This window comes from Shewanella donghaensis, from assembly GCF_007567505.1.
GTDB lineage: Bacteria > Pseudomonadota > Gammaproteobacteria > Enterobacterales > Shewanellaceae > Shewanella > Shewanella donghaensis.
This window is the reverse complement of sequence record NZ_CP041783.1, coordinates 2,422,200-2,883,572: the sequence shown is the minus strand read 5'-3', so window position 1 is coordinate 2,883,572 and position 461,373 is coordinate 2,422,200. Positions and strand designations below refer to the sequence as shown.

362 protein-coding genes, 8 tRNA genes and 3 pseudogenes (2 of these 373 running past the window's edge) are annotated in these 461,373 nt (G+C 41.3%); 202 read left to right on the top strand and 171 right to left on the bottom strand.

Annotated elements, in window-relative coordinates; translation table 11 throughout:
- On the top strand, window positions 1-1,504 hold the 3' portion of the coding sequence (locus FPK91_RS12210) for a bifunctional 2',3'-cyclic-nucleotide 2'-phosphodiesterase/3'-nucleotidase (RefSeq protein WP_144211503.1). It extends 635 nt beyond the left edge of the window; the window shows 1,504 of its 2,139 coding nt (coding positions 636-2,139); its start codon lies off the left edge, out of view; its stop codon occupies window positions 1,502-1,504.
- Between the two features lie 234 nt (window positions 1,505-1,738).
- Window positions 1,739-2,038: a DUF3144 domain-containing protein gene (locus FPK91_RS12205; RefSeq protein ID WP_144211502.1), complete on the top strand. Its 300-nt coding sequence runs from the start codon at window positions 1,739-1,741 to the stop codon at window positions 2,036-2,038.
- Between the two features lie 127 nt (window positions 2,039-2,165).
- On the opposite strand, the gene FPK91_RS12200 is transcribed toward FPK91_RS12205, so the two are convergent.
- From FPK91_RS12200 to FPK91_RS12190, 3 genes are all read right to left on the bottom strand, one after another.
- Window positions 2,166-2,816 carry a hypothetical protein gene (locus FPK91_RS12200; RefSeq protein ID WP_144211501.1) on the bottom strand — a complete coding sequence of 217 codons (651 nt, stop codon included), beginning with the start codon at window positions 2,814-2,816 and terminating at the stop codon, window positions 2,166-2,168.
- Window positions 2,817-2,862: 46 nt separating this feature from the next.
- On the bottom strand, window positions 2,863-3,558 hold the full coding sequence (locus FPK91_RS12195; RefSeq protein WP_144211500.1) for a HupE/UreJ family protein: 696 nt from the start codon (window positions 3,556-3,558) through the stop codon (window positions 2,863-2,865).
- A 161-nt stretch (window positions 3,559-3,719) separates the two neighbouring features.
- Window positions 3,720-4,190, bottom strand: coding sequence for a hypothetical protein (locus tag FPK91_RS12190; RefSeq protein WP_144211499.1), 471 nt, complete (start codon window positions 4,188-4,190; stop codon window positions 3,720-3,722).
- Between the two features lie 169 nt (window positions 4,191-4,359).
- Between FPK91_RS12190 and FPK91_RS12185 the strand changes: the two genes are divergently transcribed.
- Together FPK91_RS12185 and FPK91_RS12180 are read left to right on the top strand one after the other, a co-directional pair.
- A complete protein-coding gene (locus FPK91_RS12185; protein WP_144211498.1) occupies window positions 4,360-4,956 on the top strand; it encodes a TetR/AcrR family transcriptional regulator in 597 nt (198 codons plus the stop codon).
- Window positions 4,957-5,011: 55 nt separating this feature from the next.
- Window positions 5,012-5,692 (top strand): haloacid dehalogenase type II, encoded by a 681-nt coding sequence (locus tag FPK91_RS12180; RefSeq protein ID WP_144211497.1) that lies wholly within the window; start codon window positions 5,012-5,014, stop codon window positions 5,690-5,692.
- Between the two features lie 66 nt (window positions 5,693-5,758).
- Here the strand turns inward: FPK91_RS12180 and FPK91_RS12175 are convergent, their stop codons facing one another.
- The 3 genes from FPK91_RS12175 to FPK91_RS12165 all read right to left on the bottom strand — a co-directional run bounded on the left by FPK91_RS12175 (window position 5,759) and on the right by FPK91_RS12165 (window position 8,285).
- The gene (locus FPK91_RS12175) at window positions 5,759-6,733 is read right to left on the bottom strand and encodes a sensor domain-containing diguanylate cyclase (RefSeq protein WP_144211496.1); all 975 of its coding nucleotides are present in this window, start codon (window positions 6,731-6,733) and stop codon (window positions 5,759-5,761) included.
- 208 nt (window positions 6,734-6,941) lie between these two features.
- A complete protein-coding gene (locus tag FPK91_RS12170) occupies window positions 6,942-7,598 on the bottom strand; it encodes a DsbA family oxidoreductase (protein ID WP_144211495.1) in 657 nt (218 codons plus the stop codon).
- A gap of 138 nt (window positions 7,599-7,736) precedes the next feature.
- On the bottom strand, window positions 7,737-8,285 hold the full coding sequence (locus FPK91_RS12165) for a carboxymuconolactone decarboxylase family protein (RefSeq protein ID WP_144211494.1): 549 nt from the start codon (window positions 8,283-8,285) through the stop codon (window positions 7,737-7,739).
- Window positions 8,286-8,852: 567 nt separating this feature from the next.
- On the opposite strand from FPK91_RS12165, the gene FPK91_RS12160 reads away from it, so the two are divergent.
- On the top strand, window positions 8,853-9,803 hold the full coding sequence (locus FPK91_RS12160) for a LysR family transcriptional regulator (protein WP_144211493.1): 951 nt from the start codon (window positions 8,853-8,855) through the stop codon (window positions 9,801-9,803).
- Between the two features lie 110 nt (window positions 9,804-9,913).
- On the opposite strand, the gene FPK91_RS12155 is transcribed toward FPK91_RS12160, so the two are convergent.
- Window positions 9,914-12,019 (bottom strand): winged helix-turn-helix domain-containing protein, encoded by a 2,106-nt coding sequence (locus FPK91_RS12155; RefSeq protein WP_144211492.1) that lies wholly within the window; start codon window positions 12,017-12,019, stop codon window positions 9,914-9,916.
- A 357-nt stretch (window positions 12,020-12,376) separates the two neighbouring features.
- Window positions 12,377-16,024, bottom strand: coding sequence for a S8 family serine peptidase (locus FPK91_RS12150; RefSeq protein WP_144211491.1), 3,648 nt, complete (start codon window positions 16,022-16,024; stop codon window positions 12,377-12,379).
- A 522-nt stretch (window positions 16,025-16,546) separates the two neighbouring features.
- On the opposite strand from FPK91_RS12150, the gene FPK91_RS12145 reads away from it, so the two are divergent.
- The gene (locus tag FPK91_RS12145) at window positions 16,547-20,386 is read left to right on the top strand and encodes a S8 family serine peptidase (RefSeq protein WP_144211490.1); all 3,840 of its coding nucleotides are present in this window, start codon (window positions 16,547-16,549) and stop codon (window positions 20,384-20,386) included.
- A gap of 361 nt (window positions 20,387-20,747) precedes the next feature.
- The gene (locus tag FPK91_RS12140) at window positions 20,748-21,173 is read left to right on the top strand and encodes a DUF6491 family protein (RefSeq protein WP_168926923.1); all 426 of its coding nucleotides are present in this window, start codon (window positions 20,748-20,750) and stop codon (window positions 21,171-21,173) included.
- Window positions 21,174-21,190: 17 nt separating this feature from the next.
- On the opposite strand, the gene FPK91_RS12135 is transcribed toward FPK91_RS12140, so the two are convergent.
- From FPK91_RS12135 to FPK91_RS12125, 3 genes are all read right to left on the bottom strand, one after another.
- The gene (locus tag FPK91_RS12135) at window positions 21,191-22,741 is read right to left on the bottom strand and encodes a ShlB/FhaC/HecB family hemolysin secretion/activation protein (protein WP_144211489.1); all 1,551 of its coding nucleotides are present in this window, start codon (window positions 22,739-22,741) and stop codon (window positions 21,191-21,193) included.
- 442 nt (window positions 22,742-23,183) lie between these two features.
- On the bottom strand, window positions 23,184-23,936 hold the full coding sequence (locus tag FPK91_RS12130; RefSeq protein ID WP_144211488.1) for a putative porin: 753 nt from the start codon (window positions 23,934-23,936) through the stop codon (window positions 23,184-23,186).
- Window positions 23,937-24,339: 403 nt separating this feature from the next.
- Window positions 24,340-25,560 carry a threonine/serine exporter family protein gene (locus FPK91_RS12125; RefSeq protein WP_144211487.1) on the bottom strand — a complete coding sequence of 407 codons (1,221 nt, stop codon included), beginning with the start codon at window positions 25,558-25,560 and terminating at the stop codon, window positions 24,340-24,342.
- 198 nt (window positions 25,561-25,758) lie between these two features.
- Between FPK91_RS12125 and FPK91_RS12120 the strand changes: the two genes are divergently transcribed.
- From FPK91_RS12120 to FPK91_RS12110, 3 genes are all read left to right on the top strand, one after another.
- Window positions 25,759-26,154 carry an MAPEG family protein gene (locus tag FPK91_RS12120; protein WP_144211486.1) on the top strand — a complete coding sequence of 132 codons (396 nt, stop codon included), beginning with the start codon at window positions 25,759-25,761 and terminating at the stop codon, window positions 26,152-26,154.
- 223 nt (window positions 26,155-26,377) lie between these two features.
- Window positions 26,378-28,738: a YgiQ family radical SAM protein gene (locus FPK91_RS12115; RefSeq protein WP_144211485.1), complete on the top strand. Its 2,361-nt coding sequence runs from the start codon at window positions 26,378-26,380 to the stop codon at window positions 28,736-28,738.
- 225 nt (window positions 28,739-28,963) lie between these two features.
- Window positions 28,964-29,521, top strand: a complete 558-nt coding sequence (locus FPK91_RS12110) for a hypothetical protein (protein WP_227006770.1) — start codon at window positions 28,964-28,966, stop codon at window positions 29,519-29,521.
- Window positions 29,522-29,577: 56 nt separating this feature from the next.
- Here FPK91_RS12110 and FPK91_RS12105 read toward each other — a convergent pair whose 3' ends face one another.
- The 4 genes from FPK91_RS12105 to FPK91_RS12090 all read right to left on the bottom strand — a co-directional run bounded on the left by FPK91_RS12105 (window position 29,578) and on the right by FPK91_RS12090 (window position 33,815).
- Window positions 29,578-30,150 (bottom strand): YSC84-related protein, encoded by a 573-nt coding sequence (locus FPK91_RS12105; protein WP_144211483.1) that lies wholly within the window; start codon window positions 30,148-30,150, stop codon window positions 29,578-29,580.
- 168 nt (window positions 30,151-30,318) lie between these two features.
- Window positions 30,319-32,373, bottom strand: a complete 2,055-nt coding sequence (locus FPK91_RS12100; protein ID WP_144211482.1) for a S9 family peptidase — start codon at window positions 32,371-32,373, stop codon at window positions 30,319-30,321.
- A gap of 25 nt (window positions 32,374-32,398) precedes the next feature.
- Entirely contained in the window at window positions 32,399-33,169 is a 771-nt protein-coding gene (locus tag FPK91_RS12095) for a hypothetical protein (protein WP_144211481.1), read from the bottom strand.
- A gap of 199 nt (window positions 33,170-33,368) precedes the next feature.
- On the bottom strand, window positions 33,369-33,815 hold the full coding sequence (locus tag FPK91_RS12090) for a nitrous oxide-stimulated promoter family protein (RefSeq protein WP_144211480.1): 447 nt from the start codon (window positions 33,813-33,815) through the stop codon (window positions 33,369-33,371).
- Between the two features lie 316 nt (window positions 33,816-34,131).
- Here FPK91_RS12090 and FPK91_RS21010 point away from each other — a divergent pair, with 316 nt between their 5' ends.
- The 8 genes from FPK91_RS21010 (at window position 34,132) to FPK91_RS12050 (ending at window position 40,070) form a co-directional block, all read left to right on the top strand.
- On the top strand, window positions 34,132-34,554 hold the full coding sequence (locus tag FPK91_RS21010) for a hypothetical protein (RefSeq protein WP_193559167.1): 423 nt from the start codon (window positions 34,132-34,134) through the stop codon (window positions 34,552-34,554).
- Window positions 34,551-34,967 carry a hypothetical protein gene (locus FPK91_RS21005; protein WP_144211479.1) on the top strand — a complete coding sequence of 139 codons (417 nt, stop codon included), beginning with the start codon at window positions 34,551-34,553 and terminating at the stop codon, window positions 34,965-34,967. The genes FPK91_RS21010 and FPK91_RS21005 overlap by 4 nt, the downstream gene beginning before the upstream one ends.
- 235 nt (window positions 34,968-35,202) lie before the next feature.
- A complete protein-coding gene (locus tag FPK91_RS12075; RefSeq protein WP_168926922.1) occupies window positions 35,203-35,547 on the top strand; it encodes a hypothetical protein in 345 nt (114 codons plus the stop codon).
- Between the two features lie 84 nt (window positions 35,548-35,631).
- Window positions 35,632-37,143 carry a protein adenylyltransferase SelO gene (locus FPK91_RS12070; protein WP_144211477.1) on the top strand — a complete coding sequence of 504 codons (1,512 nt, stop codon included), beginning with the start codon at window positions 35,632-35,634 and terminating at the stop codon, window positions 37,141-37,143.
- A gap of 45 nt (window positions 37,144-37,188) precedes the next feature.
- On the top strand, window positions 37,189-37,512 hold the full coding sequence (locus FPK91_RS12065) for a DUF3630 family protein (RefSeq protein ID WP_144211476.1): 324 nt from the start codon (window positions 37,189-37,191) through the stop codon (window positions 37,510-37,512).
- Window positions 37,513-37,624: 112 nt separating this feature from the next.
- Window positions 37,625-38,647, top strand: a complete 1,023-nt coding sequence (locus FPK91_RS12060; RefSeq protein WP_405127364.1) for a serine/threonine protein kinase — start codon at window positions 37,625-37,627, stop codon at window positions 38,645-38,647.
- Window positions 38,648-38,800: 153 nt separating this feature from the next.
- Window positions 38,801-39,415: a thiol:disulfide interchange protein DsbA/DsbL gene (locus tag FPK91_RS12055; protein WP_144211474.1), complete on the top strand. Its 615-nt coding sequence runs from the start codon at window positions 38,801-38,803 to the stop codon at window positions 39,413-39,415.
- A 442-nt stretch (window positions 39,416-39,857) separates the two neighbouring features.
- Window positions 39,858-40,070 carry a DUF1107 domain-containing protein gene (locus FPK91_RS12050; RefSeq protein WP_144211473.1) on the top strand — a complete coding sequence of 71 codons (213 nt, stop codon included), beginning with the start codon at window positions 39,858-39,860 and terminating at the stop codon, window positions 40,068-40,070.
- Here FPK91_RS12050 and zapB read toward each other — a convergent pair.
- A complete protein-coding gene (gene zapB / locus FPK91_RS12045) occupies window positions 40,067-40,267 on the bottom strand; it encodes a cell division protein ZapB (RefSeq protein ID WP_144211472.1) in 201 nt (66 codons plus the stop codon). The two genes, FPK91_RS12050 and zapB, sit on opposite strands and share 4 nt — an antisense overlap.
- A 360-nt stretch (window positions 40,268-40,627) precedes the next feature.
- On the opposite strand from zapB, the gene FPK91_RS12040 reads away from it, so the two are divergent.
- Complete coding sequence (locus tag FPK91_RS12040) at window positions 40,628-41,719, top strand: branched-chain amino acid aminotransferase (protein WP_144211471.1); 1,092 nt, start codon at window positions 40,628-40,630, stop codon at window positions 41,717-41,719.
- Between the two features lie 81 nt (window positions 41,720-41,800).
- On the opposite strand, the gene FPK91_RS12035 is transcribed toward FPK91_RS12040, so the two are convergent.
- The 7 genes from FPK91_RS12035 to ilvY form a co-directional block, all read right to left on the bottom strand.
- Window positions 41,801-46,255 (bottom strand): EAL domain-containing protein, encoded by a 4,455-nt coding sequence (locus FPK91_RS12035; protein WP_193559166.1) that lies wholly within the window; start codon window positions 46,253-46,255, stop codon window positions 41,801-41,803.
- Between the two features lie 383 nt (window positions 46,256-46,638).
- On the bottom strand, window positions 46,639-47,571 hold the full coding sequence (locus FPK91_RS12030; RefSeq protein ID WP_144211469.1) for an acyltransferase: 933 nt from the start codon (window positions 47,569-47,571) through the stop codon (window positions 46,639-46,641).
- 13 nt (window positions 47,572-47,584) lie between these two features.
- Complete coding sequence (locus FPK91_RS12025; RefSeq protein ID WP_144211468.1) at window positions 47,585-48,475, bottom strand: acyltransferase; 891 nt, start codon at window positions 48,473-48,475, stop codon at window positions 47,585-47,587.
- Between the two features lie 131 nt (window positions 48,476-48,606).
- Entirely contained in the window at window positions 48,607-50,130 is a 1,524-nt protein-coding gene (locus FPK91_RS12020) for a YifB family Mg chelatase-like AAA ATPase (protein ID WP_144211467.1), read from the bottom strand.
- 136 nt (window positions 50,131-50,266) lie between these two features.
- Entirely contained in the window at window positions 50,267-51,283 is a 1,017-nt protein-coding gene (locus FPK91_RS12015) for a M48 family metallopeptidase (protein WP_144211466.1), read from the bottom strand.
- Window positions 51,284-51,310: 27 nt separating this feature from the next.
- Window positions 51,311-52,546: a YjgN family protein gene (locus FPK91_RS12010; protein WP_144211465.1), complete on the bottom strand. Its 1,236-nt coding sequence runs from the start codon at window positions 52,544-52,546 to the stop codon at window positions 51,311-51,313.
- A 170-nt stretch (window positions 52,547-52,716) separates the two neighbouring features.
- Window positions 52,717-53,589, bottom strand: coding sequence for an HTH-type transcriptional activator IlvY (gene ilvY / locus FPK91_RS12005; RefSeq protein ID WP_144211464.1), 873 nt, complete (start codon window positions 53,587-53,589; stop codon window positions 52,717-52,719).
- 213 nt (window positions 53,590-53,802) lie between these two features.
- Here ilvY and ilvC point away from each other — a divergent pair, with 213 nt between their 5' ends.
- The 7 genes from ilvC to FPK91_RS11965 all read left to right on the top strand — a co-directional run bounded on the left by ilvC (window position 53,803) and on the right by FPK91_RS11965 (window position 63,943).
- Entirely contained in the window at window positions 53,803-55,284 is a 1,482-nt protein-coding gene (ilvC, locus tag FPK91_RS12000) for a ketol-acid reductoisomerase (RefSeq protein WP_144211463.1), read from the top strand.
- Between the two features lie 552 nt (window positions 55,285-55,836).
- Window positions 55,837-57,510 carry an acetolactate synthase 2 catalytic subunit gene (ilvG, locus tag FPK91_RS11990; protein ID WP_144211461.1) on the top strand — a complete coding sequence of 558 codons (1,674 nt, stop codon included), beginning with the start codon at window positions 55,837-55,839 and terminating at the stop codon, window positions 57,508-57,510.
- A complete protein-coding gene (gene ilvM, locus FPK91_RS11985; RefSeq protein ID WP_144211460.1) occupies window positions 57,507-57,818 on the top strand; it encodes an acetolactate synthase 2 small subunit in 312 nt (103 codons plus the stop codon). The genes ilvG and ilvM overlap by 4 nt, the downstream gene beginning before the upstream one ends.
- Window positions 57,819-57,855: 37 nt before the next feature.
- Window positions 57,856-58,785 carry a branched-chain amino acid transaminase gene (locus FPK91_RS11980; RefSeq protein ID WP_144211459.1) on the top strand — a complete coding sequence of 310 codons (930 nt, stop codon included), beginning with the start codon at window positions 57,856-57,858 and terminating at the stop codon, window positions 58,783-58,785.
- Between the two features lie 212 nt (window positions 58,786-58,997).
- Complete coding sequence (gene ilvD, locus FPK91_RS11975; protein ID WP_144211458.1) at window positions 58,998-60,857, top strand: dihydroxy-acid dehydratase; 1,860 nt, start codon at window positions 58,998-59,000, stop codon at window positions 60,855-60,857.
- Between the two features lie 133 nt (window positions 60,858-60,990).
- The gene (gene ilvA, locus FPK91_RS11970; protein ID WP_144214376.1) at window positions 60,991-62,532 is read left to right on the top strand and encodes a threonine ammonia-lyase, biosynthetic; all 1,542 of its coding nucleotides are present in this window, start codon (window positions 60,991-60,993) and stop codon (window positions 62,530-62,532) included.
- 256 nt (window positions 62,533-62,788) lie between these two features.
- Window positions 62,789-63,943, top strand: a complete 1,155-nt coding sequence (locus FPK91_RS11965; RefSeq protein ID WP_144211457.1) for a pyridoxal-phosphate-dependent aminotransferase family protein — start codon at window positions 62,789-62,791, stop codon at window positions 63,941-63,943.
- 125 nt (window positions 63,944-64,068) lie between these two features.
- Here FPK91_RS11965 and ubiK read toward each other — a convergent pair whose 3' ends face one another.
- Entirely contained in the window at window positions 64,069-64,320 is a 252-nt protein-coding gene (ubiK, locus tag FPK91_RS11960) for a ubiquinone biosynthesis accessory factor UbiK (RefSeq protein WP_144211456.1), read from the bottom strand.
- 211 nt (window positions 64,321-64,531) lie between these two features.
- On the opposite strand from ubiK, the gene rep reads away from it, so the two are divergent.
- Window positions 64,532-66,544, top strand: a complete 2,013-nt coding sequence (rep, locus tag FPK91_RS11955; protein WP_144211455.1) for a DNA helicase Rep — start codon at window positions 64,532-64,534, stop codon at window positions 66,542-66,544.
- Here the strand turns inward: rep and FPK91_RS11950 are convergent.
- Window positions 66,534-69,209 carry a sensor domain-containing diguanylate cyclase gene (locus FPK91_RS11950; RefSeq protein ID WP_144211454.1) on the bottom strand — a complete coding sequence of 892 codons (2,676 nt, stop codon included), beginning with the start codon at window positions 69,207-69,209 and terminating at the stop codon, window positions 66,534-66,536. The two genes, rep and FPK91_RS11950, sit on opposite strands and share 11 nt — an antisense overlap.
- A gap of 205 nt (window positions 69,210-69,414) precedes the next feature.
- Between FPK91_RS11950 and FPK91_RS11945 the strand changes: the two genes are divergently transcribed.
- From FPK91_RS11945 to FPK91_RS11930, 4 genes are all read left to right on the top strand, one after another.
- A tRNA-Arg gene (locus FPK91_RS11945) sits at window positions 69,415-69,491 on the top strand.
- A 41-nt stretch (window positions 69,492-69,532) separates the two neighbouring features.
- A tRNA-His gene (locus tag FPK91_RS11940) sits at window positions 69,533-69,608 on the top strand.
- A 37-nt stretch (window positions 69,609-69,645) separates the two neighbouring features.
- A tRNA-Pro gene (locus FPK91_RS11935) sits at window positions 69,646-69,722 on the top strand.
- 122 nt (window positions 69,723-69,844) lie between these two features.
- Window positions 69,845-69,921: transfer RNA gene (locus FPK91_RS11930), tRNA-Pro, on the top strand.
- A 186-nt stretch (window positions 69,922-70,107) separates the two neighbouring features.
- Here the strand turns inward: FPK91_RS11930 and FPK91_RS11925 are convergent.
- The 16 genes and pseudogenes from FPK91_RS11925 to hemC form a co-directional block, all read right to left on the bottom strand.
- Window positions 70,108-72,030, bottom strand: coding sequence for a bifunctional diguanylate cyclase/phosphodiesterase (locus FPK91_RS11925; RefSeq protein ID WP_144211453.1), 1,923 nt, complete (start codon window positions 72,028-72,030; stop codon window positions 70,108-70,110).
- An 8-nt stretch (window positions 72,031-72,038) separates the two neighbouring features.
- Complete coding sequence (locus FPK91_RS11920; RefSeq protein ID WP_405127310.1) at window positions 72,039-72,671, bottom strand: transglutaminase-like cysteine peptidase; 633 nt, start codon at window positions 72,669-72,671, stop codon at window positions 72,039-72,041.
- A 109-nt stretch (window positions 72,672-72,780) separates the two neighbouring features.
- Window positions 72,781-73,374 carry an OmpA family protein gene (locus FPK91_RS11915; RefSeq protein ID WP_144211452.1) on the bottom strand — a complete coding sequence of 198 codons (594 nt, stop codon included), beginning with the start codon at window positions 73,372-73,374 and terminating at the stop codon, window positions 72,781-72,783.
- Window positions 73,374-74,795, bottom strand: coding sequence for a TolC family outer membrane protein (locus tag FPK91_RS11910; protein ID WP_144211451.1), 1,422 nt, complete (start codon window positions 74,793-74,795; stop codon window positions 73,374-73,376). Before FPK91_RS11910 ends, FPK91_RS11915 begins: the two co-directional genes overlap by 1 nt.
- A 22-nt stretch (window positions 74,796-74,817) precedes the next feature.
- Entirely contained in the window at window positions 74,818-76,200 is a 1,383-nt protein-coding gene (locus tag FPK91_RS11905; protein ID WP_144211450.1) for an HlyD family type I secretion periplasmic adaptor subunit, read from the bottom strand.
- Complete coding sequence (locus FPK91_RS11900; RefSeq protein WP_144211449.1) at window positions 76,200-78,374, bottom strand: type I secretion system permease/ATPase; 2,175 nt, start codon at window positions 78,372-78,374, stop codon at window positions 76,200-76,202. The genes FPK91_RS11905 and FPK91_RS11900 overlap by 1 nt, the downstream gene beginning before the upstream one ends.
- A gap of 89 nt (window positions 78,375-78,463) precedes the next feature.
- A pseudogene (locus FPK91_RS21000) lies at window positions 78,464-82,273 on the bottom strand (beta strand repeat-containing protein); the annotation flags it as partial.
- Window positions 82,207-82,638 carry an Ig-like domain-containing protein gene (locus tag FPK91_RS20995; RefSeq protein WP_264371792.1) on the bottom strand — a complete coding sequence of 144 codons (432 nt, stop codon included), beginning with the start codon at window positions 82,636-82,638 and terminating at the stop codon, window positions 82,207-82,209. The gene FPK91_RS20995 and the pseudogene FPK91_RS21000, both read right to left, overlap by 67 nt.
- 59 nt (window positions 82,639-82,697) lie before the next feature.
- On the bottom strand, window positions 82,698-85,874 hold the full coding sequence (locus tag FPK91_RS11880; protein ID WP_193559163.1) for a beta strand repeat-containing protein: 3,177 nt from the start codon (window positions 85,872-85,874) through the stop codon (window positions 82,698-82,700).
- Window positions 85,832-88,663 carry a beta strand repeat-containing protein gene (locus FPK91_RS20990; RefSeq protein WP_193559162.1) on the bottom strand — a complete coding sequence of 944 codons (2,832 nt, stop codon included), beginning with the start codon at window positions 88,661-88,663 and terminating at the stop codon, window positions 85,832-85,834. Before FPK91_RS20990 ends, FPK91_RS11880 begins: the two co-directional genes overlap by 43 nt.
- On the bottom strand, window positions 88,621-90,819 hold the full coding sequence (locus FPK91_RS20985) for an Ig-like domain-containing protein (protein WP_193559161.1): 2,199 nt from the start codon (window positions 90,817-90,819) through the stop codon (window positions 88,621-88,623). Before FPK91_RS20985 ends, FPK91_RS20990 begins: the two co-directional genes overlap by 43 nt.
- Window positions 90,786-103,136, bottom strand: a complete 12,351-nt coding sequence (locus FPK91_RS20980) for an Ig-like domain-containing protein (RefSeq protein WP_193559160.1) — start codon at window positions 103,134-103,136, stop codon at window positions 90,786-90,788. Before FPK91_RS20980 ends, FPK91_RS20985 begins: the two co-directional genes overlap by 34 nt.
- A gap of 429 nt (window positions 103,137-103,565) precedes the next feature.
- The gene (locus tag FPK91_RS11850) at window positions 103,566-104,738 is read right to left on the bottom strand and encodes a heme biosynthesis HemY N-terminal domain-containing protein (RefSeq protein ID WP_144211448.1); all 1,173 of its coding nucleotides are present in this window, start codon (window positions 104,736-104,738) and stop codon (window positions 103,566-103,568) included.
- Entirely contained in the window at window positions 104,735-105,919 is a 1,185-nt protein-coding gene (locus tag FPK91_RS11845; RefSeq protein ID WP_227006555.1) for a uroporphyrinogen-III C-methyltransferase, read from the bottom strand. The genes FPK91_RS11850 and FPK91_RS11845 overlap by 4 nt, the downstream gene beginning before the upstream one ends.
- A 135-nt stretch (window positions 105,920-106,054) precedes the next feature.
- On the bottom strand, window positions 106,055-106,771 hold the full coding sequence (locus tag FPK91_RS11840) for a uroporphyrinogen-III synthase (protein ID WP_144211447.1): 717 nt from the start codon (window positions 106,769-106,771) through the stop codon (window positions 106,055-106,057).
- 6 nt (window positions 106,772-106,777) lie between these two features.
- Window positions 106,778-107,707 carry a hydroxymethylbilane synthase gene (hemC, locus tag FPK91_RS11835; RefSeq protein WP_144211446.1) on the bottom strand — a complete coding sequence of 310 codons (930 nt, stop codon included), beginning with the start codon at window positions 107,705-107,707 and terminating at the stop codon, window positions 106,778-106,780.
- A gap of 247 nt (window positions 107,708-107,954) precedes the next feature.
- Here hemC and FPK91_RS11830 point away from each other — a divergent pair, with 247 nt between their 5' ends.
- Window positions 107,955-110,390, top strand: coding sequence for a class I adenylate cyclase (locus FPK91_RS11830; RefSeq protein WP_144211445.1), 2,436 nt, complete (start codon window positions 107,955-107,957; stop codon window positions 110,388-110,390).
- A gap of 42 nt (window positions 110,391-110,432) precedes the next feature.
- Here FPK91_RS11830 and cyaY read toward each other — a convergent pair whose 3' ends face one another.
- Window positions 110,433-110,762, bottom strand: a complete 330-nt coding sequence (cyaY, locus tag FPK91_RS11825; protein ID WP_144211444.1) for an iron donor protein CyaY — start codon at window positions 110,760-110,762, stop codon at window positions 110,433-110,435.
- An 80-nt stretch (window positions 110,763-110,842) separates the two neighbouring features.
- Here cyaY and lptM point away from each other — a divergent pair, with 80 nt between their 5' ends.
- From lptM to FPK91_RS11775, 10 genes are all read left to right on the top strand, one after another.
- Entirely contained in the window at window positions 110,843-111,031 is a 189-nt protein-coding gene (lptM, locus tag FPK91_RS11820) for an LPS translocon maturation chaperone LptM (protein ID WP_168926902.1), read from the top strand.
- Between the two features lie 52 nt (window positions 111,032-111,083).
- Window positions 111,084-112,328: a diaminopimelate decarboxylase gene (lysA, locus tag FPK91_RS11815; RefSeq protein ID WP_144211442.1), complete on the top strand. Its 1,245-nt coding sequence runs from the start codon at window positions 111,084-111,086 to the stop codon at window positions 112,326-112,328.
- 45 nt (window positions 112,329-112,373) lie between these two features.
- The gene (dapF, locus tag FPK91_RS11810; protein WP_144211441.1) at window positions 112,374-113,201 is read left to right on the top strand and encodes a diaminopimelate epimerase; all 828 of its coding nucleotides are present in this window, start codon (window positions 112,374-112,376) and stop codon (window positions 113,199-113,201) included.
- 74 nt (window positions 113,202-113,275) lie between these two features.
- Window positions 113,276-113,908, top strand: a complete 633-nt coding sequence (locus tag FPK91_RS11805) for a DUF484 family protein (RefSeq protein ID WP_144214369.1) — start codon at window positions 113,276-113,278, stop codon at window positions 113,906-113,908.
- 53 nt (window positions 113,909-113,961) lie between these two features.
- The gene (gene xerC, locus FPK91_RS11800) at window positions 113,962-114,882 is read left to right on the top strand and encodes a tyrosine recombinase XerC (RefSeq protein WP_144211440.1); all 921 of its coding nucleotides are present in this window, start codon (window positions 113,962-113,964) and stop codon (window positions 114,880-114,882) included.
- Window positions 114,882-115,601, top strand: a complete 720-nt coding sequence (locus FPK91_RS11795) for an HAD-IA family hydrolase (RefSeq protein WP_144211439.1) — start codon at window positions 114,882-114,884, stop codon at window positions 115,599-115,601. The genes xerC and FPK91_RS11795 overlap by 1 nt, the downstream gene beginning before the upstream one ends.
- A 295-nt stretch (window positions 115,602-115,896) precedes the next feature.
- Window positions 115,897-116,280 carry a hypothetical protein gene (locus tag FPK91_RS11790; protein ID WP_227006766.1) on the top strand — a complete coding sequence of 128 codons (384 nt, stop codon included), beginning with the start codon at window positions 115,897-115,899 and terminating at the stop codon, window positions 116,278-116,280.
- 144 nt (window positions 116,281-116,424) lie between these two features.
- On the top strand, window positions 116,425-117,753 hold the full coding sequence (locus tag FPK91_RS11785) for a TolC family protein (RefSeq protein ID WP_144211437.1): 1,329 nt from the start codon (window positions 116,425-116,427) through the stop codon (window positions 117,751-117,753).
- Window positions 117,754-117,755: 2 nt separating this feature from the next.
- Window positions 117,756-118,907, top strand: coding sequence for an efflux RND transporter periplasmic adaptor subunit (locus FPK91_RS11780; RefSeq protein WP_144211436.1), 1,152 nt, complete (start codon window positions 117,756-117,758; stop codon window positions 118,905-118,907).
- Between the two features lie 11 nt (window positions 118,908-118,918).
- Window positions 118,919-122,041: an efflux RND transporter permease subunit gene (locus FPK91_RS11775; RefSeq protein WP_144211435.1), complete on the top strand. Its 3,123-nt coding sequence runs from the start codon at window positions 118,919-118,921 to the stop codon at window positions 122,039-122,041.
- Window positions 122,042-122,196: 155 nt separating this feature from the next.
- Here FPK91_RS11775 and FPK91_RS11770 read toward each other — a convergent pair.
- Both FPK91_RS11770 and FPK91_RS11765 read right to left on the bottom strand, forming a co-directional pair.
- Window positions 122,197-122,685 (bottom strand): annotated as a pseudogene (locus tag FPK91_RS11770) (hemerythrin domain-containing protein); the annotation flags it as partial.
- A 138-nt stretch (window positions 122,686-122,823) separates the two neighbouring features.
- Complete coding sequence (locus FPK91_RS11765; protein ID WP_144211433.1) at window positions 122,824-123,984, bottom strand: Kelch repeat-containing protein; 1,161 nt, start codon at window positions 123,982-123,984, stop codon at window positions 122,824-122,826.
- Window positions 123,985-124,285: 301 nt separating this feature from the next.
- Between FPK91_RS11765 and FPK91_RS11760 the strand changes: the two genes are divergently transcribed.
- Window positions 124,286-124,972, top strand: a complete 687-nt coding sequence (locus FPK91_RS11760; protein ID WP_227006554.1) for a peptidase — start codon at window positions 124,286-124,288, stop codon at window positions 124,970-124,972.
- Window positions 124,969-125,751, top strand: a complete 783-nt coding sequence (locus FPK91_RS11755; protein ID WP_144211432.1) for a PepSY domain-containing protein — start codon at window positions 124,969-124,971, stop codon at window positions 125,749-125,751. The genes FPK91_RS11760 and FPK91_RS11755 overlap by 4 nt, the downstream gene beginning before the upstream one ends.
- 132 nt (window positions 125,752-125,883) lie before the next feature.
- Here the strand turns inward: FPK91_RS11755 and FPK91_RS21220 are convergent, their stop codons facing one another.
- A complete protein-coding gene (locus FPK91_RS21220) occupies window positions 125,884-130,914 on the bottom strand; it encodes a S8 family serine peptidase (protein ID WP_144211431.1) in 5,031 nt (1,676 codons plus the stop codon).
- A gap of 455 nt (window positions 130,915-131,369) precedes the next feature.
- Between FPK91_RS21220 and FPK91_RS11745 the strand changes: the two genes are divergently transcribed.
- Together FPK91_RS11745 and FPK91_RS11740 are read left to right on the top strand one after the other, a co-directional pair.
- Window positions 131,370-132,311: a LysR family transcriptional regulator gene (locus FPK91_RS11745; protein ID WP_144211430.1), complete on the top strand. Its 942-nt coding sequence runs from the start codon at window positions 131,370-131,372 to the stop codon at window positions 132,309-132,311.
- A 159-nt stretch (window positions 132,312-132,470) separates the two neighbouring features.
- Complete coding sequence (locus tag FPK91_RS11740) at window positions 132,471-135,533, top strand: UvrD-helicase domain-containing protein (RefSeq protein ID WP_144211429.1); 3,063 nt, start codon at window positions 132,471-132,473, stop codon at window positions 135,531-135,533.
- A gap of 124 nt (window positions 135,534-135,657) precedes the next feature.
- Here FPK91_RS11740 and ftsZ read toward each other — a convergent pair whose 3' ends face one another.
- From ftsZ to FPK91_RS11725, 3 genes are all read right to left on the bottom strand, one after another.
- Window positions 135,658-136,812 carry a cell division protein FtsZ gene (gene ftsZ / locus FPK91_RS11735; RefSeq protein WP_144211428.1) on the bottom strand — a complete coding sequence of 385 codons (1,155 nt, stop codon included), beginning with the start codon at window positions 136,810-136,812 and terminating at the stop codon, window positions 135,658-135,660.
- Window positions 136,813-136,865: 53 nt separating this feature from the next.
- The gene (locus tag FPK91_RS11730) at window positions 136,866-137,873 is read right to left on the bottom strand and encodes a helix-turn-helix transcriptional regulator (RefSeq protein WP_144211427.1); all 1,008 of its coding nucleotides are present in this window, start codon (window positions 137,871-137,873) and stop codon (window positions 136,866-136,868) included.
- A 383-nt stretch (window positions 137,874-138,256) separates the two neighbouring features.
- Window positions 138,257-139,579, bottom strand: a complete 1,323-nt coding sequence (locus FPK91_RS11725; protein ID WP_144211426.1) for an ATP-binding protein — start codon at window positions 139,577-139,579, stop codon at window positions 138,257-138,259.
- A gap of 681 nt (window positions 139,580-140,260) precedes the next feature.
- Between FPK91_RS11725 and FPK91_RS11720 the strand changes: the two genes are divergently transcribed.
- Window positions 140,261-141,496: a tyrosine-type recombinase/integrase gene (locus FPK91_RS11720; RefSeq protein WP_144211425.1), complete on the top strand. Its 1,236-nt coding sequence runs from the start codon at window positions 140,261-140,263 to the stop codon at window positions 141,494-141,496.
- 13 nt (window positions 141,497-141,509) lie between these two features.
- Window positions 141,510-141,659 carry a hypothetical protein gene (locus tag FPK91_RS20925; protein ID WP_158638087.1) on the top strand — a complete coding sequence of 50 codons (150 nt, stop codon included), beginning with the start codon at window positions 141,510-141,512 and terminating at the stop codon, window positions 141,657-141,659.
- A gap of 78 nt (window positions 141,660-141,737) precedes the next feature.
- Here FPK91_RS20925 and FPK91_RS11715 read toward each other — a convergent pair whose 3' ends face one another.
- The 13 genes from FPK91_RS11715 to FPK91_RS11655 all read right to left on the bottom strand — a co-directional run bounded on the left by FPK91_RS11715 (window position 141,738) and on the right by FPK91_RS11655 (window position 158,637).
- A complete protein-coding gene (locus tag FPK91_RS11715) occupies window positions 141,738-143,282 on the bottom strand; it encodes a phospholipase effector Tle1 domain-containing protein (protein WP_144211424.1) in 1,545 nt (514 codons plus the stop codon).
- An 87-nt stretch (window positions 143,283-143,369) separates the two neighbouring features.
- On the bottom strand, window positions 143,370-144,119 hold the full coding sequence (locus FPK91_RS11710) for an HNH endonuclease (RefSeq protein ID WP_227006553.1): 750 nt from the start codon (window positions 144,117-144,119) through the stop codon (window positions 143,370-143,372).
- Window positions 144,120-144,162: 43 nt separating this feature from the next.
- On the bottom strand, window positions 144,163-145,026 hold the full coding sequence (locus FPK91_RS11705; RefSeq protein WP_144211423.1) for a hypothetical protein: 864 nt from the start codon (window positions 145,024-145,026) through the stop codon (window positions 144,163-144,165).
- A complete protein-coding gene (locus FPK91_RS11700) occupies window positions 145,013-146,596 on the bottom strand; it encodes an ATP-binding protein (RefSeq protein WP_144211422.1) in 1,584 nt (527 codons plus the stop codon). Before FPK91_RS11700 ends, FPK91_RS11705 begins: the two co-directional genes overlap by 14 nt.
- Window positions 146,596-148,356, bottom strand: a complete 1,761-nt coding sequence (locus FPK91_RS11695) for a restriction endonuclease subunit S (protein WP_144211421.1) — start codon at window positions 148,354-148,356, stop codon at window positions 146,596-146,598. Before FPK91_RS11695 ends, FPK91_RS11700 begins: the two co-directional genes overlap by 1 nt.
- On the bottom strand, window positions 148,353-150,023 hold the full coding sequence (locus tag FPK91_RS11690; protein WP_144211420.1) for a class I SAM-dependent DNA methyltransferase: 1,671 nt from the start codon (window positions 150,021-150,023) through the stop codon (window positions 148,353-148,355). Before FPK91_RS11690 ends, FPK91_RS11695 begins: the two co-directional genes overlap by 4 nt.
- A gap of 107 nt (window positions 150,024-150,130) precedes the next feature.
- Entirely contained in the window at window positions 150,131-151,243 is a 1,113-nt protein-coding gene (fic, locus tag FPK91_RS11685) for a protein adenylyltransferase Fic (RefSeq protein ID WP_144211419.1), read from the bottom strand.
- Window positions 151,244-151,502: 259 nt separating this feature from the next.
- Complete coding sequence (hsdR, locus tag FPK91_RS11680) at window positions 151,503-155,063, bottom strand: type I restriction-modification system endonuclease (protein WP_144211418.1); 3,561 nt, start codon at window positions 155,061-155,063, stop codon at window positions 151,503-151,505.
- Window positions 155,064-155,303: 240 nt separating this feature from the next.
- The gene (locus tag FPK91_RS11675; RefSeq protein WP_144211417.1) at window positions 155,304-155,954 is read right to left on the bottom strand and encodes an HGGxSTG domain-containing protein; all 651 of its coding nucleotides are present in this window, start codon (window positions 155,952-155,954) and stop codon (window positions 155,304-155,306) included.
- A gap of 214 nt (window positions 155,955-156,168) precedes the next feature.
- Window positions 156,169-156,981 (bottom strand): YagK/YfjJ domain-containing protein, encoded by an 813-nt coding sequence (locus FPK91_RS11670; RefSeq protein ID WP_227006552.1) that lies wholly within the window; start codon window positions 156,979-156,981, stop codon window positions 156,169-156,171.
- Window positions 156,982-157,342: 361 nt separating this feature from the next.
- Window positions 157,343-157,552, bottom strand: a complete 210-nt coding sequence (locus FPK91_RS11665) for a helix-turn-helix transcriptional regulator (RefSeq protein ID WP_144211415.1) — start codon at window positions 157,550-157,552, stop codon at window positions 157,343-157,345.
- A gap of 14 nt (window positions 157,553-157,566) precedes the next feature.
- Window positions 157,567-157,776 carry a helix-turn-helix transcriptional regulator gene (locus FPK91_RS11660; protein ID WP_144211414.1) on the bottom strand — a complete coding sequence of 70 codons (210 nt, stop codon included), beginning with the start codon at window positions 157,774-157,776 and terminating at the stop codon, window positions 157,567-157,569.
- An 84-nt stretch (window positions 157,777-157,860) separates the two neighbouring features.
- Window positions 157,861-158,637 (bottom strand): hypothetical protein, encoded by a 777-nt coding sequence (locus tag FPK91_RS11655; protein WP_144211413.1) that lies wholly within the window; start codon window positions 158,635-158,637, stop codon window positions 157,861-157,863.
- A gap of 405 nt (window positions 158,638-159,042) precedes the next feature.
- Here FPK91_RS11655 and FPK91_RS11650 point away from each other — a divergent pair, with 405 nt between their 5' ends.
- The 6 genes from FPK91_RS11650 (at window position 159,043) to FPK91_RS11625 (ending at window position 170,496) form a co-directional block, all read left to right on the top strand.
- Window positions 159,043-160,266, top strand: coding sequence for a tyrosine-type recombinase/integrase (locus FPK91_RS11650; RefSeq protein WP_144211412.1), 1,224 nt, complete (start codon window positions 159,043-159,045; stop codon window positions 160,264-160,266).
- A 363-nt stretch (window positions 160,267-160,629) separates the two neighbouring features.
- On the top strand, window positions 160,630-161,808 hold the full coding sequence (locus FPK91_RS11645; protein ID WP_158638086.1) for a tyrosine-type recombinase/integrase: 1,179 nt from the start codon (window positions 160,630-160,632) through the stop codon (window positions 161,806-161,808).
- Between the two features lie 1,322 nt (window positions 161,809-163,130).
- On the top strand, window positions 163,131-164,723 hold the full coding sequence (locus FPK91_RS11640; protein ID WP_144211410.1) for a type I restriction-modification system subunit M: 1,593 nt from the start codon (window positions 163,131-163,133) through the stop codon (window positions 164,721-164,723).
- Window positions 164,724-164,735: 12 nt separating this feature from the next.
- Entirely contained in the window at window positions 164,736-165,965 is a 1,230-nt protein-coding gene (locus FPK91_RS11635) for a restriction endonuclease subunit S (RefSeq protein WP_144211409.1), read from the top strand.
- A 57-nt stretch (window positions 165,966-166,022) separates the two neighbouring features.
- Entirely contained in the window at window positions 166,023-168,926 is a 2,904-nt protein-coding gene (locus FPK91_RS11630; protein WP_144211408.1) for a type I restriction endonuclease subunit R, read from the top strand.
- 103 nt (window positions 168,927-169,029) lie between these two features.
- Window positions 169,030-170,496, top strand: a complete 1,467-nt coding sequence (locus FPK91_RS11625; RefSeq protein WP_144211407.1) for a hypothetical protein — start codon at window positions 169,030-169,032, stop codon at window positions 170,494-170,496.
- 454 nt (window positions 170,497-170,950) lie between these two features.
- Here FPK91_RS11625 and FPK91_RS11620 read toward each other — a convergent pair whose 3' ends face one another.
- The 8 genes from FPK91_RS11620 to prmA form a co-directional block, all read right to left on the bottom strand.
- Window positions 170,951-171,565, bottom strand: coding sequence for a YagK/YfjJ domain-containing protein (locus tag FPK91_RS11620; RefSeq protein WP_158638085.1), 615 nt, complete (start codon window positions 171,563-171,565; stop codon window positions 170,951-170,953).
- A gap of 220 nt (window positions 171,566-171,785) precedes the next feature.
- Window positions 171,786-172,019, bottom strand: a complete 234-nt coding sequence (locus FPK91_RS11615) for a helix-turn-helix transcriptional regulator (RefSeq protein WP_144211405.1) — start codon at window positions 172,017-172,019, stop codon at window positions 171,786-171,788.
- Entirely contained in the window at window positions 172,006-172,257 is a 252-nt protein-coding gene (locus tag FPK91_RS11610; protein ID WP_144211404.1) for a helix-turn-helix transcriptional regulator, read from the bottom strand. Before FPK91_RS11610 ends, FPK91_RS11615 begins: the two co-directional genes overlap by 14 nt.
- Window positions 172,258-172,443: 186 nt before the next feature.
- Window positions 172,444-172,635 (bottom strand): helix-turn-helix transcriptional regulator, encoded by a 192-nt coding sequence (locus FPK91_RS11605; RefSeq protein ID WP_102529533.1) that lies wholly within the window; start codon window positions 172,633-172,635, stop codon window positions 172,444-172,446.
- Window positions 172,636-172,637: 2 nt separating this feature from the next.
- Window positions 172,638-172,895 carry an AlpA family phage regulatory protein gene (locus tag FPK91_RS11600; RefSeq protein ID WP_144211403.1) on the bottom strand — a complete coding sequence of 86 codons (258 nt, stop codon included), beginning with the start codon at window positions 172,893-172,895 and terminating at the stop codon, window positions 172,638-172,640.
- Between the two features lie 287 nt (window positions 172,896-173,182).
- Window positions 173,183-173,488 carry a DNA-binding transcriptional regulator Fis gene (fis, locus tag FPK91_RS11595; protein WP_011494902.1) on the bottom strand — a complete coding sequence of 102 codons (306 nt, stop codon included), beginning with the start codon at window positions 173,486-173,488 and terminating at the stop codon, window positions 173,183-173,185.
- A gap of 18 nt (window positions 173,489-173,506) precedes the next feature.
- Complete coding sequence (gene dusB / locus FPK91_RS11590) at window positions 173,507-174,475, bottom strand: tRNA dihydrouridine synthase DusB (RefSeq protein WP_144211402.1); 969 nt, start codon at window positions 174,473-174,475, stop codon at window positions 173,507-173,509.
- Between the two features lie 173 nt (window positions 174,476-174,648).
- Complete coding sequence (prmA, locus tag FPK91_RS11585) at window positions 174,649-175,530, bottom strand: 50S ribosomal protein L11 methyltransferase (protein ID WP_144211401.1); 882 nt, start codon at window positions 175,528-175,530, stop codon at window positions 174,649-174,651.
- Window positions 175,531-175,917: 387 nt separating this feature from the next.
- On the opposite strand from prmA, the gene FPK91_RS11580 reads away from it, so the two are divergent.
- The 3 genes from FPK91_RS11580 (at window position 175,918) to FPK91_RS11570 (ending at window position 179,484) form a co-directional block, all read left to right on the top strand.
- The gene (locus FPK91_RS11580; protein WP_144211400.1) at window positions 175,918-176,658 is read left to right on the top strand and encodes a fumarate reductase cytochrome b subunit; all 741 of its coding nucleotides are present in this window, start codon (window positions 175,918-175,920) and stop codon (window positions 176,656-176,658) included.
- 97 nt (window positions 176,659-176,755) lie between these two features.
- Entirely contained in the window at window positions 176,756-178,747 is a 1,992-nt protein-coding gene (locus FPK91_RS11575) for a fumarate reductase flavoprotein subunit (RefSeq protein ID WP_144211399.1), read from the top strand.
- Window positions 178,747-179,484 (top strand): fumarate reductase iron-sulfur subunit, encoded by a 738-nt coding sequence (locus FPK91_RS11570; protein ID WP_144211398.1) that lies wholly within the window; start codon window positions 178,747-178,749, stop codon window positions 179,482-179,484. The genes FPK91_RS11575 and FPK91_RS11570 overlap by 1 nt, the downstream gene beginning before the upstream one ends.
- An 809-nt stretch (window positions 179,485-180,293) precedes the next feature.
- On the opposite strand, the gene FPK91_RS11565 is transcribed toward FPK91_RS11570, so the two are convergent.
- On the bottom strand, window positions 180,294-180,881 hold the full coding sequence (locus FPK91_RS11565; RefSeq protein ID WP_405127363.1) for a response regulator transcription factor: 588 nt from the start codon (window positions 180,879-180,881) through the stop codon (window positions 180,294-180,296).
- Between the two features lie 163 nt (window positions 180,882-181,044).
- On the opposite strand from FPK91_RS11565, the gene FPK91_RS11560 reads away from it, so the two are divergent.
- The 4 genes from FPK91_RS11560 to nrfD (FPK91_RS11545) all read left to right on the top strand — a co-directional run bounded on the left by FPK91_RS11560 (window position 181,045) and on the right by nrfD (FPK91_RS11545) (window position 186,953).
- Window positions 181,045-182,889, top strand: a complete 1,845-nt coding sequence (locus tag FPK91_RS11560) for a sensor histidine kinase (protein ID WP_227006551.1) — start codon at window positions 181,045-181,047, stop codon at window positions 182,887-182,889.
- A gap of 258 nt (window positions 182,890-183,147) precedes the next feature.
- The gene (phsA, locus tag FPK91_RS11555; RefSeq protein WP_144211396.1) at window positions 183,148-185,424 is read left to right on the top strand and encodes a thiosulfate reductase PhsA; all 2,277 of its coding nucleotides are present in this window, start codon (window positions 183,148-183,150) and stop codon (window positions 185,422-185,424) included.
- A gap of 12 nt (window positions 185,425-185,436) precedes the next feature.
- On the top strand, window positions 185,437-186,009 hold the full coding sequence (locus FPK91_RS11550; protein ID WP_144211395.1) for a 4Fe-4S dicluster domain-containing protein: 573 nt from the start codon (window positions 185,437-185,439) through the stop codon (window positions 186,007-186,009).
- Window positions 186,006-186,953 (top strand): NrfD/PsrC family molybdoenzyme membrane anchor subunit, encoded by a 948-nt coding sequence (gene nrfD / locus FPK91_RS11545; RefSeq protein WP_102436993.1) that lies wholly within the window; start codon window positions 186,006-186,008, stop codon window positions 186,951-186,953. Before FPK91_RS11550 ends, nrfD (FPK91_RS11545) begins: the two co-directional genes overlap by 4 nt.
- Before the next feature lie 123 nt (window positions 186,954-187,076).
- Here the strand turns inward: nrfD (FPK91_RS11545) and rho are convergent, their stop codons facing one another.
- Both rho and trxA read right to left on the bottom strand, forming a co-directional pair.
- On the bottom strand, window positions 187,077-188,342 hold the full coding sequence (gene rho / locus FPK91_RS11540; RefSeq protein WP_144211394.1) for a transcription termination factor Rho: 1,266 nt from the start codon (window positions 188,340-188,342) through the stop codon (window positions 187,077-187,079).
- Between the two features lie 338 nt (window positions 188,343-188,680).
- Entirely contained in the window at window positions 188,681-189,007 is a 327-nt protein-coding gene (trxA, locus tag FPK91_RS11535; RefSeq protein ID WP_144211393.1) for a thioredoxin TrxA, read from the bottom strand.
- 153 nt (window positions 189,008-189,160) lie between these two features.
- Between trxA and rhlB the strand changes: the two genes are divergently transcribed.
- Together rhlB and FPK91_RS11525 are read left to right on the top strand one after the other, a co-directional pair.
- A complete protein-coding gene (rhlB, locus tag FPK91_RS11530) occupies window positions 189,161-190,459 on the top strand; it encodes an ATP-dependent RNA helicase RhlB (protein WP_144211392.1) in 1,299 nt (432 codons plus the stop codon).
- Window positions 190,460-191,386 (top strand): Ppx/GppA phosphatase family protein, encoded by a 927-nt coding sequence (locus FPK91_RS11525; RefSeq protein ID WP_144211391.1) that lies wholly within the window; start codon window positions 190,460-190,462, stop codon window positions 191,384-191,386.
- Between the two features lie 85 nt (window positions 191,387-191,471).
- On the opposite strand, the gene FPK91_RS11520 is transcribed toward FPK91_RS11525, so the two are convergent.
- The 18 genes from FPK91_RS11520 to rraA all read right to left on the bottom strand — a co-directional run bounded on the left by FPK91_RS11520 (window position 191,472) and on the right by rraA (window position 223,219).
- Complete coding sequence (locus FPK91_RS11520) at window positions 191,472-192,023, bottom strand: thioredoxin family protein (RefSeq protein WP_144211390.1); 552 nt, start codon at window positions 192,021-192,023, stop codon at window positions 191,472-191,474.
- Between the two features lie 170 nt (window positions 192,024-192,193).
- Entirely contained in the window at window positions 192,194-192,793 is a 600-nt protein-coding gene (locus FPK91_RS11515) for an OmpA family protein (RefSeq protein ID WP_144211389.1), read from the bottom strand.
- Window position 192,794: 1 nt separating this feature from the next.
- On the bottom strand, window positions 192,795-194,090 hold the full coding sequence (locus tag FPK91_RS11510; RefSeq protein WP_144211388.1) for a TolC family outer membrane protein: 1,296 nt from the start codon (window positions 194,088-194,090) through the stop codon (window positions 192,795-192,797).
- Between the two features lie 38 nt (window positions 194,091-194,128).
- A complete protein-coding gene (locus FPK91_RS11505) occupies window positions 194,129-195,442 on the bottom strand; it encodes an HlyD family type I secretion periplasmic adaptor subunit (protein WP_144211387.1) in 1,314 nt (437 codons plus the stop codon).
- On the bottom strand, window positions 195,439-197,616 hold the full coding sequence (locus FPK91_RS11500) for a type I secretion system permease/ATPase (RefSeq protein WP_144211386.1): 2,178 nt from the start codon (window positions 197,614-197,616) through the stop codon (window positions 195,439-195,441). Before FPK91_RS11500 ends, FPK91_RS11505 begins: the two co-directional genes overlap by 4 nt.
- Before the next feature lie 79 nt (window positions 197,617-197,695).
- The gene (locus FPK91_RS11495) at window positions 197,696-212,212 is read right to left on the bottom strand and encodes an Ig-like domain-containing protein (protein WP_144211385.1); all 14,517 of its coding nucleotides are present in this window, start codon (window positions 212,210-212,212) and stop codon (window positions 197,696-197,698) included.
- Between the two features lie 185 nt (window positions 212,213-212,397).
- The gene (gene hemB / locus FPK91_RS11490) at window positions 212,398-213,408 is read right to left on the bottom strand and encodes a porphobilinogen synthase (RefSeq protein WP_144211384.1); all 1,011 of its coding nucleotides are present in this window, start codon (window positions 213,406-213,408) and stop codon (window positions 212,398-212,400) included.
- 26 nt (window positions 213,409-213,434) lie between these two features.
- A complete protein-coding gene (locus FPK91_RS11485) occupies window positions 213,435-215,339 on the bottom strand; it encodes a sensor domain-containing diguanylate cyclase (protein ID WP_144211383.1) in 1,905 nt (634 codons plus the stop codon).
- On the bottom strand, window positions 215,339-216,136 hold the full coding sequence (locus FPK91_RS11480) for a TatD family hydrolase (protein WP_144211382.1): 798 nt from the start codon (window positions 216,134-216,136) through the stop codon (window positions 215,339-215,341). The genes FPK91_RS11485 and FPK91_RS11480 overlap by 1 nt, the downstream gene beginning before the upstream one ends.
- A gap of 2 nt (window positions 216,137-216,138) precedes the next feature.
- On the bottom strand, window positions 216,139-216,660 hold the full coding sequence (locus FPK91_RS11475; RefSeq protein WP_144211381.1) for a hypothetical protein: 522 nt from the start codon (window positions 216,658-216,660) through the stop codon (window positions 216,139-216,141).
- A gap of 53 nt (window positions 216,661-216,713) precedes the next feature.
- A complete protein-coding gene (gene tatC / locus FPK91_RS11470) occupies window positions 216,714-217,472 on the bottom strand; it encodes a twin-arginine translocase subunit TatC (protein WP_144211380.1) in 759 nt (252 codons plus the stop codon).
- Window positions 217,473-217,482: 10 nt separating this feature from the next.
- Window positions 217,483-217,881 carry a Sec-independent protein translocase protein TatB gene (gene tatB, locus FPK91_RS11465; RefSeq protein ID WP_144211379.1) on the bottom strand — a complete coding sequence of 133 codons (399 nt, stop codon included), beginning with the start codon at window positions 217,879-217,881 and terminating at the stop codon, window positions 217,483-217,485.
- A 6-nt stretch (window positions 217,882-217,887) separates the two neighbouring features.
- Window positions 217,888-218,127, bottom strand: coding sequence for a Sec-independent protein translocase subunit TatA (gene tatA / locus FPK91_RS11460; RefSeq protein ID WP_144211378.1), 240 nt, complete (start codon window positions 218,125-218,127; stop codon window positions 217,888-217,890).
- A gap of 100 nt (window positions 218,128-218,227) precedes the next feature.
- Complete coding sequence (ubiB, locus tag FPK91_RS11455; RefSeq protein ID WP_144211377.1) at window positions 218,228-219,877, bottom strand: ubiquinone biosynthesis regulatory protein kinase UbiB; 1,650 nt, start codon at window positions 219,875-219,877, stop codon at window positions 218,228-218,230.
- Window positions 219,874-220,494: a ubiquinone biosynthesis accessory factor UbiJ gene (locus tag FPK91_RS11450; protein ID WP_144211376.1), complete on the bottom strand. Its 621-nt coding sequence runs from the start codon at window positions 220,492-220,494 to the stop codon at window positions 219,874-219,876. The genes ubiB and FPK91_RS11450 overlap by 4 nt, the downstream gene beginning before the upstream one ends.
- Entirely contained in the window at window positions 220,494-221,249 is a 756-nt protein-coding gene (gene ubiE, locus FPK91_RS11445) for a bifunctional demethylmenaquinone methyltransferase/2-methoxy-6-polyprenyl-1,4-benzoquinol methylase UbiE (protein WP_144211375.1), read from the bottom strand. Before ubiE ends, FPK91_RS11450 begins: the two co-directional genes overlap by 1 nt.
- Window positions 221,250-221,547: 298 nt before the next feature.
- Complete coding sequence (locus FPK91_RS11440; RefSeq protein WP_144211374.1) at window positions 221,548-222,579, bottom strand: formimidoylglutamase; 1,032 nt, start codon at window positions 222,577-222,579, stop codon at window positions 221,548-221,550.
- A 154-nt stretch (window positions 222,580-222,733) separates the two neighbouring features.
- Complete coding sequence (rraA, locus tag FPK91_RS11435) at window positions 222,734-223,219, bottom strand: ribonuclease E activity regulator RraA (protein WP_144211373.1); 486 nt, start codon at window positions 223,217-223,219, stop codon at window positions 222,734-222,736.
- A 558-nt stretch (window positions 223,220-223,777) separates the two neighbouring features.
- Here rraA and FPK91_RS11430 point away from each other — a divergent pair.
- The 3 genes from FPK91_RS11430 to FPK91_RS11420 all read left to right on the top strand — a co-directional run bounded on the left by FPK91_RS11430 (window position 223,778) and on the right by FPK91_RS11420 (window position 225,990).
- Entirely contained in the window at window positions 223,778-224,035 is a 258-nt protein-coding gene (locus FPK91_RS11430) for a YgjV family protein (RefSeq protein ID WP_144211372.1), read from the top strand.
- Window positions 224,036-224,411: 376 nt separating this feature from the next.
- Window positions 224,412-224,930, top strand: coding sequence for a phosphatase PAP2 family protein (locus tag FPK91_RS11425; protein WP_144211371.1), 519 nt, complete (start codon window positions 224,412-224,414; stop codon window positions 224,928-224,930).
- 19 nt (window positions 224,931-224,949) lie between these two features.
- Window positions 224,950-225,990, top strand: a complete 1,041-nt coding sequence (locus FPK91_RS11420) for an MJ1255/VC2487 family glycosyltransferase (RefSeq protein ID WP_144211370.1) — start codon at window positions 224,950-224,952, stop codon at window positions 225,988-225,990.
- Between the two features lie 61 nt (window positions 225,991-226,051).
- On the opposite strand, the gene rsd is transcribed toward FPK91_RS11420, so the two are convergent.
- Window positions 226,052-226,528: a sigma D regulator gene (rsd, locus tag FPK91_RS11415; protein ID WP_144211369.1), complete on the bottom strand. Its 477-nt coding sequence runs from the start codon at window positions 226,526-226,528 to the stop codon at window positions 226,052-226,054.
- Between the two features lie 468 nt (window positions 226,529-226,996).
- Here rsd and hemE point away from each other — a divergent pair, with 468 nt between their 5' ends.
- The 5 genes from hemE to FPK91_RS11385 all read left to right on the top strand — a co-directional run bounded on the left by hemE (window position 226,997) and on the right by FPK91_RS11385 (window position 233,751).
- Window positions 226,997-228,061, top strand: coding sequence for a uroporphyrinogen decarboxylase (gene hemE / locus FPK91_RS11405; protein WP_144211368.1), 1,065 nt, complete (start codon window positions 226,997-226,999; stop codon window positions 228,059-228,061).
- A 336-nt stretch (window positions 228,062-228,397) separates the two neighbouring features.
- Window positions 228,398-228,607: a hypothetical protein gene (locus tag FPK91_RS11400; RefSeq protein ID WP_144211367.1), complete on the top strand. Its 210-nt coding sequence runs from the start codon at window positions 228,398-228,400 to the stop codon at window positions 228,605-228,607.
- Between the two features lie 465 nt (window positions 228,608-229,072).
- Window positions 229,073-231,130: a TonB-dependent receptor plug domain-containing protein gene (locus FPK91_RS11395; protein WP_144211366.1), complete on the top strand. Its 2,058-nt coding sequence runs from the start codon at window positions 229,073-229,075 to the stop codon at window positions 231,128-231,130.
- Window positions 231,131-231,135: 5 nt separating this feature from the next.
- Window positions 231,136-231,645, top strand: a complete 510-nt coding sequence (locus FPK91_RS11390; RefSeq protein WP_193559159.1) for a YfiR family protein — start codon at window positions 231,136-231,138, stop codon at window positions 231,643-231,645.
- A complete protein-coding gene (locus FPK91_RS11385) occupies window positions 231,646-233,751 on the top strand; it encodes a bifunctional diguanylate cyclase/phosphodiesterase (RefSeq protein ID WP_144211365.1) in 2,106 nt (701 codons plus the stop codon). It begins immediately after the preceding gene.
- Window positions 233,752-233,804: 53 nt separating this feature from the next.
- Here FPK91_RS11385 and FPK91_RS11380 read toward each other — a convergent pair whose 3' ends face one another.
- From FPK91_RS11380 to FPK91_RS11365, 4 genes are all read right to left on the bottom strand, one after another.
- The gene (locus FPK91_RS11380; protein WP_144211364.1) at window positions 233,805-235,265 is read right to left on the bottom strand and encodes a sensor histidine kinase; all 1,461 of its coding nucleotides are present in this window, start codon (window positions 235,263-235,265) and stop codon (window positions 233,805-233,807) included.
- A gap of 50 nt (window positions 235,266-235,315) precedes the next feature.
- Window positions 235,316-236,062: a response regulator transcription factor gene (locus FPK91_RS11375; protein WP_144211363.1), complete on the bottom strand. Its 747-nt coding sequence runs from the start codon at window positions 236,060-236,062 to the stop codon at window positions 235,316-235,318.
- A 134-nt stretch (window positions 236,063-236,196) separates the two neighbouring features.
- A complete protein-coding gene (locus FPK91_RS11370) occupies window positions 236,197-236,937 on the bottom strand; it encodes a spondin domain-containing protein (RefSeq protein WP_193559158.1) in 741 nt (246 codons plus the stop codon).
- 11 nt (window positions 236,938-236,948) lie between these two features.
- The gene (locus FPK91_RS11365; RefSeq protein WP_144211362.1) at window positions 236,949-237,680 is read right to left on the bottom strand and encodes a spondin domain-containing protein; all 732 of its coding nucleotides are present in this window, start codon (window positions 237,678-237,680) and stop codon (window positions 236,949-236,951) included.
- Between the two features lie 154 nt (window positions 237,681-237,834).
- On the opposite strand from FPK91_RS11365, the gene FPK91_RS11360 reads away from it, so the two are divergent.
- Window positions 237,835-238,425 (top strand): GNAT family N-acetyltransferase, encoded by a 591-nt coding sequence (locus tag FPK91_RS11360; RefSeq protein WP_144211361.1) that lies wholly within the window; start codon window positions 237,835-237,837, stop codon window positions 238,423-238,425.
- Between the two features lie 91 nt (window positions 238,426-238,516).
- Window positions 238,517-239,908, top strand: a complete 1,392-nt coding sequence (locus FPK91_RS11355) for an NAD(P)/FAD-dependent oxidoreductase (protein ID WP_144211360.1) — start codon at window positions 238,517-238,519, stop codon at window positions 239,906-239,908.
- A gap of 76 nt (window positions 239,909-239,984) precedes the next feature.
- Here the strand turns inward: FPK91_RS11355 and nhaC are convergent, their stop codons facing one another.
- Together nhaC and FPK91_RS11345 are read right to left on the bottom strand one after the other, a co-directional pair.
- Complete coding sequence (gene nhaC, locus FPK91_RS11350) at window positions 239,985-241,454, bottom strand: Na+/H+ antiporter NhaC (RefSeq protein WP_144211359.1); 1,470 nt, start codon at window positions 241,452-241,454, stop codon at window positions 239,985-239,987.
- 324 nt (window positions 241,455-241,778) lie between these two features.
- Window positions 241,779-241,961, bottom strand: a complete 183-nt coding sequence (locus FPK91_RS11345) for a hypothetical protein (RefSeq protein ID WP_144211358.1) — start codon at window positions 241,959-241,961, stop codon at window positions 241,779-241,781.
- A 406-nt stretch (window positions 241,962-242,367) separates the two neighbouring features.
- Between FPK91_RS11345 and FPK91_RS11340 the strand changes: the two genes are divergently transcribed.
- Window positions 242,368-243,018 carry an AbiV family abortive infection protein gene (locus FPK91_RS11340; RefSeq protein ID WP_144211357.1) on the top strand — a complete coding sequence of 217 codons (651 nt, stop codon included), beginning with the start codon at window positions 242,368-242,370 and terminating at the stop codon, window positions 243,016-243,018.
- Window positions 243,019-243,146: 128 nt separating this feature from the next.
- On the opposite strand, the gene purD is transcribed toward FPK91_RS11340, so the two are convergent.
- Together purD and purH are read right to left on the bottom strand one after the other, a co-directional pair.
- Window positions 243,147-244,448, bottom strand: a complete 1,302-nt coding sequence (gene purD / locus FPK91_RS11335) for a phosphoribosylamine--glycine ligase (RefSeq protein ID WP_144211356.1) — start codon at window positions 244,446-244,448, stop codon at window positions 243,147-243,149.
- Between the two features lie 83 nt (window positions 244,449-244,531).
- Window positions 244,532-246,121 carry a bifunctional phosphoribosylaminoimidazolecarboxamide formyltransferase/IMP cyclohydrolase gene (gene purH, locus FPK91_RS11330; protein WP_144211355.1) on the bottom strand — a complete coding sequence of 530 codons (1,590 nt, stop codon included), beginning with the start codon at window positions 246,119-246,121 and terminating at the stop codon, window positions 244,532-244,534.
- Between the two features lie 332 nt (window positions 246,122-246,453).
- Between purH and zntR the strand changes: the two genes are divergently transcribed.
- From zntR to FPK91_RS11310, 4 genes are all read left to right on the top strand, one after another.
- Complete coding sequence (zntR, locus tag FPK91_RS11325) at window positions 246,454-246,933, top strand: Zn(2+)-responsive transcriptional regulator (RefSeq protein ID WP_144214357.1); 480 nt, start codon at window positions 246,454-246,456, stop codon at window positions 246,931-246,933.
- Window positions 246,920-248,284, top strand: coding sequence for an SO_0444 family Cu/Zn efflux transporter (locus FPK91_RS11320; RefSeq protein WP_144211354.1), 1,365 nt, complete (start codon window positions 246,920-246,922; stop codon window positions 248,282-248,284). The genes zntR and FPK91_RS11320 overlap by 14 nt, the downstream gene beginning before the upstream one ends.
- Window positions 248,285-248,623: 339 nt before the next feature.
- The gene (locus FPK91_RS11315) at window positions 248,624-250,510 is read left to right on the top strand and encodes a multiheme c-type cytochrome (RefSeq protein WP_319593219.1); all 1,887 of its coding nucleotides are present in this window, start codon (window positions 248,624-248,626) and stop codon (window positions 250,508-250,510) included.
- A 623-nt stretch (window positions 250,511-251,133) separates the two neighbouring features.
- Complete coding sequence (locus FPK91_RS11310) at window positions 251,134-253,119, top strand: multiheme c-type cytochrome (protein ID WP_319593218.1); 1,986 nt, start codon at window positions 251,134-251,136, stop codon at window positions 253,117-253,119.
- Window positions 253,120-253,356: 237 nt separating this feature from the next.
- Here the strand turns inward: FPK91_RS11310 and FPK91_RS11305 are convergent, their stop codons facing one another.
- Entirely contained in the window at window positions 253,357-254,151 is a 795-nt protein-coding gene (locus FPK91_RS11305; RefSeq protein ID WP_144211353.1) for a S1/P1 nuclease, read from the bottom strand.
- Window positions 254,152-254,480: 329 nt separating this feature from the next.
- On the opposite strand from FPK91_RS11305, the gene FPK91_RS11300 reads away from it, so the two are divergent.
- The 3 genes from FPK91_RS11300 to FPK91_RS11290 all read left to right on the top strand — a co-directional run bounded on the left by FPK91_RS11300 (window position 254,481) and on the right by FPK91_RS11290 (window position 258,651).
- The gene (locus tag FPK91_RS11300) at window positions 254,481-257,651 is read left to right on the top strand and encodes a TonB-dependent receptor (protein WP_144211352.1); all 3,171 of its coding nucleotides are present in this window, start codon (window positions 254,481-254,483) and stop codon (window positions 257,649-257,651) included.
- A gap of 127 nt (window positions 257,652-257,778) precedes the next feature.
- Window positions 257,779-258,258, top strand: coding sequence for a GNAT family N-acetyltransferase (locus FPK91_RS11295; RefSeq protein ID WP_168926921.1), 480 nt, complete (start codon window positions 257,779-257,781; stop codon window positions 258,256-258,258).
- Between the two features lie 75 nt (window positions 258,259-258,333).
- On the top strand, window positions 258,334-258,651 hold the full coding sequence (locus tag FPK91_RS11290; RefSeq protein ID WP_144211351.1) for a putative quinol monooxygenase: 318 nt from the start codon (window positions 258,334-258,336) through the stop codon (window positions 258,649-258,651).
- Window positions 258,652-258,741: 90 nt separating this feature from the next.
- Here FPK91_RS11290 and FPK91_RS11285 read toward each other — a convergent pair whose 3' ends face one another.
- Window positions 258,742-259,002, bottom strand: a complete 261-nt coding sequence (locus FPK91_RS11285; RefSeq protein ID WP_144211350.1) for a hypothetical protein — start codon at window positions 259,000-259,002, stop codon at window positions 258,742-258,744.
- Between the two features lie 158 nt (window positions 259,003-259,160).
- Between FPK91_RS11285 and FPK91_RS11280 the strand changes: the two genes are divergently transcribed.
- On the top strand, window positions 259,161-260,039 hold the full coding sequence (locus tag FPK91_RS11280; RefSeq protein ID WP_144211349.1) for a radical SAM protein: 879 nt from the start codon (window positions 259,161-259,163) through the stop codon (window positions 260,037-260,039).
- Between the two features lie 153 nt (window positions 260,040-260,192).
- Here the strand turns inward: FPK91_RS11280 and FPK91_RS11275 are convergent, their stop codons facing one another.
- On the bottom strand, window positions 260,193-260,909 hold the full coding sequence (locus tag FPK91_RS11275; RefSeq protein ID WP_144211348.1) for a DUF3313 family protein: 717 nt from the start codon (window positions 260,907-260,909) through the stop codon (window positions 260,193-260,195).
- A gap of 147 nt (window positions 260,910-261,056) precedes the next feature.
- Here FPK91_RS11275 and FPK91_RS11270 point away from each other — a divergent pair, with 147 nt between their 5' ends.
- The gene (locus FPK91_RS11270; RefSeq protein WP_144211347.1) at window positions 261,057-261,515 is read left to right on the top strand and encodes a GNAT family N-acetyltransferase; all 459 of its coding nucleotides are present in this window, start codon (window positions 261,057-261,059) and stop codon (window positions 261,513-261,515) included.
- Between the two features lie 79 nt (window positions 261,516-261,594).
- Here FPK91_RS11270 and FPK91_RS11265 read toward each other — a convergent pair whose 3' ends face one another.
- The 3 genes from FPK91_RS11265 to FPK91_RS11255 all read right to left on the bottom strand — a co-directional run bounded on the left by FPK91_RS11265 (window position 261,595) and on the right by FPK91_RS11255 (window position 263,272).
- On the bottom strand, window positions 261,595-261,789 hold the full coding sequence (locus FPK91_RS11265; RefSeq protein WP_144211346.1) for a helix-turn-helix transcriptional regulator: 195 nt from the start codon (window positions 261,787-261,789) through the stop codon (window positions 261,595-261,597).
- Window positions 261,786-262,202: a hypothetical protein gene (locus FPK91_RS11260; protein ID WP_227006550.1), complete on the bottom strand. Its 417-nt coding sequence runs from the start codon at window positions 262,200-262,202 to the stop codon at window positions 261,786-261,788. Before FPK91_RS11260 ends, FPK91_RS11265 begins: the two co-directional genes overlap by 4 nt.
- Before the next feature lie 236 nt (window positions 262,203-262,438).
- Entirely contained in the window at window positions 262,439-263,272 is an 834-nt protein-coding gene (locus FPK91_RS11255) for a mechanosensitive ion channel family protein (RefSeq protein WP_144211345.1), read from the bottom strand.
- Between the two features lie 319 nt (window positions 263,273-263,591).
- Here FPK91_RS11255 and FPK91_RS11250 point away from each other — a divergent pair, with 319 nt between their 5' ends.
- On the top strand, window positions 263,592-264,053 hold the full coding sequence (locus tag FPK91_RS11250; protein WP_144211344.1) for a hypothetical protein: 462 nt from the start codon (window positions 263,592-263,594) through the stop codon (window positions 264,051-264,053).
- 119 nt (window positions 264,054-264,172) lie between these two features.
- Here the strand turns inward: FPK91_RS11250 and FPK91_RS11245 are convergent, their stop codons facing one another.
- Window positions 264,173-264,382, bottom strand: coding sequence for a YdcH family protein (locus tag FPK91_RS11245; protein ID WP_144211343.1), 210 nt, complete (start codon window positions 264,380-264,382; stop codon window positions 264,173-264,175).
- 305 nt (window positions 264,383-264,687) lie between these two features.
- Between FPK91_RS11245 and udp the strand changes: the two genes are divergently transcribed.
- From udp to FPK91_RS11215, 6 genes are all read left to right on the top strand, one after another.
- A complete protein-coding gene (gene udp / locus FPK91_RS11240; protein WP_144211342.1) occupies window positions 264,688-265,446 on the top strand; it encodes a uridine phosphorylase in 759 nt (252 codons plus the stop codon).
- A 335-nt stretch (window positions 265,447-265,781) separates the two neighbouring features.
- Complete coding sequence (locus FPK91_RS11235; RefSeq protein WP_144211341.1) at window positions 265,782-266,252, top strand: NfeD family protein; 471 nt, start codon at window positions 265,782-265,784, stop codon at window positions 266,250-266,252.
- 137 nt (window positions 266,253-266,389) lie between these two features.
- Window positions 266,390-267,319, top strand: coding sequence for an SPFH domain-containing protein (locus tag FPK91_RS11230; RefSeq protein WP_144211340.1), 930 nt, complete (start codon window positions 266,390-266,392; stop codon window positions 267,317-267,319).
- Entirely contained in the window at window positions 267,319-268,254 is a 936-nt protein-coding gene (locus tag FPK91_RS11225) for an SPFH domain-containing protein (protein WP_144211339.1), read from the top strand. The genes FPK91_RS11230 and FPK91_RS11225 overlap by 1 nt, the downstream gene beginning before the upstream one ends.
- A gap of 203 nt (window positions 268,255-268,457) precedes the next feature.
- Window positions 268,458-269,582 carry a glycosyltransferase family 4 protein gene (locus FPK91_RS11220; protein WP_158638084.1) on the top strand — a complete coding sequence of 375 codons (1,125 nt, stop codon included), beginning with the start codon at window positions 268,458-268,460 and terminating at the stop codon, window positions 269,580-269,582.
- 195 nt (window positions 269,583-269,777) lie between these two features.
- Window positions 269,778-270,761, top strand: coding sequence for a hypothetical protein (locus tag FPK91_RS11215; RefSeq protein WP_144211337.1), 984 nt, complete (start codon window positions 269,778-269,780; stop codon window positions 270,759-270,761).
- 328 nt (window positions 270,762-271,089) lie between these two features.
- On the opposite strand, the gene FPK91_RS11210 is transcribed toward FPK91_RS11215, so the two are convergent.
- On the bottom strand, window positions 271,090-271,308 hold the full coding sequence (locus tag FPK91_RS11210; protein ID WP_158638083.1) for a hypothetical protein: 219 nt from the start codon (window positions 271,306-271,308) through the stop codon (window positions 271,090-271,092).
- Window positions 271,309-271,997: 689 nt separating this feature from the next.
- On the opposite strand from FPK91_RS11210, the gene FPK91_RS11205 reads away from it, so the two are divergent.
- The gene (locus tag FPK91_RS11205) at window positions 271,998-274,202 is read left to right on the top strand and encodes an LruC domain-containing protein (RefSeq protein WP_227006549.1); all 2,205 of its coding nucleotides are present in this window, start codon (window positions 271,998-272,000) and stop codon (window positions 274,200-274,202) included.
- 159 nt (window positions 274,203-274,361) lie between these two features.
- Window positions 274,362-274,970 (top strand): hypothetical protein, encoded by a 609-nt coding sequence (locus tag FPK91_RS11200; protein ID WP_144211335.1) that lies wholly within the window; start codon window positions 274,362-274,364, stop codon window positions 274,968-274,970.
- Window positions 274,971-275,095: 125 nt separating this feature from the next.
- Here FPK91_RS11200 and FPK91_RS11195 read toward each other — a convergent pair whose 3' ends face one another.
- The 4 genes from FPK91_RS11195 to FPK91_RS11180 all read right to left on the bottom strand — a co-directional run bounded on the left by FPK91_RS11195 (window position 275,096) and on the right by FPK91_RS11180 (window position 283,074).
- Complete coding sequence (locus FPK91_RS11195) at window positions 275,096-277,357, bottom strand: patatin-like phospholipase family protein (protein ID WP_144211334.1); 2,262 nt, start codon at window positions 277,355-277,357, stop codon at window positions 275,096-275,098.
- Window positions 277,358-277,452: 95 nt separating this feature from the next.
- Window positions 277,453-278,931, bottom strand: a complete 1,479-nt coding sequence (locus tag FPK91_RS11190) for an efflux transporter outer membrane subunit (RefSeq protein WP_227006548.1) — start codon at window positions 278,929-278,931, stop codon at window positions 277,453-277,455.
- A complete protein-coding gene (locus FPK91_RS11185; RefSeq protein ID WP_144211333.1) occupies window positions 278,918-281,971 on the bottom strand; it encodes an efflux RND transporter permease subunit in 3,054 nt (1,017 codons plus the stop codon). The genes FPK91_RS11190 and FPK91_RS11185 overlap by 14 nt, the downstream gene beginning before the upstream one ends.
- On the bottom strand, window positions 281,968-283,074 hold the full coding sequence (locus FPK91_RS11180) for an efflux RND transporter periplasmic adaptor subunit (RefSeq protein WP_158638082.1): 1,107 nt from the start codon (window positions 283,072-283,074) through the stop codon (window positions 281,968-281,970). Before FPK91_RS11180 ends, FPK91_RS11185 begins: the two co-directional genes overlap by 4 nt.
- 380 nt (window positions 283,075-283,454) lie before the next feature.
- On the opposite strand from FPK91_RS11180, the gene FPK91_RS11175 reads away from it, so the two are divergent.
- A complete protein-coding gene (locus FPK91_RS11175; protein WP_144211331.1) occupies window positions 283,455-283,994 on the top strand; it encodes an outer membrane beta-barrel protein in 540 nt (179 codons plus the stop codon).
- Window positions 283,995-284,108: 114 nt separating this feature from the next.
- Here the strand turns inward: FPK91_RS11175 and FPK91_RS11170 are convergent, their stop codons facing one another.
- Entirely contained in the window at window positions 284,109-285,032 is a 924-nt protein-coding gene (locus FPK91_RS11170) for a LysR family transcriptional regulator (protein WP_158638081.1), read from the bottom strand.
- 224 nt (window positions 285,033-285,256) lie between these two features.
- Here FPK91_RS11170 and FPK91_RS11165 point away from each other — a divergent pair, with 224 nt between their 5' ends.
- The 5 genes from FPK91_RS11165 (at window position 285,257) to FPK91_RS11145 (ending at window position 291,034) form a co-directional block, all read left to right on the top strand.
- Window positions 285,257-285,610 carry a RidA family protein gene (locus FPK91_RS11165; RefSeq protein ID WP_144211329.1) on the top strand — a complete coding sequence of 118 codons (354 nt, stop codon included), beginning with the start codon at window positions 285,257-285,259 and terminating at the stop codon, window positions 285,608-285,610.
- A 190-nt stretch (window positions 285,611-285,800) separates the two neighbouring features.
- Window positions 285,801-287,969, top strand: coding sequence for a DNA helicase II (gene uvrD, locus FPK91_RS11160; RefSeq protein WP_144211328.1), 2,169 nt, complete (start codon window positions 285,801-285,803; stop codon window positions 287,967-287,969).
- A 148-nt stretch (window positions 287,970-288,117) separates the two neighbouring features.
- On the top strand, window positions 288,118-289,008 hold the full coding sequence (gene ubiA, locus FPK91_RS11155; protein ID WP_144211327.1) for a 4-hydroxybenzoate octaprenyltransferase: 891 nt from the start codon (window positions 288,118-288,120) through the stop codon (window positions 289,006-289,008).
- 35 nt (window positions 289,009-289,043) lie between these two features.
- Complete coding sequence (locus FPK91_RS11150; protein WP_144211326.1) at window positions 289,044-289,925, top strand: alpha/beta hydrolase; 882 nt, start codon at window positions 289,044-289,046, stop codon at window positions 289,923-289,925.
- Between the two features lie 92 nt (window positions 289,926-290,017).
- Window positions 290,018-291,034, top strand: a complete 1,017-nt coding sequence (locus FPK91_RS11145) for a hypothetical protein (RefSeq protein ID WP_144211325.1) — start codon at window positions 290,018-290,020, stop codon at window positions 291,032-291,034.
- 87 nt (window positions 291,035-291,121) lie between these two features.
- Here FPK91_RS11145 and FPK91_RS11140 read toward each other — a convergent pair whose 3' ends face one another.
- The 4 genes from FPK91_RS11140 to FPK91_RS11125 form a co-directional block, all read right to left on the bottom strand.
- Window positions 291,122-291,700 carry a nucleoside triphosphate pyrophosphohydrolase family protein gene (locus tag FPK91_RS11140; RefSeq protein WP_144211324.1) on the bottom strand — a complete coding sequence of 193 codons (579 nt, stop codon included), beginning with the start codon at window positions 291,698-291,700 and terminating at the stop codon, window positions 291,122-291,124.
- Window positions 291,701-291,870: 170 nt separating this feature from the next.
- Entirely contained in the window at window positions 291,871-292,455 is a 585-nt protein-coding gene (locus FPK91_RS11135) for a TlpA family protein disulfide reductase (RefSeq protein WP_144211323.1), read from the bottom strand.
- Window positions 292,448-292,885, bottom strand: coding sequence for a cytochrome c-type biogenesis protein (locus tag FPK91_RS11130; RefSeq protein WP_144211322.1), 438 nt, complete (start codon window positions 292,883-292,885; stop codon window positions 292,448-292,450). Before FPK91_RS11130 ends, FPK91_RS11135 begins: the two co-directional genes overlap by 8 nt.
- Window positions 292,882-294,876: a heme lyase CcmF/NrfE family subunit gene (locus FPK91_RS11125; RefSeq protein WP_227006547.1), complete on the bottom strand. Its 1,995-nt coding sequence runs from the start codon at window positions 294,874-294,876 to the stop codon at window positions 292,882-292,884. The genes FPK91_RS11130 and FPK91_RS11125 overlap by 4 nt, the downstream gene beginning before the upstream one ends.
- Window positions 294,877-295,405: 529 nt before the next feature.
- Here FPK91_RS11125 and FPK91_RS11120 point away from each other — a divergent pair.
- From FPK91_RS11120 to FPK91_RS11070, 11 genes are all read left to right on the top strand, one after another.
- A complete protein-coding gene (locus FPK91_RS11120) occupies window positions 295,406-297,430 on the top strand; it encodes a multiheme c-type cytochrome (protein ID WP_144211321.1) in 2,025 nt (674 codons plus the stop codon).
- A gap of 86 nt (window positions 297,431-297,516) precedes the next feature.
- The gene (locus tag FPK91_RS11115) at window positions 297,517-297,948 is read left to right on the top strand and encodes a rhodanese-like domain-containing protein (RefSeq protein ID WP_144211320.1); all 432 of its coding nucleotides are present in this window, start codon (window positions 297,517-297,519) and stop codon (window positions 297,946-297,948) included.
- A gap of 70 nt (window positions 297,949-298,018) precedes the next feature.
- Complete coding sequence (locus FPK91_RS11110; protein WP_144211319.1) at window positions 298,019-298,804, top strand: FKBP-type peptidyl-prolyl cis-trans isomerase; 786 nt, start codon at window positions 298,019-298,021, stop codon at window positions 298,802-298,804.
- A gap of 44 nt (window positions 298,805-298,848) precedes the next feature.
- Window positions 298,849-299,589 carry a tetratricopeptide repeat protein gene (locus FPK91_RS11105; protein WP_144211318.1) on the top strand — a complete coding sequence of 247 codons (741 nt, stop codon included), beginning with the start codon at window positions 298,849-298,851 and terminating at the stop codon, window positions 299,587-299,589.
- Window positions 299,590-299,658: 69 nt separating this feature from the next.
- Complete coding sequence (locus FPK91_RS11100; RefSeq protein ID WP_144211317.1) at window positions 299,659-300,366, top strand: 4Fe-4S dicluster domain-containing protein; 708 nt, start codon at window positions 299,659-299,661, stop codon at window positions 300,364-300,366.
- A 1-nt stretch (window position 300,367) separates the two neighbouring features.
- Window positions 300,368-301,315 carry an NrfD/PsrC family molybdoenzyme membrane anchor subunit gene (gene nrfD / locus FPK91_RS11095; RefSeq protein WP_144211316.1) on the top strand — a complete coding sequence of 316 codons (948 nt, stop codon included), beginning with the start codon at window positions 300,368-300,370 and terminating at the stop codon, window positions 301,313-301,315.
- 92 nt (window positions 301,316-301,407) lie between these two features.
- Window positions 301,408-301,941: a nitrous oxide reductase accessory protein NosL gene (locus FPK91_RS11090; protein WP_144211315.1), complete on the top strand. Its 534-nt coding sequence runs from the start codon at window positions 301,408-301,410 to the stop codon at window positions 301,939-301,941.
- A gap of 30 nt (window positions 301,942-301,971) precedes the next feature.
- Window positions 301,972-303,294 carry a nitrous oxide reductase family maturation protein NosD gene (gene nosD, locus FPK91_RS11085; protein ID WP_227006546.1) on the top strand — a complete coding sequence of 441 codons (1,323 nt, stop codon included), beginning with the start codon at window positions 301,972-301,974 and terminating at the stop codon, window positions 303,292-303,294.
- Window positions 303,295-303,308: 14 nt separating this feature from the next.
- Entirely contained in the window at window positions 303,309-304,211 is a 903-nt protein-coding gene (locus FPK91_RS11080; protein WP_144211314.1) for an ABC transporter ATP-binding protein, read from the top strand.
- Between the two features lie 6 nt (window positions 304,212-304,217).
- A complete protein-coding gene (locus tag FPK91_RS11075; protein WP_144211313.1) occupies window positions 304,218-305,039 on the top strand; it encodes an ABC transporter permease in 822 nt (273 codons plus the stop codon).
- Between the two features lie 171 nt (window positions 305,040-305,210).
- Entirely contained in the window at window positions 305,211-306,494 is a 1,284-nt protein-coding gene (locus tag FPK91_RS11070) for a winged helix-turn-helix domain-containing protein (protein ID WP_144211312.1), read from the top strand.
- Window positions 306,495-306,579: 85 nt separating this feature from the next.
- On the opposite strand, the gene fre is transcribed toward FPK91_RS11070, so the two are convergent.
- Both fre and ubiD read right to left on the bottom strand, forming a co-directional pair.
- Window positions 306,580-307,278 carry an NAD(P)H-flavin reductase gene (gene fre, locus FPK91_RS11065; RefSeq protein ID WP_144211311.1) on the bottom strand — a complete coding sequence of 233 codons (699 nt, stop codon included), beginning with the start codon at window positions 307,276-307,278 and terminating at the stop codon, window positions 306,580-306,582.
- An 86-nt stretch (window positions 307,279-307,364) separates the two neighbouring features.
- Complete coding sequence (gene ubiD, locus FPK91_RS11060; RefSeq protein ID WP_144211310.1) at window positions 307,365-308,846, bottom strand: 4-hydroxy-3-polyprenylbenzoate decarboxylase; 1,482 nt, start codon at window positions 308,844-308,846, stop codon at window positions 307,365-307,367.
- A 417-nt stretch (window positions 308,847-309,263) separates the two neighbouring features.
- Between ubiD and FPK91_RS11055 the strand changes: the two genes are divergently transcribed.
- Window positions 309,264-309,776, top strand: a complete 513-nt coding sequence (locus FPK91_RS11055) for a hypothetical protein (protein ID WP_227006545.1) — start codon at window positions 309,264-309,266, stop codon at window positions 309,774-309,776.
- Between the two features lie 807 nt (window positions 309,777-310,583).
- Here FPK91_RS11055 and FPK91_RS11050 read toward each other — a convergent pair.
- The 13 genes and pseudogenes from FPK91_RS11050 to FPK91_RS10990 form a co-directional block, all read right to left on the bottom strand.
- Complete coding sequence (locus FPK91_RS11050) at window positions 310,584-310,877, bottom strand: transposase (protein WP_144211309.1); 294 nt, start codon at window positions 310,875-310,877, stop codon at window positions 310,584-310,586.
- A gap of 468 nt (window positions 310,878-311,345) precedes the next feature.
- The gene (gene mgtE / locus FPK91_RS11045) at window positions 311,346-312,707 is read right to left on the bottom strand and encodes a magnesium transporter (RefSeq protein WP_144211308.1); all 1,362 of its coding nucleotides are present in this window, start codon (window positions 312,705-312,707) and stop codon (window positions 311,346-311,348) included.
- Window positions 312,708-312,917: 210 nt separating this feature from the next.
- Window positions 312,918-313,190 carry an HPr family phosphocarrier protein gene (locus tag FPK91_RS11040; protein WP_227006764.1) on the bottom strand — a complete coding sequence of 91 codons (273 nt, stop codon included), beginning with the start codon at window positions 313,188-313,190 and terminating at the stop codon, window positions 312,918-312,920.
- Window positions 313,191-313,257: 67 nt separating this feature from the next.
- Window positions 313,258-314,106 (bottom strand): RNase adapter RapZ, encoded by an 849-nt coding sequence (gene rapZ / locus FPK91_RS11035; RefSeq protein ID WP_144211306.1) that lies wholly within the window; start codon window positions 314,104-314,106, stop codon window positions 313,258-313,260.
- On the bottom strand, window positions 314,103-314,546 hold the full coding sequence (gene ptsN, locus FPK91_RS11030) for a PTS IIA-like nitrogen regulatory protein PtsN (protein ID WP_144211305.1): 444 nt from the start codon (window positions 314,544-314,546) through the stop codon (window positions 314,103-314,105). Before ptsN ends, rapZ begins: the two co-directional genes overlap by 4 nt.
- A 2-nt stretch (window positions 314,547-314,548) precedes the next feature.
- Window positions 314,549-314,836, bottom strand: coding sequence for a ribosome hibernation promoting factor (gene hpf, locus FPK91_RS11025; protein WP_076539186.1), 288 nt, complete (start codon window positions 314,834-314,836; stop codon window positions 314,549-314,551).
- A gap of 23 nt (window positions 314,837-314,859) precedes the next feature.
- Entirely contained in the window at window positions 314,860-316,350 is a 1,491-nt protein-coding gene (locus FPK91_RS11020) for an RNA polymerase factor sigma-54 (RefSeq protein ID WP_144211304.1), read from the bottom strand.
- 132 nt (window positions 316,351-316,482) lie between these two features.
- Window positions 316,483-317,214: an LPS export ABC transporter ATP-binding protein gene (gene lptB / locus FPK91_RS11015; protein WP_144211303.1), complete on the bottom strand. Its 732-nt coding sequence runs from the start codon at window positions 317,212-317,214 to the stop codon at window positions 316,483-316,485.
- A gap of 233 nt (window positions 317,215-317,447) precedes the next feature.
- Window positions 317,448-317,987 (bottom strand): annotated as a pseudogene (gene lptA / locus FPK91_RS21090) (lipopolysaccharide transport periplasmic protein LptA); the annotation flags it as partial.
- Window positions 317,974-318,534 carry an LPS export ABC transporter periplasmic protein LptC gene (lptC, locus tag FPK91_RS11005; RefSeq protein ID WP_144211301.1) on the bottom strand — a complete coding sequence of 187 codons (561 nt, stop codon included), beginning with the start codon at window positions 318,532-318,534 and terminating at the stop codon, window positions 317,974-317,976. The pseudogene lptA and the gene lptC, both read right to left, overlap by 14 nt.
- Window positions 318,531-319,097 (bottom strand): 3-deoxy-manno-octulosonate-8-phosphatase KdsC, encoded by a 567-nt coding sequence (gene kdsC / locus FPK91_RS11000; RefSeq protein ID WP_144211300.1) that lies wholly within the window; start codon window positions 319,095-319,097, stop codon window positions 318,531-318,533. Before kdsC ends, lptC begins: the two co-directional genes overlap by 4 nt.
- Window positions 319,098-320,075, bottom strand: coding sequence for a KpsF/GutQ family sugar-phosphate isomerase (locus FPK91_RS10995; RefSeq protein WP_144211299.1), 978 nt, complete (start codon window positions 320,073-320,075; stop codon window positions 319,098-319,100).
- Between the two features lie 69 nt (window positions 320,076-320,144).
- Window positions 320,145-321,107, bottom strand: a complete 963-nt coding sequence (locus tag FPK91_RS10990) for a calcium/sodium antiporter (RefSeq protein ID WP_144211298.1) — start codon at window positions 321,105-321,107, stop codon at window positions 320,145-320,147.
- Between the two features lie 237 nt (window positions 321,108-321,344).
- On the opposite strand from FPK91_RS10990, the gene FPK91_RS10985 reads away from it, so the two are divergent.
- The 10 genes from FPK91_RS10985 to FPK91_RS10940 all read left to right on the top strand — a co-directional run bounded on the left by FPK91_RS10985 (window position 321,345) and on the right by FPK91_RS10940 (window position 330,115).
- A complete protein-coding gene (locus tag FPK91_RS10985; RefSeq protein ID WP_144214337.1) occupies window positions 321,345-322,118 on the top strand; it encodes an ATP-binding cassette domain-containing protein in 774 nt (257 codons plus the stop codon).
- Window positions 322,119-322,122: 4 nt separating this feature from the next.
- Window positions 322,123-322,902 carry a lipid asymmetry maintenance ABC transporter permease subunit MlaE gene (gene mlaE / locus FPK91_RS10980; protein ID WP_405127362.1) on the top strand — a complete coding sequence of 260 codons (780 nt, stop codon included), beginning with the start codon at window positions 322,123-322,125 and terminating at the stop codon, window positions 322,900-322,902.
- 140 nt (window positions 322,903-323,042) lie between these two features.
- Window positions 323,043-323,516, top strand: a complete 474-nt coding sequence (gene mlaD, locus FPK91_RS10975) for an outer membrane lipid asymmetry maintenance protein MlaD (RefSeq protein WP_144211296.1) — start codon at window positions 323,043-323,045, stop codon at window positions 323,514-323,516.
- Window positions 323,517-323,573: 57 nt separating this feature from the next.
- Window positions 323,574-324,191, top strand: a complete 618-nt coding sequence (locus FPK91_RS10970) for an MlaC/ttg2D family ABC transporter substrate-binding protein (RefSeq protein ID WP_405127361.1) — start codon at window positions 323,574-323,576, stop codon at window positions 324,189-324,191.
- Entirely contained in the window at window positions 324,188-324,484 is a 297-nt protein-coding gene (locus tag FPK91_RS10965; RefSeq protein WP_144211294.1) for an STAS domain-containing protein, read from the top strand. The genes FPK91_RS10970 and FPK91_RS10965 overlap by 4 nt, the downstream gene beginning before the upstream one ends.
- 25 nt (window positions 324,485-324,509) lie before the next feature.
- Complete coding sequence (locus FPK91_RS10960; protein WP_144211293.1) at window positions 324,510-324,761, top strand: BolA family protein; 252 nt, start codon at window positions 324,510-324,512, stop codon at window positions 324,759-324,761.
- A 36-nt stretch (window positions 324,762-324,797) separates the two neighbouring features.
- Window positions 324,798-326,057 (top strand): UDP-N-acetylglucosamine 1-carboxyvinyltransferase, encoded by a 1,260-nt coding sequence (murA, locus tag FPK91_RS10955; RefSeq protein WP_144211292.1) that lies wholly within the window; start codon window positions 324,798-324,800, stop codon window positions 326,055-326,057.
- A gap of 151 nt (window positions 326,058-326,208) precedes the next feature.
- Complete coding sequence (locus tag FPK91_RS10950) at window positions 326,209-327,612, top strand: sensor histidine kinase (protein ID WP_144211291.1); 1,404 nt, start codon at window positions 326,209-326,211, stop codon at window positions 327,610-327,612.
- The gene (locus FPK91_RS10945) at window positions 327,605-328,237 is read left to right on the top strand and encodes a response regulator (RefSeq protein ID WP_144211290.1); all 633 of its coding nucleotides are present in this window, start codon (window positions 327,605-327,607) and stop codon (window positions 328,235-328,237) included. Before FPK91_RS10950 ends, FPK91_RS10945 begins: the two co-directional genes overlap by 8 nt.
- Window positions 328,238-328,411: 174 nt before the next feature.
- Window positions 328,412-330,115 (top strand): Ig-like domain-containing protein, encoded by a 1,704-nt coding sequence (locus FPK91_RS10940; RefSeq protein ID WP_227006544.1) that lies wholly within the window; start codon window positions 328,412-328,414, stop codon window positions 330,113-330,115.
- 484 nt (window positions 330,116-330,599) lie between these two features.
- Here the strand turns inward: FPK91_RS10940 and degS are convergent, their stop codons facing one another.
- Both degS and FPK91_RS10930 read right to left on the bottom strand, forming a co-directional pair.
- Complete coding sequence (gene degS, locus FPK91_RS10935) at window positions 330,600-331,676, bottom strand: outer membrane-stress sensor serine endopeptidase DegS (protein WP_144211289.1); 1,077 nt, start codon at window positions 331,674-331,676, stop codon at window positions 330,600-330,602.
- A gap of 115 nt (window positions 331,677-331,791) precedes the next feature.
- A complete protein-coding gene (locus FPK91_RS10930; RefSeq protein ID WP_144211288.1) occupies window positions 331,792-333,144 on the bottom strand; it encodes a DegQ family serine endoprotease in 1,353 nt (450 codons plus the stop codon).
- A gap of 237 nt (window positions 333,145-333,381) precedes the next feature.
- Between FPK91_RS10930 and zapE the strand changes: the two genes are divergently transcribed.
- From zapE to rlmB, 8 genes are all read left to right on the top strand, one after another.
- Window positions 333,382-334,494, top strand: coding sequence for a cell division protein ZapE (gene zapE / locus FPK91_RS10925; RefSeq protein WP_144211287.1), 1,113 nt, complete (start codon window positions 333,382-333,384; stop codon window positions 334,492-334,494).
- 241 nt (window positions 334,495-334,735) lie between these two features.
- Window positions 334,736-335,167, top strand: coding sequence for a 50S ribosomal protein L13 (rplM, locus tag FPK91_RS10920; RefSeq protein ID WP_144211286.1), 432 nt, complete (start codon window positions 334,736-334,738; stop codon window positions 335,165-335,167).
- 15 nt (window positions 335,168-335,182) lie between these two features.
- Complete coding sequence (rpsI, locus tag FPK91_RS10915) at window positions 335,183-335,575, top strand: 30S ribosomal protein S9 (RefSeq protein WP_144211285.1); 393 nt, start codon at window positions 335,183-335,185, stop codon at window positions 335,573-335,575.
- A 169-nt stretch (window positions 335,576-335,744) separates the two neighbouring features.
- Window positions 335,745-335,933 (top strand): DUF2065 domain-containing protein, encoded by a 189-nt coding sequence (locus FPK91_RS10910; protein WP_144211284.1) that lies wholly within the window; start codon window positions 335,745-335,747, stop codon window positions 335,931-335,933.
- A gap of 67 nt (window positions 335,934-336,000) precedes the next feature.
- On the top strand, window positions 336,001-337,296 hold the full coding sequence (locus FPK91_RS10905; protein ID WP_144211283.1) for an adenylosuccinate synthase: 1,296 nt from the start codon (window positions 336,001-336,003) through the stop codon (window positions 337,294-337,296).
- Between the two features lie 193 nt (window positions 337,297-337,489).
- Window positions 337,490-338,137 (top strand): tetratricopeptide repeat protein, encoded by a 648-nt coding sequence (locus FPK91_RS10900; RefSeq protein WP_193559199.1) that lies wholly within the window; start codon window positions 337,490-337,492, stop codon window positions 338,135-338,137.
- A 41-nt stretch (window positions 338,138-338,178) separates the two neighbouring features.
- Window positions 338,179-340,686, top strand: a complete 2,508-nt coding sequence (gene rnr / locus FPK91_RS10895) for a ribonuclease R (RefSeq protein WP_144211282.1) — start codon at window positions 338,179-338,181, stop codon at window positions 340,684-340,686.
- A gap of 4 nt (window positions 340,687-340,690) precedes the next feature.
- Window positions 340,691-341,434, top strand: a complete 744-nt coding sequence (rlmB, locus tag FPK91_RS10890) for a 23S rRNA (guanosine(2251)-2'-O)-methyltransferase RlmB (protein ID WP_144211281.1) — start codon at window positions 340,691-340,693, stop codon at window positions 341,432-341,434.
- A gap of 138 nt (window positions 341,435-341,572) precedes the next feature.
- Here the strand turns inward: rlmB and FPK91_RS10885 are convergent, their stop codons facing one another.
- On the bottom strand, window positions 341,573-342,316 hold the full coding sequence (locus FPK91_RS10885; protein ID WP_144211280.1) for a DUF481 domain-containing protein: 744 nt from the start codon (window positions 342,314-342,316) through the stop codon (window positions 341,573-341,575).
- A gap of 359 nt (window positions 342,317-342,675) precedes the next feature.
- On the opposite strand from FPK91_RS10885, the gene rpsF reads away from it, so the two are divergent.
- Genes rpsF through rplI form a run of 4 tightly spaced genes read left to right on the top strand, consistent with a single transcriptional unit; the run spans window position 342,676 to window position 344,113 of the window.
- Window positions 342,676-343,080, top strand: a complete 405-nt coding sequence (gene rpsF / locus FPK91_RS10880) for a 30S ribosomal protein S6 (RefSeq protein ID WP_144211279.1) — start codon at window positions 342,676-342,678, stop codon at window positions 343,078-343,080.
- A 7-nt stretch (window positions 343,081-343,087) separates the two neighbouring features.
- Entirely contained in the window at window positions 343,088-343,390 is a 303-nt protein-coding gene (gene priB / locus FPK91_RS10875; protein WP_144211278.1) for a primosomal replication protein N, read from the top strand.
- A 12-nt stretch (window positions 343,391-343,402) separates the two neighbouring features.
- A complete protein-coding gene (gene rpsR / locus FPK91_RS10870) occupies window positions 343,403-343,630 on the top strand; it encodes a 30S ribosomal protein S18 (protein WP_055023454.1) in 228 nt (75 codons plus the stop codon).
- Between the two features lie 30 nt (window positions 343,631-343,660).
- On the top strand, window positions 343,661-344,113 hold the full coding sequence (gene rplI, locus FPK91_RS10865; protein ID WP_144211277.1) for a 50S ribosomal protein L9: 453 nt from the start codon (window positions 343,661-343,663) through the stop codon (window positions 344,111-344,113).
- Between the two features lie 266 nt (window positions 344,114-344,379).
- Here the strand turns inward: rplI and FPK91_RS10860 are convergent, their stop codons facing one another.
- Window positions 344,380-346,578 (bottom strand): S46 family peptidase, encoded by a 2,199-nt coding sequence (locus FPK91_RS10860; RefSeq protein ID WP_144211276.1) that lies wholly within the window; start codon window positions 346,576-346,578, stop codon window positions 344,380-344,382.
- Window positions 346,579-346,730: 152 nt separating this feature from the next.
- Between FPK91_RS10860 and dnaB the strand changes: the two genes are divergently transcribed.
- The 6 genes from dnaB (at window position 346,731) to FPK91_RS10830 (ending at window position 352,974) form a co-directional block, all read left to right on the top strand.
- Window positions 346,731-348,140 carry a replicative DNA helicase gene (gene dnaB, locus FPK91_RS10855; protein ID WP_144211275.1) on the top strand — a complete coding sequence of 470 codons (1,410 nt, stop codon included), beginning with the start codon at window positions 346,731-346,733 and terminating at the stop codon, window positions 348,138-348,140.
- Window positions 348,141-348,274: 134 nt separating this feature from the next.
- A complete protein-coding gene (alr, locus tag FPK91_RS10850; protein ID WP_144211274.1) occupies window positions 348,275-349,366 on the top strand; it encodes an alanine racemase in 1,092 nt (363 codons plus the stop codon).
- 67 nt (window positions 349,367-349,433) lie between these two features.
- Window positions 349,434-350,843: a BamA/TamA family outer membrane protein gene (locus tag FPK91_RS10845; protein WP_144211273.1), complete on the top strand. Its 1,410-nt coding sequence runs from the start codon at window positions 349,434-349,436 to the stop codon at window positions 350,841-350,843.
- A gap of 126 nt (window positions 350,844-350,969) precedes the next feature.
- Window positions 350,970-351,995, top strand: coding sequence for a tRNA dihydrouridine(20/20a) synthase DusA (dusA, locus tag FPK91_RS10840; protein ID WP_144211272.1), 1,026 nt, complete (start codon window positions 350,970-350,972; stop codon window positions 351,993-351,995).
- Between the two features lie 260 nt (window positions 351,996-352,255).
- On the top strand, window positions 352,256-352,588 hold the full coding sequence (locus FPK91_RS10835; protein ID WP_144211271.1) for a hypothetical protein: 333 nt from the start codon (window positions 352,256-352,258) through the stop codon (window positions 352,586-352,588).
- Between the two features lie 179 nt (window positions 352,589-352,767).
- Window positions 352,768-352,974, top strand: a complete 207-nt coding sequence (locus FPK91_RS10830; protein WP_144211270.1) for a PspC domain-containing protein — start codon at window positions 352,768-352,770, stop codon at window positions 352,972-352,974.
- Between the two features lie 59 nt (window positions 352,975-353,033).
- Here the strand turns inward: FPK91_RS10830 and FPK91_RS10825 are convergent, their stop codons facing one another.
- On the bottom strand, window positions 353,034-353,771 hold the full coding sequence (locus FPK91_RS10825; protein ID WP_144211269.1) for an enoyl-CoA hydratase: 738 nt from the start codon (window positions 353,769-353,771) through the stop codon (window positions 353,034-353,036).
- Window positions 353,772-353,806: 35 nt separating this feature from the next.
- Between FPK91_RS10825 and FPK91_RS10820 the strand changes: the two genes are divergently transcribed.
- From FPK91_RS10820 to FPK91_RS10810, 3 genes are read left to right on the top strand one after another with little or no spacing between them, the layout of a single operon-like run.
- Complete coding sequence (locus tag FPK91_RS10820) at window positions 353,807-354,292, top strand: copper chaperone PCu(A)C (RefSeq protein WP_144211268.1); 486 nt, start codon at window positions 353,807-353,809, stop codon at window positions 354,290-354,292.
- Between the two features lie 11 nt (window positions 354,293-354,303).
- A complete protein-coding gene (locus FPK91_RS10815; RefSeq protein ID WP_144211267.1) occupies window positions 354,304-355,275 on the top strand; it encodes a DUF2333 family protein in 972 nt (323 codons plus the stop codon).
- Between the two features lie 2 nt (window positions 355,276-355,277).
- Window positions 355,278-356,015 carry a TIGR04219 family outer membrane beta-barrel protein gene (locus FPK91_RS10810; RefSeq protein WP_144214331.1) on the top strand — a complete coding sequence of 246 codons (738 nt, stop codon included), beginning with the start codon at window positions 355,278-355,280 and terminating at the stop codon, window positions 356,013-356,015.
- Window positions 356,016-356,101: 86 nt separating this feature from the next.
- On the opposite strand, the gene tolC is transcribed toward FPK91_RS10810, so the two are convergent.
- A complete protein-coding gene (gene tolC, locus FPK91_RS10805; protein ID WP_144211266.1) occupies window positions 356,102-357,409 on the bottom strand; it encodes an outer membrane channel protein TolC in 1,308 nt (435 codons plus the stop codon).
- 455 nt (window positions 357,410-357,864) lie between these two features.
- On the opposite strand from tolC, the gene nudF reads away from it, so the two are divergent.
- The 7 genes from nudF (at window position 357,865) to parC (ending at window position 366,051) form a co-directional block, all read left to right on the top strand.
- The gene (gene nudF / locus FPK91_RS10800; RefSeq protein WP_144211264.1) at window positions 357,865-358,488 is read left to right on the top strand and encodes an ADP-ribose diphosphatase; all 624 of its coding nucleotides are present in this window, start codon (window positions 357,865-357,867) and stop codon (window positions 358,486-358,488) included.
- Window positions 358,489-358,576: 88 nt separating this feature from the next.
- Entirely contained in the window at window positions 358,577-359,011 is a 435-nt protein-coding gene (locus FPK91_RS10795; protein WP_144211262.1) for a DUF1249 domain-containing protein, read from the top strand.
- Window positions 359,012-359,050: 39 nt separating this feature from the next.
- Window positions 359,051-359,890: a 3',5'-cyclic-AMP phosphodiesterase gene (cpdA, locus tag FPK91_RS10790; RefSeq protein WP_144211260.1), complete on the top strand. Its 840-nt coding sequence runs from the start codon at window positions 359,051-359,053 to the stop codon at window positions 359,888-359,890.
- Between the two features lie 75 nt (window positions 359,891-359,965).
- Complete coding sequence (locus FPK91_RS10785) at window positions 359,966-360,541, top strand: YqiA/YcfP family alpha/beta fold hydrolase (protein WP_144211258.1); 576 nt, start codon at window positions 359,966-359,968, stop codon at window positions 360,539-360,541.
- Between the two features lie 55 nt (window positions 360,542-360,596).
- The gene (gene parE, locus FPK91_RS10780) at window positions 360,597-362,483 is read left to right on the top strand and encodes a DNA topoisomerase IV subunit B (protein WP_144211256.1); all 1,887 of its coding nucleotides are present in this window, start codon (window positions 360,597-360,599) and stop codon (window positions 362,481-362,483) included.
- A gap of 119 nt (window positions 362,484-362,602) precedes the next feature.
- Window positions 362,603-363,757, top strand: coding sequence for a PQQ-dependent sugar dehydrogenase (locus FPK91_RS10775; RefSeq protein WP_405127309.1), 1,155 nt, complete (start codon window positions 362,603-362,605; stop codon window positions 363,755-363,757).
- Window positions 363,757-366,051 (top strand): DNA topoisomerase IV subunit A, encoded by a 2,295-nt coding sequence (gene parC / locus FPK91_RS10770; RefSeq protein WP_144211254.1) that lies wholly within the window; start codon window positions 363,757-363,759, stop codon window positions 366,049-366,051. The genes FPK91_RS10775 and parC overlap by 1 nt, the downstream gene beginning before the upstream one ends.
- Before the next feature lie 176 nt (window positions 366,052-366,227).
- Here parC and FPK91_RS10765 read toward each other — a convergent pair whose 3' ends face one another.
- Window positions 366,228-366,422 carry a bacterioferritin-associated ferredoxin gene (locus tag FPK91_RS10765; RefSeq protein WP_144211252.1) on the bottom strand — a complete coding sequence of 65 codons (195 nt, stop codon included), beginning with the start codon at window positions 366,420-366,422 and terminating at the stop codon, window positions 366,228-366,230.
- Window positions 366,423-366,759: 337 nt separating this feature from the next.
- On the bottom strand, window positions 366,760-367,686 hold the full coding sequence (locus tag FPK91_RS10760) for a D-2-hydroxyacid dehydrogenase (protein ID WP_144211250.1): 927 nt from the start codon (window positions 367,684-367,686) through the stop codon (window positions 366,760-366,762).
- 47 nt (window positions 367,687-367,733) lie between these two features.
- Here FPK91_RS10760 and FPK91_RS10755 point away from each other — a divergent pair, with 47 nt between their 5' ends.
- On the top strand, window positions 367,734-368,066 hold the full coding sequence (locus FPK91_RS10755) for a DUF3392 domain-containing protein (RefSeq protein WP_144211248.1): 333 nt from the start codon (window positions 367,734-367,736) through the stop codon (window positions 368,064-368,066).
- A 48-nt stretch (window positions 368,067-368,114) separates the two neighbouring features.
- Here the strand turns inward: FPK91_RS10755 and FPK91_RS10750 are convergent, their stop codons facing one another.
- From FPK91_RS10750 to rsgA, 5 genes are all read right to left on the bottom strand, one after another.
- A complete protein-coding gene (locus tag FPK91_RS10750; RefSeq protein WP_144211246.1) occupies window positions 368,115-368,855 on the bottom strand; it encodes a glycerophosphodiester phosphodiesterase in 741 nt (246 codons plus the stop codon).
- A 4-nt stretch (window positions 368,856-368,859) separates the two neighbouring features.
- On the bottom strand, window positions 368,860-372,063 hold the full coding sequence (locus tag FPK91_RS10745) for a mechanosensitive ion channel domain-containing protein (protein ID WP_144211244.1): 3,204 nt from the start codon (window positions 372,061-372,063) through the stop codon (window positions 368,860-368,862).
- A 52-nt stretch (window positions 372,064-372,115) separates the two neighbouring features.
- The gene (locus FPK91_RS10740; RefSeq protein ID WP_227006543.1) at window positions 372,116-373,024 is read right to left on the bottom strand and encodes a DMT family transporter; all 909 of its coding nucleotides are present in this window, start codon (window positions 373,022-373,024) and stop codon (window positions 372,116-372,118) included.
- A 34-nt stretch (window positions 373,025-373,058) separates the two neighbouring features.
- Window positions 373,059-373,919: an archaetidylserine decarboxylase gene (asd, locus tag FPK91_RS10735; RefSeq protein ID WP_144211242.1), complete on the bottom strand. Its 861-nt coding sequence runs from the start codon at window positions 373,917-373,919 to the stop codon at window positions 373,059-373,061.
- A 92-nt stretch (window positions 373,920-374,011) separates the two neighbouring features.
- A complete protein-coding gene (gene rsgA, locus FPK91_RS10730; RefSeq protein WP_144211240.1) occupies window positions 374,012-375,067 on the bottom strand; it encodes a small ribosomal subunit biogenesis GTPase RsgA in 1,056 nt (351 codons plus the stop codon).
- Between the two features lie 113 nt (window positions 375,068-375,180).
- On the opposite strand from rsgA, the gene orn reads away from it, so the two are divergent.
- The 19 genes from orn to FPK91_RS10635 all read left to right on the top strand — a co-directional run bounded on the left by orn (window position 375,181) and on the right by FPK91_RS10635 (window position 390,348).
- Window positions 375,181-375,726: an oligoribonuclease gene (gene orn, locus FPK91_RS10725; protein ID WP_144211238.1), complete on the top strand. Its 546-nt coding sequence runs from the start codon at window positions 375,181-375,183 to the stop codon at window positions 375,724-375,726.
- A 196-nt stretch (window positions 375,727-375,922) separates the two neighbouring features.
- A tRNA-Gly gene (locus FPK91_RS10720) sits at window positions 375,923-375,998 on the top strand.
- 90 nt (window positions 375,999-376,088) lie between these two features.
- Window positions 376,089-376,164, top strand: a tRNA-Gly gene (locus tag FPK91_RS10715).
- Window positions 376,165-376,256: 92 nt separating this feature from the next.
- Window positions 376,257-376,332 (top strand) — tRNA-Gly (locus FPK91_RS10710).
- 97 nt (window positions 376,333-376,429) lie between these two features.
- Window positions 376,430-376,505, top strand: a tRNA-Gly gene (locus tag FPK91_RS10705).
- A gap of 666 nt (window positions 376,506-377,171) precedes the next feature.
- On the top strand, window positions 377,172-377,627 hold the full coding sequence (locus FPK91_RS10700; RefSeq protein ID WP_144211236.1) for a ferritin family protein: 456 nt from the start codon (window positions 377,172-377,174) through the stop codon (window positions 377,625-377,627).
- Window positions 377,628-377,799: 172 nt separating this feature from the next.
- Window positions 377,800-378,261 carry a tRNA (adenosine(37)-N6)-threonylcarbamoyltransferase complex ATPase subunit type 1 TsaE gene (tsaE, locus tag FPK91_RS10695; RefSeq protein WP_144211234.1) on the top strand — a complete coding sequence of 154 codons (462 nt, stop codon included), beginning with the start codon at window positions 377,800-377,802 and terminating at the stop codon, window positions 378,259-378,261.
- 117 nt (window positions 378,262-378,378) lie between these two features.
- Window positions 378,379-379,644, top strand: coding sequence for an N-acetylmuramoyl-L-alanine amidase (locus tag FPK91_RS10690; RefSeq protein WP_227006542.1), 1,266 nt, complete (start codon window positions 378,379-378,381; stop codon window positions 379,642-379,644).
- A 2-nt stretch (window positions 379,645-379,646) separates the two neighbouring features.
- Entirely contained in the window at window positions 379,647-381,521 is a 1,875-nt protein-coding gene (gene mutL / locus FPK91_RS10685) for a DNA mismatch repair endonuclease MutL (RefSeq protein ID WP_144211230.1), read from the top strand.
- Between the two features lies 1 nt (window position 381,522).
- The gene (gene miaA, locus FPK91_RS10680) at window positions 381,523-382,449 is read left to right on the top strand and encodes a tRNA (adenosine(37)-N6)-dimethylallyltransferase MiaA (protein WP_144211228.1); all 927 of its coding nucleotides are present in this window, start codon (window positions 381,523-381,525) and stop codon (window positions 382,447-382,449) included.
- 89 nt (window positions 382,450-382,538) lie between these two features.
- Window positions 382,539-382,799: an RNA chaperone Hfq gene (hfq, locus tag FPK91_RS10675; protein ID WP_144211226.1), complete on the top strand. Its 261-nt coding sequence runs from the start codon at window positions 382,539-382,541 to the stop codon at window positions 382,797-382,799.
- 19 nt (window positions 382,800-382,818) lie between these two features.
- Entirely contained in the window at window positions 382,819-384,138 is a 1,320-nt protein-coding gene (gene hflX, locus FPK91_RS10670) for a ribosome rescue GTPase HflX (protein WP_144211224.1), read from the top strand.
- Window positions 384,139-384,171: 33 nt separating this feature from the next.
- Entirely contained in the window at window positions 384,172-385,323 is a 1,152-nt protein-coding gene (gene hflK / locus FPK91_RS10665) for an FtsH protease activity modulator HflK (protein WP_144211222.1), read from the top strand.
- A gap of 2 nt (window positions 385,324-385,325) precedes the next feature.
- A complete protein-coding gene (gene hflC / locus FPK91_RS10660) occupies window positions 385,326-386,216 on the top strand; it encodes a protease modulator HflC (RefSeq protein WP_144211220.1) in 891 nt (296 codons plus the stop codon).
- Window positions 386,217-386,632: 416 nt separating this feature from the next.
- On the top strand, window positions 386,633-387,223 hold the full coding sequence (gene petA / locus FPK91_RS10655) for a ubiquinol-cytochrome c reductase iron-sulfur subunit (protein WP_144211218.1): 591 nt from the start codon (window positions 386,633-386,635) through the stop codon (window positions 387,221-387,223).
- A complete protein-coding gene (locus FPK91_RS10650; RefSeq protein WP_144211216.1) occupies window positions 387,223-388,437 on the top strand; it encodes a cytochrome b in 1,215 nt (404 codons plus the stop codon). Before petA ends, FPK91_RS10650 begins: the two co-directional genes overlap by 1 nt.
- On the top strand, window positions 388,437-389,135 hold the full coding sequence (locus FPK91_RS10645) for a cytochrome c1 (protein ID WP_144211214.1): 699 nt from the start codon (window positions 388,437-388,439) through the stop codon (window positions 389,133-389,135). The genes FPK91_RS10650 and FPK91_RS10645 overlap by 1 nt, the downstream gene beginning before the upstream one ends.
- Window positions 389,136-389,230: 95 nt before the next feature.
- The gene (gene sspA, locus FPK91_RS10640) at window positions 389,231-389,860 is read left to right on the top strand and encodes a stringent starvation protein SspA (protein ID WP_144211211.1); all 630 of its coding nucleotides are present in this window, start codon (window positions 389,231-389,233) and stop codon (window positions 389,858-389,860) included.
- Window positions 389,860-390,348 (top strand): ClpXP protease specificity-enhancing factor, encoded by a 489-nt coding sequence (locus FPK91_RS10635; protein WP_144211209.1) that lies wholly within the window; start codon window positions 389,860-389,862, stop codon window positions 390,346-390,348. The genes sspA and FPK91_RS10635 overlap by 1 nt, the downstream gene beginning before the upstream one ends.
- A gap of 159 nt (window positions 390,349-390,507) precedes the next feature.
- Here the strand turns inward: FPK91_RS10635 and FPK91_RS10630 are convergent, their stop codons facing one another.
- Window positions 390,508-391,767, bottom strand: coding sequence for a metallophosphoesterase family protein (locus tag FPK91_RS10630; protein WP_144211207.1), 1,260 nt, complete (start codon window positions 391,765-391,767; stop codon window positions 390,508-390,510).
- Between the two features lie 230 nt (window positions 391,768-391,997).
- Between FPK91_RS10630 and FPK91_RS10625 the strand changes: the two genes are divergently transcribed.
- From FPK91_RS10625 to FPK91_RS10595, 7 genes are all read left to right on the top strand, one after another.
- A complete protein-coding gene (locus FPK91_RS10625; RefSeq protein ID WP_144211205.1) occupies window positions 391,998-392,567 on the top strand; it encodes an anthranilate synthase component II in 570 nt (189 codons plus the stop codon).
- Window positions 392,568-392,793: 226 nt separating this feature from the next.
- On the top strand, window positions 392,794-395,280 hold the full coding sequence (locus tag FPK91_RS10620) for a S9 family peptidase (RefSeq protein WP_144211203.1): 2,487 nt from the start codon (window positions 392,794-392,796) through the stop codon (window positions 395,278-395,280).
- Between the two features lie 132 nt (window positions 395,281-395,412).
- The gene (locus FPK91_RS10615; RefSeq protein WP_144214325.1) at window positions 395,413-396,555 is read left to right on the top strand and encodes an HDOD domain-containing protein; all 1,143 of its coding nucleotides are present in this window, start codon (window positions 395,413-395,415) and stop codon (window positions 396,553-396,555) included.
- A 339-nt stretch (window positions 396,556-396,894) separates the two neighbouring features.
- Entirely contained in the window at window positions 396,895-398,112 is a 1,218-nt protein-coding gene (locus FPK91_RS10610; RefSeq protein WP_144211201.1) for an aspartate aminotransferase family protein, read from the top strand.
- A gap of 103 nt (window positions 398,113-398,215) precedes the next feature.
- The gene (gene astA, locus FPK91_RS10605) at window positions 398,216-399,235 is read left to right on the top strand and encodes an arginine N-succinyltransferase (protein ID WP_144211199.1); all 1,020 of its coding nucleotides are present in this window, start codon (window positions 398,216-398,218) and stop codon (window positions 399,233-399,235) included.
- Window positions 399,236-399,245: 10 nt separating this feature from the next.
- The gene (astD, locus tag FPK91_RS10600) at window positions 399,246-400,706 is read left to right on the top strand and encodes a succinylglutamate-semialdehyde dehydrogenase (RefSeq protein ID WP_144211198.1); all 1,461 of its coding nucleotides are present in this window, start codon (window positions 399,246-399,248) and stop codon (window positions 400,704-400,706) included.
- Window positions 400,707-400,773: 67 nt separating this feature from the next.
- Complete coding sequence (locus FPK91_RS10595) at window positions 400,774-401,574, top strand: DUF1338 domain-containing protein (protein ID WP_144211196.1); 801 nt, start codon at window positions 400,774-400,776, stop codon at window positions 401,572-401,574.
- Window positions 401,575-401,722: 148 nt separating this feature from the next.
- On the opposite strand, the gene FPK91_RS10590 is transcribed toward FPK91_RS10595, so the two are convergent.
- From FPK91_RS10590 to crp, 4 genes are all read right to left on the bottom strand, one after another.
- Window positions 401,723-403,090 (bottom strand): ATP-binding protein, encoded by a 1,368-nt coding sequence (locus FPK91_RS10590; RefSeq protein ID WP_144211193.1) that lies wholly within the window; start codon window positions 403,088-403,090, stop codon window positions 401,723-401,725.
- Window positions 403,087-403,761, bottom strand: a complete 675-nt coding sequence (locus FPK91_RS10585; protein WP_144211190.1) for a response regulator — start codon at window positions 403,759-403,761, stop codon at window positions 403,087-403,089. Before FPK91_RS10585 ends, FPK91_RS10590 begins: the two co-directional genes overlap by 4 nt.
- Window positions 403,742-404,086, bottom strand: a complete 345-nt coding sequence (locus FPK91_RS10580; protein WP_144211188.1) for a PepSY domain-containing protein — start codon at window positions 404,084-404,086, stop codon at window positions 403,742-403,744. Before FPK91_RS10580 ends, FPK91_RS10585 begins: the two co-directional genes overlap by 20 nt.
- An 86-nt stretch (window positions 404,087-404,172) precedes the next feature.
- On the bottom strand, window positions 404,173-404,808 hold the full coding sequence (gene crp / locus FPK91_RS10575) for a cAMP-activated global transcriptional regulator CRP (protein WP_144211186.1): 636 nt from the start codon (window positions 404,806-404,808) through the stop codon (window positions 404,173-404,175).
- A 374-nt stretch (window positions 404,809-405,182) separates the two neighbouring features.
- On the opposite strand from crp, the gene FPK91_RS10570 reads away from it, so the two are divergent.
- Both FPK91_RS10570 and FPK91_RS10565 read left to right on the top strand, forming a co-directional pair.
- Window positions 405,183-405,974 (top strand): SEL1-like repeat protein, encoded by a 792-nt coding sequence (locus FPK91_RS10570; RefSeq protein ID WP_144211184.1) that lies wholly within the window; start codon window positions 405,183-405,185, stop codon window positions 405,972-405,974.
- 129 nt (window positions 405,975-406,103) lie between these two features.
- Window positions 406,104-406,523: a hypothetical protein gene (locus FPK91_RS10565; protein ID WP_144211182.1), complete on the top strand. Its 420-nt coding sequence runs from the start codon at window positions 406,104-406,106 to the stop codon at window positions 406,521-406,523.
- A gap of 242 nt (window positions 406,524-406,765) precedes the next feature.
- Here the strand turns inward: FPK91_RS10565 and FPK91_RS10560 are convergent, their stop codons facing one another.
- From FPK91_RS10560 to FPK91_RS10550, 3 genes are all read right to left on the bottom strand, one after another.
- Window positions 406,766-407,674 (bottom strand): phosphoribulokinase, encoded by a 909-nt coding sequence (locus FPK91_RS10560; protein ID WP_144211180.1) that lies wholly within the window; start codon window positions 407,672-407,674, stop codon window positions 406,766-406,768.
- A gap of 163 nt (window positions 407,675-407,837) precedes the next feature.
- Window positions 407,838-408,089, bottom strand: a complete 252-nt coding sequence (locus FPK91_RS10555) for a YheU family protein (protein ID WP_144211178.1) — start codon at window positions 408,087-408,089, stop codon at window positions 407,838-407,840.
- Between the two features lie 3 nt (window positions 408,090-408,092).
- Window positions 408,093-409,055 (bottom strand): hydrolase, encoded by a 963-nt coding sequence (locus tag FPK91_RS10550; RefSeq protein WP_144211176.1) that lies wholly within the window; start codon window positions 409,053-409,055, stop codon window positions 408,093-408,095.
- Window positions 409,056-409,153: 98 nt separating this feature from the next.
- On the opposite strand from FPK91_RS10550, the gene FPK91_RS10545 reads away from it, so the two are divergent.
- Together FPK91_RS10545 and FPK91_RS10540 are read left to right on the top strand one after the other, a co-directional pair.
- Window positions 409,154-409,663, top strand: coding sequence for a TAT leader-containing periplasmic protein (locus tag FPK91_RS10545; RefSeq protein ID WP_144211174.1), 510 nt, complete (start codon window positions 409,154-409,156; stop codon window positions 409,661-409,663).
- A 25-nt stretch (window positions 409,664-409,688) separates the two neighbouring features.
- Entirely contained in the window at window positions 409,689-411,284 is a 1,596-nt protein-coding gene (locus tag FPK91_RS10540; protein ID WP_144211172.1) for a GMC family oxidoreductase, read from the top strand.
- A gap of 101 nt (window positions 411,285-411,385) precedes the next feature.
- Here FPK91_RS10540 and FPK91_RS10535 read toward each other — a convergent pair whose 3' ends face one another.
- Entirely contained in the window at window positions 411,386-411,844 is a 459-nt protein-coding gene (locus tag FPK91_RS10535) for a TIGR02444 family protein (protein WP_144211170.1), read from the bottom strand.
- Between the two features lie 102 nt (window positions 411,845-411,946).
- Window positions 411,947-413,857: an ABC transporter ATP-binding protein gene (locus FPK91_RS10530; RefSeq protein WP_144211169.1), complete on the bottom strand. Its 1,911-nt coding sequence runs from the start codon at window positions 413,855-413,857 to the stop codon at window positions 411,947-411,949.
- Between the two features lie 163 nt (window positions 413,858-414,020).
- On the opposite strand from FPK91_RS10530, the gene FPK91_RS10525 reads away from it, so the two are divergent.
- Complete coding sequence (locus FPK91_RS10525; protein WP_144211168.1) at window positions 414,021-414,218, top strand: YheV family putative zinc ribbon protein; 198 nt, start codon at window positions 414,021-414,023, stop codon at window positions 414,216-414,218.
- A 99-nt stretch (window positions 414,219-414,317) separates the two neighbouring features.
- On the opposite strand, the gene FPK91_RS10520 is transcribed toward FPK91_RS10525, so the two are convergent.
- From FPK91_RS10520 to sfsA, 8 genes are all read right to left on the bottom strand, one after another.
- A complete protein-coding gene (locus FPK91_RS10520; RefSeq protein WP_144214323.1) occupies window positions 414,318-414,791 on the bottom strand; it encodes a DUF4124 domain-containing protein in 474 nt (157 codons plus the stop codon).
- 327 nt (window positions 414,792-415,118) lie between these two features.
- Window positions 415,119-415,964 (bottom strand): pantoate--beta-alanine ligase, encoded by an 846-nt coding sequence (panC, locus tag FPK91_RS10515; protein WP_144211166.1) that lies wholly within the window; start codon window positions 415,962-415,964, stop codon window positions 415,119-415,121.
- 39 nt (window positions 415,965-416,003) lie between these two features.
- Complete coding sequence (gene panB / locus FPK91_RS10510) at window positions 416,004-416,798, bottom strand: 3-methyl-2-oxobutanoate hydroxymethyltransferase (RefSeq protein ID WP_144211164.1); 795 nt, start codon at window positions 416,796-416,798, stop codon at window positions 416,004-416,006.
- Between the two features lie 66 nt (window positions 416,799-416,864).
- Window positions 416,865-417,395 carry a 2-amino-4-hydroxy-6-hydroxymethyldihydropteridine diphosphokinase gene (gene folK / locus FPK91_RS10505; RefSeq protein ID WP_144211162.1) on the bottom strand — a complete coding sequence of 177 codons (531 nt, stop codon included), beginning with the start codon at window positions 417,393-417,395 and terminating at the stop codon, window positions 416,865-416,867.
- Between the two features lie 2 nt (window positions 417,396-417,397).
- Window positions 417,398-418,744: a polynucleotide adenylyltransferase PcnB gene (locus tag FPK91_RS10500; protein ID WP_227006761.1), complete on the bottom strand. Its 1,347-nt coding sequence runs from the start codon at window positions 418,742-418,744 to the stop codon at window positions 417,398-417,400.
- A 167-nt stretch (window positions 418,745-418,911) separates the two neighbouring features.
- Window positions 418,912-419,814: a tRNA glutamyl-Q(34) synthetase GluQRS gene (gene gluQRS, locus FPK91_RS10495; protein WP_405127360.1), complete on the bottom strand. Its 903-nt coding sequence runs from the start codon at window positions 419,812-419,814 to the stop codon at window positions 418,912-418,914.
- A gap of 138 nt (window positions 419,815-419,952) precedes the next feature.
- Window positions 419,953-420,396, bottom strand: a complete 444-nt coding sequence (dksA, locus tag FPK91_RS10490) for an RNA polymerase-binding protein DksA (protein ID WP_144211156.1) — start codon at window positions 420,394-420,396, stop codon at window positions 419,953-419,955.
- Window positions 420,397-420,513: 117 nt separating this feature from the next.
- Window positions 420,514-421,218, bottom strand: a complete 705-nt coding sequence (gene sfsA / locus FPK91_RS10485) for a DNA/RNA nuclease SfsA (protein ID WP_144211154.1) — start codon at window positions 421,216-421,218, stop codon at window positions 420,514-420,516.
- A gap of 179 nt (window positions 421,219-421,397) precedes the next feature.
- On the opposite strand from sfsA, the gene pepB reads away from it, so the two are divergent.
- Window positions 421,398-422,672 (top strand): aminopeptidase PepB, encoded by a 1,275-nt coding sequence (pepB, locus tag FPK91_RS10480; protein ID WP_144211152.1) that lies wholly within the window; start codon window positions 421,398-421,400, stop codon window positions 422,670-422,672.
- Window positions 422,673-422,717: 45 nt separating this feature from the next.
- Here the strand turns inward: pepB and thpR are convergent, their stop codons facing one another.
- Window positions 422,718-423,269, bottom strand: a complete 552-nt coding sequence (thpR, locus tag FPK91_RS10475) for an RNA 2',3'-cyclic phosphodiesterase (RefSeq protein ID WP_144211150.1) — start codon at window positions 423,267-423,269, stop codon at window positions 422,718-422,720.
- A gap of 216 nt (window positions 423,270-423,485) precedes the next feature.
- On the opposite strand from thpR, the gene FPK91_RS10470 reads away from it, so the two are divergent.
- The 3 genes from FPK91_RS10470 (at window position 423,486) to mrcB (ending at window position 430,955) form a co-directional block, all read left to right on the top strand.
- Window positions 423,486-425,729 (top strand): putative bifunctional diguanylate cyclase/phosphodiesterase, encoded by a 2,244-nt coding sequence (locus tag FPK91_RS10470; RefSeq protein WP_227006541.1) that lies wholly within the window; start codon window positions 423,486-423,488, stop codon window positions 425,727-425,729.
- An 86-nt stretch (window positions 425,730-425,815) separates the two neighbouring features.
- Window positions 425,816-428,458, top strand: a complete 2,643-nt coding sequence (gene hrpB / locus FPK91_RS10465; RefSeq protein ID WP_193559188.1) for an ATP-dependent helicase HrpB — start codon at window positions 425,816-425,818, stop codon at window positions 428,456-428,458.
- A gap of 25 nt (window positions 428,459-428,483) precedes the next feature.
- Window positions 428,484-430,955 (top strand): penicillin-binding protein 1B, encoded by a 2,472-nt coding sequence (gene mrcB / locus FPK91_RS10460; RefSeq protein WP_227006733.1) that lies wholly within the window; start codon window positions 428,484-428,486, stop codon window positions 430,953-430,955.
- Window positions 430,956-431,094: 139 nt separating this feature from the next.
- Here the strand turns inward: mrcB and FPK91_RS10455 are convergent, their stop codons facing one another.
- The gene (locus tag FPK91_RS10455) at window positions 431,095-433,287 is read right to left on the bottom strand and encodes a TonB-dependent receptor family protein (RefSeq protein ID WP_144211148.1); all 2,193 of its coding nucleotides are present in this window, start codon (window positions 433,285-433,287) and stop codon (window positions 431,095-431,097) included.
- A gap of 319 nt (window positions 433,288-433,606) precedes the next feature.
- Between FPK91_RS10455 and FPK91_RS10450 the strand changes: the two genes are divergently transcribed.
- Window positions 433,607-434,305, top strand: coding sequence for a DUF3581 domain-containing protein (locus FPK91_RS10450; RefSeq protein ID WP_144211146.1), 699 nt, complete (start codon window positions 433,607-433,609; stop codon window positions 434,303-434,305).
- 140 nt (window positions 434,306-434,445) lie between these two features.
- Window positions 434,446-434,832 (top strand): glycine zipper family protein, encoded by a 387-nt coding sequence (locus tag FPK91_RS10445; RefSeq protein ID WP_144211144.1) that lies wholly within the window; start codon window positions 434,446-434,448, stop codon window positions 434,830-434,832.
- 250 nt (window positions 434,833-435,082) lie between these two features.
- Here the strand turns inward: FPK91_RS10445 and FPK91_RS10440 are convergent, their stop codons facing one another.
- The gene (locus tag FPK91_RS10440) at window positions 435,083-435,718 is read right to left on the bottom strand and encodes an MliC family protein (protein ID WP_144211142.1); all 636 of its coding nucleotides are present in this window, start codon (window positions 435,716-435,718) and stop codon (window positions 435,083-435,085) included.
- Between the two features lie 368 nt (window positions 435,719-436,086).
- Entirely contained in the window at window positions 436,087-436,278 is a 192-nt protein-coding gene (locus FPK91_RS10435) for a cytoplasmic protein (protein ID WP_144211140.1), read from the bottom strand.
- A gap of 282 nt (window positions 436,279-436,560) precedes the next feature.
- On the opposite strand from FPK91_RS10435, the gene FPK91_RS10430 reads away from it, so the two are divergent.
- The 5 genes from FPK91_RS10430 (at window position 436,561) to lysS (ending at window position 443,524) form a co-directional block, all read left to right on the top strand.
- Entirely contained in the window at window positions 436,561-436,995 is a 435-nt protein-coding gene (locus FPK91_RS10430; protein ID WP_144211138.1) for a MarR family winged helix-turn-helix transcriptional regulator, read from the top strand.
- 173 nt (window positions 436,996-437,168) lie between these two features.
- The gene (gene chrA, locus FPK91_RS10425) at window positions 437,169-438,320 is read left to right on the top strand and encodes a chromate efflux transporter (RefSeq protein WP_144211136.1); all 1,152 of its coding nucleotides are present in this window, start codon (window positions 437,169-437,171) and stop codon (window positions 438,318-438,320) included.
- A gap of 348 nt (window positions 438,321-438,668) precedes the next feature.
- On the top strand, window positions 438,669-440,333 hold the full coding sequence (locus FPK91_RS10420; protein ID WP_144211134.1) for a methyl-accepting chemotaxis protein: 1,665 nt from the start codon (window positions 438,669-438,671) through the stop codon (window positions 440,331-440,333).
- Window positions 440,334-440,903: 570 nt separating this feature from the next.
- Window positions 440,904-442,002, top strand: a protein-coding gene (prfB, locus tag FPK91_RS10415; RefSeq protein WP_168926920.1) for a peptide chain release factor 2 whose coding sequence is annotated in 2 segments (ribosomal slippage) — window positions 440,904-440,978 and window positions 440,980-442,002 — 1,098 coding nt in all. Because the reading frame shifts where the segments join, the coding sequence is not laid out codon by codon here.
- Window positions 442,003-442,021: 19 nt separating this feature from the next.
- The gene (gene lysS / locus FPK91_RS10410) at window positions 442,022-443,524 is read left to right on the top strand and encodes a lysine--tRNA ligase (RefSeq protein WP_144211130.1); all 1,503 of its coding nucleotides are present in this window, start codon (window positions 442,022-442,024) and stop codon (window positions 443,522-443,524) included.
- Window positions 443,525-443,637: 113 nt separating this feature from the next.
- Here lysS and FPK91_RS10405 read toward each other — a convergent pair whose 3' ends face one another.
- The 4 genes from FPK91_RS10405 to FPK91_RS10390 all read right to left on the bottom strand — a co-directional run bounded on the left by FPK91_RS10405 (window position 443,638) and on the right by FPK91_RS10390 (window position 449,790).
- On the bottom strand, window positions 443,638-444,357 hold the full coding sequence (locus FPK91_RS10405) for an endonuclease NucS domain-containing protein (RefSeq protein ID WP_144211128.1): 720 nt from the start codon (window positions 444,355-444,357) through the stop codon (window positions 443,638-443,640).
- A 98-nt stretch (window positions 444,358-444,455) separates the two neighbouring features.
- Complete coding sequence (locus FPK91_RS10400; RefSeq protein WP_144211126.1) at window positions 444,456-444,944, bottom strand: hypothetical protein; 489 nt, start codon at window positions 444,942-444,944, stop codon at window positions 444,456-444,458.
- A 1,000-nt stretch (window positions 444,945-445,944) separates the two neighbouring features.
- A complete protein-coding gene (locus FPK91_RS10395) occupies window positions 445,945-448,467 on the bottom strand; it encodes a PKD domain-containing protein (RefSeq protein ID WP_144211124.1) in 2,523 nt (840 codons plus the stop codon).
- 261 nt (window positions 448,468-448,728) lie between these two features.
- Entirely contained in the window at window positions 448,729-449,790 is a 1,062-nt protein-coding gene (locus tag FPK91_RS10390; RefSeq protein ID WP_227006760.1) for a PQQ-dependent sugar dehydrogenase, read from the bottom strand.
- Between the two features lie 359 nt (window positions 449,791-450,149).
- On the opposite strand from FPK91_RS10390, the gene pyrC reads away from it, so the two are divergent.
- The 3 genes from pyrC (at window position 450,150) to FPK91_RS10375 (ending at window position 453,605) form a co-directional block, all read left to right on the top strand.
- Window positions 450,150-451,187, top strand: coding sequence for a dihydroorotase (pyrC, locus tag FPK91_RS10385; protein WP_144211120.1), 1,038 nt, complete (start codon window positions 450,150-450,152; stop codon window positions 451,185-451,187).
- A 274-nt stretch (window positions 451,188-451,461) separates the two neighbouring features.
- On the top strand, window positions 451,462-451,911 hold the full coding sequence (locus FPK91_RS10380; RefSeq protein ID WP_144211118.1) for a hypothetical protein: 450 nt from the start codon (window positions 451,462-451,464) through the stop codon (window positions 451,909-451,911).
- Window positions 451,912-452,099: 188 nt separating this feature from the next.
- Window positions 452,100-453,605, top strand: coding sequence for an OmpA family protein (locus FPK91_RS10375; protein WP_144211116.1), 1,506 nt, complete (start codon window positions 452,100-452,102; stop codon window positions 453,603-453,605).
- A 180-nt stretch (window positions 453,606-453,785) separates the two neighbouring features.
- On the opposite strand, the gene FPK91_RS10370 is transcribed toward FPK91_RS10375, so the two are convergent.
- Window positions 453,786-455,618 carry a hypothetical protein gene (locus FPK91_RS10370; protein WP_144211114.1) on the bottom strand — a complete coding sequence of 611 codons (1,833 nt, stop codon included), beginning with the start codon at window positions 455,616-455,618 and terminating at the stop codon, window positions 453,786-453,788.
- Between the two features lie 221 nt (window positions 455,619-455,839).
- On the opposite strand from FPK91_RS10370, the gene FPK91_RS10365 reads away from it, so the two are divergent.
- The 8 genes from FPK91_RS10365 to FPK91_RS10330 all read left to right on the top strand — a co-directional run.
- Complete coding sequence (locus FPK91_RS10365) at window positions 455,840-456,112, top strand: Flp family type IVb pilin (RefSeq protein WP_144211112.1); 273 nt, start codon at window positions 455,840-455,842, stop codon at window positions 456,110-456,112.
- A 76-nt stretch (window positions 456,113-456,188) separates the two neighbouring features.
- A complete protein-coding gene (locus FPK91_RS10360; protein WP_144211110.1) occupies window positions 456,189-456,497 on the top strand; it encodes a pilus assembly protein in 309 nt (102 codons plus the stop codon).
- Window positions 456,498-456,530: 33 nt separating this feature from the next.
- Window positions 456,531-457,934: a hypothetical protein gene (locus FPK91_RS10355; protein ID WP_227006732.1), complete on the top strand. Its 1,404-nt coding sequence runs from the start codon at window positions 456,531-456,533 to the stop codon at window positions 457,932-457,934.
- Window positions 457,934-458,800, top strand: a complete 867-nt coding sequence (locus FPK91_RS10350) for a hypothetical protein (RefSeq protein ID WP_144211108.1) — start codon at window positions 457,934-457,936, stop codon at window positions 458,798-458,800. Before FPK91_RS10355 ends, FPK91_RS10350 begins: the two co-directional genes overlap by 1 nt.
- Before the next feature lie 4 nt (window positions 458,801-458,804).
- The gene (locus FPK91_RS10345; RefSeq protein WP_144211106.1) at window positions 458,805-459,476 is read left to right on the top strand and encodes a hypothetical protein; all 672 of its coding nucleotides are present in this window, start codon (window positions 458,805-458,807) and stop codon (window positions 459,474-459,476) included.
- 2 nt (window positions 459,477-459,478) lie between these two features.
- Window positions 459,479-459,682: a hypothetical protein gene (locus FPK91_RS10340; RefSeq protein WP_144211104.1), complete on the top strand. Its 204-nt coding sequence runs from the start codon at window positions 459,479-459,481 to the stop codon at window positions 459,680-459,682.
- Window positions 459,683-459,695: 13 nt separating this feature from the next.
- Window positions 459,696-460,592: a Flp pilus assembly protein CpaB gene (cpaB, locus tag FPK91_RS10335; RefSeq protein ID WP_144211102.1), complete on the top strand. Its 897-nt coding sequence runs from the start codon at window positions 459,696-459,698 to the stop codon at window positions 460,590-460,592.
- Window positions 460,593-460,633: 41 nt separating this feature from the next.
- Window positions 460,634-461,373: the 5' portion of a type II and III secretion system protein family protein gene (locus FPK91_RS10330; RefSeq protein ID WP_227006731.1), read on the top strand. It continues 526 nt past the right edge of the window; the window shows 740 of its 1,266 coding nt (coding positions 1-740); its start codon is at window positions 460,634-460,636; its stop codon lies beyond the right edge, outside the window.

The window sequence follows — 461,373 nt, the reverse complement described above, 5'->3', positions numbered from 1 at the left end:
TAAAGTGGGTGTAATTGGCTTTACTCCACCAGATATTATGGGCTGGGATGCTTCACACCTAGTATGTAATGTCATGGTTTCTGATATCAGGAAAACAGCTGAGCATTATGTTCCTATCATGAAAGCTGAAGGTGCTGACGTTATTGTTGCCATTCCGCATTCAGGTTTGAATGACAATAATGATGAGTTTGCTGAAAACGCAACACTACATCTTGCTTATGTTGATGGTGTAGATGCCATCATGTTTGGTCACGACCATCGTGAATTCCCTAATCAAACTGATGAATACGGCGATATCGAAGGTGTTAATCCTGAGCTGGGCTTAATCAATGGTATTCCTGCAACCATGCCAGGTGTATGGGGTTCTAAGTTAGGTGTTATTGACTTAAAGCTTCAATCTAGCGATGAAGGTGAGACATGGACTGTTGACCATACGCATTCAGAATCAAACCTTCGCTCACTAATTCCTAATGAGTCTGATGTTCTTATTGAAGACCTAGTAGTTGAAGAGCATAAAGGCACAGTTGAATTCATGTCAGAAATGATTGCTGAAATCGATGTGAACATGAACAGCTTCTTCCCACAAGTGGTACCTGATTTATCCATTCAAGTGGTTAACCAAGCGCAGCTTCATCAACTAAACAAGTGGATTGAAGAAGGCGAGTTTGCTGATGCATCAGAAGATGCCATCTTCATGTCTGTGTCTGCACCATTTAAGTCTGGTCGTAATGGCGCTCAAGACTACACCAACATTCAAACTGGTGAGCTAACTAATGCTTCAGTAGCTGATATCTATGTATTTGATAACAATACCCCAGCAGTCTTGAAAATGACTGGTGCAGATATGAAAAACTGGATTGAGTGGGTTAACTCAAACGCTTATAACAGCTTACCACTTGCTGAAGGCGAAACGTTCTTAGTTGAAGGCTTCCCTGGTTACAACTTCGATGCGTTCTACGCTGGCTTTAATGAGTCTGGCGAAGGTTTACTTAAGTACACTGTCAACGTTGAGCAAGAATCAAAATACATCAACATCAATGGTTGGGAATTCGATACCACTGAAAATGAGCAACTTGTAGAGCTAACGTATAACGGTGTTGAAATCGCTGATGATGCTGAAATCTATGTGATTACCAACAACTACCGTGCTTCTAACTCGCGTATGCCAGGTGTTGATAAAGCTGTGCTTGTTAAAGAAGAAGCGGCATTTAACAACCGTGAATTAGTGCAATTTTACTTGGCTGACCGTTTAGCCGAGCAAGAAGGTGATAGTAAATTAGCATTCCCAAATGCTGAAGTATTCGAGCTTGTTGCGCCAAATACGAACAGTGTTTCGTTTAGCTCTGCCACGCTTGATGAAGGTTTACGTTGTGCAACAAATGAAATCACTGGTCTATCTACAGACGGTGAAGAAGGGACTAAAGAAGGTAGCGAAGGCTTCACTATTTACAACTTTAACTTTGATTACAGCGGTGAATTTAACTGTAAAGCTAAAGGTCAGTAATCCTAGCTTTGTGTTACCGTTAAGATAATATAAAAACCCTACTTAAGCATAAGTAGGGTTTTTTATGTCTTACATTAGGTGAGTTATCGACAAATAGAGGCGGCTCACAGTAAACCATAATCAATACTGCAGAGTGTGAACAATATTAAGGTTTGTAAGCACAAAAGCACGTAGGTTATGACCATTGCTATTTTACTTTGCCGCTAAAGGCAACTTTCAGTACAAGGATCTATTATGTTTGATTCAAATCCGGATAAGGCTTTTTTCGATCGCGCTAGCCAGTTTATTAATGTTGCTAATGAGTTTAATCAAGATCCCCAAGTAAAAACGGGTGAGGTAAGCGCTTCATTCATGTATTCTTTAACCCGCTACAATGCTTGGTTTGCTTCTACAGGGTTTGAAAGTGCTGAACAAATGCAGCAGAAAAAAGCTGAAATGGTTGCATATTATGCTGAAGAGTACCGCAAGTTGTTAGAAGGTAATATGGACGATTACATTAAAAACTTTGATCAATATCGTAAGACTCAAAAGTAACTATTTAAACCAGTCTACTTAATCAGATTTAATAAAAAAGCCACTAGCGCCTCTTATAAAAGGTAAGCATTAGTGGCTTTTTTGTATGGGCTTTACTCTTTGTTATCAGTACTATTTTTTGTCATCATTAGCCTTTGATTTTATATGCACCAGTCGTGGTTAATCTCACCGTGATTGCTTGGCCTGAGGTATTTTTCCAATACCAACCATGGGCACCTGAAAATGGCGTGGTTAATGAGCCTTTAACTTTGTCTGAGGTGCTAATGTTGTAGCTTTCATAGTAGCCTGTGGTATCGCCTTGGGGTTCTCCGTGAAAGTCAAAAAACAACGGAGCCTCATTGAGAGTGTGCCATTCATATTCAAGATGAATAAACTCATTTAAGAGTAATTTGTACTCTAAACCTTTGCTTGCTGGAATAACCACATCAACGGTATCAGATCTCACCGCGGCAGTCTTTCTGGCTTGTTTAATGTCGGCAACGGATGGCGCGGCTAGAATGACTAATTCTGTATTCTCTATACGATCTAACTCATCTACATCTTTTTCAATTTCAACGGTACCTATGCCAACGGTACTTAATTCAGCTGCCTGAGCTATTTTAGTTAACCCTAAGGCTTTGCCTATTCCCGTCGGGTCGAGATTATATTCAGCGGGTAATATTGTTGTAACCAGTACAATAGCGGCAATAACACATGCCGCAATACTGGCTTTAATAAGCGTTGAAATCGAGTGAGCAGGAATGGCATTTTGCTGTAATTGTTGTTCATTATTATTCATGTTTGTTCCTAAAAATGGTGTCAATAAAGTTGTCTATACAGGCTGATTAACTCATGAAATAGCCGGTTAATTGAAAACCTACTAGCATCAAGCCACTGCTCATCAGTAAAGTGTTAGCCGCAGTTGAAAATTGTAGGTAACTTTGGTGACGTCGCCATAAACTCATCACTATCAGTATTAATCCCAATGCTAAAAATTGACCGATCTCAACGCCGACATTAAAGGCGATGATGTTGGCAACAAGTCCATCGCTGGGGAGCTGAAACTCTTGGATCTTGGTGGCTAAGCCAAAGCCGTGAAACAGTCCAAAGATCATCACGGCTATTTTGGTATTGGGTTGAAATCCGAATACGCGTTTAAAGCCGCCGAGATTATCAAAGCCTTTGTACACAATTGAAAATCCAATAATGGCATCAATTAGATAAGCATTAATCTGCACATCATTTAGTACCCCAAATAACAGGGTTACACTGTGGCCGAGAGTGAATAAACTGACGTAAATTAGCACATCTTTAGTGCGAAATAGAAAGAAGATTACCCCAACTAAAAACAGTAAATGGTCATATCCAGTGACCATATGCTTGGCGCCAATGTAAATGAAAGGGAAGATGGATACGCCCTGATTTAAGGTAAGAAATTGCCTAGTGTCTTCATCAACACCATGGGCAAATAAAGAAAATGAAGCGAAAAGCCCCATGAATATCACTACCATTTTTATGGCAGTAGCCAGCGGTTGGCTCATTGTTGTTACTCCAATAAGTCACGCGCAAACGCGCGTTATAAATATCGCTTTACGACAGAGCTTAATCATTGAAGCTGGGCTGACATAATTCAGTTAGGCTTTGATGATTGCGCAGTCAGTTAAATCACTCTTATTACGAATATGATTATAAAGTCGCTGGCTTATTGATGTGGTGGAGGAATAGGCGGTGCATATTGGTGTGTTTGATAATGTATTTCATCATCAGAAAGTGTATTAGTATGGGTAAATTCGGCGACAAATAGGGATTCAAATGGTGGGTGAGCCGCTGAGAGTGACTGATTAGCATGTTCATGGTCAGCAGATTGAGCAGGGTTATTCGCCGCCAATATTTCTGCCTGTGATTCTGTGGCGCTGAAAGCGATTTCAACGAGAGTTTCATTCTGTTGATAAGGATGAGTATGCTGTGATAAATCTGCGTGATGGTGAGCAAGCACAATACCTGATGGGTGCTCTCCGTGTGGGTATTGCACCGAGAATGCCGCATTAATACTAAATAACTGACACAGCAATACCACTAACACTATCGACAATGTCATTGGAGATAATGGCCTAGATTGAAATTGAAGTTTGGCTTTATGGTTATTGAAGTTCAGTTGTTTAAGCCTTGGCATCAGGTTGCGTTATTTAAGTGATTAAATCAGATAAACCCTAAAACTGCTAGTGCAGCTGTTACAGGTCAAAGTAAGTCATGGTTAACGCTCACTAGACTTGAACAATCGTTCATTGTAAAATTGAGCAATCGTTCAATTTAGTGTTCAGAGTCCGTGATAAAGGTATTTTATGAGTAAATCAGCTAAGTTTAATCGTGAAGAAACGATTCAAAAAGCGGCCAACCTATATTGGGAAAAAGGTTTTCACGCCACTTCAATGCGCAACCTGCAAGAAGTGATCGATCTACGTCCTGGTAGTATTTATGCCAGCTTTGGCAGCAAAGAAGGACTGTTTAAAGAGGCTTTACAGTACTATGCTCAAATGGGGGTTGAGATGTTAGCGCAGTGCCGTGTTGATGCGGGATCACCGCTGAAAGCATTAAAACTGTTCATTGAACGCTCTGTCATTTGCAATAAGTCGGCCGCCCCGAGCGGTATGTGTATGTTGGTGAAAACAGTTGCTGAATTAACTGAAGACAATGCCGATTTATTAGCTGAAACCAAAAATGCATTAGCGATGGTTGAGTCAGAATTTGCCGCATTATTATCTGAAGCGCAAACATTAGGTGAACTCGATGACAAGCAAGATCCCCAAGCATTAGCGCGTTTTATTCAGGTGCAGATTATTGGAATACGGACCTATGCGCATGCCAATCAAGACGATAAAACGATTCAAGAGCTTATCGACGCTGTTTTTGTTAGCTCACAGCTAAATGCATGTAGCTAACAAGTCGATCTTAAATTAAAAGCGAAGTCTATTTTTGTTCATTTGGGGAACTAGCATGGCTACAACACTCGCATTTGATGTTTACGGGACTCTAATTAACACCCATGGTGTATTAGCGCAACTGCAAACCATGATAGGTGACAAAGCCTACGCATTTTCAACCACATGGCGTGAGAAACAATTAGAGTATTCGTTTCGTCGCGGGCTGATGAAAAACTATGTTCCTTTTAGTGAGTGTACCCGCCAAGCGCTAGATTATAGCTGCCTGTATTATCAAATCGACTTAACTCAAGGTCAAAAACATACCTTACTCGAAAGCTATAAAACCTTGCCAGCATTTGAAGATGTACAGCAAGGGCTAGTGAATCTAAAAGCTAAAGGTTATCGATTGTTTGCGTTTTCAAATGGAACAGGGCCAGCGGTGCAGCAATTACTGCAAACAGCGGGAATCATTGATTTGTTTGAGGGGATTGTCAGTGCGGATGAGATTAAGACCTTTAAACCTAATCCAGATATTTATCAGCATTTTTTGCTGGTTTCAGGTTCATTAGCCAGTGATACTTGGCTTATATCAAGTAATCCCTTTGATGTGACAGGTGCTATATCAGCAGGGCTTAACTCAGCGTGGATTAAACGTTCTGACGAGGCTATATTTGATCCTTGGGAGATTCAACCTGATACCATTTCAGCTGATTTACTGCTGCTTGATAAAGCGCTCCAATTGAGTGACTTTTGATATAAAGGCTTCCATGTAAGTAGGCACTTACTGCTTTACTCTTGTTAAATAATAAAGCGATTCGTATTAAGCGAGTCGCTTTTTGTTTTTAAGCATTTCTTTATCTGCTTCATCTAATAGCGTTGTCAAACTTGCATCGAGTTCCACTTCTATTGCGCCAATTGATACTGAATAATCTGGTAGGCTAGTCGCATTCATGGCCGAGGCAAACCCCAACTGTAAACGTTGTTTTATAATCGCTAAATCATCCTGACTTTCTAGTAAAACTAATGCGACAAACTCATCACCACCTAGACGTCCGATTACATCGCTTTGACGCACTGTTGCCATTAAAATTAAGCCAATGTGTTTGATGAGGTCGTCGCCCATTTTATGACCATAATTGTCATTTATGTGCTTAAAATTATCGACATCTAAATAGCACAAACCTAACTTAGCTTTATTGCGCTGGGCAAGGGTGATTCTTTGTTTACCCAGAGCCTCAAATCCTCTGCGATTGTTGATGCCAGAGAGAGGATCTGTGATTGCCATCTGCTGCATCTGCCCATAAAGGTCTATTAACGCGAGATCTGATTCTAAAATATCTTTCAGCTGTTCAATTAACTCAAGGTAGCTACTGTCATATTCTGTTTGCTTGTAATCCATCACACAAAAAGTCCCGAAAGGGGTGCCATCCGGCCAAAATACCGGTACGCCTAAATAGGATGTAAAGCCATCGTTGTGCACTTCGGGGTTCGTATCCCAGCAAGGGTCAATCGGCGCATTAGGGACATAAAGAGCCGTGCCTGTTTCAACAATTTTTCGGCAGAATATATTGGCTTCAGGTTCGATGACTATACCTGCTGGATAGGGATTAGAGGATTGTTGGCTTGATATGGTGACTTGAAAGCCGTCAGGAGTGAACTGGACTAAAAACCCTGCTGGAGCGTGAAAGACTTTAGCCAACAAGTTTACCGTTTTTTGCCATTTATCTAATGAAATAAGGTCATTAGGTTTATCAAGTAAGAAAGTTTTTGGATCAAATATTGTTTTTTTATTCATTGATCATTCCGTCATACATACATCAGTCAATTAATTATAGTTCAAAATAATAAATCCAATTTTAAAGGGGGGGATTTTCATGGGGGAGCTATCATTGGGGGTATTTGAAATTGGTTGGTTTTACGATTGCTATTGGGGACGTATCAGAACAAACCGCTGAGCTAGTGCTCCTGGTAATGAGCCTTATCCAGCGGTATTTTAGGGCTATTTAAGCGCTTTTTTGCTCGGCCAAAATCTCAGTGAGTACTTGTTTATATGACTCAACTGGGTGAGCGCCATTTAAGGCACTGGTACGATTAAAGACGACAGTGGGTACTGAAGAAATACCGGCAGCTGTCCATTGGCTTTTTTCTGCATTGATGTGAGATCTCGCCTCTGGATTGTCCAATAATGTCATCGCTTCATCAACATTTAGTCCTACAGCTTTGAGTTCATTGGCTAATACGTTTCTGTCAGAGACATCTTTATGTTCACTAAAGTAGGCTGAAAATAATCGTAATTTAAGTTCAGTTTGCTTGTTAAACTGTTTAGCGTAGTCCAGTAATATATGAGCATCGAAAGTATTGACGATATGCATGTTGTCGCCAAAGTTAAATTCAAAATCGAATTCGGCGCCGCGCTGAGCAATATTTTCTCTGGCTTTATCGCTATCTTCTTTGCTCGAACCATATTTACGCGCCACATGTGCACGTAATTCTTCACCTTCTGCTGGCATGTCTGGATTTAACTCAAACGGTTGCCATTCAAGTTCAACTTTGTCTTCTATGCCCAGTTCGTTAATGGCTTGCTGCAAACTTTTGTAACCGACCACACACCATGGACAAACTACATCTGAAACGATATCGAGCTTAATTTTATCTGACATATTACACCTTGGCTTGTTATGTGATTTTGTACTTTTACTTGCACTTAGTTACAGGTTTTAAAATCATTAAAGCTGATAATCATCAGCTTTAATGTTAACCGTAAACGTCTTATTTACTAGCGGACGCTTGTTTAGAGACTACTTTTTCCAAGCAAATTGTTCGAATGGTTTATCTACAGGCGTTTTAGCAACGTGATTAACGTAGTTGCTGATCACTTTTTGTGACAGCCCTAAAATGATTTCAAGTAACTGTTGCTGACCATAACCTGCAGCAAAGAAGGCTTCCATTTCTGCATCGGATAACATGCCGCGATTACGCACCATCAATAAGGTGGTGTCATGCAGGGCTTGTAATTTAGCAGTAGGCATTGCGGTGCGATTTCTCAGTGCTTCAGTTAATTCGCCATCTACTTTCATCATATGGGCGATACCAGTATGGGCTGGAACACAGTAAGTACAACCATGTTCGACATTAATTGTTTGCCACACCACAGTTAACTCTTCTGCATTAAAAGATGAGTTTTCGAATAGGCTATGTAGAGTTTGATATGCCTCAAAGGTATTCGGTGATTCAGCAAGTACGCCATGTAGATTTGGCACCATGCCAAAGCTTTTTAAAGATTGCCCTAACATTGCTTGGCTTGCTTCTGGTGCTGACTCAATAGTGTGAATAGTAAATTTGCTCATGATGGCTCTCCGAATTTGAATGCTCTATATAAATAATTTATTTCAAGTCAGTTAGCGCTAGTAAATCATAGTGGGTAACTTCATTGTGTGAGATAAATATAGCTCCAATTGAACGATCGTTCAAGCTGTATTTTGAACGGATGTTCAATTAAAGGCTTAAGTTTTGTTAATTAGTTGAAAATATTATATAAACTAAAATAATATTTTTATGGCCACCGTGGTAAAAGCCATGATTAATCGGTGTAGGCACTAAATATTGATAACGGTAAGCGAAAAATCGACTCATATGTACGAATCTATCGCCAAGTAGGATGAAATTAAGGTGATTGAATTTAAGGCTAAGGGAAAGCGTTGAGGTGACTTTGTTTGGATTCACTTTTGTATGCAGGCTATGATTGATAAGTCTAAAATCTTTAAGTGACTTTGCGAAAAGCCCTGTTTCTTAAGCACTGTTTCGTAAGAACTGCTGAGTAATACCGTCGCGTAATACTTTAGCGTAAAACTGTAGCAGTGAGCACTGTCGCGTAAGCACTTTAAAAATCCGTTCGTGTTTCAAGGAAATCATCAATGCAGTCTATTACTAAACAGTTAAGTCTTTTTCTTGATGTGGTGCAGCAGGGGTCTTTTACAAAAGCGGCTGCTTTGCATGATATGGATAACTCGCTACTGTCCAAGCAAATCAAAAAACTGGAAGCCGAATTAGGGGTTCAATTACTTAACCGTTCGACTCGGTCTTTTTCATTAACCTCAGCGGGTGAAGAGATCCTTGAGCAAACTCAAGTTTTATTAGACACCTTAACTCAAATCCAAAATATAGCAGATTCATATCAATCTGAGCCTAAGGGCATAATTAGAATTACCTCGTCTATTTTCTTTGGTCAAGAATATCTGCAACCTGTCATCACGCAATTTATGAATCGATACCCCAATGTTAAAGTGACGATGTCGCTGGACGATAAGCGTGCTGATATTATTTCTGATCAGTTTGATGTGGCATTTAGGATTGGAAAATTAACGGAATCTAACTTGATCGCTAAGAAAATTGCTAATACGCATTTTGCCATTCTAGCCTCAGAAGATTTCGTTAAAGAGCATGGTTACCCGCAGTCTCCTGAAGAATTAATTCAGCTTCCGGCGGTGATTTATAGCAATGGTAATGTTGTATTGGATCAAATGCGTTTATCGCAGCAACCACATGGCGAACAATTTAAAAATTATAAAATGCGCGGTAATTATAGAGTCAGTGATATGAGAACGATTATTGAAGCGGTGAAGGACGGTTTAGGTTATACCAAGATTGATCTGTTTAATCTGAATAAGTCGATTACTGAACTTAAGCTAGTGCCCTTATTAACCAACTACGCTTTGTCTACCATGGACACCGGTATATATGCTGTATATCCACATCGTAAACAAACATTGTTAGTGAGTGAGTTCATTAAAGCAGTACAGCAGTATATTGGCACCCCGCCATTTTGGGTTGAACATGTGCCGAATTATAAAAGCTTATACAAATAAAAATGCAGTAAGGATTTGTGGTTAAAAAGAGATGCTATCACCAATAATTATGGCTTTAAAATGCCATAAACTTGCTTGCTACATGTCATTGGGCTTAGCTATTTCTAGCTTTATGGCAGAGGTATACGGTATATATCAGCATCATTAATACCTTGCATACTAGCAATGAGGCTGTCATTTTTACCTGCAGCTAAGCTACGCTCATGTCGCACGCTCATGGATGGTAATGCAAAAGCGGTTTGTAGGTTTCCTTGTTTATCTCGGCTTTTTATTAAGTCATTTTCATCAGAACGTTCAAGAAAATAAAGTTGCTCATTTTGATAGAAAAAGCTGCCCCAATCTTTTGCTCGTAAGCTGTTATTTATTTGGACTGGCTGGGTTGTGCCTGAAGCGAGATAATAAATACCCGCCGTGTTATCGAGGGTGTAATAAATGCCTTGTTGTTCATCTGTGATGGCATACTTCACATTATCGCTTAACAATAATTCAATGTTTTCTGTTTCAAAATTATAGCTATACAGCCCCCACAGCCCATCAATAAGCGAAGAGTAAATGACTTTACTACCATCAAGGCTGAATGATGCGTAGCGGATATTTCCCTTCACTTTATCTATTTTAGATAAGCTTAAATCAGCAGTATTACCAACATAGAGTTCATTGTAATCTTTGCCTGTAGTGCGAATTGGCGCGACATAATGTGAACTGACTGGCGATACCGCTGGAATACTTACCATACCGATGTTATCGGTTAGCATAATATTGTCATTTTGCTGTTTGAACCATAACTCCCAACTACCGGATCTATTTGACAGAAAAATTAAGCTGTCAGTGGTTGGCGAGTACTGGCCGTATAAATCTCGAGAGGATGAAGTCAGCTGTTTTAGCACTCTGCCATCAGTCAGTGAACGATGGGTGATGTGTTCTTGAGAGATATGTCTTGAGTAATACAGACTATTTGTTGCTTCGTTAATGGTGATACTGCTAATGGTCTCGTCTTGATGAAAGTCAGTTAAGGTTTTTTGGCTAAAGTCATATTGCTGAATAATAAAGTTAGCTTCTCTTAATGCCGTAAAATACAACTGATTTGTGTTGTGGTCCCAATCTAATCCAATGACTAATGTTTCTCCGCTAATCAGTGTTTGTTGGGTTTGATCCTCAACGGATACCAGGATGATTTCAGCAATCATATTTTCCTGACTTCGCATCACAGCAAGCTGTTGTGAATTGGCTGACCAAGTCATCATTAAGTCATGTTCGCCAGTTTTAGGCCGAGTAATGGCTTCAATACTTTGGGCTTTTAATCCATAAAGATGAACAGCTGAGCTATCATCAACTTTTTTCACATAGGCTAATGAGTCACCATCAGGAGACCACTCAAGGCTGTGCAAGTAACCAGTACTGATACAGCCACTATCGAGCTGTTTGTCTTGATTACTAATAAGATCGCGCACATGAACAAAGCATTCGCCAGCAGCGGTAATTCTTAAATAAGCCAGCGATTGACCGTCAGGTGACCAGGATGGAACGCCTTCAGTATCTTTACTCATTGAAACTTGCCTAAGCGGCGCCGAACTGTCGTGTAAATCTTTGATGTATAGATGGCCTTTTTCACTGTCTTTACGCCATTGAAAAGCCATTAAGCGGCCATCTGCGGAAATCGCAGCACGCTCTTCTACCCCTTCGAAATTAGTAATACGTTCAGGTGCTAGAGTGAGTTTTTTAGCAAGCTGCCCGTCATTATTAACGCTAGAGTTAACCTGGTGTAAGTAAGCAGCAACCACTGTGATAATACTGAGTGATATGGCGAGAAAAAGTGGTTTTTTAAAAATTGGAGTTGCTTGCTCATTATGACTTATTGGTGTCACAGAGCTTGCGGGTTGATTAATGGGGATGGGTTCAATGAGTAGTTGATAACCCACTTTAGTGATGGTTTTGAAATACTGTTCAGGCAGTAATCCTAACTCTGTAAAAGACTTTCGCAATTGCCAAATGGCGTTACCTGTTCCACGCTTGCCTACTTCTACGTTTCCCTTCCATACTTCTTCAATGGCTTGTTCTTTGGTGACCGTTTTAGCGGGATGAAGAATGAGTAATTTTAAAAACTCGAATACTTTTGCCGGAAGGGTGACACTCTTGTCTTCGACAGTGATCGTCATGTCGTAACAGTTAATCGTGCATTGACCGATTAAGTAATGTTGATAAGGAAGTGAAATCATTGAAGTAGTATAAACTCCTGAGCTTTATTATTATTTTTTGTTTTTTCAGATGAATATAACGTACAGGTAAAGATTACCTTACTAACAACCATTAATGCCTTTTGTGCATTCTTTGATAGTTTAAGTGTCTAACATAACTGATTAACAGGTCGTGTGAATAGGATGTAATTTTTAGTAGCTCATTTGTTAAAATTCAATAATTATTTTTATTATATATTTTAGTTACTTAGATGTTTTTCAGTGTTTCCTAATGTATTGTTTCAATTTGTATCATTACAGAAAGAGCACCCATAAGGGTGCTCTTTTTAGTAACGATTTAAAGTTTAAACATTTATCTTGATGACTAAAACGATAAAATTAACGTTTTATTTTACGGCGCATACCGATTAGTGCCAGTAAACTCAAGCTTAAGAAACCTAAGCTACCACCGTCATCATTGTCAGACTCTGGTTCAGCCACAACGACGGGTGCATTAATGGTCATCGTAAAGCTGGCTTCAGTTTTATTGACCATATCGTCAGCTGTTACTACAACATCATAAACACCCGCGGCAGCGGTACCAGCTATCATGCCTGTTTTGCTATCAATACTAATACCTTCTGGTAAGCCTGTGGCACTAAATGTTAATGCATCACCTTCAGCGTCGCTAAAGTACATTGATGCATCAATTTCAGCAGCTTGTTGATCGGCCATAGTGACCGCAGGCATAGCTTCATTGAGTACAGGCGCAATATCATTAACATTACTTATGTTAATCATCACTTTAGATACTGCCGTGAAAACTTGACCTTGCTTTCCTATCACTTCCAACTCGTAGCTAGTATTGCCGGCATCATAGTCCAGTGCTTCAGGGTTATTGACCACAATCTCACCGCTATTGGTCACTGTGAATGGGTCACCAGGAATCGCTTTAGCTAACGAAAGCGCATACGGAGACCATTCAGCTTCAAAGTTACCGTTGGCAAAGAAAGTTTCAGCATCTAACTCAATCGTTGCAACAACACTGCCCATAGCAGCATCTTCATTGATGCTATGCATTTGACCATCTTTTGGGTGAGGTATAAATGCATATGCGCCTTGGCCGACAGGTACTGCCATTGCCCAGTTATCCTCAAGGCTCATCATTAGCATGCCATGGTTATCACAACCTATGCTGCCAAAACCGAAGGTAAAGCTACAAGTGCTAGCCACCCCTAACTCAACACTTTCACCAGGAGCTAGTGTTTCCATATGGCTGTACTGTTTAGTTTCACCTTCTTCAACTAGGCGAGAAATGAGTGGTAGAGCACCCGAATTTGATTCTATTTCTACCATCTCACCCGTCATCCAATCAAAGATGGTGGTGGTGTCTATTTTACCGTATTTTACGGGGTTAAATAGAATGATAGGCTCGCCTAAGTTGGCCGCGGCATCGCGGTCAGTGCCGAATATCCAACCTTGATTTTGGTCAAAGCCATCAATGTTTGCCATGTTTTCGCCATGGTAAAGTTCATCCATACAATATTGGGCGACGAAGTTCTGACCATGTCCAGTAACATAAGTCGGTAAGGTTGATTTAGTGTAACGGCCATAATGATCGGTATAATCATATTCTTTATTGAAATCAATGTACCAAGATTGTGGCTGACCATTTTCATCCACTTCAATGAAACCGCTCATGCCGACTTGAGTGGCTTCATCCCATGCATATGGGTCGCCAGTGACTTCTTGATCTAATCCTTGATCAATAACAAATTGTTCTTGATAAGAGCTCCAGTAAACGAGTGCTACGCCTGCTTTATCAAAGTGGTTTGCCATGCCGACATCGTTAGGTTTAAAAAACTGACCAGCAACAACCATCTTTTTACCTGATGAACACATGGCTTCGTCATAAACACCACCCGCCACGGTTTTTAATATGTTGCCTTGAGTGTTTTCTTTACCGACCGGAAGTTGTGCGCGACTGTGCATGGCAGGGAATACTGCATAGGTGGTGTCAGTGGTACTGTCATTAGTAAACTGCTGAACATGTGCGCCAGCGTCAGGGGCGAATTTTAATGTGAGTTCATTACCATATTGTTCTTCAAAGGTATTAAAATCACGTGTTATTTTACTGCTATTACGTGGTTTCGCTAGCCAGCTAATCGCAATAGTAGGCACTTCATCTGCGGTTAATTGTAACTGGCCAGATAGTTCAATCGCCTGCCAATTTTCAATGGTTAAGTCTGAACCCGTTTTCATTGGCCAGTTTTCAAGTTGGTCAAAATTAACTACCATCGTCACAGGAAAGACTACCGTTTGACCTTTTGGTACGCTGATGGTTGAAGGATATTCCCATGTTAGAGCAGGAGTACCACTTTTATCTATGCTATTTAAAGCAACATCATAGGTGACGGTTTCTTCCGACAAGTTTTTAAGTTGCACTTCTTTCATGAAACGCTGAGTGCCAGTACCTTCTTGGAAGCCAAAATTTAAATTAGGCTGATAACTGCCTTTCTCCCAAGCCACAGCATTAGACATTAATGCTGCGTCAATGTTCTCGACACCGCTACCAATCAGGGTAATTTCACCTTGCTTGTTATTACGATCCATTACCGCGTTGTTGGCAGTGTTCATCAATAGTGCTTTGATTTCGATCATTGATAATTCAGGGCGTTTAGATTTCAGTACCGCAGCGGCAGCAGCAACTCGTGCAGCAGCCATTACAGTGTCTGACTCGGTGTCCATCTCATCACCGCCACCGACCACAGCAACGTCGATGTTTTCAGCATAACTGACCATATCAGGTTTAGTGTAATTGGTTGCTCCACGTACAGGGCCATAAGGTGTTTTCTCGGTCACCATCATGTTGTCTTCAGCGTCAGCGGTGATACCGCCAACACTTAGGGCGCTAGGTGCAGCGCCACGCCATGTCATATTGAAGTTATTGTCGTACCACTCTCCGCCGTTACCAGCATTAACTACGACTAAACTGCCTAATGCTGAAGCCATTTGGATAGCGTAGGCTTCAATCACAGCGCTAGAAACACCATCATCATGCTCGGCATAGAATGCATTACCACCAAGGGCGTCAACCACAATAATGTCGGCTCTGTCATCAAAACTACCATCTTGATTTGGATCCAGTGCGTACTCAAGTGCCATTATGAAGCTACTCGAAGTTTCTCCAGTTAAGCTATATCCATAACCCCATGGGTCAGAAACGTTTGATGTTTTGTAGGCAGCAATTTTAGCGCTAGGTGCTAAGGCATGTACTACACTGGCTAAGCGAGTACCGTGTCCTGTATTGTGGGTTGCACCGTCATAATCACGAGTAAAGTAAACGTTTTGATCGATTGGGTTAGGATCAAACCCCCAGCCTGCATCACTAGCCAAATCCATACCTTCAACTACAACTTCAGTCGGGAAACCATCAAACGCATTGACTGAGTTCGCCATAGCTGTGGCATAAGTTTCAACCGTACCGTCACCGCCTAATGATGTATGAGTATAATCCACACCACTACCAATAATGGCGACTTTAACACCTTCTCCAGCAGTCAAATCATCTGATAATACAGGGGCTTTAGTTGTGGTTGTCGCGGCTTTCGTCAACTTGCTAGTATTTAATACATTGTTGGGTACGCTGATCGGAGAGGCTGCAACGACAACGGCTTTAACACCAGGCATTTGTTTGATTTTATCGATGTAACTGGTGTCTGCTTTAACACGAATAAAGTTACTGACAAGTTTTGAGCCTGGTAGAGTTTTGATGTTGCCATCAAGCGCTTTTATATTGTTGATTATTGCTTGTTGATTGGTTTCGATCTGCTTTAAAGACTGAACAAATTTTTGCTTGTTATTAATAGTTGCCTTAGTCAATGAACCCTGTTCTGACAGATAGACATATAGAGTGGCGTTTTGGGTTTGTGCTACAGAACTTGAGAATGCAGATAAGGTATCTGATTGTGTCGTGGCATAAACAGCTGTTGGTGCCAGCGCCGCGAGTGCGATACAGGTTGCAAGTTTTGACTTCTTAAATGACATAGGGTTTCCCTTCAAAGTTATTGTTCAATCTATTTCTTATTTTTGGTTAACTTGAGCCGCCGTACTCCAAGGCTAATTAAGTCAGAAATTATTCTGCTCAACACTCGTACATAATGTTTTCAGCGATACGGTGGCAAACCACAAGTAAACCACTGTTGATTTTGTTTCTTTTCTCTTTCAAATAATTTTCATTTACTTATTAAACAATAAGATAGATGTATTATTTTTTAAGAATATTGAAGGAGGATAGTCGAATCGTCATATTTATCTGTTAAAGCAGTTTTTGAGTTTGTTTTTGATACATTCAGATACATGTTTGTTTTTTAAGTGCTTGAATAAAAAGAAATTGAAATAAAAATGAAGCTTAAATGAAGTCGAATAGTCGCTGTTTATTTGCCTCTTAATAAATCAATCGAGTATCAAGGTTATAGCAAACAACAACATTCCAATTTGCAGGCTAACATTCAAGATTATCCGCGGTGGGTTTGTGAGAGAAATAATAATTAGAACGAGGAAGACATTGTGACGTCGATATATAAAAAGAGCTTAATAGCCGCAGCATTAACCTTAGCTTTTGCGCCTAGTATCAATGCAAATGTTGTTGATACTCGTGGGTTGGATACCGATGGTAACCACCGCAGTAATCCAACCACCGCTACCACGCGTAATATTGAAAACCTTTATATGGTGTTATTAGACGATCAGCCTCTTGCAACTTATCATGGTGGTGTAGAAAATTTAGCAGCAACCAGCTTATTAAGTAACCCTACGAATACCCGCAAAGGCAATAGCGTATTAAACGTTAAAAGTGCCACCAGTCAACATTATATCCAATACCTTAAAAGCCAAAGACAGCAAACATTAGCGCAGGCTAAGTCCCGACTTAACCGTCAGCTGTATATTAAAAATGAATATCAAATCGCATTAAATGGTTTTAGCACTGAACTCTCAGAAAAAGAAGCGCAAACATTGGCTTCAATACCAGGCATTAAGCGTGTTGATAAAGTCGAGTTACGTCATTTAAATACTGATAGCGGCCCTAAACATATTCAAGCACCCAGTGCCTGGGATGGCACAGCAACAGGTGTAAGCAGTATGGGTGAAGGCGTGACTGTCGCGATTATGGATACTGGTATTAATGCTTTTCACCCATCATTTGCAGATGTTGGCGCAGATGGCTATGACCACATCAATCCATTGGGTGAAGGTGTTTATGCTGGAGATTGTGCAAGTTCAGAACTGGCCCATTACTGTAATGACAAATTAATCGGTATATGGGGTCACCCAGATTTGCTAGCTGACTATACGCCAGAAGGTGATGACTTGATTGCTATTGATCATAACGGTCATGGTTCTCATGTGGCTTCAACCACAGCAGGTAATGTGGTTAAAGATGTCCCAGTATTTAATGCCGTAGGCGAAGAAGCTGAATTTACCTTAGGTGAAATCAGCGGTGTTGCTCCACACGCTAATATTATTTCATATCAGGTGTGTGTCGCTGATGGTAGCTGCTGGACGGATATTACAGCTTTGGCTGTTGAGCATGCTATTGAGCATGGCGTGCAAGCGATTAACTATTCAATTGGCGGCGGCGCGAGTGACCCATGGGGTGACAGTGACGCTTTAGCATTTTTAGCGGCGCGAGAGGCGGGTATTCATGTTGCTGTTGCTGCGGGTAATGATGGCCCTGGAGCTGAAACCGTTGGCTCGCCAGGCAATGCACCGTGGTTAACTACTGTTGCTGCCTACACGCACGATCGTAACTTCACAGACAAGGATGTCACCTTTACGGGTGGAGATTATGATTTAGCTGCTTTAACAGGTAAAGGGGCTACTAGTGGTATTTCTGGCGAAATCGTTTTTGCTGGAGACTTTGATAATTCAGGCTGTCTTGAACCTTTTGCTGCTGATACATTCTCTGGCCAAATTGTCGTATGTGAGCGTGGTGACATTGCTCGTGTGAGTAAAGGTACGAATGTGTTAGCGGGTGGCGCCAGCGGTCTAGTACTGATTAATGTTACCAGCGCAGATGAAACTGTAGACGCAGACTTACATGTGCTACCAACGATTCATTTAGATATTGAACAAGGCAAGTTACTCACTGATTGGTTGGCATCTGGCACAGGTCATTCAGCAACTATTGGTGCATCTGTAATGGAAAGCGATCCTGCAAAAGCGGATATTGCGGCTTCGTTTACCTCTCGAGGCCCTGAGTCAATTATGAACCGTTGGTTAACACCGCATATTGCAGCACCCGGTGTAGCTATTTATGCGGCGAATACTGAATACCAACCTTGGCATGAAGACGCTAATAAAAACGAATCACCATTCACCTTCATGGATGGTACATCGATGGCGACGCCGCATATCACTGGGGCTTATGCTCTGATTGCTGCATTAAAGCCTGAGTGGTCACCCGCGCAGGCACAATCTGCATTAATGCTCAGTGCTGAAACCGACACCTTATTAGAGGATGGCGTTACACCATCAGACTTTTTTGTTGCTGGCGCTGGCAGCGCACGGATAAAGGCGGCGTTGAATGCGGGCCTTGTGATGGATATGTCCTATGACGACTACATTAATGCTGATCCAAGGTTGGAAGGTGAACCAGAGGAAATGAATCTGGCATCGGCATTAAAAAATGAATGCATGATGGAATGTAATTGGACTCGCACGTTTACTGCAACAGCGGCATCGACTTGGACTGTGACTGGTTCTTCTGACACGACAGGTATGTCGATCAGTGGCACGCCAAGTAGCTTTACATTGGCAGCGGGTGAAAGCATCACACTTGACGTGACAGCATCTATTGGTAATGGCTACGCATCAGAATATGGCATGGGACATTTAGTACTAACCCCAAATAATAATTCCCTAACACCATCAAAATTACCGATTATAGGCAGCTTTGTTGCTGGTAGCTTCCCTGAAAACGTGATGTTGCTAACCGCTAAAGATAATAGCAGTGCTGAAATTTCAGGTATTACCACTGTAGGGTCAAGTGACTTACAAGTGGGGGTGTTTGAATTAGCTGAAATTGAAGTCATCGAGACCACGATTCCTCGTGATGACAGTGATACTTCAAATTGGCCAACCAATGTTTATAACGACAGTACTAAGTATTATTCGCAGTTAATCAATGTCACACCTAATACCAAACGTATTGTGGCGAGAGTGAAACATACTAGTTCACCAGATTTAGATTTGTATATCGGTCGCGACAGTAATTATAACGGCCAACCTGATAATGCGCTTGAGTTCGATGAGCTAATTTGTATGAGTGCCACTGAAACGGCATATGAATCTTGTGAAGTGAATGATCCTGCACCAGGTTCATATTACGTTACAGTGCATAACTTTGGCGATACTTCAGCGCCATCAGATGTTGAAGATGAAATGGTGTTAGAGCTGGCTATTATTGGTAAAGATGATGGCAGCGTGACGGTAGATTATAAGAGTGAAGTGGGCAGTAACGAAGACATTGGCCTAGTACTTAATTGGAACAAACCATTAAAGCCAGACACCTTTTATACGACAGTGCTAGAAATTGGTACGGGTGTTGATGTGAAAGATAATATTGGTTTAATGCCCGTTGAGCTTTATCGCTACGCGACTTTTGCTCAAAGCAGTTTGGATGTAGAAACGGCTGATACTGGTGACATTGTGACCTTATCTATCGCTTTAGCGGATAACAATTCAGACAGCGAAAGAACGATAGATGTTTCTGCTACTGTACCTACTGGATTGACGGTCAACAGTGACAGCCATCAAGGCACTACGGAGGCAGATACAATTTCATGGCAAGTGGTGCAAGCACCTAATGAAGTGGGTCAAGTCATCATGGTGGCGTTTGATACTCAAACATTGGTGATGTCGCAAGAATTGCAATTTGATGTAACTCATATTGTTGACAGTATCGGTTTCGATGAGTCACTAGCTCCTGTGATGCTTGAAGGTATTCCTGTTGCCATGATTAACGGCGCAGTTTCAGTAGCATTAACTGCTGATGAATCAACTAGCGTAACATTGGCTGCAACAGGCAGTACTGCACCAAATAGTGATGATGTGCTCACTTATGCATGGACACATGTTTCAGGTCCTGCAGTGACATTTGCAGATGCGACAGCGATGGAAACACAAGTCAACTTGCCTGCCGTAGATACAGATGGCACAGCTGTTATTGAACTTGTCGTCAGTAATGGTCAGAAAACGGCAGTTGCCGCAGTGGCGAACATCGCCATTAAAGCAGAAGTGATTGCACCTACGCCAGATCCTGACACGGGTTCTGATTCAAGTGGTGGGTCAATGGGTGGCTTTATGTTACTAGCAGGTCTTTTAGGATTAAGACGTCGTTTTAAATAAATAGATAAGCTTTTTTATCAGCCGCAACCCTATCTTGGTTGCGGCTTTTTCATGTCTATCATTTTATTTAAAGGCTTACTTCATGGTTTTTTAAGCTGTTATATGGGGCAATATTAACGGCCCTATGATCCGATACAATACTGCGACATTAATATCTGTCGACGATAACTTTTGTAAATGAGCTCAAGGTAGGAGTTCTTTCTTTATATCAAATAGCCGGTATTGATAAACTGTTTTTAAGTACGTGAAAAAAGAACGTAACAAAGCGCATATTGATGTGGTCGTCACTAGCTGCTTTAATGGGCTAAGTACTATTAATGCAATGAATTTCGATAATGTTCTGAACCACTCAATAGGATGAATGATGACGTTGTTTAAGGTTATTTTTACAATTGGTTTGATGGTGTTACTGTCAGCATGTGCTGCAACTGAAGCGAATAAATCAAAAGCTGCAATGTATCAATTTGATGAATTGGAGCAGGTGAATTCAATTGATAACTTTCGTTTAGATGGCTGGCGCAGTATTGATAGTCGTAGCGTACTTATCGACGTTCGCCCAAGACAAACCTACTTGCTAGTACTCAATGGTATCAATAATAACTTAAAGTTTGCCCAAGCACTGTTAGTGTCCTCTAAAATGAATAAAGTTGCAGCTGGCTTTGATGCCGTCTCTACTGCCGATGAACCACAGTTCAAAACCCAAATAAAAAGCATCTACCGAATTAAAGATAAGCAACAAGAACAACAGATAAAAGAGAAAATTGAATCATTCTCTAAAATTGACTAGTGAATCAATTCAACCGTTTAAAAACGGTTTTTAACTTGAAAACGCCATTCCCAATTATCGACATTTTCACCGTTTGTAAAAGGTACGGCTAAATCAATATGGCCGACACTGCCGTAACTTGATTTAGATGAATAGATTCTGGCACCAATTCCAACGCTGCCAATCGGCGAGTTCACTTCATTGTTGTCATCAGGGCCGCCAAAGGCTTGCCCAATATCCACAAAGGTTGCCCAGCCTAGTTCGGCTAATTGGTACAAATTAATATTTGGGTAATAACGGACTTCGCCAGTGAATAGCCATTGATTATCACCATATTGATAATCGTTGGGATAGCCTCTAACCCCAGTATCATCACCTAAAGCAAAAGGTTTATCGAGATAGTTATTTTTAGAGGTGGCTAGGCGTGTTTTGGCATAGGCAGTCCATTTAGGGTGCACTTTGTAGAAGTATTCAGCTTGGGCACTGACGTTATAAAAATCTTGCTGACTAGTGTTAAAACTGGCTTCACCTTTAAGATTAAATAACAGTAAATTTTTATCCTGTTGGTAGCCTCTAGTGCTCGATAAATTGACATGGTAGCCCACCGATGAATCAGGGTCTACATCGCGAGTTTCTATGCCTAAACGGAAAAAGTGTCGCCAGCCTAAATTGAAATCTTCGTTATTGTTAATCAGATGAATGTTGGTAAAAACACGATAATCATCCTGTAAATATTCATAACTTAACCACGGATATAAAAAATCCCTATCCTCAGGTAATGCTTGATCAGGAAAAGTCTCACTGGGTTCAAATTGATGTTTATCTTGGGTAAAGCCTAAGGTTAGCCGAGATAAATCATCATCTGTTTTATCTATTAACCAACCATAAGCGATAGCAGCATAATTGATGTTATGTTCGAACTCATTAACGTCTTCGCCGTTCTGTCTCAAGGTATCCATACGTTGGTCGGTTAAATATTCGGCTGAATATTTATTATATGTATTAAGCGAGTAGAAAGGTTTATTAAAATAAAGGCGGGTTGCTTGGCCATCACTATTGTCATACCAATTGGCTGAAATAGTGGCATGCGGGATGACTTTTAGTGGTGCGGTGATGCCGAATTTATAACCTGTTCGGTCTGCATTGGATTGGTATTTAAAGCGGGTTTTAATACCCAACCCCATCAGGTTATCTTCTTTTATGCCAACTGAATATTTAGTTTCGCCGCCACTAGAACTTAAACTGAACGTTGGCAGTAATGACCAGTTATCCCATGTTTCAACTACCACGGTATTTTCATCTGTATCAGCGCTAGGATCTTTCTTTACGTGATAAACCTTGGCATCTCTCAAATAGGGTTCAGCCCGCAATAAGCGTTGGGATTCGGCAAAGGTTTTAGCGTTGACTTCATCACCTTCAGTAAAAGTGAGTTTATCTATTATTGTGGGTTCGGTGGTATTGATATGCAGCCAGTTTGCCCAATGATGAATAAAGAAAGCATCGGGATCCGATTCATCAAAAATAGCATTACTCTGCACGATAATATTATCGACAGTAATGGTTTCATTTTTAGGTTTACTATTTGTCATCACGTTTTCTGACGATGGATGCTTCAGTGTGCTTACTGGTTCAGCATTGGCCATAATTAATGTCAAAAATACTATGATGGCAAAGGTCATAGCCCGAGCGCAAAAATGGGCATTAACCAGTGTGTTTTTTGTTTTGATTGTTATTTTTATTTTAGGTACCTACTCAATTATTTACTAAAGGAATAGCTAATTAAGCTATTGAGTAAATAGCATTTAAATTTCAATGGTTGAAATTTAAATGCTTAATTTAAGTATGGCGGGTATTTAAAATTTCGCTTATTTATTTATGATATTGAGCTGGTTTATTGCGAAAGGAATAACTAAAAAGGTATTGCATTTCCGAATGATGTTAGATCATAAAAAAAGGAGCCTCATCAGGGCTCCTTTTAAACAGGGATTAGCAATGAACAGTGCTAATAGTTTACTTAAGCTGTTTCAATTTTTAGAAACGACCTACAATACCTACGCCAACGTCGAAACCATCTACGTCAGAATCAAGTACTTTTGATAGTTCAAACGTTGCAGAGAAAGAATCAGACATACGTAACCAGTAAGCTGTTTTTAGTGCAAAGTTATCATCAAAGCCATCATCTTCATATCCAGCACCAACAGACCATGCTTTAGTAACGTACCAATCAGCATTTAAGTTGAAAATATCGTCGTCATCTGTGTGAGTCCACATCGCGCCTAAATCGATACCCGAAGTGCTTTCAAGCGCAAGGAAACTGCGAACTTCAAGACCATAGACAGATTCGAAATTATCGCTGCCATCAACGTAAAATGCGGCTACTTTTGAGCTGTCATTGAAGTAATAACCAGCATCAATCTTATAAAGATTGCCACTAAAATCACCGACTTCAAAACGTTGGTATTCACCACCAACAAACCATTTGTTGTCAAAAACATAGGTTCCGTCAACACCGAATGTGTCAGTGTCTGCAGCATCAAACATCGAGTAATTAGCACCAACATTTGTAGTTTGAGCTAAAAATCCGTTCAGAGCATAAGGACCATTATCTTGAGATACAGGTGCCACGTAGTAGCGGTAGTTTGCATTCCAAATACCGTCGCCGAACTCTTCAGAGTTTGCTGAGTATTCTAGTCCTGCTTCATGTTGAAATGGTGCATCTTGAGCTGCCATAGCAGGTAATGCGAATAAACTAGTTAGAAGTGCTAAAGCTGTAACGTTTTTCATCAATCATTCCTTTATTTGATTTATTGTCGCTAGGTAATTCAAGCAAGAAAGGAGATGGTGAAATCAAGTTGGGGTGTTTCATCCATTTAACCGAAATACAGCCTAACATCATAGTCGGGTCTGCATGCTTCCCTAGCGGCGCACAAGGTATTACAAAATTAGACAGAAGGAAATAAAAAAGTTAAATAACTAATAAATAATGACTTTTACATATCATAAAGTATGTTTTTGTTGCTTAACCCATACATTGGGGTAGGCATTAGAGGGGTTGGGAAAGTTAGTTGAGTGATTATTGAAGTAAGGTAATGAACCCACTCCCTAATTTATCTTTTTAGGGAGCAAGATCATCAATAAAAAAACATTATGTTAGTCACTAGATGCCATTAACGAACTGGCTGTAATGCTACAAGCTACGTTTTGGTGGCACGATGACGTTAGCGAAAATAATACCCGCAATCAGTGACATGAAAATCAAGAATATTTGAGTTCCTAAGTGCGCCTGGTTGAGCATAGTTTCACCCGAAATCATGGTATTTAACCCAATATAGGTTTTACTGCCGGGCACCAAAATTACAATACCTTGCAATAAGGCGATTGAAACAGGGGCTTTCATCCAGCGGGCAAATAAGTTTGAGTAAATGCCAACGGCCAGTGCGCCGACAAAAATACCAATGGATTCGCCTAAATACAGTCCACCAATCATCGCGGAAAAGTAAGCTATTATGCCGGCCATAATGCCCCAAGGTGAATCCTTGAGTCGCGCCTTAAAGATAATCACGAGGTTCATTGATAATAGTGGTACAGCAGCCCAAGAGGCATATTGCGGTAGTGCTTCTGGTTCAATATAGACAGACTCACCAAACATCACCTTACCAAGCGTCATGCCCAAAACTACGCCAAAATACAACTTAAACAGTTGCATGATGGCATCCATGATCCTTGCGGTGCCAGAGATTAAATCGCGAGCTGCGAGTTCGGCGAGCCCTAAGGTTAATGCTAAGCCAGGAATAAAGATAATAATGCCGGATAGGATGACGACTGGCAGGTTAATACTGGGATCTAATTTCGCTATTCCGCATGCGAGAATGGCGCAAACGACCGCAGCAAGGGGTTCAAGCATTTCAGCAACACGTTTAGATTTTTCTGCCCAGAACACCAAACCATAAACTAATAACCCCAACATGGCAGACCAAAAAACATCATTCCAACTGGTGTCCATTAGCATGGCAAATGCGCCAGCACTCATACCGAAAGAGAGTAAGGTTAATTTATGGCCATACGGGTTAGGTTTATTAGCAATTTCTTCTAAGCGCTCGAGGGCTTCAGTGAGGGTACGCTGCCCTGTACTGAGCTCTTCTACCAAATCAAAAGTACGCGCCAGTGAACCTAGATCTAATTCACCGGGTTTAACGCGGGCAACATGATTGTATTCTTGCTCAGTATCATGTTGCAAAACGAACGTCATAGAGGTGGGCGATATTAAAAAATACCCTTCAACCCCTAACGATGATGACACCGTTTGTAGATGTGACTCGAGGCGATATGCAGGGGTGCCAAATTTGTGTAAGGCTTTGCCTAATCTTATGATAAACCTGCGTTTTTCAATGAAGTTGTCATCGTTCATTTTAGCGTGTGTCACTCTGTTAAATAGTGTTAGAACTTAATTGGGCGCATAGTAACCGAAATGCGGTTTTGTGAATACCTACAAATGGTCAATTTGTTGTTAAAAAGTTGATAATGCCAATTTGTATCAATCTGTATAGAATGATGAATGAACTGCGGTATTAAATAGTCTAGATTTCAAAATAATAAGGAATATAAAATGTCATTAATGATTTCAGGATTTTACGCCAGCATTACAGCACTTTTAGTGCTTGGGCTAAGCATTCGAGTCATCAAACAGCGTCGAATCAATAAAATCGGTATTGGTGATGGCGGTAATAGTGAGTTGGCGTTGGCGCAGCGAGTACATGAAAATCTGCTTGAAAATGCTCCAATGGTGCTTATCTTATTCATCTTAGCTGAAAATAACGGTCTATCAGCAGCCTTGTTACATTGTTTCGGTACTATTTGGATTGTGGCGCGCTTATTACATGCTATTGGTTTATCCAAAGGTAAGGGTGGACTGCACTTCGGTCGTAAGTGGGGTGTTTTACTGACTTGGCTTGTTTTACTCGGCTTAACGATTGTAAATATTGGCTTTTTTCTAGGTCTGTAATTTTTTAAAGTCGAACGTCACTAAAGCCATGTTTTTTATCAGGTTATTTTAGTTAACAAATAAATTAACTTTTAGTTTAAAATTTCGATAATTGCTGTTTTTTTAGTCACACATGATGTGGCGTAACTGCTATACTCCGCCTCCTGAAAAAAGTTAGCTGAGTTGAACTAAACTTATTAGCTCCAACTCAGCAGATTTTACGTTTTTAATGTAGGCAAATTCCATGCAAGTTGAATCCACTTTATTTAATTATCCAAGATATTGGGCTGAATGCTACGGCACAGCGCCATTTCTTCCTATGTCTCGCAAAGAGATGGATCAACTTGGTTGGGATAGCTGCGATATTATTATTGTCAGCGGCGATGCTTATGTTGATCACCCCAGTTTTGGCATGGCGGTTATCGGCCGTATGCTTGAAGCACAGGGCTTTCGTGTTGGTATTATTTGTCAGCCAGATTGGTCTAACAAAAATGACTTTATGAAATTGGGTCGTCCTAATCTGTTTTTTGGTATTACAGCCGGAAACATGGACTCAATGATCAACCGTTACACTGCAGATCGTCGCATTCGAAGTGATGATGCTTACACGCCAAATGATGAAGGCGGCAAGCGCCCAGATCGTGCAGTAACCGTTTATACTCAGCGTTGTAAAGAAGCCTTTAAAGAAGTGCCCGTGGTGATTGGTGGTATTGAGGCGAGTTTACGCCGCATCGCCCATTACGATTATTGGTCAGACAAAGTGCGCCGTAGTGTTATTTTTGATGCTAAAGCCGATATCTTAATTTATGGTAATGCTGAACGTCCATTAGTCGAAGTTGCGCATCGTTTTGCTGCTGGTGAGAAAATGGCCGACATGCACGATATCCGTGGTACTGCAGTTATTAGACGTGAGCCGTTGCCTGAATGGAAAGGCATGGATTCGCGCAAGCTAGATCAATTACACAAAATTGATCCTATTCCTAACCCATATGGCGCTGATGATGTGGGTTGTGAAAAACTATCGGGTCCAACCGATAAGAAAATTTTTGATAATGATGCCCCTAAAGCCATCAGTGTGCAGCCTGCAAGGCCTAAACCATGGGAAAAAACCTATGTGTTACTGCCTTCTTACGAAAAAGTCGCCGCAGATAAATTTTTATATGCCCATGCCTCACGTATTTTGCATCAAGAGCAAAATCCGGGTTGTGCTCGCGCATTATTTCAATCTCATGGTGACCGTTCAATTTGGGTTAATCCACCTGCGTGGCCATTAAATACTGATGAAATGGATGGGGTGTTTGATTTGCCGTATCAGCGAGTACCGCACCCAAGTTATGGTAAAGCGGTAATCCCAGCTTACGACATGATTAAGACCTCGATTAACATCATGCGGGGTTGTTTTGGTGGTTGTTCATTCTGTTCGATTACCGAACATGAAGGACGAATTATTCAGAGTCGTTCGCAAGAATCTATCATCAAAGAAATTAAAGATATTCAAGATAAAGTACCGGGGTTTACTGGGGTAATTTCTGACTTAGGTGGCCCAACAGCGAATATGTATCGTCTGGGTTGTACCAGTGTCAAAGCAGAAACCACCTGTCGCCGTTTATCTTGTGTCTACCCATCAATCTGTGGCCATTTAGGTACAGATCATAAACATACTATTGATTTATATCGTGCTGCACGAGATGTACCGGGTATTAAAAAGGTACTGATTGCATCAGGTGTGCGTTATGACTTAGCCACAGAAGATCCTCGTTATGTTAAAGAGCTCGCCACGCATCATGTGGGCGGCTATTTAAAAATTGCCCCAGAACATACAGAAGATGGTCCACTGAGTAAAATGATGAAGCCGGGTATGGGCAGCTATCATAAGTTTAAAGAATTATTTGATCATTACTCTAAAGAAGCGGGTAAGAAACAATATCTTATTCCTTACTTTATCTCTGCTCACCCAGGGACGACGGATGAAGATATGCTGAATTTAGGCTTATGGCTTAAATCAGAAAAGTTTAAGCTTGATCAAGTGCAAAACTTTTATCCTTCACCTATGGCCAACGCCACCACCATTTACCACACTGAGCTGAACTCATTAAAAAATGTGAAGCACACCAGTGAACAAGTGACTGTACCGAAAAAAGGTCGTCAGCGCCGCTTACATAAAGCGCTGCTGCGTTATCATGATCCTGCAGGCTGGCCACTTATTCGTGAAGCCTTAGTTGCCATGGGTAAAGAGCATTTAATTGGTAATGGAGTGCAGCATATTGTGCCGCCAGAATCACGTAATGAGCGTGGGGCTAAAAACCGTGGTGGTAAGAGCGATGGTAGTAAGCCTGCCTTTACGCGTTTTTCTGGTAATCAGTTTGCTGATAGAGAAAGTGGCAAAAAGCCAACGGCTGCCAACAAAGCAAAAGCGGCGGCAGAAAAACAAGAAGGTGGTAAGTCATCTTCAGGGAAAAAGCCTGCTAACGCGAATAGCGCTAATAGTAACAATAGTAATGCAAACAAAGGCAAAGCTAAAATAGGTTGGTCTCAAAAGAAACAAACCTTTGGTAACAAGCCTAATTCGCAGAATAAATCGTCAAATAGTAAAGGTACTAGATAAGCCGCTGAGCTAGTTTGACATTGTTAAATAGAAAACCGCCATTAGGCGGTTTTTTTGTTTCAGGTTAAATTAAACCTGCGCTGTTAGTCTGAAACTCGATTAATTGATATAAAATCAAAGTTAGCTAGGGTAATACCTGCAAATACGATAAAGCCAAAAGGAATAATAATAATGAAAAAGATATTGGTCACAGCAGCGATGACTTGTTTAATACCTGCGACTGTAATGGCACATGGTAATCATGATCATGAAGAGCAAATTAATACGCAAATAAATGTACAAGACAGTTATTTTGATGCGCTTGCCGTGCACTGTGGAAAAGCTTATGCGGGTGAAGTTACCACGGGTAATGATGCAGACTCAGCTTTTAGCAATAAAGCGTTAATCATGCATGTCCGTGAATGCAGTGATACAGAGATTAAAATTCCTTTTCATGTGGGTGATGATCACTCCCGTACTTGGGTTATTACCAAAACGACTTCAGGCTTGCGGTTAAAGCATGATCATCGTCATGAAGATGGTAGTGAAGATAAAGTCACTATGTATGGTGGTGATACTGCCGGTATGGGTACTGCAACTGAGCAATCATTTCCTGTCGATGCTGAATCTATTGCTAACTTTAATGAAAATGGCTTAACGGCGTCAGTGACGAACGTGTGGCACATGTATATTGAGCCAAGTGTGTTCACTTATCGTTTAACGCGTGAAAATCGTGATTTTCGAGTAGATTTTGATTTAACTAAACCCGTTGCTTTGCCGCCTGCGCCGTGGGGACATGAATAATCTCATAGTTATAAAAAAGGCTGCTTAGGCAGCCTTTTTTATGTGTTCAATCAAGATTATTTGGGATCAAAACTGAATGCTTGACCTGCAATAGCAGCTTCATACATTAAGCCACCCTTTGCAGCAGTGAAAATCGCCATACCATTCATATAAGACGCACTTGCCGCAGTGCGATTGCCCGCGTTGCCTGCTCCGGCTGAATTACCGGTAGAGCCCACTTGTGCATTAGCGCCGACAGTAATGGCAACGGCAGATGCTTGAGCACTAAATTCAAAGGTGCCACTGGTAAAGTCGTTATAAGCTGCAGCATTTTTAAAGAAAATAATTTCGCTATAAGCTTGGCCACCTAATTGAAAACCAATTGAAAGCTGTGACAGGCTAGAATCTCCGGTATGGACGCCACCTTTATAAACTCGTCCTGGGCCATATGCTGCACCAATACCAATACCGCCTTTACCTACTGTCGGGTAAATGGCATAGCCGTAGGCGCTACTAAAAAAGTTTTGTACTTCAGGCGCTTTTTTAAAGTCGCTAATGGCATCGGTATATTTATCTGCATGTGCAGTCGTTGAAAATGTTAGCCCAAGCAGCACTAGCGTCATGGAAACCAGTGATAATAAATGTTTCATAAAAACTCCTATGTATGGCATTAATTATACGATTTAAGGATATGCGAACGTTAGCATACCAAATACAAACTCAACAAAGCGGTAATAAAACGCTTAATGCTGATATTAAGCGTTAGAAATGACAAATAGTTCAATTGGCTGGCGTATTACCTTTGTCTCTGGCCAGTATTACTCAATACCCAACACATAGTAATCAAACCACTTTTTATCCCACTCCATTTTGGCTTTTCGATGCTGATAATGACTCAGGCCGTGGCCTTCGCCTGGATAAATTACTAACTCTACCGGTACATCAAGGTAGTGTTTAAGTGCACGGTATAGACCTTGGGCATGGCCAACGGGAACGCGTTGATCATTCTCACCAATATGGATCAGTGTCGGAGTTTTGATCTTATCAGCCGTAGAGAGTGATGAACCGTGGGTATACGCTTCTGGTTTATCCCACGGCAAACCTTCCATGAAGTTAACCACATGACCTGGCGTGTCTTCTAGCATCCACTGTAAGCGTTGATCAAATACTCCAGCTCCAGAGCTGGCCGCTTTAAAACGAGTGGTGGTGCTAATGAGCGCATTGGTTAAGTAACCGCCATTACTCCAACCCATCACCGCCATTTTGTCTTCGTCTACTATGCCTTCAGCAATTAAGTGATCAACACCAGCAAGAATATCTTTGACTTCAATATCATGCTCTCGGCCGACTAAATCAGTGAGGAATTTGTCGCCATAGCCAGTCGACCCACGGTAATTAGGCGACAGAATAGCCCAGCCGTCAGCTGAGAATGTCCCGCGTCCATAAGATCTATGTTGCAGAGCGTAGGGTGTTGCTGCTGTAGGTCCACCGTGGATTTGCACCACTAATGGCAAGCGTCCTTGGTTTTTATCATAGCCATGGGGCAGTTCTAAAATACCTTCAACATCACTGCCGTCAGGTGCTTTCCATTTTACGATAGATATTTGTGGCAGTTGCCATTGCTTAACTTGTGCATTGATATCGGTAATGCGTTTGATTTTTGCACGGCGATTATCGGCATCAGCAATAAACATGTCACTGAAATGAGTAAGGCCATTATGACTAAGTACTAACTGCTTACCTGATGGGGTGAAGTCATAGCTTCCCATTACTAAGTCGGCATTGATCACGCTGCGAGTATCCGCTTGTTCGCCTTTCTCAAACTCAGTGCAGTACAGTTTTACTCTTGCGAAATCGGCGGCGCGATAACAAATTTCATCACTCTTAGGGCGCCATTTAATATCAGCACCATTAAGTGTGACACTATCAGGTCTCGTTATCTCGGTGATCTTGTTGCTACTGGTATTAGCGACGAATAATTTTCCTGGATGACCATCAAAATCAATTCTAAAGGCTAATTGTTTATTATCATCGTGCCAATCTAAGCCGAGCAACCAACCATAAGGAGAAGGGGCTTGAGCACGCCATTGTTTATCTTGTAATAGGTCATGGGATTTCTTTTTGACATCAAAAATATCAATGTCAGACCAACCTTCTAGTTTAACCAATTCATTATCATCGGTAATGATGCGGGCAATTTTCGATTGATCTTCATTAACACTGAATTGCCAAACAACCTTGCCATCATCAATCAATGTTTGTTGTTTGTAATGCTGTAAATCTATAACAAAGAGTGGGTTTGATTCATGGGAACCATGACCATATTGAGGCGCACCATGAGTTGCTCGCATCGAGCTCCAATGGTCGGTTTCATCAACCGTTTTATTACCGGTAAAGTATAAATGTTGGCCATCTTTACTGAGCTGAAATGCATTAACACCGGTGGACTCTTTCGTCATAGGTTGCATATCAGCGCCGTCTTTCGACATTCTAAAGACCTGGTTTTTACCATTGAAAGGCGCTTTTTTTACGTCATGAGTACGTTTGGTAATAAAGTAAATATATTGTCCATCAGGACTCCACACTGCACTTGATTCATTTTCATTACTGAATGTAAGGCGCTGGGTTTTACGCGTTGTGGTTTCTACTTTCCATAAATCAGCTTGTGATTTATCCAGCTCTTTATCCCAACGACTTTCTACCCAAATTGCTTCTTTCCCATTTGGGCTCAAAGTGACTTGCTTCATTACGCCAATATCAAAGAAATCGTCAATAGTGATTTTATGTGGCTCATTGCTGGCTAGAGCCTGAGTGGTTAAGCCAATTAAGCTAATCAATCCGATTTTGCTTAAACCTAAAGTGAATGCTTTCATGGAGCTCCTTTCCTTATTATTCTGATTAATGGAGGCGTTTTTCGGTTGTGTCTTCTTCGCGCATAATGCTCTGTAAATAATTCAATTCTTCAGAGTTAAGCAGCTGTTCACTGGCTTTTGCTGGCGTACCTTGTTTAGCAGATTTTGATTGTGAAATATTGTTGTTACTCCGCAGATATGCTGCTCGCGTAATTTGATGTAAGCCATAAATAGCAAACCCATAAACCGTGAGTAGTACAGCTAGGCGAGCAATATCATGGGTGAAGCTTGAAACTGTATCACCCAAATAAAACGGTAAAAGTACGATGATTAACCGTAGTGACCAATTTATTAAAATACCGCCGGTTAAAATTAATAACCAACGAAAACGGATATCTTTTAAGGTTTGGTTACTGGTTAGTTTAAAACGCCTTTTATGTTGGCGAAGTGAGCGGGCGATTAAGACGAAATAAAGGCCACTTTGACACATAATCACCGCAGGCATCACTAATGCGATCATATTGATATGGCTGAGCTCACTGATGCTATCTGCTTTTATATGTATTGCATCGGGGCTGAGCCCTATGTTGAATGAGACTGCGACCGCAATAACCACCATTGAGATTAAACTAGGCAGCAGATGCTTGATAATGTTGTTATCGCTGACTTTTATTTGCAGGCAGGTCTTACAATAAGCAAACAGTAAGGGCATCAATAATAAATAGAATGGCACCATGAGTGTCATGATGAAATGTATCTGAATAGGTGCATTTTCTCGGGTGATAGAACCCAAAAAGAAGAAAATTGAAATTAACATGAATATCGCACCTAATAAGCGGTTACTTCTTATGGTGCTATTGTCATTATTAGCATAAATGTAGCGGACGTAAAAACCCACCCCCAGACAATGTATGCCCGCAAGTAATGATAGCCAAATGTAAGCTTGAGAAAAAAACTGACTAAATTCGATGAGTTACCCCTTATTTGTCAGTGGATATTACCTTAAAGCAGCAACTTCAAACAGTTCTGTTATTGATTTTTTGTTTTCTCATATGGCGATTCGATGCCGCTTCAGGCGGTTTACCTGGAGTAGGCTTTCGTTCAGCTAATAAATGTTTAATTGCCATAATAGGATGGGGAATGAGCATTCTAGGGCCTGAGTAGATCATTATTTCACGTACTCTTTGTTTCATGTGCGGTTTATAGCAATGAACAGGGCATTTATTACAAGTGGGTTTGTGCTGACCATAGGGGCATCTATCTAAACGTTTTTCAGCATACTCGAGCAACTCAATGCAATCGGGGCAAAGTGATTGCTGAGTTGGCTGCTTAGCAGATGATTGATTATCTGCTATTTGCGTCAGCTGAATTTGGTGATGATTACGACAATAGATTTTTGCCATAGCACGCATGGTATTGAACTCGTATAAGAGTTTACCTGAAAGAATAGAGCTTATTGTCATAGCATTAATACCATAGTAAATCACTCGGGTATGGTTAGTTTACCCAACCTAATAAGGTCAGTTCAATTTAACCCTTAATAAGCTTGAACTAGAGCACATAATATTTAAAATTAGACATAATTGTAAGTTATGGTGTTTTCAGCCACAAAAGCAGGATAAATACTTGATTTGTTACCTAACAATAGCTTATTAATATTAGTTCAAGTTGTTTAAATTTTCAGCGAGTCTGAATTGAACTAACTTCCATGGATATGCATTGATGCAATTTTCAATGCTATTTACATACACAGGAAATGACACAGGTATGGTGTTGTAAATGATTATGAAAATTATTGTCGTCGTTCTACTCGTTTGGTTAGGTATTTACCTTTATCGTCGAACCCAAACCGTTGCCAAGCAAGAGTTAGAGCAACAAGATGAAACTCAGTCTGGGAATGAAGCTGCAGATATTAATAGCACCAAGTTTAATTCAGACATTCAGTCTGATGTTGATGAGACTATTATTGACGCAGAGGTTGTTACTTCAGAGACAGTGGAGTCTTCTGATGTGCCAGAGCCAGAGCCAGAGCCAGAGCCAGAGCCAGAGCCAGAGCCAGAGCCAGAGCCAGAGCCAGAGCCAGAGCCAGAGCCAGAGCCAGAGCCAGAGCCAGAGCCAGAGCCAGAGCCAGAGCAGAGCCAGAGCCAGAGCCAGAGCCAGAGCCAGAGCCAGAGCCAGAGCCAAAACCGGCTGCAGAATTGAACACTACGGGATTATTGGCTCCGGGAGTATGGGCGAGTGATGCATTTACTGCTTTAGTGGATCAGTATGATGCTAGCGCAGACTCGGCAACTCAACATCAAAGTTTGCTGAACATTATTACTCATAGTTATAAATTGCGTAAGCAAGCTGATTATTGTCAATATGGCGCTGAGTTAACTGTACGGTATTTATCAGTTTATGATTTATATCGCCAACAGAATGCGAGCTCTGTAGATGATAAAGGTGCTGGCTTTATGCAGCTTTCAACGGTGTTAAATGACACCAAGCAATTTGATAAAGCCATTGAGGTTTGTCAGAAAGCACTCGATTATAAATTATCTGATGGAACTGTAACCGGTTTTGAAGGTCGAATTAAACGTATTGAGAAAGCGAAATCAAAAGCGAGCGATTAAGCTAAATGGTTATTACTGGTTTATTAGAGTAATCATGATTTAGTTTATTAGGTTTAACCATGATCTAGTATAATGGCTATATCGTAATGAAAGCGGACTTAGGTTCGCTTTTTTATTGCCTGTTCTTAAACAACTAAGCAGCTGTATTCAGATAGATTTCACTTATTAGGTTACTCATTTCAAAGTTCTGAATGAGGTTAAACAAAGGAAGTTAAGCATGTTCAAAGAGGTATGTATGAATCATAAAGTACGTAATACGGTATTTTTATTTCTGGCGATCATCGGTCTCAGTGGTTGTATTCGCACCCCAGAATGGACGCTTTTTTATTATGCCGAAGAGGCCAAAACACCGCAAAATCCTCTTCAAGCCGAATACATAGCTGGGTATTACGACACCATTGATCAATGCCAAGCCAAGGCGAAGGGAATGCTGAGATTAAGTGGCAAAAATATCCCTAATATGGAAATGGATGCAGATTCATTAGAAAATGCCACCGCTATACCTGTAGCCATTGATAAAGGCTATCAATGCAAGCAGCTATGTCAGGTCAATGATGACAATGCCATTATTTGCCAGTAAGGCTTATTTCGTAATTTAGTATAAAAAAACGCTATAAATCACAGTGAAATTTATCGTCAGAGTCGCGCTAAGGGAATAGGTTAAATGCAGTTTAAGCAGGATTATTTTGAACAACTTGAAGGTTTTTACTCTCAGGTCTATCCGTTACCCATTAGTCAGCCCCATTGGTTAGCTTGGAGTGATGATGCAGCTGAACTGATTGGCGTTGAACGGAAGCTGAATAACGGCGATACACCTGATGAATTGCTAATGCAATTATCGGCTAATCATGCAATGCCAGGTGCCAGTTATTACGCTCAAGTATACAGTGGTCATCAATTTGGCGGTTACAGCCCTCGATTAGGTGATGGACGTTCAATCATTCTGGGTGAAGCAATCGCAGACCCTCGTTATTCAAGCGAGCCTTTAAATAAAACATCTACTTGGGATGTGGCTTTAAAAGGCGCAGGGCCAACGCCTTATTCTCGTAGTGGTGATGGCCGAGCAGTTATGCGCTCTGCAGTGCGAGAATTTTTAGCGTCAGAGGCGTTAGCGGCATTATCCATTCCGACAACCAGAGCACTAGCGGTGATTGGTTCAGATTTACCAGTGTGGCGAGAATCTCAAGAAACCGCTGCTATTACGGTGCGGTTAGCTAAGAGTCATATTCGTTTTGGTCACTTTGAATATTTTTGCCACAGTGAACAGGGCGGTAAAGACAAGCTTATTCAGTTGCTTAATTTTACGATTAAACAGCATTACCCACATTTGACTCAAGATTATCAAGGCTATAAAGCCTGGTTTACCCAAGTGGTAAAAGATACCGCAATTTTAATCGGCCACTGGCAAGCCGTTGGTTTTGCTCATGGGGTACTTAATACAGACAATATGTCTATTTTGGGTGATAGCTTTGATTTTGGTCCATTTGCCTTTTTAGATACTTTTAAAGAAGACTTTATTTGTAATCATTCAGATCCTCAAGGTCGCTATGCCTTTGGTCAGCAACCCGGTGTGGGTTTATGGAATTTACAGCGCTTAGCCCAGGCATTAGCGCCGGTGATTGAATCTGATGATTTAGTGGCAGCATTAAATACCTATCAAGCTGAGCTAGTGAAGCAATACTTACTGCTGATGCGCGCGAAAATGGGTATCAGCATGCGTGCGCTAACAGCAATTGAGTCACAAGAACAAGATAAAACAGATTTAGATTTTATCGGCCGCTTTTGCCATGTGTTACAACATAATAAGTTGGACTACACCAATACATTTAGAGCATTGGGGCAACTTGATATTAGCAGTACCAAAGCTAATATCGCTGATGAGATAATCGATAGACCGAAATTTGATGAATGGTACAAAACGTATCAGAAACGGGTGGGTAACGTTGCTGATATTGCCCAATGGCAAGCGGATCGCAACAGTGTGAATCCAAAATATGTGTTACGAAATTATCTGGCTCAAGAAGCCATTGTTGCCGCTGAAGAAGGTGATAATAGTAAGGTCGTAGAGTTACATCAATTACTCACACAGCCTTATGCCGAGCAAACTGAATTTGAACATTATGCCAATAGACCGCCTCAATGGGGACAAGGCTTGATTATGTCTTGTAGTAGCTAACTTTTTACTGAGTAAAAACTAAGTTTAGAATTTTAAAGGAACACCATGATATTGCGTTCGGTGCAATTAGATAAAACGTCGCTGAGTATTTTGATTTCAGCTGAAATAGATTTCGAACAATTTGAAAACTTTGCTGAGCCATTAGCGTTAGCAATAGATTGTGATATTCGTGAGCGTCAATGGGGCGCAGACCGCCATCAATGGCTGCTGAATTTTGAAGGTAGTCAACTGTGGCTAAATTACGAGTTCTACGGCGATATCTGTTGGATATCAACGGAAGTCGAAGCTGATCTAGAAGTGCTAGAATATTTAATTACTTTGCTACAACCGCTAATTGGTCAACATGAGCCGAAGGATACCCATGAATAATGACGATGTTGATAACGACTATCTTGGCCACGACCATGCTGACAAAGACAATGCTGACAGCGATGAAGACATCGACAGCCAAGAAAAGTCAGGCAATATCATTGAAGCAGAAATAAGCATTGACGATAACGTGTCAGAAACGGCCGCTGACGAGACTTCTTTTCATTACCAAGCCTTGACGCCAGATTTAATCCTAGATGCGATTGAGAGCCTTAGCATCTATCCTGAAACAGGGCTGCTAGCATTAAATAGCTATGAAAACCGCGTGTATCAGTTTCGCTGTGATCGCGGTAATCGCTATGTGGTTAAGTTTTACCGACCACATCGCTGGAGCAATGATCAAATTCAAGAAGAACATGATTATGCGCTCGCGTTAGCTGCTGAAGATATTCCCATAGCAGTGCCGGTGATTGTTGAGGGTAAAACGCTTCATGAATTTAAAGGTTATCGATTTACTTTATTTCCTTCTATCGGCGGGCGTTCGTTTGAAGTGGATAATCTTGACCAACTTGAATCAGCAGGTCGGTTTATTGGCCGTATACACCAGTACGCCAGTAAAGATACTTTCAAATACAGAGAGCCATTAAGCAGTCAAATATTAGGTGATGACGCGCTTAATTACTTGAAGGAATCAGGCCGAGTCTCTGAGGGTATTAGCGAACAATTTTTTACGGTTGCAGAGCAGGTGTTAGCTAAAGCGAAAGAGGCCTTAGCTGACAACCAGTTTGAGACCTTGCGATTACACGGGGATTTACACCCAAGTAATATTCTGTGGACTCCAGATGGACCCGGTTTTGTGGATTTAGATGATGCTCGACAAGGGCCTGCAATACAAGATATCTGGATGATGCTGACGGGTGATAGAGCGCAGCGGTTATTACAGCTGGATGTGTTACTTGAGGCGTATCAAGAGTTTTGCGATTTTGACCAAAGGCAGTTAAAACTCATTGAGCCATTACGCGCCTTAAGAATGATTCATTATAATGCATGGTTGACAAAGCGTTGGCAAGATCCTGCTTTCCCAAGGAACTTTCCGTGGTTTGGTGACATCAAATACTGGGAACAACAAACATTAGCGTTTAAAGAACAACTTGCCGCGCTTAATGAGGAGCCGCTGAGTTTAATGAGTTTTTAATTTAACTCAGTGCAAAGCATTACGTAGATTGTTACAAATGATCCTGATAAGGTCTTGAGCAAACGAGATAATCTACATTAATATAGATTCAGATAAATTTTAGCGTTAACTATGCCTTGGCATAATTGAGAATGCATACTTAAAGGAAGCATCATGAAAAAAGCACTATTAATGGCTGCAGCATTATTATTAGCACCAATGGCAGCGACAGCTACAAATTATCAAGAAGGTGTGCATTACACCGTGATTAACGAAGGCCCTGCCACATCTAAGCCTGAAATTACTGAGTTTTTCTCATTTTTCTGTGGTCACTGTTATAACTTCTCAAAAACAGTGGTGCCAAAAATTGAATCGACACTTCCAGAAGGTGTCGCGTTTAACCAAGCGCACGTTGAGTTTATTGGTGCAGAAATGGGTACAGAAATGTCTCGCGCTTTTGCTATTGCGCATCAACTAAACGTTGAGAAGAAAATTGAAGCGGCTATTTTCAACGCAATACATGAAACCAAGCAAAGATTCACAAGCTTGAACGACATTCGTATGTTGTTTATTGCAAATGGTGTTGATGGTAAAGATTTTGATGCCGCAGCTAAATCATTCATGGTGAACGCGCAAATGTCCAAAATGAAGCGTGATACTGAAAATGCGAAATTATCAGGTGTTCCAGCACTGGTGGTAAACGGTAAATATCGTGTAGAGACGGGTTCAATCAAGTCTTACGATGAGCTGTTGGACATTGCTTATTACTTAACAACGAAAGATAAGTAAATTGAAGCTTTAATTTACGCATATCAAAAAGGAGCCTTAGGCTCCTTTTTTGTGTCTTTTTGTTGTTAATCACTGAAAAAAATCAAAAAAAAACCGTATGCTTTAAAATTTATCATTCTAAAACTATACGGTGTTGAGCCAATTAGCTCGTTATTTACCCTGAGTAACAGCGTTATCGTATCAAGGTGTCAAAATAATGGCAAGCGTCATTTTTATGTCTTTGTGATAAATAGACTATTTAAACCGCTTTTTGTATAAAAAATGTTTAATTTGACGAAACTAATTGGGGCATTTTAATGTCGAACCGAATATGAGCTAATAAAACGTCGGTCATTCAACGTTAGCCATTCGGCATCAATCATTCAACTTGATAAAAAGCGTCTGCAATTCGATATAAGTAAATCAACAATTGAGCACATCAACAATAGGGTAAGGAGTCACCATGAGAAGGTTTCCGGTATATGCACCTAAGTTAATTGTTAAACATGCACGAATTTTTCTAACAGGAGTAATTTGGGTTAAAGATTTGGGGTGTTTAGAGTTTAGGAGGGGGCGTTTTTTAATGCCGAAAAAAAGCCTGCCAAAAGTAAAGCAGGCTGTCTCAGAGCTTAACGAACTTCTTGCCGCTCAGCATCTTGAAGCTAACGCAGTTTAGCTTTCGCTATTTAGCAGACCAACAAGGCCGTTAACTTTGTCGTTCCAAGAGTTTAGGTCTTGTTGCAATTGCTGATTAGACTCAGTCAATTGAGCATTCTTTTGCTTCTCTTCTTCAAGCTCCATTTTTAGTAGCTCAGCATTTTCAAGAGTTGCCTGGATTTTGGCTTCCAGTTGGGACAGTAATTCAAGGCTCATATTGGGAGTCCTAATAGTTTCTGGATGGAGTGGTGATTCTAGCAGCGACTGGGGTTTAAGGAATAGACAATTTTGTTAAGTGATTAAAAAAAGAACGACTTTTACTACTATTTCATAAGCTTTATTGATCTATTGATTTGAATCGGTGTTTTTCAATAGTAAATATTCGCATAATTTATCTTGGCATCATTGTTTTAACACTTTCATCCCATCAAGTTATCACCAAGAATTGACTGTTTTTTACCGTTTTCATTATCGTGAACTTCTATTGACGCTTAAATTAACTCCACTTTATCCATTTGCTTGACTTTACAACTGATGATTCATAGTCTGCTATCTCTGTTTTCAAGGTGGTATCAAATGGACATCAAATATAATTTAAAATCGGCATCGTCGCGTCGTACTGAGCAGTTTCAACCAGAAGGTAATGTTGGCTTTGGTAACCTCAGAACCGATCATATGTTTTTAATGGATTATCGTGATGGCCAATGGTGCGATCCACGCATCGAACCTTATGCGCCTTTTCAAGTGGCTCCAGGGGCAATTGCTCTGCATTATGGTCAATCTATCTTTGAAGGCGCCAAAGCCTTTAAACATGATGATGGCGAAATCTATACTTTTAGATTAGATAAAAATGCCCAACGTTTAAATAATTCGGCCGATATTCTTTGTATCCCTAACCTTGATGAAGATAAACAACTTCAAGCGATTAACGCGTTAATCGATGTCGATAGACTTTGGTTCCCAATGCAAGATGGTGCGTGTTTGTATATCCGTCCATTCATTTTCGCCACTGAAGACCGTTTATCTGTTAGCCCAAGCTTAAACTTTACCTTCTGCGTGATATTAAGCCCGAGCGGTGCGTATTATGCTGACGGAGTGAGCAAAGCGATTCGTTTGTTGATCAGTAAAAAATTCCATCGTGCTGTTTCTGGCGGCACAGGCGCGTCAAAAGCGGCTGGTAACTACGCGGCATCTTTAAGAGCGGGCCAAGCGGCAGCTGAATATGGCGCTGCGCAAGTGTTATATCTTGATGCCAACAATAAACAGATTGAAGAAGTGGGCGCAATGAACCACTTTCATATCCTGAAAGATGGCACTGTCATCATTCCAACGTTTACTGATACCATTTTAAAATCAATCACCTCTCAATCAATGCTTGAAATAGGGCATTTACTGGGTTGTGAAGTTCGCCAAGAAACGATTATGTTAGATCAATTTATCGCTGACATTGAAGCGGGTGAAATTGTTGAGGCTGGTGGATTTGGTACTGCAGCGGTTGTATCGCCAGTTGGGTCATATATCTTTGAAGATGGCCGTATCGTTACTGTTGGCGATGGTGAAGTTGGACCTTGTATCAAGCGTATCTATCAAATATTCACTCAATTACAAAATGGTGAGTTAGCAGGCCCTGAAGGCTGGGTTAAGCGCGTAGAAAGAGTCGCGCTGTAGAATATTGGCATTATTGATACAATCAAAAAAAGGCTCAATATGAGCCTTTTTTATTGTGTTGAATATGCTGATTAACGGACTTTAAACTTGATCCGCTTGTTGCTTATCGAGCTTAATTCTTTCCAGACAATCCTCAGCACTAAGGGGTTTACTGAGTAAGAAGCCCTGTACTTGATCACAACCTTCATGCTTTAAGAAATCAAGCTGCTCTTGTGTTTCTACGCCTTCTGCTACTACATTAAGTTCTAGGCTGTGTGCCAAGGTAATAATCGCGCAGGTGATGGCGGCATCATCAGGATCTTCAATAATATCGCGGACAAATTCTCTATCCACTTTTAAAGTATCGATAGGGAAGCGTTTTAGGTAACTGAGGCTTGAGTATCCCGTACCAAAGTCATCAATGGCAATCGTGAGTCCAAGGGCTTTTAGCTGTGACAGGACCGTGACTGAATCCTGTGGGTTACCCATGATCATTGATTCTGTTAGTTCTAATTCTAATGCGCTTGCTGGTAGTCCAGAAACCGCAAGAGCCACCTCAATGGTGGAAATAATGTCAGCTTTTAGCTGCCTTGCGGATAGGTTGACCGCCACTGAAATATGCTCAAACCCCTGTCTATGCCAGCTTGCTAACTGATTACAGGCTTGATCAATCGCCCAATGCCCAATGGCATTAATCATCCCGGTTTCTTCCGCTAATGGAATAAATTCAACGGGTGATATAAAGCCAAGGGTTTTACTTTCCCATCGCAATAGGGCTTCTACGCCAATAATACGCTTGGTTTGAATATCAAATTTAGGCTGGTATACCAGGAACATCTCATTTTTTTGAATAGCTTCTTTTAGGCCCGCTTCTAGTTCCACATGACGGGTGGCATACTTATTTAAATCCTTGGTATAAAACTGGAAGTTATTGCGACCTAAGGACTTAGCATGATACATCGCCGTATCTGCATATTTAATGAGAGAGGTCGTATCATCGGCATCATTGGGATAAAGGCTGATACCAATTGATGGTGATACAGTAATATTTTTGTCTTCGAGTAAGAAAGGCTTTTTAAAGGCGTTTAGGACTTTATCGGCAATAATAGTTACTGATTTTAATTTGGCAATGCCTTCCAAAATAATCGTAAACTCATCGCCGCCAAGGCGCGCGACGGTATCGCCATCACGTACTGAGTTTTGTAATCGAATCGCCACAGCTTTTAACAATAAGTCGCCAATATGGTGTCCCATAGAGTCGTTAATGTGCTTAAAGCGATCTAAATCCAAAAAGAATAACGCCACTATCGATTTTGAACGATGGGCTTTGGTTACGGCTTGATTAAGTCTGTCTTGGAATAATGTGCGGTTGGGCAAGCCTGTTAGCGGATCAAAATTGGCTAAAATCCGTAAATCTTCTTCGGCTTTTTTACGTGAGGTGATATCGGTAAATACCGCCACAAAATGACTGGTTTCACCTTTAGTATCGATGACTTGGTTAATCTCAAGCCAGGCCAAAATACCTTTTTTATCTTTGGTGCGAATATGGATCTCGCCAGCCCAGTGCTTCTTCCTTAAGAGTTGTAGTTCAACATTGTGATAAAACTCGTGAGAACGGTGTCCGTGGGCTAAATATAAGAAGTGTTTACCTGCTATGACTTCAGGAGAAAATCCCGTAATACGGCTAAATGCTGGATTTACAGTACGCACTCGGTAGTCTAGCTCTCCGACAACCACAGCTTCATTCATACTGTGTAAAACTTGAGTTGAAAGCTTGAGTTCGTTTTCAGTTTCTTTTCTGACAGTAATATCTTTATGAGTTCCCGCCATTCTGACCGGTCTATCTTGCTGATCCCATTCAACCACTTTGCCGCGATCAATCAACCAAATCCATTTCCCTGGCTGTTTTTCTACACGATATTCAGCTTCAAAGAATTCAACTTTGCCTTCCAAGTGATGGTTAAGTAACTTGGTCACTCGGTCTTTATCTTCAGGGTGAATATTATTAATCAGCGCCTGATCATCACCATCTTTGGGTTGGGAGGAGGCCATGTTGGTGCGGTAGACTTTATTCTCGCGAATATTCCAATCCCACATGCCATCGCCAGATGCCCATAACGCCAACTTTAATCGTTCTTCTGAGGCTCTGATGCTCATTTCAAATTCACGTTGTTTTTCACGTTTCAGTTGTTTCAAATAGATGAAAAATGTCAGTAATAACATGATGGCAAGGCCGTAAATAACATAGGCTGCTTTGCTTAGATAAAACGGTGGAACAACGGTAAATTTAATACTTAATGGTGGTTGTGTGTAAGGGTTATCCGTTAGCGTATAGCGTACTAACAATTCATAATCTTTAGGTGCCAAGTTTGAAAAAGTAATGTCATTCGATTGACTTAATTCAATCCAGTGATCATCTCGACCGAGGAGTTGGTAACTTAATTGTTCAAAACCTGGGTAGTTAAAGTCCAGTGCACTGACTTGAAAGCTAATATCATTGTCTTCATAAGGCATTTGTAATAATGGAGTCGTTTGTAAATTGAATTGTGGGAAATGGGACTCACCAAAGTCATAACTGGTCAAAGCAAGCTTGATATTTGGCCTTTCTACTGGAACAGATAGCGGATTAAAATGATTCAGGCCATTAATGCCGCCAAACCATAAGTCACCGTTTTTTTCCTTGAATTTCACGCCGCCATTAAATTCGCTTGCTTGCACCCCATCGTATTGATTAAAAAATATATACTCTAAATCAGGGTTGATACGGGCTAAACCTGAATTAGTACTCAGCCAAAGATTTTGTGCTTTATCTTCTAGGATGGCATAGATAGTGTGTTGCTTTAAGTTCTCACTTAATGCTTCAAACTGAAGTTGGCCATCAGCGGTTTCTATTATTTTATCGACACCACTGTGGGTTGCCATTAAAAATTCACCGGTTTGAGTGATGATAAAGTCTCTTATACGATTATCACTCAGGGTTGACTTATCAGCTAACTGACGACTTTTTAAGGTTAACTCTTTAGCATCAGGCTTGAGTCTAACTAATCCTGCCATCGTGCCTAACCACAGGCTATCGTTGTGATATTCCATGGAAAGAATGAATAGATTAGAAGGAGAGAAATCACTCTGGAAGTCGAAGTTATATTTGTGGAGAATATCTTCTCCTGGCAACACAAAATACAGTCCATTGCTGCTGGCAACCCAAAGTCTTAGTTGAGTATCGAGAACCATATCGCGTATAGATAAACTATTCGGATCGTTATTATCTAAAACAGATAAAAATGTGAGTTGTTGATCTGGGCTTAGCCTAGCAAGGCCGTGATCTGTAGCAAACCATAAGTAGCCATCATCTGTTTGGCTAATTTTGTGAACTGTTAAATACAGTTCTTCTTCTTGAAGGTTGAGTGCCTTAGCAAACAGGTCATTGTAATAGTAAAATTCACCTTGTTGCTCATCAAATAGTTTTAAGCCAGCGCTTTCCGTACCAATCCAAAGTCTTTGTCTGTCATCACGAAAAATAGAGCGGATCATATTAGCCATTTTAGGCATTGAAGGATGCATTTCGTAGATGTGGTTAAAGTAAACTTGGTTGAGGTTTAATTTATTTATCCCTGAAAAACGGGTCCCAAGCCATAAGGTTCCGTCATTGGCTAGCATAATGCTTTGTAGGTTATTTTCGCTAATAGATTGGCGACTATTTGGATCATATTTATGTATTCTACTGCGCCATTCATCATTGATTAAGTCGAGCTGTATTAAACCTGAGTTAGCACCAATCGCCCATACTTGTTCATTACCATTAATGACGAAATCTCTAATTTCATTAAAAATAGTCGGTTGTTCATTTTCCCAAATGATACTTTTGGCGTGGGTGTTAAGGTCATAACGGATCAATTTATTGCTAATCGCTAGCCATACAGAACCGTCATTAGGATTGGTTTTTATACTATTAACTCGAAGCTCTGCTGCGATATCAAGGCGAATAATGGTATTACTATCGATTGCAAAGGTGCCACTGCGCTCAGTACCAACAAAAATGTACTTATTATCAACGTTAGCGACACTGGTGATGTGTGGGTCAATAGTGTTGCTTAGGCCAATTTTAGATATTTTATTGGTTTTCAGTGACAGGGTAAATAAGCCTGAATGCGTGCCAATCCATAAGCTATCACCTATTAGGGTTATTTCTGTGAGGTTTAAATCAGTTAACCCTTGTTCAATGCCGTAATTAGTAAACTCGCCTGTATTAAGGTTGAAGCGGCTTAAACCTTGGGAGTAAGTCGCTACCCACAGGTCATCATCGGATGACTGTAAAATATCAATAATGAAGTTGCCAACAAGGCTATTGGGATTGGTTGTGTCATGTTGAAAAATATCGAATTTGATACCGTTATAGCTGTGTAAGCCATCCTGGGTACCGACCCAAAGCATACCGGCTTTGTCCATAAACAGTTTGGTGACGGAGTTTTGATTTAAATCATTGGCAGCTTCAAATTGTTCAAATGACAGTAGATGGTTGTCATTTTTTGGTGTTATGGCATAAACCGATGCTGACATTGACGTAAGCATGATCAAAATACACAAAAAAAATGTCAAAGCTGAAGGAAAACGTAAATTCAATCTGCACCTATAATTTTTTAGGATGGCAAAGAATGATGCTAAATAGCATATTGTTAGTCATATTTTATAATTTAACAATCATATCAACACGGAAGCGCTAAAAAGTGTATCTTGCATATTTAAAAAACAACTTCGTATAGTTTCAATCATGTATATAGAGCATCTTACGCTAGCTATGTACTTTATTTCAAATTACATTTCAGTTTGTTGGGAACCGCCATGTTGTAGGCTTGTTGTCAGTTTAACCTAGTTCTTAAAATTGCACGTAATTTAAACAAAAAAACACGCTAAATAGCGTGTTTTTTTCATTAAGTCATCGGTTACTTTTTGGATGAAATCTCGTTATTGTGTTTCAGGAAGACATCATCCAATATTTGATCTTTCTCTATCCACACTTGGTTTAACCAGCGCTGAAATTCAACACGGGTTTCCGGCGATGAAAAATACACTTCAGCATCGACTTTAGGCACTGGCATTTGCTCAATTCTAACCATGATTTTTTTAACCCGGCCTGACATGACTTGGTACAACACACCCTCTTTTGCGTTTAGGTCAGCATCTGGATAGGCTAATGTCATGTTGAGCAGTCCAGTAAACTGCTCACCCATTGCAGAAAGGGTAAAAGCAATCCCACCGGCCTTAGGTCTTAATAAATGCTTATAAGGCGACTGCTGACGTTTATGTTTATCGGGCGTGAATCGGCTACCTTCAACATAATTAATAATCGATGTTGGAAAATGTTTAAACTTTTCGCAAGCCTTACGGGTTGTTTGAAGATCTTTACCCTTAAGCTTCGGATTCTTTTTGAGTTTTTTCGGGCTGGTTCTGTCCATGAATGGCATGTCTAATGCCCAGCAACCTAAACCTAAAAATGGCACAAAGATGAGTTCTTTTTTAAGGAAGAACTTCAGCATTGGAATATGATTTCTCAATAAATAGGTTTGAGCGGCAATATCAAAACCACTGACATGATTGCTGATCAGCAAATACCAACCTTGTTCATCCAGATCTTCTAGGCCTTCAACATCCCATTCAACATTGGCGATAAGATGTAAAATCCCGCCATTACAGGTTGCCCAAGCCCACATAAAGCGGTTCATGAGATGGGTTAGAGCATTTCTTCCTGCTTTAAATGGAATAAAGAGTTTAATGATGCCGCCAATACTAATGAGACCAGCCCATAATGAAGTATTGATGATCAATAAACAGCTGCTGATAAAAAAGATGATTGGACCTGGTAAAAAACCTAGCATTGAGCTGAATACCTTATAATTGTTTCGTGTCAGCCATTATGCTGATTTGTTTGTCTTTTTCTAACCACATTTGATTTAACTGTGCTTGAAATTTAATTTTAAACTCTCTGTCTTTACTGTAATCACCCTTAAGTGATTCTGGTATATCTGACACTCGGATATCGACATGTATTTCATTTATACCACCACAAATATATTCCCAATAGCTTGGTACTTTATTGGGGTAATGAATGGTGACATTGACGAGTTTATTAATATGGTCACCCATAGCATCTAAAGCGAAGGCCATTCCACCTGCTTTAGGCTTCAACAAATGTTGAAAAGGTGACGCTTGTTTTTGGTGCTTTTTGGGATGAAAGCGAGTTCCTTCAACAAAATTCATCACACTAACTGGTTTGTGTTTAAATTTTGCACAAGATTGACGAGTGATTTCAATGTCTTTTCCCTTAAGCTTAGGATTCTTTTTTAATTGCGCAGTCGAATATCGACGCATAAAAGGAAAGTCTAAAGCCCACCAGGCTAAACCTAACACTGGAACATAGATGAGTTCTTGTTTGAGGAAAAACTTTAAAAATGGAATTTTTCGATTAAAAACACGCTGTAAAACTAAAATATCAACCCAGGATTGATGGTTAGCTATTACCATGTACCATTCTTTCTCTGAAAACTGATCATCACCACTCAACTTTATCTTTACAGGATGAAAAATAGCTTCAATCACGCCATTGACACTGATCCAGGCTCCCGCACAATTATCTAAAATATAACTGCAAATTCTACGGATGAGATCTATAGGTAAGATTTTGAAAATACTGAATATTAATATTGGAGTAACCCAAATAATCGTATTTATCAGATAGCATACAAATGCTATTGAACCTTTAATTTTTGAAAACAGCGGCATCGAGCTCTCCTGTAAATGGAGGCTTATGTTACTCCGTGATAGCCTTCGGCTCAATCTGTTGGAGCATATTATCCCATGTTTTGTTGTTTTATTACACTTGATGCAATCTGTAACGACGCTGGTTAGTTATTTTAGTATTGCTGGCTTAAGCGATTCATCAATCTGTCCATTGCTCTATAACCCAAAGCCTGAGCAATGTGTCTTCTTTCAGTGGTATTTGATTGTTGTAAGTCTGCAATGGTTCTAGAGACTCGCTGGATCCGATGAAAGCTCCTAACTGATAGCCCCAACTTTTGAATACTTTGCTCAAGAAACTCCAAATCGGCTTGGTTCATGGCTAAGTGTTGCTTTAGCTGCGACGGCGATAGTTCACAGTTAATGACGCCTGCGCGGCTGAGTTGTTTTTCTCGAGCTGCATTGACCCGCTTTGCGATAGATTCGCTGTTTTCACCTATTTCTTGAGTTTTGGTTAGCGTACCGGCGGGTAACTTAGGGACTTCAATGGTGAGATCAAACCTATCCAGAAATGGACCTGATAAGCGCGATAAATAGCGTTGAATTTGGTCTGGCGTCGCACGGGAGTTTTCAACATCGCCACAAGGGCTTGGATTCATCGCAGCAATTAATTGGAAGCGACTGGAAAAGGTGACTTTTGCGGCAGCCCGTGAAATAACCACTTCTCCCGATTCCATAGGTTCACGTAAACAATCTAAAACCTTACGTGGAAACTCGGCAATTTCATCAAGAAACAAAATTCCTCTATGAGCCAGTGATATTTCGCCCGGCTTAGGAATACTGCCACCGCCAACAAGGGATATAGACGAACACGTATGATGCGGTGCGCGAAACGGCCGCTCTAAGAAGGCTTGAGGTTTGATATTTAGACCCGCTACCGAGTGAATTGCGGCAACATCGATAGCTTCTTCATAGGTAAGCTTGGGCAGTAACGGAATTATCCGATTGGCCAACATGCTCTTTCCTGTGCCTGGAGGGCCAATAAACAGAGTGTTATGCCCACCTGCTGCGGCGATTTCAAGACCTTGTTTCGCTTGATATTGACCAATGACTTCACTGAGGCATAAATATTCTTTGGTTGATGGTTCTTCAAACCACTCTAGTTGTTGGTCCACAAGCGGCAGCTTAGCTTGTCCATGCATAAACGCGGCAAGATTTTGTAAGTGAGCGACTAGGTGCGTTTTTTGGTAACCGACTAATTCTGCTTCATGGCGGTTATCTAAAGGGATGAATAATTCATGTTGTTGATTTTTAGCTGCGATAATTGCCGGAAGAATACCGATGCAGGGTCTGACTTGCCCTGATAGGGCGAGCTCACCGATAAATTCACATTGGGCTAACTGCGCGTGAGGGATTTGCCCTGAGGCGGCTAAAATCCCAATAGCGATAGGTAAATCATAACGACCGCCTTGCTTGGGTAAATCAGCTGGAGCTAGATTTACCGTGATTCGCTGCATCGGGAATTCAAAACCCGCATTGATCAATGCGCTGCGGACACGCTCTCTGGCTTCTTTTACTGAGGTCTCTGGTAATCCCACAAGATTAAATGCGGGCAATCCATTGCTGAGATGAACTTCAACGGTGACTTTAGGTGCTTCTACGCCGCAACAGGCACGGGTGTTTACGCAGGCAATAGCCATTAACAAATCCTTTTGTTTTCGTATTCAGGTATTTATTTACACTTACGAGTTTGATTGAGCTCGTTAAGTGTAGCAGGTAAAAAATTAGCTGCGATGAAACTGAATTTCGTAACAGGATTTGTATCCTTGGACAACATTATTGCTTCAGAGTGTTAATGCGTTCTTCTATATTTGGATGGGTGCTAGCCCAATCAGGAATATCAAAATCATGCTCAGCTTGCAGCAATTGATATAAGGCTACAATTGAGTCGGTGCTTTGATACCAAGCCTTAAGATGTATTGCGGCAAATTGGTCTGCTTCGCGTTCATGATCTCGTGAGTAGGTTAAGCTAGTGCCTAATACCGTTACACTCACCAACATGTCTGATATTCCGCTAGCATCACCGACAACCAATGCCGCAGCAACGGATAATATAGAAGATTGGATTAAGTTAGTGAGAATATGACGATGTTGCACATGTCCAAGCTCATGCAGAATGACCGCTTCAAGTTGAAGGTCATCAGTGGCTAACTTGATCATCGCATCGGTTAAAATGACATGCCCATCAGCGAGTGCAAAAGCATTAGCACCATCTTTACTTTGATAAATCAGTAATCTAGGTTCTTGAGTAAATACAATGTCTTGTTGTTGCAGCTTAGCTAAAGTGAGCTTAAACAGTTGCTGTAATTCTGTTTGTCGTTGTTTGGTTAGTTCGCTTTCAGTAAATCCCATCGGTTCTATTAAAGCGAAAGTTTGTTCGCCAACTTCTTGAACGATAGCATCTGGCAATATATTGGCTATGGCCTTAGATGCTGCGGGAACGCCATAAACGATGCTGGTATACAGCACCGCTAATGACACTATGGTGGCAATAAAAATTAAACCGAGATTTTTTTCTAGTTGGGCGATTAAGCTTTTTTTCGTATGAATCGCTAACCACTGATTTAACGGTATAGGATCCGTTGAGACAAAAACATGCCCGCTAGCAAAGGTGATATTACGTGCTAAATTGCCAATAGCATCAGTGACCGAGGTTTGATCAAGTTGAAATTGACCACTGTGGATTTCTGAAGCTAATGTCAGCATGCCATTTTGACCCAGCACTAATGACGCTGGATATTTGGTGGCTTGTTTAGGGGCAAGAATATGCCCACTTACTTGTTCTATCACCATTAAATTCCGGTTTATATTAAGCTGTGATTAAACAATACCAATATTAATATCAAAGGCGTCAGCGACTTCATCTGCAATCGCAGTGCTGCTTTGTTGATTATGATCTTGTGCGCTGAATTGAGCTAAATCACCTTCAATAGCGGTAACGTCTGCTAAATATTTAGCCAAACGAACATCAGCCCAAGCGACACCCATACCAAAAGTAAATACCACAATTAATAAATTGGTGACCACTAAAAATAAGAAGCTTGATGTTTTCATTGTTGATGCCAATTGTAGATCATCGTTAAGTTTGGTTTGGTTGAAAACGTAGTTTCGAACACGCACCTGTACATAAGCTGCAATTAACATTGATAAAATAAACATACCGAAATAGCCAGCGAATAGCATTCCCATCAGTGCTACATTGTCTTTTAAGGCAGCTTCAGAAGCACCACTTTGAATGAGCTCCACAATTGAACCCATCAACCCAAGTCCGAATGCGATTAATGAAAAAATGAATGAAGCTGCAAAAAATAATCCTAAAGCTGTCACTGCAATTTTTACGTATTCGCGAATTTCTAGTGATGCCGTAAATGCCTTATCGCCATAACGGTAACCATTCACTAAGTATTGAGCTACGCTGGCACTAACCCAGCCGTAACAATAAATCGCAGCGACAAAAAATAATACGACACCAGCAGTAATGGCAATACCCAATACGATAGGGTCATCAGTTATGAATCTTGCTACAAAGCCAAAACCAAAGGCACATGCAAATACCACAATATAGGCAAGCAACGGCTTTAATAATAAGTTGATATAAGCACCGCTGTAAGAACCGGTAAAGTCAAAACGCACATTACGAAAGCGAGTCATGCGGGCATCAAAACGGGCATTTCTCACTGCAAGAAATGGTATGGCCAACATCAGAATGACTGCTAACCCTATAGAAACTAGAGGCATAATACTGCTGAGTATTGACCAAGTAATAAGTAGGACCACCGCGATAATACGGCCTATTAAGATTTGCATGGGTTTGGCTAGATATTCGAATCTATCGCCGCCAAGTTCAGTGTTACCGTAAAAATAGTTATTAGTACGAACTTTAGCCCAGGCAGAATAAATACCCAATGTGACCATAGTGAGTAACACGTTGACGATCCAAATTCCGAAGAATTCTCCGCCTATGCCGTGAAACTTAAAAGAGGTTGAGGTTTCAGTTGAAGATGTAGTTGAAGATATAGAGGTACTGCCTTGTACAGATGAGTCTAATTGGCTCATGTTAATTTCCTTCCGTTGGAATAAGAGCCATATTAGAAAGGGAACTTGTTAGTAAATCAATAGTTTTGTGTAACTAAAGTGTTATTCGTGTTTTCTTTTACCTCTTATTTGGGCTATTAATGCTCAAGGATTCGTTTTATCAACTCAATGGTTTTTTTTGACATTACAACTTAAATCACTTCTAGAAAAGCCTTTAAAATAGGCTCTTGAGTGCGTTTTTCTTTGCAGCAACAACCTAATTGGAATGGGGCGATTTTTTGTGGTGATTCAAGCCGCTGCAGCCGCTCTCTAACTGGGCTATTTTCGACCACGACTTCTGGGCTAATACTGACACCACACCCCAAGGCTACCATCGAGGTGATAGCTTCTTGTCCCGAAACTTGTGCATAAATATTAGGCTTGAATCCCATCGCTTTAAACCAATTATCTGCACGGCGTCTGCCTGGCCCGTGGTCGGGAACAATAAAAGGCAGCTGCGCCCAGTCTATGGGTTGTTGCTTAATCATGCTTTGGGCTTGGCATTTTATAGTGGGCGCATATAAATGCAGCGGCACTTGGCCTATTTCTTCAAAATGTAAGCTTGAAGGTAACGAATCTGGTAAAGCGATGATCGCCATATCGGCGCGGTTATGTTGAATTTCTTCTACTGCATTGGCTGCATCACCGGTATTCAAGGTAATTTCTACATGAGGGTGCTCGCGTCTAAAGCGATCAAGCAAGGCAGGCAGGTGACTATAAGCTGCGGTGACTGAGCAATATAGATTGATGCGGCCGTGCAGTAAGGGTTGATCAGGATCAATACGGCTTTTTAAACTTAACCATTCAGCTAATGTGTGCTCGGCGAATTGTTTAAACTCATTGCCAGCGTGGGTAATACTGACACTGCGATTGTCTCTTTCAAACAATTTACAACCCACTTCTTCTTCAAGACGCTGCAATGCGCGGCTTAATGTTGATGGGCTCACATGGGTTTGTTGCGCTGTTTTGCCAAAATGCAAACTATCACATAAGTGTAAGTAGAGTTTTAATGCGCGTATATCCATGATCTTGCCTTAATAAAATCAATATCTTAATCAGAGTAAATAGCAGTGTAACTTGTTCTTGTATCACGTTGCATAAAATGAAACGTAGTGTGCCGAATATATCATTTTGAGCAATCATCAGCTTACGCTATAGTGATCTCAATCACAACTTCTGCGCAGTTTGGCTGCCAGAATGGAGTGTCTCAAATTTCTGAATTAAAGGTGGTATCTCAGATGGCTAACTATTTTAACTCTCTGAATTTACGTCAACAATTAGCGCAATTAGCACAATGCCGCTTTATGGATCGTACCGAGTTTAGCGACGGTTGTAATTTTATTAAAGAGTGGAATATCGTGATCTTAGGTTGTGGGGCGCAAGGCCTAAACCAAGGTCTAAATATGCGTGACTCAGGCTTAAATATTTCTTTTGCACTACGCCCTCAAGCCATTGCAGAGAAGCGCGCATCATGGAAACAAGCAACTGATAACGGTTTTACAGTTGGCACATTCGAAGAACTTGTTCCTTCAGCGGATTTAGTCCTTAACCTAACGCCAGATAAGCAGCATTCAAATGTTGTTAATGCTGTCATGCCATTGATGAAGCAAGGTGCAACATTATCTTACTCTCATGGTTTTAATATCGTTGAAGAAGGTATGCAAGTACGTTCAGATATTACTGTTGTTATGGTTGCACCTAAGTGCCCAGGTACTGAAGTTCGTGAAGAATACAAACGTGGCTTTGGTGTACCAACACTGATTGCTGTTCACCCTGAAAATGACCCGAAAGGTGATGGTCTTGCCATTGCTAAAGCATATGCAAGTGCGACAGGTGGCGACAGAGCGGGTGTTTTATTGTCATCGTTCATTGCAGAAGTTAAGTCTGACTTAATGGGCGAGCAAACAATCCTTTGTGGCATGTTGCAAACCGGTGCAATTCTTGGCTATGAAAAAATGGTCGCTGATGGTGTTGAACCAGGCTATGCAAGTAAGTTAATTCAGCAAGGATGGGAAACTGTCACTGAAGCACTTAAGCATGGCGGCATCACTAACATGATGGATCGTTTATCAAACCCTGCCAAAGTGAAGGCGTTTGAAGTTGCTGAAGAGTTGAAAGAAATTCTTAAGCCATTATTTGAAAAGCACATGGATGACATTATCAGTGGTGAGTTCTCTCGCACTATGATGGCTGATTGGGCGAATGACGATGCTAACTTACTTCGTTGGAGAGCTGAAACCAACGAAACTGCATTCGAAAATTCACCTGTATCAGATGAACACATCGATGAGCAAACTTACTTTGACCAAGGTATCTTTTTAGTTGCCATGATCAAAGCCGGTGTAGAACTAGCGTTCGATACCATGGTTGCAGCAGGTATCATTGAAGAATCAGCTTATTATGAGTCTCTTCACGAAACCCCACTTATTGCGAATACCATTGCACGTAAACGTTTATATGAAATGAACGTAGTTATTTCAGATACAGCTGAATACGGTTGTTACTTGTTTAACCATGCAGCAGTGCCGCTATTACGTGACTACGTAAAAGCAATGTCACCTGAGTTATTAGGTGCGGGTTTAGCTGCGGGTTCAAATAGTGTTGATAACAAGCGTCTGATTGAAGTAAATGAAGCGATTCGTCATACCGATGTTGAGTTTATCGGTGCAGAATTACGCGGTTACATGACTGATATGAAAGGTATTGTTGAAGCTAACTAATATTTTGTTGATTGTGTTGTGAAGTTCCTGTTCAGCTACGTATTCGAGCAGGCATCATATTCAGGTAAAAATATTTTATCTGATGACAATCTATAGAAGGTTAGGGTGGTTAACACAGGTTTGTGTTTAACCATCATAGCTTTAGATTTTGTTGTTGTTTGCATTGTCTCGGCAGGGAAGCTGAATTTTTTTTACAACACAGGTTTTGGTTGTGTTTATAAATCACTTTATGGTACTCCTATAGATGATGAAATATAAACAGTCCGGCATGGAGTCAGACTTAACGAAAACGTTAACAAATATTTTTTAGAACTTATTTTTAGGATTCAGTCATTTATGTTTAACCAAGCTGCCCAGCTCATTATTGTGATTATTACCGTCGTGATTATTAAGTCACCGCGGGGGTGGCGTTTGGCAAAAAGACTGAGTTAGAAAGTCAGAATTTGCAAAAACCCCCGCTCCGAAAGGAACGGGGGTTTTTTAGTTTTAGGGCTGCAAATATTTGAGCTAAAAATCAATACAGATTAACAATACAGAGTGTGAGAGAAGCATATGGAATCAGGGCAGACAATGAGAGGCGCGGACGCAGTAATCAAAGTACTGGCCGCACATGGTGCAACCACGGTATTTGGTTATCCTGGTGGCGCAATTATGCCAATTTACGATGCACTCTATGGTAGCCCTGTAGAGCATTTACTGAGCCGTCATGAGCAAGGCGCTGCTTTTGCTGCTGTAGGTTATGCAAGAGCCAGTGGTAAAACAGGGGTCTGCTTTGCCACTTCAGGCCCAGGCGCGACTAATTTAATCACTTCTCTTGCTGATGCATTACTGGATTCCGTGCCAATAGTTGCTATTACTGGTCAAGTCTCAACGGCTGTGATTGGTACTGATGCCTTTCAAGAAATAGATGTTCTGGGTATGTCTTTATCGTGTACCAAGCACAGCTTTATGGTCACGGATATCAATGAACTTATCCCGACTCTTTATAAAGCCTTTGAAATAGCAGCTTCTGGCAGACCTGGTCCAGTATTGGTTGATATTCCGAAGGATATTCAAATTGCTGAATTAGAGTATAAAACCCCAATACTGACCTTTACTGAAGAACCTACTCCAGAACTCAGTGCCATTGATGCTGCGAAAGCATTAATACAACAAGCTAAAAAGCCAATTTTGTATGTTGGTGGCGGCGTAGGGATGGCGGGTGCGGTTGATCACTTACGTCAATTTATTCATGAAACGGGTATACCTTCAGTCGCGACATTAAAAGGTCTTGGTAGCATAGAACATGGCTGCAAAGGCTATTTAGGCATGCTTGGTATGCATGGGGGTAAAGCGGCAAACTTAGCGGTACAAGCCTGTGATTTATTGATTGTGGTAGGGGCAAGATTTGATGATCGTGTGACTGGGCGATTAGCCACCTTTGCTGAAAATGCCAAAGTATTACATCTCGATATCGATATCGCCGAAATTAATAAATTACGTCAAGCAGACGTGTCTATCTCAGCAGATTTAAGGCGAGTATTACCCGCATTATCAATGCCGTTATCATTAGCAGCTTGGCAACTTGAAATTGAAGATTTATATCAGCAACATCAATGGGATTATCAACATCCTGGTGAGTTGATATATGCCCCTGCAATGTTACGCCGTCTAGCAAACAAATTACCTGAAGATAATGTGGTGTGCTGCGATGTTGGCCAACATCAAATGTGGGTTGCCCAGCATATGTGGTTCCGTCGTCCAGAAGACCATTTAACTAGTGCTGGTCTTGGCACTATGGGCTTTGGTTTGCCTGCTGCAATTGGTGCACAAGTTGCTCGACCAGATGCCACTGTTGTTACAGTGTCAGGAGATGGTTCATTTATGATGAACGTTCAAGAGCTAACCACCATTAAACGTCGAAAATTGCCGGTAAAAATCTTACTTATCGACAATCAAAAATTGGGCATGGTTAAGCAGTGGCAACAGTTGTTTTTTGAACAACGTTATAGCGAAACCGATTTATCAGATAACCCGGATTTCGTATTAATGGCGTCAGCTTTTAATATTCCAGGAAAAAGAATTCGTCGCGCTGAAGAAGTCGAAGCAGGCTTAGATGAAATGTTAAATGCTCCAGGACCATTCATGTTGCATGTGTCCATTGATGATGCATTTAACGTGTGGCCATTAGTGCCACCTGGCGCAAGTAATAGCGACATGATGGATCAAATGGAGAAACAAACATGATGCATTCAGTTGAATTGACACTACAGCAGCAACCAGAAGTATTGGAGCGAGTATTAAGAGTGGCTCGTCATCGTGGCTTCAGCATTGTAAAAATGAATATGAACATCAATGAAGATGGCACGGTAAAGTTAGTATTTGATGTGAAGAGTGAGCGTGTTATAGAGCTGCTTACCCATCAATTAAATAAACTCATTGATGTCATCGATTGCCAAGTCGCGGTGCTACCCGCAGCCGTTGCTACGAATACACCGATATTGGCAACTGCTGCTCAAACTGCGACGCCAACAAAGAACACAGTGCAAGCGTAAATAATTTCATCGATTTAGATTAAGTAAGGGACAGACTATGGCAGCGACACAATCAGAACTAATATGGTTTAACGGTGAAATTATGCCTTGGCAAGACGCTAAGGTGCACGTGATGACACATGCAATGCACTATGGCTCATCAGTATTTGAAGGTATTCGCATCTATGATACTCACCTAGGTCCTGCAGGTTTTAGGTTAACCGACCATGTGCAGCGTTTGTTTGATTCTGCCAAAATTTATCGAATGAATGTCCCTTTTAGCTTTGAGCAAGTCATGCAAGCTTGTAATGATTCTGTGGTAAAAAATAACTTACCTAGCGCTTATATTCGTCCATTAATATTTATGGGTGATGTAGGGATGGGGATCACCCCGCCACTTGATGCACAATGTGATATGGTCGTAGCGGCTTTTTCATGGGGCGCATACCTCGGTGAAGAGAGTATGGATGCCGGTGTTGATGTTGCCGTGACATCATGGCAACGCTTGGCACCTAATACGATTCCTACTGGAGCTAAGGCGGGTGGTAATTACTTATCATCACAGCTCATTTCTACAGAAGCCAAACGTAACGGTTTTGACGAAGGTATCGCATTAGATACTAACGGTTTGGTTAGTGAGGGTGCGGGGGCTAATTTATTTATTGTCAAAAATGGCAAGATATATACTCCTCCAGCAACAGCTGCAATCCTAAAAGGTATTACCCGTGACACTATTATGGTGTTAGCCAAAGAGCTCGGTTACGAAGTGATTGAAGAAGCGATGGCGCGGGAATTTTTATATGTTGCTGACGAAATTTTTATGACCGGCACCGCCGCAGAAATAGTGCCAGTAAGAAGCGTTGACCGTATTGAGGTTGGCGCAGGCAAACGTGGTCCTGTAACACAACAAATACAACAAAGCTTCTTTGGTTTATTTACCGGAGAAACAGAAGATAAGTGGGGCTGGCTAGAGCCGCTAAGCAAATAAAGAGCCTTTAGCGAAGCAGAGAGCCTTTAGCGAAGTAAAAGCTTTTAGCCAAGTAGAGAGCTTTAGCTAAATAAAACCTCACTAGAATTGACAAGAATTATAAATTAAACCGGCTATGACAATTTGAATCAGTTTACTTTCAATGGTTACCGCATCATGTGAATGATTCAAATACAATGGTTAATAAAGAATAACAAGGAAAGGATAAGACAATGCCTAAATTACGCTCAGCAACAAGTACCGAAGGTCGCAACATGGCTGGCGCACGTGCCCTTTGGCGCGCCACAGGTGTAAAAGAAACTGACTTTGGTAAGCCAATTATTGCCATCTCTAACTCGTTCACTCAGTTCGTACCAGGGCATGTTCATTTAAAAGACATGGGCCAATTGGTTGCTGGCGCAATTGAAGAAGCGGGTGGTATTGCAAAAGAATTTAACACCATCGCAGTCGATGATGGTATCGCAATGGGTCATGGCGGCATGCTTTACAGCTTACCGTCACGTGAACTGATTGCTGACAGTGTTGAATACATGGTGAATGCGCATTGTGCTGATGCATTAGTGTGTATTTCTAACTGCGATAAAATTACTCCTGGCATGTTGATGGCAGCGCTAAGGCTCAATATCCCAGTGATATTTGTTTCTGGCGGCCCAATGGAAGCGGGTAAAACCAAGCTTTCAGATAAAATTATCAAACTTGATTTAGTCGATGCAATGGTTGCCGGCGCTGATACCAATGTGAGTGATGAAGACAGTAAGCAGATTGAACGCAGTGCTTGCCCTACATGTGGCTCTTGCTCTGGTATGTTCACTGCCAACTCAATGAACTGTTTAACAGAAGCATTAGGTTTATCACTACCTGGCAATGGTTCTTTATTAGCGACTCATGCCGCGCGTCGTAACTTATTTTTAGAAGCAGGCACACGCATCATGGATATCGCCACACGTTATTATCGTGATGATGATGACAGTGTTCTGCCGCGTAATATCGCCTCTTTTAAAGCGTTTGAAAATGCCATGGCACTTGATATTGCCATGGGCGGTTCATCAAATACCGTATTGCATCTTATTGCTGCAGCGCAAGAAGGTGAAGTCGACTTCACTATGGCTGATATCGATAGAATGTCACGTCTGGTGCCGCACCTTTGTAAAGTCGCGCCTTCAACGCCAAAGTATCATATGGAAGATGTGCATCGTGCTGGTGGCGTGATGGGTATTCTAGGTGAACTTGACCGCGCGGGTTTACTGCATACCGACGTACCGCATGTGGCGGCGGATAATGGCGGCAATTTAAAATCAGTATTGGCTAAATACGATATTGTTCAAACGAAAGATGAAGCAGTGCGACGTTTTTACAGCGCTGGGCCAGCAGGTATTCCAACGCAAACTGCCTTTAGCCAAGATTGCTATTGGGACAGTGTTGATGATGACCGTAAAGAAGGTTGTATTCGTACCCGCGAAAATGCCTTTAGCCAAGAAGGCGGCTTAGCGGTACTTTCAGGCAATGTGGCTGAAAATGGCTGTATTGTAAAAACGGCCGGTGTCGATGAAGAAAACCTGACCTTTGTGGGTACAGCTCGTATATACGAAAGCCAAGATGATGCGGTTAGCGGTATTTTGGGTGGTGAAGTGGTTGCTGGTGAAGTGGTGGTTATTCGCTATGAAGGCCCTAAAGGCGGCCCGGGTATGCAAGAAATGCTTTACCCAACTACTTACCTTAAATCTCGTGGGTTAGGTAAGGCATGTGCATTGATTACTGATGGTCGTTTCTCTGGTGGTACGTCAGGATTATCAATTGGTCATGTTTCACCTGAAGCCGCAGCGGGTGGCACCATTGGCTTAGTTGAAACCGGCGATACTATTGAAATTGATATTCCTTCCCGCACCATCAAACTCGCAGTATCAGATAGCGAGCTTGAACGTCGCCGTAAGGCGATGGATGCCAAAGGTCCATTAGCGTGGAAACCCGTTTCTCGCGAGCGATATGTATCACTTGCGCTTAAGGCTTATGCTTTATTAGCAACCAGCGCTGACAAAGGCGCGATACGTGATAGAAGTATGCTGGAGGGATAATATGCCCGCTCAAGCAGCTGTGCTTCATGCTACACCAAAACGAGCGACACCAAAGGGAATTACAGACCCGCTAGTGTCATCGACGCAAGCAAAACGTACACGAGTTTCAGCAACAAAATTGGATGTGGCACCTATGTCTTTAGCACAGAAGTATTTACAGAAAACCTTATTGTCATCGGTTTATGATGTGGCAAAGGTGACGCCCTTAAGCGAAATGAAAAAATTGTCAGCTCGCTTAGATTGCCAGGTGTATTTGAAGCGTGAAGATATGCAGCCGGTACATTCATTTAAACTGCGTGGTGCCTATAACTGCATCAACAGTTTATCTGATACGCAAAGCCAAAAAGGTGTGGTGTGTGCATCAGCGGGTAATCATGCTCAAGGCGTGGCGATGTCAGCAGCGGTTAAAGGCATTAGTGCTGTTATCGTGATGCCTGAAACGACCCCCGAAATTAAAGTCGATGCCGTTAGGCGTTTAGGCGGCAATGTGGTGTTATTCGGCCAAGCGTTTGATCAAGCAAACGATCATGCTAAACATTTAGCAGCAACAGAAGGGCGCATGTATATTGCGCCATTTGATGATGAGCATGTTATTGCAGGCCAAGGCACCATCGCTCAAGAAATGTTGCAACAGCAGCGAGATCTTGATGTGGTATTTGTCCCTGTTGGCGGCGGCGGATTAATTGCGGGTATTGCAGCTTATTACAAAGCGGTGATGCCACGGGTAAAGATTATTGGTGTTGAGCCTGAAGATGCAGCCTGTTTAAAAGCTGCATTAGATGCAGGTGAGCCAGTAACCTTGGCTCAAGTGGGTTTATTTGCTGATGGCGTAGCCGTTAAACGTATCGGTGAAGAACCTTTTAAAGTCGCTAAAGAATATGTTGATGATGTTGTCACTGTTACGTCTGATGAAATTTGCGCAGCAGTTAAAGATATTTTTGAAGATACTCGCGCTATTGCCGAACCTGCTGGGGCATTATCCACAGCGGGACTAAAGAAGTATCTGCAACAGTTAGACGGTGACGAGTCGCTAAGTCGACCATTAAAAGTCGCATCTATTTTGTCTGGTGCCAATGTGAATTTTCACAGTCTTCGGTATGTATCTGAGCGCTGTGAACTTGGTGAGCAAAAAGAAGCGGTTTTAGCGGTTAAAGTGCCTGAACGACCAGGGAGTTTTTTACGCTTTTGTGAGTTACTCGAAAAGCGGGCAATGACCGAGTTTAATTATCGTTTCAGTAGCCGTAAAAGTGCCGTGGTATTTGCTGGCATTCGGTTAAGTGGCGGCCAAGAAGAACTCGCTGGCATTATCGCGAATCTTGAATCGGAAGGATTTGAAGTACAAGATCTTTCCCATGATGAAACGGCTAAATTGCATGTTCGCTATATGGTGGGTGGCCACCCTCCTGAACCATTAGATGAAAGGTTATTCAGTTTCGAGTTCCCTGAGCACCCCGGTGCACTATTGAAGTTCTTAACTACGTTACAAAGCCAATGGAATATCAGCTTGTTTCATTATCGAAATCACGGCGCCGCTTTCGGCCGGGTGTTGGCCGCTTTTGAAGTGCCAAAGACTGATGATGCAGCGTTTGCTCAATTCTTAACGGATTTAGGTTTTGTGTATCAAGAAGAAACTCAAAGCCCTGCCTATAAATTATTTTTACAATCAGGTCAGTAAGCTAAATCTCAGTTTAGAGAAAGCGTAATTCAACTATTGAGTTACTCACCGACTTAGCTTTTTATCTATCTAGCTTAGGTATTAATTCGAATAAATTTCATGCAGATAGCGATTTTGTCGTTATCTGTGTGTTATTGTCACTTCAGCCTTTTAACGGCAGCCACAAACGAAATGATATTCGGTGGCATAAAAACAATTAAAAAATGTAGGTTTCATTGAGCTATTACTAACTAGACCTCGAGCCAAGGAGACTTTGATGTTATCTGTACCATCTAACGTTGTATCAAAAATTAATGCTTTTAATCCACCTCGTCGCATACTGATGGGACCTGGGCCTTCCGACGTCTATCCAGAAGTACTTGCTGCACAAGCTAAACCGACTATCGGTCATTTAGACCCGTTATTTGTTGGGATGATGGATGAACTAAAAGCACTGATTCAATACGCATTTCAAACAGAAAATGAAATGACGCTTGCTGTATCCGCACCCGGTAGTGCCGGTATGGAAACCTGTTTTGTAAACCTTGTCGAGCCCGGTGAAAAAGTCATCGTGTGCCGTAACGGGGTGTTTGGCGAACGTATGCGCCAAAATGTTGAGCGCGTCGGCGCTACTGCGATTGTGGTTGATAACGAATGGGGTGAACCTGTTTCAGTATCAGCGGTAGAAGCAGCGCTGCAAGCCAACCCTGATGCCAAATTCTTAGCCTTTGTCCATGCAGAAACCTCTACAGGCGCCGTATCTGATGCCAAGAGTTTGTGTGCATTGGCACAACAACATGATTGCTTAAGCATTGTCGATGCGGTGACATCACTGGGTGGCGTTGAGCTACGAGTGGATGATTGGGGCATTGATGCCATTTATTCTGGTAGCCAAAAGTGTTTATCTTGCGTACCTGGGATTTCGCCAGTTTCTTTTTCAGCCAAAGCGGTTGAAAAATTGAAGCAGCGTAAAACACCAGTACAAAGTTGGTTTCTCGATCAAACATTAGTTATGGGTTATTGGGGCAGTAAAGACAGTGGCGGTAAGCGTAGCTATCATCATACTGCGCCAGTGAATGCTTTATATGCATTACATGAGTCATTACGAATTTTGGCGAACGAAGGTTTAGAAAACGCATGGCAACGTCACGCTGACATGCACCAGTTATTACGCGCAGGGCTTGAAAAACTAGGGTTAACCTTTGTTGTTGATGAAGCGTGCCGTTTACCGCAGCTTAATGCGGTGTTTATCCCTGAAGGCGTTGATGATGCTTCAGTGCGTAAACAGTTGCTCGAAAATTATAACCTAGAAATCGGTGCTGGCCTTGGCGCATTAGCCGGTAAAGCATGGCGTATTGGCTTAATGGGTTATGCTGCAAGACGTGAGAATGTGGCACTGTGCCTACGTGCATTAGAAGAAGTGTTAAATTAAGCATTTTCAAATCAATGCGCGAATAAAGTTGCGTACTTAATATAAAATTTAATACAAAAATGGCATCCAATTGGATGCCATTTTTTTGTCTAATTACTCATGTTTATTGAGTACAAGCAAACCGATTATTCAGCTGAGAATTTTTTTTCTAACTCTTCTACTTGAGCTTGCAGCGCTTCAAGTTTTTCGCGGGTTTTTAATAGCACGTGTTGCTGAACGTCAAATTCTTCGCGAGAAACAACATCTAATTTCATTAATTGGTTTTGTAAAATCTGCTTTGAACGTTCTTCAAATTCACCAGCGAATTGCTTCACGCCGCTAGGAAGATTTTCACTCAGTTGCTTGGCAACTTCTTCAAGTTTTTTAGGATTAATCATTATCAATTCCATATTAAAATTAGCTGTTAATTAAACTGATTGTACCTGAGCCTGCGTACTTTTCCAAAGCAAACACCGCAGTTAGCCAATCAAAACAGCACTTTTATGATTACGATCGCAAATGCATTTTCGATCGAATTATTTTCTGGAAGAGGATTGGTTTCTGGTATGATCACGATCCTTTATTTTCGTTATTGGTAATCTAGTCAGCATGAAGTTAAATCCTGGGCAAAATGATGCCGTTCACTATGTCTCTGGACCCTGCTTAGTATTAGCTGGGGCAGGCAGTGGTAAGACTCGGGTTATTATTAACAAGATTGCCTACTTAGTTGAAAAGTGTGGCTATAAAGCTCGCAATATTGCTGCAGTGACTTTTACCAATAAAGCGGCTCGTGAGATGAAAGAACGTGTCTCGCAATCTATGGGTCGAAAAGATGCCCGTGGCTTATGGATTTCAACCTTCCATACATTGGGCTTAGAAATTATAAAGCGTGAGTATAAAGTGGTGGGATTAAAGGCGGGATTTTCGCTTTTTGACGATCAAGATACGTTCGCATTATTGAAAGAATTGACAGAAGATGAGCTTGAAGAAGATAAAGATCTGATTAAAGCCCTCGCCAGTGCCATTTCAAACTGGAAAGGCGATTTAGTGGTGCCTGATCAAGCGCTCAAACGTGGCGGTGACGAACAAACGCAATTGTTTGCCAAGCTGTATCAACGCTATGCCCAACAAATGAAAGCGTATAATGCGCTTGATTTTGATGATCTGATTTTATTACCGACGTTATTACTACGCCATAATGAAGAAGTACGTACTCGCTGGCAGACGCGTATTCAGTATTTGCTGGTGGATGAATACCAAGATACCAATACTAGCCAATATGAGCTGGTGAAGCTGCTGGTTGGCGAGCGAGCGCGATTTACCGTGGTAGGTGATGACGATCAATCAATTTATTCATGGCGTGGTGCGAAACCGCAAAATTTGGTGTTGTTGGGCAAAGATTTCCCTCAATTGCGTTTGATCAAGCTGGAACAAAACTATCGCTCTAGCCAGCGGATTTTACGTGCAGCTAATATCTTGATTGCCAATAACCCCCATGTGTACGAAAAAACCTTATTCAGTGAGCTTGCTTACGGTGAACCGTTACGGGTGTTATTTGCAGCCAATGAAGAACAAGAAGCTGAACGAGTTGTGGCAGAGATTATTCGTCATAAATTTGTTGGCCGTACCCAATTTGGTGCTTACGCTATTCTGTATCGTGGTAACCATCAATCGCGGTTACTCGAACGCGCGTTAATGACTAACCGTATTCCCTATAAAATTTCTGGTGGTACTTCATTTTTCGCCCGTGCAGAAATCAAAGACATCATGGCTTACTTGCGATTAGTGGTTAACCCTGACGATGATAATGCCTTTTTACGTGTGGTAAATTTACCTAAACGCGGCATCGGGCCTTCTTCGCTTGAGCGTCTGGGCAATTATGCCAATGAAAAACATATCTCGTTATTTGAAGCTATTTTCCAAGCCGAGCTAAATCATCATTTAGCGCCTGCGGCAATGGCGTCGTTATATCAGTTTGGTAAATTCATTGTTGATACCGGTGAAGTTGCTAACCGCGGTGAACCTGTTGATGCGATTAAGCAGCTAATTCGTAAGATTAATTACGAAGACTATTTGTATGAAAATAGCACCAGCGCTAAGGCTGCTGAAATGCGAATGAAAAATATTTCTGAGTTATATAAGTGGGTCACTCAAATGCTTGAAGGTGATGATCTTGATGAGCCGATGACATTACCAGAAGTCGTCACACGTTTAACGCTCAGAGATATGATGGAGCGTAACCAAGAAGATGAAAGTGGCGATCAAGTTCAGCTGATGACATTACATGCATCAAAAGGCTTGGAATATCCGTTTGTCTTTATGGTGGGAACGGAAGAGCGCATCTTGCCACACCAATCAAGTATTGATGAGGACAATGTCGATGAAGAGCGCCGACTGGCTTATGTAGGGATTACTCGTGCTCAGAAAGAACTGTGGTTTACTATGTGCCGTGAGCGTCGTCAGTTTGGTGAAACCATGCGCTGTGAGCCGAGCCGATTTTTAATGGAACTACCTCAAGATGACTTGATTTGGGAAAACCGTAAACCAAAGCAAACTGAGCAAGAAAGGCAACAAACAGGTAAGAGCAATATCGCCAATTTACGGGATATGTTTAAGAAGTAGAATTTTCTAAGTGGCGTTCATCATTCGGTTGAACGTCATTTTTATTATCGATATTTTTGCTATCAAGTTTAATATTATCCAAATTAAAAGCTTGTCCCTGCCCTTGAAAATAACCCTGCTTGATTAAACTCTCTTTCTGCTCGAAGGTATCAACCCCCTCTGCAAATATTTCAAACGCTAATGTTGATGCCGTGAGGCGATACGCTGTAGCAAGGCGCTGTTGTTTTTCATGGAGTAAATGCTGACTAATATCTGCATCTAACTTAAGGGCTTTTAGCGGTAAAAAGCTAAGATGAGTTAACGAACTATAGCCTGTACCATATCCATCAATCCCGATATTTATCCCCAGTTCAGCTAAAGAATCAAAGGCCGTAATGTGATTATTATTGTCTTTAACAAATGCTTTTTCGTGAAAAAATACCCATAAGTGACTAGAGCATATTCGAGCATTTTTAATGGTGTTACGTAAACTACGTAAACCATATTTTAACTTAATATGTTTACTTGATAGTGACATATGAATGTTGGGTGCAAAGCCTAACTTTTCTGATAATGCCGCATAGTTGCGATCAATATATTTAAATAGGTAATCATCAAAGAGCATGATGGTTTGGGTTTTACTGGCGATATCTTGTAGTTGTTGGTGATTGATATCGCCATGAGTTGTGTGCTGCCAAGATGAATTGGGTTCATAAGCAATAACACTATTGTCATCAAAATTGACGATCGGGACTAATGTAATAGCAATATCGTTTTGTTCTAACGCCTGTTGAAAATCCTGCTCTAAAGTCACTTTTTGATTGAAATGGTGATCTGTTTGCGGTTCAAATACTACGTAGCAACCTTTGCCTTTTGCTTTGGCTTGATACATAGCGGTGTCAGCATTACGTAAAATAGATTCACTATTATCACAGACTGTCTTACTGCTATAAGCCACACCAATGCTCGCGCCTGAAATGACTTGTTGTTCGGCAACTAAAAAAGGCTGAGCTATAGCTTTTAAGATCCGTTCACAGACATCTTTGGCGTCTTGCTTTCGGGAAATAGAGTCCAATAATATGACAAACTCATCACCGCCTAAACGTGCAAGGGTATCGTTATTACGAATACATATTTTGAGCCTATTGGAGGTTTCTACTAAAAACCTGTCACCTTTAAGATGACCCCAAGTATCATTGATCTTCTTAAAGCCATCTAAATCAATAAACAATAATGCACATTGTTCATTCTTATGACGTCGAATATGTTTCACAGCTTGAGATAATCGTTCCATAAAGAAGCCGCGATTAGGTAAGCCGGTTAAATTGTCATGCTGGGCATCGTAAACTAATTGTTCTTCAATTTTCTTACGCTGCATAATTTGACGTTGCAAATTATTATTCATTTCTGCAATAGCTTGTGTGCGCTTTGCTACTTTATCTTCCAGTAACTCATGGCTACGTTTAAGTTGCTCTACAGCAAATTTTCGCTCGATTGCATTGGCAATATGTTGGGAAATAAAAGTCAGGATTTCAAGATCTTTTAGGGCAAATGAATCTTTATCAGTCAGGCTGTAAATTGTTAAACCGCCAGCAACTTCTCCATGAATAAATAATGGAATACCAATCCACTGTTTCATATTTTGAGTATGGTTTAATGCTGGGTTGGTGCCATATATTTCTCCCTTTGCAATCATAGACAGAATATCTTGCTGACTGAGTAGTAGCGGCTTCTTATGCTTAAGAATATATTCCGTTAATCCATCCTGTAGAGATCGAGGCTTGGGATGTTCAGTATTTATCTGTGAAACATAAAAGGGAAAGGATATTGTTTCCGTTGCTTTATTGATTAAGGCGATAAAACAATTTTCGGCAGGGATAAGTTGACTGATCACCTGATGAATCTGCGGGTAAAACTCAGATTGACTGACGTCAGACGCAGATAATTCAGCTATTTGAAAGAGTGTCGCCTGTAGTTTTTCGGCTTTGACGCGAACCAGTACTTCTTGTTTTACTTTTTCGTAAGCAGTACTGAGCTCTTTGGTTCGTTCAATAATGGCACTTTCAAGTTCTTCATGGTGACGAAGACGCTCCATAACACCAGAAATATGATGGCAAATAAAGCCCATTAATTCGAGCTCTAACTCGCCATATATTATGTCATTACTGTAACTTTGCACCACAAGTACACCAGTGACGGTATTATTTTGCTTAATCGGTACACCTAGCCATTGCAGACAAGCCGACCCTAAGTCATCGATTTTTCCCTGCTGCACTAGTTGCTCGAAAGCTTGCTCATCACATAATAAGGGATCGCCTGTTTTGAGCACATAACCAGTAATACCTCGCTCTAGTAATGATGACAGTTCTTCATCGGGGTATAACTCACTAGGGTGGGGATCTTTTTCATCAGCAAAAAAAGGTAAGCTAATACTGCCAGTTTGGTTATCCAATGATGCAATGAAGAAGTTATCAGCATGAAGAAGGCTTTGAAGATGAGAGTGCACACCATGGTAAAAAGCGTCAAGGGATTTTACGTCTGTAGCGATGTTGGATATTTCAAGCAGAGTATTTTGTATTATTTCAGAGCGCTTATACTTTGTCGCCAAACGTCTTAGTCTAGACACTCTTCTTTGAAGGTGTTTGATGTTGTTTGTGCTTAAAGCTGGGAAGGTTCCCTTTTCCATAGCAGTCCGTAATCCATTTCATAAAAATATCCACATCTGAGTATATGAAAATTCACTATTAAAGTGAACTAATCTCAGTTTAAATTGAAAAATGCTTAAAAACATCTCAAATGTATCAAAACTTAGGCAAACAGATAAAAAAAAGCAAACAAAGGTGGACTCTATGCAGATTTATCCCTATTATGTGCGTCGCTAACCAAGGCGAGCGCCCATAGCTCAGCTGGATAGAGCGTACCCCTCCGGAGGGTAAGGCCGAAGGTTCGAATCCTTCTGGGCGCACCATTCGGTAGTATTGCTTGTTAGTGTAGATTGAAAGTTCAGTGGTGATTGTAGCTCAGTTGGTAGAGCCCCGGATTGTGATTCCGGTTGTCGTGGGTTCGAGCCCCATCAGTCACCCCATTCAATTCATTGAATGGGGACATGCTTTAGAATATTTCGGTGATTAGCGCAGCCCGGTAGCGCATCTCGTTTGGGACGAGAGGGTCAGAGGTTCGAATCCTCTATCACCGACCAAATTTAAGTAGTTTGATTTATGATCCATTTTAATCGAGCTACCGTATAGATTAATGTAACGCGGTTTAGTCGCGATAAACAACTTGTTACAGAGTTAAGTTTTAAAAACTAGAATAGTTTCTCGGTGATTAGCGCAGCCCGGTAGCGCATCTCGTTTGGGACGAGAGGGTCAGAGGTTCGAATCCTCTATCACCGACCACTTCCAACAAAAAAGCCACTCAAAGAGTGGCTTTTTTGTGTCTGAAATTTGTAATCTAACTTTTGCAATCTAACTACAGTGCTTTATCTCAAGTTTGTTCAAAATATAATTTAAAACAACACTTCGATTCCTTGGTAAAAATTGACTATAAAAAAACCACATTCTCATGTGGTTTTAGTTCATCGATTAAATATCGATGGATATGGGTGGGGAGATAAAGCCTTGATAGGCGTCTAAGCGCATAGAAGAGAATCGCTCTAATTGTGATTGCTGCTGAATGCCTGTCACAATCACTTGAATATCCAGACCTTTGGCAACATTGGATAATGCGCGACATAATTCAATGTTGTGTTGATCATCTTCCATATAGGCAAAAGATTGATCTAACTTCACATAGCTTGGACGCAGTGTTTGTAGGTAAGACATTGACCCAAATTGGCGTCCAAAGTGGTCTATACCGAACTTAGCGCCATTATCTCTGATGGTATTACATAAGAGCTCACAATTTTCTAAATCGCTGTAAACACTTGCTTCGGGTATCTCGAAACAGATCCTTTCAGGTGAATTACAATTCCTTAAGAAGTTTTGCAGCCAGCTATGAAAATGCACATCACTGATACTTTGGAATGTGAGGTTGATGGCTAGCGGTTCGTAATTTCGATCTAACAATCTATTTTCTGCAACGGTTTCAATTAAACATTGATCTAGTAATGTGCCTAAAGATAATAATTCAACATAGGGCATGAATTGTCCTGCATGTTGCAGTTTGTCATCGACCATTAGTTGGCAGTATATTTCTCGTTGGCATACTTCTTTATTGGTGCTGAGTAAAATGGGCTGCCACCTAAACTGAAACTTTTTATTCTTTATCGCATCAGTAAGATTTACGCGCCATTGTTCACGGCTAAATAGTTGATGCTCAGTGGTTTCAAACCAATGGAACACTTTATTATCTTTCAGTGATTTTTGAAGTGCATTATCTGCTTGAGCCAAAATATCACTGACTGTCATTTGGCCGACTCTTTCTGCCACACCGATAGCAAATCCTTCATTTGGTTTGCAGCCGGCTTTAGAGATCTCTTTATTCAGGGTTCTCAGTAGTGTTTGTAGATATTTTGTCAGTTGATCATGTTCAACATCTGTAATGAAAAAAGCAAATTCATATGCAGCAATACGGCCAATAACCGACGGCGACACTTCATCTAAATGATGCTGTAGCTTTTGCGATAACAGCTTGATGGTCTCATCTCTGACTTGATAACCATATTTACTGTGAACGGTTTCCAGCCAATCAAATTTTGCCAAAAAGAGTGCACCACTGCTTGGTTCTGATAACCAACCATTGATCCTACTTACCATATATTGTCTATTTGGTAATCCTGATACTTGATCTACAAGGTTTTTCTTACGTAGGGCTGAGACTTCTTCATCAAGAGAGCCAAATACCTGTTTAAGCTGTGCTGACATGCTATTAAATGCTGAAACTAATTCTTTAAGCTCTTTCGTTTTCGGCATTGGCATGTCAGGGCCAAATTGCTGATTAGCTATCTTTTTAGCATGTATTGATAGGTTATTGAGTGGTTTGAGAATAAAGCCTAAACCAAAGCGTGCACACACGATGGCGAATAAAAAAAGGATTGAAAAAATAATGATGGTATTTGAAATGATACGCCACAATTCGTGGTAGCCAAATCCTGGGTGTGCGGTAATTTCAATTTTAGCTAATTGCAGCCAGCCTGAGGTAATAATGCTTTCTTTGGTGATGGTGCTAAACAGTTCTAAATCGATAAACCATTGAGGAACACCTTGAATTCTCACTGCGTTATTCCAAACTTGCTGTTTGCCATCCACCAGCCAAGTTAACTTAATTTGTTGGTAATAGCCGCCTTCAAAGATAACGTTAACTAACGTTTCTGCTGCGACATCATCACCACTTTCTAGAGCGGGTACTAGCATAATACCTAATGAATGACTGGCATTATTTAAGTCTGATTCCATTTGTTTAATCAGAAAACTTTGGGTTTCCGTGAACTGGACGTAACCAAGGCTGGTTACGACAAGTAAAAACAAACCAAACAGTAACGCATAGATTTGACGAAAGAGGGTCATCTTGGCCACTACTCCATTTTTTGTTGGGGTTGACGTAAGCGGTCGATCCCCAATCTAAGTTTTAAGTCATTCCATTTTTCAAGACGTGATGATGATCCTGCTAGGACACCTCGGCCTTTCTCTTTGTTGAGCCATAATTGTTTACCGTTGAAACTATAAACGGGCAGTAAATCATTTCTTTTTGTCGCTGGTTTTATTATTGGATCAAGGTTATCTAATACCAATGGGATTGAGCCCGGTGTTTCATAGTATGCGAGCACCATATGATACTGATTAACGGAGGTCGCCTTTACCATGGTGATTCTTAATTTATCTTCCGGTATGCCGACTTGAAGTAAGGTAAAATATTTAGCGATTGAAAAGTCTTCACAATCTCCACCGTTAGCGCCTATAAACTCCATTGGTGAAGCCCAATAGTTGGACTCTCCCCATAAATATTGGTCATCAACAAACTTAAATAGATTAAAGAAACTGTTCACCTTGGTTAACTTGTCAATATCTTCGAGTTGTTGAGCATCCTCGACGATTTTGAACCAAGCTGAAGCACGTTTCCCTGCTCTTTCGCCATAATTATCAACTAAAGCGCCAATGGTTTTTTGCTTATCAACTTGGACATGTTGTGCAGCAAAAAGACCTGACATCAAAAAAGCTGATGCCATAAGGGGATAGTGGCAAAACTGTTTAAAGCGTCCTAGTTTCGAACGGCCATTATCCAACAAAAATGAGCACCTCAATCTGATAAGTTATTTATTAATCAACGCTATAAATATGCCACTTCATGTATATTTGTGAATCATCAGCGGTCACTTCAGCAATCACGCGACGATTTGCCTCATTGGCTTCTGGAGAATCCGATAAATCAATTCGCTTGTCATAACTATAGCCAATAGCGTTTAATCTAGTATTTTCAATACCAAATGTCTCTTCTAATACCTTAGTGACATTGTCTGCTCTGGCTTGAGATAATTTTAGGTTATGATTGTAAGTACCAGTCTTACTGCAATGGCCTTCTATGGTGACATTGGAATTAGGATACAGTTTCATCAATTGAGCAATCTGTTCAATCTGTTGATAAAAACGTGGATTAATGTGATCAGAGTCATTTTCGAAAAGAATATGTAATTCTTGTCGTTCATTTATGGTGCTGACCGTTGCGCAGCCATAATTATCGATCCCTGTCCCTATAACGGTGTCTAAACAACGTTCACGGGCCATGATAACGCCATCATTATCGTTATCGTTGAGATCAAACTCCTGCTGTGTAGTTGAGTCCATGGTGACAATATCACGCATTGAACAACCTGATATTAAGGAGAAACTAATCAATAAGATTAAATATTTCATTATCTAACGCCTCCTTCATAATCTCGTTCACCCTGCCAAATATCTGGACGAGTTACTCGTAATGAATTAAGCAGTTGTCCTGTAGCATTAAGCAGTCGGTACTTTGCTATCGTTTCATCAAACTCTGTTTGTAAGTAATCCTTTCGAGCCTGAAATAATTCGTTTTCAGTATCCAATAAATCAAGCAAACTACGTTGGCCTAAATTGAACTGTTGAGAATAAGCAACTTGAGTGTCTTTTGATGCAATGACGTGGTCGCGAATAAACTGTTTTTGTGGTGCTAACATTTCATAGGCATTCCAAGATAAATGGACCCCTTCAACGACTTGTCTATGTGCTCGTTGGCGAATTTCTTTTGCTTCGTTTATCTTATATGCAGCTTCTTTCTCGCGAGACAGATCTTTACCGCCTGCAAACAGGTTGTATTTGACCCGAACCATACCGACTAAATCATTACTATAGCCATTCACGTGAGGATCAAGCGTTGAACCTGTGCCATATCCGTCTTCACCGTTCACGTCATTATTCCAATTACCATTTAGTTCTAAAGTAAATTTAGGGTAATAGTTTGATTGTGCAGAGTTTCTTTCCTTATCTGCAGCAAGAATATCACTACTAGCAGATTTTAAGATTGGATGGTTTTCTTGAGCGGTCAATACACTTTCAGCCACATTGTCAGGCATCATATCCATATCAGGAACTGGAACCGTGAGGTTGTCAGGGGTATTTTCCACTATACGAATGAACTGAGCTTTAGCATCATACAGGTTATTTTTTGCCGCTATCACGTTGGCATTTGCTCGTGCTAAACGGCCTGCAATTTGTGATAAGTCAGCAATTGAACCTAAACCTGATTCTGTTCTTTGTTTAATCTGATCGTATATTTCTTGATGACTTCTGAGATTTTTTTCAGAAAGTATCAATAATTGTTCCGCTTGAATATAATTTAAATAAACTTTACTCACTTCTAAGGCAATATCTTCTGCTGCGGCAAATAATGCCCATTGATCAGCACTGGCTTCAAACGAGTAACGATCGACTTCGCTACTGGTATAGAAACCATCAAATAACATTTGTTTAATACTGAACCCTGCTTCGCCGCGTTCCAGTTCCATAACGCCTTCATCTAAGTTGTCGTTACCTGCCTGTCTTTTTCGTCGAGTTGAGGGACTATCAGTTTGTTCCCAGCCGTAGCCACCAGTTAAATCTACTGTTGGCATGTAACCAGCAATAGCCTGATTAACTTGTTCTTCACGCGCTTTGAATCGATTAAAGGCGATACGTAGCTCAGGATTGGTATCCAAAGTATGGGCTACGGCTTGCTCTAATGACTGCGCGTGTGCAGCTGGAACTGCAAAAAAAGCAGTGATTGCCAGTGTGATGATACTTAATTTACGACACTGGGTTACGTTCAATTTCATATAAAAAACCCTCCCGGTTTTTTTAGTTCTCTCTTAATGCTGTCTCTTTAGCCCTTAAAATAGGGTTTAAAATATACTCGAGGATAGTTCTTTTTCCGGTAATGACGTCAACTGAGGTGAGCATGCCCGGAATAATTGGCATCTTTGTGCCATCTTTTTTGATTAAATTTGATTCTGCCGTTCTTACTCTAATGGTGTAAAAACTATTACCTTCTTCGTCTTGACTGGTATCGGCACTGATATGCTCTACTGTGCCTTTTAAGCCACCGTACCGCGTAAAGTCATAAGCGGTTACTTTAACTATAGCGGGTAAACCTGGATGTAGAAATGCGATATCTTGCGGTGTAATTTTAGTTTCAATCAGTAATTTATCTTCTGAAGGAACAATTTCAATAATTTCTTCACCAGGCTGGACCACACCACCTAATGTATTCATATGCAGAGTTTTAATCGTACCGTTTACTGGTGAGGTTATTATCGATTTACTAATTTTATCGAATGCACCGATTTGAGCTTGGTTCATGCGTGATAATTTAGTTTGCATCTCGTTCAGCTGAGCACGTAAATCTGCTGCATAGACAAATACGGCTTCACGACGTTTGAGGATCGCTTCATCCATGGTCGCTTTTAATTTAGGACGTAGTAATCGTAAGGTTTTCAGCTCGCCTTGAATGTCGTTTACCGTACGTTCTAATTTTAATAGTTCGACTTCAGGCACAATGCCTTTTTGTGCTAATGGCTTAGTCAATTCGAGTTCACGTGAAATCAGTTGGTAGCTTCTGGTTAATGTGGTTATTTTTGAAGAAAGCTCTTCTGTTTCTTGTTGTCGCTGTTGTATTTGGCGTACTAATATTTCTAATTGGTTACTGAGGTTGTCTAAACGACCGGAGTATTCCGCTTGCTGACTCTTGACTAAATCAGGCTCACCTTCGATGATTTCATCAGGAAACACCAAAGGTTGTTTGGTTACTTTTACTTGTTCACGCCAGTTTGAAGACATATCTGAAATGACGATACTGTTTAACTCAGAACGCAAGCGGATGACATTAGTTTGCAGGCTATAGACTTCTTGCTCTTGTTGAGCAAAATCAGAGCGAAAACGAATATCATCAATTTTAACTAAAGGCTGGCCTTTAGTGACAATCATGCCTTCTTGCACATAAATTTCTTGCAGTACACCACCATCTAAACTATCAATTAGTTGTACTTGAGAAGAGGGGATGACTTTACCCATGCCAGAGGTGACCTGATCAAGTTCAGAGAAATATGCCCAGATGAAAAAACAGATCGTCATCGTAGCCAGAGACCATATAATTAACCTATGGCCACTAGGCGCATCGGTCATCATGGCGCCATAAACATCATCTACCATTTCCAAATCATGACTTGAGAGCTTATTCGACATTAAGTGCGCCCTCCAGCCAGCAAGCCATTGTTTAGCTTTTCTAAAATACTGTCTTTAAGACCATCAGCAATAACATGACCTTTATCTAATACGATTATGCGGTCAACTAAGCGTAATAGGTGCATTTTATGAGTTATCAATATCAATGTGCGATCTTTACTTACATGCTCCATAGAGCGAATAAATTGCTTTTCAGCTCGTGCATCTAAACTTGCAGTGGGCTCATCCATTAGCAATATTGGAGGGTCATTCAGCGTTGCTCTGGCTAGTGCGACCGTTTGGCGCTGCCCACGACTTAATGCCAAACCACCTTCGCCGACTTGTTGATCCAAGCCTTCAGCTTCAAGGTTGGTAAACAAACTGACACCGGAAAGTTGTACCGCTCTGATCAGCTGATGCTCTGTTACCTGACGAGTGCCAAAAAGAATATTATCTTTGATGGAACCATGAAATAGAGTCACATCCTGTGGCAAATAGCCAAAGTTTTTACGTAAATCACTCGGGTGTATTTGTCCCGTGTCTAAACCATCATAGCGAAGACTACCTTGTGTGGGTTTGTATAAACTCACTAACAGTTTGGCTAAAGTACTTTTACCTGAACCATTTCTGCCAATAATGGCGACTCGTTCACCTGGTTTAATATGTATCGATAATGGGTGCAGAACTGGTTTTTCAGCTTCAGGGAAACTAAAGGCAACGTTATCTGCATCTATTTTACCGTGTAGACGTTGTTTACTGACTAAGTGACCTTTGTTCTCAAATTCTTCTTCTTGATTCATGACTTCATCAAGTTGGCGAAGTGAGCTGGCAGTTTGGTTTCCGCGAGTAATAAGGCCTGCAAGTTGTGCCATCGGTGATATCGCACGGCTTGACAGCATTACGGCTGCAATAATCCCACCCATTGAAATTTCATTTTCTGCCACGCGATAAACGCCTAAAATCACCACGCATACCACAGTGAGTTGCACGACAAAGTTAGCTACATTACTGACGGCATTTGAGAGTTTTTTCGACTTGAGTTGCCAGTTCGCTGTATGGCCAATCATTTGTTGCCAGCTCTTTTGTACTAGCCCTTCAGCGCCATTGGCTTTAATTGACTCTAGTGCGGTAAGGCTTTCAATGAGATGGCCATGTTTAAGGCTAGAAAAACGATTGCTTTCTTCTATGGCGGCTTTTAAGCGTGGTTGGATATAAAGCGTAAATCCGATAATGATGATGCCAGCAATAATAGGAATAATCGCTAAGTCACCCGCGACAATATAGATAATTGTGACGAATAAGAGCGCAAAAGGGAGGTCGACTAGTGTTGTGATCGTCGCGGAGGTCAGTATTTCACGAATGCTATCAAATTCACTTAATTGCCGCGCCATGCCGCCAACACTTGGAGACCTTTTTGATAATGGAATTCCAATGGCTTTAGCAAAGAGTTTAGAGGAGACTATGATATCAACTTTTTTACCGGCGACATCGATTAGATAGCTTCTTAATTGACGCAGAACTAAATCAAACAAATATGCGATACCTGCACCAATAGCGAGTACCCAAAGTGATTCGAACGCTAAGTTAGGTACCACTTTATCGTATACATTCATGATAAATAGCGGTGAAACCAGTGCAAATAAATTGACTAATACAGAGGCGATTAATGCATCGCGATAAATAGGTGCTGAATCTTTAATACTTTGCAGTAACCAATGGGTTGTATTGTCATGGATATGCACATCAAAACTATTATCACCGCGAAACTCTTGCTTCACTAAAAACAGGTAGCCAACATAGAGTGTTTCTAATTCTTCTATTGTTAACGATTCTTGCCCACCTGTTTCAGGTAACTGGATAACCGCTTTATCGGCATCAATATCAATACTGCGTAAAATACAGGCTTTTTTATCTTTTAATAACAAAATGCATGGCATCAAGATATTAGAAATTTGATTGAGGTCTTTACGGGTTAATTTTGCCGACAAACCGCCTCGAGCGGCAGCTTGTGGCAGCAACTCCGGTGTGATGACGGAACTGCTCAAAGGTAAGCCTGCCGCAAGTGAATCACTTGAGCACGGCGAACCAAAATGTTCTGTCATTAAGACTAAGCAATCAAGTAAGGGATCAACAGTGGTCCGTTGAGACGCTGAAATCGTCCACTGTTCTTGATTGTTTGATGCAGTTGCTGGCACCTAATATAGATCCTTCATATTTATAATTATTAACAATCTCTTTGGTTGACGCTTACATATTACTACGTAGCGTCAACAAAGTGTTGTATTTAAGGAATAATATTACCATCTGGATTATTATCTAAAGGATCAATAATAGTATTTGGAGCCGGGGCTTCATTTGTGGTATCGACAATTAAAGCGCCATCATTAATTAATCCGTTAATAATGACCCCATCTTCATTGCTGCTATATATTGATGATAGTTCGATTCCATCGAGAATAATTTGTTGTTCAAAGACATCATCACCATTTGCATCAATACTAATAGTGGTAGATCCATTAGCTTCAGTAATGTTTAGCAAATCTTCTAAAGATGAGTACTCTTCGTTCACGAGTATGTCACTTAAATCAAGCTTATCTTCGCTTACGTTGAAGTCGGTAATATGGTCAGCACCAAATTCACCTTGTTGCCAGACGAAGGTGTCATTGCCACTATCGCCACGCATGATGTCATCACCTAGACCTCCTATTAGGGTGTCATTGCCTTCACCGCCTCTAAGTCCATCATTATGGCTGCCACCATCGATATTATCGTCTCCTGTATGACCATAAAGAATATCGGAGCCTGATTGACCGAATATAGAATCATTGCCACTACCTCCATTGACCGCATCTACTTGTGCTGAAGTAACGTCCTCTGTAAGTAATAATCCATTAGTATCTATTATGCTATCGGCGCCCGAAAGTGTGCCTGTCATGATGTGATGAGTATCAATTTCTTCGGAAGTTAACTCAAGTTCATCATCTGATTGATAATTAGTTGATCCTGTTGCACCCGCATAAATAGTGTCATTTCCTTTACCTGTTTCGATATGGTCATGACCCTCACTACTGCTTATAATTTGCTTATTATTCTGATTAAAGCTAGTAAGGTTGCTGCCATTATCTGTAATCAAATTACCATCAGAGTTAGTTATTTGTCCGAATAAGCCTCCACCGAAACTAACATTGAGCTGTTTCTGAGTGCCATTTTCTCCATCTAATACAATAATTTCATCGGCTAAGTTTGAGCCTTCTACGTTGAGATTATCAGACGTGGAAGTAGGAACTCCTTGTACATTAACCAAGCTAACGTCTATGGAAAGTGTTGCACTTGATTCATCGCCGTCGGAATCTCTAATTGTATAAGTGAAAGTTTCTACGGCATTGTCAGGGATAAGGTTATTATCCATGGTGACATCGTAACGATAGCTACCATCGGTATTGATAACCAAGTTACCGTATGTGCCTGTGATCACAGCACCTATATTTCCAACGATGCTCGTATCACTTTGATCCCCAGTCTCCACACCAACCACAACCGTATCAACATCTGCTCCTGTAATATCATTATCAATGACATTACCTTCGATATACGGTAACTCGTATCCATTACCTGCAACCATTCTTATAACTAAATCGTAGCTTGTTGCGGCATTTTCTTCAGTATAAATGGAAGTTACCACATCACCATTTTCATCTATAAAACCAATAACTTGAATGGTGTAAAGCTCGCCTTCATAGTTAAACGTTACATTGGTTTGTTCGATAGTTACAATATCATCAGGATTTGGTCCGTTATTTGGCGTTTCATTGTGAGCTAAATTCAGGGTTAATGTTACAGGTGTGACAACACCAAAGGCGTCTATGACATTAAATACCACATCCATCGAGGCCCCTGTTATGGAGCTTCCTGAGTATATGGGATAGTTATAATGAGTAAAGGTTCCTAAAACAATATCCTGATTAAGAGCAAGTTCACCGTTTAAAGCTGTGTCATTATCAATGAAGCCATATCCAGATTTCAGACCTGCAGTTACAGGATTACCCCAACGTATTTGATCGAATTCACTATCGTTATCTTCTCCGCCATTACCGATATCACCGTCATAACGGACAATATTAGCGCCACCAATTGTCGAGAGCCAAGTTGCTTGCACACCACCTATAATAGCGAATGAATCTTCAAGTACCTCAATGGTGACGTTATCATTTGTTGCTTTTGAAAAGTCATCATTAATTCCGGCAGATAATGTTGCTGAGGCACTATCACCATCTATATCGTAAGCAGTTATTTGGAAATTATCAGATAGTGACTCACTATTTGATCCAGTATGATTTTGTGCGCTATTTATGGAGTAATTATAATCAAGTAAACCATCGTTATAACCAGTAATCGTTAACGTTCCATACTCCCCTGCAATCACAATTGGGTTAGCTGCAGAAGCTACGAGCAATGAAGCGAGTGTTAATGTGGTCGTATTAAGCCCATTTCGAATTTCAAGACGGTCTAAGCCATCATTAACTTCTATATTTGTTGAACCACTTGCTAATGTTTGCCCGTTATTTACAAAGCCAGTACCATCAGCTAAGGCAGATTCATCGACTAGAAGCACATCGGGGGTATTGATGATGACGTCTTCATCAAGTCCAATAACATTGATAGTGACAGTAGCGGTATCTATTGCTCCATATTCATCGGTAATCGTATAAGTGAAACTGTCAGTTGTGACTTCACCTGCAGATAAATTACGGAATGCATTATTGGCATTATAGCTATAGGTACCATCGCTATTAATTGTCAATAACGCGCCACTTGGGAGAGTTATTACTTCTCCATCAACTAAATTGTCGCCATTGACATGGCTTATTGTGAACGTATGACCTTGAGCATCAATATCATTTGCTAATAAGCCTTCAGAGATTTCTGTGATGCTTAATGTTGCGTTTTCATTGACAACATAAGCATCTACCAGTGCAGGTCCTGTGACAGTGACAGAGTCTAAGTAGTAGTCTGAGGAGTCAGTGAGCTGTGGCCCTCCATTTGCTTCACTAATAGTTGGTGCAGCTTCAAATACCAGCTGGTCAAATACAAGGCTGCCAGTATTAATTGTAAATGTGCCGGTTGTGCCACTAGTTGTTGAAAAGGTTTCGGTTGCGACCAATTGACCATTGTAATAAGCGTACCAAGTACCTTGCTCACCACTATTTTCATCAGCAAACATTCTAGAAACACTAAAGGTTGCTTCATTGACTAGACCATTGAAATCAATAACAATTGCTTCTGAAGTACCAGTTGCAGAATCATATTCAATTTGATTCTCTACTTGATCTGTAGACCTTGGTGAGCCCCCGACACCTAATTGATTGGTTCCATCGTTATAAGTAAGTGTTCCAGTGCTGCCGTCAGCATTTCTGGCGCTAATCACAAAATCAGCTTCGCCATTTGAGTTTACCGAGCTAACCCAACCGTTGGATGAGTCTGCAGTGGTAGAAAAAGTGGTCCCTACAGCATCATCGACAGCATCAACAGTGTTTATGGTAGCAGTATCAGAAACAAGTGTTGATTCATTACCTGCTGCATCAGTTTGAGAAATACTAACGGTGATAGTTTGCCCTTCAGCAGGTACATCTTCACTCCACGTTATTACGCCATTATTATATGAAAAATCGATTCCAGGAGGTGTGCCGTCAAGGTTAACTAATTGACCATTTTCAAGCTGAAGCTCGAACGTAATTGTAGAACCGTTAATCAAGGTTGTGATGCTGACATACCCGCCAGCAACTAAATCAGCATCATCAACATTTGCTTGAACTTGAATGCCTGATCCATTTGCGTTTATTTCATTTTGATTAAGCCATGTATCACCAGGTAATCCGTCATCTGTAATTAAAATAGTAGGAGTATTAGGCGCATTGGTATCCACGGCGGTGTTATCACTGTTACCGCTACCGAGGTTATCGGCTACATCGGTGTAACTGTCATCGGCGACCGACACAGTAACATCACCTTCAACGCCATCATTAATGGCTAAATCGGCGGTCCATAACGTTGGATCTGTCGGGTCTTGCACCAGGTTACTGATACTGCCGTTAGTGACCGCGACATCAGTGGCGTCAAAGCCTTTGGGGGTTTCAGAGAACTGGAAGCTGACGGTGCATCATCATTGATGGTGACGGTCATGGTCGGTGCATTGGTATCCACGGCGGTGTTATCACTGTTACCGCTACCGAGGTTATCAGCTACATCGGTGTAACTGTCATCGGCGACCGACACAGTAACATCACCTTCAACGCCATCATTAATGGCTAAATCGGCGGTCCATAACGTTGGATCTGTCGGGTCTTGCACCAGGTTACTGATACTGCCGTTGGTGACCGCGACATCAGTGGCGTCAAAGCCTTTGGGGGTTTCAGAGAACTGGAAGCTGACGGTGCCATCATCATTGATGGTGACGGTCATGGTCGGTGCATTGGTATCCACGGCGGTGTTATCACTGTTACCGCTACCGAGGTTATCGGCTACATCGGTGTAACTGTCATCGGCGACCGACACAGTAACATCCCTTCAACGCCATCATTAATGGCTAAATCGGCGGTCCATAACGTTGGATCTGTCGGGTCTTGCACCAGGTTACTGATACTGCCGTTGGTGACCGCGACATCAGTGGCGTCAAAGCCTTTGGGGGTTTCAGAGAACTGGAAGCTGACGGTGCCATCATCATTGATGGTGACGGTCATGGTCGGTGCATTGGTATCTACGGCGGTGTTATCACTGTTACCGCTACCGAGGTTATCGGCTACATCGGTGTAACTGTCATCGGCGACCGACACAGTAACATCACCTTCAACGCCATCATTAATGGCTAAATCGGCGGTCCATAACGTTGGATCTGTCGGGTCTTGCACCAGGTTACTGATACTGCCGTTGGTGACCGCGACATCAGTGGCGTCAAAGCCTTTGGGGGTTTCAGAGAACTGGAAGCTGACGGTGCCATCATCATTGATGGTGACGGTCATGGTCGGTGCATTGGTATCCACGGCGGTGTTATCACTGTTACCGCTACCGAGGTTATCGGCTACATCGGTGTAACTGTCATCGGCGACCGACACAGTAACATCACCTTCAACGCCATCATTAATGGCTAAATCGGCGGTCCATAACGTTGGATCTGTCGGGTCTTGCACCAGGTTACTGATACTGCCGTTGGTGACCGCGACATCAGTGGCGTCAAAGCCTTTGGGGGTTTCAGAGAACTGGAAGCTGACGGTGCCATCATCATTGATGGTGACGGTCATGGTCGGTGCATTGGTATCCACGGCGGTGTTATCACTGTTACCGCTACCGAGGTTATCGGCTACATCGGTGTAACTGTCATCGGCGACCGACACAGTAACATCCCCTTCAACGCCATCATTAATGGCTAAATCGGCGGTCCATAACGTTGGATCTGTCGGGTCTTGCACCAGGTTACTGATACTGCCGTTAGTGACCGCGACATCAGTGGCGTCAAAGCCTTTGGGGGTTTCAGAGAACTGGAAGCTGACGGTTCCATCATCATTGATGGTGACGGTCATGGTCGGTGCATTGGTATCTACGGCGGTGTTATCACTGTTACCGCTACCGAGGTTATCGGCTACATCGGTGTAACTGTCATCGGCGACCGACACAGTAACATCCCCTTCAACGCCATCATTAATGGCTAAATCGGCGGTCCATAACGTTGGATCTGTCGGGTCTTGCACCAGGTTACTGATACTGCCGTTGGTGACCGCGACATCAGTGGCGTCAAAGCCTTTGGGGGTTTCAGAGAACTGGAAGCTGACGGTGCCATCATCATTGATGGTGACGGTCATGGTCGGTGCATTGGTATCCACGGCGGTGTTATCACTGTTACCGCTACCGAGGTTATCGGCTACATCGGTGTAACTGTCATCGGCGACCGACACAGTAACATCCCCTTCAACGCCATCATTAATGGCTAAATCGGCGGTCCATAACGTTGGATCTGTCGGGTCTTGCACCAGGTTACTGATACTGCCGTTAGTGACCGCGACATCAGTGGCGTCAAAGCCTTTGGGGGTTTCAGAGAACTGGAAGCTGACGGTGCCATCATCATTGATGGTGACGGTCATGGTCGGTGCATTGGTATCCACGGCGGTGTTATCACTGTTACCGCTACCGAGGTTATCGGCTACATCGGTGTAACTGTCATCGGCGACCGACACAGTAACATCCCCTTCAACGCCATCATTAATGGCTAAATCGGCGGTCCATAACGTTGGATCTGTCGGGTCTTGCACCAGGTTACTGATACTGCCGTTGGTGACCGCGACATCAGTGGCGTCAAAGCCTTTGGGGGTTTCAGAGAACTGGAAGCTGACGGTGCCATCATCATTGATGGTGACGGTCATGGTCGGTGCATTGGTATCCACGGCGGTGTTATCACTGTTACCGCTACCGAGGTTATCGGCTACATCGGTGTAACTGTCATCGGCGACCGACACAGTAACATCACCTTCAACGCCATCATTAATGGCTAAATCGGCGGTCCATAACGTTGGATCTGTCGGGTCTTGCACCAGGTTACTGATACTGCCGTTGGTGACCGCGACATCAGTGGCGTCAAAGCCTTTGGGGGTTTCAGAGAACTGGAAGCTGACGGTGCCATCATCATTGATGGTGACGGTCATGGTCGGTGCATTGGTATCCACGGCGGTGTTATCACTGTTACCGCTACCGAGGTTATCGGCTACATCGGTGTAACTGTCATCGGCGACCGACACAGTAACATCACCTTCAACGCCATCATTAATGGCTAAATCGGCGGTCCATAACGTTGGATCTGTCGGGTCTTGCACCAGGTTACTGATACTGCCGTTGGTGACCGCGACATCAGTGGCGTCAAAGCCTTTGGGGGTTTCAGAGAACTGGAAGCTGACGGTGCCATCATCATTGATGGTGACGGTCATGGTCGGTGCATTGGTATCCACGGCGGTGTTATCACTGTTACCGCTACCGAGGTTATCGGCTACATCGGTGTAACTGTCATCGGCGACCGACACAGTAACATCCCCTTCAACGCCATCATTAATGGCTAAATCGGCGGTCCATAACGTTGGATCTGTCGGGTCTTGCACCAGGTTACTGATACTGCCGTTGGTGACCGCGACATCAGTGGCGTCAAAGCCTTTGGGGGTTTCAGAGAACTGGAAGCTGACGGTGCCATCATCATTGATGGTGACGGTCATGGTCGGTGCATTGGTATCCACGGCGGTGTTATCACTGTTACCGCTACCGAGGTTATCGGCTACATCGGTGTAACTGTCATCGGCGACCGACACAGTAACATCCCCTTCAACGCCATCATTAATGGCTAAATCGGCGGTCCATAACGTTGGATCTGTCGGGTCTTGCACCAGGTTACTGATACTGCCGTTGGTGACCGCGACATCAGTGGCGTCAAAGCCTTTGGGGGTTTCAGAGAACTGGAAGCTGACGGTGCCATCATCATTGATGGTGACGGTCATGGTCGGTGCATTGGTATCCACGGCGGTGTTATCACTGTTACCGCTACCGAGGTTATCGGCTACATCGGTGTAACTGTCATCGGCGACCGACACAGTAACATCCCCTTCAACGCCATCATTAATGGCTAAATCGGCGGTCCATAACGTTGGATCTGTCGGGTCTTGCACCAGGTTACTGATACTGCCGTTGTGACCGCGACATCAGTGGCGTCAAAGCCTTTGGGGGTTTCAGAGAACTGGAAGCTGACGGTGCCATCATCATTGATGGTGACGGTCATGGTCGGTGCATTGGTATCCACGGCGGTGTTATCACTGTTACCGCTACCGAGGTTATCGGCTACATCGGTGTAACTGTCATCGGCGACCGACACAGTAACATCCCCTTCAACGCCATCATTAATGGCTAAATCGGCGGTCCATAACGTTGGATCTGTCGGGTCTTGCACCAGGTTACTGATACTGCCGTTAGTGACCGCGACATCAGTGGCGTCAAAGCCTTTGGGGGTTTCAGAGAACTGGAAGCTGACGGTGCCATCATCATTGATGGTGACGGTCATGGTCGGTGCATTGGTATCCACGGCGGTGTTATCACTGTTACCGCTACCGAGGTTATCGGCTACATCGGTGTAACTGTCATCGGCGACCGACACAGTAACATCCCCTTCAACGCCATCATTAATGGCTAAATCGGCGGTCCATAACGTTGGATCTGTCGGGTCTTGCACCAGGTTACTGATACTGCCGTTGGTGACCGCGACATCAGTGGCGTCAAAGCCTTTGGGGGTTTCAGAGAACTGGAAGCTGACGGTGCCATCATCATTGATGGTGACGGTCATGGTCGGTGCATTGGTATCCACGGCGGTGTTATCACTGTTACCGCTACCGAGGTTATCGGCTACATCGGTGTAACTGTCATCGGCGACCGACACAGTAACATCCCCTTCAACGCCATCATTAATGGCTAAATCGGCGGTCCATAACGTTGGATCTGTCGGGTCTTGCACCAGGTTACTGATACTGCCGTTAGTGACCGCGACATCAGTGGCGTCAAAGCCTTTGGGGGTTTCAGAGAACTGGAAGCTGACGGTGCCATCATCATTGATGGTGACGGTCATGGTCGGTGCATTGGTATCCACGGCGGTGTTATCACTGTTACCGCTACCGAGGTTATCGGCTACATCGGTGTAACTGTCATCGGCGACCGACACAGTAACATCACCTTCAACGCCATCATTAATGGCTAAATCGGCGGTCCATAACGTTGGATCTGTCGGGTCTTGCACCAGGTTACTGATACTGCCGTTGGTGACCGCGACATCAGTGGCGTCAAAGCCTTTGGGGGTTTCAGAGAACTGGAAGCTGACGGTGCCATCATCATTGATGGTGACGGTCATGGTCGGTGCATTGGTATCCACGGCGGTGTTATCACTGTTACCGCTACCGAGGTTATCGGCTACATCGGTGTAACTGTCATCGGCGACCGACACAGTAACATCCCCTTCAACGCCATCATTAATGGCTAAATCGGCGGTCCATAACGTTGGATCTGTCGGGTCTTGCACCAGGTTACTGATACTGCCGTTGGTGACCGCGACATCAGTGGCGTCAAAGCCTTTGGGGGTTTCAGAGAACTGGAAGCTGACGGTGCCATCATCATTGATGGTGACGGTCATGGTCGGTGCATTGGTATCCACGGCGGTGTTATCACTGTTACCGCTACCGAGGTTATCGGCTACATCGGTGTAACTGTCATCGGCGACCGACACAGTAACATCACCTTCAACGCCATCATTAATGGCTAAATCGGCGGTCCATAACGTTGGATCTGTCGGGTCTTGCACCAGGTTACTGATACTGCCGTTGGTGACCGCGACATCAGTGGCGTCAAAGCCTTTGGGGGTTTCAGAGAACTGGAAGCTGACGGTGCCATCATCATTGATGGTGACGGTCATGGTCGGTGCATTGGTATCCACGGCGGTGTTATCACTGTTACCGCTACCGAGGTTATCGGCTACATCGGTGTAACTGTCATCGGCGACCGACACAGTAACATCCCCTTCAACGCCATCATTAATGGCTAAATCGGCGGTCCATAACGTTGGATCTGTCGGGTCTTGCACCAGGTTACTGATACTGCCGTTGGTGACCGCGACATCAGTGGCGTCAAAGCCTTTGGGGGTTTCAGAGAACTGGAAGCTGACGGTGCCATCATCATTGATGGTGACGGTCATGGTCGGTGCATTGGTATCCACGGCGGTGTTATCACTGTTACCGCTACCGAGGTTATCGGCTACATCGGTGTAACTGTCATCGGCGACCGACACAGTAACATCACCTTCAACGCCATCATTAATGGCTAAATCGGCGGTCCATAACGTTGGATCTGTCGGGTCTTGCACCAGGTTACTGATACTGCCGTTGGTGACCGCGACATCAGTGGCGTCAAAGCCTTTGGGGGTTTCAGAGAACTGGAAGCTGACGGTGCCATCATCATTGATGGTGACGGTCATGGTCGGTGCATTGGTATCCACGGCGGTGTTATCACTGTTACCGCTACCGAGGTTATCGGCTACATCGGTGTAACTGTCATCGGCGACCGACACAGTAACATCCCCTTCAACGCCATCATTAATGGCTAAATCGGCGGTCCATAACGTTGGATCTGTCGGGTCTTGCACCAGGTTACTGATACTGCCGTTGGTGACCGCGACATCAGTGGCGTCAAAGCCTTTGGGGGTTTCAGAGAACTGGAAGCTGACGGTGCCATCATCATTGATGGTGACGGTCATGGTCGGTGCATTGGTATCCACGGCGGTGTTATCACTGTTACCGCTACCGAGGTTATCGGCTACATCGGTGTAACTGTCATCGGCGACCGACACAGTAACATCACCTTCAACGCCATCATTAATGGCTAAATCGGCGGTCCATAACGTTGGATCTGTCGGGTCTTGCACCAGGTTACTGATACTGCCGTTGTGACCGCGACATCAGTGGCGTCAAAGCCTTTGGGGGTTTCAGAGAACTGGAAGCTGACGGTGCCATCATCATTGATGGTGACGGTCATGGTCGGTGCATTGGTATCCACGGCGGTGTTATCACTGTTACCGCTACCGAGGTTATCGGCTACATCGGTGTAACTGTCATCGGCGACCGACACAGTAACATCACCTTCAACGCCATCATTAATGGCTAAATCGGCGGTCCATAACGTTGGATCTGTCGGGTCTTGCACCAGGTTACTGATACTGCCGTTGGTGACCGCGACATCAGTGGCGTCAAAGCCTTTGGGGGTTTCAGAGAACTGGAAGCTGACGGTGCCATCATCATTGATGGTGACGGTCATGGTCGGTGCATTGGTATCCACGGCGGTGTTATCACTGTTACCGCTACCGAGGTTATCGGCTACATCGGTGTAACTGTCATCGGCGACCGACACAGTAACATCACCTTCAACGCCATCATTAATGGCTAAATCGGCGGTCCATAACGTTGGATCTGTCGGGTCTTGCACCAGGTTACTGATACTGCCGTTGGTGACCGCGACATCAGTGGCGTCAAAGCCTTTGGGGGTTTCAGAGAACTGGAAGCTGACGGTGCCATCATCATTGATGGTGACGGTCATGGTCGGTGCATTGGTATCCACGGCGGTGTTATCACTGTTACCGCTACCGAGGTTATCGGCTACATCGGTGTAACTGTCATCGGCGACCGACACAGTAACATCACCTTCAACGCCATCATTAATGGCTAAATCGGCGGTCCATAACGTTGGATCTGTCGGGTCTTGCACCAGGTTACTGATACTGCCGTTGGTGACCGCGACATCAGTGGCGTCAAAGCCTTTGGGGGTTTCAGAGAACTGGAAGCTGACGGTGCCATCATCATTGATGGTGACGGTCATGGTCGGTGCATTGGTATCCACGGCGGTGTTATCACTGTTACCGCTACCGAGGTTATCGGCTACATCGGTGTAACTGTCATCGGCGACCGACACAGTAACATCCCCTTCAACGCCATCATTAATGGCTAAATCGGCGGTCCATAACGTTGGATCTGTCGGGTCTTGCACCAGGTTACTGATACTGCCGTTAGTGACCGCGACATCAGTGGCGTCAAAGCCTTTGGGGGTTTCAGAGAACTGGAAGCTGACGGTGCCATCATCATTGATGGTGACGGTCATGGTCGGTGCATTGGTATCCACGGCGGTGTTATCACTGTTACCGCTACCGAGGTTATCGGCTACATCGGTGTAACTGTCATCGGCGACCGACACAGTAACATCACCTTCAACGCCATCATTAATGGCTAAATCGGCGGTCCATAACGTTGGATCTGTCGGGTCTTGCACCAGGTTACTGATACTGCCGTTGGTGACCGCGACATCAGTGGCGTCAAAGCCTTTGGGGGTTTCAGAGAACTGGAAGCTGACGGTGCCATCATCATTGATGGTGACGGTCATGGTCGGTGCATTGGTATCCACGGCGGTGTTATCACTGTTACCGCTACCGAGGTTATCGGCTACATCGGTGTAACTGTCATCGGCGACCGACACAGTAACATCCCCTTCAACGCCATCATTAATGGCTAAATCGGCGGTCCATAACGTTGGATCTGTCGGGTCTTGCACCAGGTTACTGATACTGCCGTTGGTGACCGCGACATCAGTGGCGTCAAAGCCTTTGGGGGTTTCAGAGAACTGGAAGCTGACGGTGCCATCATCATTGATGGTGACGGTCATGGTCGGTGCATTGGTATCCACGGCGGTGTTATCACTGTTACCGCTACCGAGGTTATCGGCTACATCGGTGTAACTGTCATCGGCGACCGACACAGTAACATCACCTTCAACGCCATCATTAATGGCTAAATCGGCGGTCCATAACGTTGGATCTGTCGGGTCTTGCACCAGGTTACTGATACTGCCGTTGGTGACCGCGACATCAGTGGCGTCAAAGCCTTTGGGGGTTTCAGAGAACTGGAAGCTGACGGTGCCATCATCATTGATGGTGACGGTCATGGTCGGTGCATTGGTATCCACGGCGGTGTTATCACTGTTACCGCTACCGAGGTTATCGGCTACATCGGTGTAACTGTCATCGGCGACCGACACAGTAACATCCCTTCAACGCCATCATTAATGGCTAAATCGGCGGTCCATAACGTTGGATCTGTCGGGTCTTGCACCAGGTTACTGATACTGCCGTTAGTGACCGCGACATCAGTGGCGTCAAAGCCTTTGGGGGTTTCAGAGAACTGGAAGCTGACGGTGCCATCATCATTGATGGTGACGGTCATGGTCGGTGCATTGGTATCCACGGCGGTGTTATCACTGTTACCGCTACCGAGGTTATCGGCTACATCGGTGTAACTGTCATCGGCGACCGACACAGTAACATCACCTTCAACGCCATCATTAATGGCTAAATCGGCGGTCCATAACGTTGGATCTGTCGGGTCTTGCACCAGGTTACTGATACTGCCGTTAGTGACCGCGACATCAGTGGCGTCAAAGCCTTTGGGGGTTTCAGAGAACTGGAAGCTGACGGTGCCATCATCATTGATGGTGACGGTCATGGTCGGTGCATTGGTATCCACGGCGGTGTTATCACTGTTACCGCTACCGAGGTTATCGGCTACATCGGTGTAACTGTCATCGGCGACCGACACAGTAACATCCCCTTCAACGCCATCATTAATGGCTAAATCGGCGGTCCATAACGTTGGATCTGTCGGGTCTTGCACCAGGTTACTGATACTGCCGTTGGTGACCGCGACATCAGTGGCGTCAAAGCCTTTGGGGGTTTCAGAGAACTGGAAGCTGACGGTGCCATCATCATTGATGGTGACGGTCATGGTCGGTGCATTGGTATCCACGGCGGTGTTATCACTGTTACCGCTACCGAGGTTATCGGCTACATCGGTGTAACTGTCATCGGCGACCGACACAGTAACATCACCTTCAACGCCATCATTAATGGCTAAATCGGCGGTCCATAACGTTGGATCTGTCGGGTCTTGCACCAGGTTACTGATACTGCCGTTGGTGACCGCGACATCAGTGGCGTCAAAGCCTTTGGGGGTTTCAGAGAACTGGAAGCTGACGGTGCCATCATCATTGATGGTGACGGTCATGGTCGGTGCATTGGTATCCACGGCGGTGTTATCACTGTTACCGCTACCGAGGTTATCGGCTACATCGGTGTAACTGTCATCGGCGACCGACACAGTAACATCCCCTTCAACGCCATCATTAATGGCTAAATCGGCGGTCCATAACGTTGGATCTGTCGGGTCTTGCACCAGGTTACTGATACTGCCGTTGGTGACCGCGACATCAGTGGCGTCAAAGCCTTTGGGGGTTTCAGAGAACTGGAAGCTGACGGTGCCATCATCATTGATGGTGACGGTCATGGTCGGTGCATTGGTATCCACGGCGGTGTTATCACTGTTACCGCTACCGAGGTTATCGGCTACATCGGTGTAACTGTCATCGGCGACCGACACAGTAACATCCCCTTCAACGCCATCATTAATGGCTAAATCGGCGGTCCATAACGTTGGATCTGTCGGGTCTTGCACCAGGTTACTGATACTGCCGTTAGTGACCGCGACATCAGTGGCGTCAAAGCCTTTGGGGGTTTCAGAGAACTGGAAGCTGACGGTGCCATCATCATTGATGGTGACGGTCATGGTCGGTGCATTGGTATCCACGGCGGTGTTATCACTGTTACCGCTACCGAGGTTATCGGCTACATCGGTGTAACTGTCATCGGCGACCGACACAGTAACATCCCCTTCAACGCCATCATTAATGGCTAAATCGGCGGTCCATAACGTTGGATCTGTCGGGTCTTGCACCAGGTTACTGATACTGCCGTTGGTGACCGCGACATCAGTGGCGTCAAAGCCTTTGGGGGTTTCAGAGAACTGGAAGCTGACGGTGCCATCATCATTGATGGTGACGGTCATGGTCGGTGCATTGGTATCCACGGCGGTGTTATCACTGTTACCGCTACCGAGGTTATCGGCTACATCGGTGTAACTGTCATCGGCGACCGACACAGTAACATCACCTTCAACGCCATCATTAATGGCTAAATCGGCGGTCCATAACGTTGGATCTGTCGGGTCTTGCACCAGGTTACTGATACTGCCGTTGGTGACCGCGACATCAGTGGCGTCAAAGCCTTTGGGGGTTTCAGAGAACTGGAAGCTGACGGTGCCATCATCATTGATGGTGACGGTCATGGTCGGTGCATTGGTATCCACGGCGGTGTTATCACTGTTACCGCTACCGAGGTTATCGGCTACATCGGTGTAACTGTCATCGGCGACCGACACAGTAACATCACCTTCAACGCCATCATTAATGGCTAAATCGGCGGTCCATAACGTTGGATCTGTCGGGTCTTGCACCAGGTTACTGATACTGCCGTTGGTGACCGCGACATCAGTGGCGTCAAAGCCTTTGGGGGTTTCAGAGAACTGGAAGCTGACGGTGCCATCATCATTGATGGTGACGGTCATGGTCGGTGCATTGGTATCCACGGCGGTGTTATCACTGTTACCGCTACCGAGGTTATCGGCTACATCGGTGTAACTGTCATCGGCGACCGACACAGTAACATCCCCTTCAACGCCATCATTAATGGCTAAATCGGCGGTCCATAACGTTGGATCTGTCGGGTCTTGCACCAGGTTACTGATACTGCCGTTGGTGACCGCGACATCAGTGGCGTCAAAGCCTTTGGGGGTTTCAGAGAACTGGAAGCTGACGGTGCCATCATCATTGATGGTGACGGTCATGGTCGGTGCATTGGTATCCACGGCGGTGTTATCACTGTTACCGCTACCGAGGTTATCGGCTACATCGGTGTAACTGTCATCGGCGACCGACACAGTAACATCCCCTTCAACGCCATCATTAATGGCTAAATCGGCGGTCCATAACGTTGGATCTGTCGGGTCTTGCACCAGGTTACTGATACTGCCGTTGGTGACCGCGACATCAGTGGCGTCAAAGCCTTTGGGGGTTTCAGAGAACTGGAAGCTGACGGTGCCATCATCATTGATGGTGACGGTCATGGTCGGTGCATTGGTATCCACGGCGGTGTTATCACTGTTACCGCTACCGAGGTTATCGGCTACATCGGTGTAACTGTCATCGGCGACCGACACAGTAACATCCCCTTCAACGCCATCATTAATGGCTAAATCGGCGGTCCATAACGTTGGATCTGTCGGGTCTTGCACCAGGTTACTGATACTGCCGTTAGTGACCGCGACATCAGTGGCGTCAAAGCCTTTGGGGGTTTCAGAGAACTGGAAGCTGACGGTGCCATCATCATTGATGGTGACGGTCATGGTCGGTGCATTGGTATCCACGGCGGTGTTATCACTGTTACCGCTACCGAGGTTATCGGCTACATCGGTGTAACTGTCATCGGCGACCGACACAGTAACATCCCCTTCAACGCCATCATTAATGGCTAAATCGGCGGTCCATAACGTTGGATCTGTCGGGTCTTGCACCAGGTTACTGATACTGCCGTTGGTGACCGCGACATCAGTGGCGTCAAAGCCTTTGGGGGTTTCAGAGAACTGGAAGCTGACGGTGCCATCATCATTGATGGTGACGGTCATGGTCGGTGCATTGGTATCCACGGCGGTGTTATCACTGTTACCGCTACCGAGGTTATCGGCTACATCGGTGTAACTGTCATCGGCGACCGACACAGTAACATCCCCTTCAACGCCATCATTAATGGCTAAATCGGCGGTCCATAACGTTGGATCTGTCGGGTCTTGCACCAGGTTACTGATACTGCCGTTAGTGACCGCGACATCAGTGGCGTCAAAGCCTTTGGGGGTTTCAGAGAACTGGAAGCTGACGGTGCCATCATCATTGATGGTGACGGTCATGGTCGGTGCATTGGTATCCACGGCGGTGTTATCACTGTTACCGCTACCGAGGTTATCGGCTACATCGGTGTAACTGTCATCGGCGACCGACACAGTAACATCCCCTTCAACGCCATCATTAATGGCTAAATCGGCGGTCCATAACGTTGGATCTGTCGGGTCTTGCACCAGGTTACTGATACTGCCGTTGGTGACCGCGACATCAGTGGCGTCAAAGCCTTTGGGGGTTTCAGAGAACTGGAAGCTGACGGTGCCATCATCATTGATGGTGACGGTCATGGTCGGTGCATTGGTATCCACGGCGGTGTTATCACTGTTACCGCTACCGAGGTTATCGGCTACATCGGTGTAACTGTCATCGGCGACCGACACAGTAACATCACCTTCAACGCCATCATTAATGGCTAAATCGGCGGTCCATAACGTTGGATCTGTCGGGTCTTGCACCAGGTTACTGATACTGCCGTTGGTGACCGCGACATCAGTGGCGTCAAAGCCTTTGGGGGTTTCAGAGAACTGGAAGCTGACGGTGCCATCATCATTGATGGTGACGGTCATGGTCGGTGCATTGGTATCCACGGCGGTGTTATCACTGTTACCGCTACCGAGGTTATCGGCTACATCGGTGTAACTGTCATCGGCGACCGACACAGTAACATCCCCTTCAACGCCATCATTAATGGCTAAATCGGCGGTCCATAACGTTGGATCTGTCGGGTCTTGCACCAGGTTACTGATACTGCCGTTAGTGACCGCAACATCAGTGGCGTCAAAGCCTTTGGGGGTTTCAGAGAACTGGAAGCTGACGGTGCCATCATCATTGATGGTGACGGTCATGGTCGGTGCATTGGTATCCACGGCGGTGTTATCACTGTTACCGCTACCGAGGTTATCGGCTACATCGGTGTAACTGTCATCGGCGACCGACACAGTAACATCCCCTTCAACGCCATCATTAATGGCTAAATCGGCGGTCCATAACGTTGGATCTGTCGGGTCTTGCACCAGGTTACTGATACTGCCGTTGGTAACCGCGACATCAGTGGCGTCAAAGCCTTTGGGGGTTTCAGAGAACTGGAAGCTGACGGTGCCATCATCATTGATGGTGACGGTCATGGTCGGTGCATTGGTATCCACGGCGGTGTTATCACTGTTACCGCTACCGAGGTTATCGGCTACATCGGTGTAACTGTCATCGGCGACCGACACAGTAACATCACCTTCAACGCCATCATTAATGGCTAAATCGGCGGTCCATAACGTTGGATCTGTCGGGTCTTGCACCAGGTTACTGATACTGCCGTTAGTGACCGCGACATCAGTGGCGTCAAAGCCTTTGGGGGTTTCAGAGAACTGGAAGCTGACGGTGCCATCATCATTGATGGTGACGGTCATGGTCGGTGCATTGGTATCCACGGCGGTGTTATCACTGTTACCGCTACCGAGGTTATCGGCTACATCGGTGTAACTGTCATCGGCGACCGACACAGTAACATCACCTTCAACGCCATCATTAATGGCTAAATCGGCGGTCCATAACGTTGGATCTGTCGGGTCTTGCACCAGGTTACTGATACTGCCGTTGGTGACCGCGACATCAGTGGCGTCAAAGCCTTTGGGGGTTTCAGAGAACTGGAAGCTGACGGTGCCATCATCATTGATGGTGACGGTCATGGTCGGTGCATTGGTATCCACGGCGGTGTTATCACTGTTACCGCTACCGAGGTTATCGGCTACATCGGTGTAACTGTCATCGGCGACCGACACAGTAACATCACCTTCAACGCCATCATTAATGGCTAAATCGGCGGTCCATAACGTTGGATCTGTCGGGTCTTGCACCAGGTTACTGATACTGCCGTTAGTGACCGCAACATCAGTGGCGTCAAAGCCTTTGGGGGTTTCAGAGAACTGGAAGCTGACGGTGCCATCATCATTGATGGTGACGGTCATGGTCGGTGCATTGGTATCCACGGCGGTGTTATCACTGTTACCGCTACCGAGGTTATCGGCTACATCGGTGTAACTGTCATCGGCGACCGACACAGTAACATCACCTTCAACGCCATCATTAATGGCTAAATCGGCGGTCCATAACGTTGGATCTGTCGGGTCTTGCACCAGGTTACTGATACTGCCGTTAGTGACCGCGACATCAGTGGCGTCAAAGCCTTTGGGGGTTTCAGAGAACTGGAAGCTGACGGTGCCATCATCATTGATGGTGACGGTCATGGTCGGTGCATTGGTATCCACGGCGGTGTTATCACTGTTACCGCTACCGAGGTTATCGGCTACATCGGTGTAACTGTCATCGGCGACCGACACAGTAACATCACCTTCAACGCCATCATTAATGGCTAAATCGGCGGTCCATAACGTTGGATCTGTCGGGTCTTGCACCAGGTTACTGATACTGCCGTTAGTGACCGCGACATCAGTGGCGTCAAAGCCTTTGGGGGTTTCAGAGAACTGGAAGCTGACGGTGCCATCATCATTGATGGTGACGGTCATGGTCGGTGCATTGGTATCTACGGCGGTGTTATCACTGTTACCGCTACCGAGGTTATCGGCTACATCGGTGTAACTGTCATCGGCGACCGACACAGTAACATCACCTTCAACGCCATCATTAATGGCTAAATCGGCGGTCCATAACGTTGGATCTGTCGGGTCTTGCACCAGGTTACTGATACTGCCGTTGGTGACCGCGACATCAGTGGCGTCAAAGCCTTTGGGGGTTTCAGAGAACTGGAAGCTGACGGTGCCATCATCATTGATGGTGACGGTCATGGTCGGTGCATTGGTATCCACGGCGGTGTTATCACTGTTACCGCTACCGAGGTTATCGGCTACATCGGTGTAACTGTCATCGGCGACCGACACAGTAACATCCCCTTCAACGCCATCATTAATGGCTAAATCGGCGGTCCATAACGTTGGATCTGTCGGGTCTTGCACCAGGTTACTGATACTGCCGTTGGTGACCGCGACATCAGTGGCGTCAAAGCCTTTGGGGGTTTCAGAGAACTGGAAGCTGACGGTGCCATCATCATTGATGGTGACGGTCATGGTCGGTGCATTGGTATCCACGGCGGTGTTATCACTGTTACCGCTACCGAGGTTATCGGCTACATCGGTGTAACTGTCATCGGCGACCGACACAGTAACATCCCCTTCAACGCCATCATTAATGGCTAAATCGGCGGTCCATAAGGTTGGATCTGTCGGGTCTTGCACTAGGTTACTGATACTGCCGTTAGTGACCGCGACATCAGTGGCGTCAAAGCCTTTCGGGGTTTCAGAGAACTGGAAGCTGACGGTGCCATCATCATTGATGGTGACGGTCATGGTCGGTGCGTTGGTATCCACGGCGGTGTTATCCACGCCTTGACTATCGGTGGCAATGCCCGAAGCATTACCGGCGGCATCAATGATCTGAGCGGTGACATCCACCTGGGTTTGGCCATCAACGACCGCCACTTCAATGGCTTGACCATTATCAAGCATCGCTTGGGTCACTAGACCGTTAAAGAGTTCGTTGCCGTTGCCATCAGTAATAATTAGCGTGTCACCGATTTCGCTGCCAGCGGCTAAGGTCACTGTGGCGGTGACGGTGCCATCAGCGCCAATTTCATCGCTGCTGTAAATGCCATCGCTGCCCATACCTTCAAATTCAACAGCAAGGGTCGGCGCAATAGTATCAATATCACCAGAGTCTTCTGCAATGGCGGTGTTGCCTGCTGGATCTGTAACAGTCGCTTCGACGGTATAATCGCCTTCAGCAATCGGTGCAGGGACTTCTATTTCATAGGTGCCATCTTCATTGACGATAGTTTCTAAAACTTGTTCAACACCTTCGCTATCAACCACGGTAACCGCCACAGTGCTACCAGGTTCTGCATCAGTGGTTCCGGTGATAAGTGGCGTATTATCTGAAGTATCATCTGGTGCTACAACAGTAATTACCGGGGCAGTAGAATCAACATCACCAGTGTCTTCAGCTACGGCGGTGTTGCCTGCTGGGTCGGTAACAGTCGCTTCGACGGTATAATCGCCTTCAGCAATCGGTGCAGGGACTTCTATTTCATAGGTGCCATCTTCATTGACGATGGTTTCTAAAAGTTGTTCAACACCTTCGCTATCAACTACGGTAACCGTTACTGTGCTACCTGGTTCAGCATCAGTGGTACCAGTGATAAGTGGCGTGGTATCTGAAGTGTCATCTGGTGCTTCGACAGTAATAACGGGTGCTGTTGTGTCAACATCACCGGTGTCTTCTGCAATGGCTGTGTTACCTGCTGGATCGGTTACAGTCGCCTCGACGGTATAATCGCCTTCAGCAATCGGTGTTGGTACTTCTATTTCATAGGTGCCATCTTCGTTGACGATGGTTTCTAAAACTTGTTCAACACCTTCGCTATCAACTACGGTAACCGTTACTGTGCTACCTGGTTCAGCATCAGTGGTACCAGTGATAAGTGGCGTGGTATCTGAAGTGTCATCTGGTGCTTCGACAGTAATAACGGGTGCTGTTGTGTCAACATTACCGGTGTCTTCTGCAATGGCTGAGTTACCTGCTGGATCGGTTACAGTCGCCTCGACGGTATAATCGCCTTCAGCAATCGGTGTTGGTACTTCTATTTCATAGGAGCCATCTTCATTGACGATGGTTTCTAAAACTTGTTCCACACCTTCGTTATCAACTACGGTAACGGTGACTGTGCTACCTGGCTCAGCATCAGTGGTACCAGTGATAAGTGGCGTGGTATCTGAAGTGTCATCTGGTGCTTCGACAGTAATAACAGGTGCTGTTGTGTCAACATCACCGGTGTCTTCTGCAATGGCGGTGTTGCCTGCTGGATCGGTTACAGTCGCCTCGACGGTATAATCGCCTTCAGCAATCGGCGTTGGTACTTCTATTTCATAAGTGCCATCTTCATTGACGATGGTTTCTAAAACTTGTTCCACACCTTCGTTATCAACTACGGTAACGATGACTGTGCTACCTGGCTCAGCATCAGTGGTGCCAGTGATAAGTGGTGTAGTATCTGAAGTATCATCTGGTGCTTCGACAGTAATAACGGGTGCTGTAGTGTCAACATCACCGGTGTCTTCTGCAATGGCGGTGTTGCCAGCAGGATCGGTTACAGTCGCCTCGACGGTATAATCGCCTTCAGCAATCGGCGTTGGTACTTCTATTTCATAGGTACCATCTTCATTGACGATGGTTTCTAAAACTTGTTCAACACCTTCGCTATCCACGATGGTAACGGTGACTGTGCTACCTGGCTCAGCATCCGTGGTACCAACAATTGTTGGTGTATTATCGTTTGTATTGTCTGGTGCAGTGACTGTAATTACTGGCGCTGTTGTATCAAGAATGGCCGAATCGCTCCCTTCAGGGCTAACATTACCTGCGCTATCTATTATGGTTGCGACAACTTCAATCGCTTCACCTTCATTAGGTGCAGGTAGTGTTAAATCAACTGAGCCATTATCGATATTTTCTTGTGTCAGTATTATTTCTTGGCCGTTGACGACTAATGTATCGCCAACTTGTGCACCTGTTTCAGTTAAATCAATGGTAACTGAAACTTCTGTATTTCCAGCCAATTCATCTTCGTTGATAATACCGTCGTTATTTGCATCTGTATTAATGACAACACCAGGAGCGCCATCAGCAACAGGGGTAACCTCAATGGTGAGTGTTGCTGTAACATTGGTGTTCGTTGTATATGTGATTACTGGAACTTGACCATTCCAGTCAGCTGCAGGTGTAAATGAATAGCTACCGTCGCTATTTAAAACTAACACACCTTCTTCTAAAGTGACTGAATTACCAGCATTATAGGTTTCACCATTAACGTCAAAACTGACAACACTTAGTACATCATCAATATCGGTATCGTTATCTAGAACATTGCCTTCAGCAACGGTATCTTCAGCCACTATGATACTGTCATTTATAGCTTCTGTAGGAATGTCATAATCTTCAGTGGATGTGGCAGTACCTTTAACACCGTCATCACCATAACCATAAACAATGCCATCAATGACAGTGTCTGGATCATTTAGCAAATCACTTGCTGCCACTTCTACAGAGAAAGTTCCGTCTGCCTGCATAATTGCTTGGTACTCTTGACCATTGATGGTCAGCATAATAATACCAGTAGTAATTGCTCCTTCAGATGTCACTGTACCCGTTATGGTAATTAAACCTGTAGCTTCATCAGGCGTAAGTAGATTATCGCCAGTGACAGGGTCAATATCTAAGGTTATAGCGGTATTATCAGGTAGGTCATTATCATAAATACGCAATGTCGCTTGGGTGTCACCAAGTACAGCATTCGTCACATTTGATAGGTTAATTAGGGCGAATTCAGGACTATCTTCAACGATTAAATCATCTGTGATCGGCACAGTAATATAGGCAGTTGTTTCTCCGGGCAAGAAGGTTATAGTGCCACTTACATTAGTGAAATCTTCACCAAACAATGCCGTTAATTGCTCAGAGCTATAATCTAGAGTAATAATTTCGGAGCTTGGCTGACTTAATGTTAAGGTGAAAACAGCGAACTCCATTCCCTCTACGACAACTGCATAATCGATATCCACAACAGGCAAATTTGTCCCGTTGCCATCGTTATCAAAAATGGCAAATTCTAATTCTTCGTCATATACATTTTCGCCAGTCACTATGGCATTAAAATATTCAGTGGGTTCCACCAAAGCATCATCAAATATAGGTACTCGAATGATAATACTGTTATTGCCGCCTTCTAGAGTAAACCCGAAAATAGGACGTGCTAAATCACCACTTGAATCTATGGCACTAACGACCATAGTTTGCCAAGTAATGCCGCCGTCATTTGAATACTCTAAAGGTACTAAGTAATCATCAGCATATTCGGCAATAGGGTAACCAAGTTGCTCACTGAGTAATTCACTAGTAAAGGTGATGAATAACTCTTGGTCAGTCTCAAAGGTTAATTCACTATTTATGGTGAATTGATTGAAACCAACGTCTTCAAATACATCTGGTATATCAGCAGATAAATGTGACTTAAATTGGTCTTGTGTCGCTGAGGTAACATCTCTGAATACAGTCCAATCTTCAACACGGTAATCAAGACTTAAACCTTCAAGATCATACTGAGTGATGCCTTCATTAAGAATAATAACAAAATTACCATCGCCCAAATCTTGTAAAGTACCAATATCTTCAAATGCTGCACTCAAGCGAACATTACTAATAAGTAGGTTTTGGTCAACGACTTGTTGACCAACAGCGCCTTCTAATAAATCGTTTGCAGAGAATGTAATTTGACCATCAAGCTCATTGTAATTATAGGTAATTAACCCGCCAGGTACATCGAGAGTATCAACCGTACGATCGTCATGTTCATCTGGAGTTCTATCTCCAGCAATTTCATCAATCGTGTCAGCAACATGCTCCATTGCTATGGTTTCAAAGAGGTTTTGACCATCTTCTTGTCTTTCAGTATCCCGGGTAAAAATAATTCCTAATTCAGCAAGTACTTGAGAGATCATCTCTTTACCTGCAGTAGCAATATTTAATGGCTGGCCAGTTGTAGGATCAATATAGTTTGCTAATGCTTCATGTACAGATAATAAGATGTTGATATTAGTGCTATAGCTGTCATCTATGTTGACTAAGCTATTAGTATTTAGTATTCCATCATCAACACCATCGGTTAAGTCATTGTCCAAGGCTTGAAGAAAAATAGCCATGTTCTCAACATAATCCATGTTGGTATCTGACAGTAAAGTACCGGCAATATCTTGCAGGAATAAAATATCCCCTTGGATCACATCTGCACTGAACGTTGCAATAGTAACGCCACCGACCATAAAGGTTATCGTGTCACCAGGTAGGTATGCGAAAGAACCTGGAGCACCAAATTCCCCGGTAGTACCTGATAGTCCAGATGAAGTAGTGAAAGAAACACCATTGACGAAGTTATCGGTAAATTGGGCTAGATTAAAATTGTTATTGGCTAATGCATTAACACCTTCATCACCCAATGAAAGGTTAGCTGTCAGAATATTTGGCGCGTCAAAAGATGTATCAAATCCAGATTTTGCAATAGTTTCAGAACCTTCACGAGCTAATGAAGCGTAATCACTGCCACCCTCATTTCCTGCTGTCTGACCTGCTGCGGTTTCAGGTAGTTCAGCGGTAGGATCTTCACCAGATTCGATCATAGCCTGTAGGGCCTCAATCTCTGCCAGTGCATCATCATTTGCATCATTAGTTTGAACGAGTGATATATCATCAGAACTTTCTGAAATATTGTCACCATTTAAAATGGTTCCGTCTTCAAATGTTACGACGAACGCTAAGCCATCAGGAAACTGGAGTTCAGCACCAGCAGGAATTGTTTCCCCTGATTGTAAGTTTTTGGTTTCGTTATTTAGCGTAAGTGTGATCTCACCGTTTGCTGAATTTAAAACACCATTCTTTGTCGTTACTACTGAACCCATGACATTAGCTCCAAAAAAACTACATTTAACAAAATAATTACAATGCCCGCATAAATATTCACACTGATGTATTTTGTTGTTGTAAAACTGACGGAAAACATTAACCGCAATATAACAATTTTAGCACTGGCACTACCAGTGGTCAATCTTTTGGCGGTCAAGGAGGTGGCAGTAAACTCATGAAATTAAGCGAAAATAATAAAAGCTAAGTAAATCAATACGACTTAGTTATTACACTAAATGATGAACTTTTTAATAAATTAGTATTAGGAGGTATTTAAGGGGGATTTACAGAATTATTATCTCAAAAATGTAAATTTATGAGATGTTGAAAAATAAAAAACCTGCACAGGGGCAGGTTTTAAGCATTTAAATCTTTATGCAACGTCACATAATCATAATCGAATCATAGATTCGAATTGAAATGAGTTATTCAGTACAATTTGCCGCTTTTCGATAACTTTGTAATGCTGCAGTATTTTCACCTAGTTGTTCTTGTGATTGAGCTAATGCCAGCCAATGTTCTCGGGTTGGTACCAGGTCACATACTTTTGTCCAGTGCTCTTTTACAACTTTAGTATCACGTTTTTGATTGGCAAGTTTAGCTAAACATATTTGATAAGCCGCATCACTAGCGTGAGTTTGTTCAAAGCGCTGCAGTAATTTTCTTATATCCCCATCATCGGCATCAATAATTAACGGTAAAGCGATTAAAATGTCATTACTGATATCAGCCTTTAAGCTTTTTGATAGTAGTTTTAATGCATCTTTTTTCCGTTCATACTGACACAAACCTTGGGCATAAATAGCGATAAGGCAAGGTTGATTACGTTCAGCTTTACTTAGCCAATGCCAGCATTTTTCTAGCTCTTGCTCATTGGTTTCAGTTGCAGCTGTTAGTAGGGCTGTATTGGTCTGCTCCGCAATTGTGATAAACATGTCATCAGTGACTATTTGACGTTTCTTTATTGCTGGGAGTAGAACTTTTAATGCCTGCCAATCCTGTTGCAACTGATATAAATCTAAAGCTAGCTTTAAAACTGGCGCTTTGCTTTTGCTTGTAGGGTTAAGTAAGTCGAGCTCAGTTCTAGCTTTGGCTAGCTGACCTTGTTGAATTAAATAGCGCGTTTTTGTGGTTCTCACTGCCGTTTGAGCTAATGGGTCTTCTGCAGCTTTTGATAAATATTGGTCTCTTGCGTCGCTCTTTTTTTGATGGTGAGCAGCGCGAGCCGCTGCAAATAAATTGAGCGCAGGAAGCTCACCTTGTGCCGCACCTTTAGCCATAGACTTTTCTGCACTAGGCCAATCTTCTTCTGCCAGTGCCAGTGCACCTTGTAAGGTATGTTTTTTAGCGGCTTGACGACGCCAGCGTTCTGGCAGGTATCGACTATTAATCGCGATGTTAAGTAAGAAAACAATTACCCATTCAATCAATTGCAGCGCAGCATAAAATAACACTAACCCGAGTAAACCAAATACTAAGCTGGTTTCTATTTGATATTCACCAGCTGCAATATAAACGTAGCCTGTGCTACCTATAATGAAAGGGCTAATACAAAAGCCGATTAAAATGATAATCACATATGCGAGGATTTTAATCATAACTGTGGTTCCTCTGCAGGAACCAACTCGCCATAAGTAATGAGTTGTTGCAATAAGCGTGTTGAATCAAATTTTTGATAGGTCACTTGCTCAATCGATAACGTCATTAATGCATCTAATGCGGCTATGGCTTCTTGGGTTTTCTCGTTATCTAGATCGAAATATTGCTGCACCCATGTGCGAGCAAAACCAATAGATTGGCGATAGTTAACTTCATCATGTTGGTATAATGCTAACTGTGCCTGTAGCAATTTATTACGGATATTTTCGACCAAATACCATTGCTGATCTGGGGCAAGTAGTGGTTCAAGATCTGTGGTTCGTTTACGAATGGTAATGAAACCATCAGTGACAGAGTGCCAGGTTTTAGCGAGATTACTTTGCCAATCATCTAAAGAATCAGAAATAACATTTTGCTCTGATAAGTCTGCTGCAGACTGTGCTTTTGCACGATTAAGAGATAAATTATCTAATTGATGTAATAGGCCGTCAATAGCGTAAATGGTCCCTGCAACATCGGTCGTCTTGATTGAATTTGTTCGGGCTAAATCATTCGCTAGGGCACGTCGAATGGGTAACAATGAAGGATCTTTCATTGCTTCAATACGGTCATCTGCAGATGCCAGTAAACTGGCAGCGGTTTTGGGGTCATTTTCAAGCCACAATTTTCTGCCAGCCATGCGTACCAGGTATTCGGCTTCAGAAGCCATCCAATTATTAGGGCTACGCTGGGCTAATGTCGCCACACGCTCTTGTAATTGTTTATGGGATTTAGCCAGTTGATTTTGTTTTTGATATGCCAATGAGTCATTTTTTTGCTGAACTTCCAATTCGGCTATTCGTCTCGTTGGAGCAACTAATCTTTTGGTGACTTCATCACTAATGGCATTGGTTTGCTGATTTTGGGTTTGTAGCGCTACTTTTTGGCTTTCTAATTCCATATACAGTAGGTAACTAATGCCAATACCAGCAATTGCGATGATAAGGCAAAGTAAAATACCCAGTCGAACCCACCAAGAACTTTTATTTTTTGGGTGAGTGTCTGAGGCCTTTGAATCTGACTGTTTCTTATCAGACTGAGAAGAGGGTGCTTCTGATTTAGGTTTACTCATTGTTTTCGATTCAATGACGTCATTGTCAGAGTGAACTTCTTGATTAGGATCTTGTTTGTTGTGTTCCATTATCTGTCCTTGAGTGCCTAGTGTGACAATAAACTAGTGCGCCTAAAAATTAATGCGAGCTAAAACACGATATGGCAAAGGTACAAGTCTGGCAGGATTAAACATTATCGCAAATACAAAATTATACGGTAATGATTAAAAAGGTAACGCTTGTAAAATAGCTTGAGTATTCGCCCCATTTGCATTGGTGACGTTATTAAATCCGGCTATTTTGGCTCTTTGCTCCACTCGATTGCTAGGTACTATGATATGACATGATAGCAACCATGCAAATAACTCTTTTGGAACAAGTTTAATTAGATTCTCTAAGACTTCGCCACTGGTAACGATAATTGTATCGATTCCGAATTGCTGCCATTGACCGCAAACTGTCTTGGGGTCTAGCTTTGGGCTGGTGCGTTGGTAGACTTCCCAATAAGAAACATTGGCTAATCTAAGGGTCAATTGTTGTGCTATTTTTTCACGGCCACCAATACCCCTTATAATTACAATATGCTGTTTTTCAATGTCCTTTAAGGATGTAAGCGACAGTAAACCTTCACTATCTTGACTCTCTTCTGGGGCGACTTCAGCAGTAATACCATATTGTGCTAAGGCATCTGCAGTGGCTTGACCAACAGCGTAATATCGACAATTTGGAAATTGATTATTGAGTGCTGTAGCTGCAAATTTTATCGCATTAGTGCTAATGAAAATAATGCTATCGGCTTGGGAGAGAATGTGAGGATTAATATTATTGTGAGTAGCAATCACAGAAAGTAAAGGAGTGACCATATAGTCTACTCCTTTCATTTGAAGCTTATCTGCCATAGCTTGATTGCGTCCCTCAGGACGCGACAGTAAGACTTTCATCGATATTTACTTGTTGTAAACAGCGTCTAAGATCACTTTAGCACCGCGGCTAAGTAAGTCATTAGCCAACTCTTCACCTAAAGCAACTGCATTGGTTTTTAAACCGGTGACTTCACCTTCAATGATTTGGCTGCCATCTGGGTTACCCACTAAACCGCGAAGGTTCAATGTATCGCCATCAATTTCAGCATATGCACCAATTGGCACCTGACAACCGCCTTCTAAACGAGTGTTCATTGCTCTTTCTGCAAGTACACGGTAACGGGTTTCTAAATGCTCTAGTGGGGCCAGTAAAGCTTTAACACGTTCATCGTTAGTACGACATTCAATGCCGACAGCTCCTTGGCCATTTGCTGGTAGTGAATCTTCAGCTGAAATGAAACTAGCAATGCGCTCATCAAGTTTTAAACGGATAAGACCCGCTGCTGCAAGGATAATGGCATCGTAATCGCCGCTATCTAACTTAGCTAAACGTGTACCCACGTTACCACGTAAGTCTTTGATCAATAGATCTGGACGGGCTGCACGGATTTGACACTGACGACGTAAACTTGAAGTACCAACAACAGCACCTTGTGGTAATTCTTCAATGGTTTTATACGTATTTGAAACGAAAGCATCACGAGGATCTTCACGTTCACAAATAACCTGTAAACCCAGACCTTCAGGGAAATCTACTGGTACGTCTTTCATTGAATGAACGGCGATGTCAGCACGATCTTCCATCATGGCTACTTCAAGTTCTTTAACAAAAAGACCTTTACCACCCACTTTAGCTAGAGGCGTATCTAAAATCACGTCTCCTTTAGTGCTCATTGGTAACAGCTCAACCGTTAAATCAGAATGAATACGTTCAAGCTCAGCTTTTACGAATTCAGCTTGCCACATTGCAAGTGGACTTTTACGTGTAGCGATACGAATAACATTTTGAGACATGCCAAAGAGTTCCATCAATAGACTTAATTGCAATAATGCTAACATTGCCAGAAAGCAGATGTAACAAATCGATAGTGATTGTTTGAACTAAGTACATAATATTTTTGTGACACAAGTCTCATTTTGTTGTGTATATTAATAAAAGTGATAACATGATCACGTTTTTGCTAATTAATTGAACTCTAATTTATCGTTGCTTTTATATGAGCCTGAAAGTGAAATTAGGGGGGGAGGTAATAATACAAGGATGGATGCCTTTATTAATAAAGTTTGCCGCTCAGCCGAAATAGCTAATCAACTAAACCTTGTTCGGTATGAACGAGTCAAATCTCTATTGTCGCCAGTTCAACAACAACTTTTCGATATTATTCCCTATTTGATTCAGCATCATCATGTTCAACTTCCTGGAGGTCAATCTCCGCTAACCCCTTTTGGTATTGCAGATTTTCAGAAAACATCAGCAATTGAGCTGGCGCGCAAGCAGCTAAAACTACCGAGTTTCGACAGTTCTTCTTCGCAACCTTCAGCTTTTGAAGGCGTTTATTCCATGGGCAGTACTGCTAGTTTCGGGCAAAACCCTAAAAGTGATGTTGATGTTTGGCTCGTTTATAAAGCCAATTTAAGTAATGCGGATTTAAAGCTGATTAGTGGCAAAACGGATGCCTTAACGCAGTGGTTTAGCTTATTTGATTTTGAAGTGAATTTTTATTTGGTCCATCCGCTGCAATTTAGAGAGTGCAGCGCTTTTGATAATTGTTATAGCTCTTTAGGCGAAGAACACAGTGGCAGTACGCAGCATTGGTTATTACTAGAAGAATTCTATCGTTCCCATATTCGTCTTTCAGGAAAGCCCATTGGATGGTGGCCAGATTCTAATACTGACAAAAATGTGTTGTTTCTCGGCGATGTGCAATCCATGCCAGCTACCGAATATTTTGGTGCTTCTTTATGGCAATTATACAAAGGCTTAAATAAGCCACATAAAGCATTATTGAAAGTGCTTCTGCTTGAAACATATGCGGCAGAATACCCACAATCACATTTTATCACTCAGCAAATATGGCAACAGTGTTTACAAGGTGATTTTAGTGAATCTAATGATGCTTACTTGATTTTGTATCAACGTATCGAAGGTTATTTACTGAAAAAACAAGATACTCGCAGGCTCGAAATTGTGAGACGGTGCTTCTATCTCAAATGCGGTGTTAACTTAACCAATCGATGCGTTGGTAAAGATTGGCGTAGAGATAAAATGCAGCAGCTGGTTAATCAATGGGGTTGGCCTGACAGTTTATTAGAAACATTAGATAACAGCCAACACTGGCACTCAGGGCAGCTAAAATGGTTTAACAAACAACTAAATGAATTGCTGTTAATTAGTTATCGCACTTTACTCGATTTTGCTTCAAAGCAAGCGTTAAGTGACCGTTTTAGGGTGGAGGAATTGGGAATTCTTGCCCGTAAACTACATACCTATTTTAGTGAAGATGAGCATCAATTATTACCATTGAATAAGCTTTGGAGCCGCTCCATTGCTGAAAAAAATATGACCATCATTCGCAGTATCAAAGACTCGCGATATTATTTATATCGGCAACCGCTGAAATCTGGTCAGCTCATAGGTGAGTCAGCGATAATTAAAGCGGATACCCCCACTGCTTTAGTTGCCTGGGCAACCATGAATGATATTTCGGCCCCAGATACCCAATGGCAAGAATATGGTTGTAAAAAGCACCGAAGAGCTCTGCTGACTAACTTAGCACTTAAGTTGTGTCCGCTAATGACAGCGACCAGCAAAGTGTCTCAAGCTGAATTATGCCAACCTTTTTACTACAAAAAAGTGATTGCGGTGGTCAATGTTGATCATGATCCAACGTTAAATTGGCATGGTCAAGAAATCATGATTGATTACATGAATGGCGATGTATTCTCATTGGGCAAAAAGCAGCAAAATATGCTGTCTACTATCGATATTGTTTGCCTCAATAGCTGGGGTGAGTGGCAGTGCCATCGGTTCAACGGTGACAAAGGGCTGCTAGAAGCCTTGTCATTTGTTGCTATTGGTTTAAAAGGTAAACCTGAGCAGGTAGAAATAGATGTTATTGCCTGTGCGGAGCGTTTAAATAAACAGCTCAATGATGCTGTTCAGGGCATTTTTACTCAATGTGTCAAATTTTGTTTTGATGCCAAAACATCATCAGGATTGATGCACCCGATTAGAGTGGGTAAGCAGCGTTATGGTTTGTACTTTAGCCCTATGGGTTTAGTGTATAAAGTCTTAGGTGATAACGACGTTAAAGTGAATCCCATTAAAATTGAGCGTTTTAAAAAGCCACAACTTAATGCGCCTGCAGCAATTATTAAGGCTGATCCTTACCGCAGTATTCCCAGTGTGATTAAATTGTATATTTCTAAAGGTGCGACACAATACTTTCTGCGTCAACGCTCTGATGCATTAGATGTGTTTATTATTGATGAAGCCAACGAGCTAAAACATCAACAATATGAAGATTTAACCATGCAAGAATTAGTCGAAAAAGAAAGTCACAGCTTTGCATTCGAGCGAGGTTCATCACCGCAATATTTTAATATGCCGCAGTTTTTTAAATTAGAGAGAATTGACGGAGAGTTGAATGTGGTGCCATTTGGAATGGTAATAAATGAATTGAGTTCAGATTTCTAAACTCAATTCCATTTTAATACAAAATCCATTCACGTACCGCGATTAAATAGCGAGTGAAATACCACTTTGTTTTTTAATAGCCTCAATCACAAAAGGCATGAAAATATTGTCATTACGTTCGTCAAACCACTCACCGTCAACTATCGCAAAGTGATAACCGCCAAAGCGAGTCGCAATCCATAACTCATGTAAAGGCTCTTGTTTGTTGATCACAATTTGCGAACCATCTTCAAACTCAAGCTGTAAAACATTACCACTTGCGTTGATGTCAACGTCAGCATCTTGCTCATCAATAGCCACTTCAATGGCATTTTCTATCTTACCAAGCATCTCATCTGCTAATTGATGAAATTCTGTATCTGTCATAGCCATGCATTTCAATCCTTGTGCTTTCTAGGTTATGAATGCGATTATAAGGCTATAACTCCCCAGATGCATAGATGTTGAGAAAAATGAGACTGTTTTTATTGGTAATGCTTGCTAGCCTATTCATTATTGGCTGTGGACAAAAAGGCGCTTTATATAAAACACCTGACACAGAAACCAATCAGGAAGAGCGAAAACCGCAAGAGTCAGCTGTTGAGGAAAACCAAGAAAATCCTCAGCCAAGTTCTCAACAATTGCCTCAAGAGCTAGGTTAATAGCCGCCTTTATTGAATAAGTATTACCGAAGAATTAACAAGGAATTAGATTTTGGACCATTTTATTTATCAACAAGATTCGTTATTTGCTGAAGGTTGCTCTGTAGAACAACTTGCTCGTGAACATGGTACGCCGCTTTATATTTACTCACGCGCGACGCTCGAGCGTCATTGGAATGCATTTGATAATGCCGTAGCAACGCACCCGCATTTAATTTGTTATGCCGTTAAAGCAAACTCAAATCTTGCCGTGCTTAACGTATTAGCACGTTTAGGCAGTGGTTTTGATATCGTTTCAGGTGGCGAACTCGCACGTGTTATTACTGCAGGCGGTGACCCTAAAAAAGTGGTTTTTTCTGGTGTAGGTAAAACAACAGCTGAAATGGAACAAGCACTGAACATTGGCATTTACTGTTTTAATGTTGAATCAAGTGCTGAGCTGGAGCAACTTAATGAAGTCGCTGGCCGACTCGGTAAAGTGGCGCCTGTGTCATTACGTGTTAATCCTGATGTCGATGCTGGCACGCATCCTTATATTTCTACCGGCCTTAAAGAAAATAAATTTGGTATCGCGATGGATGAAGCTGAAGATGTTTTTGCTCGCGCACATGCCTTACCGCATTTAGAAGTAAAAGGTGTCGATTGCCATATTGGTTCACAGTTAACTGAAATGCGTCCTTTTTTAGATGCCATGGACAGAATGCTAGCGTTAATTGACCGCCTAGCGACTCAAGGTATCGAGATTAAGCATTTTGATGTTGGAGGAGGGTTAGGCGTCACATATGATGACGAAACACCGCCACATCCAGATGTCTATGCTGCAGCGCTATTAGAGCGTTTGGGCGATAGAGCATTAAAACTTATTTTTGAACCTGGACGCGCGATTGCTGCAAATGCAGGTATTTTTGTCACTGAAGTTTTATCACTAAAAGAAAACAGCGATAAGCGTTTTGCAATTGTTGATGGCGCAATGAATGACCTTATTCGTCCCGCTTTGTATTCAGCTTGGCAAAATATTATCCAAGTTAACAAAAATACTGCACCAACCTTTGAGTACGACGTAGTTGGCCCAGTGTGTGAAACCGGTGACTTTTTAGGTAAAAATCGTCAGCTTAATGCTAAAGCTGGTGACTTATTGGCGGTGCGTTCAAGCGGTGCCTATGGTTTTGTTATGGCATCAAACTACAACTCTCGTCCACGAGTGGCAGAGGTTATGGTCGACAAAGATCAAAATCAAGTGATTCGCGAGCGTGAAAAGCTTGAGCAATTGTGGCAAGGTGAACATATACTGCCTTAATTGCTTTTGGTTACGTTTGTTTTTGTTCGATAAGGGAAAAGTCTTTTGATCCAATTCACCAAGATGCACGGTCTGGGTAATGATTTTATGGTGGTTGATGGTGTGACACAGAATGTGTTCTTTTCGCCTGATCAAATTCGCCGTTTAGCCGACCGTAACTTCGGTATCGGTTTTGACCAACTGTTATTAGTTGAGCCTCCGTATGACCCAGATTTAGATTTTCATTACCGCATATTTAATGCTGATGGTAGTGAAGTAGAGCAATGCGGCAATGGCGCGCGCTGTTTTGCGCGTTTTGTGCGTAATAAAGGCTTGGTCAATAAATACAAAATCCGTGTCAGTACTAGTTCAGGAAAAATGACTCTGCGCTTGGAACGTGACGGCACTGTGACGGTTAATATGGGCGTACCGGTTACTGAACCGAGTAAAATTCCTTTTCGTGCTAAACGCTGCGAGAAAACCTATTTACTGCAAACACCTAAACAAACGTTCCTTTGTGGCGCAATTTCAATGGGCAATCCACATTGTGTATTGGATGTTGATGATGTTGATACCGCAGAGGTCGAAGAAATTGGCACCATGCTAACGCGTCATGAACGTTTTCCTAAAGGCGTTAATGTCGGCTTCATGCAAGTGATTAATCGTGGTCATATTAAACTTCGGGTTTACGAACGCGGGGCTGGCGAAACGTTAGCCTGTGGCACTGGTGCTTGTGCAGCGGTTGCTATCGGTATTTTGCAAAACAAATTAGATAACCAAGTTAAAGTTGATTTACCGGGTGGTAGCTTAACTATTAATTGGGAAGGGGAAGGAAAACCGTTATCGATGACAGGACCTGCCGAACATGTATTTGATGGACAAATCCAGTTATGAATGACGCAATCAATACAAAAAAAATATTAGCGGATAACGCAAAAGCTGCTGCAGAGTTGGGCTCTGAACTATCTATGTCAGAGCTATCGATGGATAATTTTCCCTTAGATGAGCAGCTTATCCGTGAGTATTTACTCGATAACCCCGACTTTTTTAATCGTTTCCCTGAGTTATTATTGGCAATGCGGGTATCTCATACTGAACGCGGTGCAATATCACTGGTTGAGCGCAGACAAGAAATACTGCGCACACGGGTAACGCAACTTGAAGAAGAAATTACCTCTTTAATGAAAATTGCCACCGAGAACGAGAAAATCTTTCGTTTTAATCGTGAATTAGCATTAAAAATACTTAAATGTGAAGATTTAGGTCAATTAAGGCAGGCCGTGTCAGAAAGCCTTAAACAAGAGTTTGGCTTTACCCATGTACGTTTAATTACCGTGCATGATATTGATAGTGAGCTGGCTAATATTTGGCGTCAACGTATTCAGCAAGGCTATTATTTTGGTCGCCTGACGCAAGCAGAATCTAAGCGTTTATTTGGTAGTGAAGTCGGCTCTGTCGCACTCACTAAATTGTCAGAAGAAAATGGCCAAGTGATATTTGGTGTAGCTTCAGCCGATGCCGCACATTTTCATCCGGATATGGATCATTTGTTTTTTGAACAGATTCGAGATTTAATCGATCATATGTTGCCAAAATTCTAGTGTAAAAGTTCCCGCGTTCATATTTTTACCATGATTTACTGGAGGATGTGTTTATGAGCCAGCTAAGTTGGTTAGCCTCATTTGAACGCTACCTTACCTCTGAAAAACAATTATCCAAATATAGTGTCCGAAATTACCTGTACGAAATTAATCGTGCAGGTAAAATCATCTTTGATAGTCAGGATATTACTGCGCATGATCAGCAGTGGTTAGCGGTCAATCGTGATCAATTACAAGCGGTTCTCGCCAAACTTCACCGCCAAGGTTTAAGCCCGCGCTCGTTATCTTTATGTTTATCTTCTTTAAAACAATTCTTTGAGTTTTTAGTCCGTGAGCAAGTGATTAAAGCCAACCCTGCCAAAAATCTGAATGCACCCAAGCAAGCCAAGCCGCTGCCTAAAAATATGGATTTAGATGCGGTCACTCACCTGTTAGATATTGATACCAGTGATTCATTAGGTAAGCGAGATAAAGCCATTATGGAATTGTTTTATTCCAGTGGATTGCGTTTGGCTGAGCTGGCGAGTTTAGATATTCATGATATCGATTTTCAACAACATGAAGTGAAAGTGACGGGCAAAGGCAGTAAACAACGGATTGTGCCCGTGGGTAAAATGGCCCTCAATGCGTTAAATGTTTGGCTTGAAGCTAGATCTGCTATGGCAGTAGGCGAAGCGGGTGATGCATTATTTGTTAGCCAACAAGGCAAGCGACTTTCTCATCGAAGTATTCAACTGCGAATGAATAAATGGGGCCAGGAACAAGCATTATCTGCAAAAGTTCATCCTCATAAATTGCGACATTCCTTTGCAACGCATATGCTTGAATCAAGTGCAGATTTAAGAGCGGTACAAGAACTACTGGGCCATGCCAATTTATCCACCACCCAAATCTATACCAGCCTTGATTTTCAGCACTTAGCGAAAGTGTATGATGGTGCTCACCCTAGAGCAAAAAAAGCCAAGGGGAAATAATGAAACAATATTTAAGACTTAAACCATTTAAAGCCATCAGTTTTGATCTTGATGACACCCTCTATGACAATATGCCGCACATTATGAAAGCGGAGTCAGAGTTGTCGCTGTTTATGCAAGATAATTTTACAGCGCCTGCAAACTGGGGGATAAGCCAATGGCGCTTATTAAAGTCAGATGTAATAGTTGAGCACGCTGAGCTTGCGCACGATACCAGCGCCGCTCGTTATGAAGTGTTACGCCAAGGCTTACTTAAATGGGGCTATTGTGAAGTTGAAGCCACCCGCGGCGCCCAACTTGGTATGGAATGTTTTAACTTTAACCGCAGTAACTTTAAGGTTACTGACGAGGTGCTTGAGTTGCTTAAAAAGCTTGCTCAACATTTCCCTCTTGTCGGTATTACCAACGGCAATGTTAATTCTTCACGTATCGGATTAGAAAATGCCTTAGATTTTGTGGTTCACCCAGGTCATGGGGTGAGAATGAAACCTTACAGTGATTTATTTGACTTGAGTTGCCAGCATTTAGACATTGCGCCATCAGAGTTATTGCACGTTGGCGATCATGCCATTAGTGATGTGTTAGGGGCGCGAAAAGCAGGCTGCCAGAGTATTTGGCTAAATCTTCATACAGAAGAAAATAAGCAGGCTAAATCAATATTACCTCATATTGAAATTAAACAACTGCAAGATATTCTACGGTTAATCGAGTACCGTTAATTACAGAAAATCTTGCCACTTTACAGTTATGTAAAGGCAGAAAAATAAATACAAATTGTGCGGTAATCGTGGTTTTTATCTATTTAAAATCCTGAGAATCTGTTCTGCTAAGAAACCCCATAGTGTTTTTGGGGGGTTTAGCTTAAACTGGCGCGATGAAGTCGTAATTCGTACGGCTAAGTTTTATCTACATTTACATCATACAGGGCAAGACTAAGCACTAATGTCAGCTTTATATCGCAATTTTAGGGTCAAAAATATATCGTTTCCAGCAATGCTGGCGCGATTGTTGATCATGATTTTTGCGATGCAGTCTGTTGTTGCGATGGCGGATAATTGTAGTTTTGAGCATCAAGATTGTGATGAAAATAGTGAGTATTTAGCGGTTCAAGTAAATGAAACACCTGCTATTGATGTAAACGAAATTAACCTGAATTTCAGACATGAAGAAAGGCAGAGCAGTGCAGCACTATGTGATGATGTTTTTGTTGTCTCGATTCATGTTGATGATGATTGCGGCGAATGTACTGATAACTGTTGTTCATGTTGTATGACCTTGATGCACCCGGCCACTATGGTGCAGCATAACCTTGTCGATTCAGATTATGTGGCCTTTACGTTTACATCTACCGCGGTAGAGTCCCCTTACTTTAGTTTTTTACGTCCTCCCCAAGCCTAACCTTTTAATCAAAATCATTATGTAATGGACAAATTACTTTATGGAATTTGTCTAAGCCTGCTGTGCTTTCCTATGACTGGACTTCCTAGACTTAGGTTATCAGTTGGCAGTTATCTTTTTGTATTAAATCGAGGCTAATCTCAGATGTTTTACAATACATGTTTCTCGAAACAGCGTACTGCGCTATTTCAAAAATGCTGCACCCGCTTTCTAGGGCTGTCAGCACTGTTATCAGTTAACGCTTATGCTGCAGAGACTGTAACGGCACCATTAACATTACAGACGGTAATAGAACGGGTTCAACAGCAACATCCTTCTTTAAAAGTATTTCAGTTTAGACAGTTAGCGCTTGATGGTGAAGCGCAAACTCAGGCGCTATCACCGGGGTTTGAAGCCGGTTTTGAGCTTGAAAATGTGGCAGGTACTGGCGAGTATCAGGGCGTTGATAGTGCTGAAATAACGGTGTCATTATCGTCAGTGATAGAGTTCGGTGACAAGTTAGATGCCCGCTCTGGGATTGTGAATAAAAAGCGTGGACTACTTGATGCTGAGCAAAAAATTGCCGGTTTAGGCATTCTTGCTGAAACCACTCGTCGCTATATCGATGTATTGGGTGCTCAGTCCAAATTACAACTGGCGGGTGACGCTGTCACGCTGGCTGAAGAAACCTTAACCGTTGTTGAGCAACGCGCTAAAGCGGGCGTGACTCCAGATGCTGAAGTTAAAAGAGCGCAAGCAGCGGTATTTAATACCAGACTCACTGCCGAAACTCAGTTGCATCAGCTTGATTACGCTAAGTTAGTACTCAGTATGATGTGGGGTGAATCTCAGGTTAACTATGAAACCCTCGAAGGCAGTTTATTTGAGTTTACCGATGATGTGGCATTAGCCCCGTTATTTGAAAAAGTGAAATACAGTCCGGCTATTGAAGCATATTTAACGCAGAGCCAATTGAAAGAAGCCGAATTACGTTTTGCTCAGTCGCAATCAAGTGCGAATGTGAGTTGGTCTGTTGGCGTCAAACAAATGCAGCAAACCAATGACACCTCGCTATCGGCAGGCTTTAGTGTGCCTTTATTTAGCGGTGAGCGAAATTCAGGTGCAGTCATTGCAGCGCAGGCGGCAAAAGATGAAGTGCTGATTAATAGAGAGATAGCATTACGAGAATTGTATGCGCAATTATACCGTGCTTATGCCAGCAGAAAACAAGCCATTGTGACGGTCAATCGTTTACAAAACAGCATTATTCCCACGTTAACCTTAGCCCTAGAAGATACGCAAAAGGCTTATGAACAGGGACTTTATAACTATCTTGATTATCTAACCGCAAGAGAGGAATTATTGTTCTCACGTCGGGCACTGATTGATGCAGCGGCTTCCGCTTTGCGGTTTGGTGTTGATATCGAGCAACTGATAGCTGAACCATTACCTGCATCTCAGCACTCCTTCTTTCGTGATTTCCAAGGATTTTAACCATGAACCATAGTATTTCTAGTCACTTCTTTGTGCGTCATCTTGCCATGTTGATGACATTATTGTTTTCAATATCGGTTCAAGCGTCAGCTGAGCATCAGCATGAAGAAAAACACTCAGAGCCCAATCATAGTCGTCACGAGACGCTGCATGCTACCCATGGTAATAAGGAAGATGAACACGGACACGAAGATGAACACGGACACGAAGATGAACATGGTCATGAAGATGAACATGGCCATGAAGATGAACATGGTCATGAAGATGCACATGGTCATGAAGATGCACATGGTCATGAAGATGAACATGGTCATGAAGATGAACATGGCCATGAAGATGAACACGAAGAAGGGCAAGTGCATATCAGTACAGAGCAAATGGCCGTTTCTGGCATTGTTGCTCATTCAGCTCAAGCAGGTGAAATCAAAAAGGTATTAACCTTATATGGCCGCACCATTGTCCCTGAGCGCAATACCAGTCATGTGAAAGCCCGATTCGCGGGTTTGATTACCCAATTAAATGTGGGAGTGGGCGAAAAAGTCCAAGCTGGACAAGTGATTGCAGAAATTGAATCTAATGCGAGCCTCAAACGTTACTCGATTAAAGCGCCAATTAGCGGCGTGGTGGTGAGTCGTAATGCAAACGTTGGCGAACTGGCTACTGATAATGTGTTACTGAGCATTGTTGATAACAGTCAACTTTGGGCTGAATATCAAGTCTTTCCTAGTCAGAAAAGCCGTGTTTCTATCGGCCAAAAGCTCAGTGTTGAATCTGAACAATTAAGCGTGACATCTGCTATTGAATACTTGCTGAATCCAATGAATAACGAGGCGTACCTGCGTGCTCGAGCGCCAATTGATAATAGCGAAGGGTCATGGACAGTAGGCGCTTTTTTATCAGGTGAAGTGACCCTAAGTAAGCGCAGTGTTGACTTAGTCATTGATAATCGCGCCTTGCAGGTGATGGAAGATCAGCAAGTCATTTTTGTTAAAAATGATGAAGGCTTTGAAAAGCGCGTGGTCACTCTGGGTAAAAAAGACCGTCAGATGAGCGAGCTTTTATCGGGTTTAGCTGTGGGCGAAGAGTACGCGGTCGATAATAGCTTTTTATTAAAAGCCGATCTTGAAAAATCTAGTGCTGCGCACGTTCACTAAAGGAGACGCACATGATTGAATCAGTTTTGCGTCTTGCCATTACTCGACGCTGGATGATGATGTTCTTAACGCTACTGCTGGTTGCAGTAGGGCTGTGGAGTTATCAAAAGTTACCTATTGATGCGGTACCGGATATTACCAATGTGCAGGTGCAAATTAGCACACGAGCAGAGGGCTATTCACCGCAAGAAACCGAGCAAAGAATCACATACCCTATTGAAAATGCCTTAATGGGTATACCGAGCTTGTCTTATACTCGCTCCCTTTCACGCTATGGGTTATCGCAAGTCACCGTGGTATTTGATGAGGGTACGGATTTGTATTTTGCCCGTAATCTCATTAATGAACGCTTAAATGCCATAAAAGGAAAGCTGCCCAGCGATATTGAGCCAGAAATGGGGCCAATTTCAACCGGCCTTGGCGAAATTTTTATGTACACCATTGAGGCGCTGCCTGATGCTAAGCAAGCTAATGGTAGCGAATTTGATGCCACCGCATTGCGGGAAATTCAAGACTGGATTATTAAGCCTCAATTAGCACAAGTACATGGCGTTACCGAGATTAATACCATTGGCGGCTTTGATAAGGAGTACCATATTACGCCGTTACCCATGAAGATGTTGGCCTATGGCATCTCATTTGGTGATATCAAATCAGCCCTTGAAAACAACAACAGTAACCGCGGTGCAGGTTTTATTGAGCGAGAAGGCCAGCAACTTACTGTTCGTTCAGCTGCGCAATTAACTTCAATTAATGATATTGAACATGTTGTCGTTAAGCGTGTTGATAATGCGCCGGTATTCATTACTGATATTGCCGAAGTAGCCATTGGTAAAGCACTGCGTACTGGTGCAGCTACCCGCGATGGTAAAGAAACAGTACTCGGTAGCGCAATGATGCTGGTGGGCGAAAATTCTCGTCAGGTATCATTGGCTGTAGCGAGTAAGCTTGAAGATATTAAGGCGTCATTGCCAGCAGGTATTAAGGTTGAAGCGGTTTATGATCGCACCACACTGGTTGATAAAGCGGTGTATACGGTACAAAAAAACCTAGTAGAAGGGGCTTTGTTGGTCATTGTCGTGCTATTTATTTTACTGGGTAATGCTAGAGCTGCATTGATTACAGCGGCAGTTATTCCGATTGCGATGCTAGCAACAATGACGGGTATGTTGCAGGCCGGCGTGTCGGCAAACTTAATGAGCTTAGGCGCGTTGGATTTCGGTCTTATTGTCGATGGCGCAGTGATTATTGTCGAAAATGCCATTCGCCGATTAGGCCAAGCTCAGGCGCAAAATGGTGGACAGATTTTACCGCGCAAACAAAGGTTACAGCTGGTGTTTGAGGCGACCAACGAAGTCATCCGTCCGAGCTTATTTGGTGTGCTAATTATTACCGTTGTTTATATTCCATTGTTTAGTTTAACTGGCGTAGAAGGGAAAATGTTCCACCCTATGGCTGCAACCGTTGTAATGGCATTGCTGGCAGCATTAGTCCTATCTTTAACTCTTGTGCCAGCTGCAGTTGCACTGTTTATGACGGGTAAGATTAGCGACAAAGAAAGCCGCGTTATTACCCTAAGTAAGTCGCTTTATAAGCCGCTACTCATCCTTGCAATGAAGTTACGTTGGTTAGTATTAAGTGTCGCGGTTGCGCTGGTGGCTTTTTCTATTTGGCTTGCGACCACATTAGGTTCAGAGTTTATTCCGCAACTGAATGAAGAAGACATTTTACTGCAAGCGATTCGTATTCCTGGCACTGGATTAGAGCAATCTGTTGAAATGCAATTACTCTTGGAAGATCGTATTAAGCACTTTCCTGAAGTGTTAAATGTGTTCTCTAAAATTGGTACCCCTGAAGTGGCTAACGATCCTATGCCGCCGAACATTGCCGATACCTTCATTATGCTTAAGCCGCGCAATGAATGGCCAGAACCGACAATGAGTTATGACAAGTTAGCTGCTGATATTGTCGCGGCAGTATCAGGCCAGCCAGGTAATAACTTTGAGCTAACACAACCGATTGAAATGCGCTTTAACGAGCTGATATCAGGTGTCCGCGCTGATTTAGGCATTAAAGTTGTAGGGGATGATTTACAACAACTATTGACCTCCGCAAATGAGATCCACGAGGTGCTGGAGAAAATTGATGGTGTAACGGATTTACAAGTTGAGCAGGTTACTGGCTTGCCCATGTTGTCTATTCAGCCAAATCGGATGGCTTTGGCGAATTATGGTCTGTCAGTACGGGAGTTACAGGACTTTGTTGCAACGGCTATCGGCGGGGATGAAGCGGGACTGATTTTTGAGGGCGATCGCCGTTTTAAAATGGTTATTCGACTACCTGAAAATATCCGCCAAGATGTAGAGCATTTACAAGACTTACCCATAGTCATGCCATCTGGTGAGTATGTGCCGTTATCTGAAGTTGCCAGCTTAGATATAGCGCCATCTCCCAATCAAATTAGCCGTGAAAATGGTAAACGCCGCATTGTCGTAACGGCCAATGTTCGCGGGCGAGATTTGGGCTCGTTTGTGACGGAAGCTAAGCAACAAATCACCGAACAAGTGGATATTCCTGCGGGTTACTGGCTCGAATACGGCGGCACATTTGAGCAACTTGAGTCTGCAAGTCAGCGATTATCGATAGTGGTGCCACTGACCTTAGCCATCATTTTAGGCTTACTGGTAATGGCCTTTAGTTCAGTTAAAGATGCGCTGATTATTTTCACCGGCATACCGCTTGCGCTAACGGGTGGGGTAATTTCGCTGTGGATTAGGGATATGCCATTATCGATTTCTGCGGGGGTTGGCTTTATTGCATTATCGGGGGTAGCAGTACTTAATGGTTTGGTATTACTGAGTTTTATTCGGCAGTTATATCAAGAAAAAGGCGAGCTACTTAATGCCATTATTGATGGTGCCTTAATCAGATTAAGACCAGTATTAATGACCGCACTCGTGGCCGGTTTAGGGTTTGTGCCCATGGCACTTAATATTGGCACTGGCGCAGAAGTACAACGTCCCATTGCTACCGTGGTGATTGGTGGGATTATCTCATCGACTTTATTAACCTTGTTTGTGCTGCCTATTTTGTATCGGATGGCGCATCAACGCAGTGAGAGAAAAGCGGTATAAGATTATTGTGATGAATAAATGCTTCGGTTAATGCGAGGCATTTTTTTTGAACTATTTTATGACGAGACATTTAAAGCAAAAAAAATGGTTCTGCTGGGGGAGCAAGAACCATTAAAAATGATGAACTTTTAAAGTGACGCAATAGGTATAAATTTTTACAGGGAAAGTGCTTTTGGAAATAATAAATTATTTTCAATATGAATATGTGTTTGTAAGTCGGCATCAAACTCAGCTAGTGTCTTATAACACTTCTGCCAGGTACTACAAACACCTTCAGGTATTTGGTAGTTTTGGGTTAAATCACGTAATTGCTGCAAGATAGTACCGGCATGGTCATGCTCGTGTTCCATGGCATTTATCGGGTTCCCGATATGGCCAAAACAACCGTTTACTTCCAAGCCATCACCTAAACGTCTCATTGCAGGAAAAAGAATCTGCTCTTCTTTCATAAGGTGTGGCATCAAGTCTGCGACTAATGCACCAACAAGGTTCGCTAATGGCTGAATTTCTGCATGGTCAGCAGCATGTGCTTGCACCATTCTTTGGGTGTATTCGACTAGTAAAGGCGCCGTTTCACGTACATATTGATGATGAGTCACTTCAATATAATCAATGAGTTTTCCGAGGGGGAGTACCTGTAATTGCTCAAAGCTTGAAGATGTAGTCATGAAAGTTCCAAAGATGCATATAAATTACATGTATTCTATATGCATCTTTAAAATGCTCAATAAACTATCAGTAAAAATGCCAGCTAGATCACATTTATAACGATAATTCGTTACTTATTGATTGCAGCGCTGTTGCTCCGTTAGTGGAGAACTTAATACATGCTCGGTCACTTTTTGGTTTTCTAACATACCGCCAATCCGTAACAGATTATTCTCATGGCAAATCAGTCCACGATGATCCATTGATGGAGTAGAAAGCGGGGTAGGGGTTAGCCATATTTTATTTGCAAAGTCGAAACTGTATTGAAATTGTTGCGGACGACTCGGTTCGCCGTTATAACCTATGCCGCTGTAATTATATGGGTTATCACTGCCACCGATAAAGATGGCGTAGCCTGCTTTATCAAGGTTTGCATCGTTATCTTTCTTATTACTTATATTCGAGTTTACGCCTGTTGCCGCCATTCGATAATGCGCAATAGCAGGCTTATTCAGGTCGCTTTCTCCAGTCTTAGCAACAGAATAATGTGGCAGTAATTGCCAGCTAATTCTTAAATGATTCTCTGGGTTCACTTCACCATATAAACACACGGGTGATGATGCATAGCTGCGACGTTTACCTATATTAGCCTGAACTTTCACACCATCGCATAAGACAATTTTATTGTTAACCATGGCCACAGCTTGACCGAAAACGGCAGGTGCAGGTATCGGACTTGCCTGAGACCAAGTATCGGTTTGAGTGTCATACACTTGGACTAAATTAACATTGCCATCGTTATGCCAACCGCCAAATAAATACACATAACGTTGCTGATAAACGCTGGCTGCCGTGTCATCAACAGCGACGGGCATGTCGGCAATACGCTGGTACTCATTAGCGCTGATGTCGAAACGGTAATTATCGACAGTGCTAATTTCTTCATGATTTTTAGCCACAGTGTAGCCACCAAATACATAAGCCTGATCATCCACACCGACAGCTATAGAAGCTAATCTTCCAGCCAAAGGGGCTACAAAAGGAACATCTTTAATGGGCTGCCATTGGTTATTGGGATCCGATAGATCAAGCGCCCACGCTTTGTTATGCACCGCGAGATAATCTTTTGATTCAGCAAGCCCAGTAAAACTTAGTAAGTACTGGGTTTTATCTGTAGTGACTTTGGCTATGGCATTATTTGAAACTGACTCAGGCAAGGGCGCATAGGTTGCAAAAGCAATCGGTGCCGAAATGGTTAATAAGATAGCTGAGCTGAGTTTTAAAGGCAGTTTCATGTAAATCCTTTTTTGGGTTAGCACTCTTGTTATTACTGTTGTTATTAGTGTCGTTAGCAGTGCAATGATTAGTATGGTAAGCCGTATTCTTTTCAGTATATGCAAGCATACTTTACACAAAATAAGCTATCGAGCGAAGCCTTTATAAGAAAGTATAACAATGAAATTTCTATGAAAATTAGGGTGTTTCAGGTAATTTAGACGCTCATTATTTAGTTAGAATTAACCGTATTCGCACCTTAAATTCAAATAATAACAAGGGTAACGATAAATTTTGCTCTCTAAAACATTATTGAAAAAAATGACATCTGCACACTTTCTCCATCGATGGCTAATGCTGCTGCTGGCGATTCCCATCATCATATGGAGCGTGACCGGTAGCTACTTTGTGTTGATGGATATCGGCTTTATTCGAAGCGATCATGTGATTAGCGAAGTAGAAGTTATTGACCCTTCTCAAGTACAATATCCGTTAAGTAAGGTCTACCGAGAGTATCCTCAAGCACTGCAGATATCTCTTAAAAGCGTGCTTAATAAAACAGCTTATCAAGTCAATTTAGCAGATGATAAGCTACTCATCGATGCACAAACGGGTCAGGTACTTGAACCCTTTAGTGAGCAACAGGCACGACAGATAGCTGCCTCATATTTGCCATCAATTTCAGCGTCGCAATTAAGCTCAATGAGCCTTATCGAACACAATGCTCCAGCTGAGTTATCTGCAAGGCATTTACCTGTGTGGCGAGCTGAGTTTGACGATATTGGCATGACAACCCTCTATATATCCGCTAAAAGCGGCGATGTGGTCACCCGTAGACATGAATTTTGGCGCTTGTTTGACTTGTTTTGGAAGTGGCACATCATGGATTATAACGACGGTGAAGCCATTGATAATCAATTACTCTTTTATACTTCAATAAGCGCATTTATCGCTGTGTTTTCTGGCCTGGTGTTAGTGTGGCAACGCCGAAAGAGGTATGTGAAATGAGTGCTAAATCGAGCGTTAGAACAGGCAAAACACCAAGTAAGAAAACCAAGCGGTTACAGCATTGGATCCGAGTCTGGCATTACTGGGTAGGCGCGTTAGTTAGCCTACAATTTTTGATTTGGTTAGGGACTGGTATTTACTTTAATATCACCCCACACGAAGCGCTAAAAGGCATGGCATATAGTCATCATGCTGGCCATGAAGACTTTAATTTCAATGCTGCAGATCTAATAACGGCAAAGCAAGTACTGACAAGCCATCCGAATCAACAGCAATTAGCACTCATTTCATTGAATAACAATCCAGTGTATTTACTGACTGAAACCGTAATGCGTTATAAACATGAGTGTCAGCAGCAAACGCTCATCAATGCCTATAGCGGCGAAGTGATGGATATTGACTCATCATTAGCAACCACGTTGGCCATCAAGAGTTACATGGGGCCGGGCAGCGTTATCAGTGCTAATAAACTTAAGCCGCCGATTAGCGAGTGGCCTAAAGAATGTAATCCTCTGTGGCAAATCAACATGGATGATGATTTTGAGACGCGAATATACATTAATGCCATTAATGGACAGTTAGTTGGCCACAAGAATTCCGATACAGAACTGGCAGATTTAATGTTCAAACTGCACTTTATGGATTACTTACATCAAGGCAGTTTCAATAACCCTTTTAGCTGGTTCTTTGGCTTAATGACCTTACTGTTATCGTTATCTGGTTTGTATTGGGTGGGAGAGAATCTAGTGAATAAGCGCTATAAAATACCTTTGAAGTAGTGAAGTGAAATCCTATTGTTAAATGATTTTCTTTTCAAATACTAAAAATAACACAAAAGAAGGCCCTCATCTGAGGGTCTTTTTAATAGGCATTGTTAACTTAACATGCCTATATAGTCATAAAGCTTAATATTAATGAAGCTTGCGACGACGGCCTGCAAATAAACCTAATACACCTAACGCTAAGAAGCCTAAGCTACCACCGCTTGATTTTGATTTAGCTTCTTCCACAACTGGGAGGGTACATGAACCATCATCGGTATTAGCATTGGCATCATAGTTAGTTGCAGATGAATCAGTACAACCATTTTCTATTCCATCAGAGCTAACCGTTAGCATAAAGCTGGTGGTCGCTTGATCTGATGGGTAAGCCATATCATGCACTGTTACAGATATCATGGTTTCACCAAACCAATCAGCATCTGGAGTAATAGTAATGCTATCACCTTCAACTACAGCAGTGATGTTATCACCCGCAACCATAATGCCATTGTTGGTAGCTTTAAGATCGGAGTAAACAACATCTAGAGTCACAGAGCTATTTTCTTCAATCATTTGATCTGCAAAACCTGCAACTTGGATATTACTTGGCGCAGAAACCGTATGAGATACAGTCACTAACTCTGAATCAGCGTATTGGCTGTTAACTGTTACCGCATTATCCATTCCCGTTGCCGAAGCCGCTACACGAGCAGAGAAGCTAACCGTTAATGCTGAACTTTCAGGGCCTTGGTAGTCAGCACAAACCAGCATACCTTCAGCTACTTTGTCATCGACATCATTGAAAGCAAAACCATCATTTAACCAGCCTTCAACAGGGCCATAAGTACCACGCTCGCCATAATAGCCATGCAAACCAATTGAGCCAAAGTGTGCATTAGCCGTTTGAATCGCTTGATAACCAAACATGATTTCATGGGCGCCTGGTGCAAAATCTAACTTGGTTGAAATAATGGTTTCAACATCAAAGTAAGCTGATGCATCAGGATTACGGTTGCCAGTAAAGCGGTTATAAATCTCTTCTCCACCTTTCCACTGGAACACATAATAGTCTTCAATCACTGCCGCATAAACTAAGTTAGTTACGGCGCCGACATCATCACGGAATGCTGCTTCTGGCATCATCACGTCACCACGCCATAATGGCGCAACTATAGTGTCGGGGAAGTTTTGGAAGGCATCATTAAACTCAAAGTGATAGTTGTAGAAATCAGGCATTTCGTCAAATTTCACATAACCAAATGGTGAGACTTCTAATAGGTCATGCAACATGTCTTGCTCTGCACCATATAAAGGTACGTGCGGTAAGCCATTTGCCGACATGGGTAAACTAAGATACTGATTAGAGTAACCTGCTAGATCTAAGTCATCAAAACCATACTGTGATGGGATGTCGACAAAGGTGTCACTGGTATCTTGCATCTGCGCAGGAATACGACAAGTAGCATCATCTACACTGGTGGTAAACACATAGTGACGTGGAGTATCTAATGATGAAGGTTGCAAAGTATTAAATGCAATGGTGTTGCCATCAATTGTCATGTCTTCAGTGTATTGTGGTAAGCCAGAAACCTGAACGCTATCTTCAATTAACTGGAAGCCAGCAGCAAGTTCAGTACTTAGGGTTAATTGACGCTCTCCACCGAGTAAATTAGGTGCAACACTGACTTCAAAGTCAACAATATCACCCACTTTAGCGCTAGTATGGCTTGCTTCAATTTCAGTATCGCTACCGTCATGAATAAGCTGTACTGGTATATAACCTAAGTTATCATCGTTATAGCTGTCACTACCAATGCCGACATAACCATAATAAACATCGCCCTCTTGTGCGTCAGTTAGATCATAGTCGAGCTGCACACGGTAAGGGTCCATACCATTTGATGAGTCAGGGCCAACCGCAGTCAGATTTGCATCGTCTTGATCGCCGATGACGGCTAAAGCAAACGTCATGTTATCAGCAAGGTTATCCTCATCTTCATGCTCATACTTATAGTTTGAACCATAAGCCCAATAAGTACCTGGGGTTGGATTATTGATGGCGCAGTAATCGTTGTTATCAATACGTGAGTAACAAATGGCTTCTTCATTCCACTGAATTTCACCATCGTTATTAACGTCCATGCCGATATCAATAGAAGCATATGCATTGTAGTCTGCTTTTATCACTTCCCAAACGATACGCTTGGTGCCTTCTGGTACGTCAAAGAAGTTAACCACTTGGCCTTCATCCATACGTGCTTGTGCGGCACTGCCTAAGTCGCGTACATCACTGCGCTGCATTTGCACATCAAAGACTTCTGCTTTAACTAAGCCGTTGACGCGGCTATTAAAGGTTTGAATTTCTTCAGTGTTGATTTCTGGAGTTAAGATATGGCCTTGTTGTCTATGGATTTTACCCATGACATTTTCAGGCAAACTGGTACCACTGTATCGAATGCTAACGGGTAAATGTTGCATTGGCATATCAGTGCTTTCTGGAGTAATAGTGACATCACCCAATAAGCGTAATGACGATGAGTCAGCGCCGGGCGCTTGAACCTCTAACACTTTAGCTGTCAGCATGATGGCCTGAGTTTCGCCTTTGCTAAGGCTAAATGATTGAGGCGACACTTCTAATGACAACATGTCAGCCCCTTCCATTGCTAACGATTCAGCGTCAACTGTCCAGCTACCATCAGCGGTCGCTGTGAATGTACGCATCATGGTACAAGTACCATTACAGCTTTCATTGTAAAAATATGGCACGTTTAAGGTATTAACTGTGCCACCGCTTTTAGGATTAGCAGCGCGGTAGTTATCACCAGTTTCGTCCATTATCAGACCCGCTTTATAAGCGCGTGCAACGTTAATCACACCACTACCCGCATCGCTAAAGCCTGCAGCTTCTAAATCAAGGTATGGGTAAGTTTCAACGGTACGAGTTACATCTGCTAAACTCGCCGTCATCATTAATGCTGACTGAATTTGTGCAGGGGTCCAGCTTGGCTGTGCTTGCTTTAGTAATGCCATTGCACCAGCAACATGAGGGGCTGCCATAGAGGTACCACTAATGGTATTGAAATCTCCAGGGATCCCAGACATTGAGAACGCCATATCATCGGCCCAAGCGGCATAAATATCGACACCAGGGGCAGCTAGATTTGGTGACATTACTTCTGGATTATCAAAGTTATGACCGCGAGATGAGAAATCGGCTAATGCGTTAGGGACACGCTCAGTGGTGACCACATTTGAGGCAGTAATGGTTAGCTGATGATCGCTACCACCTGATAGCCAGCTTGATAGCCCAAAATAGTTGGTTGAAGCATCACCATAATAAGCACTATAAGGAATTTGTATGCCTGGAATGACATACGGGTCATTACTTACGGTTTCGCTTGAGCTCGCATTACGTAAAATAAAGCCACCTGCGCCGCCTTCTGCCACATTAATGGCTTTTTGAACTCGGGCAATATCACCGCGTTTACATACGACGATAGGCGCGGTGTCGTATGGGATACCTTCAGGTGAATTATCAAAAAATCCTTCAGGGAAGGTTTCATTACACTTTTCATATTCCCAGCCATAAGCCTTAGCTTCGACCACAGGACCTGTATAGGTGTCAGTTATACCGCCACCAGTAATGTCAGCCAACGCTTGTTCGCCGCCCATTGAATCGGTGAGTGCTTTACCTTCAACACTAAACTCACGACTATGGGTTGTTGCTGCAACTGAGGTTAACCAAGGTGATAAATGATCAATCGCGCCGCGACGCACAGATGCCTCAGAAGGGTCAAAAGAATTACCAGCCGAGGCAGCAACCGAAATACCGGCTTCACGGGCGGCTAGAAAGGCCATTTCGGTCGGGGATTCCCACGGAAATGCGCCATAAGCGGTACCAATAGAGTAGTTAATCACATCGACGCCATCAGCCACAGCATCCTCAATACCAGCGAGCAGTGCAGAACCTGGACAACCGGTATAACTGTTAAAGCTGGCGTCACCTGGATGGCAAACTTGATACATGATTACATTGGCATGAGGCGCTACACCAGAAATACGTGGCAGCATCAAGTTGGTTGCTTTACCGTCACTGGTTACGCCCACATCAGGTACCATATAGGCACTATCTAAAATCACGTTACCCGCTGCAGTAGAGGCAGTATGAGAACCATGGCCGTTATAATCTTCGCCATTAGCGGGTCTGAGTGGGCCTTCGATTTCCCACCAACCTTTATCAGGCTGAAAAGTTTCATCGCTATAAGTATCTGTTATGACGGGGTATGAGCGCACACCAATGAGCTTGTCATTACACATACTTGCAAATTCTTCTAGCTCACAGTCACCAAGGTAACCTTCGTAGCGTGAAGGTAACTGATGCACATAACCGTCATCACCTTGTGCAGCAAATGAAGCGTGGTCTGAGTTAATACCTGTATCGAGCACACCAACAACAATGCCTTTACCGGTAAATTCTTCGCCAGTAACTTCACCTGTCCAAAATTTGTCTGCGCCGATATGTTGTGGGCCAACATCAGTGTGTAATTGGTAGATCATTTCGCGAGTAACGTTGACCACGCCGGCTAAGTTAGCCACATTGGCAGCTTGCTCTTGGCTCATGCGCATCGACATACCGTTAAAGGCCAGTTGATAAGTATCGATGATTTTAGCATTACCCACTAAGCTGGTAATTTGCGATGTGATACTGGCTTGTTTCTCGGTTAAGTAATTACGATAGGATTGTACATCGGTGCTATGCACATCGACCTTATCATGTAACTGTGGGCTTAAAGCCGCAGGAATTTTATTGGCTCTAGGGCTGGTGGCATTTAATCCTGTAACGCTACCTTGATATAATGACACTGGCTTATCTGATAATTGGATAATATAAGTTTGCTCACCCTCAATATTATCTTCATAAACAAAAGATACTTTTTGATCTGAATTAGTAATAGCACGATGAACATTACGACCATTACTATTACGAGATGGAGTTATAATCTCACCTGACAAACGGTCTTTATTTTTATTATCGTTATATTTTTTAATCGCATCAGTGATTATAATAGGTTTAATATTCTCAGAATATACACCACCAAAATTAGCGCTGTCAGCACTTGCACCTACAGCCCCCGCATAAATGGCCGCAAGGGTCATTATGTAACTTTTTTTAAATTTCATTGTCTTTTCTTCCATCAATATTTATGAGTGCAAATCCTTTTAACAAATTTGTCACATTAATATTTAACGTGTATTTACTTAAGCTGCTAATTCATTTTATGAATTGAACTATAGCTTTATCGAAAAAGCATGAGAGGCTATGTTTAAGAGGTATTATGGAATGGGCTTACTTAACAGTGGTTTATATCTATTCCTGCATAATATATAGATGCTGGTGGAGTTCAGTTAGAAGATACTAAGCTTATTTTTACCCGTAATGATACAAAGTGAAACAAAATGATTGTTGTGAATATAAGACTAATTACTCTATCGTAATGAGTTGAAGCACAAGAGTTTAACAAGGTGGGTTTTGTAACGGACTTTAATAATTTTATGGTAGATTCGAAATATAGAAATGGGTAGATTTAGGCAGATTTAATAATGATGAAAATGTTCAATATATAATAAGGCTTGAGATGGAGTTACGTCATATAAAATACTTTGTTGTATTGGCTGAATTAAGAAATTTTAATAAGGCGGCATCTGAATTAAATATTACTCAGCCTTCTTTATCTAAAAGTTTACAAAAGCTTGAGTCATTAGTTGGTGGTAAGTTATTTCAACGAAACTCTAAAAACATGACAATCACTTTATTAGGTGAGATGGTATTAAATCATTGTCAGAATATCGTAAAACAACACGATAAATTAAAACATGATATCGCCATATTTCATGGTAATAATGAAGATGAAATTAGAATTGGTGCGAGTCCTATTCCATCCAATTGTTTGGTAGGCCCTATATTAGCGCCGTTTATGCAAACTTGTGCCAATATGACTATTGATTTAAGAGTAGGTAATTGGCAATCATTAACTGAGCAGTTACTGCAAGGGAAACTAGATTTATTTGTGGCAGAAGCTCGGAATTCCGGACTTGAAGATAACTCATTATTACGCCTGCAGGCATTACCGCCTTTCTCTGTTATTTTTTGCTGTCGTCCTGAACACCCACTGGTTAAACTGCCGAGGCTTTATCTTCCGACATTCCGTGATTATCCAATGGCAATTCCACAGTTACTGCCGATAACAGTAGCCAATCAATTTGAAGAGTTGTTCCAACTACAGCGCGAAGACTTTGCCGGTTTAATTCGTTTTGACCAACTTCATTCAATAAAAGACTCTATCTTTAATTCTAACTTAGTGGTGTTGACCCCTGAAATTGCAGTGCGTAATGAATTACTAGCGGGGACATTAGTACAGCTTAATCCACAATTGATGCCGCAACTTAATGCTAGGTTCAGCATCATCAGCTTAGCAGAAAAGACTCAAAGCGAAGCGATGAAAATCTTTACTGACCTCCTTGTGCAGCGTGCTAACTATGTAAAAGAATCAGTGGGCGTAAATAAACACATTCAATAAATTGGGTGCAACTTTGGTGTGGAACAAATTATTACTGAAAAATCTGAGGCTAATATCATTAAGCTGAAAAGAAAATATTGAGTCGTGAATTATTGAGATATAGTAACGCCTGAATATCAACAGTTTAATGCGTGAAACCATTTAGTCGTAGGTTTAAAATTGTTACCACAAAACATTGAAAAAAGTATTCCTTATAGTTGGTTTGGGCGTTTGTATTTAGGTAAACCCAATGGCATTACCTTAACTGCTGCAGGCATTGTATTTACTCGTCACCAAAGTCATTCGATTCCGTATTTCTTGAAATCTAAGCTCTTGCTTGAAGAGGTGGCTATATCCTGGGATCAGCTAGCATCACCAGCTGAATTTACGCCGAGTTTTTTAGGTTGCCTATTACGATTTGAAGCCGAAGGTAAGCTTTACCAAGTTTCATTTCTAGGTTACTTCTCAAAATCATCATTCAAAAAAGATATCGAAATACTGTGGGCGCATGCCCATGAAAAAAAGCTATGCCAATTAATCGCTCGCATTGAACATACCCTGGCGAATAAATACCTACGTCAATCGTTACTTGAGCAAATGCAGTTAAGAATTCAGCGTGAATATGCCCGTTGGTTCCCTTGGTGCAAGTCAGTTGATTTATCTGAAGACCTCAAAGCTGCCTTAATCAAACTGTCTCGTTTTAATAGCTGGAATAAAACCAAAGTAACGCAAATTAGGCAGCAATATGTACAGTCGCAACTCACAAAATATGCTGATTTTTTTGAGCATATTGAATCAATGCCACTTACAGCTAAGCAACGTCAAGCTTGTGTGATTGATGATGATAATAACTTGCTCTTAGCAGGCGCTGGCACAGGAAAAACTAGCGTAATGGTTGGCCGTGCTGGTTATTTAGTGGCAAGCGGTCAAGCCCAAACTACGGATATTTTATTGTTGGCTTACGGTCGAAAAGCCGCTGACGAAATGGATGTCCGCATTAAAGAAAAACTCGGCACTGATGATATCAAAGCCAGTACCTTTCACAGTTTGGGTTTAAAGATTATTGCCGAAGTAGAAGGTAAACAACCCAGTTTGTCACCTTGGGCAGATGATGAAAAAGCCAAAGATAAATGGGTACAAGATACACTTGAAAATTTGATAGAGGATAAAGACTACCGCAAACCGCTATTTGAGTATTTCAGTCAGTATTATTACGTTGAAAAAAGCCCATTTGATTTTGATTCAGAAGGTGAGTATTTCGAATACTTAACTGCTAATGATATTCGCACACTCAAAGGCGAGCGAGTAAAGAGTTTCGGTGAGCTTTATATTGCCAATTGGCTGTTTAGTCATGGCATTGAATATCGCTATGAAGCGAAATATGAACACGATGTCAGCAGTGTTGATTTTCGGCAGTACCAGCCGGACTTTTACCTGCCTGAATATGACGTTTATATTGAATATTACGGTATAGATGAAGCCAGTAATACCGCCCCATATATTGATAATGAAGCTTATCTAACATCAATGGCGTGGAAACGTGAATTACATCAACAGCATGGTACTGCTTGTGTTGAGCTATTTTACTACCAACATAAAAAGGCGGTGTTAATCGATGAGCTTGAACAGGCTGTAACGGCATTTAAAGTGCAATATGCGCCATTACCCGATGAGGCGATACTTGAAACATTGCATGAGCTTGGGCGTGTTACTGAACTCGCTAAGTTATTTAGTCTGTTAATCGGCCTCTATAAATCAGCCTGTCTCGACGCTAAAGGTTTAGAGCATGTTTTCAATAATGCCGCTGACCCAACTCAAGCCCGCAAAGCATTTGAATTGCTAGAGCCAATTTTGCACCGCTATCAGCAACATCTATCAGCCAATGGTGATATCGACTTTGAAGATATGATTGGAAAAGCACTGGCTTATATCGAAACAGCACAATTCGTCAGTCCGTGGCGCTATATTATGGTGGATGAGTTCCAAGATATTTCAGAACCTAGAGCGCGTTTAGTAAGAGCATTAACTCAGGCTTACCCTCCACAGAGTAAAACCACAGCCTCACTATTTTGCGTCGGAGATGATTGGCAGGCCATTTATCGATTTACGGGTGCAGATGTTAGCTTAACGACAAAATTTACCGCGTATTTTGGTGCAACTGAAAAAACCTATCTTGACCAAACATTCAGGTTTAATAGCAGCATTGGCGAGGTGGCTACCCAGTTTGTGACTCAAAATCCTGGGCAACTAAAAAAGGACATTCGCTCTAAGGTGATAGTCACCAAACCTGCGGTTTCAGTTATTAAGCGCGGCGAAAATGAAGTCGCAACAGCAGCAAACCCCACTCCAAATGCAATAGAGCAAGCATTGACTGCAATCAGCACTAGAGTATTAAAGGGTGATGATGGTGTAAAATATAAGCCCACAGTGTACTTACTCAGCCGTTTTTGGTTTCAGTTACCAGATAGAAATGCCTTAAGGCAACTTAATCATCAATATCCAAACATCACCATAGAGTGCCAGTCTTTTCATGCCTCAAAAGGTAAAGAAGCAGACTATGTCGTTATCACAGGAATGAAAACAGGCAAGCATGGTTTTCCGTCCAAGAAAATAACCCCACCTTTATTAGATGCATTTTTACCGCAAAGTGAAGACTTTGAGTTTGCAGAAGAGCGGCGACTTTTTTATGTGGCATTAACCCGCGCTAAGCATCGGGCCTATGTACTCGCTGATATGACCGATGTGAGCCCGTTTGTCATCGAGCTAATTCAGCAAGACTATGCCATTGAGCAAGAAGAGTTCACCACATCATTAGTGCAAAGCCTATTTGAGGATATTAACTGTGTTCGGTGTACCACAGGAATTTTAAAACCAAGAACTGGGCGCTTTACATCATTTTATTCCTGTTCTCATTTCCCTTTGTGTGACCACAAAGAAGAAGGATGCGCGCTTTGTGCAAGCCCGATGACGCGTAAACGTTTTGATGGTTTTAAAGTCTGCCTCAATGATCAGTGTGCTCATACCACACCGCTGTGCAGTGTTTGTGGTGCTGATATGGTACTTAGGAAGAGTGCTAGAGGTGAATTCTGGGGTTGTAAAAATTATCGTGGTAACAATTCACAGAGTAGAAATTTACCAGGTCAGAATCCCCAAGGTAAGAACGGTCACGACAAGAACCATCACGATAACAAGCCAAGTTGCAGACATGCAGTGGATAAAGCAAAGCTCATATTGCCCAACTAACATGTCTACCTTGGTGCTGAATCGTTATATTGATATTTGAAGATAGTTTATTGTCGGCTGAGCTTTTGCTTCTAAATTCTGGCTTCTAACTTCTAAAGTCTGACCTTATATCAGGAGACCTTTATTACCCCGCTGAACTTTGATTTAAGTTGCGGGTATATGTTGGGGTGTCGAGTTCAGCTAAGTCATGTTTATCATCGTTACTACTGTCGGACTTTTCTTTTAGAAATTCATGTATATTCAGCAGTTCAACTGAAGTAAATCGCTCTTTTTGAGGTGTTATTGTCGAGGCATCCACGATTACTGCTGAATGCTCAGTCGGTGTTTGAATCCCTGTGGCAATCACCATTAATTCTAGCTCGCAATCAAGCTCTGGAACGATAGTTAATCCAATAATTACCAGTGCGCTTTCATCTAATTGCTGATGTAGGGTTTCTCCAATAAAGTTATATTGGCTCAGTTCAATATTTTCAGAGGCCATCACACTCACAATCGCGCCCTTTGCATGAGTAAGGTCAACATCTTCCAGTAATGGGTTTTTAAGCGCATTATTGATAGTCAGCTGCAAATCTTCCCCAGGCATTTGCTTCGCCACTCCCATAGCGGCTTGTCCCTGGTGATCCACAACAGCAATGAAATCATTGAGATCGATATTAATCAAACCTGATTGACTAATGGTGGTGGTTAACCCCAGTAATACATCTTGCAAAATACGGTTACTTTCAAAAAAAGCGTTAACAAGGCTGACTTTCTTGTCCAGAGTTTTAGCGAGTTTGTCGTTAGGCAAAACTATTACGGCATTGGCGTGCTGCATTAATTCATCGACACCTTTATTGGCCAGAAGATTTCTTTGGTGTCCTTCGAAACTGAAAGGGGTAGTAACGACGACTACCAATGGTTTATTAAGCTCAGTGGCGATAGAGGCCATAAACGGGATCGCCCCCGTGCCTGTTCCACCGCCCATACCGCCGGTGAAAAAGATGATATCTGCTAATTCGATAAGTTCTCTAAGCTGGGCTTCAGATTCTTGTGCCGCTTCATGACCTTTTTGAGGCTTAGCGCCTGCTCCAAGACCTTTGGTGGTTTCAAGGCCAATCTGCAACCGAGTCTCACATTGTGAGGTTTCCAGTGATTGTGCATCCGTATTGACGGCAATAAGTTGTACATTATCATTGAGAGGGGACTGACTAAGTTGATTAATAGTGTTACATCCACAACCCCCGATTCCGAAAACGGCAATACGCGGTGTTTGCTTGGTTTGTGCGAGTAGGTCAAACATCGATTCATCTCCTTGAGGTTACTTTCAATACCGTAACCTAAGGGTGCGACAGGCTAAGTCGCATCATTTTGATAGCGAGCATTGACCTTATTAATTAATCGAGTGAAATGGGCTCTTAATTGGAGAGGAGCGACCACTTCTACCTTATCAGCCATATTCCACAATAACGTTCTTAACCCTGAAGTGTCCTCCACCGTGGCATAAACGAGATATCTTCCATCAGCTAATTGCTCAACACGTTGGTTTTCACTTAGCTTCAAGTTTCGCATGATAAAGTTTGCCGAAGGAGAAAAAAGCAATTCAATCTCAATAAGCTCCGATTGGTTTTCAGCTTTCCTACGGGCAATTTCTACATCACTTCGAGTAATTACAGGCGTATCGAGTAATCGCACATTGCGTAATAAGTCGATGGACTTTGCAAAAAGTTTTGGTTCAACTGTGCCAATAGTAAAGGTCAGCAGCGCGACGCCATCTGTTATCTGAATGCCTTCGGGATTGATGGGCGTGTAATCAATCCAATAGCTTTTCCCTTCGATAACCCGTTTTATTTGGCAGGCAATTTGACGCTTATTGAGCAGTGCCGATTGCACGGCTTCAAATATCTGTGGATCTTGCTGCTCAATAATAAAAGGAAAAGGCTTAGGTAACTGCGCCACACGGCATGCCCAGTAAAGCCAAGGGTTATCAGGGTCGTTACCTAATACTTGATCCGCACGTTCAAAGTAGGGGGTCAGCTGCTTAAGGCTTTGGGGAGGCAGCAGTTGGCTAGCGCTGTGCTTTAGGGTGTGAAACGCTAATGCCATATGATTGTCCATCAAGGTCAGATTAAGACCACGCCAACAGGCGGCAATCGACCAGCCAAAAGGTTTGCTTCTATCATCGAGCACTATGCCAAAAAGCCCCATATCATGCATGGCTTTTAACTCCCGTTGCACTGTTCTCAACCCCACATCAAAGTCGCGACTTTGCAGTTTATCGGCGATGTCATGGGCGGTAATTCGCCTTGGGTGAGTAGGTATTTGCTCCAGCATGGCAATTTGGCGTTGGATATTGATTTGCATCGATGTTCTCCCGATTCTCTATGCCATGAGCATAATACTACCCTGCGACAGAATCTGACGCACTAAGCGTTTTTTGTATAATTATCTGACATTTAACCATTAGCAAAAGCTAAAGTTTTAGCTTGGGAATTGCGTTGAAGGAAAGCGGAATCGAATACAGGAAGGGGCAACAAAACAACGGGGGTACATATGGGGGTACTTGAACAAATCAGCTAAAGCACTCGACATGTGGTGTGATTGGTTAGAGCACTTAGTTAACCCAATTGATAATGTTGTAGAGATTGGTATGGCTAAGGCAGTCTAAAAAGGAAATGATTAGCCACCTTATAGTGGTTAATCATTAATTTAGTCGTTACCGAAGTTACTGTTCTAGATTCACTTTGTTAACTCTTTAAGTGTTGCTTCATGGCAAACTCAGTGAAATAGAGTGGGATCACGAGGTTTGTTTGTTCAGTTGCAGGTGAGCCTTGAGTACCTGTCAGTTTGATTGTTTTATGGGGCTGGCACTTGGTTATATATGACTCCAAAGACTTGGCTCTGGTGCGCTTACCGCTTTTCACTTCAATAGGCACAATGCGGCCTTCATCATCTGCAATAATAAACTCTATTTCGGCGCGTGCATCACCCCATGAATAAGTCGGATCAATACCTTGTACGGCTAACTCCTGTTGAACGAAGTTTTCCGCAACATAGCCTTTGTACTCGTAACCCTGTTGCTTAACCTCTTTGTAGCTGACCCCTAGCATATGGTTAAGAAGGCCAACGTCAAACAAGAATAGTTTGACCATATTATCTTTCTTATAGGCAGCTAGTGGACTTTTAGGCATACCATCAACGGGATAGTTTTTTAAAACTAAGCGGCACCTTTCTAACCAAGTAATCGCACTTTCTAGATCACTGTAACGAGACTTTCTTTCATGGACACCTTTAAACTTAAAGCGTTTTACGGACTCATCTATGACCGCTGAAAGCTGAGATGGAACATTGTTAAACACCGCTTCTATCAAGCCTGTATCGACTTTGCCTGAATACTTACCAAAGTCACGCTGATAGCCAGATATTAGGTCTGCTTGAACACGAGACACAGCCTCTATTCGTTCAAGTATGCCGTCATTGGCTAGCGCAAACCAGCTGCTTACTGCTTCAGGCATACCGCCAGTAAAGTAGTAGTCAGTTAGTTTATCGAATAATTTACTATGTGCAGCGGCATTGTTGACCTGTCCCTCAAAAGCTTTAATCAGTGGCGCTTCATTTGATGCGAGTAGAAACTCATGAAAGGAGAGGGGGCGAAGATTATGCTGTTCGACTTTGCCAACAGGGAAGCTGTCGAGTAAGCCAATATTAGAGCCACTAGCCGCAATATACATGTGGGGCGCTTTCTCAGCGAAGTACTTAAGTGCGGTGACCGCTCGTGGGCATTCACCTATCTCATCCAATATAAGCAGATCAGTGGTAGGTTCGAACATCTCACCTGTCAGTAGCTCAATATTAGAGATGATATCAGCAGGGGTGAGTGAACCAGTAAAAGCCTCAGCCATCTCGGGAGATTCAAGAAAGTCGATTCGTAAAGTGCGTTCGAATTTGCTCCCCAGTAAGCTTTGCAGTAGGTAGGTTTTGCCAGTCTGTCGAGCACCGTCAACGAGTAAGGGTTTACGCTCAACCTTGTCTTTCCACTCTAATAGCTTACCCAGTAATAACCTTTGCATAACGCACTCCGAACTTTCATATATAGACTTATTACACTTTAATGCGCATAAAAAAGCAAGTTTACACACTTTTATGCGCGTTAAAGTGTGTTTTTAGGTGTGGAGTTTAATATGAATATGCAATTTCTGACTTATAAGACCATTACAGTTAGTCGCCTACAAAGCAATTAAAATGCTAAGCGATGATTGAAGTGGCAGTGCTAGGTAACTGCTAGAAAAATAAGGGATTTGTGCGATGAGATTGATTAGTTCTGGTTAAACTCTAAGACTGTAGCCAATATTTCTTGACCACTACACTCTTTAAACCATAGATAGATGTGGTTATTTAAAGGAAATGTCATCATTTCCCTCTTTTTATAATAACTATGTTTAGTTTTATTACCGCGAGAAGATTTTAAAATCTTAATATTTATCAGTGTGTAGCAACCTAACAAAAACGGGCTTTCCATTTATGGAAAGCCCGTTTCAATACAACAGTTTAAGAATTTTTTTCTTAGTTCATGCCGTATCATCTGATTGGGTGTTTTTTTTGTTTGTGAGTGTTCGGTGTTGTTCGGATTTAGTATTTTAAGTTGCTAATTATCATGTGGTTACGGATAATGTTGTTCGGGGCTGTTTGTAGGTGTTTTTCTTCGTCAACCAAACGGTGTGTAGCACGGTGTGTAGCAAGTTAGGGTTAGTATGGCGGCTATTAATAAGTTATCAGACACGTTATTACGTAAGATTGTAGGCAAACCCTATGTGGGGAAAACTGTCATTGCAGATGGTGATGGGCTATCTGTTCGTATATCAAAAACAGGCGTAATTGGTTGGGTTTTTAGATACCGACTTGGTGGGCGGGAAACTAATCCTAAGTGGGCTAGTTTGGGAAAATACCCAGAAACGTCAATCAAACAAGCTAGAGCTAAACGAGATCAGTGTCGAGAATGGTTAGATAACGGCGAAGATCCTGTTATTCAGTTATCACTGGTGAAAGTTAAACGTAAAGAAGCGGTAACAGTTAAAGATGCGCTTGAATATTGGCTGGTGGAATATGCCACAGAGCATCGAAAAAACGTTGATAAGACAAAAGCCCAATTTGAACGTCATTTATACCCCTATATTGGAAAGTATCCTTTAGAGAAAACCACTAAACCGCAATGGTTGGAATGTTTTGATCGAATTAAGAAGGGTATCCCTAATGAACGAAAGGGAGCTCCAGTCGCAGCAGGTCAAGTCTTGCAAGGGGCAAAGCAAGCATTGTTATTTTGTAGAAAGAGAGAGTATGCCACCAGCTACGTTATTGATGACTTAACGACTACAGATGTTGGTAAAAAGCAAAATAAGCGTGATAGGGTGCTAACAGAAGTTGAACTGCAAAATGTCATTGAGCTAGTGAAATCGGGCTCTATCAAGGAATACTATTCAAACTTAATCTGGTTATTAATCATTTTTGGTGCACGAACTCAAGAAATTCGATTATCTACCTGGAACGAATGGGATTTTGAAAAAGGTCTCTGGACTGTTCCTAAAGCCAACAGTAAAACGTCAGAGTTAATTATTCGACCAATCCCTATCAGTATGTATTCTTGGCTTAAAAGATTGAAAGCCAAAAATCAAAAGTCTGGGTATGTATTGGGTGAGTTTAAAAACCCAGAAGCTGTTAGCGCATATGGTGGTGCGATTTGGAAAAAATTAGGTCATGAATCGAAGTGGACATTTCATGACTTTAGGCGAACATTGGCTACCCGCCTTAGTGATATAGGCGTCGCACCGCATATTGTTGAGCACCTATTAGGTCACTCAATTAGTGGGGTCGCGGGGATCTATAACCGTAGTCAGTATATAGATGAGAAAACAATAGCACTTGATAAATGGCTTACTGCTTTAGGTGAGTTTAATCCCGAAAATGTCATACATGAAAAGCAATCTCAATAGCAAAGGAGTGGTTATGTCTGAAGTTAAAGTATCAATGTTAGCTGTTGGTAACGTTGATTTGTTTGAAGTGACTTTAGAATCAATTGGCGAACGCTTACCTTTTCAGAAGCGATTATGCTCACCTTGTTCTATATCCGTAAGCCCTGATCATTCTTATAGGTAGCATAGCAACAATAAAAATAGGTCTGAATGTTTATTGGTTTTTTAATTTTTTAATCAGTGTCTGCTTGCTATGCATTTGTTACGGTTTGGTTGTGTTGTGGTACAGTGAATTTGGAATATAGTTTTGCTTATTAGGAGCAGGGTATGTGTGAATTAATCCATCAGTTGACCTCAGCTGCTTCAAATACTCAGGAGTTAACGCTATAAAAGGCTGACCTAAAACTTCAATAACACCTTCACTTTTGTTTATCGAAACACTTTCGGGACAATTAGTATTCACTTTAAGTGAGTAGTCTTTTGGATAAAGGTTAATCACTAACCCTTGAAATGTTTGTTTTTCCCCTGAGTCTATTTTTTGTCTTTGCCTTAAGAGGGTTTGTGTAGCACTTGTAGCTAGAAGAGCTGCTCTTTCCAACATTTCATTCAGATCTGTTTCTATATTAGGATCGGTAAGAGTAAATTGTTCAGTAACTTTATTTGGAGATTCTTTACGCTTGTTATTGCTGTCGATTTTTCCTAAAGGTAACCATCTAGAGTCGTTTCTCCCCATATTCAAAAGACCTTGGATATCATAGTCTATAGATGGAAGGTAAATCCCTTGCTTTTCTAACCACAGATTAGCTAGAGAATGAGAGAGCTTTTCGAGAGTATCACCATACCCGCCCCCAATATCACTGTGAACTCCTGGTAAATCCACTTCTACAATTGTCTCTTCAATTATTAAATCATTTGTAGGGACATTAATTCTTGTTATTGGGAAATGTGTTCTTTCCTCTGATGTAGCAACAAAATGTATAACAGACATAGTACTTAGTGGAATTTCAAGCCTTAAATTGTCTAATTGTCCTGTTGCTACAGTATCAAAAAGCATTGAATAAAGACGGGGTTTTGAAAACAACAAATTCTCACTTGAATGAAATGATTTTTCTTGGAAGTAGTAATCGTCTACAAGGTTTAAAAAGTGCCTAGCGCTGGCTGCTCCCCGACTAAAACCAATCGAATAAACATGAGGAGCTATTCCAGTTTTCTCTGTTTGAGCTTTGAGTTCGTCAAGCGCTTGAATTGCTCTCTCTTCTGCTCCGTTACCTGTAACCCCTTCCGAAAGCTCTTTAATCAATGTTGTTCTTGTTCCAACTCCATGATAGTAGTGTGTTTTAACTCTATGGTCTTGTGATTGAATTAGCTGGTGATGTAGTTTCGCTGGAACAGTATTTGGCTCTCCATTATCTTTATCGTTCCAAGTCCCGTCAAAAATGAAAAAAGACACCTGCCTTTCATCATCAAAATTAAATACAGCTGGCGGGAAAGAGTTTTCAATGCGGTTGAAAACGTGAAGCCATTGATTCATTTCCTCTATGGACAATGAGGTATTATTAACAGTATTTCCTAAATTTGAGTTTGGTATCAAGAAACCATTTTTTACATGTATTAGAGTTTGTAGAGCTTCTCTATCTATAGGACAGGTTGAAAAACCTGTAATCTCATAGTTACTTGGTAAAATTGATTTATCAATTTCAGATTGATTATTAACATTCTGCTGTTCTTCAATTTTATCAATGTTTGTTGGGGCTATCTGCTGGCAGCCGGACAGTAAAAACAAATAAAAAAACAACGTTGGTTTCATGTGGTAATCCTTTGTTGGAATATCAGGTGAAATCTGGTTCTGTTTGAGAAATGTGTCAAAACCAATATTAGCTACTGCACCTAGCCGTTAGTTGACTTTGTCGTTATCGATTATCTGCTTCAACTTCTCAATACTCATTGCTGGTTTTTCGGTATGAAGCATGGCGTGGCAGTTGGGGCATACAGGTATTAGGTCGTTAATAGGATCGACTTGGTAGCTTTCGCCAATAGTGGCTATATCTACTTTATGGTGAACATGAATAAAGCCTTTTCCAATATCACCGTATTTAGCCTCAGAGTTAAAGTCACAGACTTGGCAAGTGGCTCCGTATTCCTCAATGCATGCAGCTCTGGCTTTAGGGTTTCGCTCATAGGCATTGATGGTAACTTGCCTGATCGCACCCTCAATTAACTCTGTAGGCTGCTCATGGACTTCATCGGGATAAATAGGGCTAACTACTTGTGAAGCTAGTTTGACTTTATATGAGTCCACCAGCGTCCTTATTTCTAAGTGTTTTGCCTTAGATTTAGACCATCGATATTCTAGGTGCAGTTCAACGGACTCCATTACTCGTTCAAATTCAGATACAGAAAGGTCTTTATAGAAACGAGACAAAAAGATTTCATAGGACAAGGCGCCCATAGCACGTTTGTATACCTTACCTGCACGGAATGCTTCAAAATTGTGCATGTAATTAGTCGCAGATGTTTGGTTCATATCCAATGAGCCAACCAGCTTTTCTAGTGCTTCTTCTAGCGAGAGCTTTTGTAATGCAAACAAGCAACCCAGATCATAGACCTGCTGTAGTTGAGCTGATGTGATCTCTTTGTTCATCATTAAAGCCCCTTTAATTTCGAGCAAGTTGCGGGTGGCAGAATATCTATGGCGTAAGGTCTAACTCACCGACTAAATCTGCTAAAAATGGTGCATCTTTATTTGGTAAAATGTGTTGAGTTGCTGCTGCACTAAAAGAGCTTTTACGGTTACAAAGGTTTTTTAACCTTTCTTTGGCCTCAGCTATTCCATGGCGGTATTCATCATTTAAATCTGCATCATTAAGACCGGATGTTAATTTAAGAAGCATAATACTGGATTGAACATCTTTAATTGCTTTCAATCTGTGAGGTGTGATTGTTTCATGATCAAGGTTCAATAAGGTCTTAGAGAGTCTAACCTTTTCAAAACCAATAGGGTTTTCATCATAGGTTACAGCCGATGAAGTTTGACCCGTTTCAACCTCAAAAGATAAAAGCTTCACATCATCTAAACAGCACGGATCGAGAATTAAGTGATGATTATAATCACAAGGTGCATCTATACCCCAGCATCGCATTGATTCATCGACGATGGGGAAGTAATCAACTTTACCTCCCTCATCCCTTGCTCGGTTTGCAAAAATACATGAATAGCGATAATTACTTATGTCGTAAGCTTTCCACCAATATCCTGGGTGCTGCTGATCACCTTGTTTTACAATAACGCCACCAGCATCTTTAACCCTACCTTTTGGCCAATAGTGATCCACATCAAAGTCAGTTCCTATCTGAGGTGACTCGGTATACCAGCACTTTGCTCCGAATTCACTTACAAAAGTTCGCTTCAATGAGCTCCATTTATTTCCAATAGCTTTTATTTCTGCACTTGGGTTCGCTGCATCTTTGACTCTGTCGGACCACTGTTTAGATTTTTTATCCCAAGTCTTAGTCTTACATTTTGCGAATTTAGATTTATCAATGTGCCTCATTCGAAGAGATCCTCATGTCTTTGAGAATGTTCTCAATCATTTGTTTTCTGGCTTCAACCGAGGCAACTTCTTTACCGTATTCAAGGTATTTACTTCGAGCAATTAAAAACTGGCGATAATCTTCGTCAGGATGAATATAACCATACCCAAGTTGCTCAAGTTGAGTGTTGAGCTCCTCTAATCGTTCAGGGTTGCTATCTTCTGCAACTAAGCTCCTTCTTTCTCGAATGAGGTCTTGAGTACCGTTATCCAATGTTGTTAAAAGGCCGAACATATCGCTGGTTAAAATACCATTTACACTCATGCCTTTAGGGCTTTTTTTAGGGGTGTCGACTGAAACTTTTTGGCTGGCATCATTTCTTGATACAACCTGAATCTGTTCTCTATTTAATTCAGTAATAGAGAGAGGGTGGTGAGTGGTCATAATAATATGACTACCAAACCCTTCAGGAACGAATAACTCTAAAAATCTATGGTATTTTGCTGCCCAGTATGGGTTCAAGTGAGTATCTGGTTCATCGAGTAAAAATAGCGCATCTCGTTTTGCCGTAAACTGAAGTAGCCCAAAGATAGTGAGTAGTTGTTGCTCGCCTTCACTTAGCTCGCTAAAAACTACATTTTGGTTAGATCTGGTTTGCTTTACTTGTATTTCAACTCTGTCCAGAATTCCAGAGAGATAGGTCGCTTCGAGGATTTTAAATAGATCCTCGGGACGCATATTTTTGGATAATTCGTCTAGCTTGGTTTTATTCGGTAAGAAAAAACTCACTACTTGTTTTTTCTTGACCCTTTTAGACAGTAAATCTGGTTGAGGTTCTTGTGTTTCAATAGGGCCGATAGAGTATTTTTTTAATAGCTCTAGAAAGTCACGTATTGCTCCTGTTGCGCCCCAGAAATCACTAGCTTCATTGCTCCCCCAACTAGCAGGCCTTGTTAAGTAGAATGTGGCTGATTCAAAGCTGGCAATCGATAGCTCTTGTTTCAAAAACTTGGTGGCATGTGGTACGCCACGCGCTACAAAAAATGATAATAACGAAAACTGACTGTGGAAGGGTTTGGCGTAAAAGAAAGGCCTAATATTGTCTCGAATATTAGCATCCTCTTTGATGACTTGAAGATAAAAGTCTCTTCTAGAGTCAAAAAATAGTGACTCTAACCGATCACTTGGCCCCGAATAATAGGCAAAGATATTTCGAGGTAGAAAATGCGATAGACCATCTTTATCGCGCTTTACCTTGGCAATATCGACACCTTGCCACTCAGAGATACTTCCAGGTGAATGTTCTTGAAACTTTATCTCGTAAATAGTCTCTCTTGATAAATTCGCATTGATATTAAGCCAAGTTTCTAAACTAGCTTCACCAATTTTATACTTCATCTCATAGGAGAAGGGGGGTGGGTTACCTGTATCTAAATACTTAAATATTTGTACAATCGCCTCAATGATATTTGACTTCCCAGTACCATTTTGACCTATGATGACTGTACGATTCTCATTATCTGAAAATCGTATCTCCACACCGTTCAGGTTTTTAAACTCTGAATTAATTTTTAAGTATTGTAGTTTCATTATTTAATGAAAAATCCTGTTATTCCATCAACTGTTTTTTCTTCAATCTTATTATCACTAAGCAATTTACTTATTTCATTAAAAACTTGAGTCATCGAGAGGTCAGGTGTTAGCTTATCAAAAATATCCTGAGGCTTATGTGCTACGCCATCAGCAATGACTGATTCAACAAGGCTCAGACTTCTATTAATAGTGGTATCTTGAGTCTTTTTAGCAGTAACCTTCTTAAGACTGGCCTTCTTTGCAGGCTTTTTCTTTGTAGATTTAGCTGCTAATACAAGTGCTTCACGTTCGGTTTTAATGCGTTCAAGCAGAGCACTAGCGCTGTTTTCGCCGCAAATTAATTCAGGGTTAGCGGCGCGCCAATTGGCGGTCAGCTCGCCTCTAAAGGCTTTAGCGAGTATCGACTGGGTGAGGTTATTGACACGTGCCTGTGCTTCATTAACCTGAGCTTCGACTTTATCGGCAAAGGCGAATAGCTCTTCGACACGGCGGACGATTTCGGTTTGCTCTTCGATTGGTGGTAGTGGAAACGCTAATGACTGGACTACTGTCTTGTTCATTGCTTGCTGGTTGTTGCCCGAGCCTACTCTGCGTGTTTCTTCGTAGCGTTCGTATAAGAAATAATAAAGGTATTCAGATAAACAGTGGCTATCCAAAACACGGATCGCCGCGGTGTTCTGGTTATGACATGCTTCAATATCTAAAATTGCAGGTTGACCACGGGTTTTTCCCTGACCAATCATAGCAAGCATGACAGTCCCTATAGGATGGATATTAGTTGATGTACATTTTAGGCCCACATCAGTTATGGATTCCTTTGTCTCGTTTATTCGACAGAAAGCCACTTCAGAGCTACTCACCCAATTAATCTTTCCATTCCAATAAGCTTCATTTTTCCGACTAGGAGTAGCACCTACGTATACATCACACACTAAGCCTATTTGAGTCCAAAGCCAGCTACTAGGTAAGTTCATAAGTTCATCTTGGATAGGTGTTACTTTTGGACTTTTAAACTTCTTACCTAAAGCTTTATAGCGAGAGATCCAAAGCTCTTCTATTTCAGAAATTGAAGCGGCTTTTAAGAAATCATTCTCACCACGCCACTCTTCTGTCAATTTGCCACTGACGGCGGCGGCGAGGACGGATTGGCGGAAAGATTTTAAGATAGTGGGGATGGCATCGAGGCGGGCCTTGGTGCTTTCCACCTGCGCCAGCAGCTCATCCAGCTTGTCGGCAATGACTTTTTGTTCGGCTAGTGGGGGGAATGGTAGTTCTAACCCTCTGACTACTGATAAGTTAATACGTGGCCGGGTTGTTCCTTTAACGTGTCCAGCGATTTGCTTTATTACGACTTCAGAGTTAAGAAGGTATGTAAGAAATTTAGCCGAAGTAATTTGTGAGTCATGTCTTAAGCGAACTAAGTCGGCAACTATTACTCCACGAGTAAAAGATTCTGGCACAATACAAGCTAATCCTAAAGGATCGCCAAGCTTTGAAATTAAAATATCACCAGATTTAAAACTGTGTCTTTGCAAAAAATCAGCTTTTTCATTAGTAACAAACCTAATGTTTTTATCGATAAAATTGAAACGCTTAACATTTTGCAGTCTAGCTATTGGTATACCTGAGTCAACGTACTCTGATGATTTAAGATTTGAACCAAAAGGACCATCTACAATGTCATTTTTTTCATTGGTAACATAATCCCCCCCACGGACACCAATCCAAGCCTCCGGTAATGAATCTAATACGCTCATCCCTTCACCTCAGCTTTTTTAGGCGCTAGCGACTTCACCAACTTCTCCAAATCTTTCAGCGCCCCTTTAAGCTCTGTCATTGCTTCGCCTGCCAGCTCTTCTGGCGTACCTAAATCCGCAGCATCGACACTGTTAGCATCTTTCAGCCATGAGATATCTAGTGAGTCACCTTTAGTGTCACGAATGAAGTCGCGCCTAAAGACACGCCAACGGCTCTTTGCTATGGGACGCTCAGGGCTGTCGCTTGCTTGTTGCGTTTGCTCGGCTCCTTGCTGCGCTTTCTTGCTATCCTCAATCGCTTTTGTATCGACTTCAGCTTCTTCGGCATTAAACGACCATTCGCCTTCAACCCGTTCGACCAAGGGTGTGTTATACACGGCCTCAAATGGGGTTAAGTGTTGCTCACCAAACGGGGTGCGTTTACCAAAGTTTGGCATGTTGGTACGCAGATCATAGACCCAAGTGTTAGTGGTGCAGTTTTCTTCTTGGCGAATATCCTTTTCGCTGCCTTTGGTAAAAAACAGCACATTGGTTTTAACACCTGCTGCGTAGAAGATGCCTGTTGGCAGGCGCAAAATAGTGTGCAGGTTACACTTGTTCATTAAATCGCGGCGAACATCGGTGCCGACACCGGATTCAAACAAAACGTTATCTGGCAGGACTACGGCGGCACGGCCACCCGCCTTTAAGTTGCGGTAGATGTGCTGCAAGAACGCCAGCTGTTTGTTGCTGGTGGGGTAGGTTAAATCCTTACGAGTAATCGATGCATCACCGCCTTTACTTGTTCCAAACGGAGGGTTGGCAAGGATCACATTTGCTTGTTTAAGTGTAACACCAGCTTCCCCAAGGGCATTACCTAGCTGAATAGCACCATCTTTGCCACCTTCTATGCCATTGAGCAAACAGTTCATAAGTGCTAAACGGCGGGTGTTGGGGACTAACTCAATACCGATGTAATTCTTCTTGATTTGGTCTTCACGGGTAGGCAGGCCATTCTGTCCAGTTAGGTCATACAGTTCATCTGTATTAGCTTTGATGAATTTATGTGCTGAAATAAGGAAACCAGCAGTTCCTGCCGCAGGGTCTTGAATCAACTCACCTGCTTTGGGTTTTACACAGCGAACTATCGAATCAATGAGAGCACGAGGAGTGAAGTACTGCCCTGCACCTGATTTAGTTTCGTTAGCATTTTTTTCTAATAAGCCTTCATATAGGTCACCGAGGCCATCTTTTTGAGCATCGAACCAATTGATACTATCTAGTGATTTGATCAATTGCTTTAAGTGGCGAGGCTCACGCAGGCGTGTTTGTGCATCGGCATAAATAGCAAGAATCAGTGGGTCTGTTACAACTGTTTTTTCAATGGTATTTTTTGGATCTTCAGGGTCTACTTCACGGCGTTTTCCTGTGGATAGGGTCATCAAGATATTTTTATAGTCATTGAGTAAGTTGATGCCATCTTTATCACTTAAGTCACCCCAACGACAGCCTATTGGCATGGTGTGCTCGCTCAGTAAGCCTGCCTCGCTGTTCTCGTGCACCATTTTAATAAACAGCAGCAGCACGAGCTCGGTGACGTAATCGGAGTAGTTAATACCGTCGTCACGCAGTACGTCACAGAGATTCCAAAGCTTTTGGACAATATCGTTGCTATTTAAAGTGCTCATTTTATGTTCTCAATTAATTAATTTCGACTAATGATTAATTCACTAGGCTTATATGTTTGGGTTCTTTATAGGTCGAGCTTAATCGCTCTCAAGTTCAGCCTCTTAAGTTAATAGGGGTTGAACTGGTTACTGTCTTGGGTCATTAGGGTGACAAATTTAGGGTGAACAAATAGCTTCTCTTTCCCCGATTGCACCTCTTCAAGCACACCAATATCACATAGCTGCTTTAAGTAAACTGAGGCGGTTTGACGCTTAGCTAAGCCACTTTCGACTAAGTTTTGAATACGGCAGTAGGGTTGCTCGAATATCACTTGCACTAGCTCGTAGCTGTAGATTTTAGGTAACTGCTGACGCACATATTCAGTAGTGTGTTCAATTAATTCACGGGCTGCTGCAATTTTGTGGGTGGTCCATTTAGCCGTTTGCTCGACCGCGTTAAGGATAAAGATAATCCACGCTTGCCAATCTTGCTTGGTGGTTACGTTAAGCAGTAAGCGGTAATAATCTTGCTTGTTAGCGACGATATAACGGCTTAGGTACAAGATAGGTGCACTAAGCAGTTGTTGGTCGATAAGGTAAAGAATATTGAGCACGCGGCCAGTACGGCCATTACCATCAATAAAAGGATGTATGGCTTCAAACTGGTAATGGGCCATGGCCATTTTAATCAGTGGATCTACATCATCTTGATTGTGTAAGAAGGCTTCCCAGTTGCTTAGTAAGTCACGAATAACGTTCTCGCCTGCTGGTGGAGTATAGATAACTTCACCAGTGGCCTGATTGGTTAAACTGGTACCTGGTACTTTACGCACATCCATTTGCACAGATTTGATGGTGCTGCAAATTTCTAATGCGGTGGTAATACACAATGGCCTGCTGGTTAGCTCGGTAAAGCCTTGATATAAGGCGGTGCGATAACGCAGCGCCTCTTTGGTCATAGGGTCGGCTTGGCTGTCTTCTTGAGCGTACTGAAATAGCTTGTCGGTAGTGGTGACAATGTTTTCAATCTCGCTGCTGCCTTGCGCTTCAAGCAGTGGCAGTAAATTGATGAGTAGCCCCTGATTAGGCAGTAGTTCACCAGCTTGCTTTAACTCAGCAAGGGCAGCACGGGCAGGAATACAGGCTTTAAGTATGGGTAAGGTTTCAGCCAATTGCCCTAGTTCGCTGTCTAGCGGTAAGGGCGGCAAATGGTTGTATGCTTGCTCAGCTTGCCATTTCATGTTTAAAAAACCTTCATTTATCGACATCAATAGATAGTGCAGTGAGCTTATGTCGATTCAATCGACATGTAAAGCAAACATGTTTATAAAACATAATTAAATCGACATGTGTTGCGTGTTTTGAGTGGTTATGTCGATTGCATCAACATCACTGGCAACATGTATAGAAAACAGCGATATCTATACAGGTTAAATTTATATGTATAGAAAACACGAATATCTATACATGTCCCTGCGACCACATGCCTGTGACAGAGTATTAACCCGCTTGCCAAAGGTATAAATTAAGCTCATCGAGTATGGTGTCGAGTTGGTCGCCTAGCATGGTATTTAAGGTCTTTGCGCCGCCATGTTCAGCAAAGCGTTTATTGATGAATGCGGTATCTATGACAGCTTCGTGGACTAATTGCTTGGCAAGCCTGCCGAGCCATTTTCGCTGATTTGGGTTCCAAGTGTGTTCGCTGTAAATACGCTGTATTGCCTTGTGTACTCGTTGTTCAAAAGGGACCAAAGCTTCATCCAATGCAGCTTGCCTGATATAGCCGATAATACTGGCAGCGATATCTTGGTTAGTGTTTTTGCGCCACGCACTTTGTAAATTTGCTTCGCTGTACCCTGCGTTATCAAGCAGTAACTTTACTTCTATCAGTTGCTCTCGGGTGAGATCTTTGGGTCTATTAACTACCACCGATAAGGCGGCTGACAGGTTAATATTTTTCTTGATGAAATCATTAAAGCTTTCAAGGTAATCGGCAGGTTTTTCGTGTACGCCGTAGTTCTGCTGGCGGCTAACGAATTCGTCATGTCCTTCATAAATGACAGGCATGCTATCACTGCCCGCTAAAAACCTGACTTCGGCCAACTGATTGATCAGGCCTTGGTGTTGCTTAAAGAATTGCGCTGCTTGCTTAGGACCTATTTGGTGCAGATGCTGGTGGAGCTTGTCGGGTGCGACGCCCCATATACCTTCGAGTAGATCTAACTTGGTTTTAAGCTCAGGCTTATTTTCAGCTTTTTTAACTGCTTTACGCATAATACGCATAACTTTTTGGCTGAGCTGATCAAGTACATCATCTGCATGGCTACTGTTGGTGTCATTCGTGCCAGCTTGCTCGCCCGGGGTGTTAAGTGCTTGCTCTAAGTGAGCATCATCACTGAGTTCACCCACCAGCTGTTCTAGGGTGATTTTAGGGTCTTTAACGATGGGCTTCATGGTATTCACTTCTTCAAGTGCACTATAAAGATCAACTGGGTCATATACTTTGAAAACGGTTTTACCGATATCATCACAGCGTCTGGTAGCACGGCCCATCATCTGTTCATAAAGAATGCGCGATTTTACTCGGCGTAAAAATACTAAATGGCCAATCTTAGGCACATCGATACCTGTTGTGAGTAAATCTACAGTGATGGCGATATTAGGGTAGGTCTCATTTTTATACTTACGAATAAGTTGTGCGACTTTATAACTTTGACCTGTAATTTTGGCTACCGCAGCTTGGTTATACTGCTCACCATAAAGGGTTTTAAACTCTTCATCTAACGCTGATTTAACCATGTCAGCATGTAAGTCAGTGGCACAGAAGATTAAGGTTTTCTCTTCACCGAATGGGTCTAAGTCCTCTGTCGCGAGTTGTTTGCAAATGACTTGATTAAAGCTTTTGGTTATTACTCTGCGGTTAAATGATTCCACATCAAATTTGAGTTCATCTTCTAAGTCAGCTGTTTCTATTTCACCAGTTTGGGTGTTCAATGCCGAGACTTTCTCTCCCTTCTCAAACTTGATGCCATTTTGAGTCAGTAAGGTTTCATAGCGAATGGGTGGCTCGTGATCAATCAGCCAATCTGCTGCAACGGCTTCTCGGTAGCTATAGGTATAAACAGGTTTACCGAATATATCGCTAGTATGTTTTGCAGGTGTTGCGGTTAAACCTATACGCACAGCATCGAAGTAATCTAAGACTCTGCGATAACTGGATAGATATTGGCGTGCATCGCGGTTAGCGAGCTCACCTTCTGTCATCTGTTGGTCAAGGGCATAACCACGGTGAGCTTCATCAACAATGATACAGTCAAATTCATCCAGTGCTGGTGGCGTATCAGACATAAAGATGCGCTGCACCATAGCTTGAACGGTTGCCACTTGAATACGAGTTTCAGCTTCGGCTTTCATGTCGCCAAGTTCAGCGATGATATAGATAGAGGATAAGGTTTTATTTTGTTCTAACTTAGCTTCATTAAATGAGTCACAGGCTTGTTCGCCCAATGCAGTTCTATCAACTAAGAATAAAATTCGATTGAAGCGCTCGGCCTTTAAAAAACGATACATCAAACCGATAATGGTTCTAGTTTTTCCTGTTCCTGTTGCCATGGCTAAAAGGCATTCAGTTTTATCTTGCTCTAGTGCGATTTCAACTGCCTCAATGGCTTTTTGTTGATAATCACGCAGGCCTAAATATTCAAAGCCTTCTTGTTGCAGTAACTTTTCAGCTTGTTCTTTATCGCGCTTGAGCCTGTCTAGTAATCCATTTGGGGAATGGAATGCTTGTAATGCACGGGCTTCGTTACTGTTTTTTCGTGTATCACGGAACCAAATTCCTGATAGCTCGGCCAGTTGCTTATTAAACTCGCGGCCGTTACACGAATAGACAAAAGGTATATGGTAGTGACCCTCTGCTTCGTCAGCCCAAGCCACGGTTCTACCTTCCAAGACCCATGCACCTTGCTGAGGGTTAACTATTTTATAGCCTTTTGAATAACGCTCAGCTTGACCAATTTTACCAGCCACATTGGTATTCTCTTTCTTAGCTTCAACCACTCCTATAGGGACTAGCCCACAAAAAAGAACATAATCAGCTCGACCTTTATCGCCTTGATGCAAGGTAGGCCATTCAGCGATAGCAAGGTTTTGACCTTTTTCTGGTCTTGTGCCTTTTCGATAATCTAGCTCTTCGCTATCGGCCGTCCAGCCAGCATCAATGAGCTGTTCATCAATAAGCACACGAGTTAGTTCTTCATTTAAGGTGAAGTTTTTAGTCGCTTTATTCGTTAGGTTGGAAACTTCTTTCCGTTGAGCTTTAGCAAGCTTTAGCGCGTCTTCAGTTTGTTGTTCAAACTGCTTTTGCATTACAGCGAGCTTTTTATCAAATTCAATTTGCTGATTAGCTAATGCTTGCTCATGTGTTTTGGCTTGCTCGGCGAGTAACCTTGCTTCGGCATCCATTTGTTCTGCAAGAACTGCAAACTCTTCTTTTTCTCGTGCGAGTAAAGCAGTGAGTTGCTGGTTAGTTTCAAGCTGTTCATTATTTTCTACCAATTGGCTAGCAAGCAGCTTGATCTGCGTTTGTAAGGCATCAAGTTCAGTACTTGGGTCAGTTGGTTTTACAAATGCGGTCGGTTTGAAGCTTATTCCTAGGCTGCCAAAAGCTTTGTGATACCAAATCGCGATATCACGGGCAACTTTGATACCTGCTAATGCGGATTTATGTTCGGTTTTGAATTGATGTACCGCTTGGTTACCTGCCTTTCGTAGCCCATGAAATAGGCTGATGATCTGTGACTCTAGGCGTAGCTCACGGTTAATACGAAACAGCAGGTCTGCTTGGCTAGTTTGGTCGTCAAATTCAATACTGCAGCGCATCGCTAAATCTTGCGAAATGGCTTCAGCAAACTGGCGCAGTTTAACTAATGTGGTATTGGGGTCACTAGAGAAAGCGCGTTCAGCACTTTGCGCTAGCTGCAGAAGTATGGGGTCATGCTCTTTAAGGAAATCGAAGTTACCTACCGCGGTGGTCGCGTTAACGCTATTTGGTCCTGTCATGACTTCCTCTTTGCAACTAAAACGTCCAATGTAGTGGAGCAATTTTCTTAATTAAAACGGTAACGTACAGATCAAAACATAAGCTGACATCACTTTGCTTTAATAGGATACAAAAAACAACCATATTTATCTGATAATAAGAGGGTAAATAAGTTTTTAGGCGGTACTGCGTTAGGTGTAAATATAATCAATCCGAGTTTCCAAGTGATTGATTATGTCTCAACGCCGCATCTGGTGAAGCTAGGTGTGTTTTTCTTTAGAGTCTTTTAGCTGCTTCTTGAATTCTTTTTGCATAGGACTAAGGCAGACGCGACCAGAGTAGAAGCAGCCTTTTTTGTTTATTGTTTTAACCTGCATTTTTGTAAACAGAGCATCTTCGGCTTTTGAACCATGGATTCGGTGATAAAAAGGAGTGGGATATATGGGGGTGTATACATGGAAGTGTAAGTGTTCATTTGCATTGTCTTTATAGTAGTGATCTAAAGCTGATTGGATAATAACTAAGGCTTCTGGTCCCTCATATTTTTCTATGTAGTACTTGGCTGTTTCTAGCTCAACACGATACTCACTGACAATATCGATAACTTGGTTTTGTAGCTCGTTATATTTCAGGTTGGTTAGGTCTACTAGGTTTAGATAAGCCTTGATCGCTCTTTCCATGTCAGATTTACTGATTTTCATGTAAAAGTGGTTATCACAAAACCACATAAAGTTATTCAGGAGTGCATTAACTCTAACTGCTAACTTACCTTCTTTTGTTTTTGCACCTGTTGAGCGCCCTCCATGTAACTTACAGCGGCCATTTGTCTTATTACCGTAGCGTTGGCATGGCTTTCCACTTCTGGTCTTTGCACCGCATTTAGCTAGGCTCTCTAGGTTAAACTTAGCCATTATCACTCCTATTTTTAGTGATCACTGAAGTGATCACCTTTTAATGTTTCTTCGGTTCATGGGCTTTGTTTTGCATTTTGAAAAAAGGGTAGGGCTTTGATCACTCTATTTTTTCACAAGACCCCGGTGTAACTTGTTTCCTACTGTTTACTAGTGCTCGTATTCTTAATTATTGGTGACTCAAGTGATCAATAAAAAGTGATCACTTTTCGGTTCATGAGGTGCTACTGGAGTGATCACAATTAAATTTAATAGTGATCACGTCCTGAGAAAGTTCATTGATCAATGCGTTCTTGTATCGATAGGTTTGCCTGTTTTGTATTGGGAACCTATCGGTTAGATGATTTAAGCTGGTGGTTCTTGAGGCTATACACTCTTTTAGTTGCTGAGCGTGGGATAAGGTATTAAACCAGCCATATTTTGATGGCTTACTTATCTGGCTTCTAGGTTGTGGTGTATTTGATTGAGCTAGCTTAAATGCCTGCTTTCGTCTATTTCTCTCCAATGTGATGTATGGGTCCACCAGCATGAGATCATTAGTAGGGTCAAAGGTTTTTGCTGCTGGAAGCTTATTACTTAAGAAGCCTTTAGCTTTACCATTGAGCTCTTTGGTGTGTTCTTTAGCCAGATAGCTGGATCGATAAATAGCATGTTTGAGCGAAGCTTTATTGCCTCTATGCGCTATGCAGTAGGGATTATCGACGAATGCTACAGTCCCATTAGCATGCATCTCCCACATTGCTTTAACTAGCGATAGTATTCGGTCGGAATAGTTAACTTTATGAGCACTAAGCATTAGTTCAAGATGGTAATGTTCGCGCTCTGATGTTTCTTGCTCTCTGGCACAGTGATAAATGACCTTACTTTGGTATTCGTCAGATAGAAATGATGTTAGTTGCTTTAAGAACTGCCTAATAACTTTGTTATCTGCTGAGTAAGTATTTGGGTGCAGTTCAATTCTAGTAACGAATACTCGACTGTAATGACTCAGTATAATTTCATAATCAGAGATAATAGTGTTAACCATACTCTTGTTTAAGGACTTTTTTTTAGGCTTGAAGACATGGTACGCATGGTCCTTGTAAGCGAATAAATTTGAGTTGTGCTGATTGATACAGAACATTCGCTTGTATGACTTAGCAATAGGTTTGTGTAAATTACGTGGCTTAGTTTTAATCGACATCGTGATTATTCTTATAATTAGACATTTGGTTGGTTTAGTGGCGGTATATTATTTAATATCCGCCGTATTGCGTTGCTGGTTCTAGTCTGCACTATGCAGTATGTCAGGGTTTGAAGGCTTCTTAGCTTGCGTTTCTATGTGTTGTTTATGCTTCAAAGTGAGTCATCTACATTTGTAAAAAAAGCAGGCTGAACCTGCTTTTAATTCATCGATTAGTTAACCATTCATGAACGTCTTTAAATTGCCATTTCAAATGAGCGTCTTGATTTTCTATGGGTGGTGGAAACTTTCCTGATTTGATCCACCTTCTTAATGTTGAAGAGCTAATATCTAACAATTCTAGAATTTTTTGTCTTTTAATTAATCGGTTTTCATCAATATACATTTCAAGATGATCAATGTGCTTTTGAGCCATACCGTTTATTCCCTTCAATTTACGGTTGGACGGGAAGTTACCCACTCATTAAGTTCTGATAGTAGCCAGCCGACAGTATTATTATGAGGTGAAAGTTTACGGCGTTTTGGGAAAGTTCCTTTACGTTCTTGTGTCCAAGCAGTGCTGCGTGAAATAGTGGTAATAGTTTTACGTTCAGCTTCGCGAACGATGCGGTCTGGTAATGTTTGATTTGATGTAGTCATGGTCACTCCCGTTTAAGTTTGTTCGGGAGTGATTTTTAAGTATTTACGCACCAATAAATAGGTACATGGGGGGGAGTGGGGTAATTAATTTTTAACCAGTAGACTTCCGTAGTTTTTGGCAAAATCTTTTGAATCGATGACACTATATTCTTTTAAACTACGACCTGGTGATCTAGCTTCTTTAGTTGCTATGTCGCTGATAGAAAAATAAAAATGCGCGTATGCTTTGCTTTTTCTGGATTTTGGGAATGGGACTCTTTGGTTAATACAATATTCTTCAATAGTATTAATGAGAGTGTTCATTTTATAGAAGCGGTTTTGCGCTTGAGTATAAAAGTGATTGAATACGTCGTAAGCAAATTCCATCGCTACAGAATATTCAGTTTCAAATTTTTCGTATTCATCAAACGAAGCTTTAGCATCTGCAATTTTAGTTCGTCTTATATATGAGTAATTTTGAATGAATTGATTGTATTCGCCAATCATCTTGTAGAACAACATAAGGTTGTACATCAATATTACTTGATACTTCTCAAGCGATGCTGATGTATCGTTACTATTGGCTTGCGATACCATCTCACTTAAATTTTTATGTATATCTGCAGTACTTTTAACAACAAGAGATTGCCGAACAACCTTTTGAAGATAGGAAAAGTCAAACTTTTCATCTTCTTCATAAGGGTTAGCTGAAAAAACTTCAAATGGTGAATTAGCAATCTGTTTTAGTTTTTCGACTTGTTTATGGATCGTTGAAATTTCATCGTAGATAAAAGTAATATCTACTTCTTGTGTATATGTATTGATATCGCTTGTTTCAATTTCAAATAGTGACTCAATATTTGTACAAGTGCCTTTGTTCATATTATTAGTTTCAGTTTATTTAGATATATGAGATAAATTTTTAAAGTTGGCTAAATTTTTCTAAGCTTTTATGTGCAGTGAAGCTTAGGCCTACCACAAGGATACATTAACGGTGTGTAGCACGGTGTGTAGCAAACTAACAAAAACGGGCTTTCCATTGCTGGAAAGCCCGTTTCAATACAACAGCTTAAGAATTGCTTCTTAGTTCATGCCGTAAATTGCTTCCTGCTGTTTTCATTGGTTTTCACAGAGCTTGATTTGATATTATAAATTCTTATTTATCAATAGCTAACGAGCGGTAGTTGTTCTCATTGGTATTGGTTAGTATCAGTTCCTATGGTTAGATGGGGGTACATATGGGGGTCATGGAATTGAGCCTTTAACCCGTTAAATTGAGCCTAATTGATGCTGTATGAAACCACCTTACGTGGCCTAAATAATAAACCTCAAACTGCATCAGTCACATTGACTGATGGGAAAGGTTTAGGCGTACGAATTTCAATGCAAGGTAAGGTGCGTTTTCAGTTTAGATATAAAATTAACGGAAGAAGTAAAAGAGTTGATTTAGGTTTTTACCCTGACTTATCACTTAGGGTGGCTAGGGATATAACTGAGCAGTGTCGTTCGTGGTTAGCTGAAGGTCATGATCCTAAGTTAAAACGTAGCATGAGCCGAGAAAAAACTTTAACCCCTGTTACGGTTCGACAGGCGCTAGAATACTGGATTGAAAATTACGCCAGAGAAAACCGCGTTAATGTAGAAAGAATCATTATCCAATACCAGCGACATATCTTTCCGTTTATAGGCCACTTCCCTTTAGAGCAAACTGAAACCAGACATTGGATTGAATGCTTCGATCGTATTAGGCGTGGCATCAAAGGTAAGCGAAAACCAGCACCTGTAGCAGCAGGCCAAATCTTACAAAGTACTAAGCAAGCTTTACGCTTTTGCCGTGTAAGGCGCTATGCCATTAGTCGTGAACTTGATGATTTAATTGCATCGGATGTGGGTAAAAAGCAAAAACCAAAAGATAGGGTGCTGACAGATGTAGAGGTATACGATTTACTAAATTCCATCCAGAATCAAAAGGGCACATTTTATTTACGCTATTTATGTAAGCTACTGCTTATATTCGGTGCCCGTACACAAGAGTTAAGACTATCAACGTTTGATGAGTGGGATTTAGAGCGTGGCCTATGGACGGTACCTAAAACGCATAGCAAATCAGATAAACTCATTATTCGTCCTATACCATCCAAGGTTAAACCAATTATTGAATTTCTTTATAAGCGGCATGGTCACACAGGCTATTTACTTGGCGAGCTAAAATCTTGTGAAACAGTAAGTGGATCGGGGTGTTTAATCTATAAGCGCTTAAAGCATAAAGAATCATGGTCGTTACATGACTTACGTAGAACCTTCACTACCAAGTTAAATGACTTAGGGGTTGCACCCTATGTGGTAGAGCAAATGTTAGGGCATTCATTAGGCGGGGTGATGGCGGTTTATAATCGTAGTCAATATTTACCTGAAAAGCTGGTGGCACTAGATATGTGGTGCGAATGGTTAGATTTGCTATTAAACCCAAGCGATAATGTAGTATTGATTGGTGCTGCCAGACACGGTTAGTATTTTTCAACTTAACTGATCAAGCTGATTTATCCTCTTGTAGCTCTATCTTAAGCAGAAAAACGGCTACTTTTAAAATCCCCCTGAATTTACACCAGTTCGTAAACTTGCATTGTGAGACAGAGCTAACAGAAAGCTGTTTTCAATGTTATTCATAGGTTTATGATGGAAAAGATGTTTTGCTACTTATCCACAATTAAGAGCTTTTTAGCAAGCTGTAAGGTATTGGTTCGTCTTGGTTTGTATGATTAGCTTGAAGGGTAACTTTAACCCTTTGGGCGCAGTAATACCCATTAAAAATAAAAGACAGTTATGCTTCATGAAACTAAATTGCGAGCCCGTAACGGCAGGGTTCAAACTGTAATGGAAGAACTTACAGATGGCAAAGGGCTTGGCGTCCGTATTTCTAAAACAGGCCATATCAAGTTTCAGTTTCGCTATAAGATTAAAGGTAAAAGTAAACGCATCGACTTAGGCAGTTATCCTGATTTGAGCCTTAAACAAGCAAGAGATCATACACAGGAATGTCGAGCATGGTTAGCGAATGGTAGTGATCCAAAGATTGCTAGAGCTATGGCTTTTGATAAATCGTTTACGCCAATAACGATTGAAGAAGCGCTAGAATATTGGATTGAGAATTATGCTCGGCAGAAGCGTAAGGCTAAGGGATTCAAAAGTGTCAGGGCACAATTTAACAAACATATTTATCCTTATATTGGTCATTTTGATTTAGAGAAAACGGATATGAGCCATTGGTTAGTGTGCTTTGACCGTATATGCAATGGTATTGAGGAACGACAGAAACCAGGTGCTGTAGCTGCTGGACAAGTATTACAAAACTGCAAGCAAGCACTTAAGTTCTGTAGAGTTAGGCGCTATGCCATTAGTCACGAACTTGATGACTTAGAGATTGGTTTTGTTGGCAAAAAAGCAAATAAGAAGGATAGGATATTATCAACATCCGAGTTACGTGATTTGTTGTTATCGATTAATCAACGAAAAGGCTCGTGGTATATGCGTCATATTTGCCTCCTACTCATCATATTTGGTGCACGCACGCAGGAAATAAGGCGCTCAACAGTTGAAGAATGGGATTTAGTAAATCAGCTGTGGACGGTACCTAAAGAGCATAGTAAAAACGGTGCCAAGATCATTCGCCCTATTCCACCTCAAGTTATGCCGTTGATTAAAGCATTATTAAAGCGCAATGCTAAAACAGGTTACCTATTAGGTGAGCTGAGAAGCGATTGCAGCGTAAGCGGATCTGGGGGCAGAATTTACCAGCAGTTAAATCATAATGATAAGTGGACATTGCATGATTTAAGACGAACATTTTCAACTAAATTAAATGACTTAGATGTAGAAGACCGTGTGGTTGAGGTGCTAGTTGGGCATGCAATCACTGGTTCGGAAGGCCATTATAATTACAGCCGATACTTGAACAAATCAGCTAAAGCACTCGACATGTGGTGTGATTGGTTAGAGCATTTAGTCAGCCCAATTGATAATGTTGTAGAGATTGAAATGGCTAAGGCTAGCTGATTATGACTCTGGTAGTGTGACTAGCTTGAAGCACTAATACACTAAACTAGTCCAATTTAGCTCAGAGTCCTCATAGATTTAAACTGCTGGTGGCCATAAAGCCTTATCGACATGTATACATAACTGGCCTTTCTAGACATGTCCTTAGCGTCATGTTTATAAAACTGTATTTTGTAGACATGTTAGCAATAATGAGGCTTATAAAGCCCCCTAGCTAGTCATAAAAAGTTATTTTAAAAACCACCTGATAGTGCTCAGACATACAGCCATGGCACACTTTGCTTTTTGTTTTATGCTTAACCAAATCACTTAAGCTTTCACCTTCACCCTCATTAATCACTTTGCCACAATGAAAACATGGGGCTGGGTAGGGTTGCCTTTTTTCAAGCCTCTTTCTCCATGCCCTTACTTCATCCAACGTGGTGCCTAGCGGTAAGATTTTTTATTACACGGTCATATTGGCATGATTGATATGGGCTAGCCCAATAAGTGGATGCAACATAAAACTTAATCTTATCCTCGTCTTTATACACATTAACAATATGACCAGTGCTCGTTATCCTATCGACACATGTCGCATCAAAATCCTGCTTATAGGTCGTTTTGCAGCAGTTATCAATACAAACGGGCTGACTATCAACAGCGCGTTCATAAGTGGCCACCAGCTTATTACAGCGCTGACAAATGAAGAAGGCATTAGAGTTATCAAGGTGACGGTATATGGCATGATAAGTCGGGCGTATATAGTTTAAGTTTGGATTCTTTTTTGTATAGATATTTTGATTTACCACTGTGTCAGCTGAATGAATATGTGCCGTAATGGTAAACAAGTCAGCTTGCAATTCGATGGTGTAAAGCAAGGTGTTTGTTAGTGGTAGGTCGATATAATCAGTGAGGTCATATGTTTCGCCGTAATCCCAGCTATAGGTATTGGATTGTCAGATACGTCAAATGAAGGTTTACAGTTACCCCTCGAAACGTTATCAAAGTATTCTTTTAAAAAATGGTTAAGCCGTTCGTTATCGCCAATAAATCGTATCGCCTTTTGTTGAATCAGTGATCTTATTGTCGGGTTAAAGTCTGACTTCATCTTACCCATCCTTGATTGTGGCTATAAGCACGTATCTAGTTAAATTAAATCAATAAATATTAAAATAATTAATATTGCTGATTTGATGTTACCCCTTTAAATACCCATGAATACCAAATATTTGTATCTTTTTGATCTAGCGATGATTAGCGATATGCATTCTGTGTATAATCGAGTTAATTACTGATTGATAACACCCCTACTTTAGATAAAGGGTGCATAGAGAGAAACCATGGTTCGCGAACACCAGCAAGAGTTACAAAAACAGCTTTGGAATATAGCTAACACCCTGCGTGGCAATATGTCTGCCGACGATTTTCGTGATTACATTTTAGGGCTTATTTTCTACAAATATCTATCAGACAAACTGAATCGTTATTGTGACAAATTGCTGGTGGAAGATGGCATTATGTTTACGCAAGCTGACGATGAACTGATAAACGAGCTGCGTGATGAGTGTATCGAGAACCTTGGCTACTTTATTGCGCCTAAGCAATTATTCGCAAGCCTCGCTAAACGTGGCGAGAAATCTGACTTCATACTTGATGAGCTAAGTCGTGTGCTTAACGATATTGAGCAATCTACTACAGCTGCGGATTCAGCCGATGACTTTAACGGCCTATTTGAAGAGTTAGACCTTAACTCAAGTAAGCTAGGTAAGAACCCAGACGCACGTAACAAGCTAATCTGCCAAGTGTTAGTTCACCTAGAGAACATCGACTTTCAGATTGATAACAGCGAAATAGACCTGCTAGGTGACGCTTACGAATACCTGATTGGTCAGTTTGCCTCAGGTGCAGGTAAAAAAGCGGGTGAGTTCTATACCCCTCAACAGGTCAGTAAAATCCTCGCTAAGCTAGTCACGTTAGATGATGGTGCTAACGGTAATGTTAAATCAGTCTATGACCCCACTTGTGGTTCAGGCTCATTGCTACTGCGTGTCGCTAAAGAAGTGAACAACACCAACCTTGAGTTTTACGGACAAGAGCAAAACCCAAGTACCTTTAACCTTGCCCGTATGAACATGCTAATGCACGGTGTGCGCTACGATAGATTCGATATTAAGAACGACGACACCCTTGAGCACCCAATGCACTTGGATAAGCGATTTGATGCGGTGGTTGCCAACCCGCCGTTCTCTGCGAACTGGAGCGCGAGCGATCTGTACCTAAATGATGACCGTTTTAGCGATTACGGCAAACTTGCACCTAAAGGCAAAGCTGATTTTGCCTTTGTACTGCACATGGTGCATCAGTTAAATGACAAGGGTACGTTAGCGGTCGTTGTACCCCACGGCATCCTTTTCCGTGGCGCCGCTGAAGGTCATATTCGTACGCACCTTATCGAGAAAAAGAATTACCTAGATGCCGTCATCGGCTTACCAGCGGGTATCTTCTTCGGCACGGGTATTCCGACTTGTATTCTCGTATTCAAGAAGCAGCGTAAACATGCTGACAATGTGTTGTTCATTGATGCTTCCAATCACTTTGAAAAAGGCAAAGCGCAAAACTATCTACGTGATAGCGACGTCGAACGTATTGTTGAGGCATACACTAAGCGTGAACAGCTTGAGCCTGAAAAAGCAGAGAGGTATGCCCATGTTGCCAAGCTGGCTGAGATTAGCGACAACGACTACAACCTCAATATCCCGCGCTACGTGGATACCTTTGAAGAGGAAGTTGCAGTCGATTTAGATGCGGTAGCAACAGACCTAAGCGAGCTTGAAATTAAGATGCATTCAGTGGATGCAGATATTGCTGACTTCTGTTTGCAGCTCAATATCAAAGCGCCCTTTCCCTTAAATAAAACGTTAGATAAAGCGTAAGGTAGGGTTGTTATGACTGAACAAATGAATGTACCGAGGCTAAGGTTTGGTGAGTTTGCTGAAAAATGGGTACTCAATAAAGCCCCTATCAAGATTCTTGCAGGAAATGCATACAAACTAGAAGAATACACAGATAACGGATACCTATTGATACAAGGACTTCATATCCAACCGTGTAAGCTGGTTCTTGAGGCGTCGCCGAAATATGTGTCAACAAGTGGTACAAACCATTTGAAAATTGATTTTGGTGATATTGTTTTAGGTTTAAATCGACCCGTCACGAACAATCAACTTAAAACTTGCCGATTCGAGCTAGACGAAGAGTCTGTACTTTATCAAAGAGCTGGAAAGCTGAAGTTTGACACTTCAAAACTAGATACAGAGTTCCTGTATCAATATATACGTAGCCCTATATTTATGAAGCAACTTGATCTCGAATTGATAGGAAGTGACCAACCCTACATACGATCAAACTTATTTCAGGCTACTAAGAACATTTTTCCTTTGTTGCCAGAACAACAAAAAATCGCCTCTTTCTTATCAAAGGTGGATGAGAAAATTGGACTGCTGTCTGAGAAGAAAGCCAAGCTGACCGAGTACAGAAAAGGGGTGATGCAGCAGTTGTTCAATGGCCATTGGCAGCACAGTACGCAAGAGCAAGGTGGACAGCCTACCTTCACGCCACCCTCGCTACGATTCAAAGCCGACGATGGCAGCGAGTTTCCTGATTGGGAAGAGAAGACAATTGAAGATGTTTGTAGTGTAGGGACTGGTAGTAAGGACACTCAAAACAGAATTGATGGAGGTCTTTATCCATTTTACGTTCGCTCAAATACAGTCGAGCGTATTAATAGTTTTGGCTATGATGGTGAAGCTATTTTAACGTCTGGAGATGGTGTTGGCGTTGGCAAAAACTATCACTATGTAAATGGTAAATTTGATTATCACCAGAGGGTTTACTGCTTAAACGAATTTAAAGCGGGAAATAACGGGAAGTATATCTATTACTATTTTTCTGAGTATTTCTATAGAAGGGTTATAAGGCTTAGCGCTAAGAACTCTGTTGACTCAGTGAGAAGAGATATGATCACAAAAATGTATATGCCCGTTCCGACTGAAACTGAACAAACCAAGATAGCTAATTTCCTATCAGCCATCGACCAAAAAATAGCTCTAGCCAACTCTGAGCTTGATAAAACCAAAGAGTGGAAGAGAGGCTTATTGCAGCAGATGTTCGTCTAGCATTGCTAATTAAACCGTCCACTGCATTAACTAAATGGATTTAGAAAAAGAAGAATTATGAGCACACAATCAGAAGCAAAACTTGAAAATGACTTAATCGCTCAGCTTACTGCTGGTGGCTTTGAGTCGGTGGTGATTGACAATGCTGATGCACTTAAAGCTAATCTTAAGGTGCAGCTTGAACGAGCGAATGATCTAACGTTAACAGATCGTGAGTTTGACAGTGTGCTCATTAGCCTTGAAAAAGGCAATATCTTCGATAAGTCTAAACGCCTCAAAGGTAAGGTCGATGTGGTGCATGAAGATGGGGCTAACACTAATACCAACACCAAAAAAATCAGCTACATTACGCTGTTGCATACGGACCCCAGCAAGAACATATTCCAAGTGACAAACCAAGTCACTATGCATGGTAAGTATGAGAACCGCTACGACGTTACCTTGTTAGTGAATGGCTTGCCGTTAGTGCAGATAGAGCTTAAACGTCGCGGCGTTGAAATGGCAGAGGCGTTTAATCAAATCAAACGCTATGACAAACACACCTTTGGTGCAGAAGGCGGCTTATTTAACTACATACAGCTGTTTGTGATATCCAATGGGGTTAATACCAAATACTTCTCAAACAACCGCGAGCTGTCATTTAAGCAAACCTTCCACTGGACGGACATAGACAACAACAAGATTAATGCGCTACCGCAGTTTGCGGATGCCTTTTTAAACCAAGCACACTTAACGAAGATGCTTAGCCGTTATATCGTGCAGAATGAAACGGGTAAGTACCTGATGGTGCTGCGACCTTATCAATTTTACGCAGTAGAGGCGATTGTTAAGCAAGTTAATGAATCGACCACCAGCGGCACCAATAAAAATGGCTACATATGGCATACCACAGGCAGCGGTAAGACGCTCACTAGCTTTAAGGCTGCCCAGCTACTTACCCAGCTTGATGATATCGATAAAGTGCTGTTTGTGGTCGACAGAAAAGATCTCGATTACCAAACGGCTAAAGAGTTTAATTCGTTCCTTAAAGGCTGTGTCGACAGTACTGATAATACCAAGAGCCTATTGAATCAATTTCTAGGTAATGCAGTGAAGGGTAAAGCCGTTAATGAAAATAGAAACTCGAAACTGATTGTCACCACATTGCAAAAGCTCAATAACCTTGTCACTAAGGCGCACTATAAAAAACAAATCGAAGATATCGCGGATCAGCGTATGGTGTTTATCTTTGACGAGTGTCACCGTAGCCAGTTTGGTGAAACCCACCAGAATATTATTGAGTTTTTTACCCAAACGCAGTTATTTGGCTTTACGGGTACCCCTATTTTTGCCGACAACGCCACCGCTAAGAAAGTCCAGAATAAGGGTATTCAAAAGAAAACTACTAAAGACTTGTTTGGGCAGCGCCTACATAGCTATGTGATTGTTGACGCCATTAGAGATGACAACGTACTGCCGTTTGCCATTGAGTATTATGGCAAGCTCAAACATAAAAATAGCGGCATAGATGTGGATGTTAGCAGTATTGATGTCAGTGAATTTTTTAGCTCGCCTATACGTATCAAACAGGTTTGTGAACACATTATTGGTATACATAAGTTTAAAACCAAGCATCAGTTTAATGCCATGTTGTGTGTTGCCAGTGTGCCCGATTTAATCACCTACTATGACACGCTTAAGGCTTTAAAAGCTGAGGGTAAGCATAAGCTCAATATCGCCACCATTTTTAGCTATGGCGTTAATGAGGCTGAAGAGTTTGACGGTAATTTGAGTGTCGATGAGGTGCAAGAGATTTCTCAAGGCTATAAGAAACTGCACAGCCGCGACAAGCTGGATGAATTTATTGGTGATTACAATGAACAATTTGGCACTAGCTATTCAACCAAAGATACTGACAGCTTTTATAACTACTACAAAGACATTGCCAAGCGCACTAAAGATGGTGAAGTCGATATTTTGCTGGTGGTCAATATGTTCCTTACGGGCTTTGATGCACCAAGTCTTAACACCATTTATGTAGATAAAAACCTTAAGCATCATGGTTTGGTGCAAGCGTTTTCACGTACCAATCGCTTAAACGGTACGGTGAAGTCGCACGGTAATGTGATGTGCTATCGCAACTTAAAGCCACAAGCCGATGAAGCATTCATTTTGTTTTCAAATAAGCAGCCTATTGAACATATTGAAGTACCTGACCTTGACGGTTTGACTGATGACTTTGCTAAAGCGCTTGAAGCACTCAAAGCCATCGCACCAGATGTACAGAGTGTTGACGATCTGCCTGATGAAGATGCTCGCGCAGGCTTTGTAAAACAGTTCCGTATTTTGATGCGTTTAAAGAATCAACTTGAAACCTTTAGTGACTTTGATATTGAAGCCCTTGGTATGTCAGAACAAGAATTTGTTGATTATGCTTCTAAGTATGGTGATTTGGCGCGAGAGCTTAAAGGCAACCCTAGCGATAAGGAATCAATTCTTGCTGATATCGACTTTGAATTAGAGCTTCTACAGCGTGACAACGTCAATGTGGGCTATATACGCCACTTGCTGCAAACAATGCTTGAAGAGCCAAGTGGTGAAGCAAAGGAGAAGAAGCGTCAGGTCATTGCTAATCTACTGGCAACAGAGCCAACGCTGCATAGTAAGCGCAAGCTTATCGAAGATTTCATTGAGCAAAATTTCCAAGGGTTAGTACAGGGTAGTGATTTCGATGAATATATCGAAGCGAAAAAGCAAAAAGAGATGAGTCAAATCACTGATGAAGAAAAGCTAGATGCTGATAAGTTAAATGAGATGATCACTAATATTGAGAATGGCCTAGATGTGGACGGCTTAAAATCAGATGATATAGCCCAGCTAACCACAGAGAAAATGACCTTTAAATCGCGCAGAACCATCTTGCCAAGAATTACTGAAAGGCTGAAGGCGTTTACTGAAACGTTTATTAGTGGGTTTCACTAAACATCTAATCGAACAAATGAACAATATTCGCATTGAAGAATGTTAATCTGAATGGAAGCGGTAGCGTAAGGCATAGGCCAGTTAATTATAATAAGGATAAATAATGGAACATGGAAGTCCAACTTTTTCAAAATCTTTGAAAAAAAAGGTATATAAGCAACAAGAAGCAGCAAGGGTAGATTCTTTTAATTCAAGAGACACTTCAATACCAGGCCTTAAAGAACGTCTTCTATCAGACAATGAGTCTTACACTGTATTAAACTTTGATAAGCAAGTTTTTTTCCCTATCAGCTTCCGAGAAGCCTTAAAAAAGAACTATTCATTAATCGTTGCCTTATACGAAGAATCCATTGAAGCACATAATTTGTACATAGCTGGTGGAAGGTATCCAGAAGATGCATTTGACTGGTTTAATCAAGCTGAGTTATCTGAATTACAGCAAAAGTTAAGAGTGGAGTTTTCTGCGATTGGAAAAAATTTAGCCTATAAAAAAAGAAGACTAACAGCCTTTAATGCCCAACTATTTCTGTACCAAAATATATTGTCCCCATTAGACCAGTTCACTTTTTATGAAGGCAGACGCTTGCAGTTATTTTTTGAACACACTATTGATTTATTAGTACAGTCTTTTTTAAGTGAATTTATTCATGAACATATTTCACTTCCTGCCAAGAACGATTTTCATAACCCTGCAAGTATTAATTACCAAGGCTTTTGTCAGTCACCTAATGAAGTCCCATTTTTAGATAATCAAATAGGATTATACAACGTAAGAGACTACATAATCGCGGAATCGTGCATAAAAAGTGTTCTTTATGATATTAAAGCTGCAAAAGATAAACCTCTACAAATCGCCCAAAGAGATAATAGGGCAAATATGATTTTTGATATATACGAGCTAATCCCCTTATATATCAGGTCTTGGGATTCCAATAAAAACAAAATTATAATCAATGACAAGTTGGCAATTTTTTTATTTATGGAATTTGGGTTTCCTAGTTTTGCTATTGGTAAGCCTGAAGACCATGCCGAGATTCATACAACTTCAACCTTTAGATTTGCATGGTCTGTAACTCATGATTTTTGGTGTATGGCTAAGCAAGATTGTAAATTACCAGAGTTAGAATTACTTGGTGATTATGTTTTAAATGAGTTTCACAACAAACTTTTATCACTTTATTCAATTCGCCAAACTGAAAAAATCAAAAGTTCAAATGTTGATACTATTGAAAGCGAATATGCTGATTTTACATATAAATATCATGAAGTATTAGATGAGAAGTGTGCTAGTTCAACTTCTGTTAAAAGCCATAATGTTCCCATTACAAAATTTCGTCCCGTACCATCGGTTTCAATGTCTTACTTTTTTAATTTCATGATAAAAACATTTGATTGTCAGGTTGAAAATGGCAAAGGAAGTGAGATGAAAATATGGCGCAAAGGGACAGCGATCTTCACTTTAGGTAAGCACAAACAAGATCAGCAAATTCATTCCTCTCTTATCCGAAGAGTATTAAAAAGGTTAGATATTTCAACGGATGAATGGTTGTCAGCGTTTATAAAAAGGTAGTAGATTTTAAACGTTTTTATAAGCTATCAATCATAATAATGGCTGAATTTTTAATCCATGGTCAAGAAGGGGGTGAAGCTTGATATTAAGACGGTATTTAAAGGTTTGTTACCTAGTTTTCTCGATATTGATATTCTATTATGCTGTTATTACTGCTGTCATAACCTCAAAATTGTAACCCTGTGTAATTGAATTTCATTAGTTTTATTGGCGTTATAACCTACAGCTGTCTAGAAGAGTGATCACAAAAAGTGATCACTTAATGGATTGTGCTTCTTAGTGATCATAGCTTGCGTTGATGAATAAATCTAAGTCTTTGAAAGTTAGCTAGTTAACACTGGGGTTACCGCAATAAGAATGTCTAAACGTTCAAGTGATCACTAAAAACATGAAACGGTTAACAATTTTTTAACTGTTTTTGTTGGAAACATACACTTATTTTATTTAGCGTTGTTCATTCTGTAAGTTCACTGATTGACTTAGTTTTTATTCGGCTAAATTGAAAACCTTTAGCGCCTAATGGTTTGTTATGTTTAGTTGCATTTTTTGCTAGGTAACTGAGGCGATACAGGGCAGCTTGAATGCTGGTTAGATCTTTCGGCTGAATCATATAGCCACAGTGTTTAGGGAAATGGATATTAGTATCTATGACAAGGCTTCTAGCATGCATAGCAATATCAAATGTTGTTTTTGAATGTCTTACTTTCTGGCCATCAAGCAAAATGAAGCCATGATAGTGACACTTCATATCAGTACTATTTATTTCTCGTACCCATCCATAAGCGACTTTAGACTTATAGTGTTTCTTTTGCTTGCTAGTTATACATCGTATAACCTTCTCTATGGTTTTGTTATTTGAAGGTGAGTCGTATAAGGATATGTCAAAGCGGATCATAAACACTTTAGAATGCCACGTTAAGTAGGCCGTTAAGCAGTTATAAATCTTGTTTAAAATATTGCTATCAATACCCTCAGCAAAATTCATTACTTTCCAGCCATAACCCCCTAAAGAAACATCTACGGTATTAGGTATAACTGAACTTTGATAGCATTTAGATGCTAATGGCATATCGTTGGAAAAGCATTGAGACATAATAGTATTTAATAACCTAGCAATAATTAGCCTAATCGATTTGGTAAAAGCTTTATTTTTAATGGCTTAACCAAAATAACTTCGATTTAATCACTTCATTAAGTGGCTATAACAGCCCAATTTGTGTCACTAACATCATAAAAAATGGGCAAATTATGCCCATGCACGTTAGCCTTTATTTTTAATCGTTCAGGGCTTATATCTGTTCTTCTTCCCATTTATAGAGGTCAGATAAATAGACGTACCACTGATTTTTATCTTTAAACGCTTTAGGGCATTCAACTTGTTGTCTTAACCAATTACGTATTGTTTTTGGGCTTTTTCCTAGGCGTGTTGCAACTTGATTACAGTCTAAAACTGGCTCAGGTAAGTGCTGCGATGAGACCAACTGACACAATCTAATACCATTGAGTTTTTTATGTTCGGTCATTGATATCCCCTTGTAGTTCAAATTGCACAACAGGGCGGCTGCGAATCCATTCAAGGATTTCTTCTAGTTTCCAACCAATATGATTTGCACCTAACTGAATGTGCATTGGGAATTGCCCTAATCGTTCTAATTGATATGCGTGTGACCGACTGACAGAGGTCAGAAATAGACGTTGTGCTTCTAAGATAATAGGTTCATTAAACTCATCACTACATGGTTGAAATAGGCTTGTTCTCATAAGGCTTTCCTCATATTCAATTGGCTTGATTGCGCTTGAGGAAGTGATTTTGTAATAAGGTAATTGGAAAGCGAAATTTTAGAGGATTTTAGTGTTTTAGTGGATTTTAAGAGGGTGTCATGATTGAAATAATCATGCTGGTGGCAAGTACCACCAGCAAATTAGCGACTTAATATTAGAGTGATATTATTTGAATTGCTCAGTACGCCAGCCAATGATACGTTGATTTCTTCTAATTGGACTTGCAATCTTTCTGGCTTTAATTCGGCGATATAGCGTGCTTCTGCTGATACTAAGGCGTTCACACATCTGATTGATAGTGATTAATGGTTTGATGTTGATTAGAGGGCGCTTGTTGGCTTGTAATCCTAATGACATGGTTATTCTCCTTCTGTCAGTGTCGGACTGATGACAACTTCACGCGATTTTACCCAATCAAGTAATTCAGATAGTAGCCAAGCAACTGAGCGGTTCGATATTCGTCTACGCTGTGGGAATCGTCCTTGGCGTTCTAGTTGAAATGCTTGCGCCTTACTGATGGTTGTTATCAGTAGTCTTTCCTTCTCTTTAACTAATCGGTCGAACACTAATTCGTTAGCTGCGTTTATATCTGTATGTGTTAAATCTACTTGTTTCATTTGTTTTTCCTCATTTCCAAAGGGCTTAATTGCGCTTGGTTTGAGGACTTTAAATCGCTTGCAAGTAAAAACTAAATTTTAGAGGGTTTTAGTAAATTGGTGTGGAAGTGGTCAATGCTATGAATATTTTCGCATGACATTTTTTATAGGTGATTTTGGTGAAGCTGAGGGTGGGTAAGGACTGGGGCAACAAAACAACGGGGGTACATATGGGGGTACATATGAGCAAAAACGGGCTTTTCGTCGCCGAAAAACCCGTTTTTATACAACAACCTAAGAGTCGATTCTTAGTTCATGCCGTATTTTTTTAATTTTTTGCGTAAAGTGCCACGGTTAATACCTAGCATGTTCGCTGCACGTGTTTGGTTGCCACGTGTGTGTTGCATGATGATGTCTAGTAAAGGTGCTTCAACTTCACTTAATACCATTTCATATACTTCAGACGCTTCTTGACCGTCTAACTGAGAGAAGAAGTTTGTTACTGCGCGCTTAACTGCGTCACGTAATAATTGTGGCTTGATTGTACCGTTAGCGGTTTCAATCTTACCTACGGTTAGCTGGTGAACTTCTGTGTTAGTTGTCTGATCAAACATTCTATTCTGCTCTTTATATTAAAAATTAACTAATTCATCAAAGTAACATTCCACTAGGGAATATTGTTGTTCAACGGTTTCAAGCCTATTGAAGTCAGCACGGAATTGTCGCTGTTCTTCTTGGTTTAGGTACCATCCCATATGCTTTCTAGCAAATCGGATACCTTTGTACTCGCCGTACAATTTGTACAATTCGCTAAGATGTTCGAGCATGATTTCTCGCTGCTCGCTCGCCTCAACTGGCGGTAATTTGTTACCTGTTTCCAAGTAGTGGTGGATTTCTCTAAAAATCCACGGTCTGCCTTGGGCTCCTCGTCCTACCATTACAGCATCGGCGCCAGTGTAATCTAAGACGAACTTAGCTTTCTCTGGACTGTCGATATCTCCATTGGCAACAACAGGGATTGAGACATTTTGTTTTATTGCTTTGATAGTGTCGTATTCGGCAAAACCTTTATACATACACTGCCTCGTGCGTCCGTGAACGGCTAAAGAGGCAATGCCACAATCTTCGGCAATATGAGCAATTTCAACACCATTACGATGTTCAGGTTGCCAGCCTGTGCGAATCTTTAGCGTTACGGGTACATCAACTGCACTAACAACAGCCTGTAAAATCTCTTTTACCAGCTGGGGATCTTGCATTAATGCTGAGCCTGCAAGCCTCTTATTCACTTTTTTAGCGGGGCAACCCATATTGATATCAATGATGTGGGCACCTTGTTCAACATTGAACTGGGCGGCCGCGGCCATTAAATCAGGATCTGCACCTGCAATTTGTACTGAACGAACACCTTCTTCACCAGAATGCATCATGCGCTGGCGGCTTTTATCGGTATCCCAAACATCAGGATTCGATGAAAGCATTTCTGAAACCGCTAGACCTGCGCCATAGCGTAAACAGAGGTTTCGAAAAGCGCGATCGGTGACACCTGCCATTGGTGCCACGATCAGCTGATTTTTCAGTTGATACGGGCCAATTTGCATTGCGTTATTCACCTTGCTCGTCAAAGGGGCGCTATATTAGCCCTTTTTTGCGTTCCTGAAAAGGTCAATAAATGAACTAAATGCAACTTTTTTACTTGACTTTTTGTTGGACACTCGGAAATGCACCTTTTGACGTAAAACTAGCTGCCATCAGGGGTGCGCTGCCTTTACCGTTATTTACGTGTGCCTGTCAAGCGGCTCCAGTCGTCTTTGTGAGCGGCTTCATCCATGATGAACCACTGACTGTAAAATTGTGATATCTCTTCCGCTTGCTCTTGTAAAAGGCCTGAAAGCGCCAATTTTCCACCTGTTTTGACTTTTTCTGCAATTAGAGGGGCAAGTTCGCGAAGTGGGCCTGCGAGGATGTTTGCAACTAGGACATCTGCTTGCAGATTCTCTGGTTGGTTCTCGGGTAAATATAGTTCGAGTTGGTCGACAACGTCGTTACGCTCAGCATTCGCAGTTGATGCGTCAATGGCTTGATAATCAATATCAACACCGGTGACTTTCTTTGCGCCGAGTTTAAGTGCTGCAATAGCCAAAATACCTGAGCCACAACCAAAATCGATGACTTCTTGTTGTGACAAATCAAGGCTGTCTAACCATTCAAGACATAACGCCGTTGTTGCATGTGTACCCGTACCAAAAGCTAGACCTGGGTCAAGGATGACATTGACCGCATCAGGCTCTGGGATTTCACGCCAGCTTGGGCAAATCCACAAACGTTTGCCGAACTTGATTGGGTGAAAGCTATCCATCCACTCACGAACCCAATCTTTATCTTCAATCTGTTCGATTTTATGGGCAAAACCTTTACCTAGATAAGGTAGCGTTTCAAGCAAAGTTACGGTTGGGGTTAAATCAAATCCCGCATCAAAAAGCGCCATAATTACGGTGTCTTGCCAAAGCGGGGTTTCACCTAGCTTTGGTTCAAAAATAGGGGTGTCTTTACCATCTTCATAGGTAATAGATACGGAACCTTGCTCCATCAAAATATCGCCGAGAGCGTCTGCATGGTCGCTGTGAGTACTGATGCGCAATTGTATCCAAGGCATGGATATGTCCTATGAGTAAAAATTTTAAGGCGGCTATTGTACCTGTATCAGTATCAAAACAGCAGTATTTTGATGGTAATTTATTCTAAGTGGCATAAATCAGTAAATTTAAGGAGAAAATTGCAATTGATTAATGATTAAGCTGTTAATTCGAATGATTAAATTATTGACAGTGAGGTTCTTGTTTGAATCTTGTTATAAATTAATGAAACAAAAGGTAAATTTTGAGTTCTTAAATTTGAACAATCTGTGAATGTGATCAACTTCTAAAAGATGATCAATGGTAAGTGAACTCGATCACGGAATAATTGACTGCGCCGCTTGAATAAAAATAGAGCTGATAAGCTGAATTAACCAGAAAATGTGTCATTTATAGGCATGATAACTATGACCGCTTCATTAAAAACAGCTAAAACAAAAATTCATGATGTGTCTTCAAAAGGTTACTTAAATCCTATTTGGGCAGCTAGAGCCGACAAACTACAAAGTGCTACCGGCTTACTGCTAGGCATATTCATCATTATGCATCTGCATTTTGAGTCGAGCATTCTTATCAGTAAAGAAGCGTTCTACCATGTGGGTCACTTCTTAGAAGGGGGCATCTTTAGTGAAACAGGTCATGGCTTCCCAGTTGTGACCAAATTCATTTCAGCATTTATGCTGATAGTGGTATTAGTCCACGCGTTATTTGCCTTGCGTCGTTTTCCTGCGCAAATTCAGCAATGGAGAGCATTACGCAGCCAAATGACCATCATGCCGCACCAAGATACTAAAATTTGGTTCTGGCAGTTAATTACTGGCTTCTTATTGTTCTTCCTCGCACCAGTTCACTTGTTTGACATGATCACTAATCCTGAAATTGGTGCGCATTTATCTGCGGAGCGTGTTTATCACCAAGATGTATGGATGTTGTATGTATTGCTATTACCTGCCGTCGTGTTGCATGCCATGTTTGGTTTGTATCGCCTAGCGGTTAAGTGGGGCGTGACCACCAAACGTACGGCCGCATTAAAGCTTGCCAAAATCATGGTGGTTTACTTAATGATTATTGGTATCGCAAGTTTATTAACCTACATCTTTATTGGCCAATCATTGGAGTTACCTGTGACGCCTTTTGTACCGAGTTAACGCTGTTAGCTATTCAAACTTACTTAACGCTGTGGTTAACCATTTGGGTTTATCGCTTAGGTCATAAAACGCCTAATACCGTATTAAAGGAAAGCCAGTGAAAATTATTTATACAGATTCATTAGTTGTCGGCGCCGGACTTGCTGGTTTGCGCGTTGCAATCGCATCAAAAGAACGTGGTTTAGACACTGTCGTGTTGTCGTTAATACCTGCAAAGCGTTCACATTCAGCTGCTGCGCAAGGTGGTATGCAAGCCAGTTTAGGTAATACCGTTAAAGGTATGGGTGATGATGAAGACGTTCATTTCCAAGACACTGTAAAAGGGTCTGACTGGGGCTGCGATCAAGATGTGGCGCGTATGTTTGCTCATTGTGCACCAAAGGCTGTACGAGAATTAGCAAATTGGGGCGTGCCTTGGTCTCGTATTACTGCAGGTGACCGTGAAGTTGTCGTGAATGCTGAAAAGGTGACAATTACTGAAGCTGAAGAAGCGCACGGGTTGATTAATGCTCGTGACTTTGGTGGTACTAAAAAATGGCGTACTTGTTATACCGCTGACGGCACCGGACACTCATTACTTTATGCCGTTGATAACAAAGCCATTGAAATGGACATTCCTGTCCATGAACGAATTGAAGCGTTATCACTTATTCATGATGGTAAGCGTTGCCACGGCGTTATTGCTCGCTGTTTAGTCACGGGTGAATTACGAGCTTACATTGGTAAATCAACCACGATTGCAACAGGCGGTTATGGCCGTATTTATGAAGTGTCTACCAATGCGATTATTTGTGAAGGTATTGGCCAAGCGTTAGCGCTGGATACCGGTGTTGCAACACTAGGCAATATGGAAGCGGTACAATTTCACCCTACTGCGATTGTACCAGTGGGCATTTTAACCACAGAAGGGTGTCGTGGTGATGGTGGCTTATTACGTGATAAAGACGGTCATCGTTTTATGCCAGATTACGAGCCAGAAAAGAAAGAGCTTGCCTCACGTGATGTGGTATCGCGTCGTATGACCGAACATATGCGTAAAGGAAAAGGTGTCGATAGTCCTTATGGGCCGCATTTGTGGCTTGATATTACTTTGCTTGGCCGCAAACACGTCGAAACTAACCTGCGTGAAGTAAAAGAAATTTGTGAAAACTTCCTGGGTATCGATCCTGCTAAAGATTGGATTCCAGTTCGTCCAACTCAACATTATTCAATGGGTGGGATTCGAACGGATGCAACGGGTGAAAGCCCACAATTAGCGGGTTTGTTCAGTGTCGGTGAAGCTGCATGTTGGGATATGCATGGTTTTAACCGTTTAGGTGGTAACTCACTGGCAGAAACGGTTGTCGGCGGGATGATCATTGGTAAATACGTTGCTGACTTTTGTGAAAAGAACACCCTAGAAATCAATACCGATTTAATTGAAGCAAGTAGCAGTAAATTATCTGAAGAAATTGACCGCTTGTTGGTCGGTGAAGGCACTGAAAACGTTTTTGATATCAAGCTCGCAATGCAGCGTATTATGATGAGTTATGTTGGTATTTTCAGAAATGGTCCTGAACTTGAGAAAGCTGTCTCTGAACTGAAAGCCTTACTGGTTCGCAGTAAAAATATTGGCCTTAAATGCAAAAAACGTCATGCAAACCCTGAACTCGTAGAAGCACTTCGAGTGCCACGCATGTTGCGCGTTGCGTTAACCGTTGCTTGTGGTGCTAATGCACGGACTGAAAGCCGCGGTGCTCACGCCCGTGAAGATTACCCACAACGTAACGATAAAGAGTGGCTAAACCGTACATTATCAACCTGGCCTGATGAAAATGCGTTGGAACCACAGTTAAGTTACGAGCAACTTGATGTGATGAAAATGGAGTTACCACCTGGATACCGTGGTTATGGTAACGACAATGCGATTGCTCATCCTGATACTGCCGTGCGTGAAGTTGAAATTGAAAAAATTCTAACAGAGCTGGGTGACGATGCTAACCGCTTTGAAAAGCAAGCCGCCGTTATGCCGTTTGAATTGCCTGAAACATTACGTCCGCGTAATGAAAGATTAAGTGACACCCTAACGGTGCCAGGAGAGAAAACCTAATGACCAGCCCACGTACTATCAGTTTTAATATCTTCCGCTACGATCCACAAGATCCAAGCGATAAGCCAAAAATGGTCACTTACGAGATCACTGAAGCGCCGGGCATGACGGTATTTATTGCGTTAAATATGCTACGTGAACAACAAGATCCTTCGCTGCAATTTGATTTTGTTTGCCGTGCCGGTATCTGTGGTAGCTGCGCTATGGTGATTAACGGTAAACCGACATTAGCTTGTCGTACCTTAACGGCTAATTTCCCTGACGGTAAAATTACTTTAATGCCATTACCTGGTTTTGAGTTAATTGGTGATTTGTCAGTGGATACCGGTAAGTTTATGCGTGAGCTCGCTGAGCGTTTACAGTTATGGCTACAGCCTGATGCTAACGATATCGATATTCATCGCTTAGAAACGCCAATGGACCCTGCTGAAGCGGCTAAATTGTATGAACTTGAACGCTGTGTTGAGTGTGGTGTTTGTGTATCTGCATGTGCTACCAAGCAAATGAAAGACAGTTTTGTTGGCGCAGTCGGGATGATGAAAATAGCCCGCTTTGAGATGGATAGCCGTGATATTCGCACCGCTGAAGATTTCTATCATGTGATTGGTAATCAAGACGGCGTATTTGGCTGTATGACATTACTGGGCTGCCAAGATGCTTGCCCTAAAGATTTGCCGCACATGCAACAAATTGCTTATTTACGTCGTAAAATGGCACAAACCATAGTGAGCTGTTAATTTAGTCCGCTTAATATAAAAAGCCGCTTATCAGTTTAGGTAAGCGGCTTTTTTGTCGATGGGTTTAGCTGTTAACTACATGCTTAACTCATAGTTGGAATATGAAATAAGCTTTGCCTCATTCCTTGTTTGTCATTTTGATCAAATCAATGTCGTGGTATTTAGTACACATCAGATTTAGACCGTAGGTTTCTATCCTTTATTTCCAAACTCCGTTTGAATCAAAGTCGTGGTGCTTCGCCCACACCAGAGTTAAGGGGGAAACTGCTTGTCCCCCTTAACAATCCCTCAGCACCCTAACGAAAAATGCTGAAAAGCGCATAATTTTCGATGGGGATTGATCCAGCTTTTAACTTCGTTTGTAGCTTTCCTCGATCATTGTCGAAAAGCCCTAACGCTTCCGATAGGCCATCCGTGGCCTAACGAAAGCTAGCTTGGCATCCATGCCAAGCTCACGGCCTTTTCTCGATGACCTCAATTCAAATTGAGTCTTTTAGTCTTTTAGATTTTCTAACTTTAGCTCTTTCAATTACCACGAATGCAGTCAAATCGAAGAGACAATAATCCCAGTGTAGATGCGTTCAAGACCTTCGAAAACATGGATGTTTTCGTAGAGCCCACATGGATGTGTTTATGGCGTGTCTTGGATGCATCTGCACATTAGCCTGCGGCAGGCAATGGGTTAAATTGAAGTAATGGACTACTAAAAAAGAGTCAATATAAATGAAGTATAAAGTTGGTGGTCGTAACACGTTTTTGTCCAAAAATGAGTATCAAACTTTATCCATTGAAGACATTGGTAGGTATAACTAAACCAAAGGTGCCAGCTGCATTAATTCGGCAATATTTTGCACGCCAAGTTTTTCCATTAATTTAGAGCGGTGTACTTCAATTGTCCTGACCGCGACGCACAATTCGTTCGACATTTGCTTGTTAGTATTGCCTGCGATAACGAGCTCGAATATTTGCTTTTCACGTGCTGATAATCCTTCAATAAGGCGAATGTTAGAAAGCTTCCAATGCTGATTGGCGCTGTAACTCAAGCCATTCTCAATAGATTTCGATAACACATTGCCTTGGACTGGTTTTTGGAAAAAGTCGAAAGCGCCTTTTTTAAAGGCATCTACGGCCATGGGAACATCACCGTGTCCAGTGAGAAATATTACCGATAATGGACTGTGCGCTTCACTTAGCAACTGCTGAATTTCTGGGCCTGTTAGCCCTGGCATTCTGGCATCTAAAATGACACAGCCAGGCAAGGTCAGATCGATTGATTCAAGGAATTTACTACCTGAATTGAAACTAATGATTTTGTAGTGGTAGCTGTCCATCAGGTAAGTGATGGAATCAATAATTGCCTCATCATCATCGACAAGATATACCGGGCCAGAAGTTATATTTTGCACGCAAATTCCTTTCACTCTCCATATTGATAATTGATAAATATCTCAGTTTGAAACCTTTGGCTAACTTTATTTACACAAAGCATGAATCACATCACGTTGATTAGGGACGACTCTAACGTAAGCTTATTAAAGTTCATTTATTAAGGATGCTAACTTGCTGCGTTTTATATTGGGTTTACTGGTTATATGTTCAATGTATCCTGCGTTTTCAGCCTCTTCAGAGCCTATTAATCAAGAAATGCGTATTCAAGCGTTGAGTACTAACGGGCATAAGCCTCAAGAGCTCAACGTTGGTGTATTAGCTAATTGGGGGCACCAACAAGCAGCTGAGCGCTGGGCTCCGATGATGGCATATTTAAATAAACATATTGATGATGTGAATTTTAATGTTTATCCAGGAGATTTTGAGGCGCTTAATGAAGCTATGGAACTCGGTACCATTCAATTCATTATTACCAACCCTGGACAATATCTTTATCTCTCCAATCAATATCCATTATCTTGGCTAGCGACGATGCGCTCTCGCCGCCACAATGGGGCAACATCGGCTATTGGATCAGCCATTATAGTTAAGGCCAACAGTGATTATCGCACCCTATTTGATTTAAAACACAAAGTGATTGCTGCAAGTGACCCAAATGCTTTGGGAGGGTATCAAGCCACAATCGGTTTAATGCACAAGCTAGGTATGAAATCCAAAGATTACTTTAGTGAGGTCAAGTTTTTAGGTTTTCCGCTTGATCCATTGTTATATCAAGTGCGCGACGGCAATGTCGATGCTGCGATTACGCCGTTATGTACCTTTGAAGACATGATTGCTAGAGGGTTAATTAATGCTGCTGATTACCGAATACTAAACCCGAGTAAGCCCAAAGGTTTTGACTGCCAATGCAGTACTAATCTCTATCCTAATTGGTCATTTGCTGCTAACGAAAGTGTAAGCAATGTACTCAGTAAAGAAATTACCCAAGCGTTAATGGATTTACCTTCAGATCACCCCGCAGCCATTAAAGCGCAATTGATGGGGTGGACATCGCCAATCAGTCAGCTTGCAGTTATTCAACTATTTAGTGATTTAAGGGTTGAGGTGACAGACGTCAACCGCTGGGAAACTTTACGGAATTGGTTGAATGATAATCGCCACTGGGGCATTTTTGCAGTACTTCTTTTTGTGGTCGCAACGGTTTATCACTTGTGGATTGAATACCGTTTTCATCAAAAAAGTGAGTCATTAATTGCATCGGAGCGCCAATTAAAGCAGCAAGAAATTGCGTTAGAACGACTGCAAAGTGCAGCTATTATTGGTGAAATTGGTGCAGGGCTCGCACATGAGATAAACCAACCTATAGCGGCCATTACCAGCTACAGTGAAGGCGGTATTATGCGCCTACAAAGTCATCAATTACCAGATAATCAAACTGCCATAGAACTGCTAGAAAAAATCCATAAACAATCCACTAGGGCGGGTGAGGTAGTGCACCGTATTAGAGGTTTATTGAAGCGCCGAGAAGCGGTAATGGATGATGTTAATATTCTAACGCTAGTGGATGAGAGTATTTCCTTGCTGCGGCTAGAGCTTGCTCGGCGTGATATTAAAGTGGCTAAAGATATTAAAGGTGAACCGTTTTTTATTACCGCTGACAGAGTTGGGCTGTTACAAGTACTGATCAATCTGATTAAAAACAGTATTGATGCGATTGATGAGCATCAATATGAAATTAATGGAGAAATTAGTATATCTATCCACTTTAAGGATCAGCAAGTCAATATCGTAATCATCGATAACGGCCCTGGTTTAGCACAAGATTCTGATGCGGTAATGGCGACCTTTTTTACCACTAAAGAAGAAGGCTTAGGGCTTGGGTTAGCCATCTGTAATGACGTGATTAAAGAGCATGAGGGAATCTTTAAACTTAAAAATCGCGAAGATGAATCCCATGGTTGTAGTGCGCTGATAGCCTTAAAAAAGCGCGGGAGTAAGCAAAAAATACAGGCGTAGATCGGTGAGTTGGTTCAATATGTGGTTTACCACAATAGTAAAATTTACTTGCTTGTGATGGTGATTTTTGAACTGTGAATAGCGTCACAAAGCATGCTATAGACTTATCGATATGTGGTTTACCACAATATTCAATCTCTCAACCCTAGTGAACAATGGTGCAAACCTTGGAACACGTAATCACATTCTCAGACCTTAGTTTAGGTTGATAATCGTCGATTTCGTTCTTGGGCAACATTGTCAGTTGGGAGATAAACCATGAAATTAAATCGACGAACCTTTATCAAGGGCGTTGGAGCAGGAACCGCAGGGTGTGCATTTGCAACCTTACCTGGTTCTATTGCTGCCCTTGGTAAGACTGAGCTACACGGAAGTGAAGAATCAGTCGCTAGTATCTGTGAAATGTGTTCTACGCGCTGTCCTATTTCGGCTCGTGTTGTTAATGGCAAAAACGTCTCTATTTTAGGTAACAAAAATGCTAAGTCATATGGCGGTGCGGTTTGTGCCCGTGGTGGAGCAGGCCATAGTCAGCTTTATGATAAGCAGCGTATTGTTAAACCGCTAAAGCGTGTTGGTGAGCGTGGCGAAGGTAAATGGGCTGAAATTGAATGGGATGAAGCCTATTCTATCATCGCTGAAAATCTTAATAAGATTAAAGCTAAACATGGCGCTGAATCGGTCGCTTTCTCTTCTAAATCTGGCTCCTTGTCAGGACATCTATTTCATCTTGCTAAAGCTTTTGGCAGCCCTAATACGTTCACCCATGCATCAACTTGTCCTGCTGGTTATGTTGTCGCAGCTAAAGCAATGTTTGGCACTAAAGCCAAGCGTGATTTAAGCAACTCAAAATACATTATTAACTTTGGTCATAACTTGTATGAAGGCATCAACATGTCTGAAACACGAGGCATGATGAATGCGCAAATGGAAAAGGGCGCTAAGTTAGTGGTATTCGAACCTCGTTTTTCAATTGTGGCTGACAAAGCGGATGAGTGGTATGCCATTAAACCGGGTACCGATGTCGCCATAGCATTGGCAATTTGCCATACCTTAATAAAAGACGATTTATACGATAAAGATTTTGTCGCGCAATATGTGTCGGGCTTTGAAGATTTTGCTAAAGAAGTGCAGGCCTATACGCCGGAATGGGCGGAATCGATTACTGATGTGCCTGCTGAAGATATCCGCCGTATTACTCACGAATATGCCGCAGCTGCACCGCATGCACTTGTTGATTTTGGCCATCGTTCTTCGTTCACCACTGAAGAGTTTGAAATGCGCCGCGCCATCTATGCTGCCAATGTATTGATTGGCAACATTGAGCGTAAAGGTGGTCTGTACTTCGGTAAAAAAGCGTCGAAATACAACAAATTTGCTGGTGAAAAGGCTGCACCAACGTTAGCCAAACCTGGCGTAAAAAATATGCCTAAGATTGATGCTAAACGTATCGATATGGTCGATGAGCAGTATTCTTTATTGTGGTCATCTGGTGGAATATATCAAACGATTCTGGATGCCAGTTTAGACGCCGTACCTTACCAGCTTCATGGTTGGGTTATGAGCCGAACTAACCCAATGCAAACCATGACAGACAGAGCGCGTATTGTTAAGACGATGCAGAAACTCGAATTCATTGTGGCTTGTGATATCTACATCAGTGAAAGTGCTGCCTACGCCGATATCTTCTTGCCTGAATCAACTTACCTTGAGCGTGACGAAGAAATTGTCGATAAGTCAGGTAAAAATCCTGCTTACTACGTGCGTCAAAAAGTGGTTGATACCATTGGTGATACCAAACCAAGCTGGTTAATTTGGAAAGAATTAGCCAACAAATTAGGTCAAGGCGACTTTTTTCCTTGGGATTCAATGGAAACATTGCAACTGTTCCAAGTTGATAAAGATGTTGCCCTGTTGAACAAAATCAAACGTGACGGTTGGGTGAGCTACGGTAAACCTCTTATGTTACGTGAGCCGAGTATGGTGCAAGATTTTGTCGCTGATTACCCCAACGCTAAAACCCCTGATGAGGATCAAACTTACGCTAGCCACATGAGCTTTAAAACACCTACCGGCAAGATTGAACTGAGCTCCGACAAAGTGGAACAAATGGCACCGGGTCGCGGAATTATTAAGTTCCGAGAAGTGACTATGAAAAAAGCGGATGAGCTATTTTTTATCCAAGGTAAAGTCGCTGTTCATACCAACGCCGCCACTCAAAATGTACCGATGTTAGCCAATCTCATGTCTGACAATGCCCTGTGGATCCACCCCGTGACTGCTGAGTTATTGAATATATCCACTGGGGATGCTATTCGGATTTATAACGACACTGGCAGTGAAGAAGGCCATGCATTGGTGACACCGGGTATTCGACCTGACACCGTGTTTGCTTATATGGGTTGTGGTTCTAAAAACAAAGAGCTTGCTCGTGCCACTGGCAAAGGTATTCATTGTGGCAACCTTCTTCCCGATATTACTGCTCCGGTTACAGGTATGAATCTACATAACACCGGCGTCAAAATAGCTAAGATTTAAGCGGAGTTCATTATGACTAAACGTTATGTTCTTGTGCACGATGAAAACAAGTGCATTGGCTGCCAAGCTTGCAACGTAGCTTGCCGCAGTGAAAATAATGTCCCTGAGTCGGTGACTCGTATTCAGGTTCGAGTAGAAGGGCCTTATGGCAACTTCCCAAACTTACATTTTAAGTACAATCGTGTTTCGTGTGAGCAATGTGAAGATGCACCTTGTGTGAAGGTTTGCCCGACTGGTGCAGCTTACGTAAATGATGACGGAATAGTGTCTATCAACGAAGGTAAATGTGTTGGTTGTTTGTATTGTGTGGCAGCGTGCCCTTACAAAGTACGCTTCATTAATCCTGAAACCAAAGCGCCTGATAAGTGTGATTTCTGTAAAGAATCGCGTTTAGCGCGAGGTGAAGATCCTGCTTGTGTGAGTGTATGTCCAACCCAAGCGTTAACCTTTGGTGATGCCAATGATCTGACGTCTGAGGTGAGTAAGTTACTTGATACTAAACAGCACTATCAGCACAAGGCGAATCTTGGCACTAAGCCAAGGGTCTATCGTATTCCTAGCCGTAGAGGGGGGATTAAAGCATGAATAATATCTGGGGCTCAATGGAGCAATATGATCCGGTTGTCTGGAATTGGATAATCGCAGTGTATTTATTTATGGCAGGATTATCAGCAGGTTCAATGCTGGTGGCTATAGGACTAAAATGGTACAAGCAAAGCCGAGGTCTGCCTACTGAAGGCTTGCCTGTTATCAAAGCTGCTGCGGTACTGGGTCCTGCTGCGATTTGTTTAGGTATGGCGTTGTTGGTACTTGATTTAACTAAGCCGTTTGAGTTTTATCATATCCTGCTCAACTATAATTTTACCTCTGTGATGGCATGGGGAGTATTAGCGCTAATGGTTTACATTCCATTGGTGTTTGTGTTCGCGATATTAGTGTTTGATAAGCAGGTTATACGCTTTGCACCTTGGTTAGCGGGAGTGATAAACGTTTGTCGTAAAGTCGAAGGTAGCTTAAATAAACTGATATTTGCGTTAGCGTTGGGTGTGGGAGTGTATACCGGATTCTTATTATCGGCGTTAATCAGTTATCCGATACTAAATACTGCGGTGTTACCGGCGTTATTCTTAGCATCATCATTGTCAGTGGGCTCAGCGGGTAATATTTTGGTGGCGACTTTGTTCTTTAGTAAGAAAGAATCAGATTGCATTGAGCAAGTTCACCGTATTGAATACCCCGTGGCATTTAATGAAGCGCTTTGTTTAGTATTGTTATTTGTCGGGCTCAACTTTTCAGGACCAGCAGCGCAAGCAGCAACCTCTGCAATAACGACAGGTGCTTGGGCGAGTGTATTCTGGATTGGTGTTGTGGGATTAGGGCTAGTGGTTCCTGTTCTTGCCAGCACTTTATCACCCAAAAGCTGGAAGCATACTAAAGGCTTTTTAATTACGGTGTCGTGTAGCACCATATTAGGGGTATTAGCACTAAGACACTTCGTGGTTTATGCCGGGCAAAGTTATATTAGCTAGTGAAGGTATTAATGAAACTAACAATCCATTTATAAAACAAAAAAGTATAACCCAATAAAAATGCCGCTAACTCAGTTAGCGGCATTTTTGTATTCAGTTTACTTTACTGAAACGATAAGAGAATTAACTCTTAGCGCGTTTCATTGCAGTGAAGAACTCATCGTTAGTTTTGGTCATTGCCAATTTATCGATAAGGAATTCCATACCAGTCACTTCATCCATAGGATTAAGGATTTTACGTAAAATCCACATCTTCTGAAGTTCGTCAGGCGTTGTTAGTTTCTCTTCACGACGTGTACCTGAACGGTTAAAGTCGATTGCAGGGAATACGCGTTTATCAGCAGCTTTACGAGAAAGGTGTAACTCTTGGTTACCAGTACCTTTAAATTCTTCGTAAATGACTTCATCCATCTTAGAACCAGTATCAACTAGCGCAGTTGCGATAATGGTTAAGCTGCCGCCATGTTCGATGTTACGTGCAGCACCGAAGAAACGCTTTGGACGATGTAATGCGTTAGCATCAACACCACCGGTAAGAACTTTACCTGATGATGGAATTACTGTGTTGTATGCACGTGCTAGACGAGTGATTGAATCTAATAAGATAACCACGTCTTTTTTGTGCTCAACTAAACGCTTGGCTTTTTCGATGACCATTTCAGCAACTTGAACGTGACGACTTGCTGGCTCATCAAAGGTAGAAGCAATAACTTCGCCTTTAACCATGCGTTGCATTTCAGTTACTTCTTCAGGACGTTCATCGATTAGCAATACCATCAAAACAACTTCTGGGTTGTTGTATGAAATGCTTTGCGCCATTGTTTGAAGTAATAAGGTTTTACCCGCTTTAGGTGGGGCAACAATCAAACCACGCTGACCTTTACCTATTGGAGAACATAAATCCAAAATACGTGAGGTAATATCTTCTGTTGAGCCATTACCACGTTCCATGCGCATACGTTCTTCAGCATGCAGAGGGGTAAGGTTTTCAAACAGAATTTTATTGCGAGAGTTTTCAGGCTTGTCAAAGTTAACTTCGTTAACTTTTAACAGTGCAAAATAACGTTCACCGTCTTTCGGTGGGCGAATTTTACCAAAAATACTATCACCAGTACGCATATTGAAGCGTCTGATCTGGCTAGGAGAGACATAGATGTCATCAGGGCCTGCCAAATAGGAGCCATCAGAGCTTCTTAAAAATCCAAAACCATCTTGGAGGATTTCAAGAACACCACCACCAAAGATATCTTCACCGCTCTTGGCGTGGGCTTTCAAAATGGAGAAAATAATGTCTTGCTTGCGAGCACGAGCCATATTTTCTAGTTTCATATTTTCAGCTAGAGAAACTAGGTCTGATATAGACGTGTCTTTTAATTCAGTTAAATTCATTTTGGGGGTCTTGTATTACGCGACGATGCTTACTGCAATCAATCTTTGGATATTACGAAATTGAATAGTCGATTGATAAGCGAGTAGGGGTTTGGTTGAAAATCTGATGAATAAATTAGCACTATATCTGCGATGCGTCCAGAAATTTAGCGAAAAAACGGCACAAATTGTTCATATATTGTGCCGATTATCACTATTCAAGCTTAAAATACGCAGATTTATAAATTTGATAACTGTTAAATAAACTAAAACGCTTTAGTTTTACAAATGACAACGAGCTAACAGGATTAGCTCGTTAAGCATTTAAATAACAATGCTGCGAATTTTTTGATGCTTGATTAAGCTTGTGCGTCAATAAACTCTTTAAGTTGAGTTTTTGATAAAGCACCGACTTTAGTTGCAACTAACTCGCCGCCTTTAAACATTAATAATGTTGGGATACCACGTACACCGTACTTAGCAGGTGAAACATTATTTTGGTCAACGTTTAATTTAGCAACGGTTAACTTACCAGCGTACTCTTCAGCCACGTCGTCTAAGATTGGGGCAATCATTTTACAAGGACCACACCACTCTGCCCAGAAGTCTACCAGTACTGGTAATTCTGAGTTAATGACGTCGGCTTCGAAGCTGTCATCGCTTAGGTATACAATTTTTTCGCTCATGTAGATCTCCAGATTTGGCACCATTGCTAGTTTATTAATGGCTTACCATGTATATTGGGACGGTTAAATAGCTTTTCAAGTGACCGTTCTATTAATGTAGCTATTTCAAACGATCGCGTCTTTTTTTGCAACACTAACGGGTATGCTTGCACTATGAGCGAAACACATTTATCTACACAACGATTCGCCGACTTCCCTCTAAAACCAGAGGTAGTAAAGGCTTTAGACGAAAATGGCTTTGAATTTTGTACGCCAATTCAGGCGTTATCTCTTCCTATTTTATTACAACAAAAAGATATTGCAGGCCAGGCACAAACAGGAACTGGCAAGACAATGGCTTTTTTAGTGGCCACATTCCACCACCTTCTCACAGTTGCGGTGCCAGAAGGTCGTCAGATTAATCAGCCAAGAGCAATCATCATGGCGCCGACTCGCGAACTTGCGATTCAAATTGCTAAAGATGCTAAGTTGCTTGCAAAACATACGGGCTTAAAAGTCGGTATTGTTTATGGTGGTGAAAGTTATGATGTTCAACGCCAAGTACTTGATGCTGGTGTTGATATATTAATTGGTACTACGGGTCGTATTATCGATTACGTACGCCAAGGCGTTATCAGTCTTAATTCAATTCAAGCTGTTGTGCTTGATGAAGCTGATCGCATGTTCGACTTAGGTTTTATTAAAGATATTCGTTTCTTGTTTAGACGTATGCCTGATGCTAAATCACGCTTAAATATGTTGTTTTCAGCAACGTTATCAATGAAGGTTCAGGAATTAGCTTACGATCATATGAATGATCCAGAAAAAGTTGAAGTCTCTCCTGGCGAAAAAACCTCAAAGAATATTAAAGAAGAAATTTTCTATCCTTCAACCGAAGATAAAATGCGTTTGCTTCTGACATTAATGGAAGAAGATTGGCCAGAAAAGGCTATCGTATTTTCTAACACCAAACACAGTTGTGAAAAGGTGTGGTCATGGTTAGAGGGTGATGGTCATCGTGTTGGTTTATTAACCGGTGATGTACCTCAGAAAAAACGTATTCGCATTTTAGAGCAATTTACTTCAGGTGATCTTGATGTGTTAGTTGCAACTGATGTTGCGGCGCGTGGTTTACATATTTCTGATGTATCTCATGTTTATAACTATGATTTACCAGATGATTGTGAAGATTACGTTCACCGTATCGGTCGTACAGGTCGTGCAGGCCGTACAGGTGTTTCAGTGAGTTTTGCTTGTGAAGAGTATGCACTGAATTTACCGGCGATTGAGGGTTATGTTCAGCACTCAATTCCTGTGACTAATTACGATCGCGAAGCATTGTTAGATGATTTGCCACCACCTGTACGTATCCATCGTAAACCGCCAACTTCGCGCTCTAGAGATGGTTCTCGTAATGGTGGTGCTCATCGTAGTGGTGGTCGTCCACCTCAAAGGACTCGTAGACATTCGTAAATGACAGTAACTGCTCCTATTCCAGCTTATGCCGCGATAACTCTCGGCTCAAATAGTTTTAATATGTTGGTCGCTCAAACTATTGACGGCCAGCCAACTATTATTGCGAAGTACAAACGTAAAGTGCGTTTGGCTGAAGGTATTGGAGTTGATAACCGTCTTGACGAAGTTGTTTTAGTTCGTGGATTAGATTGTTTAAATATGTTTGCTGAGATGCTTGAGAAACATCAAGTATCTACTGAGCATGTGGCAGTATTTGCCACAGCAACTTTGCGTGTGATCAGTAATGCTGATGAGTTTCACAAACGGGCATTGCCTATTTTAGGGCACCCGATTGAAGTCATTAGCGGTTTGCGTGAAGCTGAGTTAATTTATCAAGGTATGGCCGCCACGACAAAAGGTGATGGTCAGCGCTTGGTGATTGATATTGGCGGCGCCAGTACTGAGTTTATTGTTGGTAACGGCAATGAAGTACTCTTTAAAACCAGCCTCGATTTTGGTTGCGTGCGCTTTAATCAACAGTTTTTCAAGCAAACGCCCTATCTGTTGAGTGACTTTGAACAGGCTAAGGCCGCAGTGCTTGTTGCCCTTAAACCCCATTTACAACAGCTGTCACAGTTGGGATGGCAAGGGGTTGTTGGTGCATCTGGTGCAGTGCAATCAGTTGTTTCTGTTCTGAATCACCGAGATTTATCGGACATCATTACTTTAAGCGTACTTTATCGATTTAGAGATGAAGTGTTGTCACAAAAGAATGAGTCTTTGCATCATATCCAAGGGTTATCTGCTGAAAAAGCACCGACATTTGCCTCAGGTATTGCGATTTTAATCGCTCTATTCGAATTGTTGGATATTGAATCGCTGAATCTATCGGGTGGAGCGTTGCGTGAAGGGGTACTAAGTATGCTGGCTGCAAGAGTGGCTTAATGATTTAGTGTCTTTGGATGTAAACATCGAATACAAAAAACGGGATCATATGATCCCGTTTTTATTTGTCTGAAATATTAGGTTCTTATTTCAAGATGTTTAATAAGTCTTGTTCGAGTGACACAGTTGGACGCTCTACAATACGGCCAATTTCTTCATCTTGTTGCTCAATGATAAAGGTTGGAATACGGGTGAATTCATATGCAGCCGCTAGACCTTCTGGATCAACTTTACTGCGGTCAATACCGATGTAAGTCACGGTAATATTCGGATTAGCTGCTTCTTCGATAAGGCGCATGAAACGTGGAGTTTCACGATGGCAATCAGGACACCAAGTACCAATAATCACTACGATATTTGTTGGTGTGGTTACCGCTTTCAATTCAGTTAATGCTGCTGCATCAATTTGATATTGCTCATACTCTGCAGCGTAACCCGGTAAATCTTTTTCAAGTGCTGAAATATCAACAAGTCCGGTAATAATCACTTCTTTTTTCTCCTCGCTGCATGTTGCCATGAAGCCTGCTTGTTCTTCATCAAATGAACAACCACTGTCAGCTATCGCTGAACCAGCAACCAAGTGGCTGCCAAAGAAAATGGCGGTTGTAGCTAAAATTGTTTTAACGCTGTTATGCATGATAATGCCTCACGAAAGAAGAATAAAATGATTCAATCATTTAAGCCTAAGTTAGTGAAGTTGAATATTACCTAGCTGTTAGCTAGATCACTAACATGGGCAATAATTCAAACATAACTTTGAACTTGCCCAAATCCGTCGGTCTGTTTTGCAATAGTGAGCATTTAAACTTAGTAAGTCGGATTATTCTTCTCTGTGGTAAATATATGCCAGGCTTTTTCAACACCCGATTCTTGCCATTTTGCTACCGCGACCAATCTATGTTCTCTCCCATTCATCGCAGCAGGGATCATATTTGACTCATCATAGGTTTGTGTTGTTATCTGTTGTTGCTCAACACCTTGGTTAACAATCAGTCGGGTGATTTCTGCTGCGCGCTTTTGTGCTAGTTGATGATTATAGGCATCGCTACCTTCTGGACTGGTGTCACCAATAAGATATATTTTCGCATCAGGGAAATGTTTCACTGCATCAACCATTTTAGCCAGTCGTTCTGATTCATAACGAGTAAGTTGGTGTTTATCAAATTCAAACATCACTACTCGACTAGCTCGCTTGTCGGTTGTGGTGGTTCGTTCGCAGCCATCATTGCTAATGACTGAACCATCAGGTGTTGTTAAGCATAAATCACGTGCGGCAATCACACCGTCAGTATCGGTATCTGTTAAGTCTCTTGTTTGTTGTTCTACCCAAGCAGGCTTGGGGGTATCAATACACGCTGTCAGTAATAGACTAGCTAGACAAGCGGAAATGAGATAAGTGTACTTCATATTATTTTTCCTCTTGCCATTGTGTAGGGGTATCCACTCTAAATGATTCAATTAACTGCCCTGTAGCGTTAATTAATCGATAAGAGGCAATATGATAATTGTAATAGGCGCTGAGGTAGTTTTTACGAGCGAGGTACACTTCAACTTTTGCATCGAGTACATCAAGCAGCGAGCGTCTTCCTAGCTCAAACTGGCGTTGATACCCTTGCTCAGCTTTGACGGCTTGATCCACATTAACTTGATAGAATTTCCGTTGCTGTCCGACAAAATCAAATGAGTTCCACGCTAAACGGGTGCCTTCAATGACTTGTTTTTCTGTTTGTTGACGAATTGATTTAGCTTGTTGAACTTGCCATGCCGCAGCTTCTGCTCGGTCATTAGTTGATCCACCATTATAGATATCATAACTGAGCATTAGCATGGCTCGGGCATCTTCATCAGGCCCTTCAATACCGCCAATGTTGTCGTTCATGTTGGCTTGTAGTTCGATTGATAACTTGGGCCAGTAGTCACTTTTTTCTCGTGCGTATTGTGAGTTAGCCGCCTGGGTATCGTTAATGGCGGCGTCAATTTCAGGATGATTTTTTACAGCTTGTTCTAATGCTAAGGCTAATGAGGTTGGCACGTAGCTGAAATCAGGCTTGGCATCATGTAAATCGTTTGGCAATTGCCCGACAAGATCATAATACTTAGCTTGTAAATCCATTTGTTGATTTCGAGCAGCGAGAAAACCTGATTGGCTGGTGGCAACGCGGGCTTTAACTTGAGCTACGTCAGACTCACTGCTTAAGCCTTTAGCTTGCCTTAAAATAATATCTTTTAAGATATCTTCATGCTCAGCGATATTGCGCTCGGCTAAGCGAACCACTCTATCGGCTTGAACTAAATTTAAATACACCGTCGCCACTTCCAGAGAAAGGTTTTCTGCTTCAGATATTAAGCCGAATCGTTCCGCTTCTTGCTCAAACTCAAGGCGATCAATTTCTGAGGTCGTTCTAAAACCATCAAACAATAACTGTGATACTTTAATACCCAGTTCAGTGCGGTCTAAATCGGTATCAACCCGTCGTCCGCTATTGTAACGAACCTCTTCATAGCCGATACCGCCATAGAGTTTAACTTGGGGTAAGTAGTCTCCCACAGCCGCTTTTTTGTAACGTACAGCAGCTTCGAAACTGGCATACTTTTGTTGCAGCCGCGGGTGATGGTTTATCGCTTCGGCGACAGATTGCTCCAATGTCAGTGCTTGAGCCTGAGTGGAAATAACCAGCGCAGAAATAAGTAACAGTTTTTGCATAGTATCCTTACCTTAATATTATCTACCTTTAGAGTGCCTTACGGTTCTCTTAGCGCATTTGCCCTTGCACGCAGTAGCGGCTTAAGCCAGTAACTTAAAACAGTTTTATTGCCTGTCAATATATCTGTTGATGCCTGCATCCCAGAAATAATTGGCCAGCCGTTTAATTGGTTTTCATCGGTTTGTATATGGGCTTCATAATAAGTCGTGCCATCATCAAGTTGTTGTGCGTCAGAGCTAACATAAATGACTTCGCCTTTAATACCACCGTAAATGACAAAGTCATAAGCGGTAAACTTGACCATTGCTTGCAGTCCTTTATGTACAAAAGCGATATCTTTAGGGTCTATGTGGCTTTCTATGATGAGTTGATCACCTTGGGGCACAATTTCCATGATGACCTGACCCGGTTCGACAACTTGGCCGGCAGATTTCACTAAAATATTTGATACGCTGCCCGCCACTGGCGATACTATTTGTGTTCGATCAAGCCTATCGGCTAGGGCTTTCATATTTTCGGTTAATGCTGACAGTTCATTGCTGGTTTTATTACGCTCATCGGTGGCACGGTTAATAAAATCGAGCGCAACGTTTCGTCTTTCTGCAACCGCCTGGCTAATTGCTGCCTGTATTTGGCGTTCACTGGCCTTGGACGCTGCTAATTCCCCTCGAAGTCGCACTGCGTCTCGTTCAAGTTTTAATAGCTCTAACTCAGCGACAGCGCCTTCAGTAACCGCTTCACGGGTCATACGGATCTCTTGCTGAGCTAGGGTTAAGCCACTCGTTTGGGCTTCGATAGTAATCGACACTTCTTCTTTTGCTTGGCGTTTTTGCTCTACGATTTGCGCCGTTTGGTCAAGTTGTGAAATGAGTTGTGATAGTTGGGATCGGAAAATTGCTTGGGCCCGTCTGTTACTGGCAAAATCAGCAATTTCAAATTGTTGTGGAATAACTTGAACCTGAGAAAACCATAACGGCTGAGTTGCATCAATAATGACACTTTCTAAGGTTGATTCTAGGCGAGTTAGTTGGTTTTTTAGCGCGACGCTATTGAGTCTGGCTTCATGAAATGCAGAGGCAAAGCGCAGTTCATCTATCACTAATAATGTTTGCCCAGCGGTGACAGTGTCACCTTCTTTAACCAAGATTTCTTTTAAACTGCCGCCATCTAAACTTTCTATCTGCTGTACCGCCGTTGCTGGCACAACTTTACCTTCACCTACAACCACTTCTTCTAAAGTAGCAAAAGCGGCCCACGCCAATGTGGCACATAATAATGCGAAGGTGAGTAAGATGACTTTGTTGGCACGTTTCGCCCCCTCAAGTTGTTGTATATGCAGATTAGCACTCATGACAATGCCTCCTTGCTTTCACTCTTATTTGGGGGGTGGTTGGTACGTACATTAACAGCTTTTATGCGCCGTTTAGTCGTCTCTAAAAATTCATGAGGTTGTTTTTCTCCAATAATACAGCCTTTATCCATGATGATAATCCGGTCACATAAACTGAGTACTTTAGGGTTGTGAGAAGAGATAAGTACCGTGGTGCCCGCTGTATTTAATTTTAAGCTGCTAATAATTTGTGTCTCACTGCGCTCGTCCATCGCGCTAGTAGGTTCGTCAAGAATTAGCAGCTTAGGTTGACGTAGTAATGTGCGGCACAATGATACTGCCTGACGTTGACCCCCTGAGAGCTGTCGACCAAACTCTCCGACCTGACTATTAAGTCCGCTTCCTAGCCTGTCCATGAGTTTATCTATACCGGTATTCATCATGGTTTTTGCTAGCAGTGCTTCATCAACTTTACCGACCCCATATAATAAATTATCTAGGACGGTGCCATAGACAAGGTTAGGTTGTTGTCCCATGTGGCCAATGTTGTCGCGTAATCGTTGAATTGACCATTGTTGCGCTTCGAGCTGGTTATAAAAAAGTTGACCTTCGCTGAGTTGGTATTGTCCTGCAATGAGCGCTAATAGGGTTGATTTACCTGCACCCGCAGGGCCATAAAATCCAACTTTTTCACCTGCTTTTATTTCTAATGCTACGTCATTAAAAGCGGCTAGGGGTTGTTCTGGATAGCTAAAGCTGGCGTTACGCATGGTAAAACTACCATCAAAGGGGAGTTGCGACACACTCAAGGATTGCTGCTGATTTTCTTGTGGCATATTCAAAATCGAGTCAACTGAAGTTATCGCCGAACGAGTTTGCTGGAATTTGAGTAACAACATGGCAATTTGATTTATCGCGCTTGATGCGCGGCCACTTAACATGACGATGGCAATCAAGCCGCCCATACTTAAATTGCCTTGGTGAATTTGATATACCCCAGTAATGATGAGACCAATAGACACTAATTGTTGGCAATTCATCACGCTATGACTAAGGGTATTGGAGCTAATACGCGATTCATTTTGCCAGTCAGCTAGGCTGCTAACGGTTTCATTCCAAATACGTGAAGCTTTGGCTTGACCGTTATTTTGCTTTATTTCAGCCAGCATATTTAAGCTTTCAATTAAGTGTGCTTGGCGCTGAGTTGATAGTTTTGATGACTCTTCAATGGTGACAGAGAGTCTTTTTTGCATAAAGATGCTGAGTAAAATCAGTACTATCATGCAAGTCAGTGGTACAAATACCATCACACCACCTAGCCAAGCTATTAATACTAAGAATAGCAATGTGAAAGGTAAATCTACTGCGGTCACTAATGTCACTGAAGTAATAAAATCTCTAATACTGTCGAATTCTTGTAACTGTTTTGCAAAAGCGCCCGCTGAGGCTGGACGGTTTTCAAGCCGCATTCCCACCACTTTTTGGAATAGTTTAGTCGATAATCTGATATCCACTTGTTTGCCTGCGACGTCAGCCAGTCTGGTTCTTGCTTGGCGCAGCAACCAGTCAAAAACAATAGCAATAGACGCACCACTGGCTAAGACCCACAGGGTATCTATTGCTTGGTTAGGGACCACCCTGTCATAAACATTCATGGTAAATAATGGTGTTACTAAAGCGAGTAAGTTTATCGCTAACGATCCAATTAAGAAGCTGGCGTAGAAAGGTTTTACTTCATCAAAAGCGGCTAATAACCAATGACGAGAGGTATCTTTATGGTGCTCTGTTCCGCGTTCATCTAGGTGTTCGATGGGTTGAATATACCAACAGACGCTCTGCTTAGTATTGAAGCTGGTGGTGAATAATTTTTTGGAAACAGTAGATTTCTCTCCTGATGAATTTATTAAGAAAAACTGACCATCTTGTTGATGAGTGATAAGAAAAGCGTGTTGGCGCTCATCGACAATAATGGCAGGTAAGGCTAAATGTTTACTATCGATAGTTTGCAGTGCTGCATCAATTTGAATTTGTGCGCATGCCGGGATCAGCGTTTGTGTGAGCTCATCGTTTTCAGGCAAAGCTTGTTGCACTTGTTCTTCGGTAATCGGCAAAGCAAAATGATCTTTCGCCAATATTAGAATATTAACGAGTGAATCATGTCCTGTCTGCTTGGTACTGCTATTAGTCGCTGGCATTTTTATGGCACATATCCTTTTGCATTTATTATTTTTTAGCCATTCTTAAGTTTAATTTATGGTTATTTAATGAATCTTGTTAGCTTTGATTGATTAATGCTTGGTGCGCGGCCAATTGGTTAATTTCGTCTAGCTCACTTTGGCTTAAATGTGGCTCGGAGTGTTGGCCAAAAGACACAAAGTCTTGCTGGCTTGCTATTGAGTGTTTAATTGCCTCGGTGAGCGATAATAGTGCTTCTGATTCTGTGACTTGCTCATGGCTTGATGATTCGGCAATCGCATCTGGTACAGGTTGGATAAACCCAAATCCAGGTTGGTGTATTAGCTTGTCACCTAAATGGCTATCAATTAACAGGCCAGCATCTTCAATGAGTGACAGTGCGCCGGATTCTTGTGTCAGTGTTATCGATGATATTTGGTTTGTTACTAATGCTGTGTTGTTTGCACTTAAGTTGCTTGAGAATTCAATTGTATTAATAACGTCCATGTCTATCGCTGGTTCTGCATCATTGATGGGTAATGGGTCTTGATAACCATATTCGGGTTTTGTACTTAGTTCTGGTTCAGCTACAAAATGCTGCATAACTTTTGAATGAGCCGCAAAGGTATTTGACTGAATAGTGGCAGATGCCATTGCTAATTGCTCATCTGAAGTCGCTGAATCATCAATAGGTAAAATAGTATCAACAGGTTCTGTTTGTGCAGATTTAAGTGCTTGAGCAGCTTGATATCTCTCAATGGCCTGTTCCATTAATTCGGTATCACCGTAAAGCGCAATACCTGTAGGTGCTAGGCTACGATGACCCATCTCAAACCGTCTCACTTGTTCATACTGCATTCTTTCATACATTTCTTGCATGATATCGATACGGATCAGGTCTAACTGTGTTTCAGGAGTAAACTCTGGCTCTACTGGAATATTGCTATTCATCGGTATCGCAGCATTAGCCATCACAGCACTGGTGTCGACCGTAATCGTTATTGTTTCTAAAACGCCATCGACAACATCGGTGCCTAAACTGGCTATTGGGTCTAAAGATAATTCAATAACATCACCATCATTGGCACCACTTAATGTTAATGAGGCGACATCTTCAATATCAACTATCCATTTATTACCCTGCTGAGTTCCAGCAGATAATGTCATGCCATCAGGCACACCTAAAATCGTTAAGGTCGCAGTTTCATTAGGTGCGGGGTTTTGTAATTCTAAGCCTAAATTCAGGGCAATATTATCGGTAAGATTAGTAGTGAAATCAGCAAATTGTGTCCATATAGGGGCATCTACTTCTGGAGTCAGCTCAATATCAAAGCTAATGGTTTGCGAATCACTGCGATTGACTTCTTGAGCGCCTAATACTTCGGCTGTATCAATACTCGCGATGACCATTTCAACATTTAGCGTGCCAAAGGCCAGCTCACCAGGGAGTATCTTTATCTCACTTAGGCTGGATTCATCGACGACGAAACTTGCTATATACCCACCATTACCATCAGCTGTAAGCGTTGCAAACTGATCGCCAATTTGAATGCCGTCTAAATTCACTAATGCTGACGCATCTGTAGAGGTGATGATGAAATCAACAGCAAAGACTTCATGCCCCTCGAGATCAAGTAACTCTGCAGCAAGTTCAACTTTAATGACATCACCTTCAATACCGTTATAGTCTTCGGGCTCTGAAATAATCTGTACACCATCAGCGACTGGACTGACGCCAATCAAAAAGTCCATTGTGGTGGTGACGTAATCATCGGTTCCGAGTTCTTGAGTAATAATGGATAGCGATAGTGGCATATCACCATTAAAGTTATGAGGTGGTTTAATGACTAATCCATCCAGTTGTGCCGCTGTAACAGTCCAATAACTGGTTGGGACACCATTTAATTGGTTACCATCCGGCCCATCGTTGGGCAATAATTGTAGGTTGCCGCTAGCGTCTTGAAAATAAACCGTCGCGCCTTCAGGTACCCCATTTAAGGTGATATATAACACCTCTGAACCATCGGTATCGATTAAGCCGATTGCTGAACTATTGATACCTGTTAAAGCAATATCAGTATCTTCTAAGCCTGCAATGGTAATTAAATCTGCTGGAATGTCTGCTGCATCAGTTATTGGGTTTACATGAATGGTTACAGTATCGGAAAAGCTTGCTTCATCGATGATATTACCGCCATCAATATCAGCCGTATCGCTCACCGCACCAGTTATTTTGAATCTAAAGTCGCCACTTAAATGCTCCGGTGGTGAAAACTGCAATAATGCGAGGGCGTTATTTAATCCAACGTTAGTGGAGCCGGTAAACTCCCAAGTATCACTGCTGCCTGCTTGTAATTGGAACAAGCCTGAATTATCAATTAATGTACCACCATCAAGTAGTTGTATGGTAAAAGGCTGACTAGAGTCATTAAGTATCACTTTTTCAGCACCACCGTTATTAGCAGAACTGTCTGTGTCTATATAGCTAAGGGATAAACCTAATGGGATAGGGTTATCTTCATTCATGCTATTCACTGCTAGGTTAAGCGATAATCCATCTGCCACAGGGGTGATATTGATATCCAAACTTTGGCTATCATCTATTTCGGTATCACCACTTAATGAATCGGTGGCAATAATACGAATTGGGATGATTAAGTCGCCAGCAAAGTTATCTTGAATACTGTGGAGCTGCAGGCTATTTAAAGACGCTGTTGTGAACACATACTCAATAATATTTTCGCCACTGGCATCATAAAGTGCGATGACATCGCTGCCCGTGAAGTATCCGCCTTCAGGGAGATCACTTGCTAACACTCTAAAGCTAATAAAATCATTGTTATCATTAGTAATGGATAGGTTTAAGTGACCTGCAAAATCGATACTATTGTCTTCAATTGCATCAACTGTGCTTGCCTGTAAGTTTGATACTACCGATGCTGTAGATGTTGAGGTTGCTTGGTCGAATAAAACAAAAACGTTGGCAGAAATAATTTCAGGATCATCTCTATCTAATACTCTGGCTTCAACAGTAATGGTTTCAAGACCTGTTGAATGGTCGCTTGAGATAGTCACGCCATCCAAAATCGACATCGATTGCTCTTGTATCGAGTCACTTGTCATACCGTAGGTCGGGATAATCCAGCGCCCATCACCATCATTAATCGCACCATTAGGATGAGTGACATACCAGCCATCAGCACTTGGCATGTTAATAACGATATAATCGAGCACTTCTGAACCATCGATATCACCATCAAAGAAAACGATTTCGTCTGATAGCGTAATCGGTTGGCCATCATTGCTATAGAGCACTTGATTATTGACCTGTAAGCGGGTAATAACCTCTACAACCGCATCAACTTGAACGGTTAATTGACTGGTTATATCTTGTACGACAGTTTGACCGCTTTCAGATGTGTCAGTTATTTGGTAGCTAACATCTAAAGTGAATGGACCGTCGGCATCTTGTGGTGGCAATACTGCTAAGCGACCTGAGTTGAGTAAATCCATTAAAGTTGGGCTGAATTCATCGGTCAAACTTGATAACAGTAACCCTGCGCTACCCACAGTTAATTCAGCGCCATCAAATAGCAATATCATGCCTTCATCTGACGGAAAAATGGTGACATCAGTTATTGTTTCGCTGCCATCAATATCGGCTAATAGTGCTGGTGGTAGATTAAGAACAATCGGCTGATCTTCTTTGCCAGTACTGATGGTTTGTAATGAATCGGCAGTTTCATCAATAACAGGTGCTATATCGATATTCAGATTAAGCTCGTATTCACCGACATCACCATCTAATTCAGTGCTTTCAACAATTAAACTTAAGTTTATTTGGCCACTAAAATCTTCGGGAGGTCTTATTGATAATGTCGATAGTATTGCTGCTGTGACGCTATAGACGGGTTGATTATCATCAAAGCCAACGACGGGTAAATTAACCATGTTGCCATTGGCATCGACAAAGCTTGCGCCTTCAGGGAGCCCTACTAACCGTATGCTGAGGCTTTCTGAACCATCATTATCAGAGCTTATTAAGGTAAAGCTTAGTGGGATGTCTGTATCTTCATCAAAGGGAGTGACTGAATTAATATTACCATCAGAGGTGATTTGCCAAACATTTGGATCAGAGCTAATTGTCGGCACATCGTTAGCTACACCGGTTAAAGAAATCGTTAATGTTTGCGAGTCACTGTAATGTGGATTGGGATTTATGACAGAGTCGACAGGTGTAGATCCATCCTGAGCTGTTTCTGTTGCATAACTTCTCACGCTTATGGTGAAGTCGACCATATTGGCCGAACTGGCATCCGCCAATGGGATGATTGTTGCGGCAATAGCGGGTGGGTTAGGGTTAATATCTTGTGCTGCAACAGTCCAAACGCCATTTCCGAGGTTTATCGCAGAAGGTGCATCAATTATCCAGCCATCTGGAAGGGTTAATTCAAAATGAAGACTTTCAGATCCCGAGGTATCAGTGAGTTCGCCATAGATAATGTCAGCAAGGGCAATAGCTTGGTCTTCATCACTATTGATATCTCGGGTGGTTAATGTCGGTAAGTCAGCCACGGGACTGACATTGAATGTAATCGTTTCAAGTGTGCTATTGGCTGTTGCACCATTATCGGGCTCTGTCGTGGTTGCTTGAATATCAAAGCTAAATTGACCAGCTAAGTTTTCACTTACAGTCGCTTGAAGTAGCGCTAATTCGTCAGCAGTAATTATTTGCCCGCTAGCAATAGAAAAAGTGACACCATCACTATTAGTACTAGTTAATACTAAACCAGGGGTGATGCTGTTGATTACGTAAGTAATAACTTCAGAACCTTGAGAGTCAGCGCCTATTGAATCTTTTGACGTAGCTGTTAGCTCGATATCAATTGCACCAGCATCTTCATTGATATCGTAAGTAAACTGACTGCTATCCTCCCATTCAGGGGTATCTGCAACGGACTCAATGGTGAAAGGAACTTGAGTAGTGATAGCAGGCTTATTATTGATATTGACTGTTATCTCAACATTTATGGTTAAGGTGGCATCGGATGCATCTTCTGCTGGATGATAGAGTAAATTACCACTGGGTATAGCAATGCCAAAATCGTTGATGTAGAGGTTAATACCTTCGAGGATATAATTACCATCAGCATCGGTAGGGACAGGTATTCCATCTAATGTTAATGTGCCACCACCTAATGATGTGGTATTAAACACGATACTTTCAATCAGTTCACCTTCATCAATATCACCTGGAAAGGCGGCTACAATGAGAGCTCCAGGAGTATCTTCAATAAAGTTGGGGTTTAAGACTCTGATTGATCCCGATTTGTCATTGGCGGTGATGGTGAGGTTATCAATGACTGTGTCACCGTCTTTATCGGTGACATAAACTTGTACAGTTTCAGTATAAAATAATTCGTCGTATTCAAATATCTTACTTGTGACAGTAGCTGTACCATCTGCGGAGATTACTAAGCTACCGTATTTAACGCCTGTATCGGTAAATAAGTCGACAGACTCGCCCGCTAAATAGTCACTGCCTGCATAAGTAAACTTACTGACAACAGCGCCATCGGCGCCCTGTTGTTTTTGATTGAACATATTGACACTGAAATCTTCATTATCTTCTTCGGTAAAGGTGATTGAAGAGTTCGTTTGAATGGGAACATCATCTTTAATGTCGATATTAATTGTTTGACTGTTAGATTTGTCACCGTCGGCATCAGTGGCGATAATATCGAAACTGATAGATAATTTATTTTCAGTATTACCATCAGGGTGATCTAAGGCTTCAAATTGCTCAAATTCCACTTTACCATTTGTGTTAAACCTGACTCTAAATACAGTGTTGTTATCGCCTGTTCGGATTGCGTTATACCAGCCATTGCTATCAGATATATTGCTGAGTTCTACAGGTTGCTTGTTACTGGTGTATGCGCCAAAGTTAAAGCTGTCAGTTAGCTCAATGCTAGCAATATCATCACTACCATTATCAATGTTAAGTATTGCGCTGCTGAGAACACTAGTGTTATCGACTAATTCACCTTCATCGATATTTAAAGTTAAAGATGCGGGTAAATATGGTAGCTCTCCATCGAAAATATCAATGTTAATATCGGCATGTATTCTGGTTTTATCACTATCTATCGCGATCACACCCACTTCTAAAGTATCAAACAGTCCTTCAGCGGTATTATTATCGATGGCGCCGAGCATTTGCATTTCAAATGCCACTTGGGCACTACTCTCTGCATCGATATGAATGTCGGTAGGTAATTTCAGTCTAAAGATGACGTTACCATCAGGTGTTTGACCTTCTGCAGTAGCACCTCCGTTAGAAATAACCCAATGTATAGCAATTCCATTTTGAGTAATTGTATTGCCATTAACATCTACAACAAGATCATCATTGCTCAGTGAGAACTTAATATTGACGATAGGATCACCATTAGTGGTGATATCAATGAAGCCATTCGAGCGGTTATTAATTCCGGGGGTAACACTAGGTAGTTCACTAATATCGATGTCAATATCGGTGATTTGTCCCGGAGTATCATCCTTAACAATCAGGGTCATATTGGCTTGAGTAGTATCACCGTCAAAGTCAGTGATGATGAGGCCAAAATCAATTTCTTCGGTTTCAATTTGGTCGAAAGGTCGATAAAGAGAGGTGGTGTAACTATGTGACTCTGTATCGCTCTCAGTATTCCAACCACTATCTATTTCAATGGTAAAAATAGGTTCAGCAATATTACCTGTGTGCGCTGTAAGTAATAACCCGTTAGCAGAAATCTCAAAAGTAACCGCTTCACCTCCAGCGGTAATCGTTGGCATTTGGCTAATATCAAAACCTAAGCTGCTGATGGCATCTGCACCCACATTGATATCAAATTGTCCTGACTGTGTAAGAGAGGTTGCAGTTAGGTTGGATTCGTCAAATGTCAGTGTATTTACATTGTCTATTAAAGCTGTCGCACCATCGTTGATAGCCCATTTGAGACTACCTAAATCAATATGGCTTCCATCTAAATCTATGGCATCAATTAAGGTGGCTAACTCGAGCGCATCTGCAGTGTTGTGATCTAATGGTCGGCTTAAGTCCATGATAGCCGTTACTTCAACATCATCACCATTATTGATCGCTGATAATGACAAGTTAAATATTGTCACTCCATTTGCTGTGGCAATAATCGATTTAGCATCGGCAGATAACGAATAAGTTAATGCATCACCATTTGAGGTGAGTCCAAGAGCGTTTAAAGGGATAAGTGATAATGTGCTAAATACCACGCTTGATGCGATAAGCGTATCTGACCCTGCAATAATCGAGAACGATTTACTGTCTGTATTTGGACTATTAATTGTGGATTCTGCAGTGGGAAAATTGGCGTCAGCCATCATTCCAATCGCACCATCTACAATGGTAATAGTGCTGGTGGCAGAAGCAATACTGCCGTCAAAATCGCTAACGGTATAATCAAAACTTATGGATTGCTCTAAGGTATTGTCTAAGTTGTCGTTGGCAATGAACTCCCAGAAACCATTATATAAAACGGTTAATTGACCTTTACCTGTATCAATTATTGCTGGTGAGCCTTGTGCTACAGCATAGCTTGTACCGTTGAAATTAATACTCTCAACGTTAAGTGGACCTTCAATGGTGTAATCGTTACCTGTAATAGAGCCTGTGAGTGTGGTGTCTTCGGTGGTTGTGAAGTTGTCATCGATAGCTAATTCAGGGGTGTCTCTTATATGCAAAATAGCATAAGTCACGATCGATTCTGTTGTTCCATCAGTATCGGTTTGAAGCCCTTCGAGTCGAATAATTGTCGATAGATTACCTACTGCAGGGTTATCAAGTGTTTGAAACAGCGTGACAATGAGATCAGTGCCTGTGAGGGTTGCTTCGAGAACAAGTTCATTGTCCCCATCTCTAAAGACTTGAAAGGATAAACCATCGGCAGCTAAGACGATGGATAGGTCTTGGCCGTTTGATTGACTGCGGAGTAAGAATGCTTGATCTGTTGATAGGGTTAGTTCTGCATTAGGGTTATCAAAACTAAACTGGGTGCTAGTCTGATTATTAATGTTGAGTGCTAACTCATATAAATAACCATCGTCAGGAATATCTAATTGTGGCATTTCATCCACAGCAGTATTACCTGCAGCATCAGTGACACTGACTTTCATTTGCCAACTCAAGCGTTGATCAAGCCCTTCAACATTCAGGGTGTTATCAAATATCCAACTTCCATCCGCTTTTACTGCGGTGGTAAAAGTTTTTGTTATCGCGCCATCTGTCAGCGTTAAGGTGACGGTTTGTCCTTCTTCAGCCCCTGTGGTGGTTCCTGCAAGAGAGGCTTCTTTACCATAAGTAAATAAACCAACATCAAAGCCATCAGCTCCAGTATCAATATCTATGGTTACTTGAGTATCAATAAGGATTGTATCTATGGCTGTAATGGTATTGCCTGCAGCATCTGTTGCCGTGGCTGAGGCCGTTAATAAACCATCTACAAATCCGAGTGCGACAAGGTCTTGTGCTGTAATCAACCATGTTCCACCTGCTAAAACGGTTGTCATAATGGTTGTAGATACATTATTAATATCGGTCAAAGTTACTTTAATATCTTGACCTGCTTCGATATCAGTAACAGTACCACTCACCACTACAGCTGATAATTCGGTTTGATTAACAACATTGTCATTATCAATAATATCGATGGTGATGGAGGCTAAGATATCGACAGGCATTTCGGCTTGCGCAGTAGCGGGATTGCCTGCACGATCATTAACAGAAGCTATGGCGACTAAAGAACCATCATCAAAGTCGGATAAATCTTGTGCTGGAAGTGACCATGAACCACCTATTACGGTAGTGGTTAACGTTAATGAGTGCCCTTGATTGTCGGTGAGGTAAACGGTGACGGTTTGGTTATTTTCAATATTAGTCACAGTGCCACTAATAACAACTTGTGACATTTCAGTTGTATTAATTACCCCATCATTATCAGTAATCGTGATATCAATAGTTGCAGTTGTATCAACAGCTAGTTGTGTCTGCGCACTGGCAGGGTTACCTGCAGCATCATTTACCGATGCTGTAACGACTAAAGAGCCATCGTCAAATGTTGATAAATTTTGCGCCGCTAGTGTCCAAGTACCAGCTGTGACGATAGCCGTTACAGTTAATGAATGGCCAAAATTATCAGTGAGGAAAACGGTGACGGTTTGGCCATCTTCGACATTAACAACGGTGCCTTGAATGACGACTTGGCTCATTTCTATTTCATTTAGTACAGCATCGTTATCGATTATTTCTACAGTGATATCAGCAAGGGTGTCTTTATCGACGGTATTGCTGCCAATACTCGGATTACCTTCAACATCTACCGACAATGCTCTTAAGGTTAATTCACCTTCTGCTAGCGTTGATAAATCAAGATTGTCTAGTTGCCATAAACCATCTACCACTGTGGTATTAAAAGTTAAACGGCCCCCATTACTATCTGTAACCCAAACCAACACGTTCTGACCATCTTCAATGTTTAGCGCTACACCACGCAAACTGGTGCTCGTGATTTCTGTAATGTTTAGAGTATTGTCAGTATCGACAGCTTCAATGGTGACAGTGGCTTGAGAGTCTTTGATGACAATTGTCGTAGTTGAGGTCGGGTTACCTGCCACATCGACGGTGTTAGCCACAAAGGTAATATCGCCATCAACGAGGGTCGAGACATTGGCGTTATCAATCGCCCAAACACCATTTAACACAGTGGTATTAAAGCTGAGTTGTGCGCCTAGTGAATCTGTCAGAGTAATAGTGATTGATTGACCATCTTCGACATCGGTGACGGTGCCAGTAAAGTCTAGACGGAGCATTTCAAAGCGATTAATGATGTCATCACGGCCAGTATCCACATCGATATCGATGTCAGCCAGGATATCCACTGGCATATCTGCTTGTGCAGTAGCAGGGTTACCGGCGACATCATTCACGGTGGCTGTGGCAACGAGTGAACCATCATCAAAGGCGGACAAGTCTTGGGCTGAAAGTGCCCATGAGCCTGCTGTCACCATCGCAGTTAATGTCAGTGAGTGACCTTGATTATCAGTTAGATTAACCGTGACGGTTTGACCATCTTCAACGTTACTGACGGTGCCTTGAATGATGACTTGCCTCATTTCAGCGGCGTTAATCACACCATCGTTATCGATGATTTCAATGGTGATATCAGCGAGCGTATCGATAGATAATAACAGTGAAGAGGTTGCTGTATTTCCAGCTAAATCAGTAACAGTAGCAGTCGCAAGTAATGATGCTTCATCAAATATGGATAAATCTTGCGCTGGAAGAGCCCATTGGCCAGCGTTAATAGTCGTTGTTAACGTTAAGGAATTCCCTTGGTTATCGACTAAAATTACTGTGACATTTTGACCATTTTCAACATTATTAACAGAGCCATGCAATATCACGTTAGTAATTTCGGCGGCATTAATGACGCCATCACTGTCAATAAAATTAATATCAATAACGGCGGTGGTATCAACAGGTATTAAGGTGGATGAAGTAGCGAGGTTACCTGCAATATCATAGACCTCAGCCGTTACTAATAAATTACCGTCTTCAAAGCTTGATAAATCTTGAGGGGTCAGTGACCAAACGCCGTTTATTACCACGGTTGTTATTATCACTTCATGACCTAGATTATCAGTAAGAGTCACGATGACAGTTTGACCATCTTCTACATTGGCGACACTGCCTTGAATGGCAACCTGTGTCATTTCTGTCGCATTTAATACGCCGTCATTATCAATGACCTCAACTGAGATAACAGCCATGGTATCTTTTATAACGGTATTACTATCGAAGGCTGGGTTTCCTTCCGCATCAATGGCGACGGCATAAAGCTTTAAAGGCCCATCAGCTAGACCGGAAGCATCTAGACCTGAGAGGGTCCATATCCCATCAAAAATAACGGAACTGAGGCGAACGACCTGACCTAAGCTATCAGTAATGGTGACAAAAATGGTCTGGCCGTCTTCAATATTATTGGCTATTCCAAATATCGTATTCAGGTCTTCAATTTCTTGCTGGTTAATGATTTGATCGCTATCGAGTACGTTAATCGTAACATTAGCGATAGTATCTTTAAGTAAAGCTGTGCTTGACATAGCAGGGTTACCTGCAATATCGACCGTAGTGGCCACAAAGGTAATAATACCATCAGCGAGGGTAGCGACATTGGCGTTATCAATCGCCCAAGCGCCATTTAGCACTGTGGTATTAAAGCTGAGTTGTGCACCTAATGAATCGGTCAGGGTAATGGTAATGGATTGACCATCTTCCACATCGGTCACAGTGCCAGTAAAGTCTAGACGGAGCATTTCAAAGCGATTAATGATGTCATCACGACCAGTATTCACATTGATATCGATGTCAGCCAAGATATCAACAGGCATGTCAGTTTGCGCAGTAGTAAGGTTACCGGCCAAATCATTCACGGTGGCTGTTGCAACGAGTGAGCCATCATCAAAGGCAGATAAATCTTGGGCTGAAAGTGTCCATGAGCCTGCTGTCACCATCGCGGTTAATGTTAGCGAGTGACCTTGATTATCAGTGAGGTTAACCGTAACCGTTTGACCATCTTCAACATTACTTACGGTGCCTTGAATGACTACTAGCATCATTTCAGCGGCGTTAATCACACCATCGATATCGATGATTTCAATGGTGATATCAGCGAGGGTGTCTTTCTCTACGGTGTTGCTACCAATGCTTGGGTTGCCTTCAACATCGGCAGTTAATGCTCTTAAGGTGAGTTCGCCTTCCGCTAAAGAAGATAAGTCGAGATTGTCTAATTGCCATTGGCCATCAGTCACAGTGGTATTAAAGGTCAAGCGGATGCCGTTGATGTCAGTGACCCACACCAACACATTTTGACCGTCTTCAATATTGAGTGCTTCACCGCGTAAGGTTGTGCTGGTGACTTCAACATTATTAAAAGTGTTGTCACTGTCTACCGCTTCAATGGTGACAGTGGCTTGAGAGTCTTTGGTGACAATTGTCGTAGTTGAGGTTGGGTTACCTGCCACATCGACGGTGTTAGCCACAAAGGTAATATCGCCATCAGCGAGGGTCGAGACATTGGCGTTATCAATCGCCCAAGTGCCATTTAATACAGTGGTATTAAAGCTGAGTTGTGCGCCTAATGAATCGGTCAGAGTAATAGTGATTGATTGACCATCTTCGACATCCGTGACGGTGCCAGTAAAATCTAGGCGGAGCATCTCAAAGCGATTAATGATGTCATCACGACCTGTATCCACATCAATATCGATGTCAGCCAGGATATCCACTGGCAAGACTGTTTGCGCAGTGGCTGGGTTACCGACCATATCATTCACGGTTGCTGTAGCGAGGAGTGAACCATCATCAAAGCCAGATAAGTCTTGGGCTGAAAGTGCCCATGAGCCTGCTGTCACCATCGCAGTTAATGTCAGTGAGTGACCTTGATTATCAGTTAGATTAACCGTGACGGTTTGACCATCTTCAACGTTACTGACGGTGCCTTGAATGATGACTTGCCTCATTTCAGCGGCGTTAATCACGCCATCGTTATCGATGATTTCAATGGTGATATCAGCAGTGGTATCAACTGGTAATTGGGTTTGTGCAGTAGCAGGGTTACCGGCCACATCATTCACGGTCGCAGTGGCGGTGAGTGAACCATCATCAAATGCTGATAAATCTTGAGCTGAAAGAGCCCATGAGCCAGCAGTTACAATCGTAGTTAATGTCAGGGAATGACCTTGGTTATCGGTCAGGTTAATCGTAACCGTTTGACCATCTTCAACATTGCTGACGGTGCCTTGAATGATGACTTGCATCATTTCAGTGGTGTTAATCACGCCATCGTTATCGATGATTTCAATCGTGATATCAGCAGTGGTATCAATAGGTAATTGGGTTTGTGCTGTGGCTGTGTTACCCGCAACATCACTTACGGTTGCAGTGGCGATGAGTGATCCATCATCAAATATTGATAAATCTTGGGCTGAAAGCGCCCATGAGCTTGCAGTCACAATAGCAGTTAATGTCAGCGAGTGACCTTGATTATCAGTTAGGTTAACGGTAACCGTTTGACCATCTTCAACATTGCTGATGGTGCCTTGAATGATGACTTGCATTATTTCAGCGGCGTTAATCACGCCATCGTTATCGATAATTTCAATGGTGATATCAGCTAGGGTGTCTTTCTCTACGGTGTTGTTACCAATGCTTGGGTTACCTTCAGCATCGGCTGTTAATGCTCTTAAGATGAGCTCGCCTTCCGCTAAAGAAGATAAATCGAGATTATCTAATTGCCATTGGCCATCGGCTACAGTGGTATTAAAGGTCAAGCGGATACCATGACTGTCAGTGACCCACACCAATACATTTTGTCCGTCTTCAATATTATGCGTTTCACCTTGCAGAGTGGTGGAGGTTATTTCAGTGCTATTAAGGGTGTTATCTTTGTCGACAGCTTCAATTGATATAGTTGCTTTGGTGTCTTTAATTACAATCATGGAGGTGGAGGTTGGGTTACCTGCGACATCGACAGTGTTGGCAACGAAAGTTATATTTCCATCAGAGAGGGTCGCGAGATTGGCGTTATCAATTGCCCAAACACCATTCAATATGGTGGTATTAAAACTGAGCCGTATGCCTAGTGAATCAGTCAGGGTGATAGTAATGGGTTGACCATCTTCGACATCCGTGACGGTGCCATTAAAGTCTAGGCGGAGCATTTCAAAGCGGTTAATTATGTCATCACGGCCAGTATTCACATCGATGTCGATGTCAGCCAAAGTATCTTTAATGGTAATATCCGATGCGGGTTCAGCGATACCTTGATAAGCTGGTGCGCTGATTTCTGCTGTAATCACCCCTTCGGTTAAGCTCGATAAATCAAGGCCATCAATATGCCATGCCTCGTCAGTAACAATCACTTCAACGCTGAGCTGTCTGCCTTCAATATCTGTGATTACTAGGCTCAGTATTTGGCCATCGATAGCATCTAATGCTCCCCCCGAAATATCAACTTTTGGGACTTCAAATCGATTAACAAAACCATCGTTAGCATCATCAATATTGATGGATAGGGTGAGGGTTATAAATGAATCTTGTTGAGTGATTAGCGAGTTTGGTTCGTTTTTTAGTTGATTATGACTATCGCCGGATGTGGTGTAACCGGATTGTGCAATTAAGGAGTTGTACTGAGTTTGGATGATTTGATAGAAGTAACTTAGGCCTTCATTAGTGTTACTTTGAGTGTCCAAGTTTTGATTTTCTGGGGATTGGTTATCAGATAATGGTTCATCTGCCGATGGATTGGATTTAATCAATAGCTCATCAGGTATGAGCATAGCTTTTTCGTTTATGACTAAATAGGGAGCACTATTGTCATTGATAAGAATATCTTCAGCATTGATATTATATGTCGTAATTAAGGGGTCTAGATCTTCTTGAACAACGGCTATCCACAGGCCATCATTTGTGATGGCAAAAGTACTAGCACCAATCTCTACATAATAGATCACTACAACATCATCACCGATCATTCGCATTCCTTAATTACCAATCCATTGCTGCTAGTTACATACATACGTGTAACTGACTAAATTAAGCGCAATTTAAAGCATAAACCTTGTTATTTGATTTTTAAAGGTAAGTTGAGCGATTTGATGAAATTGATTCGAAATGATACAAAAAGGAGACCATAAGGTCTCCTTTTTAGGATTTAAGCGGGGTTTTATTTATCTTCTTTTAACCATTGAGCGGCACTTTTTGCAAAATAAGTTAATATGCCATCAGCGCCTGCGCGTTTAAAACAAAGTAATGATTCCATTACAATGGCTTTTTCAGCTAACCAACCATTTTGAATCGCAGCCATATGCATGGCATATTCACCGCTGACTTGATAAGCGAATGTTGGAACCGCAAGTTCTGTTTTCACACGGCGAACAATATCCAAATACGGCATGCCAGGTTTTACCATGACCATGTCCGCACCTTCTTGAATATCAAGTGCTACTTCATGTAATGCTTCATCACTATTACCTGGATCCATTTGGTAGCTATGTTTATTGCCACCTTTTAGGTTGCCAGCTGATCCTACTGCATCACGGAAAGGGCCATAGTAGCTTGAAGAATATTTTGCTGAGTAAGCCATTATTTGAGTGTTAACGTGACCAGCAGCTTCTAATGCTTCACGGATAGCACCAATACGGCCATCCATCATGTCTGATGGAGCAACAATATCAGCGCCAGCTTCAGCGTGTGATAAGGCTTGTTTTACCAGAATTTCAGTAGTGATGTCATTGAGGATATAACCTGTTTCATCAATAATGCCGTCTTGGCCATGAGTAGTGAACGGGTCAAGTGCCACATCAGTCATCACCCCTAGCTCAGGGAAGGCTTGTTTTAATTCACGTACAGCACGTTGCACTAAACCATCCGAGTTATATGCTTCTTCGGCCATTAATGACTTTTTTTCCGCCGGAGTAACCGGGAAAAGGGCAATTAAAGGAATTCCTAACTCGACTAGTTCAGCGGCTTCTTTAAGTAATAAATCAATCGAGTAACGCTCAACACCCGGCATTGATGCTACTTGCTCAGTGCGATTATTGCCTTCCAGCACAAACATTGGGTAGATAAGATCGTTCACCGACAGTTTGTTTTCTGACATTAAACGGCGGCTGAAATCATGTTTACGCATGCGGCGCATTCTGCGCTGTGGAAAAGCACTAGTAATAATATTCACATTCGACTCCTGAAATTAGACTGATCTTAATCAGACGAAAACTGGCTGACCTGATTTCGTCCGTTACGCTTAGCTTGATAAAGCGCTTTGTCTGCTTGTTCTAGTAACTGAGTTGGGTGTTCGTCAGTCTCAATAATGGCTGCACTCACACCGATACTCACAAAAAGGGGAATTGGATTATTCTCCCACTCTATTGATAATTTGGATATTGCATGGCGTACTTTTTCCGCCAATAACATTGCTCCTACACTATCAGTATTTGGTAATATAATTGCAAACTCTTCACCACCAAAACGTGACACCAGATCGGTTGGACGTTGTAAAAATTCTGAAATTGTTGTGGCAATCACTTTAATAGAATGATCACCAGCCAAGTGACCATGTTGATCATTGATGTCTTTAAACTTATCAATATCAATCATTAAAATCGCTATCGGTGTTTGCTGTCGGCGACTGATACGACCTTCAGCTATTAAGCGTTTATCAAAGGCGTTTCTATTTTTTACCCCAGTTAAACTATCAATAGTATTTTGCTGTTGGAGTTTTTGATTGGCTTCGTTAAGCTCTCGCAGGGTCACTTCTAACTCAAGTGTCCGCTCTGAAACCATTTGCTCTAAGCGCTCATTTGCGATCGCTTCTGCTTGTAAAGCCTCATCGCGGCTTTGTTTTATTCTGTTGGCTTGCTCTAAGGCTTTTTCTTGCATTTTAAGCTTGGCTTTTCTTTCATCGTTATAACGTAAAGCCAACACTGCCGCCATGATAACGACCTCACAAGTCAACCCTATCATGATGGGGGTTTGTGGGTGTATTTGCCATTGAAGGACGCCTATATACATCAGTCCACTTAAAATAGACCCAAGGAATAGCCAAATTCTGCCGATGGCATGAAAACGCGCATTCTTGGTGCCTTTATAGACCTGTATGAGGGAGAAAATAATCAATATACTACTAACAAAAATGACCGAAAAGCTGAGTAAGTACAGCGTTATTTTAAAATCAAGGAAAGACACTATCGCGCTCAAAGATACACAATACACCGCTAGGTACCTGCCCAATAGCAACATGGTTTTATTGTGATATTTAAGCTGCATGACTTTTTCGGTAAACATCAGTGCAAATGCTAACGCGATTGGGATCAACATAGGAATAGCATGCTGTTGAACAGAAGGCCAAGTCGGCCATAAGTATTGAAAAGCAATGCCGTGGATACTGGCGACAATAACGGTAACACTCAGTACATAGCCGCTGTAATAACTGTAGCTAAACGAGCCAGAAGCTAGTGCAATGAATAAACTAAAAACACCGATGGCAATTAAAATACCAATTTGAAAACCATTACCAAAACTCTGGGTTTCAATCGTATGACTAAAATCGTTTTTACTCCACAAAACCAAAGGTAAATTTAAGCTGCCTCGATTATCAATTTTCAAATAAAAGGTATGGAGCTCATTGGGCTGAAGGTCAAAAGGATAGAGGAATATATTACTTTTAAGCGGACGCTGTAAAAAAGGATATTTATCACCCATTAACTCAACGTTAGTCAGTTTATTATTGACCAAATGGTATAACTTCATGCTATCAAGAAGCGGATTATCCAGCGCAATAATGCGTGATAGATAATCGTCAGGATTATAGATACTAAAGCTAACCCAAGTATTCTGAGAGCCTATTCTTCTCATATCAGCAGCGACTAATTTTTTCCAATCATTATCGTTATTATGCAGTAACTTTAAGCTAGCAAGTTCTTCAATATCTGCAGATGCATTAATATATAACCAATCGGTTAATTGGATTTTAGTGATTGATGAAGCCGTGAGTCTAAGGGGGGTATTCTGGTGTTCAGCAGCAAAAGATAATGGCACTTGGAAAATGCTGACGACCAATATAACCATCATCAGCAGTCGTTGCGTAATTGAATAGCAGTGTTTCATTAATCATTTTCCAGATTAAAAAAAGCACGGCTATTAGAATAGCAGTGTTGCGAAAGCTCTTGGTATGATTGGCCTCTAAGCTTGGCAATATACTCAACAATGTAAGGTAAATACTGGGGTAAGTTCTTACTGGATTTGGGCTTAGGTCGCATACTGCGTGGTAATAAATAGGGGCTATCAGTTTCAACCATCAAACGGTTATCTGGTATTAATGGCACCATATCAGCGAGTTCTTTACCGCGGCGTTCATCACATACCCAACCCGTTATACCAATATGTAAATCCAAATCTAAGCAGGCCAGCAGCTCATCTTTAGTTCCTGTAAAGCAATGTAATACTGCGGCAGGTAATAGGTGACGAAATTGACTTAATATGTGGATGAAGTCTTCATGGGCTTCACGGCAATGCATTAATACAGGCATTTTCAGCTCAACCGCTAATGCTAATTGAGCAGTAAAAGCATTACGTTGATCTTCTCTAGGAGAGAAATCTCTGTTGTAATCTAAGCCGCACTCACCAATTGCCACTACTTGCGGTAAATTTGCTAAGGCTGTTATTTCAGAGGTTGATTTTGAGTTCCAATTTTTAGCATTGTGAGGGTGAACACCTGCCGTGCTATATAATTGTTGCGGATGTTTTACGCAGAGTTCTGCAGAATGGGTACTTTCATCAATGTCACTGCCAATAACAATTAACGGCGAAACATGTTGTTCCGCCGCACTATTAATTATTGCTTCTATATCAGTGACTAATCGACTACTGAGAAGGTTTACTGCTATGTCGATATGTTGTGGCATAACTAGTTTAAACGCTTAACTCGCATGGTCGAATTACGTTCATTAGCACCAAGTAAAAATGAACCTAATGCAGCTTTTTCAATAAAAATAGTTTGACCAGGTTTTAGGTTGTAGCGGCTAGTATCAATCTGTTTCCACGTTTGATTATTTGAAAGCTTAACTGTTATTGCACCATATGGGTCTTTTTTTATAGACAATATTTCAGCGTATAGCTTTACATTCTCAGCTTCTTTCTGGGTTTTTTTCTTTAAACCAAAATTATCTTCAGCGGAGCTAGTGACTTCAGTTTTAGACATTGTTTGAGGTGCTACAGCTTCGGTTGCTGAAGTCGATGCTACTGTTGCAGGAAGCGTAACAGGTGTAGTTATTGTTGAAACTGACTCGGCTAATGCGTCGTAACACATTAAGCGATCAAGTTTGTCAGTTTGAGCTGCACAGCTAGCGAGTTGTTGTTCTACACTAGCATGTGCTTGAACTGAGATAGCCAAAGAAAAAGTTAAAGTGGCAATCAATGATAAACGCATGAAAAAATCCTTCTTATTATTATTTTACTAGTCCATGAGTATCGATACGCAATCTATGTATCTGCTTTCTCGTTCTCAGGCTCTTCGTCGTCGGTATCTTCTTTTGGGGTATAGAGCTTTGCAGCTAATAAACCACCTTCGAACAATATTAACATAGGAATCGCTAACATTGTTTGAGAAATAATGTCAGGCGGCGTGAGCATCATGCCAACCACAAATGCGCCTACAACAATATACGGGCGTTTCTGTTTTAGCTCTTCAGGCGTAGTAACACCAGCCCAGCAGAGTAATACTACCGCGACAGGTATTTCAAAGGCTAATCCGAATGCAAAAAATAGCTTCAAGATAAAACTTAAATAGCTACTGATGTCAGTCGCGACTTGAACACCTTCAGGCGCTACACTGGTGAAAAAGCCGAATACGACTGGAAATACAACGTAATAAGCAAAGGCAATACCGAGGTAGAATAATACGGTACTACTAAAAATTAACGGCATAATAAGGCGTTTTTCATGCTTGTATAATCCTGGAGCCACAAATGACCACACTTGGAATAATACGTAAGGAATCGCAATGAAAAACGAAAAAACTAAGGTCAGTTTAAACGGGGCAAAAAATGGCGCCGCTACATCAGTTGCAATCATACTGCTTGTTTCTGGCAGCGCCTGCATTAATGGAATCGCCATGTAATGATAAATATCATTTGCCCAATAGACTAAACAGATAAAAACCAGCAAAACACTGCCGATAGCTCTAAGTAGTTTGTTGCGTAATTCAAGCAAATGACTGATGAGAGGTAGCTGTTGTGACATTGATTACCCGCTAGCTTTTGGTATTTGAACTGGTAGAGTCGGTTGTTTGCTCACTTATTGCAGTGGTGCTTTCAGCTGGTTTTTCTGCAGGTGCTTCTTTGCTTGTATCGTCTACTTGATAAGGACGATTAACAGATTGCGCCGCATCTTTTAGCTGATCAATCGACTCTTGTAATTCTGGTGATAGGTTCGACAAACCTTTGCTTTCTGCTTTTTTCAAGTCAGCATGAAGCTGATCGATTTTAAGCTCTTGCTCTAATTCGTCTTTGACTGAGTTAGCCATTCGCTTTAAAGAACGAATCCACTCAGATATTGAACGTACTGCAGTAGGAAGTCTTTCAGGGCCGAGAACGACAAGCCCTAAAATTCCGATCAGCAATAGCTCCATGAAGCCAATACCGTCAAACATAATGAATTACGCCTGTTCTTTGTCCTTTGATTCGGACTTTTGTTCAGTTGCCTGTTGTGAAGTTTGCGCAGTGCTATCTTTATCTTCTAAAGATTTTTTCTCTTCATCTTCAGGATTCATGGCACTTTTAAAGCCTTTAACTGCACCACCTAAGTCACCACCTAAAGATCGTAACTTTTTAGTTCCGAATAACAAAACAACGATTAACGCAACGATAAGAAGCTGCCAAATACTGATGCCGCCCATGAACTTTTCCTCTATAAGAATAAAAACGTGATTTTGACTAAAGCCATATTATAACCCTTATTACACTGAGTATTATGAACCTCTAATGAATAAGTGCTAGTTAAAATTTACGATTCTTTGGTCTGGATCTCCATCCTGTGAACCAAAGCACTATACCTGATGCGATACAAATATATGAAGGCCATAGTGTAGCGTCTTGATTTAATAATATTGTGCCACAGATCAACAATACGGCAGATGTTATTAATAAGTAATTACTTTTATGCGCTTTATGTTGAAACTTCAGATACTTATCGAGCATTTTTTGTTGTGTACCCAGCAACTTACGACCGACTTTAAGGTTGTCGTAAATAAGCTCAGGGAATTCGGGCAGCTTTTCAGCCCAATAAGGACTCTTCATTTTCACTTTATCGAAAATGGCTTTAGGACCGACTTGTTCAGACATCCACTGTTCTAAAAATGGTTTTGCAGTTGACCATAAATCTAATTGTGGGTAAAGCTGACGGCCTAATCCTTCAATGTAAAGTAATGTTTTTTCTAATAAAACCAGTTGTGGCTGTACCACGATATCGAATTGACGTGCAGTACGGAATAATTCAAGCAACACATGCCCAAATGAAATTTCGTCAAGCGGTTTGTTAAACATTGGCTCGCAAACCACTTTTACTGCTTGCTCAAACGCGAAAACGTCGGTGTTTTCTGAAACCCAACCTGATTCAATATAAAGCTGGGCAATACGCTGATAATCACGGTTAAAGAAAGCCAAAAAGTTTTCGGCTAAATAACGCTTATCCACATCATTGAGTGTTCCCATGATGCCGCAATCCATGCCTATGTAGAATGGGTTGTCAGGATGCTCACGGCTAATAAAAATATTGCCAGGGTGCATGTCTGCATGGAAAAAGTTATCACGAAATACTTGGGTGAAAAATAACTCAACTCCGCGTTCAGCTAACAGTTTAAGATTAGTGCCTTGGGCTCGTAAAGCGTCAATATCTGATACTGGAATGCCGTAAACGCGTTCCATTACCATCAGACGTGGATAGCAATAATCCTCATAAACATAAGGCACATATAAGGAGTCAGAGTCTAAAAAGTTGTTACGCAGTTTTATCGCATTCAGTGCTTCAAGGTTTAGATTGAGCTCACCTAAAATAGTGGTGCGATAATCTTCAATCACTTCAGCGGGGCGAAGACGGTTGCCTTCGCCTAGCAGCCTTTCAAGTAGCGCCGCAGCTTGGCACATGAGTTGTAAGTCAGCTTGAACCTGCGCTTCAACATTGGGGCGCAACACCTTTAAGACTACTTCAGCGCCATTTTCTTTTAAATTAGCCGTGTGGACTTGGGATATTGAAGCAGAAGCAAGCGGCTTGTCGACAAAGTTATCAAATAGAGATTCGATGGGCGCTTTTAATTCTGCTTCAATGGCTTCACGGGCAAGGGCCGAATCGAAAGGAGGAACGCGGTCTTGCAGCATTGCCAATTCGTTAGCCCACTCATCATTGAGTAAGTCACGGCGTGTTGACAGCATTTGGCCAAGCTTTATATAAACCGGCCCTAACTCTTGCATCGCTAATTTTAAGCGTTCAGCTGAAGGTTTATCTTTATGTTGATTTCGAATCCAAAAGAAACAATTTCGTAAAAGAGAGAAGTACCAGGGAGTTTTGTTTTTTGGTAGGACATCATCTAAGCCGTAATTGAGTACAGTTTTTATGACCTGATAACCACGCCTGATACTTGCAATTGTCATGGGGTAATTTTTTCTCTTAATTTAGCAATTCTGGATTCGAGGGTTGATGCTTGATCAACAAGTTGCTCCAGATTATCACGAAAGTGAATGAAATCGATTTGATGCGGTGCCAGTCGATACTCTTCGGTGGTTAATTGACCAACGTGGGAACGCGACTTTTCAAACACTTGCTTGAGTGTTCTAGCTAAATGTTTGGTGTTAGCAAGCAACATGTGCGTGGGCGCATCACCAATATATTTTGACAATGGCTCAGCAAAGTCTAATTCAATGTGTTTTAAATAATGACTGAAGCTTTGCAGCAAGTTGATATCGCCATCAAGGATAAGCTTATCTTGTTTGATGAGCTCAGTGAGGTTGGCGCCTTCAGTTACTTTATAAAGCGTGGTGACATCGGCAGTAATACTGACGTCAACATCTGCTTCATAGGCGCTCATCACTTGAATTTGAGGAGCGAAAATAAAATATATAGGCCAATTAACCTGGGTTAATTGAATTTTAAATACTTTACCGTGCAATTGCTTGAGACGCGCATATTCACCCTGATCTTGTGCTTGTAACTGCCCAATGGCAGTTTCGATTGCAGCACAAGCCAGTAGTGAAAAATGATTGGGTAGCATTAGAATTTATAGCCGCGATGAAGTGCAACAACACCATCTGTCATGTTGGTATAGTCAACTTGTTCAAGACCAGCATCTATCATCATTTGCTTTAATGTCTCTTGATCAGGGTGCATACGAATAGATTCAGCTAAGTATTCATAGCTATCAGCATCTTGGGTAATTAATGCACCCATTTTAGGCAATACTTTAAAGCTGTACATGTCATACACTTTACGCATAACTTCATGTTGAGGCTTAGAGAACTCAAGTACTAACAGTTTTCCACCAGGCTTAAGTACGCGGCGCATTGAACGCAAAGCAGCGTCTTTATCGGTCACATTCCGTAAACCAAAAGCAATGGTAATAATGTCAAAATGATTATCAGGAAACGGTAATGCTTCAGCATTGGCTTGCACGTAACTTACATTGCCAACAATGCCTTTGTCGCGCAGTTTAGTACGGCCGACTTTAAGCATAGAGTCATTAATATCTGCTAAAACAACTTGGCCACGGTCGCCGACAAGATGAGAGAATTTAGCGGTTAAATCACCAGTGCCGCCAGCAAGGTCAAGTACCTTCATACCGGGTCTAGCACCTGCAGTTGCGATTGTATGGCGCTTCCAATAGCGGTGAACACCGAATGACATAACATCATTCATTATGTCGTACTTAGCGGCAACCGAATGAAATACGTCAGCAACTAAATCCGCTTTTTGCTCTGAATCAACGGTTTTATAACCAAAATGGGTGTTCTTTGGGTCGCCCTCAGACATCTGTGTATTCCTATAATATGCGGTAATTAACAGCGAGTGTATGTCATTGCTTGCTTTGCAGAAACTTTAATCAGCCAGAATGTGATCAAGTTTACTTGAAATAGCCAAGAATGCGCTGAGATAGAATAGTTTTTCAATCTCGTAAAATTTGCCCTGCATTAGACCATAAAATTCATTGATATTGAATAGTTCAAGCAGTATAGGATGAGGTATTAATCATGTTTAATTTAGCCTCACCATCCCTTATGAGTTGATTATACGCCAGTAGTTATGGTGAAGTTCAAAAACACTCGCGTAATTACTGCGCTTTTCTGGCTTGTATGTAACTGTAAATCAATTCACTGACACTTTGGCCCACATCTCTGGTACCCGCAGCATTTCCAGCATCATGGCATTGAGGTGCAGCTTCAGCAATATGAAGATAAGCGCACTGACAGTGCTTTGCCATGTAATGAATATAGTGACAAGCATCTAAAAGTGGGATACCAGCAAAGGTCGAGGCACTGCTTGGCATCTTGGCTATTGCATCAACATCAATTTCTAACGCGACAGGAAGTTGTGTTTGGTTCAAGTTAGCGGCAATTTCTTGTAACGCCTGGCTAAGTTCAATTTCTCTTCTAACCCATATTTGTTGAAAGCTGTGCCAATGTCCGCCAAATAAACTTAATTGCTCCAATGTGGTTTCACTGTTTTTGAGTTCATGTAGTCCTAGCACATGGTAATAAGCTAATGCGCCATTGGCGGCAGCATAACTGAAACCATTACCACTATGGCGACCTTCTCGAGGGCGAAAATCGCTGTGAGGATCCAGATTAACGGCTGCAGCAGCTTGATTAAAATGCGATTTTACCGCCATTAGCATGCCATAAGCATTGTTATGTCCGCCGCCAATAACGATAGGTTCAAGCTGTGCTGCTAATACCTGGCTGACGATACTAATCACTTGGGTGTCAAGATCTGCTGTTGCTTGTCGTAATTCATCTACCGTTGCAGATTTATCGAGAGGTGTTTGGCATATTTCACCTAAGACGAGACATTCTTTGCCATGTAAAAAACGATTGGATTGTAAGTTTAACCATTGCTGCATCGTTGCGTTAAAGGCTGCCGTTGAACCGCCGCGGCCTAGGTTGGCTCTTGGGCCTGCATCTTCAGAAATACCGATGATGACAAATTGTATTCCGTCGGCTTTCGCTTTTTTGAGGTTTTGCAGAATATTAGTCGATATGGATGATTCTTCAGCAAGTAGCTTTACTGTTTGACCCAATTTAGTTTCTCCATCTCGAGGAGATAGATATTGATTGAGCTGAGTGTGAGTCATTATCTGCAACATTGAGAACCTACTTATAAAAAATGGCTTTTAATAAAATATTATCGACTAAAAAAAGAAATTGTTGTCAATTTGGACAATAAAAAAGCCAGCATAGCTGGCTTTCGTCAATATTTGAACTTATTCAAATACAGGGTAGTGCGCAATAAGGTGGCAATTATTCAATGTCTAAAGGCTCTGGCGATAAAATAATACCCGTGTTATCAGCGTAGATATGATCGCATGGCAAGAATGTTACCCCACCGAAGTTCACTGGCACTTCAACTTCACCGACGCCGTTGGCATCAGCACCAATAGGGATAGATGCTAAGGCTTGAATACCAATATCCATTTCTTCAAGCGTGTCGACATCACGAACAGAGCCATAAACAATAATGCCTTCCCACTTATTCGCTACTGCGATTTCAGCAATAGAGGCATCAATTAATGCTCGGCGCATTGAGCCACCACCATCAACCAATAAGACTTTACCTTCGCCTTCAGCTTGAAGTGCGTCAGCAATAAGACCATTGTCTTCAAAACATTTGATGGTACTAATCGAACCACCAAAAGAGCTACAACCGCCGTAGTTACTGAACATAGGTTCTACTACATCGACGACATCTAAATACATATCACACAGTTCTGAGGTGTTGTATTCCATAGTGACACTCCTTGGGGTAAGCGATTAACTCGCATTTTCGCTAGTTATCAAAGCCATAATATATGAATTATATGAGCTTTTTATCAAATTAACAGCGATATTCATCACTTGATTAAGATAATTCCGTGGTCGCTAAGTATAGATACTTTTAGGCGTTTCGATTGAGGAGTTTAGATGAAGGTTATTCTGTGCTGTGGGCAAATAAATTTATAATTATCGTAAAAGTTAATTTTTTGGCCTGAATGAAGCCTATTTGTATACGTTTATTTGTGTCACGAACAATAATTATTAGCCATCGGTATGATTTGTTGAGAATTACCTCAAAACCCGCCTATATTCTACCTGAGACTGTTTTGTAGGAAACTAACTTACATTTATATGTTTATGGTATGTGGATATTGATCTTGGTCATTGTATTACGTTTTTTTATTACAACATTGTATGAATGTTTGTTAATATTCAGCCTTAATTAAGTATAGGTTAGATTTTATTTTGCTTTAGGGGCACGGACCCCCCGTTACGCTTATGGATGGCGGAGAGCCTTAACGAGAGGTTCTTATGGACGCAGTAAATGTAGTTGAAATCATCGGATATGCAGCATCGGTGATGGTCGCAATTTCATTAATGATGAAAGACATCATTTGGTTACGTTGTTTAAATTTTGTTGGTTGTTCTTTATTTGTTGTGTATGGCGTTCAAATTGAAGCCTGGCCAGTGGCAGGGATGAATGCATTCGTCGCAGGTATTAATATTTTCCATTTGATCAAAATTTATCGCGCAGATCCAACCGCTGACGTTGCAGAAGCCTCAGCTTAAGCTTGATTGGTTTAATACCTTCTTAGTGTTAAATTTGGCTTTGCTTAGTTCTAATATTGAATAGTAATCATTTGCTAAATACTAAAAAAGGTATCTCTTGTGGATACCTTTTTTTGTTTCATTGTATGTTCTATCTATTTTCCTTTTTTACTCCGTCTTATAAACACATTTTCTTCAAGTTGCCCCAATATCTAGGTCTTCAAGCTACTTCAATTTCCTAGTCTTCAAGTGAGCTTTATTTCTCGGCTCCAAAAATTTCATTAGTGTCTTACAGTCATTGTCATAAAACTTTCGGCAGAATGTAATCTGCGCGTCACTCGGCATATTTACAGTCAATTTAATGGTTGAAGAATAATTAATCGCTAAGGAGCTATTGATGACGATGAATATTGCCACGTTAGACAAGCTGTTGTTTTGCCACATTGTGACTTGTTGTCGCAATCATAAATTAACGCAATTTGCACGAGCGGTATCAACAACGGGTGATGGGCATTACTACGTATATATTGCAGTCGGCTTGTTATTCCTTCATCCACAAGGCAGTCAGTTTTTTAACTTGGTGTTAGTCAGTTATATCATCGAGCTGCCGTTATACTTTTTACTCAAAAATTCCATTAGACGTACTCGTCCTTGTGTTGCATTTGCAGGATTTGAGTCAGGTTTTCAACCGTCTGATAAGTTCAGTTTACCGTCGGGGCATACTGCAGCGGCTTTTATTATGGCGGGTTCAATATTGGCTATCTATCCAGTGTTAGCCCCTATAGCCTTTGTTTGGGCGATAAGTATCGGGCTTTCTCGGGTGGCATTGGGGGTTCATTATCCATTGGACATCATTGCTGGGGTTGGATTGGGTTTCGGTACCGTCACTCTAGCGCAGCAAGTTATCTCGTTTTGAACGGAAATGAAGGGTTTTTATGAAGATATTATATGGTGTTCAAGGTACTGGAAATGGCCATATTAGCCGCGCCAGAGTGATGGCAAAAGCACTCGCTAAAACTGATATTCACGTGGACTTTTTATTTAGTGGTCGGGCAGAGGGTGAATACTTTGATATGGATTGCTTTGGGGATTACAGCGTTAAAAAGGGCATGTCATTTATTACTGAAGGTGGGCAGATTAATTTACCTAAAACTATAAAGCGTAATATTACTTCACCGGTCTTATCTGAAATTCAGCGACTTGATTTAACCCAATATGATGTCGTACTAAATGACTTTGAACCTGTCAGTGCTTGGGCTGCTAAAAAACAGGGGGTAACGTCAATCAGTATAAGCCATCAAGCGGCTTTACAATATTCAGTTCCCAAAAAAGGCATGAGCTGGTTTGATGAACGCTTACTGAACCATTTTGCTCCTACTGATATAAAACTGGGTTGCCATTGGCATCATTTTGGCTTTCCTATATTGCCGCCCTTTGTCGAAGTTGATCCAAGTAGTGATCATCATCGCCATCAGATCCTAGTCTATCTTCCATTTGAGAGCGCAGATGCGATTGCCACATTGCTAAGTCCTTTTTCTGACTATCAATTTTTTGTCTATCACCTTGATAAGCCGAAAGAACCTTTGCCTGAGCATATAGAATGGTTTGGTTTTAGTCGTGTCGGCTTTAAGAATCACATGTCTCAATGCGGGGGCGTAATGGGTAATGCCGGTTTTGAACTGGCAAGTGAAGCAATGACCTTAGGCAAAAAACTGCTAGTAAAACCGTTACTAGGACAATTTGAGCAAGCATCCAATGTCGCCGCTTTAGAGTTACTTGCTGCAGCGCAGAGTATGGAAAGCTTGGACAGGGATATCGTAAAGCGGTGGCTGAAATCACCTTCGCCCAAACCTATTGCTTATCCACAAGTCGGTGATGCACTGGTGAGCTGGTTAAAGCAAGGGGATTGGCATCAGCATCAAAGGCTGTGCAACGATTTATGGTCGCAAGTAGAATTGCCAGATAACTGGCGATAATCACGGGGTAGTCTAGCTAATGTAATATCATTTCTAACCAAATGGTTGAAATGGAATTATTTTAGCTGGCTTTTGAGTGGTATTCATGAAGTTGTTCGAGCAATTTATCTTCAAATGCAAAGCGGGTTTCCATGGCCTGAGCGAGATTAGATAAATCACTATCAAGATCCATCAACATTGAGTCATTGTCTGCTTCGGTATATTTGTCATTGAAGTCGAGCGCTGCATCGGTGGTTTCACTAATTTGCGGTAACAGTTGCTGGGCTTTCGCTTTACCTTCTTCACCTGACTTTTCACACTCTTTGACGACTTGATCGTAAACCTCAAAATGACCTTCTGAGACATAATCAACTAATTGAGCACAAAATTGCTTAACAGTGTCTACGTTAGGTAAGCTTTTAGCGGGTACAGTATAAGGCGCCAAACCGGCAATTTTGAAGTATTGGATCAGCAGGGTTCTGCGATGTTGTAGCCATTGGTCGACAAGCTTATTTGAGCCGCCCCATTTCTGTTCGGCTTTTTCTAGTTTTGTCAGCATATGTATTCTCAGTATTGCAACCAATAGATAACACTTAATGTATGAGAGAAAGTAGCTATTGATCAACTGTTTTCTGCAAAAGAAGTAATGGATCGACCAGAGAAATTAATTAAATACTATATAAAAGAGCTTTTCTAACTGCGCCACATAGAAAAATGCCCAGTGATAGCAAGCTATCACTGGGCAAATAGATTTTTAAGGGCTCGATTTATCGTGCTTCTTGATTGTTCTTGCTAGCGCAGACTTTTTATACCAAAGCAGGACCAGCGGTGCAACTTTTTTATCCAATTAGCTTTACAGACTATCCAAAAAGAGACTTTTTGTGAGCACTATAACGATTGTATTAGCAAATTCTATACAACTAGGAGGGACAGCTCACATAAATTTAGCAGAACTGGTTACATTAATGGCCGAAGTCGCTAAACTACTGGCCAGCGGATATCAATAAATGTTTAGGAATCAAGCCCAATGGCAGAATTAAAGAATGATCGTTATTTACGCGCTTTATTAAAACAGCCTGTCGACAGAACTCCTGTCTGGATGATGCGTCAAGCAGGTCGTTATCTTCCTGAGTACAAAGCAACCCGCGCTGAAGCTGGTGACTTTATGTCTCTTTGTAAGAACCAAGATTTAGCCTGTGAAGTGACTTTACAGCCATTACGTCGTTATGACTTAGATGCAGCTATCTTGTTCTCAGACATTCTAACCATCCCTGATGCAATGGGCTTAGGCTTATACTTTGAAACTGGCGAAGGTCCACGTTTTGAGCGTAGAGCTGATACCGTTGACTCGATTAAAAAACTTTGTATTCCAGATCCAGAAGATGAACTTGGTTACGTGATGCGTGCTGTCAGCACTATTCGTCGTGAGCTTAAAGGTGAAGTACCTTTAATCGGTTTCTCTGGTTCTCCTTGGACACTCGCAACTTATATGGTTGAAGGCGGTTCAAGCAAAACGTTCGAAAAAATTAAAAAAATGGCTTACGAAGAGCCAGCAGCATTGCACATGCTTTTAGACAAATTAGCTGACTCAGTTATCTTGTACCTAAACGCACAAGTAGCGAATGGTGCACAATCGTTAATGATCTTTGATTCATGGGGTGGTGCATTATCTCACCATGCTTACCGTGAATTTTCATTACGTTACATGCAAAAAATCGTTGATGGTTTAACGCGTTTTGCTGACGGTCGCCAAGTTCCGGTAACTCTATTCACTAAAGGTGGTGGGTTATGGTTAGAGTCTATGGCTGAAACTGGTTGTGATGCGCTAGGTCTAGATTGGACTGTTGATATTGGTGATGCACGTCGCCGTGTTGGCCATAAAGTTGCGCTTCAAGGCAACATGGACCCATCTGTACTTTACGCTTCTCCAGAGCGTATTCATCAAGAAGTGGATCAAATCCTATCTTCTTACGGTGAAGGTACTGGTCATGTATTCAACTTAGGTCATGGTATTCATCAACATGTTGATCCTGAACATGCCGGTGCATTTATCAATTCAGTACATGATTTATCAGCTAAATATCATAAATAATTGATCATTAAGCTTCATGCATTCTGAGAATGCGTAAAAAAGACGAGCAGTGCTCGTCTTTTTTTTATTTATAGTAAACCACAAAATTTGCAATGTTCCACAAACCCGCCCATGTTTTATCCATCCTCGTTTTTATTCTGGTTTTCATTATATTAAGCGTGCTTTATGACATTGTTAGGATGAAATATTCTAATTTGTGATCTTTGCAAAACTCTTAGTGGGCTTTATTTGATACTTTATGTTCATTCTGAATATGAATATTATTTTGCTAACTAGCTTTGTTTCTTTATTGAATCGAATCCAAATCTAGTAGCCTTTGCCAAAAGAGTGTTAATTATGAAAATTCAAATTATTGTTGCTTTAATGTTCTTTGCGATATTTGCAGCCTTGCTACCTGGTACCCATTATATTTATGTTGCCAATGCCGATTATTATATGGGGCAATTTGTGACTGTTGCGGCTGTATTATTAATGTGGGGCAGCTTATTTGCTGGTTTCGTTAGCCTTTTCTTCCACAAAATTAAGAAACTTTATCAATCTATCTAAAGCTAATTGCTATTTTTGAAGCTGATTTTCGAGGCTAATGAAAGAAGCTCCCTCTAGGGACTATTTTCAGCGACTAGCTAAGAGATTAAGTTTAGTGATTATGTTCAAGGCCACCTCATTATGGGTGGCTTTGTTATTTTTAACTTTGTTATTTTTCGATTTATCGCATGCTCTGTCACAGTTAAAGCCTCATTGTATTATACCGTTGAATACTCTTCCCTAAACGGAAGATCCTTTTCATTCCTAGCATTTCCAATTTCACTCTTATTTAAATACCAGCTGAATTAATCCATTTTGATTCACATGGGTAAAAAACAATTTTGTATCATTTGTGATCTAGGTGTTAATTGTGTCGCTATAAAGTTGTAAAAAATCCTTTCATTTTTTTATCTTGTGTTAAAATTAACCAGATGGAGCTCAATTATATATGGAAGATAAAATTCAATACATCTAGGAGGCTACATCTTGAGCAACCCCAAAAAGTGCTTGTGCTTTCTATGCTTCATATCCCCTTTTGTAGCAGCCGAAGACAAAATTGATGATCTCGACTTAGAATCGCTGATGTCGATGGATGTGCAAGTTACCTCAGCGATGAAACGCTCCCAATCAGCCTTTGATACCGCTGCATCCATTTACGTATTAAGTAAAGAGCGTATAACCCACTCTGGTGCCACATCTGTTCCTGAAGTACTAAAAATGGTGCCAGGTCTGATTGTTAGACAACTGGACAATAACCAATGGGCCATCTCTACTCGCGGTGTTGCGTCGCGTTTTGCCAGCAAAATGCTAGTCATGATAGACGGCCAAAGCCTTTATACCCCTAAATTTGCCGCAGTTTACTGGGAGACTCTTAATGTTCCCTTATATGATATTGAAAGAATTGAAGTGATCAGAGGGCAAGGTGGTCAACTTTGGGGCAGTAATGCCAACAATGGCGTGATTAATATTATTACTAAAAATAGTATCGATACCCGTGGTTTTCATGCTGATGTCACAGCAGGGAGTCAGATAAACATTGATGCGAATGTGCGTTATGGCGGTGATATTGGCAGTAGTACTAGTTACCGTATTTATGGCCATGTTAAAGATGCTAATGAGTCCGATAAAGGCATTGAAATGCCACCTGTGGATACCACTGAGCAATACTCTATCGGGGCAAGATTTGATTTCACCCCTAACGATGATTGGTTTGGCTTCATTCAAGGTGATATGACGGATTCAACATTAGGGCAAAACTATCGTGGTGTTGTTGATGACAGTAATGAAAATACCAAGTTTTCTGGGAAATTTAAGCGAACCGACGCTCGAATCATGGCGCGACTTGAACATCGACTCTCATCAGAAGCTAATCAAATGCTACAAATATCCTGGTTACAGCAAAATGGGACCCAGGAGTACTTAGAAGAACACTTTCATTCTTTCGATGCCGATTACCAAATGAATTTTATATACAACGCATTCAAATTTGATTGGGGAGTGAACTATCGATACAGCAAAATAAAATTTGAAGAAAGTTTATTTATACACAGTGATAAGAATTTAGATGAACTTGAGCAATACGGTGGTTTTTTTCAAGCGGAATACAGTTTTATCCCTGATGTTCTAAACTTTACTCTTGGATCGCGCATTGAGCATAATGATCTCACTGGCTGGGAGAGTCAACCACTTGCTAAGTTGCTTTATAAGCCACAGAGTAACCAGATTATTTGGGGTTCTGTTTCACAGAGTTCGCGGATACCATCCTTGATTGAATTTAACGATAACTATTCAATTCAAGGGATCCAAGTGTCTGATATTCTTCCTACCACGACCGGTATCGCAGCAATTGATGAATATCACATCAAAACATTTTTAAATGGTAACGACCAAGTCAAATCAGAAAAGTCATTATCTTATGAATTGGGTTATCGGTACTCCCAAGACAACTGGAATTTAGATCTTTCTCTTTATCATACTGACAGTAAAGATGTTGTAGTGATTGATGTGAATCCAAATATTGAACAGTTTTTCCCATTAATGGCCTTACTGCAAGCTGGTCAAGTGCTACCTGCAATTGAAACATTAAAAACGACATCAATAAATTTTGATATTTTATCTGCGGCAGATTTAACCACCCAAGGTGGAGATATCGTTTTATCCTGGTTGCCATCGGAGATGTTTAACGCAGAGATTGGCTATAGCTATAATGAATTTGATTACAAATTACCGGAAGGTACTTTTGCAGCCATAGGACGAGATTCGACTACTAAACAGGTGTTTTTGAAAACGGATTTACATGTATTTGAACAACATAATCTGTTCGCAACAATTCGATTTGAGGATAGTGATGCTTATGAGACTGATAATTACACCGCATTAGACATAACATGGAATTGGTCTATTAATGATAATTGGGAAGCTGCCATTATTGCTAAAAATCTTATTGCAGGTTCCCATATTGAGTATGGCGTTACACAAGATACGTATACGCTTGCTAATTATATAGATGAAACGATTAGCTTAAAAATCACTGCGGAATTTTAATCCAGATGCATAAGTTTGTTATTGCATTCGTGAGCTTAACATTACTGCTATTTAGCAGTAATGGGCTGTCGATGGAAAAAGAATATGCCATTAAAGCGGGTTTTTTATATAACTTTGCTCGTTATGGTAATTGGTTAGAGCCCCATTCTGAGCCATTTTTTTTATGCAGTCCTGATGCCGATTTCATCGCAATAGCCAATGGTGTGTTGAGTGGTCAGAAAATAGATGGACTGCCTATTTCGTTGCTGGCTATCTCCGACAATGATGACAATATTTCGCAATGTAGCCTGCTGTTTATTACCTCCTCAACCTCAGAATTCAACAGAATCAATCAATATAAGAACATCATGATTGTTGGAGAGTCAGAAGACTTTATCAATCAAGGAGGTCATATTCGCTTTTTTCTGTCAGGAGGGAAAATACGTTTTGAGGTATCTCCTGAATACTTGAAACAGTCTGGCATCACCATGAGTTCAAAGGTATTACGCCTTGGCCGTGTCGTTGGGAGACAATAGATGAACTCTCTCTTCCAGCTCGATACCATTAGTAAAAAACTGTTATTTATTTTAATGAGCGTGTCTTTGTCTTCAATCATCATCATCACTTTTGTTTTTAGTGCTTATGAAGTCACGACCTCAAAGCAGGATCAAGTTGAAAGCCTAGATACCTTGTTAGCTATCTTATCTCCGAATATTACCGCTGCGGTTTTATTTGATGATGAAGATGCGATTCAAGAGTTAATTGATCCGATTTTATTACGTTCAGATGTGTTGGCCGTTAATGTCATTGATACCAACGGTTTATTACTGGCTTCAACTGGCTATGCTGAGCCGAAAGCAACGTTGCCCTTGCAAGGTGTCTTGTTCAATACCACTGAAATATCCACCGTGCTTTCATTAGATAATCAAGAATACGGCCAGATTATTATCGAGGCTGATGATAGTTATATTGTTGGTAGAGTGAAATTTTACAGTTACTTTATTATTACCCTGTTGCTGTTTACCCTTGGTGTGAGTTTTTTCTTATCTTTATATCTACGCCGCCGCTTTTTAAGCCCGATCCTGCATTTAGCTAAAGTCGCCGAGTTAGTCAGTAAATCCAATGACTACAGCCAACGAGCCAAAGAACTTTCCCAAGATGAGGTGGGTCAATTAACATCGTGTTTCAACGAGATGCTTCATACCATTGAACAACGGGATAATTTATTGGAAAGCAAAGTAAAATCCCGCACCGAAGCGTTAGAAACCGCCAACGTTCAGTTGCATGAATTTGCCTACATTGATGGGTTAACAGAATTACCTAATCGACGATATTTTTATGAAAAACTACAGTCACTGATAGATATGGAAGACAAAAAGTTCATTGTCATATTTATCGATCTAGATGGTTTTAAAGAAGTTAATGACACCTTAGGTCATGATTATGGCGATCTGTTATTGCATCAAGTAGCTAAGCGATTACGTCATTGTGTTAGAGCTGAAGACACTGTGGCAAGGCTTGGTGGAGATGAATTTACGCTTATTATTGAGAATATTTATGAGCAAAGCCGTGCAATTGATATTGCCAAAATAATAAAAAATACCCTAATGAATCCTTTAACGATCAAAGGAAAGCAAATATCTGTTACTGGCAGTATTGGGCTGACTTTTTATCCTAAAGATGGTAAATCACTGGAATCCTTACTTAAACATGCCGATCAAGCTATGTATCTGGCTAAAAATAATGGCCGTAATCGTTACGAGTTTTTCTCATACTCTAAAGAAGAAAAAGCAGTTGAAAAACGCCAGTTAATTGAAGAGTTACGCTTAGCTATAAATAATGAACAGTTTGAATTGTTTTACCAACCTATCTTCGCCTGCAACAGTCATCATGTTACCAAGGCCGAAGCTTTAATTCGTTGGAATCACCCAGCAAGAGGTTTAGTAGAGCCTAATGATTTTATCCCTATTGCAGAGGAGTGTGGCTTAATTATTGAAATCGGCAATTGGGTTAGAAAGCAAGCCTTAATCGATACTGCTCACTTTCAAGCCTTAGCTGGTCATATTGTTCAGGTTAGCGTCAACACCTCACCACTCGAAATTGATAATTTAGGGTTATGGGCACAACAATGGCAGTCTCAAAGCCAGCAATATCAATTACCGAAAGGTGCCATTTTAATTGAAGTCACAGAAAATACCTTGATGACGCCAGGGTCTGCTATTCAACAACAAATGAAGTTACTGGGCGAACAAGGTATTAATCTCGCCATTGATGATTTTGGTGTGGGTTACTCATCTTTAGCTTATTTACAGCAACTTGATATCGATATCCTTAAAATTGATCGCTCATTTATCACTGATTTAGAAACAAATGATAGTTGCGTTGCTCTGGTGCGGGCAATTGTGACCATGGCGCATAACTTAGGGGTTAAAGTTGTCGCTGAGGGAATAGAGCAGCGAGCTCAATACGACATTTTGGAAAAGTTAGAATGTGATTATTTCCAAGGGTATATGTTGTCAAAGCCGCTACAGAAAAGAGATTTTATTGAAAAGTTTCTCGAGCATACCGATGATAGTGATTCAGAAAACCAAAGTGTAGAGTCTCAACGTTCAGACGCTCGAAATATCGAACTAGGCATGTAGATTCTTTTAATGAATAGCCTCTTAATTCACAATCTAAAACACAAGCTCAAGCATTAATGACGACTGCTTTGCAGTTCGATATGAAAGCAGCTGCCAGTGCCGGGTTCACTATCGATGTTAATACGACATTTTAGCAGTCCAAGTAATTGGCGCACAATGGCTAATCCTACGCCTAACTGAGGCAGCGCTTGATTGGGTTCAAATGATAACTGGTTCATAGAAAGTTGTTTTAACGCTTCCACTTCATGCTTGTGCATTCCCGCCCCGGTGTCTTTTACTGCCAGCCAGCTTTGGCCATTAAGGGTTTCACTAAAGACTGTAATGGCACCACCTTTAGGGGTATACCTCAGGGCATTATCTACCAGATTATTTAGAATTCGACGCATCAATTGCGGGTCAGTATAAATTTGTAACTCATCTTTGATTTCAAAGTCTAAAGTGATACCTAATTTTTTCGCTCTCGGCAAAAAGGTCTGCACTAAATCTTGCAATATTTCACGTAAATTAATTTGTGTTATTTGCGCCGATATCTGACCATTTTCAAGTGCTGCCAACTCCAGTAATTGTGCTAATAATTGTTGTAAGTTTTGACCCGAATTGGCGGCATATTCAATAAACTCAGGTTGACGTTCTTCTGGTGGAGAGAGTAACCAAGTATCGATATAACCAATTAATGATGTCAGCGGCGTTTTTAAGTCATGTGATAAGTGTAATAAGAAATCATGCTTGGCTTGTTGTTGGCGTTTTACTTGCTGATGTTGTTGGCTTATCTCATGTAATAGGTGATTAATATTGTCACTAAGATCTCTAATCTCTTTGCTACCATTATAGCGATTAGGCAAAGCCATATTGTCGCTTAAAGGTGCATCTTTTAATTGATTCAAATCGCTGGCTAATTTCTTAATTGGGCGGGTGAAAAAGCCCAGTAATAATACAAACAGTATCAATGCAAATATTACCCAGAATCCTATCGTTGCGCCCCATAGTTTGGGTTGATTTTCTGAATTGATTAATGCTTGCCAGCTATCGTAATCTTCGCCGCCAATGATGACATATAAGTAACCACTGTGAAGACCATCGGCATTGATGAGTTTGCTAACGGAGAAGATTTTTTGGGTTTCTTTAGAACGTGGATCTGTGCCTAAAATTGGCAAGTCTCGTCCTTCTATAAATTGATTTATTTTAGTTAAATCGACCCGTGTTTTTTTGATTTTTTCTTCCTTCGCATCGTAAGCAATGACACGGCCATTAGGATCTAAAGTATAAATTTCGAAGCTTGGGCCGAGTAACATAAAGTCATGGAAGGCTTCTTTTAATGCCGCATCAGAAGTAATGCCTTGAGATAACAATGGGTTGATATGCGCCATATGCTCGGCGAGTTGCAAATGAAGAGATTGCTGAATTTGATTACGGCTAAATTCATGATTCAGCTGCAGCCATTGCCATAGAGCGACAAATAGTAACAGCACTACCAAGGTGGCAGATAAAAACAGTCGGTTAAATAATCGATTCATTTTTGACCCATTTTAAATGTGCAAACGATATAGTGGCGATGTAGGATAATTTAGGCTTCAGGTGGTGCAAACTTATAGCCTACACCCCAGACTGTTTTAACTAATTCTGGGTGACCAGGACTGCGGGCGAGTTTATTACGTAAGCGATTTATGTGGCTATTAACCGTATGTTCATAGCCATCATAGTTATAGCCCCATACCGCTTCTAATAATTGCATGCGACTAAATACTTGCAGTGGATGCTTAGCCATAAACAATAGCAAGTCGAACTCTCTGGCGGTTAATTCAAGGTGACTGTCATTAGAGACAACTTCTCGAGTCGAAGAGTTGATTGTCACGCCATTAAATTCAAGTTGTTCAGCACTTACTTGCTGAACTTGACTGCGTCGTAGCATGGCTTTCACACGTGCTCTAAGTTCAAGCACACTGAAAGGTTTAACTAAGTAATCATCGGCGCCAGCTTCTAGGCCCAATACAATGTCAGCTTCAGAATCTTTTGCTGTTAGCATCATTACAGGAACAGACGCACCTGCTTCACGTAGTTGCTGACATAACATAATGCCGTCACCATCAGGTAGCATGCGATCCATCAAAATTAAATCTAGTACAGTAGAGTCAATAATTTTAGTTGCTTGGCTTAATGTGGTTGCATGAAACACTTCATAATTTAACGCGGTTAAATTGAGCATGATCAGTCTTGCTAAGTCTTGTTCATCTTCAACCAACAGAATATGTTGTTTCACTTGCTGATTACTTTGCTTTGTCGGGTGGTGATTTTGCTTATTCGTGTCATTCATCCAGAATTTCCCAAAACAGATCCTTAACCAGCAGACCTGAGTTGGGAGCATAAACTTTCAAATTGTTTGCTTTTCTTTGGTGGAGAGTATTTGCAAAGCCTAAGAAAGTGACGCTGTTCTATAACCGATTATGACTATTCTGTACGACTAATAGAGATAGCAATTACTGGATTATCAAAACGATGTGACGGTGTCAGAACTGAATCAGCTAGACCGTCATACATGGTGATGACACCAGGGTGAATATGTACAAAGTCAACATCGTCACGAGTGGCGTTATAACCTTCACCACCATCAGCAGGTCCAGGCATGGTACCTTTCTCTTCTGTATTCGCTTCAGTGCCGGCGTCGTAAACCATGCCTCTCATATTAACCATAGCATCAACTTCTAACATCGAGATGTCGTAGCTGTTTAATCCAGTAAAGGCATCGTTGGTATTAACTAGCATTGTTGCTACGGTGAGGTTGGCAACATCATCTTCATCAACAGTAATCGTGATAGTTTCTGACATCCCTGGCATTAATATGCCCGCACCACTGGCAGTAACCCCGATACCTTCAATAGCTGCTACATCACTTGAATCTCCGCCTTCAGCAATTTTCTCTAGGGCGACATTCGCGCTTTCGCCTGCTTGCCACAGCATTACGTCACTACCATGTGAGGCTACAGCAATCGGTGACATTGGTTGATTAGCCGTTAAGTTTGTCACTGTTACCGTATAAGTTTGCATCACAGGCGCCGGAGTGGGTGTCGGGGTCGGCTCTGGCGAAGGTGTATTATCATCGTCATCAGAGCAACCGCTTAATCCGAGTACCGCAATTAATGCAGCAGCACTTAGGCTATATTTATTGATATTTTTAATTGGATATTTCATCACATGCCCCCTTATTTAACGGTAACAACAACTTTCGCAACAGGGTTTAACCAGCGATGAATTCGGCTGTCTAAATCACTTGCGCCGCCGGCTGAATCAGTATCACCAAGCACACCTGGATGAGTGTGGACATAACCATTAGTAGAGCCATCCATAACACCAGTACCATTCATACCTCCATCACCACCGGGAGCGGCAGGAATTCCTGGAACGCCTGACATTCCGCCGCCATTAACCACTTCATCATTGGCTTCAGTACCTGCATCATATGCGTTTACATACACAGTATAAGTACCTGCCTCAGTTGGGATCTCCCAGCCATCTAACCCTATAAAGGCATCATTAGTGGGTAGTACCATGGCAACGATAGAAAGGTGCGTCATCTCCATTGAATCAAGCATGACTTCACTGACATTCGCTCCTGGTGCTAATAAACCCATTGCAGGGTTAGCTACAGTTACACCGCCAGCGCCCATCACTGCAGCATCTAAATCGCCAACATCGCCGCCTTCAGCCATTTTTTGTAGCGCTGGAGTTGCCATTTCACCCACTTGGAACAAGTGGCTGTCGGCATCATGTGCAGCAATAAACAATGGCGTGAAGTGATTACCATGCGTCAGATTCACTACGCTAATTTCAACTTCTGCAGCCGTTGCTGAGACACTGAATAGGCCAGCGGCGATTAGTCCACAAGTCAGTAAGCTTGCTTTTTTTGCGATAGGTTTTAATACAGATGATTTCATAACAGAGTTCCTTTTGTTTAATTGCTAACGATTCTGCCTGAGGGATCTCACTGTGTTATCGCCAAATTATCACAAAAGATTAACATCGTTTATTTTGCCTATTTTGATGTGTTATTGTGGGCTATTAAAGCGAATTTAGATGTGGGTAAATATAATGGTTAGAAGCTTAACACCTGATGATTTTCAACAAGTTATTGAGCTTGGTAATCGAGTGCATGGTGAAGGTTACTTAGATTTTGGTTCGTTAGAAAAAATTTATCAATTAGGCATAAAAAATAATATTAATGCCCATTTTGTGGCTGTTAGTGATGAAACTTCAGCTCAGTTATCACAACAAATAACACAGAATGAGATAATCGGATTTAGATTAACTTATGCCGCAGGGCAATGGGCGGTTGATCAGTGGTGTACGCCAAATGAGTGGCCTGTGACTGAACAGAGCATGTGTTATTTCAAATGTAATACGGTTGCAGAATCCCATCGAGGGCAAGGTATTGGCTCGGCTTTATTACAAGCCTCTATAGTTGCGGTCAAGCAGCAGGGTGCTAAAGCGGGTGTCAGTCATCTATGGAAACAAAGCCCAAATAACTCCGCTGTTGGCTACTTTACTCATGCAGGTGGCCGATTAATTAAACAGCATCCAAATCGCTGGAATCAAAAGTTAGATGGCAGTGATTATCTTTGCGTGCTTTGCGGCGATGATTGCCACTGCACAGCCTGTGAAATGGTGATTGAATTTACTTAAAGAACCTTGAGAGACTCAATACTGCTTTTAGTATTAGTACTCATATTCGCACTAGCACTCATCATAATTAATAATAAAAAGAGCCGCTGATATGTATGATCCCCTTATTGCCCCAAATGCCGCTTCACAACCACTGGCCAATAGTTATTGGGCGAGTACCCAAGCTTTGCCATCTCGATTACCTCACTTAAGTGGTCATAAGCAAACCGATGTCGCAATTATTGGCGGCGGTTATACTGGATTACTGACGGCATATTATCTCGCCAGTAAATATCATATAGATTGCCATGTATTAGAGGCAAACCAAGTGGGTTTTGGTGCCAGCGCCCGTAATGCAGGTTTTGTATTAAAGGGCTCGGGCAGGTTGGGCTATGCCGCTATGGCAAAACGTTGGGATTTAGACACCACCAAAGCCATTTATGGCGAGTTTAGCCAAGCTGTTGAGCGAGTTGAATCATTGATCCATCAATTCGGTATTGATTGCGAACCACAAGAGAAAGGCTACTTAAAGGTGGCTCATAACCCTAAAGCGTTACAGCAACTCAAAACCGCCACTGACTTTATTCAGCAACATTTAATAACGTCTCCATTCGATAGTAAATCACTCTCGTCTACAGGCTCTGCAAATATGGGTCAGCATGCACAATTTATTAATGCTGCAGACTTTCGCCGAGATTATTTAAATCATCACCAAGCCTATGGTGCATTGCGATTAAGTGATGGCTTTGGGGTAAACCCATTAAAGCTATTGCTGGGTTATAAATCGATGGTCGAGCAGCAAGGTATTACCCTATCTGAAAGCTCATGCGTACTTGACTGGGTCGAGGAAAATGGCAAGCACCGCCTGCTAACAGAGCATGGTGAGTTAACCGCAAATAAAGTCATTGTGGCTGCTAATGGCTATACGCCCAAAAAGTTTAATCACCGCATTGATGAAAAGTTTTTGCCGATACTCAGCAATATTATTGTGACTGAGCCACTTAGTGTTGATGAGCTGCAAGCCGCTGGTCTATTTAGCCATCAAGTAACCATGGATACCCGCATTTTGAAGTATTACTTCAGGTTACTACCTGATAACCGATTATTGTTTGGTGGTCGGGGCGCAGTGTGGGGTAAGGACGCTAGCGATCCGATTTATGGTCAGCGACTCAAACTGGCTATGAACAAGTGTTTTCCGGCATTAGCGACTAAAAAAGTGGCCTATAACTGGACGGGCTGGATCGCGGCATCAATGGATGATATGCCTCATGTGGTAGAGAAGAACGGCGTAGGTTACAGTTTAGGTTATTGCGGTGCGGGGGTGTCTTTTAGTGCACAAGCGGCTTTCCGATTAGCGCAAAGTATTGCCGGAGATACTCCTACTGACATTGCGACTTTACCGCTCTATCAAAACCCATTACCCCGTTTGCCCTTTGCTCAAGCAAGACGAATAGGGCAATGGGGTTACTACCATTATGGCTGGTTGAAGGATCGTTTTGGATAACAGCTTATATAGTCACTTATATAGTCACTTATATAGTCACCAATATAACAGCAAGCTAAGTCTGCGCTTTCGAAGCTTATAGCTCCTCTGTGAGCTGTATCGATTCATCAAGCGGTTGTATTTTGATATTGAAATAAGCATACGATGCGCTAATGAATGGGCAAACTAAGTTAAAAATTGCGTAAGGTAAATAGGCTATGGTTGCCACGCCTAAGGTACTGGCCATGAAAGCCCCGCAAGTATTCCACGGGATGAGCGGGCTGGTTACAGTAGCTGAATCTTCTAAGGTACGGCTCAGATTAACTGGCGCTAGTTTACGCTTTTGATATTCCAGTTTGAGCATTCTACCGGGTAACACAATAGCGATATATTGATCTGCAGTAATGATATTTGCGCCGATACATACACCCAAGGTCGTGATAATTAAGCTGCTGGTTCCCGTGACTAAACCTAAGATACTTTCTAGCAAGCGAGATAATGATCCCGTTACTTCCATTACGCCGCCAAATGTCATTGCACATAGAATCAGCCAAACCGTAGTCACCATGCTACTCATACCACCACGGCTCAGTAAGTTATCTAATACTGCATCGCCAGTGGTTGCCACATAGCCATCAAACATCGCAATCCAAATCCCTTTAATAAGCGCCACAATCGGTAACAGATTGTCCTCATTAACATAACTGACCACATTATCGAATTGGAAAACAGCAGCGCAAATAGCCCCTGCTAGCGTACCTAGAATAACGGTAGGAAAGGCTGGCATTTTTTTGTTGGCAAAAAATAACACCACTAATAAAGGAATAAGTAAATGCAGGCCGGGTTGATAAGTTTCTTCTAGCAGTAACAGAGTGTTATCAAGATCTGAATTGAAGCTAGAAACATCAGCTGAGAGTCCTAAAACAGTGAAGACAATTAGCGCAATGATAATGCTGGGAACGGTAGTCCAAGTCATGTATTTGATGTGGCTGAAAATATCAGAGCCAGCAACAGCGGGCGCTAGGTTAGTGGTATCTGAAAGCGGTGACATTTTATCGCCAAAATAGGCGCCACTAATAATCGCCCCTGCGGTGATATTAATATCTAGTCCCATAGCGGATGCAATACCAATTAAGGCTATACCGAGCGTGCCAGCTACTGTCCAAGAGCTACCAATACTGATAGCGACCACGGCACACAAAATACAGCTTGCAGCATAAAAGTATTGTGGATGCAGGATCTGCATGCCGTAATAAATCATTGTGGGCACAGTACCCGCAAGTATCCAAGTACCGATAAGCGAGCCTACCGTGAATAGAATCAACAATGCGCCAGTTGCGACACCAATACTTTTAATAATGCCGCGCTCCATTTCATTCCAGCTATAGCCATTTTTATAACCGATAAGGATGGCAATACAGGCCGCTAAAATGAGCGCAATTTGATTTGCACCAGCAGAACTATCTGAAGAGAAAAGATACACCGCAGTGCCAAGCATTGCTATGAGGGCGAAGACGGGGGCAAGCGCGTCAAGCAAACTCGGTTGCTTGTGCTTATTATCGGACATTGGGTAATCCCTATTATTATTTTTATAGTGCTTTTGTGTGAGCTTTATAAGCGCTTTTTATTGTTTTTGGTCGTTGTAAGCAGTCAGTATTATTTGTTATTAATTTGTGACTGGTCGACATCCTGCCATAGATAGAAGGGATAAGTCGATGTTTTGGCAGTGTGATGATTTGTTCGTGGAACACGGCGAATAGGCAAGATTGATTATTAACTTACCTTAATAGGTTAGCTATTCACTTGAGGTGATATCAGTGCATATTTACTTAGATTCGATTGGTTGTAAAAATTCAGTTTTAGTGAGTTTTTTTCGCTTACTTTAATAAGATCAAAGTCGTGGCGCTTCGCCCACACCAGACGAAAGGGAAACAACAGCTTTTCCCTTTTCGATATCCCTAGCCGTTCCGGCGAAATAACCTGAAAAGCGATTATTTCCAACGGAAGTTAGTTGAGCTTCTGACAGCATTTTTATTCCGCTTCGTCCATCTTCAAAAATCACTAACGCTTCCAATGGGGCGTCCCTTCCCCTCGAAAGCTAGCCAGACATCCATGTCTGGACTCACGTGACTTTTTTTGATGCTCTCAAGTTAATTATGTTTCTTCATGCTAATTTTTGAATGCTTTAGCAGAGCTTACAGAGACGTACTTAAAAGCAGTTTATTCATTATAAATGAAGCTTAAAGCTGGATTAGTCCCCCGTTGGAAATATTTCGCTTTTCAGAAAATTTCGCCGGGGCTGCTGGGGTGATCCAAGAGGGGTGAGCAGTTTCACCCTTCTTGGTCTGGTGTGGGCGAAGCGCCACGACGTTAAAACACGTGTTAAATTAATAAAACTTAGCGGCTAGGTAATTAGTTATATTGCAGTTTTGATTTGATAGATTAAAATGATTTTTCAACCACCTTTTAGAAGAGTAAATATGAATAAAGTTAGTGGTTTAAGTAAATATAAATTTGAAAAGATTTCAATTGAATCACAGAAGAACTCACTAAGATTACTCAGTGATGCAATACTGCTTTATGAAAACGAATCGTTTCCATCAAGTTTTCAATTATCAGTTCTTTCTCTTGAAGAGTTTTCAAAAGCTAAATGGGTAGAGCATTATTATTTTACGGCATTAACTAATGATGGTTTTCCAGCTATAGATATTGAACAAGACTGGTTAAAACTTCTTTTTAATCATCCAAAAAAACAAATGAATTTCGTAAGCAGGGAATTATTTGAGTACTCTCCTAAATTTTTTCAAATGATTCAGTCAAAAGAATTGGAAGTGAAAAAGCAAAGAGCTGTATATGTTGGGTTAAGCAGGCATAAAGGAAAGATTGATACAGGTAGCCGTATATCTATTCCTACGAAAGCTATTACTCAAGCTGATGCTAAAAAGCTAATTTCGTTAATGGTATCTGAGTTCAAAAATATTGAAGAAAAAATCGAAGAACAAGATATATTTTGGGATATTCCTGAAATGGACTTAATTATAAAAGAGCCTTTATTTTCTTCATTAAAAACTTGGAATCATAAGTCTGGGATTAAAGGTAAGAGATGGTATCCAGCATGGAAAAATGGATAATTGTAAAATAGGTTATAGACAAGAAAATACGCATAAAAAATCCCTGTGATTTTTGGCATTAGTTGCCATCACAGGGATTTATTTTCAGTGCATTTCAAACTAGTGGGTTAACACCTACTAACTCAAATTTATGCTTTACCTTGCTCACGTGCGATAGCGCGGTAGGCAATATCAGTACGGAAGTAGACTTCATCCCAATGGATGGCATCGACAAGTTTGTAAGCACTAGCTTGTGCTTCAGTAACCGTGTTACCGAGTGCTGTTGCACACAACACGCGTCCGCCACTAGTAACGACATGGCCGTCTTTCATTGCCGTACCAGCGTGGAATACTTTGGCGTTATTATCACCTAATGATAAACCTTCAATCACATCGGCTTTACGATAAGCATCAGGGTAACCGCCTGCAGCGAGTACAACGCCAACGGCTGCGCGTGAATCAAATTCAGCGGTCACTTTATCTAGCTCACCACGAGTAGCAGCTAAACACAGTTCAACGATATCAGATTGTAGACGCATCATAATCGGCTGTGTTTCTGGGTCACCAAAGCGGCAGTTGTACTCAAGTACTTTTGCACTGCCATCGGGTGAAATCATTAAGCCAGCGTATAAGAAGCCGGTGTAAACATTGCCTTCAGCCGCCATGCCATCAACCGTTGGACGGATAACGTTAGCGATAGTCCAATCGTGTACAGCCTGAGTCACTACTGGTGCTGGTGAGTATGCACCCATGCCGCCAGTGTTAGGGCCGTAGTCGCCATTATCACGCGCTTTATGGTCTTGGCTGGTGGTCATTGCAAGAATGTTCTTGCCATCGACCATGACGATGAAGCTTGCTTCTTCACCTTTTAAAAACTCTTCAATAACGACGCGTGAACCCGCTTCGCCAAACTTGTTGCCTGCTAGCATATCTTCGATTGCGGCATCGGTTTCAGCTTGGTCTTGCGCGATAATCACGCCTTTACCTGCTGCTAAACCGTCAGCTTTAATCACAACAGGGAAACCTGTTTTGTTCGTTAGTTCAACGCTGTAAGCTTTTGCAGGCTCGATGTCAGTAAAGTTAGCGTAGTCGGCAGTCGGAATATTATGACGGGCTAAAAAGTCTTTAGTGAAAGCTTTTGAAGACTCAAGTTGCGCAGCACCTTGAGTTGGGCCAAATATTGCTAGGCCAGCTTCGTTAAACGCATCAACAACACCCAGTGCTAGTGGCACTTCTGGGCCAACAATAGTGAGTTCAATTTTGTTGTCTTGAGCAAATTTAACCAGCTCTGAAATTGCTTCAACCTTAATGTCGACGTTTTCTAATTTTGGCTCTAAAGATGTGCCAGCATTACCTGGCGCCACAAATACAGTGTCAACTTGTGGTGATTGTGCTGCTTTCCAAGCTAACGCGTGTTCACGTCCGCCGCCGCCAATTACTAAAATTCTCATTGATTCACCCTCAAACAATTAAAAATATAATCTTTTTAAAACGAAAAAAGCAGCCAAATGAGGCTGCTCTATTCAAATGGCTATTAGTGACGGAAGTGACGCATGCCAGTAAATACCATTGCAATATTATGCTCATCAGCCGCAGCGATGATTTCTTCATCACGGATTGAACCGCCTGGCTGAATGATACAGCTGATACCTGCCGCTGCTGCAGCATCGATACCATCACGGAATGGGAAGAATGCATCTGATGCCATTACTGACCCTTCAACAACTAAACCTTCATCCGCAGCTTTAATACCTGCAACTTTTGCTGAGTAAACGCGGCTCATTTGGCCTGCGCCCACACCGATTGTCATGCCATCTTTAGCGTAAACAATCGCGTTAGATTTAACAAACTTAGCCACTTTCCAGCAGAACATTAAGTCAGTTAACTGTTCAGCTGTAGGTTGGCGTTTTGATACTACTTTAACGTCTGCTACATCAACCATGCCCTGGTCGCGGTCTTGAACTAATAAACCGCCATTCACACGCTTGTAGTCTTGGGTGGTGGTTTTCGTGTTCCACTCGCCGCATTCTAATAAACGTACATTGGCTTTCGCTGCCACGATGTCGCGTGCTGCTGCACTGACTTTAGGGGCAATGATCACTTCAACAAATTGACGATCAACAATTGCTTTAGCTGTTTCAGCATCGAGCTCCTGGTTGAAAGCAATAATGCCGCCAAATGCAGACGTTGGGTCAGTTTTAAATGCACGGTCGTATGCTTCTAATAAGCTGTCGCCTAATGCTACGCCACAAGGATTTGCATGCTTAACGATGACACAAGCTGGACCTTCAAATTCTTTCACACACTCAAGTGCTGAATCAGTATCAGCTATGTTGTTGTATGACAGTGCTTTACCTTGCAATTGAATTGCGCTGGCAACTGAAGCTTCATCAATGTGGCTATCAACATAGAAAGCCGCTTTTTGATGGCTGTTTTCGCCATAGCGTAAATCTTGTTTTTTCACTAACTGAGTGTTGAATGTGCGTGGGAATGAAGAATCTTCATGACATTCATCTTTACTATGTGCAGGAACCATAGTGCCGAAGTAGTTAGCAATCATACCGTCGTAAGCGGCTGTGTGTTCGAATGCTGCAATGGCTAAATCAAAACGTGTTTCTAACGTTGTGCTGCCGTTGTTCGCTTGCATTTCAGTAATCACACGACCGTAGTCACTCGCGTTAACAACGATAGTGGTGTCTTTATGATTTTTAGCGGTTGAACGTACCATTGTTGGGCCACCGATATCGATGTTCTCAACGGCGTCAGCTAACGTACAACCTTCTTTTGCAACAGTAGAAGCAAATGGGTAAAGGTTAACCGCCACTAAATCGATGGGTTTAATGGCATTTTGTTCCATTACTATTTCATCAATACCGCGACGGGCTAAGATGCCGCCGTGTACTTTTGGATGCAATGTTTTAACGCGACCGTCCATGATTTCAGGGTGACCGGTATAGTCAGATACTTCAGTGACAGGAATATTATTGTCAGCAAGTAATTTGGCTGTTCCGCCTGTAGAAAGTAGTTCTACGCCTTGCTCGTGGAGTGCTTTAGCAAACTCAAGCATTCCAGTTTTATCAGATACACTTAGCAGTGCGCGACGAATAGGTCTGACAGTATTCATGTAGGTACAGTATCCACTATTTATTTTAAGGAAGTTTGGCAAAACAGAGCAGATATCGACATGGCTCTGCTTTGCAAAAGTCCCTTAATGGTTTACTTGTTAGGGGGTTGCTGCCTATATACAGGGCGCGCGCATTTTATCGCAAAAGTGCCATATAAGGGGCTTTTTCTGCGCGATTTCACAATATTGAAATAAGAACAAAGTAACTGTGTCTTTTTTATTTTATAAAAGCCTTGACCTTGGATTTAACTCTAAGGTTTATAGTGTTACTTATAATAGTAAATATTGCATATGCATGGCATCGATTTATTGAGTTTATCAGTGGTGAAATTATGTATCGAATTGGCGAATTAGCGGCGCTGTTTAATGTCAAAACAGACACGTTAAGATTCTATGAAAAACACGGTTTGTTAGCGCCTTCTACTCGCTCTGATGCGGGCTATCGTCTTTATAACGAAGAAGATACTGCCAAACTGGGTTTTATCATTCGAGCCAAAGCGGTGGGCTTTAGTTTGAATGACATTTCTGAGTTGTTATCCATTGAGTTAGATAAATCAAACTGGGCCTGTGCAGATGTAAAAGGTTTAGTTGATACGAAATTAAAACAAGTACAAGACAAGATGGCCGAGTTAGCATTTTTTGCTAACTCTTTAGGTAAATTGTCAGATGCTTGTTGCGGCGGCCCAGATAGTGCGGAGCACTGCTCTATTTTAGAGGCGCTAGAATCAACCGATAAAGAGTTAAACCCAAAAGTTGAACATCACCCTCATGCAGTTAAAGCAGGGTTAGGGACAAATCATGTTATTAAGTAATTTTATTGAGTTATTTTTAGAATCAGCGCCTTGGCTGTTATTAGGCCTAGTGTTGGCTGGTTTGTTGAAAGTTTTTGTACCCATGGCATGGATGCAAAAACAACTGGGTGGCCATGGCTTAAAAACAGTGGTTAAAGCTGCAGTGATTGGTGCGCCATTACCTTTATGCTCGTGCGGGGTTATTCCTGCGGCGGTTGGTTTACGCCGTTCTGGTGCATCAAAAGCAGCAACTACCTCATTTTTAGTGTCAACGCCTGAAACTGGGGTTGATTCTGTCACGGTATCTTATGTGTTGTTAGGGCCTTTTATGGCCATTGTGCGTCCGATAGCAGCGATCACAAGTGCAATCGTGGCGGGCTTATTAGTCGGTCGTGATGATGACGATGGCAAAGTCGTCAGTGAAGTTAAAGACGATGCTTCTACTCATATCGAAACTAATAGCGCGACTAAAACAGTGATGACCATGAAGCCTGCTGCTAGTGCATCAATGATGCAGCCAATGAGTGCTGCTGTTGCCAAACCTATATCGGAATTACCTGCAGTTAAGGTTAGTGCTTGTTGCTCAAGTAAAGCAGAGCCTGTTAAGGCTGAGACGTCGAGTTGTTGTGCCAGTAGATCTGAGGCCGTTAAAACTGAAGCTGCGAGTTGCTGTTCAAGTAAATCTGAAGCCGTTAAAACCGAAAAAAGCGCTTGTTGCTCAAGTGAGAACACGTCTGCTGCCAGTGAAGAAAGCTGCTGCGCATCAACTCAGGACATGGCAACAGAGCTTAAACAAGAAACTATTCTGTCTCGTATCTTCACTGGACTTAAATATGCCGCCACTGACTTAGTCAGAGACACAACTCTTTGGCTATTAGTCGGGTTATTCTTTGCTGCATTGGTACAAACCTATGTACCGACTGACTTTTTGGCAAAGTGGGGTGATGGCATCCTAGCGATGTTGGTGATGGTGTTAATTTCAGTGCCTATGTATATCTGTGCAACGGCATCAACGCCGATAGCGGCAGGTTTGTTATTAGCGGGCGTATCACCAGGGGCAGTGTTGGTATTCATGATGGCAGGCCCTGCGACGAATATCGCGACATTAGGTGTGGTAGCGAAAGAGTTAGGTAAGCGCGCTTTATTTGGCTACTTAGGTGGCGTACTTGGTGTAGCACTGTTGGCTGGGATATTGGTTAATTACTTGGTTGCTGAATTTGGTTTTGTGGTCATGCCGCAAATCGGTGAGCAACACGAGTTATTGCCACATTGGTTAGTGTTAAGTTCAGGCATTGTATTGGCAGTATTAATGGCAAAAGTAGTTTGGGAAAAACTACCTAAAATGAACATTAAAAGAGACTGTTGTTCTTAACGTTATTAATGCTAATTCCTAAGTATTTTTTAAAGGCCCGCAAGGGCCTTTTTTATGTGATTAATTAATTTAATTATTTTTAATGAAAAGTAGGAAGAAATTAATTAGTGATACAAGCTGTAACGTAGTTTGTTGATTTTTAATAGTAAGGTTAGCATTTGGGTTTTAATTGTTAGTATAAGTGTTTGCTTAATAAGATCTAGTTCAAACTTTTACTTTAAAGAATATCGCTTTTGTTACAGTCCTGATCTTTCGTGACGACAGTCACCCATTAAAGCCACTTTACTACCTAGTATCCCTGCGAATACCTAATTGGTGGTATTGAAAATACTCGGAGTGATGATGAAACATTTAACGAAACGCAAATTAGCATTCGTTATTGCAGCAGCAATGGGGATTGCTGGTTGTGGTAGTGATGGAAAAGACGGTGAAGATGGTGCACCTGGCGAACCAGGTCCAGGACCTAACCCACCAACAGTAGAGACTTCTGAAGTCACTAATGTTGAAATGATCAACCATATGATTGAGGATGGACAAGTTACTTTTGAATTCCAAATCACTAATGAAGATGATCTAGCTATTATTGGTTTAGAAAAAGCCAGTGCTGAGCTTGCTGCGATGACTGAAAACGGTATTGCACGTAGTCGCGATGATTTTGAAGGTGTTCAAGTTGGTGGTAGCGCTAGCGAATCAACTGAAGGTGCTAGCTTAACCTTGCTAGAAAATGGTAACTATGAGTTTATTGCTCCAATGCCAAATGTTGAAGCGGGCACTGAAGGTATTGTACGTCTAGCGGTTGGTGGAAGTGATGCAATTGCTAAGTCTCGTTATATCGTTGTAAGCAAGCCTGAAAATGTACACACGACAACGACAGAAACTTGTCAGTCTTGTCACGTTGATTATGCTGCATCACACCTTAAGCACCCTAGCTATACAGCTATTGATACAGAAGGTGAAACTGACTTAGTTGCTGGTTGTATGACTTGTCACGGTAACGTAGCACGTGATGACGGTGGTTATGCACGTAACACTATGCAAAAAATTGGTCATATTAATCACCAAGAATTTGAAAAAGATTTCACTCCAACTAACTGTTATACCTGTCATGCTGAGCCTGTGATGAACACAAGCATTGCTGGTAACGGTTGTAGCGATTGTCACTCGACTGATATGTCAGAGTCAGCGGCTTTATTATCGGCTAATAGTGATTTTGATGCCCGTGAATTCCATGCTAAATCAGCACTGATTGGCTTAGACGAGCGTCAAACCACTCGTGAAGAGCATAGCACTTCACTTTCTGCTATCTACATGAATGACCTTGGTAATTACTGTACTGATTTGACCTTATTTAAAGGCGAAGAAGTACTGGATATTGAAGCGTTATACACTGCAGGTACTTTAAGTTACGCAAGTACTTACCTTCACGGTTACAACAACAAGTCTATTGTTGGCCGTGAGTCTCGTAGCTACGAAGAGTCTTATAAAGGCGACGGCACTAAAACGTTCTGTCACGAAACCTTAGATCTACAAACGCCACAAATCATGGCAAGCTCTCGTGTGACTTTCAATCTTGGTACTGACGCATCATATGATGGAGTTTCTTTCACTAGTTACTCGCCAGTTACTGAGCTTGCAGACCTTAATAACGTGACCGATTATGATCGTCGTCATGCTGTAACAACTGATAGCTGTACAACTTGTCACAACAACGAAACTAACTACCACAAAAATGGCAGTTATGTTGAAGGTGGTTTAGATTGTGTTGCTTGTCATAACAATGGCCAAGATCGTAGCGCTAAAAACTCAGCACCAGGCTTTGGACCTATGGTTCACAGCATGCACTGGGGACTTGGCAACGAATTATCTGGCGCTAAGCAAGATGAAGACGGCAACAATATTGCTAACTCAGCAGACCGCCTAAACGCAGAAAATTGTGTATCTTGTCATGCTGAAGGTATTGAACTTGATGCGATTCCAAACCAATACATGCTTTCTAAAGCTTATAATGGTGGCGTTTCAGGTGTTATGACTAGTCCGATCATGGCTAACTGTTTTGCTTGTCATAATGACAGCTCAGCACAAAACCATATGGAACAAAATGGCGGTGAGCTAAATGTTCCTGCTACTGCTGATTGGCACACTGAATCTACAGCTGAATCTTGTGCAACTTGTCACGATACTGGTAAGTCATTCGGTATTGATAAGTTCCATAAATTCGAACGTTAATCACTGATATTTATTGAGCATGTGATATTAACTGGCCCTGCAAAGCTTAATATCACAATCAGATAAATGATAAAAAGCCACTACTTGTTAGTGGCTTTTTTATTGCTGTGCGTTTGCCTAGTCTTAAATTAGTTTTTGTTTTGTTTAGATTCAGCCCCGGTTATTTTTATATTCTTTCTTCTGACAATCCCTCTCTATATCAATTTGTCATCTTCGTATAATCAGTATTAAGACGAAATACCCCCAGGAGATGAAATTTTTTAAGATTGCTCAAAACTTAAAATAAACTTAATTTAGTATTAATCGATTTTAATAATGTGTCTGTATCTTAATGAAAAAGGATCTGTATTAATTATAAGTCACTGAATATTAACAGTAAAAATTATGTTAATTAAATTAATTAATTGTAAACCCTTTAAAAACAATAGTTTAGCTCATTGTTGTTTGTGTTGTTTTTTATATAAGGATGTAGTTATTTAGATCTGAATCAAACTTTAAACATAAAAATGTGTCAATCATCTTTACATTAGTTCCGCTGTGATTCTTGTCACTCTTTTATTAATTAGAAATATCTATTATTAAAATAGACCTGTACCTACAAAGTGGTAATGGGCAAAGAGGAAATGATGATGAAGCATTTAACGAAAAAAAGATTAGCGTTCGTTGTCGCAGCAGCAATGGGGATTGCAGGCTGTGGTGATGACGGGAAAGATGGTCAAGACGGTGCACCTGGTGAGCCAGGCATACCAGGAGAGCCAAATACGCCAGTGACAGAAGTGTCAGAAGTCACTAATGTCGAATATATTTCACATCTGGTAGAAGAAGGCCAAGTTACCCTTGAGTTTGAAATTACAGATGAAGATGGCACGTTAATTAATGGCCTTGAAAACGCCGCAGTATATTTAGCTGCGAAAACTGATCGTGGTATTCAACGTTCACGTGACGGCTCTGTTGGTGGCAGTGCTAATGCCGGTGGCGATAGCGCTACAGAGGGTGCAACCTTAACCATGCTAGATGATGGTCGTTACGAATTTGTTGCTCCTATGGCGGCAGTTCAAGCAGATACAGAAGGCTTAATTCGCTTACAAGTTGGCGGCGGAGATAACATTGCGTCTTCACCTTATATTATTGTAAACAAGCCTGCAAATACCCATACCAGTACAACAGAAACCTGCTACTCATGTCATGTTAACTATGCAACGTCTGATATTAAGCACAGTAAATACGTAGCCTTAAACACAGATGGCGAAGTGGATTTTGTTGGCGGTTGTATGGTTTGTCATAACAACGTACCACGTGATATCGATTCTGAAGGAAACTCTTTAGACACGGGTGGCTATGCTAAAAACAGCATGCAGAAACTGGGTCATATTAACCATCAGAAATTTGAAAAAGATTTCACTCCAACCAATTGTTACACCTGTCACGCAGAGCCTGTAGTCAATACTAGTATTGCTGGTAACGGTTGTACTGATTGTCACGGTAATGGTGAAGCTGGAGTGATCGTTCCTGCCGACGGGTTTGATGCACGAGCATTCCATGCTGAAGCGTCATCTATTGGCCTGGTTGAGCGTGAAGAAATTCGTGCAAACCATTACACCACAACAAGTAGCCCTTACTTTAATCCAACAATGGATGAGTGGGTCGATCACAAAGACGTCGCTTGGACTTCTGGTTACTGTGTTGATATCGCGTTATTCGATAACTCTGGTGAAACACCTGTTCAATTGAACATCGGTGAAATGTATGCTGCACATGAAATCGTTTATGGCGGTGCTTACATTAACAATTACCACAATGATTCTATCGTTGCTCGTGTAATTGGGCATGGTTCTGAAGGCTATATTGAAAATGCTGATGGTTCACGCTCTGTATGTTATGGCGAGCTAACTGCTGGATTCGAATCTGCTAACCTGTCTGCTAGTTCACGTATTACGATTGCAGATACTAACTGGGAAGACAGTGATGGCGAGTTCGGTGTATCGTTTACTGGCTACAGTGAAGTTGTTGACCCAATTAACTTCGAGAAAGTTCAAGACTGGGGACGTCGTCATGCGGTAACAGCTGATAGTTGTACTACTTGTCACAACAACGATACTAACTACCATAAAAATGGTGGCTATCGTGATGGTGGTTTAGATTGTGTAGCTTGTCATAACAATGGCCAAGATCGCAGAGCTGCATACTCAGCACCAGGCTTTGGTCCTATGGTTCATAGTATGCACTGGGGCATTGGTAATGCTCTTTCTGGTGCTAAGCAAGACGAAGAAGGCAACAATATTGAGAATTCAGCTGCTAGCTTAAATGCTGATAACTGTGTGTCTTGTCATGCTGATGGCGTTAGCTTATCTGATGTACCTAATCAATATATGCTTTCAAAAGCGTATAACGAAGGTAACTCAGGTGTGATGACTAGCCCTATCACGGCTAACTGTTTTGCTTGTCATAACTCAGATTCAGCATTGAGCCATATGGAACAAAATGGTGGTGAACTAAATACACCAACAACTGTAGATTGGTTTACAGAAGGAACTTCTGAATCTTGTGCAACTTGTCATGATACTGGTAAATCTTTCGGTATCGATAAGTTCCATAACTTCGAACGTTAATCATAACAGGTAGAAATAAATACCCCTGCTAAGGTTGTTTCTACCTTGTTATAACGAAAGCCACTATTGAAAAATAGTGGCTTTTTTATTGGAGTTTTCATCAATAAGTCCAATCTGTATAAACATTGTTTAGAGCTAAATGGCTAAAAAAAAGAGCCACTATCTCTAGTCGCTCTTTTTTACATATTTATTGCAGTTTAATGACGTTACTCAGTCATTTTAACGACAGTAATCATGTTATTTGGCAAAGATGATATTCAATTTATCAGCTAATCGAATACCGGCTTGTTGCAGTCTTAACTCAACAGTTGCGGTGTGATCGAATATATATTGAAATCGTAAATCAGGTTGGTCATCACGGTTTTTTTCTAATTTATAAGTCGCATCACGTAAAGCTTTTGATTCGTCAGCCCAATCATAATAGCTTTTACCTTCCCACTCTTTGATATCTTTGCCCGCAATGCGGCTAATGAATTTTGTGTATTCGGTGTAGCTTAATTTTTGGTGCTCAATTAGTTTACTATCCCATACAGAATGCAAATTGGTGTCGTCACCAAACCACTTTAGCTTCACTGAATTACCGCCACGGTCATGGCTATGACCAACGTGTAATGGTTGATGAATATCACCAACAAAGTGCACATAAAAAGCTAATGCTTCCCATTTATCCTGTTCAGAAACTTTATCGCTTTTTAATATTTTTTCATACTTTTCAAGGCTCTGAATGATGTCGCCTTTAGGGTTTCTTTTAACGGTATCCCATGTTTCGTCATCTTCAATTGACACATAATGCCAAGGTGAAGAGTGGTACCAGTTTTTGTCAGAACGGATTTCATCTGCCCATGTTGACATCTGTGCAAGCGACTCACCTTTTGTCAGTGCATTGATTTGATTTTGGGCTGATTCAGATAAATTATTTTGGGCTATTTCACCAATGATGCGATGACCTAATTGACCAAAGGCATGTGCTTGTTGACTGGCAAAAGCTGATAACGCGAGAGTGGCACTGATTAAAATTACTGCAGGTTTCATTATTATTATTCCATGTGCATTTAGATGGCATAGACCTAGTAAATCACCTAAACGAGATTAAAAAGCGAATTAATATACTAACTATTTTTGATTAAAATTTTATGACCCAAAATGCTGCTAACTATTGCTTTGTGTACATTTGCGAGTAGATGTTATGCAAAGTTGACGAGTGCAGTTTAATTATTGTTGCCAAATAGTTCAAGAATGACATGATTTTGAAACAATTTGGTTATAAACTGCGCCCTGAAGTTTTTACTCTACAAACTTCTTTATAAAGCTAGATTAACTAGTACATAAATAAATATAAAAAATATTTCAGGGGTCTGAAAATGTTAAATAATAAAATCAGTCGCTTAGCACTAGCGACGTGCTTTGCTATGGGCATTGCTCTACCAGCAATGGCTGCAGATACAGCATCAAACATCCGCGGTCAGATAGTTGGGCCACAAGGTAACGCTGTTACAGATGCAACAATTACCATCATTCATGAACCAACAGGCACAGTAACAGAAGTGTCTGTGACGGAAGATGGGCAGTTCCTGGCTCGTGGTCTGCGCGTTGGTGGTCCATATATCATTAAGGTTGACTCAGAAGTTTTTGCTGATGAGTTAGAACAAGATTTATATTTAAACGTCGGAGAAACCTTACGTTTTAATCGTACTTTGCAGTCAGCTGAAGATATGGAACGTATCGGTGTTGTCGGAACAGCTAGTTACTATCGCAGTGCAGGCGCTAATAGTGAGTTTGGCGCTAAAGAAATTGCAAATGCACCAGGCATTAGCCGTGACTTGAAAGATGTTTTACGTCAAAACCCAATGGCGGTTGTTGGCACTGATGGTATTTCAATGAGTGTAGCGGGTATGAACCCGAAATTTAACACGTTTGTAGTTGATGGGATTTCTCAAAACGATGATTTCGGTCTTAACTCAAATGGTTACCCAACTCAGCGATCTCCAATTTCAATTGATGCTATCGAAAGTGTAGCGCTAAATGTATCTCCATTTACTGCACGTAATGGCGGCTTTACTGGCGCACAAATTAATACAGTAACCAAATCAGGTACCAATGAATTATCGGGTACTGTATTTTACGAAACTACTAATGACAGCATGGCTGGTGATGGTAAAAACCAAGAGACAGGCGAAAAGTTAGTTCAAGATTTTGATGAAACAACTTTTGGTGGCACAGTCGGTTTTCCACTGATTCAAGATAAATTATTCTTCTTTGGTTCTTATGAGAGTTACGACTCTCCAAAGTCTGCAGAGTGGGGGCCAACAGGAACTGGTTTTGCAAATGAATCAGATATCACCGATGAAGATTTAGCACGAATCCAAGCGATTGCTACAGATGTTTATGGCTTAAATAATATTGGTTCATACAACACTAATCCTCAAGAAGAAGATCAAAAAATTCTAGCTAAGATTGATTGGAATATTAATGATTCTCATCGTGCAAGTTTTACATATCAAAATACCATCGGTAATTTAACAAATAATTTGTCTAGCAATAAAGACACATTAAAACTATCGAGCACTTGGTATAATAAAGAAGAAAAATTAGAAACATATGCAGCTAATCTATACAGTGATTGGACTGACGACTTCTCTACAGAAATCAAAGTTGCTTACAAAGATACTACTACAAAATCGAATACGATTGATGATTTAGGTATTGGCCAGGTTTCAGTGCAAACAGCGTCAGATGCTAGAGATTTTGTCATTTTTGGTACCGATAAATCTCGTCAGGCAAACCAACTAGATAACCAAAACTTAGAATTACGTTTTGTGGGTGATTATTACTTAGGTGATCACGAAATTGGTTTTGGTGTGCAATACAATAATGTAGAAGTGTTCAACTTATTTGCTCAGAATGTTATTGGTAACTGGGAATTTGATTCAATTGAAGACTTTGAAAACGGTCTTGTTGATGAGTTCAGATATTCCAATGCAGAATCTGGAAATTCAGATGATGTAGCAGCAAGCTTTAACATGGATACTTTGGCATTATTTGTTGAAGATTCTTGGGATATCACTGCTGATTTAGAACTGACATATGGTATGCGTTATGAAACTATCAGCATGTCAGATTCTCCTTCGTTGAACGATAACTTTGTTGAACGCTATGGTTTTGACAACAATGCTACATTTGACGGAAAAGATATCTGGTTGCCACGTATTGGTTTAACTTACATCCTATCTGATGATGTGACTTTACGCGGTGGTGTGGGTCGTTATAGCGGTGGCTCACCAACAGTTTGGATGTCTAACAGTTTCTCAAATGATGGTAATAGCTTACTAACATATAATGATGGCTGGAATGACTCTTGGGGCACCCCTGATTTTGGTGATGTTCCAAGCGGAGCTCAAGATGGTTTAGTTGGCGGCGATGGTAATACTAACTCATTAGACCCTAACTTCGATCTTCCTTCAGATTGGCGTGCAAGTATTGGTTTCGATAGTACTTGGGACTTCGGTGCATTAGGTCAAGATTGGTTCTTTGGTGGTGAATTCTTATATATCCAAAAAGAAAATGATGTGGCTTGGGTTGATCTAGCTCGCCGTGAAATCAACACTGACGACACAGGTCGTGTAATTTATGAAACATGGGACCCATTAGCTAACAATGGTGCTGGTGGAAATACTGATCGTTATGACTTAATGCTAACCAATGCTGAAGAAGATGGTACCAGTAAAACACTAACTTTCTCTTTAGCGAAAAATTGGGATATGGGTTTAAATATGCGAGCAAGTTATGCATATAACTCATTAGATGAGGGTAACCAAGGTTCATCTTCTACAGCTAAATCAAATTATCAATATTCTCCAGTTCAGTATGACCGTAATGGTACCTCTATGGGACCTGGATACTATGAAACACCACACCGCTTCACATTGAGCCTGGGTTATGATGTTGAGTTCGTTGCAGGCTATAACTCTAGCTTTAATATGTTCTATGAAGCACGTGAAGGTAACCCACTGACTTGGACACTAGGCTCTTATAGAGACGGTGGCTTCGGGGATCAAAGCGATTTAGCTAATTCTTCATATTACTTGCCGTATATCCCAACGGGAGCTGATGACGCGAATGTGGAATATGCTTACGGTTTAACTTATGAAGAGTTTAAATCTGCAATAGATGAGATTGGTTTAAGTGAATATGCAGGTGGTATCGCACCAAAGGGCACTGACAATCAACCTTGGATTCATCAATTAGATTTCAGATTTACGCAAGAGCTACCTGGTTTCACAGAGAAGCATAAAGGTATTTTATACTTTGACGTTAAAAACGTACTTAATTTAGTTAACGATGATTGGGGCAGAGTAGAAACCCAAAACTATGGTAATCAAAAATTAGTTGATCATGACTATAACCCTGATACCGGAGTTTATACTTACTCAGTACCATATGGACAAGACGATATCATCACTGATAATCACAATGACTATGACATCAATAAGTCAGCTTGGCAGTTAAAAGTTGGCGTTAAATACGTGTTCTAAATTGAGCTAATTTAACCGAATAAATACCGAGCTAATGCTCGGTATTTTTTTGCCTAAAATTCAGGCATTACAGACGATTTAATCATGCTAGACTGCCGCAATAGATATCATTTTTTCGTGGGTAGTTATGTCATTACTAAATTCAATACAGTGGAAGTTATTGAGCTTCAATGAACTCAGCCTTGATGAATTGTATGAGCTATTAAAACTCAGAGTCGATGTCTTTGTGGTGGAGCAAAATTGCCCTTATCCAGAACTTGATGACAAAGATAGATTGCCACTGACTAAGCATTTATTAGGTGTTACTGAGCAAGGTGAAATCATTGCTTATACACGAATATTAGCAGCGGGTGTGAGTTACGATGAAGCCAGTATTGGTCGAGTGATCGTAGCTGAAAAGGGCCGTGGTAATGGTGTTGCACATGACTTAATGATGCGCTCAATTAATGTGGTAAAAGAGAGTTGGCCAACGCAAAACATTCAGATTGGTGCACAGCAACATTTGAGTGATTTTTATCAGCAACAAGGTTTTACTCAAAGCTCTGAAATGTATCTTGAAGACGGTATTCCACATATTGATATGCTACTTACTTTACAAGAAAATTAGCGATTAGCTATTGTAGTTTTCATCGTTAATTCATTTTTCGATATAGTTTATATAACTCAGAATTAAGGAAAGATAATGTCAGATTTTATAATCAACAATACTCGCATCGTATGCGTGGCTCAGTTCGTGGCTAAAGAAGGTAAGCGGGATTTACTGGTTGAAGCGTTAGCGACATTAATTCCGGTGACTCGTCGTGAGTTAGGCTGTATTCGTTACGAGCTTAATATCAGTTTAGACGATGATCGTAAAGTTGCTTTTGTAGAGAAATTTGCTGACAGAGCGATGTTTGATCAACACAATGCCACCGATTATATTCAGAACTATTTTCATAATGTGATGCCTGGCTTAGTTGAATCGCATCATGTTGAAGTTTTTAATGAAGTGATTGCTTAAGCACTAAAGTAAAGTAAGGTAAAAAGTAACTAGTGATATACATAAAAAAGAGTGCGATAGCACTCTTTTTGTAGCAGTTACCTCAATGCATTATTGTTGAGGATTTTCTCTTAAGCTGATATCTGGGCGCAAGTTTAATTCACCCTCATTGTCGATAGCTGCGATATCACTTTGCTGCGCAATGACTGCCAGAGGGCCTTCTGGCATATTTCTAACAAAAAGCAGTCTGTAACCAAAACGATTCAAATCATACAAGGCCATTTTTTGGTCTGCGGTCATCAACTCCCAATGTTTTTCGTGTGATAACGGGCGTTCACGTCTTTCACTGAGTTGATATGCGACTTGAGTCATAATCAATTGGCCTGAATAAGTATTTATTAACAATACGACTATATCCAAGCAATAGGATCAATTCAAACGTTTTGGTTCAAAAAAAAGAATAAAAAACAGACATAACGAACACCTTTAATACAAGGCATGTCATAAATAGCGATGGAAGAGGTTGAGGAATGATTAACTATATAGAGCCTGTATTTCGCCCACCATCAGAGTGGAAGTCATTGATATTACAAGTGACAAATGGCTGTAGCTGGAATAACTGCAGCTTTTGCGACATGTATACACAAGAGCAGAAAAAATTTAGAGCGCAAAAAGTCGATAATATAGAACAAGATATCTTAACGGCGGCGGCTTCTGGTCAGCAGATCTCCAGAGTTTTTCTTGCTGATGGCGATGCGATGACATTGCCGTTTAAACGCTTAAAAGAAATCTGCCAGCTGATTAATACCCATTTACCCAGTGTTACTCGTATAAGCAGTTATTGCTTGCCGCGTAATTTAACCAATAAAACGGTGGAGCAATTAGCCGAGCTAAAAGCGCTAGGTTTATCTTTGCTGTATATCGGCTGTGAAAGTGGCGATGATGAAGTGCTAACGCGCATTCAAAAAGGCGAAACGTTTGCATCATCTCTGGCTGCGTTAAATAAAATCAAACTGGCAGGGATTAAATCATCGGTGATGATTTTAATGGGCTTGGGCGGTCAATCATTGTCAATTCAGCATGCGAAAGCGTCAGCAGAGTTAATGAATCAAGCTCAACCAGAGTATTTATCGACATTAGTGGTTACCTTGCCACTGGGGACTGAAAGAATGGATCAAGCGTTTGATGGCGGTTTTGTTTTACCAGATCAGCTTGGTTTACTTACTGAAATGCAAGCGCTGCTATCGGGGCTTGAACTTGATAAAACCATTTTCCGTTCTGATCATGCTTCAAATTATTTGGTGCTAAAAGGCATTTTAGGAAAAGATAAACCGCAGTTATTAGGGCAAGTTGAACAAGCGATTAAAGGTGCAATTCCATTAAGGCAAGAATGGCAGCGAGGTTTGTAATTAGCGAAGTTAGTCATAACCGAGACTTGTAACGAACAGTGCCAACGTGAGATCACAATTGGCACTGTTCGTATATAGCATGTCTTCTTTAGTGAGTTTTAGCTAGCGGGTGTTAACTTGGAGTCACGCTAAGGTTTTTATGTGACATTATTGCTATTGGCTATTTTCTTCCGCTCCAGCAGTCATTAAGGCATTTCTAAAGTCGTTTACCCAACGACGATAAACGGTTTTAACATCGCCCCAATTAAATACTTGAGTGTTTTGTCGCCATTGATCAAAACCAACGGCACGATCAGCAGCCTTGGCTAATACTTCACCCGTTTCACCATCTTTCAGGACTGCTAAAAGCACCATTGATCCTGAGTTTTGCGTGTAAGTTTTTCCCATAGAATTATAACTTCTGCGAGATTTTTCAATTGGTGCACTTAAACGAATATCTGAGACTGCAGTTTCGATAACCAGTGTACTTGGGCCCTTTTTTGACACTAACTCAAATGGTTGCTCGTTATTAAATACATCTTGCACCGTCGTTGAAAATTGCACGGCCATTTTATCTAGCGACTCTTGAGGAAGATCGTAAGTGGCATTGGGTCCTTCAGTTTGTCTATCAACTCTAGGTGCTCGATAACCTTCTGGGTGGTCATTAGTCACTTTTGTAGGCTCGAAATAGAGTTTGGTATATTGACTCCAATTCACATCAGGTCTGGCATAAGATAAATCTAACCTTGAGTTATCAACTTTAACTAAACCCTCTTTGGTTATTTCTGCATCAGGCCCTTGTTGCAAGGTTGCTGGCCCAGAGGTGCAGCCGGCGATGGTTAACAGCAGTAAGCCAGCAATCGAGGTAGTTGTTGTATAAGTCTTGCGCATATAATCAATCCCTTAATTTATTTCATGCTAGTAAATATGGCAGGTATCACTGTAGAGTCAATAGACAATAATCAATAGAAAATGCCGGTTGATATCAGCCGCTTTTTGAGTGGGAATTTTTGAAGCGCATGTAGGAGCTTTAGTCATATGGACATACGGATTGATGATTTATCAGGGCCAGAAATTGCAGCACTATTAAATGAACATTTGCAGGACATGTACGCAACGTCCCCAGTTGAAAGTGTTCATGCGTTAGATTTAGATAAATTGCGCCAGCAAGATATTACCTTTTGGACTGTTTGGGACCAGAAACAGCTAATGGGTTGTGGCGCGATAAAAGCCTTATCCGCACAGCATGGTGAAATCAAGTCTATGCGGGTGGCCAATGCACATAGACGTAAAGGTGTTGCCAAACAATTACTGGAACATATGCTCGATGAAGCAAGAAAACAGGGTTATCAGCTACTGAGTTTAGAAACTGGCACAATGGATTTTTTTGCACCAGCAAGACGGTTATATCAGCATTATGGTTTTGAAATCGGTGATACATTTGCTGATTACTCAAATGACCCTAACAGTATGTTCATGCATAAAAAGTTAGATTAACTGAACTGAACTGAACAGTTAACTTATAAATTGGCTTATATGCCGCTCTAAACTCGTCTTTTTTAAGGTAAGAGGCTGATTAAGCCTCGTCTTGAAAGACTTCTTCAATGGTTAGCCCAAATAGTCGCGCGGCTTTAAAGGCCAAAGGTAAACTGGGATCAAACTTTCCTTTTTCGATGGCATTGATCGTTTGCCGAGAGACATTCAGTAAGTCAGCCAGTTGGGCTTGGGTTAAGTCTCGCTCTGCGCGAAGTACTTTTAATTTGTTTTTCATCGGTACTTCCTATTGCCTAATAGTATGCCAACCATATAGGTCAAACTCATTACGATGACTAAGTGAGATATCTCTGCATGTGCATTAATAAGCCCTGTGGTATCTAGCGTTGAATAACTGATGCCAACAATTAATCCCACCCCCAAACTTAGCCCCATGGCACTGAGCTGAATTTTTTGTTGTAGCTCATCGAGTGAAGCTAAATGTTGTTTGTTGGCAATAATCATCCCGATACCAACCAAAAAATTAACTGCAATAGCGACACTGGTGATGATGTCATTTTGTGACCAAATAAACACAGGTCCAAAAGTTGTTATTGCCAAGGTTATTACCCATGCAGCAGTCCACTTAGCTAATCGTTTAGTGTTGACGCTGTTGCACTGCTTCCAGTCGTTTCCCATTGAGTTATTCATAAATTATTCCTTTATCTATTCCAATACAAAGTTCAACTTAACTTGTCTTTATGTAAAGTAAGCTTGACCTAACTATGTGCTCAAATAATCTACGTGTCAAGTTTTGACGACATTTTGTAAATTAGGTATGACTTTATGTTGGGGTGTTTTGCGGAAGAATTTAATGTGATATCAGGCAGGAACTGTTAAACACTCAGCTATATTACTTCAAATAGCTGAGTGAATATGCTGGTAAGTTATTGCTGTAAGTGTATTTCTCTGACGGGGCATGGAATCGTTATATCAGCCGCTCTTAGTGCTTTAATTATGGCTAAATTTGCTTGGTATTTATCTTCGAAATAGCTGTTGGTTGGTACCCAGTAACGCACGCCGATTTCCATACCTATGCTATTAAAGTCATTGATGCCCACTTGTGGCTGTTGATCTTGATTGACATTTTTATGGCTTAACACCGCATTTGAAATTAATTGAATGACTTGTTGTGGGTCGGTTTGATAATCAATATTAAATTGAGTATTGACCAGTTTGTACTCGTGAGAGTTATGTAATATTTCCCCAACAATATGTTTGTTAGGAATGCTGATTAGCTCACCTTCTTCATTGGTTAATATGGTTAATCCCAACTGAATTTTTTGTACTACGCCAGCTACGCCTTTAATTTCAATGGTATTACCAATAACAAAAGGTCGAGTCACGATAATGGTCACCCCTGCAGCGTAATTGGCAAGCATGCCTTGTAGTGCTAAGCCTGCACCTAATGACGCGGCACCAATAGCAGCAACCATAGGTGTGACACTAATGCCCAATTTACCCAGTGAAATGATCGCCACCATGGCAATGATGCAAATTCTGACAAGATTGGAGACAAAGTTACCTAGGGTGACATCAATGTTGTGCTTTTCAAATTGACTGACAACCAGGTTGGATACTTTGTTGGCGACCCAAATACCAATAAGCAAGATAATGCCAGCGCCAACGATTTGAAAGCTATATTGGACGATAAATTCAGTCAGGATGTCATAAACATTCTGTAGCTGCTGCAGTTCTTGATCTAAACTTGCTTCATTCATGGTGGTATTCTTATTTTGTGAATTAACGCAGAAATAATGCGGCATATTCGTAAGGGAATAAAGGATTTTTTTGCAATTATTTAACAGTTGTCGCGATTAGGGCTTCACCGCGGAAGTCTCTGTAATTTTGGTTAATTAAGCCTGTATTAATCCGTGAGGTGCATCATGCTTCTAAATCAATTCACAGAGTCGTATATCGCAGTAAGGTATAGTGAATTGCTAATTTTTATTTATGGCTGAGATTATTTCGCACCGCCATTAAATACGTTTATTAAATTGCCTACTACAAGGGCACATAACCTTAATTCAGGAAAGTATCATGAAAGCGCTTTTATTTGCAGTTAGTATCCTTTTTATGACGTCAGCACAGGCTAATGTGTTTGTCTTGAATGATAAAATTGAGCCAATCACCTTAGAAGATCAATTTGAACAACCATTAGTTGTCAATGAAACCACTAAAGTCGTGCTATTTAGCCGTGGCATGAAAGGTGGCGAGTTTATTCAGGAAGCATTAGAGACAATTCCTGCAGATCAGCAACCTACTGATATGGCTTATATTGCAGATATTAGTGGCATGCCATCATTGATTGCCCGTTTTGTGGCTATTCCAAAAATGAAAGATTTACCTTTTTCAATGGGACTCGATCGTGAAGGTGATGCGACAGCAAGCTGGCCTGCTGAAAAAGACATGGCAACAGTGGTGACATTAGATAACTTATCAGTATTAAGCATTGAATACTTTGATAACAGTGAAGCGATTATTGAAGCACTAAAACACTAATGTTAAGTTACATTTAAATACTAAAAGGACGCTAATAGCGTCCTTTTTTTTCGATTTAAATGCGGTGTTTAAATTCAACGCATCAGATCATCACTGGCCTTTATTTGGACTGTTGTGAATTACTGCTTTTTAAGCATGGTATAAATTTCTTCTTTTAAATGCAGCTTCTTCGATTTGAGTATTTTTAACTCCGGCGTAGAGTCACTACTGTAATGCTTCTCATGGTGTCTTATTTCTTCATCTAATTGATTATGCTCATCAAAAATCTTTGAAAAATGGGCATTAGACGTTTTTAGTTTACTAATTAAATCACGGTACTCTGGAAACATAGAACAGCTCCTTGTTATCTATTGTTAACTTAAAATTAGCGCTACTTTACAATCGATATCGTGACCTAGATCAACAATTGATTCATTACTTCAAAAACTTTTAAATGAACTAAAATTAGCAATTGAGCCGAAGGTGATTTATGGTGCTCTAAATTAGTGCCGACTGTTACATATGTAAATTTTAAACATCGTAAGAATGATTAATAACAAGATTTATGTGATCTAGCTAACCTTAACTAGGCATCTAGTAGGTTAAAGTCGATGCAATTAGGATTTAATATTCAAAAATGAAAGGGGTTTACAACATGGCCGACGTATTTCACTTAGGATTAACCAAGCAAATGCTTGATGGCGCAACCTTAGCAATTGTTCCTGGAGACCCAGAGCGAGTTAAGCGAATTGCTGAATTAATGGAAAATGCGACTTTTTTAGCAAGTCATCGTGAGTACACGACTTACCTTGCATATATTGATGGCAAGCCTGTCGTGGTTTGTTCTACTGGTATCGGTGGACCATCTACATCTATTGCAGTGGAAGAGTTAGCACAATTAGGTGTGAGGACTTTCTTGCGAGTAGGCACAACGGGTGCAATCCAGCCACATGTGAATGTGGGTGACGTGATTGTGACTCAAGCTTCAGTACGTTTAGATGGTGCAAGTCTACATTTTGCACCACTAGAGTTTCCTGCAGCAGCAGATTTCGATTGTACAACTGCGATGGTTGCAGCATGTCGTGATGCTGGCCAAGAACCGCATATTGGCATCACCGCTTCTTCAGATACCTTCTACCCAGGTCAAGAGCGCTACGATACTGTTTCAGGTCGTATCACTAGCCGCTATGTTGGTTCAATGAAAGAATGGCAATCAATGGGCGTGCTAAACTACGAAATGGAGTCAGCAACGCTATTCACTATGTGTGCCACCCAAGGTTGGCGTGCAGCGTGTGTTGCAGGGGTTATTGTTAACCGTACTCAACAAGAAATTCCAGATGAAGCAATGATGAAGAAAACCGAAGTCAGTGCGATTTCAATTGTTGTTGATGCTGCGAAAAAGTTATTAGCTTAATTTAATTAAGTGACTGAATGTAAAGGTGCTTCGGCACCTTTTTTATTGCCATTTTTTTAATGTTATTTATTCCTCCGAACGCTTTATAATCCGTCTTTACAAATGAAATATGATTGCAATTGCATCAATATCCTGTATTGTTGACATATTATGTCGTTATAGTTAACGACTAAAATATGGGTTAATGACTGATTCATATCGAGTGTCCTAGATGGCACGATCATGGTATTCAAACCATGGTTATCAACTGATAGTTATCATGTCTATAAAATACTGCCTAAGTCAGGGTTTTATAGCTTAAAGGATTTTATGATAACTTTTTTACAGGGGGGTATATGGAATTCTCTAATCCAACCAGCATTTGGTTAATCGTCGGTATCGGATTGATGTTGTCGGAAATTATCGTTCCCGGTGGCATTGTCATTTTATTAGGCGCAGCCTGTGTGATTGTTGCTGCCGCTTTATTTACTGGCATCGTCGATGGCACCGCACAAAGCTTCACTTTATGGTTTATCACCTCAATTGTCCTGCTATTAAGTTTTCGCCATATCACCCAAAAAATGATTGGTGGTGACTCACACGTCGATAATACCGACGAAGAAATGGATATTTATAATGAAATTGTCATCGTTAAGGAAGATATTGGTCCTGGTGAAAAAACCGGACGAGTGATGTTTTCTGGCACTGAATGGTCTGCGCTAGGTGATGGCAGCGAAATTAAATCTGGCAGTAAAGTGCGGATTATATGTCGGGATAATATTGCATTAGTGGTTGAGCCCTATGTTGAATCTGAAGCGATGACGTAAAGTGTTTGACTCAATAAACATTGATTTTGAGTTCACAGTGTCAATGACTGTGAATGCGAGCTAAGTAATAAAATTAAGCCGTGCTAAACCGTTAATATCAAACGAGTTAAGCATGTATTTCAAAAGGAAGGGGACATATGTTTGAACTAACCATAGCGATTTTATTTATATTTTTTATTTTATATAAATTAATGCTGATTGTACCAATGCGCGAAGTGAATGTTATTGAGCGTTTAGGGAAATTTAGAACCGTATTACAGCCAGGATTTCATTTTTTAGTGCCGTTTGTTGATCGTGTCGCATACCGCCATGACACCCGTGAAGAAGTATTAGATGTACCGCCACAAAGCTGTATTTCAAAAGATAATACTCAGTTAGAAGTTGATGGTTTGGTTTACCTTAAAGTGATGGATGGTAAGTTAGCCAGTTACGGTATCGAAAATTACCGTAAAGCTGCGGTTAACCTTGCGCAAACCACCATGCGTTCAGAGATTGGTAAATTGACCTTGTCACAAACATTTTCTGAGCGTGACAGCTTGAATGAATCCATTGTTCGTGAAATTGATAAGGCATCAGATCCTTGGGGCATTAAGGTGCTGCGCTATGAGATTAAAAATATCTCTCCATCAATGCACGTGATTCATACCCTTGAAAAACAAATGGAAGCTGAGCGTAGCAAACGTGCTGAAATCACCTTAGCCAATGCTGAAAAAGACGCCATGATTAATATCTCTCAAGGTGAGCGCCAAGAGGCGATTAACTTGTCTGAAGGGCAAAAACAGAAACGCATTAATGAAGCGGTAGGTTCTGGCCAAGAGATTACCATTATTGCCAAAGCGAAGGCCGAAGGCATGGATATGATTTGTACCGCTCTGGCTAACCAAGGTGGTAACGATGCAATGAACATGATGCTAAAAGAGCAGTTTATTAGCCAAGTGGGTGACATTTTGACTGAAACACAAGTTTCAGTGGTGCCTGCTGAAATGGCTAAGTTAGAAGGCTTCTTTGAAGGGATGGAGCAAGTTACTCATGCCGTCACTAAAAAACCATCACAAGGAGCTCGCTAATGTTTAATGGAATTGATACCGATTTAATTGTTATGGCCATTTGGGGCGCAATTTTTGTCATTTTCGTACTGAAATTATTCCAGTCTATTCGCCTAGTACCGACTAAGTCTGCATATATTGTTGAACGTTTAGGTAAGTACCACAGCACCTTAGACGCGGGCTTTCATGCTTTAGTCCCATTTGTTGATAAAGTGGCTTATATTCATGACTTAAAAGAAGAGACGATTGATGTACCGCCGCAAGAGTGTTTCTCTAGCGATGAAGTCAATGTCGAAGTTGATGGGGTGATTTATATCTCGATTACCGACCCGGTTAAAGCCAGTTATGGTATTACTGATTACCGTTACGCGGCGATTCAATTAGCGCAAACGACCACGCGTTCAGTTATTGGTACCTTAGATTTAGACCGCACTTTTGAAGAGCGTGATGTGATCTCTGCCAAAGTGGTACAGGTACTGGACGAAGCGGGAGCCATTTGGGGTATTCGAGTTCATCGTTATGAAATTAAGAATATTACTCCACCAGAAACCGTTAAAAACGCCATGGAAATGCAGGTTAATGCTGAACGTGAACGCCGTGCATTATTAGCCAGAAGTGAAGGTGATAAGCAAAGTAAAATTAACCGCTCTGAAGGTGTGATGACTGAAACCATTAACCGCTCAGAAGGTGAAATGCAGCGTCGTATCAATGAGGCAGAAGGTAAAGGCGAAGAGATTTTAACCTTAGCTAAAGCAACGGCAGAATCGATTGAGCGCTTAGCTGTGGTTATCTCAAAACCCGGCGGTCAGAGTGCATTAAGATTGCAATTAGGTGAACAATACCTCAAGCAGCTTGAAGGCTTAAAAGATAAAGATAACCGGGTGGTGTTACCAGGCAATATGATTAATTTTGATTATTGGATGGACAGCATGGGATTAGAAGACAACAAGAAGTAATTTTGTTGTGCTAATCCACCGATAACAGAAAGAGGCTGCTAGAGTTTATCAAGCAGCCTCTTTTTTTATGGGTAATTTGTCTGTTTATCAGTAAGATGATGAAAGCGTTACCGAGAGTCTTTGCGATTTTATCGCGACAAGTATATTGTTTTAAAAGTGTTTTAACGCTTATTAGTATGCTCATCATGTATCGAGGAGGGGAAGTGACCACAAAAATTTTGCACTGTGTAGACGACCCCAATATGGGCGGTGTGAATTTCGCCCTGCAAAGCTTATGCGGCTCTTCGATACTGCAACAGGCATTTGAATTTGAAATTAGACATGTGGATTTAACCCACTTTCAGAATATGACAATCGATGCAGACATCGTCTGTTTTCATGGGGCGTCAAATTGGCGCAAGTTACTCAGTGTTGCCTGGCTGAAATTACGTTACCCCAAAATCAGTTTTATTCTTCAAGAACATCACTACAGTGAGCAATTTGTTCGCCATCAAATTGCACATCCGCAGCGTTTCTACTGGATGCTTAAGTTAAGTTACAGCTTAATGGATAAAGTTGTCTCTATTGCACCATCCCAGCAGCAATGGATGCTTGCTAATAAGCTATTACCAGAAAGTAAAATCGTTCAGTTAGGACAAGGACGCGATCTCAGCCAGTTTGTTGCAGATAGAACTCCGCCAGAATCTAAGCATACGCCAGCGAATCAGCTTCCTGTATTCGCCGCTTATGGCCGTTTTCATCAGCAAAAGGGTTTTGACTTACTGCTCAAAGCCATGGCGCAGGTTAAGCAACCTTGTTTGTTAAAGCTTGGGGGTGAAGGTGAGCAATTGCCATTACTACAGCAGTTAGCTGCAAAGCTTGATAATGTTGAGTTAGTGGGCAAGATTGATGATGTGCCGAGATTTGTATCAAGCTGCGATGCGGTGATTGTCCCCTCTCGGTGGGAGCCCTTTGGCTTAGTGTTCATAGAATCAATGGTTATGAATAAACCGATTATCTCAACCAATGTTGATGGTTTAGCTGATCAAATACGTCAACATCAACCACAAGCTATGGTTACCATATTTGAGGCTAAGGTTAGCGAGCATGATGACAAGCAATTTGTAAACTCACTGGCCGATGCAATTGAGCGCTGCTTATCGAGTGTTCACTCATCAAGCGTTCTATTATCAAGCCATGAGCCTGCTCACGCTTATGAGCAAGTCGACAATCATGGTCAAAAACAGCATCACGCCCCAATAGATGATTGGCGCACTCAACAATGGCAGGATCTTCAACAAGCATGGAAAAACTTATTTGAGCAGCTGTTGGAAGATAAGCGTGGTTGAGCTTTAAATGGTTAATGTGTTTGCTTGTATAGAGTGATCGTTTTTGACAAGTTTCTGGACCAAAGTGAGTTTACGTTCATTTACAATACATCGACTAATATACCCGCCTTGTTAAGAACAAACTAATTCAACTCATTGCTCTATCTAAATTAAAAACTACACTTAAGATTCCTACTTATTACTGGATTTTCATCTATGATTCCTGCAGATAATAGAGTTATCGCCCTTTCATCAATCGCCTTATTGTTGGCTGGCTGCTCTCAAACAGCCGACCTAACTTTTAGCGAAAGCATCAATGATTACAACGGTTCAGCCAGTATTACCCAAGGTCTTGCCAACACAGTAAAGGCTAACCTTTTTGTGTGTAAAAATGGCAGAAGCCGTGTTGCTGGCATTGGTGAAGTAATTGATGTTGACGGTAAGGTTTGGATTGTTCCTGCCGAAAACCATTTTACCACCGCAACAAAAGCAATCGACCTATATGAAGAGTGTAACAACATAACTCCTCAAGGCATTGCGGACGTAGAGGAGGACTCAGTACCTGTTGCAGTTATTGATGCAGACGGAGAAGAAATCACGGGTTACATTTTTGCTGACAATTACTTTGAGTTATACATTAATGGTCAGCTTGTAGCAGTAGACACCGTACCATTCACGCCATTTAACTCTAGTATAGTAAAGTTCAAGGTCAACAAACCTTATACGATTGCTGTAAAGGTCATTGATTGGGAAGAGAACCTAGGCTTGGGTACAGAAGATAACCGTGGCAAAGCATACCACCCTGGAGATGGCGGCTTTATCGCAAGCTTTAGCGATGGAACTGTGACAGGTTCAAACTGGCAAGCACAAACGTTTTATACCGCACCTATCTATGATTTATCCTGTTTAAGTGAAGCTGATGGAAAACGCTTATCAGACACCTGTACAACGGAAGGTACTGATAATGGTGAGAATGCTTATGCCGCTCACTGGGAAACACCAAGTAGCTGGATGAACCAAGAATTTGACGCAAGCTCATGGCCTCAAGCAACACAATACTCAGAAGATGAAATCGGTGTAAACAACAAAAAGTCTTACATGAACTTCATTGAAAAATTCAGCGGAGCAGGTGCAAACTTCATCTGGTCAACCAACGTTGTATTAGATAATGAAGTCCTACTTAGATATGAAGTGAAATAACTTTAAAACCTCGTTTACTCGCCCTATTCAGCAAACAGTTATGATTTGACACTCCATAAGCATAACTGTTTGTGTAGATTGCCTGCCAACAACAAGCTTTCAGCCTTGCTAACTCATTTGGAAAATTAGTTGGGTCAGAGTAAACTTTATAGGGGAGTTGATAGGCACATGTTATTGAATGGCTTCTTCTTCCCTAAATGGCGTGCTCGAAGATTGTGTTCGAGGTTACCTAACCCTGTCCTTAAGTGGTTATACTTTAATATAACTTATAGTCATAATTCAATGTTTTACTTAGTTTTTGTTGGCTCGCTTATCTAAGTCCATTACTTCAATCTAATCCATTGCCTGCCGCAGGTGCTGTATAGGATATACGAATGTCGCGATCACATGGATGTGAAAGAGCGACCTTATGTGCAGATACAACGGCGAGACACGCCGTAAACACATCCATGTGGGCTCTGCGAAAACAAATAACATCCATGTTAAACGGCCAGTTCTGCATCCATGCCTCTCGCTTAGAGCGTTTCACACTGTGAAACTTCGCCATGTTTTCGAAGGTCTTGAACGCATCTACACTGGGATTATTATCTCTTCGATTTGACCGTATTCGTGGTAATTAAAAGAGTTAGAAAATCTATAAATTTTAGAGTCTAAAAGGCTCAATTTGAATTGAGGTCATCGAGAAAAGGTCGTGAGCTTGGCATGGATGCCAAGTTAGCTTTCGTTAGGCCATGGATGGCCTATCGGAAGCGTTAGGGTTTTTCGACAATGACCGAAGACGGATACAGATGAAGTCAAAAGCTGGATCAATCCCCATCGAAAATTATGCGCTTTTCAGCATTTTTCGGCGGGGCGCTGAGGGATATCCAAAAGGGGAACAAGCGCTTTTCCCCTTTTGGTCTGGTGTGGGCGAAGCGCCACGATCTTAATCCAAACGGAGTTTGGAAATACAGAAAGGAAACCCATGATTTAAATCCAAATGCAGTTTTGGAAACATAAGCAAACCAACTAACACTTAATTATGTAAAAGTGACTTATCTCAAGCACCCGACTTATTGACCCTTCTCACTACAACACCCCATCTTGTTAAATTCAGAATGCGTTGCAGAATGCACTTTAACATTAAACTACAATCTAATTTTTACTTTAAGCTATTGTATTTAAGTGGTAATAAAAGTTGGCATCAACTGTGCATTTGTCTCAGTACATCCTGATAACGAATAGCGAGATGCCAATATGCAAACATTAAAAACAACGACAGTTAAAGTGAAACCACTTCATTCTCAAATCATCAATATTCTTGGTTTAAGCAGTATTGCTATTGGTACTAGCATGGCTTTATTCAGTGCTAATACCCATGCTGCTGAAGCTTTCAGTGCATGTCCTACTGAAGCATTCATTATTCAAACGCCTGCAGGTGTTCCAAAAACCTTTGGGGTTGAATTGGGTACAGGTAGTTATACGGTGCTATCTCCTGATATGGGCTTAAACAAATCACTCAACGGTGTCGGTTTTAGCTACATGGATAACTATTTATATGGTTGGGATTATGAACATAATACGGTTGGTAAAGTGGGCGAAGATTACCAAGTAGAACCATTAACAATCACCAAAGATAGTGCGGCAGCAGCAGCTTCGGGTTTCTATGTGGGTGATGTGGCGATTACTGAGAATGTTTGGTACGGCTATCGTAAAAAAGTGGGTTTATTTACTGTGCCGTTAGATGGAAATGACCATCCAATGAATATTGTGCCTGGTAGTAAAGCCAATGCCACATACACGATTACCGATTTTGCCTTTCACCCAAGTAACGGTTTTTTATATGCGGTAACGAATGGCAGTACAGGTTATTTACTCAAGATTGATCCTGCGACAGGCGGGGCAGAAACCTTAGCAACCGTTATTACCAAAGACAGTGGTAGCTTTACCTTTGGAGCGCAGTTCTTTGACCCCGATGGAAACCTCTATTTAAGTAACAACGGTGACGGTAACGTTTATAAGGTTAACGTTGATAGCGATACGCCAGAGGCGGTTTTGTTCTCTTATGGTCCTTCTTCTACCTCAAATGATGGTGCGCGTTGTGCTCTTGCTGAAGTACCTGTCGGTGACAGTGTTGATTTTGGTGATGCGCCAGACAGCTACGGTACATTAATTGATTCAAATGGTGCGCGTCACGGCATGGTTGATGGTATTTCATTAGGCAGTGTTATTGATAATGAAGCTGACGGTTATCCTGCGCCGCTATCAGATGATGAGAGTGACGGCATTGATGATGATGACGGTATTAGCATGCCAACCGGTTTTGAAATCGGTGAGCAGGCTGTGTTAATTGTTGAAGTTGAAGGTGATGGTGTTTTCTTAAATGGTTGGATTGATTGGGACCAAAATGGTGAGTTTGATGCAGATGACAAGGTTGTTGCATCTCGCTCAGTTAACTCTGGTACTACGACATTAACCATTGATGTGCCTAACTGGGCTAAAACCGGTGAAACTTGGTCGCGTTTTCGCTTAAGTTCAGTTGCTGACTTACTCCCTACTGGTGGTGTGAGTGACGGTGAGGTGGAAGATTACCCCATCACTGTGACTGAAACCGGCATCACAATCAGTTACTACCCATCTTCATCTGAGTACACCACTTTGGCCTATGAGGATTTATATCCCAATCAAGGTGACTTTGACATGAACGATGTGGTGATGCAGTTACGTATCAGTCAGTTCAGTAAAAATGATTTAGTACGTCGTGTAGCATTTGATGCGCAACTCGTGGCAATGGGCGCTTGGTATCACAACGGTTTCGCAGTGCAATTACCTGAAATCGGTCGCGGTAATGTACAAGAGTCTGCGATTGAATGGAGTGCTCAAGGCGTTAAACAAACGACTTCGCCGCTAGAGGATGGTCAAACTAATGCAGTGTTGATGTTTAGTGAAGATTTATGGCAACACGCGACACCAGGTAATGGTTGTTTGTACTTCAGAACCGAGCCAGGTTGCGGTACTCAGTACCGTGCTACGTGGCAGATGACAGTCCCGTTTGTTGATTCTATTCATGTAGATGATATGCCAGAGTTCCCATATGACCCATTCATCTTTGCGACACCGGGAACCGATCATGGTCTAGCAGCTAAGAATATTACTGATGGTAATAATCCAGGCCGTAAATTAGAAATTCATTTAAAGAATAAAGCACCCACTGATAAATTTGATACTCGCTTCTTGGGAATGCATGACGATGCTTCATCTGCTTCACAAGGTCAGTACTTCCAAGATCAAAATGGTATGAGTTGGGCAATCGAGGTGCCAGACACATGGGAGCATCCGGCTGAAGAGTTACGTGTTGATAGTGCTTATGTTGAGTTTATTGAATTTGCTGCAGACGCAACAGGTGAGACTAAACCTTATTGGTACCTAGTCGCTGATGATTCATTGATTTTTAAAGATTAATTTTGAAAGACAAACGCTAAGAGAAGCTCTTACAAGTGTCAACGCAGGTATTAGGATCAAATACCTGCAATCAATGAACAGTTAAACAATTATCAGTTAACACAATTATCAGTTAACAGAATGAAATTAAGCAATAAACGGAATTTAAAGGTGAATATTATGAACGCATTAACTCAAACTAAATTGGCAGCAAACACATTATTAACGTTAACTAAAACGTCTACAAAAACAACCAGTGTCGCAGTAACCTTATTACTCACTTTATTAACCGCATGTGGTGGCGGAGGTGGCGGGGATGATAGTTCTCCTGCTCCCACACCTGCAGCAACTCCGGTAGCCACAACACCTGTTACCACAACACCTACGACTCCAACAACGCCGACTACACCAACAACACCAGAGACACCGACAGAACCAGAAACACCAACGGAGCCAGCAACATCAATTGATGATCTAGTGGTAGATGCTGATTTCGATTTACAAGCGACATTCACTTTAGCCATAGATGTGGGCTTAGATTCAACCCAACGCGGTTACTTTTCATTATGTGATCAATATGAGCAAAATGGCGCAGATATTAAAGTGAACTTTGAATCTTGTTTACTCCGTGGTGCACTCGATGAAGGCAGCCTAACGGAAGGATTATTGGTGGCTAATCATCAGCAGAATCTTGTTGCTGTCGTGTGGTTTTATGATGGTTCAGACCCGGTTTATGAAATGTGGTCTTACGATCAAGAGTCTGATGAGCAACGGTTAACGATTAACTAAAATCAAGCAGTCAAAGCGGTATAGCAAGCAATAAACCCTTGAACGGAAAAGTATCCTTCGAGGGTTTATTTTATGTGTGTGCTTGTATTGAATCGATATATATTACGGATCGGATGCTTTGATTATTAGAACCTTTTCCCCAGTGTTAAATAGACAGATGTATGGTGCTGGTCATTTATGCCAAAGCCAAACACGGCAGGACCAAAGTCTGTTTCTGTACCAACAAAAATACTAGAGGCATAGATTAAGTCGTCAATGTCACGTTGCTCTTTTCGTTGCCAAACATTACCTGCTTCAATAGAGCCGCCTACATAGATGGGAATACTAATCCCTAGTCCTCGCCAATCCACTCTATGCTGGTAGATTAATGCGCCGTAGGCTAATTGGCTACCGACGAGTGAGTCATTATGTGCACCGGATAAATTAAGGAAACCGCCTAATTTTTGAGTGTGAATTAAGCTAATATCGTCAGTATCAATGCCACCTAAGTCAATCTTTGAAATTAAGGTGTGCTGTTGATAACTGATCGCTTTTTTGAAGCTAATATTATATTCCGTTAGCGATTGATAACCTTCTGTTTCTTGCCCGCTTTGTTTATCTCTATGAGAAAGTATGTCGACTTCAAGTAGCATGCCTTCTGACGGGAAACTATAGCTGTCTAAACTGTCATAACCTAAATGAAAAAAGCTGCCATAGGCATCATAGTCAAAATTAATTTGTGGCAGCATCGGGCCTTCTAGATCACCTGTTTCAGCATATACACCCAATTCAATGACCATATTATCAATAGGATAAAAACCTACTGAAGTCTGCAAATTATGGGCTTTTTGCATTGTTTTTAATAATGGTTCATTTTCATCGTAGTAAGTTTGATGTTGCTGCTGATATTGGTAGCGAGCCTTCACAAAAAATTGCTCAAATTCGCCAAGGGGCAAATATAGCTCAGTGGCAAGTAATCTATCGTCACCGGTGGTTAACTCAAAACGCATCTGGGTCTTGGTAGCAGCGATATTATTGAGTTGATAAGCTAAGTCCAATGAGACATTCGATACGTCTTCAAAATCTTCTTGCCAACTAAAGCCGATATCAAAAAAGTTTGGACCCCAACTTTTGGTGTCGGTGTTTACTGTTAATGCTTTAGTTCCATCGTCATTTTTTTCAAAACCTAAGGTCACTTTTTCGAAGTTATTGAGAGCGTAGACCTCGTCTATAGCATGAATCAGTTGACGTTTTTCTTTGGTTTCACCTTCGGTCATATTGAGTTTTTTCTTAATCAATTCCGTTGAGGTTGAGGAGTTGTTATTAATAACAATGCTATCAATTGGCGCTTGTTGAAAATCGATGATTGTTTGTTTAAATGCTGATTTTTCTCGTAGATAATCACTGTAGTCTGCGTTACTCACACGTAATTTTTGTAGCGCTTCATATTGTTGTTGTGCCGATTTTTGACCGAGTATAAAGCCACTTGCTAGCGCACTAAAATCGGTGGTGTCAAAGTCGCTCACATCGGGACGAATGAGAATATCACCATCAGCGAGTTGGGCTATTTGTTCCACGGCATTGGCTCTTGTCATGATAGTACTGAGCTGGCTAATAATGGCTATGGTGCTGTCTAGCTGTTCTTGCTGAGATAAATCTGCGCCAATATCGACAGCAATAACAATATCTGCTCCCATGTCTTTAGCGGTATCAGCAGGTAAATTGTTCACGATACCGCCATCAACTAATGATTTACCATCGATGACAGTTGGCTGTAATACACCTGGTACAGTTGCAGAGGCTTGCATTGCTTTCAGTAAATCACCTTTATTGAGAATGACTGCCTCGCCAGTGGCAATATCAGTGGCAATGGCACTAAAAGGTATCGCTAGTTGTGAGAATGAGCTTTGATTTGGGATGGCACCAAAGGAGTCCACATAAAGGTTACCCATGGTCTGCCCACGTAATACTCCTTTTGGAAGAAGTAATTTACCGTCGAGTAAACCCAGCTCAAAAGGCATGTTATAACGATCAAAATCTTGTTTATCGCGATAACGCAGTGATTGTCTTGGCACGTTATCGTTAAAGCCGCTTTCCCAATCTAATTCGAGCATGATGGTTTCAATATCATCAGCACTATAACCTAAAGCGTATAAGCCACCCACGTATGCGCCAATACTGGTGCCAACGATGTAATCGACCTTAATGTGTTGCTGCTCTAGATATTTCAATACGCCAACATGTGCAGAACCTTTTGCACCACCACCACTTAACACGAGGCCGACTTTAGGCTGCGTTACCGTTATTTGTTTGGGGATTGAGTCTGCATAAGCTGTTTTGCTTATGGGTAAGACACAAGTAAGCAAAAAAATGATATTCATCATTGATTTTAATGTCATTTTATTCATCGTATGTCTTCTTGGTATATGGCGTATTAGCTGTGATAGGTGCTCACAAGCAGCAATTCTTGGGGGAATATAATGCTGCTTGTGAGTCTTGAGTACTACTCAGCCGAGTTTGACAGTGACATCTTAGCCACCTTGTTGGTTTCAACTTCTTGCTTATTTTTAGCGACTTTCCAATCACCACCCAGTGCTTTATTTACTAAAATAACGTTTGATGCGATGTTGAGTTGTGCAACGACAGCAGCATCTTGCATGGTGTTATCTTGTCTTTGTGCATCAAGCACTTGGATGTAATCAATCAAGCCGGCTTTATATAAGCTATTGGCTTTTTCTACTGCAGTTTCTGTTTGAGCAGCTGCAATATTGAGTTGCTGATAGAAACGTAAGCTGTTGCCGTAACTCATTAACGTGGTTTCGACCTCATTGAACGCTGCATTCACAGCATGTTCATAACGAAGACTGGCTTGTTTGAAGCGCGACTGCTGCATATCAACCATTGCGCTGCTGCGGCCACCATCAAATATGGTCCACTTTGCGCCAATACCTGCAGCCCATCCTAAAGAGCTTGAACTGAATAAGTCATCGGCGCTTTCTGCTACAACACCCGGACTTGCAGTGAGGTAAAATTGTGGATATTGATTAGCGATACTGGCACCAAGTTCAGCATTAATAGCAGCCATTTCTCGCTCTGCTAAAGCAATATCAGTGCGGCGCTTCAATATGTCTGACGGCATCCCTGTTGGAATTTGACCTGTCACAGTTGGCAGCGGTGCAGCTTCAAAACGACTGATGATGTCACGTGGATGTTGACCCAGTAATGTTGATATACGGTATAAATGTACTTTTTCAGCGGTTTCAAACAATGTTTGGCTTGCCGTTACGCTAGCGAGTGCTGCACGAGCACTGGCTAAATCTAGCTCTGAACCAAAGCCACTATTCACCAAGGTTTGCACCATCTCTAAGGTTTGTTGTTGTTCATCAATATTACGCTTGGCAATGGCTAAACGTGCCTGTGCGCCGCGGTATTGCAAGTAATTCTGTACTACATCAGCAGTAATGAGGGTATTGACCCCTTGAGATAAAATCTCTGCTTGTTGTACGCGAATACTGGCGGCATCACTTAATGAATCAAGTCGACCAAATAAATCCATTTCCCAGCTAACATTCGCGCCAACCATCAGTGCTTGTTGATCTTTATCAATCATTTCAGCGCCAATAAGCGGGCCTGAAAGTGAATCATTTTCAGATAAACGATAGTCTATTGCACCAGCACCGAGGCTCACTGTCGGAATTTTTAATGATGAAATCATGGTTTTATATGATTGCGCCGACTGAATTCGCTGCGCCGCAATTTGAATGCTAATATTTTGCTGTTGAACTTCAGCAATCAAGCTATCAAGTTGTGGGTCGTTAAAGCTCTGCCACCACAAATCATTTTCAATAACTGCGTTATCGGCATTTTCTGCGTGCAAATACACTTGATCTAATCCCACGGTTTCAGGCGCTTGATAATCCGGTGTCATGCTGCATCCGCCAAGTAATAAGGCGATGACTAATGAGATATTACGCATTTTCATGAGTTAACTCCTGTTGTGCTTGGCGCTTGAAAAGCAATTTATATAAGGCTGGCATAATGAATAGTGACAACACAGTGGCCACGGCTAGGCCACCAATAATGGTTGCAGCCATTTGGTCGAATAATAGGTCTTTCAATAATGGCACCATACCTAAAGCGGTAGTCAGTGCGCCCATTGAGATTGCCATGGTTCTGTTTAAGGTCGAGTTAATGATGGCGTCATCTAGTGCGGCACCATTTTTGCGTTCAAGTTCGATTTGATCGAGCAATACAATACCGTTTTTAATGATCATGCCTGATAGGGCAATGGCACCGACTAACGCCATGAAACCAAAAGGCTTATCAAATAGAATTAAGCTCCAGCACACACCGATAAAGGCCAGTGGCAAGGTAATTAAAATGATCGCAGGTTGTTTGAACGCGTTAAACAACAGTACTAGGATGATCACCATAATTAAGAAGGCTTTTGGTGTTTGAAGCATTATGTCATCAATCGCTTCACGCTCATCTGCATACTCTCCACCCCATTCCATTTTGTATCCGGCTGGCAGTGTAATGGCTTCTATTTGTGTTGCGACTTCATTACGAACATTACCGATAGTGTCACCAAATACACCCGCTTGAACGGTAATAGTCGGTACACGATCCCGACGCCAAAGCATGCTTTGTTCGCCGCGCATTTCAAAACCATCTACAACATGAGATAGAGGCACACTGTGAAGACCTAAAAGTGATCTCACTGGAATGTCGCCCAAATCATCTAAGCTCGCATTTGATGACTTCAACATAATAGGGACTAACGTGTCATATTCTCGTATCTGGCCAATTGGAAGTCCGTCACTGGCACGCTTAATTGCTATCGCGATATCTGTGCGGTTGATTCCTGCAAGGCGCGCTTGCTCTTGGTTGATGATAGGGTGAATGACCTTACTTTCTTGACGCCAGTCATCACGGACATAACGGGTATGTGGATGTTGGTCGAGAATAACTTGTGCTTGATCAGATAACTGCTTAAGTACTAAAGGATCGTTACCTGAGAAACGCGCTTCGATACTAAATTTATCTGAGGTCGCCAGTTTTAAGTCACGAAAACGTGGCTGAGCCTGCGGGAAAGTTTCTGATAACCACAGGTCACCTTCTTCTACTAAGGTTTCAATATCTTCAAATGAATGGGTATTAATTAGTATTTGACCGTAACTGCCATCAAGTGGTTCAGGCTCAACAGTCACTGAAAATCGCGGCGCACTCGCACCGATTGAAGTAGAAATACTATCAACTTCAGGACGGGCTAATAACCACTGCTCAATCTGTTTCATATCTTCAGAAACATCTTGAATACGACTGCCGTTTGGAAGCCAATAATCGACAAAGACCATGGCGCGATCCGATGTCGGAATAAAGTTCACTTTAACCATTGGTGTAGCCACTAACGTGATGATTAAGGCTGGAATGATAATCGCAATAGTGTACTTAGGATTAGCAACGGTCCAGGTGATAGCCGCTTTAAACTTTTTAGCTGCAGTCGATTCTTTTTTCTCTTCATTTTCAGCAGGTGCTTTAATGAAAGCCCAGCACATCAATGGTGTAATCGTCATGGCAACAACCCATGACAGCAATAATGAACTAGCAAGAATTTGTACTACTGACAACGCAAACTCTGCAGCGTCAGTGGTGGAGAAAACCACCGGAGTCGCACCCATAATCGCAATAATAGTTGCTGCTAATAGTGGCATTGACGTTTCATTAATACATTCTTTAGCGGCTATAAAGCGTTCTTTGCCCGCTTTCAATTTACTGGTAAACATGTCGGTGATAACAATGGCGTTATCCACAAGCATACCTAAAGCAAGAATGAATGAACCGACAGATACCCGTTGTAAGTCTACGCCAACCAGGTTCATGTAGATTAGGGTAAATAAAATCGTCATTAATAAGCTTGCACCGACAATCGATGCACTGCGCCAGCCCATGAAAATCATTAAAATAATGACCACGATGGCAATACTTTCTAGTAGGTTGCTAATAAAGCCAGTAATGGATTTATGGACTTCATCAGGCTGAAAGGCAATGGTGCTAATATCCACACCGAGCGGTAATTCTGATTGGTACTGAGCGATGACTTCTTTAAGCGTATCGCCCAAAGAAACCACGTTAATACCATTAACTGGGCTTACAGCTAAGGTAATAGCGGGTATACCGTTAAAACGGCTTTCTGTTAGTGAAGGCGTTTTATAATCGTAATAAATATCTGCAACATCACCTAAGCGAATGAGTCCACTTGACAGTGAGCCTATGCCTGACTTGATAGTGAGATTTTTTAAGTCTTCAATATTAGTAAAACTGCCAGTTTGCGCAACGCGAATTTGTTCAATACCCATGTCAAAACTACCCGCATCAATCGGTAAGTTCTGGCTGGCTAATTGGTTATAGACTTGAACAGCAGATAAGCCTGATTCAGCAATGCGTTCATCACTGATATCAACGTTGACGACACGGTCTCGTACGCCATGTAATTCAATCTTTTTAATGCCTTCAACTTCTTTTAGGCGGCGCTGCAACTCTTTTGAATAATCTTTAAGTTGCTGCACTGAAGCATCTTCACTATTGATAGCAAATAGCATTCCATAGACTTCAGAGAATTCGTCTTGAACGATGTTAATCTGTGCTTCTAAAGGCAGCATTAGCTTCACATCATTGACTTTACGTCTGAGTAAATCCCACTCTTGTGGAAGCTTATCTGAAACCACAGTTTCATTAAGATCGACAAAAATCATCGATACACCCGGACGAGATAATGAGCGTAACGTTTTCAACGAGCTCATTTCTTGCAGCTTAGTTTCAATTTTATCAGTGACTAAATTCTCGACTTCAGCAGCTGACGCGCCAGGGTACATCGTGACGACAACAGCAGTCTTAATGGTAAAAGAAGGATCTTCTAATTTACCTAAGTCAAAGTAAGAATAAATCCCTGCGATAACGCAAAGCACCGTAAAAAAGCACACAAATACGCGCTGTTTTATGGCAAATTCTGCAAAATTCATAGTGCGTCTCCCATTGGAAGGATTCTTTCAACGACCTTGCCGTCATAGATGAATGCGCCGCCAGCGACCACAATGACATCATTTTTAGCGATATCACCGATGACACAAATATGATTTCGACCTTGCTTAACCACTTCTATATCAACGCGTTTAGCTGTTTTATCGATAAGCTTGGTGATTTGTGGAATATTTTGACTGCTAACTAAAGCACTCGCAGGTAAACAGATGCTGTTTGGGTCGATGGTTTGATCGACAATACGTACATTTACCACTTTACCTGGGTATAAGTTTGTTTGTTTTTCATCAAGGGCAATCGTCGCTGAGAAAGTGCGCTTTATTCTATCTGGAATTGTTGCAATTTCTGTCACAGTTCCCTTGATTGCCGCATTCTTCAATGTACTGTTAGCATTGCTGGCAAATACTTGGGCTGTTTGACCTTGAGAAAAAGCAGGAAGCATGGTTTCTGGGATATCGACAATGGCCTGTAGTTTTTCTGGTTGATGTAAAGTCACAAACGAGAAACCTGGAGAGACTTGTTCAAAATTATCAAAAGAACGTTGGCCGACAATGCCGCTAAACGGCGCGGCTAGCTCGGTATAGGCTAATGCGTCTTTTGCTTGTTCTAGATTCTGCTCAACAACAGTGACCGCGGCTTTGGCTCGAGTCACGCCTGTTTTAGCGCGATCTAAGCTAATATCTGACATTGCATTACCATTAATGGCAATTTGGGTTCGGTTGAATTCATTTTTAGCTTGGTCATAGCTGGCATTCGCTTCAGTTAAACGACCTTCTAATTCGGCTACTCTGACTTGATAGTCATGTGGGTCAAGCCTTGCGATAATTTGTCCTTTCTCAACATGTTCGCCCTGAGCAACGTTGATTTCTATGAGGGTACCTGCAACACGAAATGCAAGTCGGGCTTTTTCTTGGGCTTCTAAAACACCAGAGAAGCGTAAGTCGTGGTTAAAATAACTTTCGCCTAAAGTGATAACAGCAACAGGTTGTGTCGGTTTAATCTCAACCTTTGCTTCATTACTACAGCCACTTGCTACAGCAACAAGTAGGGCGATTTGAGTCAGTTTAGTGAATTTATTGTTTGTCATGGTATACCTCATAATTGTTGAGGCTATTTTATGTAGATATTCCTTATATAAGTAGCGGCATATTAGTAGTTTCACTTGCTCGTAAAATGAGACAATCTCTATGGTGTATAAGTTTTAAATGTTTAGCTGTGACGTTTTGATACATTTTGAATTTGATTTAAATGCTGATTTTTAGGTGTTTATAATTAAATTTTCTTCTATTAAGCGTTACTTTCACACTGATAACGTCAGCTTTACTAATGTAATTGTCTCTTTTTTTGAGACTAAGATTCTTCGTTTCATACTCTTATCAAGTTTTTCATTCTTGGGTAAAGTGGCGGTATCTGAATTCAGCAAGGTGATTGAATTCTCTTTTGAGTGACATCTATTAAGGTATTTAAATGAAAATTAAAACGTTGCTAGCGGTATCAATCTGTTCTTTTCTTATGGTAACAAACGCCCAAGCCGCTGATGTTGAGTACTTTATTGGTACCGGTACGGGATATCAAATGGATTCACTTAAAGGTGATGTGAGCAAAGATACCGAAGGCATGCCTTGGCAGCTTCGAGCGGGTATGTTGCTCAATGAAAACAACCGTATTACGGGAACGTTTAGTTATATGGAAGATGAGTTTACCATTGGCAATCAAGAGTATAAGCAAGAGCAATATTCTTGGTTATTGTCTTATGATTACTTAATTCCGGTATCTAAAAACACGCAAGTATTTATGGGGTTTAGTGCTGGTGGTAATGATAATAAAGTGGCAGGGAAAGCCTCTGCTGATTTTGTTTGGGGTGGTCAAGTGGGTTTACAATATCAGTGGAATGAGCACTTTTCATCAGACTTAGGCTATCGTTATTTAGATCAAGATTACAATAAAAATGGTGTTTCTATTGATAACAGTCAACAAGTCTATTTAACCCTAGATTATACATTCTAAGATTGGCGCTAGCCGTTAGTTGTTAACGGCTTTAATGCTAATACTTTATATTTTTGGTCAGTAGCTTAGGCATTATCACTTAGTTATATTAAATCAGGCATAAGGCTATCGCTGTTATGCCTTTTTTATACCATTAGTATAATAATCAGACTCAGTTTCAATAAGTGTTGCAGCCATATCAATGATGGTATTCGCGAACAACTTTGCTGCCGTCGTCATGTGTTTTCTGCTTGGGTAGACTAGAAATGTATCAATGGGAGTGGACTCAATGTCAGGTAACACACTCACTAATTGTCCTGATGAAATCGCATCGGTGGCAATACTATAGGGCAGCATAGCGATCCCCGCTCCCGCCAAGCAAAAACTGTATAGCGAGTTCAACTCATTGGTGACGATGTTATATTTCACATCAATGATTTGCTCACCCATCTTGAGTTGGGTATCAACCATGCCATTAATTGACCGAGTACCAATAAAGGAGTGCTGTGGAAGATCATCCACATGGTTAATTTCAGCGGCTTTTTCTAAATATAATGGCGAAGCAAACAGCTTTAATTTTAATGTACCGAGCTTTTTAGCGATAAAGCCACTGTCATTTAATGTTCCTGTATCAAGCACAAAATCTAATCCAAGACGTGCGAGCTCCTTATAACCGCCATTGATCATAAAGATATCAAGTTGCACCTTAGGGTATTGGGTGACAAATTCGGCAATATACTTATCTAATAATCTATCAGTGAAAGGGATTAAGCCTATGCGTACTCTTCCTTGTACTTCAGATTCTTTATTGCGCATGATATGAGCCGCATTTCTCATCTGCAGCACTAGCGGTTCAATCTCTTCTAAGAACTGCTCACCATTTGGGGTAAGTGACATTGCTCTGGTCGTTCTGACAAACAGCGGTGCACCTAGGTGTTTTTCAAGATCAGCAATCCGGCGGCTGACTAGTGCGCGCCTCGTATCCAGTGACTCTGCAGCTTTTGAAAAACTGCCAAGCTTTGCTACGGCAATGAAGAGTTCCAAATCATTGATATGCAATTTATTTAGCCTTTTTTGATGTAACTGAAACAAGTGTAGGTTTTTGGTAAATCTATTGTCAATTAATGGCCTGTATTTCACAGCATTGCTCACACCCTTGAGGCATTAATGGTTAATTAATGAGTTTTTCTCAGTTGTTATTTCGCTTCGCTTTCATTGATAATAACCTTATTAAAAGCCGTTGCATTGAAAATAGCGATATTGACCGAATAAAGAGAGCAAACATGAGCATTGAAAGAATTGAAACTGGCAAAAGAATGAGCCGTATTGTTAAGCACAATGGCACCATCTATTTATGTGGCCAAGTGTGCCTAGATGCCACCAAAGATATCACTGAACAAACTCAAACAATGTTAGATAAAGTCGAAGCATTATTACTGCAAGCTGGCAGTGATAAAAAGCATATGTTGTCAGCCACCATTTATGTCAAAGATATGAGCTATTTTGCTGAAATGAATGCGGTTTGGGATGCATGGGTTATTGAAGGTTATGCACCCGCTCGGGCTTGCGTTGCGGCTAAAATGGCGCGAGAAGCTTTACTGGTTGAAATTTCGGTAGTTGCAGCTGAAATCGCGTAATGGGTAAGTGTTACCTTTGACATTCTTTAAGCCGTCTTAGTGGATGGTTTTCGATATGTTGTTTTTATATCGTCGCTGCCAAGACCGTTAATCGTCCACACGTTAAATAACCGCTAAAGAATCCATTGCAGTTCCTAGTCTCAGTAGCCTTGGAACTGATATACTTCCAGCTTGATTTTTGGGAGGACCAATGGACGTATCATCATTATTAGACGGCCTAAACGCAAAGCAGCGTGAAGCAGTGGGCGCACCGCTTTCAAGCATGTTAGTTTTAGCTGGAGCAGGCAGTGGTAAAACTCGGGTATTAACCCATCGTATTGCTTGGCTTATGCAGGTCGAACAACAAAGTCCATACTCCATCTTGGCGGTAACTTTTACCAATAAAGCGGCTGCAGAAATGCGCGAGCGTGTTGAAAAAGTGGTTGGCAGTAACATGGGTCGTATGTGGATTGGTACTTTCCACGGTTTAGCGCATCGTCTATTACGCACTCACTTTAAGGATGCCAATTTACCTCAAAGCTTCCAAATTATTGATTCAGACGATCAGTTACGTTTATTAAAACGTATTCTTAAAAGTCTCAATTTAGATGATAAGCAATATCCACCGCGTCAGTGCCAAGGCTACATTAATGGCAAAAAAGACCAAGGATTACGCCCTAAGCATATCGATGCGGGTGGCTTTCCTATTGAGCAGAATTTATTAAACATCTATAAAATTTATCAAGAATCTTGCGACCGAGCAGGCCTTGTTGATTTTGCCGAAATTTTATTGCGCGCCCATGAATTGTGGCTCAATAAACCCCATGTATTAGCCCATTATCAAGAACGCTTTAAGCATATCTTGGTGGACGAATTCCAGGATACCAACGCCATTCAATATGCGTGGATTCGAGTGCTAGCGGGCAAAGAAGCTAACGTGATGATTGTTGGCGATGACGATCAATCTATTTATGGTTGGCGCGGCGCCCAAGTTGAGAATTTGCATAAATTCTTAACCGATTTCCCTGGTTCCACCACGGTTAAGCTGGAGCAAAATTATCGCTCAACGGCCAACATACTTAATGCGTCCAATGACTTAATTGCCAATAACCCTGAGCGCTTGGGTAAAAAGCTGTGGACTGAAGACGAAGCGGGCGAGCCTATTGCGGTTTATTGCGCTTTTAATGAAATGGATGAAGCACGCTTTATTGTCGGTAAAATGGCTGAATGGCAAAATAACGGCGGCAAGTTAGAAGATTGCGCCATTTTATATCGCTCCAATGCACAGTCTCGGGTATTAGAAGAAGCCTTACTGCATAAAGGGTTAGCTTACCGAATTTACGGTGGCCTGCGTTTCTTCGAGCGCCAAGAAATTAAAGATGCCATGGGCTATATGCGCCTCATCAATAATCAAAATGATGATGCCGCCTTTGAACGAGTAGTTAACACCCCAACCCGTGGTATTGGTAATCGTACCCTTGATATCATTCGCTCAACCGCACGTCAGCAAGAAATGACCATGTGGCAAGCAAGTGTGCGTTTAATTGAAGAAAAAGTGCTTACCGGCCGCGCTGCAAATTCTGTAAATGGTTTTATGGATTTAGTGATTGGTATGCGTACTGACACCAGCGATATGAGCTTATATGGCATGGCCGATAAGGTCATTGATCGCTCTGGGCTACGTGCTATGTACGAAGCTGAAAAAGGTGAAAAGGCGCAGTCACGAGTTGAAAACTTAAATGAACTCGTTACAGCTGCACGCAGTTTTGAAATGCCAGAAGAGCTAGAAGATATGGGCGAGTTAAATGCGTTCTTATCTCACGCGGCACTAGAAGCGGGCGAAGGCCAAGCTGACAAGTTTACCGATGCGGTGCAATTGATGACCTTGCACTCAGCCAAAGGGTTAGAATTTCCTGTGGTATTTATGGCAGGTGTCGAGGAAGGTATTTTTCCAAGCAAAATGGCATTAGATGAAGGCGATCGTTTAGATGAAGAACGCCGCCTTTGTTATGTAGGTATGACGCGAGCGATGCAAAAGCTGTATATCAGTTATGCTGAATCTCGTCGAATTTATGGCCGTGAAGATTATGCGAGCCCATCGCGCTTTATTGGTGAAATCCCCAGCCAGTATGTTGAAGAAATTCGCATGAAAGCGTCAGTATCTGCACCTAAAATGAGCAGCCGCTTTAATGTGCCAAGACAATCTATTGCTAATGACAGTGGCTTTAAAGTGGGTCAGAAAGTAAAACACTTTAAATTTGGTCAAGGCATAGTGACTGACTTTGAGGGCGCAGCAGATAAAGCCCGCGTTCAAGTGAATTTTACCGACTTTGGTAGCAAATGGTTATTGGTGTTATTAGCAAAACTTGAAGTGTGCTAGGTTAATTATTTAAAACAGCAGACATAATCCTAAGTGCAAAACATAAAAGTCATCCAGTGGGTTCATAAACATGACTACTAAGAAATAATGAAGCCAGCACTGTTAATTTAGAAATAGCAACGCTTCAAATGCAGGAGATAAGTAAGCCATGTCAGCAGTTTCATGGACGTTCAAACAAAAATTATCGGTTTATCAGCGCTTAACCCGATTAGACAGACCCATTGGTACCTTGTTATTGATGTGGCCTTGTTTAATGGCGTTAATGCTCGCGGCTGGTGGCATGCCAGATTTTAAAGTGCTAATCATCTTTATCTTTGGCGTGGTGATCATGCGTGCTTGCGGTTGTGTGATTAATGACTTTGCTGATAGAAAACTTGATGCACATGTTGAGCGAACCAAGATGCGGCCATTGGCCTCAGGCGAAGTTAGCAGTAAAGAAGCGCTGATTTTGTTTACGGTAATGGCGTTAATCGCTTTTAGCTTAGTGTTATTTTTAAATCCATTAGTGGTTAAGTTGTCAGTTGTTGGGATTATCTTAACCATCATGTATCCGTTTATGAAGCGGATAACCAATATGCCACAGATGTTTTTAGGCGTCGTTTGGAGCTGGTCGATTCCCATGGCGTACGCTGCTCAACTGGGCTACGTGCCTGTTGAAGCTTGGTGGTTATTTGCGGCTAATTGGTGCTGGACTGTGGCATACGACACCATGTATGCCATGGTTGATCGAGATGATGATTTAAAAATCGGTATAAAATCCACTGCGATTTTATTTGGTAATTACGACCGACAGTGTATTGCTGCTTTTCAATTAGCGGCTTTGGGATGTTTTGTCATGGCGGGTTGGTCTGCTGAGCGAGGCTTGTTTTATGGCATCGGTATAAGCACATTTGTTGCTTTTAGCAGTTACCAGCAATGGCTAATTTATGGTCGAGAACGTGCACCATGTTTTAAAGCATTCCTTAATAATAACTGGGCCGGTTTTGCTTTATTTGTTGCATTAAGCGCCGATTATATATTTTCTTCAATAAGTGCGTAGAATAGGGCGGAAAATTACATCAACAAGGATCGCTGATGACCATTTTCCGCTGTATCGTACTCATTTTTAGTCTCTTTCTAAGCGTTGCTTCTCCAGCGTTTGCGAGTTTTATTGTCCCGAATACCACTATGGTAGAGATTGAGGACAGCGATCGCACTTATAGCCTGTATATCAAACTTCCCAATAGTTATAACCAAGTTGATAAGCTGAAACATTACCCTGTTATTTATATGACAGATGCCATGTACAGTTTTCAAATCGTTTCTGGTGCGACCCGTTTCCCGATGAATAATGCCGTGATGCAGCAAGCTATTTTAGTCGGGGTATCATGGCAGCAAGGTAAAAGCCCTGCAGTGAGCCGAATTCGCGATTACACCCCATCAGTCGATCAAAGTTGGAAGCGCAGCACTGGTGATGCTGAAAGACATATGCAGTTATTTGCTAACAAAATCATCCCTTATATGAATAAGCATTACCGCACCCAAACGGCTAAAAATACCTTTGTCGGTAACTCGTTAGGCGGATTGTTTGGCGCTTATGTTTTACGTACAAAACCAGAATTATTTAAGAATTATGTGCTGGGTAGTCCGTCGCTATGGTTTGATCATAAGCAGCTACTTAAGCAATTTCGAGATCAGCAATACCTATCTCAAGTTGTTAATGCCAATGTGTTTATTGGTATTGGCGAGTTGGAGACCGCAGCACTGACTGACTTTGGCCATGACATGGTATTGGATGCGAAAGATTTTCAGCAATTGCTACAACAAAAAAATCGTTTAAGCAGTGGTGAAGGACAAGGCATTAATACCAAGTTGATGGTGATACCTGAAGCCAATCACAGCATGGCATTTCCAACCACTGCGATACATGGGTTAAGTTGGTTGTTTGACCTGAAAAAAGGTGTTGTTTTTAACTGATATTAAAATAAATTTATCTAATTATAATGGTTTAATTTTATCGTGAAGCGTAATAACTTAAATCGTTAGCATAGTTAAACAAGGATTGTTACATGAGACCCATAGTTAAGTATCGACTGCTGTTTTTAGCTTTTGCGATAGTACTGTTTACTATTGGGGTGCAGTTAACCCCAGAATCCCTATCGACTGCGAATGACGAGTTAAGATTAAGCCTTATTGCTATTGGCTACTTTGGCTTAATTCCGTTTGCGTATTGGTACTGCATTATCAAAAAAGGCAGCCAAAAGTGGTGGAAGCTGATTATTATTTTAAGTACTAGCAGCGTGGTCGCTAGGCTGAGTTTTCCGCCAGGTATCGCCGAGTATTTTGAGTTTGTTGCTTGGTTAAAGTACCCCATTATTGGAGTGCTGTTGATCATTGAGTCTTATCTGGTTTTCACGATCATTCGCGGTTTGTTGAAGGTCAGAAAGGTAAAGGGCGACCCCCGAGTGAGTGCGGTTGAGCTGTACGCAGATGAAGATGAAAAGGCTTTGTCTATCGCTTTCATCGTGGCTGGAGAGCCAACTAACTGGTATTACGCCATTCCATGGTTTTCACGTAATCACCCCACTGCCATTAGCCAGATTAAGCTATTGAGTGCCAAGCCCTGGCATTTGTTATTAATGCTTATTGGCTGTTTAACTAGCTGTGTTGTCAGCTATATGTTGCTGATTAACTGGAGCGAGTTAGTGGCGATTATCGTGTCTTCATTCATCAGCTTAAGTTTGGTGATGCTGGTGGCGAATTACCGTATATCACGCCATTATTCACTTTATCTAATCCGCGATAGATTAGTGGTTAATAATGCTATTTGGGGTTTTATGGCGATCGATCTTACCGAAATTGAAACGGTTGTAGTGAATCAAGCAAACAAAAAGGTTGCCGATGATGAGCTATCAGTAGGACGAGGTGAGCAGACTAATCTCACTATCCGTTTTAAAACCCCACAATGGTATTTTGGTGGATTAGGGCAGTTAGTTGAAAAGCTTACTGTGGTGCATATTAATGTGGCTGAACCTGAAAAGGTGGTCGCGGCACTAACTGATATTGAGCAGTCTGAAGCGGCTTAAAAATTCATATTTACACTAAACGTAACCCATAAAAAAATGCGTCCACTGTGGACGCATTTTTTGGTTAACAACTGATTTAGTGGTTGTTTAGTTTTTTACTAATTTTTCGAGATCAGCTGGGCGGTAATAAACGGATTTTAATACCTTACCTTGGCGAACCACTTTACCGGCCATTTCAACATCTTTAGCGCATTTAGCGATGATGAATTCACCCTTAGTGCTGCCCACGATTTCAACGCCTTGTTTGGCATAGTGAGCAATAGTTTCAGTTAACTCTTGCTCAGTGCGACATACTTTACTCATGTTGCTGGAGTGAACTTCATCCCAACATTCAATGAAGTTAACCTCACGGTTTTTGGCAACAGACAGTAATAAATCAATTAAATAACTAATTTCTAAACGGTCACTTACTTTTGCTGCGCCTAAGTGGACTAAACGCCCCATTAGTACATAAACAGAGTCGACGATTGCATCAGCTTGTTCAACACGGCAATCCGCTTCAGCAAGCTCGGTGAGCTCTTCGATGATTAATGAAGTATGCAAGGTATCCGCTTTGTCATCTAGGCTATCAGCATTTTCGATCGGTAGATCAAAGGTGCTACGGAATTCTTTGATATCACGGTACAAGTGGTCAAAAATGGTTTGGTCTAAAACAGATAACTTCATTATTAAGTAAGCCTAGAAAATAGAAAAACAGGCGATTATGGTAATGAATTGAGGCCGAATCTACAAGAAAAACGGTGACCTAAGGTCACCGATGTTGAGAATAAAAAGAACCGCCCCGGAGAAGCAGGGAATAGGGCGGAGGTTGAAAGTAACCTTTTGTGATGATGAAACTAGTGTTTAGCGTACTTAGCGATAAGTCCGTCTAGATAAGGTTGTATTCCGTCGTCAGTCCAGTCTATGTAACCACGGACAAAACCAACCAAGTTGCCTTTGCCGTCAAGAATGAAACTGGCCGGGATGAGATCTGCTGGCATGATGTAATCAATGTTCTTTTCAGGATCAAGCCATGTGTCATAGTCAGTAATGCCATGTTCTGCAAAGAAAGGCGCTATGGCGCTGGTATCTTCATCGATAGAAATTGGCAGCAGCACAAAGTCTTTATCTTTATTTTTCTGTTGTATTACTTGCATGGCTGGAATTTCTTTCGCACAAGGTGCACACCAAGTAGCCCATAGGTTTACCATGACTAATTTACCGTGGTATTGATGCAAGTTAACCTTGTTATGCTGTTGATCGACAAAGTCGATATCAGCAATTTTTCGCGCGTTTTGCAGTTCTACAAAACGTGACATCACCAGTGGCTTTTCAATGGGGTCGCCAGTTTTATAGACTTTGACATCGACGGGTCCAGCTGATGCATCTAAATGAATACTGCCAGTTAGGAGTAATAGCGTTAAAGGAAGTAATTTATTCATAAGTTTTCTCGTCTATTGATGAAATTTCTTCAGTAGATTGAAGTTGTTGTTGTCGCATTACCCAAGCTAGGCCGCCAATGATAGATAAAATGACTAAAGCAAAAGGGATAACCCATAGAGCAAGTGTGCTGCTATTTAGACTTGGGTCGTAACGGATCCTTTCACCGAAGCGTGCGACCATAAAATTGATGATTTGCTGTTTAGATTGGCCTTCATCTAATTTTTTAAAAATATGGCCTTTTAACTCATTGGCTATTTGTGTTTGTGAATCAAAAAGGCTGCGATTATCTGAAGAAGGGCAACGCAGTTCTTGGGCGATTTCAAAACCCAACTTACGTTTTTCTTCTGAGCTATACATTGTGGTATCCGCCATTGCTGAAGGTATAAACACGCACAGTAATAACGTGATCATCAGGATACGTGAACTCATGAGACTAGCTCCTTTAGCATTGATGATTCGAGTGTTGATAATGGCTTGGCAGTTTGTGTTTGAATCTGGACTTGAGTTTTACGGCTTACTAATACGATAAAAATACCGCCAATCATCATGAATAATGCCCCAATCCAAAGCCAGCTCACCATTGGCTTGTAACTTATCCGAATTAAATATTCAGTCTCATTTAGCTTGGTGCCCATTGAAATGTATAAGTCTTGAAATGGCGTAGAGTAAACGCCTGCAGCAGAAGCTTGCATACCATTGGTTTTAAAGGTTTGACGCTGCGGGTATACATAGCCCACGGTATTTTCGTCTAAATCCATAATGCGGATATTGGCTTGTAAGGCATCAAAACTATTTGTTGATACTGGTTGGGTTTGCTCAAACACAAAAATGTATCCAGCTAACTCTCGGCCTTGTCCTGGTCCCATACTGAGGACTTCTTCTTGTTCAAACTGAGAGACCACAGTACCAGCAAGAATGGATATTGCCACACCAAAGTGAGCTAGACACATGCCATAGAAACGGCGAGATTGATTATGATTATTGCTGTTTTTACTTGTGGAGCTAAGGTGTTGATATATCGCGAGTCCAGTGCTTGCAGTAATCCATGTGGTTGCGAGTAGGCCAAAGAACAACCACGCATTTGCATAAGCGGTGTTGAGGCAAATTAACATGACGATGCCAACACTGACGAGTAGCAGTACCATTGGGGTTTCTAAGCTAGATAGCCTTTCTTGTTGCCATTGAATGAGCGGGGCTAAGCCCATCAAGAAGCTCAGCATAAAAATAATCGGCACAAAAATACTGTTGAAATAGGGGGCTCCGACTGAAATCGTACTGCTGGTGATAACTTTGTAAATAATAGGGTAATAGCTACCTAACAGCACAGATAACGCGGCAACAACCAACAATAAGTTACCCAGTAATATGAGGGTGTTTTTTGAAAAAGGACTGAATCTGTCAACTGCAGTGATATAAGAAATTCGGGTGGCAAACAGGGTTAAGGCACCACCTGCTAACACTACCAGTAGGAAAAGAATCGACATGCCGCGAGTTGGGTCAGCAGCAAAAGCATGGACTGACTGCACCACGCCTGAACGCACAATGAAGGTACCGAGTAGGCTAAGTGAAAAAGCAAGAATCGCTAAGAATAGGGTGAATTTCTTACATTGTCCTAAACGCTGAGTCATTGTCACAGAGTGAACTAATGCAGTAGCAACTAGCCATGGAATGAATGAAGCATTTTCTACCGGGTCCCAAAACCACCAACCACCCCAGCCTAGTTCGTTATATGCCCACCAAGAACCAAATGCATTGCCGCCGGTTAAGAATACCCACGTCATGATGGCCCACGGACGCATATATTGCGCTTGTGTTTGAGTGAACTGCTTTCCCAGTAATGCAGACACTGAAGCAGCAAAGCAAACCGTTAACCCCACGTAGCCTAAGAACAATAGCGGCGGGTGAATGATTAAACCGATATTTTGTAAAATCGGGTTTAAATCTCGACCTTCTATTGGGAAGTTAGGTAATAGTCTAACAAAAGGGTTTGAGGTGAAAATGATGAATAAACTGAACCCAAAAATAACGATAGCTAACACCGATACGGTACGCACAAAAAAAGCTTCATTGTCTTCAGTGTTTTTGTTGGCAATTAATGCAGTCCATAGAGCAATCGCACTGACCCAAAAAAGCATCGAGCCTTCATGGCTTCCCCATACTGCAGCAATCTTGTAGAAGATAGCAAGCTGGGTATTTGAATGATTCGCCACATAAGCAACAGAGAAATCATTAAATATAAAACTGAGTGCTAAACAAGTCATAGCAGCAATAAAGGCTAATACCATCATATTACTTAATGGGCGGTAATAGCTGATTAAATAGCGATTGCCTTTATATAGTCCTAATAATGGAACCGTGGCCAGCAATAAAGACAAGCTGGTAGCTATTATTATGAGTAAATGTCCAATTTCTGGAATCATCTTATCTATACCTAATGAAATTATTATGAATTTAGTTTCTAGCAATAATTATTTTTAAATGAAATTTTTATATTGATATTTAATTAAGACTGACTTTTATTATTTAAATAATTTATTAAATTAATCTTCTTTATAAGAAGGTAAGTGATATTAAAAATCGTCACTAATATACTTGAGAAAATATTATCTTTGTTAGTCATTACTTTCTGTGAGGTTGATCTTGTTATTATGGCAATAACTCAAAGCCGTTAATATTTTATATTCGTAAATATTTTTTAAACTTTTTTATATCTAAAAAAATCTTGTTTTTATATAAAAAATAATCTAAAAAAATTCGTAAGTCATTGTATTTAGTGCATTAGGTTTGTTTTATCTTTTGTTATCTCTGAGTCGTTTTACAGTGTGATCTGACGCATGGTTAGTCCGGTTTTTATCCTTAAAATGGCCCTTGCTCAAATTAATTATATTGTTTTCTGAACTGCCAGGTTTGGTGAATAAAAATAGAGTAATGATGATTAGGAGTGGGACAATGAAACAGGGTAAATACAAACTAGCCGCACTCAGTGTGCTGCTTTGTCTTGGCGCTGTAGGTACTGTGAGTGCAGGCGGAAAGGCAACAAGTGAAAAGGCGATGGGTCACACCGCATTAAAAGTTATGGAAACTTCTAATGGTGCTGAAGAATCTATCGGTGTGAAGACACTACAAGATTATATCGTTCAAGAAAAAGAATTATTCGATTATCTTTTTCAGAATCACCCATTATTTAAATACCATGAAGAAGGTAATTTAATTGGTGAGTACCATGTGAGTGATCGTGGTGAAGAATATTTAGATACAGGTAATAGTCCTAAATATAGCAAAATAGCAGGTCGTCCTAGTGCGGTTCAATATCGTTTAGGTGCGAAATCAATTCTTGATTATCCAAACAAGTTTGTTGGTCCTGAAAAATGTGGTGAATGTCATGCTGTCCAATATGAAGCATGGAGCCGCTCTCGTCATGCGAAGACAATTCGTTTCCCTGGCGACCATCCAGAAGTTGATAACGATCTTAAAAAGCCAATGTATGGCACTAAAGATACGTCTATCTTAGCTGACGGTATTACGCCGGATGCCATCTATGCAACTGTTGGTACGCCTCGTACTAAATATGGTTTCATCGATAGTTACCTTGTTCGTGGTACTTACCATATCCGTGGCGGTTTACTCAGCGAAGGTACCGGTAAAATGGTCGCTGGTGGTAACCAATTCTCACGTGGTTGGGCTGAATGGTTAACCCCTGAAATGGCTGCGAAAATTAACGCAGTTATCCCCGATTTTCCTGCAACTAACGATGGTAAAGCGTTTGGTTTAAGTGGTTCTCACCAAATTGGCATGAGCTCATATGGTGCGAAATACGAAAAAGAAATGTTGTTCCAACCTGCGAGTTCTTACTGTGAAGTTTGTCATAGCTTTAAGTTTGATTTCCAATCTAAAGATGAATACATCGCAGCGTTAGGTGATCCGAAGAAACTGCAAGAACACACTATTTCTAAAGGTATTGCCTGTGAAGAGTGTCATGGCGCTGGTGGTCATTTAGATGGTGGTAATGGCGGCGGAATGCCTTCTAACTGTGAGCGTTGTCATCAACGTTTCAACTTTGTACCTGAGTTAGCGGAAACTGATGAAGGTAAAGAGAAGATAGAGTATGCATTCGGTGTGAAAATGAAGTCTGCATGTCCATCATGTGGTACTGAAGGTTCGCAAATGTTCTCTTCTATGCATTATGAAAAAGGCATGCGTTGTGCAACTTGTCATGATCCACATGAAGTAACAAGCAACGATTGGAAGTCTGGTTATACCAAACCAAAAATGAAGAAAGAGTGTACCGATTGTCATGCCGCTCAAGCTGAAATCGTAGAAAACACTAAGACTCATAGCGACCAAAGTTGTACAAGTTGTCATATGCCAAACATGGGTAGCTGTGAAAACTTCACTGCAATGCAGTTCCCTGACCAAGCTGGTTTTGACGCGGTTCGTAAGTCTCATATGTGGAAGATTGAAATCGACCCGACTCAAAAGACACTTAACCCACCAGAAGGTAAGTCTCGTGATTCAAGTACTAAAGGTTGGTCTGTTGCTAAAAATACAAACGGAAACAACTATTTAGACTTAATGTGGTCATGTGCTCGTACTGCAATCTCTGATGATAACGTAGTGAATGGCGAAGGTTGTCATAGTCAGTTCCAATCTGAACTAGACCCAAGCTTACATTATGAAGATCAACAAGAGATCTACGGTGAAGTCATGAAGTGGCAGACACCTATTAAAGAGACTTACGGCAAAGTTGTCGTAGCGCTTGAAGGTATCGACCAACTGCTAGAAGTGACTAAGTTATCAGTTGAAGACAAATCACAAGTATTGCTACTTGCTGATAAAGCTCAAGATGCGGTTAAGTTACTTAAGAAAGATGGTTCTTGGGGTGCACATGGTGCGCGTTATAGCCAAAAACGCATCGATGCTGCATTAACTTACGTTACGCAAGCTCAAGCAATTATTAACAAAAATAGTCTGTAAACCAATAATGGCTTCTCGCTGATGCGGGAGGTCATTTGACGATAACTCGGCATCGATGTGGTGCCGAGATATTTAGAGAGAATGTAATGAAAAAACTACTTAGCATTATCCTGATTTCAGTGTCGTTGTTAGTCGTAATCAACACCCCAGTACTTGCTGGCGGCGGCGGAGATTTAACTCTTGCTCCAGTGTATGACGTTCAGCTTAACCCGATTTCAATGCGTGAAGCTGAGTCGTTAGTAGGCAAAGAGGGTGTTTATTTTTTTGATGTGAACACGATGGAACTTTGGGCTGAAGGATATATCCCTGGCGCCGTGTATTTCAACGTTAAGAATTGGAAAGAGTTACTTCCAAAAAATAAGGACGCCGTAATGGTTTTCTACTGTGCAAACACCTTATGTACTTCAAGCGCAATGGCAGCTCGAGAAACCGTAAAAATCGGTTACACCGGAGTAAGACATATGAGTGATGGCATCTATGGATGGCGCCTATCAGGTAGACCAACAGAGAAACCGTAACCTTTTATTTTAGATAATAACTATTGGTAAATTTCTGATAGTTAACAACTTAACAATGTGAGATTTCATTATGAAAAAATTTAACAAAAGTGCCCTAACCATTGCGACCTGTATCTCATTGGTTTTTTCAGCAAGCAGTATGGCTGGTAACGGTTTAAATAATGATGTGGAAAAACAGTCTTATAGCATGGGCGCTTCAGTGGGGAATTACTTATCAAGTCAAATTTATAGTCAAACTGAATTGGGCGCAAAAATTGACGTTCAAGATGTTATTGATGGTGTGATTGATGCGTTAAAAAATCAGCAAAAAATGACTGATGAAGAAGTCTTAACCTACTTGAATGAGCGCAGTGAGTTGCTGAATTTACTGAATACGCAAAAATTAGAAAAAATGGCCGCAGCAAGCCGTGAAGCCAGTGAAGAATATCTAGCGCAAAACAAAAGTAAATCAGGTGTTACCGTCACTGAGTCTGGCTTGCAGTATGAAGTATTAACACTAGGAGAAGGCGTAAAGCCTGCCGCTGAAGATGTGGTGACAGTGAAGTACAAAGGCTCACTCATTGACGGCACCGTATTTGAAGAAACAACCGATCCAGTTCGCTTTGCTTTGCTAACCGCCATTGACGGTTGGGAAGAAGGTTTACGCCTTATGCCTGCAGGGTCAACTTACCGATTCACTATTCCATCAGAGCTTGCATACGGTGTTGATGGCGCTGGTAATATTCCTGGTGAAACAGCTTTGGTGTTTGAAGTCGAGCTCATTAAATCAGAAAAACCTAGTGATAACGCCAAAGGAATGGGCCTAAGTGGCATGGGTATGGACGGCATGATGAACCATACGATGACTGATCAGTAACAGCTTAACGAAACAACTTTTAGCATTTTAAAGAAGAGACACTTATGAATATTCTGGCCTTGGGTATCGCAATATGTCTGAGTATATTTATCGGACTCTTCTGGCTTCACCACAATGCATATAACCGTAATTTGAGCAGTACTGTGGTGAAAACTAATAACACCGTGACTAAAGATGTTAGCAAGACAGTAAATATTGAATCTGATGAATTCAATGGTCTTGCAAGCGCTAGTTATCCTGTTGGGATGTCAGTCATCGTGTTGATCTTTTCAATATCTATTTATGCCAGTGGAGGACACTTTCAAGGTTGGGACCAGGGTAAAGTTGATAGCAATGTGGATTATCTTGTCGCTGCCGACATCACTAAAGGGCGGATGCAAGTAGAGCAACAACCACAAGATGAAATGGCGCTAATGGCGTTAGCACAGTCGTATGCAGAAGGCGGTTTATATGCTGACTCCGTTGACACACTAACCCAGCTTATTTCACTCGTTGGCAACGACGCTGAGCTTTTAGGGATGAAAGCAACATCAATGTATTACCGTGATGCTCGAACATTTGGATCAGAAACAAAGCAAGTGATTGATACTGCTTTGTCTATCCAAAGTGATGAGCTTCATACCCGGATGCTACTTGCAACAGATGCTTATCTAAAGGGTGAGTTTGCAATAGCTATCGGACATTGGCGGGCTTTACTGACAAACCAATCTCAACCTTTTAATCGACAATCAATTACTAATGCAATTATAAAAGCCGAATTTCAATTGGATGAAATAAATCGTTAATTTCGTCATTTGAATTTACAGCTGAACCAATGAATACCAGTCAGCTAATGCTGATATCGGGAGGATGTTGTGAGTGAAAATATAGAGAGACGGAGGTTTCTAAAAGGCATTGGAGCTGCTTCTTTAATTATGGGCCCTATGGGGTGTACCTCAGTTAAAGAAGACAGTAATAATGCCAATAAACCTCATTATGTCATGGTGTTTGATCAAAACAAATGTACTGGCTGTGGCGAGTGTAAGCAGGCTTGTAATGCTGCAAATAACTTACCTGAAGGCGTGTCTAAATGTTTGATGGAACATCAATCGGGCGGCGTAGAAGGTCAAGCTTGCCCACATTGCGGTAAAGAAGAGTGTAACTGTGAACGTAAGTTCGTTCGAGTTTCATGTCAGCAATGTAAAAATGCACCGTGTGTCACTGTATGCCCAACAGGGGCTGCACATAAAGATCCTGAAACTGGGATTGTGACCATGGACGACAGTAAATGTGCCGGTTGTAAATACTGTATTGGTGCCTGTCCTTATAACGCGCGTTTCATAAATGAAAATACTGATGTCGCTGACAACTGTGATTTTTGTTTAACCAGCAAATTAGCAAAAGGCGAGTTACCTGCATGTGTGCAGCAATGTAAATATGACGCATTAGTTTTTGGTGATAGTAACGATCCAAACTCATATGTGAATAAATTATTGGCTGTCAAAGACTCAGTTCGTATGAAACCTCAGTTTGGTACTGAACCGAGCTTACGTTACATACCAGTCGTTAAATTGGGGGTATAAGATGGACGGTTCAATGGAATTCACCATGGGGCTATCTGAAGGGGTAGCGTGGCCATGGCCTATCGCGGTGTACCTGTTTTTAGCAGGAATTTCAGGTGGTGCGTTAGTGGTTGCGTTAGCTATTCGGTTTTTTAAAGGCCAAACAGCTAACACGCCGTTATACAAAGCTGCCGCACTAATTTCGTTCGTTACGATTAGCTTAGGTATGTTGTGTTTGGTTTTAGACTTAACTAATCCTCTGTTTTTCTGGCGTATTTTGGTGTTCTACAACTTCACGTCTGTGATGTCTCTTGGGGTTATCGCACTCTGTGCTTATATCCCATTAACTGCCGTGTTGTGTTTATATGCCTTTGAAGATGAAATTAAAGCGATTCCAGCGTTAAGCATATTATTACCAGTGATCAAATTGCTGAAACCAATTCGTCGTCCACTAGAGATACTAACCTTGATTCTAGCGGTGTCGGTTTGTGCTTACACAGGTTTCTTAATTTCAGCACTAATTCGTTTTCCATTGATTAATACAGCAGTTTTACCTGCTTTATTTATCGCATCGGGTGTATCTGCAGGCGCTGCAGCATCAAAAATGGTGTCGGTGTTAGTGTTTAAAGAAGATATACACAGTAGTGAACTAAAGCTATTACATGGTGCTGAATGGCCGATTATGATTGCTGAAATTCTATTTATTGTGATGATTGCTATGTCACTTGCCACAGGTAATGAAGGTGCACAATCTGCCTTTGCTGCGTTCACAAGTGGTGTTTGGGCTAATTTGTTTTGGGTTGGAGTTGTCGGTGTTGGTTTCTTAGGGCCAATCTTAGTTAACTTTTTCACAGGAAAAACATTTAGCCATTCTGCAAAAGCGTTTTATTTATCGGGTGTATGTGTCATTAGCGGCATGATGTGCCTGCGTTTGTTTATCCTTTATGCGGGACAAACTTACGCTATTTAACGAGTTTTAGAGCTGCCTTTCGCTTGTTGACTTCCCTTTGTCTTGAAGGGTGGCTCTTTTTAAAATAATCAATTCAGTTAGGTTTGGATTATATGAAAAAAATTGCTTTTATATTGCTATTAATACCGATGTTATTTGCTTGTAGCCCGCAAAATGAAGAACTCGCAATACACGACTCTCAAGCGATTCATGATCATGACCGTTGTCATATGTGCGGCATGATGATCAAGAAATATCCAGGGCCTAAAGGTGAACTATTTTTAAAAAATAGTGATGCAATTCCAAAGTTTTGTTCAACCAGAGATATGTTTAATTTTGTTTTACAGCCAGAAAATCAACGTCAAGTCAGCCAAGTTTTTGTTCATGATATGGCAAAAACATCATGGGAAATGCCGGAAGACGATAGTTTTATTGATGGCACAAAGGCTTGGTATGTATATGGCTCTAGCCGTAAAGGGGTTATGGGACCATCCGTTGGCTCGTTTAGTAGCGTAGACGCCGCGCAACATTTTGCCAAAGAGTTTGGTGGTGCAGTATTGGCTTATGATGAAGTTACTCTCGAAATTTTAGGTGAAAGTGTGTCGCACACTGAAGTTATGTCACACAGTAAAGACATGGGTCATTAATTTTGAACATTATTTTTTGAGTAGAGTGTTATGACAATGAGTTTCTCGGGTTTACGACATTTGTCTTTTTGGGTACTCACTCTCTTTAGTATAGTTTTCTCCTGCCATGGGGAAGAGATACAAGTTACAGATCCCCTTAAACTGCAACAGCAAATTTACCAAGCAAAAGCCTATGACACCTTATTGCTGGGTCCTGAGGTTTTTAAAGGCCAATTTATCATTGATAAGCCTTTGACCATTGTTGGCCAATTGGGCGCTGAAATTGATGCTTTAGGCAGTGGCAGTGCATTGACTATCATCAGTTCAAATGTGGTGGTAAAAGCACTCAAAATTATCAATTGGGGCTCGGATCAATATGAACTTGATGCCGCGATATTGATAAACGATGGCCTGAGTCATGTATTAATTGAGAATAACGAATTATTTGGCCCAAGTTTCGGGGTTCGGGCAGATAATGGCGATGCTTTATCGATCATCAATAATGTGATTACCGGCAGTAGCCAAGGGCACATATTAGATCGTGGTGATGGCATTCACTTGAAACGAGTTGATCATGTCATCATCCAATCCAATCGTATCCAGCATGTGCGGGACGGCATCTACCTTGAATCTGGTAAACATAGTGTGGTGAGTGATAATCATTTTACTGATCAGCAATATGGTCTGCATTACATGTATACCGCACACGATGAAGCTTTTAAAAATCATGCTGAAGATGTGGATGGTGGTTTTGCATTAATGAATTCAAAGCACATTAAATTGCACCACAACAGTGTTGAATCAGCTCAAAAATTTGGCGTGTTATTAAACATGACTAACCACTCAGAAATTTCTGCAAATCAGGTTAATAATATTATTAATGCCAATGCGAAAATGGCCGGTGATGAAGGTCGTGGCATGTTTATTTACGGCGCCCGTGATAACGCTGTTTTTGATAATAATTTCTCCAATAGTGAGATTGGCATTTACATGGCAATGGGTGGTGAAGGTAATAAAATTTACCGAAATCAATTTGTGAATAACCAAGCGCAAGTTAAGTATGTTGGCGACACTCTTGTCGAGTGGAGTCATGATCAGCAAGGGAACTATTGGAGCGGCTTCTTAGGATGGGATGTTAGTGGTAATGGCATTAGCGAGCAGCCGTACCAGCCTAGCGATCAATTAGATCGTTTGTATTGGCTTTATCCTGAAGCGCAATTTTTATTAAAAAGCCCTGTGGCGCAATTACTTCGCTGGACGCAGCAACAATTCAAGGTTATTCCAGACTCTGGAGTGATCGATAGTTTCCCGATGATGAGTCCAGTAACCGTGTCAGGTTCTGGTTTTAGTTCTGGTTTTAGTTCTGGATTATAAAGGTAGAGTGTTAAATGCATGAATCAACCGCAATATCAGTTAATAACTTAGTGAAAAAATACGACGACTTTGTTGCTGTGGATGGTATTTCTCTATCAGTTAAAGCTGGAGAAACATTGGCTTTACTCGGACATAACGGTGCTGGTAAATCGAGTTTGATTAAAATGCTGCTGGGTATTGTCCCTGCCACATCGGGTGAAATTTCGATGATGGGTAATGTGATTATGCAGGAGAAGCAGCGTCGCCAACTCAATTTGGGCTATTTACCAGAAAATATCTCTCTTTATGAAAAATTGACCGGAAAAGAAGTGCTAGAGTATTTTGCCTCTTTAAAAGGCATCGCTAAAAATAAGGTCATTAAAGTACTTGAAGAGTTCGGTTTAGCTGAGGCGCAAAATAAGCCTGTGCGAACCTATTCAAAAGGGATGAAGCAGCGTTTAGGCTTTGCACAGGCCATTTTATCCTCCCCCGATATCTTACTGCTTGATGAGCCCACTGTCGGTCTTGATCCTCAAGCTTCGTTATTCATGTATCAGAAAATTGCACAGCTTAAACAGCAAGGCTGCGCCATTATTGTTTGTACCCATGAGCTCGCAGTGGTTGAAGATAATATTGATCGCGCATTTATTATGGCTAACGGTAAAGAATTGGCGAGTGGCCGCTTAGATGAGTTACGCAAAACCACGGATTTAAAAGTGCATTTTACAGGCGATGAAGTGGAAAGGGCCATTGTTCAAGATGAGTTTTTATCAATATTGGCCACCAATAATCAATTATGGGTTCATCAAGTTGATAAGCCGCGGATTATCAAATATCTCACTGCCCATAGCGGAACTTATAATTTCTCAATTGAAGAACCTAACTTAAGCGATATATATCATCACTTAATGACAGTTCATCAACACAAAGCGGCATAAGGGATAATGATGACTGCTGTGTTAACTATTGCGCTCAAAGAAATTAAAGACAACTTTCGTAATCGATGGTTTTTGTTCATTGGCATAATGCTCACTTGTTTATCGCTGCTTATTACCTTTGCTGGCTCTGCCGTTTCAGGTGAATTGAGGGTGGCTGATTTACCATTGTTAATGGCAAGTTTAAGTTCAATGTGCGTGTATATTCTGCCATTAATAGCCATATTGCTGAGCTATGATAGTTTTATCGGTGAGGAAGAATCTGGCACCTTATTATTACTTTTATCCTATCCCGTTACTCGTTTGCAAATCATATTGGGTAAATTGCTGGGTCATCTTTGGGTGCTTAGTTGCACCATTAGCTTGGCATTTTTATTGACAGCTTTTTTAGTGTTGTTATCAACTTCATTCCCGTTAATTTCTGTTGCCGTGGCCTTTACACATTTAATCCTGAGTAGCATATTACTGACGCTTTGTTTTGTATTATTAGGGTATATCGTAAGTTTGCTGGTGGTTGAAAAAGCCAAAGCAATCGCAGTGTTATTATTTATGTGGGTGTTGATTGTCTTGGTATACGATTTGGTACTACTCGCCTTGATGGTGGCTGATTTACAGGGTATTTCAAATAGCGTTTTTCAGGTGTTAATCATAATCAATCCAAGTGATTTATTTCGGGCAATCATATCAGGAGTGGTCAATGAACAAGTAAGCAGTTCAAAAATGTTCAGCATTACACAATTACCAACGGCTATCTTATATAGCGGGCTACTGCTTTGGCTCGCGGTATTACTGCTAATGAGCCAGCAAATATTTAGCCGTAAACGCCTGTAGATTACATTATGCCTTTTAAGTTGGATTAATTAGTGAGTGAAATATAAGTTGTTGTAATAGTGTGCCTTTTAAATTTTGATACTGAGTTTTTTGTCACATTAATACATGATTAGTAACGCTATAATTCTCGTGATGGGAATTTTCACGTTTAAATTATTCTAGGTGCTCACAGTGTTAAAAATTACTAATTATTTATCACTCGATACTTCAGCTAAACAACTGATCAATCATCTTAATAATGAGAAAATTCCGCTCACCTTTTCTGAAAATGCCGTCCTGACTAAACTGCTCGATTCTGATTCTGATTGTGAAATTTACACCAAAGAAGAACTACTCGAAGCAGGTTGGCCTGAACGTGTCGTTGCGCCTACGTCTTTAACGCAATGCATCAGCACCTTAAGACGTAAGCTAGAACCTTTCCAAGAAATCCATTTAAAAGCGGTAGCAAGGCGCGGCTATCAACTTCATATCAGTAAAGAAAGTCATGTGAAAGTCGTGTCATTAAATGATCGAGATACGATTAGAGCGGCATTTTTTGATGTGAGCTTACTCGTTAAAATGGCAGGTGCATTGGTTTTTTGTGGGATCGTTTTAGCGGTTTGGTACAGCAGTGAATATCACCAAATGCTTAAAGTTACCTCTGAATGGCAAAGCGACAAAGAGATTGAGCTCGATATCGGCGGTATTCATGAAAGTGCCAAAGTTTTTTATAAAAATGACACTGACCAATTGCATGAATCAAAATGGCAACGACATATCGCTCCAGAAACCAACTTACTCAGAGGCTTAAAAGGTTTTACTAGTTTTGCTTTAACGACGGGTCATTCATATTCGTTTGCAACTTGCCCTGGATACTCTCTTGATGACTGTGAAGGCAAAGGGATCATCAACATTACCACTTTAACGCCTGAACCCGCAGGTCTTAATATGGAAAAATTCATCCCGCTCACTCAAAAAATGGAAGACCGTATTCGCTATAATCGGGTACTAATCCCTGAAGGGGATGTGGGTGATATTGTTGAACACCATTATCATGCTGATGTGTACTTTCCTATTGCGGGTGAAAAGCTCATTCGAGGAGATTTTAGTATTTCGCTCGTGTATGAAAGTAAAGATTCGGGTCAGATATACACTACCGCCTGTATTACAGACGAAGACTGTATCACAACGCCGATTAAGCTTAAAACGCGTGGTACCTTTAATCAGTATAAACAATCGATTGGCGATGTTGATGTGGACGTGTTTTATACCAAAATTAATCAAAAAGAATTCATTAAACCTGAGCATGTGACTCCTTCAGCGATGCGTTTTTACCGCGAAGTAAAACGTATGGATATCCAAGAGGAAGAGTTGGTGTTTTTTAGGGTTCACACCACAGAAAATACCGCTGTTTGGATAATGCCGTTTATGGGAGATTTAGTGGCCTGGAGCCGTTACGAGAAAGTGCAGTTTTAAAGCGATACGTTCTCTTATAAATATTAAAAAGCCGACAATGAAGTCGGCTTTTTTGTACTGTTTTTTTCAGGAAATAGTTGTGCTATTACTTGATAAAAGCGAAAGCATCGCCGTACAAGTTTGCTTCGTCAACGCCCATTTCTCGGAATACTTCACGTGCAGCGCCAACCATATCAAAGCGTCCAGCAATATAAATATCGTAGCCAATTAAGCTGACATAATCTTGCTTAATTTGCTCAAGTAGATTGGCTTGTTTGCCATTCCAATCTGCAGGGGCATCTTCAACAACAGGGATGAACTCAAGCCATTCATTGTTTGCATGCCATTGGCGGGCGATATCTTGATAGTACATCGCTTGCTCGTTACGACAACCCCAGTAAAACTGAGTTTTGACTGTCTGACCGCTAGCAATTTGCTGCTCAATAATACTTTTAATGTAAGAAAAGCCTGTGCCGCCAGCAACCATTATACGTGGACGTTGGCTTGCTTCACGTAAAAAGGCAGTACCAGCAGGTGCTTCAATATCAATAAACTCATCAGTTTTTAAACGTTCAACCACTTGCATCGGGTAGCTTTCTGAAACAGCTGCGCCAATGTGGAGTTCGATTAAATCAGCGTTAGGTGCAGATGCGATCGAGAAAGGACGTTTGTCTTTTTCTCCCATAACGATTGATAAGTATTGCCCAGCTTGGAAGTCAAAAGAGACTTCCGGTTTAAGTAAAACCTGGAAAACAGCGTCATTAAACGGGGTTACTTTTTCAACTTTACAGCGAATGGTGTTCATCTAACATCCTTTTAGCCCTTTCTATGAAGGGTTATGTTTTGTATATATGTAGGGTCTAGGTTGTGCTAATGTGATATAGATCACCATTATAGCGTTGGAGCATCATCAATACCTAATTCTTCCCAAATATGATCAATCTTTTCTTTCACTTTAGGATCCATGACGATGGGCGTTCCCCATTCGCGGTCAGTTTCACCAGGCCACTTATTAGTAGCATCTAAGCCCATTTTTGATCCTAGTCCCGCAATCGGTGATGCAAAATCTAGGTAATCAATCGGTGTGTTATCGACTAAAACCGTGTCTCTGGTAGGATCCATTCGAGTGGTAATCGCCCAAATCACATCTTGCCAATCGCGGCAATTGACGTCTTCATCGACGATGATGATAAATTTGGTATACATGAACTGGCGTAAGAAAGACCATGCCCCCATCATTACCCTTTTTGCATGTCCTGCATATTGTTTACGGATTGAAATTACAGCCATGCGGTATGAGCAACCTTCAGGCGGTAAATAAAAATCGATAATTTCAGGATATTGCTTACGTAATATAGGCACAAAGACTTCGTTTAACGCCACGCCTAACATAGCTGGTTCGTCAGGTGGACGACCGGTGTAGGTGCTGTGATAAATCGCATCTTTGCGCTGCGTCATATGCGTTACGGTGAAAACAGGGAATTTATCTGTCTCGTTATAGTAACCAGTATGGTCACCATAAGGGCCTTCCTCTGCCATTTCTTCAGGGTCTATATACCCTTCTAAAATGATTTCACTGGTAGCAGGGACTTCTAAATCACAACTGAGTGCTTTACATACTTCTGTACGTTCACCGCGGAGTAAACCTGCAAAAGCATATTCACTCATCGAATCTGGAACTGGCGTAACCGCACCTAAAATCGTGACCGGATCGGCTCCGAGAGCCACAACCACAGGGTAACGTTCACCAGGGTGTTTTTCTTTGAAGTCTTTAAAGTCTAATGCGCCGCCACGGTGATCAAGCCAGCGCATAATCAGTTTGTTTTTACCTAATAACTGCTGGCGATAAATGCCTAAGTTTTGTCTTTTTTGGCGGGGGCCTTTGGTGATGGTTAATCCCCAAGTGACTAAAGGTGCGACATCGCCAGGCCAGCAGTGTTGTACAGGGAGCTTAGTTAAATCGACTTCATCACCGCTAAAGACCACTTCCTGACAAGGCGGGTTACGCACTGTTTTTGGTGGCATATTTAACGCTTGCTTAAATTTAGGGATTTTTGCAATAGCATCTTTGAAGCCACTTGGCGGCTCAGGCTCTTTTAAGAAGGCCAGCAGTTCACCAACTTCACGTAAAGCAAGTGGGTCGTCTTTACCTAAGGCCATAGCAACACGTTTTGGCGTGCCAAATAAGTTAACTAAAACAGGCATGTCGTTATTTTTCGGATTTTCAAATAATAACGCGGGGCCACCAGAACGTAGAACACGATCGGCAATTTCAGTCATTTCCAGATTGGGATCAACAGCGTAACTAATTCGTTTTAACTCACCGTTAGCTTCGAGGTGATCAATGAAGCTGCGCAAATCCTTAAAACTCATGGCTAATTCACTCGTCTTTAAAAGCTATATGGGACGCACTATATCATTTTTATAAAAGTGGGTTAAGCGATGTTTATTGGCTAACTGTTGATTTTCAGTAACCTTATTCGAGTTGTGGAGAAAGGGTTTTCAGTCGATTCCCTGTCTATTTTCAGTCAGGTTAAGGTTTAATTATCGATATGGCCGCGTATCTATTATCATTTGTATAAAAGTGGGTTAAGCGCTGATTTGAGTTAAACTCAATATATAAGCCATATTAATATTCGCTCTTAGGTAAAAGTGATTAGCCGCTTTGCGATGATATCGGTATTCCATTTAATAAGGAGTGGTCAGATGAAATTGATTACTACAGGATGCAAGCATTCTCCGCAAAATCCCAGGTTACTCTTATTTCTCGGGACTTTTTGCGGGATTTTGATGACAACGTCAGTCGCTTTTTATTCACCTATTGCAAAGGCTGTGATTGATAAGCCACAACTCAGGTATCTGACTTCGGACAGTGATCGTTACAATGACCGATACAATAGTCGATACAATCGCCACTCAGGATCGTCAGTTCGTTGGGGGGTAGGTTATAACAACTATTGGGGGCCTAGTGTCGGTGTCGGCTTTAGTAGTGGCTGGCGTAACCCTTATTACAATCGATGGGGATATGGCTTTAATCGTGGTTGGAGAGCGCCTTATCGTTATGATTACTATGATCGCCATTACCGTAGAAACTACGTTCAACCCACTCAACAAGTAGAAGTGGTTTCTCCGCCTAAGCGAACTACAACCAGTATTCAATATGCTTCAGGGTTAACTCAGCTACCTGAAAATGCTCGCGTTGTGCAGAGAGATGGGCAAACCATTTATCAATGGGAAGGACAAGAGTATGTCTTTGATTGGTCTACTCAACGTTATATGACTTTACCTAATGCTGAGAATTAGCTGTTACTCATCGCCAAAATAAAGAAGCCCTAATAAATCCATTTTATTAGGGCTTCGTTTGCATTGTCTATCGACATACCTATACAGATATTATTATTTTCTTCTGTTACAGGTTCTTAATAAGGCTACTGCAAAAACTGGGGGGAGAGCGCAGTAACTTATTATTTTTCAGTTAATTAAAAGGTCTCAGCATTTCGAGTTAGATAAGCTTAATTGCAAAGACGCTTGCTATATAGCTTAGGTTATTAGGCGCTGGGGAACGATAATTAACCTCTAATTTGCGGACTTATAATTTTGATTAATTTCTCGTGATATCACTCCTTTTTATTCATATAAATTTACGTCCACTTAGCATTTTTTATTGAGCATCCCGTAGCTTCATTGGCTACTGTTTTTTTTCTCTTTTTCAACTTCAATTCAGTGACCATGTAAACATGGGGGAGAGTACTGTCACCATATTGATGTTGAAGATAGATTTCCTTGCTCCAATGCTTTGGGTTATTACATAAGCCCATATGACATCCTTTCAATAGGGCTTTTTTACTCATGCCTTTCAGCATGTCTGCAACGTATTATTATTTTTATTCCCTGTCGCATTTTCTTTGGTGTTATTTGCTAGCCCTTGGGGTGACTGCAAATAACCTTCATGAATAAAATTGACAAACTTGATGATGCTTGGTCTCTTTAATGCTATTCGCATCGAGTGACACTCATTAACTTCCGATGGGGGCGGGTGTTAATCCCATCAAGTTTGCCTGAACTGTTTCATGGTTTATTTGTTCATATTCAATGCTCATGAGTTACGACTTATGGGTTTGCGCTTATAGATAGTAACTGCTGATTTAATTGAGCTATTTTGAGCTGTAAATGAGTTATTTCAGAGACTAAAACGCTTTTTTGTTTCTCTTTTATCGATTTATTCGATGAGAAATTAACATTACTTATGTTTGCTGTGTCTTTTTTCTTTACCCACTGATAAACGGTTTTAGCTGATATATAGTATTGTTTTGCTACGTCAGAGATTAGGCGATTATTCTGTTTTACTTCAGCCACAACTTGTTGTTGAAAATCTGCTGAATAAATTTTTGTTTGTGCTGACATGGTGGCTCCTTATAAGTACTAGTGTTTACCGGTGTTTCGAAGGAAAGTAGACTATTCGACTTCCCACAAGCTACAACCTAAATGCTTATAAAAGTGACATTCATTGTGATAGAGGTTGAAAAAAGTAACTAATAATTTCATCATTTTCTCCTGGTGCAATTCTCATTTATAAGACTTTTTAGTCACCAATTTGGTCAAATTAAGAACTACCTCTTTAGTGATATATTATTTAATGGAATAGTTGTGCCAATTTTGAAATAAATATTTTATTGTTATTTAACAGTACCTTAATGTTTTAACGTATTAGCTCTAAAAATTTATCATGTTCTATATTGGTGCGTTGGTACAACTTTGGTGCGTTATTTATAAAATTGGTAAATAAAAATAACCGCTGTAAACAGGTGATTTTGAAACGAAAAAAAACGGTGTGAATACACCGTTTTCTGAAGGATATTTAAATCTTGGTAGCTACATCAGGAATATGGTCGCCAAGCCTAAAAAGGCAAATAGACCGATAACATCAGTGACAGTGGCTAACACCATACCGCCAGCAAGCGCAGGGTCGATATTGAGCTTTTTCAGCATCAAAGGAATACTGGCTCCAGCAAAACCTGCCACGGTCATATTAATCAGCATTGCACCGCCAATTAAGCCGCCAAGTGCCATATCATCTTTCCATAACCAAACTGCGAGAAACACTAACAATGACCACATTATCCCGTTAAGGAAGCCAATGGCCAGCTCTTTACCTATCAACCAACGGGAATTACTTTGGCCAATATGACCGAGCGCGATACCACGTATCACCAATGCCAGAGTTTGGTTACCTGCCACGCCACCCATACTCGGTACAATGGTCATAAGAATCGCAATGGTAGCAAATTGCTCTAGGGTGCCTTCGAACAGATTACTCACTGATGCTGCAAGGAGTGCTGCAAATAAGTTAATCGTGAGCCATAGAGAGCGTCTGAAAGTACTTTTTAGTACTGGACCAAAGGTATCCTCATCGTCATCCATACCTGCCATTCCCATCATAGAATGTTCGGCGTCTTCACGAATAACATCGACCACATCATCAATGGTAATACGACCTAATAATTTTTGTTCTTGATCTACTACAGGAGCGGAGATCCAATCATGTCGTTCAAATAATTGCGCGACTTCATTATCTGGCATATCTACCGGAATACTTTCTAATTCAGGATCCATGATACTGCGGATCGTAGAGTTAGGATTACAAGTCAGTAAATCTGCTAGGCGAACACCGCCCAATACGTGATCGTTTCGATCAACGACATAAAGTGTATCTGTGGTATCAGGTAAGTTTCCTCGCTGGCGCAGATAGCGTAAAACCACATCAATATTGACGTCGGGTCTTAAGGTGACGGTATCTGTGTTCATGATACTGCCAGCAGTATCATCAGGGTAGGCCAGGGCTTGTTCGACACGGTGACGATCTTGGCTACTCATCGATTGCAGTACTTTTTTGTAAACTGCATCAGGTAAGCTTCTTAAAATATAAGCTAAGTCATCGGTGTCCATTCCTGAGGTTGCTTGGGCTACTTTTTCAGGTGTCATACCGCTGATAAGTGAATCTTTTAACTCTTCCCCCAATTCTTCCAGGATTTCACCTGCTTGTTCATGATCGATTAGCTGCCATAAAACTTGACGTGTTTTTGGGGGGGACGATTCAAGAATCAGTGCTACATCAGAAGCCGCCATATCATGAAGCATATTTCTGACATGGACGAACATACCGCTGCCTAATGCTTGGGTCAGCTTATTAAGACGCTGTTCGGTAAGCTCGCTGTCGATGACTTCGATACCCATTGGCCACTCCTAAAAAAGACGATGGTTAATGTTAACTTAACTCTGTGGAAAGGATGAAGAAGTTTCTAATGCTTGAGAATTTGATGTGTAAATAATGTACGTTTATAGGATGTTGTTGACTGCTGAACTTGAGTATAGCTAACAAATGCAGATAAATATTAGGATTAAAGCTTAAGTGGTTGTGCTAACAATAAGAATGGGGAGTACGAATTAATTTTCTTCGTCAAACTTGTCATTAATCAGTTTGCAGACCGCCTCAAGTGCCTTTTCAGCATCCACACCCTCAGATTGAACTGTAATCACTTTGCCAATGCCACTTTCTAGCATCAATAAACCTAAAACACTGGCTGCACTGGCGTGCTTTTCGCCTTGGATTAGGGTGATGTTTGCTTCAAATTCAGTGGCTAGAATGGCCAACTTAGTTGCCGCTCTGGCGTGTAAGCCAAGCTTATTGCTGATGGTGATTTGTTTTGAAAGCGAGATCGATGGCTTTGAAGATGAGCTCTCTGTCCCAGGTCCAGTGCCCGTTTGAGTATTTTTCTTGGTACTATTATTTAGCATCTAATTCTCTATGGCGAGCGCTCACTTGATGTTTAGAATTGCCAAACCGTTTTGCTAATTGATCAGCGATATAAACTGAGCGGTGTTGCCCGCCGGTACAGCCGATTGCAATGGTTAGATAGCTGCGATTATTACGTTCTAAATGCGGCATCCAGGTTTCAAATAAGTTCTCTATTTGCCAGATAAACTTATTTACCAGGGTTTGCCTGCCTAGAAATTCTTGTACCGGTTCATCAAGACCTGTTAGCGGTCTTAAATCTGTTTCCCAATGTGGGTTAGGTAAAAAGCGCACATCAAACATAAAGTCTGCTTCAGTTGGCATACCATGTTTGAATCCGAACGATTCAAAATGTATCACTAATTCTTTATCAACACTGCCTAATAAAATCTGTCTAACATGATCACTTAAGTCATAAATATTCGTTTGCGAGGTGTCGATATAGTGATCGACTAATTTAGCAATTGGCTCAAGTAATCGACCTTCAAGCTTAATGGCTTCTTGCAAAGAAATTTGATTTTTCGAGAGTGGGTGTAATCTGCGAGTTTCACTATAACGTTTAAGTAAAACTTGATCGTTAGCATTTAAAAAGAAACTGGTTATCGTTGTATCATCGGATAGCAGTGCTATTTGCTCTTGCAGTACTTTTCCTTGCTCTTCGATATTACGAACATCGACGCTGATAGCGACTAGCTCATTACTATCTTTGAGCTGTTCAAGTAGACTACCTATTAACGGTAGTGGCAGGTTATCAACACAATAATAACCTAGGTCTTCAAGCACTCTCAGTGCAACTGATTTCCCCGAACCTGAACGTCCCGATACAATGACAAGTTTCATGCAGTAATAACCTGATAAAGTTCTGTAGCGTCATGACTCTTTCGAAGTCGTTTAAGTATCAATTTATCACTGAGTTTCTCGGCCATGGTAGATAAAGTGCTTAAATGTTGCTGGCACTGATCTGCGGGCACAAGAAGCGCAAATAAAATATCAACGGGTTGCTTGTCAATGGCATCAAAGGCAATGGCTTCTTCGCATTTAATTAAGATAGCAATGGGCTCATCGATATCATCTAATCGACCGTGAGGAATTGCTATGCCATTTCCTATTCCTGTACTGCCCATTTTTTCACGCGCTATTAGACTTTCAAAAATAGCCTGTGAAGATAGGGTCGGGTACTGGGCAGCCATTAAATTGCTGATTAATTCCAGTACCTTTTTCTTACTGCCCGGCGTGGCGCAGGTTGTGCACGCCGGCTGCAGGATGGTGCGAAGTTCCATCGTTAGTGTTTAGTTAGCTTCTCTTTATGTTTAATTACCTGACGGTCTAACTTATCTATCAGGGCGTCTATTGCCACATACATATCAGCATTTCGCGATACAGCAAATACTTCACCGCCTTTAAGGTGCAGTTTAGCTTCGGCAATTTGTTGCAACTTTTGTACATCGAGCACAACGTGAACATTATTGATCTGTTCGAAGTGTCGTTCAAGCTTTGAAAATTTTGTTTGCACATATTCGCGTAAAGATTGGGTTATTTCGATATGGTTCCCAGTCAGGTTAATTTGCATATATCATCCTCCGATTACAATCGTTATAAACTTTTGCGTTGGTTTGACGGAGGGATGAGCATTGCTTCACGATATTTGGCGATCGTACGCCGAGCAACGTTAATCCCTTGTTCAGCCAATAGTGTCGCCATTTTACTATCACTAAGTGGCTTTTTCTGATTCTCTGCAGCAACAAGCTTTTTAATAAATGCACGAATTGCTGTAGAAGAACATTCTCCACCATCATCTGTACTGACATGGCTAGAGAAGAAATATTTTAGTTCAAAAAGTCCCCGAGGGGTGTGCATATATTTCTGGGTGGTAACTCGGGAAATTGTCGACTCATGCATTTCAACGGCTTCGGCAATATCATTAAGCACCATTGGCTTCATTGCTTCTTCCCCGAATTCAAAAAATCCTTGTTGAAATTGCACGATACAATTAGCAACTTTTAATAAGGTTTCATTGCGGCTATCAATACTTTTAATAAACCATTTTGCTTCTTGTAAGTGTCCGCGAATAAATTGACTGTCAGCTTGATTAGAAGAACCTTTCGCCATAGCGGCATATTGCTGATTAACACCAATCTTAGGCATATTATCAGGATTGAGTTCTACTACCCAACGGCCACTCTTTTTTAAAACCGTGACATCAGGAATGACGTACTCGTCTTTAACTGAGGTGATTTGTAAGCCAGGGCGTGGATTTAAGGTTTGAATAAACTCAATCGCTTCACGTAAATCATCTTCTTTAAGCTTGGTTTTACGCATTAACAATCTGAAATCACGACCTGCAATTAAATCCAAATAATCTTTGATAAGTAATTTTACATTGTCTAAACAAGGTATTTCGTCAGGATACTGACCTAGCTGAATCATTAAGCATTCGCTTAAATCTCTGGCTGCCACTCCTACCGGATCAAAATGCTGTACGCGTTTGAGAACAGCTTCAACTTCATCGAGCTCAATTTCTTCGTTGCCTAACGATAATAAAATGTCGTCGGTGCTTTGTGTTAGGTAACCGCGATCGTCAATACCTTCGATAATAGCGGTGGCAATGACTAAGTCATTTTCTGAGAATGGGGTGAGATTTTTCTGCCATTCTAAGTGTTCATATAATCCTTCACTGGTTTCACCTTGAAAAGGCATGTCATCACCAGCTGAAACTGCGCCAGAACCGGATCCCGAACCCGGTGAAGCAGAATAGACTTCATCCCAAGTGGTATCCATTGGTAATTCATCTGGCATCGATTCTTTGGTGAGTGATTCAGTGGTATCGACGGTAGAGGTATCTTTTTCAACGGTAACTTGGCTATTGTCACTAAAGTCGGTATCAGTTTGTTGGTCATTTTCTTTAACCGGCTCTTTAGCTTTTACAAACTCATCTTCGAGCTCCAATAGTGGGTTAGAATCAAGTGCTTGCTGAATTTCTTGCTGTAGCTCCAATGACGAAAGCTGCAATAAGCGAATCGCCTGTTGCAGCTGTGGGGTCATGGTTAAATGCTGACCCATTTTGAGTTGGAGTGAGGCTTTCATGTACCGCTTATCCCTAATTGAATATCATCATCGCGGCTAGATTGGTGGACTCTATATTGTGTTGCTAGAAATAGAATCTAAAAAGAAACCATGTTGGCCGCGAATGCCATACTAAAAACTGATTAGTGCTAACTATAGCTTGAATTGTTCACCTAAGTATACTGACCTAACTTGCTGATTGTCTAAGATCTCAGCAGGTGTTCCTTCAGCAATCAAATTTCCATGACTTACAATGTAAGCTCGCTCACATACATCGAGCGTTTCACGTACATTGTGGTCAGTAATTAGCACACCTAAGCCTCGACTTTTTAGTTGTTGAATTATTTTCTTGATGTCTATCACAGAGATAGGATCTACACCTGCAAAAGGCTCATCCAATAAAATAAATTTAGGATTAGCGGCTAATGCCCGAGCTATTTCAACACGGCGGCGTTCACCACCAGATAAAGCCATACCTTGGCTATCACGAATATGAGTGATGTTGAACTCTTCTAGTAAGTGTTCAAGTTGCTCAATACGTTCATCTGCAGAAAGGTTTTTACGTGTCTGTAATACCGCCATAATATTATCGTGAACGGTGAGTTTACGAAAAATGCTGGCTTCTTGCGGTAAATACCCAATGCCTTTTCGAGCACGTAAATGCATTGGATCGGCGGTCAAATCGTCATCATCAATAAGAATACGACCTTTATCACTTTTAACAAGGCCAACAACCATATAAAACGTAGTGGTTTTACCTGCACCATTAGGGCCAAGTAATCCGACTATTTGACCTGTCTTTACGGTTAGGCTGACGTCTTTTACGACTTGACGACTTTTATAACTCTTGGCGAGGTTTTCAGCTGTTAACGTTATCTGTGTCATCAGTTATTTTGCTCAGCAGTAGGGACAATTGATGGTGTCGTTGTCTCAATTTCGGTTGATTCGATGACTGATTCAGCAGTATTAGTTATGTCTGCTGTGACCTGGTTATTTTCTTCGCTTACGGTTGGCGAACCTTGTTCAACCGCTTTTTCGACATTTTCTTCGACAGCGCCATCTAGCGCTTCTATAGCATCATCTTCTAAACCGTTTGTTGATTCTGGTAAAGGCTGCGCTTCTGGTAAAGAAGGTTCAGCTTTTTCTTCGTCTATGAGTTCAGGATGGTTTTCTGGCTGAAAAATAGTGATAACCCGATCTTTACCGTCGCCTAAGCTTTCTGCAATAAGTTGTTGTTTATCAATATTATAGCTTATTAAGTTGCCCGTCACCTGGCTACCTGCTTGATCCAGTTTGGCATTACCTTTTAAGGTTAGGATACTGGTTGCTAGTTCATATTTAATCTCATTTGCACTGGCTGTACCAATACGACCGTCATCCAACTCCTGTGAGAAGGTGGCTGGATTACCAGTCGCTACCATGGTCTTTCTTGTGCCACTTTCTGTACCAAATGCACGTAATTCGTCTGCATTGATATTAATCGTGCCTTGAGTGACATTGACGGGTCCAAAAAATATCACCTGATTGTTTTTAATGTCAGCTTTTTGGCTGTTAGCAGCAACTTTTAGCTCTTGTTGCAAATCGCCTTCTTTAGCGTAGGCGCTAGAAATACTCACTAAGCTTAGCAGTGAGATGATAAAAATTTTACTTTGCTTCATATGTTCCTTCGACTTGACTTAATAACTCAAGTTCTTGAGCATTTAAATCAGCATAAAGGCCAAGGCCTTGTATATTGAAATCTTGTCCAGTGACAACAATCTGTCTATCTGAGGTCATGATCATCGTATTTAAATCGAGTGATAACATGGTCGTTGTCAAAGATTGTACTGGTTCATCGATGTTTATTGCATCAATAATAACATTATTTTCTAATACTACTTTGCCTGTTTCTTTATTTAGCTTGCCAACGTCTGCAGTTAATTGCCATTCAGCTTTACCGTCATCAGGGTAGATGAGATAAACAGGTTCAGTAAATAAGGTTACATTTGTTTGTTGAAAGTGTTCCATATGTTTAGCTGATACGCGACTTTGCACTACACCTTGTTCGTTAAATTCTGTGCTACGCAAATCATTGGCAATAAAGTCGGGTCGAACAGGGCCTGGCAATGTATTTGCTTCCTTTTCACTTCGCTTTACCTGCACTTGCCAGTAAAGAACCAGAGCGGCACCGAAAAAACCAATTATCGCGAGGGTGACTCGACTCATATACTCATTCCGTGGGCATTTTCAAACTTGTCCTGGCTCAACAACAGCAAATCGGTAAGTTCTCTTAAAGCACCATTGCCGCCATTTATCGTAGTGGTCATGTGACAATGTTGCTTAACATATGGGTGACCATCAGCGACACATACAGCCAAGCCAACTTCTTTCATCACTGGTAAATCAACAATGTCATCACCTATGTAGGCAACTTCATCAGCATTGACGTTATAGGTTTCTAACAAGGTTTTGTATGGTACCAGTTTGTCATCAACACCCTGAAAAATATGAGTGACACCTAACGCGGTCATTCGGTTTTCAACAATGGCTGATTTACGGCCTGTGATCACCGCAACGTGAATGCCACTGGTCAAGATTGAACGAACGCCGTAACCATCACGGGTATGGAATGCTTTTAACTCTTCACCAGCATTACTGAGGTAAATACGTCCATCAGAGAACACGCCGTCGACATCGCAAATAAGCAACTTGATTTTCTTGGCTTTTTGCCAGACATCATCAGTAACGGGGCCGTAAAAACCTTGATGTAATGTTTCATGTAATGACATTTATATGACTCCAGCTTTAACCATATCTAGCATGTTAAGTGCACCAACCGGGTGGTTATTTTCATCAACGACAATTAAACCATTAATGCTTTTTTCTTCCATGACCTGTAGCGCTTGCGCCGCTAATATACCTGCATTAATCGTAATGCAGTTGGTTGTCATGACATCGGCAATTGCGGTGGTTCGAAGATTAATTTCAGCATCGATGACTCGGCGTAAATCGCCATCAGTAAAAATGCCTACGAGTTTGCTATCTGCATCAATAACAGCAGTCATACCCAGACCTTTATTTGAAATTTCATAAAGAGTCTCAGTGATACAAAGATCGCTTTTTACTTGAGGTATGTCATCACCTTTGTGCATGACATCGCCGACTTTTAGTAATAGTTTTCGGCCTAGCGAACCACCAGGATGCGACAGCGCAAAATCATCTCGAGTAAACCCTTTTGCTTGCAAAAGAGCCACTGCGAGCGCATCGCCCATGACTAACGTTGCTGTAGTGCTTGATGTCGGCGCGAGTCCTAGCGGGCAAGCTTCTTCTGGCACTTCAATACATAAATGTAGTTTAGAAAGCTTAGCCATGTTTGAGTCAGGTTTACCGGTAATCGCGATTACCGGCACGCCCATGCGTTGTATCACAGGCATTAAAGTGAGTATTTCGCTTGATTCACCAGAGTTAGAAATCGCTAAAATGATATCGTTTTTAGCTAATGCCCCTAAGTCACCATGGCTTGCTTCTCCTGGGTGAACAAAGAATGCAGGTGTACCTGTGCTGGCTAATGTGGCAGATATCTTGTTGCCAATATGGCCCGATTTCCCCATACCCATGACGATGACTTTGCCTTTACATTGCAATATGAGTTCGCATGCTTGGCCAAATGCGTCTGAGTCTACGTATTGATATAGGTTATCTAATGCCGCTTTTTCAATATCAATGACCTGACGGCCCCATTGACGCAATTGTGTTTGATCTATCATATGCTTCTCTCTAGTGACCCAAACGAGCGGTGCTCTTGTTCGGGTGAGTCAACACACCTTTATGCCCCGTTATTGTGATTGAAATACGACAACTTGGTACGCAATAAAGACGATTAATAAAAGGGCTCCGTGCCATCGAGTTAGCTGCTTTTTAGCGCCACTCGATAATACGAGTACTGCTAATGCGGTGCTGGTTGCAAGTACCATATAAAAGTCACGACCACTTGCTTCGGCTGCTATTTCACCAGGAGCCATAAGTGCTGGAATGGCCAGCACAGCGAGTATATTAAAAATGTTTGAGCCGACAATGTTGCCAATAGCCAGGTCATCTTCTTTTTTTAGAACACCTGCGATACATGCTGCTAGTTCTGGCAAACTGGTTCCGACTGCAATAATGGTCAAGCCGATGACTAAATCTGACAAACCATAAATTTTTGCGATGCCTACAGCACCCGTTACCATCCAATCAGCCGCTAATGGTAACAACACCATGCCAACAATGATCCAGATAATAGCATGTAATGTGGGTACATTTTTAGGGATCTCGGCATCAGATTCGTCAGATAATGTGTCGTTTTGCTTGTTTCTCATGGCATTCCAGATGAAATAGCCCATTAAAGAGAAAAATGCGATTAATAAAATGACGCCTTCAACCCGGGTAAGCATACCGTCGTGGATCAAATAGCCAGCTAATACTGTTGCGGCTAACATGATTGGAATTTCACGTTTTAGGGTAATTGAGCTTACTGTTATCGCACCAAGCAATGCAGTTATACCTAATACCAAAGTAATATTAGCAACATTTGAGCCTAATACATTGCCAACAGCGGTATCATTCATCCCTTCCATTGATGCTGTAGCAGCAACAAACATTTCAGGTGCTGAACTTCCCATAGCGACAATGGTTAAGCCGATTAACATCGGCTGAATACCTAGGTTTCTGGCAAATGCTGCAGCGCCGTACACAAAGCGATCCGCGCTCCATACTAATACGCTTAAGCCTACGATTAGCATCATGATATTAAAAAGCATGTTGTTCCAATTTTTTGAGTAATAGAAATATCTTTGTTTAATTTTAACAAAAACATGTACTGATGAAATATTTGTTGTGGATTGTAACTCATGGTGATTGATTTGTTGTAGGTTCTTGGATGATTTTGTACAATTCAGTTCTACATATCGTTTGCCAGGAAGGCTATCATTTCTTCTATAGATACGTCTGATTCTAGTTTGTTGAAAGCCGTCCCATCACTTGTTGAAGTTCGAAATATGGGATTTAGTTGGGGCTCTCGTGTCATTTTTGATGATATTTGCCTCAACATTCCGGCTGGAAAAGTTACCGCAATTATGGGCCCAAGCGGCATCGGCAAAACCACATTACTAAAACTTATTGCAGGGCAACTGACTCCAGGTCGTGGCACAGTCTTATTTGATGGCCAAAATATCCATCAACTAAAACGTACTCAATTATTTGAACTGCGAAAACGCATGAGTATGTTGTTTCAAAGTGGAGCGCTTTTTACCGACATTAACGTATTTGATAACGTGGCGTTTGCATTACGAGAGCATTCAGGTCTTTCTGAAAGCATCATTCGAAAAATCGTATTGATGAAGTTGCAAGCCGTTGGTTTACGCGGTGCAGCAATGATGATGCCAAATGAATTGTCTGGTGGCATGCAGCGCCGTGCAGCACTGGCTCGTGCCATTGCACTAGAGCCTGAAATGATTTTGTATGACGAACCTTTCGCAGGGCAAGACCCAATATCTATGGCTATGCTGGTTAAGTTAATCGGTGAGTTATCTGAAACCCTTAAACTGACCTCCGTGGTGGTATCTCATGATGTTGATGCAGTATTAAGTATCGCAGATTATGTCTATGTTATTTCAGAGAAAAAAGTCATCGCATCAGGTACACCTGAGCAATTACGGGCATCGTCAGATCCTCAAATAGAACAGTTTATCCTCGGTGCACCTGATGGGCCGGTTCCGTTTCATTTCCCTGCTGATGACTATAAAAAGGAGATGCTAAATGGGTCTGATTAATCAAATGAGTCATCTTATTAGTAACCTTGGGCGTTTCGCTTTAGATGTGGTCTCTGGGTTAGGACGTGCAGGGTTAATGTTGTGGGGCGCGATAGTTCGCTGGCCCAACGTTAAAAAAGATTTTGGGCTAATCATTAAGCAAGTATACGTTCTTGGTGTGCGTTCTATGGTGATTATTATCGTATCGGGTTTGTTTATCGGTATGGTGCTGGCATTGCAGGGTTATACGGTTTTAGCTGATTTCGGTACGGTTGAAAGCTTAGGCCCTATGGTGGCGTTAAGTTTATTACGAGAGCTTGGTCCCGTTGTTACTGCGCTTTTGTTTGCAGGCAGAGCTGGCTCTGCTTTAACTGCTGAGATAGGGTTAATGAAATCCACAGAGCAGCTATCAAGCCTTGAAATGATGGCTGTCGATCCCTTACATCAAATTATCGCCCCCCGTTTTTGGGCAGGGGTTATAACTCTGCCCTTATTAGTCATGATGTTTTGTATTGTGGGGATTATTGGCGGCCATTTGGTCGGTGTTGAATGGAAAGGCATTGATAGTGGGTCTTTTTGGTCAATACTGCAGGCATCAGTTGAGTGGCGTCAAGATATCGTAAATTGTTTAATCAAAAGTGTACTTTTTGGCGTAGTGGTTACATGGATATCTTTGTATCGTGGTTATGAAGTGATACCAAACCCTGAAGGTATTAGCAAAGCGACAACTTCAACGGTTGTGCAGGCAAGTTTAGCGGTGTTAGCGCTGGACTTTTTACTCACCGCCATCATGTTTGGCGATTAGTTTGTTTTAGTCATTCAGTTTATAAATAACAAATCATAAGCAGTAAAATATAGGTAACAAAGGTTTTCTTAGCGTCTAAGCTATATGTAGGCTTATTCGAATTTACTTTTAGCATTCATTAATTTAAGTGGTTTAGTCGTATGTTGACACGGAAAATAGAATTACTCGTTGGATTGTTTTTGTTGTCAGGTTTAGTGGCATTTTGCCTATTGGTCTTTAATGTTGCCAACGTCAAACTTAAACCGAATCAGGCAACGTATAGCCTTCAAGCTGAATTTAACAATATCGGTGGCTTGAAAGTTCGCTCACCAGTTAAGGTTGGGGGCGTAGTGGTGGGGCGAGTATCAGATATTCGACTTGATTCTAAAAAGCTGGTGCCTGTAGTGACGTTAACCATGGATAAGCAATATGATCAATTCCCAGAAACCAGCAGTTTATCTATATTAACAGCAGGACTTTTAGGCGAACAGTTTCTAGGGTTAACGCCAGGTTTTATGGATGATGATATTGAGATGCTGGCTGACGGCGATAAAGTGCATGACACGCGTTCAGCATTAATTTTAGAAGATTTAATTGGTCAGCTACTTTACAGCATGTCGTCTAAAGATAAGTAGGAGCAAAATATGAATCAATTTATCAGTATTATTCTAGGTACTTTTTTATGGTTAAGTATGAGTTCGGTCTCCTTTGCTGAGCAGAGTGCTACAGCGATTGATATTCATGATCCATATAAACTGGTTCAACAAGTGTCGGAAAAAACCTTTGCGCGCTTTGCTCAAGATAAAGCGCTTATTGATGCAGACTTAAGTCACTTAAAAGTCATCGTGCGTGAAGAGTTAATGCCGTATGTTGATTACAAGTACGCCGCTTATAAAGTGATGGGGCAATATTTACGGGATACCACACCAGAACAGCGCGACCGCTTTGTTGATGCTTTTGAAGGGTATTTAGTCGCGACATATGCTCAAGCGTTTACTGAATATACCGGTCAGACAGTCCAGTTTTTTCCAGCATCTGATTTTAGCGATGAAAAAATGGTCGATGTCAATGTTCAGATAATTGAGGACGGACGTCCACCGATTAAAATTATGTTTAAAGCAAGGCGCTTAAAAGATGATAGCTGGAAGGCGTTTGATCTGGTTGCTGAAGGCGTCAGTTTATTAGCTTCAAAGCAATCAGAAATTTCAAACCTGATACGACAAAAAGGGGTCGATTCAGTCATAGAGATGCTCTATGAGAGAACTGGCGAAGCTATCAACGCTAAGCAGGATAAGGAAAGTGCTGCGTGATTGAATTTTTACAGCAAGGTGAGAGTTGTTACATTAAAGGGCAACTTACACAGGCTGAGGTCGTTGATTTATGGCCAAATCAACAACAGTTGTTTACTGATACAACTCAGGTGTTAGACTTGTCAGCTTTAGAGTATGTTGACAGTGCAGGCGTAGCCTTTTTACTTGAACTGATTTGTTTGGGTAATTGTGATGTCAGTAAAACTCAGCCAAGGACTTTGGCGAATCCGAGTAAACATCTAAAAAAACTCATTGAGTTATATGATTTAGAATCCTTTTTCGTAGAAAAATAGTATTGAATTTAAGGTAGCACATTTCATGGATTGCAAAGTAATTGAGCAAATTTTATCAGAAGCATTAACGTTAGATGAAGTACATGTCACTTCAGACGGCAGCCATTATAAAGTGGTTGCGATTGGCGAAATGTTTGACGCTATGAGCAAAGTTAAGCAACAACAAACTATTTATGCACCATTGAATGAGCATATTGCTAGTGGTGAATTACACGCACTTACGATTAAAACTTTTACGCCGACTCAGTGGAAGCGTGAAAAATTATTCAATATGTAATTTTGTAAGTGTAAGACTGAGTGTAGAGAATTTAGTGTGGATAAATTAACAATACAAGCCAGTAAGCCTCTTGTCGGTGATGTCACTATCTCCGGTGCTAAGAATGCTGCGTTACCTATCTTATTTGCTGGTGTTTTAGCAGAGACTGATTTTACCGTTTCGAATGTTCCAGATCTTCGAGATGTGAAAACGACCTGCAAACTACTTCGTTGTCTTGGTGCTGATGTCACTGAGCTAGGTAATAGCCAATATCGTATTTCAACAACTCATCTAAATGAGTTTTGTGCACCATACGATTTGGTAAAAACCATGCGAGCTTCAATTTTAATTTTAGGGCCGTTACTTGCTCGATATGGCACTGCTGATGTGTCGTTGCCTGGTGGCTGTGCTATTGGCGCCAGACCAGTGAACTTGCACTTGCAAGGTCTTGAGCAAATGGGCGCTACAATAGAAGTTAAAGAAGGTTACATTAAAGCCCGAGTTAATGGACGCCTGAAAGGTGCACATATCTTTATGGATATGGTCAGCGTTGGTGCTACTGAAAACCTGCTAATGGCTGCGACGTTGGCTGATGGTGAAACCATTATCGAAAACGCCGCACGTGAGCCTGAAATTAATGATTTAGCACATTGCTTAATTGCAATGGGCGCTAAAATTACTGGTGTAGGTTCAGCAACACTGCGTATTCAAGGTGTGGAAAAGCTTTCTGGCTGCGAACACCGAGTTATGCCTGACCGTATTGAAACCGGTTCTTTTCTGGTGGCCGCCGCGGTTACACGAGGCAAGGTTCGTTGTGTTAGTGCCGATCCTTCTTCACTGGAAGCGGTATTAGCGAAACTTGAAGATGCTGGCGCAGTTATCACCACTGGTGATGATTGGATTGAACTTGATATGCAAGGCAAGCGCCCTAAAGCGGTCAATATTAAAACCGCACCATATCCTGCGTTTCCTACTGATATGCAGGCACAATTTTGTGTATTAAATGCATTAGCTGAAGGCACTAGTCACGTGACCGAAACGATTTTTGAAAATCGTTTTATGCACGTACCTGAATTAAGCCGTATGGGCGCAGAAATGGAGCTTGAAGGTAATACCTGCATCATTAATGGTATTGAGCGTATGAACGGTGCCCAGGTTATGGCTACTGATTTACGTGCATCTGCGAGCTTGGTTATTGCAGGCCTAATGGCTGACGGGACCACCATTGTGGACCGCATTTACCATTTAGATCGCGGCTATGAAAATATTGAAGAGAAATTTGCAGGCTTAGGCGGAAAAGTCGTTCGAGTGAGTTAAGCTTAAATTTTTTCATTTAAAAACCGTGCATTAATGCGCGGTTTTTTCATGTTTGATGCAGTTCAAAACGCCATAAGACATCAGGTTATTAACTTACTTGATTGCCAGCTTGATCACTTAATCTATTTGGCTTAACTGCTAATGTGTATCAATGGCAACTTTCATCACTTTCAATATTTATCTTTTCTACGGCCTCGTATTCTTTGCGATTGGGTGTGTAATCGTATTTCGCAATTTCAAATATAGTCAGCTTTCGATTTCTTCCACTTTATGGGCTTTGGCGTTGTTTGGTTTTTCTCATGCCTTTCATGAATGGTCAGAACTATATGTGATTCTTTTCAGTGATGATTTACCCAGTCAATATCAATACGTGGTGCAATGGTTGAGGCTAATAAAGCTATCACTTTCATTTGCAGGTCTGATGATTTTCGCTTGGTTGTTGTTTCGTATTCTTCCCAAGCCCTATTCAGCATTAGGTCAAGTTATCACAGCTGCAATTGTCTTGGTCTATACATTGGCAATGCTATTTTTTTATCAAGGGACTTCATTACTTGCAGATACCTTTTCAGAGGCTGTAAGTTACACTCGGGTGCTTTTAGGTTTTGGTAGTGGCACCCTTGCAGGTGTTGGTATTGCGATTTATGGTTATCAATTACGCCAAGAAAATCATGAATATGGTCAATACTTCATTGCTACAGGTTTTGGGTTAATTATTTACGGTGTACTTGCTGGACTTGTGCCTACAGAGTTACATTCAAGTGTACCGGTATTTAGAACACTGGCGGCAACACTTGTGTTAGTCACCTTATATAAAGCGCTTAAAATATTTGATATTGAGAAAGAGGCGGCTACTGAGGCAAAATTAAAGCGTGCAATCGAAGCCGACAAATATAAAGCAATTGGTCATTTAGCAATGGGCGTTGCACATGAGATTAATAATCCGCTGGCATCCTCAATGTTGGCATTAGATTTACTTGAAAGAAAAATGACACCGCAACAAACTGGCATATCTGATTATATTCAACGGGCACGATTAGGAATTGATAGAGCATCAGTCATTAGTAAAGAATTGTTAACTTATGCTCGTTCTGAATTGAACCATACTCAGAAGGTGTATTTTTGTGATGTGATTGAGGGAGCTAAGCAGTTACTCAGCCATAAGCTTTCTCCTTATTCTCTGACAATTCAGTGTGATTGTGCTGTGTATATTATTGGTCAGAAAGTGAAGCTCGAAGAGTTACTTATAAACTTGCTCAATAATGCAATGGATGCAAGTGGTGATAATGGTTGTATAAATATTAATGTTACAGCTGAAGATCAAACTGTCATTGTGGAAATTAGAGATCATGGTGATGGTATGGATGAGCAAACTTTGGCTCGGGCAACGGAATTATTTTATTCCACCAAACCTATTGGTAAAGGCACTGGTCTTGGTTTGGCTATTTGCGAACAAATTGTAAGTAGTCATCATGGTCGGATGCAGCTGATGAGTGCTGAAGGGGTCGGTACAAGAGTGATTATCAATTTTTCCTTGAGGGGATATCAACATGATTAAAGTACTCATTGCTGAAGATGATTATGAACTACGCAGAAACATCGTTGATATTCTTGAATTAGAAGGTTATCAAGTGACTGATGTAGACAGTGCCGAAGCGGCAATTTATGCCTGCGAGCAACAAAGTTTTGATATTGCATTATTAGATTTAGTGATGTCAGGTATGACAGGAGTTGAAGCGATTTCAAATCTTAGGCAGAACCTGCCATTTATTGCAGTGGTCATTATTACGGCATATGCCACAGTTGATACAGCTGTGGATGCAATGAAAAAAGGTGCGGATAATGTATTAACTAAACCTTTTAAAAGTCAGGAGCTTATTATGACTATTAGAAGAAGTTTAGCAGAGAAAGAATTACTTGAAAGCCGTACAGATCTTGACCCAGATCTTGTCTATAGTGCGTTGGCAAATCCGTATAGACGCAAAGCATTAAAAGCCTTAACGATACATAAAGAACTTAAGTTTATGGATCTTTGCCGTTTAGTGGAAATTGACGACCATACCAAATTTAATTTTCATTTACGTCAGTTAAAAAAATCGGGTTTGGTTATGCAAAATGAGAACAAGATCTACATTCTGACAAATACTGGTCAATTTGTTTTACAACATTATAACTTGTCGTAGCGTAAAAAATTATTTTAAAACAGTATCTTGAAGTTTTTATGATAATTATACTTCACAGATTGTCATATATAGTGAATTTCAGTTATCTATCTCTTTAGTGGTAACTCTTCAATAATTGCAACATGTCCATAGAGACATATCAATCGCCATTACTTTGATGTTGGCGATATGAATATGAGCAATATTGAGGATGAACTTATGAATGCACAAATCCCATGTAAAAAATTATTACTTGCCAGTATGATCACCATGTTGGTTGCTTGTAGTAGTGACAGTGATGATACTACTCCCCCTGTAGAAAATACTCCCCCAGTCGCGGTCGATGACGTAGCTAATGTATTAGCCACTAACACCGTCACAATTGATGTTCTTGCAAATGATACCGATGCAGATGGTGATGAGCTTTCGATTGTGTCAGTAGATACTGAAAGTGCATCAATAAAAAATGGCATGGTTGAATATACCGCTGGCGCAGAAACTGGCGAAGTGACATTTAGTTATACAATAACAGATGGTATCGATAATGCGTCAGCAGTAGTGACTGTTACCGTTGAGGCCCTACCTGAGCCAGAACCCATTAGCTATGTTGGTTCAGCATCTTGTGCCGGTTGTCACAGTGAAAAATATGAATCATTTGCTAAAACGGGTCATAACTTTAAAATTCAAAAAATTTCCAATGGTGAACAACCAAGTTTCCCTTACACTCCAGAAGAGACCATTACAGGAGCAATTGATTTACTGCAGTTTGCAGGGCCAGACGGCGATGGTACAACTAATAACGATCTAGGTGCACCAACAAGTTATGATGATGTTTCTTATGTCGTAGGTGGTTATCATTGGAAGATGCGTTGGTTAGATGCTGAAGGTTACATCGTTACTGGTACCAATGTGCAATACAACATTCGTAATGCAGATGGTGAACTGAATATTCCAGAAAATCACCTTAATGACCCTGATGTCATGGGTAACTATAAAACAGGTGACATGAACTACCAATACAAGTGTGGTAATTGTCATACCACTGGTTGGAAACGGACTACAACTGAAGATGGTGATATTCGTAATCCTGACCGCCAAGATGATCTACCAGGTATGGGTGGAACATTTGCTGAGCAAGGTATCCAGTGTGAATCCTGTCATGGCGCTGGTAGTGAACATATCGCTGCACCATCAAAAGCTAATATAACCAAAATCGCTGTAGCAAGAACTACTGCAGACTTTTTAGCTGATGATATGGGATACGGTAAAGCGGTGACTTGTGCTGAATGTCATACTCGTGATGGCGAGAAGGATTATCCTAGCTATGTAAGCCCTTATAATGCAGCTTATCCTGATGGAAGCAAAGTAGGTGGCCGTATTATCGCAAAAGGTGGATTATCTCAACATCACCAGACTGGCGATGAACTGTTAGGTGTTGTTCCTGAAGATCATGGCACTTATACAGCAGGTGATGAGATTGGCCCTAAGAGTGAAATGGCGTGTACTACCTGTCATGATTCTCATAAATCGACTAAGAATCAAGATAGTGCTGATGGCTTGCACACGGGAGCTGTAAAAGAATGTACCTCTTGTCACACAGGTGAGTATGAAATGGAGTTCACTGTTGGACTACACGAATTCGTATCAGATTGTACAGATTGTCATATGCCTAAGTTAGCTAAGAGTGCTGTTACCCATCTAGGAAAAGATGGCACTACAGCCTTTGGCGATGTGATGTCTCATTTGTTTACGATTGATTTAGACCCAGCAGCGAAACAATTTACTGAAGATGGCAAGTTCCAAATGCCTTGGTCTACAGCGCAGTACTCTTGTGGTGAATGTCATGCTGATACAGCAGGTTATGTAGAAAAACTCCCTGGTGGGAAAATGCATAAATAAACCGTAATTTATCATCTCCTCCGACCTAAGCCGTTCTCCTACCCACGAGAGCGGCTTTTTTATCTATCTTTGATTTCAAACTGTTAATTGTCTCCGTTTAGCTCAGTAACTGCCAAGCATGTAATGGCCAAAGGGTTACTATCCAAAAGGTTTATTCGCTTTATCGCAACGAAAGAGTCTGTTCTAGAATGTCAAAATACAGAGGTTTGACCGCTATGAATAAACGGCTTTACACCGAAGTTGCAGTTAATCATTGGATTAACACTGTTAGATGCTAATGATTGAATTGCACAAGCCACATACTGAGCATATCAACACATTTAACTAGGGTGGGATGGTGAATTGAACTAGATATCAGCTTTGATAAAACCAATAGGAAAAGTTGCTTGTCGCAATGATTATTCAGCATAGTGATGAGTAAAAGTATTAATCTACTACACTGAGGATTATCTATTTAATTGGTGTTTGGCTAAGAGTGATTGAGTTACTCTAACTCTGCTACTTTCTCGCCAATAATCACTGGCACGTCATAAGATTTACCTTCACGAATGATGGTCATCGTTACTTTATCCCCAGGTGGGGTTTCTGCGATTCTATCCATTAGCATCTCAACGCCTGGTACGCTTTCTTCACCATAACTAATGATGACATCTCTTCGAAGAAGCTTGGCGGTAGCTGCAGGCCCTTGTGGGTCTACAGAATTGATCAATACCCCTTTTAGATCCGGTAAATTGAGTATTTGTGCCATTACAGGGCTTAATGGTTCGCCAGAAATACCTAATGCGCCCCGTATAACGCGACCATTTTTGATGAGTTTCCCCATAATACTGTGAGCGAGCTTTAAAGGGATGGCGAAGTTGATGCCATGACCACCGCCTTCCTCACCGACTTGGAACGCAGCAGTATTAATACCAATGAGTTCGCCGCCAGTGTCTATAAGCGCACCGCCGGAGTTACCGGCATTAATGGCAGCATCGGTTTGTAAAAAGTCCAAGTATCCTGAGCTTAAGCCGTTTCGACCCGTTGCGCTGATAATGCCCTGAGTAATAGTTTGGCCTAAATTATACGGGTTACCAATGGCAAGCACTACATCGCCGACTCGTGCTGGGTTATTCAGGTTTATAGGGACAACAGGTAAGTTATCGCCTTCAATTTTTAGTACGGTTAAATCAGTGACAGGATCAGAGCCGACAACTTCAGACGTGAATTTACGACCATCTTGCAGTGCGATAACAATTTCGTCAGCTTTTTTGATAACATGGTAGTTGGTTAAAATGTAGCCTTCAGCGCTCATGATAACCCCAGAACCTAGCCCTTGAAGTGAGCTTGAATTAAGCGGGCTATTTTGATCTAAACTGAGGCTATAAATATTAACTACGGCTGGAGCCGCTCGGCGTACAGCTTTAGCAAAGGATAATTCGTTGCGATGCTGGGTGGTGGTTAAGCCATTATTAAAATTACTATTTTGAGTTATTGAAGTAACAAATAGAAATGCTGCCGCCATGACCAACCCAAATACTACCGCTTTCGTTAAATAGAGAATTGTGTCTTTGAAGTTCATTGGCTGACTACGTAATGGATATGTGAGCAGGATCTTATCATGATTCAAAAAATTAAGCATCGCAGCGAGACTGCGATGCTTATCTGATAATCATTTGATTATTTAATCGTAAATATTAACGAAGCACTAAATAGAGCAAGGTATTGTTGCGCAATATCTTCAGCGCGACAGCGCCTTGTTGGCTTTTTAACTGCTCTTTTAAACCTTCTAAATTTTTCACTTTACTGCGATTGAGACCAACAATTAAATCACCTTCTTCAAGGCCATTTCTTGCAGCAGGGGAGCCTTGGGCAACATTTAATATTTCAATGCCTTTGCGACTATTACTGAGCTCTGCACCTTCAAGCATTGGATGTAATGCATCAGCTTCACTACCTGAACTTGAAGTCGACTCACCGAGAGTAACTTTGACCGACTCTTTATCACCATCTCGAATAATGCCAATTTCTACTTTGGCACCCGCGCCCATCGTGGCCACTTTAGCTCGCAGAGCTTGGAAGTTTTTAACCTCCTTGCCATTCACACTAATGATGATATCACCCGCTTCAATACCTGCTTTATCTGCAGCGCTGTCGGGCATGACTTCACTAATGAATCCACCATGTTGGGTTTCTAATCCGAATGCCTTGGCAAGGTCATTGTCTAAATCACGACCTGTAACACCCAGCACGCCACGTTTCACTTCACCGTGTTCAATAATTTGATTGATAAGGTTATTAACCATGTTGGCAGGAATGGCAAAACCAATCCCAACGTTACCGCCACCAGGAGCTACGATAGCGGTGTTAATTCCAATAAGTTCACCGTTAAGATTTACCAATGCACCACCTGAGTTACCACTATTGATAGCTGCATCGGTTTGAATAAAGTTTTCGAGCATTTCAATACCAAGGCCACTGCGGCCTAGCGCACTAACAATGCCAGATGTAACAGTTTGACCTAAACCAAATGGATTACCGATTGCGATAGCAAAATCGCCGACTCGAATATCGTCAGAATTAGTCTGTTTTACTTGAGTGAGGTTTTTAGCTTCTATTTGTAATAACGCAATATCAGACTCAGGATCAGACCCAATTAACTTGGCATCAACTTCACGGCCGTCATGTAAGCCAATTTTGATTTCATCAGCACCATTAATGACATGATTGTTAGTAACAATATAACCTTCTTTGGCATTAATAATGACACCAGAACCTAGCCCTCTAAATGGGCGTTCCTGAACTTGCTCTTGTGGTGCATTAGGGCCGAAGAAATATTTGAATACATCGGGGATTTGCTGTTTAGATGTTTGAGTTCCACTTACTGCGACTGAAACAACAGCAGGAGTGGTTTTTTCAAGCATCGGAGCGAGACTTGGTAAAGCTTGACCATTAACAGCTTGTGGAATTGCCGCATGTGAAATTGTTGGCATCAAAGATAATGAGGCGGTTAACAGTGCCGCTGAAAGTATGGTTAATTTGGATTTCATTGATTCTTGCTCCTTGAAGACTAAACAATGCTTTATTGTATGTTTACTAACATGATAAAGATCGAAATATTCATATGTAACGTACATTAACTATATAACCTCGGAGTCGGGTTCGTTTCAATAAGTTCAGCCTTTATTAACAAAGGTTAATTTTTTGTGTTGATTGCCGTTACGTCAGGTTTATGTGTCATGTTATGATTATGTCGAATTTTCAGCAGTATAAAGAGAGTAGTCCCTGTGTCGCAGTTAAGCCCTTGGCAGCATTACCAACAAGATTTAACCCGTGAAGGTTTCTCCCATGATTTAGCACAAGAGCAAGCTGTAAAATCATTACAGCGAGTTTATGAAGAACTCATCGCTGCTGATACTCAAACGTCATCTATTAGTAAGTTTCTTGGTGCCGTTGGGCTAAAGAAATCTACACCTTCTATTCAGGGGCTATATTTGTGGGGCGGGGTAGGTCGAGGTAAGACTTACTTAATGGATACTTTCTTCGATGCGTTGCCTACAGATAAGAAGCTAAGAGCGCATTTCCATCGCTTTATGCACCAATTACATCACGATTTAGGCGAAATTGAAGGTGTTCAAGACCCTTTAATAACGATTGCCAAGAAGATGGCTCAGCAATATAAAATAATTTGTTTTGATGAGTTTTTTGTTTCTGACATTACAGATGCCATGCTACTTGGCACTTTGTTTCAGTACTTATTTAAAGAAGGAGTCGCTTTAGTGGCCACTTCTAACATCATTCCTGATGAACTTTATAAAAATGGCTTGCAGCGAGTCAGATTTCTACCTGCTATTGAGCTGATAAATAAAAACTGTGAAATTCTCAATGTCGATTCGGGTATAGATTATCGACTACGCACTTTAGAGCAAGCTGAAATCTACCATTACCCACTTGACGAAGCTGCAGATAAGAATTTACTGAGTTACTTTTCGCAGCTTGCTCCTGAGTCAGAAGTGTTTACTGATGCTATTGAAATTGAAGGCCGTGATATTGCTATTCGTCAGCAATCACAAGGCGTGCTGTTGGCTAATTTCAGAGACTTGTGTGATGGCCCACGCTCGCAACGTGATTATATGGAAGTTGCTCGTCTCTATCATACTGTTTTATTGAGTGGTCTTGAGAGAATGGGGTCAGCAACCACAGGTGATGATATTGCTAGGCGTTTCCTTGCGATGGTAGATGAGTTTTACGAACGCAATGTAAAGCTAATTATATCCGCAGAAGTCTCTTTAGAAGATATTTATACTGATGGTTTATTAAGCTTCGAATTTAGACGCTGTCGCTCAAGATTGATTGAAATGCAATCACATGACTATTTAATGCTTGAACATTTACCTTAATTGTTAAATGAAGCAGTCTTTCTAAAAGTCACCTTTGAAGTTTTTTTGAAAACTCGCAGAAATTAGGTGATTTTTAACTCATCTTTGTCTATAATCCGCCACCTGCCCTCGTTACTCCACCGAATTTGGGTGGACGATTTAAACCAATTTCAGCTCGAAGGGGCTTTGAAATGGTCATTGTGTTGTTTGCATTCGGCAATCAGCATTGAGACAGAATTTTAAACATTGGGTTTTTGTAAAAATGAAGACTACATTTACTGCTACACCAGAAACAGTCACACGTGACTGGTTCGTCGTTGATGCTGAAGGTAAAACTTTAGGTCGTATCGCTACTGAAATTGCTACACGTTTACGTGGAAAGCATAAACCAGAGTATACACCTCATGTTGACACTGGTGACTACATCATCGTTATTAACGCTGAGAAAGTTACTGTGACTGGTAACAAAGCTAAAGGCAAAATTTACTACTCACATTCAGGTTTCATTGGTGGTATTAAGCAGATTTCTTTTGAAAAGCTGCAAGATCATAAGCCTGAAATGATTATCGAGAAAGCAGTTAAGGGTATGTTGCCAAAAGGTCCTTTGGGCCGTGCTATGTTCCGTAAACTTAAAGTTTACGCTGGCACTGAACATAACCATGCTGCACAACAACCTCAAGTTCTTGATATCTAATACGGGAGTAAGCTAATGTCTGCAACTCAGTACTACGGCACTGGCCGTCGTAAAACATCAACTGCTCGCGTATTCGCTAAAGCAGGTAGTGGTCAAATCGTTGTTAACCAGCGTCCACTAGATGTATATTTTGGTCGTGAAACTGCTCGTATGGTTGTTCGTCAACCACTAGAGCTAGTTGAAATGACTGACAAATTTGACATCTATGTAACTGTAAAGGGCGGTGGAACCACTGGCCAAGCAGGTGCAATTCGTCACGGTATTACTCGTGCATTGCTACAATTAGACGAAGGTCTACGTCCTTCATTACGTGCTGCTGGTTTCGTTACCCGTGATGCTCGTAAAGTTGAGCGTAAGAAAGTCGGTCTACGTAAAGCACGTCGTAAGCCACAATTCTCAAAACGTTAATTCGTTTTTTGGATTCAAAAAACCCAGCATATGCTGGGTTTTTTATTGCTTTTTTTTTGATGAAATGCACACTATGCTAAATGGGCTTTAAACTATACCGGTTGATAGTAGGTTATGGTGTATTCCATTTTAATTAGACAGATATGAAACGAAATATTGGAAGTGTGCGATGGATTTTCAAGTATTGATGTTTGCGATCGGACTGGTTTTGGTTCTTGAAGGTGTTGGACCATTAATTTTTCCACAAAAATGGAAAAAATATTTAGCGGAAGTTTCTATGCAAAATGAGAATGTTCTCAGGAGGTTAGGTGGATGTCTGGTCTCTGCAGGGATAGTACTATTAATAATTTTCGCATAAAATACTTGCATAATACCCCCTAGATTCTGTTAAAATTCGCCTTTATACCGCAACCTTGCAGCAAACGATGGGCAAAAACGTAGTAGTACTCGGCACCCAATGGGGTGACGAAGGAAAAGGTAAGATTGTCGACCTTCTAACAGAACAGGCAAAATATGTAGTTCGTTACCAGGGCGGCCACAATGCTGGTCATACTTTGGTAATTGACGGTGATAAAACCGTACTTCATTTAATTCCGTCAGGAATATTACGCGATAATGTGAAATGCATTATTGGTAATGGTGTAGTGCTGGCTCCTGATGCTTTGATGAAAGAAATTACTATGCTTAAAGGGCGTGGTGTTCCTGTCGAAGAGCGTCTTCTTATTTCAGAAGCTTGTCCACTGATCCTACCTTTCCATTGTGCTCTTGATGTCGCTCGCGAAAAAGCGCGCGGAAATCAAGCTATCGGTACAACGGGACGCGGTATTGGTCCAGCTTATGAAGATAAAGTTTCTCGTCGTGGTCTACGCGTTGGTGATTTATTCAATGCAGAGCTATTCGCAGTTAAACTAAAAGAAGTGATGAAATATCACAACTTTATGCTAACTGAATACTATGACTGTGACGCTGTTGATTATCAACAGACGCTTGATGATGCATTGGCAATTGCTGATTATCTGAAGAGCATGTGTACTGATGTTACTGAATTATTAGATACTGCCCGTAAAGCGGGTGAGCCAATCTTATTTGAAGGTGCACAAGGTACTCTACTTGATATCGACCATGGTACATATCCATATGTGACTTCATCAAATACTACAGCAGGTGGCGTAGCTACTGGTTCTGGTTTTGGTCCTCGTCATTTAGATTATGTTCTAGGTATCATGAAAGCTTACACTACACGTGTAGGTGCTGGTCCATTCCCAACTGAGCTTGATAATGAGATTGGCGATTACTTAGGCCATAAAGGTCAAGAGTTTGGTGCGACTACTGGTCGTAAACGTCGTCCAGGTTGGTTGGATGCAGTGGCAATGCGCCGTGCAGTTCAAATCAACAGTGTAAGCGGCTTCTGCCTAACTAAACTTGATGTTCTTGACGGTCTTGAAGAAGTTAAGATTTGTGTTGGTTACCAGTATCCTGATGGAACTGTAGAAACTGTCACACCACTTGCAGCTGAAGGATACGATCTGGTTACGCCAGTATTCGAATCTATGCCTGGCTGGAGTGAGTCTACTTTCGGTGCGACATCAATTGAGCAACTGCCACAAGCAGCGCTTAATTATATTGCGCGTATCGAAGAGTTACTTGAAGCACCTGTTGATATAGTTTCAACCGGTCCTGATAGAAACGAGACAATCGTATTAGTTAATCCATTTAACTAACACATAAAAAGGCCGCTAATTAGCGGCCTTTTTACTATTTTGAATTATTAAACGTTAGACGATAAAATTGAATCGGTAAGTCCCGTCATTTCACTTCCTTTTACTCCGTTTTTCAAATCATAATCGCTTTTCAATTTACTCGTAATTATTGCTTTTTGTGCAGTTAATACTCAAGAAGTAGGCTATAATGCCGATGCATAGAGTAACTAAAGTGTCATTGAGAATCGTTATGCTACGTTTATGTTTATTCGTGTTGTGCTTACTACCAAATTTAGCCATGGCTGAATTAACATCGGTAGATATCTATAGTGATGAGCAATTACTTAAATTGATCCGTAATGATGTTTACTTGAAGCAAGTTAAGCTTGATGACTGTCAATTAGTCCAAGATATTGAAGCAAGAGCCGAAATTTTAAAACAACCCATGTACCAATTTTTGTGGGGTGAAATGCTCAATTATGGGGTATGTGTCGATAAACATGCATCCCGTGGTATGAAGCTGTTACAAACTGCTGCAGAGCAAGGTAGCGCCGAGGCGATGCTAAAACTGGCCGAATATTACTATCACGGTCAAATGGTAGTGAAAGATAGGAATCGTGCTGTACAGTATGTTATGCCGGCAGCAGCCAATGGTGACGTACCTGCACGATTAATGTTAGTTCGCCTATACGGCGAAGGTTATGGTAGCCCAGTTGATTATCAGTTAGGTTACCATTGGTTATATAACAGCGTATTTAATGATGCCGCATCACAAAAGAAAGCCACATCATTATTGCAGATGTTAGCCGCTAAAATGCCCGCCAGTATTGTAGAGCGAGCACAGCAGCCGCAGTTGCATTAGCGCTAAGACTCCCACGTGGGAGTAAATTATTTGGAAATTGAATGATCACCGATCCTCATTTTGAAAGAGAACAAGACAAGTACGAAAACCCAATCCCAAGCCGTGAATATATCCTAGAGTATTTGCGCGAACAGAAATCACCTGTCACTAGAGAACATATCGCAGCAGCACTTAAAATGGTCGACGAAGATCATTTAGAAGCGTTGAGAAGACGCTTGCGTGCGATGGAACGTGATGGACAATTAGTTTATACCCGCGGCCATAGTTATGGTCTTCCTGAAAAAATGGATTTGCTAACCGGTAGCGTTATCGGACATCGAGACGGATTTGGATTTTTTAAATCTGATGAAGGTGGAGATGATCTATTTATCAATAACCGTGACATGCAAATGTATTTTCACGGCGATAAAGTATTGGCACAGAAAGCAGGCTCTGATCGTCGCGGTCGACGTGAAGCGCGTATTGTACGTCTGGTTCAGCAACGAGTTGCACCGTTAGTTGGTCGTTATCATGTTGATGCTGGAATGGCATTTGTGATTGCTGATGACAGACGTATTACTCAAGAAATCTTAGTGGCTAAAGAGGATGCTAACGGCGCACGTGCCGGTGACGTTGTGGTGGTTGAATTAACTCGCCGCCCAGGCCGATTTGTCAAAGCCGCAGCTAAAGTAACCGAAGTACTGGGTAAGACAATGGCGCCAGGTATGGAAATTGAAATTGCACTGCGCAATTACGATTTACCGCACAAATGGTCAGCAGTTATTGAGAAAAAGCTTAAGCGAATTCCTGATGAAGTTCCAGAGTCAGATAAGGAAGGACGAGTCGATTTAAGACACTTACCATTAGTGACTATTGATGGTGAAGATGCCCGTGACTTTGATGATGCTGTTTATGCTGAAACTAAACCTAGCGGTGGCTGGCGTTTATGGGTCGCGATTGCTGATGTGAGCCATTATGTGCGCACCGATTCGGCACTCGATGACGAAGCAAGAGCACGTGGTAACTCAGTGTATTTCCCATCACAAGTTATCCCAATGCTACCTGAGAAGATCTCTAATGGTTTATGTTCGTTAAACCCACATGTTGATCGCTTATGTATGGTTGCTGAAATGACCATTTCGGCAGCGGGTAAATTATCAGGTTATAAATTTTATCCGGCAGTGATGCATTCACATGCGCGTTTTACTTATACGCAAGTGGCATCAATGTTAGAAGGTGGTGCGATAGCGCCTGAACATGAAGCGTTATTTAAGCCGCTTCAGTGCTTACAATCATTATATTTAACGTTAAATGAGCGCCGCGCCGAACGTGGTGCCATTGCATTTGAAACCGTTGAAACACAATTTGTGTTTAATGAGCAACGTAAAATTGAAGCGATTGTGCCTCGCAGTCGTAACCAAGCACACAAAATTATTGAAGAATGTATGATTTTAGCCAACGTAGCCTCAGCTAAGTTCGTTAAAAAGCATAAAGGTGAAGTGCTTTATCGCGTACATGAATCGCCATCAGAAACTAAATTGGCTAACTTCAAAGAGTTTCTGTCTGAACGTGGTTTATCTATGAATGGTGGTACGGAACCGACACCGTCAGATTATCAGGACTTAATGCTGAAAATTGCAGACCGACCTGATGCTGAATTGATTCAGATAATGTTACTGCGTTCAATGAGACAAGCCGTTTACACCCCTGATAATGATGGCCACTTTGGCTTAGCCTTAGAAGAGTACTCGCATTTCACATCGCCTATTCGCCGTTATCCAGATTTAGTATTACACCGTGTTATCCGTTATTTATTAGCGGCTAAAGAAGGTGAAATCAAGCAAAAATGGACCCCTGAAGGTGGCTTTAATTATCAACTTGATGAGTTGGATAAGCTCGGCGAGGAATGTTCAACCACTGAGCGCCGCGCTGATGAAGCAACACGTGACGTAAGTGACTGGCTTAAGTGTGAATACATGCAAGATCATGTTGGTGATGAGTTTGAAGCGGTTATTGCTTCGGTGACTAGCTTTGGTTTATTTGTGCGCATGAAAGACCTGTACATTGATGGTCTGGTGCATATTTCAAGTTTAGTGAGTGATTACTACCAGTTTGATCCAATGCGTCAAAGATTGATTGGTGAAAATACCCGTAAGATTTACCAAGTCGGTGATGAGGTAAGCGTTAAAGTTGCTGCAGTAAACTTAGATGATCGTCAGATTGATCTGATGATGATTGGTGATCACGGCAAGAGTCGTAAAAAGGCCAATAAAAAACCATTAACTGCGAGAGAAAGAGCCAACCTTGAAGGTGCTAAAGCAGATGTTTCTAAAAAAGGTGAGCAAGCGGCGGATAAAGGTAACTCAGGTAAAGGCAGTTCTGATAAAAGAACGGCTAAAAAAACGACATCAGATAAAAGTGGTGCCCCTAAAGGCGCGGCTAAAAAATCAGGTTCTAAAGGTGGAAAGAAAAGAAAGCCTTCAGTTAAACCTGCAAATAGTTCAGCGGCTGGCGTAACATCACCAGCAGCTAAAAAACCATCGACTAAAGCAAAGCGTAAGAGAACATAAGTACATGAAAAAACAAGATATCATTTTTGGCATTCACGCAGTTGAAGCTTTGCTAAGTAATTCACCTGAACGCACTATTGAACTTTGGGTATTACAAGGTCGTGATGATGAGCGATTACTAACGTTAATTAATAAAGCGACAGAGTTCGGTGTAGCAGTGCAGTATTCCAGCCGTAAAGTCTTAGATGACAAGGCTGCGAGTACTCAGCATCAAGGTATTGTTGCACGAGTTAAAGCCGCTAAAATCTTAGCTGAAGCAGACTTAGATGCTTTATTAGAAAAGACAGAGTTACCCTTTCTGTTAATTCTTGATGGCGTCACAGATCCACATAATCTAGGTGCTTGTTTACGTAATGCTGATGCAGCAGGTGTTCAAGGTATTATCGTCCCAAAAGATAATTCTGTTGGAATTACCTCTATTGTGAGCAAAGTGGCTTGTGGCGCAGCAGCGACAGTTCCATTATTTCAAGTGACTAACCTTGCCCGTACAATGCGTCACATCCAACAAAAAGGTGTGTGGATTATTGGTGCTGCAGGCGAAGCGGATTGTGAGTTATATCAAGCAGACCTTAAAGGCCCTTTAGCGATAGCTATGGGTGCAGAAGATAAAGGTCTACGCAGATTAACTCGTGAGAGCTGTGATTCTATCGTTTCGATACCAATGGCAGGCAGTGTTTCAAGTTTGAATGTCTCAGTCGCATCAGGTGTTTGTTTGTTTGAGGCAGTACGTCAACGTATTGCAAAGTAATACGCTAAATTGATTCGCGTATAATAAAAACGGGCCTAAGGGCCCGTTTTTGTATGTGATTTCAGCACATGTAGCTAAGTCAAAAGGAAAACAAAGTAGTACATTACGATGCTTGTGTTGCTGACGAATAAACACAGATTATTGAAAAGTATAAAGTAAGTTGAATGTCGTGATGGTGTCTGTTTTCACACTACCTTCTGGCACTATGGCTGTGTATTTTACATTAACGCCAATTTTAAAAGCCCAATCTTGCAAAAAGGTATTTCTGTAACTCATATCTAGTGTGAGGGTATTATTGTCTTCACCCACTTCTGAGGTTAAATCTGCATTTAAACTGGTAAATTCTTGTAACTTGACGGTGTACTTGGCTGCCGTACGAAGAATCACGTCTTGGTTGGCATCAGGGTTTAAATTAGAGTCTGTTGCTTTTGGTAAGTCATAACGAAAACCGGGGCCAACTTCTAAACTTAATTTTTGATCATAATTTGAAATGACATCAAAACCATAACCAGTAGAAATTGTAGATAACTTGGTATAACTACCAAAATCATCCCATGTGAACTCACCACGGCCAAAAATATAACCGCTTTCCAATTTATAGCTTGATTGCGCTAAAACCTCGTACTTTTCTGCCGTCGTCGAGTCATTATCTGCAGCGTAGTAAACCTTAAAAGTGAGTTCTTGGCGGGCTTTTTCTGTGTCGTAATTGAAATAAGTTCGGCCATTAAAGTTTTGTGATTGGTTGTTACCGGTATTCAATTGCATACCGGCTTCAACCTCAGCTTTAAAGTCACTTGGTGGCTCTTTATAGTCCGGAGGAACGAGTGCCCACGCTGAAGGCGTAGTTAGTAGAGCTGAAAATAAAATACAGACTTTTTTCATTACGCTTTTCTATTAATAGTTATTAGGAACGCCTGAAATACGGATGAAGCGACATAATACCTGTATTCGCTTGAGCTGCAAAGCGCTCAGTTAATTCAAATTATTCATCACCATCAAAATATTAGACTTTGCACATAATCATAAAAGTTATTCGAATTCCCTAATGGCAATCTGTAACGCTTGGTCGTTGTAACAGGAAACATCACACAATAAATACGATACCGATGAAGTATTACTTGAGTTATTAGCTGGCATTATGTATTATCGCGCGCTCAAATCAGTCATTTAATTCCGTTCCTTGCCTCCAACTTGGTCTGACTGAGCCACACGTGAGGCTAATTAACCGTAAGGAGCAATAAATGCGTCATTATGAAATCGTATTTATGGTTCACCCAGATCAAAGTGAACAAGTCCCAGGTATGATCGAGCGTTACAGCAGTGTAATCACTGATGCTAACGGTACTATCAGCCGTTTAGAAGATTGGGGTCGCCGTCAATTGGCTTACCCGATTCAAGACCTACATAAAGCTCACTATGTTCTTATGAACGTAGAAGCATCTGCAGAGTCTATGGAAGAATTAGAAACAGCTTTCCGTTTCAATGACGCTGTTCTGCGTAACATGGTAATGCGCACTAAAACTGCTGTTACTGAAGCTTCTCCAATGGCTAAAGCAAAAGATGAGCGTGATTCACGTCGTGCTCCTACAGCTGCTGCACCTGCGGAAAAAGAAGTTGAAGCAAGCGCTGAAGAAACTGCTGAATAATTAGTCTGTGATTAATCACTTAGTGTTGACTGGAACGATAACTCGTTCAAAGCGTTTTGATAGTCCAAGCGGAATTCCCCATAAGGTGATTACGCTAGAGCACAAAACACAGCGATATGATGATGAAATGTTGAGAAACGTTTATTGTCTTATACAAGTCATATTAAGTGGTAAGCGCTTTAATAGCGTAACAGAAGAATTAAAAGCAGGTGTGCAGGTCCAAGTTGAAGGGTTTATCTCTTTACAGCAAGGGCGAAATGGCCAAAATAAATTGGTTTTGCATGCCGAAAATGTCGAATTGAAAACTTAGGAGACTGTCAACATGGCACGTTATTTCCGTCGTCGCAAGTTCTGTCGTTTCACCTCTGAAGGTGTTGCAGAAATTGATTACAAAGATATCGTTACTTTAAAAAACTACGTAACTGAAAGCGGTAAGATTGTTCCTAGCCGTATTACTGGTACTAGTGCTAAATATCAACGCCAACTAGCTCGCGCAATCAAGCGTGCTCGTTATCTTTCTCTACTGCCTTACACTGATTTACATCAGTAATCGCAGTATTTTAATCAGAGGAATTAGATAATGAACGTTATTCTGCTTGATAAAATCGCTAACCTAGGCAACTTAGGTGACCAAGTTGCTGTTAAAGCTGGTTATGCTCGTAACTTCCTTTTGCCACAAGGCAAAGCTGTTGTTGCTAATGACGCAAACGTTAAAGTTTTCGAAGCACGTCGCGCTGAATTAGAAGCTAAATTAGCTGCTGATCTAGGTGTTTGTACTGCTCGCGCTGAAAAGCTTGCTGCATTAGAGTCAGTTGTTATCGCTTCTAAAGCTGGTGACGAAGGTAAGTTATTCGGTTCAGTTGGCAACCGCGACATCGCTGATGCAGTTACTGCAGCAGGCGTTGAGCTAGCTAAAGCTGAAGTACGTCTACCTTTAGGTGCTTTACGCAACCTAGGTGACTTTGAAGTTGAAGTTCAACTTCACACTGAAGTTAAATCAGTTGTTAAAATCTCTGTTGTTGCAGAAGATTAATAGCTAATTGATTTAAATGAAAACACCGCCAATGGCGGTGTTTTTTTATGTCTAAAATTTATGATTTAAGCGCTGAATGTTATTGACGAAATATAGATGTGTAGATCAAGACCACTCATGTATCGTCCTTGGCGGATTCAAATCCTATTACTTTCAAATCTTATAAAATTCAAAGTCTGTTCGCTTTCAGGTGTTTGTACTTTGTCATCAGTTAGCGTTGCTAAAAGTTACCCCAAGCTTATTGATATAAGTTGGGGCATTTCAAATTAATCTCTTACTAGCTCTAACTCATTAATCAAGTTCTCCGCATGGTCGACTTTATCCATCATCCACAGGATGTAACGAAAATCAACGTGCACTGCACGAGTGATTGTTGGATTAAAGAACCAATCTTTAGTAATCGCTTCGTAGGTTGAATCAAAGTTAAGACCTACCAGTTCGCCTTTACCGTTAAATACTGGTGAGCCTGAGTTACCGCCAGTGGTATCAACACTTGATAAGAAGTTAACCGGCACCGAGTTAAATTCTTCTGGGGTATCTAAACAAGAGAATAAACGGCAAATCCATGAACGAGGGTCTTGATAAACCGATGCCACAGTGTGCTGGCCGTTATCATTAGCCTTAATGGCTGCTAATAGTTTTTGTGGTGCGTTATAAGGCGCTTCACCAGTGTGCTTAGCCACAATTCCTTCTAAGCGAGTAAAAGGTTGCTTGTATAAAGCATCACGTGACTGATAACCATCAACCATACCGTAGGTTATGCGCAAAGTGCGGTTTGCATCAGGATATACTGGCCAATTGTTAGCTTTGTAATAGCTAATAACCGCTTTCATGTACTCTGGACGCGCCGTTGATAATTTACCTTTTAACGTATTTTCCGTTTTTTCCTGTGACATGTTAGTGTCATGGAGTGCGACGGCTAAACGGATAAATGGATCTGAGCTGGTTTCAAATGCTTGGGCATCTTTATCCATCCACGCTAAACGCTGCTCTTTATCCATGAGTGTGGTTAATGCGTAATAAGCATCAAGTTTTGCTGACAGTGCTTGTGCATCTGAAATTTTGTTGAGGGCATTATCAAGGATTTCAACTCGCTGATTTTGTCCCATGTAAGCATTCAAATCTTGCAGCCAAAGGGTTTTATCTACTGATGCATCAAAGCTGCGATCTAAGCGCTTTAAGTTTGCAGCAAACATTTTCATGTCACGCTGCTGGAAGCCTTGTTCACGTTTCGCATCAGGTACTTGCTTTTCTTTGGCTAAACGGTAAAGCTTTTTAGCTGCAGAAAGTAATGAACTTGATTGGGCATTATTAAAGTAATAATCCGTTTGAATTTGAGTATTTTGCTCAGCGAGTAAGCTTTCTAATTCTGCAATCAATTGATGGTTCGCATCAGCATCTTTTTTCAGCCAGGTTAAGAAGTTATCTTCTCTAGATTGCTTAATGCCAACAATATCAGTGGCTTTAAAACCATCAAGTAGGCCGTTTAGTTTTTTCATTCTATTTGCCATTGAGGCAAGGTTACCAGCGTATTTAATCTCGATATCACTGTTACTAGTTGCCATTTGATTAATGGTGTCTATTTGCAGTTGATAGCGCTTAGCATAGGTTGGATACATCCAATCACTGGCAAACTCAAGCTCGCTAGTTAAGCGGTAGCGACTTGTTGCGCCAGGATAACCTGCGGCAAATACGCCATCGCCGGCTTTAACGCCATCAGCATTGATTTTTAAATAACTTTTAGGCTCATACGGCACATTATCTTCGGCATAGCCTGCAGGTTGGCCGTCTTTACCGACATAGGCGCGTAAGAAGGTGAAATCACCTGAATGACGTGGGTATTCATAGTTATCTATATCGCCGCCATAAGCACCCACACTTTCAGGTGGAGCATAGACTAAACGGACATCACGAATAATGAGTTGTTTAATAAGATAATATTCAAGCCCATTGTGGAAACTGCTGACAGAACAACGATAGTTATCATCGGTTTCACAGTCTTTAATTAACCCTTTACGATTTGATTGAATATCTTCATATCGGGTTAGGGGATCGCTGCTTAAATTCGCATTCACTTGAGAAGTAACATCAGTCACGGTTTCTGTGATGTATAATCTCTCATTCGGTCCTGCCGAAGGTTCTTCTTTTTTTGTGTTCGCTAAGAAGCCACTTTCTAAGTAATTGTGCTCAGTTTTACTGTTATATTGAATCGCACGATAGGCACAATGATGATTGGTAACAACTAAGCCTTGGGGAGATACAAAACTGGCGGTACAATAGCCCAGACCGACAACAGCATTCATTGGGTACTGGGTTAAATCTGCAAGTTGTTTTGCTGGGATTTCGATGCCACGCTGTGCTAATTTATCTGCAATAGAAGGCATTTGATAGGGTTGCCATTGGCCTTCATCGGCATGGGCAAATCCAGAAGACAGCACAAGGGCTGCAACGAGTGCAATACGCATGTTCTTTCCTTAGTATTATTATATTTTATTTTTTGATTTATTATTTTTATCCGCAGTAGCGGTAAATATCTCACACCATAATAGTGCGACATGTTTGCATGACTTCGGTGTTATATCATATTTTACAAACATGTTGGGAATTGGGAGTTTTAATGTCACAAAAAGGTCCTTTTAAAGCCAGAGAAAGGTTCAAAGATGCTCAAGTTGATGCGCTAAAGTTACCGCCGCATTCAATTGAAGCTGAACAATCCGTTTTAGGTGGATTGATGCTTGATGCTGAGGCCTGGGATAGAGTGGCAGAATCGCTTGTAGCTGAAGATTTTTACTCTCGCTCACATCGTATGATTTATGCCGCAATGAGTCGTCTGGTTGAAAGTAGCCAGCCGATCGATTTGATCACCGTATCAGAACGTCTTGAAGTTGAAGATCAGCTCGATGATGCAGGTGGTTTTGCCTATTTAGGCGAAATCGCTAAAAATACCCCAAGTGCGGGTAATATTTTATCTTATGCTGACATTGTTCGTGAACGTGCAGTCGTTCGTGACATGATTGGTGTTGCACATGAAATTGCGGATGCAGGTTATAACCCTGAAGGTCGTAATTCGAGTGATTTACTCGATTTAGCCGAAACTAAAGTTTTCAAAATTGCAGAGTCTCGTGCCAAAGCAAATGAAGGCCCTGAAGGCATTAAGTCTATCCTTGAGAAAACCGTGGATAGAATTGAGCAGTTATATAATAACCCTCACAACGGTGTAACCGGGGTATCGAGTGGTTTTACTGATCTTGATAAAATGACTGCAGGTTTCCAAGCGGGTGATTTAGTTATTGTTGCGGCACGTCCTTCAATGGGTAAAACAACCTTTGCGATGAACTTGTGTGAGCAAGCGGCAATGAACGAAGATAAGCCAGTGCTTATTTTCAGTTTGGAAATGCCATCAGAGCAAATCATGATGCGTATGCTGGCATCACTTGGTCGAGTCGATCAAACTAAAATTCGTACTGGTCAGTTAGATGATGAAGATTGGGCTCGCGTGTCATCGACAATGGGCATTATGCTTGAACAAGGCAAAATGTATATCGATGATGGCTCAGGCTTAACGCCGACAGATGTTCGAAGTCGTGCGCGTCGAATTGCGCGTGAATATGGCGGGTTATCGATGATCATGATTGATTACTTGCAGTTAATGCAAGTGCCGTCTTTAAAAGATAATCGTACCTTAGAGATTGCAGAAATCTCGCGCTCATTAAAGTCATTAGCAAAAGAATTAAGTATTCCTGTGATTGCGTTATCACAGCTTAACCGTTCATTGGAGCAACGTGCAGATAAACGTCCTATTAACTCTGATTTACGTGAATCTGGTTCAATTGAGCAAGATGCCGATTTGATCATGTTTATTTACCGCGATGAAGTGTATAACGACGATTCTGAACAAAAAGGTGTCGCTGAAATTATCATTGGTAAACAACGTAATGGCCCGATTGGTAGGGTGCCACTAGCGTTCCAAGGTCAATTTTCACGATTCGATAATTACTCTGGCGCACAAGTTTTTGATGAAGATTAAACTCAATTCATAAAGACGTTTTTATCTAGTCATGTTGTTATTATCAAAAGCCTCTGTGTAAACACAGAGGCTCATTTTTTAGTATTGTATTTTGTTCTGTTTGATAAACGTGTGTAATCATTAAGGCCAGTTATTTGAAACCATTCCCTCGTGCTGAAATAAGTCGTCAAGCTTTGCAAGCTAACCTTGCTAGGCTGCGCGAAATCGCACCTAACAGTAAAGTCATGGCTGTAGTGAAAGCGAATGGCTATGGTCATGGTTTACTCAATGTAGCGCAATCAGTTGGTGAATGTATTGATTGTGCTGACGGATTCGGGCTAGCACGACTTGAAGAAGCACTGGAACTGCGCAAAGGTGGCGTTGACGCGAAATTGTTACTGCTTGAAGGCTGCTTTCGCCAGTCAGATTTACCATTATTGGTAGAACATCACATTGACACGGTTGTGCATCATGAGTCGCAATTAGTGATGTTAGAACAATCAAGGCTGTCATCACCTATCACCGTCTGGCTAAAAATCGACACAGGTATGCACCGTCTCGGTTTTGGCATTGATCAGTTTGAAGATGTATATCAACGTCTAATAGCATGTCCTCAAGTGGCTAAGCCCATTCATTTAATGACCCATTTTGCTTGTGCTGATGAGCCTGATAATCCGCTTACTCAATTGCAAATCAATGAGTTTCAACAACTTATTAAAGAATTACCTGGCAATCAAACCTTAGCTAATTCGGCTGCCACGTTATTTTGGCCTCAAAGCCAAGCTGATTGGATTAGACCCGGAATCGCACTTTATGGTGTATCACCAGTATTTGGTGATAGAGGTGTTCATCACGGGCTCGTTCCCGCGATGGAATTAGTGTCTAACCTTATCGCTGTGCGTGAGCACAAAGCGGGGCAAAGTGTCGGCTATGGCGCTTACTGGACGGCGAAAAGTGATACTCGTCTTGGTGTCGTTGCTATTGGCTATGGCGACGGTTATCCGCGCAATGCACCAGAAGGAACACCAGTTTGGCTAAATGGCCGAAGAGTACCCATTGTAGGTCGAGTATCCATGGATATGCTCACGGTAGACTTAGGCGTCGATGCTGAGGATATTGTGGGTGACTCAGTGCAACTTTGGGGTAAAGATTTAGCCGTTGAAGAAGTGGCTGAGTATATCGGTACGATTGCTTATGAGTTGGTCACAAAACTGACACCTAGAGTGGTGGTTGATCTCCAAGATTGAGATAATGAATTTATGGTTTATAGCGAAATGCAGTAAACCTTAATCTCATAAAAGGTAGGAATATCAGGTGCAGTTGTATAAATCAGTCATCATGATTTATTGCGTATTTTTTAGTGTCGACAGTATTGCCCAGTCAGAAGCTATTCATTCCGTAATTTCAAACGATTCAGTATATGTCAGTGACAGCCATCTTATAGATAAGCATGGCATAGATAAGCATGGCATAGATAAGCATGTGATAGAGAGTCATGCCCGTGATTCAGCCGTGGTTGTAGAAACGTCTGAATCTGATGAACAAGACAAGTCTGACAAGCAGTCTAGTTCAGCGACATCGACAAAAGAATTGTCTCCAGAATTTGTCGCGGTACCTATTATCTTTTCCACTGAAACGCTGAGTACCACATATGGTGCAGCAGGTGTTGTAAAGCATGCAGGTCAAGCACAGGCTGTTGCTTTAGGTATCGGTTTGTATTCAGCTAATGATAGTTGGCTGAGTTATGCAGGCTTTTATAATTACCAGCTGCCAAAACTTGATCAGTGGTTATTTAGTGCTGAAGTATTTCGAGGTCACTATGAAGAAGGCATTTATTATTTACCTAATTCGAGTATACCCGAGCCTAAAATCAATGATACTAATCGTGTTATTAGCGTTGGCGATGAGGGCTTTACTAAGCTGACAATGGAATATGTATTACCTATTGCAAGAGGTAAACATGGCGCGGTTTCAGCACTTGGTAAAAGTCGCGATGATATTAGTTGGAATCCATTTGAATCGGGTGTCAGCTCCATTAGTTTAACGCCTTTTAATAAATATCGAGAACTAGAAACACTGGATTATTTGGCTGATGAAGCACGGGGTGTTGAACTTGCTTTTAACTGGGATAATCGTGATACCAAACAAAATAGCAGTGAAGGTGGGCAAACAAATCTCACCATCACCAAAGGCTTTAGTGTCGATGACGATCCAAGCTGGTTGATGTGGGAATTTGAGCAAAGTGCTTTTGTTTCATTTGACGCTAACAGTTGGTTTGAACAACAAGTGTTGGCATTTAACATGTATCTTGCTGATACACCGAGCTGGAATGATTACGATAGCCATGAGCATGTCAAACGTCCACCCAGTTTTGCCGGAGTTTCATTGGGTGGTTTTGATCGCCTACGAGGTTACTCATCACAGCAGTTTACTGGCCGAAGTGCTGTAAATTATGCCGTAGAGTATCGGGTTATGCCTCAATGGCAGCCATTGCAAGCATTGCCAGTTTTCAACTTGTACAATATTCCATGGTGGCAATGGGCGTTATTTATTGAGGCTGGTAATGTCACCAATGAGTTTGAGTTAAGTGCTTTGCATGAAGATATGAAAACCAACTATGGCGTCGGTATGCGTTTTGAAGTTGAAGGCATAGTGGTCAGAACCGACTTTGTTACTGGTGGTGAGGAAAGCCAGTTTTGGGTAATGGTCAATCAGCCATTTTAGGGGAGTAGGTTGAATTTACTGGCACTGATATTAATTAGCCGTTTGTTAATGATATAATCCATAATTCGTTTTTAAAGTAAGCATCATATTCTATTAATCGTTGATATTCTTCGATAAGGTACCACTTTGGCATTAACTACATTAAACCGCTCACTTTCAATCGCTCCAATGCTTGATTGGACTGACAGACATTATCGTTATTTTGCGCGTCTGATGTCTGCGCATACAGTGCTTTATACCGAAATGGTGACGACTGGCGCGATCATTCATGGCAAAGCTGATTATTTAGCTTATAACCAAGAAGAGCATCCTTTAGCCTTGCAACTTGGCGGGTCTAACCCACAAGATTTAGCTACCTGCGCTAAGCTGGCTTTCGAACGTGGTTATGATGAGATAAACCTTAATGTTGGTTGTCCATCAGACAGAGTGCAAAGTGGTCGTTTTGGTGCGTGTTTAATGGGAGAACCACAGTTAGTTGCAGATTGTGTCGATGCCATGAAGCAGGTTGCCGATATTCCTGTCACGGTTAAAACTCGTATCGGTATTGATGATCAAGACAGTTATGAATTCTTAACTGATTTTGTTGATACCGTTAAAACAGTAGGTTGCGATACTTTTATCGTACATGCTCGAAAAGCGTGGTTACAAGGGCTAAGCCCAAAAGAGAATCGTGAAATTCCAGAGCTTAATTATGAGCGTGTATACCAGTTAAAGCGTGATTATGCAGACTTAAATATCAGTATTAATGGCGGCGTTAAAACCATTGAAGATTCATTAACGCACTTACAGCAACTCGATGGGGTTATGATTGGGCGTGAGGCTTACCAAAACCCATATATATTAGCTGAGGTCGATCAACGGATATACGGTGAAGACAAAGCAATATTAACCCGTGAACAAGTGATTGAAAAGATGGTGCCTTATATTGAACAGCATTTACAGTCGGGTGGACGTTTAAATCATATATCACGTCATATGATTGGCTTATTCCAAGGTTTACCGGGTTCAAGAGGCTGGCGTCGATATTTAAGTGAAAATGCGCATAAGCCTGGTGCTGGTGTCGAAGTGGTTTGGGATGCCGTTGAGAAGATGCATGAAAGCAGGCCACCTGCCGATGTCACTTTTTATCCGAATAATATCGCAACAGATTAAAATTCTAATTCCATTAAAAAGTGTCTCATTTGAGGCGCTTTTTTTATGCTTATAAATAGGCTAATTAAGTATTAGCTAAATTCACTACTTGGATGGTGAAAATGACTAATTGTTTATTTGTTGCACAAGGCGGATTTTGTCAGTGATGGTGGTCGTTGATTTTAAATTTGTTATTAATTAATGGTTTATGCGTATATTGTAAAGTTGGCACGCAGCTTGTAATAACCTAGGTGTACCCAACAAATGAAAAGGAAGACACCATGTTTAACTCAACAACAAATGAAAACGTAGTCGCTAGCTCATCAACAAACACTAACAATGTTTTTAAAAAATTAGCGTTAGTTGCAGTGATTGCAACAGCCAGTATGAGTACTCAAGCGAGTGAATTGAATAGTGCTGATATCGTAAATGTATTAGAAACACGTTTATCGAGTGCGACTACCGAAATGCTACAAACTGCTAAACAAGACATCATGTTGAATTTGCATAGTCAGATAGCAGAACAAGTGTTTGAGTTAAACACTTCGCTAGAAATGGCTGAAGTAGCGACAGAAACGAAGACGGATGATGCATTAGCAAGTAATGAGGAATAATTCATGGATTTAATGATGATACTTCATTTAGCAGATCCATTAATCTCATTGCTTCTGCTTCCCGTTATTAGCTTTATAGTCTGTTCACTATTGATATGCGGGTTGCAGTGGTACCAATTTAAAAGCGTTAATGCTATTTCTAAAGAGTTAACTTCATTGGAAATAGCTGGAGAAATAAAATGAACTTAACCGATATCGAAAAATGTTTAAAAGCAGATGACAGTATTATTTGTGGTGCTTCACATAGCTTAGCAAAACAATTTGGTTGGTCTGTACTTTGGACAAGAGTGTTAACCATAGTAGGCATTTGTATGAGTCCAACTATTGGCTTAATTGGCTATTTTGTTACAGCGATCATCATGTCACAGAAAAAATCGAGTTTATAAACTGAAGTATAAAAAGAGCTTTGATTATCAATATTCATACTTCAGCTTTACAGCTGCATCTATTTTTTTAAGAAGGCTTGGAATCGGTTTTTCGCTTCATCACTTTTTAATCTCTCACCGAAAACCGCTAATTCTTTAAGCATTTGCTGTTTAACATCAGCTTGGTTATGTCTTAATAACTGTTTCGATGCTTGCAATGCTAAAGGCGGCTGATTAGCCAGCTTCTTTGCTTGTGCTAATACAAAACTATCTAATTCAGTTTGTTCAACCACTTGATTGATGATGTTTAATTCTTTTGCCGTACTGGCATTAAAGCTTTCACCTAACAAAATAAGTTCAGCTGCTTTTTGTTGACCAACAATCAGTGGTAAAAGCAAACTTGATGCTGCTTCAGGCACTAATGCTAAATTAACAAATGGTAGTTGGAATTTTGCGGTATTGTCTGCATACACTAAGTCGCAATGAAATAGTAAGGTTGTGCCAATACCCACTGCAGCTCCTGATACAGCTGCCACTAATGGTTTTTTTAGCTCAAGAATACAATGTAAAAATTGCACTGTTGGATGAGTTTCGTTTAATTCACCACTACTGAGAAAATCGGCAATATCATTACCTGAAGTGAAGCAATTCTCTTCTCCTCGTAACATAAAGGCACGAATAGCATTGTCGCGCTCGCCTTGGATCAGGTATTCTGTAAGTTGTTGGTACATTTTGAGATTAAAGGCATTTCGCTTTTCAGGACGATTAAAACTGATAATGCGTACGCCTTGATCATCCTTTACATTAATCTGACTCATTCGTTGTTTTCCTTTTTGGCGCGAGTAGGGTGTACATGGAGTTTAAGACATTGAAAGTAATATTCAAACATCTGTTTAGTTTTTTAGTTTTAGCCATATTTTCTCTTTCAGCATCAGCGAGTATAATGCTTAAGGAAGGCCATGTAAGAGCGATGCCAGCGAGTGTGCCTAATACCGCAGCTTACCTTACATTAATGAATCATTCAGATAATGCGGTCTCTTTAGTTTCAGTGACAACACCTGTCGCCAAAGAGGCGCAACTGCATACCCTAATAGAAGAAAATGGCGTTGTAAAAATGCGTCAAGTTGAAGGGTTTGATATAGAATCACACGGGACACTGATGTTACAGCCATCAGGTAATCACATCATGTTGTTATCACTCACTAAATCATTAATGGTTGGCGATAAAGTGCCATTAACGTTAACGTTTTCAGATGGCGAACAACTTGATATAGAGTTAATAGTTGCTAAAAAGTCAGCTAGTGATATAGAAGAAAGCCATCACCACCATCATCATTAAGGAGTTTATTGATGCAAATGACAAGGAACAAAATTTTTAGTGGCATAGGGATTATTTTATTAATCAACTATGTAATTGCAGTTTGGTGGAGTATTGAACCAGACCCACTAGAGCCTGAGGTTTTACAAGATGACCGAGGCGAGCTTGTTGTCGGTTATGCAACGACCTCTGCGCTTATTTCTACAATTGAAACTTTATTGGACAAACCAGGTGGCTGGCTTTCTAATGATATAATGCCGCCTTCAGTCATTATGGATAATATGCCTGCATTTGAGTTTGGCGCATTAGAGCAAACTCGTGATTTAGCGTTAATTATGCGCAAAGAGTTTAGCCGCTCACAATCTCAGTCTACTGCTGATAATGATTTGCTGGCTGCTCATTCAAAATTGAATATCGAGCATACCAGTTGGTTAGTTCCGAGTGCTGAAAGTGAATACCGTGAAGCCACTAAGCTACTGAAACTGTACCGCGCTAAAATTAGCGATACGGACAACAGTAATGCGCAGTTCTATGCCCGCGCTGATAATTTAAATGAGTGGCTAAAAGAAATTCAGAAACGTTTAGGCAGCATGTCACAACGTCTTTCTGCAAGCGTTGGACAAGAACGTTTAAATACTGATTTAGCTGGTGACTCTACCGCAAGACAATCAACGCCATCTTTAGCAAGTTTAGAGATTAAAACCAGCTGGTGGAAAATTGATGATGTACTTTATGAAAGTCGCGGTAGTGCTTGGGCATTACTCAATTTCATGAAAGCGATAGAAGTTGATTTTGCCGATGTACTCGAAAAGAAAAATGCTGAAGTGAGTTTACGACAAATTATTCGTGAATTAGAAGCTACTCAGCAAACTGTTTGGAGCCCTATGGTGCTGAACGGTGATGGCTTTGGTTTAGTCGCAAACCATTCATTGGTCATGGCTAACTATATTTCCCGCGCAAATGCAGCGGTGATAGATTTAACTAACTTACTCTCTCAGGGATAATGATGAAAAAGACACTTCTTGCCACAACCTTATTAGGCTTGTTAAGCATATCATCGGCACAGGCATCAACTTTAGTTGGTTTTAAAGTGGGTGGTGATTACTGGCAAGCTGATACCAGTGGTTCGTTTAATAGTGATGATGGTGTAGCACAAACTTATAACTACGATTCAGATGCTCAAGGCAGTGTATGGATTGCTATTGAGCATCCAATTCCTTTAGTACCTAATATTAAAATCCGTGAAAACCGTTTAGAAGGTAAAGGCAGCCAAGCTAATTCTGACTTTACTTTCAATGATCACCAATTTAGTGGCGCAACAACCGCATATAATGACTTAAGTAACACTGACTTCGTTCTTTATTACGAAATCTTAGATAACGATATTGTGGCACTTGATTTAGGTGCAGCTTATAAGCAAATGCACGGTTCTATACGTGTACAAGACCCAGGACATCCAGAAGAAGTTGATGTTGATAGCGGTATTGTAATGGCTTATGCCAATGCTGAAGTTGGCGTTCCTGGTTTAGGCTTGTACGCTTTTGCTGATGTGATGTTAGGCATTGATGAGTCAAGTGTTTACGATATTAATGCAGGTTTAGGTTGGAAATTTGATGGTATAGCGCTTGATACCGCTATTCGCGTTGGTTACCGTGAATTCAAATTTGATGTCGACGACTTTTCAAGTACGACTCAGAATATGTCATTTAAAGGCGCCTTCGCTGGTTTAGAACTTACATTCTAATTTGGCATTAATATTAGCTTTACCCATAAAAAAAACCGCCAATTGGCGGTTTTTTTGTTTGCCAATTAAGGCAATATTAACAAGGGTTACTGGGCAATCAAACCATTGTTAATTGAGATGATGTCATCTTCATTCAATGTACCAGCTGCTTGTTTAAGCGCTAGAATTGAATTGATATAACCATAACGTGCATCAGACAGTTTACGTTTTGAATCGTACAAATCACGGGTACGGTTCAATACATCAACGATGGTACGAGTACCGACTTCAAAACCTGCTTGGGTTGCTTTTAACGCACTTTCTGAAGAAACAACAGATTGCTCATAAGCACGAATTGAGCTGATTGAAGCGCCAACGTTGTTGTAGTTATTACGAACATCTTTAACTACTTTACGATGAGTTTGTTCAAGTTTTTCACTTGCTTCAACGTATTGGTACTGAGCCTGTTTAACTTGTGAAGTGACTTTAAAACCTTCAAAAATTGGGACACTTAAGGTAATACCAATATTGGCATTATCGTAGTCAAGACCAGGGTTTTGATCGAAGCCTTTAGTATAGCCAGCAGCTAAGTTTAGCGATGGCATATGGCCTGCTTTATATAGCGTAATTGTTTCGCTGGCAATATCACGACCAATACGCTGAGTCATCAAGTCGATACTGTTTGTTTCAGCCATTTTCAACCATTCAGAAGAGGTTGTAGGTGATGGTGCACCGGCTGAGAAACGGTTGGTATCCAAAATATTGATCGTTTTGTGATCTATTCCTGTGATTTCACGTAATGCTTCATAGCTATTTGCGAGTGTATTCTCCGCAAGAATTTCAGTAGCTGAGGCTAAATCATATTGAGCTTGAGCTTCATGTACATCTGTAATAGCTGTAAGACCTACAGCAAAGCGTTGTTTAGTCTGCTCTAACTGACGTTCAATAGCGCGTTTTTCTGCGCCTTGGAATTCAAAGTTATCTTTAGCTGTTAAAACGTCAAAGTAAGCAGTCGTTACACGGATGATGAGTGCCTGTAAAGAAGAAGCGTAAGCTGAATCAGCTTGAGATGCAGCCATCTCAGCTAAATCTAAACCAACCCATGCACTGTGGTCATAAATAACTTGGTTTAATGTAAGGCCACCAGTGAAACCATCAGGCTTCTTGGTGTCCATACCATCTTCTTGGTTCCATGCTTTAGAGTAACCAACATTCGCACTGATTGTAGGCAGTAAAGGAGCACGGTTTTCTTCAATGGTTTCGTATAAAGCATCACGTTGTGATTGAGCTTGAAGTACGATGGTGTCACTTGTCAGTGCTTGTTGATAAATTTGCAGTAAATCATCAGCATTTGCTGCTGGTGCAGCTACGGCTAATGTTAGCGCGGCGTATATAGAACTGATTTTAAATTTCATTTGCTGCCCTTTTAGACAAAATCTCCATCAATGGAGGTAAAATAATTTTGGTGTTTACAGAACTCAATACTCAGAAAAAATTCTCTAGCACTATCGAACTTGTTCAAAAACGTCTTCGTTTCACGCTATGCAGCGAAGATCTGTTCATTTTTCAAGATTATATTTCAAATCGATTAAACAACATATTTTAATGTTTTCTGAGCCTAATCTATGTGACGTAAAGCTAATGTACCGTTATTAGTTAGCCTTTATATGTAAATTTAATATATTGCTGTAAAAATAACCATGAAAGATCAACAGACTCTGCTGTATATCGTAAAAAAGACTATCATTTCTAAGCTAAATATCAACTTTCAAGTTGTAACAGATTTTATTAAACTCACACGTTTAAATGGTACGCATATATAATTGTGTATTAAATATTTCAAAAGGCTTACAAACTGTAAGAAAAAAATATGAACGATAATGAAATAATCGAACAGTTTAATGCTGAAAAAGATGTCGAAATCCTTTCAAAGAAAACCGTATTTAAAGGTTTCTTTAAATTAGACGAGTACCAATTTAAGCATAGACTGTTTGACGGTGGTTGGAGTGAAGTTGTGACTCGTGAAGTTTTTGAGCGAGGTAACGCTGTTGTTGTTTTGCCTTACGACCCAGTAACACATCAAGTGGTGCTAATTGAGCAAATACGATTACCGGCCATTATGAGTACTCAGTCTGTTTGGTTACTTGAGTTAGTTGCAGGTATGATCGCTGCAGATGAAATTGCTGAAGAAGTAGCCCATCGTGAGTTAATGGAAGAGACAGGTATTACGGCATCAGAAATGCATTTTGTTAATAGTTATCTTGCTACACCTGGTGGTTCATCTGAGCGGTTTTATTTTTATTGGGCAAAAGTTGATGCTAGCCAAGCTAAAGGCATTCACGGGCTTGAATATGAACATGAAGATATAAAAGTGCATGTGGTCGATTTTGACGTCGCGATGGAAATGGTCAACAGCGGCCGTATTGATAACGCATCAACGGTACTCGGCTTGCAATGGCTTGCACTGAATTTACATAAAGTGAAACCGGTATAACGAAATCCCATTGTTGAATGAGTTTTTATGTTTGACATATTAAAGAAATAAAGCTGCAGAATCGTGAAAAGTACATAAGAGGTTTGTTGTGAATCAAAAAGTAACCAAAGGTAAGTATCAACCCAACGTGAGTGCTTTTTTAGCGCTGTGCGGGCGTAATTACGCACTTATTTTAAAATGGTTACCAGATGCGGCAGATGTGAATGAATCTTGGGCAGTTGAAGGGCAATTTGGTCTATTAGATGTCACTGTTATTGAAAATACAAAGTATACTCAGCTGATTGAAATATCGAGGAAATTGCCCAATCATGATTTCCTTACCATACCTAAAGCTTGTGTGCGAGTTTATCATGACGCTCAATTAGCAGAAGTGTTAACTAGTCAACAGATTTTCCGATTAAAAGCAGTGTATGATTATCCAAATGTACATATGCATCAAACGGATGAGAAATACCAAGTTAATGCATTTCTGGAAGAGCTACTTAAGATCGGATGTCGTCGCCAGCATGTCTGTTCAACATAGTTCTGCAACATTGAATTAATTTATTTTTAGGATTAATTAGTGCTAAAAGAGCCAGTTAATTACCCCAATACTGATACGGATGTCGTAAGACTTATTCAAGTCACTGACCCGCATTTGTTCGCTGATCCAGAAGCAAAGCTTTTAGGGGTGAATACGGCTGCCAGTTTTCAGGCTGTTTTGAATACGTTTTTAAGTACGAATTATAAAGCTGATATAATGTTAGCTACCGGCGATATTAGCCAAGATTACTCCCCTCAATCCTACCAACATTTTTCTAATACCGTTGCAGAATTAGCTATGCCTTGCCATTATCTACCTGGCAATCATGATGATCCTCGTTTGATGAGCTTGCATATGCAAGGCAAGCATTTATTTGGGCAACAGCGGATTGTTATTGGTAATTGGCAAATATTGATGTTGGATTCTACTGTACGTGGTAAACCTGGTGGTTATATGGCAGAAGATCAATTTAATTTGATTGATGAAGCGATTAAAGCTGACCCAGATAAGCACGTATTACTTGCTATGCACCATAATCCTATCCTTGTCCGATGTAGCTGGCTCGATCAGCACTGCATGATCAATGGCGATGCCTTTTTAAAACGGGTAAGTAAACACCCACAAGTAAAAGGCGCGTTGTGGGGGCATGTTCACCAATCTATCGACACTGAGTATCAAGGTGATAATGGTGTAATTAGCCTAATGGCAACACCGTCTACCTGTATACAATTTAAGCCAAAATCTTCTTATTTTGCACTGGACGGACTTCAACCAGGCTATCGTTTGCTGGAGTTAGCAAGCAATGGTAGCATTCATACTAATGTTTATCGGGTTCCGGGTGAAAAGTTCTCACCAGATAATGACGCAAGCGGTTATTAATTTCGTTTAGTTGTTTGTTTGCTTGATAATTATCAATTAGTTTGAATTTTCAGGTTAACCTCAACGAGATGAAGTATGTTGCTCTATATACATGGATTTAATAGCTCTCCTCATTCTGATAAAGCCAAAGATACGGCTGAATATTTCCAGCGCTGTTTCCCAGAATATCCTTTCGTTCAGCCACAATTACCTTCGTCACCTAAAGAGGCGATGGCTTTGTTATGTGGTATTGTAGAGCAAGCAAAAGCTAAAAATGAACCATTAACCTATATCGGTTCTTCTTTAGGTGGATACTTTGCCAGTTATCTCGCCGAAACATACGGTGGTAAAGCAGTGCTAATAAATCCTGCTGTGAAACCATTTGAGCTATTTGATGAGTTTCTAGGGCCACAATATAATCCATATATTGATGAACATTACCAAGTATTACCGCAACATAAGCTTGATGTTGCCGAATATAATACTGAGGTTATTCGTCGTCCTGATCGTTTTTTAGTTTTTTTGCAAACAGGCGATGAAGTGTTAGATTATCGACAAGCATTATTAAAATACCATTGTTGCCAACTCCATGTAGAGGCGAATGGTGACCACAGTTTTATTGGCTATAAAAACCAGCTAGATAAGATTTGTGAGTTTTTAAAAATTACATAACAAGTATTTATTTCGGCCTTCAATTTTGGGCCATAATTGACCAAATGTGTGGACTATGAGCAACCAATATACTTCTGACGCTATCGAGGTTCTTAACGGACTCGACCCAGTAAAACGCCGTCCTGGTATGTATACCGACACTACCAGACCCAACCATTTAGGTCAGGAAGTCATCGATAACAGTGTTGATGAAGCACTCGCAGGTCACGCCTCAAAAATTGAAGTGGTATTACACGCCGATAATTCGTTAGAAGTTACCGATGATGGCCGTGGTATGCCCGTTGATATTCACCCAGAAGAAGGTATTCCTGGGGTTGAGCTGATCCTAACGAAATTGCACGCTGGTGGTAAATTCTCAAACAAGAATTACCAGTTTTCGGGTGGTTTACATGGAGTCGGTATTTCGGTTGTAAATGCCTTATCAACGCGTGTTGAAATTACTGTGCGCCGTGATGCCCAAGTGTATGACATGGCATTTGAAAGCGGTGATAAAGTAGAAGACTTAACCGTCACAGGTACTTGTGGACGCCGGAATACCGGCACGCGAGTTCACTTTTGGCCAGATGCTAGCTACTTTGATTCTGGTAACTTCTCCATTACTAAGTTGCTTCACCTTTTACGTGCTAAAGCCGTTTTATGCCCAGGCCTACGTATTAAGTTTAGTAATAAGCAAAACGGCGAAGTACATGAATGGTTTTACGAAAGTGGTTTAACCGATTATTTAAAAGAAGCGGTAAAAGACTCAGTGTTATTACCCGAAGAGCCTTTTGTCGGTAGTTTTACTGGCAAGGTTGACGCTGCAGAATGGGCGATTACTTGGTTACCTGAAGGTGGCGATAGTCTTTACGAAAGTTATGTAAACTTAATCCCGACACCACTTGGCGGTACTCACGTTAATGGTTTTAGACAGGGATTATTAGAGTCGATGCGTGAGTTCTGTGAATTCCGTAACTTAGTACCAAGAGGTATCAAACTTTCTCCAGAAGATATTTGGGATAAAGCCTCTTTTATTCTCTCAATCAAAATGCAAGATCCGCAATTTTCTGGCCAAACTAAAGAAAAACTCTCTAGCCGTCAAAGTTCGGCATTTGTATCAGGTGTTGTTCGAGATGCGTTTTCATTGTGGCTTAACTCTAATACTGACCAAGCTGAGTTATTAGCTGAATTGTGTATTAACAATGCCCAAAAACGTTTAAAAGCGGCTAAAAAGGTTGCTCGTAAAAAAGTCACTGCAGGGCCTGCATTACCCGGTAAATTGACCGATTGTAGTGGACAAGACCCTATGCGTGGCGAACTATTCTTGGTGGAGGGTGACTCTGCGGGAGGTAGTGCTAAACAGGCACGAGATCGTGAGTTTCAAGCGATTATGCCGCTGCGTGGTAAAATTCTAAATACCTGGGAAGTTGACGCGTCACAGGTATTAGCGTCACAAGAAGTCCATGATATTTCTGTTGCTATAGGTTGCGATCCTGATAGTGATGATATTTCAGAATTACGCTATGGCAAGATATGTATTCTTGCTGATGCCGATTCCGATGGTCTACATATTGCGACCTTGCTATGTGCTCTATTTATGATGCATTACCGTATATTGGTTGAAAAGGGGCATGTGTATATCGCTATGCCACCACTTTTTCGTATCGATTTAGGCAAAGAAGTATTTTATGCCCTAGATGAAGAAGAAAAAAACGGTATATTAGATAGAATTGTTGCCGATAAGAAAAAAGGCAAAGTACAAGTGACTCGCTTTAAAGGATTGGGCGAGATGAATCCATTGCAGCTTAGAGAAACAACAATGGATCCTAATACTCGTCGCTTAGTGCAATTAACCATTGATGATAAAGACGATACCATGGCATTAATGGATATGTTGTTATCGAAGAAGCGCTCACCAGATCGTAAAGTCTGGCTAGAGTCTAAAGGTGATCTTGCTCAACTGTAAGTCGCTTTAATGAGTTACCGTTACTTGGCCTAATAATCCATAAAGGCTGTGTTTAATCACAGCCATTAAGATTGAGCATAGAATTGCCCATAACAAGAACGAAGGCAAAAATTATTAAAATGTCGAAAATAATAATTAAAATGGATATCAAGCAGATTACAACAGTGTTTAAAGCACTGTCTGTATTGGCTTTAACACAATTACTTGTTGTTAAAGCTTATGCTGAAGATCCTATGATGATTACTGTTACCAAAGGATTTGGACTTACGCTTTATGCTTCTGATTTAGGCGATGCTAAACAGATGGCAATGGGCAGTAAGGGAACCTTGTTTGTCGGTTCAAAGAAAAGCGGCACTATATACGCCCTAGTCGATTCAGATAATGATGGTCAAGTTAATAAACGGTATTTAATTGGCAAAGGATTAGAGTACCCAGAAGCATTAGCCTTTCATAATGGCGACTTGTATGTTGCAGATGATGATCGTATTTTGCGTTTTAAGGATATTGAAAATCGTTTAAGACGACCTGGTAGACCAAAAGAAATCTACTCTGGTTTACCCAGCGTAGAAAGAAAACATGCCCGTGGGATGAGTTTTGGCCCTGATGGACGCTTATACATCTCTATCGGTTCCCCCTGTAATGTGTGCGAATCTCCAGCCCCTTTTGGCAGTATGTTAGCCATCGATATAGAATCTGGTGACACTGAACAAGTGGCATCAGGGTTAAGACGGGTCATTGGCTTTGATTGGGCTCCAAACACCGAGAAGTTATGGTTTGCCGACCAAGGGCGTAATTGGATGGGTGATAATATGCCTGCCGATGAAATTAACCGAATTGATGTTAAGGGTAGCCATTTTGGATTCCCTTATATCCATGGTGACAATGTTGTTGAACCTTCCTTCAAAAAGCCTGACAACCTGAATATTTCCGAACCAGAATTTGAACTTCCTGCACACGTGAAGCCAACAAGCTTAATGTTTTATGAAGGTGAGCAATTTCCTGAGCGTTACCATCACCAATTGTTTGTTGCGGAAAATGGCTCATGGAACCGTTCAAGTAAGATTGGTTATCAAGTGGTTATGCTAACTGTTGATGGAGACCAAGTTATCGATCGTGAAAGAGTGATAAGCTTTTTAGACGGTGAATTTCCCGTAGCTAGACCCTATGACCTAATTAATGCACCTGATGGTGCGATGTTCATCTCTGATGACTTAAAAGGCAATGTATACCGCTTTTTTTACAAAGAGCCAGAACAATCACAGGATAATAAATAATGAGTGATGCGATTGAATTAAGCCTTGATGGTGTAGAGCAAATGCCGCTACGCCGCTTTACTGAAGAGGCTTATTTAAACTATTCAATGTACGTGATCATGGATCGCGCTTTGCCACATATTGGCGATGGTTTAAAGCCAGTTCAACGTCGTATTATTTACGCCATGAGCGAGTTAGGATTATCAGCTCAATCTAAGCCTAAAAAGTCTGCAAGAACCGTAGGTGACGTATTAGGTAAGTATCACCCCCATGGTGATAGTGCCTGTTATGAGGCGATGGTATTAATGGCTCAGCCATTTTCATACCGATATCCGTTAGTTAAAGGTCAGGGTAATTGGGGCGCGCCAGACGATCCTAAATCATTCGCTGCAATGCGTTATACCGAAGCAACCTTATCAAAATTCTCTGAAGTTTTATTATCAGAATTAGGCCAAGGCACGGTTGATTGGGGCGTTAACTTTGACGGCACCATGAAAGAGCCAAAATCCTTACCTGCAAGATTGCCGCATATTTTATTAAACGGTATTACCGGTATTGCTGTTGGTATGGCGACCGATATTCCACCCCATAATGTTCGCGAGTTAGTGTCAGCGTGTGTGGAGTTATTGGATAACCCTAAAGCGGAACTTGATCGCTTAATGGAGCTTGTTCCTGGGCCTGATTATCCGACCAATGCCGAGATCATTACCCCAAGTAAAGACATTGCCAAAATTTATGAAACTGGTCGTGGCTCTATTAAAATGCGAGCGGTCTATGACGTTGATAGTGGCGAGATTGTTATTACATCTTTGCCGCATCAAGCAAGTAGTGGCAAGATTTTAGAGCAAATGGCTAACCAAATGCAGGCGAAGAAGCTGCCAATGGTTGCTGATTTACGTGATGAGTCTGATCATGAGAATCCAGTTCGATTAATTATTGTACCTCGTTCTAATCGGGTTGATTGCGATCAACTAATGGCGCATCTTTTTGCAACCACTGATTTAGAAAAAAGCTTTCGTGTTAACTTGAATGTGCTTGGTCTTGATGGCCGCCCAAGGGTTAAAGGCCTGAAAGAGATGCTAACTGAGTGGCTTAGTTACCGTATCTCAACAGTGACACGTCGTTTGCAGTACCGTCTTGATAAGGTGCTGGCAAGATTACATATTCTTGATGCATTGATGATTGCCTTCTTAAATATTGATGAAGTCATCGAGATCATTCGTTTCAATGACGAACCTAAGAAAGAGCTTATTTCACGATTTAATTTATCGGATAAACAAGCTGAAGCTATTTTAGAATTAAAATTACGTCACTTAGCCAAACTTGAAGAATTTAAGATTACGGCAGAGCAAGAAGAGTTAGCGGCTGAGCGTGATAAATTACAACTTATCTTGAGTTCAGAGCGCCGTCTAAAGACACTGGTGAAGAAAGAGCTTATTCAAGATGGCGACACTTTCGGTGATGACCGTCGTTCACCTATCATTGAGCGCTTAGAGTCAAAAGCCTTAACTGAGCAAGAGTTAACTCCAGCAGAAGCGGTTACCGTGGTGCTTTCTGACAAAGGTTGGGTTCGTTGCGCTAAAGGCAGTGACATTGATGGTGAAGGATTAAATTACAAAGCGGGCGATAGCTTCTTATGTAGCGCGAGTGGTAAGAGTAATCAACCTTCGGTATTTATTGACTCTACAGGTCGAGCATTTGCTACTGATACCCATACTTTACCTTCAGCTCGAAGTCAGGGAGAGCCGATAACGACTCGATTTAACTTGTCACCAGGTGCAGTGATGCGTCATGTGTTGATGGGAAATGATGCGCAATGTTACCTCTTAGCAAGTGATGCGGGTTATGGCTTTATTGGTTCATATGCCGATATGGTCAGTCGTAATAAGGCGGGTAAAGCGCTACTGAGTTTGCCAGCTAATGCAGAATCCTTGAAACCTAAATTGGTTAATAAAGGTATTCCTCAGTCGATTATGGCGATTACCAATGAAGGGCGGATGCTGATCTTTGATGTTGATGCATTGCCGCAATTGTCCAAAGGTAAGGGCAATAAGATTATTGGTATTCCAACCGATCGTTCTAAGAGCCGAGAAGAGCTATTGATTCACCTTGATGTTGTCCCACAAGATGCGTCAGTCACGCTATGGGCTGGTAAACGTAAGTTAACCTTGAAACCATCTGACTTAGAGCATTACCGTGGTGAGAGAGGACGTAGAGGCGCTAAATTACCTCGAGGCCTGCAACGTGTTGACAGTGTTGATATCGAACTCAATGGGCAAGCTGTTGATGATACTGATGAACCAACAGAATCATAAAGGCATGAAATCATAAAGTATTGATACGAAGACCTTAAGCTAGAAAGCTTGAGGTTTTCTAAACAAAAAAATGCTGCCCTAGGGCAGCATTTTTTATGGAATTTGGTTGGCGTTTCTCTTCAATACACTTAAAGCAGGATCTAGTGGTTCAATACTAGTTGTTCAATGTATGTAGATTAAGCTACTTCATAGAAGTTAGGTTCGATATCAACTTGAGCTTGGATAATGTTATTTGCCATACGTGCACATTTACCACATTGATCAGCTACACCTAAGCGTTTTTTAACGTCAGCTAAAGAGCTATCGCCATGCTTGCTTACTGCTTCTCTGATTTGGGTATCAGTAATTCCGTGACAAAGACAAACGTACATAAAGCCTCTTCAATTAATCTGATTCATATCTTAACTTAGACAATTCATAAGGCTAAGGGATGATCGCTCGTTGACTGTAATGCAATTCTAAATGAAAACCGTTCTCATTGCTAATAACTTTTTATCTATTTTTGAATTGATGCACAGAATAATAGTTATTAGAAACTGCTATCTTGCTCACGATTACAGCATTACTGGGAGGTTGGAATAAAAATAGTGGTGTGAAGGAAGGGTAAAAATATGATGTTTTTATGCTTTCATGGTGTATTGATTTAAGCAGGATTTGACATTTTTGCGCGTTAGCCTCGTCCATGAAGCGTAACGGAAGGAATATTAACTAATATCCCTTAAAAAAATCGACCTGATGCTTTAAAGGTTGCTGAGCTGTCCATAAATGGTAGTTTTCAACGAACACCTCTACAACTTGTTCTGGAAAACTGGGTGCGGCAATATGCGGGGTAATAATCGCATTAGCACATTGCCAAATAGGGTGTTCGCTTGGCAGAGGCTCTTGATTGAATACATCCAGTACAGCATTTTGTAGTGGTTTGTTTTGTAACTGTTTGGCGAGTGCATCTAAGTCGAGCACATCTCCACGGCCAAGGTTAAACAGAACGCACTCTTCAGGAAGTAGTGATAGCATCGCCTCATTAAGGATGTTCTTTGTTTCTAAAGTGCTGGGTAAAATGCTGGCAATAGCATGAGACGTAGTCACGTAGTCTGCCAAATTTTCGATAGTATCCACATGGTCAAAATGCGGTTTTGCTGCGCCGCTACGACTAAGGCCCGTTACCCTCATACCAAAATGTTTGGCTGTTTGAGCAATATGTTGTGCAATAGAGCCTGTTCCTAACAAAAGGAGGGATTGGTTCTGTAAGGTCCTAAAGCTGCCAGGGATCCATTGCTTATGTTGCTGTTGTTGTTTATATTTTGCATGCTCTCGCTGGTGGGCAAGTAAATAGCCAAAAAGATATTCACTCATTAATGGGCCAAAAATACCCTTGATATTGGTTAGAGTGTAATCTCTTCTTTGTCTTGATCCGGTAATGCGGTCAACGCCAGCAAATGTTGACTGCATCCACTGTAAGTTGTTACCTAGGTTGAGTAGGGGCGCGGCTAAGTTTGGTTCTGCAAACCAAATATTGGCGCTGCTTATACTGCTAGGGTCATCACCGAGAATGATGAGTTCTTCAAGGTTATGAGCTGATAATAGTTGGCGAAACTTATCGTTATCTTGTGTTAAAAGCAGTAGTTTATGCGCCATATAGCCCCTGTTTTGTACTCGTATATTGATTTTTATTGAGGAAGTTAATGAATCAAGTTATCACATTCTTTGCCAAATTAGGTGCCATGCTTCATCCATGGATGAGTGAAATCTCCACAGCTTTAGTGGCTTGTTGTATCGTTATGTTTGCTACTGATATCAATCGCTTCTTGCGTAAAACATTAGTTAGACGTGGATTTCTAGTGCGTACTTGTGTGTTTGTCTTAGTCAATGCATTTGGCTATGGTCTCGCCATTGTAAGCATCAGCCCTTGGTTAGCTGGTCAGCTTAAATCTATGCCTTCACAGTGGATGCTGTTGTTAGTACTTGCGGCATTCTTTGCTGTTGGGGCTTGGGCGCAGCGCAATAGACAAGTCTAAAGCTCCGCAAGGCAATACCTAAGAATAGCCGTAATTTGATAACCGTTATTAGCCAAACCATGAGCTATAGTCTGAAGATTGAGGGCTTTCTTGCTGTTCTATTTGCTTAATCACTGCAGCTGCTTTATCAGGATAATTACTGAATATTCCATCAACGCCAATGGCTTTCAAAGCTTGAATATCTTCCGCATTATCGACGGTATACACATATATCTTTGCACCACGTTGATGTGCGTCATGAACCATTTTAAGGGTGACGAAATGAATATCAATATGGATAGAATAAGCATCTAGTGCCGTTACGGCTTCCGCATAGTTTAATGGCACACCTGACAATATAGGCGCGACTCTTGCTTTGGGAAGGTGCTGCTTAACTTCAAGTAAATATGGTTGATTGAACGATGAGATGAGTAGTTGTTCAGTAGTGAAACCCAACTGGATAATAATGTCGTTATAGCACTTAATAAGTGGTTCTGCGGTGTGGTAGCCCTTGAGTTCAATATTAACAATACAGCGACCTTTAATAAGGCTCATCACTTGCCATAATGTTGGCAGATGATGCTGTTTAATGGTCACTGCGCTTATTGTGTCTAAAGTACTTTTATGCACTAACCCCTGACCCGAGGTTTTAGTCTCTAAGCGTCGGTCGTGAAAAACAATCAACTCACCTTCAACATTATAAACATCAAGCTCAATAGCCTCGACTTTTAATGATAAGGCTTTTTCCATTGCCGCAAGTGTGTTTTCTACTTCATAGCCACTGGCACCACGATGAGCAAAAATAAGCATTTAATTACCCTTTAATAATCTTGTTAAATTCTCGATTTGGCGCGTTGTTAATATGGATTTCCATTTGTGGATAAGCTAATTCAACATGGTTTTCTTTGAGCTTTTTGCAAATCCGTTTATGTAAGTCATGCCTTAATGGCCAGCGATCATTCATATCTTTAGCATAAGATCTAACTTCATAATCTTGAGTGTGCTGGCCAAAACCTGCAAACCACACTTCTGGTTCAGGGAAGCTTAATGATAAATCACACTCTCGAACCGCTTGATGAAGTAATGCTTCCACTTTTGATGGGTCAGCATCACGTTGAACCGATACACTAACAATCACACGGGTAATCGGGTCTGATAACGACCAGTTGACCAGCTGTTCGGTAATAAAGGCTTTGTTGGGAACAATAATCTCTTTTCGATCCCAATCCACAATGGTTGTGGCTCGTATTTCAATTTTGCTTACGGTACCAGTTAAATCGCGAATCGTGACGGTATCGCCTATTCGTATCGGTTTCTCGAATAAGATAATAAGACCTGAAATAAAGTTAGCAAAAATTTCCTGTAAACCGAAACCCAGCCCGACAGAAAGGGCTGCTACCAACCACTGTAATTTTGACCATTCAACACCAACGGTAGAAAAGCCCACTAACATACCTACGAACACCACCATGTAACTACTGACGGTAGTAATTGCGAACCCGGTACCAGGTGACAGTTCAAGCCTTTGTAAAATAGTTAGTTCTAATAAACCTGGTAGATTTTTCGCTATCATTGCGGAAAAACCAACAAAGATAAATGCGAATAGAATCGATTTTAATGTGATTGGGATCTGCTGTTCCATTCCATTAACGACCGAATGGGTATTCCATAAAGTAATACCATCAAGAAAGGAAAATAATGCCGTGTGAGTTTGGGAAATTAATCCTAGTAAACTGGCAAAAAATGCCAAGATTAATAACGATCGCACCAGACCCAGTGACTGACTGGATATGGTTTCGAGATCGACAATCGGTTCTTCATAGTTTTCAGACACATCAGGGGTGTTATTCAGTTCGCCACGTTCTCTTTGTGCCAGTCTCTCCGCACGTTTAGCTTTAGCGCGATCAAACGCAATTAAGCGACGCTCAATTAACATCCAACGTTTTATGAGTTGATACAATAAAAGGAAACCGAGCCCTAATACTAACGATAACTGTAATTGCAGTAGTACTTGAAAGGCACTGAAGTAGTAACCAATAACAGCAAAGAAAATGCTCGCACATGGCACGGTAATTAAGAATATCCAGATAACCTTATGCAGTAACTTCATATTCTTGCCATCATTGGCATTAGCACGGAAGTCGCTGATAAATGAGTACATATCTTTATAAAGTAATAATAGCGATATGGTGAGCAATATGAAGGCTCCACGGCCAATACTATTGCGGATTAGGGATGTATCTAGTGCTTCTGTAAAACCAATAATGCCGATTAAAGGCCAGCTCAATACAATAAAACGCAGGGTTTTTTCCTGTAATCGCCTGATTAATGGTTCTGGTCTTCTGAAATGGCTAATCAAAATACCGTTATCAATAGCAAGTAATGCAAAGAAGCGATAAACCAAATAACAGCAACCTATAGATAAAACACCGACGCCAATCGCATGAACAAAATTCAGTTCAGAAGCAAATAGTATCCAGCCTGCTAGTAATAATGGTAAAGGTTTTACTAATGAATAACTTAGGGTTAGTGCTAGGGTTTTAGCAGTATATTTGAATTTATCTTGAGTCACATTACCAACGTATTGCCCATAACGTTGAATTGTTTTACTAAATTTAGGCGTCAGTAAATCCTGTGCCATTAAACTGAGTATCAGCGTGATAACCCACCAAGCCCAGTATATGTTTTGGTTTTTCCAAGCTTGTTTAATTTTCTCTCGTTGTTGAGCTTGCATCATCCACACTGTGGCATTTTTTAAATCAACCAACCAAAGTCCGGTAATTGCAGCGGCATTAGGTACCCAAAATAGGTGCTCATTTAGGGTACTTTTGAGTTCTAGGTATATTTGATTTAATTGCTCATAGCTATTTCTAAGCTTAGCTTGTTCATTAAGGTAAACATCGTAGCTTTGCACAACCTGCTCAATAAGGCTTTGCTGTGATTGAAGCAGTTGGGTTTGTGTTTTATTAAGAAATTGCTCAGTACTGAGTTGTTGCTTATTCAGCGCTCTTTGCTGCTCGGCTTGATAACGCATTAAGCGAGAGTCTGCGATTTCAGCCAGTAGCAGATCTTGATTGGGTGGTTTTGGCAGAGATTGCAGCATTTGTAGAAAACGATCACCAAAAGCTGAGTTGGTTTCAACCCAGGTAATTTGCTCTTCTACATTGGTGAGCTGCAGAGCATGAGATTGATATTGTTTCTCTGCTTTTTCTTGTTGGCTAATAACCTTGGTTATTTCACTGTTGATACGAATTAGCTCAGCGGCATACTGCTGATTTTTATTACTTAGCTCTTGTGAAATGACATCGGCTAGCTGCTGCTCGCCGATAAGATTATTGGCAATGGTATTCGCCGCTTTTTGTTGGCGGTATTGATTAGTTTGTATATTTAACGCTTCAATCAACTTTTCTTGTTGCGAGTGTTCTATCCGCAGCAATTGCAGTTGTAATCGGACAATTTGCTTTTGCTTTGGGCCACTTGATAATTCTGCTGAAAGGGTATTGATATGCTGTTCAAGTAAAGCGCCCTGTAAACGTTGTAGCTTACCAAGCGGAGTGTCGTCAGGTGCTTGCTGAGCACGTTTATGCTGACTAGAAGCCTCTTTTGCTTGTTTGATAAGATTAGGTAAAGCTTGTTGTCTTTTATTTAGGCTAAGAAGTTGTTGGCTTAAATCGCTTTCAGATTGCTTTTGTTCCGATAAGTGGTAATAAGCCATTGAGGCTTGCTGGCCAATATCGACATCTTTACTAATGGCCAGTTCGCTAACTGGTTGATTGATAAGTTGGGTGATATTTTCAATGGTGATAGCGCTAGTGCTACTGAGCTCAAGATAGCTTTGCTCTTCGCTGTGTTGCTTTTCAATGCTTTCTTCAACGGAGGTGATTTGAGCCGGAATGTCGATGACTTGAGTGTTGTTGGTATTTTTTGAAAAGCCCAAGCGTTTATCTAGCTGCAGCGGTGACGTTGCAGAGACAGAAAAAGAAATGGCACAACACAATATAACTGCAATACGGAACATAGAGGAATGATTGCTAGTGAGAGACTAATACAATGGTAACAAAAACCTGAGTTTACGCTTTATTTTTTTTATGATTTTTATGATTTTTATGATTTTTCTGAGTTTCGAAAATTGCTGTGATCAAGATAATGCTCCCGCCGATAAACGTATTCAAATTAACTTGCTCGTTTAGCAATAGCAGGGCTAACACAGTGCCATAAAAGGGTTGCAAGCATGAGACTAAGCCAACCGTTTTCGCACTTAGTTGACGTAATGCAGAAGCAAATAAGGCGTGTGGGGCAGCAGTAAAAAATATGCCTAAAATGACAATTGAAGTCCACACCTCAATATTGATGGTTTGAATCTCTACCTCTAACCAAGGGCTCAGTATCAGCACCGCTACCAATGTTTGATAGAACATTGCCTGAGGGCCGCTGTAGAGTGAAAAGTAGCGTTTATGGAGTAAGTTCCTCCCAGTGAATAAGGCGGCTGAGAGTATGCCTGTAGCAATTCCTAGGGTGACATCATTATCAAGGTTAGCTTCGGGGATAAGTAAAATAACCCCTGTGAGTACCGCTAAACCAGATAAGACATCTGCGAGTTCTAACTTTGTTTTATTGATTAGCGGCTCAACAAGAACTGTCATTACAGGGTAGGTGAAAAACGCAATCATGCCGATGGCGACTGATGAGAGTTGCATAGAGGCAAAATAGGTCACCCAATGTAAGCTCACCAAAATTCCCAGTCCAAGCGCGACAAAGTAGTGTTTGATTTGTTGTAGTTGGAGATTTTGTTTACTTAATTTGACGATGCAGCCAAGAACAAAAAAGGCAATAACGCAGCGTAACACGGTGATATCAAGTGGACTTAGGGGGATAATTTTAGAAAATAATGCAGTACCACCAAACAGTAGTACTGCGATATGCAGCTGAATTAACCCGGAGTTTGGATTAGTTCCTTGTAAAGCGCCTGTTGGCATCATACTGATTCAGCTGTCATCTTGGTTCTAGTACAAATTAGTTTAAATGAGCAAATGCCTGACCCATGCGAGTTGTTTGTGTTGGCTCAACGCCTTCTGCAAAACTTTCTATGGCATCTTGAGCAAATAGCATGACGACAGTAGAACCTAGCTTAAAGCGGCCCATTTCTGCGCCTTTTTCTAATGTCAGTGCTTCAGCACCTTCAGTTGGGTAATCCCAAGTAAACACTTGCTTGCCACATGGTGGCGTGACCGTGCCCGCCCACACTGTTTCAATGCTTGCCACAATCGTCGCGCCTACTAATACCATTGCTAGCGGGCCTACTTCGGTTTCAAAAATAGCGACAACGCGTTCGTTACGAGCAAATAACCCTGGAACGTTTTGGGCTGTTAATGGGTTAACCGAAAACAAATCACCAGGAATATAGGTCATTTTTGACAATGTGCCGGTGATTGGCATGTGAATACGGTGATAATCTTTTGGTGCTAAATAAATCGTTGCAAAGTCACCATCGTTAAAGCGTTCAGCATCTTTAATCTGGCCACCTAAAAGCGCTAATGTGGTGTAATCATGCCCTTTAGCTTGAACAATTTTACCCGCTTCAACTGGTCCACACTGGCTAACTGCGCCATCAACAGGATGAGCCATTGTTTTTGCATCTTCAACAATAGGACGTAAACCCGGCTTTAAAGCGCGAGTAAAAAATGCATTAAACGTTTTGTAGGCTTCAGGCTCACTTTGAGCCGCTTCTGACATGTCAATTTTGTATTGCTTAATAAACCATTTAATACCAGCAGTCGTAATCGCGCCAGCTTCGGAAGCTGCAAGCTTACCCACAAGACGTGAAAGAAAATGTTTAGGCATAATGTATTGCAAAGCAATTTTAACAGAATCCAATTGAATACCCTTTTTAGTTATTTATGTTTTTAATCATGTTCTTTAAATATGATACAACGCTTTACATCAGTGCGTCAGCTCATAAGCTTTTATTATTCGTCGATGGCTCTGAAATGGCGAGCATGTCTTTGTTCATCGAGACTGGCAATAATGCGTTGGTAATTACTGAATCTATCTTGGGTTATTTTCCCATCTGCTAATGCTTCTTGCAAGGCGCAGCCGGGATCGTCGCCGTGTTTACAATCTCGAAACTTACAGGTTCCAATATAATCTCTAAACTCGATAAAACACCAACCGACACGCGGCGCAGGTAAATGCCAAAGGGCAAATTCACGCACACCAGGAGAATCAATTAAGTCTCCACCACTTTCAAAATGCAATAGCTTTGCCGTAGTCGTGGTGTGCTGGCCAAGCCCTGAGTTATTAGACACGTCGCCAATAGCCAGTTCTGCATCAGGCATTAATGCATTAATCAGTGACGATTTACCGACACCAGATTGTCCTGCAAACACGCTGATTTTATCAGACAGTAACGCTTTAATCTGATCAACACCTTCGCCAGTATGACTACTTACCATATACACGGGGTAACCTATTTGGCGATAACGCTCAAGAGCCACTTCGACTTCTTCACGGTTTTCATCAGTGAGCAGATCCATTTTATTAAGGATAATCACAGGTGGGATATCGGTGTCTTCTGAAGCCACTAAGTAACGGTCAATAATTTGGGTGGTAAAACTTGGTAATATTGACGATACAATGAGTATCTGATCAATATTTGCCGCAATGATTTTAACCCCGTCGTATAAATCTGGACGCGTTAATGAAGATATTCTCGGATGAACTGCTTCAACAATGCCGCCAATGCCACGGTTGGTTTCAGTGGCAAGTCGCACTAATACTTTATCACCAGTCACTAAACTAGTAATGTTTCGGCGAATGTTACAACGTGCGACAGTACCATCTTCAGTTTCGATATCAGCGTGTTGTCCAAAACGAGAAATGACGATTCCCTGTTGTTCAGACCCCAGTAGACTATCCTGTAATTCAGTAGCTGAATCTTCAGTGTCTTTACGCTTTAAACGCTTACTTTGATTGTCGCGCATTCTGCGCTTTTGGCTTTGGCTAAGTGGTTTCTTTTTACTCACAGGATAATCTTCATCAATTAGGTGTTTTTGTGTCGTATAAAAAAACAGTATGATACACCCTCTTTAGTAAAAATGCCTGAAATAAGGGCATTAGACAGAACAAGGCAAAAATTATGGCTATAAATTCAAACAATCTTATTTGGGTTGATTTAGAAATGACGGGTTTAGAGCCCAGTGTTGATCGCGTGATCGAAATTGCCACCATAGTGACGGACCAAGAACTTAATGTGTTAGCGCAAGGCCCTGTTATTGCTATTCACCAATCTGATGAAGTGTTAGCAGGCATGGATGATTGGAATCAAACCCATCATGGTCAATCCGGTTTAATTGACCGCGTAAAGGCCAGTGTCCTTACTGAAGAAGATGCCATTAGACAGACGATTAGCTTTTTAGAGCAGTATGTTCCTAAAGGTGCATCGCCAATGTGTGGTAATACTATTGGACAAGATCGCCGTTTTTTAAATAAATACATGCTGGAATTAGAAGAATTCTTCCATTATCGCAATATTGATGTCAGTACGATAAAAGAGCTTACACGTCGCTGGAAACCAGAAGTGATGGACGGGCTTACTAAAAAGAATACGCACCAAGCTTTAGAAGATATCAAAGAATCTATCGAAGAATTGCAGTTTTATCGTCGAGAAGTATTTAAAATTTAACCGATCAGACTTTTTTTTTGAAATAAGGGTTGCAGTGTAGTGAATATTACATATAATGCGGCCTCAACTTTTTACAGTAAGACTCATTACTGCAAGCTGTTGAAATTTGAAAATTGCAGTATAAAGATGCGACATTAGCTCAGTTGGCAGGTTGAAATACGATACCTTGCTGAATGAATTAAAAAAGCAAATAGATGCGACATTAGCTCAGTTGGTAGAGCGATACCTTGCCAAGGTATAGGTCATCAGTTCGAACCTGATATGTCGCTCCAATTTTCAAATAAAAATTTATATGCGACATTAGCTCAGTTGGCTCTGGTTCAAACGATACCTTGCCAAATGTTTTGATAAAGCATTGTGATGCGACATTAGCTCAGTTGGTAGAGCGATACCTTGCCAAGGTATAGGTCATCAGTTCGAACCTGATATGTCGCTCCAAATTTTAAAAATTTAAATTGATATGCGACATTAGCTCAGTTGGCAGGTTGAAAGACGATACCTTGCTAAGTGAATTAAAAAAGCAAATAGATGCGACATTAGCTCAGTTGGTAGAGCGATACCTTGCCAAGGTATAGGTCATCAGTTCGAACCTGATATGTCGCTCCAATTTAAAAAGCTTCAAAATAAAATTGATATGCGACATTAGCTCAGTTGGCAGGTTGAAAGACGATACCTTGCTAAGTGAATTAAAAAGCAAATAGATGCGACATTAGCTCAGTTGGTAGAGCGATACCTTGCCAAGGTATAGGTCATCAGTTCGAACCTGATATGTCGCTCCAATTTCTCCTCTAAGATATAAACTTCCTATTTATAATTTCAAAACTACAAAGCAAATCAATAGCTAGCTCAGTTGTGCTTCTAGAAATAGTGATACCTTTTTTATTGCCAAGGTATAGGTCATCAGTTCTAACCACTTTTTTTGAACAGACTGGTCGCTCCAATTTCTCCCCTAAGATATAAACTTCCTATTTATAATTTCAAAACTACAAAGCAAATCAATAGCTAGCTCAGTTGCGCTTTTAGAAATAGTGATACCTTGCCAAGGTATAGGTCATCAGTTCGAACCTGATATGTCGCTCCAATTTCCCCACTAAATACAATCATTCTTACTCAAAAAAACCATACTTAGCTCAGTTGCGCTTTTAGAAATAGTGATACCTTTTTTATTGCCAAGGTATAGGTCATCAGTTCGAACCACTTTTCATGAACAGACAGGTCGCTCCAATTTCCTCTCTAGTTACAACAATTCCTAATTAGAGACCTTCGATGACTAATTTAATCCTTCTGAGCCATAGTTATTTCGTTTTTACTAAATTACCTATTTTTTATATGTAAAATATGAACTCGCTCAAATATTCTTAGCGTATTTTCAACCATAATAAATACAAGCTTTTACAATCTTATTTTTACTAACTACTTGTTGTGGTTAATGATGGAGTTTTATTATGCGTATCCAACAATTAAGTGAAGTGCTTGAGTTTATTGCCAAGTCACGCTTAGACATGGGTCAACTTTATGGCCGATTAAACCGCAATGCAGATTCTACAAGAGTAAAAATGATGTTGGAATATCTGCAACAGCACCAACAACATGTGCACGATAGTATTGAAAACTATATCGATGAAGCACCAAAGCGAATGCTCGAAACTTGGTATAAAGATATTACGTTCGAAGATTTTGAAAAACGCTGCCAGGATTCGACGTTACCAGCCAATATGAATGAAGATGATGTGTTAGAGCTGCATCTAGATTTAGAAAACCGTTTAATTGCTTTTCTAGAAAAGACAGCAAACAGCACTGCAGTGACAGAAATTAAAGATGCCCTGCTGGATTTGGTGCGAGTTGAAAAAACACAACAAAAACGTATGGTGCATAGTGCACTTCGTATGGAAGATATCTAACAGATATTTTTCAACAAACAGTTTTATGTTAATATTTAAAAACAGAGCCAGCTTGCAAGCTGGCTCTGTTATTTTCAGCTTTTAAAATCGTGCAAGACCGCAGATAACCATATTATTGTCTGTTAAATTGCAGTTTTTATATGATTATTCTCCTAAGTGCTGGTAAGTTAACATGACTTCTTTAATTAAAAACCTCCAAGATGAGCAAGCGACAATTGAACTTGGTGTTGAATTGTCTTTGCGAGTGTCTGCTCCTTTAGTTATTTATTTAACTGGCGATCTTGGTGCAGGAAAAACCACATTAAGCCGCGGATTAATTCAAGGTTTAGGTCATGATGGAAATGTAAAAAGTCCAACATATACGCTAGTCGAGCCTTATGAGTTAAAAGATATGCAAATTTATCATTTTGATTTATACCGGTTATTAGATCCTGAAGAGCTTGAATACATGGGGATCCGTGATTATTTTACAGATAATACGATTAGCATTATTGAATGGCCTGATAGAGGGCACGGGTTAATTCCTCAGCCTGATATCACTATTCATCTCAACTATGTCGATGAACACAGACATGTTGAAGTCACTGGTCTAACAGATTTAGGCCGTGAAATTGTTGGTAAATTAGATAAGTAAAATCATTGGTTCAATACAAATATTCGTTAGTAAACAATAAGTCAATTAACTAAAACAATAATGACCCTATTAAAAATGACACGATTTTTTTCTTTAATTATCCTGTTGTGCTGCGCTATGCAGGTCACAGCAGCAAATAAGCTCGACAGTGTACGAATTTGGGATGCTCCGGATTCCACCCGAGTTGTATTTGATCTATCTTCAGCCCCTGAATACAGTTATTTCACGCTCACTAACCCTCAGCGTCTGGTGATTGACTTAAAAGATGCCACAACGAAAGTGAAACTTACGGATATTGCCAAAGACAGTAAGTTGATTGGTAAAATACGCCTTAGCACGCCACCTAAGAAAGGCACTTTAAGGCTTGTTTTGGAACTTGGTTCTCCAGCAAAAGCGAATTTGTTCTCACTTACGCCTACAGCCCCTTATGGCAATAGATTAGTGCTAGATTTAGATAACACTGACGGGAAGAGTTCAGCTAAAAAAGCGGTAGTTAAAACCACAAAACGTGCTGCTGATGTCGTGGTAGCTATCGATGCCGGTCATGGTGGAGAAGATCCTGGTTCCATTGGTCCAAAAGGCACCTTTGAGAAAAAAGTGGTGCTAGAAATTTCAAAGCGCCTTGCCCGCAAGATAAACGAAACGCCAGGTATGAAGGCGGTGATGACTCGCACTGGGGATTACTTTGTTAACTTAAACCAGCGCTCAGACCTTGCCCGCAATAGTCGAGCAGACTTGTTGATATCAGTACATGCAGATGCCTTTACTTCGCCACAGCCTAAAGGCGCATCGGTGTGGGTATTATCAAAACGCCGAGCCAATACAGAAATTGGCCGTGTATTTGAGGATAAAGAAAAGCACTCTGAATTATTAGGGGGTGTTGGGGACATTATTCAAAACTCTGATAGCGAACAGTACTTAGTGATGACATTGATAGACATGTCGATGGATAATGCTATGGCTGAAAGTCATAATATTGCTACTGACGTATTATCTGGTTTAGGTAAAGTCACCAAACTACATAAAAGCAAACCTGAATCGGCGAGCTTTGCAGTATTGAAATCTACCGATATTCCGTCAATTTTGGTTGAAACAGGCTTTATTTCAAATCCCCAAGAAGAGAAATTGTTGTTGAGCGGTAATCATCAGCAAAAATTAGCCAATGCTATTCACAAAGGTGTGGTCAGGTATTTTGAAGAAAACCCGCCATCAGGTACGACTTTTTCAAAGCAAAGCAATGTTAAGCATACTGTCAGAAGCGGAGAGTCTTTGTCCGTGCTTGCACAGCGATACAAAGTGAGTGTTGCTAGCATTAAGAAAACCAATAATCTTAAATCAGATGTATTAAGGATTGGCCAAAAGCTAGTCATTCCAAGAGCGTAACTATGACTATTCAAATCTTACCGCCACAACTTGCTAACCAAATCGCTGCAGGCGAAGTGGTCGAGCGCCCTGCATCTGTCGTTAAGGAGCTGGTTGAAAATAGTTTGGATGCTGGTGCAACGCGGGTTGATATCGACATCGATAAAGGTGGCAGTAAGCTCATAAGAATTAGAGATAACGGCAAGGGAGTCTCTAAGGATGAATTAGCGTTAGCTCTTTCTCGCCATGCAACCTCTAAAGTGCATTCTCTTGATGATTTAGAAGCGATATTAAGTTTTGGTTTTAGAGGAGAAGCGCTAGCCAGTATTAGTTCTGTCTCTCGTTTAAGTCTCACTAGTAAACCTGCAGAACAAACTGAAGCTTGGCAAGCCAATGCTGCCGGCTCACAAATGGACGTGAAAATCACCCCAGCTGCGCATCCTAAAGGCACAACAATTGAAGTTGTCGACTTGTTTTTTAATACGCCAGCAAGGCGCCGTTTTTTAAAAAGTGATAAAACCGAATTTACTCATATTGATGAGTGGTTAAAGCGTATTGCAATCGCGCGTACGGATGTACATTTTACGTTAACGCATAACGGAAAGTTAGTAAGACAGTACCGTACAGCTAATACCGAAATACAGTATAAACAACGATTAGGACAGATATGTGGTCGTGCATTTGCCGAACATGCATTAAGCCTAGAGTGTCAGCATGATGGGCTAATTTTATCGGGTTACCTCCAATCGCCCAATGACTTGCAAGTTACCGATAGCTGCTATTTTTACGTTAATGGTCGTTTAGTGAGAGACAGATTGGTCAATCATGCTGTTAGACAAGCATTTGAGCAGTTTCAAATACAGCATCAGCCTGGCTATGTATTAATGCTCGAGATAGATCCGCATCAAGTTGATGTTAATGTGCACCCAGCAAAGCACGAAGTGCGTTTTCATCAAAGCCGCTTAGTGCATGATTTCATTTTGCAGGCGCTGCAATCTGTTTTAGCTCAGTTGCCAGAGTTAGGACTGGAAATCCCAACGTCTTCTAAACCAATTATTGATCAAGGTTCATCGATCCCGAACGATGAAAGTGACTGGCAGGATAATGAACACCATGTCAGTCAAGGAAGTAACCCAGCTCATCAACCAAGAGAACATTCCATTAGCCAATTTGGCAATATGTCAGTGCCGGCGCAGGGATATCAATATAAGAATAGTGATAACACTGGGAATCATAGTGTTATTGGTGGGTATGGGAATGAGCGAAATGTCGATAATGTTGAGATAACGCCAACAGCCATCGCAAATTATGGACAACTACTTCAAACTCAAGCTGAAAAAACTTCATTAACGCAAATTAATGAAGCTAATCTCTCCGCACAAATTACAATGCCATCAATATTAGGTGGTCGCTATTGGGTGATAGTAAAAGCGAGTGAGATATTATTATTAGATATTTCTCAAGTGGCTACTTTAACGAGTAAAAATGAGATTATAGCTAAGCTTGCTACAGGTGTTGTTGGTCAACCGCTACTCATGCCTGTTTCGATTCAGGCTGATGTAGATTGGAAAACAATACTCGACGAAAGAGAGCAACTGCTACGAAGAATGGGTTTAACCTTATCGATTCGTTATCAACAGTTGATAATTAAGAATGTGCCCCCATATCTGAGAGATAGCCAATTGGCAGTGTTAATTCCAGAATTACTCAACTGGATAAAATTAGAAACACCGACAGATGAAGCATTAGCTTTATGGATGGCAACTCAGCAAGCACAAAATTTTTCAGCTGCAGTTGATGTTTGGCAACAATATAGTCAATTAAGTGATGAACAGCAGCAGAGTTTGCTGTCAGGGTCAAAATCATTACCATGGCAAAAATGGTTAGAAGAGAATTAATGTGAACCAACTCAAACAGCCCAGAGTATTGTTTTTAATGGGGCCAACTGCTTCAGGTAAAACGGCTTTAGCAATTGAAATGGCTCAAAAGCATAATTGCGAAATTATATCTGTAGATTCAGCATTAATTTATCGTCAGATGGACATAGGTTCGGCTAAACCGGATGCGAATGAGCTTTCATTAGCGCCTCATCGTTTGATTGATATATTAGATCCCAGCGAAAGTTACTCGGCAGCAGATTTTAGACGTGATGCAATTGCTCAAATTGAAGATATTATAAGTCGTGGTAAAACCCCTTTATTAGTCGGTGGCACCATGATGTATTTTAAAGCGTTATTAGAAGGCTTGTCTCCTTTACCTGGGGCTGATGAACAAATCAGAGCTCAGATAATGGAAGAGTCACAAGAGCAAGGTTGGGAAGCATTACATGACCAACTATGCCAAGTGGATCCGACATCTGGAGCTAGAATTCACCCAAATGATCCACAACGCCTATCTCGAGCGTTAGAAGTTTTTAGAATAACGGGTAAGACAATGACTGAGTTAACAGCGACGAAGTCTGAACCATTACCATACGATGTGGTGCAATTTGCGATAGCACCACATGATAGAAAAGTATTACATGAATTGATCGCAAAAAGATTTAAACTGATGATGCAGCAAGGTTTTATCGAAGAAGTCCAACGATTGAAAGATCGCGGAGATTTACATTTAGATATGCCTGCAATGCGTTGCGTTGGTTACAGACAATGTTGGCAGTACTTAGATGGTGAATTTGACTATGACATTTTAATTGAAAAAGCCACTGCTGCTACTAGGCAATTAGCTAAACGTCAATTAACATGGTTGAGAAGTTGGCCTGAATTAATCTGGCTCGAAACTGGCGCCGAAGGAAATTTAGTTACACTTATACAACATTCGAACTAGATTATTATTAGTTGCTGTATAATACTAAAACTAAACAATAAAACATTATTCAAAAAATTTGTTTTGAAAATAAAAAAAAGGAAATTGAAATGGCTAAGGGGCAATCTTTACAAGACCCATTTTTGAACGCTTTGCGTCGTGAGCGTGTACCAGTATCTATTTATTTAGTTAATGGTATTAAATTACAAGGACAAGTTGAGTCATTTGACCAATTTGTTATCTTGCTAAAAAACACGGTAAGCCAAATGGTTTACAAACATGCTATTTCAACAGTAGTGCCTGCTCGTCCATTTAACGTGGCAGCACAACCTACTCATACTACCAATGATGAAGACGCTTCATCAGAATAATATTTAAGGAGTTTACTACTTGTTTGATCGCTATGAAGCGGGTGAAACCGCGGTTCTTGTACATATTGAATTTTCTGACGACGATCGTAGAGAAGACATAACTGAGTTACAATTATTAGTCGAATCAGCAGGAGTGCGCTCTGTTGGTGTTATTACTGGGAGTCGACGTTCACCTGATAGAAAGTTTTTTGTTGGTTCAGGTAAAGTAGAAGAGCTTGCTGCAATGGTAGCGGCTACGGAAGCTAAAGTAGTGATTTTTAATCACTCTTTAAGTCCTGCCCAAGAAAGAAACCTAGAGCAGGTTTGTGAGTGTCGAGTTTTAGACAGAACAACACTGATTTTAGATATTTTTGCTCAAAGAGCGAGAACACACGAAGGTAAGTTGCAAGTGGAGCTAGCGCAATTGCGCCACATGTCGACACGCCTTATTCGTGGTTGGACTCACTTGGAGAGACAAAAAGGCGGTATCGGTATGCGAGGCCCGGGTGAAACCCAGCTGGAAACCGATAGACGCTTGCTTCGTGGGCGGATTAAAAGCATTAACCGTCGACTGGATAAAGTAGACAAGCAACGTGAACAAAGTCGACGATCGAGAAAGCGTAGTGATTTATCCACAGTATCATTGGTGGGTTACACGAATGCTGGGAAATCGACCTTGTTCAATGGCTTAACCGCCTCAGATGTCTACGCCGCAGATCAATTGTTCGCCACACTTGATCCTACGTTGCGGAAATTAAATTTACCCGATGGTGCAGTGATATTAGCTGACACCGTTGGTTTTATCCGTCACTTACCTCATGATTTAGTTGCAGCCTTTAAAGCGACACTGCAGGAAACTCGTCAAGCTGACTTGTTATTGCACGCTGTTGACTGCGCTGATGAAAATATGACGGAAAATTTCGAACAAGTTCAAAATGTGCTTGAAGAAATTGATGCAGATGAAATCCCTCAATTAGTTGTTTGTAATAAAATTGATTTATTAGAAGATTTTGTTCCTCGTATTGATTACGACGATGAGGGAAAACCTGAGAGAGTTTGGGTTTCTGCACAGAAAAAAATTGGATTTGAATTGCTTTTACAGGCTATCAACGAGTTAATCGGTGAAGTCATCATAGAGCAAACATTGAAAATACCAGCTACGGCTGGTCATTATCTTGGTCAGTTTTATCGACTGGACGCGATACAGCAGAAAGAGTACGACGATCTGGGGAACTGTATTTTGTCTGTTCGTTTATCGGATGCCAATTGGCGTCGATTAACAAAACAGAGTCAAGGCGAATTAGAAACGTTTATTATTGATGATTCAGTTGAAGAGTCAGAAGTAGACGTTACTTGCTAATATCATTTATTTCATCCACTTATGGAGTACTGAATGGCTTGGAATGAGCCCGGTAACAAGGGAAAAGACCCTTGGGGAAACAAAAACAGTAACGACAAAGGCCCACCAGATTTAGACGAAGTTTTTCGTAACCTTTCAAAGCGCTTCGGCGGTGGTAAAGGTGGTTCAGGTGGAACATCGAGCCCTTCTTTTAATCCAATGTTCCTAGTTGTTTTCTTGGTCATTGGTTTAATCATTTGGGGGGCTTCTGGTTTCTATACTATTAAAGAAGCTGAGCGAGGCGTAACTTTACGTTTTGGCCAACATTCTGGTGAAGTTGGACCTGGGTTACATTGGAAAGCGACTTTTATTGATGACGTTACTCCGGTAAACATCAAAGCGGTTCGTTCTATCCCTGCTTCTGGCAGCATGTTAACCGCAGATGAAAACTTGGTTAAAGTTGAACTTGACGTTCAATACCGTGTTGATGATGCTTATTCATACTTGTATAGCGCAGTTGATGCCAATGCCAGTTTGCGTGAAGCGACGGACAGTGCTCTTCGCTACGTCATCGGTCATAACACCATGGATGACATCCTGACTACGGGTCGTGATGCTATTCGTCGTGACACATGGTCTGAACTTGAGCGTATTCTTGAACCGTATAAACTTGGTTTATCAATTCAAGATGTCAACTTCTTGCCGGCTCGTCCGCCAGAAGAAGTCAAAGATGCATTTGATGATGCTATTTCAGCTCAAGAAGATGAACAACGTTTCATTCGTGAAGCAGAAGCTTATGCGCGTGAAATTGAACCGAAAGCCCGTGGTCAAGTTGAACGTATGTCGCAACAAGCTGGCGCTTATAAGCAGCGTGAAGTGCTAGAAGCCCAAGGTAAAGTAGCTCGTTTCGAAAAACTTTTACCTGAATATCATATGGCACCAGAAGTGACCCGAAAACGTTTGTATCTAGATGCTATGCAAGAAGTGATGGCTGATACTAACAAGGTACTTATTGATACCAAAAACAATGGCAATTTGATGTATTTACCTTTAGATAAAATGATGGGTAATCAATCTAGCACCAAAATGGCTGAGCCGATTGTTGAAACGCATGTGAATACACCTGCTAACAACTCTATGACGTCTTCAATGCCACTTGATGGACGCCAGACTCGTGAGTCTCGTTCTCGCCAAGGGAGGGATTAATCATGGGTAAAGTCGGTCTAATTATTCTAGTTATTATTCTAGGTATTGGTTCATCAGCTGTGATGGTTGTCAGTGAAGGTGAACGTGCAATCGTTTCTCGTTTTGGTGAAATCTTAAAAGATGACGTCGAAGGGCAACCAGTAACACGCGTTTTAGCACCTGGATTACACTTTAAAATACCCGCTATTGATAAAGTGAAGTATCTAGATGCGCGTATTCAAACTTTAGATGGTGCAGCGGATCGTTTCGTAACATCAGAGAAAAAAGATTTGATGGTTGATTCGTATGTGAAATGGCGAATCGCAGACTTCGAAACATTCTACTTGTCTACCGGCGGTGGTAACATCGCTACAGCTGAAGACTTGTTACAACGTAAAATCAACAATGATTTACGTACAGAGTTTGGTCGTCGCACCATTAAAGAAATTGTTTCTGGTAAGCGTGATGAACTGCAAAATGATGCACTTGAAAATGCATCTGAAAGCTCGCAGGATCTGGGTATAGAAGTGGTTGATGTGCGTGTTAAGCAAATCAACTTACCAGCCAATGTTAGTAGCAGTATTTTCCAGCGTATGCGTGCTGAGCGTCAAGCTGTAGCAAAAGAGCATCGTGCACAGGGTAAAGAGCAATCTGAAATCATCCGTGCAACGATAGATGCTGACGTAACGGTTAAAGTTGCTGAAGCTGAACGTAAAGCCCTAACCATTCGTGGTGAAGGTGATGCGTTAGCTGCAAAAATCTATGCTGATGCTTATAATAAAGATGCTGAATTTTACGGTTTCTTAAGAAGTCTTGAAGCGTATAAAGCAAGTTTCGCTGGCAACAGTGATGTTATGGTATTAGAACCAGATAGTGATTTCTTCAAATATATGAAATCGATAGATGGTAAATAAGCCAATATTTCATTAAATGAAATTCTAGCTTGATTAAAAAACCCGGTTTATACCGGGTTTTTTGCTTTTTCGGATTGTACGTCGAAATAAATTGAATTTTCCTATGTTGATGCTATTAATCAGCTATGACTAATTTAGTTTGTGAGTTTTATGTGTATTTTTGTTAATTTACAACCGCTTATGTTTTTCACTTCTCCATCAATTCCTAGATAATGATATAAACGATTGCCTGTTTTTTGAACGTTAGTAAAAAAACATACAAATCCCGTAACTTAGTTGTGTGAATTACTATGATCTGGTTCTAATTTTTCGCTATAATGAGCCCCGCCTCAAAGTATAGATTTAGCCTTTAGTGATTCTAATGTTGCTAAGTTATTAAAATATAAGAATTCCAACACCCTCTGGGAGATAAGTGGATGAGCAAAGCGCCAGTCGATAACGGACGCCGCAGATTCCTGACAGCCGCAACCGCCGTAGTTGGTGGAGCTGGAGCCGTCGCTGTAGCGGTGCCTTTTATTAAGTCATGGAATCCGAGCGCTAAAGCGAAAGCTGCAGGCGCACCGGTAGAAGTAAATATTAGTAAAGTAGAGCCAGGTCAATTAATTCGTGTTGAATGGCGAGGAAAACCTGTATGGGTTGTCCGTCGTACTGAAACGATTTTAGAACAATTGACTACATTAGATGGTCAATTACGTGATCCTGCTTCAGAAGAATTACAGCAACCTGCATATGCAACTAACCCTGCACGTTCAATTAAGCCTGAATTCTTTATTGCTGTAGGTATTTGTACTCACCTAGGTTGTTCACCGACTTATTTGCCAGATACCTTTGGTGAGCAAGTGGAAGGTGTGTCCGCTGGTTTCTTCTGTCCTTGTCATGGTTCTAAATTTGACATGGCCGGTCGTGTTTTCCAGGGCGTACCAGCACCATTAAACCTAGTTGTACCTCCGCATCAATATGTCGATGATGGAACTGTACTCATCGGTGTAGACACAGGAGCTGCATAATGGTTAAGAATATCGTTGATTGGATTGATGCTCGCATCCCAATGACGGCGACCTATAATCGCCACGTTGGTCAATATCCAACACCAAAGAACTTTAACTTCTGGTACTTCTTTGGTTCATTAGCATTACTTGTTCTAGTTAACCAATTACTGACTGGTATTTGGTTAACAATGAATTACGTACCAACGGCTGAAGGCGCTTTCGCTTCAGTTGAATATATCATGCGTGATGTAGAGTACGGCTGGTTACTTCGTTACATGCACTCAACGGGCGCTTCGGCATTCTTTGTGGTGGTTTATCTACACATGTTCCGTGGTTTAATCTACGGTTCTTATCAAAAGCCAAGAGAGCTACTTTGGTTATTTGGTATGTTGATCTTCCTCGTGCTGATGGCTGAAGCATTTATGGGTTACTTACTACCTTGGGGGCAAATGTCCTACTGGGGTGCGCAAGTTATTATCTCATTATTCGGTGCTATTCCATTTATTGGTGATGATTTAACCTTGTGGATCCGTGGTGACTACGTTGTTTCAGGGGCTACGCTAAACCGTTTCTTTGCCTTGCATGTCATTGCTTTACCATTAGTGCTTGTTGTACTTGTATTCCTTCACTTAATTGCATTACACGAAGTAGGGTCTAATAACCCTGATGGTGTTGAGATTAAGAAGAATAAAGATGAAAACGGATGGCCAGTTGATGCTATTCCTTTCCACCCTTATTACACAGTAAAAGATATCATGGGTGTTGCCGGTTTCTTAATCGTCTTCTGCTACGTGTTGTTCTTTATGCCAGAAGGTGGTGGTTACTTCCTTGAGAAGCCAAACTTTGAAGCGGCTAACCCAATGAAGACCCCTGAGCACATTGCACCGGTTTGGTACTTCACGCCTTTTTATGCAATTTTACGTGCTATTCCAGACAAGCTATTAGGCGTTGTCGGCATGGGACTAGCGATTATTGTGTTATTTGTTTTACCTTGGCTTGATCGCTGTAAAGTGAAGTCAATCCGTTACCGTGGATTGGTCCATAAGATTAACATTGCGCAATTTACAGTATCATTCTTGATTCTTGGTTATTTAGGTGCAGTTCCAGCTACGCCTACATTAACTATTGCAGCTCGTGTCTTTACACTTACTTATTTTGCTTTCTTCGTTGCACTGTGGGTTTACAGTAAAAATGAGAAGACGAAACCGGTTCCTACGAGGGTGACGCACTAATGAAAAAGCTATTAATCGCATTAGTTACATTATTACCAACCCTTGCTATGGCTGCGGGTGGTTCGAATGTTCACTTAGAAAGTGCCAATGTTGACTTACACGATAAAGAGTCGCTTGAGCGTGGTTTGAATTTATTTCAACAATACTGTTCTGGCTGTCACAGTACTCAGTACCAACGCTATGGTCGTGTTGCTGACGATTTAGGTATCTCAGTTGATGACATGCGTAAAAAGTACATGTTTACTGATGCTAAAATTGGTGAGTTGATGGAAAATGCCATTCCATCTGCTGACGCTGCAAAGTGGTTTGGCGGAGCTGCACCGGACTTAACTTTGGTGGCTCGTGTCCGTGGTCAAGATTGGGTTTATTCATACCTTAAAGGCTTTTACAAAGATGAAAGTCGTCCATTTGGTGTAAACAATACAGTATTCCCATTAGTGGGTATGCCGCATGTTCTTGAAGATTTACAGGGCATTCCTGTTAAACAAGAAGATGGTACGTTTGTGACAACTGGTGGCAAATTAAATGCCGAAGAGTATGACCAAGCAGTTCGTGATATTACTGGTTTTCTTGCATACTCTGCAGATCCAGTGAAGCTTGAGCGTGAAGCTATGGGCTGGTGGGTGCTCGGATTTCTATTCTTTTTCTTCATCATTGCTTATTTGTTGAAGAAAGAATACTGGAAAGATGTGCACTAGACACGAATAACGGGTAAAATACATTATTCGCATACTTTAAACGAGGGGCTTAGCCCCTCGTTTTTTCTGTTTTTTCCGTTTCCTGGAGGATTCCAATGGCTGTAGCTGCCAACAAACGCTCTATCATGACACTGTTTTCTGGTGCTGATGACTTATATAGCCACCAAGTACGTATCGTACTGGCTGAGAAAGGGGTAACTGTTGATGTATTGCAGGTAGATCCTAGTGACAAGCCTCAGGAGTTACTTGATGTTAATCCGTACAATTCAGTTCCGACATTAGTTGATCGTGAATTGGTCTTGTATGAGTCTCGCATTATCATGGAATATTTGGATGAGCGTTTCCCACATCCACCATTAATGCCTGTATATCCAGTTGCTCGCGGACAAAGTCGTCTAATGATGCACCGTATTGATACTGACTGGTATGAATTGGTTGCCCGTATTCGCAGAGGTGAAAAAGCTGATGCTGCTCGTAAAGAGTTAACTGAAAGCTTAGTTGCTTTAGCGCCAGTATTTGCTGAAATGCCTTACTTCATGAGTGAAGAATTTGGTTTGTCAGATTGTTACTTAGGTCCGCTATTATGGCGTTTACCTGAATTAGGTATCAACCTTGATGTCCGTACTTCTAAAGATATCCATGCTTACATGACACGTATTTTTGAACGTGAATCATTTAAAGCATCGTTAACTGAGGTTGAGCGCGAAATGCGCATGGGCATGTAATGACAGCAATTACACCTAATCGTCCATATTTGTTGCGGGCTTACTATGAGTGGTTGATGGATAATCACTTTACCCCACATGTTGTTGTGGATGCATTTGTAAAAGGGACTCAAGTACCACAAGAGTTTGTTAAAGACGGTCAAATCGTACTTAACATTGCCGGTGGCGCTGTGGGAAATTTACAAATGACCAATGAATTTGTCGAGTTTAATGCTCGTTTTGGTGGTGTACCTCAGCAAGTCGTTTTACCGATGGCTGCTATCGTTGCAATTTATGCACGAGAAAATGGTGCAGGTACCGTGTTTGATATGGAAGATGCCTATATGGCTGAAGATGAATCTGAAGGTTTAACTCCAGCGCCTAGAGCATTCTCAACAGTTGAATCCACAAAAGATTCTACAGTTGAGACTTCTGACTCAAAGGAAGAAAAGCCAGCAGGTGATTCTGAAAAAGCTAAAGGACGTGCTCATTTAACGGTTGTTAAATAGACGTCGCAAATCATAAAAAAACCAGTTCTTAGTCTATGACTAGTAACTGGTTTTTTATTGCCTGAAATTTGAATATCTAAATGATTTTCTCGTTAAGTTATTTAGGCTGTTCATAAATAATACATTATCATTCTGATTAGCCCTGTAAGCCTATAGGGCTTAACTCATATCATTTTTAAGATAATTACTGGCGATTCGGTTGAGTTTGAAAGCGACTTTCAAACAACGATTTTCAAGATTGTCATTTTCAATCTCTAATTGATATCTAGCCACAATAGCAAGATAGGCACACAGCTTTTCACTATCGGTGGCTAATGCTATTTTGGCGATGTCTGGGACAAAATTCTGATATTGGTTACGACAGTTTATATCAGGGTAAACATCATTAGGATCCCAATCTTGCCACAGACAATTGTCCACTTGAGACTTAAAATTCGTAAAGCTGTCTTGGTCAATAGCAGGCTCAGTTAGTTGTTCAACCAAATTCGCTAATAATGACTCAACACCGGTGGCAATATGTTCTTCTGCAGTAGGTTGATCAACAAAACAAAACTCGCCTAAACTTAACTTGGCAGTGTCAGAGGCATGGGTTTCTTCTAGCTGCTTTTTACGCCCTTGATGCCATGCAAAACTTACTAACGGATAATCAACTTCTGCTGCATTGTAATCAACACAGGCCACATATTCGTTTTGTATATCGGGAAAGCTATCTTGACGATAATGTCCGACAATGACGGGAATGATCAGATCGTTATGTGGATGCTCTTCAGTTAATTCCAAAGAAGGGAAGTTTAAAATAATATCAAGGAAGCTACAAAGCTGGTGGTGTTTATCAAATGCACATGGCCAATACTGTTGCGCCAGCGAGTTTGCTGAATCTGTATAGTTTGAAATGGCATCTATTGCATGCTGATCCCAGCATGCGTGTATCGCTCGAATATGGCCAAAATCCAAATATAACGGCAGTGACATGAACCAATCTATCCATTGATATATCGATTCATCACCATGCTCGAAAAGCGATAGAAAATATGGCTGCTGTATAGCAGGGTCTAGTTCCGACACTTGATTATCATTACCAGCAGTTAAGCCGTTAACTAATGGTGTATCAGTAATAGGGTGATGTTTACTCCAACCAATGGCATCGAATTCATTTTTACCTAATAGACAATATGCGAAACCTTCTTTGACCATGCGTGTTATTAAAGTTAACAGCGCTAAGTTATCAGTATCAATTTGAGGTTTCGTGGAAATCATATTTCCACAAAATACCAGTTTTACGAATTGGATGCTCGATTGGTCATCATCGATATCGAAATCAATTTCTTCTAGTAGTTCATTGAGCTTATCAAGGCGGCCATATACGTCGCCAATAAAATATAGACTCACATTTCCAACTTGAGTTACTTGTATCCGCATCTTGAGCGTTCCTAGGAGATATCTTTATCGATGATATCTATAAACATAAATATATGTAGGTATAGTATAACGTTGAGAAAAAACCTAACAGTTAACTAAGATAAACAGGCTGCTAAACGCTTAAGTGATGAGCAAAGCTATGCTATTATCCGCCACCATTCAGTTCTGACTATTTATTAGTTAATGAACCTTGTTTTTTCAAACATCTTAATCTTCTTTTAGGGCGCTCAATGCTGTTAATGATTGATAACTATGACTCATTTACATTTAACCTTGTGCAGTATTTTCAGCAACTAGGGCATGAAATTGTGGTTAAGCGTAATGATGAAATTACCTTGAGTGAAATAGAAGCACTAAACCCAAGCCACTTAGTTATTTCACCTGGACCTTGCTCACCTAATGAAGCTGGTATTTCTTTAAAGGCTATTGAGTATTTTGCGGGTAAACTACCGATTTTAGGTGTTTGTTTAGGGCACCAAGCGATTGCGCAAGTTTTTGGCGCAAAAGTGGTTCGAGCCAAACGAGTTATGCATGGCAAAACAAGCAATATCAGCCATCATAAAACACGGCTGTTTCAAGACTTGAATCAACCTTTGACTGTAACCCGATATCATTCTTTATTAGTTGAAAGCTTGCCTACTGATTTTGAGTTAGATGCTTGGTTTGATGACCCTATTCATGGGCAAGAAATTATGGCAATGAGCCATAAAACTCTACCTATATTTGGGGTGCAGTTTCATCCAGAGGCAATACTCACTGAACAAGGTCTTGAACTGTTGGCAAATTTTTTACGACACTAGTAGCCCTAAGACATATCTTCCCCAATAGTTACATTCAGCTTCTATCATTTCCTTGCGAATCCCTTCACAAAATCATTAGCCAATCTCTGTTACAACTTTAGCCAAAAAAGCCCACAAGTCTCATCATTATTTATGATATAAAAGAGCAATAATAAAAGCACTTGCCAAATGTCATTAACGTTTAGGCGAGAATATATCAAACATCTTTGATAACAAGGGATTCAATATGACAAGGCTACTGCGCAATACAGCGCTTAGTGCGCTTTCTTTAGCAATTATTTCAGGTTGCAGCGCGACAGCAGATACTAGCAATACCCCAATAGTGCCGAATACTTCTTCAAGTTATACAGTTCCGTTAGCCACTCCACCAAAAGCTGAGCAGTCACTTACATTAAATCAAATAATGGCTAATCCAGATTGGATGGGGGTGCTGGCTAAAAATGCTTACTGGGCTGATGATAGCCAATCAATATATTTTAATCGCCAAGCGCATCAATCACCGCTTCGTGATGTTTACCAGCAATCTGTTAGTGCTGCACAAGCCAATATTGTTAAATTGAATGAGCTGCATTCTGTTGACCAAAAATACGGTGTACTAAGTATTGATAAAGCGCAGAAGGCTTACATCTATCAAGGCAATATATTTGTTAAGCAATTGGCCAGTGGTGATGTTAAACAAATTACCCGCTTTAATACCCCAGTTGCGGATGTAAAGTTTTTGACCACAGGTGATCTTGTTTATGTTCAAGGCAATAGCGTTTTCAAGATTCATTTGAAATCTGGTTTAACCGAGCAATTAGCCGATATACAAATGGCGAATGCGCCAAAGGGTGTTATCGATCCTGAGTCATATATTGCTAAACAACAGCATCGTCTGATTGAGTATGTTGCACTGCAACATAACAATAATAAAACCCGTGCAGAGTATGCAGAAGAACTTGCTGCGCAAGATCCTACGTTTGCGGCTAAAACCTGGTATCTAGGGGATGATGAGTCAGTTTCGGAAATGAGCATTTCACCAGGTGGGCGTTACTTGCTCGTCAGTCTGGTTGAAAAAGACTACAACTGGCGTGCTGAGCACGACATTATGCCTAACTACCTAGGCAAAGATGGTTATGTTGACGCAGTTCCTTCAAGAGCAAGAGTGGCTGAAGATAGTTATCCTGGTCAGCGTCTTGTCGTCCTTGATTTAGTAGATCATATTAAGAAAGACATCACAATCGAAGGCCTTGATGGTTTTGATGAAGATGTACTTGCTAGCGTGAAATCAGAAAATGCTGAAGCTAAAGGCGAAAGCTATAAAAGTGAAACATCACCACGCTTACTGCAACTTATGCAGGATTGGACTTGGAGTCAAAGTGCGATTCAGTGGCATGAGACTGAAAATAAGCTGTTAGTGATGCTAGAGGCTGTCGATAATAAAGACCGTTGGATTGCCAGTGTTGATCTTGAAACAGGCAAGTTAGTGACTGAGCATCGTTTACATGATGATGCTTGGGTTAACTATACTTTTAACCAATTTGGCTGGGTTGGATCATCAGAGTCAATTTATTACTTATCTGAAGAGTCAGGTTATTCACAGCTTTATGTTAAAGGCGAAAATGGCAAGTCTACAGCACTAACCAAGGGTGAATATGTGGTTGATCAAGTGACTTTATCACCTGACGCGACACATCTTTATTACCGAGCCAATAAAGACCATCCAGGGACTTATAACGTATACCGTGTTGAAATTTCTTCAGGTAAAACTGAACAGTTAACGCAGTGGAATGGCACCCTAGATTATGAGTTAAGCCCTAATGGAAAATCGTTGTTGTTAACGGCTTCAAGTGCGATAAAACCTAACGAGCTTTATGTTCAAGAGATTGGCGGTGAGTTTACTCAACTAACAAATTACACTAGCAAAGCATTCGCCGATTATGCATGGCAAGCACCACAAGTGGTAAAAGTACCATCAAGCCATGGCGTAAAAGATATCTATGCGAGAGTGTATTTGCCTCAAGGGTACGATGCCAACAATGCTGAGAAGTATCCAGCTGTAATTTTCAATCATGGTGCTGGTTACTTACAAAATGCCCATAATGGTTTTTCAGGATACTTTAGAGAGTTCATGTTCCATAACATGTTAACTCAACAAGGTTACGTCGTCATGGATATGGATTATCGTGGTTCTAAAGGCTACGGCCGAGATTGGCGTACGGCGGTTTACCGAAATATGGGAACCCCTGAAGTTGAAGACTTAAAAGATGGTGTCAGCTGGATGGCTTCAAATAGCCATGTAGATACCGCCAAAGTCGGGACTTATGGTGGCTCTTATGGTGGTTTCTTAACGTTTATGGCGCTATTTAATGAACCTGAATTATTCCAAGCGGGCGCGGCATTAAGACCGGTTACGGATTGGGCACATTATAATGCGCCATATACCTCTAATATCTTAAATACACCGGACGTTGATCCTATCGCTTACGAAAGAAGTTCGCCGATTGAACATGCTCAAGGCCTAGAAAAGCCATTGCTGATTATGAGCGGTGTGTTGGATGATAATGTTTTCTTCCAAGATAGCGTGCGTTTAGTGCAACGTCTAATTGAATTAGAAAAGCCGATGTTTGAAACGGCCATTTATCCAGTAGAACCACATGGGTTTAGACAACCATCAAGCTGGCTAGATGAATATCGCCGTATCTATAAATTGTTTGAACAAGAATTAAAGTAATGCCGACGTTATTTTTAATTTGAATCAGCTTTAAAAGGCTTCCATAAGGAAGCCTTTTTTATCGCTCTTGTGATCAATTGTTATATAATTGATGGCATATTTTTAACGATGTTTACTAAAGGCAATTTATTTGTGGCAGTGTCGGTAGCAGGCGGTGTAAGACCTGGAAAAGTAATTGAAGTTGAGCGCAGACTTTATAAGCAGCTAATTGTGGGCAAAGATAAACTGCCCCAGCAATTTGATGATCTCGATAAGCAACTTGAAGAAGATGCCAATAAGCTTGAGGTCGAACGATTAGCAATTAAAGCACGCTTAGAAGAGCAGGCTAGGGCTCAGTTAGTATTAAAGCGGATCGATGAACAGCTGAGTCAAACTGTAATGAATGCGCTTGAACATCAGTTAAACTCTCCTCAGCAGATGTTAGAGCAATCAGGTTTGGAAGAATCACAGATTTTGCTGTTAGATTTACTCCTCAATAAAGATCCTGATCTTCGCCGAATCCGCCCATTGGTTGAAAATATTAGTTGGCTATTTAAGGATTTAGTTAATTTAATCAACAGTCCTGCATCGAGTCATCGCCGGCCACAACGCTCAGAAGTCAAAGTCACTGATATTAAGTTAGTGCTCAATTATATTGGCATTGAAAATTTACAAGCTGTGGTGCCTTATTTTTGTCTACGCAATTGGCTACCCTCAGGTAATGCCAACCTTGTTTGGACAACTCGAAAGTTATGGCGCTACAGCATGATGACTGCAATAGCTGCGAAAGCATTAGCGGTATTACACAATAAAGATGTCGCGTTGGTTTACAGCGCCTCATTGATGAACCAATTGGGTTCAGCAATCATTTTAAACTCAAGTGCGAGACAATTTGAAATTACCTGGGGCACATGGCTTCGTGAAACCAGTGCTAAAGGGGATAAGACGCTATATGACGCAGTGATGGCTTCTGAATTTCCTGCTAATGAAGTGTTTGAAAAAGTCATGTCAGATGGTGAACAGTTAAATTGGCAGTTATTGGATTTAATGGACTTTGAAACCAGTAAATTAACCAAGCTATTAAAAGAATTAGATTTTAACTATCACTTTAGCGAGTTTTCAGCGGAAAGCGCCATTGTTGCCAAAGCCAGTTGTTTCGCTAAAGTTTTACTACTTGAAGAGTCGCGATTAATTGAGCCGCAAGAAAAGCGAGTGATGTTTGATTATTATGAGTTTAGCGAACAAGAGTTAATACGACTGAAAGCACAGAATTATCGTAAGCTTGATTTAGTTTAAAATCAGCCTATGTATTGCTTAAAATGATGACTACACTTGTTTAGTTATGCATTTTTGATGAATAGCTAGCTGATTCAGGGCCAAATAAGTTTTTTTATGACTATTTATGCTCTAAATAGGCTGTATAGGCACTTTGTATGTGAACTTTGTTAACTCTTTATGCATTATTCATTTCGGTTATGAATAGTTAATAGCTAAAAACTGGTATTTTGATCACGTTTTAGCTAATAATGTCCTTCAAGCAACATAAACAACCGCAGCATTACTAAACCAAAATCAATACAGCTTGCGGGATAGAGTGACTTTTGAGTCACTAATAACCTTAAGGAACGAAAAGCAATGAGCGTTGAAATGAACTTAACACGTGCCCAATTTGATGAAGTCATGGTGCCTAACTATGCGCCTGCAGCCGTAATCCCAGTTCGTGGAGAAGGTAGTCGAGTTTGGGATCAACAAGGTAATGAGTTTATTGATTTTGCTGGTGGTATTGCAGTGAATTGTTTAGGGCATTGCCATCCAGCACTTGTTGGCGCACTTAAAGAGCAAGGCGAAAAGCTTTGGCATTTATCAAATGTAATGACCAATGAGCCGGCATTAGAGCTTGCGACTAAATTGGTTAACGCGACTTTTGCAGAACGTATCTACTTTGCTAACTCTGGCGCAGAAGCGAATGAAGCAGCATTGAAATTAGCGCGTCGTTACGCTCTAGATAACCATGGACCACAGAAAGATCAAATCATTGCATTTGATAAAGCATTCCATGGCCGTACATTTTTCACTGTAACTGTTGGTGGTCAAGCTGCTTACTCTGATGGTTTCGGCCCTAAGCCACAAAGTATTACTCATGTACCATTCAATGACATTGCAGCACTAGAAGCGGTTATCTCTGATAACACTTGTGCGATTATGCTTGAGCCTCTTCAAGGTGAAGGCGGTATTATCAATGGTGACCCTGAATTCCTAAAAGCTGTTCGTGCGCTTGCTGATAAGCATGATGCGTTAGTTATCTTTGATGAAGTACAAACCGGTGTTGGCCGTACGGGTGAATTATTCGCTTATATGGGAACTGATATTGTTCCTGATATTTTAACTAGCGCTAAAGCGTTAGGCGGCGGTTTCCCTATCGCAGCAATGCTAACAACAACGAAAATCGCTGCACATCTTAAAATTGGTACTCATGGTTCTACTTACGGTGGTAACCCACTTGCCTGTGCCATTGCTAATGCCGTTATGGATGTAGTGAATACTCCTGAAGTATTGAATGGCGTTAAACATCGTGAGCAGTTGTTCCGTGATGGTTTAGCGGCAATTAACGCAAAATATAATGTATTTACCGAAGTGCGTGGTAAAGGCATGTTATTGGGCGCGGTACTGAACGAACAATATGCTGGCCGTAGTCGTGATTTCCTTGTTGCCTCTGTTGCAGAAGGTTTAATGAGCCTAATGGCTGGTGCAAATGTGGTTCGTTTTGCCCCATCTCTTGTTATCCCAGAAGCTGATATCGCTGAAGGTTTAGCACGTTTTGAACGTGCTGTAGCTAAAGTGGTTGCAGGTTAATAAATAAAGAAAGCGCAGGTGTAAACTTGCGCATTTTTGTTGGGTTATCAGTAATAGAAAGTCTTCAATGGCTTTTTGTTGCTGGTTTATCAAGGAGTGTTAGATGCTAATCATACGACCAATTCGTGCGAGTGATTACGAAGCTCTATATAACGTAGCTGTTGAATCTGGCCATGGATTCACATCCTTACCAGTCAACGAAGAACTGCTACGTTCAAAAATCGCTAGAGCAGAAGCCTCTTTTTCCAAGCAAGTTGAAAAACCTTTCGATGAAGGTTATTTGATGGTGCTTGAAGATTTAAAAACTAATCAAGTTGTTGGTACCTGTGGTATCGAAGCGGCAGTTGGTATGGAAGATGCTTTTTATCATTACCGTCTAGGTACTGAAGTTTATCATTCAAAACAGATCTCTGTTCGTAACGAAGTGGAAACACTGACCTTGTGCCATGACTACACTGGTGCAGCAGAATTATGTACTTTGTTTTTGAATAAAGAATATCGCAGAGGCTATAACGGCCGCATGCTTTCTCGTTCACGATTCTTATTTCTTGCTCAACATGAGCAACGTTTTGGCAGTACGGTTATTGCGGAAATGCGCGGTGTGAGTGACGAAAAAGGCGATTCACCTTTTTATGAATGGTTACAAGATCATTTCTTGGGCATTGATTTCGTTGAAGCTGATTATTTGTCAGGTTTAGGCAAGAAAGCCTTTATGGCTGAAATGATGCCAAGAAGCCCAATACATGTCTGTTTATTGCCAAAGAAAGCGCAAAAAGTGATTGGCGAAGTGCATCGTAATACTAAACCTGCATTGAAGTTACTGCAGGTTGAAGGGTTTAAATTTAGAAATTACGTCGATATTTTCGATGGTGGTCCAACTGTAGAATGTGCACTTTCTGACATTCGCTCAGTGATTCAAAGCCGTCTACTCACGGTCACTATCGGTAAGATGCCTCATGCAGATCATCAGTACATTATTGCCAATACTTTGTTAGCGGATTACCGCGCAACAGCGGCAAGAATATTAGTTTCAGAAGAGCATGATAACGTCACATTGAGCCCACAATTAGCCGAAGCGCTAATGGTGAAACAAGGCCATCAAATTCGCGTACTAGAACTGTAGGACACAGCAAATGACACAATTTATCAAAGGCCAATGGTCTAATGGCGAAGGTCATGAAGTTACATCACTAAACCCAGCAAATGGCGAAGTTATCTGGAGCGGCAAGACTGCAACAGAAGCGCAAGTTGATACAGCAATTGATGCAGCGAGAAGCGCACAGTTTGACTGGTTTATGTTGGGTTATGATGCACGTTTGGCCATAGTTGAAGCTTACCGTAGCGAACTCGAAGCGAATAAAGCTGAGCTTGCTGAAGTGATTGCACAAGAAACCGGTAAACCGCAATGGGAAACAGCCACTGAAGTTGGCGCTATGATAGGTAAAATAGGCTTATCTGCTGCAGCTCATGACAAACGTACTGGTACTGAGACCAATGATATTCCTGCTGGTCGCGCCGTTTTACGTCACAAGCCACATGGTGTAGTTGCCGTTTTTGGTCCTTATAACTTCCCTGGTCATTTACCAAATGGTCATATTGTTCCTGCATTGCTTGCCGGTAATACCGTGGTATTTAAGCCATCAGAGTTAACTCCAAAAGTGGCTGAAGAAATGCTAAAACTTTGGGACAAAGCGGGCTTGCCACAAGGTGTCATCAACCTGGTTCAAGGTGAACTTGAAACAGGTAAAGCATTAGCATCTCACCCTCAAATTGATGGACTATTCTTTACCGGTAGTTCTCGCACTGGTCACTTGTTACATCAGCAATATGCTGGTCATCCAGGTAAAATCCTAGCGCTTGAAATGGGGGGTAATAACCCATTAATCATCAAAGATGTTAAAGAGACTAAGGCTGCTGTACATGACATTATTCAGTCTGCCTATATCTCATCTGGTCAACGTTGTACTTGTGCACGTCGTTTGTACATTCAACAAGGCGTTGCTGGTGATGCATTAATTGCTGAGCTTGTTACTGCGATTAAGCAAATAAAAGTGGGTAGCTGGAATGCACAGCCTCAGCCATTCATGGGATCCATGATTTCAGATACTGCTGCCAAAGGTATGGTAGCTGCACAAGCTAACTTACTGGCATTAGGTGCTAAATCACTGGTTGAATTGACACAGGTTGAAGCGGGTACAGGTCTTGTTTCTCCAGGCTTAATTGATGTGACATCAATTGCTGAATTGCCAGATGAAGAATACTTTGGTCCATTATTACAATTGGTTAGATACCAAGATTTTGATGATGCTATCGAAATGGCAAACAATACTCGTTATGGTCTTTCTGCTGGTTTACTCGCTGATAGTCGTGAAGATTATGATTACTTCTTAGCGCGTATTCGTGCTGGTATTGTTAACTGGAATAAGCAAATAACAGGCGCATCTGGCGCAGCACCATTTGGTGGTGTTGGTGCATCAGGTAATCATCGTGCAAGTGCATTCTATGCTGCTGATTACTGTGCATACCCTGTTGCTTCAGTTGAAGCTGATAGCGTGAGCTTACCTGCTAAATTGAGCCCTGGTTTATCTATCTAATCACTCATTTTGCAACTAAGGCAATGACTGTTGAAGTCATTGCCTTTTTTTAAAGAAGGATTTTATCATGCACACCGACGTTAACGCTTTATTCGCCTCTTTATGGCAAGATTACATCAATATGACGCCATCAGCGGCAAATATTCATCAACTGTTGAGTAAAGGTGAGCCGATCATTAATGATCATATTGCACTGCGTACTTTTAACATTGAGAAAGTAAACCTTGCTGTTTTAGCTACGCATTTTGAGTCAATTGGCTATGTCGATAGCGGTGATTATCACTTTGAACAGAAAAAGCTCATCGCAAAACATTTTGAACATCCAGATCCTAATCAGCCTAAAGTCTTTATCTCTGAGCTGTTAGTTGAAGAGTTTAGCCCTGAAGTGCAAAGCATTATTCATGGACTTGTGGATCAAGTTGATGCCGATGCAACCACTGCTGATAACTTTTTGTATTCAGGCTGTCATTGGCGTGTCGATATGGCTACTTACAAGACATTATTAGCTGAAAGTGAATATGCTGCATGGGTTGCTGCGATAGGTTATAGAGCCAATCACTTTACAGTTTCAATCAATGAATTACCTGATTTTGAAACTATAGAGTCTGTTAATGAAGCGCTTAAAGGTGCAGGTTTTACTTTAAACAGTGCTGGTGGTGAAATTAAAGGCTCATCTGAAGTGTTATTAGAACAGTCATCAACAATGGCAGATCGTATGGCAGTCAGTTTTGCAGATGGTGAACTTGACATTCCGACTTGTTTCTATGAGTTTGCACGCCGTTTTCCAATGGCAAATGGCAAGCTCTATACTGGTTTTGTTGCAGCCTCTGCTGACAAAATCTTTGAAAGTACTAATGCAGCAAGCTAGTTTCTAGTTAGATTTTAAGTTAGTGGTTAAATACGTACGCTAGCTGTAATGCTAATACAAATGGTACAAAGAATAAAAAGCCAGATAAGTTTCCTTATCTGGCTTTTTCTATTACTAAATCTGAGCATAAAACTCGAGCGGTTATCAATTACTTTTTTGCATTATCGTCTGTGATTTTGCTATTAGGAATGGGAAACTTAATACAAACATGCAACCCTTTAAGCTCATCACTGCGGCTAAATTGCAGTTGATAGCCGTACTGCTCCACTATTTCTTTTACAATTGATAGACCCAAGCCATGACCTATAACAGCTTCATCGAGTCTTTTGCCTCGATTCGTTAGTTGGCTGATTTGATCGTCATTTACACCAGGGCCATCATCTGCAATGCACAGTGATGTAGAGTGTTCTTGCTGGGAAATGTTAACGCTGACGGTTGAATGGGCCCATTTGTAGGCGTTATCTAATAAATTACCAAATAACTCCATACCGTCTTCACGATGAATAGGTAGACGACTGATATTGTCTGCTGCATCGATAGTGCAGTTGATATCTTTATTATGATGCACTTTATTCAATGTACTGATTAGTGATTCAAAATCTCTCGGCACGACCATTTGAGCGGCAGGCAACATATCGCCAGTGATTCTCGCTGCGGTGAGCTTACGCTCAATCATCTTACGGATAAGGTCTAGTTGCTGCTGCATGGCTTCAGCCGCTTCTGGATTTGATAACCCTAGCACTTCTACCTGTTGCTGCATTACCGCTAGCGGTGTTTTTAATCCATGGCTTAAATTGCCAAGATTATTGCGACTGCGTTCAATCTGATTGGCGGTGTAATCTAATAGCTCGTTATAGGTTTCTGCGAGTGGTTTAATTTCAACTGGAATTTGGGTTGTTTCTAGTGCTCCAATTTCACCTTGACGCAGCTTAGCTAACGAATCTTGAATATGTTTTACGGGCTTAAAAGACTGACGTAAGATGATAAAAATACCGCAGATCATGGCGATAAGCATGGCAATATTTATGGCCAGTTTAGTGCCAAAAATTTCGCTAAATACTCGCCGGCCAATACTCAAATCTTGTGCAACAGTTAGTGTTGCCACTTTTCCGTTATTATTGGAGCCCACGCCAATAGACAATAATTGCATATCATTATTTTTAGGGCCTTTTGCCTGCCAAACTCGGGTTTGATTATATTCCAATCGTTCAATATCGAGTTGCACATCCCATAAGGATCGTGAACGAATGATTTGATTTTCCGAATTTATTTGAAAATAACGGCCAGAATAGGCAGGTTTATAGAAGCTAGATAATTCATTTTGATCGATAACGATTTCACCAGCGTCAATATGACTGGCGATAATGATGTGTTCTAAATCTTCTTCAAGTCTGTTGATAATAGAATCGTGAAACGCTTGTCGCAGCATCGACTCAAATAAAATGAGGCCGATGACTGTGGCAATGATCACTAAACCACTCAGCCATAAGCTGAGCTTACTGCGGATTGATATCATTCAACGATGCCGTGAAAGATATACCCTTGGCCTCGGCGCGTTTCGATGGCGGTTTTACCCAATTTTTTGCGTAAATGGGTGACATAGACTTCAACTACATTAGATTCTTTTTCGTCATCAAACTGATAAAGCTTATCGGTCAACTGCGCTTTAGACAGTAACTTTTTCGGCGACATTAAGAATATCTTTAACAGCCTAAATTCCATCGCCGTTAATTCAAAAAGATTTTCACCAATATGGACGCACTGTTCAGACTCATCAAGGGTGATACCGCCATAGCTGAGTTGTTTAGATGAAGTATTAAGACGTCCATGGGCACGATGAATCAGTGCTTGTATGCGCGCTAAAAGCTCTTGTGCGTGGAAAGGCTTTGCAAGGTAGTCATCTGCTCCAGCATTAAAGCCTTCGACCTTCTCGTGCCATTGACTGCGTGCAGTAAGCATAATGACAGGAGTATCTATGCCTTTTTCGCGCCATGACTGCACTAAAGTCAATCCATTACCATCAGGCAAGCCAATATCTAAAATGACACAGTCATATTGGGTTTCTTTGATTAGGTAATCAGCTTCAACAGCTTTATCCGTTACGTCAGTGACGTAACCAGCCTGTTTGAGTTGTTTTTCGAGCTCAGCAACTAAGAGGGTATTATCTTCAACGAGTAGCAGTTTCATTTATTCGGCATTCACTTGGTAGTTGATCGATTGATTCTGGCATCCCATTAGTCGCATCAAGGAATAAATGGATGACATGCCCTTTATCTAGCTTTAATTGTAAATCATAACGCCATTTATCATCCTCTTGATAGAGGCTGGCATCAATTAATTCACCATCACAGTATTGTGCAAGTAAAGTGAGTGAATAATCAAGTGATCGAATGCTACCAGATGTGACTAACTTCTGAACTTCGTCATGGGGTAGTTCAGGGGTGATTGCATAAGTTTGTTGGCTTAGAGTCAATGCCAGTAAACTGATAGATAAAGCTGTCAGCAACCTCATCGGAAAGACTCCCATAAAAAAAGTGATAATTAGAATTTCTAATTATCACTTTAATTAATCACCCTTAAATCAAGCTGAAGCTTAAATTAACGAGTGCCATATACCACTATAGTTTTACCGTGCGCTTGAATCAGGCTTTGTTCTTCAAGCATTTTCAAAATACGGCCAACGGTTTCACGTGAACAACCTACAATTTGACCAATCTCTTGACGAGTAATCTTAATTTGCATGCCATCTGGGTGAGTCATCGCATCAGGCTGTTTAGCGAGATGTAATAATGTTTGTGCAATACGTCCTGCAACGTCTAAGAAAGCTAAATCACCCACTTTTTGGCTAGTGCTGTGTAAGCGGTAAGCCATTTGTGCTGTTAACTTCATTAGGATTTCAGGGTTAACCTGAATAAGTTGCTTGAATTTCTTGTAAGAAATTTCAGCGATTTCACAAGGTTGCTTAGCGCGAACCCAAGCTGTACGTTCAGCTTGCTCTTCGAATAAGCCAAGTTCACCAATGAAGTCACCTTGATTAAGGTAAGAAAGGATCATTTCTTTTCCTTCTTCATCTTTAATCAATACAGCCACAGAACCTTTGACGATGTAGTACAAAGTATCAGATTCTTCACCTGCGTGTATCAAGGTGCTCTTAGCTGGGTATTTATGGATGTGACAGTGTGAAAGAAACCATTCCAAAGTTGGATCAGGTTTAGGCTTGCCAATCAGAGCCATGCGTATTTCCTCGATTGATAAAATGAAAGTAAGGACTATCTAATAAAGTAATTGTACTTGAGTTAATGTCTCAAAACTTTGATGAAGATCGAGTTTAACATTAAGAAAACCCGACAGGCATTGTATTAACTTATTAATTTAAAATTTATTTTTGCTACTTTAGATAATCATGCCAATCTAATTTAGTAGTGTCGATTTTATTTGGCAAGTAGTTATTCGCTTAAAACACAAAAGATTTAGTGTTTTATATCGTTATTATCACTTTAGATGAACTATTTCTCATGATTAAAGCTAATTCGTTTATTGTAAAAATGACAATTGCTGGTTATTGTTAATTTAATTATAAAAGTAGAGTCTATGTGGTTGAGGTCGATTTGAAATATTCACAGAAACTATTAAGCCTCGGTTTAGCTTGTTCATTAGGCGTACTTACGAGTGTTAGTGCACCCGTTCATGCTTTTTCGATACCGGTTTCGCTTGAGTCACAAGCGGCGACAAAGTTGGTGCACATTCAACTTCGTGCAGCAGAAGGTAATACCGACGCACAGTTTTTGCTTGGTTTAATGAGCCTTGCGGGACGATTTGTAGACCAAGATATTGATCAAGGAATTTATTGGCTAGAGCAAGCGGCCGCACAAGATCATGTTAAAGCGCAGCAAACCTTAGCTGATTTATCATTTGAAGGGAAAATGCTTCCTCGCGATCTCGCTGTGGCCGAAAAATGGTATCAAACATTGGCTAAGCAAGGCGATCAGCGAGCGCATTTCCGCTTAGGCTTTATCTACTCTGCTGGTGGTGATGGCATTGTCCGTAATTGCGGTAAGGCGTTAGAGCAATTCACTAAAGTTGGCGATGCTATCGCACTAGGTAATGTCGCATGGATTTTGGCTACTTGCCCAGAAGAAGAATATCGAGATGGCTCACGGGCTGTAGAACTTGCATTGCAGTTACTTGAAAACAATTCTAATGATCCAACTAATTTAGACAACCTTGCAGCGGCTTATGCTGAGCTCGGTGAGTTTGGATTAGCTGTAGATACGCAAGAAAAAGCGATAGAGGCGTTAAAACAAAATCCAGAAGTCGCCCAAAGCGATGAGTTTATTCAGCGCCTTGAACAATACCAGCAAGGTAGAGCCTATCGTGAAATCATTCCATTAATGAATTAATGACTCTTTGCTTAAATTGAAACGGCCTAATGGCCGTTTTTTTGTGTCTAAAAAAGTTAAATTTCTAATTCATGGCTATGATTAACATAAGTTTATTACAGATTATATTGCAATCAAAAGGTCAATGTGATGAATAAAAAATTACAAATTTATCAACTAGCAGTTATTTTCAGTTTACTGTTTTCACTGTTAGGTTTTTCTTATAATGTTTGGCGGATGGAAGTGACAGAGCATAATAGCAATGTCAGAACTGCTTGTTTTGAAATGTTATTAGAATTAGCCCAGTTACAGCAATTAGTCTATGCAGCCCATTATGATAACGATACTGAGCTAGGTAACCCAAGAGTCGGCTGGGTTAAAGTCGGGCTGATTGAAGATTTAAGTACCTTAGCAAATGAACAGGTTAAATCAGAGGCAGGGAAGTTAACCGTAACGTGGTCAGAACAATGGCAGAACATGAATGAAATCGAAGCGTCAAGTATAGAAATAGTGGGACAGATTGATGAAGTTAGAGGCCAAATTAAAGTGTTACTGGTATCTTTGAATTAGCCATTGTGCAAATTGAGTGTGCGAGTATAGAGAAGAGTGCCTAAGCGGTATTATTTAATAAAGTTTCAAAAGGTAGTTTGCTGATATGCCCAAGTGCGCTAACAGATAAAAATGGGGGAATTAACACCCATGAGCACATCAACTATCGTTCTTTCGCCTGAAATCCCGATGGTTGGGATCATAAGGCCACAGGCTTAAATCAAACTTAAGTAAGCAGTTTTATTGAAGCCTTATTCTGATGTCTAAATATCAGTGTCGTTACCTGTTTTGTTATCTAACTCGGTTGCCGTTGCTTTTTTCTGGATTATGTCTTTAATTAACGGCGTTAAGATTAACTCCATTGCGAGAGACATTTTCCCGCCTGGTACCACGAGTGTATTAACTCGAGACATAAACGCCCCATCAATCATGCTGAGGTAATAAGGGAAGTCGACGTTATTAATTCCCCTAAAGCGAATAACGACAAAACTTTCATCCAAACTTGGAATATCTTTAGCACTAAATGGATTTGATGTATCTACTGTTGGCACTCGTTGAAAATTGATGTGAGTACGAGAAAACTGTGGTGTCATATGTTTGATGTAGTCATCCATACTACGGACAATTGAGCCCATTACTTTTTCGCGGCTATGTCCTCTATCTGAAGTGTCACGAATAATCTTTTGAATCCACTCCAAATTGACAATAGGTACCATACCAATCAGTAAGTCCACATGTTGAGCAACGTCGGCATCTTCTGTTACCACACCGCCATGCAAGCCCTCGTAATACAGTATGTCGGTTTGTTCAGGCAATGGGTGCCATTGTGTGAATGTGCCTGGCATTTGGTTAAACGGCACAGCTTCATCGAAAGTATGCAGGTATTTACGGGTTTGACCTTGGCCTGTTTCTCCATAGCTTTGGAAACATTCTTCAAGTTTTACAAAATTATTGGCTTCAGGGCCGAAATAACTGAGGTTGTTATTATCTGCCTGAGATTTACGGATTAAGACTTCCATTTCTGCACGGGTGAAATTATGAAAACTGTCACCTTCGATAAAAGCGGCATTAATACCAAGTTGGCGAAAGATATGAGTAAATGCAGTTGTCGTTGTTGTTGTACCTGCTCCAGATGAGCCTGTAACAGCAATTATGGGATGTTTAATTGACATTTATCCTACCTAGATCAAAACGTGAAGAAGTTAATAGCGAAGAATTTTTAGCATTTATGATCGACTAGTCTTTCACATTCACATGTTTAAACTTGAAGAAAAACAGACTCTATTTATACGGCCTGAATTGGTTTAGGTCAATCATGCAGTGTGAGAATGAGCGTTAATCATTATGAGTCGGATAAGCAAGGTGATCTTTTTGCCTAATCGCAATTGATTCATCTTCCTCGCTAAATTCGACTTTGAGTTCGCCTTGTTTAAGGGCTTGTTTACATTGGTCGATGGCATTTTGTAATTGCTGGTTATCTAATTGCCCAAAAGAACCATCTTCAACTTGAGTGAATAAATACTCTTTAATTAAATTGTTTAATGTGTCCTGAGGTAACTGTAATAAAGCATCGTAAGGAATAAGCATAAGTTAACTCTTTATAAAATGGATGATTCTAGATTCAAGATAAAAACGAGGTTTCCAAGGTAAGCCGCCAGAAATAAAGCCGACATGCCCACCATTAGGGTGCAGTTCGTATTCTACATGTTCAGACAATTCTACCGCAGCAGGGATGACATCATCAGTCATGAAAGGATCGTCCTGAGCATGGATCACCAGTGTCGATTTTCCTACCGCTTTTAAATAAGGTTTGCCACTGGCTTTTTGATAGTAATCGTTTACATCGATAAAGCCATGCAAAGGGGCCGTGATGTGATCGTCAAACAAATAAAATGTCGATAATTGCTCAATTTTATCCTTTGATATTGGCATTTTTTCGACTAAATTCTGTTGTGCCACTTTTTGCTGCATTTTGGCTTGCAGCTGCTTAATCAAATGTTGCTGATAAACCGTCGAGAAGCCTTTTTCTAGCTTTTTAGCGCAAGCGGCTAACCATAATGGTGCTGACACAATAATGGTTTTAGTGAGTAAACTGTTATCGCCTTCTTCACCTTGATATTTAGCCAGCACATTGCCACCCAGGCTGTATCCGACAGCATAAAGTGGTGATTCTGGGAATTGCGCGTGCAATTGAGTGAGAGTGAAGCGAATGTCGTCCGTATCACCACTATGGTAACTTCTTGCTAGGCGATTGGGCTCCCCTGAACATCCTCGGTGGTGATGAACCACGGCGCAAAGGTTATTTTCTTTAGCGGTTTGCAACATTCTTCTGACGTAATGAGAGTCGCTACTGCCTTCAAGTCCATGGAGGATAACAAGAATTGATTGACCGTTTTTAGGTGTGCCTAACCAGTCTAAATCAATGAAATCACCATCAGGAAGCTCTTGTCTTAGTCGATCAATATCTGGTTTGGCCACTTTAAAAAAAACAGGTAAAATCGTTTGAATATGAGGACTTACTGCCCACCACGGTGGTGTGAAAATCTTTTTCATAAGGGTATTTTTTATGCAATAGTTTGTTAATATTCAAACGTGTGTTTAAATGCTGTTAGCGACCACTTTATCATAGAAGTTTGCAGCAAGGGATAACAATGAAACGAAGAACCTTTTTGACTGGCGCCTTTACAGGCACTGCCGCGTTGGCATTAGGAGTGAGTTTATACACGCCTGAAATCAACGAACACCCAGATGATACTCATCGTTTGTTATTCAGCGTGTTGATCCCCGTATTTATGCAAGATGCCTTGCCTGATGTGACCAATTATCGTGATGCGTTTTTGAATCGCACTATTATCGCCATTAACCAGACGATCAGTGTATTACCCGAAGATCAAAAACAAGAACTTGAGCAACTGTTAAATATGCTCGAAAGCCGTATTGGTTTGTTAATTCTAACCAGTAGTATCACGCCCTTAATGCTGCGTTCTCCTGCGGAGTTAGCCACGATGCTGGAAAAGTGGCGATACCACTTTCTTGAAATGATGCAAACGGCTTATTTAGGCTTGCGTGAATTAATCATGGCCAGTTACTACTCGTGCCCAGAACATTGGGGGCGCTTACATTACGCCAAACCGACTTTTCTTGATGATGACATTAGTTAATTAGACCGTATTTAGGAGTTATTCAGTGGCCAATAATATTATCGATCCTATTACAGCAGGATTAAAAGCAGGTTGGCAGCACATTGATGCCAGTACGCTTGAAAGTGATCAGCATTTTGAAGCTGATGTGGTGATTGTAGGTACAGGTGCTGGTGGCGGTACTGCCGCAGAAATTCTCACTGAAGCAGGTCTTTCTGTGATTATGGTTGAAGGCGGTGCACTTAAGTCTTCGAGTGATTTTAATATGGAAGAGCGCCGCGCCTACCCTGATTTGTACCAACAAGCCGCCGGTATGAAAACCTCAGATAAAGGCATTGGTATTTTCCAAGGCAAAAGTGTTGGTGGTTCTACTACGGTCAATTGGACAACCTCCATTCGAACACCTGATAATGCACTCGCTTTTTGGGCACAAGAAAAGTCAGTAAAAGGGTTATCCTCAGAAATTCTATTACCCTGGTTTGAAAAAATGGAAGCCAGACTGAATATCAGTGAGTGGCAATATCCACCCAATAGAAATAATGCTGCGCTGCAAGAAGGTTGTCAAAAACTGGGCTGGGAACATACGGTTATTAAACGTAATGTTAAAGGCTGCTGGAATACGGGTTACTGTGGAATGGGTTGTCCTGTAAACGCCAAGCAATCGATGTTGGTGACAACAATACCCAGCGCTCTAGAGCAAGGTGCAAGATTAATATCGAATGCCAAAGTAACGGATTTACAGCACAAAGGCGATAAAGTTGTTGGCTTAACTGCCACTGCTCAGGTAGCTTCTGGCACTGCAGCAAGCCTTACTTTTAAAGCGAAACATTATATTTTAAGTGCAGGAGCTATTCACACACCTGCCATTCTAATGCGTGCAAAAACCCCCGATCCCCATAAGCAATTAGGTAAAACTTTCCTACATCCAACACTATTGTCAGGCAGTATTTTTGATAAACAAATAGATGGTCATAGTGGTGCTCCTCAGTCGATTTATTCTGATGAGTTTGTTTGGAAAGATGGCGCTGCTGGAGAGCTTGGTTATAAGCTTGAAGTCCCTCCGATTCATCCGGTGTTAATTGCCTCAAAAACCATTGGCTATGGCAGATCCCATGCTGATCTGATGACTCACTTTAATAACTTGCAGGTAATGATTGCGTTAGTGCGTGATGGTTATTCTGAGCAATCTCGAGGCGGACAAGTTCGCTTAACGGATTCAGGTTTTGCATTAGATTATCCGCTGGAGAAGCCTTTTTGGGATACCGCAAGAAGAGCTTTTGCTACCATGGCGGAATTACAGTTTGCCGCTGGTGCTAAAGAAGTTGTCCCTATGAATGACGGTGTTGCTAAGCAGCTTAACTGGCTACAAGCCAAAGAAACTATTGCGAATATGGACATAGGTTTATTAAAAACCATTGTGGCTTCAGCACATGTTATGGGCGGCTGTGCGATGGGCGAAGATAAGACTCAATCAATGATTGATAGCGAAGGTAATTCACATTACTTTGAAAACTTATCGGTGATGGATGGTTCAATGTTTCCAACCAGTCTTGGCGCTAACCCGCAATTGTCGATATACGGCATAGTGGCACGAAATGCGACGTTATTGGCACAACGTTTAAAGCCAAGCATTAAGTTGTAAATCTAAAGCTATAAAGTGAAAGTCATAAAGTGGAAGTCTGATGAAACCAGTCTATTTAGGTATGAACGAATAGGCTGGTTTTTACTATTGTTAGAAATGGTTCAGCTAGATTGTAAGGCAGTAAAAAAGTCAGTATTGATGCCAAATAAACACAAATAACTATCAGCATTATAGTTTTTAGTTGTCGAAATTAGCTCGACCTTATTATTTTCTAACTCAAACTTATTTAACTTTTTTTGTAGCATTTGTTGGGTTTTTCGTTCCATCATCAGCTCTATATCGAGCATTTTCTGATATTCGTCTGGCAGTAAACGGGACTTAGCTAAGCGGCGAAGTTTACGATATGGGCTGACGACTTTACTATCCCAGTCTTCAATTGTTGCAGCTAGCGTTTCCCATTGTGCAAGCGCTAAAGGGTAAGCTTGCTGGTCAAGGTATTGGGCTAGCAGTAATAAATTAACATTAACTTGGTAATCGTCCTGAATGCTTATATAACTGGTTGGATTGCTAGCATATAGGCTTTCACAATCTCGCCAAATCAATGAATTAAACTGCTGCACTAATTTATTCCTCTTCCTTGCCGTGTATCAATCTCTTAAACGCACTGACCGCAAACTCATAGCGACAACTTACGGCATCATCGAAATAACGATAGCGAGGAATTAACTGATATCAAATTCTTGTTCTATGACTTCGATTTCTTCTTGTAGTTCAAACCAGGTCATTTCACTTTCATCCATGGCTTGGGTTAATGTTGTTCTTTCATTAAGAACTTTAGTCATTTTAGCTTTATTTTCAGCTTCATAGAGTGACCCATCAGCCAACTCCACTTCAAGTTCAGCTAATCTTGCTGTTATTTTTTGCTGTTCAGTTTCTAATTTAATTTGTTTCTTGCGCAGTGGTGATACTTTTTGCCTAAGTTCTGCTTCTAACCGTTTTTGCTGCTTTTTATCGACAGTTGGTTTGGCTACACCATCTTTGTTAGCGTTAGATTGAGCAGCTTTTGCTGCATCTAATAACCATTGATGATAATCATCTAAATCACCTTCAAAAGGTTTAACTGCACCTTGATCTACAAGATAATAGTCACTGCAGCTTAAACGTAAAAGATGTCTATCATGTGACACAATCACCATAGCACCTTCAAAAGATTGCAATGCCATAGTTAGTGCATGTCGCATTTCTAAATCTAAGTGGTTGGTTGGTTCATCAAGTAGTAATACATTTGGACGTTGCCAAACAACTAAGGCAAGCACTAAACGTGCTTTCTCTCCACCAGAAAAAGGCCTTACAGGGGCAAGTGCCATATCACCATTAAAACCAAAGCCGCCGAGAAAATTGCGCAGTTCTAATTCTTTAGCATTTGGCGCTAGGCGAACCATATGTTGTAAAGGGGTATCATCCAGACTTAAGAATTCGATTTGATGCTGAGCAAAGTAACCAATATTCATACCTGGGTTAGGTTGGTATCGACCTGTTTTAGGTTGTAACTGTCCGGATAACAACTTAATTAACGTTGATTTACCTGCGCCATTTCGGCCCAGTAATCCAATGCGTGCGCCCGGTACTAAATTGAGTTCGACTTCGCTTAGAATGGTTTTATCATCGTAGCCGATAGAAACCTTTTCCATGGTGACTAACGGATTAGGCAGGGCTTCAGGTTCGCGAAAAGCCATGTGAAATGGGCTGTCTGCATGAGATGGCAGTAAATTAGCCATTCTCTCAAGTGCTTTTAAACGGCTTTGTGCTTGCTTGGCTTTACTGGCTTTATATCTAAAGCGATCAACAAATGTTTGCATATGGGCACGTTCTTTTTGCTGACGTTCATAAGCGACTTGCTGCTGCGCCATACGTTCAGCACGCACACGTTCAAACGAGCTGTAGTTACCTTTGTAGTAATTAAGCTTGGTATGTTCTACATGAACAATTTCATCCACAATTCCATCAATAAAATCACGGTCATGGCTGATTAAAATAAGTGTGCCTTGGTATGCTTTAATCCAACCTTCTAACCAATACATGGTATCTAAATCTAAATGGTTGGTGGGTTCATCGAGTAGCAATAGATCTGAACGGCATAACAGTGCTTGAGCCAAGTTGAGGCGCATGCGCCAACCACCTGAAAAACTCTTCACCGGATTGTGTTGGTCAGGTTCGCTAAAGCCAAGACCTGCAAGCAGCGAGCCTGCTCGTGATTTGATCGCATAGCCACCAATAGCATCAATTTTTCCGTGAATAAGCGCAATATTATGCCCATCATCTTCATCTTGTGCTTTATTCAGCTTAGCTTCTAATTCTTGGTATTCTGTATCACCATCAAGCACATACTCTAGTGCTGACACATCAAGTGCAGGTGTTTCTTGCGCTACTGTGGCTATTTCCCAACCCGCTGGCAGGCTAAACTCGCCTTTATCAAGTTGCAGTTGACCTAAGATCAAAGCCAATAGTGTTGATTTTCCCGTGCCATTAGCACCGACGAGGCCAACTTTATGTCCTGGATAGACGGTAAGATTGGCTTCATCGAGTAACGTTTTGGTTCCGCGAATGAGTTGAGCTTGGCTGATGTTGATCATGAATGGCAACTTGATTGGAGTGAATGCGAAAAGTGCAGCGATAATAACGTATACCAATACTGAATGAAATTTTATTTGTCTGATTAGCGAAGCACTTCTTTGCAAATCATGGCAAAATAGCCATACAGGCACAGCTCAACTAAATTAGAAAAATAATATCACTATGGCAAAAATTAAAAAACGCTTTGTTGCAGGGGCAAAATGTCCTAAATGCAGTACACAGGATAGTATCGTTTTGTTTAAAGAAAATGGTATTGAAACAGTAGAATGCATTGACTGCGATTATCAAGAGCAACAGACTGAAGCTAAAGTCGCTGAGAAAGCCAATGGCAATATGATAGGTGTGTTTAAACCTGATTAATAAATGGGGGATGTCTAGCTTAACTGATTTTCACATGGCTGGCAGCTTCGATAAAATAAAGGCTATAAGTGTTAAATTTATAGCCTTTAATATGAGTGACTAATCTGTCTCATCACTCTCTTTTAGAATTTTTGTTTTGTGCTCAATGAGGACAATAATCACGTGGCGATTATTTTTCATTAACTCATTAAAGCGTTGGTTAATTTCTTCTAGGTCACCAATATATTCTGGGTCATCTTTCTCTTTCTTATGCCAATAACGATTACGATCTAGTTTTTGTATTTCACTGGCACGAAGAATTTCAAAATAACTACTTTCTTGTTTTAATCGGTAAACTTCGCTATCAAGCAATTGGATTAACTTTTCTTGCGAAATGGTTTTTTTCTTTAATAATGCTTTTAAAGGATCTTCTTTTAACACGACTTTATCAGAGTCGACTTCAGTCGTGATACCCAGTTGATACTCGATTTTATGCTGACGATACTCTTTTGGACAGACAGTTTGACTGAAGACAACTTTATCGTCTTTCATGCATTTGAAGATTGTATTCGCAGAGGCAAATTGGCTCCCCATAAAAAACACAAAAATGAATATTTGTAATAGTCTTGTTGGCATTCGGCCACAGATCCTTTTGTTATCCAATATCGCTCAACGTTATTGTTGTGTGTATATGAGAAGGTTACCGCTAGTAGCTCAATATCCATTGAACTTCACTGGTTGTTGTTGATTATAGTCGGTTGTGGCAATAATGTTCGAATATACTAGTTAACTATGACGTAATATTAACAATAACGCCAGTTTTTTGACAGCAGTTTTTATAGATAAGTCTTCAACTTCTCTATAAATTTGTGAGGCTTAGTGAATCATAGACTAAGTCTCACAACTGTTATGGCGGATGTCTTAACGACTGAAAGTGAGGTTATCGATTAAGCGAGTCTTACCAATAAAGGCGGCAATTAGTATGACTAAGTGGCGATCTTTTGTGCGGGGTAGGGCAAGTGTAGAGGCGTTTCGTACTGCTAAGAAGTCCATTGTAAAACCGGCTTCAACAAGTTGTTGTTGCGCTTTTTCAATGCATTCTGTTATTGAATCACCCGCACAAACTTGCTCGGCAATATAATCCATTGCACGTTTAATGGCAGTTGCTTTAACTTTTTGTTCAGCAGATAAAAAGCCATTTCTGGAGCTCATTGCTAAACCTGAAGCCTCCCGAACCGTATCAATACCAATAATATCTATGGGTAAAGATAAATCTTCTACCATGGCGCTGATAACCATCAATTGTTGATAATCTTTACGGCCAAAAACAGCGACATCAGGTTGAACAATATTAAATAATTTACAGACAATTGTTGCTACACCACGGAAATGTCCTGGACGGCTAGCACCACAAAACTCTTCGCCAATTTTTGGCACTTCAACAAATGTTTGCTTATCTAAACCTTTTGGATAAATGATATCCGGTGTCGGTGTAAACAGCAGTTCTGCCCCCGCGTTAACTAACGCATCAGCGTCATCTTGTAAAGTGCGAGGATAGGCATCTAAATCTTCATTTTGACCAAACTGCATTGGGTTAACAAAAATAGAGACAACCACATGATGTGCTCTTTTAAGTGCTTCAGTGACTAAAGTAATGTGTCCTGAATGCAAATTGCCCATGGTAGGCACAAAAGCAACGGTTTCCCCTTGCATATGCCATTGCTTTACTTGCTTTCTTATATCAGCAATATTCGCGGTGGTGATCATCAACTTTTACCTAAACTATTCTAAATAATGCCAATAATATTAATTAAATGAGTGTTCAGCTGTTGGGAAAGTGCCATCTGCGACTTCATCAATATACGCTTTCACTGCAGAGCGAATTTCACCAGTTTGCTTCAAATAGTTTTTAGAAAATTTTGGAATATAGCCACTAGAAATACCTAGAACGTCATGCATGACCAAGATCTGACCGTCGGTATCAGCACCAGCACCAATCCCAATGACAGGTATTGTTAATGCCTGTGAGATTTTTTTCGCTAAAGAGCTTGGTATGCATTCAACCACAAGTAATTGCGCGCCAGCAGCTTCTAAAGCAATCGCATCATCGATCATGCGTTGGGCTTTATCTTCTTCACGACCTTGGATTTTGAAACCGCCAAAGACATGCACAGATTGCGGTGTTAACCCTAAATGAGCACAAACAGGAATACCACGTTCAGTAAGCTTTTTGACACTATCGAGCAGCCATTCACCGCCTTCAAGTTTTACCATGGTTGCGCCCGCTTGCATCAAAATGCTGGCATTTGTCATGGTTTGTTCTGGCGTTGCGTAACTCATGAAAGGCATATCTGCGATAAGTAAGGCGCGCTTACAGCCTCTGCTGACACTGGCAGTGTGGTAAGCAATATCATTAACAGTGACAGGGAGGGTATCGCTGTGGCCTTGTAAAACCATTCCTAAAGAATCACCAACAAGCAGTACATCGACGCCTTCGCTATCAAATGCACTGGCAAAGCTAGCATCATAAGCGGTTAGTGCGGTAAATTTCTTACCTTCTTTTTTGAATTTAATAAGGGTTGAGCTAGTGACTTTTGACATAATAAACTCTTCAAATAAATCATATTCAAATAATTGAAATGCAGTCAGAATTGTCGTTACAAGTAGCTAAAGTTGAATTAACTCTGCCCGCATTTCTTCAGTAACAAGGTGTTGTAATTTATTGGTACAAGGTAACACTAAATCAGTCGCTATATCAGCGAGAGGCACTAAAACGAAACTACGTTGTTTCATACCATAGTGCGGAACTGTCAGTCTGGGTAATGCTATTTTTTGATTACCATATAATAGAATATCGAGGTCTAAGGTTCTAGGTCCCCAACGTAATTCTCTTACTCTGCCTTGATCATTTTCAATTGCTTGCAATGCATCAAGTAAAGCGATGGGTGATAATGAGGTTTTAAAACTGACCACGCCATTAACATAATCAGGTTGCTCGACATCACCCATAGGCACTGAACGATAATAAGGGGATGTATTAACCGTATTCTTTAGCGCTATTTGGCTAATTGCAGCAACAGCGTCATCTAACTGTTGCTTTGGATTTTCAAGGTTGGCACCAAGGGCAACATAGACAGTTGTCGCCTTGGTGATTTCTGCGCCAGCAGTTGCACTAGCAATTGAAAGTGCATGGCTCATTGCTAACCTTGGGTATCAGGCTTAGAAGTCGGTGTTGAATCAGTTTTAGGCTTACTAGGGCGTCTACGTTTGCGTTGATTAGCATTACGATTACGACTAGGGCTCTTGCTGTTACTGCTTTTAGCAATTTCAGGACGTTGGGTCTCATCTGCTTCTACAAATGATTTCCACCAGGTTGCTATTTTACCAATGTTGCCAGCTTCTGCTTCACCACGTAATAACAACAAATCGTAAGCTGCACGGAATTTAGGGTGTTCAAGCAATTTAAATGCTCGTGTACCTTGGCTACGCTCTAAGCGTAACTGCAGCTGCCAAATATCTTTTGCTGGCGTACTGAAACGACGAGGTATGCTAATGGTGCGACATTGTTGTTCCATCACATCACCCATAGCGGCAACATGGGCATCATAATGACTTAGACCACTTTCTAATGCGATATCATCAGCACGTTGCTTCAACGGGTACCACAATAATGCAGCATAAAAGAAAGCAGGTGTGACCGGCTTATCTTGTTGAACACGTAAATCAGTACTGGCCATCACAGCGTCAAGCATTTTAGCGGTATTGCCCGCAGGTTGTTCTTCAATTAATGCCGCAATTTGCGGGAATAAAGGTTTAAATAAGCCATAATCCTGCATCATGTTGTAGTTAGCTTGTGCTTTACCAGCAAAGAATAACTTCAACACTTCTTCATACATACGTGCTGCAGGAATATCTGTTAATAACGGCGCGAGCTCTTTAATTGGGGCAGCTGTCACTGGCTCGATGGTCATATCGAGTTTAGTGGCAAAACGAACAGCGCGGAGCATACGCACTGGGTCTTCACGGTAACGCTTATCCGGATCGCCAATGAGTTTTATGACTCTCGCTTCAATATCGTTGATACCACCGCCGTAACTGCGGATTGAATAATCACTAATGTCGTAGTAAAGCGCATTAATAGTAAAATCACGACGTTCTGCATCTTCGTCAATCTCACCATATACGTTGTCACGTAATAAGCGGCCTTCGGCGTTAGATTTTGAAATGTTGTCGTTACTTTCGCCGTGATGACCACGGAAAGTGGCCACTTCGATAACGTCACGTCCAAATACGATATGCGCTAATCTAAATCGGCGACCGACAAGGCGTGAGTTTCTGAATAGTTTTTTGATTTCTTCTGGTGTTGCGTTAGTCACGACATCAAAGTCTTTAGGTTCCATACCTAATAAGATGTCACGCACGCCTCCACCAACAAGGTAAGCTTTGTAGCCTGACTTACTGAGTCTATAAAGTACTTTTAAGGCATTTTCACTTAATTGGCGTCGAGAAACTGTATGGGCATCTCTGCTGACAATGTCCAAACGCAGGCCGTCGTCTTGGCTTTCTGGCTCAATGACAGGAGTGGTTTTATTGTCTTCAAACAGTTGTTTGCAGAATTGGCTAATACGGCGAAAAATAATACACCTCGAACGACATAATTAAATGGTTAAAAATCTGGCGGCTATGATATACCAATTGTGAGCTAATGAGTATATCACTGCTCAATCAGAATCTCAGATACTTGCGGAATATGAGCTATATTAAATTGTTCACCCGCCTGTTTTAGCATGACGTCGACATCGTCAATGTCGACAGTTTGTTGTCCAAGAAAGCCCAAAGCGGCATTAATGCTCGCTTGAGGGCGCTTTATATCAATAGCATTGGCATAATTTTGTTTTGATAATTTAAACCCTGGCTCAGTGCAAGCAAGTGGTAGGTGTAACCACTGGGGTGAAATTAAATCCAGAATATTATTCATACTTATTTGACGGCAACTTGTTTCGAGTAAATCACAGCCTCTAACGACTTCAGTAATTTTTTGAAACGCATCATCAAGTACTACAGCCAGTTGATAGGCGTAAAGGCCATCGCTACGCTTAATGATAAAATCTTCAGCTGCAAAACTGTGTATTACCCTGAGGTCCCCCATCACTAAGTCATTAAAACTAGCGATTTGGGCAGTATTTCTAATACGGATAGCGCCTTTAACCAACGTTGTTGAGAGCTGACCACATTGGCTGTTGTATACGCCACCCATTTGTTGGATTTGTTTTCTGGTACATTGGCAATAATAGGCTAAATCTTGTGCCAGTAATTGGTCAATATGATGCTGATAAACGGCTAAGCGTTGGCTTTGATATAATTCAGTATCATCCCAATGCAAGCCATAAGCATCTAAGGTGGCTAAGATATCACTACTCGCACCAGCGACTTCCCGCGGTGGATCAATATCTTCAATGCGGACGAGCCACTTTCCTTGTTGCTGTTTTGCGCGAAGATAACTGCCCAAGGCTGCAATCAGAGAACCAAAATGTAATGGTCCTGATGGGGATGGAGCAAAGCGGCCAATATAAGCGGGTGAATTCACCGAGATACCTTTATAAATAGGGGCAATCATATATTGATTAGACATAATCAAACCCATAAATATCAAAAAAAACATAAACAAAGGGCGAGAATAATCTCGCCCAATTGCAGATACTAACTAAAGTTTAAAGTTAGATAGCACTGACTGTTGCAAAATAACCCAGCTAAATTAGCCAGCCATTTGCTTTTCTTTGATTTCAGCAAGCGTCTTACAGTCGATACACTGATCAGCTGTTGGACGTGCTTCTAAGCGGCGAATACCGATCTCAACACCACATGAATCACAGAAGCCGAAATCGTCTTCTTCAATTTTTTGTAATGTCTTTTCAATTTTCTTGATCAGTTTACGTTCTCTGTCGCGTGCTCGAAGCTCTAAGCTAAACTCTTCTTCTTGAGCTGCACGATCTACAGGATCTGGAAAATTAGCTGCTTCATCTTGCATATGGTTCAAAGTACGATCTACTTCTTCACGTAGCTGATTACGCCAAGCTTCTAGAATCAATTTAAAATGAGCGCGTTGCTTCTCACCCATATACTCCTCACCAGCTTTTTCCTGGTAAGGTTCTACACCTGCGATAGCGAGTACGCCAAGTTTTTTGGTGCCTTCAGGCATAACGCATCTCCTGTAATTAATAGCGATTTATGTGCGTCGTAAATTTATGGCCGCTATCTATAGCAGAAAGTCCATGGCGAGGCAAACTATTTGATTAGTATTTTTTACTTCTTTGAACTAAACAAAGACTTCGCAAGGGGCCGTAATTTTACTTGATTGTGCTGATAATTCAGTTTTATATGCTAAAACTTCAACACCACACTTTGCCGCTTGTTTGAGTAATAATGCATATTGCGGATCGATATGCTCTGCAGCTTGAACGAGGTTAATGCCAGTATGTTGTACGACAAAAAGTAACACCGCTCTATGTCCTAGACTAGCCATATGCATGAGCTCACGCAAATGCTTTTGCCCCCTAGTGGTAACAGAATCCGGGAAATAGCCTACTGTTTGCTCTAATAATGTACAACTCTTGACTTCAACGTAACACAAAGGTCTATTTTCATCACTGAGTAAAATATCGATTCGGCTATTTTCTTCACCATATTTTACTTCTCTCTTTAATAATGAATAGCCCTTTAATTCAGCTATGGTGCCGTTATTGATCGCTTCTTCAGCTAATGTATTAGCGCGGCCAGTGTTAATACCTAATAAATGATTATCCGTTGTGGCGGCTAACTCCCAAGTATTGGGATATTTTCGTTTAGGGTTATCCGATGTTGAAAACCACACCGCTTCACCTGGAAATAAGCAATTTCTCATTGAGCCAGTATTGGGACAGTGAATGGTAATCTCACTGCCATCCTCAAGTTGCACATCGGCCAAAAAGCGCTTGTAGCGTCTCAGTAAAATGCCTTGTTGTAAGGGCGGGGTAAAGTCCATTAAAAAGGGGTTCTCCAATATTTGGCGTATGGACTATTTCTCATAAATACCATTAAATTATTTGTTAACAATTTTTATTGCAAAATGGCATTGAAATAATCACGTTCTATTAGCGATTTACAGTACACTTAGCTTATTAGTTACATCAGTTACAACGCAAGCACAACAAGGAAATAATAATGGAAATAATGACAGTTACCCTAACAAAAGAAGCGCCACAGAGCCTTTGGGGTAAAGCAGATGTTACTTATCAAGGTACACAAGCATCGATTCATTTATCTGGCCAAGATGAGTTACGTCAAGTGCAAATGGCTGCTCGAAAAATTCGTGGTCAAGGTGTCAATAAGGTTCAATTGCAAGGTGACTTATGGAGCCTAGATACACAATGGGCTTTCTCTCAAGGGTTTACCACGGCAAAAGGGGCTTTTGAGGTTCTTTGGTGTGGCGAAGCTAGCACCCAAACCACCTTAACGCATCGATTTGAAGCAGCAAGCTTTGCGCGTAAACTGGTTAATGAAACACCTGAAGAGCTGTCTCCGGTTATTCTTGCGCAACATGCAGCTAAATGGCTTAAAGCGATTGGTGGCGAAAACGTCAGTTACGAGATTATTGAAGGCCAAGAGTTACTTGAAAAACAGTGGATTGGTTTACATGCCGTTGGCCGGGGTAGTGAACGTCCACCTGCAATGTTGGTATTAGATTTTAATCCATTAGCTGATGATGCCGCCGTGTCTACAGCACTCGTTGGTAAAGGTATTACTTTCGATTCAGGCGGTTACAGTATTAAGCCTTCAGAAGGCATGTTAGATATGAAATGCGATATGGGCGGAGCAGCAACAGTGACTGCCGCACTTGGTCTAGCAATGAAAGCTGGCCTTAATAAGCGCGTTAAATTATTTCTATGTTGTGCTGAAAACTTGATCAGTGGTCATGCATACAAGTTAGGTGACATTCTAACTTATAAAAATGGCGTCACAGTTGAAGTGGTAAACACTGATGCTGAAGGTCGTTTAGTGTTAGCTGATGGCCTACAAGCGGCTTCTGATACTGGTGCTGAGTTAATTATTGACGCAGCTACATTGACTGGCGCAGCTGTTATGGCCGTGGGTACAAGCTACAATGCGATTTTCTCTCCGCAAATGGAGACGTTGCAAATAGCACAACAAAAAGCGGCTACAGTGGCTGAAAATGTGTGGCCATTACCGTTAGACGCTTGGCATAAAGATATGTGTCCTTCACCCTATGCTGATACGGCTAATAGCCGAGCAATGAAAGGTGGCGGAGCCGGTGGTGCATCAAATGCGGCTGGTTTCTTATGGCGCTTTGTTAGCCCTAACGTTAACTGGTTACATATGGATTTAGCTGGTGCTTATGCATCATCTGCCACGCCATTATGGAGTGCGGGTGCAACAGCTCATGGAGTATTAACCATTGCTGCAATGTTAGAGCAGTAATTGTAATACTTTACTTAAAGCCGCTATCGCGGCTTTTTTATTCGCTTAAGTTGATAGAGTCCATATTTTTAGGGGGTTGTATATCACTCCTTGAGGCGAATTGATTGATTCATATAGCGTTAACTCATTAGCTCTGATACAAATAGGCGCTATGGGTAAGGCTAGGTGAATACTGTCAGTATTCACCTTATTTACTGAGCGATAAAGGCTGATGTGTGGCCTGTAACTATGATGAGTTTGGTAGAGACCCAATTGTGACGCCATCTTTTTTAAATTGTTGGCGATGTTTTCAATTTGCACAACTGGCTTACCCTCAATACAGGCTATTTTTGCCGTCGGCCACCAAGCGCATTGATCTAATGGTTGCTCAAATGAAGTAAAATGTTGTTGCTGAATAAATTGATCAATTTGTTGGATTTGCCGTGCAGTTGCTAGCCCTAAAAATGCTGTAGTGATATGTAAATTATTTTTATTAACCGTAACGGCTTGTTCATCAATGTCAGGCAGCAATTTTTGTTGTAGTGTTACCATTGTGTCGGTATCTTGCTTTGACAATGAAATCGCAATGAATATACGTTTATCACTATTTTTAGACATAAAACTGCTTTAATACCTTGCTAGATTCATAATTGGTTTTAGTGGAAATGTAAGATTAGTTTATTCATGGAATTAGTTAAAGAAAATCGTGTAAGTTGTCGTTTTTAATCTAATATTAATGCAATAGCGAATAAAGGTGGTTAACATTGAAAACACAGTTAACCAGAAAGGGAAATTGCTGAATGAGAGAAACATCGTTGATAAATGAGTCATTGAATGATTAATAATGAATTGGAATCGGTATGGAGCAATCAGCAATCTGCCGCATTAAACCAATTTTTATGCTCAGACGAGGTAATGGCTGAGATCGACTCGTTGCAGAATCAACTTGATAGTGATGGCATCATCATTGTATTTTCTCAGACGACAGCCAATGTCGCCAGCGATAGGGTCTATCAAGCCCAAACCCTTAAAGTATATGAAAATATCACCCAACAAGCCGAACCGTTGAGCTTGTCATTTTCCTCATTTCCAATTTTGTGTGAACAATTATTAAATAATGACAGCCGCTTTTTTTATGCCGATGGCACCATTGCTATAGTGGACAACACCGTCATTGACGCTAGTCTAAAAAGTGAATTAACGGATTTCACTCAATCTATTTCTCCCAAGTTGAAGTTATTAATTAACAAAGTCTCGCATATTGGCAATACCCGTCTGTGTCTCATTCCTTATAAGTATCAATTAGATTGGCATATCGAACAGACTGGGGATGATGATTGCTGCTTTTCTTTATTTTCTGAGGCAGGGTTAAAGTTAGCGTCGCAAGCAGAATTGATGCGGGTGTCAGAGCTGCTTAAAAACAAAGAACTTCAATATCTCGAACTTTTTCAAAAACTCCCAGTGGCATGTGCATTAATTGATACAGAGAATTGTATTAGTAATTACAACCAAGTGGCCAAGGAGAGCTTACCTTTACAAATTAATCAAAGCCTTTATAGCTTGATTAACGCAGAAGATCACATGCTACTCGATGATTGCCTGCATATTGTTAGAGAGGGGGCTTTGCATCAATCTTGGTGTGAAATTCCGCTCATTGTCGCCGGTGTGAAACATTGGTACAAAGTGAGCTTTTGTCGTGCTTTAGATATAGAACAACGTTTGTTGATGATGGTAGAAGATATCTCCGAACGTTATCGGTTAGCTGATGAACTGTCATTTCAATCCAACTATGACCCGTTAACTGGCTTACCAAATCGAGTACAGTTTGAAGCAATGCTTGAAGAGCTGATTCAAAATAAAGATCGATTACCTGTGTGTGTCGCGTTTATCGATTTAGATCAATTCCAGGTCATCAACGATGTCAGTGGGCATCAGGCTGGCGATGAATTACTTTGCCAAGTGTCTAAACGGTTGAGCTTGTTACTCCGAACCGGCGATATAGTAGCTCGTTTAGGCGGTGATGAGTTTGGTTTGCTAATGTTTCATGCGGATAAAGAGTCAGCCCAGCAAGTGGGTAACCGCATTTGCCAGCAGTTATCTGAGCATGAATTTATCTGGGGTGATATTACCCACAATGTTAGCGTCAGTATGGGAATGTCTTTATTAGACGTTAAGTCTGAAGATATATATAGCGTCATGAGCCAAGCTGATGCCGCCTGTCGTATAGCGAAAGAAGACGGACGTAATCGCTGGCATTTTTATTGTAAAAACGATCCACAAATGCATCATCTTTATAATCAAATGTTGGCTTCCGTTGATATTATTTCTGCTCTAGCACTGAATCAATTCGAATTATTCTATCAATTAATTGAACCATTAAAATCGCAAGAGTCGGGTATCCACTTAGAGATTTTATTGCGCATGGTGCAAGAAGATGGCCGTTATGTGTCGCCTGGCGTTTTCTTACCTGCAGCTGAACGCTATAACTTGGCTTCTCGGATTGACCGCTGGGTAATCGATAACCTGCTTAAATGGGGTTCTCGACATATGGAGATCTGGGAGCAGTTATCTATGGTGTCTGTGAATTTATCAGCGGTATCCTTATCTGATAGCAAGTTTATGAACTGGCTTGAAATGCGCTTAATGGTTGAGCCTGAGTTAGTCTCAAAGCTGTGTTTTGAGATTACTGAAACCGCTGCGGTAAGCCAGTTGGAACAAGCTACAGCACTCATCGACTTATTACAGCCGCTAGGCTGCAAATTAGCCTTGGATGATTTTGGCTCGGGCTTTTCAAGTTTTGCATATCTAAAATGCTTGGATGTCGATTATGTCAAAATTGATGGCCAGTTTGTGGTGAATGTTTGTGATGACCGCAGTGACAAAGCTATTGTGTCAGCCATTTGTCAGCTCGGTAAAGATATGGATTTTGAGGTGATAGGTGAGTTTGTTGAAAGCACTAAAATTGGTCAGCTGCTGCGAGAGTTAGGGGTTGATTACGGCCAGGGTTATGCCATTGGCAAACCAACACGACTGAAAAATTTATCATCAGGGATAAGAACCCCATGGCAGATGGATTGATATCAACGTAATTTTAGTGGATAGATAGCATCAATAATCGTTTATGAGTAAACTGATTATAGATTTTCTACCTTGAAGTATCCCCATTGAGCTCATTACCTATCCAAGCCTTATTTTCGCCGTTACAACAGGCATTGGGCAACCACTCGCAAATTATCCTCGAAGCGCCCACTGGTGCAGGTAAATCAACTGCACTTCCATTAGCGATGCTTCAATGGCCGCAAATTAGCGGTAAAATCCTGATGCTTGAACCTCGACGCGTTGCTGCGCGAAGCGTGGCACACTTTATCGCTCAATCATTAGGCGAAAAAGTGGGTGACAGAGTGGGTTATCGGGTGAGAGGCGAAACTAAAGTGAGTGCCAATACACGCTTGGAGATTGTTACCGAAGGCATTCTAACCCGAATGATCCAACAGGATCCCGAGTTAGATGGCATTGAGGTTATTATTTTTGATGAAATCCATGAACGTCATTTACCGACAGATCTTGGTTTAGCCTTAGCGTTAGAAGTGCAAGATTCACTGCGTGAAGATTTAAAAATCATTGCGATGTCTGCCACGTTATCAGGCTTGCCGCTTGATAAACTTATGCCTAACGCTGCCACCTTAGTCAGTGAAGGACGCAGCTTTGCGGTTGAAACCGTATATCGACCCGTAATAGGCCAGATGCAATGGTTGACTCATCTTTGTCAGGTAGTGATTGACAGTGTCAGCGGTAAAGACACAGTGCCGAATGAATACCAACAAGGATCAGTGTTAGTTTTTCTGCCTGGCAAAGGGGAGATTAATCAACTTCAACGCCTACTGAGCCAGCGGCTAAATCAAAGTGAATTTTTGATTTGTCCGTTATTTGGTGATTTATCACCAGCAGAACAAGATAAAGCCATTTCGCCAGCGCCAAAGGGATATCGAAAAATCGTTATTGCGACCAACGTTGCCGAGTCGAGTTTAACCATCGATGGTATTACCATTGTGATTGATAGTGGTTATAAGCGTGAAGCGAGCTTTAACCCGCGCACAGGCGTGAGTCGATTAGCATTAAAACGTATTAGCCAAGCATCCAGTATTCAACGTGCAGGGCGTGCAGGGCGCTTACAGAAGGGCTGTTGCGTTAGGCTGTGGGGTCAAGAAGAGCAAAGTCGGATGATGGTCGCTGATGCGCCTGAAATTATTCAAAGTGAATTAACATCCATGGCATTTGATTGCGCTTATTGGGGCGTCAATGATATTGAGTCATTACCGTTATTAACCAAGCCGCCTCAAATTCATCAGCAAGTGGCTTGGCAGTTACTGTCAAAACTTGAGCTGGTGGATGATAATGGAAAAATCACTCCCCAAGGCCAGGCTGCCTATTTACTTGGTTGTCACCCTCGTTTAGCGCATATGTTACTCACCTCGCAAACGCTTGCCAAAAACCATAATCAAAGTGATTTAGTACTGTTGGCTTGTTTACTCGCTGCGGTGTTAGAAGCGCGTGGTTTACCTAAAAAAGGCACTGATATTAATCAGTATCTTTCTTTAGCGACACAGGGATTGATGGGAAGGCAAGTCAGTAAGTGGCAAAGGGCGCTCGGCGCTAAAGGGGATGCGAAACAGGTTGCTCGAGATGCCGCAAGTCGCGACATCAGCTTACTTTTGGCACTCGCTTATCCCGATAGAATTGCTAAAGCCCGTGGCAAACAAGGTTTTGCGCTAAGTAATGGCACGGGGGTTACTATTGAGGCAGAAGATGCTTTGGCTAATCAACAATGGTTGGTCGTTGCTGACTTCCAAGAAACCCAAGGTCGCACGGCAGGACGAGTTTATTTAGCTTCGGTGATTAATCCTGAACACTTTCAGCAAGAGCTGTCATTTCTAACCAATGAAGTAAGAGTTTGTCAGTGGGATGAAACAAAAGGGCGCTTTTTTGCAGAAAAGCAAACCAGAGTGGGTGAGATTATTATTAATCGAGCCATGGAAACCAACGTGGATGCTAAATTGATCCAGCAAGCGCTATTGAGTCACATCCGTGACAAAGGGTTAAGCATTTTTAACCTTGATGATACTTTTCAGCAACTTCAATTCCGAGTACAGTTAGCTCAACAATTTACACCTCAATATGATTGGCCAATGCTTGATGATGTGTCATTGCTAGCAAGCTTGGAGCATTGGCTCGCACCCTATTTAATCGATGTTAATTCGATTGCAAAATTGAAAAAAGTGGATACGTTTGGCCATATAAAAAATCAACTGACATGGCAGCAACAACAAACGTTAAATGAGTTATTACCCACTCATTGGCAAATGGCGACAGGTACAAGAGCGCCTATTGAGTATCAATTATTACCCGATACCGCAGCAAGTATTAAGTCTGATGACCGCGGTGACGTTGATACGGATAAAGTGACTGACAGCGAAGTGGCTGATAACCAAGTGACAGATAATGCAGTTATAAATCATAAAAAAGTCACCGGCAGAGCATTATTAAAAGTCCGCCTACAAGAGGCTTTAGGTCTATCAGAAAGCCCGAAACTGCTTCAAGGTAAGTTGATTGTCACAATGGAACTATTGTCTCCAGCTCAACGACCTATTGCAGTGACTGCAGATTTAGCCAGTTTTTGGCAAGGTCCTTATGTTGAGGTTAAAAAAGAAATGCGTGGCCGTTATCCCCGCCATTTATGGCCAGATGATCCCATTAATACCACGGCCACTAAATTTACTAAAAAGAAGACACCAGGCTTAAATAGCTAATGGTGATATAAGAATTGAAAACAACATGACAGAAATTAGAAAAACTATGGCGCCCAAAAGCATTAATAAAGAAGATACGAGTACAAAAGACTCAGTTACCAAAGTGCCAACTAAAAAAGCGCCAATAAAAAAAGCGGTAGCGAAGAAGCCTGCCGCAAAGAAACCTGTAGATAAAAAAGCCGCTGCGAATAAAACGGCGGCGAAAAAGCCGAGAGTAAAAAGAGTCGTTGCGAAAGCGAAACATAAACCTTCTATATGGAAAAAACTGTGGTCAATCAGTTGGAAAGTCGGCTTGATTGGCATCGTTGCAGTGAGTTTTTATGGTATCTATTTAGACCAAATTATTGCGCGTAAATTTGAAGGCCAAAAATGGCATTTGCCGGCACAAGTTTTTAGTCGTTCGATGGCGATTTATCCTGGTGCTGCGATTAACCACCCGCAACTCATGTCAGAGCTTAAGCTTCTGGGTTACCGCAAAGTGGCTAACCCTCGACAAGTGGGTGAGTTCTCCGCATCTAGCACACGTATTGAATTGTGGCGCAGACCTTTTTTACATCCAGAAGGCGATCAAACTGCGCAAAAAGTAATGATTTCGTTTGATTCTCAGGGCGTCGATTCAGTGCAGCGAATGAGCGATAAGCGTCAATTGGCAGTGTTCCACTTAGAGCCTGTTTTACTTGATCGAATTTTGGCATCTGGCGGCGAAGACCGACTGTTTGTGCCAACAAAAGACATGCCCCCAGCGATTGTGGATGCCTTAATTTTGGTTGAAGATCGCAGCTTTTACGAACATCACGGCGTCAATCCGTTTGCGATCGCGCGCGCCGCCGTTGTGAATATTACCGCTGGCCGAACAGTTCAAGGTGGCTCAACCTTAACGCAGCAACTGGCTAAAAATTTCTTCTTGACGAGTGAACGATCACTGGTTCGTAAAATCCGTGAAGCCCTCATGGCCATTATCATTGATTTTCGCTACAGCAAAGATGAAATTCTAGAAGCCTACTTAAATGAAGTCTACATGGGACAAGACAAGTCTCGTGGTGTCCATGGTATGGGGTTAGCTTCGCAATTTTATTTTGGCCGACCGATTGCTGAACTAACTGTTTCACAACAAGCATTTTTAGTGGCTGCGATTAAAGGTCCATCCTATTACAACCCGTGGCGCTCACCTGAGCGTGCACTTAATCGCCGTGATTTAGTGCTACGTTTATTGATGGAAGGTGACAAATTATCCGTAGAACAATACAAAGCCGCTGTCGAGTCGCCGATTGGATTACGTGATTTTAATCAATCGGTACATAAAAAATTACCCGCATTCTTTGCTGTGGTAAAACAAGAATTACGTCGTCGTTACGGTGATAAATTATTACAACAATCTGGCGTTAAGGTTTACACCACCTTAGATCCAATGGCACAAGATGCTGCTGAAAAAGCGGTAGTGAAAACCATGAAGTCACTTGATCAAAGAGCCAAGAACGTGCAAGTGGGCATGGTGATTACAGACAAATATACTGACGGTATTGCCGCAATGGTTGGCGATAGAGTGCCAAGTTTTGATGGCTTTAACCGTGCAGTAGAAATTCGACGTCCTATCGGCTCGTTAGTTAAACCTTTTGTTTATGCTACGGCGCTGCAACAAGGCAATAAATATAACTTAGCATCGCCAATCGCTGATAAGCCTATTACCTTACAAAATGGCCAAGGTAAAACCTGGTCTCCACAAAATGTGGATAAAAAATTCCGCGATCAAGTACCGCTATTAACGGCATTCAAAAACTCAATGAATGTGCCAACGGTCAATATCGGTATTGAATTAGGGGTTGATAATGTCGCTAAAACCATGGCAGATGCAGGCTGGCCAGAGGCGATACCGCGTTATCCTTCAATGTTGTTAGGGGCGATTAATGGATCGCCGTATATGGTTGCTCAGGCTTTCCAAACGATTGCTAATAATGGTCGTTATAGGCCATTAACCTCAATTACAGCAGTGCTTGATACCAATAATGAACCGCTGAAAGTCACCCGAGTCAGTGCTACACAAGGGCTTGATCATCAGACGGATTATTTAGTGCAATATGCGATGAATCAAGTAGTGAAAAGCGGCACGGCCAAAAGATTGGGCCAGGCATTTCCGAATGTGGCGCTTGCGGGTAAAACCGGTACCAGTAACGATAGTCGAGACTCTTGGTTTGCAGGCTTTGATGAACGAAATGTCGCCGCTGTTTGGGTTGGGCAAGATGATAACAGTAAAACGGGCCTTTATGGCTCAAGTGGCGCTATGGCAGTGTATCAAGAATTTTTAAAGCTGCGTCCTCCGTTAGGATTAAGAATGACACCTGCAAATGGGGTGACTCAAGGTTATTTCGATAAAGATACTGGCGTGGCTAAACAAGCCGATTGCGACAATGTGGTGGCACTGCCAGCAAGACAAGACAGTTATAAACCCGCTGAAAATTGTGGTGAGCCGTTATCTTGGTGGCAAAAAATTATCAATTAATTTTCCTCCTAAGGTTTTTTAATACTCATATATTTTAAATATTTAGAGCCGTTTAAAATGAACTTATAAACAAAAAATGGCTACTCAGTTGAGTAGCCATTTTTAATGTTTATCGTTACATTAACGATTGCAGCAAATATTAAAACTTGTAGTTATAACCGATGGTGGCAGTTTGTGGCTTACCAGCAAAGATAGAACCATGAATACGAGTTGTCATATAGGTTTCATCAAACAAGTTATCAACCGTTAAATAAACTTCTGACGCATCATTGATGAAGTAGCGAGCAGATAAATCAATAACGGTTTTATCGGCAATTAGCTCATCAGTTGGGATACTAGCTTCACCCGCTTTAGTACGCATATCAGAGGTATAACGACCTGCAATAGTTACTTGCCATGCTTCAGCTTGAACCCCTGCAGATAAGTAGAACTGGCTTTCAGGTAAATACGGCAGTTCATAGCCTTTTTCTACATCGCCCCAAGATTCGAAATCTGAGCTAAAGTCATTTTGGAATTCAGCATTGGTGTAGGTGTAAGCCATTTTAACTGGGAAGCTGATGTCACCTGTATGGTAAAATTCATAGCCCAAGCTTAATTCAACACCGCTGACTTCAACTTCACCAGCATTATATTGGTTATCAATATTGTCATCATCACAACCTTGCGCAGCGGTACAGTTACCATGCATGTTGCTGTAATCACTGTAAAATGCGATAGCTTCAGAGTTTAACGCGCCAGTGTTGTAACGAACACCTGCTTCATAGTTCCAGCTTTCTTCTTCTTGGCCATCATCATTCCCCGGTGCTGAAGGCGCAAAACCTTGCTGAACACCTGCTAGAACGATTAAGTTATCGGTTACGTGATAAGTCGCAGCAACCGATGGTAAAATTACGTCAAAACTATTGCTGATATCTTTATCCGGTGCACCCTCACGGCCGACGTTAGTTTTACCCCAATCACGACGTTGAGTGGTGACATCTTCATAACGAAGACCTGCCGTAATGGCTAACTCACCAAAAGTCATTTTATCTTGTACATAAAAAGCAAATGCTTCAGCACTGTCTATACGGTTTGAGTCAGTACCAGGTATGCCACTATTTGTTAATGACATTACTTGGTTCGCACCTAACTCATAGGTATCAACCCACTGGAAGCGATCCATTTCATCTTCATGGTAACGCGCACCAAATGCTAAATCATGATCGCCAAGTAACCAGTTCAGTTCAGTTTGAATACCTTGGGATAAATACTCACGATTGTTTGCTTTAACTTGTACATCAATTGGTGACATTGAAGTTGGATCGTTATCAAAGGCTGCCGCGGCTTCAATACCACCACTGCTTAAGCTACTACCATCTACTTTTGAGGTTTTGTACCAGTTACGGGCAAAATTATTGTAATAAGCAGTCGTCGCAAGTGACACGGTATCGTTAAAGTCGATGATATGGTTTAACTGAATCTGTTTATGATCAGTGGTCATTTCATCTTTTTGAGATGCTGAATAACGAGTATAAGGTGAAGCGTTATAATCTTCTTCAGTTAAGCCCATGTAGGTTTCGTTAGATACTTCATCTGAGTACTTCAACTTTAATTCAACGCGTTGCTGATATTGTGCATCTTCAGCGCTATCAATGCTGATTTTAGCAAGGGCATCATTTTTAACAAAACCAGTATCGCCACCAACACCATTAATATCGCGGAAACCATCAGCTTGATAACTGTAGATTTCTGCTACTGCGCCAACACGCTCACCTTGACCGCCTGCATGGGCATGGACTTTAGCAAATCCATCTTGTCCTGCAGCAACATCAATGCCGCCAGCCAATTCTTCAACTGGGATTTGACGAGAAAGCATATTGATAATACCGCCAGTAGTACGAGGGCCATATTTTAGTGTTGAACCGCCTTTCATTATTTCAACGGTTTGCATTCTGCCTGACGTTGGGAAGTAGTAAGCAGCTGGAGAAGCATAAGGTGCCGGAGCGGCTAAAACGCCATCTTCCATGATGGTAATTTTTTCAGAACGATTCTGACCTGTTCCACGCATACCAATATTCGGGCGTAAACCGTAACCATCTTCTTCTTGAAGATAAACACCAGGAACAGAAGCTAATGTGCGCATGATGTCAGTGTATTTGAAGTTTTCAATTTCCACCGCACCAATAACGTGGGCACTACCAGGAACATTATTAACAGGATTAGCACTGCCAAAAATTGAAATTTGTTCCATGGTCGCATTAGTTTCTGATTCATTATCGGCAGCGGATGCTGAGAATGTGGCTAACAAAGCAGTGGCTAAAAGGCTAATACGTAGGCTGTTACGCTGACTCATGTAATTCTCCAAGACGATTTGTAAACAAAGTGAAAATAGCAATTGTTATCATTTGCATTTGATTATCGCGAAGTGTACTTAAATGAATCTTAAAATCAACATTTGAGTTAGATTTATTAACAATTGTGTTGTTCAATCGATTTGGATTAACATGAGTGCGATCCAGATCACGCTTTTATGTGCGGTTATCGTCACGATAAAATGTGTTTAATGAAGTCATCGGCTGAGTTTACGTGCTTTTTTGCTGTAAACTCGGTTTACTAAAAAGCCCAGCTCAAAATAAGAGATGGATGTCTTAAACTAATAAAAATGGATGTATATGTTTTTGTCACCTTATTACGCTAAGCAAGACGAGAGTGTGTTTATTTCTGCTTTGCAAGCGAGCAACTTTGCCAAACACGTCGCTGAAGACTTCAATCCTATTCATAATGTTGGCGCCAAACGTTTTTGTGTTCCTGGTGATCTGTTATTTGCTTTGGTGCTAACCGAGTTTGGCCTGAGCCAAAATATGAAGTTCAAGTTTGCAGGAATGGTAGGTGACGGTGTTGAACTGACTCTAGATAAGCAAGCTGGGGATAATTTCAGTATTTGTGACACTAAAGGTAAAGAGTATCTTCATATCGAACGTGAAGGTGAACTCTGTCAGTGTGATGTACAAAAAGCGGCATTCATAAAAAGCTATGTGGCTTTTTCAGGCCTTAACTTTATTCATGTATTAGTGCCATTGATGAAAGAATACGGCATGATGATTAACCCAACTAGACCCTTGGTCATTTATGAAAGCATGTCTTTTCACTTAGACACATTTGATTTCACTGATGTGAGTCTAGAGCTAGTAGAACAACACATGGAAATTGCCGGTAAACGTGGGGATGTAACCCTACAATTTGCCTTGAAAAATGATGGTAAAGTGATTGGTTCTGGTATCAAAACACTGGTATTAAGTGGTTTACGTGAATACGATGAAGAACAAGCACAACAAATGTGCCATACCTATGAGAGCAGTAAACTAAGCTAAAAACTCAGATGCTATGCTCGAAATTGTTTATGAGAAAGTAGCATTATTCCATTTGTAAAATACGATATTCCGTTTTTACACTATGCTTGAGGTAGGATACGTCTATTAGTTGATTATCACTTTCCGCTTGAGGTCTATATATGAAAAAATTATTACTATTATCGCTTTCGTTTTTCGCATTTTCTGCAAGCGCAAATATCATTTACGATAAAACGGGCGTAGAAGACAAAGATTTTATTTACGATGAGCACCAGTGCACTGAAATGTCGCAGCAAGTGCAAAAGAATACTGATTCTCGTGGCGTTGTCAGCAGTGCAGCGAAAGGCGCCGCAGTCGGTGCAGCGGGTACCGCTATAGCGGGTGGCAGTGGTTCAAGTGGTGCTAAAACCGGTGCTGGCGTCGGTGTTGCAGTGGGTTTATTAGGTGGCTCTAGAGATAGAAGAGCTAATGCTGCTAATTATGAAGCTGAAAAAGAAACGGTAGTGCGTAATTGTATGGCAAATCGTGGCTACACGATTTTAAACTAAGCCGCATTTTAAACTAAGCGTCACTAGGCTGGATGCCATATTAATGTAGGCATCATTTGCAAAAAAAACCATGCTACTTAGCATGGTTTTTTATTGTCTGAATTTTATTATCAATTGTGTATTGTTAGGGTTTGGCTGCTGGAAGAGTTTTTAACCTAGCAATAAACAATTTAGCTTCGTTTAAGCTAGGCTAATGTTCAATGAGTTATATATTATCAACGGCTTAATTTTTTGAGTCTTCTCGCTAATCTTATTTTTCTAATTCTGGTCTAACTGAACAATTCAGATCCGCTTGGTCAAATTGACTTAAGGTTGCTTCATTTTGATGAGTCCATAAACTGAAATTTTGCCCTTGGTACTTTGCGCCTGAAGCTGTTCTGCTCAGTAAAGCGATATTGGTGCTTTTGAGGTAGTCATTGCTTGGACTAATGGTAAATACAGCTGCAGGTGTCGCCGTGTCGTTATAGAAATATGCAGTAATTTTGGTCAAGGTATTATTTTCTGCCACTCCACATTGATATTGAATCGCAGCTGGTACTTCAAATACGCCTGCGGCAATCTGAAGTTCGGTGATACGTGAAGAGTAAGCTGCAGTGACGCATGCCGTCATGTCTTCAGCTTTCCAGCAGTCATTGCGTCCTTTTATCCAGCCTCGCTGTATCGGTTTTATCTGTGCGAATTCGGCTGCTTCGACTTTGTTGGCTAACTGCTGGTAAACATCGTTAAGTTGTATGTCGAGAATGGTTAACTGATTATTTTGACAAATTAACTCTTCGATTTGTCCTTGAGCGAGTTTGCAATTAAATGACGGTGCCTGTATTGCAGCTGAAGTAATCGATGAATTAAATAAGAGAAAAGGCAAAAAAATGAGCAATGACCTACGCATGTGATGAATATCCTATAAGTAAGATAATATGAAATAATCATAGCGTATTTAATCTTAGGAAGTGTACTTTTTACATGTAGGTGCTTTTTTTAGACAGCTTGAATTAGAAAGCTTGAATTAGAAAGCTTTGAGCTAAAGGATTTTGAGCTAAGGAGATTTGAGTTAGGGGATTTTGCATTAAGACTCTGTCAACGAAAGGGCTTTGTATAAAGTGACTTTAGGTTGTGGTGCTTTAGGTTGTGGTGCTTTAGGTTGTGGTGCTTTAGATTACAGCGCTTAAAATGATGTTGCTTAAAATTATGGGATTGAATCCAGGCTGTGTGAAATTAGTGGTTCTTAATGGATAGTAAGAACCACTCAATCAGAAATTAAGCCGTGGTATTGATGTTATGGCCTGAGTTTCCTACTGGTTGAGTCGGAGGCAGTGCCGCTTCAATTAAATCTAAGGCCATTTGCCCTTCGACTTCCTGTTGACCTTTAGCCATCACTGCCATTTTTAGGCTATTACCCGAATCGATATTCGTCGGCATTGAAGATGGTGCATTAACTGAAATGGCCATGTGTCGTTACCCTTACTTGTGATACAAAATTGATGATACAAAACTTTATAATAACGAAGATATAAAAATTATCTTAGTTTCATATCGGCAAGAAAGCGAAAAGCTTTAGCTATTATTCGATCTGCAGTATCGATTTAATTACCCGCTTGCTGGGTCATTTACTCAGTCATTAGTTTATTTGATTGTGCGCAATTTAAATGTGATAAGCTGTCTCAGTCTCTTAGTTTCATCAAAGGGACTCATTTAATAATATAGAATATTAATTTTGTTTAAGGAATCAATATGAGTGAAGAATTCGAGGCATTAGCATTAGAAAATCAAGTGTGCTTTGCGCTTTATAGTGCAACTAATGCCATGGTACGAGCTTATCGCCCTTTACTTGAAGAGTTATCGCTAACCTATCCTCAGTATTTGGTGATGATGGTGCTTTGGAAGGAGTCAGGTATTAGTGTGAAAACCCTGGGTGAGAAATTACATCTCGATTCAGGCACATTAACACCGCTTTTAAAACGGCTCGAAATCAAACAATTAGTTATTCGTGATCGCAGTAAAGAAGACGAAAGGGTGAGGGTGTTGCATCTAACACCAGAAGGCCAAGCATTAAAACATAAAGCCAGTAACATTCCTGAGCTGATGCGCTGCAAAGTGGGTGGTAATGTGGATGAATTAAGGCAGTTAAAATTATTGAGTGAGAAAGTGTTAAGTCATTTACTGTAGCAATTAAGCTGGGGACATAATCAGCGGCGCTGTCATAAAAGTTAAACTAAACTGTCATATAATCTAAGATGACTAAAACAATATCAATCATTAATTGGTATTCATTATTTTGAGATCTGGGCAGGGTGTTTGCTTCTGTTCTCTATGATATTTCACAAAGTTGGACAGATGTTATGTGGCAAATTTTTACCCGTTTTTTAGCATTGGGCTTTATCAGTTTTGGTGGCCCCGCGGCGCACATCGGTTACTTCAGACAGACATTTGTTAATGATCTTAACTGGCTTGATGACAAGCGCTATGGCAGTTTTGTTGCTCTTAGCCAATTTATGCCAGGGCCTGGTTCTAGCCAAGTTGGTTTTGCTATTGGTTATCATCGAGGTGGGCTAGCTGGTGCTATTGCGGCTTTTGTTGGATTCACGCTACCTTCCTTTATCTTACTTTTCTTATTAGCCGTTACTAGTGCGCAGTGGCTTGAGGCGGATGCTGTTGTTGGCATGATCCACGGCTTAAAATTACTTGCTGTTGTTGTTGTCGCAGATGCAACATTGGGCATGTTTAGCCAGTTTTGTCAGCGTAAAACCGCACGTATGATGATGGTGACTACAGCTGTTTGTTTAATATTGTTTCCTGCAATGCTGACACAGATTATGGTGTTACTCGTGGCTGCAATTCTTGGTGTCGTGTTCCTAACAAGAGGTGAAAATATCACACCAGATAACCAGCCTATAAAGTTAAATTACGGTTGGTTAGCGCTCTTTATTATTGGTATTTTGTCGACATTTTATTTTATAAATCAAACTGGCACATTAGGTCAGATTTTTGCTCAGTTCTTTCAGGTGGGTAGTTTGGTTTTTGGTGGCGGTCATGTGGTATTGCCATTACTCGAAGCCAACGTCGGTGAAATGGTAAGTCCTGATAGATTCTTAACGGGCTACGCTTTAGCACAAGCCGTTCCGGGGCCAATGTTTACTTTAGCCACTTTTTTAGGAGCTGACTTGTGGTTAGAGAATCCGCTACTAGGCGCACTGGTTGCTACCTTTGCTATTTTTGTCCCAGGATTTTTATTAATGCTGGTGGGATTAAAAAGTTGGCATGCTCTCAGTGAGCGACCTGCTATTTCAGGCGCGATTGCGGGTGTAAATGCCGCGGTTGTGGGGTTGCTATTGGCTGCGCTTTATAATCCTGTGTTTACCTCTGCAGTGGTTGAACCGAGCGATATGGCATTGGTCTTTTTAGGTTTTAGTTTATTAAAAATATTCAAGCCGAATATTGTTATCTTAGTGGCAGGTTTCGCTGCTACAGGTGCTTTATTGGCAGTGTTCTAGGCTTGTATTCACTTATTGTGCTGAAAATAACATGTATTCAAAAGGCAACAGTGTTGCCTTTTTTGTCTTTTGTTGGGCATGACTAGACTGTACTTAGCTACAAATATCATCGTTCTATCCCATTCCCCCTCTGTTATACCTCCTATTACGCTAGCTAGAATCTGCGCTAATTGTTACAGATTTACAGATCCTGTCTAAGACTAGCTCTAAAGAGATATGGTCGTCGATCGAGTTATTTCATAGAGTTTGATCTGTGTCAGTTAAAGAATAAAAAATTAGCAATAAAACTTCTTAACTACAACTTAATAACTATAATATTTTTATAACAATAACCCTAAGGGTGTATCAATGTCTAAATTGTCTCTGAGAAATAAGTTATTAGCGCTATCGTTGCTCCCTTTGATTTTTATTTTAGGGGTCTTACTGACGATTTTTTATATTAATGAAACCAGTTCAATGGAAGACAATATTTCTCACTTTAGAACTGAATTAATTGAAGAGCGTAATAATCAAATGAAAGAGGCAATAGAAATTGCCCAAACTGTGATTGAATATCAGCAATCTTTAGGCAGCCAAGGTGATTTTAAAGCGGCATTACGTGATATTCGCTTCGGTGAAGCGGGTTATTTTTATATGTATGATGATACCGGTATGAGTGTTTTTCATGCCGTTAACCCGGCATTAGAAGGCCAGAATAAAATTGATATGGCAGATCCCAATGGGACCAAAATCATTGTTGGACTTTTAAGGGCGGCTAAATCGGGTAAAGGGAATTTTTCCTATTTTTATAAAAAACCTGGCACTAATGACCTTGTAGAGAAGCTCGGTTATGCGGTGATGTTACCAAATTCAAATTGGATGTTAGGTACAGGGGCTTATATTGATGATATTGAAGAATCAATCGTCGAATATCGGGCGACTATTGAAGCACAAATGAATGAAAAAGTAGGGATGTTTTTATTATTAGCCAGCATCCTTGGTGTCGTCACAGGGGCAATCGTGGTTGTGGTTTCACAGCGAATGGTGGCGCCGATTCAGGATATGGCTTTATCACTTAATGACATCGCTAAAGGCGAAGGGGATTTAACCAAGCGTTTAGATGTTAAAGGCACTGATGAAATTGCGCAATTAGGCCAAGCATTCAACTTATTTGTCGACAAACTTCATGCGATTATTTCAGATGTGTCATCGGCGACAGGTAAAGTGAAAACCGCTGCAGAAGTCATCAATGGACAAACGGTGGATATGTCTAAGCAACTGTACAATCACAATAGCGAAATTGATCAGATTGTGACTGCCATAACTGAGATGTCAGCTACGGCAAATGAAGTCGCTCAAAATACCAGTATGGTAGCCGATGCGACTGATGTTGCCAGTGATAACGTGTCTCAAGCTCAATCCTGTGTAGATACTTCGTTATCAGAGGTGTCGAAATTAATGCAACAAATTGATAGTGCAGCTAATAATATCAAGTTGTTAAGCGAACAATCTAATAAAATAAACTCTGTATTAACAGTGATTGGCGCGATTGCAGAACAAACAAACTTACTGGCATTAAACGCAGCTATCGAAGCGGCGCGCGCTGGTGAGCAAGGTCGCGGTTTTGCGGTGGTTGCAGACGAAGTAAGAAATCTCGCAAGCCGCACTCAAAAAAGCACCATTGAAATTAACGAAATGCTAGCTGACTTACATAAACTTGTCGCAAATGCAGTGGATGAAATGGAGCAAAGCCAACAAAGTTGCTTGAGTTCAGTTGAGTCGTCGCGTGCTATTTCTGAAAGCTTAGGTGCAGTAACTTCATCAGTGACCAGTATTAATGATATGAGTACGCAGATCGCAACAGCCGCTACTGAACAAAGCTCGGTTACTGAAGAGATCAATCGTAATATTAATTCAGTACAAGAGATCGTTAACGACCTATTGCAATCAAGTCAGGAAGCCTCAGAAGTAAGCCAAGAAGTGGCCAGTGATGGCGACAAATTAGGTCTGTTAGTAGGACAGTTTAAAATCTAATGTTCCTTCTACAATGGTTAAATTAGTTCGATTGAAGTTATTTAATCAAGCTGTTTCGATTAAGGCTTTTCGATCAAACCTTTTGCTAAAATATAAAATGAATCGCTTGCGGTTCATTTTTGTTTTGAGTGACAAACAAGCTGCTCAATCTTTAAGGCCAATATCTATTTCACTATTTATTTCACTACCTATATAACTATCTATATCAGTATCTATCTGAGTATTGACTTCATCATTCATCTCGAGATTCCTGTTAAGGTTTATCTGAAAATAGTACCTGTCTATTGTGACCAAGCCGCATTAGTCCCACGAATAAACCCTCACTAAAATGCCATTGTCGTCTAGGGCTATTAATTCTAAGCTTGGCTAGCGAGCGTTGACTCATTAAGAGTGAACTTAAAAGGGATAGCATCTTATCCATCACTATGGATATTCGAGGATTTTTTTTTGTTATCAATTAAAATACTAATGTTTGTTAATAATCGACCTTGAACTCTAGGTTTAGTTGCCCTCATGGGGTAAAATGCGCGGTTAATTGTATTGTTTGCCGCTAATTTAAGTAGAAAATTCATGTTTGAAGTAAATCCAGTTAAATTCAAAATCAAGGAACTCGCTGACCGCACCGATCTTCTTCGGGGGTATCTTTGACTACGCTGCAAAACATGAGCGTTTAGAAGAAGTCACCAGAGAGCTTGAAAGTGCAGAAGTATGGAACGATCCAGACAATGCTCAAGCCTTAGGTAAAGAGCGCAGCGCCTTAGAAACCGTAGTGAAAACTATTGATGATATGGACAGCGGCCTTGAAGATATTGAAGGACTGGTAGAACTTGCCATCGAAGAAGAAGATGAAGAAACCTTTAACGATGCTAGCACTGAATTAGATGATCTTGAGAAACGTTTGGAAGAACTTGAATTCCGCCGTATGTTCTCAGGCCCTCATGATGCAGCAAACTGCTATTTAGATATTCAATCAGGATCAGGTGGCACCGAGGCGCAAGATTGGGCCAATATGGTACTGCGGATGTATTTACGTTGGGGTGATGCCCATGATTACAAACCTGAATTAATTGAAGTGACTGACGGTGATGTTGCTGGTATTAAAGGTGCGACCATTAAGTTTAATGGCGAATATGCCTTTGGTTCATTACGAACTGAAACTGGCGTACATCGTTTAGTGCGTAAATCGCCATTTGATTCATCGGGTAAGCGTCATACTTCGTTCTGTTCTGTGTTTGTTTATCCAGAACTTGATGATTCAATTGAGATTGATATCAATCCTTCTGATTTACGTATTGATACCTACCGCGCCTCAGGTGCAGGTGGACAGCACGTCAACAAAACTGAATCAGCGATACGTATTACCCATGTGCCAACCAATACTGTGGTGCAGTGTCAAAATGACCGTTCGCAACATAAGAACCGTGACGCTGCCATGAAACAATTAAAAGCGAAACTGTACGAGTTAGAAATGCTCAAACAGAATGCTGATAAACAAGCCGCGGAAGATGCCAAATCAGATATTGGTTGGGGCAGCCAAATCCGTTCTTATGTGCTTGATGATGCCCGTATTAAAGATTTACGTACCGGTGTTGAAAACCGAAATACCCAAAGCGTCCTAGATGGCGATTTGGACAAGTTTATTGAAGCTAGCCTTAAATCTGGCCTTTAACGTTTAACGAGAGAAGAAGATGACTGAACAAACCCAAGACGAAAACAAGTTAATTGCAGAACGTCGCGCGAAACTAGATCACATCCGCGAAAACTGCCCTGCAAATGGTCACCCAAATAACTTCGATCGCAAACATAAAGCTGCCGATATTCAAGCTGAATACGGTCACTTCACCAAAGAAGAGCTTGAAGGCATGGACGTTAACCGTTCAATCGCTGGCCGTGTAATGGCTAAACGTGGCCCATTCTTGGTTATCCAAGATGTATCTGGTCGCATTCAAGCTTACGCAGGTAAAGATGTTCAAAAAGACCTTAAAGCGACTTTCCAAGGTTTAGACATCGGTGACATCATTGGTGTAACGGGTAAGCTGCACCTTTCTGGTAAAGGCGACTTATACGTGAACATGGAGCAGTACCAATTGCTCACTAAAGCATTGCGTCCACTGCCTGAAAAGTTCCACGGTCTATCAGATCAAGAAACCCGTTACCGTCAACGTTATGTTGATCTTATCGTTAACGAAGAGTCACGTAATGCATTTATTATGCGTTCAAAAGTAGTTTCAGCTATCCGTAACTTCATGATCAAAAAAGAGTTCATGGAAGTTGAAACCCCAATGATGCACAGCATCCCTGGTGGCGCTACCGCGCGTCCGTTTGAAACTCACCATAATGCACTTGATATGGCGATGTACTTACGTATCGCACCTGAGCTATACCTTAAGCGTTTAGTAGTTGGTGGTTTTGAGCGTGTATTTGAAGTAAACCGTAACTTCCGTAACGAAGGTTTGTCTCCACGTCATAACCCAGAATTCACCATGATGGAATTCTATATGGCTTATGCTGACTACAAAGATTTAATGGATCTTACTGAAGAAATGCTAAGTTCAATTGCCACTGAGCTTTGTGGTTCTACAGCGCTTCCATACGGTGAGCATACAGTTGATTTTGGTGGTCCATATGCACGTTTAAGCATGTTAGACGCTATCAAAAAATACAACCCAGACAACGCAACTATTCAGTCTATGACTTATGAAGAAGTTAAAGACGTTGAGTTTATGCGTGACTTGGCTAAGAGCCTTGGCATGACTATCGAGAAGTTCTGGACTTGTGGTCAACTACTTGAAGAAATCTTTGGTGAAACCGCTGAAACTCAGTTAATGCAACCTACGTTCATTACTGGTTACCCAGCTGACATTTCACCACTTGCACGTCGTAACGATGAAAACCATTTCATCACCGACCGTTTCGAGTTCTTCATCGGCGGCCGTGAAGTGGCTAACGGTTTCTCTGAGCTTAACGATGCAGAAGATCAAGACAGCCGTTTCAAAGCACAAGTTGATGCTAAAGATGCGGGTGATGATGAAGCAATGTTCTACGATGCCGATTATATCCGCGCACTAGAGCACGGTTTACCACCAACTGCAGGTCAAGGTATTGGTATCGATCGTTTAGTGATGTTGTTCACTAACACTCACACTATTCGTGACGTGATCTTGTTCCCAGCGATGCGCCCAGAAGCGTAATTGTTGATTAAGCCGTTGGCTTAATAATCACGATTAAAAAACCAGCCTACTTGGAAAAGTGGCTGGTTTTTTTATGGGTGATGGTTAGATATTGATGGTATTAATTTCTTGTTCTATTCAGGGCAAAATTTAAAAGAATACAGGTATCTCATTAGAGTCAGTGACGGAATTACTTTTGCTGCTGCTCGGGCCTTTTTGTCAAACTCTGATGCAACTAGGATTCCGCGGATATCATCTCGGTTTTCTTCATCCATAACACTCCCTATATAGCTTAATATTTGAGCTACTGCTCGTTGTCCTGCAACTCCAGTTTTTAATTCAATAACGACAGGTGTTCTATTTCTATCTTCAGCCGTAATGTCAATAAATCCTGTTTCTACGGATCGTTCCCGCCCTCCATCAGTAATTTTCAACCCTTGTTCTACTTGATTAATATTCTGACGAATAGCCACTTGCATATCTCTTTCAAGCCCTATAGTTATATTATTCTCAGGCTCAGGAATATGTTCAATTTCAGCAGCCTCCAAAATAGGATCTTCTGAGCTATCTTCCAGAAACCTTCTATAGCGTCGAACAGCATCTCTATATGAAGCTAAATTATTATAGGCATTACCATCGAATGGGATTTTTGTTTGGTTTGGCCTGTTATTTCTTCTGTCTTGAGTTGTGTAAGTTAGCTCAGAAATAAGGCTTTCTAAGCGATCACTTTTATATAAACCGTCCAGTTCTCCATAATGTTCTTCGACCCTTCCTGCTCTATGCATTTGAGCGGTGACTGTTCCGTCATGGTAATTTTGCGCTAACAGCCAATCTCTATAATTTTTCGATTGCATTTAGACCTCCTTGTTTGTGTACTTCTCCGAAATTGGAGAGTCGCTTGACTAAAATTGTGAGGCATTAAGGCATTAAGGCATTAAGGCATTAAGGCATATTAGGTATTTTCAACTTCAGCATCCCACATTTCAGTATCTCCTGAATTGAACTTGGCAAACCAAAGCTTAAGTGTGGAATTACTTAGATTAACTCCTGTTACTACTTGTGAAGCACTTAATAAAGCTTCTGATATTTCGGCATTTTCTGCTTCTTTATTCGTTGCATATGGAAAACATTTTTCTATTAGGAATAGTATTCTAATGAGATTTCTCTCCTCAGAGTCTGGGTTCTCAGTTGTTGTTAGCAGGAAGAATGCTTGCGTAATTAAAACAGGCAATATTATATCAAGATTCTTTTTTTGCTTGACCCAAATTCCTTCAATGAGGCTAATTCCAATAGCTCTTTGTTGGGCGCCTTTGCCAAAGTAACTCAAAGTCTTTTCTAGTAAATCTGCCTCATTTTTATTTTTAATTTCTATGTGAGAAAAAATAAATTGAATGATGGCTAACGCCCAACCTGCTACCGCTAATACGATCTTCCAATCCATAATGACACCTAACATTGATTAAGAAATTAGTGGACTCTAAGTAACCGAAAATATTCCCAAGCCAATTTTTGATATTTTCTATATTTAATTTATAAACTTACACGATATTATTAATTGATGCTATCGAGGTTTTTGGTTGAATTATCATCTATTCAAATTGATATAGTTTGTGGTTAAAAAGTCGTGGGTTTTCCACCCACACCCGAGCAAGAAGGGAATCAACAGCAATCCCCCTCTTGCATCTCCCTGTGCCGCTCCGGCGAAGTGTTGAACCTCATGCTAAATGAGCGAATTTGCTATCGCCTCAGATTCGCCATCCATGGCTCAACTGAGGCTATGTCGGCGTCCTGCCTCCATCACGCAAATTAGCTCACCGCATTCGGCACTTCCAACGGAGTCTATTGTGCCTGCAGGTTCGCTTGTTATTTTTGAGTTTAAAGCCATAAAAGTAGGTGTTGAGATTAAATCTTTTCTCTTTGGCACTTATTTGAATGTTCCATTTGAATTGAGGTAAGCAAAAAAATTGCGTGAGTCTGGCCATGGATGGCCAGCTAGCTTTCGAGGGGAAGGGACGCCCCATCGTAAGCGTTAGTGATTTTTGAAGATTACCGAAGCAGCCTACAAACGAAGTTAAAAGCTGGATCGTACCCCGTTGAAAACATGCGTTTTTCAGCATTTTTCGTTGGGGCAGCGGGGTGTTCCAAGAGGGTATTGCTGTTGATACCCTTTTGGTCGGGTGTGGGTGGACAACCCACGATCTTAATCCAAACGAAGTTTGGAAATCACAGTTGCACCGACTTCAATTCAAATAGAATGAATCACGACGTTAATCCAAACGAAGTTTGGAAACCACAGTTGCATCGACTTCAATTCAAATAGAGTGAACCACGAGGTTAATCCAAACGAAGTTTGGAAATGCAGTTGTTTGTTTAACAAAACAAAAAACCAGCCTAATGGCTGGTTTTTTTATATCTAATAAAGAATCAACACTATGAAGTGACTATTGACCTTTTTTGAACGGCTGATAAAAATTAGTACGGTGGTGCACTGGAATGTCTTCTAAGGCTAATGGACCATCTTGCCAAGGATTACCATTGTCATAGAGAGACTCAAGCACGTAATAGCGATTGCCATGTTGACCTAATAACTGCCAACTTCTGTACTGACGATAGGAACAATGACTATCACTTCGTGGGTCGCAATTACTACTGGTTGGGTTGCCATTTAACCATTCAAGCGAACGGTATAGAACCACTTGGTTGTTCTCCATATACCAATGCAGGGGCGTTGTTTTGTACAAAATGCTGCCATCGGCAGAGGTTGCCTTTAAGTTTGCGCTACCGTCGGCTAACAGCTCCCATTTGATCCCGTAACCCATTACATCATATTTGGGCTGGCTGCTGCTAAAACCATGATCCCAATTACCCACCAAATCACTGGTTTGCCAGCTCGATGCTGATAGTGTCGTCGCCATATTGGTGTACTGTACATTGACTTCGCCTTTTTCATACAGGGCAAATACCGATGCGCCACCTTTACGATCAGAGCGATCGTCAAACAGTTTTAACCAACTAATGCTGTAATCAGCAAAGCTCATTGTTAGCACGCCATCGGCATCGATAACCCAAGTGAAATTAGCGTTATCTTCCAACACCGAACCGCTGCCATTATCATCGAACTGATAAGTCATTGCAGGTAAGCTATTTTGCAGGCGGTTTAACGCTAGTGCGGTTTCGGAATAATGTTCAAAGACAATAGATTGTCCTTGTAGATCTTTCTCTTGCCAGACTTCGACGTCATCGATATTAAAGGCAGTGAAATACATCTCTTCATCGATGATTTCGTTGGCAACCTCAACGCCATTATCTCTATCTACGCACACTCGATGGCGCTTAAAGATTTCGACAGCTTGTTGCACACCTTTAAAGCGTCCTTTGATCATCTCAAAACGCTTACTTATTGGTGTGTAGGTACAATTGGCTGGATCTGGGATCCCTTCTATCCAATCAGACCGAAGTTGAGTTGACCAAGATGTGGTGTCAACGACAATGCCACTGCCATCAATCGACCAACTCGCTGTGGTGATTTCGTCAAGACTCTGTTGGGTGAAAAGGCCATTTTCAGCAAAGGTGTAAGATAAGTTAAACGGCAGACCTAATCTAACAGTGCCAGGCGCACTAGCTAAAGTCGCGTAGTAGGTTTTACCATTGGCTAAGAAGTCATTCGCCTTATTGCCAGTGTTTTGCTTTTGTTGATCTAACAATGAGTCAAACAGCGCTTTACCTGTGTCATCTGCATAAATATCACTTAAATACTGCTGCATTCCGACCATACCATTGCTGGTTGGCAATGTTTGATTAGTATCTGTCGCATAACTCAATGCTGTCGCTATTTCTAGCAGCAACTCAGTATCGATATTTTTATAATGCGCGGCGAGTACTGTGGCATCAACACCAGTATCAGTAATAAAGTCACTATCGCCAAAAAGAGTGATTAAATACAGGTAATCAGCAGTGGTTAAACTGTCGAGATCGGCTTTTATATTGCCACTAGCTGCAGACATCTGTTGCAGCGAAGCGGCTTTCTTTACTATCGTTTTATTTGATGTTGGCTCGGCTTGGGTGACATTTTGCAGTAACTCAGCAACAAGACCTGTGCGAACAAGTGGATTTTGAGCCACATCTGCGCTTAATTTATAGGAACCTTGTTGTTGTAATATATCGACATCAACAGGTAGAAGATAATTGCCATTGGCATCAGTTGTGGTGACAAAACTCTGCTCATTAAGGGTTAATGTAATATCGGTATCGCTAACGATTGCGCCATTATTGTTAGCATTACCTGAGAGCTCGATACTGTGATGGGTGTTGTTAAGTGTGAAATCAAGCAGTAACTCAGTGGTTTCACCACTGTCATCGGTGGCAACAAATTTAAGCTGCCCGGCTTCAGTTTGAGTCACCTTAGGCATTGTTATCGTTAGCGTGTCGCTCATTTGACCAGAAAGTACTGCCGTGCTGCCTGAGATTTGCTGCCACTGTGTTGCAGCGATATCACCATCTTCATCAGCGACTGTCGCGGTGACAGTGTAAGTCTTATCTTCATCTAGTTGAGTGAGCGGTTCAATACTCACGGTTGGCGCTAAATTGTTGAGCAGTTGCACATCAACTAACGTCGATGCTGTAGCGCCTTCATTGTCTGTAACTGTGAGCTTAAATGTCACCGTTTGATTTTCATCTATACTGGGAATGGTTAAGCTGATATTGGCGGTATCTGAACCACTTATTTGCACTTCAACCCCCGCAGTTTGCTGCCATTGATAGCTGGCGATACTGCCATCGCTATCTGTAGCATTAGCGTTGATCTCTAGTGATAAGCCTTCTTTAATTGTTAGCGCTTCGATAGGGGTTATTTGTGGTAATTGGTTCTGAGGAGTTGGCGTTGATTCATCACTACCGCCGCCGCACGCTGTTAACGCTAATGTAAGAGGTAATACTGCTAACGAAGTGAGTGTTCTTTGAGACATACGTTACCTTTATTATTATTCTGGGGTAAACCATTGCCTACATAAAGATTGGGTACTGCTTTAATTCCTTTTTAAGCACTTACAAAAAAATATGTAGTGTTAAAGTTATTATTGTTTTAAATGTTCGCTGTCAATTTACATTAGCGCAACCAAAAATCAACTGTAATTAGTTACAAATTGTTAAGGTTAGGCTTAATGACTATATAGTTATTTCAAATTAGTTTTTTTATCTAATTAATGGCATCTTTTTTAATATTATGACTACTCTCCCGAATAGCTAATTCGATAAACCGCATTTGCGGCATCATCAGATACCAGCAGCGAACCATCTGCCATGGTTAACACCGCTACAGGTCTGCCCCAACTTTGTTCCCCTTGCAACCAGCCTGTGGCAAAGGGTTGGTAATCACTTACTTTATTACCATCTAGCGTGACCTGCATGATGCGGTAACCGACTTTACTGCTGCGATTCCATGAGCCATGTTGGGCGATAAAAATATCCCCTTTATATGACGCTGGAAATTGCTCGCCTTGGTAAAACTCCATTCCTAGTGCTGCCACATGGGCGCCTAAATTAAGCTTTGGCGGTGTGTTCAGTTTGGCTTTAGTTGCATCATAAAACTCAGGGTCGGCAATGTCAGCGTTATGCACATAAGGGAAGCCAAAGTGCTGGCCAACTTGGGTGACATGATTAAGCTCGTCATCAGGTAAGTCATCGCCCATCATGTCGCGGCCATTGTCGGTAAACCATAATTCGCCGGTGTCAGGATGAAAGTCAAAGCCGACACTATTGCGCACGCCTTTAGCAACTATGGTGGTTTCTTTAGTATCAACATCGAGTTTTAAAATGGTAGCAAAGGGCAGGTCGCTCTCGCAGACATTACAGGGCGCACCCACAGGAATATACAGTTTGCCATCTGGGCCAAAGGCAATGAATTTCCAGCCATGGTGAGATTTGTTTGGCAGTTGGTCATACACCAGTTCGGGTTTCGGCACATTGGGTAGATGTTTCTCTATATCCCGATAGCGCCAGATTTTATCTACTTCAGCGACATATAAACTGCCATTATGAAAAGCAATGCCTGATGGCATAAATAAGTCTTTGGTGAGTACAATTTGTTTGTCGGCTTTTAAATCATTGTTGGTGTCGATAAGCGCATAAAGATTGCCCGCGCGGCGACTACCGACAAACAAGGTGCCGTTATCGCCTAACGCCATTTGACGGGCATTTTCGACATTTTCGGCATACACCTCGATAGTAAAATTGGGCGGTAGTTTAATGTTTTCTATCGGCAGCGCATTCACGCTTAGGGATACCAGCATCGCTGATGATATGGCCGCAGTGTGTTTTAGCTGCAGCCCTAAGAATAGGGGAATGGATTTCATCACAAACATGTCCTTGTTAGTTGTTTTTATTGATTATACCGTGGCGATTTGTACTGCCTGATTATCATACTCGCTAATGAGCTTCAGTTGAAATCTCGGGTTAACCTCTGTTGACGGTGTTGCTTTTTTGGCTATTTATCCTTTTATAGCACTATTTATAGAACCAATTAATACGAGTAATAGTCCATAGATTTTTTGCTACAGCAAAGTCAGCGTTTAAGTTTAGCACCTATCAAAAAAAGCCCTTTTCAGGCACAATAGCGCGCAATTATTGCTATTGATATTAAGGGCTCACAATGACGCAACTGACAATTACTACGCCGGACGATTGGCACTTACATTTCCGTGATGGAGATATGCTAGCTGAAACCGTACCTGCCACCGCGCGTTTATTCCAACGTGCGATTGTGATGCCTAACCTTGTACCGCCTGTAACCGATGCGGCTATGGTGTCAGCTTACCGTGAACGCATCTTAGCGGCGCGTCCAGCTGGTAGCAGTTTTGAGCCGTTAATGACCTTGTTTTTAACCAATAACACCAGCGCGCAAGACATTATTGATGCTAAAGCTGCCGGTGTTGTGGCTGCAAAATTATACCCGGCTGGCGCTACGACTAACTCTGATGCAGCAGTTAAAGCATTAGATGCGTTATTTCCTATTTTTGAAGTGATGGCTGAGCAAGGCATGTTACTGCTAGTTCACGGTGAAGTGACTGAGTCACACATCGATATTTTTGATCGCGAAAAGCTGTTTATCGAGCGTTATTTAGCGCGCATCGTTGAAGCTATGCCAACCCTTAAAGTGGTGTTTGAGCATATCACCACTAAAGAAGCTGCTGAGTTTGTGGCGAGTGCTCCAAGCAATGTTGCAGCAACTATTACTCCGCAGCATTTATTGCTAAACCGTAATGACTTATTGGTTGGCGGTGTACGCCCACATAACTTCTGTTTGCCAGTGCTAAAGCGCAATATTCATCAGCAAGCATTGCAAGCGGCTGTAGCAACGGGTTCAAGTAAGTTCTTTTTAGGTACCGATTCTGCGCCACATGAAAAGCATCGTAAAGAATCAGCTTGTGGTTGTGCGGGTTGTTACAGCGCCTGGAGTGCATTAGAGCTTTACGCACAAGTGTTTGATGACTTAGGTGCTATCGATAAATTAGAAGGCTTTGCTAGCTTACATGGCGCCGATTTTTATGGCCTGCCACGTAACACGGGTACGGTAACTTTAGTGAAAGAAGACTGGACTGTACCAGAGCAAATCATTTTGCCAAACGGCAGCCCAATCGTGCCATTTTTTGCTGGCGAAACAGTTAACTGGAAAGTGAAAACCGTCTAAATATTTCACGCTTATCCAATAACAAAAAACCAGTAGAATTGCTGGTTTTTTATTGCCTGTATTAAATCGTGATTATTAAATTAAATTGAGCTGGAATGGTGTAGTTATAAAGGACGTTTCTATTAGTTTTTTTGAGTTTTATACATTCTTTTTGATAATTGCTAAGGAACTTAATATAAGGAGAATATGCGGTTAACATTGTGATTTTAATAGTAACTGCAGCACCTGATGTCGCAGCGAATATATTAATTAAAAAATTGAGAACCTCATTCCAATGAAAATATCTTTCAATTTCAAGTCCACTTTAGTGATTGTCTCACTATTTTTTTGCGCTCAAAGTATAGCAGCTGAAAAACCACCCAAACCGTGGCATTTTGACAGCAATATTTATCGTGAACTATTAGAAAACAGAGACGATGACATGCTGTTGAATAAAAATATACAGTGGGATGAATGCTCAAGGATGGCACCGGCTACGGATCGAATGGCTTTAGGGGTGCAATATAATCCTGATGAACCTGATTTTGTGCGTGATAGCATCATTGATTTTTATCCTGTGGATAATGATAGTTTTTCTGATGTGATTAATCAGAAAATAATGGATTTGGCTTTTGAAATGGCTGAAGTAGCAGACGGTGACAAAAGCAGTGATGATTCTGTTGTTACTCAAGCCGCTTGGGATTGGTGTATCGCTCAAGACCCACAAAATTTTGCTGATCTATAAACAGTGACAATAAATTGTTTATATAGCGTGCTTATATTCAGTGATTAAGGTGTTTTAATTCGTTCAATTGAGGCTATATAGCATCACAATTCTCCTTTAAATTGTAAATAAAGCTTAAAGTAAAACGCTAAATAATAAATACAATCATCGAGGTTCACTCGATTTTATTTAACCACAAGGATGTAGTAATGCTTTCAACGATTTTAAGAGGGATAATCATTTTTATCAGCTCTTTGGCTGTTTTTAGTGCCCAACAAGCCTATGCTTCTAAAGAAGATCACCCTGCAGTGTCACGATATGAAGGAGCAACGCTTAAGGATACAGGGGTTATTCATTACAAAAAAATATTAGTCCCCGTCAATGTAGTGCCTGGCACCGAAGATACTGAGTTGATTGAAGTCATAGGCAAGATAACCGCTCATGGCTATTTGTTGGAAGGGAATAAGTCGACCCTTGAAGTTGGCCTAAACTATAAGCAAGTGATCGAAAAGTTAGGCGCTGAATTATTGATTGATTGTGTTGATAAACTCTGCGGTTATCAGCCATTGGATTTTTATTGGCAGAGTTGGGCTAATTACAATAGTTTAGTTGTAGATGATAATGATGATGACACTCGTTTTTTAGTGGCTAAGCGAGCAACTGATAAAGGTGATATTTATTATCAATGGATTATTACTAATGTCTACGACGGGATAATCGGTATTGAGCAGACAATCATCGAGCCTGAAGCGTTACTGTTAGATCAGGTTAGCGTTAATCGCAATATATCGGTACAAGTCGAACAAACCGTTTTAAAAGCTGCTAGAGAAGACATTGAGGGCAGTCACGATCATCCTGTAATAAGCCGTTATCAAGGGGCTTATATTACTGACTATCGACAGCGTGAATTTGAAAAGGTGTTTATCCCAACAGGGGTGGCAGTTAACCAAGTTGCCCCAGTTATAACCGTTGAAGGAAAAGGCACAACCATCGGTTATAATTTAAGTAATAGCCAGTCAAGCCTACAGATTTATCAAAACTATTTATCGGCGCTAAAAGCGGCTGGCTTTGACATTTTATTCACCTGCAACTTGGCAACTTGTGGCCATGCGTTACTTGATGACTTATATACTTCAGACGCTAATAAATTTAGATTTCACCCTGTTGAAACAAATAATGACCCAGATAGTGATTTTAGGCTTATTAGCGCCAAGTTAACCACTGCGAATAAAGCCATCTTCTTGTTGGTAGCGATAGAAGGTGCGTTAACCAGTAATGATATTAATAAAATTGTCGTCGATATTGTTGAGAAAAGTGAAATGAACACGGCTAAAGTGACCATAGACCCACAATATTTGAATGACGAAATCACACAAAAAGGTCGAGTGGTATTACATGGACTTAACTTTGCTTTTAATAAATCGCAGTTACTACCTTCGTCTACCGCATCACTGGCAGCGATAACTGAGTACCTTACATTACATCCTAAGCAACAATTCTATGTAGTAGGGCATACCGACAATGTTGGTAGTTATGAGATTAATACTCAATTATCCAAGGCGCGTGCTCAAACCGTTATCGAAGAATTAATCAGCTTAAAAATCGACAAATCAAGGCTTACGCCAATTGGTATAGGCCCAGTATCGCCGAAAATAGCTAACAGCAGTGACGCTAATAAAGCTGAAAATAGACGGGTTGAGTTGGTTTTGCAGTAATTGTTTTTGAATGACAATAGGATGTAGTTAGTGTCGAACAAAGGAGTCTTTTTTTACAAACGTGAGGCTGCTTAAATAGCGGGTTTATAGTCGTTATTCATTTAGTAAAAGCTATTGTAAAGGTTAAAACGATATACCGTTCACCCAAGAAAACGGTATATCGAGTGTTTATAAATTAAACTATTGCGGTTGTACGGTTAAGCCTAAAAGGTGCTGATATAACGGTGTTGTAAATTCAAATGTATCGTCATCATAAGTCACCATTAAAGGGGCCGTAATCGCATCAAGCGGAGTGGCCTTGTATAACTCGACCTCAACAGCAACATTCTCATCTTCGATATATTCAAGAATATAATAATCGCTATTCATAAGCGAAGGTGCTGACGGGTCAACATTTACACTTGTAATTTCAATCATGGGCTGATCGCTAGGGCTCGTTAATAGTTCCCAAGTATATACTGCAGTGATTTCTCCGTCATAATCCTTAATAGTAAAAGCTTGTGCTTCAGAATCAATGTTAGTGTATTCCGGGTAGTCACTACTGAAAAATGTCGAAACGATATCTGTGGTGGTTATCAGTTGAGGGCTATCACTATTTGGTAAATCATAAGTTAAGCTTGAACTCACATCAGGTTGTCGACATATCACATCATCTTTTTGAGCTATTTGTATTTTAAATAAACTCTCAGGCCAGGTAAGGCTGTTAAGTTTTAAGGCTGTAGGGGTACGTTCTATTATCGCTTGCCAATCAGTCTCGTCAGCCCAGAACTTTTCAACATGGAACTCAATGGGGATTGTTGTACCTTCATAATAAGTTGTATAAGTATTACCGTTGACAAAAGGTTCAGGGTTCTCTAACTCGCTGTCTTCATAGATTTTAGTAATCCAACCTTGTGCTTCAGAGTTCCAGCAAGCCATGTCATCATCTAAGTTATCTTCAACAAATGACATGTCAATTTCAAAGGCTGAAACAATATCATTAACAATAAAGCCTGTTAGCATTTTTTTAATAGAGTCATCTTGAAGTGAGAAAGAGGTGAAACCAACACTTGAGCTCAATATATAAGTATTTTTAAAGCCGAGTTCATTTTCAATATTATTGAAAACAATATCCCAGTCACTCTGAGACATGATTTCTCTATCTAAAGGGTTTTCAGTAAAACCAAGTGCAATAGCGGCATTACTGATGATTATTCTTGCGGCAATAGGGTTTTCTTTTATAAACTCTTCGATAGTGAAATCACTGTCATTAAGCATATCTTTTAAATCTTCGAAACTTATTCCGAGAATTTTTTCTACAGCAAGTAATGAGGGCACTTGTCCTGCAACAACTTGGTCAACATAAAGATAAAGCGCATCTGAAATGAGGAAGTTGTCAGATACGGAATTAGCTGCATCAACTTGATATAGCTCATCTATATTAAGTTGATAAACACGGCTTAGTAATACGTCTAACTCTGATAATAATGCTGTAGCATCTTGGGTTGGTAAATCACTGTTATTAATTTCTATAGTGCGATTTAATTGGATTGAAGTTAGCGAGTTAATGGCACCGTTATTTTTCGATAAAGCTGTGAGTTGACCTACGCCGTCAGCACCGATGACTCCTAGTGTATTTGTTACTGCTAATGGATTTTTGAAGTTTAAAGACAGCGCTTTTGCTGGTTGGCGCGCATTAGATGCTGCAGTCGTCCAATTTGCCATTAAATAGTATTCAGGTGTTTCAACTGCGCTGTTCCAATCGATTTGATAGTTACCATCATTATCAGTGGTGGTAGTTGGCTCATCATCGTCACAAGCCAGATTTTTATTTAAATCAACACAGACATTAGCTCCTGCTAACGCTCCTTGATAAACCGCTAATCCTTTAACTTGGTGGCTATATAAGATATCTGCAGGTGGTGTCGTATCAGGAGGGGTAATTTCAGCTGCAGTGTCACTATCAGAAGACCCGCCACAAGCGGTTAAAAAGTAACTGGATATAATTAGAGGAATAACCTTTTTTAAATGCATTTCGTGTCCTTACAAAGTGCTAATAATTTGGGCTGGCTATTTAAGCATAAAAGGATATTAATAAGCCACTCTGCAATTGTATTAATTATTAAAAAAATTAAAAGGTAGTTAATTAGTATGTAATTTGTGGTTATTACATTCCTTCTGATAATTGAAATTATTTCTATGTGTGAAATCATACATCCGTTTTATTTATATATTTCATTAAATGGAGGTTTAAAATGTTTAAAATTAAACAGAAAGGTCAGGGTATGACTGAGTATATTATTATTGTTGCTTTGATTGCGGTATCTGCAATTGGTGTTTATAGCTTTTTTGGTCAAACAATTCGTAACCAAGTTGCAGGGTTATCTGCCGAAATGTCTGGTCAAGACTCTCAAACTCAAATTGATGCAGCGCAAACATCAGCTTCTGATGCAAATGATGTCGCATCAGAAGATTATAATTTAGGTAATTATAATGAAGCTGCAAATAAGAGTGCTGCAGGCAACTAATTATATTGACCGCGCAATTGAGCATCTTACTTAATTGCGCGTTTATTATAATATTGTTATCAAAAAGGAGTTTGATATGACTAATAAAATACTTGGTCAGGGTATGACAGAATATATCATCATTGTTGCACTAATGGCTGTATCTTCTATCGGTGTTTACAGTTTTTTTGGTCAGACTATTCGCAATCAAATAGCTGGTTTAGCTAGAGAAATGTCAGGACAAGATTCAAGTTTACAAATTACAGCAGCGCAAGGTTCAGCTGCTCAAGCTAGCATTGTAGGGAGTCGACAGTATAACTTAGGCACTTACAATGAAGGTGCGAATGGCGCAACTGGTGGTACTGGTACTGGTGGTGATACTGGCGGTGGCGGTATTGTCGATTAGCTTTTAGTAATAATTCATGGATGAACTAGAATAATGAATAGGATTTCAATGCCCTTAAAACAGCAGGGGCAATCATTAGTACTTTCTTTGATACTAATGTCATTTGCAGCTATGACCATGCTATATAGCTACAATACTTCAAAGCTAAATATTGAAAGCACCAAATTACAGCACACTGCAGATAATACTGCTTATAGTGTTGCAACGATTGCAGCCAGAGATTTCAATTTTAAGGCATATACAAATCGTGCTTCAGTTGCCAACCAGGTTGCGATAGCGCAAATGGTTGGCTTATCTTCGTGGTTTAATATGACTGACCGGTTTGCACAAAATGCATGTGATACATTGTGTTGGGTGCCATATCTAGGTCAAGTCTTGTCAGGGATTCAAAGTGCTGTAGGTGCCATTAATTCAGTAGCTCAGCCTGTATTTGAGGTATTGATTTATGCTGAAAATGCTATTTTACATGCATTAACCTTATCGCAACAAATTGTTCATTATGCAGGTGCTACCGGCTCAGTTGCTGCTGCACAAAAAATAGCAGAAGCCAATGATGGCAGTGCTAAATTAGAGCTAATGCAAAACACATTATTAGCAGACGATATCTTTAATATTTGGTTCACTTTTCAAAAGCTACATTCACGTAGCGATAGTTCTGATGATGCAACTCAATTCAACGATTATAAGGGGGTTATTCTAGACTCTAGAGACCCTTTTAGTGCAAGACGTACTTATAAATTAAATTTCCCTTGGAGTCTGAGCTTTTTCCCTATTAGATGGAAAACAATTAAGGCAGGAGGAAGTGAATTAATTTCTAATGGTAATAGCCAAGCTGAATCCTGGACATCTATGGACACGATTAGTTTTCATTTATCCAAATTTAGGTGTAGTTGGTCTGGTTGTCGCTGGCGTGGTTATAGTGAAACCGAGCTTGGCTGGGGTGCCACTAGAACAGATAATAGAGCCGATATTGAAGACATCGACAGTAAGGATTATTGGGGAGAAAGTCGACGTAATAATAAAGATGCATCAAAGCAAGCTGCTGAAGAACAAGAAACTAGAGGTATGTACAGTGGTGTACAGCCTTTTTATGGCCTTTCAAATAGTGCGTATCAAAAAAACCAAACCGATAATATTGCAGTGGTTATATCGAAGAAACAAAATGACTTACGTACGACTAGTTCAATACCTCTAGCTGAAGAACAAATTAACCCCGCTGAAAATGAAAAACTATCGGGGGATCGATTAACTGCACTAGCAACGGCTCAGGCTTATTATTCTCGACCGAATGATTTAATGTCTCTGACTCACTCATGGTCCAGATCAGATGGTCGTCATGAATATGGCAATCTATACAACCCTTTTTGGCAAACCCGCTTATCAGAGCCAACAAACACTGAGAAATCGGTTGTGTTGTTCCTTACAAGGGCCATGTAATGAGCTTTAGAAAATACCTTCATGGTCAAGCTTTAGTCGAAAGCATCGTGGGTTTTTCCTTTGTTATTGTACCAATAATGTTGTTATTCCCCTTTTTGTCAAAAATGACAGGAATACAACACAGAGCTCAAGAAGCTGCACATTACACAGCATGGGAAAGAACGGTTTGGAAGGAGAGTCGGCCTAGTCGCTTTCCTTCAAGGAGTGGTCTTTATATCGCTCAACAAACTGAACCAGAGGTCGCTAAAAGTATTCCTTGGCGGTTTTATCAAAAAAATGGTCATAAAATTTCAAGCGATATAACTACAGACTGGAGTTGGAACGATAATGTTCATCCGTTATTAAAACACCAAGTTTTTCAAGGGGAACGCAGTAATACAATTGTAGCCTCTACGCAAGATGAACCTGTTAATCACGATGAATATGACCGTTTTAGTCGTGAAAGCAGAGGTGGACGTTTACCTGGAAGTATTGCTGGGGCAGTGGGCCAAGCTGTTGGTTTTCTTTCGTTTACTGGTTTTTCTTTAGAAAGAGACCAATTTTACAGAACTCAAGTAACCACTAATCTTGAAAAGCATTATATGGCTCCCTTTAATGAACTTGATTTAAGTTTCTCAAATAACAGTGCGATTTTAGCCTCAGGTTGGAACGCAGGTGGACCGATGCATGTAAATGATAGGGTTAAACGCTTAGTGCTGACGAATTATATGGATAACGGAGTTATACAAACAGCACAAAGTTTAATTGGACTAATTCCTTTTGCAAAAGAAATTCGTCCTAGCAGTTTAAGGTTAGGGCACGTTGATGCTAATGCATTACCTGATAATCGTCTTTGTACTTATGGTACTGAAAGTTGTGGAGGTTAAGGTGATGAGGTTTCTGTTATTAATATTTTTATGTTTCTATTCTTTTGCTGCGAGCTCTACTGACTGGCCAGAAATTATATTCCCAGAATCGTCACAAGTAAGTATCGTTGCTGATGATATGAAAATGTACGGCTACCCAATGCGTACTTGGGTTGTGAAAGATAAACAAAGCCAAATGATGATGGCTAGTTTTTTTAAAAAGCAATGGCAGAAACAAAGCGACAAGTTTGATGCTCAAATGTTTAATGGTGATTATGTTATTAATAGTTTGCAATCTTCATTTTTATTGACAGCAAGAATCCATAAAGATTATGAGGGAGTTACTGCTTTTGTTGGTATAACCAAGAATATGGATGAAGATGAAGTATTAAAAAATACTAAGTCATTCCCGGTTCCTCCTGGTGCAACTATTTTGTCAGACATTCAATCAACTGACATATTTAAACAAGGGCACACCTTAGTTATTCAAAGTGGGCAAAGCCTTTCTCATAATTACCATTTCTATAGAAGATATTACCAACGCAGAGGTTGGGTTGAAAATACTGGGATGCTAGATACTAGAGCAGGAAAAGCTGCACTTCAAATGAGTCAAGGTGCAGATCTGATAGACATAAGTTTTAATATAAAAAAATCAAAAGTATACATTGTAGCTAATCAAGTCATGGAAGGACGTTAGAAATGTTTTTTTCTCAAATAAAATTTAGAAAAAAGATTAAGGGACAGGCAAGTGTTGAGTATCTGGTTATTAGTGCTGCTTTAGTAGCTGCATTATTAACGCCTGTTGAAAATAATCAAAATATTATGGAAATATGCGCAGAAGCATTACAAGAATGGTATTCAGCTTTTGCTTATAGCAAATCTTTATCATCTCTCCCAATTTAATCTAGGCAAAAATATGCAACTTAAATCATTCGACTTTAACTGGATTTTATTAGTTATTGCACTAGTTCTTGGCGGCGTTTCTGCTTGGGCAACTAAAAACTATTTTATTACTAAAGAAGAACAAATTAGAGCTGAACTCTCTAAAGATAATATTGTTATGGCTGATGTGGTCGTCGCCACTCAAGAGCTTAGGAAAGGCGATATTATTTCTGAAATAAATATGTCTGTAAGACGTATCAGAGCTGATACATTGCCATTAGATGCAATTCATCCATCTCAATTTGATGATGTTATTGGGCAAATGTTACTTGCTCCTTTAGCGCCTGGACGACCTTTAATCGGCTCATATTTACCTGGGATGCAGGCTAAGCAGTTTTCTGACTTATTACAGGAAGGGCAGCGTGCAGTTACCATTAATATTGATGAAATTAATTCAACAGCAGGAATGCTTGTACCTTCAGACCATATTGATTTGATGCTTGCATTTAGCGATGAAAGTAATGATGAAACTCGTCAGAAGTTACAGTTACTCCTAGAAAATGTCACTGTTTTAGCTGCAGGTAGAAGAAGCATTGAAGTTAACGCGGAATTGGTTGATACGATTTATGATAACCCTAATGCATACAGTACAGTTACTTTAGCTTTATCTATTGAGGATGCTGCGAGAGTCTCTTTAGCAAGAGAGAAAGGTGAATTTGTCACTTTCCTTAGGCATCAGCAGGAATCAACTTCACTGGATTTTGTCTCACTACATGAAGGTCAGATTTTTGATATGGCTGAAGACAATATTGAAAATAGTGTCGAAATGATAATTGGTGGTAGTGGGATTAAAACAACCACTCAATCTTATCCACTCCCGAAAGAAATGCTAGAACAACTTAGTCAATATAAGAACAATACATCACTATGAAAATATTAAAAATAGTCATATTTATTTGGGCATGCTTATTAGTGTCTTTTAATTGCTTTGCACATAATAATAAGCCTTTTAAATTATATGTTGGCGCTGTTGAGTTATATAAAATCGAAAATATCGAAAGAATTGTTGTTGGTAACGGAAGTATCGTTAGCGCAAAAGTACTTGATGAAAAAGCGGTTATTTTAATTGGGGAGTCAGCTGGTGAAACAGATCTTCAATTATGGCAAAAATCTGGGAAAGTCATAAAAATGAGTATCACAGTGACGCAAGATAATACGCTCAAAACAACGGCAAAAGTAAAAAGGATGCTAACTGCATTCCCTTCTTTAACGGTATCAGAAAATGATGGCTTAATAATTGTTCAAGGGGAAGCTGATTTAGTTCAAAAAGAGCAGTTAGAAAAAATATTAGCAGCTGGCCCTAATGTTGTCTCTTTAGTGAAGTATTTAAAATTTGCGAAAGTGATGGCTCCGATGATCAAGATGCAAGTCAAAATTGTAGAGTTTAACAAGTCGACTTTAAATAACATCGGAATTAAGTGGGATACAACCATGGCTGGCCCTGCTTACGGTGCAGCTAAAGCCTTTACAGCTAATCCAATTTTTAGTGTTACTTCAAGTAGCCAAATTAGTAACTCAATAGCAGATGCTGTAACAGGCAGTATTGGTGTATTAGACACTCGAGGTTGGAGCTATATGGGTATCGTTACTGGTATTAGTTCTCAAATTCAATTGCTGTCAGAGAAAGGTGATGCTCGAATGTTAGCTGAACC

Bases quoted from the DNA above. Each gene is read 5' to 3' on its own strand.
- FPK91_RS11720 (WP_144211425.1), top strand. From the start codon at position 140,261: ATGGCGGCTATTAATAAGTTATCAGACACGTTATTACGTAAGATTGTA.
- FPK91_RS11495 (WP_144211385.1), bottom strand. From the start codon at position 212,212: ATGCGAATGATCGGTGATGATGTTGTAGTGATCTATTATGTAGAGATT.
- FPK91_RS11380 (WP_144211364.1), bottom strand. From the start codon at position 235,265: ATGAATCGATTATTTAACCGACTGTTTTTATCTGCCACCTTGGTAGTG.
- FPK91_RS11625 (WP_144211407.1), top strand. From the start codon at position 169,030: ATGGAACATGGAAGTCCAACTTTTTCAAAATCTTTGAAAAAAAAGGTA.
- ubiK (WP_144211456.1), bottom strand. From the start codon at position 64,320: ATGATTAATCCTAAAAAACTTGAAGAAGTTGCCAAGCAACTGAGTGAA.
- ilvG (WP_144211461.1), top strand. From the start codon at position 55,837: ATGGAATCAGGGCAGACAATGAGAGGCGCGGACGCAGTAATCAAAGTA.
- FPK91_RS11255 (WP_144211345.1), bottom strand. From the start codon at position 263,272: ATGAATGAAGCAAGTTTAGATCAAGAACTGCAGCAGCTACAGAATGTT.
- sfsA (WP_144211154.1), bottom strand. From the start codon at position 421,218: ATGGACTTTACCCCGCCCTTACAACAAGGCATTTTACTGAGACGCTAC.
- sspA (WP_144211211.1), top strand. From the start codon at position 389,231: ATGGCTGTAGCTGCCAACAAACGCTCTATCATGACACTGTTTTCTGGT.
- parC (WP_144211254.1), top strand. From the start codon at position 363,757: ATGAGTGATGCGATTGAATTAAGCCTTGATGGTGTAGAGCAAATGCCG.
- FPK91_RS20980 (WP_193559160.1), bottom strand. From the start codon at position 103,136: ATGGGTTCAGTAGTAACGACAAAGAATGGTGTTTTAAATTCAGCAAAC.
- FPK91_RS10785 (WP_144211258.1), top strand. From the start codon at position 359,966: ATGTTGCTCTATATACATGGATTTAATAGCTCTCCTCATTCTGATAAA.
- FPK91_RS12135 (WP_144211489.1), bottom strand. From the start codon at position 22,741: ATGACAAATAGTAAACCTAAAAATGAAACCATTACTGTCGATAATATT.
- FPK91_RS11440 (WP_144211374.1), bottom strand. From the start codon at position 222,579: ATGTTGCAGATAATGACTCACACTCAGCTCAATCAATATCTATCTCCT.
- FPK91_RS10585 (WP_144211190.1), bottom strand. From the start codon at position 403,761: ATGAAACTGCTACTCGTTGAAGATAATACCCTCTTAGTTGCTGAGCTC.
- FPK91_RS10610 (WP_144211201.1), top strand. From the start codon at position 396,895: ATGAGCGTTGAAATGAACTTAACACGTGCCCAATTTGATGAAGTCATG.
- panC (WP_144211166.1), bottom strand. From the start codon at position 415,964: ATGATCACCACCGCGAATATTGCTGATATAAGAAAGCAAGTAAAGCAA.
- FPK91_RS10700 (WP_144211236.1), top strand. From the start codon at position 377,172: ATGCGTATCCAACAATTAAGTGAAGTGCTTGAGTTTATTGCCAAGTCA.
- FPK91_RS10355 (WP_227006732.1), top strand. From the start codon at position 456,531: ATGAATAGGATTTCAATGCCCTTAAAACAGCAGGGGCAATCATTAGTA.
- FPK91_RS11845 (WP_227006555.1), bottom strand. From the start codon at position 105,919: ATGGAACACAACAAACAAGATCCTAATCAAGAAGTTCACTCTGACAAT.
- tatB (WP_144211379.1), bottom strand. From the start codon at position 217,881: ATGTTTGACGGTATTGGCTTCATGGAGCTATTGCTGATCGGAATTTTA.
- FPK91_RS11795 (WP_144211439.1), top strand. From the start codon at position 114,882: ATGAAACAATATTTAAGACTTAAACCATTTAAAGCCATCAGTTTTGAT.
- FPK91_RS11785 (WP_144211437.1), top strand. From the start codon at position 116,425: ATGTTTTACAATACATGTTTCTCGAAACAGCGTACTGCGCTATTTCAA.
- FPK91_RS10350 (WP_144211108.1), top strand. From the start codon at position 457,934: ATGAGCTTTAGAAAATACCTTCATGGTCAAGCTTTAGTCGAAAGCATC.
- FPK91_RS12105 (WP_144211483.1), bottom strand. From the start codon at position 30,150: ATGAAACATTTATTATCACTGGTTTCCATGACGCTAGTGCTGCTTGGG.
- FPK91_RS11245 (WP_144211343.1), bottom strand. From the start codon at position 264,382: ATGTTTCCAGAGTACCGTGATTTAATTAGTAAACTAAAAACGTCTAAT.
- FPK91_RS11620 (WP_158638085.1), bottom strand. From the start codon at position 171,565: ATGCCATTAGCATCTAAATGCTATCAAAGTTCAGTTATACCTAATACC.
- FPK91_RS10560 (WP_144211180.1), bottom strand. From the start codon at position 407,674: ATGTCAATTAAACATCCCATAATTGCTGTTACAGGCTCATCTGGAGCA.
- FPK91_RS10940 (WP_227006544.1), top strand. From the start codon at position 328,412: ATGAGCAATATTGAGGATGAACTTATGAATGCACAAATCCCATGTAAA.
- FPK91_RS11670 (WP_227006552.1), bottom strand. From the start codon at position 156,981: ATGGTTAACACTATTATCTCTGATTATGAAATTATACTGAGTCATTAC.
- FPK91_RS10950 (WP_144211291.1), top strand. From the start codon at position 326,209: ATGGCAACTTTCATCACTTTCAATATTTATCTTTTCTACGGCCTCGTA.
- FPK91_RS10810 (WP_144214331.1), top strand. From the start codon at position 355,278: ATGAAAAAGACACTTCTTGCCACAACCTTATTAGGCTTGTTAAGCATA.
- FPK91_RS11710 (WP_227006553.1), bottom strand. From the start codon at position 144,119: ATGATGAACAAAGAGATCACATCAGCTCAACTACAGCAGGTCTATGAT.
- FPK91_RS11360 (WP_144211361.1), top strand. From the start codon at position 237,835: ATGGTTAGAAGCTTAACACCTGATGATTTTCAACAAGTTATTGAGCTT.
- mlaD (WP_144211296.1), top strand. From the start codon at position 323,043: ATGTTGACACGGAAAATAGAATTACTCGTTGGATTGTTTTTGTTGTCA.
- purH (WP_144211355.1), bottom strand. From the start codon at position 246,121: ATGAATACTGTCAGACCTATTCGTCGCGCACTGCTAAGTGTATCTGAT.
- degS (WP_144211289.1), bottom strand. From the start codon at position 331,676: ATGAACTTCAAAGACACAATTCTCTATTTAACGAAAGCGGTAGTATTT.
- FPK91_RS12125 (WP_144211487.1), bottom strand. From the start codon at position 25,560: ATGAACGATGACAACTTCATTGAAAAACGCAGGTTTATCATAAGATTA.
- FPK91_RS11660 (WP_144211414.1), bottom strand. From the start codon at position 157,776: ATGACTACATCAAATCAAACATTACCAGACCGCATCGTTCGCGAAGCT.
- FPK91_RS11190 (WP_227006548.1), bottom strand. From the start codon at position 278,931: ATGAAAATGCGTAATATCTCATTAGTCATCGCCTTATTACTTGGCGGA.
- FPK91_RS10820 (WP_144211268.1), top strand. From the start codon at position 353,807: ATGGAGTTTAAGACATTGAAAGTAATATTCAAACATCTGTTTAGTTTT.
- FPK91_RS11050 (WP_144211309.1), bottom strand. From the start codon at position 310,877: ATGTCAGCACAAACAAAAATTTATTCAGCAGATTTTCAACAACAAGTT.
- FPK91_RS11300 (WP_144211352.1), top strand. From the start codon at position 254,481: ATGTTAAATAATAAAATCAGTCGCTTAGCACTAGCGACGTGCTTTGCT.
- FPK91_RS11510 (WP_144211388.1), bottom strand. From the start codon at position 194,090: ATGCAAAAACTGTTACTTATTTCTGCGCTGGTTATTTCCACTCAGGCT.
- FPK91_RS11270 (WP_144211347.1), top strand. From the start codon at position 261,057: ATGGACATACGGATTGATGATTTATCAGGGCCAGAAATTGCAGCACTA.
- FPK91_RS10745 (WP_144211244.1), bottom strand. From the start codon at position 372,063: ATGTTCCGTATTGCAGTTATATTGTGTTGTGCCATTTCTTTTTCTGTC.
- FPK91_RS10635 (WP_144211209.1), top strand. From the start codon at position 389,860: ATGACAGCAATTACACCTAATCGTCCATATTTGTTGCGGGCTTACTAT.
- FPK91_RS11250 (WP_144211344.1), top strand. From the start codon at position 263,592: ATGAAAGCGCTTTTATTTGCAGTTAGTATCCTTTTTATGACGTCAGCA.
- nhaC (WP_144211359.1), bottom strand. From the start codon at position 241,454: ATGTCCGATAATAAGCACAAGCAACCGAGTTTGCTTGACGCGCTTGCC.
- FPK91_RS12150 (WP_144211491.1), bottom strand. From the start codon at position 16,024: ATGTCATTTAAGAAGTCAAAACTTGCAACCTGTATCGCACTCGCGGCG.
- FPK91_RS12115 (WP_144211485.1), top strand. From the start codon at position 26,378: ATGCAAGTTGAATCCACTTTATTTAATTATCCAAGATATTGGGCTGAA.
- rpsF (WP_144211279.1), top strand. From the start codon at position 342,676: ATGCGTCATTATGAAATCGTATTTATGGTTCACCCAGATCAAAGTGAA.
- FPK91_RS11370 (WP_193559158.1), bottom strand. From the start codon at position 236,937: ATGAAATATCCAATTAAAAATATCAATAAATATAGCCTAAGTGCTGCT.
- tatA (WP_144211378.1), bottom strand. From the start codon at position 218,127: ATGGGCGGCATCAGTATTTGGCAGCTTCTTATCGTTGCGTTAATCGTT.
- FPK91_RS10395 (WP_144211124.1), bottom strand. From the start codon at position 448,467: ATGTCTCAAAGAACACTCACTTCGTTAGCAGTATTACCTCTTACATTA.
- FPK91_RS11295 (WP_168926921.1), top strand. From the start codon at position 257,779: ATGTCATTACTAAATTCAATACAGTGGAAGTTATTGAGCTTCAATGAA.
- FPK91_RS12180 (WP_144211497.1), top strand. From the start codon at position 5,012: ATGGCTACAACACTCGCATTTGATGTTTACGGGACTCTAATTAACACC.
- FPK91_RS11840 (WP_144211447.1), bottom strand. From the start codon at position 106,771: ATGAAAGTCTTACTGTCGCGTCCTGAGGGACGCAATCAAGCTATGGCA.
- FPK91_RS11105 (WP_144211318.1), top strand. From the start codon at position 298,849: ATGAATATTCTGGCCTTGGGTATCGCAATATGTCTGAGTATATTTATC.
- FPK91_RS11745 (WP_144211430.1), top strand. From the start codon at position 131,370: ATGGAGTTACGTCATATAAAATACTTTGTTGTATTGGCTGAATTAAGA.
- ubiD (WP_144211310.1), bottom strand. From the start codon at position 308,846: ATGAGTTTTAAGGATTTGCGCAGCTTCATTGATCACCTCGAAGCTAAC.
- FPK91_RS10550 (WP_144211176.1), bottom strand. From the start codon at position 409,055: ATGAAAAAGATTTTCACACCACCGTGGTGGGCAGTAAGTCCTCATATT.
- trxA (WP_144211393.1), bottom strand. From the start codon at position 189,007: ATGAGCGAAAAAATTGTATACCTAAGCGATGACAGCTTCGAAGCCGAC.
- FPK91_RS11090 (WP_144211315.1), top strand. From the start codon at position 301,408: ATGAAAAAAATTGCTTTTATATTGCTATTAATACCGATGTTATTTGCT.
- FPK91_RS11290 (WP_144211351.1), top strand. From the start codon at position 258,334: ATGTCAGATTTTATAATCAACAATACTCGCATCGTATGCGTGGCTCAG.
- FPK91_RS11570 (WP_144211398.1), top strand. From the start codon at position 178,747: ATGACCAGCCCACGTACTATCAGTTTTAATATCTTCCGCTACGATCCA.
- FPK91_RS12175 (WP_144211496.1), bottom strand. From the start codon at position 6,733: ATGAATAAAAAAACAATATTTGATCCAAAAACTTTCTTACTTGATAAA.
- mgtE (WP_144211308.1), bottom strand. From the start codon at position 312,707: ATGGGTATCGAAGTCATCGACAGCGAGCTTACCGAACAGCGTCTTAAT.
- nrfD (WP_102436993.1), top strand. From the start codon at position 186,006: ATGAATAATATCTGGGGCTCAATGGAGCAATATGATCCGGTTGTCTGG.
- FPK91_RS11915 (WP_144211452.1), bottom strand. From the start codon at position 73,374: ATGAAATATTTAATCTTATTGATTAGTTTCTCCTTAATATCAGGTTGT.
- FPK91_RS11760 (WP_227006554.1), top strand. From the start codon at position 124,286: ATGACATCTGCACACTTTCTCCATCGATGGCTAATGCTGCTGCTGGCG.
- FPK91_RS10555 (WP_144211178.1), bottom strand. From the start codon at position 408,089: ATGCTTATTCCTTACGATGCTTTATTACAGTTACCTCAGGACACATTA.
- FPK91_RS12205 (WP_144211502.1), top strand. From the start codon at position 1,739: ATGTTTGATTCAAATCCGGATAAGGCTTTTTTCGATCGCGCTAGCCAG.
- FPK91_RS11965 (WP_144211457.1), top strand. From the start codon at position 62,789: ATGTTATCTGTACCATCTAACGTTGTATCAAAAATTAATGCTTTTAAT.
- rraA (WP_144211373.1), bottom strand. From the start codon at position 223,219: ATGGAATACAACACCTCAGAACTGTGTGATATGTATTTAGATGTCGTC.
- FPK91_RS10835 (WP_144211271.1), top strand. From the start codon at position 352,256: ATGTTTAACTCAACAACAAATGAAAACGTAGTCGCTAGCTCATCAACA.
- FPK91_RS10990 (WP_144211298.1), bottom strand. From the start codon at position 321,107: ATGCTTTTTAATATCATGATGCTAATCGTAGGCTTAAGCGTATTAGTA.
- FPK91_RS11905 (WP_144211450.1), bottom strand. From the start codon at position 76,200: ATGTCGAATAAGCTCTCAAGTCATGATTTGGAAATGGTAGATGATGTT.
- FPK91_RS12130 (WP_144211488.1), bottom strand. From the start codon at position 23,936: ATGAAAAACGTTACAGCTTTAGCACTTCTAACTAGTTTATTCGCATTA.
- FPK91_RS10450 (WP_144211146.1), top strand. From the start codon at position 433,607: ATGTTTTTGTCACCTTATTACGCTAAGCAAGACGAGAGTGTGTTTATT.
- FPK91_RS11375 (WP_144211363.1), bottom strand. From the start codon at position 236,062: ATGAATGACACGAATAAGCAAAATCACCACCCGACAAAGCAAAGTAAT.
- FPK91_RS12165 (WP_144211494.1), bottom strand. From the start codon at position 8,285: ATGAGCAAATTTACTATTCACACTATTGAGTCAGCACCAGAAGCAAGC.
- rsd (WP_144211369.1), bottom strand. From the start codon at position 226,528: ATGCTGACAAAACTAGAAAAAGCCGAACAGAAATGGGGCGGCTCAAAT.
- FPK91_RS11850 (WP_144211448.1), bottom strand. From the start codon at position 104,738: ATGATTAAAATCCTCGCATATGTGATTATCATTTTAATCGGCTTTTGT.
- FPK91_RS11075 (WP_144211313.1), top strand. From the start codon at position 304,218: ATGATGACTGCTGTGTTAACTATTGCGCTCAAAGAAATTAAAGACAAC.
- FPK91_RS10370 (WP_144211114.1), bottom strand. From the start codon at position 455,618: ATGCATTTAAAAAAGGTTATTCCTCTAATTATATCCAGTTACTTTTTA.
- hflK (WP_144211222.1), top strand. From the start codon at position 384,172: ATGGCTTGGAATGAGCCCGGTAACAAGGGAAAAGACCCTTGGGGAAAC.
- FPK91_RS11340 (WP_144211357.1), top strand. From the start codon at position 242,368: ATGAATAAAGTTAGTGGTTTAAGTAAATATAAATTTGAAAAGATTTCA.
- FPK91_RS10590 (WP_144211193.1), bottom strand. From the start codon at position 403,090: ATGATATCAATCCGCAGTAAGCTCAGCTTATGGCTGAGTGGTTTAGTG.
- FPK91_RS11285 (WP_144211350.1), bottom strand. From the start codon at position 259,002: ATGACTCAAGTCGCATATCAACTCAGTGAAAGACGTGAACGCCCGTTA.
- prmA (WP_144211401.1), bottom strand. From the start codon at position 175,530: ATGCCTTGGATACAATTGCGCATCAGTACTCACAGCGACCATGCAGAC.
- rep (WP_144211455.1), top strand. From the start codon at position 64,532: ATGAAGTTAAATCCTGGGCAAAATGATGCCGTTCACTATGTCTCTGGA.
- FPK91_RS11280 (WP_144211349.1), top strand. From the start codon at position 259,161: ATGATTAACTATATAGAGCCTGTATTTCGCCCACCATCAGAGTGGAAG.
- FPK91_RS10825 (WP_144211269.1), bottom strand. From the start codon at position 353,771: ATGAGTCAGATTAATGTAAAGGATGATCAAGGCGTACGCATTATCAGT.
- FPK91_RS12100 (WP_144211482.1), bottom strand. From the start codon at position 32,373: ATGAAAGCATTCACTTTAGGTTTAAGCAAAATCGGATTGATTAGCTTA.
- FPK91_RS10970 (WP_405127361.1), top strand. From the start codon at position 323,574: ATGAGTTCGGTCTCCTTTGCTGAGCAGAGTGCTACAGCGATTGATATT.
- FPK91_RS11310 (WP_319593218.1), top strand. From the start codon at position 251,134: ATGATGATGAAGCATTTAACGAAAAAAAGATTAGCGTTCGTTGTCGCA.
- FPK91_RS12155 (WP_144211492.1), bottom strand. From the start codon at position 12,019: ATGATTTCACTTCCTTATCAACATTACTTAATCGGTCAATGCACGATT.
- FPK91_RS11830 (WP_144211445.1), top strand. From the start codon at position 107,955: ATGGATGCCTTTATTAATAAAGTTTGCCGCTCAGCCGAAATAGCTAAT.
- FPK91_RS10860 (WP_144211276.1), bottom strand. From the start codon at position 346,578: ATGCGTATTGCACTCGTTGCAGCCCTTGTGCTGTCTTCTGGATTTGCC.
- fis (WP_011494902.1), bottom strand. From the start codon at position 173,488: ATGTTTGATCAGACAACTAACACAGAAGTTCACCAGCTAACCGTAGGT.
- FPK91_RS12195 (WP_144211500.1), bottom strand. From the start codon at position 3,558: ATGAGCCAACCGCTGGCTACTGCCATAAAAATGGTAGTGATATTCATG.
- panB (WP_144211164.1), bottom strand. From the start codon at position 416,798: ATGTCAAAAGTCACTAGCTCAACCCTTATTAAATTCAAAAAAGAAGGT.
- purD (WP_144211356.1), bottom strand. From the start codon at position 244,448: ATGAGAATTTTAGTAATTGGCGGCGGCGGACGTGAACACGCGTTAGCT.
- tsaE (WP_144211234.1), top strand. From the start codon at position 377,800: ATGACTTCTTTAATTAAAAACCTCCAAGATGAGCAAGCGACAATTGAA.
- FPK91_RS11715 (WP_144211424.1), bottom strand. From the start codon at position 143,282: ATGAAACCAACGTTGTTTTTTTATTTGTTTTTACTGTCCGGCTGCCAG.
- FPK91_RS11690 (WP_144211420.1), bottom strand. From the start codon at position 150,023: ATGAGCACTTTAAATAGCAACGATATTGTCCAAAAGCTTTGGAATCTC.
- FPK91_RS11910 (WP_144211451.1), bottom strand. From the start codon at position 74,795: ATGAAATTGAACGTAACCCAGTGTCGTAAATTAAGTATCATCACACTG.
- FPK91_RS11650 (WP_144211412.1), top strand. From the start codon at position 159,043: ATGCTGTATGAAACCACCTTACGTGGCCTAAATAATAAACCTCAAACT.
- fic (WP_144211419.1), bottom strand. From the start codon at position 151,243: ATGAAATGGCAAGCTGAGCAAGCATACAACCATTTGCCGCCCTTACCG.
- folK (WP_144211162.1), bottom strand. From the start codon at position 417,395: ATGAGCCATGCACTTTCAATTGCTAGTGCAACTGCTGGCGCAGAAATC.
- FPK91_RS11265 (WP_144211346.1), bottom strand. From the start codon at position 261,789: ATGAAAAACAAATTAAAAGTACTTCGCGCAGAGCGAGACTTAACCCAA.
- FPK91_RS10620 (WP_144211203.1), top strand. From the start codon at position 392,794: ATGACAAGGCTACTGCGCAATACAGCGCTTAGTGCGCTTTCTTTAGCA.
- FPK91_RS10645 (WP_144211214.1), top strand. From the start codon at position 388,437: ATGAAAAAGCTATTAATCGCATTAGTTACATTATTACCAACCCTTGCT.
- FPK91_RS11140 (WP_144211324.1), bottom strand. From the start codon at position 291,700: ATGAAGTTATCTGTTTTAGACCAAACCATTTTTGACCACTTGTACCGT.
- FPK91_RS10650 (WP_144211216.1), top strand. From the start codon at position 387,223: ATGGTTAAGAATATCGTTGATTGGATTGATGCTCGCATCCCAATGACG.
- hsdR (WP_144211418.1), bottom strand. From the start codon at position 155,063: ATGACAGGACCAAATAGCGTTAACGCGACCACCGCGGTAGGTAACTTC.
- FPK91_RS10595 (WP_144211196.1), top strand. From the start codon at position 400,774: ATGCACACCGACGTTAACGCTTTATTCGCCTCTTTATGGCAAGATTAC.
- cyaY (WP_144211444.1), bottom strand. From the start codon at position 110,762: ATGGCTATGACAGATACAGAATTTCATCAATTAGCAGATGAGATGCTT.
- FPK91_RS10400 (WP_144211126.1), bottom strand. From the start codon at position 444,944: ATGGATTGGAAGATCGTATTAGCGGTAGCAGGTTGGGCGTTAGCCATC.
- FPK91_RS21010 (WP_193559167.1), top strand. From the start codon at position 34,132: ATGATTATGAAAATTATTGTCGTCGTTCTACTCGTTTGGTTAGGTATT.
- FPK91_RS11425 (WP_144211371.1), top strand. From the start codon at position 224,412: ATGACGATGAATATTGCCACGTTAGACAAGCTGTTGTTTTGCCACATT.
- FPK91_RS11200 (WP_144211335.1), top strand. From the start codon at position 274,362: ATGAACGCATTAACTCAAACTAAATTGGCAGCAAACACATTATTAACG.
- FPK91_RS11365 (WP_144211362.1), bottom strand. From the start codon at position 237,680: ATGAAATCATCTGTATTAAAACCTATCGCAAAAAAAGCAAGCTTACTG.
- FPK91_RS10470 (WP_227006541.1), top strand. From the start codon at position 423,486: ATGATTAATAATGAATTGGAATCGGTATGGAGCAATCAGCAATCTGCC.
- FPK91_RS11645 (WP_158638086.1), top strand. From the start codon at position 160,630: ATGGAAGAACTTACAGATGGCAAAGGGCTTGGCGTCCGTATTTCTAAA.
- lptC (WP_144211301.1), bottom strand. From the start codon at position 318,534: ATGAGTCGAGTCACCCTCGCGATAATTGGTTTTTTCGGTGCCGCTCTG.
- FPK91_RS11980 (WP_144211459.1), top strand. From the start codon at position 57,856: ATGGCAGCGACACAATCAGAACTAATATGGTTTAACGGTGAAATTATG.
- FPK91_RS11515 (WP_144211389.1), bottom strand. From the start codon at position 192,793: ATGAAGTACACTTATCTCATTTCCGCTTGTCTAGCTAGTCTATTACTG.
- crp (WP_144211186.1), bottom strand. From the start codon at position 404,808: ATGGCTCTGATTGGCAAGCCTAAACCTGATCCAACTTTGGAATGGTTT.
- FPK91_RS11230 (WP_144211340.1), top strand. From the start codon at position 266,390: ATGTTTGAACTAACCATAGCGATTTTATTTATATTTTTTATTTTATAT.
- FPK91_RS11185 (WP_144211333.1), bottom strand. From the start codon at position 281,971: ATGAATTTTGCAGAATTTGCCATAAAACAGCGCGTATTTGTGTGCTTT.
- FPK91_RS20995 (WP_264371792.1), bottom strand. From the start codon at position 82,638: ATGACCGTCACCATCAATGATGATGGCACCGTCAGCTTCCAGTTCTCT.
- FPK91_RS12025 (WP_144211468.1), bottom strand. From the start codon at position 48,475: ATGCCGCTGTTTTCAAAAATTAAAGGTTCAATAGCATTTGTATGCTAT.
- FPK91_RS12185 (WP_144211498.1), top strand. From the start codon at position 4,360: ATGAGTAAATCAGCTAAGTTTAATCGTGAAGAAACGATTCAAAAAGCG.
- FPK91_RS11550 (WP_144211395.1), top strand. From the start codon at position 185,437: ATGACTAAACGTTATGTTCTTGTGCACGATGAAAACAAGTGCATTGGC.
- FPK91_RS10750 (WP_144211246.1), bottom strand. From the start codon at position 368,855: ATGCTTATTTTTGCTCATCGTGGTGCCAGTGGCTATGAAGTAGAAAAC.
- FPK91_RS12090 (WP_144211480.1), bottom strand. From the start codon at position 33,815: ATGACAATAAGCTCTATTCTTTCAGGTAAACTCTTATACGAGTTCAAT.
- FPK91_RS11925 (WP_144211453.1), bottom strand. From the start codon at position 72,030: ATGACCCTCTTTCGTCAAATCTATGCGTTACTGTTTGGTTTGTTTTTA.
- fre (WP_144211311.1), bottom strand. From the start codon at position 307,278: ATGAACACCATTCGCTGTAAAGTTGAAAAAGTAACCCCGTTTAATGAC.
- FPK91_RS10885 (WP_144211280.1), bottom strand. From the start codon at position 342,316: ATGAAAAAAGTCTGTATTTTATTTTCAGCTCTACTAACTACGCCTTCA.
- FPK91_RS10380 (WP_144211118.1), top strand. From the start codon at position 451,462: ATGAAAATATCTTTCAATTTCAAGTCCACTTTAGTGATTGTCTCACTA.
- FPK91_RS11210 (WP_158638083.1), bottom strand. From the start codon at position 271,308: ATGGCGAAGTTTCACAGTGTGAAACGCTCTAAGCGAGAGGCATGGATG.
- FPK91_RS11225 (WP_144211339.1), top strand. From the start codon at position 267,319: ATGTTTAATGGAATTGATACCGATTTAATTGTTATGGCCATTTGGGGC.
- FPK91_RS10760 (WP_144211250.1), bottom strand. From the start codon at position 367,686: ATGGCGCATAAACTACTGCTTTTAACACAAGATAACGATAAGTTTCGC.
- FPK91_RS11765 (WP_144211433.1), bottom strand. From the start codon at position 123,984: ATGAAACTGCCTTTAAAACTCAGCTCAGCTATCTTATTAACCATTTCG.
- FPK91_RS10440 (WP_144211142.1), bottom strand. From the start codon at position 435,718: ATGCGTAGGTCATTGCTCATTTTTTTGCCTTTTCTCTTATTTAATTCA.
- FPK91_RS10565 (WP_144211182.1), top strand. From the start codon at position 406,104: ATGAATAAAAAATTACAAATTTATCAACTAGCAGTTATTTTCAGTTTA.
- FPK91_RS11215 (WP_144211337.1), top strand. From the start codon at position 269,778: ATGATTCCTGCAGATAATAGAGTTATCGCCCTTTCATCAATCGCCTTA.
- FPK91_RS10905 (WP_144211283.1), top strand. From the start codon at position 336,001: ATGGGCAAAAACGTAGTAGTACTCGGCACCCAATGGGGTGACGAAGGA.
- nrfD (WP_144211316.1), top strand. From the start codon at position 300,368: ATGGACGGTTCAATGGAATTCACCATGGGGCTATCTGAAGGGGTAGCG.
- astA (WP_144211199.1), top strand. From the start codon at position 398,216: ATGCTAATCATACGACCAATTCGTGCGAGTGATTACGAAGCTCTATAT.
- FPK91_RS10375 (WP_144211116.1), top strand. From the start codon at position 452,100: ATGCTTTCAACGATTTTAAGAGGGATAATCATTTTTATCAGCTCTTTG.
- FPK91_RS11320 (WP_144211354.1), top strand. From the start codon at position 246,920: ATGTTATTAAGTAATTTTATTGAGTTATTTTTAGAATCAGCGCCTTGG.
- petA (WP_144211218.1), top strand. From the start codon at position 386,633: ATGAGCAAAGCGCCAGTCGATAACGGACGCCGCAGATTCCTGACAGCC.
- FPK91_RS21220 (WP_144211431.1), bottom strand. From the start codon at position 130,914: ATGAAATTTAAAAAAAGTTACATAATGACCCTTGCGGCCATTTATGCG.
- udp (WP_144211342.1), top strand. From the start codon at position 264,688: ATGGCCGACGTATTTCACTTAGGATTAACCAAGCAAATGCTTGATGGC.
- FPK91_RS11485 (WP_144211383.1), bottom strand. From the start codon at position 215,339: ATGAAACACTGCTATTCAATTACGCAACGACTGCTGATGATGGTTATA.
- FPK91_RS11135 (WP_144211323.1), bottom strand. From the start codon at position 292,455: ATGAATAAATTACTTCCTTTAACGCTATTACTCCTAACTGGCAGTATT.
- mutL (WP_144211230.1), top strand. From the start codon at position 379,647: ATGACTATTCAAATCTTACCGCCACAACTTGCTAACCAAATCGCTGCA.
- FPK91_RS11655 (WP_144211413.1), bottom strand. From the start codon at position 158,637: ATGAACAAAGGCACTTGTACAAATATTGAGTCACTATTTGAAATTGAA.
- dusB (WP_144211402.1), bottom strand. From the start codon at position 174,475: ATGCAAATTGGCCCGTATCAACTGAAAAATCAGCTGATCGTGGCACCA.
- orn (WP_144211238.1), top strand. From the start codon at position 375,181: ATGGCTATAAATTCAAACAATCTTATTTGGGTTGATTTAGAAATGACG.
- FPK91_RS11705 (WP_144211423.1), bottom strand. From the start codon at position 145,026: ATGAGGCACATTGATAAATCTAAATTCGCAAAATGTAAGACTAAGACT.
- FPK91_RS12040 (WP_144211471.1), top strand. From the start codon at position 40,628: ATGGACATCAAATATAATTTAAAATCGGCATCGTCGCGTCGTACTGAG.
- rpsR (WP_055023454.1), top strand. From the start codon at position 343,403: ATGGCACGTTATTTCCGTCGTCGCAAGTTCTGTCGTTTCACCTCTGAA.
- FPK91_RS10930 (WP_144211288.1), bottom strand. From the start codon at position 333,144: ATGAAATCCAAATTAACCATACTTTCAGCGGCACTGTTAACCGCCTCA.
- rpsI (WP_144211285.1), top strand. From the start codon at position 335,183: ATGTCTGCAACTCAGTACTACGGCACTGGCCGTCGTAAAACATCAACT.
- FPK91_RS11305 (WP_144211353.1), bottom strand. From the start codon at position 254,151: ATGAAACCTGCAGTAATTTTAATCAGTGCCACTCTCGCGTTATCAGCT.
- FPK91_RS11790 (WP_227006766.1), top strand. From the start codon at position 115,897: ATGATTTTTGCGATGCAGTCTGTTGTTGCGATGGCGGATAATTGTAGT.
- FPK91_RS11420 (WP_144211370.1), top strand. From the start codon at position 224,950: ATGAAGATATTATATGGTGTTCAAGGTACTGGAAATGGCCATATTAGC.
- FPK91_RS11430 (WP_144211372.1), top strand. From the start codon at position 223,778: ATGGACGCAGTAAATGTAGTTGAAATCATCGGATATGCAGCATCGGTG.
- FPK91_RS10365 (WP_144211112.1), top strand. From the start codon at position 455,840: ATGTTTAAAATTAAACAGAAAGGTCAGGGTATGACTGAGTATATTATT.
- FPK91_RS11520 (WP_144211390.1), bottom strand. From the start codon at position 192,023: ATGCATAACAGCGTTAAAACAATTTTAGCTACAACCGCCATTTTCTTT.
- FPK91_RS10345 (WP_144211106.1), top strand. From the start codon at position 458,805: ATGAGGTTTCTGTTATTAATATTTTTATGTTTCTATTCTTTTGCTGCG.
- FPK91_RS10630 (WP_144211207.1), bottom strand. From the start codon at position 391,767: ATGCGGATACAAGTAACTCAAGTTGGAAATGTGAGTCTATATTTTATT.
- FPK91_RS10830 (WP_144211270.1), top strand. From the start codon at position 352,768: ATGAACTTAACCGATATCGAAAAATGTTTAAAAGCAGATGACAGTATT.
- FPK91_RS10405 (WP_144211128.1), bottom strand. From the start codon at position 444,357: ATGCAATCGAAAAATTATAGAGATTGGCTGTTAGCGCAAAATTACCAT.
- FPK91_RS11610 (WP_144211404.1), bottom strand. From the start codon at position 172,257: ATGAGAACAAGCCTATTTCAACCATGTAGTGATGAGTTTAATGAACCT.
- FPK91_RS10945 (WP_144211290.1), top strand. From the start codon at position 327,605: ATGATTAAAGTACTCATTGCTGAAGATGATTATGAACTACGCAGAAAC.
- FPK91_RS12055 (WP_144211474.1), top strand. From the start codon at position 38,801: ATGAAAAAAGCACTATTAATGGCTGCAGCATTATTATTAGCACCAATG.
- FPK91_RS11180 (WP_158638082.1), bottom strand. From the start codon at position 283,074: ATGACAAACAATAAATTCACTAAACTGACTCAAATCGCCCTACTTGTT.
- FPK91_RS11020 (WP_144211304.1), bottom strand. From the start codon at position 316,350: ATGAAAGCCTCACTCCAACTCAAAATGGGTCAGCATTTAACCATGACC.
- FPK91_RS10900 (WP_193559199.1), top strand. From the start codon at position 337,490: ATGCATAGAGTAACTAAAGTGTCATTGAGAATCGTTATGCTACGTTTA.
- hemC (WP_144211446.1), bottom strand. From the start codon at position 107,707: ATGTCTCAAAATGTTATTCGTATCGCTACACGTAAAAGTCCACTTGCA.
- thpR (WP_144211150.1), bottom strand. From the start codon at position 423,269: ATGTCTAAAAATAGTGATAAACGTATATTCATTGCGATTTCATTGTCA.
- FPK91_RS11580 (WP_144211400.1), top strand. From the start codon at position 175,918: ATGACCGCTTCATTAAAAACAGCTAAAACAAAAATTCATGATGTGTCT.
- xerC (WP_144211440.1), top strand. From the start codon at position 113,962: ATGAGCCAGCTAAGTTGGTTAGCCTCATTTGAACGCTACCTTACCTCT.
- FPK91_RS11630 (WP_144211408.1), top strand. From the start codon at position 166,023: ATGAGCACACAATCAGAAGCAAAACTTGAAAATGACTTAATCGCTCAG.
- ilvD (WP_144211458.1), top strand. From the start codon at position 58,998: ATGCCTAAATTACGCTCAGCAACAAGTACCGAAGGTCGCAACATGGCT.
- rlmB (WP_144211281.1), top strand. From the start codon at position 340,691: ATGAAAAAACAAGATATCATTTTTGGCATTCACGCAGTTGAAGCTTTG.
- FPK91_RS12200 (WP_144211501.1), bottom strand. From the start codon at position 2,816: ATGAATAATAATGAACAACAATTACAGCAAAATGCCATTCCTGCTCAC.
- lptB (WP_144211303.1), bottom strand. From the start codon at position 317,214: ATGACACAGATAACGTTAACAGCTGAAAACCTCGCCAAGAGTTATAAA.
- FPK91_RS12075 (WP_168926922.1), top strand. From the start codon at position 35,203: ATGAATCATAAAGTACGTAATACGGTATTTTTATTTCTGGCGATCATC.
- rhlB (WP_144211392.1), top strand. From the start codon at position 189,161: ATGAGCGAAACACATTTATCTACACAACGATTCGCCGACTTCCCTCTA.
- nosD (WP_227006546.1), top strand. From the start codon at position 301,972: ATGACAATGAGTTTCTCGGGTTTACGACATTTGTCTTTTTGGGTACTC.
- FPK91_RS11600 (WP_144211403.1), bottom strand. From the start codon at position 172,895: ATGAAACAAGTAGATTTAACACATACAGATATAAACGCAGCTAACGAA.
- hflC (WP_144211220.1), top strand. From the start codon at position 385,326: ATGGGTAAAGTCGGTCTAATTATTCTAGTTATTATTCTAGGTATTGGT.
- ftsZ (WP_144211428.1), bottom strand. From the start codon at position 136,812: ATGTTTGACCTACTCGCACAAACCAAGCAAACACCGCGTATTGCCGTT.
- FPK91_RS11315 (WP_319593219.1), top strand. From the start codon at position 248,624: ATGATGAAACATTTAACGAAACGCAAATTAGCATTCGTTATTGCAGCA.
- phsA (WP_144211396.1), top strand. From the start codon at position 183,148: ATGAAATTAAATCGACGAACCTTTATCAAGGGCGTTGGAGCAGGAACC.
- ilvY (WP_144211464.1), bottom strand. From the start codon at position 53,589: ATGGATATACGCGCATTAAAACTCTACTTACACTTATGTGATAGTTTG.
- FPK91_RS11480 (WP_144211382.1), bottom strand. From the start codon at position 216,136: ATGCCACAACATATCGACATAGCAGTAAACCTTCTCAGTAGTCGATTA.
- FPK91_RS11675 (WP_144211417.1), bottom strand. From the start codon at position 155,954: ATGGCTAAGTTTAACCTAGAGAGCCTAGCTAAATGCGGTGCAAAGACC.
- hpf (WP_076539186.1), bottom strand. From the start codon at position 314,836: ATGCAAATTAACCTGACTGGGAACCATATCGAAATAACCCAATCTTTA.
- FPK91_RS11920 (WP_405127310.1), bottom strand. From the start codon at position 72,671: ATGTCAGGTCTTTTTGCTGCACAACATGTCCAAGTTGATAAGCAAAAA.
- FPK91_RS10530 (WP_144211169.1), bottom strand. From the start codon at position 413,857: ATGATCAACATCAGCCAAGCTCAACTCATTCGCGGAACCAAAACGTTA.
- FPK91_RS11615 (WP_144211405.1), bottom strand. From the start codon at position 172,019: ATGACCGAACATAAAAAACTCAATGGTATTAGATTGTGTCAGTTGGTC.
- hfq (WP_144211226.1), top strand. From the start codon at position 382,539: ATGGCTAAGGGGCAATCTTTACAAGACCCATTTTTGAACGCTTTGCGT.
- FPK91_RS11165 (WP_144211329.1), top strand. From the start codon at position 285,257: ATGAGCATTGAAAGAATTGAAACTGGCAAAAGAATGAGCCGTATTGTT.
- dnaB (WP_144211275.1), top strand. From the start codon at position 346,731: ATGTCACAAAAAGGTCCTTTTAAAGCCAGAGAAAGGTTCAAAGATGCT.
- FPK91_RS11450 (WP_144211376.1), bottom strand. From the start codon at position 220,494: ATGCTACCCAATCATTTTTCACTACTGGCTTGTGCTGCAATCGAAACT.
- FPK91_RS11130 (WP_144211322.1), bottom strand. From the start codon at position 292,885: ATGAGTTCACGTATCCTGATGATCACGTTATTACTGTGCGTGTTTATA.
- ubiE (WP_144211375.1), bottom strand. From the start codon at position 221,249: ATGTCTGAGGGCGACCCAAAGAACACCCATTTTGGTTATAAAACCGTT.
- FPK91_RS10340 (WP_144211104.1), top strand. From the start codon at position 459,479: ATGTTTTTTTCTCAAATAAAATTTAGAAAAAAGATTAAGGGACAGGCA.
- FPK91_RS10525 (WP_144211168.1), top strand. From the start codon at position 414,021: ATGGCAAAAATTAAAAAACGCTTTGTTGCAGGGGCAAAATGTCCTAAA.
- rplM (WP_144211286.1), top strand. From the start codon at position 334,736: ATGAAGACTACATTTACTGCTACACCAGAAACAGTCACACGTGACTGG.
- FPK91_RS11260 (WP_227006550.1), bottom strand. From the start codon at position 262,202: ATGAATAACTCAATGGGAAACGACTGGAAGCAGTGCAACAGCGTCAAC.
- nudF (WP_144211264.1), top strand. From the start codon at position 357,865: ATGAACGATAATGAAATAATCGAACAGTTTAATGCTGAAAAAGATGTC.
- FPK91_RS12065 (WP_144211476.1), top strand. From the start codon at position 37,189: ATGATATTGCGTTCGGTGCAATTAGATAAAACGTCGCTGAGTATTTTG.
- FPK91_RS11950 (WP_144211454.1), bottom strand. From the start codon at position 69,209: ATGGAAAAGGGAACCTTCCCAGCTTTAAGCACAAACAACATCAAACAC.
- rnr (WP_144211282.1), top strand. From the start codon at position 338,179: ATGATCACCGATCCTCATTTTGAAAGAGAACAAGACAAGTACGAAAAC.
- FPK91_RS11145 (WP_144211325.1), top strand. From the start codon at position 290,018: ATGAGACCCATAGTTAAGTATCGACTGCTGTTTTTAGCTTTTGCGATA.
- rapZ (WP_144211306.1), bottom strand. From the start codon at position 314,106: ATGAAACTTGTCATTGTATCGGGACGTTCAGGTTCGGGGAAATCAGTT.
- zntR (WP_144214357.1), top strand. From the start codon at position 246,454: ATGTATCGAATTGGCGAATTAGCGGCGCTGTTTAATGTCAAAACAGAC.
- FPK91_RS11755 (WP_144211432.1), top strand. From the start codon at position 124,969: ATGAGTGCTAAATCGAGCGTTAGAACAGGCAAAACACCAAGTAAGAAA.
- FPK91_RS12050 (WP_144211473.1), top strand. From the start codon at position 39,858: ATGAGAAGGTTTCCGGTATATGCACCTAAGTTAATTGTTAAACATGCA.
- mrcB (WP_227006733.1), top strand. From the start codon at position 428,484: ATGACAGAAATTAGAAAAACTATGGCGCCCAAAAGCATTAATAAAGAA.
- FPK91_RS12120 (WP_144211486.1), top strand. From the start codon at position 25,759: ATGTCATTAATGATTTCAGGATTTTACGCCAGCATTACAGCACTTTTA.
- mlaE (WP_405127362.1), top strand. From the start codon at position 322,123: ATGAGTCATCTTATTAGTAACCTTGGGCGTTTCGCTTTAGATGTGGTC.
- lptM (WP_168926902.1), top strand. From the start codon at position 110,843: ATGAGACTGTTTTTATTGGTAATGCTTGCTAGCCTATTCATTATTGGC.
- FPK91_RS10960 (WP_144211293.1), top strand. From the start codon at position 324,510: ATGGATTGCAAAGTAATTGAGCAAATTTTATCAGAAGCATTAACGTTA.
- FPK91_RS11055 (WP_227006545.1), top strand. From the start codon at position 309,264: ATGACAACGTCAGTCGCTTTTTATTCACCTATTGCAAAGGCTGTGATT.
- FPK91_RS11525 (WP_144211391.1), top strand. From the start codon at position 190,460: ATGACAGTAACTGCTCCTATTCCAGCTTATGCCGCGATAACTCTCGGC.
- FPK91_RS10435 (WP_144211140.1), bottom strand. From the start codon at position 436,278: ATGGCCATTTCAGTTAATGCACCATCTTCAATGCCGACGAATATCGAT.
- FPK91_RS12030 (WP_144211469.1), bottom strand. From the start codon at position 47,571: ATGCTAGGTTTTTTACCAGGTCCAATCATCTTTTTTATCAGCAGCTGT.
- lysS (WP_144211130.1), top strand. From the start codon at position 442,022: ATGACTGAACAAACCCAAGACGAAAACAAGTTAATTGCAGAACGTCGC.
- FPK91_RS12095 (WP_144211481.1), bottom strand. From the start codon at position 33,169: ATGTTAATTTCAATTTTCTTCTTTTTGGGTTCTATCACCCGAGAAAAT.
- FPK91_RS10445 (WP_144211144.1), top strand. From the start codon at position 434,446: ATGAAAAAATTATTACTATTATCGCTTTCGTTTTTCGCATTTTCTGCA.
- FPK91_RS11475 (WP_144211381.1), bottom strand. From the start codon at position 216,660: ATGCGTTTATCATTGATTGCCACTTTAACTTTTTCTTTGGCTATCTCA.
- FPK91_RS11150 (WP_144211326.1), top strand. From the start codon at position 289,044: ATGACCATTTTCCGCTGTATCGTACTCATTTTTAGTCTCTTTCTAAGC.
- FPK91_RS10910 (WP_144211284.1), top strand. From the start codon at position 335,745: ATGGATTTTCAAGTATTGATGTTTGCGATCGGACTGGTTTTGGTTCTT.
- FPK91_RS11640 (WP_144211410.1), top strand. From the start codon at position 163,131: ATGGTTCGCGAACACCAGCAAGAGTTACAAAAACAGCTTTGGAATATA.
- FPK91_RS11125 (WP_227006547.1), bottom strand. From the start codon at position 294,876: ATGATTCCAGAAATTGGACATTTACTCATAATAATAGCTACCAGCTTG.
- FPK91_RS11695 (WP_144211421.1), bottom strand. From the start codon at position 148,356: ATGAGCGTATTAGATTCATTACCGGAGGCTTGGATTGGTGTCCGTGGG.
- FPK91_RS10520 (WP_144214323.1), bottom strand. From the start codon at position 414,791: ATGGGGAGCCAATTTGCCTCTGCGAATACAATCTTCAAATGCATGAAA.
- FPK91_RS10815 (WP_144211267.1), top strand. From the start codon at position 354,304: ATGCAAATGACAAGGAACAAAATTTTTAGTGGCATAGGGATTATTTTA.
- FPK91_RS11235 (WP_144211341.1), top strand. From the start codon at position 265,782: ATGGAATTCTCTAATCCAACCAGCATTTGGTTAATCGTCGGTATCGGA.
- FPK91_RS10755 (WP_144211248.1), top strand. From the start codon at position 367,734: ATGAATCAAGTTATCACATTCTTTGCCAAATTAGGTGCCATGCTTCAT.
- FPK91_RS11080 (WP_144211314.1), top strand. From the start codon at position 303,309: ATGCATGAATCAACCGCAATATCAGTTAATAACTTAGTGAAAAAATAC.
- dksA (WP_144211156.1), bottom strand. From the start codon at position 420,396: ATGCCTGAAGGCACCAAAAAACTTGGCGTACTCGCTATCGCAGGTGTA.
- FPK91_RS11805 (WP_144214369.1), top strand. From the start codon at position 113,276: ATGTCAGAGCTATCGATGGATAATTTTCCCTTAGATGAGCAGCTTATC.
- FPK91_RS10775 (WP_405127309.1), top strand. From the start codon at position 362,603: ATGTCGAAAATAATAATTAAAATGGATATCAAGCAGATTACAACAGTG.
- FPK91_RS10985 (WP_144214337.1), top strand. From the start codon at position 321,345: ATGGGATTTAGTTGGGGCTCTCGTGTCATTTTTGATGATATTTGCCTC.
- rho (WP_144211394.1), bottom strand. From the start codon at position 188,342: ATGAATTTAACTGAATTAAAAGACACGTCTATATCAGACCTAGTTTCT.
- ilvA (WP_144214376.1), top strand. From the start codon at position 60,991: ATGTCTTTAGCACAGAAGTATTTACAGAAAACCTTATTGTCATCGGTT.
- FPK91_RS10765 (WP_144211252.1), bottom strand. From the start codon at position 366,422: ATGTACGTTTGTCTTTGTCACGGAATTACTGATACCCAAATCAGAGAA.
- FPK91_RS12160 (WP_144211493.1), top strand. From the start codon at position 8,853: ATGCAGTCTATTACTAAACAGTTAAGTCTTTTTCTTGATGTGGTGCAG.
- FPK91_RS11205 (WP_227006549.1), top strand. From the start codon at position 271,998: ATGCAAACATTAAAAACAACGACAGTTAAAGTGAAACCACTTCATTCT.
- FPK91_RS10690 (WP_227006542.1), top strand. From the start codon at position 378,379: ATGCAGGTCACAGCAGCAAATAAGCTCGACAGTGTACGAATTTGGGAT.
- FPK91_RS10390 (WP_227006760.1), bottom strand. From the start codon at position 449,790: ATGCTGGTATCCCTAAGCGTGAATGCGCTGCCGATAGAAAACATTAAA.
- cpaB (WP_144211102.1), top strand. From the start codon at position 459,696: ATGCAACTTAAATCATTCGACTTTAACTGGATTTTATTAGTTATTGCA.
- FPK91_RS11355 (WP_144211360.1), top strand. From the start codon at position 238,517: ATGTATGATCCCCTTATTGCCCCAAATGCCGCTTCACAACCACTGGCC.
- FPK91_RS11635 (WP_144211409.1), top strand. From the start codon at position 164,736: ATGACTGAACAAATGAATGTACCGAGGCTAAGGTTTGGTGAGTTTGCT.
- ilvC (WP_144211463.1), top strand. From the start codon at position 53,803: ATGGCTAACTATTTTAACTCTCTGAATTTACGTCAACAATTAGCGCAA.
- ubiA (WP_144211327.1), top strand. From the start codon at position 288,118: ATGTCAGCAGTTTCATGGACGTTCAAACAAAAATTATCGGTTTATCAG.
- pepB (WP_144211152.1), top strand. From the start codon at position 421,398: ATGGAAATAATGACAGTTACCCTAACAAAAGAAGCGCCACAGAGCCTT.
- FPK91_RS11390 (WP_193559159.1), top strand. From the start codon at position 231,136: ATGCATAAGTTTGTTATTGCATTCGTGAGCTTAACATTACTGCTATTT.
- FPK91_RS11505 (WP_144211387.1), bottom strand. From the start codon at position 195,442: ATGAGTGCTAATCTGCATATACAACAACTTGAGGGGGCGAAACGTGCC.
- uvrD (WP_144211328.1), top strand. From the start codon at position 285,801: ATGGACGTATCATCATTATTAGACGGCCTAAACGCAAAGCAGCGTGAA.
- astD (WP_144211198.1), top strand. From the start codon at position 399,246: ATGACACAATTTATCAAAGGCCAATGGTCTAATGGCGAAGGTCATGAA.
- FPK91_RS11110 (WP_144211319.1), top strand. From the start codon at position 298,019: ATGAAAAAATTTAACAAAAGTGCCCTAACCATTGCGACCTGTATCTCA.
- FPK91_RS12015 (WP_144211466.1), bottom strand. From the start codon at position 51,283: ATGGTGATAGAACAAGTAAGTGGGCATATTCTTGCCCCTAAACAAGCC.
- FPK91_RS11120 (WP_144211321.1), top strand. From the start codon at position 295,406: ATGAAACAGGGTAAATACAAACTAGCCGCACTCAGTGTGCTGCTTTGT.
- FPK91_RS10420 (WP_144211134.1), top strand. From the start codon at position 438,669: ATGTCTAAATTGTCTCTGAGAAATAAGTTATTAGCGCTATCGTTGCTC.
- FPK91_RS11725 (WP_144211426.1), bottom strand. From the start codon at position 139,579: ATGCAAAGGTTATTACTGGGTAAGCTATTAGAGTGGAAAGACAAGGTT.
- hemE (WP_144211368.1), top strand. From the start codon at position 226,997: ATGGCAGAATTAAAGAATGATCGTTATTTACGCGCTTTATTAAAACAG.
- FPK91_RS11700 (WP_144211422.1), bottom strand. From the start codon at position 146,596: ATGAAACTACAATACTTAAAAATTAATTCAGAGTTTAAAAACCTGAAC.
- FPK91_RS11275 (WP_144211348.1), bottom strand. From the start codon at position 260,909: ATGCGCAAGACTTATACAACAACTACCTCGATTGCTGGCTTACTGCTG.
- FPK91_RS11400 (WP_144211367.1), top strand. From the start codon at position 228,398: ATGAAAATTCAAATTATTGTTGCTTTAATGTTCTTTGCGATATTTGCA.
- FPK91_RS10545 (WP_144211174.1), top strand. From the start codon at position 409,154: ATGAAACGAAGAACCTTTTTGACTGGCGCCTTTACAGGCACTGCCGCG.
- pyrC (WP_144211120.1), top strand. From the start codon at position 450,150: ATGACGCAACTGACAATTACTACGCCGGACGATTGGCACTTACATTTC.
- ilvM (WP_144211460.1), top strand. From the start codon at position 57,507: ATGATGCATTCAGTTGAATTGACACTACAGCAGCAACCAGAAGTATTG.
- FPK91_RS20925 (WP_158638087.1), top strand. From the start codon at position 141,510: ATGTCTGAAGTTAAAGTATCAATGTTAGCTGTTGGTAACGTTGATTTG.
- FPK91_RS10455 (WP_144211148.1), bottom strand. From the start codon at position 433,287: ATGAGTCAGCGTAACAGCCTACGTATTAGCCTTTTAGCCACTGCTTTG.
- FPK91_RS11175 (WP_144211331.1), top strand. From the start codon at position 283,455: ATGAAAATTAAAACGTTGCTAGCGGTATCAATCTGTTCTTTTCTTATG.
- FPK91_RS12070 (WP_144211477.1), top strand. From the start codon at position 35,632: ATGCAGTTTAAGCAGGATTATTTTGAACAACTTGAAGGTTTTTACTCT.
- FPK91_RS10995 (WP_144211299.1), bottom strand. From the start codon at position 320,075: ATGATAGATCAAACACAATTGCGTCAATGGGGCCGTCAGGTCATTGAT.
- FPK91_RS12170 (WP_144211495.1), bottom strand. From the start codon at position 7,598: ATGTCAGATAAAATTAAGCTCGATATCGTTTCAGATGTAGTTTGTCCA.
- chrA (WP_144211136.1), top strand. From the start codon at position 437,169: ATGTGGCAAATTTTTACCCGTTTTTTAGCATTGGGCTTTATCAGTTTT.
- FPK91_RS10740 (WP_227006543.1), bottom strand. From the start codon at position 373,024: ATGATGCCAACAGGCGCTTTACAAGGAACTAATCCAAACTCCGGGTTA.
- FPK91_RS12010 (WP_144211465.1), bottom strand. From the start codon at position 52,546: ATGAGCCAATTAGACTCATCTGTACAAGGCAGTACCTCTATATCTTCA.
- tatC (WP_144211380.1), bottom strand. From the start codon at position 217,472: ATGTCACAACAGCTACCTCTCATCAGTCATTTGCTTGAATTACGCAAC.
- rplI (WP_144211277.1), top strand. From the start codon at position 343,661: ATGAACGTTATTCTGCTTGATAAAATCGCTAACCTAGGCAACTTAGGT.
- FPK91_RS12035 (WP_193559166.1), bottom strand. From the start codon at position 46,255: ATGTCAGCATCGGTTTATGCCATAACACCAAAAAATGACAACCATCTA.
- FPK91_RS11780 (WP_144211436.1), top strand. From the start codon at position 117,756: ATGAACCATAGTATTTCTAGTCACTTCTTTGTGCGTCATCTTGCCATG.
- ptsN (WP_144211305.1), bottom strand. From the start codon at position 314,546: ATGGAACTTCGCACCATCCTGCAGCCGGCGTGCACAACCTGCGCCACG.
- FPK91_RS10430 (WP_144211138.1), top strand. From the start codon at position 436,561: ATGAGTGAAGAATTCGAGGCATTAGCATTAGAAAATCAAGTGTGCTTT.
- FPK91_RS12020 (WP_144211467.1), bottom strand. From the start codon at position 50,130: ATGGCTATTGCCTGCGTAAACACCCGTGCCTGTTGCGGCGTAGAAGCA.
- FPK91_RS11665 (WP_144211415.1), bottom strand. From the start codon at position 157,552: ATGGCTCAAAAGCACATTGATCATCTTGAAATGTATATTGATGAAAAC.
- FPK91_RS11775 (WP_144211435.1), top strand. From the start codon at position 118,919: ATGATTGAATCAGTTTTGCGTCTTGCCATTACTCGACGCTGGATGATG.
- FPK91_RS11500 (WP_144211386.1), bottom strand. From the start codon at position 197,616: ATGCCAGCGACTAATAGCAGTACCAAGCAGACAGGACATGATTCACTC.
- FPK91_RS10360 (WP_144211110.1), top strand. From the start codon at position 456,189: ATGACTAATAAAATACTTGGTCAGGGTATGACAGAATATATCATCATT.
- FPK91_RS12190 (WP_144211499.1), bottom strand. From the start codon at position 4,190: ATGCCAAGGCTTAAACAACTGAACTTCAATAACCATAAAGCCAAACTT.
- FPK91_RS11115 (WP_144211320.1), top strand. From the start codon at position 297,517: ATGAAAAAACTACTTAGCATTATCCTGATTTCAGTGTCGTTGTTAGTC.
- FPK91_RS11605 (WP_102529533.1), bottom strand. From the start codon at position 172,635: ATGTCATTAGGATTACAAGCCAACAAGCGCCCTCTAATCAACATCAAA.
- ubiB (WP_144211377.1), bottom strand. From the start codon at position 219,877: ATGACAATTGCAAGTATCAGGCGTGGTTATCAGGTCATAAAAACTGTA.
- FPK91_RS11730 (WP_144211427.1), bottom strand. From the start codon at position 137,873: ATGCAAATCAATATCCAACGCCAAATTGCCATGCTGGAGCAAATACCT.
- FPK91_RS10625 (WP_144211205.1), top strand. From the start codon at position 391,998: ATGCTGTTAATGATTGATAACTATGACTCATTTACATTTAACCTTGTG.
- FPK91_RS12110 (WP_227006770.1), top strand. From the start codon at position 28,964: ATGGCACATGGTAATCATGATCATGAAGAGCAAATTAATACGCAAATA.
- FPK91_RS12140 (WP_168926923.1), top strand. From the start codon at position 20,748: ATGATGACGTTGTTTAAGGTTATTTTTACAATTGGTTTGATGGTGTTA.
- FPK91_RS11385 (WP_144211365.1), top strand. From the start codon at position 231,646: ATGAACTCTCTCTTCCAGCTCGATACCATTAGTAAAAAACTGTTATTT.
- parE (WP_144211256.1), top strand. From the start codon at position 360,597: ATGAGCAACCAATATACTTCTGACGCTATCGAGGTTCTTAACGGACTC.
- kdsC (WP_144211300.1), bottom strand. From the start codon at position 319,097: ATGTCATTACATGAAACATTACATCAAGGTTTTTACGGCCCCGTTACT.
- zapB (WP_144211472.1), bottom strand. From the start codon at position 40,267: ATGAGCCTTGAATTACTGTCCCAACTGGAAGCCAAAATCCAGGCAACT.
- FPK91_RS11195 (WP_144211334.1), bottom strand. From the start codon at position 277,357: ATGAATAAAATGACATTAAAATCAATGATGAATATCATTTTTTTGCTT.
- FPK91_RS10580 (WP_144211188.1), bottom strand. From the start codon at position 404,086: ATGAGGTTGCTGACAGCTTTATCTATCAGTTTACTGGCATTGACTCTA.
- gluQRS (WP_405127360.1), bottom strand. From the start codon at position 419,814: ATGATTGCCCCTATTTATAAAGGTATCTCGGTGAATTCACCCGCTTAT.
- tolC (WP_144211266.1), bottom strand. From the start codon at position 357,409: ATGAAATTTAAAATCAGTTCTATATACGCCGCGCTAACATTAGCCGTA.